Raw genomic sequence first — 461,373 nt, 5'->3', positions numbered from 1 at the left:
CTTGTTGCGCTTCTCGCTCTTCACGACGAATGCGGTCACGTTCTTTACGCTCTTTCTGATCTTTGGCTTCCCACTTCTCATAAGCGTTAACGATGCGCGCTACAACTGGGTGGCGAACAACATCATCAGCTAAGAAGAAATTGAAGCTAATATCATCGACATCACTTAGTACTTCGATCGCATGACGTAGACCTGATTTTGCCCCGCGAGGAAGGTCGATCTGAGTGATATCACCAGTAATCACTGCTCGTGAGTTAAAACCGATACGCGTTAAGAACATTTTCATCTGCTCTACTGTCGTGTTTTGACTCTCATCTAAGATGATAAACGCATCATTCAATGTACGACCACGCATGTAAGCCAATGGAGCAACTTCGATTACGTTGCGCTCAATCAGTTTTTCTACTTTTTCGAAGCCTAACATTTCAAAAAGTGCATCGTATAGTGGACGAAGGTATGGGTCGACTTTTTGGCTTAAGTCACCTGGTAGGAAGCCTAGCTTCTCACCTGCCTCTACTGCTGGACGAGTTAGCAAAATACGACGAATTTCTTGGCGCTCTAGTGCGTCAACTGCAGCTGCAACCGCTAGGTACGTTTTACCTGTACCTGCAGGACCGATACCGAAAGAGATGTCATGAGTCACCATGTTCATCAAGTATTGCCCTTGATTTGGTGTACGTGGCTTGATGACGCCTTTTTTGGTCTTGATGAACACTTCTTTGCCGTGCTCGAAGTTCGCTTGTAGATCTTGCTCTAGTACGCCTGTTTCTTTGATCGCAAGATGGATCTCATCTGGTTCAACATCAGGAATATTACCGCGAACAGGTGCCGTGTTTACGTAAAGCGTTTTAATGATTTCAAGCGCTGCAGCACTAGTGTGTGGCTTGCCTACGATAGTAAAGAAATTGCCACGGTAGCTGATTTCAACGCCTAAACGACGTTCTAAGTGTTTGATATTATCGTCGAAAGGACCACACAGGCTGGCTAGACGGCGATTATCAGAAGGTTCTAGATTGATTTCTAGAGTTACAATTTTATTGCTCAAAGTTGCCTCTCAAAATGTCCCATTCGCAAGAAGCCCGATTTAGACCGGGCTTCGAATGGCGATCGTTACCTATCTCTAAGATGGTAACTTATACAGCGATTTTCAAGCTTAAGGCGTAAAGGTTGCTACACCTAGCTCATCTTCGCGCTTTGTTTTTGCCATCATCTGGGTAGGAGAGATGACTGTGCGAAGATCCATATCTTTTTCTGTACGAACTAGCTCACCACGTAAAGAGTTAGCAAATACGTCGGTGATCTTCACATCCACAAATTGACCAATTAGGTCTGCGCTACCTTCAAAGTTCACCACGCGGTTGTTTTCAGTACGTGCACGAAGTTCCATTAGATTCTTCTTCGATGGACCTTCAACAAGAACGCGCTGCTCAGTATCAAGCATTAGGCGTGAGTAACGCATTGCTTGTGCATTAACCGTTTGCTGCAGTTCGTATAGACGCTCTTTCTTCTCTTGTTCTGGTACGTCACATGGGTAGTCCGCTGCTGGCGTACCTGGACGTGGAGAGAAGATAAAGCTGAAGCTCATATCGAAATCAACATCTTTGATTAGCTTCATTGTGTCTTGGTGATCTTTCGCTGTTTCGCCCGGGAAGCCAACGATAAAGTCAGAACTGATCTGAATATCAGGACGCGCTTTACGTAGCTTACGAATGATCGATTTGTATTCGATTGCTGTGTGTGGACGCTTCATCATAGTAAGGATACGGTCACTACCACTTTGTACTGGTAGGTGCAGGAAGCTCACAAGCTCAGGTGTGTCTTCATATACTGCGATGATGTCGTCAGTGAACTCTAGTGGGTGACTAGTCGTAAAGCGAATACGGTCGATACCATCAATTGATGCAACAAGACGCAACAATTCAGCGAAAGAACAGATATCACCTTCGTGAGTTGGACCACGGTATGCGTTTACGTTTTGGCCTAGTAGGTTAACTTCACGTACACCTTGATCAGCAAGTTGTGCGATTTCGAATAGTACGTCATCCATTGGACGGCTAACTTCTTCACCACGAGTGTAAGGTACTACACAGTAAGTACAGTACTTAGAACAGCCTTCCATGATAGAAACGAATGCAGTTGCACCTTCAGCGCGAGGCTCTGGTAGACGGTCAAATTTCTCGATCTCAGGGAAAGAGATATCCATAACTGGCGCTTCATTTGATTGAGACTGTTTGATCATCTCAGGAAGACGGTGCAGTGTTTGTGGGCCGAAGATAACGTCAACAAACGGCGCACGTTCACGGATGTGATCACCTTCTTGCGTTGCAACACAGCCGCCAACACCAATAACAACGCCTTCTTTTTTATCTTTCAGCGTTTTCCAACGACCAAGCTGGTGGAATACTTTTTCTTGTGCTTTTTCACGAATTGAACAGGTATTAAGAAGTAGTACATCTGCCTCTTCTGGTTCTTCCGTCAGCTCATAGCCGTTAGCCGCGTTCAGTAGATCCGCCATTTTTGATGAATCGTATTCGTTCATCTGGCAGCCCCAGGTTTTAATTAGCAGTTTCTTACTCATTTTGTTCGCTCGATCGTTAGTTTAAATTAAGGGAGCAAATCGCCCAGTGTTCCTCACGGTCATCTATAAAATTAGCTTTGGATGACCAAATTTTCTGCTCACATTGCAGAGAGCGGCGTATTGTACTGCTTTAAAAACCTACTGACTAGTGTTGGTGAGAAATCAATTCAAAGCGTTATCAAACAAGGGGTTTGCCCATATTGGTGTTGAGGTTTTTGGTTACATTTTAGTAATGAAAACGTACAATGAAAAACAGTCGGGTAATCAATATGATGAAGTACAAATTATGAGCGATTTTGATGTTGCAGTGATTGGTGGAGGCATGGTTGGGGCGGCCACTGCGATTGGTTTTGCCAAACAAGGCCGAAGAGTTGTGGTAGTAGAGGGATCTAAACCTCAGTCGTTTAGCCCAGAGCAACCATTAGATATTCGTGTCTCTGCAATTTCTGAGCACTCTGTTTCAATTTTAAATGAGCTTGATGCTTGGGAAGCGATTAAACAAATGCGTGTTTGCCCATACCGTCGATTAGAGACGTGGGAACACCCGGAATGCCGAACTCGCTTTCATGCTGAATCGCTCAATATGGAGCAGCTTGGCTATATTATTGAAAATCGCTTAATTCAACTCGGTTTATGGCAGCAACTTGAATCGTTAGACAACGTCACTCTTTATTGTCCAGATACACTAGAAGATATTGAGTTTGGTGATGTTAACCAAGTGAAGCTTGCTTCTGGAAAAACATTATCTGCAAATTTAGTAGTTGGTGCCGATGGAGCAAATTCTAAAGTACGTCAGTTAGCAGGAATTGGTATTACAGCATGGGATTACAGGCAGCATTGTATGCTCATCAATGTAGAAACTGAACTTCCTCAGCAAGATATTACTTGGCAGCAGTTTACGCCATCAGGCCCAAGATCGTTTTTGCCTCTTGCACCACTTAGAACGGATGGAAAAGAGATCTCACAAGGATCACTGGTTTGGTATGACTCACCTAGTCGTATTAAGCGTTTGTCGTCAATGTCGCCAGCTCAGTTACGTGAAGAGGTATTGGCGTGCTTCCCGTCGGAGCTTGGTGACATAAAGGTACTTCAGTCTGGTTCATTCCCATTAACACGTCGCCATGCCCAGTCTTATTTCGCTAACCAGTGTGTGTTGGTTGGAGATTCGGCTCATACAATTAACCCACTGGCAGGGCAGGGGGTAAACCTTGGATTTAAAGATGTTGAAGCGCTACTTAAAGTGACCGAAGGTAAAGGTGAGCTAATGGATAGTGTATTAGCGCAATATGAAAGAAAGCGTCGCCCTGACAACTTGCTAATGCAATCGGGTATGGATTTCTTTTATAAAGGTTTTAGCAATGACATTGCTCCACTGAAGCTTGTGCGTAATGCAGCACTAAAGATTGCAGAGAATACTGGGCCGTTAAAAGCACAGGTATTGAAATACGCACTAGGTTTGAAATAAGGCGTATATTTAGGACAGGCAATAAAAAACGCAGCCATGGCTGCGTTTTTTTGTATCTAGATAAAGTAGCTATTACTTAGTTACTTTAAGAACTGCAGTTTCACCAACAGTTACAGAACCAGAAAGCTTGTTTAGCTCTTTGATTTCGTCCATGTTAGAGATAACAACTGGAGTTAGAGTCGATTTAGCTTTCTCTTCTAGAAGCGCTAGGTCGAAAGTGATGATAGTGTCACCAGCTTTAACAGTTTGACCTTCTTCAGCTACGCGAGTGAAGCCTTCGCCTTTTAGTTCAACTGTATCGATACCGAAGTGAACGAAAAGCTCAACACCGTCGTCAGACTCGATAGAGAATGCGTGGTTTGTTTCGAAGATCTTACCGATAGTACCGTTTACAGGAGCTACCATCTTGTCGCCAGCTGGCTTGATCGCGATACCGTCACCAACGATTTTCTCAGCGAAAACCACATCTGGCACATCTTCGATATTTACGATTTCACCTGAAAGAGGTGCGATGATTTCGATTGCACCAGCATCAGCGCTGTCATCAGATACAAGCTTCTTAAGTTTATCAAACAGACCCATTGTGTCATGCTCCTAACGTTTTCGTTTAATTCTGTCGAATTATAGTATACCAATCTCAGAAGATAGACGACTACTTTCGCCGTCTATCTCATTGGAATTAGCTGATTATTGAGTTTTCTCTGCGATGAATTTTTCTACTACTGCTTCGATTTCTGCTGCAGTTGGTAGAGAAAGCGCTTCTTCAGCCATCGCTTTTACTTCAGCGAAGTTAGAGTTACGGATAACTTTCTTCACTTTAGGGATAGAAATACCACTCATAGAGAACTCATCTAGACCCATACCTAGTAGAAGTAGAGTTGCACGCTCATCGCCTGCTAGCTCACCACACATACCAGTCCACTTACCTTCAGCGTGAGAAGCATCGATAACTTGCTTGATAACTGTTAGTACTGCTGGAGATAGTGGGTTGTATAGGTGAGAGATCATCTCGTTACCACGGTCTACTGCAAGTGTGTACTGAGTAAGGTCGTTAGTACCGATTGAGAAGAATGCTACTTCTTTCGCTAGGTGGTGTGCGATAGCTGCTGCCGCTGGAGTTTCAACCATTACACCGATTTCGATCTCTTCATCGAATGCATGACCTTCTGCGCGAAGTTCAGCTTTGTATTCTTCAATAGCTTTCTTAAGTTCACGGATCTCTTCAACAGAGATGATCATTGGGAACATGATGCGAAGCTTACCGTGAGCAGATGCACGTAGGATGCCGCGTAGCTGGTCACGAAGGATTTCACGACGGTCTAAGCTGATACGAACTGCGCGCCAGCCTAGGAATGGGTTCATCTCTTGTGGTAGATCCATGTAAGGAAGATCTTTGTCACCACCGATGTCCATAGTACGGATAATTACCGACTCACCGTTCATTGCTTCTGCAACTTCTTTGTACGCTTGGTACTGCTCTTCTTCAGTAGGAAGTGCATCACGGTCCATGAATAGGAATTCAGTACGGTACAGACCAACGCCTTCACCACCGTTACGGATGATGCCGTCACAGTCTTTAACTGTACCAATGTTACCGCATACTTCTACGCGGTGACCGTCAAGAGTCTCTGCGTGTAGATCTTTTAGCTTAGCCAGTTCTTCTTTTTCAGCAACGAATGCTGCTTTAACTGCTTTCGCTTCTTCAAGTTCAGCTTCAGATGGGTTGATAACAATCTTGTTGTTCATCGCATCTAGGATAAGCATGTCGCCGTTCTTAACTTGCTTAGTGATATCGTTAGTACCAACGATAGCAGGAAGCTCAAGTGAACGAGCCATGATTGAAGTGTGAGAAGTACGACCGCCGATATCACAAGCAAAACCAAGAACGTAATCTAGGTTGATTTGTGCAGTTTCAGATGGCGTTAGGTCGTAAGCTACTAGGATAACTTCTTCATCGATGTCGCTTAGTGAAACGATGTTGATGCCTAGTGCATTTTTAACAAAACGTGTACCGATATCACGGATGTCAGTTGCACGTTCTTTTAGGTATTCGTCGTCTAGAGATTCTAGAGCAGATGCTTGCTCTTCGATAACTGTGTAAATCGCGTTATCAGCGTGCATCTTGTCTTTTTTGATTAGTGCTAGGATTTCTTCCTCTAGCTCTTCGTCTTCAAGAAGCATGATGTGACCTTCAAAGATTGCTTCTTTTTCTTCACCGAAAGTCTCAAGCGCTTTTTGCTTAACAACTTCTAGTTGAGCTGAAGATTTGTTACGAGCGTCAAAGAAACGCTGAACTTCTGCTTCAACTTGGTCTTCAGTGATAGTGTTAGTGTTTAGAACGATTTCATCTTCTTGAAGTAGTAGTGCTTTACCGATAGCAATACCAGGAGATGCTAGGATGCCTGAAATCATAGCCTTACCTTAAATTGGTCAACTTAAAAACGGGAGAATAATGAGTGCGCTAACGAATAGTTGTAGCTTATATATGGGCCTATTTCCAACAAAGCCATTTTGCTTTCACAAAATGGCTTTGAAAATAGGAGACCGAATTAGTGTAGCTCGTCCATTAGAGCAACTAGGTGATCTACAGCTTGCTGAGCTTGAGGGCCTTCAGCTGAGATAGAAACTACTGTACCTTTAACTAGGCCAAGAGTTTGCAGCTTGAAAAGGCTCTTAGCGCTAGCGCTTTTACCGTTAGAAGTCACAGTGATGTCCGCGTCGAATGCTTTAGCTTCTTTAACGAACTGTGCAGCTGGACGAGTGTGAAGACCGTTTTCTGCAGTGATTTCTACTTGCTTCTCGTACATGTTATATACCCCAATTGATTTATTTTTTGATAGTTTCTTAACCAGAACTAGCTTAACTCCAAATAATATATTCTGCTAGATGCAGAACGTTCATTTCGTGTCAGAACTGATACTGGTTGTAAATTATTCAATCGCGATTCCAGTCTATGCTTTCTTTCGCCATTGATAGAAATTCTTATTTAGCTCTTTATTTTGAAGCTAAAAATAAAACAGCCCTGATATTACCAAAGGTGAGGCAGGGATCAACAAAAAAGCCCCTGAATGGGGCTTTTTTAGGCGAAAAATTGATTTGACACCGTATTACTGCTGGTTCTCTTTCTCAGTAAAGATGCCAGCAAATAGGGCTGTACTTAGGTAACGCTCACCAGAGCTCGGTAGTACAGTAACAATGGTTTTTCCTGCAAATTCAGGTAGTTCCGCTAAGCGATTAGCTGCAACCACTGCGGCACCTGATGAAATGCCGGCTAAGATGCCTTCCTCTTCCATTAGGCGACGAGCCATTTCGATTGCTTCTTCAGAAGTTACTGCTTCAACACGGTCAACCACTTCCAAATCTAGGTTACCAGGAATGAAGCCTGCACCAATACCTTGAATTTTGTGAGGAGCTGGTTGAATTTCGTCACCTGCAAGTGCTTGTGCAATCACTGGTGACTCTGCTGGTTCTACTGCAACAGATACAATGTTCTTGCCTTTCTCGCCTTTAATGTAGCGACTTGTGCCTGTGATAGTACCGCCCGTACCAACACCAGCAACGAAAACGTCAATTTCACCGTCAGTTGCATCCCAGATTTCAGGACCAGTGGTCTTTTCATGAATTTGTGGGTTAGCTGGGTTGTTGAATTGTTGTAGAAGTAGGTATTTCTCAGGGTTGCTTGCAACAATCTCTTCTGCTTTAGCAATTGCACCTTTCATGCCTTTTGCAGCTTCAGTTAGCTCAAGGTTCGCCCCTAGCGCTTTAAGTAGCTTACGACGCTCTAGGCTCATTGACTCAGGCATTGTTAGCGTTAGCTTGTAGCCACGAGCAGCTGCTACGAAAGCAAGAGCAACACCTGTGTTACCACTTGTAGGCTCTACAAGCTCTACTCCTGGTTTTAGCGTTCCTGCTTTTTCTGCTTCCCAAATCATGTTCGCACCGATACGACACTTAACGCTGAAGCTTGGGTTACGAGCTTCTACTTTAGCCAGTACCTTACCATTGCTGACTTTATTAAGGCGTACTAGAGGAGTATTACCAATAGTTTGAGAGTTGTCTTCGAAGATTTTGCTCATGGTGTGATCCTTCATCTGATTAAGTGCTTACCTAAATCAAAGTTATAGGGCTAAGTAAGCTTATGTTCTATGTATGACGATATGTCTGTCTGCTTAGAAGATTATGGTAGGAACAACGCCGAGAAAAGGATTAAAAAGTTATATGATATGAATTAGGACGAAGCGCACATTATTTATGTGCGCTAGAAAATAAAAGGTTAAGAGTGACTTATCGATTGTCTTGCTTAAACTCATTCACCCACATCGACGTTGCTCCACAAACTGCAACGGGCATAACGATCAGGTTAAGGATAGGGATTGTAGTAAACACAGAAACCAACATTCCAAAACCATAAGCTTTGCCCTGTTTTTGTTTCAAATTGTTTCGCATGTCATTAAAAGGCACTTTGTGGTTATCAAATGGATAATCGCAGTACTGAATTGCAAGAATCCAAGCTGTAAAAATAAACCACAAGAAAGGTCCAACGGTTTGGCCCAAAGCAGGTATCAATAACAATAAAAAGAGACCAATAGCTTTTGGTAATACGTAGACAAGCTTGCGCCATTCTCTCGCTAATATACGCGGGGTATCTTTAATCACCGCGAGCATCCCGTCTTCATTAACTTTCTTTTGTGTTAAGTGCTCCTCTACTTTTTCAGCGAGTAACCCGTTAAATGGGGCTGCGATAAAATTCGCTAGCGTACTAAAGAAGTATGAGAAGGTTGCTAAGATAGTGAGTACTAACAATGGCCAAAGCAGGTAACTTAGCCAAGAGAGGAAGTCGGGTAGCTGACCCATCATTGCTTCAATCCAAGTATCTAAATTGGAGAAAAGATAAAATAGAGCACCACCAACAAGAACAATATTGGCAAGGAGAGGCAAAATAACAAACCGGCGAATGCCAGGGGTAAGGGCAAGTTCGATGCCATGAAAGAAATATCCGAAGCCGGATCGCTGCTGTAAATGTGTTTTCATAATCATTAGTAGTGGTGTAAAAACGAACGCTTTCTATCTTAACAAGAAAAAAGCGTGTTCAAAATCACAACATTATGGGAACTTCTAACATTAAGTTGTTCTAAAACAGGGGAGAGTTTTGGTAGAGTAACTCATAGTAAGGTTAAACCGATTTGATATGAGTTATCTTAATTGACTGATATCGAGCAAATGAGAGCTAAAGATGCAGGAACTGCGATTTGTACTCATAATTGTCGGAGCATTAGCGATTGCCGCTCTATTGTTCCACGGATTATGGACAAGTAAAAAAGAAGGAAAAGCTAAGTTTGGCAATAAACCACTTGGCAAGTTGGATGTCGACAATGATGACACGGACGTAGTACCTGAAAGAGCGTTTGCTCCAGAAGATGATTTTGAAATCATCAAGAAAGAACGCAAAGAACCTGGTTTTGTTGAACAGCACGATATGGAAATGGCTGCCGATCCATTGATTGATAGCTATCCAGAGTCTGAGTCTTCTGTTTCTCTTACTGACTCTGATAAGCCAAGTATTGCTGATAAAGAAGAAGCAGAGCTAGAGGTTCCTTCATTTTCAAGTAAGTCACTCGATGATGTTGAAGAAGTAGTCGCTCCGGTGATAGAGCCTGTCGCGAAAGAGCCGATTGTAGAGGCTGAGCCTGAAAAGCAAGAAGAAGTTCCACTAGAGGTGATCGTATTAAACGTTCATTGTGCAGGTGATGAACCATTTGTTGGTACTAAGTTATTTGACAGTATGCAGCAAAATGGCTTGATCTATGGTGAGATGGATATTTTCCACCGTCATTCAGATTTATCAGGCACCGGCAAAGTACTATTCAGTGTGGCGAATATGATGCAACCAGGCACATTAAAGCACGACGACCCATCAGAGTTTTCAACGAAAGGTATTTCATTCTTTATGACAATGCCATGTTTCGGTGATGCCGAGCAAAACTTTAAGTTGATGCTGAAAACAGCTCAGCAAATTGCTGATGACTTAGGCGCTAATGTTCTCGACGATGCCCGCAATCTAATGACGCCTAATCGTTTAGACAGCTACCGAGCTCAGATTCAACAATTCAAAGCTTCTCAGCAAGCATAAGCCAACCCAACGATGAAAAGGCTCCTAGATGGAGCCTTTTTTAGTTCATGATTGAGTTGCTAACAATAGTGGGTATGTTCATACTTCCATTTTCAGACTCAGCATGATTGAAACGATCATCACCGCATTAAAGAAATAATAGAGTTAGCCATGTCTACAGAGATTCAAGAACAACTTAATCAACTGCGTGAAACGCTCCACTATCACGGAGTTAAATATTATGTTGAAGACAGTCCAGAAATCCCGGATGCCGAATATGATCGCTTAATGCGAGAGCTTATGGAGCTTGAGTCTTCACACCCTGAGTTTATGACGATTGATTCTCCAAGCCAGCGTGTAGGTGGTGAACCTTTGGATGGATTCGGTTCAGTAACTCATGAGATACCAATGCTATCGCTTGATAATGCGTTTGATGATGGCGAGCTGGAAGGCTTTCACAAGCGTATGGGCGACAGAATTTCGGGCGCAACTTTTGACGTGTTTTGTTGTGAGCCAAAACTTGATGGCCTAGCGGTAAGTCTGTTGTATGAAAACGGAGTATTGGTTCAGGCTGCAACCCGCGGTGATGGCGCAACGGGCGAAAACATTACCGAAAATGTTCGCACGATCAAAGCTATTCCATTAAAGCTTCAAGGTGAAGGTTGGCCCGAGCGTATTGAAGTGCGTGGTGAAGTTTTTATGCCTAAAGCGGGTTTTGACAAACTTAACGAGCAAGCGCTAAAGAAAGGTGAAAAAGTATTCGTAAACCCTCGTAACGCAGCGGCGGGTAGTTTACGTCAACTCGATTCACGTATTACTGCTACTCGACCTTTGAGCTTCTATGCATACAGCGTGGGAGTTGTTGAAGGCGCAGTGTTATCAAGTAGTCACTACGAGCGCTTCCTACAACTGAAAGGCTGGGGACTACCAATGTGCCCAGAGACAAAGCGTGTTGGTAACTTGAATGAAGTAAAGGCTTACTACCAAGATATCTTAGAGCGTCGAGAATCTTTAGCCTATGAGATCGACGGTGTCGTTATTAAGGTGGATGATATTGCACTGCAGGAACAACTAGGTTTTGTTGCTAGGGCTCCTCGTTGGGCGATTGCGTATAAATTCCCTGCTCAAGAGGAAATCACACTTTTAAACGATGTTGAATTTCAAGTTGGTCGCACAGGGGCAATTACACCTGTCGCGAAACTAGAGCCAGTATTTGTTGGCGGTGTAACGGTGAGTAATGCAACTCTCCACAACGCTGATGAAATTGAACGCCTTGGTGTCATGATTGGTGATACGGTTGTGATTCGCCGTGCTGGCGATGTAATTCCTCAAATCGTATCTGTCGTTACAGACCGTCGCCCAGATGACGCTCGTGATATTGTTTTTCCGGAAACATGCCCTGTATGTAAATCACAAGTAGAGCGCGTTGAAGGCGAGGCAGTAGCAAGGTGTTCAGGTGGTCTAGTGTGTCAAGCTCAGCGTAAAGAGGCGCTTAAACACTTTGTCTCTCGCAAAGCGTTAGATGTTGATGGACTAGGTGAAAAAGTTATTGAGCAGTTGGTTGACCGAGAAATGGTTGAGACGCCAGCAGATCTTTTTAAGTTGTCAGCAGGTGTGATTACAGTACTTGATCGCATGGGGCCTAAATCTGCACAAAACGTTGTTGATGCCTTAAAGAAATCGAAACAGACAACATTAACTCGTTTCCTATATTCACTAGGTATCCGTGAAGTAGGGGAGGCGACAGCTGCAAACTTAGCTCAGCACTTCAAAACGCTTGATGCGGTAAAAGTGGCGACTCATGAACAACTGATTGAAGTTCAAGATATTGGCGACATTGTCGCGAGCCATATTACTGCCTTTTTTGCTCAAGAAAAAAATCAATCTGTCATTGATGAACTGTTGAATCAAGGTGTTGCTTGGCCAGAGATAACAGAAAAGGATGCTAACGTACCACAGCCATTAGAAGGTAAAACTGTGGTGTTAACTGGCTCATTATCACAACTGACAAGAAGTGATGCGAAAGCGGCGCTGCAAAATCTAGGTGCCAAAGTGACCGGAAGTGTGTCGAAGAAAACTGATATTCTGTTTGCTGGTGAAAATGCTGGTTCCAAGTTAGCAAAAGCACAAGAGTTAGGTGTTGAAATTAGGACTGAGCAGGATCTTATTTCGCTAATGTAATCGAGATTATAACTACTGAAAGCCACCCATTGGGTGGCTTTTTTTTTGATCATAATAATCTTTGTTTTTCACCGTCATATCGCGCCATTTCCTTCTGTGATTAATGTCTTATTCATGAATAAAACGGAAAACATGAAAGAAAAAATGCGAGGCACTTCAATGTGATTGATGTTTTTTTATTTATTAAGTGATTGTTTTTTATGTATTTTGGTTTTTGTTAGAGCTAGGTTAGTAAGAATGGAGATCTAGATCACTGGAATTATAAAACTTTGTAGCGGGTCATATTTTTTTATATAGAAATTAAGTTCTGGTTGATGTTTTTCGATGCGAAGTTAGTCTGAAAAGCATGGATACACCGCGTGTATGCAGGAAATAGAAAACCTCGATTCAAGGTGAATGGTTGGTTTTCAACATAGGAAATGATTTCTCCCTTCGGCGGCCAACTTAAGGTGAGAAAAATAATAAGACAGCTATATCCATTTTTTAGGAGTTTATTCCATGGACAAAATGTTTAAACGTACCCTTCTAGGTGCAGCAGTGGCAACAGCCGCTATGACTGGTTCAGCAAATGCAGCGATTCAGTTAGCAGGCGAAGCAGTACAATTCTACGGTCAAGCAGCAGGTAACATCACGCTTATCGACGCAGGCGATACTACGAGTGTTGGTACAGAGATTGAGTCACGTATCGGTTTCCGTGGCGTAGTTGAATTTGATGACATTGCACCGAAGTTTATCTGGCAAATGGAAGGTGGTAACGCGAACAATGGCGACAACACTGGTGGTCTAGGTGCTCGTGATACTTACCTAGGTCTTGAATTTGATGGTGTTGGTCAGTTCAAATACGGTCGTCAGCTAGTTGCTGCATACAACTACGTTGATTGGCCACACTCAAACCCTGGTTTAGGCAACGTATTCGACTGGAACAATGACATTGGTGGTGGTTACCAAGATCGTGCAAACAGCGTATTGCGTTTTGATTCTGCAAACTTTGGTGGTTTCAACTTCCAAGCAACGTTGAGTGGCATGGGTAATGATACAGACCAAATGGTATCAAGCTTCGGTACCTCTTTCACTAAAGATGTGTTTAGTGTTCATGCAGGTTACTACCACCAAGGTTCTTACGAGCAAGGTGTGGGTGAGCCAGATAAATTCATTGTCAATGACCAAGACCAAGTTGATGTAAACCCAGACTGGATTACATGGAACAACAACGGTGGCGCAGATCAGAAAGAAACAGTTGAAAGCCGTAACTACGCAATCATCGGTGGTTCTGTATTCTTAGGTGACCTAACTCTTACTGCTGCATATAAAGCAATGGAAGTAGGCAGTGTTGGTCAAAACGCTTACTCTGCAACAGCTCAATATGTTATTGATAGCAAGTACGTACTAAAAGCGGGTTACGCTGGTACTGATGATGCTGATGGCATTGACAACAGTGGTGACCAAGCAATTACGGCTCGTTTTGGTTACCTACTACCAAGCTCTTACTGGTACATCGATTCTCGTAACTACGAAATCAATGACAAAGACAATAGCTACAATGGTGACTGGGCACACCGTATCTTGCTAGGTATGGAATACTACTTCTAATTTAGATTTTTTAACCATACTATAAATCGAGAGCATTCTTTTTTAAGAATGCTCTTTTCACTCAAGGAGATAAATAAATGAAAGTAATAAAAAGGATGTGTGTTATTGGTGCTGTGGTTGCTTCATTTGCTCCAAGAGCTGAAGTGAGTCTAGATTTCCACAGCGATATATCTCCTCTGCTTGTTGGCGGAGAAGAAGTTGGATATTCATTCTTTGCGCGTTCAGCTTATACAATTCCTGATGGAAAAAGTCAGGTTGTATTGAGAGTATCTAAACTTGTTGAAAAAATGGGTGAAAAAGAAAAGTTTAATTCTAAAGCGTTTGTTATGACATTCGATGAAAGTAATCAAGAGCTATTCATTGAACCAAATGCAAAAATTATGAGAGTAGAGCAGGCTGAAGCCTTTAATGAAACCCCACAATTTTCGGTAAAAAATGCTCAAGGAAAACAGATAAAATTTGACCTAGATGAGTTACCCAATCTTGGTGGAATCACGCGAGATCATGAGAAAGAACTGGCTAAATACAATAAGAAAAATTATCCAGAGTTAATTTCAGCATCAGCGGTATCTGTTGTAGCTGACTCCGTAACATCATCTGAAGCGACAAAAAACGAGCAGAAGTCGGTTAGCTCTGAACCTAATATGTTTGAATATTGGATGGAACAAGCAAATGCTTCAGAGATTGAGCAGTTTGCAGATATAGCATTTAAAGAGAGAAAGCTCCCTCAAATCTCCGTTCCTAGCGATGCGTCACAACCAGTTCAAATGCTTGGTTATTGGTTCAACAAAGCAAGCGTTGAAGAAAGAAAGCAAATTTTGACTGATTTGATTAGTTTATAAAGTAAACTGTAATATTCAAGAAAATCGCACCCTTAAGTTAGGGTGCGATTTAAGTTTAAAACATTCTTTTTCCATCTTTCATTTTACATATTTCACTCGGAATATAGTCGCGGCTACCATCTCCTAGCTTACAGTCAACATATGGTCCCATTTCGGTACTGCCATTAGAACCAGCAAATACTGAGAAAGAAAATAAACTTGCTACCAAAACAGCGAATAAACGTTTCATTGTATATCTCCCTTTGATGTGTGATCTTAATCACCTTGGTGATATACCTAGTATGTGCAAAGTTCGATAAAGATCAAAAAAATAGAGAGCAAAGTATTTTTATCGTAATAATAAAGGCTTACTTAATATGTATAGTGAATTAATAAGTGGTTGATGAATATTGAATAATGAGAGTGGATTAGTAGATCTGATTTGTAATATATGAAACTAAACTTAAATTACACGTACACTTAATTTTCATTAATTAGTTTTTAAGTTTCTGAAATAAATATTCTTTTGCTCTGATTTAGTTACATTGAATGGAAAAAGGCTCTTTATATGGAGCAAAGAGCCGAAAATTAATTTAATTTTTTTTCTGAATAGTCAGTAAAATCCCATTTACCGCAGTTATTTCAACAATAGATCCTGCCGAAATCAGCTGCTCACTTTTCGCAGACCAAGTTGTGTCACCCAACTTGATTCGACCTTTTCCTGCAGGAAAGTCTTCTTCTAATGCTAGAGTTTGACCAATTAGTTGTTTCTGTTTCTGGTTAAGCTCTCGCTGAGCGTCACTCTGCATATCTTTACGAAATTGCTTTCGCCACCATAGCCAAGTTGTCACTAATGAGAAGCTACCAAAGCTAATCCATTGAAGTTGCCAGCTCATTGGTATAACGGTAAGTAACGCCCCCACAATAAGTGCTGATAAACCTAGCCATAAAAAGTAGCCTGCAGTACCAAGTAACTCTAATGCTAACAAAGCTAAACCAAAGGCCAACCAGTGCCAATAATTAACAGTATCTAATAACTCAATCAAAGGTTACCTCTACTTATCTGTCTCTTTAGAGTGTTTAAACATTTCAGCTATCCCTGCAACCGAACCCATTAAACCAGAAGCTTCAAGAGGTAGCATGATGATTTTTCCATTTTCTGCTTGTCCTATGGACTTAAGAGCTTCGGTGTAACCTTGAGCAATAAAGTAATTCACAGCCTGCATGTCACCTTTTGCAATGGCTTCCGATACCATCGACGTTGCACGGGCCTCGGCTTCGGCTGCGCGTTCTCGAGCTTCGGCTTGAAGTATCGCAGCTTGTTTGTCACCTTCAGCTTTTAATATTTCTGATTGCTTATGCCCCTCAGCGCGAAGAATTTCTGCTTGGCGGATACCTTCGGCTTCAAGCACTTCAGCACGTTTGTTTCGCTCAGCTTTCATTTGGGCGTTCATTGCGGCGGTTAAATCCGCTGGTGGTTGCACATCTTTAATCTCTATACGAGTAACTTTGACACCCCAAGGGTTAGTTGCTTCATCAACAATTGATAGTAGCTTGGTATTGATCATGTCACGTTGACTGAGCATCTCGTCAAGTTCCATAGAACCAAGAACAGTACGTATATTGGTCAGAGTCAGGTTGCGAATCGCATGCTCTAAATCGTTAACTTCATAGGCTGCTTGCGCAGCATCAATCACTTGTACGAAGCAGACAGCATCGATAGTCACGTTAGCATTGTCTTTAGAGATAACTTCTTGCGCAGGAATGTCTAAGACTCGTTCCATCATGTTGATCTTGTGGCCAATGCCATCAATGAATGGAATGATGATATTAAGTCCTGGCTTTAACGTGTGGGTATATCGGCCAAATCGTTCGACGGTCCAGTTGTTTCCTTGTGGCACTGTTTTCACACCTGCAATGATAAGAGCAATAGCGACAACGAGAAAAACGCCGATTGTAATCAATGAATCAATAGCCATATCTGAAGTTCCTTATGATAGTCGTTGATTAATTGTTGCTTAATTGCTCAATCTAAACAATGGCATAAATGAGAACTTTGGCAAATTTCAGGCAAAATAAAAGCCGGATAAACCGGCTTTAAGTTATTGATTTAGAAGAGTCTAATAAAGGATTGAGTAAAGCTGGCGACGGTACTTACCCGCGATAGGGTTACCTTGTCCAAGTGCGGCAAGAATGTCCATAAAGGATTTCTTTAACTCACCGTCAAGTGCATTTAAATCAAGTCGAATAACGTTCCAGAGTAGCTCCAACGCTTCTTCGTCTCGGTTTACTTGGTGGTAGCTTAATGCCAGTTTATTCGTGAGCTCTAAGTTATTCGGTTCTTGGCTTAGCGAAGCTTCCAGAGATTGAATTTCTGGGCTGTTGGCAGCTTGGGCGTGAAGCTCTAACTTAGCAACTAAACCCTTGTAGTAGTTGTCTTGATATTCGAGAGGAATATGTTCCAGTAACGCTTTGGCTTGCTCAAAATTTTGCGTTTCGAGATAGCAATCTGCGAGGGCGAGTTTAACGTCGCCTTTTTGTTTTATAGCATCTTCTAATCCTTCAAGAAGAGGAAGCGCTTGAGCATGCTGCCCTGCTTGAATGAACTCACTCGCTTGTTTTAGGGTAAGTTCATCTTGGCTAGGTAAATGCTTAACCAACATCTCCTTAATAGCATCGATAGTTTGCGGGCCACCCATACCATCAACAGCCTGCCCATTGATAAACAGTGCGATTGTAGGTAACGCTTGAACACCAAACTGACTTGCAATCATTTGCTCTTGTTCACAGTTGAGCAAAGCTAGGGTAAATGCGCCGTTGTATTGTTGAGTGAGCATTTGAAGCTCAGGAATAATTTGCGAGCTTTCCTGGCTCATTGGTGCCCAAAAGTGCACTAATACTGGCGTTTGCATCGAGCCTTCCAGCACTTGACGGAAATTTTGTTCATTAAGCTCGACAATAAAAGGTGATTGCATGTGAGGTTTCCTTGCAACATGGTCTATATAGCAAAGATATGGGCAGCAGGGGAAGAGTTCAAGATAAGGTGTTGAATTAAGTCATGATGGCAAACAAAAACACCGCTTATATAAAGCGGTGTTTTTGTTGTCCCAAATGGGCAAGCGAAGGTGTCTATAAAACGATAAACAACGTTAGCGCAATACAGACACTCAGCCAGTTTAACTGGTTTAACGACATATCATTATTCCGAATGTTGCGCTTAAATCTATTGGTTAGGGTGTGCCCTAATGTTTACTTTAGTTTTTTATTGTTACGGAATAATGACAATTGTACGTTTTTTAATTAGGCGGCTTGTCGCAGGATCTTGTCGAGTAATCTCGTCGGTAGAATCCGCTTTAGTATTGCGAACACTTTTGTCGGTGTTGTTATTCGATATCGAATCTTAGGTTTGGGTGATTCAAGGGCATCAATTAACGGGGCAATACAAGACTCAGCAGGAAGAACAAAAGCATTATTGGAGCTTTCACTATTTAGCCGTTCCATTTGTTGTTGATACTGAGCTTTATGAGCACTTTCATCAACGGTTATCCAGCGTTGAAAAGCGTTGAACGCATTGGCGCGGAATTGAGTTTCTATTGGACCTGGCTCAATCAAGCTAATATGGATATTCGTATCCATCAGTTCCAGGCGCATCGTATCAGTCCAGCCTTCTAGGGCAAACTTCGAAGCATTATAAGCACCACGATATTTCATTGCTGCGAAACCTAGTACAGAACTGTTCTGTACAATTCTGCCGTACCCTTGAGCTCTCATGATTGGGAGTAGCGAGCGTACTAATTGATGCCAGCCAAAAAAGTTGGTTTCAAATTGTTCACGCAACCCATCCGTCGGGAGGTCTTCCAATGCCCCTGGTTGGCCGTACGCGCCGTTATTAAAAAGTGCATCTAGCTTTCCGTCGGTCAGTCGTAGTGCTTCTTTGACTCCCGAGTCGATACTGTCTGAGCTAGCTAAATCTAACTGTATACAGGTTAAACCTTCCGCTTGTAGCCTTTCTACATCTTTTGATTGACGGCAAGACGCAATGACGTGATAGCCGCGTTTATGTAAAGCGTGGGCACAAACATAGCCAATGCCTGTTGAACATCCAGTAATGAGAATAGTTTGGGTCATTATTCATCAACAAAGTTATCCATAAGAGGGATTAGATTACTGGATTAATCGCGATGTTGTAATAGGTTTTTCAATGCAGGCTCTATTCGAGAGTAACTAAAATGAAACCCTAGCTCAGTGAGCTTCTTCGGCTTTGCTCGAATGCTATCGAAAAGTAGTACGGAGCTTTCTCCCATCGCAAGAGTCATTACCCATTTAGGCGTTTTTAACAGATGTGGTCGCCTTAAAGTTTTTGCTAATGTTTGACTAAACAGTTTATTGGTTACGGGGTGCGGAGCACATAGGTTAAATTCTCCGTGTGCGTGAGGAGTATCAAGTAAATAGACAATCCCACGCACCATATCAAGCATATGAATCCACGGCATGTACTGTTTCCCATTACCGAGGGGCCCACCTAAGCCGAGTCGGTATGGTGGTAGCATCTTGTTAAGGGCGCCACCTTCAGGCGCGAGAACAACCCCAGTTCTAAGTAGGCATACTCGTGTCATTTCCGAGCGTGCACGATTGGCGATTTGCTCCCACTTCGCGCACACTTCGTGAGGGAACCCCAAATCACTAACATGTAATGTTTCATCAAAAGGGTGCTCTTGTTGATCGCCGTAATAACCAACGGCTGAACCACTAATGAAAACATTCGGCGGTGTAGTACTCGCATGGATAAGTGCGACTAGTGTTTCGGTTATCTTCCAGCGACTCTCACAAATGGTCTGTTTTTGTTTTTTCGTCCAGCGTTTGTCTGCGATAGGTTCTCCAGCTAAGTTAATCACAGCGTCAAAATCATTCAGGTGGTGGAAGTCATTAAGATCTGAGATATAGGTGACATTCCCCATATCGGTGTGGCTGAGGTTAATTTTTGCCTTTTGAGGGGTGCGAGTTAGTAAAACGACTTCGTGTGTCGTCAAATGCTTCAACAACTCACGCCCAATAAATCCTGTTCCACCTGTCAGCAATACCTTCATTTGAATCTTTTTCACTCCGCTTGAATCGGTTTTTACTACATCGCTAGCATTTAACCATAGCCAACTATTGTTACTAATTATAGCGACTTAGCAATAAAAGGGATCAACAGGCTGCTACAGAGTGACTAATTGGAATCGAGTGGGTAAAATCCCCGTATTAATTTTGAGGAGATGATGTCGTGAAACTCTTTTTTGCCTCTGACCTACATGGCTCTTTGCCTGCAACTGAAAAAGTACTGGCTCAATATAAGAAGTCTGGTGCACAAACATTGGTGATTTTAGGTGATGTCCTTAATCATGGTCCGCGCAATCCTGTGCCAGAAGGTTACAATCCACCTGCGGTTAGTGAGCTGCTAAATCAATATGCTGACCAGATCATTGCTGTTCGCGGTAACTGTGACAGCGAAGTCGATCAAATGCTCCTCTCGTTTCCTATGATGATGGATTACGCTTGGGTGATACTCCCTTCAGGGCAACGTCTGTTTTTGACCCATGGTCATCTCTATAACTCTGATAAGCGACCTTTATTGCGTGAGGGTGATGTCATTGCTCATGGACACACTCATATCCCTATCGCCAAGCTTGATAAAGGGCAGTTTATTTTCAATCCAGGCTCAATTACTTTCCCGCGTAATGGATACGCAGCGAGTTATGGAATGTTAGATAACAACCAACTGATGGTCATGACGTTTGATGGTGAAGTATTGGCGCAAACTTCACTTAACTGATCTTATTTATGGCAGTTGTTGTTCGCTGCCATATTTCCTTTCTACTGCTTGTGATGAAACTCTACTTACTGTCTGAGTGCCCTAAGTCTCGCTCAGGATCAATTTCATCCCTTACTTTCTGCTTAAGAACTTTCGCCTCTGGGAATCCACCATCTCGCTTACGTTCCCAAATGAGCGTGCCATTACAATGAATTTCAAATCTGCCTCCAGTATCAGGATGCAATGAAATGGTTTCAATTTCTTCGCTGAACGTATGAAGCAGCTCTTGTGATAGCCAAGTCGAACGGAGCATCCAGTTACATTGACGGCAGTAGTAGATATCTATTTTAGCCTTGTTCATGGGTTCCTCTTTAGAAAAGTAGTTTAATACCAATGGCAAATGTCAGTATTTCAAAGCAGATTTTGATCACTTTGTTGCTATAACGAGTGGTTAGGTAAGCGCCTATGCTGCCGCCAATAAATGAGCCAAGTAGCAGAGCAGGCAACCAAGGCCAATAGATTGGTGCGCCAGCTTGGGCCACGGCTATGCCACCAATGCCATTCCAGAATAGACCAACACAAAGCATGGTTAGCGCCACCGCTTGTTTGTAGCTGTAACCAAACCATCTGACAAGAAATAGAGTGACAAGAAGTCCGGAACCCGCAGTCAATGAGCCATTGATGACGCCAATAAGCATCAATCCAAATCCACCGATAGTCCACCCAACTGGGTCACGGTGAGTAAACATTTCTTCCTGTCCGAGCTGCTTCTTAAATCGCGAGTAAACTCCCAATGCTAAAATCATCCCACCAAGCATTTTTTGAGCAATGTCTTCGGGAATAAGTAGAACAATATTTGCACCAATTATCACACCGATACTACCAACACAGATCAAGTAGATAGCAACGTGAAAACTGAAGCTTTTGTTTTTTATGTGGGTGTATGCGGCTCCGAGTCCAAGCGCGACACTGGCAATTTTATGTGTAGCTAAAGCAACGGAAAAAGGTAAACCGAAGAAAATCAGTAGCGGGAACTGTAGTAAGCCAGCACCACCGCCAGAGAGTGAGGCTAGGGTGTTGGCGATAAACGAGCCTAAGAATAGGCCAAAGGTATTAATCCAATCCATGATGTAATGAAAAAGGGGCATCATGCCCCTTTTAAAAATTTAGTTGCTGAAAAGAACCGTAGAGCCGTGGCTAAGACTCGTCAGTAATAATGTTTTTTCATTGACGATGTCGATACGGCGACTTTGCTGAGCATCCATTTTAAAAATCTGAGTGATCAGATTAAGCTGAGCTTCAGTGAAGTCTTTGCTTTGTGCAGAAGAAACATCTTTGAACTCGGTAGGAGAAACCAACAGATAGTTATCGCTGATATCCCACTCACCCGTTTCTGAAATATTAATAACACTTTCATCCGATTGGTCGTCATTTGAATATAAACGGACGGTCGCGACACGGATGTAAGTATTGTTAGGCAAGTACTTCACGTTAGAGGTGATGTCAGCCTTACGTAATGGACCCACGGATTCTTCTTGTAGTGGCGCAGTAATCACGGTCACCATCTTAGATTGCCATTCTTTCGAAGTGATCACTTGTTCTACTTTTAAGTCACTGCCCCAGTATAGCCAACTACTAAATAGTGCTGAGAAAACAAGTAGGCCTGCTGCAATTTTTTGTTTCATTATAATGTTTCCTATTGGCAAACTTTACTTAGATCTTCTTGTTCAGCGAAGATACGGAGCGTGATGTTTTGACCCGAATGATCTAATGAGTGAATGTAGTTCAACACGAGTTGGTTATTCTGGCCACCTGTTGCAATAACTTCAACTGGCGCTTCTTCACCTACGTGAGTTTCATTGTACTTCTTCACACATTGCTCAATCGATGGATACCATTGAGTCAATTCAGGATGATTAATCGGCGTTTTTACTGGAGTGTTATCATAAACACCAAGTTCTCGGAATTTTGATTCTGCTGGATTGGTGAATAACACCACACACAGAGGTAAAAATAGAGCTAACAGAATTAGCAGCTTGGAAACAAGGTTAAGTCCCGTCTCCGGTGCTTTATGTTGAGCAACGTCCGATGGTGTTGGTTCTGGCTGAACAGGTGTAGGCATTTCTACAGCTGCATCTGTGCTAACCGCTTCAGTTAGTTCAACCGTTTCAGTTGCGACTTCTTCTTCGATATCAGCTTCACCACTCATTAATGGTGTGGTTCTTTCAACTGTACAAATCAATTGATAGCCGCGCTTAGGCACCGTCTTCACAAACATTGGTGACTTGGTTGAATCTTTGAGTAGCTTACGCAGCGTTGAGATTGCTTGTGTTAGGCTTGAATCATCTACTTCAAAGCCTTGCTTGCGCCAAACGAAGTCATGCAGATCGTTACGAGAAACGATTTCACTTGGTTTTTCACAAAGGAGTAAAAGAATACGACTTTCGTTGCTTCCTAAGCGAATAAGCTCATTATCGTTTTCCTTATCGATAAGAGAGTTGGTATTCGGGTCAAAAGTGAATCTGTTATCAAGATTAAACTTAGTACCTATATTACTCATCAATCATTGGCCATTTTTGTAAAGGTTTCAGAAGGTAGTACTTACTTAGTACTCACTAGCACAAGTATGAATGTGCCTCGTTTAGAATTTTTGATTTTTTAGAGGTGCAAGGATAGTCAAAATAAAACCAAAAAAACACTGTTTTTATGATTGTTGACCTTGAATTTACATTTGTCACCCTCATGTTAATTGACAGATTTGGGCCAATTAACAATCGTTACTATGAATGTATTGGCTTGATAAGTATAGAACTTATGGAGTTATCATGAGCGAAACTGCAACACATAATAAAGAAACTCGTGGCTTTCAGTCAGAAGTAAAACAATTACTTCACCTAATGATTCATTCTCTTTACTCAAATAAAGAGATCTTCCTTCGCGAGCTAATTTCTAATGCGTCCGACGCTTCTGACAAACTGCGTTTTCAAGCACTGTCTAACTCAGACCTTTATCAAGGTGACGCCGACCTAGGTGTAAAACTTTCTTTTGATGAAGCGTCGAACACCTTAACAATTTCAGACAACGGCATCGGTATGAGCCGTGACGATGTTATTGAGCATTTAGGTACGATTGCAAAGTCTGGCACAGCGGATTTTTTCTCAAAGCTATCTGATGACCAATCGAAAGATTCTCAGTTAATCGGTCAGTTTGGTGTTGGTTTCTACTCGGCATTTATTGTTGCTGATGCAGTAACAGTACATACTCGTGCAGCAGGCCTTTCCGCAGACCAAGCGGTTCAATGGCACTCTGCCGGTGAAGGTGAATACACGATCGAAGACGTGACTAAAGAGTCTCGTGGTACTGATATCATTCTTCATATGCGTGAAGAAGGTAAGGAATTCCTTAACGAGTGGCGCCTGCGTGAAGTTATCAGCAAATATTCTGATCACATCGGTATTCCTGTATCTATTCTAACTGCTGAGCGTGATGACGAAGGTAAAGAAACCGACGTTAAAAAGTGGGAACAGATTAACAAAGCCCAAGCTCTCTGGACACGTAATAAATCTGATATTGCTGAAGAAGAGTACCAGGAGTTCTATAAGCACGTTTCTCATGACTTTGCTGATCCACTTGTGTGGAGTCATAACCGTGTTGAAGGTAAAAACGATTACACGAGCCTGCTTTACATCCCATCTCAAGCTCCTTGGGATATGATGAATCGAGATCATAAATCGGGTCTAAAACTATACGTTCAACGTGTGTTTATCATGGATGACGCTGAACAGTTCATGCCATCGTACCTACGCTTTGTTCGCGGTCTAATAGATTCAAACGATCTACCATTGAATGTTTCTCGCGAAATCCTGCAAGACAACAAGGTGACTCAGTCGCTACGTAGTGCTTGTACTAAACGTGTTCTGACTATGCTAGAGCGCATGGCGAAGAACGACGAAGAGAAATACCAAACGTTCTGGAAGCAGTTCGGCCTTGTGATGAAAGAAGGTCCGGCTGAAGACATGAGTAATAAAGAGAAGATCGCTGGTCTTCTTCGCTTTGCTTCAACAGAAGTGGACTCTGCGGATCAAACGGTTGGCCTTGCGTCTTACGTTGAACGTATGAAAGAAGGTCAAGATAAGATCTACTACCTAACGGCAGACAGCTACGCTGCGGCAAAAAATAGTCCACACCTAGAGCAATTTAAAGCGAAAGGTATCGAAGTAGTTCTAATGTACGATCGCATTGATGAGTACGTAATGAACTACTTGACTGAGTTTGACGGTAAGCAGTTCCAATCAATCACGAAAGCGGGTCTTGATCTAAGCCAGTTTGAAAACGAAGCTGAAAAAGAGAAGCAGAAAGAAACAGAAGAAGAGTTTAAGTCTGTAGTTGAGCGTACTAAGGAGTACCTTGGTGAGCGAGTGAAAGAAGTTCGCACGACGTTCAAATTGGCTTCCACTCCAGCGGTTGTCGTAACTGATGACTTTGAAATGGGCACTCAAATGGCAAAACTTCTAGAAGCAGCAGGTCAAGCGGCTCCAGAAGTTAAGTACATTTTTGAAATCAACCCAGAGCATGCTTTAGTTAAGCAAATGGCTGATGAGGCGGATGAAGAAGCATTTGGCCGCTGGGTAGAGGTTCTACTTGGACAAGCTATGTTAGCTGAGCGCGGTTCGATGGAAGATCCATCTCAATTCCTAGGAGCGATTAACTCGCTTTTGACTAAGGGCTAATAGCTCACTTGATACAAAAAGCTCGCACTTTGCGGGCTTTTTGATTTATTTGCGCTAATCGTGAATAAAATTGCGCGAAAGAGAAGGGAGTGTGAGTGTTTAAGCATTCTTTAGTCGTAAATCGCGCTTTGGTTTCAAATTGTATGTTAGAATGCAATCTTGAAACCAATCAAGCAGGCGTGTAATGTGCACGCCTGTTTTATTGCAATAACAAGAACAGTTATACCGAAACTTACCGTGATACGCTGCAAAGTCAAACTTGGCTAAGCATAGTGAGCTTCGGTATAAATCATCATTATCTTAAGAGGATTCAACATGCGCATCATTCTTCTAGGTGCTCCAGGTGCAGGTAAAGGCACACAAGCTAATTTCATCATGGAAAAATACGGTGTTCCGCAAATCTCTACTGGTGACATGCTACGTGCTGCTATCAAAGCAGGTACAGAGCTTGGTAAACAAGCTAAAGCTGTAATCGACGCTGGTCAGCTAGTTTCTGATGAAATCATCCTTGGTCTAATCAAAGAGCGCATCGCTCAAGATGACTGCGAAAAAGGTTTCCTACTAGATGGTTTCCCACGCACAATCCCACAGGCTGATGGCCTAAAAGAAATGGGTGTTGACGTAGATTACGTTATTGAATTTGACGTAGCTGACGATGTGATCGTTGAGCGTATGGCTGGTCGTCGTGCTCACCTTCCTTCAGGTCGTACTTACCACGTTGTTTACAATCCACCAAAAGTGGAAGGTAAAGATGACGTAACAGGTGAAGAACTGGTTGTTCGTGATGACGACAAAGAAGAGACAGTACGTGCGCGTCTAGGTGTATACCATGATCAAACTGCGCCGCTAATTTCTTACTACGGTAAAGAAGCAGAAGCGGGCAACACTAAGTACCTAAAATTTGACGGTACTAAGCAAGTTGCTGAAGTTAGTGCAGATATCGAGAAAGCACTAGCATAAATTGCTAACAGCGATTTTTGAAAATTTGATATAGTGAAAGCGACCTTTGTAGGGTCGCTTTTTTTATGCTCGTGCTTTGATCCATGGTGGAACTTGTAACGTAAAGAGCCATTTAAGTACTAATAGGAACCTATGCAAAACAATAAAAAACAGGGTGTATTACTGGTTAATTTAGGTACGCCCGATGAAGCAACCGCGCCAGCCGTGAAACAGTTTCTTAGCCAATTTCTACATGATAAGCGTGTTGTAGATATGACCCGATGGCTATGGTGCCCAATTTTGCATGGTGTCATTTTGCCTATTCGTGCGCCAAAGGTGGCTAAACTATACCAATCAGTTTGGACTGAAGAGGGCTCGCCTCTTTTAGTGTTCTCTAAACGTCAGGCCGAAAAGTTGCAGCAGCTGGTGGGTATGCCGGTTGAATTAGGTATGACTTATGGTAATCCTAGTTTGCAAACGGGAGTAGAGTCTCTGTTAGCCCAAGGCGTTGAAGAGGTGATCGTATTGCCTTTGTACCCACAGTATTCCGGTACCACAACGGCAGCGGTCTCTGACGGCTTGACCAAAGCGTTCAAGAATATCCCAGTCACGCCAAGTTTTCAGTTCATTGGTGACTATCATGACCATCCCATTTATATCAAAGCATTAGCAGAAAGTGTAAAACGTTCTTGGCAGGAAAAAGGTAAAGGGGATTACTTACTCTGCTCTTACCACGGCATTCCTAAGCGCTATGCCGATAACGGTGACATCTACCCTCAACATTGCCAGCGTACTACAGAACTATTGGCACAAGAGTTAGGTTTAGGTTCAGACCAAATTGGTATGACTTATCAATCTCGCTTTGGTCGTGAAGAATGGCTACAGCCATACACGGATAAAACCTTAGAAGCTTTACCGGCTAAAGGGATTAAAAAACTCGACATCATGGCCCCGGCTTTTTCCGTTGATTGTTTAGAGACACTGGAAGAACTTTCAGAAGAGTGCCGAGAGATCTTTATTGAACATGGAGGAGAAACTTTCACCTATATACCATGTTTGAATGAAGATGAACTTCATATACAAATGATGGCTAATATCATCTGCCGTCATTAGCGAAGAACCGTTGCTGAATAAGGCTGCCTTGGGGCAGCCTTTTTTCTGCCTATGACTTTCTAGGTCATGAGGCTTTAACGCTATGTATTGATCATGCTTATGTGAAGTGATCAAGATCTCATTATTATTATTGGAAATTAAGTGAAATCTAAATCTGGTGTGACTCAGAACGAGATAGTCATATTCTGTAGGACGATTTGTGGGACACAGATCACTCTACGTCATTTTTGATGTTTTTATTTTTATTTAAGCTATTGAAATTAAAGGCTTAAATTACTTTGTCGTTTTTGACGGTGAGCTAAGTCTCATTAAATAGGGATTTATTTTTTATTGGAAAATAATTCTTGCAGTATGAAAAGCAAGCCAGGGAGGCGAACCTTCTTTGCGGTCACAGGTGAAGAATTACCAGATAAGAGCCGCGGCTATTTTTGATACTTTAAGGCAGATTCTAATGAAAAAATTATTTACGCTAAGTGCACTTTCTCTTGCATTCGCTTCAACAGCATTCGCGGGTTCTTCATACGTAACAGGTAACGTACAGTTTCATGATGATGACCTTCATGGCAATAGCGCGACCTCAACACTAGAAGCAGGTCATACTTTCGATAACTCTATCGGTGGATTAACGGTTTATACTGAGTTCGACGGCATCTCACTTGGTGACCCAGTGGTAGATGGAGTTAACAACTCTGTTGGTGTAACGCTTGGTGGTGAGCAGTCGTACAATATTACAGATAACCTATGGGTTGCAGCAGGTTACCAACATCTTCTAGTAGATGGTGAGACAGCACAATACCGTCCATTAGTGAAGATTGGCTACAACTTCGATAACGGCCTGTCATTGAGCAACCGTACTCGTCTACACATTAACGAAGACAGCAGTCTAGACAATGACATCCGTTTTGATAACCGTATTGGTTACGTAGTTAACGAAGATATCTCTCTAAGCTACAACAATGTTTATGTTATCGCGGGTAATGAATCTAAGTACAACCCAGCGGGTGATATGAAGAAACAAGACACAATGGACCACGAGTTACGTGCAACATGGACTCGTGATGGCGTTCAACCATACTTTGAGTTCCGTAGCCAAGCGAATGGTGCAGATTACGCAGATGGTTCTAGCAAGCAGAACAACGCATTTGTGTTTGGTGCTTCATACGGCTTCTAAGTCTGATTTACTACTGTCCTAAAACAAAGCCCAGCAACATGCTGGGCTTTCTCATTTTAGTGATTGGCTTAGTTGCCTTGGTAGTGACGATATTCGAAGACCTGACCTTGTTCATTAAAGGCATAGACCGAGTATTCGTCTTTCTTATCGCCATACTCCATCCCAGGAGAGCCCATTGGCATACCAGGAACCGCAAGACCTTTCGCATTGCGTGGTGGATTTTCTAGAAACGCTTTCACATCTTGCGCAGGGATGTGGCCTTCAAAGACATAACCATTAATTTCAGCTGTGTGACAAGAAGCTAGCTCAGGCGTTACTCCTAACTTCTGTTTAATAGGATTCATGTTCTCATGCAGTTTCTCTTCGACAGTGAAACCGGCATCTTGCATGTGCTTTGTCCATTCTGTGCAGCAACCACAGTACGGTGATTTGTGGTTAATCACGTCAGCAGCTAATGCATTTCCAGCAACGAATAGTGATGCAGCCAAAGCCAGTGTTTTTTTATTCATATTAACCTCTACGAAGTTTTAAATAATCTCAGGCGATTAGCATTACTAACGACTGTGATTGAAGATAGAGCCATTGCTGCTCCAGCCACAACTGGGCTAAGCAGAAAGCCAAAGGTTGGGTATAGAACGCCTGCAGCGATAGGGATACCCAAAGAGTTATAAACAAACGCACCAAATAAGTTTTGCTTCATATTTCGAACGGTTGCTTTAGAAAGCTCAATTGCCCTGATTATCGACAAAGGAGATGAATTGAGTAGCGTCATTTGTGCGCTCTCGATCGCGACATCACTGCCACTGCCCATTGCAACTCCGACGTTTGCAAGCGCCAGCGCTGGGGCGTCATTGACACCATCTCCAATCATTGCAACGCATTTTCCTTGTAGCTGTAAATCTTCGATGTTTTTGGCTTTCTCGTCCGGCAAGACTTGGGCGATTACTTGCTCAATTCCTAATTGTTTCGCGATGGCTTCCGCGACGATTTGATTGTCGCCCGTGAGCATGACAGGAGTAATACCCATTGCTTTTAATGCTGAGACAGCTTTTTTTGCATCAGGTTTGATTGGGTCAGCAATAGCGATAACACCCCGTACTTCTTGGTCTACCTTTACAATGATAGGAGTCCAAGCATTACTTAGGTATTTATCTAGAGTCGGTTGGAGAGCGCTAATGTCCCATTGATTTGACTGAGCAACGTTTAGAGATACCAATGAGATAGTGTTTCCTAGATAGTTTGCTTCGACGCCTTGCCCTCTATGATTCTTAAAGTCGCTTACTTCTACTAGCTCAATTTGCTGCTCTTGTGCTTTGGCGACAATCGCTTTCGCTAAGGGATGTTCTGAGTGTTGCTCAACAGAAGCGCTTAAAGACAACAATTGGTACTCATCTTCAGACAAAGAGAATACGGCTTGTACCTCGGGTTTTCCCAGCGTCAAGGTACCGGTTTTATCGAAGACTACCGTATCAATTTTACTGGCGGATTGAAGAACGTCTGCGTCACGGATAAGAATCCCCATCTCAGCCGCTTTACCGACGCCAACCGTGACCGACAGCGGTGTAGCTAATCCAAGAGCACATGGACAGGCAATGATTAATACCGTGGTTGTAACGACCAACATATAACTAGCACTTGGCTCTGGTCCCACGAAATACCAAACAACGGCGGAGATTAGCGCGATAGCCACTACAACAGGGACAAAGACAGATGATATTTGATCGGCAAGTTTAGCTATTTGAGGTTTACTGCTTTGAGCTTGGCGGACCATAGTAACGATACGCGCTAACATTGTATTGTTGCCAACCCCTTGAGCTTGAATGACGAGAGAGCCATCTTGGTTGATAGTGCCAGCAGACACTGCTTCTCCAACTTGCTTGCTAACTGGAACAGGTTCACCAGTTAGCATCGATTCGTTTAAGTAAGACTCACCTGAACGGACATAACCATCTACCGGCACTTTTTCTCCTGGTTTAACCCTCAGAAGCATGCCGACCTGAATTGATTTAATGTCAATGAGCTGTTCACCGTTATCGGTAACTAAATTCGCTGTTTGAGGTTGTAAGCCGATGAGTGCTTGTAAAGATTGGGTTGTTTTTGCTTTTGCTTTCGCTTCGATATAGTGGCCAAGAGAAATAAGACCGACAATCATTGCGCTGGCTTCAAAATAGACGTGACGAGACTGCATTGGAAACCAATTAGGGAATAACACAACAAGGATTGAGAAAATCCAAGCCGCTCCAACACCTAAGGCGACCAAGGTATCCATTGTTGCTCGCCTATGAGTGAGTGCTTGCCACGCATTGACAAAGAACGAGCGCCCAGCAGTTGCGAGTAACCAAAGACAGACAACACCTACGATTCCCCAAACGAACTGATCTTGAGGCGTTCGGATCATCATGTTTCCGCCTAGAACGCCCCATAACATCAAAGGAGCACCAACGGCTAGCCCCATCCAGGCGCTACGTTTATGGTGGGCTTGAAGTTGCGCTTGTTGTTGCTGTTGTTTTTCTTGCTGAGTTTCAGGATCAGTCACTCGCTGAGCTTGATAGCCTGCCTTTTCTATCGCAGAGAGTAGCTCTGGTTCAATGAGTTCTTCTTCTAAAGCACTAAATACAATAGAGCTATGTTCTGCGAGGTTGACTTGTACACGCTCTACGCCCGAAACACTCATCATCGCTTTTTCGACAGATGTGACACAGCTTGCACAGGTCATCCCCGAAAGTAAAAGGTGTAACGTACGAGATGAGTGACTCAATTCGTTTGTCATTGCCACTGTCGGTTCGTCAGACGCTTCTTCCTGAGTAGGTTCATCTGTCGTTGCTTGATAGCCGAGCGAGGCTATCAGCTCCTGTAATGTTTCTAGTGAGTGGAGTGAACTGACTTGAAGCGTCGTTTTGGTCGCTGAGAATTGACCTATCAATGGATCTTTGGTGAGTAAATTTTCTAGCTTCGCCACACACTTACCACAGTTGAGTCCACTTAAATGCAGCTGATAATGTGTCCCAGCTTGGTAGCCCAATTCTTGAATGCGTCTTTCGATCTCAAGAAATGTTTGAGCACTTTCTATAGATATAAAGGTAGGTGACAACTCTAAGATTGTTGCGTCTAGCTCAGAGCCTAGTTTTTTCTCAACTTTTCTAGCACACCCCATGCAATTGAGCCCTGATAGGGGGATATCTAACTTAGCCATAACGATACCTTTTTAAGAAAGCGATAATGTCCCAAGAATAAACCTTACCTCAAGGGGAAGGTCAAACATTGATTGCGTTAAAGGCAAAAACGTTAAATTTGCCTTTTTGATTAGGTCTTTTGACGTTTTTTAGTGCGACTCATCTCTAACTTTTTTATCGATAAATATAAAGTTCCGTAAAATGATAAGAAAAGTGTGAGATCTAGGTGGCATTTTTCTACGACTATCTATATAGATATGATTAATTTTTCTAAATTTGACGTTTTTGTGGTTTTATATTTTGATTCTAAGTTATTGAAAGTAATGGCTAAAGACTTTTTCTTGAAAAGTTCGATTTGAAGTGAGTCGAACTTTTTTTTGGATAGTTTTTTGAAGAAAAAAAAGTTTGCCAAGATAAGCCCGTCCATAAATGGTTCTCCCCATTAAATCAGTAAGTTAAAGGTTTATGGGGAGTGCTAATAAAAAATAAATCTTAATAATAGGGGTTAATCTTATGTCTCATTTCAAAAAGACACTACTTGGAGCAGCGATCACAGCAGCTACCTTGGCCGCAGGTACTGCAAACGCATATATGATCGGTGATCCAAACGATGCTAACGTTGAAGTGTACGGTGTTGTGTCTATTTCTGCAGTTGATTACGGTGCATCGAACCCAACAGGTCCTGATGCAGGTTGGGCTCTAGAAAACGAAACTCGTGTTGGTTTCCGCGCTGCAAAAGTGATGACTGACAGTGTGACAGCATTTGCTCAAGTAGAGTCTGGTTGGGTACTTGATAATGGTGCTGACCTTGGTAACCGTGATACCTTCGTAGGTCTACGTGGCGATGACTGGGGGCAAGTACGTTTTGGTCGTATGCTGACACCTTTATACGAACTTGTTGACTGGCCGTACTCTGCATCTAACTTAGGACGTACATTTGACCGTGCTTGGAAATCAGGTGAACGTTACCACTTCGACCGTAAGAGCCAAATGGGCCGCTACGACTCTCCAATGTTTGCTGATATGGTGAAGTTCAGCCTAGCGGGTGGTAACGGTAGTGAAAATCACGAAGACTCAAACTTTTTTGGTGGTTCTCTATCGGTAACGCCAGTAGATATGCTAACGCTACACGCAGCATTTGAAACAGCGAAAGGTACAACGTTCGAGGGTGGTGAAGAGGCTTACTGGAATTCGAACAACCCGACTCCAGAAGGTACCCCTACATGGGATGAGGGCAAAGCTGCTTCAATTGGTGATACCGACTCTTACTTCTTCGGTTTTGAACTACGCCCAATTGATAATTTCAATATTCTAGGTGCTTACAAGTCAGGCTCTTACGATTCAACCAACGGCGGTGGTGGTTACACTTACACAAAACGTGAAATCGATGCTTACTCTGTTCAAGCTAACTACTTCTTTGGTAACGCTAACATCCGTGTAGGTTACGCAGACCAATCAGGTCAACAAGATGGCGTTGATAACAAAGATCTAGATTCAACATCGATCAGTGGTGAATTCGGTTACTCATTTAACTCTGTGTACACGTTCTTGCGTCTGACACAGCAAGACGATGATACTTACAATGACGACCTAATGGTTCGTATCGGTACTGAGTGGACATTCTAATCTAATAACAATTATACGGCGGACCCAGTGTCCGCCTTTTTCCGTTTGTAGCAGGTGAGGAAATATGAACAAAATTTTTGCAGTTATTGCCTTGGGGCTAATGAGTACATTGGCGAATGCACAAGTGACAATCCAGACAGACAATCGAGTCGATATATTGGCCGTGAATCAAGAAATAAACGCCATCCCTAAGAAAGCTAAAGGGGATTTAAAAATAGAGAATGGTGTGAATCAACTTTTGATTCGTGTGACGGCAATGGTTGATGGAAATGGTGGCAAGAGCAAATTTAACTCTTTCCCTATGGTGGTAAAATTTGAAGCAAATGACCAGACGTTAAAGTTTGAAACGCCTTTCGCCATTCGTGACGAACGTGGCGTAAGAAAATTTGAAAAACAGCCAACTGTGAAAGTGACCAGTAATGGTAAAGACGTACCGGCAGAAACAGATCTTATTTACGATCAGACATTCGCTTTGATTAAAGACTACGATGAGATGCTTGAGCAGTATAATTTGGCTGGTGGTGTTGCTGCGATTGTCATGACGGAATCCACTGTTCAAGTAACTCCTAAAAAAACACAATCTAAGACTTCAGTACAATCCGTTCCTGTATCATCGAGCGATATTAAAGGAGAGTTCCTTGAGATGACGCCGGCACAACGTCAAGAGTTTATCTCCTGGGCAGTAAAACATATCAACGATTAACAAAGATTGTTGATGATGGATTGTAGAATTACATATCGGTGCTAAAATAACGCGCAATTTTGGCACCATGCTGTTTGGCTTGGTGTGGTCATCTAGACAATCAAGGTATTTTACATGACGGTTAAAACTCGTTTTGCTCCTAGCCCTACTGGCTACCTTCACGTTGGTGGTGCGCGTACTGCACTTTACTCTTGGCTTTTTGCTAAAAACCAAGGCGGTGAATTCGTTCTACGTATCGAAGATACAGATTTAGAACGTAACTCTCAGGAAGCAGTCGATGCGATCCTAGAAGGTATGCAGTGGATGGGTCTTGAGTGGAATGAAGGTCCTTACTTCCAGTCTAAGCGTTTCGACCGTTACAACGAGATGGTTGATAAGCTACTAGCAGAAGACAAAGCATACAAATGCTATGCGTCTAAAGAGCTTCTAGACGAAATCCGTGCTGAGCAAGAAGCAGCAAAAGAGATGCCTCGTTACGATGCTGAACACCCGAAAATTGTTGCTGCTAATGCAGAGGCAAAAGAAGGTGATGCGTTTGTTATCCGTTTCCGTAACCCGAAAGAAGGCAGCGTAGTATTTGATGACCAGATCCGTGGTCGCATTGAAATCGCAAACAGCCAGCTAGATGATTTGATCATTCGCCGTACTGATGGCGCGCCAACGTACAACTTTGTTGTTGTAGTCGATGACTGGGACATGGGTATTACACACGTTGTTCGTGGTGAAGACCACATCAACAACACGCCTCGCCAAATCAACATCTATGAAGCACTAGGCGCTCCAGTACCTACGTTTGCTCACTGTGCAATGATTCTAGGTGATGACGGTGCGAAATTGTCTAAGCGTCACGGCGCTGTTTCAGTAATGCAATACCGCGACGAAGGTTACCTACCAAATGCACTAAACAACTATCTAGTGCGTCTTGGCTGGTCTCACGGTGACCAAGAGATCTTCTCTCAAGAAGAGATGATCAACCTGTTCTCTCTAGATGCCGTTTCTAAATCAGCGTCAGCATTCAACACTGAGAAGCTACTTTGGTTGAACAACCACTACATCAAGACATCAGCTCCTGAGTACGTGGCAGAGTACCTACAATGGCACCTAGACAACCAGAACCTAAGCATTGAAAACGGTCCTGCAATTACTGAAGTGATCAAGCTTGTTGGTGAGCGTTGTAACACGTTAATAGAGCTAGCTGAGCAAATCCGTTACTTCTATGAAGACTTCTCTGAGTTTGAAGCTGGCGCAGCTAAAAAGCACCTACGCGGCGTTGCTAAAGGCCCACTAGAGCTTGCACTTGCAAAAGCAGAAGCACTAGAGGAGTGGACAACTGCAAACATCAAAGAAGGTGTTATTGCTGCTGTTTGTGAAGAGTTAGAAATCGGCATGGGTAAAATTGGTATGCCTCTACGTGTTGCAGTAACAGGGGGGGGTCAGTCTCCATCTGTAGATGCTGTAATGGAACTAGTAGGTAAAGAGCGTTGTGTTGCTCGCATTAAGATGGCTATCGCATTCATTGAAGAACGTGAAGCAAACGCTTAATTAATTGCTTAAAGCATAAAAACAAAACCGCAGCCATATTAGCTGCGGTTTTTTGTTATGTACAAGATGACAATCAGAGCCAATCATTCCCTCATGCAGAGCAGAATCTTTGGGGACTACTTTAAGTCGATGCTGTTTAGGCGTCCCATAAACTCAAGAATTTCTAAGTTTTCTTTATTAGCTGCAAGTAGTGCTTTCTTCGTTTTAGAGTAGGCTGCCAACCGCCCGTGTCTTTTTATAGAGCATACGACACTGCGATAGATCAGCTTGCCATTTTCGTCATAGTTGCGCCATGCAGCGATGTAGCATTCATCTTTAGCATCAGGATTATCTTTGGTTGGACGAGGTTTAAAGATAATTTTGGGTTCGAGTGAATGTGGCAGACGAGTCATTAAGTAAGGGTCTTTCAGCAATCGACGCCAAAATTTCCCCCACATTTCACTTCCCATCTCATTACGCAACTTAATCGCTTTTTGTAGTCCTTTTTTCTCCCCAATACGGATATAACCCACAGAGCGGTGGATGACTTTATCATCTGGGGTATGAATATGGATTTTAAAGGCGGTTTTGGCCTTGGAAATGAAGCGATGACCTGTATTGGTTTCTAAGTTACTCTTTTTCATCTTCTAACTATAGATAACTTTGTTAATAATTATTTTAGATGAAAGTTGAAGGATGGTGAAGATAAGAAAGCAAAAGGACTAAGCATTTTACTTAGTCCTGTTAAACATAAGGTGTCTTAAGCTAAATCTAAAGCAGTTTATGCATCACATCTCCGAGTTGGATGCTGCCAGCTAATTCTGCTTGGTCAACGGAGAGCTCTGCTTCATTTTCATAGACACGCGAAACGGTCAAGGTGATGTCAGTTTCTGTCACTTTGTTTCGTGGTAATCCGCGTTGGTCTATAAATGAGCCAGTGTGCCAAAGTTGTAACTTATCGCCTTCTTGGACACCATGGATACGACCTAGGTCGATAGTAATGGTGTTGCCCCATTTTGCCACTACTTCTGGTAGCGTGATTTTACAAGATACTTCTGACTCAAGATCCAACATGATGTTTCGACTTACGCGCAACATCATGTCTCCATACGTTGATGCCCAAAAACGCGCGCTTTTTGTATCGACTTGGCTGGTTTTCGCAAATGGCCATCGCGCCACTTCTCGATAGTTGCGGTTATAAACCTCGTTACCTGTTTTTCCATCAAAAATGGTCATTTCTAGAGCGAACTGTCGGTTAATGACGTCATCTTTAATCAGGTTTTGCTCTACAGTGGCGGTAAGGTCAGTAATGACTCCACCAATAATATATTGTGCTCCCGTATCTTCGGCGATCATCTTAAGTCGCTCAGGATATTGTTTGCTGATCTCAAAGTCAGTGGTACCAACGGAAATGAAGCTAGCGGACTCTTGATCTAATTGACGGTTGATGACATTGGCAAAGTCGTCACCCACATTATAGATTTGGCCCATTACCGCTTGCTGAGGGGCGGCGAGATCGATATTGCCGACCAAGAAGGTCTTTTTATACTGGCTAACATGGCAACCTGTTGCCGATGGGTAAATATCAATCCTCGCTCTTACGAACATCACACCACGACGGGTTCTCTCTTCTTCTACGAGAATGTAACGAACTTCGCTACCCGTAAATTGATATTCTTTTCTGCCACTTTCAAGTAGTGGGCGCAGATTGGCAATACTACCTATATCTGCCCCTGAAAAGCTCACCGCTTTATAGATAGCATCTTCCAGTGCGTGAACACGAGCCACTTCTTCTGATGAAACGATTGTAGAAGTGCCCGTAACTTCATACCAACCCGCTAGTGCCGAATTTGCAAACAGGCATACATAAAGGGTTGATAGAAAGAACAGAAGCGATTTTTTCATGATTGATTACCAAGTTGGTTCATTTTTTGCTTATTAAATCTTAGCTGATTTAGGCATTGCATTTCTTAATAGTTGCATTGATAGAAAAGCAAAGAATGTTCCACTTTTAGACTTTTGCTAAAAGAGTCGACATTTAAGCCTTAATGTATCGGAGATTAGAGAATGAAAAAATGGTTATCGCTTGTGCCAGTGGTGTTTCTGACCGCTTGTGCTTATGCGCCAATATACAATGGTAAAGAACCGTACAATGGTTCCCAGTTTATGCTGATGGACAGCCCGCGCCATACTCTTGACTTTTTTGTGGAGAGTATGACGGAAGACTTGATGATTTCGAACACAAGTGTATCTGCTCGTACGCCGATTGCAGTGACATCATTTGTTGATTTACAGAACATGGATGCCACCAACTGGCTAGGTAATTCAGTATCTGAAGGTTTTATTCACCAATTTCAGCGTCGTGGTTTTAAGGTCGTTGATTATAAAACGACAGGTTCAATCCAAGTGACTAACCAAGGTGATTTTGCTTTCAGCCGTGATTGGAAAGAGCTGGCTCAAGAGCAAGACATTCAGTACGTTTTAACAGGTACAATGCTTCGCCAAGAAGGTGGGGTGATAGTTAACGCAAGAGTGGTTGGTATGCAGTCTCGAATCGTTGTAGCAACGGCACAAGGTTTCTTGCCTGCTGATCGTATCGGTCGAGATCTTGATACGCTTAATAGTATTCGTACTCAAGATGGGGTATTAATTCGTTCTGATCCAACGATGACTCAACCTTACACTGTGATTCTGCGTCCATAGGAGACACGATGAAAAAGTTATTACTTCTTGTTGTTGCCTTAATAATGGTTGGCTGTCAGCCTTTGCAGAATATGCGCCCTGATGATTGGTTAACAGCGGTAGGCTACGCGAGCATCAGTGAGCAAAAAGGACGTAATTTAGACGAGAAACAAGTACGAGCAATGCGAGCATCTAAAATTGATGCTTACCGTGAACTCGCTGAGCAAGTGTACGGCATGAGAGTCAGTGGCCGCGCAGACCTTCAAGACCAGCGTTTAGGTACTGAGTTAACGTCAGGTGCTGTAGATGGTGTGATACGTGGTGCTGAAGTTGTGCGTAGTTACAAAGTAGGTGATAGCTATGTTACTGAGCTGCGTTTAGACATTAAGAAAATGGACAAGCTACGTGATTATGGCGAAGTGCAACAAGTGCCAGAAAAAAGGCAACAGACTCTTTTCTAATTAAGTCATTCTCTCCAGATACAAAAAAGCGGCAATTATTGCCGCTTTTTATTTGTTTGGATTTTCTATTCAGCTGGCGAACAAATTGCCTAAGCTTTAATGTTGGTTCCTAGCGTAGTGACATTTTTTGTTTGACCTTCAGCTGTGTAGGTCATGCCAAGCTTACCCTGAGACTGTTTCATCAAGTTATTGAGTTTGTTATAGCTAAGCTGTGCCCGCTGCAGTGCTTGGCCATTGACCTCATTGGCTTGCTGACACTGGCTGATGAGTGCTCGGATCTTCTCTACCAGAGGGCTCAACTCTGGATCTGAGGCCAAACTCTCAACGTCAGGGTGACGTCGTATACGATCATCGGTAACTTGTAGTTGCTCAATCAAGGTGATCTTTTTATTGGCGATTTGCTCAATATCTTTTGATTGTCGGTTGGTGATGGCGTGCTTTTCTTGCTCAAGAACATCATTGAGCTCTTGGGCATTTTTAAACTGAAATTCGACTAAACCTTGTAGTGCTGCCATCTATTGAATTCTCACTAACGACTACAGTCCGCCAAGTTCTTTCTCAAACTTCATCATATTGCTTGCCAGTTTTTCTGGGTCGACGGTGTACGAACCATTGGCAATAGCTTCTTTGATTGCGGCAACTTTTGCCTGATCAAAGCTAGGCTGGCTAACCATTTGATTGTGCATCTCACCAACTGCTTTGCCTTGAGAGCTTAGCGAAACGGCGTCTTGAGCAACGGTAGACTTCTTTGCTGAATCTGAACCGCTTGTCGTTGCGTTATCATTACGAACGGAGCTCCTCGTCGTTGTCGAGAGAGTTTGCCCAGAACGTATATTATCAATGCCTGCCATAGATGAGCCTTTTTTAAAATAGAACTTGTACTGTCAATATCGACGAATAGACGAAGAACTTTAGTTATTTTTTACATTAACTAAAAGACTATCGTGATCTCCGAAATTCCAGATACTCGTCCTTCAATTATACGGTTGGATTTACTATTTTTCACTCTTATCTGCTCACCATGTGAACCATCTGTCAGAGCGACCCCTTTTGTTGTAATCGTCATGCCTGATTTCACGGCTTTAATTGTGACTGTCTCATTGCGACATACGACACAAATATCATTATCTTCAATGACTTCGCCAGCGCGAAGGTTTTTTTTAGCTTTGGCACCGATAACCGCATCGATTGTGGAAAACCCTTGCCGCCTAAAGCGTTGCAGATCTACCATACTTACAGTGACATCGTGTTCGGAAATGAGTTGGCCACGGGATAGGGGATTAACTAGCGTCACTTGAGGGCCTGTACGAATTAAACGAACAGGCACATAAACACGCCAATTGTCATCTGGGCACTCGACAAGTACGGTAATATTACTCGCACTAGGGTTAGTTGATGAAGAAGAGCTAGAGAGCGGACTTGGGCAGTCGGTGGCAAATATACGGCTATCAACATTCGCTGCTTTGGCTTCGAGTTTTCCGCCAGCGGGCCATTCAACTACTGAGGTTATGTACTCCTCTGCAGTTTGTTGAATAAGCTCAATTTGGCTTTCTGTTGCGGAAAACACTGAAAAACTAAAGAAAAAGAATAAAAAGCCGATAGACTTACGAAACTTTTTATAGAAAGCTCTACAATTAGTTATGGAAATTGAGCGCAATGATGTTTTAGAATATGTCATTCTGTTTCTCTGGTTTTTCATGGCCATGTGTAGATTACCATTTTTTTAGCATGAAGTTTGAGATGGAGATGAGCTTATGACGGGTATTCTTGATTCAGTGAATCAGCGTACGCAACTCGTCGGTCAAAACCGATTAGAACTCCTTACCTTTCGCCTAATGGGGCGTCAGCGTTACGGAATCAACGTATTTAAAGTAAAAGAGGTACTACAGTGCCCTAAGCTTACTTCAATGCCAAACCTACACCCTCTTGTTAAAGGGGTTGCACACATTCGTGGCCATACTGTGTCAGTCATTGATCTAAGTTTAGCAATTGGCGGACGTCCTACTACTGACGTTGATAAAGCCTTTGTTGTTATTGCTGAATTTAACCGCACCATCCAAGCATTTTTGGTTACCTCTGTAGAGCGTATTATCAATATGCACTGGGAAGCGATTTTGCCGCCACCAGATGGGGCAGGTAAAGCAAACTACCTAACGGCGGTTACTAATATTGATAATGAGCTGGTTGAGATTTTAGACGTAGAAAAAATTCTTGCTGAGATCGCGCCTGTTGATGAAACAATGGACTCTTCAATCAGTGAAGAAATCGCGCAAGCAGAAACAGAAAAAGAAATTGTTCGTCGTATTCTAATTGCTGATGACTCTACTGTTGCTCGTAAGCAGGTCGAACGTGCGATTACGTCACTGGGTTTTGAGGTTGTTTCAGCAAAAGACGGTAAAGAAGCGTACGATAAGCTGATCGAAATGGCTGCAACTGGTAGTATTTATGATCAAATCTCTTTGGTGATCTCTGATATCGAGATGCCAGAGATGGATGGCTATACTTTAACTGCAGAAGTAAGACGTCACCCTGATTTAAAAGACCTTTACGTGATCCTTCACTCATCATTGAGTGGGGTATTCAACCAAGCTATGGTAGAGCGCGTTGGAGCGAACTCATTTATCGCGAAATTTAACCCGGATGAATTGGGTAATGCAGTGAAATCGGCACTTACAGAATAAAGAGAAGTGAATGACAGCAATAACTATAAGCGATCAAGAGTATCGTGATTTCAGCCGTTTCCTAGAGTCACAATGTGGTATTGTTCTTGGTGATAGCAAACAGTACCTCGTTAGAAGTCGTTTAAGCCCACTTGTAACCAAGTTCAAGTTGGCTTCGCTTTCTGACCTACTAAGGGATGTAGTGAGCGGGCGTAACCGTGAGCTACGAGTTGCTGCTGTCGATGCGATGACAACCAATGAAACTCTTTGGTTCCGTGATACTTATCCATTTGAAGTACTTGCAAATAAGCTATTGCCTGAAGCGGCAGCAAATAAGCGCCCAATTAAAATTTGGTCAGCGGCGAGCTCGTCTGGTCAAGAGCCATATTCGATGGCGATGACAGTACTAGAGCAGCAGCAGCGTAAACCGGGTATGCTTCCAAGTGTCTCGATCACTGCTACTGACATCTCTACAAGCATGCTAGATATGTGTCGTGCCGGAGTATACGATAACCTCGCTCTTGGTCGTGGTCTTTCACCTGAGCGTCGTCGTAACTTCTTTGAAGACGCCGGTGATGGCCGAATGAAAGTTAAGGACAATGTTAAACGTTTAGTTAACTTCCGCCCTCAGAACCTGATGGATAGCTATGCGCTGCTTGGTAAGTTTGACATTATCTTTTGTCGAAATGTTCTTATCTACTTCTCTCCTGACATGAAGTCACAGGTATTGAATCAGATGGCAAACAGCTTAAACCCAGGTGGTTACCTACTACTGGGGGCTTCAGAGTCATTGACCGGATTAACAGATAGATTTGAAATGGTTCGCTGCAACCCAGGAATAATCTATAAGCTCAAATAAAAATAAATATTTATTTCAAAGCCCAGCTCAGTGCTGGGCTTTTTTGTATCTACTTAAAGGAAAAACTGTAAGTGGTTAAGTGAGAGCGAGTATACTTTCGAAGAGACATTCCAAACTCTCAGAGCGATACCGATAGTCAAAACTAAAGTTGGCTTGGTTATTGCTCTACAAGTAGTGAAAGCAAAAATGCGCTAATGATGAAAGTTGGTACACATATTGCTTTTATATTTAATACTAACGGTCAGTTCTTTGAGTAGAGGTCAACATGGCTATTTCTTTTGACAATGCATTAGGTATCCACCAACACACGGTGGGAGTACGTGAGCGCAATGCTGAGGTGATTTCCACCAACATTGCTCAAGCGAACACGCCTGGCTATAAATCAAAAGGAATGGATTTCCAGAAAGCGCTGCAGGCGGCAACATCAGAGGCAAGCATTGGTCTTAGCCGTACTGATGGTCGGCACATCGCTGCCTCTACACAAGTGACAGGTGAAGTTATGTATCGTCTTCCGACACAACCTGACACTGGTGATGGTAATACGGTAGATGTGGATTTGGAACGTAACTTGTTTATGCAAAACCAAATTCGCCACCAAGCATCACTCGACTTCTTAGGAAGTAAATTCAAGAACTTAACGAAAGCAATTAAAGGGGAATAATTAGATGAGCTTATTTAACGTCTTCAATGTAACTGGTTCTGCCATGAGCGCTGAATCTGTTCGTCTAAATACGACCTCAAGCAACCTTGCAAACGCAGACAGTATCGCTAGCTCAGCAAAAGATACCTATAAAGCGCGTCATGCAGTGTTTGGTGCTGAGTTAAGTAAGGCAAAGTATGGCCGCGACCATACGGTGCCAGTGAAATTGATGGGTATTGTTGAAAGTGATAAGCCGCTTAGTGCGGAATACAACCCTGAGCACCCGCTTGCAAATGATGAAGGCTATATTTACAAGCCAAACGTCAATGTAATGGAAGAAATGGCTAACATGATATCTGCTTCACGTTCATACCAAACGAACGTTCAAGTAGCAGATGCGAGTAAACAAATGCTGCTGCGTACGCTGCAGATGGGTCAATAAGGATAAGGGGGTAGCAGATGGCCGGAGGCATTAATAATAATGTTGGTCAGAGTGGCTTGTCCTATATCGATCAGCTTAAACAGCTTCAGGACAAGAACAAGCCGAATGAGACAACAGGTAAGCAGGATCTAAAGCAAGAAGACTTCTTATCATTGCTCACAAAGCAACTTGCCCAACAAGACCCGTTTAAGCCGGTTAGTAATGACCAGATGATTGCGCAAATGGCGTCATTCGCAACCGTAGATGGTATCGGCAAAATGAACAATCAGTTTGAAACACTGAATGCGTCGATGACATCAAACCAAGCACTTCAAGCATCATCCTTAGTTGGTCGTGATGTGCTAGTACCAGGTGCTGCGGGCGTGAAAAACGATGACGGCAGTATGGCTGCCATGGTCAAACTACCTCAAGCTGTCGATAACGTGATGGTAAGAGTAGAGGACCAAATGGGACAGCTTGTCCGTACCTTCGAAGTAGGCTCAAAGCCTGGCGGTGATAACCGCGTCGAATGGGATGGTAAAGATCAAAACGGTAATCCATTGCCGGCTGGCAAATACAATGTGAGAGCATCGGGTTTGTTAGACGGGGAAGCTAAAGAGTTTGAAGTTTCGACATATGCAAACGTCAATAGCGTCCTGCTTGGTAAAGGTGATGGTAACGTACTACTCAATCTGGCTGGCTTTGAGTCGCCAGTTCGACTTGCTGAAGTACTAGAAGTTGGTAAGGCGTAGCACTCTTTAAAAGAGTAGATATGCTAGCTAGATAGGAGATTTTGGAATGTCATATGTTGCACTAAGCGGATTATCCGCTGCTCAATTAGACTTGAATACAACCAGTAACAACATTGCGAACGCGAATACGTATGGCTTTAAAGAGTCACGTGCTGAGTTCGGTGATGTTTACTCTAATTCACTGTTCACTCACGCGAAAACGACACCTGGTCAAGGTGTACAAGCGGCGAAGGTGGCACAACAATTCCACGAAGGTTCAAGTATTTATACGAATAACCCAATGGATTTACGTATCGGTGGTACCGGTTTCTTCGCGGTTGCTAAAGACCGTTTAGCGCCGACATCAAACGAATTGACACGTAATGGTGCGTTCCACTTGAACAAAGATAACTACATGGTTTCAGCTAATGATGAATTCCTATTGGGTTATCAAGTGAATAAAGATACGGGTGATGTTCTTTCTTATGAGCCGTCGCCTATTAACATTCCAAAAGAGTTTGGTAAGCCAAAGCAAACGGCAAACATCGAAGTTGGTGTGAACCTGCCTGCTGGTGGCGAACTGAAAGATCCGGCGTTATTTGATTACTCAGATCCTGAAACCTACAACCGCTCAACATCTTCGACAATTTATGACTCTATGGGTCAGTCGTACAAGTTAACGACTTACTACCTAAAAGATCAGACTCAGCCAAATACATGGCAGACTTACTACACGGTGACAGACAGTGCTGGTGAGAAACCTCTGAACATTACAGGTGGTGATGCGACTTCTCCAACGGGTCACATTGGTCACACAATGAAGTTCAATAACGATGGTACTTTAGCAAGTCTGAATAATGGTCAGAACATTGTTTCAGAACCTCTAGGTACAGGTGCAAACCCAATTGAGCTAAATGGTGCGGATGTTAACCAGACTCTGTCATTTGGCCTTAATGACGCAACTCAGTTTGCCGCTCCGTTTGAATTAACTAAGTTTGATGAAGACGGTGCAACAACAGGTTTCTTAACTAAGGTTGATTTTGACGAGAATGGTAGCGTTTTAGGTACATACTCAAACGGTGAGAATATTACTCTAGGTCGAGTAGCACTGGTTCGTGTTGCCAATGAGCAAGGTCTTGATAAGAAAGGCGGCACTCAGTGGGATGCAACTCAGTTCTCTGGTGACAAAATTTGGGGCGAGTCGAACAAAGGTTCGTTTGGTTCTATCAGCAGTGGTACCCTTGAGCAGTCAAACATCGATATGACTCAAGAGCTGGTTGACCTTATCTCAGCTCAACGTAACTTCCAAGCGAACTCTCGTTCTCTAGAAGTGCACAACCAAACTCAACAGAATATCTTGCAAATCCGTTAATCTGATTCCGCAATTTCGCAACAATCTGAATAGCAAGCTGGTGGCAATGATCAGCTTGCTATGTTGCCGCTTACCGCTATCCCTCTTAAATACCTCTCCTTAAAAATTGCCGTTTTAATAGTAATTTATTGATATTAAACGACTTTTATAAGTTGGCATACCTATTGCTTTCTATTGATCAGAATTGTGATTATTGGAGCAAATTATGGATCGTGCACTGTTTCTTGCTATGAGCGGCGCCAAGCAGAATATGCAGGCATTGCAGCTTAGAGCAAACAACTTAGCGAACGTCAGTACCACGGGTTTCCGTGCTGATTTGGCGCAAGCTCGTTCAATGCAAGCCTACGGTGATGGTGTACCTAGCCGAGTATTTAGCATGACAGAGCGTCCGGGACATAATTTCCAACAAGGTAGTGTGATTACGACGGGTCGAGATTTAGATGTCACTATTCAAGGTGATGGTTGGATCTCTGTACTGGATCAAACCGGCAAAGAGGGTTTGACTCGTAATGGTAACTTAAACGTTGACGCTAACGGTCTACTGACAAGTGGCAATGGCCATCTAGTGCTTGGTGAAACGGGCGCACCTATCACACTTCCAATTCCAGTAAGTAAAATTGAGATCGGTAACGACGGTACGATTTCTGTGGTCCCTCAAGGTGCGCCAGCAGACGCTATCGAAGTAGTCGATCGTATCAAACTTACACGCACCAATAATCAATCACTATTCAAAGATATTAACGGTCTATTCCGTGCAAAAGATCCTAATACGGCATACGAAGCAGATGCCGATGTGAAACTGCTCACCGGCGCAATCGAAGGTAGTAATGTTAATGCTATCGGTGAAATGACTAGCCTAATTGACTTGCAACGCCAATTCGAAATGCAAGTCAAGATGATGAGCACGGCAGAAGACATGGACAAAGCGTCTGATTCTCTGCTTCGTATGAGCTAATAGATTTTAGGAGAAGGTTATGCATCCTGCATTATGGGTAAGTAAAACGGGCCTAGACGCTCAACAAACCAATATTTCAACGATTTCAAACAACTTGGCGAACGCATCGACGGTTGGTTATAAAAAGAGCCGCGCTGTGTTTGAAGATCTGTTCTATCAGAATATTAACCAGCCAGGTGGCCAGTCATCACAGAATACTGAACTGCCAAGTGGTTTGATGTTGGGTGCTGGTTCTAAGGTTGTTGCGACACAAAAAGTCCACACTCAGGGTAATACGCAGACGACGAACAACAGCTTGGACATGATGATTGAAGGTGATGGCTTCTTCCAAATCCTTATGCCTGATGGAAACATCGGTTATAGCCGTAACGGCCAGTTCACTGTTAACGATGAAGGCGTGATTGTGACATCTGGTGCGGGCTACGCATTGGAGCCTGAAATTGCTATTCCTGAAGATGCTCAAAGCATCACTATTGGTACAGATGGTGAGGTTTCTGTACGTATTCGTGGTCAACAAGATAATCAAGTCGTTGGCCAAATAGCGACAGTAGATTTTGTTAACCCAGGTGGTCTTGAGCCAATTGGTCAGAACCTATACATGGCAACAGGCGCAAGTGGTGACCCACAAGAAGGTGTTCCAGGCTTTGACGGCTTTGGTGATATTCGCCAGTCAATGTTAGAAACTTCAAACGTTAACGTGACCGAAGAGCTAGTGAATATGATTGAAGCTCAGCGTGTTTATGAAATGAATTCAAAAGTCATCTCTGCAGTCGACAAGATGATGAGCTTTGTTAACCAACAGCTTTAATCTAGCACTTTGAGGGTAAAGAGATGAATAGATTACTAGTAGCATTGTTTGGTTTAGTGGCATTGTCTGGGTGTACTTTGATGCAGCCACCGATTGAAACTCCTGACGTGGTTCAAGGAACAACAACGGTCGATGCTGTTGAAGGCGACAAGTCCGAAGATGAAGAAAGTGGGATCATTGACACATTACGTGGCAGAAACGATCCGGTTGCCGGTGATCCAGCTTGGGCTCCGATTCATCCTAAACATCAACCAGAGCATTACGCAGCAGAAACTGGTTCTCTGTTCAACATCGGGCGTGCATCAAGCCTATATGATGACTCTAAGCCTCGCGGTATTGGTGACATCATTACGGTCACCTTAGATGAAAACACCAACGCATCGAAAAGCTCTGATGCCGATCTGTCCAAAAACAATGATGCGACAATGGATCCACTTGAGGTGGGTGGTCAACAGCTAAACATTGGTGATTACAACTTCTCATACAACCTGAGTAACGATAACTCATTCAGTGGTAGCGCAGCGGCAAACCAAAGCAACAGTTTGTCAGGCTCTATTACTGTAGAAGTGATTGAAGTACTGGCAAACGGCAACCTTGTTATTCGTGGTGAGAAATGGCTGACGCTGAATACGGGAGACGAGTACATCAGACTCAGTGGTACTATTCGTCCCGATGATATTGATTACGAGAACACGATTGCATCAAACCGCATATCTAACGCAAGAATTCAATACTCAGGCACAGGAACACAACAAGATATGCAAGAACCTGGATTCTTGGCACGATTCTTTAATGTATCCCTATAATCCCAGCTGATGCCGCTTTTTTGGCACACGAGTTAAGCTGGTCGAGTGTAGAGCAAAGGTATGGTTATGAAAAAGTGGTTTCTCCTTCTAATAAGCCTGCTGTTTATCGCGACTCAAGCGCAAGCAGCACGCATCAAAGACGTTTCGCAAGTTGCGGGTGTCCGTAGCAACCAACTGGTTGGTTATGGCTTAGTGACTGGCTTACCGGGTACAGGTGAATCCACTCCATTTACCGATCAAAGCTTCAATGCCATGCTGCAAAATTTTGGTATTCAGATGCCACCGGGTACCAAACCTAAGTCTAAAAACGTTGCCGCTGTTATCGTGACCGCAGAGCTCCCTGCTTTTTCTAAGCAAGGTCAAACGATTGATGTCACTGTATCTTCAATCGGTTCAGCAAAAAGCTTACGTGGCGGTACCTTGATGCAAACCATGCTAAAAGGCCTAGATGGGCAAATCTATGCCGTTGCTCAAGGTAACCTTGTAGTGAGTGGCTTTAGTGCGACAGGCGCTGATGGCTCAAAAATCGTAGGTAACAACCCAACAGCAGGTATGATTTCTAACGGTGCTATGGTCGAGCGTGAAATCCCGACACCATTTAGCCGTGGTGACTATATTACCTTTAACCTACTTGAATCTGATTTCACTACTGCTCAGCGTATGGCAGATGCAGTGAACAACTTCCTTGGCCCGCAAATGGCATCGGCAATTGATGCAACATCAGTAAAAGTACGTGCCCCACGAGATATTACTCAGCGCGTTGCCTTCTTATCAGCGATCGAAAATATCGAGTTCAACCCTGCTGAAGGTTCAGCAAAAATTATTGTTAACTCTCGTACTGGAACCATCGTTGTCGGTAAGCATGTTCGTCTTAAACCTGCAGCGGTAACTCACGGTGGTATGACCGTGGCGATCAAAGAAAATCTTAACGTAAGTCAGCCGAATGCGTTTGGTGGTGGCGAAACCGTTGTTGTCCCAGATACAGATATCGAAGTAACCGAAGAACAGGGCAAAATGTTTAAGTTTGAGCCTGGTTTGACGCTCGATGATCTCGTTAGAGCGGTGAATGAAGTTGGTGCCGCACCTTCTGATTTGATGGCAATCTTGCAAGCATTGAAGCAAGCGGGTGCTATCGAAGGTCAACTCATCGTTATCTAAAGGAGCTGAGCATGATTAACAATGGCAATGACATCGGTTTTATTCATGATATCGCGGGGTTAGATAAGCTTCGTCAGAAAGCTGTTGACGGTGATGATGCCAGTGAAAAAGCGGCACTAACGGCAGCGGCAAAACAGTTCGAAGCTATTTTTACTTCAATGCTGTTCAAATCGATGCGAGATGCAAACACGAGTTTTGAATCGGGCTTAATGGATAGCCAAAATCAGCAGTTCTATCGCCAGATGATGGATGAACAAATGTCGAGTGAGCTGAGCTCTTCAGGCTCATTGGGTTTAGCTGATATGATCGTTGCACAGTTAACATCGGGTAGTGTTGAAAATCAAAATGCCAATGCTCGTAATACTGATTTTGAAGCGATGATGGAAAAAGTTGACCGTATGCGTCAAGAACGGGCTGACACAACAACCGTCGTTAAATCTGAAGCTCAGCAACCATCTCGTTTTGAGTCCCCTGAATCGTTTGTAAACTCAATGAAGCCGTACGCAGAAAAAGCTGCACGAGCGCTTGGTGTAGATTCTTCATTGTTGCTGGCTCAAGCGGCATTGGAAACGGGGTGGGGTCAAAAAGTCATTAATAACTCACGTGGCAGCAGTAACAACCTATTCAATATCAAAGCGGACAGAAGCTGGAGCGGTGATAAGGTGGCAACACAAACGCTAGAGTATCACCAAGGTGTGCCTGTAAAAGAGCAAGCAGCGTTCCGTTCATATCAGAATTATGAAGACAGCTTTAACGACTATGTACGTTTCTTAAATGAAAACCCTCGCTACACTACCGCATTACGCCACGGTGGCAACAACGAAGAGTTTATTCGTGCGATTCACCAAGCTGGCTATGCGACAGACCCAAGTTATGCAGATAAAGTTCTAAGGGTCAAAGCGAAAATTGACCAGATGTAGAAATAGGCTCACCTTCGGGGGAGTTTTTTGTTCGAAGCGAGAGCACTTCGCTCCGATATATGAGTGTCGTCCTCAGGGAAAAATGTCATTCCATAGAGCGACGAAGGAGTGAGTAGGGAATCTGTTCATTCTTCTTTATCACCTTACAGAGATCCCCAACTCGCTCGCTCCTCACTCTTGAGGATGACTTTGAAAAAAGAACCACGTTTTTAAAACAACATTGGTAATTCTTATTACTCTCAACGCTGGCACACATATTGCTTTTAGTAAACAAGATGTTCAGTTAACACTGATTTATATAGGTTTCTTGGGGGCAATATGGCGTCTGATCTTCTGAATCTTGGTTCGCAAAGCGTACTGACGGCTCAGAGACAACTCAACACCACGGGTCATAACATCTCTAATGTAAATACAGAGGGTTATAGCCGCCAGTCGGTGATACAAGGCACGAACATGCCACGTCAATATGGTGGGGAAACCTACGGTATGGGCGTACACGTGGAAAAAGTTCGCCGCTCTTGGGATCAGTTTGCCGTTAACGAACTAAATGTTTCGACCACAAGCCATGCCAACAAAATAGATGACGAAGCAAACTTAGAAATGCTGTCCAATATGCTGTCTTCCGTGTCATCTAAAAAGATTCCAGAAAACTTAAATGAATGGTTTGACGGTGTTAAGTCACTTGCTGATAGCCCAAACGATGTTGGTGCTCGTAAGGTCGTTCTAGAGAAAGCAAACCTCATTTCCCAAAACCTCAACGACTTCCATGAAACTATCCGTCGTCAGTCGGATGTCACCAATAAAAAGCTCGATCTTGGTATTGAGCGAGTTAACCAACTGGCGGTAGAAATTCGCGACTTACATCGACTAATGATGCGTACTCCCGGTCCGCACAATGACTTAATGGATACTCACGAGAAGCTGATTGCTGAGCTCTCAGAGTACACCAAAGTTACGGTAACACCACGTAAGAATGCTGAAGGCTTTAATGTCCATATTGGTAATGGTCACACGTTGGTTTCTGGTACTGAATCCAGCGAATTAAAAATGATTGATGGCTACCCAGATGTACATCAACGTCGCTTAGCGATGATTGAAGGTAAAGGAATTAAAGCCATTACCACTAAAGACATCGATGGAAAACTTGGCTCGATGTTGTCAATGCGAGATGAAAAAATCCCTCAGCTAATGGACGAGTTAGGCAAACTTGCAACATCTTTTTCATATGAAGTAAACAAGCTTCAATCTCAAGGTTTGGATCTACGTGGCAATATCGGTGGGTTAATGTTCACCGATGTGAACTCTGACATTGTCGCTGAATCTCGCGTCGTGACATCTTCCAATTCTCAAGCGGATTTGGCTGTTTATATTGAAGATACCAACAAACTAATTGGTGGAGAATACTCACTGCAGTACAGCGGTGGTGACTACTACATTACGAGACCTAGTGGTGAACAGTTTATTGTGCCTGTCGTCGATAAAGCCATCACGTTAGATGGTATTCGTATTGATATCCGAAAAGACCTTGAGTCTGGTGAGCGCGTGCTATTAAGACCAACTCGAAGTGGTGCTGCACAAATGAGGGTTGAAACAAACGATCCTAGTGCCATTGCCGCGCAGAGTTATGAAGCATCCACCACGTTTGCCCAAGGCTCTGCCAAGTTCAATATCGAGCAAGCTGGTGCGTTGAGAGAATTCGAAGTTGTTATCTCACCAGATGGTAAACAGTTCGCTGTGACTGATACAAAGGGCAAAGTGTTGTTGCAGCCTCAAGCGTACCCGCCAGGCGGCACAGTGACCGTTCAGGGTACATCGTTCGAACTAACAGGCGGCGCATTGCCGAACGACAAGTTCACGGCAAACCTTGTCCCTTCTGAAGGTGATAACGGCAACCTACTAAAAATGCAGAACATTCAGACAGATAAAAAACTGAATGATGGTGAATCCACTATTTTGGACATTTACCACAACCTCAATACTGATGTTGGCTTGCAAATGTCGACCGCTTCAAGATTAACAGATGTATCAAGACTCGAAAAAGAAGCAGCCCAAGAGCGTGTGGCATCTATCTCTGGCGTGAATCTTGATGAAGAAGCGGCAAACATGATGAAGTTCCAGCAAGCGTATATGGCTTCGTCTCGCATCATGCAGGCTGCTAACGACACTTTTAATACCATTCTGGCATTGAGATAAGGAGGCGTAAATGATTAACCGAATTTCCAGCTTCCATAATTACCAATCAGTGCAGAATGACTTAAGACGTACTGAGGCAAAAGTTCATCACAATCAAGCTCAGCTAGCGTCTGGTAAAAAGTTGATGAAAGCCAGTGATGATCCATTGGCTACTCACTACATTCAAAATATCGGTCAACAAAAAGAGCAACTGCGTCAATACACAGATGCCATTGTCTTAACTCGCAATCGCCTAGAGCATCATGAAGTGATTATCTCCAATGCGGAAGAGTTTACCGACAATGCGAAGCGTACGGTCATGGAAATGATTAACGGCTCGCTCTCTCCAGAAGATCGCTTGGCAAAACGCCGAGAGATTGAAGAGATGGCCAACAACTTCTTAAATTTGGTGAACGTCCAAGATGAGTCAGGTAACTACATCTTTGCCGGAACCAAGCCTAAGAATCAGCCATTTTTCCGCGATAAAGACGGAGATGTGACTTACGCAGGTGATGACTATCAACGCAAGATGAAGATATCAAACAGTTTAGAAATGCCAATCAATGATCCTGGTAGCAAACTGTTTATGGAGATCGATAATCCGTTTGGTAGCTATGAACCTCAATACAACTTGAAAGAAGCTTCAGAGCTTTTACTTGAACGAGCGATTAATACTAATCCTGACGATCAGTCTGCTTATAAAGTGACGTTTGTTGATATGCCAGATGGAAAGTACGGTTACCAGTTAGAACGTGACGGTTCAGTAGTAAAAGCAGATGTATTTGATCCTGCTGAAGGCATTAAGTTTGAAGAACTGACTATTCAAGTGAAAGGGCAGATCACAAAAGGCGATGAGATATCTCTTGAACGGCGTGATACCTACAGTGTGTTCGATACCTTCAAAGATGCGATGGCATTGTCATCGGGATCCGTCTCGGATTCGTCTAATACTGCCAAACTTCATCAAATTACAGAAGAGTTTCACGCAGCGTTTATTCATTTAAACAAAGCACGAACTGATGTGGGTGCTCGCTTGAATACATTAGATATTCAAGAAGAGCAACATGAAGATTTCAATATGACCTTAGCAAAGTCTAAGAGCAACTTTGAAGATCTTGATTATGCGGAAGCAATTATCGAATTCAATGAAAACTCGAGAGCGTTGCAAGCATCACAACAAGCGTTCGGTAAGACAAAAGATTTAACGCTATTTAATTACATCTAAGTTCATTGCCTTATGTGCTATGCCATAAGAGCGAACGAGATAATTGGATAGTGCCTTCATGAGCTATAGCTATGGCAAGTGGAGGCAAAATAGGCGGCAATTAGATTGCCGCTAAATAGATAAAGTAATAATTAATCCGCAATAACTAATATATCTTATTTATAAGATGCTGATATTAAAGTGGATTTAAAATAATTACTGATGAATTCAAAGTTGGCACACAACTTGAATTAACTAGATTAGAGTTTAAACAACAAGCTTTGAGTTGGTGATATACCGACTCGGCTACGAATTTACGGTCAGTGCTTCCAAATGAGACAAAGCTGGCCGCTTCGCAAGCAGTTGCGAACTCAATAGGAGAGCAAACTATGACCATAACAGTAAATACCAACGTTTCAGCGATGACCGCTCAACGTTACTTGAACAAGGCGACGGGCGACCTGAATACTTCGATGGAACGCTTGTCATCGGGCCAAAAGATCAACAGTGCAAAAGATGACGCTGCGGGTCTACAGATCTCGAACCGACTAACGGCTCAGTCTCGCGGTCTAGATGTTGCTATGCGTAACGCAAATGACGGCATTTCGATTGCACAAACAGCAGAAGGTGCGATGAATGAATCGACCTCTATCCTGCAACGTATGCGTGATCTATCGCTACAATCTGCAAACGGCACTAACTCAGCATCAGAGCGTCAAGCTTTGCATGAAGAAGTAGCAGCGCTACAAGATGAATTGAACCGTATCGCAGAAACGACGTCTTTCGGTGGTCGTAAGCTACTTAATGGCTCATTTGGCGAAGCATCATTCCAAATTGGTGCAAGTTCGGGTGAAGCAATCATTATGGGCCTGACAAGTGTACGTGCAGATGATTTCCGTATGGGTGGTCAGACGTTCATTTCAGCGCCAGAAAATGCGAAAGATAAAGACTGGGGTGTTCCGCCAACGGCTAAAGATATTAAGTTTGAATTCACCACAAAAGATGGTGAAGCGGTTACTCTAGATATCATTGCTAAAGAAGGTGATGACATTGAGGAAGTGGCAACCTACATCAATGGTCAAACAGACAAGCTAAAAGCTTCTGTCGACGAAGATGGACGTCTGCAAATCTTTGCCGCTGAGCCAAACCTTGAAGGTAATCTGAATATTTCAGGTGGACTTGCTAGTGAACTTGGTCTTACTGGTGGACCGGGTGTTCAGACAACCGTTCAAAATATTGATGTAAACACTGTTGGTGGTGCTCAGAATGCTGTCGGTATTATTGATTCCGCACTTAAGTATGTTGATTCACAACGTGCTGACCTAGGTGCGAAACAAAACCGCCTAAGTCACAGCATCAACAACTTAGCAAACATCCAAGAGAACGTTGAAGCGTCTAACAGCCGTATTCGCGATACAGACTTCGCTAAAGAAACAACGGCGATGACCAAAGCACAAATTCTGCAACAAGCGGGTACTTCAATACTTGCTCAAGCAAAACAGTTGCCAAACTCTGCAATGTCACTATTGCAGTAGTAGTCAGCATCTTCACTAGCAGTAACCTAGACGTAGGGTTGGTGAAGGGATGATGGCAAACATAAGTAATGACAATATAGAACTCTCTCTCACTCCTGTTCTATTGCGGATTTGCTTATGTAACACGACAATCAGGCAGTGATCATTTCTCTCGATCTCCACGGCATTGATTGTCTAATAGCCCCGGTTCTCTCAAAGGAAAAGGGGCTTTTTCTTATCTGCAACTTTTCAATTTCTTACCAAGCACGCCCTTTCTTGGGCTTGAAATATACTTGTCCGATTCTTGTGGCTGCCCCGGCCAGTTTAGCTAAAACTTTAGCATCTGATTTCATATTTATTTGTTTCGTCATGTTTTCAATGAAATAGCTATGATGTGGCTAATTTTTCCACTTTTCGCTCTAAAGTTAATCAATTTAACGTCGCTATAAAGGTTACTTTGAGAGAACTCATTGGTTTTCCGAGACGTCGGAAACCCTTCGGAAACTCCGTAACTTGGGAAATCAATAGGAGAACCACTATGGCGGTTAATGTAAATACAAACGTTTCTGCAATGACAGCTCAGCGCTATTTAAATAGTGCAACGACAGCGCAGCAAACATCAATGGAAAGACTTTCATCGGGCTTTAAGATCAACAGTGCAAAAGACGATGCTGCAGGTCTACAAATCTCAAACCGATTGAATGTACAAAGTCGTGGTTTAGACGTGGCAGTACGTAACGCAAATGACGGTATTTCGATGGCACAAACAGCAGAAGGTGCGATGAACGAAACGACCAATATCCTGCAACGTATGCGTGATCTATCACTACAATCTGCAAACGGTTCGAATTCGAAATCTGAGCGTGTCGCGATTCAAGAAGAGATTACTGCTTTAAACGATGAGTTAAACCGAATCGCGGAAACCACGTCATTCGGTGGTAACAAACTACTTAATGGTACGTTCGCAACTAAATCATTCCAGATCGGTGCAGATAATGGTGAGGCAGTAATGCTGACCATGAACAATATGCGTAGTGATAACTCAATGATGGGTGGTAATAGCTATGTTGCTGCGAATGGCCAAGGAAAAGACTGGACTGTTCAAGCTGGTGCAAACGACTTAACTATTGCTCTGACCGATAAGTTTGGTGAAGCTCAAAATATCACTATTACTGCTAAAGAAGGTGATGATATTGAGGAACTTGCAACGTACATCAACGGTCAGACTGACCTTGTAAAAGCGTCTGTAGGCGAAGACGGTAACTTACAGCTGTTTACTGATAATAATCGAGTAGACGGCGCAGCAACCTTCGGTGGGGCTCTAGCGGGCGAGTTAAGCTTTGGCGCAGCTCAAGCAGTCACAGTTGATACTATAGACGTTACGTCGGTAGCTGGTGCTCAAGAGTCTGTTGCTATCGTTGATGCCGCACTAAAGTTTGTGGACAGTCACCGTGCTGAACTTGGTGCATTCCAGAACCGATTTAACCACGCGATTAATAACTTAGAAAACATTAACGAGAATGTGAATGCTTCTAAGAGCCGCATCAAAGATACTGACTTTGCCAAAGAAACTACAGCATTGACTAAGTCTCAGATCCTTACTCAAGCTTCTAGTTCTGTTCTTGCGCAAGCAAAGCAAGCGCCCAACTCAGCGTTGGGGCTTTTAGGCTAAAGAACTGAACTCTTTAGAAACTTATAAAGTCATGACTTAAGTTAAAACCCGGCTTCGGCTGGGTTTTGTTTTTTTAGAACTAACATTGAAGCCGAAGAAAGAGAAGTGCGAGATAGCTTTGATCTAAAAGAAATACTTTTAACAGATAAAAGAAAACCCAGCTAAAAAGCTGGGTTTTCTTAATGATGGTGCGGAAGGAGAGACTTGAACTCTCACACCTTGCGGCGCCAGAACCTAAATCTGGTGCGTCTACCAATTCCGCCACTTCCGCATCAAATCTGTAGTTATATCGATAATTGGTAAAATCAGTATAACGTTGTAATAAATGGTGGCTACGACGGGATTCGAACCTGTGACCCCATCATTATGAGTGATGTGCTCTAACCAGCTGAGCTACGTAGCCAAATGGTGCGGAAGGAGAGACTTGAACTCTCACACCTTGCGGCGCCAGAACCTAAATCTGGTGCGTCTACCAATTCCGCCACTTCCGCATCAATTTGTAGTCATTACTGATAATTGGAGAATCAATAAGACGTTGTATATGGCAGGTCTACCTGGATTCGAACCAGGGAATGGCGGCATCAAAAGCCGCTGCCTTACCGCTTGGCGATAGACCTGCAGTGCTTTCGTAAGAAAGACTTTTAAATAATGGTGCGGAAGGAGAGACTTGAACTCTCACACCTTGCGGCGCCAGAACCTAAATCTGGTGCGTCTACCAATTCCGCCACTTCCGCATCAATTTGTAGTCATTACTGATAATTGGAGAATCAATAAGACGTTGTATATGGCAGGTCTACCTGGATTCGAACCAGGGAATGGCGGCATCAAAAGCCGCTGCCTTACCGCTTGGCGATAGACCTGCAGTGCTTTCATAAGAAAGACTTTAATAATGGTGCGGAAGGAGAGACTTGAACTCTCACACCTTGCGGCGCCAGAACCTAAATCTGGTGCGTCTACCAATTCCGCCACTTCCGCATCAATTTGTAGTCATAGCTGATAATTGGAGAATCAACTCGACGTTGTATATGGCAGGTCTACCTGGATTCGAACCAGGGAATGGCGGCATCAAAAGCCGCTGCCTTACCGCTTGGCGATAGACCTGCAGTGCTTTCATAAGAAAGACTTCAATAATGGTGCGGAAGGAGAGACTTGAACTCTCACACCTTGCGGCGCCAGAACCTAAATCTGGTGCGTCTACCAATTCCGCCACTTCCGCATCAATTTGTAGTCATAGCTGATAATTGGAGAATCAACTCGACGTTGTAATGGCAGGTCTACCTGGATTCGAACCAGGGAATGGCGGCATCAAAAGCCGCTGCCTTACCGCTTGGCGATAGACCTGCAGTGCTTTCATAAGAAAGACTTCAATAATGGTGCGGAAGGAGAGACTTGAACTCTCACACCTTGCGGCGCCAGAACCTAAATCTGGTGCGTCTACCAATTCCGCCACTTCCGCATCAATTTGTAGTCATAGCTGATAATTGGAGAATCAACTCGACGTTGTAATGGCAGGTCTACCTGGATTCGAACCAGGGAATGGCGGCATCAAAAGCCGCTGCCTTACCGCTTGGCGATAGACCTGCAGTGCTTTCATAAGAAAGACTTCAATAATGGTGCGGAAGGAGAGACTTGAACTCTCACACCTTGCGGCGCCAGAACCTAAATCTGGTGCGTCTACCAATTCCGCCACTTCCGCATCAATTTTTAGTCATTACCGATAATTGGAGAATCGATAAGACGTTGTCTGTATTCCAAAAAAGGAATGGTGGCTACGACGGGATTCGAACCTGTGACCCCATCATTATGAGTGATGTGCTCTAACCAGCTGAGCTACGTAGCCATATGGTGCGGAAGGAGAGACTTGAACTCTCACACCTTGCGGCGCCAGAACCTAAATCTGGTGCGTCTACCAATTCCGCCACTTCCGCATGTTTTGTTTTTGTAGATTGAATCAAGATGGTGCGGAAGGAGAGACTTGAACTCTCACACCTTGCGGCGCCAGAACCTAAATCTGGTGCGTCTACCAATTCCGCCACTTCCGCGTCTTGAATCTACATAGTCACTAGTTAATTGGTAAAAACTAATAACGTTGTTTTATTCCAAAAAAGGAATGGTGGCTACGACGGGATTCGAACCTGTGACCCCATCATTATGAGTGATGTGCTCTAACCAGCTGAGCTACGTAGCCATTCGTGAGCGAGACAATATAAACTGTTGCGCTCTTAGTGACAAGCCATTTTTTAATTAGGATTATCACTATAAATAATGGCAGGTCTACCTGGATTCGAACCAGGGAATGGCGGCATCAAAAGCCGCTGCCTTACCGCTTGGCGATAGACCTGCAGTGCTTTCATAAGAAAGACTTCAATAATGGTGCGGAAGGAGAGACTTGAACTCTCACACCTTGCGGCGCCAGAACCTAAATCTGGTGCGTCTACCAATTCCGCCACTTCCGCATCTATTCCTAATCACTTTCAAGGAAAGTACTTAGGAATGGTGGCTACGACGGGATTCGAACCTGTGACCCCATCATTATGAGTGATGTGCTCTAACCAGCTGAGCTACGTAGCCATACCATGTTTTTGTTCCGACAAAACGTTGCCGTCTTGTTGGGAACGGGGCGCATTATGCGTAGTTGAACCAAAACCGTCAATAGTTTTTTTGAATAAATCGGCATAAACGGACTGTTCGATTTCTTTTTAAACAAAGAGGCGTGTTAATCATCGAAAACTGATAACAAAATGACACAAGTTGAGCGAGTTAATATGAATCTTTATTCCAGACAAATAAAAAAGCCAGCAAATGTGCTGGCTTTGTAAGTCAAAGACTTGGAAGGAAATTATACGTTGAAGCGGAAGTGAACGACATCACCATCTTTCACGATGTAGTCTTTACCTTCCAAACGCCATTTACCTGCATCTTTAGCACCGCTTTCACCGTTGAACTCGATGAAGTCATTGTAACCAACAACTTCAGCACGGATGAAGCCTTTTTCAAAGTCAGTGTGGATCTTACCTGCTGCTTGTGGCGCAGTTGCACCTACAGGGATAGTCCAAGCGCGAACTTCTTTAACACCTGCAGTGAAGTAAGTGTGCAGAGTAAGTAGTTCGTAGCCTGAACGGATAACACGGTTAAGGCCAGGTTCTTCGATTCCCATATCTGCTAAGAACTCTTCGCGATCTTCGTCTTCTAGCTCAGATAGTTCAGATTCAATAGCAGCACATACAGCTACAACCACATTGTTTTCTTTCTCTGCGTACTCACGTACTGCGTCAAGGTATGGGTTGTCTTCGAAACCGTCTTCATTAACGTTAGCAATGTACATTGTTGGCTTGAGCGTTAGGAAGTTTAGGTAGCCTACTGCTGCAAGTTCTTCTTTAGAAAGTTCAACGGTACGTGCCATGCCACCTTCAGTTAGCACTGGAAGCAGTTTTTCAAGAACAGTTAGTTCAAACTTAGCGTCTTTGTCGCCGCCTTTTGCTTTCTTAGCGTTACGTTGGATAGCGCGTTCACAAGAGTCTAGGTCAGCCATCGCAAGTTCAAGGTTGATAACCTCGATATCTTCAATTGGTGATACTTTACCTGCAACGTGAACGATGTTTTCATTTTCAAAACAACGAACAACGTGACCAATCGCGTCAGTTTCACGGATGTTTGCTAGGAATTTATTACCTAGGCCTTCACCGCGTGATGCACCTGCCACTAGACCAGCGATATCTACGAATTCCATCGTAGTTGGCAGTACTTTCTGTGGGTTTACGATTTTCGCTAGTGCGTCTAGACGAAGATCTGGCACAGGTACCACACCTGTGTTTGGTTCGATAGTACAGAAAGGGAAGTTTGCTGCTTCGATGCCTGCTTTAGTAAGTGCGTTAAACAGAGTTGATTTACCTACGTTTGGTAGACCAACGATGCCACATTTAAAACCCATGATAGTAACCTTATTCAGCTTTGAACGTGTGTAGACGGTTTTGTGCTTTTGATAAACCATCCTTAATTAGGATGTCTAAACAGCGAACAGACTCATCTGCTGCTGCATCAAGAAGCTCTTGCTCTTTTGCCGGCGCTTTGCCTAGAACAAAACCGGCTACTTTATCTTTGTGCCCCGGATGGCCAATGCCGATGCGGAGACGATAGAAATCTTTGTTGTTTCCAAGTTTACTGATGGTGTCGCGAAGGCCATTGTGACCGCCATGGCCACCACCTTTCTTAAATTTAGCCACACCAGGAGGTAAATCTAGCTCATCATGTGCAACCATGATCTCTTCAGGTTTGATCTGGTAGAACTTAGCCAACGCAGCGATCGCTTTTCCTGAAAGATTCATAAATGTCGTTGGGATGAGTAAGCGAAGATCCTGCCCATTGACCATGATGCGACCCGTTAAACCGAAAAACTTAGGTTCATTTTTCAGAGTAACATTGTGTACGCGTGCAAGTTCTTCTACTACCCAAGCTCCCGCATTATGGCGAGTTCTAGTGTATTCAGGCCCCGGATTAGCTAGGCCGACAAGCAATTTAATTGGTTGGCTCAAGGTTTGGATCTCTCTTGGAATCTCAAAAAGCGCAGTATGATAGCACACAATTCTCATATCGGGCGAGATGAGGATTGTCTTGAAATTTGCGCCAATAAAAAAACACCCCAAATAGGGGTGTTTTTAAAACAGATGAATCGAAAATTCGATTAGCTGAACATCGCAGAGATAGACTCTTCGTTGCTGATACGACGAATCGCTTCAGCTAGCATGCGAGATAGGCTTAGTGTCGTTACTTTACCAGTATCGACCATCTCTTGAGACATAGTAATTGAGTCAGTAACAATTACTTGGTCTAGAACAGAATTGCCAATGTTTTGTGCAGCGTTACCTGAGAATACAGCGTGAGTTGCGTAAGCGAATACACGCTTAGCACCGCGCTCTTTTAGCGCTTCTGCTGCTTTACATAGTGTGCCACCCGTATCGATCATGTCATCAACGATCACACAGTCGCGACCTTCAACATCACCAATTAGGTTCATTACTTCAGAAACGTTAGCACGTGGACGACGCTTATCAACGATAGCGATATCAATGTCACCTAGCGCTTTTGCTGTTGCACGAGCACGAACAACCCCACCAAGGTCAGGAGAAACAACAACAGGGTTCTCTAGACCACGAGCTTCCATATCTTCTAGAAGTACAGGTGTACCGAAGATGTTGTCTACTGGTACATCAAAGAAACCTTGGATTTGCTCAGCGTGAAGGTCGATAGTTAGAACGCGGTCAACGCCAACGTTAGAAAGGAAGTCAGCAACAACTTTTGCAGTGATTGGCACACGAGCAGAACGTACACGACGGTCTTGGCGAGCGTAACCAAAGTAAGGGATAACTGCTGTAATACGGCCCGCTGAAGCGCGGCGCATTGCGTCAATCATCACTACAAGTTCCATTAGGTTGTCGTTAGTTGGTGCACAAGTAGATTGAATGATGAAAACATCACTACCACGTACGTTTTCGTTGATTTGAACAGCGACTTCGCCGTCAGAAAAACGAGAAACAGTAGCATCACCAAGAGAGATGTATAGACGATCAGCAATACGTTGGGCTAGTTCAGGTGTAGCGTTACCAGCAAATAGCTTCATATCAGGCACGGTGGAAACCTCAGGGTTGCGTCCAGTTTTTAAATAGATTGTTTGTGGGCTAAGCGATACTTAGCCAGTCTCTCATGCAAAGGAGAAATATTCTTACCTTTAGCAATAAATGAAGAGACTGTGTCAGGTAACTTGTCCGACACGGATTCGGCTTCACTTTTGCTGGAAAATTCAGCAAAAACGCACGATCCCGTACCAGTCAATCTTGACGGCGCGTATTGTAGCAGCCAAGAAAGTTGCTTATCAACCTCTTGGTACAGCATTCGAACAATTTTTTCGCAATCGTTTCCGTGATCGCTGTCAAGAAGTGTTGCCAGAGAGCGTTTTGGCGTATTTCGCGTCAGTTCGGGATGCGTAAATATGTCTACGGTTGCAATTGCAACATTTGGGCGAACGACTAAATACCACTTCTCTTCAGGATCTGCTTTAGTCAGCTCATCACCAACACCTTCCGCAAATGCAGCGAAACCACGGGTAAACACAGGGACATCCGCCCCCAGTTTTAGACCAATTTCAGCAAGGTCATCATCTGATAGGTTAGTTTGCCAAAGGTGATTTAATGCCACTAAAGTTGTTGCAGCATTAGAAGAACCGCCACCAATTCCTCCTCCCATTGGCAATACTTTGTTTAATTCAATATGAGCGCCAAAGGTGCAGCCGCTTACTTCTTGCAACGCTTTTGTTGCTTTCCAAATAAGGTTGTCAGTGAGTGGTACTCCTGGAATGTCCGGTGATAACGTGATCTCTCCTGAATGATTAGCGGTGATCGTTAGATCATCACCATGATCAAGGAACTGAAAAAGGGTTTGAAGTTCATGGTAGCCGTTGTCTCTGCGACCAGTAATGTATAGGAAGAGGTTGAGCTTTGCTGGAGAAGGCCAGTGTGTGGTTTCTGAGATCATTCGTTGAACGTCCACTTCGAAATTACAATGTTGATTGATGTATCACCTTGCGTCAGCTTAATCTTTTTCGGTAATGGGAGTGGTGCTCCTAGGTGCTGAACATCTTGATAACTCAAATAATCAAGCTGCCAGTTTTGTTTACTTACGCGCTTAGTGAGTGATGCAAGGGTATTGGTTTGATTCAATTGGTAGCTATCTGATTGAGTTGGACGACCTAACATCCAGTCGTTAAGTTGCTCTACAGGGATATTTAACCTAGTCAATTGCTTGATCAATGCTTCAGGAGTAGGAGCTGAATAGGTATTCCCATCGTAAGTCTCTACTGTAGCCAGTGTAGGTGTCGCATTGAGGTTCAGTACGGTTTGCCCTAAGAAGGTGGTCATTCTTAACTGAGTTTCGTTGCTGGCGTCATGCCATTGAAAGTTGAGAGACTGTCTTTGCTGAGGGGCAATATAGCCGAGCTTGCCTGAGGCTTGGTAGGCATTAATCATGGCTAAGCGTTGTTGATGACTTTCCCATTCGACGTTGGTTGTGCTATCTACCGTTGCACAGCCTTGTAGAATCATGCTGGTAACAAACAATAAAAGAAGTGCGCGAATATGTGCCATCATTGTCGAATATTTATCCAGTTTTGCCCAAAGTTCGTTATAACTATATCATTGAAATCACGAACTAAAGAAAACATATCGGGATTCCCCTTTCAATAAACGGGGTCATCAAGTAAAATTCCGTCCCTATTCGTCCAATATCTGATTCAGAGAACCATCGATACATGTCTTTGCTTGCTATAGGTATCAACCATAATACGGCCTCAGTCGAACTGCGTGAAAAAGTCGCTTTTGGCCCGGAAAAGTTACCTGAAGCATTAAAACAGCTCGGTGAGAACCCGCTTGTAAACGGTAGTGTCGTTGTGTCGACCTGCAACCGTACCGAAATTTACTGTGATGTAAAAAGTGGCAGTAAATCAAAAGTCATTGATTGGTTATCCCAATTTCATCAAGTCAGTCCTGAAGACCTTAAACCTAGCCTCTATATCCATGAAGAACAGGCAGCGATCCGCCATCTGATGCGCGTATCGTGTGGTTTAGATTCATTGGTTCTTGGTGAACCTCAGATTTTAGGACAAGTAAAACAAGCCTATTCAGACTCGCGCGATCACAAAGCGGTCGACTCTGCGATGGAGAAGCTCTTCCAGAAAGCCTTCTCAGTAGCGAAGCGTGTTCGCACTGAAACCGACATCGGTGGTAACGCTGTATCTGTAGCGTACGCAGCTTGTACATTAGCTAAGCATATTTTTGAGTCGCTAGAACAGTCTACAGTGTTAATGGTGGGCGCTGGTGAAACGATAGAGCTGGTCGCTAAACATCTAGCGGGCAACGGCTGTACTAAGATGATTGTCGCGAACCGAACGAAAGAGCGAGCGCTACCACTTGCAGAACAGTTTGGCGCAGAGATTATTGGCTTACCTGAAATCCCTGAACATTTGCCACGTGCAGATATTGTTATCAGTTCAACGGCTAGTCCACTTCCTATTATCGGTAAAGGAATGGTGGAGTCTGCATTAAAGGCGAGAAGATTCCAGCCAATGCTGTTGGTAGATATTGCGGTTCCGCGAGATATTGAGTCGCAAGTAGGTGAGCTAAATGACGCTTACCTATATTCCGTTGACGACCTTCAATCGATAGTCGACAGCAATATTGAACAACGCAAAGTCGAAGCTATTCAAGCTGAAGCGATCGTGAGTGAAGAAAGCGCTGCCTTTATGTCTTGGATGCGTTCTCTACAAGCTGTCGATAGCATTCGAGAATATAGACAGTCAGCGAATGAAATTCGCGAAGATCTGCTGACGAAAAGTTTACAGTCCCTTGCAGCAGGCGCTGATGCAGAAAAAGTGTTGTTAGAGTTGAGCAATAAGCTGACCAACAAACTAATTCATGCACCTACAAGAGCGCTACAAAGTGCTGCAGAGCAAGGCGAGCCTGCCAAGCTTGCTACAATTAGACAAAGTTTAGGTCTGGAAAACTCTTAGCGAATAAGAGTGACAGACTTCATCAAACCCCTGAGTTAAAGAAAACTATGAAAGCCTCTATTTTAACTAAGCTAGAAACCCTGGTTGAGCGTTACGAAGAAGTTCAACACCTACTTGGCGATCCTGATGTCATCGGTGACCAAGATAAATTCCGTGCGCTATCAAAAGAGTACTCTCAGCTTGAAGAAGTGACTAAGTGTTTCCAAGCTTACCAGCAAGCTCAGGAAGATCTTGTTGCCGCTGAAGAAATGGCAAAAGAAGACGATGAAGAAATGCGCGAAATGGCGCAAGAAGAAATCAAAGACGCGAAAGAAACTATCGAGCGTCTAAACGATGAACTTCAAATTTTACTTCTTCCTAAAGACCCAAATGATGATCGCAACTGTTTCCTAGAAATCCGTGCAGGTGCGGGTGGTGATGAAGCGGGCATCTTCGCTGGTGACCTGTTCCGCATGTACAGCAAATTCGCCGAGAAGAAAGGTTGGCGTGTTGAAGTCATGTCGTCGAACGAGTCAGAGCACGGCGGCTACAAAGAGATGATCGCTAAAGTTTCTGGTGATGGTGCATACGGTGTACTTAAGTTCGAATCAGGCGGCCACCGCGTACAACGTGTACCTGCAACAGAATCTCAAGGCCGAGTGCATACATCTGCATGTACTGTAGCGGTAATGGCAGAAATTCCAGAAGCGGAAATCCCAGAAATCAAAGCTGCTGACCTTAAGATCGACACATTCCGTGCATCAGGTGCTGGTGGTCAGCACGTTAACACCACGGACTCTGCAATCCGTATTACTCACTTGCCGACTGGTACAGTTGTAGAATGTCAGGACGAGCGTTCACAGCATAAGAACAAAGCAAAAGCGATGGCAGTTCTTGCTGCACGTATCATCCAAGCAGAAGAAGCAAAACGTGCGGCTGAAGAGTCTGATACACGTCGTAACCTACTTGGTTCTGGTGACCGTAGTGACCGTATTCGTACATACAACTACCCGCAAGGCCGTGTTTCTGATCACCGTATCAACCTAACTATCTACCGCCTAAATGAAGTGATGGAAGGTGAAGTAGCAAGCCTTGTTGATCCGGTAATTCAAGAGCACCAAGCTGATCAGTTAGCCGCTCTAGCTGAGAACAACTAATCTAATGTCGGCTGAAAACAGTGTTGAATACACACTAAAGCAAGCCGTACAGCAACTTCAAGAGAGCGGCAGTGATTCGCCCTCTCTTGATGCCGCGGTGCTCCTTTGCCATGCACTCGACAAGCCACGCTCGTTTCTTCTAACTTGGCCTGACAAAATCTTAGACGCTCAGCAACTTTCTGCTTTCGATGAATTGTTGCAACGCCGCCTAACGGGGGAACCTGTTGCTTATATAGTGGGTGAACGTGAGTTTTGGTCATTGCCATTAAAGGTTTCTCCTACCACCTTGATTCCACGTCCTGACACCGAACGTTTGGTCGAAATCGCATTAGACAAAGCGATGCAGATTGAGGGAGAGATCTTAGATTTAGGTACTGGGACAGGTGCGATTGCATTGGCGTTAGCATCCGAGTTACCGCAACGTCAGGTAACAGGGATAGATCTTAAAGAAGATGCTCAGAAGTTAGCGCAAAGCAATGCACATGCATTGAATCTGACCAATACCCATTTTCTTGAGGGAAGTTGGTTCGAACCGTTAGCAAGCGGTACAGAGTTTGCTTTGATTGTGTCGAATCCCCCATATATTGAGAAAGAAGATCCGCATTTGACGCAAGGTGATGTGCGCTTTGAGCCATTAAGCGCACTTGTAGCTGACGAGAAAGGTCTGGCGGATATTAAACATATTGCGACTCAAGCTCGTCATTACTTAATTGAGAATGGCTGGCTTATGTTTGAACATGGGTTTGAGCAAGGTGAGTCAGTAAGAGAATTATTACAAGCCCTTGGTTATGACCAAGTGGCGACCTACAAGGACTATGGTGACAACGACCGTGTAACGATTGGTCAGTTTTCATCAGTGAAGTAAGAGAGAATAACAATGTACGAAGGTTTAAAACATTTCCACCTGCTAACTATCGCAATCAGCGCGACCTTACTGTCGGTACGCTTTGCAATGAAGATGGCAAACTCAAACCTATTAGAGAAAAAGTTCTTTAAAGTGTTCCCTCATATCAATGATACCGCTCTATTGCTATCAGGTATTGGTTTGATTTTTATCACTGGCTTTATTCCTTTCACGCCAGCGGCCCCTTGGTTAACAGAGAAGATTACCTGCGTACTGGCTTACATTGCACTGGGCTTTTTTGCCTTGAAGCTGGGTAAGAACAAATTGCTTCAAACATTCTCATTCTTCGGCGCTCTTGGTTGGTTAGCGATGGCTGGTAAAGTGGCTGTGAGCAAAACGCCGATGTTCTTCGGTTAATGATTTGGTTAAGAAGGTCTAATAGCCAATATGCTTGAGTTATTTGATGAAGATTTCGATGCGATGGAGCTTGCTGAAGGCGCGCTTGCATTGAACAAAGCAATCTGTCCTAAAACGGAAGTCGAGTGGGCAGAAGCTGAACTAAACCGATTAGTTCGCGAGGCTGAGTTCGCTTTGGCTCATGAGGTGAATGAAAAGCAGCGTTTTGAGTCTCTATTGCGAATCTTCTACCACGAGTGGGAGTTTCAAGGCGACAGAGACAGCTACTTTCGTTCAGAAAATGGCTTTATTGATAAAGTCTTAGAACAACGCAAAGGGATACCGGTCAGCTTAGGTGCGATATTACTTTTTATTGCTCGAAAGCTTGGCTTCCCATTAGTTGGCGTAACTTTCCCAACTCAGTTTCTGCTCAAGTTAGAGTGGTATGGCGAGAAACCGCTTTATATCAACCCGTTTAACGGTGAGTATGTTTCTGAGCATACTTTAAACGCGTGGATGATCGGCCACAAAGGTCCGTTAGCCAAGTTGGAAGCTAAGCACCTAGAAGAAACGGACAACCCAACTGTTATTGGTCGATGGCTTGCGCTTTTGAAAAGTGCTCTACTGAGAGAAGAGCGCTATACTTTGGCGTTGAAATGTACGGATCTAGCGCTAACATTCGTTCCTGATGACCCTTATGAAATCAGAGACCGAGGCTTTATTTATCAACAGCTTGATTGTCATCAAATTGCATTAACAGACTATCAGTTCTTCATCGAACAATGCCCTGATGATCCCGCTGCCGAATTATTAAAAAATCAGGTGACTGCGATGAGCAGCACTCAGGTTACCTTACATTAAGACCACGCTTTTGAGCTGGCAAAATAAAATAGAGAGATAAACATGGAACAGAAAATCGTCCACGTTGGTGATATTCCTGTAGCGAACGATAAGCCATTCACACTATTTGCTGGTATGAACGTGCTTGAATCTCGCGATCTAGCAATGCAAATCTGTGAGCATTACGTAAAAGTAACTGAGAAACTTGGTATTCCTTACGTTTTCAAGGCGTCTTTCGACAAAGCTAACCGCAGTTCTGTTCACTCTTACCGTGGTCCAGGTCTTGAAGAAGGTATGAAAATCTTCCAAGAGTTGAAGGATACTTTTGGTGTAAAAATCATTACTGACGTTCACACTGAAGCGCAGGCGCAACCTGTGGCAGATGTTGTTGATGTTATTCAGCTTCCAGCGTTCCTTGCTCGTCAAACTGACTTAGTTGAAGCAATGGCAAAGACTGGTGCTGTAATCAACGTGAAGAAACCTCAGTTCATGAGCCCAGGCCAGGTTGGCAACATCGTTGATAAGTTCAGCGAATGTGGTAACGAAAATATCATCCTATGTGAGCGTGGTTCTTGTCATGGATACGATAACTTAGTGGTTGATATGCTTGGTTTTGGTGTAATGAAAAAAGCATCTAACGGTAGCCCAATTATTTTTGACGTAACGCACTCACTGCAAATGCGCGATCCATCTGGCGCAGCATCAGGTGGCCGTCGTGAGCAAACTGTTGAGCTAGCGAAAGCAGGCCTAGCAACAGGTATTGCAGGTCTATTTATTGAAGCGCACCCGAACCCAGATCAAGCTCGTTGTGATGGTCCATCAGCACTTCCGCTAGACAAACTCGAACCGTTCTTAGCTCAAATGAAAGCGCTTGATGACCTTATTAAAGGTTTCGAACATATCGATATTAAATAAGTGCTCCCAAGAAGTACAAAAGCCGGCTTAAAGTCGGCTTTTTTGTACCTAAACATTCACAATGTCCCAAGAAAATACCGAACCATCGTTATGCAATTGAAATGTTATATCATAACAATAAATGTTTGATATATTGAGTGTTATTTATTTCGTTACCGTAATTTGTTGAATGGTTAACCAGCGTCACACATATGCTGAAAGCACATGAAAACGTTTGCCTGTGATCATTTATTAAATCAGGTGTAATTTTGATGGTTTGTTACACATTCGATATGACATTAAGGTGATCTATCCGACATAAATATGAAATCGCCATGTCAGCTCATTTAGGTTAATTTAAACTAGTTCAAGTTTTACTACTTTCTTACTGCGTAACTTTTCACGTATGTCTATTCCAAGAGAGTGGTGTTAAAAGCAGTGGAAACCCCCAAAAGTTCAAAAGGTATGACAATGAAGCAAGGCCTGATCGTAAAAAGCGCAATTAGCGCAGCAATCCTGGCAACTCTAGCTGGTTGTGCAACAGCACCTCAGCAGGAGTGGGAAGCAGATAAAACTTACAAGCTGACAGTTCTTCACACTAACGACCACCACGGTCGCTTCTGGCAGAACAAATATGGCGAGTACGGCATGGCAGCTCGTAAGACGCTAATTGACGAACTACGTGCTGAAATCGCAGCGGAAGGTGGTAGCTCGCTACTACTATCAGGCGGTGACATCAACACAGGTGTTCCTGAGTCAGATCTTCAAGATGCTGAACCAGATTTCAAAGGTATGAGCAAGATTGGTTACGATGCAATGGCACTTGGTAACCATGAGTTTGATAACCCACTTGAAGTTCTAATGAAACAGAAAGAGTGGGCAAACTTCCCAATGCTTTCTGCAAACATCTACGATAAAGAGACTGGCGAACGTATGTTCCAGGCTTACGAGATGTTTGATCTACAAGGCATCAAAGTTGCCGTTATCGGTCTAACAACTGAAGATACACAGAAAATTGGTAACCCTGAGTTCATCGGCGGTATCGACTTCCGTGATCCAAAAGAAGAAGCGAAGCAACTGATCGCTGAACTTGAAAAAACAGAAAAACCAGATCTTATCTTTGCGGTAACTCACATGGGTCACTACGAAGATGGTAAGCGCGGCGTAAACGCACCTGGTGATGTTGCTCTTGCTCGCTACCTAGACGAAGGTTCTTTAGATATGATCGTTGGTGGTCACTCTCAAGAGCCAGTATGTATGGAAGCGCCAAATGTTGTTAAGAAGAACTTCAAGCCTTCTGACGAATGTAAACCTGATCTACAAAACGGCACTTACATTGTTCAGGCGCATGAATGGGGTAAATACGTAGGTCGTGCAGATTACGAATTCCGTAACGGTGAACTAGAAATGGTGAGCTACGATCTGATCCCAGTTAACTTGAAGAAAAAAGTTAAGATTGACGGTAAGAAGCAACGTGTTCTGATTGAAGACGAGATCAAGCAAGACGAAGAGCTACTTGAATTCCTACGTCCATACCAAGAGCAAGGCCAAGCGCAACTTGACGTTAAGATCGCTGAAACTAACGGCAAGCTAGAAGGTGACCGTAACGTAGTTCGTTTCCAACAAACTAACCTAGGTCGTCTAATTGCAACAGCACACATGGAGCGCGCACAAGCAGATTTCGCTGTGATGAACTCTGGTGGTGTACGTGACTCAATTGCAGCGGGCGACGTAACGTACAAAGATGTACTAACAGTTCAGCCATTTGCAAACATCCTGACTTACACAGATATGTCTGGTAAAGAAGTGATGGACTACCTAAATGTAGTTGCGACTAAGCCAGTAGATTCAGGTGCATATGCACAGTTTGCAGGTATCTCTATGACGGTAGCAAACGGTGAAGTATCGAACGTATTCATCGGTGGTAAGCAGCTTCGTCTAGATGAAACTTACCGTTTCACTGTACCAAGCTTCAACGCTGCTGGTGGTGACGGTTACCCTAAACTGTCTGGTCACCCAGGTTTTGTTAACACTGGTTTCGTAGATGCTGAAGTACTTAAAGAGTTCCTAGAAGCAAACAGCCCAGTGGACGTGAACAAATTCGCTCCATCTGGTGAGATTGTTTACAAGTAAGTTGACTCAAACTTATAAATCTCTTTAATCTAAAGCGCTACTCTTCGGAGTGGCGCTTTTTTGTTTCTAGAAACAGGAGGGAGCATGACTCCTGCAATTAATCTCGCTAAGAAGAAGAAAATCTCCCATACCATACACCAATATGATCATGACCCTCGCACTGAGAGTTTTGGCTTAGAGGCAGTAGAAGCGCTGGGGCAAGATCCATCAACGGTATTTAAGACGTTATTATTTTGCTTGAATGGTGAAGCTAAAAACCTTGCTGTCGCAGTGATTCCAGTCGATCACAAGCTGAATTTAAAGCAAGCCGCCAAAGCAGCGAAAGCGAAGAAAGCTGAAATGGCTAATCCAGATATCGCGCAGAAAACGACAGGTTATGTAGTGGGTGGTATCAGTCCACTTGGCCAAAAGAAAGCATTGCCAACCTTTATTCATCAAAGTGCTGAAGCGCTGGAAACCATGTGTGTCAGTGCGGGTAAACGAGGTCTTGAGATTGAACTGGCACCAAAAGATTTGGCGTCTCTGACTCGTGGGCAGTTTGCTGAGTTGTGTATTTAACCTTGTGAGTCACTCTTAAAGTAACAGCAATAAAAAAGGGTTGGCACCAAGTACCAACCCTCTACAATCTTCTTTTATCTGGAGTCTACTTCGTCTCTTCTTCCATTTGAGCATTATCTACTACATGGTTCTCGCCTAAATCTCTTGGCAAGATTAGGTTAAGCAGAATTGCCACGATGCCACATAGGCTTACACCTTGTAGGCTGAACTCACCGATGCCAAATGCCATACCGCCGATACCAAATACCAGTGTAATCGCAACGATCACTAAGTTACGAGACTTGTGTAAATCAACGTTGTTTTTGATCAGCGTATTTAGGCCTACTGTTGCGATAGAACCAAACAGCAAAATCATAATACCGCCCATCACTGGCATCGGGATTGTTTGTAGTACGGCACCAAGTTTGCCCACCAAAGCCAGAACAATCGCACTTACCGCAGCCCATGTCATGATCACGGGGTTAAACGCTTTGGTTAGCATTACCGCGCCCGTTACTTCTGAATAAGTAGTATTTGGCGGCGCACCGACCATTGATGCAGCAATGGTTGCCACCCCGTCACCTGTGATTGTGCGGTGTAGGCCCGGCTTTTTAATGTAGTTTTTACCGGTTACGTTTGAGATTGCCAGCATATCACCAACGTGTTCAACGGCTGGAGCAATCGCAACAGGAATCATAAATAGGATTGCGTTGATGTTGAACTCAGGGAAAGTAAAGTTTGGTAGTGCAAACCAAGCGGCTTGCTGTACGGGTGTAAAGTCGACAATGCCATAGCCAAGGCTTAAGCAGTAACCGACTACAATACCACCCAGAATAGGGGTTAACTTTAGGAAACCTTTTGCAAATACACTAAGAATAATCGTCGTCAGTAATGAAGCAATTGAAATCACTAAAGATGCGTTTGCGTCAATTACTTGAGCACCATCAACCTTACCCAGCGCCATGTTCACAGCAACAGGAGCTAGACCTAAGCCAATCACCATAATAACCGGGCCGACAACGACAGGTGGTAGGAGTCTATGAATGATTTCTACGCCACGAACTTTTATCAATGCGCCCATAGCAACATAAACAAAGCCTGCTGCCATTAAACCACCCATAGTGGCAGGTACACCCCAAGTTTGAACACCGTAAAGGATAGGAGCGATAAACGCGAAAGAGGAGGCAAGGAAAATAGGTACGCTACGACGGGTAACAAGTTGGAAAAGAAGGGTTCCGACACCAGCACCAAATAAAGCAACGCTTGGGTCAAGTCCGGTAAGAAGCGGTACCAAAACTAATGCACCAAATGCAACGAACAGCATTTGCGCCCCTTGAATGGCATTTTTCATATTGTTATTCCTTTATGTGGCGAGAACGAGAACGAGAACAAACTCTGGGAATTTGCCCTACAAAAATAAAATTCGCGGGATTTTATCATTGAGCCAAACGTTTGCCATTCGAACTGGATCAAATATTTGGTGATTAATCGATTGAACTCACCTATATAAACAAATCATTAGGTTAGATTTTCGACAGGACAGTAGACCTTTAGTTGCTCCGTTGGCGATAGTTGCTTATCATCATCCTTTAACGTGTAAGAAATTGATCTTAGGAAAAGTATGCGCCATTTAGCTTTGTTGGTTTTAGGGCTGGTTACATTACCTGCTATGGCATTGACCAATGTAAACTTGTACCGTTCAGAAATCGTGCTAGACCAAACGGCTGAAAATGCTGATGCACAAGCTCGAATCGAAGGTATGAAAGAAGTAATTGTTCGAGCGTCAGGTGACCGTAATGCAATAGCCAACGAGGTGGTAGAAAAAGCATTAAGGCAGAATACTCAATATCTTGCTCAGATCAGTTATGGCCAAAAAGATGGAGAACAAACTCTGCGAATGGGGTTCAGTGCGCCACATATTCGTTCTCTATTAAGTCAGGCTCAGCTACCAGTATGGCCAGCTGCTCGTGCAAATATCCTCGTTTGGTTGGTTGAAGAGACAGCCGATCGAAACATTGTTTGGGAACACTCGTCTTCAATGGTACTTGAACAGCTAAAGGACCAAGCCGACAAACGTGGTTTGCCTTTGACTGTCCCTGTAGGTGATTTTGATGACATTACTGGTGTTGCTGTTTCTGATCTCTGGGGTGGTTTCATTCAAACGGTTGGGCAAGCAAGTCAGCGTTACCCTGTTGACGCAGTGCTGGTAGTTAAAGCGCAAAACAACACGGTTCGTTGGACACTCTACGATCAAAAACCATCAACTATTGGTATCACTCGCCAAGCTCCGCTTTCTGGATCAAACAATGGTGCAGATGCAGCAACGAAGATGATTAATCAGATTAGTGATTACTACGCAAAGAAAACGGCAGTGGTCGTGGCAAACGAATCATCGGAAGCGATCAAAGTTCGCTTTACAGAACTCAATGATGCGGTTGGCTTTTTTACATTAGAAAATGAGCTTAAGAAGCTAAGCTCAGTGGCATCACTTGATATTTTGAAGATTCAAGGAAATCAAGTGACGTTTAACGTGCACTTACTTTCATCTCCAGAAGAGTTCAAACAAGAAGTACTGCGTGCAGGTCCAATCAAGCAGTTAGAAAGTGTGATTGAAACCGCGCCTGCTGTCGCACCTGAGTCTTTGGAATCCGACGCAACAACAACTCCTGTGAGCGAAAATATCGCGACAACAGATGCTGGTTCTAGCCAAGTTGTAGCAGAACAAGTACCAGCAACGGATTTAAGCTCAGATACATCTGATGTGACGAACAGTGATACTGTCGAAGTTATTCCTGCTGAGACAATTTTGGTTTATGAATGGCAAGGTAAACCTTATGTTTATGTTGCACCGGTCAATGAAGAAAAAGCGGCTACCATTCCAGATGTGACGGAGAGTGATGCTGAGCCAATCGTTCAAGAGTAATACTTGAAGTAGCAATACATGAATAAGAAAAGGGTCTGGAATTCCAGACCCTTTTTTATCGTCTCCATTTATTGCTCTGATTCAAACCGTGCTTTTTCTTCTTTTTCTACTTTAGACAGGCGTTTGAGTTTCATCCCAAGCTCTTTGCCTCTCGCTCTCGCGTAAAGAATGTTGCCAAAGAAGGCCATCGTTGTCAGTGCTAACTCTACGACGGCAAGCCAACGTTCACCATCATCGACGTACAGAATAGTAAATCCATGCAAGAAGTAGAGCATCAACACGAAGTTGGCCCAAGCATGTGTGTACGGCTTTCCGATTAAAATGCCCGGAAGAGGGAGCAATAACGGAATAGCCCATACTATCGCGAGGGTCGTACTGCTGATATGTGGATGCGGAGAGAGTGACAGTTGCCATACTGCGACCCAAGACAACAGCGCAAGATTGCCAAACAAGGCCAATAAGCGGTAGAGCTTTGTGGTTGGTTGCATCTCTTGCATTTCTATCTTTCCTTCATTTTGAGTGCAGTACTCGCTAAGCGTTTCCCTAGCTGCTGGGCAAGCACCATTTCATCTCCACTCAGCTTTATGCTGTCTGAACTAACCGTACTCGCACCATAAGGGGTTCCACCAGTTTGTGTTGAGTGAAGTTTAGGTTCTGAATACGGGATACCTAAAATCATCATTCCATGGTGCAGTAAAGGTTGCATCATGGTTTGCAGTGTAGTTTCTTGACCACCATGTAAGCTAGATGAGGAGGTAAATACACAGGCGGGCTTGTCGATCAAATCACCGGATAACCAAAGTGGTGTGGTTTTATCCCAAAAGTGTTTGAGCGGCGCAGCCATATTGCCAAACCAAGTCGGGCTACCCATAGCTAGACCATCACATAGCTTGAGCTCTTCTAAGCTTAGAATCGGGTCTTCTGCAGTGAATTCGCCGTCAATTTCTTCAACCGTGCGCAGCAGAGCTTCACATTGAGGGATGGACTCGACCCCTCGTGCTATCTGTCTTGCAACTGATTTTGTCGCGCCGTGACGGCTGTAATATAAGATGACAACTTGGCAGATCATAGAATGTCTAGAACTTGCTCCGGTGGGCGGCCATGTTTTGCTTTACCGTTGGCAACAACAATTGGACGCTCAATCAGTTTTGGATTCTCGCTCATTGCTTTGAATAGAGTTTCATCATCCGCAGTCTTAAGTTCTAGCTCTTTGTAGATGTCTTCTTTGGTACGCATCATATCGCGTACTTCAGTAAGCTCTAGCTGTGCCATTAATTCTTTGAGTTGCTCGACACTTGGTGTTGATTCTAAATACTTGATGATTTCAGGTTGAATGCCTTTCTCTTCTAATAGAGCAAGGGTTTGACGACTTTTTGAGCATCTCGGATTGTGATAAATCATGACTGACATGGCATATTCTCCATTTTATTATTGTAGGGCTAAGAAACGATCTCGCTGAACCATCAATTGGTCGATTCGCGCATCGTACCTTGCTTGTTTTAGACTGCCCAGTTCAGCGAGTTGGCTGGCTTGGGTGTAGTATTGAATTGCTTTATTCCAGTTCGCTTTTAGAGCTAAGATTTCCGCTCGAGCCGCGAGGTCCTCATCACTAGCACCTAAATGGATGTTAGCTTCAGAGAGCAAATGCCAGCCATTGACATCATTAGGGTTGTCATGGGTGTATCTTTGCAAGACTTTCACTGCTTCTGCGTTCTTGTCTTGTTTTAAAAGGGCATTGGCATAGTTAATCGTAATGACAGCATTATTAGGGGCCGACTTTAGCGCTTGCTGGAGTAGTTTCTCTGCTCTATCTGCTTGCTTTTGAGCAATGTATAAATCAGACATCGCATCTAAATAGAATAAGTTGCCTGGATCTTGTTGAATTAATTTGTTCAGGATAACACTGGCTTCATCAAGCTGATTGTTATCTAGGTGAACCAAAGCCTTACCATACTCAAATGCGACTTTTAGATTGGGTGCGACTTTCTTTTGAGTGCGATCGAACCAATCTTGTGCCGCTTTACTTTCAATCCCTGTGTAACGAGCGACAATGCGCGCACGAGCTAAGTGGTAATTGAGCGATGGATCGACTCTTCTAGCTGGATAGTTTTGAGCTCGAGCACGGCTGTCGGTAATACGGTCTTCAGGCAAAGGGTGAGTAAGTAACATCGGTGGTGGTTTACTCGCGTAGCGGTATTCATCGGCTAGTCGCCCGAAAAATCTAGGCATTGCATTCACATCAAAACCAGCTTTCGCAAGGGTATTGATACCGAAACGGTCTGCTTCTTTTTCGTTGCTACGAGTGTAATTGATTTGTCCTTGCATACTACCTGCGGTTGTTGCCGTGATAGCTGCCATACCTGCTTCTGGTGAGGCAATGGCTAAAAGTAGTGCCCCCGCAAGTGCGGCCATAGTTGCTGGAGAGCGTCGTGCTTGCTCTTCCATACTACGAGCTAGGTGTCTCTGGGTTACGTGAGCGATTTCGTGAGCAACGACTGAAGCGAGTTCACTTTCACTTTGCGCATGTAAAAATAACCCTGAATGAAGCGCAACATACCCGCCAAAAAAGGCAAATGCGTTGATGTTTCTATCACGGATCATAAAGAAAGTGAACGGGGTTTTTACATCGGATGCGTTGGCGACTAATCGATGCCCTAAGCTATCAATGTACTCATTCAACACTGGATCGTTCACGATAGGTTGGCTCGCACGAATCATGCGCATATACGCATCACCATATCGAATTTCTTGGTCGATGGTGAGTGTGCTACTTGCTGTCGTACCGATATCTGGCAAATCTAAACTGTTTGCGAGTGATGGGGCAGGTGTGCTTAAAGCCGCTGCGACACATAGGCAGACTAATGAACGCGTACGTTTAAACATATGTGAAAGATGATACTCCATTAAATTTTCACCTTTAGTTAGGTATATACTAACAAGGTGGGTATACGCTTGGACAGCGTAGAGTCCAGATGGTTTCCAATCCCAGCTTCGAATTCAGTTGCGAGGTCAGAGTAGTGACGTCACACAGACTATTTACACTGACGCATACAAAAAAACACTATACAATATCTAGCCGTAATAATATGCATCGGGCGAAAGAATGGAACCTAATATTTTGGATTTACGCCAAGAGCGGTGTCCTATGGCGCTTTTACTTGCTAAACGTCACACAAAAGGACTGACGGTTGGTGAGCAAACCCAAATCTTGGTGTCTGACTCTAGCTCCATGCGAGATATTACCCGATTTCTTCATAAACACTTGTTTAGCCTAACTTGTGAAGAGAAGGAAGGCTATTACCAAATGCAAGTGATTAAGGAACCTTGTTGAATGTTTGAAATGGTGAGTCGTTGGTATAAGCGACGTTTTTCTGATCCACACGCAGTGAGCTTAGTTGCGATATTACTGTTTGGTTTTATTACGATTTATTTCTTCGGTAACTTGATTGCGCCTCTACTCGTGGCGATCGTGCTTGCTTATTTACTTGAATGGCCTGTTGTTCAGTTATCCCGCTTTGGCATTCCAAGAACGTTTGCCGTGATTCTGGTTATTTTAGGTTTTCTCAGTCTGATGATCGTGGCCATCTTTGGCTTAGTTCCGACCATTTGGCAGCAGGTGGGTAACCTAATCAACGATATTCCAACCATGTACGTAGGCCTGCAAGGATTCATTTCAGAGTTGCCACATCGCTTCCCTGAACTTGAGAATTTCCAGATCGTTGAGTCATTGGTTACGAACGCGAAAAACCAAGTGATTGGCATGGGTGAGACGGTGGTAAAAGGCTCATTGGCATCGCTCGTCAGCCTCGCAACGCTCGGTGTTTATTTGATTTTGGTTCCATTGCTGGTTTTCTTCTTACTCAAAGACAAAGAAGAGATGATCGCAATGGCAAGCGGCATGCTTCCTCGTAACCGTCGCCTTGCAAATAAAGTTTGGCACGAAATGAATGAGCAAATCTCCAACTATATTCGCGGTAAAGTCATGGAGATTCTGATTGTTGGTGGGGTGAGTTACGTGACCTTTGCCATTCTTGATCTGCGCTATGCGGTGCTACTTGCAGTTGCGGTTGGTTTCTCCGTATTAATTCCATATATAGGTGCAGCAGCGGTAACGGTACCTGTCGCCATCGTTGGTTTGTTTCAGTGGGGATTAACCCCTCAATTTTACTGGCTTCTGATCGCTTACGGTATTATTCAGGCTCTTGACGGTAACGTGTTAGTACCAGTTCTGTTCTCTGAAGCGGTTAATCTACACCCGGTCGCCATTATTGTTGCGGTATTAGTATTTGGCGGACTATGGGGTTTTTGGGGAGTATTTTTTGCCATCCCGTTAGCCACCTTAGTGAAAGCAGTGTGGAACGCACTACCTAGTCACGATGATGAATTAGTGACTTAGCCTCGCACAAACAAGTGCAAACCATTACATAAAAAGCCCTAGAGCCTTTGCTTTGGGGCTTTTTATTTGTGGTCAAGTTGGCATTTTTACCCACTATAGAATTTACTTATGTGAAAAATTGTAAGAAATTTCTTAAGTAAACGTTACGTCAGACGATAACTATACTTATAAAAATAATAAAAGGCTTGCTCCAACTATTAAGGAAAACTATGAAATTTAGTCAAAAAATCGTTGCGGCTTCTTCAGTATTACTATTGGTGACTGTAACGTTGCTGTCGATACAGCAATTAAGAACTGTTAAGCAGGAAGTTGAAGCTTTAGTGGACACTAGTCTGACTGAGATGGTTAAAGGGGTAAAAAATACCGTTGTTTCCGAAATGGAAAGTAAAAAATCACTTGCTCAATCAACAACAGAAGTGATCGAGCTGGATCCACAGAACCGTCAACGAGTGAAAGATATTCTTGAAAAGCCGGAACTAAAAAGCAGTTTCTTAGCCGTAGGTTTTGGTTATGAAGCAGATGGCTTCGTTGTCGAAAATGATGATGGTTGGGAAGCTGGTCCTGATTACGACCCTCGCGTTCGTCCTTGGTTCAAAGATGCGAAATCACAAGGTCGTTTAGTGGTTACTGATCCGTATGTGGATGTTTCATCGAAAAAAGTCATTATCTCAATAGGCACGCCAGTCAAAGAAAATGGCCGCTTTATGGCAGGTATGTTTTATGACGTTGAACTGGGTGGTCTAGCCGATCTTGTTAACAGTGTTAACCTACTAGACGCTGGTTACCTGTTTATCGTGACTGCTGACGGTACAACGATTGCTCACCCAGATGCTGCAAATAATGGTGAAAACCTAACTCGCTATCTTCCAAGTGCGAAGGTTCAAGAAGGCAGCCAACAGTTTGAACAAGACGGCCAAAACCTAATGGTGCGTTTTACTAAAGTTCCTTCTGAGAATTGGTATGTGGGTGCGGTTGTTGATACTGATATCGCATTTGCCGCGATCGACGATATGCGTAACAGTTCAATTATCTATGTGATTATCGGCGTGATTTTAAGTGTTGTTGTTCTTAGCTTCTTAATTAAAGCACTGATGCGCCCACTTGCTACATTGAATGATGCAATTAAAGACGTTGCTTCTGGACAGGGTGATTTAACCAAGCGTCTTGATACCAACACAGATAAAGAGTTTGCTGAACTGGCTGAAGGCTTTAATACCTTTACAGAAACATTGCAGAAGCAAATTCAGCAATCAAAAGCGATTGGTGTTGAGATTCTTCGTGGCACTGAAATGACAGTACAGGGCGCTCAACAGTCTGCAAGTGCGATGCGTAGCCAGCTTGAAGAGTTAGAGCAGCTAGCAACGGCAATGAACGAGATGGCCGTGACTGCAACCGAAGTTGCGAACAATGCTCAAGGTGCAGCGGGTGCGGCGAAAGAAGCAGATGATGCAACGCAAGATGGCTCATCGGTTGTAAGTGACACTACCGCTTCAATTGATATGCTTTCATCGCGAATTGACCAAGCAGTAGAAGAGGTGCAAGGCCTAGAGTCTGCAACTGCTAATATCGAAACTATCTTGAAAGTTATCAATGATATTGCTGACCAAACTAACTTGTTAGCACTTAACGCAGCGATTGAGGCAGCTCGTGCGGGTGAATCTGGTCGAGGCTTTGCGGTCGTAGCTGACGAAGTAAGAACGTTGGCACAACGTACTCAAGAGTCGACAACGGAAATTCGTAGCATGATTGAGCAGCTACAAGCTGGTGCTAGCTCAGTGTCTGCAGCTATGAACGAAAGTAAGAACACAGCAGTTGATGCGGTTGATAAAGCTCAAGCAGCTGACGGTGCGCTTCAAAGAATCCGAGAAGCTATTCAACGTATCAGTGATATGAATATGCAGATCGCTTCGGCAGCAGAAGAGCAGAGCTTGGTAGCGGAAGAGATCAACAGCAATACTGTGAAGATCAAAGACCTATCAACTCAAGTTGCTGACTCTGCGGAAGAAGCAAATATGGCGATGCAAGTTCAGACAGAAAATGTCCGTGAACAAGATGCAATTTTGAATAAGTTCATCGTATAAAATGCTAGCCTAGCGACAAACAAAAACGCCAGCGATTCGCTGGCGTTTTTTTATGTTCAAAATTACTTATTTTCGTTTAAGTAATCTAACACGACTTCATGGTGAGTCTTAGTCTTGAACTTGTTAAATACGTGTTCAATAACACCTTCTTCATTAATCAGGAAGCTGATGCGGTGCAGGCCGTCATAGATTTTGCCCATGAACTTCTTCTCGCCCCAAACCCCAAACTGTTCTGCGACAGCGTGGTCTTCATCTGAAAGTAGAGTGAAGTTCAGTTCATCACGCTCAATGAACCTCCCAAGGCGCTTAACTGGGTCAATACTAACGCCAAGTACAACAACGTTATGAGCATCTAATTCTGCTTTAACGTCACGCAGGCCTTGAGCTTGAACAGTACAGCCTGGAGTCATCGCTTTAGGGTAAAAGTAAAATAGAACCTTTTTACCTTTAAAGTCATTCAGAGTGACAGTTTCGCCATTTTGATCGAGAAGAGAGAACGCTGGAGCTGGAGCGCCTGCTGTAAGCGTATTCATTGGGATTCCTTTTTATTGACTGTTTTTAATAAAATTAAGTGAGCCTTGCACTTTGAGCTCTTGGCACAAGGTGTCGAATTCTTCTTGAAGTTGCATTAAGTTGCATTCAGAGTCGACTGTTGCGGTTATCGCAATATGGAATTGGTCGGTCGTTGAGTCTATTTTTTCTTTGCTGATGGTTTGTGCGCTCAGAGAAGAAAGCCCGATGTTCTTTTGAGCAAAGAAATGGGTGAACTTCTCTGTTAAACCAGGCTTATCTTCTGACTCAACAAACACTTCTAATGTGTAGGCGTTATCGATATGAGCATGCGTGGATGTACGCTTCATTATCGTGATTAAGTCATGCTCTTGACCTAGTAATGGCAGAGTAGTTTCTACGCGAGTAACAGCAGCGTTGTTGCCCGATAAAAGCATGATGAGAGTGAACTCATTACCAAATAGGGCGATACGACTATCAACAATATTGCATCCAGATTGAGTGACTAAATGTACAACTTGGTTGCACACTCCAGGGCGATCCGTTCCTACTGCAGTAATCACTAGATGTTGAGTCATAACTTCACTTATCAATATTCCAATTATTAATCAGATAGCTTAGCACATAAGGAGGCTATAAAAATGCACATGAAACGCTTTTTGTTTGCGTGTTTGAGTGTAAATTCGCCAGCTGTGAGCGACTCAGCGTATTCCTTGCTAGGAACTGACAATGCTTCGAAATAAAGGAGTAAGTTGCCAAAGTTCTAACATCTGATAAATATTCATTCATTTAGGTGATTTAAGCGGGTCTAAGCGCTTGTCTTTTTCAATCGCCTTACAGTACCATGCGATTAGTATCTAAATTAGGGAGAAAGACATGTTTTCAGGAAGTATTGTAGCGTTAATTACACCGTTTAATAATGATGGCGAAGTAGATTACGTAAGCCTGAAAAAACTGGTGGAGTATCATATTGCAGCAGGAAGCGATGGTATCGTTGCTGTCGGTACCACTGGTGAATCGGCGACGCTGACTATTGAAGAGCATGTCAAGGTTGTCACTAAAGCAGTTGAATTTGCTGAAGGCCGTATCCCAGTGATTGCGGGCACAGGTGCTAATGCGACGCATGAGTCAGTGACGTTTAGTCGTTTACTGAATAACTCAGGTATTGCTGGCTGCCTAAGTGTGACTCCTTACTACAATAAACCAACTCAAGAAGGTTTGTTCCAACACTATAAAGCGATTGCTGAAGAGAGCGATGTGCCGCAGATTCTTTATAATGTTCCTGGTCGTACTGCAGTAGACTTACTCCCAGAGACAGTGGCGCGTTTAGCTGAGATCGACAATATTGTTGCACTTAAAGATGCGACGGGTGATTTAAGCAGAATTGCAATTCACCGTGAACTTTGTGGCGAAGATTTTATCTTACTAAGTGGAGATGACTCTTCAGGCCTAGAGTTTGTTAAGCAAGGTGGCCATGGCGTTATCTCGGTTACGAACAATATTGCTGCAGAAGATATGGCAAAAATGTTCAGATTAGCGAAAGAAGGTAAATATGAAGAGGCAGAGATTATCAATCAGCGTCTGATGCCTTTGCATAAAAATCTATTCGTTGAATCAAGCCCAATTCCAGTAAAATGGGCTGCGCATAAAATGGGCCTCATTGAGCATGGTGGTTTACGCCTACCTCTGACTGAACTGTCAGAAAACGCTCGCCCGATCGTAGCTCAAGCAATGTCGGAATCTTGCATTTACTAAATTAAGATGGATTGCCGGAGTCTGTATACTCCGGCATATAGTTATCAGGAGTTTCAATGAAATTGTCACACCAGCTAGTCGTCAGTTCACTAGCTGTTTTTGTTTTAAGTGCATGTTCAGGTAACGCGACTCAGCGCCGCCAAGCTAAAGATGACTTTGAGTACTTAAATACTCCACCGTTAGAAGAGTGGAAACTAGCTGAAGGGGCAACGCCTCAGTATTACACTGACTACCAAATTCCTCAGGGTGAATACGCTGGTGGTGTGGGTCGTGAGGTTGATATTCGTCCACCACAACAGGTATTAGAACTTATTCCTGGAGCACGTGCTGAAAGACAGCAAGGTGAGACGACGCTTTGGCTATTGCGTGAAGACGAAGTAGATAAGGTGTGGCAGACCGCTTTAACTATGCTTGAAGAACGACAAATTGGTATTCGAGAGCAGACTTCTACGCGTGTTGAAACAGATTGGGTTACATGGACATCGGAAGATGAAGATGTTGAGCTTGGTGCCCGCTATGAAATAGATCGTGTCGCAGCTGGTGGACGTCATGGTTTCCGCATCTCATTAATCGATTGGCGTGAGGCAGGTAAAGAAATGCCTGTGACGCTGACCAATAAAGAGCGCTATAACGCCTTAATGACTAACTTAGTCACGGCTAGATATGACTTAGATCTTCGTGAAGAAGCGGCTCGTAAAGCTCAGGAACTGGTTAAAAAGATTCCTATTACTATGGGCTCAGACCGAAGTGGTTTCCCTGTCATTATCGCTCGTACTCCATACAACGTTTTATGGCAGCGCCTACCTAAGTTGTTACCAGAAATGGGCTTTACGCTAGAGGAGCGCAACCAGTCTCAAGGTCATGTGAAAGCGAAATATGCATCACCTGATGATGAGTTCTGGAATGATATTGGCTTGAAGCCAATCGCACTTAAGTCGGGTACGTACACGTTCCTATTTGGTGACCTTGGTAACCGTACATCGATTAACGTAACGGACTCAACAGGTAAGCCAGTAGAAGAAGAACTGCTGCAAGACATGGTTCCTGTATTAGCTGCTGTGGTTGAGAAACAATCGAAGTAGTGAGATAAGAAAACAAAAAAGCTGACATCATGATGTCAGCTTTTTTTATGTCTATAGCCACTACCAAAATAGTGGCTATGATTTTTTAGGTTAGAGAACCATTGCCGCAATCCAACCAAACACAATTAATGGAATGTTGTAGTGGATAAAGGTTGGTACTACTGTTTCCCAAATGTGCTCATGCTGACCGTCAGCGTTAAGTCCAGACGTTGGACCTAAGGTTGAGTCAGACGCAGGAGAACCGGCATCACCTAGCGCTGCTGCAGTACCTACAAGAGCGATCGTTGCCATTGGAGAGAAGCCAAATGCTGCTGCCAGTGGAACGTAAATTGTTGCAAGGATTGGGATTGTCGAGAACGATGAGCCAATACCCATAGTAACCAGTAGACCAACAACCAACATTAATAATGCAGCGAGTGGTTTATTGTCACCGATGCTTGTTGAAAGTGCTTCAACTAGTGACTCAACGCCGCCCGTCTGTTTCATTACGGCTGCGAAACCCGCTGCTGCAATCATGATAAAGCCAATCATTGCCATCATGTGAACGCCTTTAGTAAAGACATCGTGCGTCTCTTTCCAAGCAATCACACCACCAAAGGTAAATACCATGAAACCTGCAAGGCCACCAATGATCATTGAGCCAGTCATAAGCTGTACGCTTAGAGCTGCAACAATGCCCGCAGCAGCGACAAGAATATTCTTTGGTTGGATTTCTTTCGTGTCATTATCGACACGAGTTAGCTCAGTTTCTTTATACTGGCGCGGTTTACGATAGCTAAAGAAGATAGCCGTAATCAGGCCAAAGATCATACCAGCAGCTGGTAGTAACATCGCTACTGGAACTTGGCTTGCTACTACGTTCTCTAAACCGTTGTCGTGCAAGTTCTTAAGAAGAATGTTGTTTAAGAAAATGCCACCAAAACCGATTGGAAGTACCATGTAGGGTGTTACCAAGCCAAAAGTCAGTACACAAGCAATCATTCGACGATCTAGGTTTAGCTTAGCGAATACGCCCAACAAAGGTGGAATCAAAATAGGGATGAAGGCGATATGGACAGGGATAACGTTCTGAGATGACATCGTCACTAAAATTAGTGCGACTAACACAGCGTATTTTAGTCCAGTAGATGCAGACGCATTCTCTTTACCATGAATGCGTTTAATCACGCTATTTGCTAATAGATCGGTAATGCCAGAGCGAGAGATCGCCACAGCGAAGGTACCTAACATTGCGTAGCTTAGTGCGATGGTTGCACCACCACCCAAACCACTTTCAAAAGCAGCAACTGCTTGATTGAGCTCCATGCCGGAAACCAAACCACCAACAATGGCACTGAATGTCAAAGCAACAACGACATTCACGCGCATCAGTGCTAAGGCAAGCATGATACATACAGAAATGACAACAGGGTTCATAATTTACTCGTGTGTTGTGTTTACGTTTTTATTTTTTATCTTCGGTTTCAGGCTCAACGACAGGCCAACCACCAAGGGCTTTCCATTTGTTGACGATACCGCAGAAGAGCTCTGCCGTTTTTTGAGTATCGTATAGGGCAGAGTGGGCTTCTTTATTGTCAAAATCCATCCCAGCAGTTTTACACGCTTTAGCTAAAACAGTTTGGCCATAAGCCAAGCCACTTAGTGCTGCGGTGTCAAATGTTGCGAAGGGATGGAAAGGGACGCGTTTAAGCTTGCAGCGCTCGCTCGCTTCCATCACGAAGCTGTGATCGAAGGTGGCATTGTGGGCAACCATAATGGCACGGCTACAGTCTGCAGCTTTTTGTTCTTTGCGGACTAGCTTGTAGATCTCTTTGAGGGCTTCTGCTTCTGTCACAGCGCCGCGAAGAGGGCTAAATGGGTCACGGATACCATTAAACTCTAGCGCTTCTTTTTCGAGGTTGGCACCTTCGAAAGGTTCGACATGAAAATGAATGGTGGAAGCTGGTGCTAAATCGCCGTTTTCATCCATTTTTAAAGTAACGGCACAAATTTCTAGTAGCGCATCGGTCTTGGCGTTGAAACCCGCCGTTTCCACGTCAATAACAACCGGAAAGTAGCCACGAAATCGTTTTTTTAGCGTCAATGCTTCGTTTTCTATAGTCATGTGTACTTCATATAATGTGACAGGGCTGGCATTATTACAGATTCTTAGCGGAAGAAAAACCGTAAATGCTGATTGAAAAAGAAACAATGGTGGTTTGTCCTATACAAATATTCTGGCTAGGTTTTTGCATTGTTAAGAGAGAAGATTTTTCAGCGGCAAGTTAAGTGCTGTTGGCCCTAATGAGAGAAGAAGTTTGTATGAAGAAGTTGTTTGCAACCGGTATCGCTATGTCTTTGATAACGTTAGCACCTGAGGTGTTAGCGCTTGAAAAGCAGTACGTTGCAACGCCTCAACAATCGACATGGCAAATGGTTGCCAATACTCCGCTGGAATGCCGCTTAGTTCATCCTATTCCAAATTACGGCGAAGCAGTTTTCTCATCTTATGCCAGCAAAAAAATTAATTTGGATCTTGAGCTAAAGATGAAACGTCCAATGGGACAAACTCGAGATGTAAGCCTTATTTCTATGCCACCGGCATGGCGACCTGGCGATAGCGCAGATCGTATTACCAATATTCGTTTCTTCCAGCAATTTGATGGTTATGTGGGTGGTCAAACGGCTTGGAATGTTCTTGGTGAGCTAGAAAAAGGCCGCTATCCAACATTCAGTTACCAAGAGTGGCAAAGCCGAGATCAACGTGTAGAAGTTGCTCTTTCATCGGTACTGTTCCAGAGTAGCTACAACGTATTTAGTAGTTGTATTGCCAACCTTTTACCTTACAGCTTTGAAGATATTGCTTTCACTATTTTGCATTATGATCGAACGAGCGTAGAGTTGAATAAACAATCTCAAAAGCGTTTAGCTCAAATTGCTGAATACATTAAGCACAATCAAGATATAGACTTAGTATTAGTGTCGACGTATACCGATGGTGAAGATAGCAAGAGCGCTAGTCAGAATTTATCTGAGCGTCGTGCTGAAGTGCTTCAAGATTACTTCAAGTCTTTAGGATTACCAGAGGATCGTATTCGTGTTCAGGGCTATGGTAAGCGTCGGCCGATTGATGATAACGCGTCCCCTATAGGTAAAGATCGAAATCGACGAGTTGTGATTTCTTTAGGTAGAACTCAGGTATAACAACAAAAAAGGCCAGTAAAACTGGCCTTTTTTGATCGTATACAGAGTACTTAATTTAAGCGAAATTTAGCAATTAGATTGCAATTAGTCGCGGTATCAATGTCTTGCACTAGTTGAGCGATCTTCGGGTTTGGGTGTCGTTTCATAAATTCAATTAGGGCTTTTTTACAACACCCCATAGAATCAATAAATGCATCGCAGTCGGTATTTGGGCATTGTGGAACAAGGGTAAGCACTTTTTCCGAAGCAAGCTGCAGATACTTGAGCTCGTACTTCATGTCTCCGATATTGCGCCAGAACATCGCCATATTGTGACAGGAGATAACCGAGATCATAAGTCGATCTTCTACGTCAACTTCGACTTCATCTCCGATGCGTTCACTCAATGTCAGCGCCTGCTGGTAATGTAGAATGCTACGTAAATGGTCGTTGTCCTTGAGTGCCATATCAGCAAGTAGGGTGTGTTTCTCCCATTCAGCTATTCCCATTTTTATTATCTCCTAACTCCGAATGGGTAGAAGATTAAATGATAATCATTATCGAGTAAAGTTAAAAAAATGGAACAGCGCTGTGCTGTCCCATTTTTAATATTGTTACTAAGTGGAATTAACCTTCCAAACCAGCTGAAGCTTGTTTGTTTTGGATTAGTTCAATCATGTAGCCATCAGGGTCTTTAACAAAGGCAATATGTGTTGAGCCGCCTTTTACTGGTCCAGGCTCACGAGTAACATTTCCGCCTGCTGCTTTAATCGCATCACAAGTCGTGTAAATGTCGTCGACACCAATTGCGATATGACCAAACGCTGAACCAAGATCGTATTCAGTTGTACCCCAGTTATATGTCAGTTCAATCACTGAACCTTCGGACTCGTCACCGTAACCAAGGAAGGCGAGGGTGTATTCATACTCTTTATTTTCGTTAGTACGCAGTAGCTGCATACCCATTACTTCTGTGTAAAATTGAATAGATTTATCTAAATCACCAACACGAAGCATGGTGTGAAGAATACGGCCATTTGACATTGTCTGCTCTCCTAATTGTCTGGATACACTTTTTCTTTAAATTCACATAGGTCTTCAATAATACAGCTACCGCAGCGAGGTTTACGTGCGACACAAGTATAACGACCATGAAGGATTAACCAGTGGTGTACGTCCAATTTAAACTCTTTTGGCACCACTTTTAGAAGTTTTTCTTCCACTTGGTCGACATTTTTGCCCATAGCGAGTTTGGTGCGATTAGAAACGCGATAGATATGGGTATCAACCGCAATGGTTGGCCAGCCAAAAGCCGTGTTTAGAACGACATTAGCAGTTTTTCGGCCGACACCTGGAAGGGCTTCTAGCGCTTCACGATTTTCAGGAACTTCACCGTTGTGCTTATCCAGTAAGATCCTACATGTCTTGATGACGTTCTCAGCTTTTGAGTTAAAGAGGCCGATGGTTTTAATGTACTCTTTTACACCGTCAACGCCTAAATCGAATAGGCCTTGCGGTGTATTGGCTACAGGGTAAAGTTTATCCGTCGCTTTATTAACACTTACGTCGGTTGCCTGAGCCGAGAGCAGGACCGCGATCAAAAGCTCAAAAGGGGTACTCCAATTGAGTTCGGTTTGCGGGTTGGGATTGTTCTCTCTAAGACGCTCTAGGATTAATCTTCGTTTGTCTTTGTTCATTTGAGGCTGCTTTCCAGTGCTTGTGCTCACCAATACAGAATCTGTTTGATGATTATTATTAATTCGTTACGCGAGCTCGCTCAATGGCTTGTTTTTCTTGTTTTGGTTGACGAGCAGCAATCTGTTTATCAATCACATTCTTAAGTGCAATCAATAGTCCAACACCAATAAAGGCGCCAGGTGGTAATAGTGCAAGTAAGAAACTATTGTCGAATTGGAATACTTCAATACGTAATGATGTTGCCCACTCGCCGAGTAACAAGTCTGCGCCATCAAAGAGTGTACCGTTGCCGATCACTTCGCGCATTGCTCCTAATACAACCAATACGCTCGTCATACCAAGACCCATCCAGAAACCATCTTGAGCAGAAGGCAGGAGATCGTTTTTAGACGCGAACGCTTCCGCGCGACCAATAATGATACAGTTGGTCACGATTAGTGGAATAAAGATACCCAGAGATAGATATAGGCCGTAGGCGTATGCATTCATTAGTAACTGAACGCAGGTTACCAGTGCGGCGATGATCATGACAAAGACTGGAATGCGGACTTCTTTAGGTACGTAATCACGAACAAGGGAAACCGTAACGTTAGAGCCAACCAGCACGAGTAGTGTTGCAATACCAAGGCCTAACGCATTCGTCACTGTTGATGAAACAGCAAGCAACGGACAAAGACCCAGAAGTTGAACAAGGGCAGGGTTGTTATCCCACATACCGTTTTTAATTAGTGTCTTATGGTCACTCATTGTTGCCTCCACAGTTTAGCGGTTGAGCCTGAATCTGGGCGCGATTAGTGTTGATAAACTCTACAGTATTCTTCACCGCTTTTACGACCGCACGCGGGGTAATTGTCGCTCCAGTAAACTGGTCAAATTGTCCGCCGTCTTTACGTACTTTCCAATCTGCTTGGTTTTGTTCAGTGACTTGCTTACCAGTAAAACCGACAATCCAATCAGAAATTCGAAGGTCAATTTTATCGCCAAGCCCTGGGGTTTCTTGGTGGCTCAAAATACGAGTACCTGAAATGGTGCCATCTTGTTCAATACCAACAATGATCTTGATTGCCCCGTTGTAGCCGTCTGGCGCAATAGCTTCAATGGCCATCGCAGAAGGTTCACCATTGAGGGTCGCCATATAAACTGGCATAGGGTTTTCTGTCCCTAGCATCGGGTCACTAACCAATGTACAAGCTTGATAAAGATCGTTGTCGTGTAATTCGTGAGGAATAACTTGGTTCAATACCGAAAGCAGCTGCTTTTGCTCTTGCTCATGAATACGATCTTTGGTCAGGTAGTTTGTTAATGCGACAACACCTGTCGATGCACAAGCAAAGATAGCTAATACGGCCCCGTTTTTTCGAATAGCATTTAACATGATGAAACCTTAGTGACCGTATGTTCTTGGTTTAGTGTAGTAATCAATTAATGGCACACACATGTTGCCGAGTAATACTGCGAAAGCAACACCATCAGGGAAACCGCCCCAAGAGCGAATAATGAAGACCATTGCACCAAGGAATGCACCAAAAATGAGTCTGCCTTTTACCGTGGTAGAAGCAGAAACTGGATCCGTTGCAATAAAGAACGCCCCTAACATTGTCGCACCTGATAGTAAGTGAATCATTGGCGATGCTGTTGTACCAGGAGTTAACAGCATAAACAGACCACTAATGATAGTTAAGCTGACTAAGAAGCTGACTGGGATATGCCAATTAATGACGCGAACTTTGATCAGTACTAAACCACCGATGAGGTAGGCTAGGTTGACCCACTCCCAACCAATACCAGCTAAACCGCCGAACTGAGGTTGAGCGAGGGCTTCACTTGCAGTGTTTCCTGCAGTAAGTGCTGTTTTGAATGCATCCAATGGGGTTGCCATTGTAATACCATCAATGCCCGTACGAATCTGTTGTAGTGACAGCCCTTCTAAATTATACCCCGTGAAAATCAATGAGAACGCATCACCACTTGATACCGGAGTAGCTTGAAGTTCTTGTGGCGATAACCAGCTTGTCATTTGAACTGGGAAAGAGATCAGTAATACAACGTAAGCGACCATTGCTGGGTTGAAGAGGTTTTGGCCAATACCACCATAAAGGTGTTTCGCGATAACAATGGCAAAAATCAAGCCGATAGTGATTACCCACCACGGAGAAAGTGGCGGTATAGCAATCGCTAGTAACCAAGCGGTCACTAAAGCACTGTTGTCTCTTAGCGCAGACATTGGTGGGCGCTTTCTCACTAGCATCACTAGGGCTTCGAGGCTTAAACCAATGACAATAGCCAGTAGTAGTTGGATGATGGTACCCCACCCAAAAAAGTATGTCTGAGCGACTAAGCCAGGTAGGGCACAAAGTGCTACCCACTTCATTAGGTCAGGAGTGCTTCTACGACTATGCGCATGGGGTGAGCTGGCAATAAAAAAGGCCACTACTCTTTCTCCTCAGTTTGTTTTTGTTGTTCTTTTTCTGCTTTACGGGCTTTAGCACGAGCAATAGCTGCAGCAACAGCCGCTTTCTTTGGATCTTCCTCTACAGGTTGTTCCTCGGCAGTATCATTGCTTTCATCGGCTTTGGCTTTTTGTTCAGCTTTACGCGCTTTAGCACGAGCAATGGCCGCAGCAACAGCTGCTTTCTTTGGATCTTCCTCTATAGGTTGTTCCTCGGGAGTGTCATTGCTTTCATCGGTTTTTGCTTGTTGCCCTGCTTTGCGCGCTTTAGCACGAGCAATAGCTGCAGCGACAGCCGCTTTCTTTGGATCTTCCTCTACAAGTTGTTCCTCGGCAGTGTCATTGCTTTCATCGGCGTTGGCTTTTTGTTCAGCTTTGCGCGCTTTAGCACGAGCAATGGCTGCAGCAACAGCTGCTTTTTTCGGATCTTCCTCTACAGGTTGTTCCTCGGTAGTGTCATTGCTTTCATCGGTTTTTGCTTGTTGCTCAGCTTTGCGCGCTTTAGCGCGAGCAATGGCTGCTGCAACTGCAGCTTTCTTCGGATCGTCTGCAACAGATTGGTCGTCAGAAGCGTCATTGCTCTCATCAGCATTTGCTTGTTGTTCAGCTTTACGAGCTTTAGCACGGGCGATGGCAGCAGCTACAGCGGCTTTCTTATCGTCTGCTGCGGGTACATCAGACTCATTTGATTCGCTTGCTTGTGCTTTCTTCGCTTTTGCACGAGCAATCGCTGCGGCAACGGCCGCTTTTTTGTCTTCTGCAGGAGCGTCAGAGCTAGCATTTTGTGCTTGTTCCACTTTTTTAGCTTTGGCACGGGCAATGGCAGCTGCAACGGCATCTTTCTTGTTGTCTGTTGAGCTTGCAGTATCTTGCTGCTCTTTGGCGGCTTTGCGTGCACGGGCTTGCTGTTTACGCTCTTCACGCAGTTTTGCCATTTCAGAGTTATCTGGCTCAGCCTGGCCACTCGCCGCAGCGGCTGCTTGTTTGGCTTTCGCTTTGGCAATAGCGGCTGCAACTGCAGGCTTAACCGCTTTTTCTTCCGTTGAAGAGTTGGCTTTTTGGGCTTTAACGCGCGCAATAGCGGCTGCAATAGCGTCATCACCGCCAGTTTGTTTCATCTCTTTACGGCGATCGCTGGCTGCTTTCTTAAAGCGGTTTTCACGTGCTGCCTTGTCTCGCTCTAAACGCGCGTTCTTCTCTTCAAAACGAATTTTGGCACGCTCAGCCGCTTCCGCTTCTTCTTTACGAGTGCGTATCTCAGCTTTCGCTTGGCGATAATATTGAACTAGTGGGATTTCACTTGGACACACAAATGCACAGGCGCCACATTCAATACAGTCTTTAATATTGAGTTCTTCACACTTATCGAACTCTTCAGCTTTGGCATGCCAAACTAGCTGCTGTGGAAGTAGCGAAGCAGGGCAAGCTTCAGCACATTGGCCACAGCGAATGCATGCCATTTCGTATTGATTTGGCGAAATTTCTTTACGAGTTGGCGCCAAAATACAGTTTGACGTTTTGGTAATTGGCACCAGAGCATGAGGCAGAGTAAAGCCCATCATAGGGCCGCCCATAATTAGACGAGGAAGCTTTTTATCTGCCTTGTAGCCAAACTCGTCCAGTAGAGATTGAACGGGAGCACCGAGAAGCGACCATACGTTACGAGGTTGCTTGAATGTATCACCGGTCAGAGTGACAACTCGCTCGACTAATGGCTCACCATTGACGACTGCACGTTTAATCGCATGTAAAGACCCCACGTTTTGAACCAAAATGCCGATATCAGCAGGAATACCACCATTCGGTACTTCCTTGCCTGTGAGGATTTTGATCAGCTGCTTTTCGCCGCCTGAAGGGTATTTTGTTGGAATCACGCGGATAACAATATCTTTATGCTCTGCCGCTTTTTGCAGTGCTTTGACCGCTTCTGGTTTGTTGTCCTCGATGCCGATGACAGTGAGTTTCGGCTTTAGGATCTGTTCAACAATTTCAATACCTTGGATGATCTCGTCAGCGTGTTCACGCATCAACATATCATCGGCCGTTATGTAGGGCTCACACTCGGCGGCATTGATAATGAGGATCTCGGTTCGAGCCAAACCAGATTGAATTTTTTTCGCGGTTGGGAAACCTGCGCCGCCCATACCTGAGATACCAGCGAGTCGAATTTTTTCGATCAGCTCATCTGCAGTTCGCTGCGTAAAGTCACTCCAAGCGTCGCGCTCAATCCAAGTATCTGCAAAATCAGGCTCGATAACGATACAAGTTTCACTCAAACCTGAAGGGTGAGCGGTTGTTCTCGGCTCTATTGCCACAATGCGGCCTGAAGTGGGCGCATGCACAGGTAGCATAAAGCTCATATCGTATTTGGTAAGAGATTGGCCTTTTAACACGTGGTCGCCGACATCGACTGTAAGGATACCAGGCTTACCGATATGCTGTTTTACTGGTAGTACGATTTCAGCAGGGATCTGTGCACGAGCAATCGCCGTTTTCACTGACTGCAGTTTGTTTTCCGCAGGGTGAACACCACCTGGGAATGACCAAAGTGAGCCAGATTTAATTTGTTCAATTAGTGACAACATACCAGTCCTTAACTCACACTTTTCTGCTTAGAAGCAGAATCGGTAATATCAACAACAGGAATGGCGTCCATTTGCCACTTCCAGCTCGCTGTAGTGGTTTCTACAGGTATCATTTCTATACAGTCAGTTGGGCATGGCGCAACACACAAGTCACAGCCTGTACACTCGTCCTTAATAACTGTGTGAAGTGCTTTAGTACCGCCAACAATTGCGTCAACGGGACAAGCCTGAATACATTTAGTACAACCAATACACATATCTTCATGAATGAATGCGACCGTTTTAACGGCGTTCTCTAGATCATGTGCAGAGTCTGTTGCTTCGACCCCCATTAGGTCCGCTAGCTTTTCAATAGTGGCTTGGCCACCAGGAGGACACTTATTGATGTCGTCTCCATTGGCGATCGCTTCAGCATAAGGTCGACATCCAGGGTAACCACATTGACCACATTGGGTTTGCGGCAGAATACCGTCAATTTGATCGACGATTGGATCCGCTTCCACTTTAAAGCGGATGGAGGCAAAGCCTAAAATAGCGCCAAAAATTGCAGCAAGAACTGCGATGGCGATAACTGCGATTAGTATTGAACTCATTACAACTTCACCAAACCTGTAAAGCCCATAAAGGCAAGTGACATCAGGCCTGCGGTGATCATTGCGATTGATGCACCTTTAAATGGAGTCGGGACATCTGCTGCTGCAATACGCTCCCGCATCGATGCAAACAAGATGAGAACCAGAGAAAAGCCGACTGCTGCACCAAAGCCATAAATAATCGATTCGATGAAGTTGTGATTTTCATTGATGTTCAATAAGGCAACACCTAACACTGCGCAGTTTGTAGTGATCAGTGGTAAGAAAATACCCAGTAATCGATATAGAGTTGGGCTGGTCTTGTGGACAACCATTTCAGTAAATTGCACTACTACGGCGATCACTAAGATAAAACTCATAGTGCGTAGATATTGCAAATTGAGTGGGTCTAGAATGTAACTTTCAACAAGATACGCGCACACTGATGCTAGAGTTAGCACGAATGTGGTTGCTAACCCCATACCAATGGCAGTTTCTAGTTTTTTAGAAACACCCATGAATGGACATAAGCCCAAAAACTTCACCAGTACAAAGTTGTTAACCAGCACAGTGCCGACCAACAACAAAAGATATTCGGTCATAGTTATTTATTTAAGAAATTCCGATCCCAACATTATCCTGCTTTGCTAGTTTAATAACAACCAAGGAAAGATAAGGTTTTATATTGTTGATTAAAAATTATACGGAATTTTCTTAAAAAAGTTGAATAAATAGAGAGGAAGGAAGTAAAAGTGGCACTTTATTCAACAATACTAGAATGAGATGCTAATCAGGGCAGCTTCTCACTGCCCTGATTTAGTTTTAGTGGAGCTAGGAAGACCAACTGAGGTTTGCCCAATCAGTGTGAATTGCATAGTCCTTTAAACGTGGACATGGGTTAACCAAGTAAACGTAGTCCGCGTACTCGCATAAAGGTAAGTCATTGATAGAGTCTGTATAGAAGTGAATACTTGAGTATGACTCTGATTGAGCTTCTAGCCACTCTTTAAGGCGTGTGACTTTTCCCTCTCGATAGCTAGGCACACCTAAAATCTGGGCGGTGTAGCCCCCCTGCTTCTCAACGAGATCGATCCCTAGTGCATTTGAAATACCCAAGTGTCTACCAACCGCACTGACAAGAAATGTCACACTCGCTGAGATGATCATCATGTCTATGCCTTCACGGGTGAGTTGCTCAATCAAGGTTTTCGATTGGGTAAATTGCTTTGGTAAGATATAACGGGTTACGCATTCTTCAACCAATCTGGCTACCTGTTCTTTGGGCATATTTGCTAATGGCGCCATAGAAAAGGCTAAGTAGTCCTCCATGTTTAACTCACCTTTGGCATAAAGGGCCATTAAACGTTGATCTTCTTCGATAAAACTTGGCGATGTTGCAATGCCTTTTTCAACTAAAAATTCATTCCAAATCATGGCGCAGTCAGCATCAATCAGGGTTTCGTCCATATCAAAAACATACAAAGGTTTGGACATGCTTAAGCTCTCACTGGTTGAATTTCATTTAGATTAAAGAGTAGTTCCAACTGACTACCGTTAGCCAATAAGCGTTCTGAAGAGCGGTTAAGCAAATCGACCGTGAGTTCGCACTCGTCCACATTTACTTGATAGCGAATCACATTACCCAACAACTGATGATTTTTGATGGTGCCAGTTTGCGGCGTTGAAATATGACTGCCATATTGACGACCTTGCTCTTTGACGTAAATAGATTCAGGGCGTATCGCGACTTTCCATTCGGTATCGATGTTGAAAAGGAGTTTCGCTTTGTTGGCTGACACTAAGTTGTAATGCCCCATAAAACTGGCAACAAATTCGTTGGCAGGTTGGGTATAGATTTCTTCTGGCGTTCCAGCTTGAACGATTTTACCTTTGTTCATTAGGAAGATACGATCGGACATGATCATAGCTTCTTCTTGGTCGTGAGTGACAAAGATAGTCGTTAGGTTCATCTCTTTTTGGATATCACGAATTTGTTGGCGGAGATGCTTTCGGATCTTAGCATCCAATGCTGATAATGGCTCATCGAGTAATAAGATACGCGGCCTTACAACCAAAGCGCGAGCTAGTGCAACACGTTGGCGCTGACCACCTGAGAGCTGGTGCGGGTAATGCTTTTCTTTGCCCGTAAGATCAACCAATTTAATGACTTTCGCCACTTCACGTTGAATTTCAGCCACATTGAGCTTTTTCATCTTAAGGCCAAACGCAATATTGCCTTCGACTGTCATGTTTGGAAATAAGGCATAAGATTGGAACACCATGCCAATGCCACGTTCCTGAGGCGTTTGATGAGTGATATCTTCTCCGTTTACCCAGATTTCTCCTCCATCGACAGGATTCAGGCCTGCTAAGCTTCGAAGCAAGGTGGATTTACCACAGCCGCTTGGACCTAAAAGGGTAATGAACTCACCTTGTTCGATAGTGAATTGAATATCTTCAAATACCGTGTTGTCACCAAAACGCTTGGTTAGGTTGTTTGCGGTTACGTAGCTCATGATTTGACTCCTCGGCTAAAACGACTTGCTAGCCAAGTCAGTAAGAAAATAAATAGGAAATAGGTCATAACCAGCGCTGAAGTAAAGTGCCCACTGGTCTGACGCATGTTGTACAAGTAGATTTGCAAAGTTTCATAGCGAGTTCCGACCAAGATATTAGCGAATACGAACTCGCCTAATAGGAATGAGAATGAAAGGAACAGTGAAGCCAAAAGACCTTTCTTTAAGTTTGGCAAAATGATCAGTAAGAAAGCTTTCGTCGTGCTCGCACCAAGTAGGTGGGCCGCGTCCATTAAATCGCTGAGGTTGATCGCTTCAAAACTGTTGGAAATTGCACGGTACATGAATGGCAGTGCAATGGTGAAGTAGGTACCAATCAAGATCCAAGGTGTGCCAATCAATGAGATTTCACTGTCTGCGTATAGCTGGAGTAAGCCCACGGATGAGACGACTGGCGGAACTGCGAACGGAAGCAAAATCATCACGTTCATCAGCTTGTCGAGTTTCGGGAAATAGTAAAACACCACGAAGATCGCTGGCAGTATCAGCATTACACTGAGTATCAACGCAGCAATGCAGATAAATAGTGAGCGCCCAAAAGCTTGTAAGAAGCGTGGATCTGTAAGCAGTTTGAGATACCAATCCAGTGTAAACCCATCTGGAAGAATTGTTGCGCCCCAACGTGAAGAGATGGAGTAAACAAAAGTCGCCACAATTGGTATCAGCATAATACCGACAATCGAATAGACAACACTTTGATGAAAGCGAGTATTAACGTTTTGCATAGCCTTATTTCTTACCTGCATAACTTTTGGAAATCAGCCACTGGTTGATGACTGTGATGAAGGCCAATATGACCATTAGAACCACTGAGATTGCAGCAGCTAAGTTAGGCTCTAGGAATAAATCACCAGACACCAAACTTGCGATACGAACCGTAATAACGTTGTAATTGCCTGAAGTCAGTGCATAGACACTTGCGTAAGCGCCTATCGCGTTGGCAATTAAAATTATGAAAGTACCGAGTAGTGCAGGGGAAAGAACCGGAAGGGCAACTCTCGTCCAGTATTGTGACGTCCTTGCTCCAAGAAGAGCTGCCGCTGATTGCCAATCATCACTGAGTGCGTCGAACGCGGGATAGAGCAGTAATACGGCAAGAGGAATTTGGAAGTAGATATAAATGGCTAACAAGCCCCACTTCCCGTATAAGTCAAAGTCGCCAAGTAACCCATACTGCTTTAACAAGAGGGTAATTGCACCGTTTGTGCCAAGAATGATGATGAAAGCGAATGATAGAGGTACGCCGGCGAAGTTACTGCTCATATTGGTAAACGCAATCACTCCGTCACGAACTCGACAATCGACGCGACGCAGTGAAGAAACTAACAATGTAGCAATCGCTAAACCAAAAAGGCTCGACCAAAAAGACAACCATAAGCTGTTACTAAACGCTTGCATCATAAAGGCAGAGTCTAGGACTTCGATGTAGTTATCTAGTGCGAATTCACCGTCATAGATAAAGCTATTTACAAGTACCCAAAGCATTGGGGCAAGTTGAAATAGGTAGAAAAACAGTGCGAAAGGTACCAACCAGATCGTTGGTTTGATACGTTGTAGCATCGTATTGACTGCTGTCACTCGTGCTTCGCGAGAACTTGGGGATAGAACAGAACTGCTCATAATGCTAACAATTCCTGAGAGTAAGATTTAGTGTGCTCGATCTTTAAAAGTTGGCAAATGGTGCCACAGAGATCGGTTTGCTTTACGTGAGAGTTTTGATGCGTAAATTGGTCACCAATTACGAATAGGGGGACTTCTCGTTCTTCGGGCAGAATACCGCCGTGAGAAAGGTCGTTATTCATGCCGTGATCGCTCGTCACCATGACTTGGTAGCCCTCTGCAAGCCATTGACCTATGTAGTTTGAAAGAAGAATGTCAGCGTTACGTGCAGAATTACGATACTGAAGTGAGTCCAAACCAAACTTATGTCCCATATCGTCAATGTTCATCGGATGGATAAGCAGGAAATCAGGTTGATAAGTGCGACGTAAATACTCTGCGTCTAAGAATAAAGCTTCATCTGGATAGTGATCCCAATGGTAGAAACAACCATGTTGAATATTGAGATTTGCGTCGTGGGTGAAACGATCTCTAGTTGGCTCAAAAGGAGCACGGTTATATAGCTCACTGACCCAATGGTAAGCTGCCGCTGCGGTTACTTTGCCTTGTGCTTTCGCTAAGCTAAAAATGGATTCATGGTTCGATAAACGCACAACGTTGTTATGGACGATGCCACTTTCTACTGGGCGTATCCCAGTTAAAATACACTCATAAAGTGGGCGTGATAATGAAGGTAATTCACATTGCATAGGATAAAGCGTTGCCTGCATATGCTGTTGTGAATGAGGTTGTTCTAGAAGACCATTTAGGTAGCCCATACATTCGCGGGCTACCTGATAATTCAGTCCATCCAGAACAACAAGGATAACCTTATTGCTCATAGTAACTGGCTCTTGTTATTGCTGATGGATTAACACGCTTTCCTGCCATTGACGAGGCAACTTGCGCGCTGATTTTTCCCATGCAGAGAAATCGGTTACTGGGTGGACATTGCTGTATTGATCGTTAGCAATCAGCTTGTCTTGGATTGATTTTGGTAGCGTAACGTTAGTACGAATAGGACGTGCGTAACCTTGCGCTAGGTTGATTTGACCTTGGTCAGAGAAGATGTACTCACGAGCTAATTTGGCCGCATTTGGGTTCTTGGCAAACTTGTTGATAATGGTCGTGTAACCAGAAATGACAGAACCGTCTTGAGGAATATTAACCGAGAAGCGGTCGCGGTCGATTTGGTCTCGGTAACTCAAAGCATTAAAGTCCCACATGATGGCAACTTCAACTTCACCTTTCTCAAGATTGGCGATGCTCGGATTGGTAAACGATAGGCGACCTTGTTTGGCTAACTCGCTGAAAAACTTGATAGCAGGTTTCAAGTTAGATTCGTCACCACCGTTAGCAAATGCCGCAGCTAACACAGCGTTGTTTGCCTGAGAAGCGACGCCTACGTCACCCACTGTTACTTTGTAGTCACCTTTTAGTAGGTCATCCCACGTTTTTGGTGCGTCTTTCACTAGGTTGTTATTTGAGATAAACGAGATTGTACCCGTATATGCCAGCGCCCAGTGTCCTTCTTTGTCTTTCGCCCAGTTTGGAATATCGCTCCAAGTGCTTGGCTTATAAGGCTGCGTCACCCCTTTTTTAACTGCTACTCGTGCAAAGGCAAAACCTACGTCACCAATATCAGCCGTTGCGTTTTTCTTCTCAGCTTCAAACTTTGCAATCTCTTGCGCTGAGCTCATATCGGTGTCTTGATGCTTTAAACCGTAGTTTGACTTCAAGTCTACCCATGTGTCTTTCCAGTTAGCCCAACTATCAGGCATTCCTACACTGTATACCGCGCCTTCTTTTTGTGCGGCTTTAATCAATGATTCAAGGTCTGCATCTTTAGCCATAGCTGGCACTGATAAAGTTGTCGCGATCAGCGCGATTGGCACCATCTTCTTTGCAGAAAAAGTAGTTGAACGACTTAGCAAAGTTTTCATTGTCTCCATCCTTCTGGACTAGGTCAGTAAGTTCGATTTGTATGCTAGGGAAGGAATGTGACGGTTTAGCTTTAGTTATTTGACAGTTTTTCTGAATTTCTGTGGCGTTTATATTTCACTTGCACAAAATTGAACCTGTTAAGGTATGTCATATTTCTGTTACTTGTTGGTCTTATTGTTTTCATCAAACTACTAATGGACTAGATCAGAACATGAGTGCAATAGCCTCAATGCAACAACCACGAACCCAGTTAGGGAAAATTAAATCTAGCCTTAAAGACCAAATGAGGTCTGGCATCATGTCAGCAGGGCAAAAGTTACCGTCGGAAAGAGAATTGAGTGAGTTGTTTTCGACCACCCGAATTACGATCAAAGACGCCTTAGTCTCATTAGAAACGGAAGGGCTCATCTATCGAGAGGAACGTCGAGGGTGGTATGTATCCCCACCACGTATTTGTTATAACCCGTTGTCACGCGCTCACTTTCATCAAATGATTCGTGAGCAATATCGGATTGCCGAAACTAAGCTGGTGGACTCGCGGAGTGAAATAGCAGCTGGGGAGTATGCGATAGGGTTGGAAGTCGAATGCATCACGCCGATTTATGTTATTGAACGCTTGCGGTATATCGATGGACGAGCCGTTTTGTTTGTTGAAAATGTTCTAAAAGCTTCTCTATTTGAAGACATTTTGTCGGAAAATCTGACAATGTCCCTAACTGGGATTTATCGTGATAAGTATGGTTATGAAACTCAACGTTCGCGATTTGATGTGATTCCAACCGCTGCACCAGCTCATGTAGCAAAAGCACTAAACTTAGTTGAAGGACAGCCTGTTTTGAAAATTTGTCGAGTGAACTACAAGCAAGATGGTGAGTTGATGGACTGCGAATTTGAGTATTGGCGTCCCGATGCGGTGATGATACGGATTGATAGTTGCGGCTAAAAACGAAAAAAGCTCAATCTTTCGATTGAGCTTTTTTCTAAATTTGGCTCCTCCTGCTGGGCTCGAACCAGCGACCTGCGGATTAACAGTCCGTCGCTCTACCAACTGAGCTAAGGAGGAATTGCTTTAAAGCGAGGCGAATCTTAGCTATGGATATATCAAGTGTCAACTGAGAAATGACAAAATATCTGGAAAAATCACTACATTTTTATCTTTACTTTTCTGTATCCCTTGTCTGGTAAGGCCTCCATTTACTTATCCACCAAAATTGTGGATAAGTGTGTGTGTTAAATTTGAGTAAGTCAGAAAAGTGTAAAATTCCTGAATGAATCGATGCTAATAACTATTCGTTAAATTGCTATAACACATTGCTAGCTAAGAGATTACTTCGAGTTTTTATTATATTGATATATGACTAACTACAATTTGTGTTTGTGGGTAAATTGTCAAATTAGGCAGAAAGTGTGAATAACTTGTGTGTGAAAAAAAGAGTTTTTCAGGAGGGTAGAGCGATTGGGCGAAGAATAATATCAGGTTAAGAATAAATGATCTAGGCTCTGTTCATGACTTTCTGAAAAACAGCGATTAATTTCTTTAGTAACTATTGTGTCTGTATATATATACAGACACAATAGAGAGACTTTTCACCACCGAATAGAGTTCGAATATGAGTAAAGTTTTTGATTTGGTGTCTGACTATAAACCGTCAGGAGACCAACCAACCGCAATAAACCAATTGCTTGAGGGTTTAGATTCAGGCCTAGCCCATCAAACGTTACTTGGTGTGACCGGTTCAGGTAAAACCTTTACTCTGGCTAATGTGATTGCGAGTGCACAAAGACCCGCGATTCTATTGGCACCGAACAAAACACTAGCAGCACAGCTATATGGTGAGATGAAATCATTTTTCCCCAATAACGCGGTTGAGTATTTTGTTTCTTACTATGACTATTACCAACCTGAAGCGTATGTTCCGACAACAGATACCTTCATTGAAAAAGACGCTTCGGTAAACGCTCATATCGAACAAATGCGTTTGTCTGCCACCAAAGCTCTGCTTGAACGCAAAGACGCCATCATTGTTGCCTCTGTTTCTGCTATCTATGGTTTGGGTGACCCAGAATCATATTTAAAGATGATGTTGCACATTCGTCGTGGGGATGTGATGGACCAGCGAGACATTCTTCGTCGATTAGCTGAACTTCAATACAGTCGAAATGATGTGGCGTTCGAACGAGGCCAATTCCGTGTTCGTGGCGAAGTGATTGATATCTTTCCTGCTGAATCTGAACAAGATGCTGTAAGAATCGAAATGTTTGATGATGAGATTGATTGCATCAGCATTTTTGATCCATTAACTGGAGTGGTGAAGCAGCGAGATCTAGCTCGTTATACCATTTACCCTAAAACGCACTACGTGACTCCACGTGAGCGAATCTTGGACGCTATCGAAAATATTAAAGTTGAGTTAGAAGAGCGCAAAAAGTACCTGCTTGAGAATAACAAACTGTTAGAAGAGCAACGTATTTCCCAGCGTACTCAGTTTGATATCGAAATGATGAATGAACTTGGTTTTTGCTCGGGTATAGAAAACTACTCACGTTATTTAAGTGGTCGTAGTGAAGGAGAAGCGCCTCCAACACTTTTCGATTATTTGCCTCATGACGGTTTACTGATTATTGATGAGTCTCACGTAACTGTGCCGCAGATTGGCGCGATGTACAAAGGTGACCGCTCACGTAAAGAAACTTTGGTTGAGTTCGGCTTCCGCCTGCCTTCTGCATTAGACAACCGACCTATGAAGTTTGAAGAGTTTGAGTCGATTGCACCTCAGACTATCTTCGTTTCAGCAACGCCAGGCAATTATGAACTAGAAAAATCGGATGGTGAAATTGCTGACCAGGTTGTAAGACCTACGGGGTTATTGGACCCCGTACTCGAAGTTAGGCCTGTTGCCACACAGGTTGATGACTTACTGTCTGAAATCCGTATTCGAGCTGCAAAAGATGAACGGGTTCTTGTGACAACTTTGACTAAGCGTATGGCAGAAGACCTAACGGAATATCTGACTGAACATGATGTCAAGGTACGTTATCTACACTCAGACATTGATACGGTTGAACGTGTCGAAATTATTCGTGACTTGCGCTTAGGTGAGTTTGATGTGTTAGTCGGTATCAACTTACTTCGAGAAGGCTTAGACATGCCAGAGGTATCTTTGGTAGCGATTCTCGACGCTGATAAAGAAGGCTTCTTACGTTCCGAACGTTCACTCATTCAGACTATAGGCCGAGCGGCGCGTAACATTGCGGGTAAAGCAATCTTGTATGCGGATTCCATTACTAAGTCGATGGAAAAAGCGATGGGTGAAACCAACCGCCGCCGTGAGAAACAACAAGAATACAATGAAAAAATGGGCATCGAGCCTCAGGCGCTTAAACGTAATGTAAAAGACATTATGGAGCTGGGTGATATCACTAAGAGTAAGAAACAGCGCACAAGTAAAGCCGTCCCACTATCCAAAGTGGCAGAACCATCTCAAAGTTATGATGTGATGACTCCTCAGCAGTTAGAAAAAGAGATCACTAAGTTAGAGGCACAGATGTATCAACATGCTCAGGATCTAGAGTTCGAACTGGCTGCAGAAAAACGTGATCAGATAGACCAATTACGTAAACAGTTCATCTCTAATAGCTAGACAGAATAGGGATGTTGAGGCAAAAAAATAGCCAATAGAAACACGGTTCTATTGGCTGTAATTTGTGAATACTAAGTTCACTAACAACGTCAGTTGGCTAGGTGACCCATGTGGGTCATAGGTTTCTCAGCATATAGCGTGCCAAAATATATGTGGCAAAAATGAGTTGTTTGTCACCATATTCAAGCAATCCTTAGCTTTTAAATTGCATAATGCAAAGCCTAATGCAATCATTTATACAAAATGCGAAGAATGCCCTGGCTAGGTTATGCAACAAAATACGCAAAAGAAAAACTCAAAATATTTATTGATGGTAGAAGACACCGCTTCTGTCGCGGCCTTGTATCGCTCATATCTCACACCACTTCAGATAGACATTAATATTGTTGGCACAGGACGAGATGCCATCGATAGTCTCAATTTTAGAACACCGGATCTTATCCTTCTCGATCTACGTCTACCTGATATGACAGGTATGGATGTACTTCATGCTGTAAAAGAAAAGAACCCCGATGTCCCAGTCATCTTCATGACCGCTCATGGCTCTATCGATACAGCGGTAGAAGCAATGCGTCATGGAGCGCAGGACTTTTTAATCAAACCTTGTGAAGCCGATCGTTTACGTGTCACGGTCAACAATGCCTTACGCAAAGCGAACAAGTTAAAAAATGATGCTGACAACCCGGGTAGTCATGGTTACCAAGGGTTTATCGGCAGTAGCCATACTATGCAGGCGGTGTACCGCACTATTGACTCTGCGGCGAGTAGTAAGGCCAGCATTTTTATCACAGGTGAGAGCGGTACAGGTAAAGAGGTATGTGCAGAAGCGATACACGCGACCAGTAAGCGTGGCGATAAACCATTTATTGCCATCAACTGTGCAGCGATTCCAAAAGATTTAATTGAAAGTGAGCTGTTTGGCCATGTCAAAGGCGCCTTTACAGGGGCTGCAACCGACAGACAAGGGGCGGCAGAATTGGCGGATGGGGGAACGCTGTTTCTCGATGAGCTATGTGAGATGGATCTAGAATTGCAAACGAAGCTGCTACGATTCATTCAAACAGGTACGTTCCAGAAAGTAGGCTCTTCAAAAATGAAGAGTGTAGACGTTCGCTTTGTGTGTGCGACTAACCGAGACCCTTGGAAAGAGGTAGAAGAAGGTCGTTTTCGTGAAGATTTATACTATCGTTTGTACGTAATCCCACTTCACCTGCCACCGCTTAGAGAACGTGGAGATGACATTATTGAAATTGCCTACTCGCTTCTAGGCTTTATGTCGAAAGAAGAGGGTAAGGATTTTGTAAGACTCGCGCCTCAAGTGGTTGAGCGCTTTGCTCGTTATGAATGGCCCGGGAATGTTCGTCAGTTACAAAACGTACTCAGAAACGTAGTGGTCTTGAATAATGGCCGTGAAATCAACTTAGATATGTTACCACCGCCATTGAATCAACCATCAGAGAATGAAATTCGAGTGACATTACCGCAACCTGACACGGTATCGGTGCAAGATATTTTCCCGCTGTGGCTGACGGAGAAGAATGCGATAGAGCAGGCAATTAAAGCGTGTGATGGAAATATCCCCAAAGCGGCAGGATATTTGGATGTTAGTCCATCAACGATTTATCGAAAACTACAGGCATGGAACGCCAAGGAAGCACAATAGTGGATATTTTAAATCAAGGTAAAATTGAACGGTTAGCGAGTGAGATAGGGGCTGATAATGTTCCAGTATTGCTTGAGATATTTTTGGGCGAGCTGGGGATGTACATAGATAACTTATCTCAGCAGGAATCAAACGAGAACAATGCTTACCTAAAAGAGATCTGTCATGCGCTGAAAAGTAGTGCCGCCAGTTTTGGTGCCGAAGCGCTGTGTGCTTACTCGATTGAAATTGACGCAATTGCTAAATCTGGCGCACCTATGGATATCGATCAAGAAGTGACTAAGATGATATCTCTGTTGAAGGAAACTCAGCAGAGATATCAAGCTCTAGTCAGTCAATAAACTCTCAACCGCTTGTTGTAGCTTTGTTCGGTCATGACGCCAGTCACGATTAGGTGAAGCAAGCGGAACGGTCACACAGTTCCATTCTGAAAGCTCTGGGTGAGGCTCTTCGCCCAGAACCACATCAATCTTGCGTCCACGGCAAGAACGCTCACACCATTCTAGCTTTTCTTGGAGTGTCATTTGCCCTGCTGGCCCATACTCTGGGGACAGGTTCTCGACAAAAATGAGTTTTGCTTTGATATTGCTAGCAATGGCGCGACCGATTTCTGGTAACAACAGTGGTGGCATAATACTTGTCAGAAAGCTTCCTGGACCTAAGATAATCGCATCCGCTTCTTCAATTGCCATGACGCCTTCTTTTGTCGCAGGGACCTCTGGCTCTAAGTCGAGTCTGAGTAATTTATCCGGCATTTCGTCAACACTGGTTTCGCCAGTAACCCAGCGCCCGTCTGGAGACAGAGCTTTCAGATCTGAAGGGTGTTCCGACATCGGTATGATGTTGACGTCCACTTTTAACATATTACGAATAAGGTTAGTTGCATCCAGTGGTCTTACTGAAAGGTTGTCTAACGCGGTCAGCATTAGATTGCCAAGGTTGTGGCCGTCCAACTCACCAGCACCCTTAAAGCGATATTCGAACATCATTGAACTTATGGAAGGATCAGTGATCAGCTGATTGATACAGTTTCGAGTGTCTCCCCATGCAATGCCACCTTGGCAGTCGCGAATGCGCCCTGTAGAGCCACCGTTATCCGTGGTAGCAACAATACCTGTTGCGTTAGAGCCAAATTCTTTGAGTGCAGCAAGCATACGACCAAGGCCGTGGCCACCGCCAACAGCGACGATTTTTTTGCTAGCGTAAATTGTCATGCCAAGCTTCTATTTTATTTATAACCAACTACAATTTAGATTATTGCATTAATATCCCCTACTCAAGAATAGGTAAAATGAGCTCTAAGCAGGATTTTTTTGCTTTAATGGTAGAAACACACACAATTATTAAGTATTTTATAACGTAGCTACTACCCATGTGTGAGGTAGTTGCCATAACTCCGAGCTCTATAAGCTAAGTCCACAATGGATAAGCGTATAGAGCCAGTGACATGTCGTCACAAGGGCATAGTTGGAAATGACTCTGCCTCCCGTGTTTGGAAAGGTGTTCCGTGGCGCAACAATTCGAAGATAGATTCCATCGCAAGTTTTATTACTTGCGACTTTCCGTTACAGATGTCTGTAACTTCAAATGTACATACTGCTTACCTGATGGTTATAAACCTTCGGGGCAGAAAAACTCGTCTTTTTTAGCACTCCCAGAGATCAAGCGCGTCGTGAGAGCGTTTGCTGATTGCGGTACCTCAAAGGTTCGTATCACTGGGGGAGAGCCAAGTCTACGCAAAGACTTCAACGATATAATCCATACAGTCGCGTCGACAAATGGTATCCATAAGGTTGCCACCACGACTAACGGCTATCGTATGGAGAAACAAGTCGCGGATTGGAAAGAGGCGGGTCTGACTCATATTAACGTCAGTGTCGATAGTCTCGATCCTAGAATGTTTCATCAAATCACAGGTGAGAATAAGTTCACTCAAGTAATGGCGGGTATCGACCGTGCCTTCGAAGTGGGCTATGAGCAAGTTAAAGTCAATGTTGTGTTGATGAAAGACTTAAATGCTCATGAATTACCAGCCTTTCTAAACTGGATTAAAGATCGCCCGATCCAACTTCGTTTTATTGAACTGATGCAGACAGGTGAAATGGATGAGCTATTTCAACGCCATCACGTGTCCGGAGTTGCTATCCGTAATCAATTAATTGCTAACGGCTGGTTACTTAAAGTTCGAGACAACAATGATGGACCGGCGCAGGTATTTGTCCATCCTGATTACCAAGGTGAAATCGGCTTGATTATGCCTTACGAAAAAGACTTCTGTGAAAGTTGTAACCGTCTGCGCGTTTCTGCGACGGGTAAACTGCATTTATGTCTGTTTGGTGATCATGGCGTTGAGTTAAGAGACTTGCTCCAACAAGATTCTCAAGAAACAGCGCTGATAGAACGCATTCAAGAGCAGCTGCAAACTAAATCCGTCAGCCATTTCCTTCATGATGGAAACTCGGGTATGACGCCGCATTTAGCATCAATTGGCGGCTAATCTTTCCAATCAATATATTTTAGCAACTAGGCGTTGAGTCTAGAGCGAACACTACTTTAAGAAAATAGGTGAACAAATGGGTCACGCAGAAAGCAAATTCCAACCAGCTAATATTGCCGTACTAACTGTTTCAGATACTCGTACAGAAGAAAACGATACTTCAGGTGGCTACCTAGCCGAGAACGCGAAAGAAGCAGGTCACAATGTTGTAGATAAGCAGATTGTCATTGACGATATGTACAAGATTCGTGCAATTGTTTCACAATGGATTGCTGATGAAAACGTTCAAGCAATCATGATCACTGGCGGTACTGGTTTTACTTCTCGTGATAGCACTCCAGAAGCGCTAAAACCGCTATTTGATAAAGAAGTAGAAGGCTTTGGCGAGCTGTTCCGTCAGGTTTCTTACGAAGAGATCGGCACTTCAACAATTCAATCTCGCGCAATTGCGGGTTTTGCTAACCATACCGTAATTTTTGCGATGCCTGGTTCTACAGGTGCTTGTCGTACTGGTTGGACTAAGATCATCAAGCAACAGCTAGATGCAAGCCACCGTCCTTGTAACTTTATGCCTCACCTATCAGTGTAATTTTTGGAGCAAACCATGAGCGAATTTACTCATATTAATGCTTCTGGCGAGGCGAACATGGTTGATGTGTCAGCGAAAGCAGAAACTGTACGTGAAGCTCGTGCAGAAGCGTTTGTACACATGGCTCCTGAAACCCTAGAACTGATCGTTTCGGGCTCTCACCACAAAGGTGATGTGTTCGCAACGGCGCGTATTGCAGGCATCCAAGCTGCGAAAAAAACTTGGGATTTGATTCCTCTTTGCCACCCATTGTTGCTTTCAAAAGTTGAAGTACAGCTTGAAGCCATTGAATCAGAAAACATGGTTCGCATCGAATCTGTGTGTAAACTGGCTGGAAAAACTGGTGTTGAAATGGAAGCGCTAACAGCCGCATCCGTTGCTGCGCTGACTATCTATGATATGTGCAAAGCGGTACAAAAGGACATGGTGATTGGTCAAGTTCGTTTGTTGGAAAAAACAGGCGGAAAGTCTGGTCACTTTAAGGTGGATGCATGATTAAAGTACTCTTTTTTGCACAGACTCGCGAGCTAGTGGGTATGGATGAGCTGCAATTAGAAGGTGATTTCACTACGGTTGAATCTATTCGTAGCCACCTTGTAAAGCAAGAAGGCAAGTGGGATATCGCATTGGAGCAAGGCAAATTACTTGCTGCCGTAAACCAGTCGATTGTTCCGCTTGAACATCCGATCAAAGCCGGTGACGAAGTCGCTTTTTTCCCACCAGTAACAGGTGGTTAATGATGGATAATCGAGTTTCTGTACAGTTTGAAGACTTCTCTGTTGGCGCAGAATATGACGCGTTAGCTGAGGGCACTGCAGCTGGAGCTGTTGTCACTTTTGTTGGTAAAGTTCGCGATATGAACTTGGGCGACAATGTGACTGGGTTGTCTCTTGAGCATTATCCAGGTATGACTGAAAAAGCACTGGGAGAAATTTGTGACGAAGCGGAAAAGCGTTGGCCGTTATTGAATATTCGAGTCATTCATCGCGTGGGTGATCTCGATATTGGCGACCAAATTGTTTTCGTTGGCGTTTCAAGTGCTCACCGAGGTGCCGCTTTTGAAGCCTGTGAGTTTGTGATGGATTACTTGAAAACCAAAGCGCCATTTTGGAAGAAAGAACGTACGACAGAAGCAACTCGTTGGGTTGACTCAAGAGAGTCTGACGCCAAAGCAGCGGAACGTTGGCAAAAATAATCCCATACTGACATGATATTTATTAAAGGCTCCCTAAAGATAGGGAGCTTTTTTATATCCCGTTAACTGATGAATAGAGCCTCGTTGTTGGCTTTTAGCAAAGAACAAGGCCTTATCAGCAATCGCGATAAAGTGTTCAGCATCCATGGTCTCAGGCACTAACCTGTAGTGCTGAATCCCTATCGTGATAGAGAAAATATCTCCTACAGTTGAAGACTTGTGTGGTATTGCCAAGGCTTTTACATCCGCCTGTAATAGTCTGGCTCTCGATAAAATATCTTCTTCATTGGTATTTGGAACAAACACTAAAAACTCATCTCCACCGTATCGAAAACACAGATCGTTAGGTTTAGCCCAGTCTCTGATGGTTTGTCCTAGTGATAGTAAAATGCGGTCTCCCATCACATGACCATAGCTATCGTTGTACTGTTTGAAGCAGTCAATATCGATCATAAAGATAGCGGCTCCCGATAATTTGAGCTTAGCGAGCTCGATAGCATCGGGTAATAACGTGTCTAACGCATAACGATTATAGACTTGAGTTAAATGGTCTATGTATGTCAGCTTCTCTAGCTTAAGTTGCTGTTCAGCGAGTTTATCTAATGTTCGTTTGTATTCAGTGATGTTGCGTACGGTCCAAAGCACGAGGGACGTATTAGGTAAGGGGATAACAAGCGCACTGAAGTGTTGTATTTCAGTTGGCCCTTCGACCCCTTCAAAGCAAGGCAGATCTTTTGGATCTAGATTGTACTCAATTTCAGTAGCGGATTGACTTTCAATCACGTCAACAATGACCTGACTAAACCAAATCGCTTTATCGGCGGGTAATACTTGATATTGGTTTAGCCCGATTAGAGCAGATGGATTGTGATGGCGCTTAACATCTCTGCCCCCCCAAGCTTCTACATAGGTCCCTGACTTATCGATCAGAAACGTTGGCTCGGGCATTGATTCAAACACGACATGCATTAAGTCCGGATTATTGGTAATTTCTGCTGAAAAAATGGACTTCACCGTGTGCACTCCTGTGACCTTAAAACGCGTCTTATGTACAGTTTAGTCCCTAGAAGAAAAATAAGAATATTCTTATCTCTCAAAATAGAACACCGAGCGGAAAAGGTGGTGTGGATATGAGAGGGCAAGGAAACTCAATGTTCGCTTACTGATTCAGGCCCTAATCATTGTCGCGATTTTGGACTGTTTTCTAACGTGATAGGCAGCACCTATTGTAAAAATTGTTGATTTCCATTTAGTAAAATCAAGAAATTAGACAACAATTACAATATACGCAGCGTGGCTGGCACGTTAAGGAGACAAAAATGGAATCATTAAAAGTTAAAGACTACATGACACTACAAGCGGTTACATTTACGCCTGAAATGTCATTAAGTGCCGCATTAGACAAGGTGATGAACTCAAAATATTTGGGTGGCCCGGTAATCAATGAACAGCGAGAAGTGATTGGTTTTTTATCTGGCCAAGATTTGCTCGATAAATTGATTAAAGTGAGTTACTACTGCCAAGACACCCATATTGTCTCAGACTGTATGCATAGTGAAGTCCTGTCAGTAACGTCAGAGACATCCATCATTGAATTAGCCGATATGATGAAGGTCGGTAAGCCTAAAGTGTACCCGGTTATTGATGCTGGCAAGTTAGTCGGAATTATAACTCGGCGTGATGTTTTACGTGCTATCGGTAAAAATATCGAAGACTGCTTTAAACATCCGGTGTAAAGTAAAGATAAGATTGAGAGTAAGAGGTGCCATGGTGCACCTCTTATTTTTTCTGTGTCCAAGAATTAGGAGAGAACCATGCCCGACCAAAGCGCCAAATTTGTAGAAGGCTCTACAATGAGACATATTCTCGTGATGTCGGGAGCAGGCTCCGTTGGCTTGATGGCTCTGTTCGTGGTCGACTTAATCGACATGCTGTTTATTAGTATGTTGGGGCAAGTTGAACTGGCGGCTGCTGTTGGTTTTGCGGGTACACTGGTTTTCTTTTCGACCTCTATTTCGATAGGCACTTCGATAGCGATGGGTGCGCTGGTGTCGAAAGCGATAGGGGCTAAACAACAACAGCATGCGAAACAGCTTGCTACAAGTATTATGTTTACCGCCGTTGCCATCAGTATTTTGGTGTCGGGTATCATGTTTACCTATATCCCAGAACTGTTAGAGGCGATTGGCGCTCAAGGTGTCGCGGCAGAGCGTGCGGAAGCGTATTTAAGAATTATCCTTCCAAGTGCACCAGTCATTGCGGTTGCTATGGCCGCGGGGGCAGGGCTTCGTGCCGCTGGGGATGCTAAGCGTTCTATGTGGGCAACGCTTGCCGGTGGTATCGTCAATGCGATTTTAGACCCGATCTTCATTTTTGGTTTTGGTTGGAATGTTGAAGGTGCTGCACTGGCGTCAGTATTTGCTCGTTTTACGGTGTTATTCTTTTCACTTTACCCGCTTATCAAAGTTCACAAGCTGGTGGCGCGCTTTGATTACTCTGTTTGGGTGAGTAATTTAAAGGTGATTTTGGCCATTGCTATCCCTGCAATCATTACGAATATTGCGACGCCAATTGGCAATGCGATTGTCACTTCTTCGATTGCGCAATTTGGAGAGAACTTTGTCGCTGGTTTTGCGGTAATCGGTCGTTTAACGCCAGTCTGTTTTGCTGTCATCTTTGCTTTGTCTGGGGCTGTTGGTCCGATTATCGGTCAAAATTATGGTGCAGAGCGAATAGACCGCGTGAAAGAAACGCTCAACAACTCATTGATCGTCACAACCCTGTATACCCTAGTGGTATGTGTCATTCTGTATTTTGCTCAAGACTTAATAGTGAGTATGTTCAGTTTACAAGGTGACGCTCAGATTATAGTTGCGGCATTTTGTACTTATGTTGCAATCAGCTTTATCTTTAATGGCGCACAGTTTGTTGCGAATACCTCGTTCAATAACTTGGGTAAGCCGTTATATTCAACGGCACTTAATCTTGGTAAAGCAACCCTAGGGACATTGCCGTTCGTTCATTTTGGAGCGTTGTGGTTTGGTGCGTTAGGCGTACTCTACGGACAGGCTGTCGGGACGGTAGTATTTGGCATCATTGCTATTATTGTTTTGCGCAAACATATCTCTGATCTGATGGCTGGTTCGTGTACAGAACAAATGGAAGCGGATCCATCGATCACGAGCGTGAACAGCCAACCATTCTGTAGTCACGATGCCGTATTGATTGATGATGTAGCCTCCACGGCTGAAGTATTGGAAGAATCTGCAGAAAAAGTTTGACCTTGGAGTAGACTCCAAGGTTTAAACTTAATGTGTACAATGAATGGAGATAAACATATGTGCACAAAACACCAAGCATGCCGCTCAGAGAAAATCGCGGTTAATCCTTCGCAAGTAGGCTCATGTTCAAGTCCGAAAATAACGACGATTCAAATGGCGGATGTAAGCACGACAGAATCTAGCTGCTGTAGCTCGAATAGTTGCAGTAGCGGGTCGGACCCAGCAGATGAAGAAAGTGAGTCCGGAAGTTCTTCCGCTCGTTTCACTCAAAGTTGGAAAATTAACGGGATGGATTGTCCATCTTGTGCTAGAAAAATTGAAACTGCTGTCAATCGTGTCGAAGGTGTCTTAGAAGCTAAGGTCCTATTTGCGACAGAAAAGTTAGTAATCAAATCAGATAATTCTGGCGTTGCTCAGTTGGTTGAGCAAACCATTCTAGATACTGGTTTCACGTTCGCAAATCCCGCCGAATCGAATCAAAAAGAAAAACCTAAAGGCTGGAAGGCTGTTATCAAACAAAACAGTCAAGTTCTCGCAATAGCCTCTGCAATGGCCGTCGCGGCGGCAATGAAACCTGCATTCCCTCAAGTCAGTGAATGGCTATTCCTAATTACTTGTTTAGCGGGTCTCTACCCAATTGGCAAAAAAGCAATCAGTTTAGCTCGCTCAGGTACTCCGTTTGCGATTGAAACTTTGATGAGTGTTGCTGCAATTGGTGCACTGTATCTCGGTGAGACAGTTGAAGCAGCGATGGTGTTGCTACTGTTTTTGATAGGTGAGCAGCTAGAAGCTTTTGCAGCATCAAGAGCACGCAGTGGCGTACAAGCATTAATGGAGCTGGTCCCTGAAACGGCGACTAAGATAGTCGATGGTCAGCGTATTGAAGTGTCGGCTAGTGAATTACAACCAGGTGATGTGATTGAAGTTTCGCCTGGCGCTCGTTTACCAGCAGATGGCAAGTTAACGGATGCTCTAGCAAGTTTTGATGAAAGTGCGCTAACCGGAGAGTCGATCCCTGTGGAACGCTACGAAGGTGAGTCAGTGATGGCGGGTGCGGTAGCGGTTGATAAAGTGGTTCGCTTTACCATTACTTCTAAGCAAGGTGAAAACGCCATTGATCGAATTCTTCACTTAATTGAAGAGGCAGAGTCCCGCAAAGCGCCACTAGAACGATTCCTAGATAAGTTTAGCCGTTGGTATACACCGCTGATGATGCTGGTTTCTCTTTTGGTCATCATTACACCTCCACTACTGTTTGCTCAACCTTGGGAAACGTGGGTATATCGTGGTCTCGCACTTCTATTGATTGCATGTCCTTGTGCACTGGTGATCTCCACACCTGCGGCAATCACCTCAGGCTTAGCGGCGGCAGCTCGTCGTGGCGCTTTGATTAAAGGCGGTGCAGCTCTAGAACAGTTAGGTAATGTTGAGACCATTGCTTTCGACAAAACCGGCACATTGACGAAAGGCAAACCGGAAGTGACGGATGTGATCGTATTTTCGGGTTGGACGCAAGAGTCATTGTTAGCCAAAGTAGCAGCGATTGAAGTTGGTTCGAGCCACCCTCTAGCGGTATCTGTCGTCAATAAAGCTAAACAAATCGGCATTGAGATCAGTGAAGCTCAAGATAAGCAAGCTTTAGTGGGGAGTGGTGTACGTGGTTTAGTTGAAGGGGTTGAATATCAAGTCTCAGCGCCAAGTAAGCTTGAGATTGACCTCGACGAAACGCTGAAGCATCAAATTGAGCAACTGGAAAATCAAGGTAAAACCGTTGTCGTCGCGATCGAGGGCCAAACTACACCTATTGGTTTGATCGCATGGCAAGATACTTTGCGTGAAGATTCGGCTCAGGCAGTCAAAGCACTCAAAGACTTGGGGATTCATTCGATCATGTTAACAGGCGATAACCCACGTAGTGCGCAGGCTATCAGCTCAATGATTGATATTGACTTTAAAGCAAGCCTACTACCGCAAGATAAAGTGACTTATGTGGAACAGCTGTCTGCGCAAGGCAATGTTGCTATGGTTGGAGATGGTATTAATGATGCACCGGCAATGAAAGCGTCAAGTATTGGTATCGCGATGGGAGGCGGCACCGATGTAGCGCTTGAAACGGCTGATGCTGCAATTACTCACAACCGCCTACTAGAGCTTGCTGGCATGATTGAGCTTTCACGAGCAACGCTCAATAACATTCGCCAAAACATCGCATTGGCGCTCGGCTTAAAAGGTATTTTCTTGGTTACAAGTTTATTGGGAATTACTGGCTTGTGGGTTGCGGTACTGGCTGATAGTGGTGCCACGGCCATTGTTACCCTGAACGCGTTGAGGCTCCTTAAGTTCAAATCGAAGCTTGATTAAGCTATAGATTTATAGCGAAAGCTCTCTCAATGAAACAGCCCTTCATTTTTGATGTAAGGGCTGTTTTTTTATGCAATCAGGATCATTTGTTGCGACAAAATGTGATGTAAACCGTTTTTATGTGCAATGTAATTATTTGTTGCGATCTTATTTGTGATCACTGTCACTTCAAAGAAATCGGTGGTTAGTTAGAGTATCTCCTGTACCCGATAAATTTATAGAGCAAGCAGGCCCTAACTTACCGACTGACTTGCCATCATAAGGAGCGACCTATGTCTCAAGCTGTATTCCACCTTGGTGTTACTCAAGACGATCTTGCTGGTGCAACTCTGGCTATCATTCCAGGTGACCCGGCGCGTGTACAAAAAATTGCAGAGGAAATGGAGAACCCAGTCTTTCTAGCAAGTCACCGTGAATACACACTGTACCGTGCAGAGCTTGACGGCAAGCCTGTTGTTGTTTGTTCTACAGGTATTGGCGGTCCATCAACATCTATTGCTGTTGAAGAGTTAGCTCAGCTAGGTGTACGTACTTTCCTACGTGTTGGTACTACTGGTGCAATCCAGCCTCACGTAAATGTGGGTGATATGATTGTATCGACAGGTTCTGTTCGTCTTGATGGTGCAAGTCTACACTTTGCTCCAATGGAGTTCCCAGCAGTTGCAGATTTTGAAGTAGCAACAGCAATGAAAGCAGCAGTAGAAGAGTCTGGCGCGACAGTTCATATGGGTGTAACTGCTTCAAGTGATACTTTCTACCCAGGTCAAGAGCGTTACGATACATTCTCTGGTCGCGTTGTTAAGCGTTTCCAAGGTTCTATGCAAGAGTGGCAAGACATGGGCGTACTTAACTTTGAGATGGAATCAGCAACGCTACTAACCATGTGTGCAAGTTCTGGTCTAAAAGCGGGTTGTGTTGCGGGTGTTATCATTAACCGTACACAGAAAGAGATCCCAGATCACTCAACACTAAAAGAGACAGAAGCGCGCTCTATCAAAGTGGTTGTAGAAGCAGCACGTAAAATGCTTTAAGAATTATACCAACCAGAATAAATATGTGGTCATTCTTGCTGGTTAAAATCGCTGATAGCATCGTTATAGATTTTGTAGGTAGGTCAACTAGCTAGCTGCAATCTATGCCTTGCTCTAAGCAATTTTTCCTGCGCAATTATTTGATCACCTACTTATCCCGATTGGTATTAGTGCTCTAGCTAGCACTATCTAAATAGAAAAAACCTCAATCTTGGCTGACCAGATTGAGGTTTTTTGCATTTTAATAGGTGGGAACAGCGTTAAGCCACAAATTCTTCTGAATCTGGGCGGTTAGTGAATTGAACGCCATTTAAGAAATCACATAGCAACTGATCTTCACACGCTTTGTAGTTCTTGTTGTTTGGTTTGCGGAAGTAAGCACCGATTTCATACTTGCTCAGGCTAATTCCAACCACTTCTAGTACATCTAGTACGTCTTCAGCTTTCATATTCAGTGCAATGCGTAGCTTCATGAAAATCATGTTGTTAGTCAGTGCTTGCTCTGGTTTTGGTTGCTCGCCTTCTTTCTTGCCACGCTTTAAATTAATGAAGCCGTTAAGGAAGATCGCCAGATCTTTGTCTTTCATTTTTGAAAATGACTTCTCACCTTCGTCTTTCAACCAGTTGCCCACCTGATCATGAGCTACAGGCGTATCTGCTTGCTCGAAAGCTTTGATAATTTGAGCATTTTTAAGGTTTAGTGCGTGCTGAATACGACGCAAGATTTCATTGTTAGTCACAGATTGAGCTCTTTAGTGGAGGATAGGTGTTAGTGCTCGGGACTTTAGCAGAGATATGGGGTAGGAGATAGAAATAATCTCGCTTTAGAAGGTAAGTTTCAAAAGGGAGGGATAGGGATAAAGTGATGAGTTTATCAATACCCGAGTTGAATATTTGATTCTAGCAACCAAGGCTCTATTATATCGGCTACTGTTCCGAAGGAGATCTATCCCATGAAGAAAATGATTACATTAGGCGCAATCATCGCAGCCTTTACATCATCTGCATTTGCTCAAGAGCCTGTTGAGTTTCAGAAAATTCCAGAGATCATGGCAAAGTTTGAAAGTTCACAGCTATTTCGCAAGAAAACACCGACGCTCGGTCGTTTGCCTGCAGAAGAAGAACTTGGCACTCAGTTCCCAACTTATGTCTCTGATGGGCAAGGTGGCTACTCACTAGAGACAAATAATGTCATGACCGATACGGTAGTAGTTGCCTCAATGCCGACCCCAATTGTGGGAGAAGTTTACAATCAATGGTTAGTGCCAAAAGAGACGTGGGCTAAGACTTATGGTGAATTGCCAACTTCAACTGAGTTCAAACCTTTTAAGCGAATCAAAACAATCAAAGCAGTTAAGATTGATGATGAGATGCTTAACTTAATGGGCAGTGAAGATGGTAAAACAGCCATCATTAAAGTGAGCTGGGATGTAAATGGCATGAAAGTTTACAAAGATGGTTATCTCGCTGACTATGAGTATGGTATTGCGCCAGAAGAAATGGCTCAAAACTACGAACTAGCGAAATAATTAATAACGGGCACAGTAGGTGCCCGTTATTATTTCAAGGCTTCTAATTCTTTAACTGTAAGCCACTTTTGGTAAAGGGAGATATAAGCTCTCGGCCATATCAGACAACATTTGATCATAAACTTGCGCGATGACCGCAGAAATGTCACTGGTAATGCGATACAACTCTTCATTACTGATCTCTAAAGATTCAGATGAGGAAAGCTCAGTTAGCTGGTGAATCGCATCAATGCTCACTGGAGAGGCTACAGAAAGCGGACTAATCAGAGAGAGCTGATTGAGTTTGCGTCTGGTTTTATCACAGTAGTACTTTAAGCGTAAAAACCCGTCATTGGAGCTGCTCTCAGAAATACAAACCCGCAATTGAGTCAGGACTTCCATACTGTCGAGTACTTGCTGCCAGTTTAGGTGATACTCATCATTGAGATCTTCACGTTCAGACTCAATCAACCAAGCAATCGCGACCTCATCCATTAAGAACATACAGTGACGAATGGTTTTTCCATGGATGATCTGATTGCGACTTACACTCCTTTCGTGCCAATCGTTGTGCATCGCTTTCAGTTTGAGCTGAAAGATTCGATACATAGGGCGGTTATCAAACGGGGCTATGGCCACTAATTGATCGGAGGTGTGAATGATTTCATCATAAAGTACATTCATTTCACTAAGCTGCTTCTGATCGATTGAATAGCTCAAAGAATGGTGTGTCAGTTTACGATGCTCTCTACAGAGGCGTAGTAGCTGCCTTAGCATCACTAACGTATTGAATTTACGTTGTAAGATCGTTTGGCGCTTTTTAGAGTAGTGAAATAGCGTAGCCAAAATAACGCATGAAAAAATAATTGAGATTAGAACAAACATAGCCAACTCCTTTGTGCTTGTTACCTATAAAGGAGTAGAGCGAATAATGTGCCAACATTAAAATATATATAAATCAGTATATTACAATTCTTGGCTGTTATTGCCTGCTTACTGTTGGTGCAAGCTCTGCCCGAAATTGTGACAAAAGAAAGCCCCTAGTACATTGCTGCACTAGGGGCTTAAACTATTGTTGGCTAACAACGCGGCATTACATTACACGCATACCTGGCTGTGCGCCTTCGTGTGGCTCAAGAATCCATAGGTCGCTGCCACCAGGGCCCGCTGCTAGGATCATGCCTTCAGACATGCCGAACTTCATCTTACGAGGCTTAAGGTTTGCTACCATCACAGTTAGCTTGCCTTCTAGCTCTTCAGGTTTGTACGCTGACTTGATGCCAGAGAACACCTGACGAGTTTCGCCACCGATGTCTAGCTGGAACTTAAGCAGTTTGTTTGCTTTTGGCACTTCTTCACAAGAAATAATGCGAGCAATACGCATGTCTACAGCTGCGAAAGCGTCAAATTCAATCTCTTCTGCGATTGGATCTTTGTCTAGTTCAGTTTGGCTTGCTTTATTCTTTTCAGCTTCAGCCGCTTCTTTTGCTGCTTGCTCTGCTGCTGCATCTTCTTTTGATGCTTCAATCATCGCTTCAACTTTCTTTGGATCAATACGGTTGAATAGCGCTTTGAACTTAGTGATCTCATGATCAGTTAGCGGTGCTGCGATGCCTTCCCAAGTTAGCTTTTCGTTTAGGAATGCTTCAGTACGTGCTGCAAGTTCTGGCATTACCGGTTTTAGGTAAGTCATTAGAACGCGGAATAGGTTGATACCAACAGAACAGATGTCTTGAAGTTCTTGGTCTTTACCTTCTTCTTTCGCGACAACCCACGGTGCTTTCTCATCAACGTATTGGTTTGCTTTGTCTGCTAGTGCAGTGATCTCACGGATAGCACGACCGAACTCGCGAGTCTCGTATAGCTCAGCGATACGGTCAGCAGCAGCTGTGAATTCGTTGTAAAGCTCAGTTTCTGCGAAGTTAGCAGATAGCTTGCCTTCAAAACGCTTAGTGATGAAGCCAGCGTTACGAGAAGCTAGGTTTACAATCTTGTTTACTACGTCAGCGTTAACGCGCTGAGTGAAGTCTTCAAGGTTAAGGTCTAGGTCATCGATTCGGCTGTTTAGTTTTGCTGCGTAGTAGTAACGTAGACATTCTGGATCTAGGTGATCTAGATATGTTGCCGCCTTGATGAATGTGCCTTTCGACTTAGACATCTTCGCGCCGTTTACCGTTACGTAGCCGTGTACGAATACGTTGTTTGGCTTACGGAAACCGCTGCCTTCTAGCATTGCAGGCCAGAATAGTGAGTGGAAGTAGACAATGTCTTTACCAATGAAGTGATAAAGCTCAGTCGTGCTGTCTTTTTTCCAGTATTCATCGAAGTCTAGGCCTTCAGTTTTGTTACATAGGTTCTTGAATGAAGCCATGTAGCCAACTGGCGCGTCTAGCCATACGTAGAAGAACTTGTCTTTTTCGCCTGGGATTTCGAAGCCGAAGTAAGGTGCATCACGTGAGATATCCCACTGTTGCAGGCCAGACTCAAACCATTCCTGCATCTTGTTCGCAGTTTCAGCTTGAAGAGAACCAGAGCGAGTCCACTCTTGTAGCATGCTTTCAAACTGAGGTAGGTCGAAGAAGAAGTGTTCAGAATCCTTCATTACTGGAGTTGCGCCAGATACTGCTGATTTAGGATCAATCAGTTCAGTCGGGCTGTACGTCTCACCACAGCTATCACAGTTGTCACCGTATTGGTCTTCTGACTTACATTTAGGACAAGTACCTTTTACGAAACGGTCCGGTAGGAACATCTCTTTCTCAGGGTCAAATAGCTGAGAAATAGTACGGCTTGAAATGAAACCGTTTTTCTTAAGCTCTAGGTAGATGTGTGATGCTAGCTCACGGTTTTCTTCAGAGTGTGTGCTGTGGTAGTTGTCGAAGCTAATATCGAAGCCAGCGAAGTCTTTTTGGTGCTCTTCACTTACTGCAGCGATCATCTCTTCTGGTGTAATACCCATCTGTTGTGCTTTTAGCATGATTGGCGTGCCGTGAGCATCGTCAGCACAGATGAAGTTTACAGTGTTGCCACGTAGGCGTTGGTAGCGAACCCAGATGTCAGCTTGGATGTGTTCAAGCATATGACCTAGGTGAATCGAACCGTTAGCGTACGGAAGGGCACAAGTTACCAGTAATTTGCGTGGATCGTTTGCCATACTTAATATTCGCTTCTTTGGTGTATAGAAAAATAGAGCGTAATACTACCTTATCCCACCAGTGACTCCAAGGTGTGAGCGACTGTAATACCCTAGTTTTTTCAGGGTTCAGTATCGGCTGGTGGAGTGTTACGATTAGATGCATAAGGAGGACCTATGCGTCAGTTCACTTCAAAGCAAGATTTCTGTGATTGGTTGAACCAATTTGAGCACCCATCTCTTATTTCTGAATGGGCCTCTTCAGCCAATATTGTTTCTGTGAAGCCGGAAGGTTTTACTATTGATATTCCTTTTGCTGCCAATGATTTAGTTGTTCAGCTGGGTGAGTGGATATCGAGTCGACAAGGTTCTGGAGAGATAGCTCAGTTTGACTATTCAATCAATATTGCACCTAAGCCTTTAGAGACCCATGTTGCCCATGATATTAAAGGGGTAAAAAACGTTATAGCTGTGACGTCAGCAAAAGGCGGGGTAGGTAAGTCGACAACATCGGTGAACTTAGCCCTAGCTCTTTCTCAGTCTGGCGCTAAGGTGGGTCTATTGGATGCAGACATCTATGGTCCGTCTGTTCCTCTGATGATTGGTCAGACAGAAGCTAGACCAGAGGTACGTGACAATAAATGGATGCAGCCGATTGTCGCTCATGGCATCTACACTCACTCGATTGGTTATTTAGTCTCTAAAGATGAAGCGGCGATCTGGCGTGGGCCAATGGCAGCTAAAGCTCTATCTCAACTGTTGAATGAAACAGAGTGGCCAGAGCTTGATTATCTGGTGATTGATATGCCGCCGGGTACTGGGGATATTCAGTTAACTCTTTCTCAGCAAGTCCCAGTGACTGGTGCTGTGATTGTGACAACTCCTCAAGATTTGGCATTGGCTGATGCTCGTAAAGGCGCGGCGATGTTTGGCAAAGTGGATGTGCCAGTTGTTGGTGTGGTTGAGAACATGAGTTACCACATTTGTAGCCATTGCGGTGAGAAAGAGCATATCTTTGGCGCTGGTGGTGCGGAGCAAATGGCGAGTGAATATGGCTTGGATTTATTAGCGCAAATTCCTCTTCATATCCAAATGCGCGAAGACATCGATAATGGTAAGCCAACGGTTGTTGCACGTGCAGAGTCAGAGCATGCTCAGCAATATCGAGCTTTAGCAGAGTCGGTTAGCTCGCGTTTATACTGGCGAGGTAAGACCAAACCAGAAAATATCATGTTTACTATGGTTGAATAATGGCCATAACGGTTGAGAAAAGAGCGCAGCTGAAGCGCTCTTTTTTATTCTTATTCCGTGTAATCGTTTGCGTTGAGAGCTTTTATTCTATTTATGTATTTCTTCGAAATCGTGACTGGCAACCAAGGTCTTAACTCCCTATAATCAGGCGGTTTATCCAAAATTATGTTGATCCTCAGGGCTTGTCTACACTGGCACTGCTAGTATTAGCATAAGACACCAATCAAAATCATCGGGTGCAAGAATAATGTCTGATAATAATCAATGCGTCATCGTCGGTATTGCTGGCGCGTCTGCTTCTGGAAAAAGTTTAATCGCTAGCACTATCTACAACGAGTTACGTGAGAAAGTAGGCGATCATCAAATTGGTGTGATTACGGAAGATTGCTACTACAACGATCAAAGCCAACTAAGCATGGAAGAGCGTGTTAAAACTAACTATGACCACCCGAGCGCTCTTGATCACGACTTACTGTGTGAGCATCTAGAAAAGCTAGTTAAAGGTGAAGCAGTAGAAGTTCCTGAGTACAGCTATACAGAGCATACACGTACAGAGAATACGACTCCAATGACGCCAAAGAAGGTGATCATTCTTGAGGGTATCTTACTTCTGACGGATCCACGCCTGCGTGATCTTATGCATGCAACGGTATTTATGGATACTCCACTCGATATTTGTCTACTTCGCCGTGTTAAGCGCGACGTAGAAGAGCGTGGTCGTACAATGGATTCAGTACTAAAACAGTACCAAGAGACGGTTCGCCCAATGTTTATGCAATTCATCGAGCCATCGAAACAATACGCAGACATTATCGTTCCTCGTGGTGGTAAGAACCGCATTGCAATCGATGTATTGAAAGCGCACATTGCAAAACTTCTGAAAGCTTAAGTATTTAGTAAGCAAACAGACTTTATTTTTTATGAGATAAGTGGCACTTTAGGTGCCACTTTCTTTTTATGGTCTCAAATATTCTCTTTGAAGACTTATACTTGGAGTTGTTGCCTGTTTGGTAAGGCTCGTATAGCAAGGATAATGCTGATGAAGAAACTGTTCCTGTTTATTGCAATTCCTGTAGTTGCAATCCTTGGCGCTATTATTGCGCTCGTTTTACTGGTTAACCCTAATCAGTTTAAGCCGCTTATTGTCGAACAAGCGAAAACCCATACAGGGTTAGACCTTGTGATTGAAGGTGATATTAGTTGGCAATTTTTCCCATCAATTGGCTTTGAACTTGGTCAAACAGAATTGCGTAACCCGCAAGGTTTTGAGCAGTTAAACATGTTCAAAGTAGACTCTGTTGGTATTGATGTTTCCGTCAAACCGCTATTTAGCCAGCAGTTAGAGATTGGCAATATCACTTTAGATGGCGCAGCATTTTCTTTAGAGACATTGAAAGATGGCTCAAAGAATATCGATGCGTTGACACAAGCTCAAACCACGCAAGTAACAAATGCTGAGTCTGCACCAGCCGCGAATGAGGCTTCATCTCAACCGATTGAATCAGACCAAGCGACGACTGAAAGCTCGGCGCAAGCGTGGTCAATCAATCTAGCGGGCGTGACTATCTCTAACGCTTCAGTAGAAATTCAAGACAAACAAGCAGGCTCGTTTACCAAGCTTTACGACGTGTCACTCAACTTATCTGAGTTTGCTGTTGATACATGGACTAAAGTTGACTTTGCGGCAAAAGGTGAAGCAAATAAGCAGAAGTTCGCGGCTAATGGTGACGCGGAATTTAAACTCGCGAAAGGCTTCCAAGAGTATGCACTGCGTAACATTAATTTAGATGCAAGCTTTAGTGATCCCGCTACACAAATTGATAGCGCAAAAATCGGTTTAGAAACGTTTGAGTTTGATAAAGCGAATGCGCTGACATACTCAGTTGTAGGTCAAGCGGCTGGCTTGGATATCGATATGAAAGGTTCTGCATCACTGAATGTTGATCAAGCAATCAGCAAAGTAGTGATGAATAAATTGATACTCGATGCGACATTCAAAGGCGATTCGTTACCGCAGTCGCCAATGAAAGTGGACATGGCTTCCGATCTGTCGTTTGACTTAACGAAGAATCACCTAAGCTTTGTCCTAGAAAAGCTAACCGCTAACGCATTGGCGTTTGATGGTAAAGCCGATGTGACTCTGGCGGATATTCCAAAAATCCGTTTCTCTCTCCACAGTCCAAACATTGATTTGGATGAGTTCCTTGGTTTAGGTCAGGCTCAAGAAAGCAAGGCTAATGACACCAACTCAGAATCAGCGCCTGCTAACGGAGAGTCTAAAACAGCAAAAACGTCACCAGCGAAACCAGCACAAGAAGTTGAACCAGACCTATCTGCACTGAAAACGCTAGATGTTATGGGTGACATCACAATTGATAAGTTCAAAGCTAATAACGCGAAGATGCAAAATGTTAAGGCAAGCTTCTCAGTGAATCGCGGTATTGCTGAGCTGAAATCATTTACTTCTAACCTGTATCAAGGTTCGATCGCTGCCAGTGCTCGTTTAGATGCACGTAAGTCACCAGCGTCTTACACGGCAAAGAAACGCATCAAGGGTGTGAAAGTGCAGCCGCTACTTAAAGATGTTGCTAACAACGATATGTTGGAAGGCACTGGTAACATCAATGTAGATGTGAAAGGTAAGAGCTTGACGCCTACCGGTATCCAAAAGAATTTGGTGGGTACCATTGCAATTAACTTCGAAGACGGTGCGGTCAATGGCATTAACGTTGCTCAACTGATCCGTGAGAACTATGCGAAGATCAAAGGTCAAAAAGTTGAGTCGAAAGATGAAGCTCAGAAAACCGATTTCAGCGCGATGAAAGCGACCCTTAAATTGAACAAGGGCAATGTATCGACGAACGATTTAACAATGCAGTCACCGCTGCTTAGAATTCGTGGTAATGGCTCAGCTAACTACATTAATCAGACCGTTGACTTCACTGTTAGCACTTCGATTGTCGGTACTCTAGAAGGTCAGGGGGGTAAAGATATCGATGAGCTGAAAGACGTTACTATTCCTATCAATGTTTCTGGTTCATGGGCGAAGCCTCAGTTCAAGCTAGTATTTGATGACGTGCTCAAACAAAAAGCCCAAAAAGAAATTGATCGTGGTGTTGAGAAACTCACGGACAAAATCAAGGATGAAGACACTAAGAAAGCGGTAGATGGCTTATTAAAAGGGTTATTTAACTAGCTTAATGTCATGAGTAGAAAGCCAGCGTTATTACGCTGGCTTTTTTGTCTCAATTGGTGGAGACAGTATATCGTTGCCTAATTTCTTGATAGGTCGGTGAAGCTTGAAATTCCTCGAGAGCTTGTTGCCACTTTTTGAGAACTTTTGGATCTGTTCCTTTAGAAAATGCGATATACAAATCAATATCGAACAAACTGATATCTGAGCGTATCACGCTATTTGAGTCTATTCCTTGAGCTTCTAATAGGCTTGGCATAGCAAACTCCCCTGCGACCATTGCGGTGACTCTTTCGTAGACTAGCAAGCGAGTATTTTCTTTTGGTTGATTTGTCACCCAAAGGTTATCAAAACCTAGGTCGATTAATACTTGGTGCTCAGGGTAGTTGGCAGTAACTGCAATACTATCCCATAGCTTTGCACTCTCTATGTTGTCGTCTGAGGAATCAAACTTGTCGTTATGGAAAAGGTATACACCGTCAGAGAGGATAGGTCCTACCCATTCGAATTTATCATTTCGGTCTGGCGTACGAGCAACGCAACATAGTGCGCGGTTGGGAAGAAGTTCTAGTTTCTTGATCGCACGTGACCAAGGTAGAACCTGAATATCACTTTCAATATTTAATTTGTCAGTCAAATGTTGAACTATCTCGACTCCGATTCCCGTTAACTTTCCATTAGAGTCATAGAAACCAAAAGGGGCAAAGTCTTCAGTCATTATAGTTATTTTCGCATTTACTGATGATGCCCAGAGACAGAATGCGGCAAGCATGGTCACTCTTATGATAGACATATCCACTCTTCCTTTGAGCTTTAGTGATAATTTACTTGGTTAGTATAGCTGAGGAAATGATTGGCGTTTGTTCGCGGCTAAGTGTGAAGAGCGAGTAGAGTTTGTAGTGCTTGAAGGCAGAATGCATCTGCCCTCATTAAAGTAGGGGAAGAGGTAACGCTACCAATCCACCCCTTGAAGTGCTTTTACGCCGGATTCGAAAGCGTGTTTGACATTCTTCACTTCTGATACTGTGTCGGCCATTTCAATCAGTGTACGGTGCGCACCACGACCGGTAATAATTACAGATTGCATTTTAGGACGGTTGTTTAGAGCTTCAACGACTTCGTCTAGCTCAATGTAGCCGTAGCTTACCATGTAGGTCAGCTCATCAAATAAGATGACATCAATCGACTCATCAGTAAGTAGGCGCTTACACTCTTGCCATACTTTTTGTGCAGCTTCTGTATCGGCAGATTTGTTCTGTGTTTCCCAGGTAAATCCTGTTGCCATTACGTGAAATTCAACGCCAAGCTTTTCCAGTAAGTTTCGCTCACCGTTTGCCCACGTTCCTTTGATAAATTGTGCAACTGCCGCTTTTTTATCATGGCCAACTGCTCGGGCTACAGTACCAAACCCTGAGGTGGATTTTCCTTTTCCGTTACCGGTAATAATAAGAAGTAGACCTTTTTCCTCTTGAGCTGCCGCCACTTTTGCATCAACTTGCTCTTTCACTTTTTGTTGTCGAGCTTTGTGACGTGCTTCTTTGTTGGTTTCTGAGGTCATGGTAAATCCTTTTTATTTAAACAATCTGTGCCTATCATAGCGTAATCGTATATGAGCAAAAACCTATGATTCATATGGGAAAGCTCTAAACAATAAGGCTTAAGCTTAAGATGAAGAAAATTCTAGTCGTATGTATGGGAAATATTTGTCGTTCTCCAACTGGTGAAGCGATTTTGCGTGCGAAGTCTGAGCAACTGAATATTCCGGTTCAAGTCGATTCTGCTGGTACCATTGGCTACCACCAAGGAAATCCTCCCGATGTACGAGCAAAAGCTGCAGGGGAGGCTCGTGGATACTCATTTAAGGGGATCCGCTCGAGAAAGGTTGTGGTAGAAGACTTTGATAACTTTGACTTAATCCTAGCCGCTGACAAGGATAATTTAGCGGATTTAAAAGCGTTGTGCCCTAAACATTTGCAATACAAGTTAAAGCTATTTCTGGAGTTTGGCCATTCAGAATATGAAGAAATCCCCGATCCTTACTATGGAGGGGACAAAGGATTTGAACTGGTCTTAGACCTTATTGAGGAAGCTTCAGAGCAAGTGCTTCGATCACTTTAATACCTTGGCTTGATTAGGCCGCCATCACGCGGCCACTGAAGTAGTCATTGGAGACAATATATTCAGTGTTTCGAATCAGCTCGTCTTGAACCTCTGCCCAGTGGGATTCATCGTGCTCTAGTGTCGGCACTACACCGCCAACTCGGATATTGAAAGGTGTCAGCTCTTTCGCCCAACTTTGAGTAAACCCCGCCACCATAGACGTTGCATTATCGAACCCTGATAAATCTTGATAGTCAGGGTGAGATATTACGTTAACGATAACGCCATTCTTCTTTTCTTGACGCATACGTTCAGCAGTTGCCTGACCAAAGCTAAACATGGTCGCTGCCATCAAAGACAATCTTTGGGTGAATAAGTCACTGCCTTTTTGATCAAAAATATTCGGCATGGCTTGTGCCGTCAATGTATTGATCAAAACGTCAGGGGAGCGCTTAATCGTTTGATCCATAAAGGCAAACAAGTTCTGAATTGACTGCAAAGAGTGATCGTGTGTCTTGAACTGGTAGACATTTGTTGAGATCTCACCACATAGCTGAAATGCCTGCTGAAGTTGGGGGCTTTCTTTGTCACACAGGACGACTGTTGCTCCTAAGGAGGCGAAGTGATAGGCAAGTGTACTCCCTACTTGAGATCCTGCTGATGTGACCAAAACGACAGCACTCTTTATGTCCATTGACTTCCCCCCATTATCAATGTTTGCGTGAAAAGTTGTCCACATAGCATGGTAGATTAACTGTTATTGAGTTGTGAATAAGGTCAAATAACTGGTCTGATTGTATGACAGATTGTGAATCTTTGGCCTTATTCACATTATCTGTCGCTGTTGTTAACAAAGTCCGAAAAATGAGACAGGAGAAGTGTGATCTGAAACGATCGCTATACTTGTGCTTGGATCTGGAAAGTACGCTGAGCTTTAATCAGCTGATTATAAAGATCGATTGGCATCAATTCTTTAGGTTCTTTTTCACCCATAGAGCGGCGCTGGTGGCCTGATAGGTTATGGTAAACCTCTTCAGGAAGATCATGGGTATCTTCAGGTAGATAGGTTAGAGCATCAGGTTTTAAGTAGTGGCTGAGTTTGGCGCTAGGTAGACCTGAGGTATGGAAAAGTGAAGCTTGCTGCGCAGATAGATCGTATGAGCTTTGGTCTGAACGAAGTTGCTGAGGTGATTGAAGTTCAAAGCGTTTACGAAGTGCTTGCTCTGTATTCTCAATCTGGTCGACTTTCTCTACCGGCGTGTTATCACGGACATCATTTGAGAACATAGACAAAATTAATGCAAAGTCCGCACGACGACCTTCATGGACAGCATGGTTAATACCAGTGCCGAATCCAAGTTCGTTGATAATGGTCGCTTTGTCTAAAGTATGGATTTGCATAGGCTTCCTCGTATGATGCTTTTATAGCGACCCAGCAGGAAGAAACTTTAGGGAAATCAGCGTCAGAAATAGAAAAAGCCAGCTAATAGCTGGCTTTTTAAACGACTAAATTTTAAATCCTATAGGGAAGGATTATTTAGCTAGGTTTTCTGCAACGAAGTCCCAGTTAACTAGTGCCCAGAATGCATTCATGTAGTCTGGACGAACGTTACGGAAATCGATGTAGTAAGCGTGTTCCCAAAGGTCAACTGTTAGAAGTGGAGTTGTACCTTCTTCAGTTAGAGGAGTCGCTGCGTTAGAAGTGTTAACGATCTCTAGAGAACCGTCAGCTTTCTTCACTAGCCAAGTCCAAGAAGAACCAAAGTTGTTGATTGCAGAATCAGTAAACTTCGCTTTGAACTCTTCGAAAGAACCGAAAGCAGCGTTGATTGCGTCTGCTACAGCACCTGTTGGCTCACCGCCAGCTTTTGGCGCTAGACAGTGCCAGTAGAACGTGTGGTTCCAGATTTGTGCTGCGTTGTTGAATACGCCGCCAGTAGAAGTCTTAACGATTTCTTCTAGAGTTTTACCTTCAAACTCAGTTCCTGGGATTAGGCCATTTAGCTTAACAACGTAAGTGTTGTGGTGCTTGCCGTGGTGGAAATCTAGAGTTTCTGCTGAGATGTGTGGTTCTAGTGCGTCTTTTGCGTAAGGAAGAGCTGGTAGTTCAAATGCCATTGCTCGATTCTCCATTTGTATGAAAGGGTTACCCCTCTCGATTGCTTCCAGTGTTATTTATTATTCATGGTTCGCAGTTGCCAACCATGGTCAATTTGCTGACTTGTTATCTAGTTTATCAAGTTTTTACTTTATTAAAAGCACTGACGGTAAATTTCTAGCTGAAAAGTCATCAATTTATTGGCCATGAATGTTGTTCTCGCTCCACAAAATATAACCATACATATTATAGGCTTTTTATTCTGTGCTAATGGTTTAGAATGTGCAGAATATTTGCAGTAACTCCATTAAAGAGGAAGCAATGGAAACTATCGATAAAATCAAACAGCAAATCGCAGAAAACTCGATCCTTCTTTACATGAAAGGTTCACCAAAACTACCAAGCTGCGGTTTCTCTTCTCAAGCAGCACAAGCACTTATGGCATGTGGTGAGAAGTTCGCATATGTAGATATCCTACAAAACCCAGACATCCGTGCAGAGCTACCAGCTTACGCACAATGGCCAACTTTCCCTCAGCTATGGGTTGAAGGTGAGCTAATTGGTGGTTGTGACATTATCATCGAAATGTTCCAAAAAGGTGAACTTCAGCCTCTAGTGAAAGAAGCTGCAGAACGCGCTGGAACTAGCGAAGAGTAATTCTTCAAAAATACTGTTTAAATCTACAGTTTTTCTTGATTTCTAAGGGCCACATTCGATAATGTGGCCCTTATTGTATCTGTCTTGCCCTATTTTATGTCTCGTCTCTTTATCGCTGAAAAACCAAGCCTTGGCCGTGCAATTGCCGCTGCACTCCCTGGACCAAAGAAAAATGATCAGGGTTTTATTCGTTGTGGTAATGGCGATGTGGTGACTTGGTGTATCGGCCACTTATTAGAGCAAGTTGAACCTGACGCTTACGACGAGCGATATAAAAAGTGGAATCTAGCGGATCTACCTATCGTTCCACAGCAGTGGCAGCTTAGACCGCGAAAGTCCGCTAGTAAGCAACTAACCGTTGTGCGCAAACTTCTGAAAGAATCTCAGCAAATCATTCATGCGGGAGACCCGGATCGCGAAGGGCAACTGTTAGTCGATGAGGTCCTTGATTACTGTAAGGTAAGCAAAACCAAGAAAGAAGCGACTCAACGCTTGCTGATTAGTGACCTTAACTTACCTGCGGTGAAACGTGCTCTTACTCAGATGCGTAGCAATCGTGACTTTATTCCTTTGTCGGTATCTGCGTTAGCTCGTTCTCGCGCTGACTGGTTATATGGGATGAATATGTCGCGTGCTTATACTTTGCTAGGGCAAAAAGCGGGCTATCAAGGTGTTCTTTCTGTAGGGCGAGTTCAAACCCCAGTATTGGGCTTAGTGGTTAGGCGTGATGAAGAAATCGAAAACTTTGTGCCTCGAGACTACTTTACACTACATGCTCTGATCCCTTATCAGGATGGTGCAAACGCATTTGATATTCGGGCACGCTGGAAGCCAAGTGAAGCCTGCAAACCCTATCAAGATGAAGAAGGGCGGGTTCTTAATCGCAAACTAGTCGAGAATGTCGCCAGCCGCATTGCTAATCAGCCAGCTAAAGTGGTGGAGTCTGAGCAAAAGCAAACGAAACAATCTGCGCCGCTACCTTATTCACTCTCAGCATTGCAAATTGATGCCGCCAAGCGCTTTGGTATGAGTGCACAACAAGTGCTAGATACTTGTCAGTCTCTCTATGAAAAACATAAACTCATCACCTATCCACGTTCTGATAGCCGTTATTTGCCAAAAGAACATTTTTCTCAAGCAGGTAGTGTATGCGAGGCGATTAAAAATAATGCTCAAGAACTAAATCAGGCTGTCAACGGCGCAGATCTAAGCTTGAAGTCAAAAGCTTGGAACGATAAAAAAGTCGATGCTCACCATGCCATTATTCCTACGCCTAAAAAAGCTTCTGTAAATGGCCTATCCGGTAATGAGATGAAAATCTATCAACAGATTGCAAGACAGTATCTTATGCAATTTTACCCGGCAGCCGTCTACGCAGAGGCGAAGTTAGTTTTTGATATTGCAGGTGGCACATTTATCGCCAAAGGACGTCAGCTTTTATCTGCGGGTTGGAAAGAGTTAATGGGTAAGGTTGATGATGAAGATGCTAACGTAGATGCTGTTCCTCCTTTGACCGAAGGTACGGTGTTGACTTGCCGTGAAGGGGAAATTAAGGATCGTAAGACCGAGCCTCCTAAGCATTTCACCGAAGCGACCTTGTTACAGGCTATGACAGGTATAGCGCGATTTGTTGAAGATAAAGAGCTGAAAAAGATCTTAAAAGAGACCGATGGTTTAGGTACTGAAGCTACCAGAGCCGGTATTCTTGATACTCTATTTAAACGTCAGCTCCTTCAGCGCCAAGGTAAATCTATTTTAAGTCAACCAGCGGGTCGAGGGCTCATTCACGCATTACCGTCCGATTCAACATTCCCTGATATGACTGCTCATTGGGAGCACCAATTGCAAGGTATGGCCGAACGTAACCAAGCTTATGGGCCGTTTATGCAAGCATTGCAAACTCGCATTGATAACTTAATGGGCCAAGTAAAAGCTGGTGACGTGCCGGAATCACTGCGCCACCTCCCAAGAGTAGAGCGACCTGCGTATAAGAAAAAGAAAGGCGGCTATCGAAAGAAAACTTCATCTGCGAGCCGAAAGAAAGCATCTTAGCCAACCTTACGGCCGCAGCGTTTAAATAGCTGCTGCCAATATTGAATGTGTTCGAGCGTAGCTTGGCGGAACCGGCTATGGCTCTGTTCTAGTGGGTAGATAAAAGGGTGCAGCTCTGGTTGAGGTTTGAAGAGAGTTAAGTTAGGCGATAGTTGCTGATAGTAACTGTCTAGTGTTGCTAAGTAAGGCTGAACTTTACCAATGTACTGCTGATCGAAAACATTGTTCAAATACTTAAATCGTGTGATATCTCTTTGCGGGGCACAAATGACTTTGTGATCGTTCATGTTCAATTGCTCTGTTATCAACGAAAGTTGAGCCGTTGCATGGGACAAAGAGTAGTAAAGGTTTCCCAGTACAGCGGTCTTTTCAAGCGTTTCTTGAGCTTCGATTACATTTGATTTTTCTGATTCAGAATAGAATGCCTGATTAAGCTCCGTAAGAGCGTTAGAGACTTGCTGTACCTGCTCACTCATCCCAACTGTTAGAAAGCTCGCTCCCTTTAATTGAGCTTGCATTGCATCGCTAGCATAGAGCAAGTTCCATTGATGCATGCCCAGCTGTTCCCGTTTCTCTTTTCTAATATTTCTCAATGTAGGTTTGAGCTCGCTATCGACATTTGGATCATCGATACACGCTGTCAGGCCTTTTAGCAATGCTGATTGGTAATCATAATTGCTAAATTCATCCGCCACCTTTCCCAAAACGGAATTCCTTTCCGCAATCAGCTGAAATAGCCCACACTGACGTAACTGATAACTATCGAGCAATCCGAGCGTGATAGGAGGAATCGTTAGGTACAATTCACGCTTACGTGGTAGTTGGGTAATGGATACATCTTGAGTAATGTCGGGTGTATCGAGGACATTGGCGACGCGTTCAGAATAGGTTTCAAAAAAACGGCTAGGAGACTCGCTCTTGCAACCTATTAAGATAAAGGTCAGAGATATCAGACCGAATGTGGCTCGTAAAATTCGCATCGTAATAGAGTAAACTCTTAAATTGTTATAGTTCTATCTACGTAGCATTACCAAGGGAGTTCACTACCATCATAGTTGATGAACTTACCACTGTGAGCTTGTTTTGCTTCTTCAATGACTTGACTTAGTCCCTTTGCAGAAGTATCAGTACCAATTAAAGCATTCGGCCCACCCATCTGCGTTTGTACCCATCCTGGATGAAGAGCTAAGACGGTGAAACCTTCAGGTGTTAAATCATTACTTAGGCTCTTTACTACCGAGTTAAGAGCAGCTTTTGATGAGCGATAGATATAGCCCCCACCTGACGTGTTTTCTGCCATGCTACCGACTTTTGAAGATAGACAGGCAATCTTTTTAAGTGAACCTTGGCGTAGGTTTGGTGCAAGTGCTTCGACAAGTTTTAAAGGAGCAATGGTATTGATCTCGAAGACTTTTCGCCACTCTTCCACATCCGTATTACCAAAACCGTACCCTTTAGGGCCATAGTAACCGGCGTTATTGATCAGTAAGTCGATGGCAGAGAGTTGAGAAGCCAGCTTTGTTATTGCTGGATAATTGGTGATATCAACCTGATGGCATTCGAGTTGCTTTGCCGACGCTAATTGAAGTAACTCAGACGAACTATCAGCATTGCGATAGGTCGCGTGAACGTGCCAGCCCTGTCCGAGATAGAGTTTGGCTAAACTCAAACCAATACCACGATTAGCGCCAGTGATAAGAACGGTCTTCATCACGATGTCCTTTCGAATAATAAAATAGAAAAGCTAGTTTGCTAAGTGAGCGCGACAAAATCAACTAGCCACCATGAACAAAATAACATGAGTGAAAATAGGCCAATGGCAACCAATGAGCCTGAGATAGCCCCGAAGAACAAGAACAGTGTAGTTTTTGACATATTAATAGTTAAATGAAATTGATAATTAATATCATTTGACTATTTTTGAAATCAATATACAAGCTGATACCATAACTCCATCTTAGTTTGGTCCAGTGCATTATGATCCCGTTGATTTACCATTCGATCTATTCGGAGCTACCCCTGCCAGAAGGGCATCGTTACCCCATCAATAAATATCGTTTACTTTATGACGCGATAAACAGCGAAATTAGTGCCAACGATGCTTGGAGAGAACAATTCGTGCATGTTGTTCCGTCAATGCTTGATCGGCAAGCCGTGACTCAAGTGCATTGCTGCGAGTACATTGACTCATTGTTTTCCGGCACATTGCCTGCACCCAAAATGAGACGAATTGGTTTTCCATGGAGTGAAACACTCATTACTAGAACACTTACATCGGCTGGTGGTACTTGTGAAACAGTCAATCAAGCCGTTGATCGCGGTGTTGCTATTCACTTAAGTGGCGGATATCACCATGCGCACCATGATTTTGGTAGTGGATTCTGTTTGATCAATGACTTAGTGCTGGCTGCTAAGAGAGCAGTGACGTTTGAAGGTATCGATAAGGTACTTATTGTTGATAGTGACGTACATCATGGAGATGGAACTGCAACCCTATGCGAAGGCGATGAGAGTATCGTTACCTTATCATTTCATTGTGATAAAAACTTTCCAGCCAGAAAACCAGACTCTGACTTGGATGTTCCGTTAGTCAGAGAAGCAGGTGATGAGGAGTTTCTCGAGGCATTTACTTCAGTTGTAGAGATGGCTACCAATCTACATCAGCCTGATTTGATACTTTATGATGCTGGTGTCGATATTCATGAAGATGATGAGCTAGGCTATTTAAATGTATCAAGTACTGCGATTTATAAACGAGACGAGTTTATGTTTGAGTTGGCCAAACGTAAACAACTGCCCATTGCTTGTGTTGTGGGAGGGGGTTATCGCAGTCAGCATGAAGAGCTCGTCCCAATTCACATGCAACTTATTCGTGCTGCACTTAAAGTTTATGGACGTTAGAAGGAAAATTCATGGAACATCGCATTCGTGCCGCTGGCATTTTAATTCGGGATGGCGCAATGCTGCTCCTTCGCGTAAAGGACTTTAGCGGTGAGTATTGGGTGCCGCCTGGTGGAGGAATGGAACTAGGCGATCAAAGCTCAAGAGCCTGTGTGATTCGAGAGTTTAAAGAAGAAGCAGGTATTGATATTCAAGCTGGAGAACTGATTTGTGTGAGAGAGTTTCTCGAAACGCACACTGAACGTTACCATGCAGAGTTTTTCTATCTGATTACTAGTTTTCTTGGTACACCGCATCTAGAGAATCTAAAAGGGCTTAATGATGAAGACTACATACAAGCGGTAGAGTGGGTTCCTATTCCAGAGTTAGTGGATAAGAGAATCTACCCTGCAGAGCTGAAAAATAAGTTGCTCGACTTAATTGAAGCTCAACGCTTTTCGACTCATCTAGGCAGTTATGTGCAAGGGGAGTTTGAGCATATCAATCAGCTTTGAGTTGGTATAACAGCCCGCACAAGAATGGCAAAAAACGAGAAAGCCCGCTAATTTCTTAGCGGGCTTTCTCTAAATGTGGCGGAGAGATAGGGATTTGAACCCTAGATACGCTATTAACGTATGCCGGTTTTCAAGACCGGTGCTTTCAACCACTCAGCCATCTCTCCGTTGTTGAAGCGAATAATATAGAGGTTCAGAAAAGTTGTAAACCCCTAATTTTATTGTTTGCTTTATTTATGAGCACTTAGTAGGAAAAAGTAATTCAACCGTCTATTTCTTATACTTTCTATCGGTTAAAAATAGAAAAAGAGAGCGAGGGCTCTCTTTTTCAAAATGATAACGTGATGAATTAGTTACTTTTAACGTAAAACCTTTGTAGCTCTGTTAACCCCTGCATCAGTACCGGCAATGTTGGGTTCTGATCTTTTAAGCGTTGGTAATCTTGGTCATATAGTTTGTAGTTGCCAAACTTATCAATCACCGTAGTGTTCTTAGTTGTGATTAGTGCCAACTCGCGGGCATCACCAGCAAGAATCCAACGGCGTTTGCTTTCATCAAATAGGTTTCTACCGCTACTGAAATCAGAAGGGCTAGAAGAGACGCCTAGCAAGTCTTGCAGAAGCGTTACAGAAAGATCCAAATGACTGGTACGGTGTTGATACTCACCAGCCAGTGTACCTGGCCAATGAATGATCATAGGAACTTGGAGCTGATAACGGCTGTAATTAGAGTTTGATCCCCAGCTATTGGTCTTACTCTCGTTAAACTCAGTCGCATGGTTGGAGGTAATAACAATCACAGTTGATTCAGAAAGCTCAAGCTGTTCGATCTTCTTAAGCAGTTGTGCGATTTCGTTATCTGCCTCATTTACAGACTTGAAGTAACCTTCTTTAAGCTTTTCTGCCGCCGTTTGACCTTGTGTCGACGGATAAGCGCTGAAATTATCAACCGTGGTTAGTTCAATGTAACTAAACCATGGTTTCTTACCTTGTTCCTTAGCCCAGTTAGCCCATGTATCAATGGCTTGTGAGTCAGGTGAAGTACGGTCGTTAAATGCAATGCCCGTAAACTTCATGTCACGGAAGACTGTTTCACCGTATAGCGGTTCATCAAAGTTGTCTCCGCTAAACAAGCCAAACTGATACTCTTTATCTTTTAAGGTATCGATAAGAATAGGGCGTGAGCCTTGAGTTTGGATGCTTGATGAATAGCTGCTTGGTAGTCCATAAAACAGACCAAATACACCATAGGAATCATTGCTAGAACTATAGTGATTTTTGAAATTCAGGTTGTTTTGAGCGAACTGATAAGTCGCTGGCATAGACTCTGCGTTGAGTGCGTCTGAGCGCAAGTTGTTGACGCTAACAACAAGAATGTTTAATGGATTCGAACGACGATCAAATTCAATGCGTTCCAGTGGATACTGCACAAGTTCCACTTCGCCTTTGCTTTGCTCTAATCGCTCTAGATACTCTTCACGGTCGAGTAGACCATGTCGCTCCATGAATGACTTAGCAGTCATTGGGTATGAAAGCGGGAAGTTCGCTTTCTGAGCTGTGATCGGATTGTAGAAATGTGCATCAGCCCAAACATAGGTTAAGTGGCTGGTAATAAAGCTCACAAAGAAAAGCGCAGCGATAGGGCGACCGACATGCTTATGTGACAGTCTACGTTGTTTGCGCCATACCCATTCAGAGAGTGCTAGTTGAAGTAAAAAAATCAGTGGCAGGACGATAAATAAATGTTGTAGGTCAGCACTTATATTGGAGCTTTCGTCACTGAACAACACTTCCCATACAACAGGAGTGAGGTGCAAATTGATGGTTTGATACGCTTGGGTATCAATCAATAATACGGTGAGCCCGACGGTTGCAAAACAGACCGCCACCAAACGAAAGAGTTTGCGTGACGGTATGACAAAGGTCAGAGGAAATAGAACCAGTAGATAGAGTGCAAATACAAGGAAGCCAAAGTGGCCAACCCAAGACACCGCTAGATAGAATTGCCCTAGTAGGGTTTCTGGCCACGGGGACTGAGTGATATAACGGGTCCCGATTAACATTGCCGCAATGATGTTGAAAAAGGCAAACCAATGCCCCCATCCCACCAGGCGCGACACGCGTTCGCCGTATGTATTTACGTTATCGACCATGTAATTGTTCTATTATCCGTTATTATTTTTAGTGTTTTTTGTCTTCAATTGAAGAAACAAGCGCTTCTGCAAATTTTTCAGCAATTGCCTTGCGTTGTGAAGCAGCAACATCCTGATTTAAGACATTGGTAGCGATATTGCCAGCAATCATTAATGCAAGTTCAGGACCAGCTGAATGTTTTTCAAGTACTGCGGCTACTTCAGTAAGAATTCGTTCTACTTGTTCGTCGCTGTATTTAGATGTAATCGGCATAAAGACTCTAATGATGATAGTAAAGCGGCTTATGATAACCTACAATGCCTCGCAACTGAAACCTACGCAGCGATAAATTTCATCATGAGCCTTCACCTTTCTAATGTTATCTTACATCAACTGCAAAAAAATGATTCAGAGGAACTGGTTGTCAATTTCCGTTCCGAGTCACTAACCAATGACGCGTCTACTGAAGACCTTGTCGCAGAGCTTCACCGTGTATTCAATTCGAAAGCGGGAAAAGGCTTTGGTTCTTTCAAGTCTGACAGCGAATTTCAGCTCTGGTTGCAAGAATTACGTCAAGGAAACAAAAATTTCTACGACTTCTCACAACTTAGCGCGAACCGTCTAAAAGATGAGTTGGCGAAATACCCATTTGCTGACGAAGGCATTCTTGTTATCGCCGAATATCAGTCTTTAGCAACAGACTACTTGTTTGTCGCGATTATTCCATCGAACCAAAGTTTGAAAGTGACTGAAGGCCTTGATATTAGTGCGACTGATTATTTAGATCTGAGCAAAATGGATATTGCTGCGCGCATCGACCTTACAAGCTATGAAACGGATAAAGAATCGAACCGCTACCTTGCTTATATTAAAGGACGAGTGGGACGTAAAGTTGCTGACTTCTTCCTAGACTTTTTACAAGCTGAAGTTGGTTTAGATACTAAGCAGCAAAACCAAGTGTTGATGCAAGCTGTCGAAGACTTTTGTGCGGACTCTAAATTAGAAAAAGACGAAGTGATCAGCTACAAGAAACAAGTTGCTGACTATTGTAATGAGCAAATCAAGTCCGGCGATGAAGTGATGGTTCGCGAATTGTCTGGCGAGCTTCCACCGTCACAAGATGGCACAAGCTTTTTAGATTACACTCAAGAGCAAGGCTATGAGTTAGAAGAAAGCTTCCCTGGCGACCGAACAGCAGTGCGTAAACTGACTAAGTACGTAGGGGCTGGTGGTGGTCTCAATGTGAGCTTTGACAGTTTGCTTCTCGGTGAACGTATTTTCTATGATCCAGAAACAGACACACTGACAATTAAAGGCACTCCGCCGAATTTAAAAGACCAGCTGACTCGTAATAAGTAAGCGTCTTTAGAATAGGACTGACTGCAACATTTTCGCAGTTAGTCCTGCACTTCTTGAATATTATGTATATGCTTGTATTACAGGGACTTTATGAATACAGGCAGGACAATGGAAGGCAAGACGCTTAAACTTGGCTGGTTGCTACTCGGTCTATGGTTACTCTGCATTACCATCCTCGCAAGCAGTTACCGCTCGACCAGTGGAACGAAAGAGCAAATCTACGAACTTGGTAGCGGTATTCAAGAGCTTCGTGAGACCCTAACCTTCGATTCCCCGTATCGTACCCATATGGCAGACGCTCAAGCGTTGAACCTACAACTTATCTATGCGCTACGACTGCAAATCGACACCCACTACAAAAAAAGCTGGTTCCTTCCTGATATCCATCAGTTGCTATTTACTACTGACCGATTTATCGAGCAAACCCAGATCTACCTCGACAACAATTTAGACCTGCTTAACCTTGTTGATCAGATCCGTGTGATGCGAAATGAATACCAAGGGGAAATGCCGGTATCGCAGCTCTATTTACGCCTTAGTGCCAATGTTTTAGACGCTATGTTCAGCGATAATGGTTCTAGCCCTGCCATTTATCGAGAACTTGATCAGGTCTATTTCTTATCAACACAACTGCCAGCGCAGCAACGTCAAGATTTACAGCAAATATTGGCACAAATCTCGAGCGTTTTAGGAGGCTATGCGCAAGGGCAGTATATTGTTGATAAGTTGATTACTCATGATGTGCACGCACAAATCGATCTTCAAAGAAGCGAGTTCAATCAATTACTCAACCGACACATTTGGCTTGGCATTTTTGTTAGTCTTTTCACTATGGTTGGCTACTTATGGCTCATTCGAGTTGTCGTCAAGACTCAGACGGCAATAAGCATTGAGTCATTAAGTGACGATCGAGCGATGAATGAAGAGGAGGGTGTTACTCAGAACGAATCAGACGCAGTTCAATCATCGCCTCAGCCAGCTAAACAGGAACTGAGTGAGCCAGAAATAGACTTCGCTAAGATGTTGGATTCACTGAACCAAGATGTAGAGTCAGTGTGCATGTTGCTTGAAGTCTTTATAGAGGATCATACGGGAGATGCGGAACGCATTACCACTTTACTGACTGACTCTCCAGAAGAAGCTCAGCGAAAAGCGCACAGTTTGAAAGGCGTAGGGGGTAATTTGGGCGCCTCAAAACTGAGAGAAGCTGCAAGTAAAGTAGAGGTCGCTATCAAAGAAGATATTACTGCCGTGCCAGATTTGTTAGATGAACTCAAGGTTCGTTTAGATAATGCACTTGAAGAAGCCAGAATATTCCTAAAAGAGAACGGCAAAGTAGAAAGTTGACCTCAAACTGACTTAAGGGTTTTATAATATTCAGCTTTTTCAAATTTCTGCATGTGAGGTTATATGCTGCTTCGTCGTCTATCTGCTCTGTTCATGTTAGCGATTGTTCTTCCACTATCGGGTTGTTCATTGCTCGAAGTCAAACTTGATAGTCAGACAACGCCTCTGACTCAGCAAGAACTTAATATGCGTTTACTTACGCGTGAGTATACCCATCAGTTCTTTTCACAAGTAGAGCAAGCTGCGGATTCGATTTCTGAGCAGTACGATCCACAAGATAAGCTTTATCAATCGTACGTCTTATTGTGGAAGATAAATGCAGAAGAAGGGTTACAACGTTCTTCCTATCAAGTGTCTCCAATGGCAGCACTGATTGACAGTTGGGTATTTACCGAACAAATGAATCAGTTCTTTAATCAAGGAGCAGGCAAGGAACTCTTTATCACTGAGGATGCTAAACGTGTATCTGCTGAGCTTTCCACAGAGATTGATAAGTTAGCCAAGTCTTTGCTTAAAGGCACCAGCTACTCTCAAACGAAGCAGTTTGTTGCAGACTTTGCTAGTCAGCACCCATTTGAAGATTTGAGTTTTATAAGAACCCCTGCTTACCGAGCATGGCTAGAATCGAATCAAATCAGTGAAGATCAGGCTGTGTCGACTCTAGGCACAATGCCTGAGGCGTTAGGGGATGTATCTGACCGCTTGAGTCTAGTATCAGAGCAAACCCCCAAATTGATGACTTGGAAGGCACAGCTTATTGCGCTAAACAGTACGATCAGTGGAGAGCAATTAACCCAAACCTTAGAGAGTTTACAAGCGACTTCTAAGTCATTCCAAGATTTCGTTGAAAACAATCCTGAGTATATGGAAGATCTTGCTCGTCAGATGGCGATTCAACTAGAGCCTTTGGTCCAAGACATCGATCAACGTACAACTCAACGAATTGAACAATTGAGCCTTGAACGTGAAGCACTTGAAAAGATGGTCGCTAGAGAGCGTGCGGAAATTGGGCTGATCATCAGTGCTGAACGCGAGAAGTTTACCCAAGATATAGATAAAGTTTCGCAAGATGTCGTAGCACTTGCGATCGAGAAATTGATCGATTTGATTAAGAGCACCATCATCTATTTTGTACTGTTTATCGTCGCTATCTTCTTCGCTCCCCTAGGTCTAGGTTATATCCTAGGTAAACGTTCTGCCGTTAGAAAGTCTAAAAGCTAGACAATAAAAAACGCCTCGATTGAGGCGTTTTTTATTTTGGACAGTATTATGCAGTTTGTTTAGTTAGCTCTACTTCTTCCTCAGAAGTGGCTGGAGCAGTAGGTTCACATTTATCGACAAACCAGCCCATATAGGATGTGACGATAGTAACGATGATACAAACGAAACTTAGCCACATAAATGGTGCATAAGAGAGTGTCGCGACACCTAAAATACTTGCCATGTAGATACCGTTGTCACTCCAAGGCACCATACCTGATGTCAAAGTACCGCCAAACTCTGCGTTACGTGAAAGGTTCTTACGCTTGTAACCCAATCGATCGTAGTTCTTTGCACAGATTTTTGGTGTAAGGATAAGAGATACGTACATTGCTGAACCAAATACGTTACCCATAAACGCAGTACCAATTGTGCTTGTTGCTAGAGAGCCTGCACTTTGTACTCGGCGCTCGAACAGTTTTGCGATTGTTTCAAGCACGCCCACTTTATCCAGTAAGCCACCAAAACCAAGACCGAACACGATTACCGCAACTGAACCAAGCATTGAAGACATGCCGCCACGGTTAAGGATCGAATCGATAAAGCCTACGCCAGATTCGATTTCAAATGGTGCCCAAGCCGTATTGAACGCTTGTAGGAAGTCTACGTCTTGGATCATGACTGCCCAAATAATACCTAGCAAAGAGCCGAAGCTGATTACAGGGAAAGAAGGCATGCGCATTGCCAATAGGCCTAGCACGATGATTACAGGAACAAACGAGTAAGGCGTGATGTAGAACTGTTCTTCCATCGCTTGAATTACAGATTGCACCTGAGACATATCAACGTTGCCCGCGTAGTGGAAACCGAACGCAGTGAACATGATGCCTGTAATAATGTAGCTAATTAAAGCGATAGGTAGCATACCTTTGATATGTTCCATAACTTCAACGTTAGACATTGAAGACGCAAGGATTACTGAGTCAGACAGTGGTGACATCTTGTCGCCAAAATAACAACCAGAAAGTACCGCACCAGCTGTGATTGGCGCCGGAACACCTAAACCTTGGCCGATACCCATCATTGCGATACCCGCGGTACCTGCCGCACCCCAAGAAGTGCCGGTTGCTAGGGCCGTCAATGAACAGATGATCATCGTAGCAAGAAGGAAGATAGAAGGGTGAATTGCTTTTAGACCATAGTAAATGATAGTCGGTACGATACCACCAGAGATCCAAGTGCCGACTAAGGCCCCGACCGCTAGAAGAATAAGAACCGCACCAAGTCCGTTAGAAATACCATTTAGAGCCGCTTTTTCTAAGTCTTTATATTGATGGCCTAAACGGATACCAAGGAACATGATGATGAACCAGCCGATGTAAAGAGCCAGTTGAATAGGTAAATCTAGCTGCGCAGTAAATGAAAATGCGAGTAGCAGAAATAATCCTAGGGAAATTACAACCTGCATCAAGCTTGGCAGACGGGGGGTAAGTTGCGTCATACAGAGCCTCTTATTAGAGTAATTAGCTAATTAACATGGTGTGCTTAGCACCACTTATTAGAGGAGTTCTAACTCCTATTAGGTACGAGATGCACTTTACCGTAGCTAGAATAATATTTCGAGGAAATGTCGAAATGCTGTGATTTATATCTGATGAGTGAAGTGTAAATAGTTAAATATATGGTTAATGGTTAATTTTAATGGTCTGAAATGTTTTGAAATGTAAATTTCATGTGGCACATCTTTAATGTCTTTGTTTTTGATTTGAGGGTTTTTAGATGGCCGGATAACATCCGGGCAAAAAGGCATCAAAAATGGTGTTTGAGGTGACTTTTAATAAATGAGAAACAAAAGTTACAGATTTGATGCAAATTTCCCTTGAGATTTTGCTGCGAAAATTGAATATTGACGTATTCCTTTTTTAAAATTGATTACACGGAGAGTTGAGAATGAGAGTAGGTCTAGTCGGTTGGCGTGGCATGGTAGGTTCGGTGCTGATGCAGCGAATGGTTGAAGAGAAAGACTTCGATCTTATTGAACCGGTATTTTACAGCACATCTCAAGTAGGTATCCCAGCTCCTAACTTAGGAAAAGACGCGGGTATGCTACAAGATGCCTTCGACCTTGAAAGCCTAAAACAACTAGATGCTGTCATCACTTGTCAGGGTGGCAGCTACACAGAAAAAGTTTACCCAGCACTGCGCCAAGCGGGTTGGAAAGGTTATTGGATTGATGCCGCTTCGACTTTGCGTATGGCTCAAGACTCAATAATTACGCTTGATCCAGTTAACTTGACGCAAATTCAACAAGGCATTCATAGTGGCACCAATACGTTTGTTGGTGGTAACTGTACGGTGAGTTTGATGCTTATGGGCCTTGGTGGTCTATTTGAAAAGGGTCTTGTTGAGTGGACGAGTGCCATGACTTACCAAGCAGCTTCAGGTGCAGGTGCGCAAAACATGCGTGAACTTATCTCTCAAATGGGTGTTATTAATGACTCTGTTAGCTCAGAGCTTGCTAACCCATCTAGCTCAATTCTTGATATTGATAAGAAAGTCGCAGACACCATGCGTTCACCTTCTTTCCCAACCGATAAGTTTGGTGTGCCTTTATCAGGCTCCCTCATCCCGTGGATTGATGTGAAACGTGAAAATGGCCAGAGCAAAGAAGAGTGGAAAGCGGGGGTTGAAGCAAACAAGATTCTAGGTTTCCAAGATGCGCCTGTGCCAATTGATGGTACCTGTGTACGTATTGGTGCGATGCGTTGTCACTCTCAAGCATTGACTATCAAGCTGAAACAAAACGTACCAATGGATGAGATCGAAGAGATGATCGCTACTCACAACGACTGGGTTAAAGTAATTCCAAACGATCGTGACATTACTGCTCAAGAACTGACTCCGGCGAAAGTAACCGGTACGCTTTCTATCCCAGTTGGTCGTCTCCGTAAGATGGCAATGGGCGATGACTTCCTAAATGCGTTCACTGTTGGTGACCAGCTTTTATGGGGTGCAGCAGAGCCACTACGTCGTACTCTACGTATTATTCTTGCTGAAAAGTAACTCGTAAGAAAATTCCGAAAAGCGTCCGTAAGGGCGCTTTTTTTGTGCCTGTTAACAGCTAACTGACATTGTATTTCTACCCTTGCTGAGTTGAACGTTGTGGGGTCGATATGAAAGCAAAAGGTTTTACGCTAATTGAATTGGTTGTGGTGATTGTGATTTTGGGCATTCTGTCGGTTGTCGCAGCGCCTAGATTTTTAAACTACAGTCATGATGCGCGAGCTGCGAGTATTCAGGGAATGAAAGCAGCAGTTGATGGAGCTGCACAATTGGCTTACTCGAAAACAACCATTGATGGTGAAGAAAGTAGCCCTAGTTATCATATCGACTTGGGTTCTCAGACTGGACATGTTGCCTTTGGGTATCCAACCGTTGAGCGTGGCGGTTTAGAAAACTTCTTGAATGCAGATGCCGAGTATCATGACTTAGACGCGGAGTGGGTATGGGCAGCTCACAACCATGGAACGGTTAATGACCCGGACTACTGGCTGGTAACGCAATCTTCAATTCTTGGTGATTTCACAGGGAGCGACTTTAACTCCGCGATTGAACAAACTGAGTGTTATGTGAAATATACGGCAGTGATGGAAGAAGGCGGGATGTATGATTCTGAAGCTGTCACAACAGGTTGTTAAAGAAAAGGCTCCAAACGGAGCCTTTCTTAATTCTGCCGAGTAACCACTCGATTCTCAGGATCAGCTAACTCGCTGCCACAGTGCTTACAAAACATAGCGTCAGGCTCATGACCTGCTTTTGAACAGTTTGGGCATTTCACCAATGATTTATGGGAGTTCATTTCTTGGTTGAGCTCTGCCGTTATTATCCCAGTTGGTACAGCAAGAATTGAGTAGCCTAGCAACATAGTGAGCGATGCGACTGCTTTACCGAGATCCGTCTGCGGGACTAAATCGCCATAACCAACAGTGGTGATCGTTACGATAGCCCAGTAAATGCTTTTTGGAATGCTGGTAAAACCGTTATTTGGTCCTTCAATTACGAAAATAAGCGCGCCAAAAATCGTGACTAAAATGGCTACTGCGCTAAAGAAGATTAGGATCTTTCTGCGTGCCATCAATAACGAGCGCAACAGTATGTTCGAGTCTTGTAGATAGCGCACCAGTTTTAAAACACGGAAGATACGCATTACACGTAGGGCACGAATCACGCCCATAAAAGAGGCTGATGGGAAGAAGATTGCTAGGTAGGTCGGCAAAATTGCCAGCAGATCGACGACGCCATAAAAGCTTTTTGCATACGCGACGGGCTTTGGTGAGCAATACAGGCGTAAAAGGTACTCAATAGTAAAGAGCGCTGTAAACGTGTATTCCAGATAACGTAACTCCCTTGCCCACTGCGCATAGACAGAAGGAATGGACTCCAAAACCAGAACAATCAATGATGAAATAATGGCAACGATCAGGGCAATATCAAATGCCCGTCCAGCTTTGGTATGAGTACCAAAAATAATAACGTAAAGGTGATGTCGTAGAGAGTTGCGTGGCATGGTTAGAGCGACCTATTAAACAGTCGCTCTATCATACCTACATTCTAATGATCAGGCTAATCCTGGGAACAAGTTGCGCAGACCATTTGCGATGAACTCGATACCCAGCGCACCCAATATTAGACCCATAATACGAGTAATCACGTTGATCCCGGTTTGACCTAAGAATCGTACAATTAATGGTGCTGAGCGGAACAACAACCAGGTACATAAACAAAAAGCAACAATAGTAATAATGATACCGACGGTATCGAGCATCGCTGGATAGCGAGAGCCATAGACAATCGTCGAACTGATGGCACCAGGGCCTGCCATTAGCGGCATTGCCAAAGGTACAACACCGATTTGTTCACGACTGACGTATTCTGACTTTTCTTGTTTATTCTGCTTATCTTCACCTAATTTACCGCTCATCATCGAGAAGGCGATGCTCAGAAGCAGCAAACCACCTGCTACACGGAATGAATCTAAAGAGATGCTAAACATGTCGAGCAGCATCTGACCCGCCAGTAGCGATACGATCAAAATAATAGCGACAGCAATATTTGCGGTGACCGCGGTTTTATTCTTTTCTTCTTGAGTCATATGCCCAGTTAAAGAAACGAAGACCGGCATAATACCTACAGGGTTAACTGCAGCAACTAAGCCCAAGAAAAACTGCAAAAAAATAGCGATTTCGAACGTTTGCATTCGGCGTGCCTACACAAGTAAATAGAGGGAACAGGAGTACATGCGGAATATAGTCCAATTTCTGCTCATGAACGAATGAAAAAAACTAAAGTTAAAACTATTTCATAACTGAGAAAATCTAATTATTGAATGATTCGTAAACAGTAATGACACACTTTGTTACGTAGAATGGTGGTCAAGAAGTGGTCGAATTACACAAACGTTAACATTCGCACACTTTTAATAAAAAGCACCCCGAAAAATAGAGAGAAAATCCGTTTTGGATATACTCTCAGTAGCACAAGGTTTATGGATTACATGTAAGTTTGTGGTCAAAAAATGAAACTTTTTTACAAGTTATGGCCAATTTGCCAGGATGGTAGTTTGTTTGATGCTTTTTTGTTCGAATAAAAAATGTGATTTAAATCTATTAAAAATCATAGTGTTAACCATCTTTTTGCGATTTGAGTACCACTAATTGGTTAATTCTTTTTGGGTAACTGATCTGGGTCAATTTTTTTCACAACCTGAAATAATATACTCAGCCCTGAAAGCAATTTACTAAGACGTCTGTTTGTTAACAGTGACCTTAATAAAAAGTTTTTAATATTTATCTATTTTAGGAGATTCACTATGCCTGTAACTAATTTGGCTGAACTAGACGCTCTAGTAGCTCGCGTAAAAGCGGCTCAAGAAGAGTTTGCAACGTTCTCACAAGAGAAAGTAGACGCAATCTTCCGCGCGGCATCTCTAGCAGCTAACCACGCTCGTATCCCGCTAGCTCAACAAGCGGTTGCTGAGTCTGGCATGGGTATTGTTGAAGACAAAGTAATCAAAAACCACTTTGCTTCAGAATTCATCTACAACAAATACAAAGACGAAAAGACGTGTGGCATCCTAGAAGAAGATGACAACCTAGGCACAATGACTATCGCTGAGCCTGTAGGTATCATCTGTGGTATCGTTCCAACGACTAACCCAACGTCTACAGCAATCTTCAAATCTCTAATCTCTCTTAAAACTCGTAACGGCATCATTTTCTCACCACACCCACGTGCGAAAAACTCAACTAACGATGCAGCGAAACTGGTTCTTGACGCAGCTGTAGCAGCAGGCGCACCAAAAGACATCATCGGTTGGATTGACCAACCATCTGTTGAGCTTTCTAACGCTCTTATGAAGCACGACGGTATCGCACTTATCCTTGCAACTGGTGGTCCAGGCATGGTTAAAGCAGCATACTCTTCTGGTAAGCCAGCAATCGGTGTAGGTGCAGGTAACGTTCCTGTAGTTATCGATGAAACAGCTGACATCAAACGTGCTGTAGCTTCTATTCTTATGTCTAAGACTTTCGATAACGGCGTAGTATGTGCTTCTGAGCAAGCAGCTATCGTAGTTAGCGAAGTGTACGACGAAGTTAAAGAGCGTTTTGCTTCTCACAAAGCTCATGTTCTATCTAAAGCTGACGCAGATAAAGTACGTAAAGTGCTTCTAATCGACGGTAACTTAAACGCGAAAATTGTAGGTCAACCTGCTCCAGCAATCGCTGAAATGGCTGGTGTTAAAGTTCCTGCTGACACTAAAGTTCTTGTAGGTGAAGGTCTAGGCAAAGTTTCTTACGACGACGAATTCGCTCACGAGAAACTATCTCCAACTCTAGGTCTATTCCGCGCTGACGACTTCGAAGATGCAGTTGCTCAAGCGGTAACTATGGTTGAAATCGGTGGTATCGGTCACACATCTGGTCTTTACACTAACCAAGACGTTAACGCAGACCGCATCCGTTACTTCGGTGACAAGATGAAGACTGCACGTATCCTTGTAAACATCCCGACTACTCACGGTGGTATCGGTGACCTTTACAACTTCAACGTAGCACCTTCTCTAACTCTTGGTTGTGGTTCTTGGGGTGGTAACTCAATCTCTGAGAACGTAGGTCCTAAGCACCTTATCAACAAGAAAACTGTAGCTAAGCGAGCTGAAAACATGTTGTGGCACAAACTACCTAAGTCTATCTACTTCCGTCGTGGTAGCCTTCCAATCGCAATGAGCGATTTAGAAGGTAAGAAACGCGCATTCCTAGTAACTGACCGTTTCCTATTTAACAACGGTTACGCTGATGAAGTAGTTAAACTGCTTAAAGAGCAAGGCATCGAAGTTCAAACATTCTTCGACGTAGAAGCGGATCCAACACTATCTGTTGTTGAGAAAGGTGCAGAAGCAATGAAGAGCTTCCAACCTGATGTAATCCTAGCTCTAGGTGGTGGTTCACCAATGGATGCTGCGAAGATCATGTGGGTAATGTACGAGCACCCAGAAACTCACTTCGAAGAACTAGCAATGCGCTTTATGGATATCCGTAAACGTATCTACAAGTTCCCTAAAATGGGTAAGAAAGCTGAGCTTGTATGTATCACTACAACTTCAGGTACCGGTTCAGAAGTTACTCCATTCGCGGTTGTTACTGACGACAAGACTGGTGCTAAGTACCCACTAGCTGACTACGAAATCACGCCAAACATGGCTATCGTTGATGCTAACCTAGTAATGAACATGCCTAAGTCTCTAACAGCATTCGGTGGTTATGATGCCGTAACTCACGCTCTAGAAGCTTACGTATCTGTTCTTGCTAACGAATACTCTGATGGTCAAGCTCTACAAGCACTTAAGATGCTTAAAGAATACCTACCATCAAGCTACGCGAACGGTGCAAATGACCCAATCGCTCGTGAGAAAGTACACAACGCAGCAACTATCGCTGGTGTAGCATTCGCGAACGCATTCCTAGGTGTTTGTCACTCTATGGCGCACAAGATTGGTGCTGAGTTCCACCTACCTCACGGTCTAGCGAACGCACTACTAATCTCTAACGTGGTACGTTACAACGCGAACGACAACCCAACTAAGCAGACTGCATTCTCTCAGTACGACCGTCCACAAGCACGTCGTCGTTACGCTGAAGTTGCTGACCACTTAGGCCTAAGCCAAGCTGGTGACCGTACTGCTCAGAAGATTGAGCGTCTACTAGCATGGCTAGACGAGTTAAAAGCAAACCTAGACATCCCAATGTCTATCCAAGCGGCTGGTGTTTCTGAAGCAGACTTCATCGCTAAGCTAGACGAACTAGCTGTTGAAGCGTTCGATGACCAGTGTACAGGTGCTAACCCACGTTACCCTCTAATCACTGAGCTTAAAGAAGTGCTAATGGCTTCTTACTACGGTAAAGCGTTCGTTGAAGGTGAAACTTTCGAAGGTACTACAGTAATCCTAAAGAAAGCTGACCAGAAGCCAGCGGAAGCGAAAGCGCCTAAAGCTAAGAAAGAAAAAGCTGAAGCATAAGTAAGACTTCAGTTATGAGATAAGTTTTCGCTAGCACGACCCTTATCTATCGGGAAAAGTGAAAGCCCCAGTCGACGGACTGGGGCTTTTTTTGTTTGTAATGGTATAAATCTCGTAGCCGTATCAATCCATAGGGTGATGAAAAGCTAGGGATACTTGTCATTCCATAGAACGACGGAGGAGTGAGTAGGGAATCTCTGTTAGTTGATGACCACCTTGAGAGATCCCTAACTCGTTCGGACCTCACTCTTGAGGATGACGGAAGAAACAAAAAAAGCCGATGCTTTCACATCGGCCCTTGCGTCAATCTATCGAGAAGGATTATTTCTCATCTTCTGGCAGCTTAACATTAAGCTCCAAAACAGAGATGTCATCATCTTTATGTTCGAACGACAAATCAACCATGGAAGGATCTATCGCAACGTACTTGCTGATCACTTTAAGAATGTCTTCTTTAAGTTGAGGCAGGTATGAAGGAGCAGGATCACCTTGGCTTCGACGCTCTGCAACAATAATTTGTAGACGCTCTTTGGCTAGGTTTGCAGAACTTTTTTTCTGCGGGCGGAAAAACTCAAGTAATGACATACCGATTTAGCCTCCGAATAGACGTTTAAAGATTCCTTTCTTCTGCTCTGTCAGGAAGCGGAAATCCACTTGCTGACCAAGCAGGCGTTCAACTGTGTCATCGTAAGCCATACCCGCATCTGATTGATCATCAAAGATAACTGGCACACCCTTGTTTGAAGCGTTCAGTACAGCTTGGCTCTCTGGGATTACCCCCAATAGAGAAATGTGCAGGATCTCTTCAACATCTTCCACGCTTAACATATCGCCTTGGTTAACACGTGCTGGGTTGTAACGAGTAAGCAGTAGGTGTTGTTTTACTGGTTCAAGGCCTTCTTCAGCACGGCGAGATTTAGAGTCAAGGATGCCAAGGATACGGTCAGAGTCACGTACTGAAGATACTTCAGGGTTTGTGGTGACGATAGCTTCATCTGCAAAGTATAGTGCCATTAGCGCACCTTGCTCGATACCTGCTGGTGAATCACAGATAACAAAGTCGAAGCCCATCTCATCTAATTCATCAAGTACTCGACGCACGCCTTCTTTAGTTAGTGCATCTTTGTCACGCGTTTGAGAAGCGGGCAGGATAAACAGGTTGTCTGTACGCTTGTCTTTGATCATTGCCTGATTAAGAGTGGCTTCACCATTAATTACGTTCACGAAATCGTAAACGACGCGGCGTTCACAACCCATGATTAAATCAAGATTACGAAGACCAATATCAAAATCGATTACTGCCGTTTTTTTACCTTTCATCGCAAGGCCAGAAGCGATAGCAGCGCTTGATGTAGTTTTGCCTACACCACCTTTACCTGACGTTACAACAATAATGCGTGCCATTATGTGTTCCTTATAATTCTTAAATCGTTAATAACTCGAACTTTAGCGAGTCATTGTCCAAACTAAACATCACTTTCTGTTGCCAATACTCTTCGGCAAACTGCTCGGTTAACCAGTAGTGACCGGCGATAGACATTAATTCAGCGTTGAGCTTATTACAGATAATCACTGCGTCTTTATTACCATTTGCTCCAGCAATTGCTCGGCCGCGCAGGGTGCCATGAATATGAATTGAGCCATCGGCTATGACTTCAGCGCCTTCGCTAACGTGGTTTAATACCACTAAATCACAATCTTTCGCATAGATTTGCTGGCCTGAACGAACCGGCGAGCGAACAATTTTAGTCGGCTGCATCTTCGCTGGTGCTTGGGCTGGTGATTTACTTGCAGACATGACCGCGAATTTAGCTTCAGACGCCAAGTTCTCGGTTCTTTTGTCTTTGCAGCCAGTGACACCAACGGGAATCATCCCAGCAAGAGAAATGCCTTCTTTCAGCCTCGAAAAATCAATGTCACCATCAACTTTAGATATGTTTATGACAACAGGGGCCTGTGCAAAAAATGCAGGTGCCTGAGTAACCTTTTCTTGTAAGAAATGAATCGATTTTTCTACATCGTTGTCAGAAAGGTGCAAAACTGACAAAGTAAAGCTACTGCCTTTTAGGTCTGGGGTCTGTGACATCTTTTACTTACAACCTCTTAAGGGCGTTGCCTGAGACTAGGGGTATCATGTTATATTCCTACAATAAGCACAGCAAGCTATCTTGCGCTCAATTGACTGTTTTGCTCTCAAAAATGGCAAAACGCTAACGTTCCATGAATTAAACGGACAAAGGTTTCCCATGCTTTGTGCAATTTACAAAAGTTCTAAAAAAGAAGGCGCTTACTTATATATCCCGAAAAAGGATGATTTTTCACAAGTTCCTGACACATTAATGCAAATGTTTGGCAAACCTACCATGGTAATGGTAGTTAAACTTGAAGGGCGTAGCCTTGCACAAGTGGATGTAGAAAAAGTGAAGCAATCTCTCGAAGATGAAGGTTTTTTCTTGCAGCTACCGCCACCACCAAAGAACTTATTAGAAGAATACAAAGAGCAAAAACAAGCTCGTCAACAATCCGAAGGCGAATAGACACTTAAACTCGGATTGTTACTTATTTTGCTCAAGGAGGGCAGAAGTGAAGAAGTTATTGTCAGTTGCATTGGGTTTAGCTATTGCTTCCTCAGCTTACGCCAATGAGGGGACTTTTGAGCAGTACATTGAGGGGCTCAAAAGTGAGGCTCGAGATAAAGGCATATCTGAGCAAGTCATCAACCAAGCATTTGCAGAGGTTGAGCATAAGCCTCGTGCAGTGAAAGCGGATAAGAATCAGCCTGAAAAACGTTTAACGTTGGATGAATATATCCCGAGGGCGGTGCCTGATTGGAAGGTGAAACAGGCGAAGTCTCTTTATAAAGAGCACTATGCAGAGCTAAGTCGAATTGGTGAAGAATACGGTGTACAACCAAGATTCATCGTCGCGCTTTGGGGTGTAGAAAGTAACTTTGGCCGTTTTACTGGGAATTACCCGGTGATTGATGCGCTGTCGACTATGGCATATGACGGTCGTCGAGAAGCTTTCTTCCGTCAAGAGACCATGGCGGCACTGCAGATCTTGGATGAAGGCCATATTCAGTTTGAGGACTTCAAAGGTTCTTGGGCTGGAGCAATGGGTCAATGCCAATTCATGCCAAGTTCTTTTCTTACTTACGCCGCTGATGGCAACGGAGATGGCAAGAAGGATATTTGGAACACGGAAGCGGATGTATTTGCATCAGCCGCTAACTATCTGAGTCAGTCTGGTTGGAACGACACCTTCACTTGGGGGCGTCAGGTGAAACTGCCATCTGGTTTCAACATGGACCTAGAGGGGCGCGTTGAAGGCAAAGAGAAAACCTTAGCGGAGTGGAACCAACTTGGTATTACTCGTTACGATGGAAGCTCATTGCCACAAGTTGACGTCGACGCATGGTTGACGGCGCCGGACAATGCCAACGGTCGAGTTTATTTGGTTTACAACAACTACAATGTTCTTATGAAGTGGAATCGCTCTTACTACTTCGCACTTGCGGTGAGTCACCTTGCCGACAGAATCACATTGTAAGAATCACTAATTTATACAAAGGAGCTCAATTGAGCTCCTTTTTCTTTTGGAGTAACAGTGCAGTCAGAACGAGCTTCTCAAATGGTGGTCTTTGCTGCTTTATTGAAACATCAAAACTTCACTCAGGCTGCTAAAAGCTTAGGCGTGTCCGTTTCTCATGTGAGTAAACAGCTGGCGTTGTTGGAAGATTCTCTGGGTATTAAGCTAGTGCAGCGAACCACACGAAGCTTCACACCCACAGAAGCTGGCCAGTACTTCTACGAGCATTGCATCAAGTTAGTTGAGATCGTAGATGAGGCACAAAGAGAAATTGAATGTCAGCGCGATGAGGTAGCAGGGTTAGTGAAGCTAGGCTTATCTCAGTCATTTGGTACGTTGCATATTATTCCGGCCATTGAAGAGCTGCGCCAGCAATACCCGGGCTTACAGGTTGAGGTACACCTGTTTGACTATAAAGTGGATATGTTGCAAGAAGGGCTCGACTTGTGGATCACCAACAATGAACACTTACCAGAAGGTTACGTTGCTCAGCGTCTTGCTGATTCACAATTTGTCGTTGCAGCTTCACCTGACTATTTGCTGAATAATCCGACGCCGCTCCATCCTAGTGATCTTAACGCTCATAACTGTTTGATTTACAGAAGCTGGGAGCGAGACTACACACGTTGGGCGTTTTCAAATGACCAGGAGCAGATCAACGTTAAAGTTTCAGGTAACTATTCAGTAGATTTGGCTGAAGCGGTTCGTGATGCTGCGGTAGCAGGGTGGGGCATTGCTTATCTAGCAACCTATCTTATTGGAGATGAATTCAAGAATGGGGAGCTGATTCAACTTTTCCCGAATTGGCGAGCTTCTCAAAGTATGCCTTTCTATGCGGTTTACCCAAGTCGTCGTTACTTACCGAAAAAGACAGTTGCTGTAATTGATTTTATTAAACAAAAGATCGGTATGCCTTGTCATTGGGATAAGCGGCTAAGCCCTTATATTCAACGGCCTTAGTCTTAGGAAGTGACAAGTGTATTATTTCTAAAGCTAGAAACATCTTTTCCATATAGAAACAATAATGAAAGGCAAACGTTTAAGTTTTTATAAAACAGTGAGTTATGTGGCTGTTTGTTTTTTGTTCGTCGCCTAGCATCATCATATTAACAAATGTGATTTGCATCTCATTTTTGAGTCTATACACTCCGGCGCCACTCTTGTTCCCCCTTTTGTCGGATTCATGTTATGAACTCAATTCTTGGTATTGTTGCCATTCTCTTCTTAGCTTGGTTACTCTCTACGAATAGAAAAAGCATCAACGTAAAAACAGTTTCGTTAGCCTTTGCTCTTCAGGTTACTTTTGCCCTATTGGTGCTTTATGTCCCTGCAGGTAAAGAAGCTCTGAATAGTGTGACAGGCGCGGTTTCTAACCTCATTAACTATGGCCAAGAAGGTATCGCGTTCCTATTCGGTGGCTTAGCTACGGGTGGGTTTACGTTTGCCATCAATGTACTTGGTATCATCATTTTCTTCTCTGCTTTGATTTCAGGCTTATACCATATCGGCCTGATGCCGAAAGTTATCAATGTGATTGGTGGCGGTCTGCAAAAACTATTGGGTATCGGCCGCGCTGAGTCTTTGTCTGCAACTGCGAACATTTTTGTTGGCATGATTGAAGCCCCACTTGTTGTTAAGCCTTATCTAAAACATATGACAGATTCACAGTTCTTCGCTGTGATGGTTGGTGGTTTAGCATCGGTTGCTGGTGGCACATTGGTTGGCTACGCATCTCTTGGTGTAGAGCTTAATTACCTAATTGCCGCTGCTTTTATGTCAGCACCTGCAGGTCTATTGATGGCAAAAATCATGGTGCCAGAAACAGAGACTATCGATACAAGCACTGAGCTGGATAACGTTGAAATGCCTAGAGCGACTAACGTTGTAGAAGCAATGGCTGATGGCGCTATGTCTGGTCTGCGTATTGCCGTTGCGGTTGGTGCAACACTTTTAGCGTTTATCAGTGTCATCGCGATGCTAAACGGCATGCTAGGCTGGGTTGGTGGATTAATGGGTATGTCACTAAGCTTTGAGTTATTGCTTGGTTACCTATTTGCTCCAGTCGCATGGTTATTAGGCATCCCTTGGGCAGAAGCTGTAACAGCGGGCTCTTTGATTGGCAATAAAGTTGTTGTAAACGAATTCGTAGCCTTCATCCAACTGATGGATGTTAAAGCACAGCTAAGTGAGCACTCACAAGCAATTGTTACTTTTGCATTATGTGGTTTTGCCAATATCTCGACAATGGCAATGCTAATTGGTGGCTTAGGTAGCGTAGTACCGGAAAAGCGTCCATTTATTTCTAAATATGGTTTCCGTGCGATTGCTGCAGGTGTGATGGCAAACCTAATGAGTGCCTCAATTGCGGGTGTGATTCTTAGTTTGTAAGAGCTCTCCTGCGTGTCATTCCATAGAGCGATGAAGGAGAGAGTAGGGAAACTGGTTAAGTTGTTCGACTTACAGAAAGAGATTCCCAACTCGGTCATTCTTCCCTCTCGGGAATGACGGACAAAAAGAAAGGGTTGATGTCTTTAAACATCAACCCTTTTTTAATGCTGTTAAACGCTTTGAGCTCTATTTTTTAGTATGGAATTGTTCGCATGCCAGCATCGTATTTTCAATCAGGCTTGCTACAGTCATCGGGCCTACACCACCTGGTACAGGAGTGATGAAGCTTGCGTTTTCTTTTGCGACTTCGTAATCCACGTCTCCAACCAGTTTGCCTGATTCTAGGCGGTTGATACCTACATCAACCACAACAGCGCCTTTTTTGATCCAATTACCTGGAATAAAGTTAGGTTTACCGACAGCGACAACAACAAGATCTGCTTGGCGAACATGACCTTCTAAATCTTTAGTGAAACGGTGACATGTTGTCGTTGTACAGCCAGCAAGTAGCAATTCAAGTGTCATTGGGCGACCAACGATGTTAGAAGCACCTACAACAACAGCATGCATGCCACGTAGATTGATATTGTAACGATCAAGCAGAGTAACAATGCCTTTAGGCGTACATGAGCGTAGCTTTGGAATGCGCTGCGCTAGACGACCAACGTTGTATGGGTGGAAGCCATCAACATCTTTTTCAGGGTGGATACGCTCTAGTACGTGTGTTGCATCAATGCCAGCAGGAAGAGGTAGCTGAACAAGGATACCGTCAATTTCGTTATCACCATTTAATTCATCAATAAGAGCAAGAAGCTCTTCTTCAGTTGTCGTTGCAGGAAGATCGAAAGACTTTGAGATAAAGCCCACTTCTTCACAAGCGCGACGTTTACTGCCCACATATACCTGAGATGCTGGATCTTCTCCAACTAAGACTACCGCAAGACCAGGAGCACGAAGTCCTGCTTCTTTACGAGCTTTCACTCGTGCGGCTACTTCTGAACGAACGGTTTGGGAAATAAGAGTTCCGTCGATATTTTGAGCTGTCATGACATACCTTAAGAATTTATGGCGACTTATTTGCAGCGCATTGTCGCAAATTATTTGACGAACATCTATAAGCAAACGTTTGCTTTGTGGTGTTTTTAATCAAAATAGAATTCCGTGCCCTTTTTTTAGTCAATCAGATCATAATGTTAAACAAAGCCCTTGTTTTAACGGCTCATCCTCGTATAATCCTGTCCCTGTAGCGCGCCCTTAGCTCAGCTGGATAGAGCACGTCCCTTCTAAGGATGTGGTCATAGGTTCGAATCCTATAGGGCGTGCCATTTATTTAGAAAACCCCGATGACTCATTGAGTTATCGGGGTTTTTGCTTTTAATGCTCTCTAAATAATCCAATCACGTACTCCATATTGCCTCTTTCTAGTTTACTCACAAAGGTAGGGGCTATTTTTAACGGAATTAGTCAGTTTCTTCTTATGTTAAGTTCTTTATGATTTGAAAAATGAATCAATTAGAAATGATGAAGTTTATCTTAAGTTATTGAAATAAAATATTTAATTTACTTTTTAGATTGATTGATTTGTAAATTTTTCTCTGTTTGTGTATTTAGAACATCGAGTTAAAAGACGAAAGGGTTCTCTTCATTTTCGTCAAAGTTTAGATATAGCGATAGATACGAATAAATGGCCCGCAACTTAGATCTAAGAAACAAGCGAATATTGATTGTCGAGGAAAACAGCATGTTCGCTTCCTCAATCAAAAATATGCTGAAAAAAATGGGTGGGGAAGATGACAAGGTGTTTAAAGCACAGAACATCGTGACCTACCGTCATTTGATCAATCAACGTTCATTTGATGTCATTATTTGTTCTTACACCAGCAGAAAAAGAGTCGTTGGCGAACGTTACTACTACCTCTACCAACAGAGCTTAGCGTTTTCGAAAAAGTGTTCATTCATCATGGTTGCGAATAGTGATGATGAACAGCAACTCCAAGAAGTAGAGGAATTAAATCTTGATAACATTCTTGGGCATCCATTCAATTATATTCAATTGAAACAGACCTTGACGGTTAGCCTGCTTAAGCGAGATGTTTTACTCGCGGTACATAAACATCTTGTTCTCGGTTACTTTGAAAGCGTCATGCGTATTTGTGATGCTCAGCTGAAGCGTAAAGGACCTAAGTGGTTTGGTTGTCATAAAGTTGTGATCGATTTTTATATCGAACAAGAAAATTTTGCAGCAGCATTTGAGACTCTTGAGCGCCTTCATCTACAAGTGAAACATCCCTGGCCTTTAGCTACGTTGATATCGCTCCATCATGAATTAGGAAATATCGATAGGGCATTGGCTTTAGCTTATGAGTATGAATTGTTGGACTACCCAACTGATCCACTCGTGTCGCAAATCACCGCTTATCAGTCAGTGTTAGAAAGTGATGTGGAGCGTGCGGTTGAGGTGATGAATAAGCTTTGTCTTCGTTTTCCTCATCGTGTTGAGCTGACGGTAAATTGTTCGATGCTTCATGCAGGGATAGGTGCTTATCAGACCGCGAAATGTTGTATTGATAAAGTCGATTACGAGTCGATCGTAAATCAAGACCAGCAAATACAAGTTGAAGAATTGCGTTTGTTTTTAGACCTTGTCATTGCGTTCCAAACTAAAAGGAAGTTGAACCCTGCGACGGTAAAAGCAACGCTCAATCAAATGATTGTGATGAAAGAAAATCCAGAGGGTGATTCTCATAAGTTAACTAAAGGCATCTACCATCTCTTGCTGCAGATGAATAGCTTTAATCCGGTTTACTCACCCAAGAGACTTGATGCCATGTATTCAAAAACGAAGTGGTTGCATCGTAAACTGATTCTTATAGCCGTAGCTCTGCATATAGGCTGTTTAGAGCTTGTTAAAAAATGGTCTATAGAATTGAAGCAACAAAGCCAGCCTAAGAAAGACTTTACCATGGCGGTCAATGACTTGATTTTAAAACGTGTTGATGTCCGTCTTGCCAATAAATTGAGTGCTATAAAAATAGCCCAAGAGAAAGAGTCTGCCGGTGGTGTGATTGATTCGTTGGCGATCAAAGCGAAAGAAGTCCCATATTTCATTAATAACCACTCGCACTTCATCAACGCCATGTTGAAGTATAATGTGGCTGAACATCATGACCTACAGCAGCTTGGTGAGCAGTTCTCGACCAGTGTTAATATTGTGATTGCCAATTTGATGAAGCAAGATGCCGCTCACCCGAAAGTGAGTAAAATTCTACAAGCGAAGCAAATTGTTGAGCAAAGAATACAAAGCGTCGCATAAAACTAAACAAAAAAAGCCAGCAAAAGAGCTGGCACGACAGAGTGTGATTAAACAATGCTGGAAATGTTTAGGAGCTTATCATCGTTAATGAAGAATTCATTATTGTGTTGCACCTGTGAGCAAAGACATCACTAAGAAGAGAAGGGAGAGATAGTAACTCTATCTTGTTATAAGAAGCTGCGGTCTTAGTAAGGTACCGCAGCTTTGTTTTTTCTAATAACCTTACGGTTACGCAGTTGCAGCTTCGTTAGCTTTAGCTTCTTCGTCTGCTTTACGAATTGCAGCTACTTTCTTACCAAAAGCAAGTTGGCAAAGCGCTAGAGCACCGAAAGCTACACCTAAACATAGTGCTGCAGGTAGGTCAGCGGCACCTTTGATTAGCATCGCACCTGATGCAATCAGAAGTACAAATACCATCAGACGGAATACAGATGTTGGAATGCGTTTATGAACGTACTGACCAACAACAGAGCCAAGAATCATAGTCGGGATAGCGAACATTACTAGCTTCACTGTATCGACAGTAAGAATACCGCTTGTTGCCAAACCTCCAATGATTGTTAGGTTGTTTGCAGTAAAGAATGCATTCAGTGTGCCACGGAAAGCCGCAGGGCCAAGGTTACGAAGCATACCGTAGATAACAACCGGTGGACCATTCGTAGAGAACGCCGCACCTAACGCACCTGCTACGGCACCCATTGGCGCTGCAATCCAGTTTTTATCGTAAACCGGTAGACGTGGAATAAATAGGCTGTAAAAAGAGTAAACGATTAGGAAAATACCTAGGCCCATTTTCATGATGCTGTCTGGTAGGTAAGACAGTGCGTAAATACCCACTGGTACACCTAAGATTGAGAAACCAATCAGAACCATTGCTGATTTCCAGTCAGTCTCTTTACGAGATAGCCATGTAGCGTATAACGCTGTTGCCGTACCAACCATAACGGACATCGGTGCCGCCATTTTTACTGGTAAAAGCATTGATACCAAAGGCATCGTCGTTAGGCCGCCACCAAAGCCTGCACAAATGCCGACAAAGGTGTACATGAACATAAGACCCACAACAGTAATCACGGTTGTGCCGCTTAGTGCATCTCCATCTGGAGTTGTTAAATCAAAAAATGACATTGCTAAAAATCCATTTAATTATAATTAGTTAAGAGTTAGACCTGCATCTACAATGAAGTCTTGGCCAGTACAACCACAAGATTCATCCGAACCTAAGAAAAGCGCTAGACGAGCACAGTGAGTGCCATCTAAGCGGAATTTAAGCGCTTGAAGTTCTACAAATTGGTTTACTGCTGATGGGTCTAGTTTGGCCCACATTGCGTCTTGCTTAGGTGTGCGAATTGCACCCGGAACAAGGCTGTTTACACGAATGCCACGCTCACCTAGCTCTTGCGCTAGAGTGCGAGTGAAACCGTGGATAGCTGCTTTAGACAGTGAGTAACACACGCGACCTGGGCGGCCACGCATCCAGTTGATTGAACCCATGTTGATGATTGAGCCAGCGCCTTTTTCTGTCATGCCATCAATCACGCTTTGGATTGCAAACAGTTGGTGGCGTAGGTTCATGTTGATGCGGTTGTCGAAGTATTCTTCTGTTAGATCGTCGATAGTGTGGTGATCATCAGAACCAGCGTTGTTTACCAGAATATCAACGGTGCCGTAGTGCTTAGACACTTCTTGGAAACAGTTTTGAAGCAGTTCAGTGTTAGTCACATCACAGAACAGGAATAGGCAACCAAGTTCTTCAGCAAGTTTCTCACCTGCTTCTTTGTCGTAATCTAGGAAAGCAACTTTAGAGCCTTGGCTTACAAAGCTGCGTACCAGCTCTTCACCGATGCCACTTGCACCACCCGTAATTACAGCAACTTTGCCTTCAAGAGATGCGTATTTTACATTTTCTGCGTAATTCATTTTCTTTTGCCTCGATTGGAAATTACCTCCAGCCGATAGCCGGAGGTCAAATTAGTTATGCTTTTGAATTTTGTTGAACAACTTTGTAAGTTGCACAGAAGTCTTCACCGCCGATACCCGCTTCTAAACCTTGGTCGTATACCGCCTTAACGACGTCTGCACCTGGTAGCGTCAGGCCTGACTCTTCCATCATTGATTTCATGATGTGAACATCTTTTGCCATGTTCTCTAGAGAAAAAGCAGTGGTGTAATCTTGTTTAGCGATAGCAGGAAGCTTACCTGTCATGTAAAAGTTTGATGCACCACCGTAAGAGCATGCGGTACCAAAATCGTCCTTTTCGATACCGTAGTGCTCAGCTGCTGCAACCATCTCGTTCATCGCGTTTTGAATGCCGCCAACTAGGTTGTTGTGAAGAATTTTCATCACAAGACCACGGCCGTTATCGCCTAGGTGAATTTGGTTTGAGCCCATCATTGCTAAGATGTGTTCTACTTTTGCGTATGCGGCTTTGTCACCACCGATGTAGATACCTAAATCAGCGGCGATTGCTGCCGGTACAGATTTAACAACCGGCGCATCAAGCATGATTGCGCCAGTTTCAGCTACTTGCTTTGACACTTCGATAGACACGCTCGGATCGATAGTCGACATATCGATAGTAATGTGGCGCTCAGACAGTTCAGGGATAAGCTCTTTGTAAACGGCTTGTACGTGGACTGATTTCGGTACCATCGAGATAATAACGTCCGCTTTTTTTGCAACATCTGCGATGCTGTCTGCGGCTGTTGCGCCCGCGTCCACAAGCTTAGCGACTTGCTCTTTGTTTAGGTCGTAAACAAAAACTTTACCTTCGTGTTTTTGAACGATGTTCTTTGACATCGCTTCACCCATAAGACCTAGGCCAATAAATCCAATAGTTTGCATATTATTCGTTCTCTAAAAATGTTGGTTTGACCATACCGGCCACGTTGGTTCTCATTGTGAAGATCGCACCGGAAAGCGGGCGCTCTTCAAGTTCTTCCTGTTCCATATTTTCACGAGTAGTTGTAATGAAGAGTGTCTTCATATCGTCACCACCAAAGCAGACCATGGTTGGGCAGCGCACTGGCAGTGGGTACTCTTCAAGGATCTCGCCTTCAGGGCTGATTCTTGCGATACGGTGACCATCAAACAGTGCTGTCCAGTAACAACCTTCCACATCAACTGCCGCACCGTCAGGACGACCATTGCCTTGAGGGAAAGTCTTAAACACTTCACGCATTCCCAGCTCACCGTCCGCCAGTAGAGGGGTTCGGTACATCACATGATTAGGAGTGTCAGTGGTGTACATCCACTTTTTGTCAGGGCTGAATGCAAGGCCGTTAGCGCCAAGAATGTCGCACTGCACAACCTTTGGTGTAAGCGAGGCATCAATACGCATCAACATTGCACCGTTGAACGTTCTTGGGCCCCAGTAAGTGCCCGCATAGAAGCGGCCATCTTGGTCAACACCGCCGTCATTGAAACGCGCAACAAACGGGTTGTTTGGGTTTTCACATATTTGCTTTTCGATCTTGCCGCTGTCATCAGTAAGGAAGATGCCTGTACGCATAGCTGCAATGAAGCCGCCTTTTTCACGCAGAGCAAAACAACCCACTTCTTCATCGAAGTTCAGTACTGTGTGAGCTTTGCTCTCAGGGCAGAAACGATGGATCTCGTGTTCTAGAATGTCTGTCCAAAGTAGAGTTTGGGTCTTGGCATCCCAAGTTGGGCATTCAGGTAAATGCCCGATGTAATCGAATAAGACTTCTGGGTTACTCATAATCTGAAACCTTAATAATCATTGTCATTGATACGGACTGACCAGCATCGACTAGCTTCATTGCCTGGTCACTTTCACCATTGACGAGGTCGTTAATTGCATTGTTTACGTTTGTGACTGGCTCGATAGCAACAAAGTTTTTCTCGGCTCCTGGAACGAATACAATCACGTTGTTTGCATCCGGAGAGCTCATTTCTGCTCTTACTCCAAGATTAGGCCAAATCACATTGGCACGACCATTCCAACCAGAGAAACAGTTGTCGACTGAACCTGGTTGAGGACGTCGTAAGGTACTGAAATCCCACTCTTTAGGCACATCAGTCGTAGCGCATGGCAAGGTGTTTTCATCGTTAACCAACACTTTGTCCGCGTTAAGTTGAATCAAACTTTGGTCGGCATTAGCAAAGTAAGGGTGAAAGCCAAGGCCAACTGGGACAGTTTTTTCTGCTAAGTTGAAGTATTTCAGGGTTACTCTTAGCTCATTTTCTACCAGTTCAAAGGTTTGAGTCGCTTGATATGGCCATGGCCAATGGTGGTAACTATCCGTATCTGCTTGATGTAAAAATTTGAGAATGCACCCTGTAGCGGATTCCTCTGCTACCACCCATTCCCCTTTCCAAGCGTTCCCATGAATAGAGTGTGGGTGATCCCCAAAGTTTTTAATTAGTTCATAACGCTCGCCACCAAACTCAAATTTACCCAGCCCGATCCGGTTGGAGTAAGGCACAAGAGGAAAACTCCCTGACTGATTCACAATCACATCATCTTGATTGGGTAACGGCCTTAAAATATCGATACCTCGATAGGTTAAGCCTGCGATTGCACCGCCAAGTTGTGGAGCGACTTTGAGTACAAGTTCGCCTTGAGTTTTGGTGACGACATTAAGCATTAGTAAACCTCACCGCCTGATACTGTGATTTCTTCACCGCGGATAGCTGCTAGCTGCTCTTTTGCACGAGCCATTAGGTAGCTCATGTCAGAACCTAGCGCGACGAATGAGAAGCCCATTTCTTGGTATTTGTTCGCCAATTCAGGTGTGCCGCCAACAATCCCGCAAGGTAGGCCCAGTGTTTTAGCTTTATCTAGACCTTGTGCGATTTTTGCTTGTACCTCAGGGTGAGACGGGTTACCCGTATGGCCCATTGCCGCAGACATATCGCCAGGGCCGATGAAGAAGCCAGTCACACCTTCAACCGCTGCAATCTCTTCCATATTGTCGATCGCCTCTGGTGTTTCCATCTGTAAAATGAAGCATAGTTCTTCGTTTGCTTCACGTAGGAAATCAGAGTTTGAACCGTACATAGAAGCACGGTGAACTGCTGCAAAACCACGTTTACCTAGTGGTGGGTAGTAAGCCGCTTCTACTGCTGCTTTTGCTTCTGCTGCCGTGTTAATGAAAGGCACCATCAGTGAATTTGCGCCACCATCAAGAGCACGTTTGATCAATACAACGTCGTTCCACGCTAGTCGGTAAAGCGGAACTGTTTTGTTTGATGCGTTACGAATCGCACGATCGATTCGAACTGCATCAAGTGAATCTACAGGTACGTGTTCTTGGTCCAGTACCAAGAAGTCAAAGCCCACTGTCGCCATCGCTTCAGCAACGGTATCGCTGCCTGTCATCATCCAAGTACCAAGCTGTACGTCACCAGCTTCAATTGCGTTTTTAAATTTGTTCATTGTTTATACCTTAGTGAATTGGTGGCTCTGGAACGTCGCTGCCCGCTTGAAGGAAATCGAAATCACACCCTTCGTCTGCTTGAGTAACGTGCTGCTGATAGAGCGCGGCGTACGAACGCTCGAATGTTTTATGTGTTGGTTTTAAGTTCTCACGACGGTTTGCTAATTCTTCTTCAGATACCAGCATGTTCAGAGTGCCTGCTTCAATGTCGAGTTCGATGATGTCGTCAGTTTTCACCAATGCGAGTGGACCACCCACTGCTGATTCTGGCGCTACGTGTAAGATACAAGTGCCGTAGTGTGTGCCTGACATGCGTGCATCGGTAATTCGAACCATGTCAGTAACGCCTTCTTTAAGAAGTTTCTTAGGAATTGGAAGGTTGCCCCATTCCGGCATACCCGGTGCACCAACTGGCCCTGCGTTTCTTAGGATGATGACTGTGTCTTTAGTCACATCTAAGTCTGGCTGATCGATGGTGTCTGATAAATCTTGGTGATTATCGAATACAAGTGCACGACCACGGTGTTTACGCAATTCAGGCAGTGCCGCTGAAGATTTCATTACCGCACCGTTCGGGCATAAGTTGCCTTTAAGAACAGATAATGCGCAGCCTTGAGATAATGGCACTACTGGATTTTCTAGGTCACGGATAACGTTGTCATCGTAACAATCCGCGTGTTCTAACCAGCTGCTCATTGGTGTATTGAGCACACCCGTTACGTCAAGGTGTAAGAACTGGCTGATTTTCTTCAACTGAGCCATTAAGCCACCAGCAAAGAAAAACTCTTCCATTAACTGATCACCAGATGGGAACAAGTTTGCTAGAACAGGTACTTTACGGGCAATAGCTTCCATATCATCAAGTGTGATCTTAATTTTCGCTCTGTTAGCCATCGCAATCAGGTGAATGGCTGCGTTTGTTGAGCCACCAACCGCCATGTAAGCAACGATACCGTTCAGGAAGTTTTCGCGAGTTAGCCATGAAGAAGGCTTATGGTCATACCAAACCATATCAACAATTGTTTTACCGCACTGCGCAGCCATTTGTGTATGGCGCGAGTCAGCTGCAGGAATTGAAGAAGCCCCCGGAATCATAAAGCCGATAGCATCTGCAATAGAAGTCATCGTTGATGCAGTACCCATAGTGTTACAAGTACCAATTGAGCGAGTCATTGCACCTTCTAGTTCAACCCAGTCGTGCTGAGTGATAGCACCTAAACGCAGTTGATCCCAGTATTTCTTAGTATGTGTACCCGCACCCGTTGTTGTACCGCGCCATTTTCCTGAAGACATAGGCCCAGCAGGGCAAAATAGCATCGGAATATCCATTGAAATTGCGCCCATTAATAGAGCTGGAGTCGATTTATCACACCCACCCATCAAAATAGCACCATCAATTGGGTGTTGACGCAGTAGTTCTTCTGCTTCCATAGCAAGAAAATTGCGATATAACATCGTTGTTGGTTTGACCAGTACTTCACCTACAGAAAGTGCAGGTAGCTCTACTGGATAACCACCTGACGCCCATACTGCTCGTTTAACGGCTTCAGCTCGTTCTCTTAGGTGAGAGTGGCAAGGGCTTAGATCGCTCCAGGTATTGATAATGCCAATGACTGGCTTACCCATGAATTCTTCGCGATTTAGGCCCATCTGTTGACTGCGTTGACGGTGAGCAAACGCTCGAATCGTATCAGGTGCATACCAACGTTGGCTTCGTAGCTCTGAAATATCGCGTTTCTTCAAATTCGCTGTATTAAACATAAATTCCAACTTTCTGTTTGTATCTCTTGGCAGGAACTTTAATTTCGTAGCGCTACGATCTCAACTGCAAAAAAACAATAATGAGATCCCTATCAAGAAACCTGGAACGTGAACCAGCTTTTATTGTTTTAAGTCAATTTTCCAACGGAAATAGGGTGAGATACCCGAAAAATGTAGGTATTTTCCTCCGAAACGCTATCAAATTGGTACTTTTAATGAGTCAGTCACTTTTTATTACATTTAGCTTTTTGCTCTTCACAGTAATTGTATCGCTATATTCTTATAGGAAAACAAAAGGAATTAGTGAAGAGGGTGTGTCCGGTTTTTTCTTAGCTGGCAGGGGGTTATCGGCATATTTCATTGTGGGTTCGCTGCTGTTGTCTAATTTATCTGCCGAGCAACTTATTGGTTTGAATGGTAATGCATACCGATTTGATATTAGTGGTATGGCTTGGGAAAGTACCGCAGCAATAGCCACTATCATCATGGCGTTGTTCTTTCTTCCTCGATACTTAAAACGAGGGTTAACCACCATTCCTGAATTTCTGGAAGAACGCTTTGATGCTCATACCCGTCGTATGATCAGCGTCATGTGCCTAATTGGTTATGTCATTATGGCTAATCCAGTGAGTCTCTATCTTGGCTCTATCACCATCGAAAAGATGTTCCATATACAGGAGATGGTAAACATTGATTATTTTTGGGTTATTGCAGGCCTTTCATTGGCGATGGGTGCTGTCGGTGGTTTATATGCCGCGATTGGTGGGCTAAAAGCGGTTGCGATTTCAGATACGATTAATGGAATTCTGTTGTTGCTCGCTTCATTACTGATACCAATCCTTGGACTGATGATGTTAGGTGATGGCAATGCACTAGAGGGAATACAAGAGTTAATTGAGAGCAACCCTGAGCAACTTAATGCTATTGGTGATGAAGACAGCAGTGTGCCTTTTTCAACCATTTTTACCGGCATGATTGCAGCGAACTTATTCTACTGGTGTACCAACCAAATGATCATTCAACGTACCCTTGGTGCCAAATCTCTCTCTGAGGGGCAAAAAGGGGTGTTGTTTGCGGGCTCTATCAAATTAATTGTGCCTATTGTGATGGTTCTACCTGGATTGATCGCCTTTAAAATTTACGGTGATAGTCTCGAGTTACCTGATTTGGCATACCCGACATTAGTTAAGTTGATTCTACCTTGGTGGTTGACTGGCCTGTTTGCAGCAGCGTTATTTGGTACGGTGATTAGCCATTTCAATAGTATTGTAAATGCGAGCGCAACCTTGTTCGCTCTCGATTTTTATCGCCCACTAATGAAATGTAATGATGAAAAGAAATTGGTGAAAGTCGGCAAAATCACGTCACTGGGCTTTGCTTTAATTTCTATTATCATTTCTCCGTTATTGCTTGAATTTCCAAGTGGAATTTTTGACTTGTTACGTCGATTCACAGGCTTCTACAACATTCCTGTCATTGCTATCGTTTTGGTTGGTTTTTTAACGACTAGGGTTCCTGCAAAAGCGGCTAAATTTATCTTACCTTTTCATATCGTAGTGTATAGCGCTTACAACTTTATCTTTAAAGACGCGATTTCTGTTCATTATATCCACCTTATGGGTATCCTATTTATCCTAGAAATCGCCATTATGCTGTTGATTGGTTACCTTTCACCAAGTCACTCTTATGTAGAAAAACAAAGCAAACCTCAGATCCCTATGGCGAAATGGCGCTATGCCGAAGCTTATAGTGTATTTATGGTCGCTGCATTGGTTCTCATTTATGTTACGCTATCGCCACTTGGTGTTGCTAACCCTAATGGGGTACCAGTAACTTATCCATACTTAGTTGCAGCCATTGTAGCTTGTGCAACTGTGATTATTGTTAAACTCGTTAAGTCTTCAGGTTTACGTCCTTATGCGAAAAAAAGCCACTCAAACTGTTAAAATTGAAGATGTTGCACTTCATGCAAGCGTCTCTCCGTCGACAGTTTCTCTCTACATTCGAAAGCCCGAAAAGGTTTCAAAGAAAACTGGCGATAAAATTCAAAAATCGATCGATGAACTTGGCTATGTGTACAATAAAATTGCTAGCCAATTTACCGGCAGTAAAAGTAAGAGTATTTCAATTGTCGTCCCATCTATCTCGAATGAAGTGATTGGGGACATTTTGCAAAAGCTCGAAGAGTTAGTGAGCAAAGAGGGCTTCCAATTAAAAATTGCATCTCATGACCACAATCTTGAAAAAGAAGAAGAACAGGTTAGATCGATGTTAGAGTGGTCGCCTTCAGTGCTCATTGTTACGGGTAAAGAGCATACTGAAGCAACGTCAAAGATGCTCGATAGTACGACGACATCGGTGATCCAGTTCCTAGATCTAGGTGGCGACATTAGCCTACAAGTAGGTTTAAACCATGAACGTTCAGGGTATGACACGACGAAATATTTGCTTGAGTCTGGCTGTAAGAAAGTAGCGTATTTTACCACTCGTTTCGATGACGATATCCGAGCACAAACTCGCTATAGTGGGTACTGTGCTGCGTTGAAAGAGCAAGGGGTAGATCACGAACCTTTGTTGATCGATATACCTTATACAAGAAATACGTATGAAGACACTCGTCGTTATTTTTCTCAAGCGGTTTCCAACCACAGGGGTATAGATGGCATAGTGGCAACCAATGACGCGATTGGAATTGGTGTATTGCTAGAATCAGGACATAGAGGTATAGCAATTCCGCAACAGCTTAGTGTGATTGGGTTCGGTGATTTTTCAATAAGTTCATGTTTAGCGCCGATCTCTTTATCTAGCGTCAGCCTCAACAGCGGTAAAGTCGCGGAAGAATTGGCTAGAATGTCGATTGAGTGTTATCACAATCAAGTTAACCCTAACTCGATAGTAGACACTGGGTATAGAATTATTCCTAGAGATTCCACCAAGCTTATCTACTAGTAAAGACAGAGTGTTTCTGAGTTGGCCTCAGTAATCATCAATACAGAGGCCTTTTTAATCGTTGTGTTTATAAGATGTTTAGATAAAACATAATACATACACGATTTGCTCAGAGCCTCATCACGGTAATGATATAAACTCTTACACTGTATTAACCTTCTTCTGTACATAAGGTGAGCTTTTCGGTAGCATTGCGTTCCTTCAAGAACCACCGAATTGACTCGGTTCGAAGTTAGTACCAACGTTCAGGCACCATGCGCAGTATCCATACTAAAATTAAACCCGAGTTTGAACCTTTACTGGCTGAACTTGCTCTCCATGCGTTGTTACATTTACGCACCAACCATTCAGGGAAAACACTGTCGAGAAAGTCTCGTTCTGACATTAATGACATCCTCTCTGCTTGGCTAAACAAAGCTGCGAATAGTAAAAAGTACAAACCTTTTAAGAAGAAAGTACGTTCGTTGGTTAGCCATGCTAGGGCGCAACGTTTAGATATTGAGTCGATGTTAGAGAACCTTCTTACACCAGTAGAAGGGGATGAACTTCCGCATTTAGATAGCTTTTTACTGTTAGTAAACATGCTTGAGAAAGAACTAAATACGACAGTATTAGTATCGAGCCCAGAGAAAGTCGATCTGAAACATAATAGTAAAGGCTGTTTACTCTGTGTGCTCTCTCAAGATCTGAACGCGCATTTTAATAATCGAAATCGTCTTGTCGCTGACATCTCTATGTTATTTCGGGGCACGAATGGCGAAAGGCACAGCTTTTTACGTACTATTTACTCTTCTTCGTTGTTTGACCATAAGATCGAGTTTGAAGATGGAGACTTTGTCCGAATCTCTCTCGGATTGCGTAAGTAGCGCAGGTATTGAATTAAGAAAAGTGGCTCAAAAGGCCACTTTTTTCGTATTAAGAGTCTGTAAATTCTCGTTACTGCTCAGACGGTTTATTTCGCAGGCTTCTTATAGGCTAGATTTATTCAGTAGGCTTGTGCTAGTTTCAGTTGTTAAATTCTGTTAATGGTTTGTATATGTCCGCGGCAATCAATCTTTCACATCGTTTTGTCAATCTACCAAATAGTTTCTATAGCTTGGTTCAGCCCCAGCCTCTCGATAACACCGAGTGGGTTGCATGGAACCAAAACCTTGCCGTACAGTTTGGCCTGCCTGTTACTGCACCGAGTGGCGAACTGAAAAACTTGCTATCTGGTGAGGGGGTAGATGAAAGCTTTCCGTCTCTGGCAATGAAGTACGCGGGCCACCAGTTTGGTGTTTACAATCCTGACTTAGGCGACGGGCGTGGATTGTTGTTAGGTGAGTTGAAAGACAATAACAATCAACTGTTTGATCTGCATATTAAAGGTGCGGGACTAACACCCTATTCGCGTATGGGCGATGGCCGCGCGGTTTTAAGATCAACCATTCGCGAATATCTATGTAGTGAAGCGATGGCTGGGCTCGGTATTCCTACCACGAGAGCACTTGGGATGCTTGTCAGTGACACGCCGGTTTATCGTGAAAAGGGTGAGCAAGGCGCTTTGTTACTGCGAGTCGCGACAACTCATATTCGCTTTGGCCACTTTGAACATTTCTTCTATACCAATCAACTTGCAGAGCAAAAACTGCTCGCCGATAAAGTTATTGAATGGTACTGGCCTGAGTGTCTTGAACACGATAAGCCTTATGGTGTGATGTTCAATAAGATTGTTGAGCGCACCATGGAAATGATCGCATTATGGCAAGCGTATGGCTTTGCCCATGGTGTGATGAATACTGACAACATGTCGATCGTTGGCGAGACGTTTGACTACGGGCCTTTCGGATTCTTGGATGACTATGAGCCGGGTTATATTTGTAATCACTCCGATTACCAAGGTCGCTATGCGTTTGATCAGCAACCTAGGATTGGACTATGGAACTTGTCTGCTCTGGCACATAGCCTGTCACCACTTATCGACAAGGAAGATCTCGAGCAAGCGTTAGCTCAATATGAACCGCTACTCGGCCAACAGTTCAGTCGTTTGATGCGATCAAAGCTTGGGCTGACAAACAAGCAAGAAGGCGATACGAAACTCTTCGCGTCTATGTTTGAAGTCTTGCATCAAAACCGCGTCGATTACACTCGATTTATGCGCGAGCTATCTAATCTCGATTACAAAGATAGCAGCGTTGTATGCGACTTATTTGTTGATAGGGATGCTGCCAATCAATGGCTAGCTTTGTACTTAGAACGCTGCAAACAAGAATGTGATGACCAGGGTAATGTGATTACTGCCGCACAGCGATGTGAACAGATGCGTAAGGTTAACCCTAAATACATTCTGCGTAACTATCTTGCTCAATTGGCCATTGATAAAGCGGAACAAGGTGACTATTCCGAAGTTCATCAATTGGCAAAATTACTGAGCACTCCTTACGATGAACAGCCAGACATGGACGCTTACGCTAATTTGCCACCTGAATGGGGTAAAAAAATGGAAATCAGCTGCTCTTCTTAACTTGCAGGACTCCAAGCAATCAATTTTTCTTTCAATAGGCTCCGGTTTAATGGCTTGGTTAAAAAGTCATTCATGCCGGCGCTTTTACATGCTTGGCGATCACTTTCCATCGCATTCGCTGTCATTGCAATGATAGGGATGTTTCTTACTTGTTCACCACTCTCGCCATTGCGAATTCGGTGGGTGGCTTCGTAACCATCCATTTCGGGCATTTGGCAATCCATCAATACAATATCGAAATGTTCAGGCCCTGATAGGGTACTAAGAGCTTCTTTACCGTTGTTGGCGATAGTAGTGCTCAGCCCCATTTTGTGTAAAACACCAGTGATGACAATTTGGTTTACTCGGTTATCTTCAACGACCAATAGCTTTAATTCCTTATCTAGCTCGGCTTCAGGCAAGGGTTCTGATTCCATTGCAGACAAGTAGTTGTGAGTGATGAGGTTCTCACCTGGTGAAAAATCAGGGCTTGCGATAACTTTCAATGCATTAAACAAATCAACGGTCGTGGCTGGTTTGACGAAGTAACCACTGAAGCCATAGGTTTGGAACGCGTTCTGTTGAGAGATGGCTTCAATTGAGGTCATCATAATAAGCTTAATGGACTCTGTAATAGGGTTACTATTGAGTTTTTCACTCAGTTCTAGACCATTGATATCGGGCATCTGCATATCTAAAAAAGCGATATCAAACATTGGAAGGTCATCATCTTTTCGTCTTTCGCACAGCTCAATAGCTTCTTCTGCGCTAGACGCAGCAATCACTTTTGCTCCCCAATGTTGTAACTGGCGTACAATCGCTTCTTGGTTTATCGCATTATCGTCAACGACCAGAATATTAAGCAGTGAGATGTCGACTGATGGGATGACTTGTGTCGATTGATTAGATTTACCCACTAAGATGTGGAACGAAAATTCACTCCCTTTTCCGACCTCGCTATTAACTGTGATTTCACCGCCCATAATTTGGCAAAGGCGTTCAACGATAGCTAAACCTAGCCCTGTGCCACCGTAACGGCGAGTGGTTGAAGCATCCACTTGGCTAAACTTATCAAACAAAGAATCAAGCCTGTTTTCTGGAATGCCTATCCCCGAATCTTTAATAGAGGCGTGTAACTTCCATTGCTGATCACTGTACTCTTCAAGTCGTACACTAATGACGACTTCACCTTTTTCGGTAAACTTTAAAGCGTTACTGACTAAATTGGCAAAAATCTGCCGAATTCGAGTACTGTCCGCTAAAATCATCGAGTGCTCGACTTCGACCATATCCAAAATGATTTCAACATTTGGGTTAGTCAAGCTAACCGCCATGGCTTCGGCAAAATCGCCAAGCATATGTCTTAAATTGAAGTGCTGACTTTCAAGCTCAAGCTTGTCCGCATCGATTTTCGAGAAATCCAGAATGTCATTAAGTAAGGAAAGCAAAGATAGAGCGCTGCTATGAGCAAGGTAAGCTTGGTGCGATTGTGAAGTATTGAGGTCATTTTCAAGTAAGAGGTCTAACATACCTATGATGCCATTCATTGGCGTTCGGATCTCATGGCTCATTACCGCTAAGAATTCACTTTTTGAATTAGCGGCGTCCTCGGCTTGTTCTTTGGCTGCAATCAGAGCATTTTCCGCATCTTTTTGTTTGGAGACATCTTTAATTACCCCTGAGTAGATAACGCCATCACTGGTCTCTACTTTTGCGATGGATAACAGAATAGGAAACAATTCACCTTCTTTGGTTACTGCCTGAAACTCTCTTCCAAGCCTTCCGTCTTTATCCTTTACACCAATGATTTTACTGCGTCCTGTTGCATTATGTTGGTCGATGAAAGCTTGATGCATAGATGCGTACTTTTTAGGCATCAAATTTTCTACTGGCATTCCGATCGCTTCTTGCTCTAAATAGCCGAACATTAGTTGAGCGGCTTGGTTGAAGCTTAGGATTTTGCCTCTTTGGTTAATGGTGATGATGCCGTCAGCCGCGGTATCTAAAATGGCTTCAAGTTTTTGGCTGACAAGCCTTTGGTTCGCTTCAGAATCTTGTTTGAGTTTTATCTCTTCGTCCAGCCTTTGGATTGAGATCGTGTTGCTGTTGATGCGCTGGAGTAATTGATTGATGGTGGAGGCGATGGAGTGTGCTTCAGGGCTGGAGAAATCAGGTAATCTTTGTTCTGGACTGTTTGAGCTAAGTTTATGAATGTGTGAGTTGAGCTTATTTAAAGGCTGGACGATTAACGCTCTTAATGAGCCCCACAGTGCTATTGCGAGGACTGCGGCCGATAAAGAAAAGATGATAAGCATCGTCTTTTTTATGGCATCTATGCTACTCAGAGCTTTATCACCGTCAAAGGTTACGGATAAAAGATAGTTAGCTTTGCCAAAAAACATATCTTTTTCAGCGCTTAACGTTCTGGTCGGTAAAGTACTGCGGCTAACACTCAATGGACTAATATCACTAAACTCGTCGGAAAGGCTGATGTTTAAAATGGGGTAAAATGCATTTTCCAGTCGGATGTATGTAGCATTGAGTAAATCCATCATGCTGGCTTCCCAATCAAATGATAAAACGGTCCAGCCAATGACTTGGTCACGAAATAGAATCGGGCTGACGACCCATTGTGATATAGCTCCTCGTTGGGCGCCCGATAAAAAAGGATCTTGACCGGGGGTACTGATGATCGTGCTGCGAGTGAACAAGGGGTGAAAATTGGGGTGGGTATCTAACTTCTCATAGAGCCATTGCTCTCCATTAAACTTCTCTTTCTGATAGTTGACGGTTGAGGTTGAAAACACGTATCCCTCATAGTCGACAATAAAAATGTAGTTAACGAAGGCACTATTTTTTATGGAGTCATTGAGCTCTTGAGCTACCCCTCTATTTATTCCAAGGTCTAGCGCTTTGATGACAGTGCGGTTTTGTGCGTTGAGGTTAGCAATTGAGGTCACTTTTTGGTTATAGCCATCAATGATCCCTTCAGCAAGTTCAAGTGAGCCGTTGAGTTGTTGATGGGCGTTGTAGCGAATTGTTCGCTCGGAAAACCCAGAAATGTAGTAACCCGCTCCCAAGAAAATACATAGGGTAAGTAGCGTAATAATGCCCAGTAATTTTTGTGTCAGACTCATCACTTACTCAATACCACTGAAAGTTGAATACGGAGAGTTTTTCAGTATCAATACCTAACCGTTCAACACTTTTGCGATTGATGAGGAAAGTTGGTTGATCTTGCAAACTAGATTGTAAGTGCCTTGGCTCTTTGTTATTCAAGAGAATATCAGCGGCCATATAGCCTGACTGTTTACCCAGCTGATAAAAGTCAGCGACGGGTCCAAACGTCGCGCCTTGCTGAATCCCGGCTTTGTTTGAGCTCAAAATTGGAATGTTGGACTTATTGGCAATCGAAATTAAGGTTTCTTCACCGCCATTTTGCAACAAGGTGTCAGTCGTTGTAATGAACAAGTCAACGTCGTTGGTAATGTCGGTTGCTTGCGCCTCAAGTTCGTCTAGGTTGTTTACTTCAATATCGTTAACGCTGATGTTTTTCCTCTTTAAAAGGCGAATCAAATTCGAGGCTTGTATCTTTGAATTGGGCTCGCCTTTACGGTGAAAAATTGCGGCAGATTGGGTTTGTGGCACCAGTAATTCAATCAACTGAATATAGTGCTGTAGGGCGATGTAGTTACTTGTGCCGACTAGGTTGTTGCCTGAGTATTCAAATGAATCAATCAACCCAGAATCCGCAGGGTAGGTGACGATGGAAAATACGATAGGGGTGGTGTCAGGAAACGTGCGCTTAACAATGATGGTACCGGGAGTGGTTAATGAATAAACAAGGTCGACTTTTTGCTCTAACATCGACAGTGCGGATTGCTCTTGAATTTGTTTATCACTCGAAGTCTGCCCTTCAATGAAAATGACGTTAGCTAAATCAATTCCGCGCTCTGAAAGTCCATCTTTAAATCCTTGCACGTTTTCTGGGTAGCCGGTCCATGTGGCTAGACCAATTTTGTAAGCAGGAGCAGCGTATGAAGGATAAGACAGAGCAAAAATCAAAAATGTTGAGACAAAAGAACGGAATAGATTTATACCGATTCTCATTACATCACCTAGCGCATTGGTTTGTATTTATTCGTTTAGCTTAGACGGAAAGCGACACTTTTGATGAGTTTATATTGCTATTTTTGTTAATGAGATGTGACTTGTGTCCGCTAGGAATTCAAATTCTGGGTATTAGGTTGTCAATGAATATTGGATAAGTGATTAAACTCGCTTTATAAATCTAAGTAGTAATAGGTAAAGGTATGACAGCTAAGGTTCTCGTTGTCGATGACGATCAAGAAATTTGTGAGTTGTTAGAAGAGTATCTCACGAAGCAAAGCTACCAAGTGAGTACGGTCAATGATGGTGAGCAGATGAAAGCTGCCATTGATCAACATGGGTATCCCGACCTTATTTTGCTGGATGTGATGTTACCTGGAGATGATGGCTTTACCTTATGCCAACAGATCCGTCGTCAATCCTCTGTACCTATTATTATGCTAACGGCAGTCTCTGATGATACCGACCAAATCATCGGTCTTGAGATTGGGGCGGATGATTATATTGCCAAACCATTTAACCCCCGCCATCTTAATGCCCGCATTAAAGCGGTGCTTCGCCGTGTTACTCAATCCGAAGAGTTACCAGCAAGCTCTACTGCAAAAAGTATTGTGTTTGGGGATTGGCAACTAGACCCATTAGCCCATCGTATAACGCATATGGATAGTAACCAGAGTCATGATCTCTCTGGGAGCGACTTTGCTTTGCTGATGCTGTTCTTAAAGCGACCGAATGAGGTTCTCGATCGAGATACCATCTCTTTTGCCACCCGTGGGCGTGAAGCCTTGCCTTTTGAGCGGGGGATTGATGTACAACTGAGTCGTCTTCGACAGCGGCTAGGGGACAGTGCGCGATTCCCACACTACATAAAAACGATGCGAGGTAATGGGTATATTCTGGCGGTACCGGTGAGCTATGAGCAATAAATCATGGTTTTCAATATTTAAACCTAATTCTCTTGTCGGTCGTACCCTAGGTTTGACTCTACTTGCGGTAATTTTGGCGCAAGGTGTTGCGACCAGCATTTGGTACACCGAGTCAAAACAAAAAGAGCTTGCGGGAATACGAGACGCCTCCGAAAGCATGGCGAATATGTTTGCTTCCACTGTGACTTTCTTCCAGTCACTACCGGTCAAATATCGCCATATCGTGCTAGACCAAATTCGCAATATGGGCGGTACTCGATTCTTTGTTTCTTTTAATAAAGAGCAGCTGATTGTGGAGCCGATCAAAGATACACCGTTAAAGTTGGCCTCGATTGACTCAATTGAAAAGGTGTTGGAGAACAAGTTACGTAAAGCGGAAAGTATCTCAGTGGACTTTTCTCACCCTGATAACCTACGCCTGCTTAAAAACGATATCTACCTGCATGATCTGCCCAAGTCATGGGCGCACCACACATTGACGTTGAAGCCAATTGACCCGCCGATTCTGGTGGTACAGATTGAGCTCGCTACTCATGAGTGGCTCTATATCGCAGCGTTATTGCCTGCCCCGTACGTCACCCTTGACGACACCTTGATTGGCCGAGAGCAAATACTTTTTCTCATCTTCTCAACCACGATCTTACTGGCGTTGACCTATTTGCTGGTGCGCAGGCAAGTTAAACCTCTAAAGCGGTTAGCAAAAGCGGCCAATGAAATGAGTATGGACATTGACCAAGCGCCACTTAAAGAAGAGGGAGCGAGTGAGCTTGTGACTGCAACGCGAGCATTTAATCGTATGCAGCAACGTATTCGCCGTTATGTCGCCGATCGAGAGCATCTGTTTTCAGCGATCTCTCATGACTTAAAGACACCGATTACGCGTTTACGACTTCGTGCAGAGTTGCTCGAAAGTGATCAAAAGCGTTCTAAGTTTAACCGCGATCTTGATGAGTTAGAGATGATGGTGAAAGGGGCATTACAGTGTGTAAGAGATACCGACTTACATGAAAATAATGCCTATATCGATCTCAATGAACTCATTACTTCTATTGTCGAGCCGTTAAACCAGTACCAACAGCAAGTCGTATTTACGCCCGCAGACATGGAGCCGATTGTGGCTAAGCCGCTTGCTATGAAACGAGTGCTAAGTAACTTAGTTGATAATGCAGTGAAGTATGGCATGAAAGCGAACATCGAAATCAGCACTGATGAAGAGTGGATTAAAGTGGTGATCTGCGATCAAGGGCCAGGCATACCAGAAGATAAGCTTGAAGCTGTGTTTGAACCTTATTTCCGCTTAGCGACAGATGATGACGGGCACGGTTTAGGCCTTGGAATCTGTCGTAATATTCTTCATGGACATGGCGGAGATCTCATTATTGATAACTTGCCTACTAAGGGGCTTCGCGCGCAAGTCTTTATTCCTTCTAGCTTAGAAGTCTAATGTAACATCGTTGTTACATTGTCTTTACGGTTTGTTTCAATCAAAAAATTCTATTTGGTTAGACTCGGTTTAGTACAAGCAAGAACGCTTGGGGTCATTGAGCTGTTGGCCTGAATGTCTAATCCAATACATGGAAGATAATAATGAAACTTAATAAAACCCTACTTACCTTATCCCTCCTTTCTGCTGCGAATGTTGCAAGTGCTGGCGAAGTTGAGGTGCTTCACTGGTGGACTGCTGGCGGTGAAGCGAAATCAGCGGCTGTGCTAAAAGATATGCTTGAGCAGCAAAACCATACTTGGAAAGACTTTGCGGTTGCTGGTGGCGGCGGTGAATCGGCAATGACGGTTTTAAAAACTCGTGCTGTATCAGGTAACCCACCGTCGGCTGCGCAGATCAAAGGCCACGATATTCAGGAGTGGGGCGGTTTAGGCTTCTTAACATCTCTTGATAGCACTGGTAAGCAAGAGAACTGGGATGAAATCCTACCTTCTGTCGTAACCAAAGTAATGAAGTTTGATGGTGAGTACGTTGCGGTACCTGTAAACGTACACCGCGTTAACTGGATTTGGGCGAACCCAGAAGTATTGAAAAAATCAGGTGTTGAGCTTCCAACAACGCTTGATGAGTTCTTTGTTGCAGCAGAGAAAATTAAAGCAGCAGGTTATGTTCCGCTAGCGCACGGTGGCCAGCCTTGGCAAGACGCAACTGTATTTGAAGCGGTAGCGCTTGATGTGTTAGGCAGTGAAGATTACAACAAAGCGTTTGTCGACTTAGATATGAGCGTGTTGTCTGGTGACAAAATGGTGGAAGTGTTCACCAAATTCCAAAAGATTCGTGACTATATTGACGCGAACTCACCAGGCCGTGACTGGAACGTAGCAACGTCTATGGTTATCAATGGCGAAGCGGCAATGCAAATCATGGGTGACTGGGCGAAAGGTGAGTTTACCGCTGCAGGTAAAGTGCCGGGTAAAGATTACATCTGTGCCCCTGCTCCAGGTACTAACGGTCAATTTACTTTCAACATCGACAGCTTCGCATTCTTTGAGCTGAGTGATAAAGACAATCAAAAAGCGCAGCAAGACCTTGCTCGTACCATCCTAACTAAAGACTTCCAAGAAGTGTTCAACCTAAACAAAGGCTCTATCCCTGTACGTCTAGATATGGACATGGCTAAGTTCGACCAATGTGCATTGGATTCGATGGCCACTTTCAAAGCAAGTGCTAAGTCTGGTGATCTAGTGCCAAGTATGGCGCATGGTCTATCAACGACAAGCTACGCACAAGGTGCTATTTACGACGTAGTGACGAACTTCTTCAATGACGCTGATGCTGATCCACAGCAAGCTGCTCAAAAACTGGCGAAAGCAGTCAAAGCTGCCATCTAATCTTCGCTGGTATTAAACACCCCAAAGGGCGTTCAGGCTTGTGGGGAGCCTGTTCGCCCTTCCTTTACCCAATTGGATCTTAACTTGGGTTAATGACGTAAGGACTCGTTATGGAGCATGTTGTTAATCGGTATGAAAAGAAGTCGACAACTAAGCCAAACCTGGCTGACCGACTTCAACATTGGCTACCGAAAATCGTTCTTGCACCGACTGTCTTAGTGACCGTGGTTTGTATCTACGGCTACATATTTTGGACGGCGGCGCTCTCAATGACCAACTCCCGTTTTCTACCTAGTTTCAACTTTGTTGGCTTCGCTCAATATGAAAAGTTGATGGAAAACGATCGTTGGATCACCTCAATCACCAACCTTGGTATCTTTGGCCTACTGTTTATGGTTGTTGCAATAGGTCTTGGTGTAGGCCTTGCAATCTTGCTTGATCAAAACATCCGCCAAGAAGGGGCTATTCGTACTATCTATCTCTATCCTATGGCGCTGTCGTTTATCGTGACCGGTACGGCTTGGAAATGGATCTTAAACCCAGGTCTGGGTATCGAAAAGTTGATGCAGGATTGGGGATTCACAGACTTCAAATTCAACTGGTTAGTTGACTCTGATATGGCCGTGTACACATTAGTCATTGCTGCCGTGTGGCAATCATCCGGATTCGTTATGGCGATGTTCCTTGCAGGATTACGTGGTATCGACGCTTCAATTATTAAAGCAGCCCAAATCGATGGAGCGAGCTTACCGACCATTTATTGGCGAATCATTATGCCATGTCTAAGACCCGTATTTTTCAGCGCAGTGATTATTACGTCGCATATCGCGATTAAGAGCTTTGACCTTGTTACTGCGATGACAGCCGGTGGCCCAGGTTACTCTTCAGATTTACCGGCTCTGTTTATGTATGCACATTCCTTCACTCGTGGCCAAATTGGTTTAGGTGCTGCCAGTGCAATGATGATGCTTGCAGGTATTTTGGCGATTCTCGTGCCGTATCTTTATTCTGAACTGAGGGAGAAGAAGTCATGATGCAGAGTATCAATTTTTCTCGCTTGTTCATTTACTCAACCTTGGCGTTCTTCTGCCTTGTCTATCTGATGCCATTATTTGTCATGGTGATCACTTCATTTAAGACCCTGCCAGATATAAAAGCAGGCAACTTGATGAGTTTACCGACCGAGTGGGTGTTCGATGCATGGTTCAAAGCATGGGACAGCGCTTGTACAGGCGTGAAGTGTGAAGGTGTTAAAGGCTACTTCTGGAACTCGTTCCAAATGGTGATACCAGCAGTGGCAATTTCCACGCTACTTGGAGCATTTAACGGTTACGTTGTGACCAAATGGCGGTTCCGAGGATCAAATCTGTTCTTTAGCCTACTACTGTTTGGTTGTTTTATTCCGTTCCAAGTTGTTCTTTTACCAATGGCTACTGTGTTGGGTAAGTTAGGCCTTGCTAATACTACAGCGGGTCTGGTGATTGTCCATGTTATCTATGGTATGGCCTTTACTACGCTGTTCTTCCGTAACTTCTACATCAGTATTCCCGACGAGCTGGTTAAGGCAGCTAAGTTGGATGGCGCAGGCTTCTTCACGATCTTTTTCAAGATCCTGCTACCTATCTCAACGCCAATTATCATGGTGACGGTGATTTGGCAGTTTACCGCTATTTGGAATGACTTCTTGTTTGGTGTGGTTTATTCCGGCTCGGAAACACAGCCGATAACCGTAGCGTTGAATAACTTGGTTAACACCAGTACAGGCGTCAAAGAGTACAACGTCGATATGGCAGCAGCAATCATTGCAGCACTTCCTACCTTATTGGTTTATGTATTAGCAGGAAAATACTTTGTTCGCGGCTTAACAGCTGGGTCGGTAAAAGGATAATTATCATGGCAACACTAGAACTTAAACAGATCCGTAAAACCTATCCAAAAGCGGAACAAGAAACACTTAAAGGGATAGACATTAGCATCGATTCAGGGGAGTTCTTGATCTTGGTTGGACCGTCAGGTTGTGGCAAATCAACTTTGATGAATACCATTGCGGGTTTAGAGAACATCAGCTCAGGTGAAATTGTGATTGATGGTAACGATGTCTCAGTCGTTGAACCCAAAGATCGTGATATTGCAATGGTCTTTCAGTCTTACGCTCTGTACCCAAACATGACGGTGCGTGGCAATATCGAGTTTGGTCTAAAAATTCGTAAGATGCCGAAAGAGGATATTGATGCAGAGGTCAATCGCGTTGCCGAGATGCTACAAATAGACCACTTACTTGAGCGTAAGCCGTCGCAGTTATCTGGTGGTCAACGTCAACGTGTAGCAATGGGGCGCGCGTTAGCACGTCGACCTAAGTTGTATCTTTTTGATGAACCACTTTCTAACCTTGATGCAAAGTTGCGTGTTGAGATGCGCCATCAAATTAAGCGCCTTCATCAACAGTTGAATACAACGATTGTTTACGTTACCCATGACCAAATTGAAGCAATGACTTTAGCTGATCGCATTGCAGTGATGAAAGATGGAGAGCTGCAACAGCTCGGGACTCCGCAAGAGATTTACAATAAGCCTAATAATATGTTTGTGGCAGGCTTTATGGGGTCGCCGTCAATGAACTTTATTAAAACTATGGTCGACCTTGATGAGCATGATAAGCCAGTCATAAAAGTGAAGGGTGGTAATGGGCAAGAGCACCATATCAATTTACCTGCCTCTATGCGTGATCAAGATGGCAAAGAAGTGGTGATTGGTTTACGTCCAGAGCATATTACAGACAGTGAGAACCAAGACTCTTCTGCAACCACGAAGTTAGATCTAGCATTAGAAGTGCTTGAACCAACGGGGCCAGATACGATTGCGATGATTAAAGTAAATGAGCAAGAGGTCGCTTGTCGCTTGTCGCCAGAATTAGATGTGACCGCAGGGCAGATTGCTCCGCTTCATTTTGACCTTTCTAAGGCTGTGTTCTTTGATGCCGCGACTGAGCAACGCATTGAATTTCACTAATCAACAATATAATTGATATGTTTATTAGTAATCTGAAAAAACTCGACTAAGCTTAGAATCATAGCATGAAGCAAGTTTCATGCATTGTGAGTAGAGGTGGGCAGTCATGTCTCCTTATTGCTCACCTCATCTCTTGTAACGAAAATGGCAGCTTTTATAGCTGCCATTTGCTTTTCTATACCATTCATCGGTTTTCTAGTTAGGTATGAATTCACCCTTATTGATAAATATGATGGGTGGAAATCCCCCCAAATTATTCAGAGAAATGTGATGCTCAAATTTAACACTAACTAGTTTTTATTTAAGTTATTGAATTTTAAATTAATATTTAATCTGTGTATGTTGGCTTAGTTATTGCCCTTAGTTATGTATCAACACCCATTGATGGGGTTGTTCATTTAACAAGGAGAATAATAATGTTTAAGCCATTGACCCTACTATCTGCTTCGATTCTGGCTGTCACAAGTTTTAACGCTGCTGCTAATTGTGATCCAGGTGAAACGGTGATTAAGTTCAGTCACGTAACGAACACAGATAAGCACCCTAAAGGTATTGCGGCTTCATTACTTGAACAGCGTGTGAATGAGGAAATGGACGGAAAAATGTGTATGCAGGTTTTCCCGAACTCAACGCTATATGATGACAACAAAGTGCTAGAAGCATTGCTTAACGGTGACGTGCAACTTGCTGCCCCTTCTCTATCAAAATTTGAAAAGTTCACGAAAAAATACCGTATCTTTGACCTGCCATTCCTGTTTGAAGATGTTGAAGCCGTTGACCGCTTCCAGAACTCAGAATCAGGTGAGAAGCTGAAGAATGCAATGCGTCGTCGTGGTTTACAGGGCCTTGCTTTCTGGCATAACGGCATGAAGCAGATGTCGGCGAACAAACCTCTTATCTCTCCAGAAGATGCGAAAGGACTTAAGTTCCGTGTTCAAGCATCAGATGTATTGGTTGCTCAGTTTGAACAGTTAGGTGCTAACCCTCAGAAAATGTCGTTTAAAGAAGTGTACGGCGGCCTACAAACTAAAGTTATCGATGGTCAGGAAAATACTTGGTCAAACATTTACGGTAAGAAGTTCTTTGAAGTTCAAGACGGCATCACAGAAACCAACCACGGTATTTTGGACTACCTAGTTGTGACGTCTAAAGACTTTTGGAAAGGTCTACCAGATGATCAGCGTAATCAGCTAAACAAGATCATCCAAGAAGTAACTGCAACACGTAACGCCGAGTCTTCTCGTGTGAACCTTGCGAACAAAAACAACATCATCGAAGCCGGTGGCGAAGTTCGCTCGTTAACACCAGAGCAGCGTCAACAATGGGTGACGGCACTTCAGCCAGTTTGGAAGAAGTTCGAGAAAGACATCGGTTCTGATCTTATCGAAGCGGCACTCGCTTCAAATAAATAATAACAATAATCCCCCAAACTATTGGCCCTCTTAATACCTTGCTACCTGGGTATATCGGGAAGAGGGCCTTTCTTTACCCACGATAAAGTGAAGTAGCTTATGGAACAGTCAATTTTTGCCAGAATTGGGAAGGTGACGGACGCAATTGAGGAGACTCTCATCGCGTTCTTTTTAGGAGCAATGACCTTGCTCACTTTTGCCAACGTTATCTTTCGTTATGTGTTTAACGACAACATCTTATGGGCATTAGAGCTCACAGTATTTATGTTTGCCTGGATGGTATTGGTCGGTGCCTCGTATGGTGTGAAAAAACATTTTCATATCGGCGTTGATGTCGTTATCAACCTTGCACCTGAGCAACTGCGTAAGGTGTATGCAATCATCGCTGCGGCTTGTTGCTTAGCGTTCTCAATTTTGCTGCTGATTGGCTCTTGGAACTATTGGTATCCATTTGCGACTGATCGTGCTTGGTATGAAACTGATGATATTCCAATGCCGGAAATGTTCCAGTTTCTCGCTGACTGGTTAAATGAAGGCGAGCGCTATGAAAAATTGCCGCGCTTTATCCCTTATATGGCTTTGCCGATTGGCATGGCGTTGCTGACATTCCGTTTTGCTCAAATCACGCTGCAAATTCTCACTGGCAAACTCGACCGCTTAATTGCAGGCCATGAAGCAGAAGAAGAGTTAGAGGCTCTCAAAGAAGAGCTAAAAGATGCGGGTGAGGCGATGGAGCCGAAAAACCTGAGTAACACGAATAATAACGATAAGAGCAAGGAGAGCTAAACCATGGAAATCCTATTTTTATTTGTCATGGTGATTGGCTTCATGCTGGTGGGTGTTCCCATCGCTATATCACTTGGCCTATCGAGTATTATTTTCTTAATGCTTCATTCGGATGCTTCATTAGCATCGGTGGCACAAACATTATTTAATGCCTTTGCTGGGCACTACACTCTACTCGCTATTCCATTCTTCATCTTGGCGTCTAGTTTTATGTCGACCGGTGGCGTTGCGAAACGAATCATTCGATTTGCGATTGCAATGGTAGGTTGGTTCCGTGGTGGCTTAGCTATGGCTTCGGTTGTGGCTTGTATGATGTTCGCGGCTCTATCTGGTTCATCACCTGCGACTGTAGTTGCAATCGGTAGTATCGTTATTGCGGGTATGATCAAAAACGGCTATTCAAAAGACTTCGCCGCGGGTGTTATTTGTAATGCGGGTACGCTTGGCATTTTGATTCCTCCTTCAATTGTTATGGTGGTATACGCTGCAGCGACGGACGTATCTGTAGGGCGTATGTTCCTAGGCGGCGTTATCCCTGGTTTGTTGGCTGGTGTGATGTTGATGATCGCTATCTACATTGCTGCTCGAGTAAAAAATTTACCAAAGCAACCGTTTGTTGGTTGGAAAGAGATGTTTGACTCGGCAAAAGATGCCAGCTGGGGTCTGTTGCTGGTTGTGATCATCTTAGGTGGTATTTATGGCGGTATCTTCACGCCAACTGAAGCAGCAGCGGTAGCCGCGGTTTATTCATTTTTGATCGCCAACTTCATCTACAAAGATATGGGGCCTTTTGCGGATAAAGAGAACCGCAAACCAGCGCTGGTGAAAGTCATACAGGCCTTTGTTCATAAAGATACCAAACACACGCTATATGAAGCGGGTAAGCTGACGATCATGCTGCTGTTCATCATTGCCAACGCACTGATCTTGAAGCATGTGTTAACTGAAGAACGTATTCCTCAAATGATTACTGAGTCGATGCTTTCTGCAGGTCTTGGACCAATTACCTTCTTGATTGTAGTCAACGTGCTTCTTTTGATTGGTGGTCAGTTTATGGAGCCATCAGGCCTATTGATCATCGTCGCGCCTTTGGTATTTCCAATCGCGATTGCGCTGGGTATTGACCCTATTCACCTAGGTATCATGATGGTGGTGAACATGGAGATAGGCATGATTACGCCACCTGTGGGGCTTAACTTATTTGTAACTGCCGGGGTGGCTAAAATGTCGATGATGCAAGTCGTTAAAGCCGCATTGCCTTGGGTAGCGGTAATGTTCCTCTTCCTCATTATCGTGACTTACGTGCCTTGGGTTTCGACATGGCTTCCGACTACGCTTATGGGACCAGAGATAATAACTAAGTGATAAAATTGCTTTAAAGAGAAAGCCCCGGATAGGCAGTTATCCGGGGCTTTTTATTTGGGCAAGGGTAGGGCAAGTTAAATGGCGTACTTCGCTTTTATCGGAGAACAAACTTGTTCATAACGCTCAAGGGCTGCTTTCTTACCCGCAAACTCAATCATCGCTTCGGAGTAGCCCATTGCTGTTCCAAATTCTTCCATGATCTTTGCATCAGAGGTGATGACTTCTTTTTTATCTTTTGACAATGTCATCATATAAGAACCAAAGTCCGCATTTTCATCAATCCCAGCGGCCCAGCCTAGACAGTGTGCAACATCTTGTTTTGGAAATTCGTTAAAACCTTCATCGGCGAAAGTCATCGCTGAGAAAAGAGAGGTCAGTGCGATGGCTGTAATAGCGGTTTTTTTCATGATAACTGTTCCTTCAATAGCTGATGGAAACAACATATCGTATTTTATATGAATAAAAAGTGAATGAATTATTCACCTTTATAATTGCTCTTGTCTAAGCCATATTTTTGCATTTTGTCGTATAGGGTTTTACGTGCAAGTTGAAGGTGCTCCATAGTGGACTTGATGCTACCTCCACATTGATTCAGAGCTTGCTCGATAATACTCTTCTCGAATTCTGCCACTTGTTGAGCAAGTCCTGTCTCTTTGCTACTTGTCTCTTCGGAACCAAACTGTGAAAGAGTGCCCAGCAAAACGAAACGTTCTGCAGCATTTCGTAATTCACGAACATTCCCTGGCCAGTCATGGGCGAGTAGTTGATGAATCTGCTGAGACTCAATTGCAGGTGCTGATTTTCCATAGCGAGATGCCGCAACAAGCAGGAAATGGTGGAATAGGGTAGGAATATCTTCCTTACGCTGTCTCAGTGGAGGTAAATCTAAGGTCACGATGTTGAGTCGATAATAGAGGTCTTCTCGGAAAGAACCTTCTGATGCTGCTTGCTTAAGATCGACTTTCGTTGCGGCAATCACTCGAATATCAATTGGGATCAGTGAATTGGAACCCACGCGCTCAATGACTCTTTCTTGAAGTACTCGCAGCAAGCGGATTTGAGCCTGCATCGGCATCGACTCAATTTCATCCAAAAATAGCGTGCCACCTTGTGCATGTTCTAACTTACCTATTCTCTTGCTATCTGCGCCGGTAAATGCACCTTTTTCATGACCATACAGCTCACTTTCAATCAAGTTTTCTGGTACAGCGCCGCAGTTAATCGCCACAAAGTTATTGTCGCGTCGAGAGCTTTGTTCGTGAATAGAGCGAGCAAAAAGCTCTTTACCTGTCCCTGTTTCGCCAAAGAGTAAAATGTCAGCTGTGGTATCGGCAATATGGACGATAGTGTCTCTTAGCATTTGGATCGAGGGTGTATCTCCGATGATTCGCGGACCAAGAGTTTGGCTTGCTTTTAGACTGCGCTTGAGTTCTTGGTTTTCTAGCGTCAACTCACGTTTGTCTAGGGCACGGCGAGTAGTATCGATCAGCCGATCGATAGGGAAGGGCTTTTCAATGAAATCGTAAGCACCATTTTGCAATGCGTTGACCGCCATCGATATATCGCCATGGCCTGTGATTAGAATAACTGGGATATCAGGGTCTTGATGCAAAATACTGGAAAGGATGTTTTCACCTGACAAGCCTGGCAAGCAAATGTCCGTAATCACCACTTTCGGCAATCCATCTGCTTTTATTGCCATTAACGCTTCTTCTGCACTGGCAAAGAAGCGTGCAGGGATCTCTTCAAGTTCGAAGCTTTGTTCTATCGCGAGGCGAATATCGCTCTCATCATCAATGAAAATAACATCGTACATCGATTGTCCTTGATAGTTACTTTGTTGTTGCCGGTATAGTAAGCACGAATCGAGCTCCACCAAGTGGCGATGGGTTTACATTAAGTTCCCCACCCATTGCTTTAGTAATTTGGTGCGAAATGGATAAACCTAATCCCAAACCGTTCTTTTTAGTTGTGTAAAAGGGTTCAAATAGCTGGGCTTGGCGATCAAAAGGAATGCCAGGACCATTATCATCCACGATCAGATTCAATCTACCTTCTACAAATTGAGCAGAGAGAGTAACTTGCTTGTCTTGTTGTTCTTCTACTGCTTGTATGGCATTGGTAAGAAGGTTAATCAGCACTTGCTCCAATTGAATTGGGTTTATGTCGATAAGTGGTAAATCTGCGCCTATATCAGTATTCAGCGATATCTGAGCCGCTTTGAATTGTGGTGTTAGTAGTTCTTTTGCGGCCAATACAATAGCAATAGCGTCTGTCGTAACGGTTTCATTACTGTCACTCTTTTTGGCAAAAGAACGGAGCTGATTGCTTATCTTAGCCATTCTGTCAGTGAGTGCTGAAATACGTGAAAGGTTATCGTCTACTCGATCGTATTTTTCTTTTAGTATGAAGCGGCGCCCGTTGTCAGCAAAGCTTCGGATAGCCGCCAGTGGGTTGTTTAGCTCGTGACTGATGCTTGCAGACATCTGGCCAAGCACGGCCAACTTCGCCGCTTGAATCAATTCATTTTGAGTCTGACGTAGAGCGCTTTCCGTTTTAGTTCTCTCTGCGATCTCTGCTTGTAACTCTGATGTTCGTTCCATCACCAAAAACTCGAGTTTTTGTTTCGCTTCAGACTGCAATTGTTCGAATTGCCTTTTCTTTAACTGACGCTGAAAAGTGAGTTGGAGCGAAAGGTAAGCAATAACAAACAGCAGCGTTGTGACTAAAGAAAAACTGAGTGTTGACCACAACAATGTGACTTTGGGGGTTAATACTCGCAGAGTTAGATTGTGTTTTTCTAGTGGCCTTGACGAAACAAGGTAAGAGTTTTCAAATCCAGAGGCCAAAGGATTACTCAACTCAGAATGCGGCTGAGACAAATCTCCTGCTAATCCGAATGACCGAATTGGCGAGTCGAGGTATTGGCGACTGTTCAAAATGGTTTGTCGATCTGCTTCGGATAAAGTGGTTAAACTTTTAAACAGCCACTCTTCGTTACTCGACATAAAAATAACATTAAAGCGATCAGTTGCGACAAAAGTATTGGAGCGATTCTGCCAGTTGGCTTCGATAGCCGTGAGATCCATCTTGATAACAATCACGCCAATGATTTCAGCGGCATACCTAATAGGGTAAGAAAAGTAGTAACCCCTCTGCTTTGAACTTGAACCCAGTGCAAAATATTGGCTTGGATTGCCTTGAATTGCGTTAGAGAAATAAGGTCGCCAAGCATAATTTCTACCGACAAATGAACGGGTTAAATTCCAGTTGCTTGCTGCAATAGTATTGCCGAACTCATCTAATAGGTAGGCGTCAGTCGATTTAATGGTCGCATTGACCTGTTCTAAGTAGCGGTTTGTAAGTTCGATTTGAGCAGGGTTATGCGGGTTTTGTAGTGCTGAAATGAGTTCACTGTCTTTAGCTATAAGTTGTGGTAAGTGCGCGTACTTGTCGAGTTTACTCGAAATAAATTCTGCGAAACGTTCAAGCTGTTCTTTGTGAGTGTTAAATTGGGTCTCTTTGCTTGAATTCCAAACCCAGCTCGAACCACCAATAATGACAGCGATATACAGAATAAGCAGGTATAGCTTTCCTCTTCGAAATCCCAACATTTACAACCCTGTACCACTTCCTGACTCTGCTATAGCGTAAAGGTTTTTGTTATGAATGTGTTTACTGCTATTAACAAAGTGAGGGATAAAACCGGACTTAGATCTAGTTTTGATCTTTAATCGAAAAAAAATATTAGTTTCTCTTGAAAAAGGCATTAATGTCCCCATTTCTGGAAACAAAGCGTGCGTTATTGGCGCTTTTTTTAGCAGTTAAGTGAGTTTTTAGGTGAATCCCGTAGCGATCGTGGGGCTAGACTCGACAGCTATCGATCTGGTCGGTAGAATGCTGCGTCTAAATTTTTATCCTGAGGCTAATCGGAGATACCTTTTACCGAATTAAATCCAGAGTTTAATTCGTAAGGATATCGCTAATTAGTCCGATGATTGACTCGTCAGTTGTCGATACTCGATTTATAGAAGAGTGCTCATAGAGTACAAACAAGGATGGGTCTTAGCTTTTATTATAGAGCAAGGCACATAAGCTCAGTTATCTGAGCCAGTTTTGAGGTTAATGAATAATGCAAGTTACTGTTGAAACGCTAGAGGGCCTAGAGCGCCGTCTAAACATTACTGTTCCTGCTGCAAACATCGAAGATGCTGTAACAGCTGAACTACGCAACATCGCAAAAAACCGTCGTTTCGATGGTTTCCGTAAAGGCAAAGTGCCTCTAAAAATGGTTGCGAAGATGTACGGCAAAGCAGTACGTCAAGACGTGATGGGCGAAGTAATGCAACGCCACTTCATCGAAGCGATCGTTAAAGAAAAGATCAACCCAGCAGGCGCACCAACTTTCGCTCCAGTTGATACTAACGAAGGTGAAGACCTAGTATTCAACGCAACTTTCGAAGTTTACCCAGAAGTTGAGCTAAAAGGTCTAGAGAACATCACTGTTGAAAAACCAACAACTGAAGTTCAAGACGCAGACGTTGAAGAGATGATCGACACTCTACGTAAACAGCAAGCAACTTGGGCTGAAGTTGAAGAAGCTGCTGAAGAAGGTAAGCGTGCAACTATCGACTTCGTTGGTTCTATCGACGGTGAAGAGTTCGAAGGCGGCAAAGCTGAGAACTTCCCTCTAGAGATGGGCGCTGGTCGCATGATCCCTGGTTTTGAAGACGGTATCGCAGGTAAGACTGCTGGTATGGAATTCGAAATCGACGTGACTTTCCCAGAAGATTACCACGCAGAGAACCTAAAAGGTAAAGCTGCTAAGTTCGCAATCAAAGTAAACAAAGTTGAAGCTCGTGAGCTTCCAGAACTAAACGACGAGTTCGTTTCTAAGTTCGGTGTTGCTGAAGGCGGCGTTGACGCACTTAAAGCAGAAGTTCGTAAGAACATGCAGCGTGAACTTAAGCAAGCTATTAAGAACCGCATCAAAGAGCAAGCTATCGACGGTCTAGTTAAAGAAAACGACATCGACGTACCAGCTGCACTAATCGATCAAGAAATCGGTACTCTACGTCAGCAAGCTGCACAGCGTTTCGGTGGTAACCCAGAAGCTGCTGAGCAACTTCCACGTGAACTGTTCGAAGAGCAAGCTAAGCGTCGCGTAGTTGTAGGTCTTCTACTAGGTGAAGTAATCAAGTCTGAAGAGCTAAAAGCTGATGATGAGAAAGTGAAAGCACTTATCGAAGAAATGGCTACTGCATACGAAGATCCAACAGAAGTTGTTTCTTACTACGAGCAGAACGAGCAAATGATGAACAACATGCGCAATGTTGCTCTAGAAGAGCAAGCAATTGATGCAATCATCGCTAAAGCTCAGGTTTCTGAAAAAGAAGTTAGCTTCAACGAGCTAATGAACCAGCAACCAGCTGCTTAATAAGCAATTTATTGCTGAGAAGGTTGACTAATCGTTAACTATTCTGCTAACAATGGTCCGTATGATATGTATCATACGGGCCATTTATTTTAGGGACATAAGAATATGAGCTACCAAGAAAAAAATACAATGCCATCAATTATGGACGCGCTAGTACCAATGGTGGTTGAACAAACTTCCCGTGGTGAACGTTCTTACGATATCTACTCTCGTTTGCTGAAAGAGCGTGTAATTTTCTTGACTGGTCAAGTGGAAGACCACATGGCAAACCTTGTCGTGGCACAGCTGCTTTTCCTAGAATCAGAAAATCCAGATAAAGACATATTCCTATACATCAACTCTCCAGGTGGTAGCGTAACTGCTGGTATGTCAATCTACGACACAATGCAGTTCATCAAGCCGAATGTAAGTACGGTATGTATGGGTCAAGCGTGCTCAATGGGTGCATTCCTACTTGCTGGTGGTGCACCAGGCAAGCGATACGTTCTACCTAACTCACGAGTAATGATTCACCAACCGCTAGGTGGCTTCCAAGGTCAGGCATCTGACATCCAGATCCACGCTCAAGAGATTCTAACGATCAAACAAAAACTCAACACGCTACTTGCTGAACACACAGGTCAGCCACTAGAAGTGATTGAACGTGATACTGATCGTGACAACTTCATGGCAGCTGATCAAGCGGTTGAATATGGCCTAGTAGATGCAGTTCTCACTCATCGCGGTGAATAACTAGCAACAATGCCATATATTGATATACACTCAAGTCATATAAGTAAAGGCTAAGAGGTTAGCGAATGACAGATAAAAGCAAAGAGAGCGGTAGTAGTAAGCTTCTTTACTGCTCTTTCTGCGGCAAAAGCCAGCATGAAGTTCGTAAGCTAATCGCTGGTCCGTCAGTCTATATTTGTGATGAATGTGTCGACCTATGTAACGACATCATTCGTGAAGAAATTAAAGATGTTCTACCGAAGAAACAATCAGAAGCACTACCAGTGCCAAGAGATATTCGTGAACACCTTGATGACTACGTGATTGGCCAAGATTACGCGAAGAAAGTGCTAGCAGTAGCCGTTTATAACCACTATAAGCGTTTACGTAATGGAGATACGACGAGCGAAGGTGTTGAACTTGGTAAAAGTAACATCTTGCTAATTGGTCCTACTGGTAGTGGTAAAACGCTACTGGCAGAAACATTAGCTCGTTTCCTAGATGTACCATTCACTATGGCTGACGCAACAACGCTGACAGAAGCGGGTTACGTTGGTGAAGATGTAGAAAACATCATCCAGAAACTTCTGCAGAAGTGTGATTACGACGTAGCGAAAGCAGAGCGTGGTATCGTGTACATCGATGAGATCGATAAGATCTCTCGTAAAGCTGAAAACCCATCGATTACGCGTGACGTATCAGGTGAAGGTGTTCAGCAAGCGCTATTGAAACTGATTGAAGGTACGGTTGCTTCAGTTCCACCACAAGGTGGTCGTAAGCACCCTCAGCAAGAGTTCCTACAAGTAGATACATCTAAGATTCTATTTATTTGTGGCGGTGCATTTGCTGGCCTAGATAAAGTGATCGAGCAACGTGTTGCGACGGGCACTGGTATCGGTTTTGGTGCAGAAGTTCGTTCGAAAGATGAAACTAAGACTGTTGGTGAATTATTCACTCAAGTTGAGCCTGAAGATTTGGTTAAATACGGCCTAATCCCAGAGTTCATTGGTCGTCTTCCTGTAACGACAACGCTGACAGAGCTAGATGAGGATGCATTAATCCAAATCCTATGTGAGCCGAAGAATGCACTGACTAAGCAATACGCTGCTTTGTTTGAACTAGAAGATGCGGAGCTAGAGTTCCGTGAAGATGCACTACGTGCGATTGCTAAAAAAGCAATGGAGCGTAAAACTGGTGCTCGTGGTCTTCGTTCAATTCTTGAAGGTGTGCTGCTTGAAACCATGTATGAACTGCCATCAATGGACGACGTAAGTAAAGTTGTTATCGATGAGTCGGTGATTAAAGGTGAGTCTGATCCACTGCTGATTTACAGCAACTCAGATAACCAAGCTGCAGGTGCAGAATCTTAATACGAATCACATAATTAGATATCGGTAGAAAGGGAGTAATCAATTACTCCCTTTTTTTTATTCTTTCATTGAATCCAAACAATTAAGCCCCATATACTGCAGATAGGACTAAGCGGAAGAGAGAATAATATGAACTTGGAACGTTCCGAACGTATCGAGATCCCCGTACTACCTCTAAGAGATGTAGTCGTTTACCCGCACATGGTAATTCCATTGTTTGTTGGCCGAGAAAAGTCGATTGCATGTCTTGAAGCTGCAATGGATAACAACAAGCAAGTATTGTTAGTAGCGCAAAAAGAAGCGGATACTGACGAGCCAGCTCAATCTGACATGTTTGAAGTTGGTACCGTTGCGACTATCCTTCAACTACTGAAGCTACCAGATGGCACTGTCAAAGTGCTTGTTGAAGGTCAGCAGCGTGCAAAAATAAACCACTTTATTGAAAATGAATTCTTCTTTGCTGAAGCTGAGTACTTAACGACTGGCGAGCTGGATGAGCGCGAGCAAGAAGTGATTGTTCGTAGTGCAATCAACCAGTTTGAAGGCTTCATTAAACTCAATAAAAAGATCCCACCAGAAGTACTGACTTCCCTAAATGGTATTGATGAAGCAGCGCGTTTAGCCGACACGATTGCAGCGCACATGCCACTAAAACTTGCTGACAAGCAAGCGGTACTAGAACTTCTAGATGTGACTGAGCGTCTTGAGTTCTTGATGGGACAAATGGAATCTGAAATCGATCTGCTACAAGTTGAGAAGCGTATTCGCACTCGCGTTAAGAAGCAGATGGAGAAATCGCAGCGTGAGTACTACCTGAATGAGCAAATGAAAGCGATTCAGAAAGAACTTGGTGAAAGCGAAGATGGCGTTGATGAATTCGAGACTCTAAAACAGAAGATCGAAGAGTCAAAAATGCCTCAAGAAGCACGCGAGAAGACTGAACAAGAACTACAAAAGCTTAAGATGATGTCTCCGATGTCAGCAGAAGCAACGGTAGTCCGTGGCTACATCGACTGGATGCTAGGTGTCCCTTGGAACAAACGTTCTAAAGTGAAGAAAAACCTAGCTAAAGCAGAAGAGATTCTTAACGAAGACCACTACGGTCTAGAGCGTGTTAAAGAACGTATCCTAGAGTACTTAGCGGTACAAAACCGTATCAATAAGCTTAAAGGTCCAATCTTATGCTTAGTTGGTCCTCCTGGTGTAGGTAAAACGTCTCTAGGTCGTTCTATTGCAGCTGCGACTGGTCGTAAATATACCCGCATGGCGCTGGGCGGCGTACGTGACGAAGCGGAAATCCGTGGTCACCGTCGTACCTACATTGGTTCTATGCCGGGCAAACTTATCCAGAAAATGTCTAAAGTTGGTGTGAAGAACCCGCTATTCCTATTGGATGAGATCGACAAAATGTCGTCTGATATGCGTGGCGACCCATCTTCAGCATTACTTGAAGTACTCGATCCAGAGCAGAACAACGCGTTTAACGATCACTACCTGGAAGTCGACTACGACCTTTCTGATGTTATGTTCGTTGCAACGTCGAACTCCATGGATATTCCTGGGCCGCTGCTAGACCGTATGGAAGTGATTCGTCTATCTGGCTACACAGAAGATGAGAAACTGAATATCGCTAAGCGCCACCTAGTTGATAAACAGGTGAAACGTAACGGACTTAAGCCACATGAGATTGAGATCGAAGACTCAGCTATTATCGGCATTATTCGTTACTACACGCGTGAAGCGGGTGTACGTAGCCTAGAGCGTGAGATCTCGAAGATTTGTCGTAAAGCGGTTAAGAACATTTTACTGGATTCGGATCTGAAATCGGTAACAGTGACTATGGATAACCTAAAAGAATACTTGGGTGTTCAGCGTCATGACTTCGGCAAAGCTGATGACAGCAACCGCATTGGTCAAGTGACTGGCCTTGCATGGACTCAAGTTGGTGGTGACCTGCTGACTATTGAAACAGAGTCTATGCCTGGTAAAGGTAAGTTGACTCAAACTGGTTCACTTGGCGACGTCATGAAGGAATCGATTCAAGCAGCGATGACGGTAGTACGTTCACGTGCGGAAAAACTGGGTATTAACTCAGATTTCTATGAAAAACGTGATATCCATGTACACGTTCCTGAAGGCGCGACGCCAAAAGATGGCCCAAGTGCGGGTATCGCAATGTGTACAGCGCTTGTTTCTAGCCTTACAGGTAACCCTGTAAAAGCAGAAGTAGGCATGACGGGTGAAATTACCCTACGCGGCGAAGTTCTACCGATTGGCGGTCTTAAGGAAAAACTACTTGCAGCGCACCGTGGTGGCATCAAAACAGTACTGATTCCGAAAGACAACGAACGTGATCTAGAAGACATTCCGGACAATGTTATCGCTGATCTTAAGGTTATTCCGGTGCAATGGATTGATGAAGTTCTTAAAGTCGCACTAGAAAATGAGCCGTCAGGTGTCGAGTTTGCTGCAGTAAAATAGTGATATGTAGCAAAAATAAGTAAAAGATTACGCTGATAAGCATAAAAAGGCTTGTCAGCGTTTTTTTTGGGCGCTAACGTTAGCGACTATAGCTTCGAGCCTTGTATTACAAGGGTTTGTCGCTAATTTGAAATGAAATGGAACGTTAAGCTACCTATAAAAAAATTAACCAGGTGGCGCAAAGGGGAATCACAGTGAATAAAACACAATTAGTAGAAAAAATTGCAGAAAACGCAGACCTATCAAAAGCTTCAGCTGGCCGTGCACTAGACGCATTCATCGAAGCAGTAGGTGACACTCTGCAGTCTGGTGATCAAGTTGCTCTAGTTGGCTTTGGTACATTTAGTGTACGTACTCGTGCAGCACGCACAGGTCGTAACCCTAAAACTGGTGAAGAAATCCAAATCGCAGAAGCTAAAGTTCCTGCGTTTAAAGCAGGTAAGGCTCTTAAAGATTCTTGCAACTAATCAAAAAATCGCCATTTAGGCTGATTTTTTCGAACCTTTTTAAATTATGCGCATCATACTGATGCGCATTTCTTTTTCTGGTATTATCGCGCTAATCAATTTTTATTTTAATGAAGTATATCGTATCCAATTCTTAACTTATGTTGGTGCGATGTATAAGCGGAGAGTAGTTTAAGTATGATGGACCGATTACGCGAAGGCGTTAACAGCATCGCGGTTAAAATTATCCTAGGACTTATCATCCTATCTTTCGTGTTTGCGGGTGTTGGTAGCTACATTGTTGGCGGTTCAAATAACACAGCTGCGAAAGTAGGCAATGTTGAAATTGGCCGTGGTGAGTTTGAACAAGCTTACCAAAATGAACGTAATCGTATGCAAGCGCAGCTTGGTGATTACTTCTCGAACTTGTTGGCTGACCCTAGCTACGTAGAGTCTTTCCGCAAATCTGTTCTCGACCGTATGGTTAACGACTTACTACTTGAGCAACACGCTGAGTCATTAGGCCTACGCGTAAGTGATGCACAAGTACGTACACTGATTTTAGAAATGCCTCAGTTCCAAATTGATGGCAAATTCGACCAAGAAATTTATCAAACAGCGCTTCGTCGTGCAGGCTTCAATGCAGAGAGCTTCGCAGAGTACTTACGTCGCGACCTAGTTCGCAACCAACTGCTAACAGCAATTCAAGCGAGCGACTTTACTTTACCTGGTGAAGTTGCAGCACAAAGCAAGCTGTTGACTCAAACTCGTGAAATTAAGAAAGTAACGCTATCTCTAGAAGACTTTGCGGCTAAAGCTGAATTGTCTGAAGAAGAGATCAACGATTACTACACGCAAAACCCAGAGCGTTACACTCGCCCTGAGCAAGTGAAAGTTGCCTACATTGAACTTTCTGCACAACAGCTGAAAGAAGGAATTGTTGTTTCAGAAGAGCAAGCAGAGCAGTACTACCAAGAGCACCTTGATAAGTACTCATCTGAAGAGCAACGCCGTGTAAGCCACATCCTAGTTGAAGGCGACGATGAAGCAAAAGCACAAGCGATTCTTGATGAGCTAAATGCAGGTGCTGACTTTGCAACGCTAGCTGAAGAAAAATCTGATGACTTCGGTAGTGCATCTGAAGGCGGCTCGCTAGGTTGGATTGAGCGTGATGTAATGGACCCAGCGTTTGAAGAAGCAGCGTTTGCTCTAACGAAAGTTGGCGAAACAACAGGTTTGGTTAAATCAGATTTTGGTTACCACATCATCAAGCTTGATGAACTTAAAGATTCAGTTGCTAAGCCATATTCAGAAGTTGCAGCTGAAATTAAGCAAGAGCTTAAAGATCAGCAGGCAATCGATCAGTACTACGAGCTACAGAGTGAACTTGAAAAAGTAGCGTTTGAGTACCCTGATTCACTAGATGACGCTGCACAGGCTATCAACGCTGAAATCCATACTACTGATTTCATTTCTCAAATTGATGCTCCTGAGTTGCTCAAGACACCAGCAGTTCTACAAGCTATCGTAAGTCCAGAAGTGAAAGAAGATGGCCTAAACTCAGAGGTTATTGAAGTTGCTCCTGAGCACGTGATTGTAGTTCGTGTTGAAGACGCACGTGATGAGATGGTTCTACCACTAGCAGACGTTCGTGAACAAGTAACGACTTCTCTTGCGAAAGTAAAAGGCGAGCAAAGCGCTATTGAACTTGCCGATAAGCTGGTTGCTGAACTGAAAGAAGGTAAACAGGGACTGCTAGAAGAGAATGGTCTAGCGTTTGGTGAGTCTGAAACAGTTGATCGTAGTTCTTCACTAGCTGATGTTGTTTTCTCTATGGTGAAGCCTGAAGAAGGTAAAGTCGGGTTTGCACAAGCGAAAGATCTAAACGGTGATATCGTAGTAGTTGAACTGACGGAAGTGTCTTCAATGTTTAACACTCAATACAACGAGCAGATTGCTCAGCAAATGACACAGGCAAGTGCTCAGCAAGACCTGTCAGGCCTTATCAGCATTTTGCGTAAAACTATCGATATCGAATACTACGCTGTGACACAGTAATCAGTCATAATGTAACTGATATATTGATTAAGACGGGCTGCGATTGCAGCCCGTTTTGTTTTTTTACTTTACCGTTATTGACGACACATCTGTTCCGTTAATCTGACTACACATCTTGATATAAAGGAATCGAAATGTTCAGACAGATAATTTTCATTATGGTGCTCGTCTTTTCAGTACCTATGAGCTTTGCGACAGAAGGTAACAGCAACCCGAAATATGAAGGGATTGAGATTACGGTCAACATTAATAACGCAAGTGCGGAGGAGTTGGCAGCACTACTCAACGGTGTAGGGCTGAAAAAAGCACAAGCAATTGTGACCTACAGGGATGAATATGGCAGCTTCAAAACGGCAGATGAACTCACCGCGGTTAAAGGGATTGGTGACGGACTGGTTACTAAGAATCGTGACCGAATAAAGTTATAGACTTACATAAGAGCGCAAATGCGCTCTTTTTTTAATTTCCTCATCATCCGCCTAGAACCTCTAGACGTTTACCTCTATAATTTCACGCCAAACATAGGTCACTGCACTAAGCAATGATCAGTAACCAACGTGGAGTAAAACATGTCGTCTCATACACCGGTAGTCACCGTTGATGGACCAAGTGGTGCAGGTAAGGGCACTCTTTGTATGCTGCTAGCGAACAAACTAGGTTTTCACTTATTAGATTCTGGTGCTATCTACCGAGTATTAGCACTTGCTGCAATTCATCACGGGGTTGACTTAGAATCTGAAGATGCGCTCGTGCCGCTTGCTACACACCTAGACGTTCAATTTGTTGCTGAAGGCGACTTAGTGAAAGTGATTCTAGAAGGTGAAGATGTCTCTGGTGAGCTTCGTAAAGAAGAAACGGGCATGGCTGCATCGAAAGTAGCGGCACTTCCACGAGTTCGTGAAGCATTATTGCGTCGTCAACGTGCTTTTGCTGAAGGTAATGGTTTAGTTGCTGATGGTCGTGATATGGGCACGGTGGTTTTCCCCAAAGCTGAAGTGAAAATTTTCCTTGATGCTAGCGCAGAAGAGCGTGCAAACCGTCGCCTTAAACAGTTGCAAGGCAAGGGTTTAGATGTTAAATTTGACGACCTTTTGAGCGAGATCCAAGAGCGTGACGACCGAGATCGTAACCGCCCAGTGGCACCACTACGCCCTGCAGAGGATGCGCTTTTGCTAGATTCTACTACTATGAGTATCGACGAAGTAGTAGAAAAGGCACTACAATATATCGAATCTAAGCTAGTAGCCTAGGCTGCTAGGTCAGAACGTTGGTCGCATGGATGATGACTGGCGAATTTAATAACCCCACGAGGTAGGATACCCGTGGACGTTTAATTTATTGAAGATTAAATAAATGACTGAATCTTTTGCTCAACTCTTTGAAGAGTTTCTAAACGAAACAGAATTCCAACAAGGTACTATCGTTAAAGGTACTGTAGTAGCTATCGAGAACGGTTTCGTTCTTGTAGATGCTGGTCTTAAGTCTGAGTCTGCTATCCCTGCTGAACAGTTCAAGAACGCTGCTGGCGAACTTGAAGTTGAAGTTGGTTCTGAAGTAGACGTAGCTCTAGACGCTGTAGAAGACGGTTTCGGTGAGACTCAACTTTCTCGTGAGAAAGCGAAGCGTCACGAAGCTTGGATCGTTCTTGAGAAAGCTTGTGAAGAAGCTGAAACTGTTGTTGGTATCATCAACGGTAAAGTTAAAGGCGGTTTCACTGTTGAACTAAACGGTATCCGTGCTTTCCTTCCAGGTTCACTAGTAGACGTGCGTCCTATCCGCGACACTGCTCACCTAGAAAACAAAGAGCTAGAGTTCAAAGTTATCAAACTTGACCAGAAGCGTAACAACGTAGTTGTTTCTCGCCGTGCAGTTATCGAGTCTGAGAACAGCGTTGAGCGTGATGAGCTTCTAGAAACTCTACAAGAAGGCGCAGAAGTTAAAGGTATCGTTAAGAACCTTACTGACTACGGTGCATTCGTAGACCTAGGTGGCGTTGACGGCCTACTACACATCACTGACATGGCTTGGAAGCGCGTTAAGCACCCTTCTGAGATCGTTAACGTTGGTGACGAGATCCAAGTTAAAGTTCTTAAGTTCGACCGTGAGCGTACTCGCGTATCACTAGGTCTTAAGCAGCTAGGCGAAGATCCATGGGTAGCAATCGCTAAGCGTTACCCAGAAGGTCACAAACTATCTGGTCGCGTTACTAACCTAACTGACTACGGCTGTTTCGTTGAAATCGAAGAAGGCGTTGAAGGTCTAGTACACGTTTCTGAAATGGATTGGACTAACAAGAACATCCACCCATCTAAAGTTGTTAATGTTGGCGACGAAGTTGAGGTTATGGTTCTTGAAATCGACGAAGAACGTCGTCGTATCTCTCTAGGTCTGAAACAGTGTAAAGCTAACCCATGGCAATCTTTCGCTGAAGCGCAAGCTAAAGGCGACAAGGTTACTGGTAAGATCAAGTCTATCACTGACTTCGGTATCTTCATCGGTCTAGAAGGCGGCATCGACGGTCTAGTTCACCTATCTGACATTTCTTGGAATGTTGCTGGTGAAGAAGCTGTACGTGAGTACAAGAAAGGCGACGAGATCTCTGCAGTAGTTCTAGCAGTAGATGCTGAGCGTGAGCGTATCTCTCTAGGCGTTAAGCAAATGGAAAATGACCCATTCAATGCTTACGTTGCAGACAACAAGAAAGGTACTCTAGTTAACGGTACTGTTGTTGCAGTAGACGCTAAAGGCGCAACTATCGAGCTAATCGAAGGCGTAGAAGGTTACATCCGCGCTTCTGAAGTTTCTCGTGACCGCGTAGAAGACGCTTCTCTAATCCTAAGCGCTGGTGACAGTGTTGAAGCTAAGTTCACAGGTGTAGACCGTAAGAACCGCGTAATCAACCTATCTATCAAAGCTAAAGATGAAGCTGAAGAGCAAGAAGCAATGGCTTCACTGAACAAAGCAGACGATGCTTCATTCGGTAACGCTATGGCTGACGCTTTCAAAGCAGCTAAAGGCGAATAATTAAATCGCTTTTAAGAAAAAGGGGCCGAAAGGCTCCTTTTTTATGTTTACGTGATAACTAGTAGTAATACCAATCTCTTCAAGATGTTCTGAAAAAAGTACTTTTTCATTACACGCATTGTTCAATTATTGTCTAAAATTGAAAGCAAGTGTTTGTTGGAACTGGTATTACTTACTATAATAAGTGATAAATTACTCTATGAGGGCAACTATGACTAAGTCTGAATTGATTGAAAGACTCTGTGCAGAACAGACGCACCTTTCAGCTAAAGAGATAGAAGATGCTGTAAAAGATATTTTAGAGCATATGGCATCAACTCTAGAAAGTGGCGATCGCATTGAGATCCGTGGTTTCGGTAGCTTCTCTTTGCACTTCCGTGAACCTAGAGTTGGTCGTAACCCGAAAACTGGTGACAAAGTAGAACTGGAAGGTAAATACGTTCCACACTTCAAACCAGGTAAAGAATTACGTGAGCGCGTAAATCTCGGGTAAATACGTAATCTATTGCTAAAAAAGCGGCATACATATGTATGCCGCTTTTTTATAACTCGAATTACTCAGATAACCATGGTTTGTTTGGAGCTTTTACTGCATAATCGTACGGCAGAACTAATCTTAGGTGATGGACTATGAAAATTATAAAAATCGTTCTTGTACTGGCCCTATTCTTAATTGCACTGGCATTAGGCTCTCAGAATCAAGCTGTTGTGACATTTAACTACCTTATCGCTCAAGGTGACTTTCACCTATCTACGCTGCTAGGTGTCGTATTCGTTGTAGGCTTTGCCCTCGCTTGGTTAGTATTTGGTGGCTTACACCTCAAATCTCAGCTCCAGGTTCGTAAACTGAAGAAGAAGCTCAATAAACTTTCTCCTCCAGTAACGGAACCGACTCAAGAGAAAGCTTAACAAGATTTATTAGGTAGGCTGTTACTTGATGTTAGAAATTCTCTTCTTATTACTACCAATAGCCGCAGCATACGGCTGGTATATGGGTAATCGAAGTGCCCAGCAAGATAAGCAGAAACAATCTAATCAAATATCTCGTCAATACGTGACGGGTCTAAACCTGCTTTTGTCAGATCAGTCTGATAAAGCGGTTGATCACTTTATCGAACTTCTCCAGGTGGATAACGAAACGATTGATACGCATTTGGCGTTAGGTAATCTATTTCGTTCACGAGGAGAAGTTGATCGCGCTATTCGCATTCACCAAAACCTCATCTCTCGTTCGGGTCTTACGATCGATCAGAAAAACATCGCACTTCAGCAATTAGCAAAAGACTATATGGCGTCTGGCTTTTTAGATCGTGCTGAAAAAATCTTTGAACAGCTTGTTGATGAACCTGACCATCGTGAAGCTGCACTGCAGCAGCTTGTCGCAATTTACCAGCAGACACGTGAGTGGAGCAAAGCTATTCATTACGCTTCACTATTAGTGAAGATGGGCCGTAAGCGCATGCGTACGAGTATTGGTCACTTTTGGTGTGAACTTGCCATGCAAGAACAAGCTGATGGCAACCAAACTCAAGCAAAACAGAATTTTAAGAAAGCACTATCAGAAGATCCAAAGTGTGTCAGAGCCAGTATTGCCCTTGGTAAGCTTTATCTTGAAGACGAAGACTACCAGAGTACGATTCAGCATCTAGAAACGGTTCTTGAGCAAGACAGTGACTTTGTTAGTGAAGTCTTACCGACCTTAGCCGAGTGTTACCATCATTTAGGCAGAGAAGATGAGCTACTTAACTTCTTGCGCCAATGTATCGTGAATAAAGCCGGCGTGTCGGCTGAGCTAATGCTTGCTCAAATGGTGGCGAAGCATGAAGGGCCGGGAGCGGCTCAAGAGCTGCTGACTCGACAGTTGGTTAAGAATCCGACCATGAAAGGTTTCTATCGTTTGATGGACTATCACTTGGCTGAAGCTGAGGAAGGGCGAGCTAAAGCCAGTCTTGATACGCTACAGAAGCTGGTTGGCGAACAACTCAAAGTGAAGCCTCATTATCGTTGTCGAAAGTGCGGATTCTCAACTCATTCGATGTATTGGCATTGTCCATCCTGTAAAGGGTGGGGAACGATCAAGCCGATCCGTGGATTGGATGGCGAATGATTATTAAAGATTGGGTATATCCCATAATAAAATGGCAGCGGTGATCCCGCTGCTTTTTTTCGGTTTGTTTAAAGTAAGTTAGGAGATGAAATGATCGACCAAAAAGTTATTGTTGCACTGGATTATGATAACCAAGCAGACGCACTCGCTTTTGTTGATAGAATCGACCCAAGCTCTTGCCGTTTAAAAGTCGGTAAAGAGATGTTCACACTATTTGGTCCTGATTTCGTTAAAGAGTTACACAAGCGTGGTTTCTCGGTATTCCTAGACCTTAAGTTCCACGATATTCCTAATACATGTTCTAAAGCAGTACGAGCTGCCGCAGAAATGGGCGTTTGGATGGTGAACGTTCATGCCGGTGGCGGTGAACGTATGATGGCTGCTTCACGTGAGATTCTTGAACCTTACGGTAAAGACCGCCCGCTGCTTATTGGTGTGACGGTTCTAACTAGTATGGAACAGAGCGACTTAGCAGGAATTGGCTTAGATATTGCGCCTCAAGAGCAAGTAATTCGCCTAGCAAACTTAACCAAAAATGCAGGTTTAGACGGTGTAGTGTGTTCAGCACAAGAAGCGTCAATGTTGAAAGGTGAGCTAGGTAAAGAGTTCAAACTCGTTACTCCAGGTATTCGTCCAGCAGGCGCAGCTGTTGGTGACCAAAAACGCATTATGACCCCAGTAGATGCAATTCAAGCGGGTTCTGATTACCTAGTTATTGGGCGTCCTATCACTCAAGCGTCAGACCCAGCTGCGGTACTGGCTGAGATTAACGCAACACTTGCTTAATCAAATATAACGAACCAATAAAGCCAGCATCTGCTGGCTTTTTTATCCTTAGAAGGTAAGTGGTTACTAGCGTATATGTCGATCAATATCCCAAAGGTATTATTAAATTACGAGATATTTATAACACCCCTCTAAATTAGATTATAAGCTTACGTTATATACATTTAGGGAGTGAATGATGGACGGATACGAATCGCGCCCAAAGCATATTAGTAAGTTAACACCTGACGAGTTAAAACTAGAGAAAGAACTGGTCCGAAAGAAAAAGGCCAAGGTGTTACAGTACATTGATCAAACTAAACACCTTTCTCAAGGCTTTCGCTTAGTAAATCAAAAAGATTACCAGTCGGAACTAGCACGACTAAAATCGGAACTAACGTCGAAACAGTTCCTATCAACTGAAGAAGGTCAAGTTTCTAAGCTGATGTATGACATCCTGACTGATGATGCACACTTGGTTGAATACTTGGACGATGACCTAAAATCCTATCTCATAAAACCTTCCGTGGGAAAAGCAAAACTCGATACTAAGTCGATGACTCAAGCCCAGCGCAATCAAGTTGCAAATACAAAACTGAAACGAAAACAGCTGTTTTTGATGTACAAGGAGATTATCCACGCTCAAGTTGAACTGCGTACTTTTGCCAAGACGGTTGCCTCTGCGTTTAATGGTGAGCTCAGTGAGCCACCTGGAGCATTTGGTGGGATCAAAAGCTTTAGCGGTGCGTTAGCAAAAATGACCACCCGTGATAGAGATAGCTATATTGGCGAACTGAAAGATTGTGCTCGTATGACAGTGATGTTCGATTCTCTGACAGCACTGCACGCAGCAAAGCTCTTTATTTGTCGCACCGAAGAATTTCGCAAAGTTGCTCATAACCAAAACGCTTTGAAAGACCGATATTCGTTTGCGAAAGGCAAATCTAGTTTGGCTAAATACAGTAAAGGCGCAACGGGCTCTGGCTATCGAGATATCAAGTTCTTCCTTCAGCTCTCAAGTGGGCAAATAGCTGAACTCCAACTCAACATACCAGGAATGCTTGTGGCGAAAGCCAAAGAGCACATTATTTACGATATTACTCGAACCACTAAAGATTTATCCAAAGAGTTCAAAGTTTCCAGCCAAGAGGTATTGGATACAGTGAAGCGTAAAATGGATAAAAACTGGTTTAGCTTTATTCATGACAATGTCCCTAAGGCGCGTGACGAGTTAAAAATCGCACAGAATATGATTCATCGTCTCCATCAGTCAGGTAGCTTGATTGTTTCCCCGAAAGAGGCTGAGGCACTAAATAAAATAGGTAGAGAGCTTTACGCTCAGGGAATGAATGGTAGAGCCCTGCTGGGTCATTAATTTGGAGATACTTCAATGACAGATACATTATCCGCTTCAGTTGGTAGTGATGCGCTTTCTGATGCAGCAAATAAAAAAGTGACCGTCGGAGATGTCGCTAAGATTAAAGCCGAAGTGCTCAAACGAATCAATCAATCAGCACATCTGTCACAAGGATTTAGGCTGGTAAATCAAAATGAATATCAGTCTAGCCTTGCCGAGCTTCGGGGTAAGTTGAAATCTAAGAGTTTTCAGCAAACCGAAGAAGGCAAGATGTGTAAATTGATGCATGACATTCTGACCGATGATGCACATTTAGCCGAGTATTTAGACGAAGACATTGCCCAGTATCTAGAAACAAACGCGGCGGGCAAGAAAGTACTGAACACCAAAGCGATGGACTTTCATGGCAAGAACCAAGTTGCTAATGCCAAATTAAAACGTAAGCAATTATTCTTGATGTTTAAAGAAATTATTCAAGCGCAAGTTGAGCTCAATACGTTTGCGGAGCGTTTGCGAATTGCGTTTGACGCAGAGATCAGCTTTCCACCAGGAGCCTATGGGGGGATCAAAAGCTATAGTGGAGCGCTGGCAAAAATTACCAGTCGTGTGCGCAGTAATGACGTTGGCGATTTGAAAGATTGCGCTCGTATTACGGTGAAAGTTAAAAAGTTTCGTGACCTTCAAGCAGCTAAACTGTTTATATGCGGAACTGAAGAGTTCCAAGCGTTAGCCACACATCAAAAGGCTTTGAAAGACCGTTACCAACTCGCAAGTCATGGTAGTAATTTAGAACAGCACAATGTTGCCCCTGACAGTAGTGGTTATAAAGACATTAAGTTTTTCCTCAAAATGAGTGGCGGACAAATTGCGGAACTTCAGCTCAATATTCCGGGAATGTTGATTGCTAAGAAGAAAGCACACATTGTTTATGATATCGCCCGTACGAACCAAGCAGCCTTTGATAATAGGCAGCAGTTTCAAGTGACGAATCCTGAGGTGATCGAGAAGGTCAAAAAGAAGATGGATGATAACTGGTTTGGCTTTATTCGAGAAAAACTAGAAGGAGTTGGTCCGGATGCGGCTTGTGTAGAGTCTATGATGGATGTATTGAAGAGCCGCGGGACTTTAGTCATTGAACCCAAGCAAGCTGAAGCTTTGAATCGAATTAGTAAAAAGCTCTATGCAGCAGGGCTAGGGGAGGCTCTCTTATAGCTTCTATAAAAAAGGATGCTTTGATGCATCCTTTTTTCTTTCTAAGCAGGTACACCGCTGTGAAATTTGAAATCGGTGTCTGGTGAGGAAATTAGCTCGGCTTCAAGTTTGCCAAAGTAATTTACTCGCTCAGAGATATCTTTCCCCGCAATCTCTTCAGCGAGCGTCAGGTAGTCTTGATAGTGCCTTGCTTCAGAACGAAGTAAAGAAACATAGAATTTAGCGATATCTTCATCCATATGAGGTGCTAGCTTAGCAAATCGTTCACAAGAGCGCGCTTCGATGTAAGCGCCAATAATCAGCTTGTCGATAAGCGTCTGTGGTTCATGAGTGGCCATATTACTGATCAACCCCTTGGCATAGCGACTGGCTTGTACTGGCTCATACGCGATACCACGGCTGTCCATGATCTCAAGTACTTGGTAGAAGTGATGCAGTTCTTCCTTGATCAGTAACACCATCTTATCAATCAAATCTTGGCTATAAGGGGAGTTGGATTTCGCCATGATTGCTTTCGAGATATTGCTTTTACCTTTCAGGGTTTCAAGGCTACCGGTTTTGCGGTAAGCGAAATCTTCGTAAGGCTTAAACCAATCTAATAGGTTATGGGTACTTTCTTTATCAACCGCATATTTACGAATTAAGAGCATTGCGGATTGTCCCGCCTTCAACTCACACATCAAATGGTCAATCAGTACGACGTTTAGGTTTTCAGGTTTGCGAGCTTCTTCTACCCATTCGTCTGGGGTGCTGCATTGAAGAAAACCATTGATTGGTTCTAATAGAGACTGGTATTGGTCTAGGTCGATCATCTTGGACATAACTTTACAAAATAAATAGAAAAAGGCCGCTACTGCGACCTTTTTGAAAACAACTGAGCGGAGTTATATTACCACTTTTTCTTCTCACCGAAGAGGGCATCCATATCGTTCTGACGTTGGTTTTCTTCGATTTGATGAAGTTCTTCTGCATTCTTACTTTGACGTTTAGATTCTAACTCGTCATACATGGTTTGCAGTTTTTCACGCGCTTGATTTGAGTAAGCGTCGTTTTTAGTACTGAGTGCGTCTAAGCCTTTCTTCAGTAACTGAATTGCTGTGCCAGGTTGACCACGTACAATCGCATCATTCGAACGCTTGATAACATTTTCGATATTGATACGTACTTGAATCGTTTCTAGGCGTGCATTTTCAGTCACGTAAGCTTGAGTTTCAAAGCGGCCTTTGTTGTGTTCACTACGGATTGTATCGCGTAGGCGTTTCACAAGCTTAAGCATAACAATCGCTTGTTTATCGCTGCTCGGAACTTTAAAACTTGTGCTTTCGCCACCTTTGTAGTTTTCTTCAAGTTGCTTAATTTGATCTTTAACGTGAGCAACACGTTGTTCAAGGTGCTTATTTTTCGGATCAAGTTCATGCATATTCTGAACTGCATCTAGGATACGAGTATTCAGACACACTAGTAATTCTTTACTATATGGCATGTGATGAGCGTGGCCGATAAGCTCTTCGGTTGCATCGATAATCTGCAGGAAACGCGAACTCTCCTGTTTACGCGCTGTTTCTGCTTTAACCTTATACTGAAGCATAATGTTATAGCCAAGAACTAACACCAGCAAGATGGCAACTAAAGCTATGATTAAACCAATATTCATAAATTCCGTATCTTATGTTTTTTAGTGGCTAGCCGTTAAGCATACACGATCCTGCCATGCGACTGTAACTGTTTCGCATTATTGCTCAACTTAGTAATTTTATTAATGAAAAATCGCTTTGCAAAGCTCATTCTGAGTAATTGGTTGCAAAATAGGCGCCACACGCAAAAAACTGCCCACTTTTCCAAACACTCGTTCCAATTTGACTATCAATTTCACTTCTTAGGCGTTATAACTAAATATTATAAACTATGTTTGCTCGCTGTGCGGCGTCGATAAGGGATTACGAGGTCTGAATGAAATTACAACAATTGAAGTATATTGTTGAGGTCGTTAACCATAACTTAAATGTTTCTGCTACCGCGGAAAGCCTTTACACTTCTCAACCAGGTATCAGTAAGCAGGTTCGTCTGTTAGAAGATGAGCTTGGAATTCAAATATTTGAACGTAGTGGTAAACACTTAACTCAAGTGACGGGAGCCGGAGAAGACATCATCCGAATCTCTCAAGAGATCCTCGCGCGAGTAGAAAGCATCAAAGCCGTTGCAGGTGAACATACTCACCCTGAAATGGGCACACTCAACATCTCCACTACTCATACTCAAGCGCGCTACGCACTTCCTGATGTTATTAAAGGCTTTACTGCCCGCTACCCTAAAGTGTCGCTGCACATGCACCAAGGTACGCCTTCACAAATGTCTGAGGCTATTGCTAAAGGGACAGCAAATTTTGCCATTGCAACAGAAGCACTTCACCTGTATCAAGATGCCATCATGCTTCCTTGTTATCACTGGAATCGCTCAATTGTAGTGCCTAAAAACCATCCATTAGCCCAAAAAGAGAAGGTAACGATTCAAGACCTCGCTTCTTTCCCATTGGTCACTTACGTGTTTGGTTTTACAGGCCGTTCAGAGCTGGATACCGCGTTTAACAAATATGGCCTAACTCCTCGCGTTGTGTTCACGGCGACAGATGCAGATGTGATTAAGACCTATGTTCGAATGGGCATCGGTGTTGGTGTGATTGCAAGTATGGCGATTGACCAAGAACAAGACACGGATCTTGTTGCTATCGATGCGAGTCATATCTTTGGTGCGAGTACGACAAGTATTGGTTTCAGACGCGGCACCTTCCTTCGTTCATACATGTTTGATTTTATGGAGCGCTTTGCACCGCACTTGACGCGACCTGTTGTCGAGCAAGCATTGTCACTTAAATCGAATGCTGAAATTGAAGAGATGTTTAAGGATATTGACTTACCAGTGCGTTAATCCGCTACCATCTCTGCTGACTTCCCTCTACACTACGCTTTTCAGGGGGAAGTCATGTTACACCAGTTCAAATCACTCGATCAGTTCTTAGTCGACAACCAAGTATTTTGGCGTTTTGAGCCATTCTTCTCGAGCCATTCGGCTGTGCTTCCTTGGCAAGATAGTCATACTTTACTCTCTCAATGGCTAGATAGCTTATCCCCTGAATCTATCGAACAATTTAAGCAAGACAACGACGCGCTTGTAGAGGCAATGTCGGCGTATCTGCCAGAAGTAGCACTTATCTCCCGTTGGACTAATTTACCAAAGCTTGAACTTGACGGACTGAGTCTAGCTCGTGGTGTAGATACAGGTGTGCCGGGTAGAAAGCTGGCTCAGATTGTTTCTATGGGGGAAGCGGCTCTAAATGCTCATGAGGGCGAAGAATGGCTAGAGTGGTGTTCTGGCAAGGGGTTTTTAGGCCGTATTTTAGCTAGTCAATCAGGGCAGCGTGTAACAAGCTTTGAATATCAACAAGCTCTCTGTGAGTCTGGGCAACATGAAGCAGATAAGCAGAGACTTTCGATGAACTTCGTCCAAGGTGATGCTTTTAGCCCAGAATCCATTCGAGCCTTTCACTCTAATCAACATGCGGTTGCATTACATGCTTGTGGCGATCTCCACGTATCACTGATTAATAAGGGGGTTGATAAACAACTCCCTGCAATGACCTTCTCTCCATGTTGTTACCATCTGATTCAAGACGAATGTTATCAGCCAATGTCTGAGGCAGCGAAGGAATCTAAGTTGAGCTTAAATAAATCAGAACTGCGTATACCGCTTCAAGAAACCGTAACTGGTGGGGAGCGAGTGAAAAAACATAGAGTAGAGGAAATGACTTTCCGGCTTGGATTTGACTTGTTACTAAGAGAAGTCCTTAGCCTTGAGGAATACCAACCGATTCCAAGTATTAAGAAGTCCCAGCTTTCTGAAGGGTTTGAGGCTTTCTGTCTATGGGCGAGCGATAAAAAAAGCATTGCATTGCCAAAGGTCGACTTTGTTAAGTATGAAGAAAAAGGTCTTCAACGTTATTGGCAGATGGAGCGAATGAGCTTGGTTCAGCAACCCTTTAGACGTGCTCTTGAGCTTTGGTTAGTTCTTGATAAGGCGCTTTTCTTACAACAGAGTGGTTATCAGGTCACGTTGTCGCAGTTTTGCTCACGAGAAACAACACCTCGCAACATTTTGGTTCATGCGGCGAAGCAACAAAAGTAACCTGCATCTCCTTTTGTTATTTAAATGTTAAAATCTACTTTTCTTTTCATCGGCTTACTGGTAGTAATTAATGTGCACATAAATTGTGCAATTTGAAAAATACAAACTTGTAAACACAACAAAATTATTGCTTACACCAAGCCATTTTATACCCATCCTTCGCCATTCTATACGGCAGGAAGTAAAGGTTGGTTAACTCAGTTTGAAAGCGCACTCATCTAGGTATGGTCCGCTAGAGACAGGAATGTTTGATGTTCAATGGATTGGTATCACATCAAGGAGTTAAGATGAAAGCAGGAAAAGTTATTGCGGCCGCTGTTCTCGCAGGTGTCACATTACTCTCGTCTACCAGTATTATGGCGAAAACGGCAAAAGTGGCTGTTTCGCAAATTGTAGAGCACCCAGCATTGGATGCCACTCGCCAAGGTTTGATTGATGGACTTAAAGCCAAAGGTTATGAGCAGGGTGAGAACCTCGAGTTTGATTACAAAACCGCGCAAGGCAACCCTGCTATTGCAGTGCAAATCGCTCGCCAATATGTGGGTGAAAAGCCCGATGTATTAGTGGGTATTGCAACTCCTACCGCTCAAGCGTTAGTGTCAGCGACACGTTCAATTCCAGTTGTATTTACTGCAGTAACTGATCCAGTCGGTGCTAAGTTGGTTAAGAGCCTTGAGCAACCTGGAAAAAATGTCACAGGCCTATCTGATCTTTCCCCAGTTAGTCAGCATGTGGAGCTGATTAAAGAAATTATGCCGAGCGTTAAATCGATTGGTGTGGTGTTTAACCCAGGTGAAGCGAATGCAGTAACCTTGGTTGACTTACTTAAAGAAAGCGCCAAAGCACAAGGGATCCAAGTTGTAGAAGCGACAGCACTCAAAAGTGCAGATGTGCAATCAGCGACTCAAGCTATTGCGGCGAAATCTGATGTTATCTATGCACCGACTGATAACACAGTAGCTAGTGCGATTGAAGGTATGATTGTCGCAGCTAATCAAGCAAAGACACCAGTGCTAGGTGGGGCAACGTCTTATGTTGAGAAAGGCGCGATTGCAAGCTTGGGCTTTGATTACTACCAAGTTGGCGTACAAACTGCGGACTACGTAGCAGCCATTATTGAAGGTGCTAGCCCTGGTTCGTTGGATGTAAAAGTAGCGAAAGGTTCTGACTTGGTTGTGAATAAAACCGCCGCTGCAAAACTGGGACTTTCTATCCCTCAATCTGTACTTGAGCGAGCAACAAGCGTTAAGTAAATGCTTACCTCAAACCAGTTTCTGGCTGGTTTGAGGTTATCTCATTTTTGCAGAAAGGGAGTAGTCGATGTCTGCTTTTGCATTTTTTGGTGCCCTTGAAATAGGTCTGTTATACGGACTCGTTGCTCTGGGCGTGTATTTAACTTTTCGTGTTCTCGACTTTCCAGACTTAAGTGTTGATGGAAGCTTCCCTATGGGGGCCGCAGTTGCCGCGACGGCGATTGTCTCGGGGATTAATCCTTGGGTAGCCACCTTTATGGCAGTAATTGCTGGTGCTGCTACCGGTTGGGTTACCGCTTTTCTTGCTGTTCGATGTGGCATTCTCCACTTACTCGCGTCGATACTGACCATGATTGCCGCTTTCTCCATTAATATTCGCATTATGGGACGCCCGAATGTTGCGCTGTTGGGTGAGGAAACCATCTTGACGCCATTTGAAGTAATCGGTGACCCGATGTTAATTCGCCCGTTAGTGGTTGGTGTATTAGTGCTTGTTTCAGCATGGCTCGTGGTCCGTTTATTAAATAGTGATTTCGGCCTTGGCCTAAGGGCAACCGGCGTGAATGCGCGTATGGTTTCTGCTCAAGGTGCGAGTACCGCGTTTTACACCTATTTTGGCCTTGCTTTATCCAATGGTTTTGTTGGGTTTGCTGGCGCATTGTTCGCACAAACTAACAGCTTTGCTGATGTGACTTCTGGTGTGGGTACGATTGTTGTCGGTCTTGCAGCGGTTATTTTAGGCCAAACGCTTATCCCAGGGCGCAAGATTTGGGTTGCGGTTGTTGCGGTCATTGTCGGTTCTGTTTTGTACCGCTTAGCCGTCGCTTTCGCTTTAAGTACCGGTATGTTTGGACTGCAAGCGTCAGACCTTAACTTAGTGACGGCTGTACTCGTTGCTGCTGCATTGATTGCACCAAAAATTAAGGGAAACCTTAAAGCAAAAAAGCGTAGTCGCCCTCAAGCTCAAGGGAAAGAGTCAGGAGAAGTAGCATGATTCGATTAGAAGACATTCAAGTGACATTTAATCCAGGCACTATCCTTGAAAATAGAGCGCTGAGAGGCGTGACATTAGAAGTGCCTGAACATCAGTTTTTAACGGTTATTGGATCGAACGGAGCCGGTAAATCAACCTTACTTGGAGCTGCAACAGGTGAAACGCCTATGGTCGGTGGCAAAGTGATTATCGACGAGCTAGACGTAACGAAACAAACCGTCGATCAAAGAGCCAAGCAGTGCGCCCGTGTATTCCAAGACCCTTTAGCGGGAACGTGTGGTGAGCTGACTATTGAAGAAAATATGGCCCTTGCTTATATGCGTGGAAAAAAGCGTGGGTGGAGCCTCTCGCTATCCTCTAAGCGTCGAAAACTCTTCCAAGAGAGAATCAGCATTCTTGGACTAGGTTTAGAAGACCGCTTGGGCGACAGCATAGGGCTACTTTCTGGTGGACAGCGTCAAGCAGTGAGTCTTGTTATGGCGACATTGTCTGATAGTAAGGTGTTATTACTCGATGAACATACCGCAGCTCTCGATCCGAGGATGGCCGCATTTATTATAGATCTAACTAAGAAGGTGGTTTCTGAGTTCAATCTAACGGTGATGATGGTGACGCACTCGATGAAGGATGCTTTAGCCTGTGGCGATCGTACCGTGATGTTACACCAAGGTGAAATCGTCTTAGACGTGGCTGGAGAGCAACGGAAGAATATGCAAGTCCCTGATTTATTAGAAATGTTCTCCAAAGTGAGAGGAGAAGAATTGGCAGATGATAGTTTGCTATTGAACTAATCATGATGCCATCGAATTTGCTGAAGACTTTTCCTACTTTGCAAACATACGATATGTGTCATAATTGATACAATTACGTCTCCAAGCCTATCTGTTGTGCTTAATCTATAGATAGGCTTGTTTTTGTTAGAGGAAGGAATGCAAGTAAAAAGGCACTATAGTTTAAAGTTTGTATTTTTGATGCCTTTAGTGCTTGCTTCGGTTGTACTGGCTTTAACCGGCAAGAACTATTACGATTCGGTTAATCGCGATATCAATGAAGAGTATGGCCGTGTTGTTGAGGCGCTGTCACGTGCAAGCAAAGTGATTAGCGCGATTGACTACAGTTTTTCTAACTACTCCAAGTCCCACTATATTTTGATGTTAGAGCACAACAGCCATGTGAAAGATGGGTTGTGCCAGATGTGGCCGATTGACGCTCTGTTATTGTCGGAAGGGCGCCATCATGAAATTCCCGCGGTAGATATAAACTACATGCTGGTGGGTGAGGCTGACCTATGTAACCCAGACAGTGAACAGTATAAACGTGCATCTGGGCAAGTTTCTTTCGCTCCTGTGTTGTCATTTCTGCATGACATTGACGCGTACCTTTTAGGGATTCATTACATCGACCGAGAAGGCTATTTAATGTCTTCACCTGATACGTATGCTCGAAGTATCACTACTGAATTACTTACCACAATTAAAGCTCGCCCTTTTTGGCAGCAAACCGCTCACAATAAAGACTTAATTACCATCTCAGGGCCAGCCCCGCTTGTGACGACTAATACGCTTATTTTAGGTATGTCGATGCCTGTTTATCTCGGTGATGTACATCAGGGAATGATTTCTCTCGATATCTCTTATGATGAATTATTGAATACCGATGGCAAACTAGCTGGTGATTTAGGGATTATAGATACTGCGCATATCTCTTTACCTGAGAACGCATTTCGACCTAAGTTTTTGCAGTTAGACGGCGTTTCTGGCTCACACACACTGTTTTATCAGTTTGAAATGAGCAAAGAGCTGCGCAATTTTGTCACCTTTGAACGATACAGCTTAGCGGTCGTTGCCTTTATCTATCTCTTGTCCGTCATTGTTCTATTTTTCATCAATACTCGAGTTGAACATAGCTATTTTAAAGAGTTAGCGGCTAAAGACCCGATGACAGGCTTGTTAAATCGACGTGGTTTGGAAGCGACGCTAAAGAACTCGGTACATAGTGATTATATTGCTATAGCCGTATTAGATATTGATAACTTCAAAGCGATTAATGATACCTATGGGCATGATGTCGGTGACAAAGTGATCACTTACATGGCAGATCAAATTGATATGAACATTCGTCATAGTGATGTTGCCGCGCGAATTGGTGGAGAAGAGTTTGTGATTTACATGACTGGAAGCGATAAAGCCTTGCTGGAAAAGGGCATGTTGCGAGTGCAAAAGTCGATTGTCCAACGCGCAGGTTTAGCGGTTGAAGGAGGCTTTACCGTTTCTGGTGGGGTTACAATCGTGACTAAGAATGAAAATAGCAGCTTTGAAGTGATGTTCAAAGCTGCGGACGAAAAGCTTTATCAAGCCAAAACGACGGGTAAAGATAAACTGGTATTCTAGGCTGTTGCCAGTTCATCGCGGTAGCGAGTAATGTACTCAACAATTGGAGCTGCTTTGTTAAAGGTGCGAATTTCTCTAAACAAGTCAGCCGCTTCAGGATATTGCTGACGTAGATACGAGAACCATTGTTTAACGCGGTTCGGGTAATAAAGCCCTTTATCACCTTTCATTTCATATTGAGAGTATACCAGCAACAGCTCAACGACTTCAGACCAAGGCATGACTTTATGGTTGTGTTTCACCACATTGCCAAGGTTCGGTACGTTAAAGGCTCCGCGGCACACCATCAGCGAATCCACACCAGTTGTCTCAATACATGCCTGACCATCTTGGTAGTTCCAAATTTCACCGTTGGCAATTAATGGAATAGAGAAACGTTCTCTAATCTGGTTGATGTAATCCCATTTAATTTCACTGGCTTTGTAACCGCCGGTTTTAGTGCGCGCATGAACGGTTAACTCGTTGGCGCCTGCGCTTTGGATAGCGTCAACAATTTCGAAGCAATCTTCTGGGTTATCCCAGCCTAGACGAATCTTGGCGGTAACAGGAGTGTTTTGAGGAACAGCATCACGGCAAGCTTTTACGACGTTGTGAATGAGCTCAGGGTGCTGAAGTAACGCGGCACCACCTTTACTTTTGTTAACCAGTTTTGCTGGGCAACCGAAGTTGAGGTCGATGCCTCTCGCCCCTAGTTCTGCTGCGCGAATTGCGTTTTCAGCCATCCATTTAGGATCTTGACCAAGCAATTGCACGTGTACAGGAACACCAGATTTAGTTTGCGAGCCTTGCAGTAGCTCTGGACACAAACGATGAAATACATGATCAGGCAATAGCTGATCGACAACCCGAACAAACTCAGTGACACATAAATCATAGTCATTGATGTCCGTTAGGATTTCTCTCATCAAATGGTCTAATACGCCCTCCATTGGGCCCAATACTACTCGCATAAAAAACGCCTCTGTTTAGGGAGGCGTGATTTTAGAGGGTAGGGCGATAAATGTCACGAGCTGGATGCCATTTCAAACGTTTGTCGAGTTTCGCCTGTAAGAGGAGAGTAGTAAAGAATAGGGAGTCTCTCTTCAATGGTGAAGCTAGGGGTGTAATAGTAATAACACTCGTTGCCTGAAGTGTACCAACTGACGATCTCTTCTTCTGACGGTAACACCGTGCCTGGATCGTCGTGCTGTGAACGAATGGTAAGATCGGTATCAACCAATGCATTCCATAACAACACACAATCTCCGCCACGGATGAGAATGTTATCGTTGTCATTGGGAGGAAGTGGGGTTCGATCTACAGAAATAGGAAATCCTGTAGATGATGGATACACGTCACCATTGCCGTAATCGACGATTCCAGTTGGTTCGCCTTCCGTTAGCCATTTGGAATGATAAAAACTGACCGAGGCTTCAAAACTGGCAAATGCAGCGTCAGCACGAGCTAAATGCGCATCTCGTTGGTAATTTAGAAAGCGCGGGGCTGCAGTCACGGCAAGTACACCGAGAATGACAATGACAACAACCAATTCAATGAGGGTAAAACCTTTATTTCTATAAATCTTCATTTCAGATACTACATAAAATAAAACGAATGTAAGAAAATGTAACGCTGCGCATCATGCACCTCGATTTCAAATTCTCAAAGAGAAATAAGCGTCCATTAAGAAAAAAAGGCTAGGCAGTAAGTCCGTGTAGCTAGCCGTGACGGGAATAGTGTCGAAAAACTTACAAGGAGAGGCTATCGAGTCAGGGAGGAAAGTCTCGAAGTGACCCAGCGCCTTGCATAGGGTTATAATGCTCTCAGATTATGACTAACACTAGAAAATGATAATGAAGTATCAATTACTGACACTCGCAGACTCAATTACTGAAGAATCACCAATGTTCGTTGAAGGTTTGACTTTAGCGGCAAATATGGCGACCAAGCCGCTAGCCCCTGAAACGTGGCTACCTTCTGTTTTTGCAGATCAAGCTGAAGCGGCGAAAAGCGCGATTGAAGGTCATATTAATCAGCAATACAGTTTTCTCAAACGCAACGAGTACTCGCTGCTGGCTTTACTAGAAGATGATGCTCAACAAGAGCAGTTGGCGGACTTTGCTGAAGGCTACATGACATTGTGGCCAACGATTGAAGAACAATGGATGGAAGTGAGCGTCGGTGATGGCACATTACGTATGCTACAAGCGATGTTGACGACGTTCATGTTAGCCATCGACGAAGCTCAAACGCAACAACAGATGAAAGAGTCAGGCATTGAGTGTCCACCAAGCTTAGGTGATTTCTTAGACCAAATTGATTTGATGATTTCAGAGGTTGCTCAGGCCGCTGATGAAGCCATGGTTGGTGCAAAGGCGCAAAGTGTTAATCCATATAAAGATATCGGCCGTAACGAGCCTTGTCCGTGTAACAGTGGCAAGAAGTTTAAACAATGCTGCGGAAAGTAGTTTTTCATGAGAACAAACTTTACCTTCTCTGGTCAAAGAGATGTGCAAAGTAAGTTATAACTAGACTACACCAACAATCAGGATAAGAACTTAATGAAAAAATTGGCTGTTTTATTTTTGATGAGCTTTTCTGTATTGGCAGCGCCAAAAGATGAGCTTAGCCAACGACTACAAAAGAATGATGGTTTCAGCGCTGATTTTGCGCAGCAATTGATTAGCCCTGAAGGTGATGTCGTCATGGAAGGTCAAGGGAAAGTCGAAATTGCTCGACCAAGCTTATTCCGTTGGACAACGACTTCACCAGATGAAAACGTACTTGTATCTGATGGCCAGTCACTTTGGTATTACAGCCCGTTTATTGAACAGGTGAGTATTTACTGGCAAGAACAAGCAACAGAGCAGACTCCGTTTGTTTTGCTGACTCGTAACCGTGCCAGCGACTGGGATAACTACAAAGTTGAGCAGCAAGGCGACACGTTTATTCTAACCCCGACTGCGGTGGACAGTAACCAAGGTCAATTCAAGTTAAGCATTGATGAAAAAGGCGCAGTTCAAGGCTTCAGCGTAGTTGAGCAAGATGGCCAACAAAGTAACTTTACGTTCAACAACATCAATCTAAACAAGCCACAGGCTAACCGTTTTACTTTTGTTATTCCTGAAGGTGTAGAGGTCGATGACCAAAGGAACTAAATGTGAGTAACTACTCATTCGATTTTTCAGGGGACGAAGACTTTCGTCCTCTTGCCGCTAGAATGCGACCAGAAACACTCGACCAATACATAGGTCAGCAGCATATTTTGGGCGTTGGTAAGCCCTTACGCAAAGCACTAGAAGCTGGACATATCCACTCGATGATTTTGTGGGGGCCTCCAGGCACTGGAAAAACGACGCTTGCGGAAGTTGCAGCGAATTACGCGAACGCGGAAGTAGAGCGTGTTTCAGCAGTAACATCTGGAGTGAAAGAAATTCGAGCTGCGATTGAAAAAGCACGTGAGAATAAACTGGCGGGTAGACGCACGATTCTATTTGTCGACGAGGTCCATCGTTTCAATAAATCCCAGCAAGATGCTTTTTTGCCGCATATTGAAGATGGCACGGTGACATTTATCGGAGCCACGACTGAAAACCCTTCTTTTGAGTTAAACAACGCACTGCTATCACGAGCTCGCGTGTACAAACTTACATCACTCGCTCAGCAAGATATTCGCTTAGCGCTTGAGCAAGCGATTCAAGATGATGAACTAGGTTTAGGTCAAGTTGAAGCTTCTTTCGCTGAAGGTGTATTGGACAGACTTTCTGAGCTTGTTAATGGTGACGCACGTATGTCACTTAACTACTTAGAACTTCTTTATGATATGGCTGATGAGGATGAGCAAGGTACGAAAGTGATTACCTTGCCGCTTTTGGCTGAAGTTGCCGGAGAAAAAGTCTCACGTTTCGATAATAAAGGCGATATTTGGTACGACCTAATTTCGGCAGTACACAAGTCTATTCGTGGTTCTAATCCTGATGCAGCGCTCTACTGGGCCGCGAGGATGATCGCTGCGGGTTGCGATCCTCTTTATATCGCGCGCCGATTGCTTGCCATAGCATCAGAAGATATCGGTAATGCTGACCCTAGAGCGATGCAAGTTGCGCTATCTGCTTGGGATTGTTTTACTCGTGTAGGTCCCGCTGAAGGGGAAAGAGCGATTGCTCAAGCGATTGTTTACTTGGCATGCGCACCAAAAAGTAACTCTGTGTACAACGCATGGAAGCAAGCGCTTCGTGACGCCCATAACTTACCTGAGTACGAAGTGCCTGTGCATTTACGTAATGCACCTACCTCTTTGATGAAAGATCTTGGTTATGGTCAAGAATATCGATACGCCCATGATGAGCCAGGCGCTTATGCGGCAGGAGAAAGGTACCTACCACCAGAAATGGCTGATACCCGATACTATCAACCATCAAACCGAGGCTTAGAAACCAAAATTGGCGAAAAGTTAGATTACTTGGCTAGTTTAGACGCAAAAAGCCCACAAAAGCGCTATGAATAAGCGGTCTTTTTAGATACATTTGTTCGGTTAATATTTTTAGCGTTTGAGCACGATGCTTGAACGCGATTTCACAACTAAAAAAGCATAGGATTAACAATGCTGGATTCTAAATTACTTCGTACAGAGCTGGATGAAACAGCTGCAAAACTAGCGCGTCGTGGCTTTAAGCTAGACGTAGACACAATCCGTACACTTGAAGAGCAACGTAAGTCGATTCAAGTAGAAGTTGAAAATTTACAATCCACGCGTAACTCCATCTCTAAGCAGATCGGTCAGAAAATGGCTGCTGGCGATAAAGAGGGTGCTGAAGAAATTAAAAAGCAAATCGGTACACTTGGTAGCGATCTAGAAGCGAAAAAGGTTGAACTGGCTGAAATCCAGAACAAACTTGAAGACATCACGCTTTCTGTTCCTAACCTTCCTGCTGATGAAGTGCCTGACGGTAAAGACGAAGAAGATAACGTAGAAGTTTCTCGTTGGGGTACACCAAAGACTTATGACTTCGAAGTGAAAGATCACGTTGATCTAGGTGAAATTGCTGGTGGTTTAGACTTTGCTAGCGCAACTAAGATCACGGGTGCTCGCTTTATCGTAATGAAAGGTCAATTTGCTCGTCTACACCGTGCAATTGCTCAGTTCATGCTAGATCTTCACACTGACGAGCATGGTTACTCAGAAATGTATGTTCCTTACCTAGTGAATGCAGACAGCCTATACGGTACTGGTCAGCTTCCTAAGTTTGGTAAAGACCTATTCCACACTGAGCCGCTAGAAGAGAAAGTAAACGACGAAGAACCACGTAAACTGTCTCTAATCCCAACAGCTGAAGTACCTGTAACGAATATGGTTCGTGACACAATCTCTGACGAAGCTGACTTACCACTTAAGATGACGGCGCATACACCATGTTTCCGTTCTGAAGCAGGTTCTTACGGTCGTGATACTCGTGGTCTAATCCGTATGCACCAGTTCGACAAAGTTGAGCTAGTTCAGATCACTCGTCCAGAAGATTCAATGGATGCGCTAGAAGAGCTAACAGGTCACGCTGAGAAAGTTCTGCAACTTCTAGAGCTTCCTTACCGTAAAGTTGTTCTATGTACTGGTGACATGGGCTTCGGTGCACGTAAGACTTACGACCTAGAAGTTTGGGTTCCAGCTCAAGAAACTTACCGTGAGATCTCATCTTGTTCAAACATGTGGGACTTCCAAGCTCGTCGTATGCAAGCTCGTTTCCGTCGTAAAGGCGAGAAGAAACCTGAGCTAGTACACACGCTAAACGGTTCTGGTCTAGCGGTTGGCCGTACTATGGTTGCTATCCTTGAAAACAACCAAGAAGCTGATGGCCGTATCGCAATCCCAGCAGTACTACAGAAGTACATGGGCGGCGCAACGCACATCGGTTAATTGTCTGGATTAAAATTAGAAGCCAGCTCAATTGAGCTGGCTTTTTTGTGCCTGTTATCCACGAAGAATCGGGTAGGTATAGAAGAGTAAATGACTGAAATTAAATAGGAAGTGAACCAAAACTGCAGCCCATAATCTGCCAGTCATATGGAAAATCAAACCGTAGCCAAGTCCTGCCAGCGAAGCGAAAACAATTAGTAGCGGACCGCCCGCAAAATGGGCTAATCCAAATAACAGGCTCGCAACCACAACGCCGATATACGCCCCATATTTATTCGTTAACTTTTGTTGGATAAAGCCACGAAACAAGGCTTCTTCAGCAACACAAGTGAACAAGAGGTTGTTCAAAGCGAACAGCCACCACCAATTAGGAATAGAAAACTCAGGTTTTATTGCGCCTAGTAGTGAAGCAACAGGCAGTAACGCGAACAATGGCAGCGATATTGACAATATGGCTCGATAGTTGGTGTTACGTTTTACTCCCAATAAAGCAGGGAAAGCGACAAGAAGAGCAAAGAACGCGATTGGCTTATCGAGGTTCAAGTACATGTTAAAGTTTGCACTGAAAGGGCCAGCTTGAACATTTTGAAGTACATGCGGGTTATTAAAGCCAGGTATCCAATGGAGAAAGAGTGCGAGACAACCAATAATGACAAAAGCTGAATATATTGTTGGTGGTAGCCAAGGTTTATCTTTGAGGTAGTACGCCGCGGCTAAAAAGGTAACAACGAAAATCAACCCTATTGGTGATACAACGCTGGCGATTAAGCCACCAAGAAGCGTAACTGCAAGCAAGCTCAAAGAGACTTTCGGCATTTTGAGAAATGCCGCGAGAATGGACGTACCTAAAAGAAACCAAACCCATATAGTGTGATCGATGTGCATAATGTGAAATTGATTGCGATTGAAAAACGCATAATGAAGTAAATTGTTACTCGGAACAAGCGTGCTTCAGCTCATCAGATCACTGATATAAAAAGAAAAAGCCGACATTATGTCGGCTTTTTCTTTGTGTCAGGGTATCGATTAGATACTCATTTCACCGCGTAGCACTTGTTGCATCTTCACTTTTACTTGATCGTAGCTTAAGCCTTGGCTAAGTAGGAAGTGTAGTTTTGCTAGTGCAGCTTCTGGTGTCATATCGTAACCACTAATCACACCTGATTCCGCAAGAGCACAGCCTGTCGCGTAACCGCCCATGTTAACTTTGCCCGCTAAACATTGGGTTAGGTTCACCACAATAACACCACGTTCAGATGCATCTTTTAGGTGGCCTAGTAGCTCAGGGTTTTGCGGAGCATTACCCACGCCAAATGTCAGTAGGATCATTGCATTCACAGGTTGTAGCAATGTGTTGCGGATAACTTCATGCGATATGCCAGGATACATGGTGATCACACCAATTGGCTGAGGCGTAATATCATGAACTTTAAACTCGCCTTCAGGTACTTTGCCCACTTCAATATCACTGCTGATTTGAATGTTGATACCTGCTTCAAGTAGCGGTGGTAAGTTTGGAGAAGTGAAAGCATTGAAGCCATCTGCATGAGACTTAGTGCTGCGGTTACCGCGCATTAATTTGTTATTGAAGAACAGCGTTACTTCGTTAATTGGGTAATTTGCAGCAATGTGCAGCGCATTGAGCAGGTTTGCTTGACCGTCTGAACGAAGCTCTGCAAGTGGGATCTGCGAGCCAGTAACGATGACAGGTTTACCTAGGTTCTCAAACATAAATGATAATGCAGAAGCGGTATAAGCCATGGTATCGGTACCATGCAAAATGACGAAGCCGTCGTATTTGTCATAGTTATCACGGATATCATCAGCGATCTGCTGCCAATCAGCTGGTGTCATATCAGAGGAGTCGATTAGAGGGTCGTACTCATGAATCGTAAACTCAGGCATTTCTGGACGATGAAATTCCGGCATGCTTGCGAGTTGCTTTTCCATAAAGCCTGCGACTGGCACGTAACCGTGGTCATGTGATTTTTGCATACCAATGGTACCGCCGGTGTATGCGATATAAATATGTTTTCTTGCCATTGCTTGGAAACCAGTTAATTGTAGGGGGAACAGAGCGGGGGATTATATATCAATCTTAGCCAATAAAAAGGGGCATCCCGCACAGGAATCCCCCTCTATAATGACTATGTAAAACGTTATGTTGTATAAGTGCGCTTAACTCATCGTTAATTGCGCAACTATTGTACTTGGCAGTTCAAACAAAACGCATATTGCCCTTTAGGGTCATTGAAGCTTTGTAGCATGTTAGCATCTTGAATCACTTGCGTTGCGACAGGTTGTAGGGCTTGTGGCAATAGTGCCGTCGCATCTAGACCTAAGCTAACTTTAACTTGATTCATAAAGTCTTGAATAAACTGCTGTGCAGGTGAAAGTGGTTCTTCAACCCAGTACAGGTTGTATTGTTCAACTTCTGCAAGTTCTGCTGCAAGCTTGACAGCATCATCAAAATCGCCAATCTTGTCGATCAACCCGAACTCTAACGCGTCCTGACCTGTCCAAACACGTCCTTGAGCAACTTCATCTACACTATCCACTGGAATATCTCTCGACTGACTAACTAGACCAATGAAGCGCTTGTAGCCATGCTCAATACCCATTTGGAACGCTTGGGACGCGCCATCTGATAATCCGGTTGTTACACCTACATCAGAAAATGGAGAAGTGCCTACACCATCTGTGTATATTCCAAGGTTATTCAACCCTTTTTCGAAGGTAGTAATCACGCTGAAGATACCAATCGAGCCTGTAAGAGTTGTTGGCTGAGCAACGATGCGGTCTGCACTCATAGAAATCCAGTACCCTCCCGATGCTGCAAGGCTAGACATTGAGGCAACTACTGGCTTACCTGCTTCTTTCAATGCCTCAATTTCATTACGTATGACTTCTGACGCGAACGCACTACCACCTGGGCTGTCTACACGTAGAACAACCGCTTTCACTTTGTCATCATTGCGTGCTTGGCGAAGCAGCGCAGCTGTTGTGTCGCCTCCTACAGTGCCACGAGGCTGAGCGCCATCCATGATTGCACCACTCGCGACTACCACCGCAATATCATCTTGAGCTAGATTGAAATTCGGCGCTACGCTTGCTTGGTACTCATAGAAACCAATATGGTTGTAGCTATCTTCTCCGTTACTACCGAACACTTCGATAAGATCTTTGCGAACCTGCTGACGAGTTGCCAGTTGATCAACTAGACCTTCGTTCAGTGATAGGGCCGCTAAGTCACCGTTATTTTTCTTTAGTAGCTCTAGGAATGTGTTCATATCAGGAGTCAGTAATTTAGGCTCTAGTTGACGGTTTGAAGCCACATCATCAATGTAAGCGCCCCAAAGCTGCCCTAACCAACGAGATGCTGACTCTTTTGCAGCATCAGACATATCGTTACGAATAAATGGCTCGATGGCTGATTTGTACGTACCGACACGGAAGACGTGCGTGTTCACATCGAGCTTTTCTAGTAGTGTCTTGTAGTAAAGAGAATAGGCACTATAGCCTTTAAGCATAACCGCACCATCAGGCGCTAAATAAATCTTATCAGCGTAGCTTGCAAGGTAGTATTGGCTTTGGTTGTAAATATCACCGACAGCATAAATTGGTTTACCCGAGGCTTTAAACTCGTTCAGTGCTTTTGCGATATAACGTAGTTTCGTTAGGTTCGTTTCTGGCAGGTCACGTAAAGCAAGTACCAGGCCACTGACTTGTTGGTCGTCTTTGGCGTGACGAATTGTGTCGACAATATCAAACAGTACGTTTTCTTTAGGCAGGTCTTTACCAAAAAATGAACCGGTTAAAGAATCCATAGGGTTTACATAAGTTGGCTGCTCTACGATTGGGCCTGAGATATTGACGATTAATGCTGACTCTTTTGGCACAGTCGGAGCCGGAGTTTCAGCACTTGTGTAGATGAAATATATAGCGCCAATACTTGCGAGAAAGACGAGGTTAACAAGAGCAAGGCGAATAAAGGTGATGAGTTTCCAAATCCCTTTAAAGAACATGCCGATAAATTTAAATATTGTTTTCATTTTATCTCCGCTGCGACGTGCGCAGTTTAAGGCTTATTCGCTGTAAGACCTTATAAATTCGAATAAGTTACATCCTACTTAAACTAGTATATCCAAACAACCGCAAGATTGATCGGTGTTACAAAAATGTAAACAGTTGTTTGATTTTTTAGTGAAGAGCTCTTACTCTGGTCAGACCACAATAATAAAGAGTAAAGTGATGTCTACCATGTACCCAAACCTACTTAAGCCATTAGACCTCGGATTTACCCAGTTACGAAACCGAGTATTAATGGGTTCAATGCATACTGGTCTTGAAGAGCATAAAGAAGGACTAGGCAAACTTGCAGCCTTTTACGAAGAGCGAGCAAAAGGCGGTGTAGGCCTAATCGTAACAGGTGGCTTTTCTCCGAATTTGCGTGGTCGGTTGCACCCATTCAGTGCTGAGTTTAGTAAGCCTAAACATGCCAAATCACATAAGGTTGTGACTGAGGCGGTACATAGACAAGGGGGCAAAATTGCTTTGCAGCTGCTTCATGCCGGCCGCTATGCAATGCACCCATTCTCTCAGAGCGCTTCATCGATCAAAGCACCAATTGCTAAATTCGCGCCGAGTGAGATGAGCAGTCGTCAGATTAAAAATACCATCAGTGCGTTTGCTAATAGCGCGTCATTGGCGAAAGAAGCCGGATATGATGGCGTAGAAGTGATGGGCTCTGAAGGTTACCTGCTTAACCAGTTTATCTGTAAACGTACCAACATGCGCTACGATGAGTGGGGCGGAAGTTATGAGAACCGTATCCGCTTCCCTCTAGAGGTTGTTAAAGCGATTCGACAAGCAGCGGGTGATGAGTTCATCATCATCTTCCGCTTATCTATGCTAGATCTTGTTGAAGAAGGCAGCACATTTGATGAAGTGATTACCCTAGCCAAAGAGTTAGAAAAAGCAGGCGTAACGATCATCAATACCGGGATTGGTTGGCATGAAGCAAGAATCCCGACGATTGCAACGCAGGTTCCTCGCGGTGCGTTTACGTGGGTGACAGAAAAAGTTCGTCCACATGTTAGTGTTCCAATTATTACTTGTAACCGAATCAACACCCCAGACGAAGCAGAGAACATCCTTTCCAGTGGTCAGGCAGACATGGTGTCGATGGCGCGTCCGTTCCTTGCTGACCCGCATTTTGTCATTAAAGCTGAGCAGAACCAGTCGCAAATGATTAACACCTGTATTGGTTGTAACCAAGCGTGTCTGGATAATGTATTTAAAGGTAAACGAGCGGGCTGTTTGGTCAACCCATTGGCGTGTCGCGAAACCGAGTTAGTCATTAAACCGGCTGAAACGAAAAAGAATATAGCGGTGGTTGGTGCTGGTCCTGCAGGTCTTTCATGTGCGACTACACTGGCTGAACGTGGTCACCATGTTGATTTGTTTGAGCGCAATGACCGAATCGGTGGGCAATTCCGACTAGCGATGCAAATTCCGGGTAAAGAAGAATTTAGAGAGACGATTCGTTATTTTGCTAATCGCATTGATGAAACCGGTGTGAAGCTCCACTTGGATACGGACGCAAACTACGATTTGCTGTCTGAATATGATGAAGTAGTGATGGCATCGGGTGTTGAGCCACGTAAAGTGAATATCGAAGGTATCGATACGCCAGAAAAAGTGGTCGATTACCAAACCTTGATTAAGGAGAAAACGTTCACAGGGAACAAGGTGGCAATCGTTGGCGCTGGTGGTATCGGTGTTGATGTGGCAACAATGCTCACCGAACCTAATGGACATAATTTAGATGATTGGCTTCATGAGTGGGGCATCGACAAAGAGATTGCTCACCCAGGTGGCCTATTCCCTTATCCTGACTCGCTGAGTGAGAAAACCGTTTGGGTACTCCAACGCAGAAAAGGCCGTGTTGGTAAAGGTCCAGGCAAGACAACAGGCTGGATTCATAAACGCACACTTGAGAAACGTGGGGTTAACCTACTCGGCGGTGTTAGTTACGATAAGATAGACGAACAAGGTTTGCATATCAGTGTTGATGACAAAGCTCAGTTACTTGATGCGGACACAGTTATTATTTGTGCGGGTCAAGAATCGGTTCGACCTTTTGAAAACCAATGGCATTTGCTTGGCGATAAGCTCCACGTTATCGGTGGTGCAGATTATGCAGGTGAACTTGATGCAGTAAGGGCGATAAAACAAGGCGTCGAGCTAGCTGCTAAGCTTTAAAAAACACACTCCAGAAAACAGAAAAGGCTTCCAATCGGAAGCCTTTTTACTAGGGTCAACAGACCCTAACCAGTTCATTAAAGAATGACGGTTTTATTGCCGTAGACAAATACGTGGTCGTTGAGCACTTTGTTCAATGCTTTACTCAGTACGTTCTTTTCTACATCTCGGCCCGCTTGTGCCATATCTTGTGCGTTGAAGTTGTGATCAACAGGGATAACATCTTGCTTGATGATTGGGCCTTCATCGAGATCATTAGTTACGAAGTGAGCGGTCGCACCGATGATCTTTACACCACGTTCATACGCTTGCTGATAAGGCTTTGCGCCAATAAAGGCTGGCAAGAAGCTGTGGTGAATGTTGATGATCTTGTGGTTATATTTTTCGACGAACGATGGGGTCAGTACTCGCATGTATTTGGCTAGTACCAAGTAATCTGCTTCGTACTGGTCAATCACTTTCAGCATCTCTTTCTCATGCTCTTCACGATTCAATCCTTCATGAGAGACATGGTGATAAGGGATGTCGAACCTTTCTGTCAGACTTTGTAGCGTATCGTAGTTTCCGACAACGGCAGCAATCTCTACATCAAGGCTACCATCGTAATTCTTCATCAAGATGTCACCTAAACAGTGCGCTTCCTTAGTCACTAGTACCACAATGCGCTTGCGGTTAGAGCCGATGAGCTTACGTTTTGCGCCTTGTGGTAGTGCTTGATCAAGATCTGCAAGAAATGTTTCGTCATTAAAGTAGCCTTCAAGCTCCGTACGCATGAAGAAGTGGCCGCTAGTGTTATCGACGAATTCGTTGTTGTGAATGATATTGAGTTGGTGCTTGTAACAGATATTCGTGATCTTCGAAATAAGACCAGGGGCGTCAGTACAATGTGTTAGCAGTGTTTTCTTTTCCATTAGGTTCAAACTTCCATGCTTTATTTTTTTTGTTTTGTGAAATTTTTGCGGGCGTTCGAACGGTGAACTAACCCGCAATAATGAAGCTACAATTAAACTAATATCGTGATGGTTTCAACAATTAATCTGAGTTAACCGATTGGCTGGATTAATTTGTTCGATATTTTTTCTTTTGCGTGTCTTTAGGTGGTATTTATGGATAAAGAACTATTAGCTCGTAAATTGTACTCAGAACGAGTGAGTGCATTGTCTGGTGGTAAAGAGCTCGATGAAGAAATGTTAGACACAATGTGGGAGAATCGTGCATCACCGAGCGAAGCCGCGAGAGCTCTCAATACTGAAGAAGCCGAAGGATTTTCTGGTCCTGCTTGGTTAAGCCGCTACCTAACGAAACGATAAATTAATTTTGATTAGGCGCGAAAACTCATTCGCGCCTTTTTGTGAAAACTGCCATAATCACTCTTCTTTTCCTCAACCTCTCGCTCGTTAATGATTTCTATAACCTTCTCTTCTGAAGGAGCCTTAGGCAAAGCTATTCCTGGGTTCCAACCTCGTCAGGCTCAGCTCGATATGGCTGAAGTAGTGAGTAAAGCGATTAAAGCACAAAGCCAGATTGTGGTTGAGGCGGGCACAGGTACGGGCAAAACATTCGCTTACCTAGTCCCCGCTTTGTTAAGTGGTAAGAAAACCATTATCAGTACCGGTTCCAAAAACCTTCAAGAACAGCTCTTCCACCGTGACTTACCGCTAATGACCAGTGCTCTCGGTTTCTATGGGCAAGTAGCATTATTGAAAGGCCGAGCGAACTATTTGTGTCTCGATCGTTTAAGTCGCCAAATGGTGGAAAGCCACAGTCAAACTGCGGATCCGACTTTGCTGACTCAACTTGTCAAAGTAAGAAGTTGGGCATCAGAAACGAAGAGTGGTGATTTAGGTGATTGTGATGCAATAGCGGAAGATAGTCCGGTTATCCCAACCATTACGTCAACCAACGATAATTGCTTGGGGAAAGAGTGTCCTAGTTATCAAGAGTGTTTTGTTTTAAAAGCACGTAAGAAAGCGATGGATGCGGATGTCGTGGTGGTTAACCATCATCTGTTTTTGGCCGATTTAGCGATCAAAGAAACGGGATTTGGCGAACTTATCCCTGAAGCCGAAGTATTTATCTTCGATGAGGCTCATCAGCTACCCGACATCGCGAGCCAATATTTTGGTCAGTCACTTTCTAGCCGACAGATCCAAGAACTGAGTAAAGATATAGAGATCGCCTATCGCACTGAGGCGAAAGATATGCGCCAGTTGCAAAAAGCGGGAGAGAAGCTCTACCAGACAGCGATGGACTTAAGAATAGTTCTTGGTGAACCAGGGTTCCGTGGAAATTGGCGCGAAGCAATTACCTCACCTTCGATTGGACGAGAACTTCGCCGATTGGAAGATACCCTCGATTTTGTAATTGAAGTCTTAAAGCTGGCATTAGGCCGCAGTCAATTGCTAGATAGTGCTTTTGAACGAGCGAACACCATTAAGGCGCGTTTGGACCGAGTCTGTGATGTGTCTATCACGGGGTATTCTTACTGGTATGACACGACGCCTCGTCACTTTAGCTTGCACATCACACCTTTGTCGGTGGCTGATAAGTTCCATGAGCAAATTGAACTTAAGCAAGGCGCTTGGATTTTTACCTCGGCAACTTTAGCTGTGAATGAAGACTTTGGTCACTTTACTTCGCGTTTAGGATTAAAGCCTCAATCTCAAATGTCATTACCGAGTCCATTTGACTATCAAAGTCAGGCTAGACTGTGTGTACCTCGTTATCTTCCAGAACCCAATAGTCCGGGAATGGCTGATAAATTAGTGAATATGCTGACTCCTGTGATTGAGCAAAACCAAGGTCGATGCTTTTTCTTGTGTACTTCACATAGCATGATGAAAGAGTTAGGAGAGCGCTTTCGAGAGCGGCTTTCGGTGCCAGTATTGCTTCAAGGAGAGACCAGCAAACAGAAAACGCTTGCTGAGTTTATGGAGCTTGGAAATGCACTGCTAGTGGCAACTGGGGCATTCTGGGAAGGGATTGACGTTAGAGGTGATGCGCTTAGCTGTGTTATCATCGACAAATTGCCTTTTACTGCGCCAGACGACCCATTGCTTAAGGCTCGAATTGAAGATTGCCAATTGAAAGGTGGTGATCCTTTTGCTCAGGTTCAAATTCCAGATGCGGTGATTACCTTGAAGCAGGGTGTAGGGCGATTAATTCGAGATAAGAACGATAAGGGCGCGCTGATCATTTGCGATAATCGATTAGTGACCCGAGATTATGGTGGCGTCTTTTTATCGAGCTTACCACCCATACCACGAACCCGAGATCTCGGTGTGGTACGAGACTTTCTTGAACAAGTAAATATTTAAAACAAAACGATAATTTGAGATATCAATGAGTACTAAGATTCTTGCTCTCGATACAGCAACGGAAAACTGTTCTGTTGCTTTATTAGTTGATGAAAAGGTGTATGTTCGCAGTGAAGTAGCACCTCGTGACCATACCAAAAAAGTACTGCCAATGGTGGATGAAGTACTAAAAGAAGCAGGGTTAACGCTCTCTGAATTAGATGCTTTGGCCTTTGGTCGTGGACCTGGTAGTTTCACTGGTGTACGTATTGGCATTGGTATTGCACAAGGTTTAGCATTTGGTGCAGATCTGCCAATGATTGGCGTTTCAACGCTTGAAGCAATGGCTCAAGGTGTGTTCCGCCAACATGGCGCAAACCAAGTAGCGTGTGCGATTGACGCCCGAATGAGTGAAGTTTACTGGGGCCGTTTTTCTCGTCAAGAAGATGGCACTTGGTCGCAAGTTGACCAAGAGTGCGTAACACCACCACAGCTTCTTGCTGATAATAGTCAAGCGGATGACCAGACATGGTTTACTGCTGGCACCGGTTGGGATGCGTACAGTGAGCAGCTGGCAGGCATTAAATTTACGACTGAAAAGAGCGATGTGTTGTTCCCTGATGCGGAAGATATCGTTCAATTGGCTAAATTTGAGTTTGCTAAAGGCAATACAGTCGATGCAGAAGAAGCAAGCCCTGTATATCTGCGTGATACTGTGGCTTGGAAAAAGCTGCCTGGTAGAGAATAACTAAGGTCATTCGATCTTAACGTGAACGGATAGTATGGTTTCAATTAATGGATTACCTCCTTCGGTCCCTGGCCCAAATAGGGCAAATAAGACCAACAAGAAGAATGAGGTTAAAAAATCTGAAGCTAAACCATCGGTTGGGCAACCAACCAAGGTGGCCAATGCGGTTGCCCATTCTATCCGTCATGTGAACGAATCAGATATCCATAAAGCTCAGGTTCAATATGATCTACCTGAAGGGCGAGGGCGTAAGGCTATGGAGGAGTATATGAACGTTATGACTCAATCCAAGCGAGATGAACTTTCTCAGATGATAGGTGTCGATATTTATATCTAGTTTAAAGGTGTTGTGTATTCTCATGATCCAACGTATTTCTCGATGGTTAATCCTTTTTGCAACTGTCGCTTTTCTTTCAGCTTGTAGCTCTCTTCCTGAAAACCTTCAATCCGATAACCCAAATATCGTTACTGATTACCAGGTTTGGCAATCTAATAGTGATACGTCTAATGAGCTAAGAATGGGTGGGTTAATTGCTGACGTGCAAAACCTAAATGACAAGACCCGTATAGAAGTGGTGAATTTGCCAATTGGTTCGTCTGGTAAACCAGATATTGGGGAAGAACCTGAAGGACGCTTTGTCGCCTATGTCGAAGGGTTTGCTGACCCAGTAACCTTGTCCAAAGGTCGACTCATTTCGTTAATTGGTGACAGCCGCGGCCGCGAAGAGGGGAAAGTTGGGGAATATCAATACGACTTCCCAGTCATGGATGCGAGAGGCTACCACTTGTGGCGTATTGAAGAGCGAGTAATTGTCCAAGATTTTGATAGCTATTTTTACCCATGTCGTGGTCTTTATTGTCGGGATCTACGCTATGGCACTCGCCAAGGTAAAGTAATTCAAGAAGTGAAGTAATGCGAATTGAAACTCGCCATGATATTGCTGATGGGCATATTGCGGCAATTGAATACGGAAATGTGGAAACGGCCGAATTATCGGTCGTTTTTTTACATGGTTGGTTAGATAACTCAGCCAGTTTTGAAACGGTGATTGAAGCGCTACATACATTAAGTGGGAACCTTCACCTCTGCGCAATCGATTTACCAGGGCATGGGCATTCCAGTGCTAAAAAAGGCAACAATTTTTACCCATTTCACGACTATATAGACGATCTTTACCAGTTTTTGGCTAACTTATCGCCAAACAGACTGGTGTTAGTGGGTCACTCTCTTGGTGCTTTGGTTGCAAGTTGTTATAGTGCCGCCTTTCCTGAACAAGTCAGTGGATTAGTTCAGATAGAAGGGTATGGACCTCTGGCTGAAGAGTCTCAAAATACCGTCTCTCGCTTACGGGAGGGGGTAATGAGTCGTCAGAGAATCCGAAGAAAACCGACTCGTGCAATGCAATCTATGCAAGAGGCAATAGATAGACGAGCAATAGTGAATCAGATAGACGCATCACTTATTGCACCTATCGTTGAGCGTGGCCTCATTGAGACAGATTCAGGCTATGAATGGAGGCACGACGTCAACTTGCAAAGCCAGTCGCTCTATCGCATGTCGCAAGAGCATGCCGATGTGTTTCGTCAACATATTCGTTGTCCGCAACAGATCATCTTAGGAGAGCAAGGTTTTTCTTATTTGCAGTCTTTTCAACATGATGCTTCAGACTCCACTCACATTGAGATGATCGAAGGCGGTCATCATTGTCATCTGCAAGTTCCTTTTAGAGTCGCTAACCTAATTTTTGGCTTAGTTAACAAAATTTAAACAAGTGTTTGAGTGTTTCGTGCTCAAGCGCTGCGCCTGTGCTGTAATAGTCGACATTGAAAATGCGCGTCTTTTAGATGACAGCCAGTTAATTTCGAGGAGTTTTACCGTGGATAAACCTTGGTTATCACGTTATCCAAGTGATGTGCCTGAGCATATCAACCCAGATCAATACCCATCTTTGGTGGAAATGTTTGAACAGTCCGTGCAAAAGTTCGCTGACCAGCCTGCATTTATGAACATGGGCTCGGTAATGACTTTCCGTAAATTGGAAGAGCGTAGCCGAGCATTTGCTGCTTACCTACAAAATGACCTTAAGCTGCAAAAGGGCGACCGTGTTGCTCTAATGATGCCAAACTTGCTGCAATATCCAGTAGCGCTATTTGGTGTATTACGTGCAGGTCTTATCGCGGTAAACGTAAACCCGCTATATACGCCTCGCGAACTAGAACATCAACTAAATGACTCTGGCGCGAAAGCGATTGTCATCGTTTCTAACTTTGCCAATACGTTAGAGCAAGTTGTAGAAAACACGCCAGTCAAACATGTAATCCTGACCAGCCTAGGTCAAATGCTACCTCGCGCGAAAGGTACTATTGTTGATTTCGTGGTGAAATACGTCAAAGGCATGGTACCTAAGTACGATCTGCCGGGCGCGATTTCCATGCGTAAAGCGCTGCATAAAGGTCGTCGTCTACAGTACGTGAAACCATTTATGTCTGGTGATGATATTGCGTTCTTACAGTACACCGGTGGTACAACTGGTGTTGCGAAAGGGGCGATCCTGACGCACCGCAATATGATTGCTAACGTGATGCAGGCGAAAGGCGCTTATGGCCCCGTTCTGTCTGAAGGACGTGAGCTAGTGGTTACTGCATTGCCGCTCTATCATGTTTTTGCACTAACAGTGAACTGTCTACTGTTTGTCGAAATTGGTGGTCAAAACCTGCTAATTACTAACCCAAGAGATATTCCTGGCTTTATTAAAGAGCTTCAGAAGTATCCATTCACTGCCATTACCGGTGTAAACACACTGTTTAATGCCCTTGTGAACAATGAAGATTTCCATGAGCTTAACTTTAAAAACCTTAAGCTTGCAGTTGGCGGTGGTATGGCGGTTCAGCGCGCTGTAGCAGAAGCTTGGAAGAAAACCACAGGTATCCACCTATTGGAAGGCTATGGGCTAACCGAGTGTTCACCACTTGTAACGGGTAACCCATATGATCTAACGGACTACACGGGAGCGATTGGTTTACCTGTTCCATCGACAGAAGTTCGTATTGTTGATGACGAAGGCAACCCAGTACCAAATACTGAGGTAGGTGAACTTCAAGTTCGTGGCCCTCAGGTAATGCAAGGCTATTGGCAACGTCCGGAAGCGACCAAAGAAGTCATTAATGCCGAGGGTTGGCTTTCGACAGGTGACATTGTTAAGTTTGATGATGAAGGCCTAATTCACATCGTTGACCGTAAAAAAGATATGATTTTGGTGTCAGGCTTTAACGTCTACCCGAATGAAATTGAAGATGTTGTAGCGCTACATGGCAAAGTCCTTGAAGTTGCAGCTATCGGTCAACCACATGAAGTGTCTGGCGAACTAGTGAAGATCTACGTTGTTAAGCGCGACCCAAGTGTGACGAAAGATGAAATCATTGCTCACTGTCGTCAGCATCTAACGGGCTACAAGGTACCTAAATTGGTTGAGTTTAAAGATGAACTACCTAAGACCAACGTAGGTAAGATCTTACGTCGTGTGCTTCGTGAAGAAAACGATGCGAACCTCGCGAAATCGAAGCCGGAACAATAGAGTTACCTAAGCAACGAACAGTGAATGATGCTAGAATGCCGACAATGACTTGTCGGCATTTTTTATGGCCGTCTAAAACCGCTCATAGTGAGAAGTTAGTGAACTATCAAATTATTACCCAATCTTCGCAATTGGAAAAAGTATGTCAAAGTGCACGTAATGTGGATGTCGTGATGCTCGATACGGAGTTTGTCCGTACACGAACCTATTACCCGCAACTTGGCCTAATTCAGTTATACGATGGCGAAAAGCTATCACTGATTGATCCGACTGTTATTGAAGACATGACGGCATTTGTTGAGCTGTTAAAAGACACTTCAGTTCTTAAAGTGCTACATGCTTGTGGTGAAGATTTAGAAGTATTTCACAATAGCTTCGGTTGCCTACCTTACCCGATGGTAGATACTCAGCTTATGGCGGCATTTTTAGGTCATGGCTTGTCAACGGGCTTCGCAGCCTTAGTAGAAAACTACTTGGGTGTAGAGCTGGATAAAAGTGAGTCTCGTACAGATTGGCTTGCAAGGCCTCTATCGGATAAGCAGTTGGAATACGCTGCGGCTGATGTTTACTACTTACTGCCTTTATATGAGCAGCTGTTTGAAAAAATTACTCAAGCAGGCTGGTGGGAAGCGGCTCAGCAAGAGAGTGACCTTGCTGCATCAAAACGAGTCAAAACCGTTAATCAAGAAATGGCTTACCTAGATGTAAAAGGTGCATGGCAGCTGAAACCAAGCGAGCTAGCAATCTTAAAGCCTTTAGCGACCTGGCGCCTTAAAGAAGCGCTTCGTCGTGATTTAGCGTTAAACTTCGTCTTCAAAGAGAATGACCTTCTCACCATCGCTAAACTCGGTATTCAAAATCGTAATCGCATGGAGCAAGAGGGCATGGATCCTCGCTCTGTTCAGCGCCACAGCACACGTATCATCTCGATTGTAAAACAGGCAAGAATGACGCCTGTTGAAGAGTACCCAGAGAAGATAGAGCGCCTTATGGATATGCCGGGTTACAAGCAGAAGTTCAAAGTGCTTAAAGATGAAGTGAAGCGTGCTTCAACGACGAGTGGCTTAGCAACAGAGTTTCTGGCCTCTAAGAAACAGCTGAACCAGTTAATGAGTTGGGTGTGGAAGAAAGACCGCGATCCTGCCAAGTTGCCGGATGTGATGCAAAGTTGGCGATTAGAGTTGTTCGGTGAAAAGCTGAATAAACTACTGTAACTCTAGATAGTTCGCTTTCAACAACATTCAGATATAAAAAGGGCTTCCAAGTGGAAGCCCTTTTTTGTAATGCGTTAGCAAAGTCTTAGCTAGACATAACCTTATAGATTGGGTCTTCTGCGTCATTCACTTCAACTAGGCTACCCGCTTTGTGTAGTGTTTTAACACAGTCTTTGCTTAGGTGGCGTAGGTGTAGCGTTTTACCTAGCGCTGAGTAACGTTCTGCAATCGTGTCGATTGCTTCGATAGCAGAATGGTCGGTAACTCGAGAGTTCGCAAAGTCGACAATAACATCTTGTGGGTCATTGGCAGCATCAAAAAGCTCTAGGAAGTTTGCTGTTGAACCGAAGAATACAGGACCATTGATCTTGTACTCTTTAGAGCCTTGTTCATTGATGTGAGTGTCAGCGTAGATGTGCTTAGCGTGTTGCCATGCAAACATAAGAGCAGAAGCAATAACACCAACAAATACTGCAACCGCAAGGTCAGTCAGAACAGTAACAACGGTTACTAGAACAATAACAAAGAAGTCTTGTTTTGGTACACGGCGAGCAAGCTTGAAGGTTGCCCATTCGAATGTACCGATAACAACCATGAACATTACACCAACAAGTGCAGCTAATGGGATCATTTCGATAAGAGCTGAACCGAATAGGATGAACATTAGAAGTGCTACTGCTGCAACTATACCTGATAGACGACCGCGACCACCAGAGTTAACGTTGATCATTGATTGACCGATCATCGCACAGCCACCCATAGCGCCAAATACTGAACATGTCATATTCGCCATACCTTGACCCACACATTCACGGTTAGATTGACCACGAGTGTTTGTCATTTCGTCAAGTACAGTCAGAGTCAGTAGAGACTCAATAAGACCGATAGCCGCAAGAATGATTGCGTAAGGCAGAATGATGTAAAGTGTTTCTAGCGTAAATGGAACAGCAGGGATAGAGAAAGTTGGTAGAGAACCAGCAAGTGTTGCTGCGTCATCACCAGACATAGTGCGTAGGAAATCTACAACCGTACGAGTCTCAAGGTCTAGGCCAACTACAAGAAGCGTGACTGTAACAATAGCAACCAATGAAGATGGTACTGCTGTTGTCAGCTTTGGTAGGAAGTGGATGATCGCCATAGTCAACGCAACTAGACCAAGCATCAGCATCATCTGATCTTGAGGTAACCAAGTTAAAGCGCCTGTAAGATCAGGTGCTTTAAACTGACCAAGCTGAGCTAGGAAGATAACGATAGCCAGACCGTTAACGAAACCAATCATTACTGGATGTGGCACGATACGGATGAATTTACCCAGTTTAAAGACGCCTGCAGCGACCTGAATAATACCCGCGAGCATAATCGCAGCGAAGAGGTATTGAACGCCGTGAGATGCAACTAGAGAGACCATTACAACAGCCATAGCACCAGTTGCGCCAGAGATCATACCTGGACGACCACCGAAGATAGACGTAATAAGACCTACGATAAATGCTGCGTATAGACCAACCATAGGATCAACGCCGGCAACGAATGCGAATGCAACCGCTTCAGGAACCAGAGCCAACGCAACCGTTAGACCTGATAAAACATCATTTTTTACAGAGTGTTTAGAAAATTGAGGAAATTCAAACATATTTGCTCAGTTTGGCTAAGTGTTTAAAGGGTTCTGAATTGTGTTTAGTCACCACTAGGCAAAAATGCGATGTAAAAGAGCAGGAGGACTAAAGCTTAAACCATTCTGAGTATGTTCAGAACGTATCGATAATTCAGATCGAGTCGGCGCATGCTACCGAAAAGTGTGATTAAGTTCAAGATTGATACAGTTATTGACCAATATTTGTGACGAATTGATTCTCTGATGACAATCAGGAACGTTAGACCTATATGGGCATAAAAAAACAGCCTCTAATTTAGAGGCTGTTCTTCAATCTAAGCGACAATGATTAAAACTGAGGTTTCGTCATTGCTGCGCCAGCTTGGTTACGAGCAACTTGGCTGCCTGCACCACGAGATTCATAGCGTTCTGCTTTGAATGGTGCTGCATTTACAGTGATCTCTTTCATCTCTGTACTGCCTGGGGCTTTCGCCATTGCTGCAGATGCGTGTCCTTTGAAACTTTGAGGAACAACAATCTCAGAAGAGGCTACTTTCTTCTCTTCTACTTTTGGTGCTTCTTCAGTTACAGCTTCAACGGCTACCGGAGCTTCAACTTTAGCAGGTGCTACTTCAGCTACTGGTTCAGGTTTCACTTCTGGGGTGACTGGAGCCACAACTTCAGCTTTCTGCTCAACGACTGGCTGTTCGCGACGAACAATGACTTTGCCCATGGCCATTTCAGGACAAGCAAAACCACCAAGTGATGCTACGTTAGTTTCTACTTTCGCTTCAACTACAGGAGCTTCAACTTTCTCTGCCTTCGCGTGCTGCTTAGGTGCTGGCTTAGTAATACCGTAACTTGGCATAACTTTACCCATTGCCATCTCAGGAGATGCAACACCACCTTTACGTAGGCGGAATGGGTTAGGGCGACGATCACGGCCACGACGACGACGTTGACCACTTGCACGTAGGTGACGAGGTGAACGACGGTTGCGACGTTGTTTCGGTTGCTCAGTTGACTCATCCGCATTTGCTTCTACTGCTTTTTCTTCAACAGCTTCTACTTTTGCTTCTGATTGAACTTGCTTCGCTTCTTCGTCAGCTTTTGCTTGGTTCGCTTGGTCTTTAACGCGAACTTGTTTTGTTAGCTTACGACGCTGGCGGCGCTCTTTAACTTTTGCTGCTTTCTCTTCCGCGCGATCTTTACGTGCTTCAGGTTTGTCAGTTTGAGCGTCAGCTGCCAGTTTTAGACCTTCTTCAGCAACTTTGCTCGGCTTAGCATCATCACGTTTGTTACGGCGATCTTGCTTAGGTTTGCGGTTTTGTTGCTTGCGTTCATTAGGTTTCGCTTCGCTTGCTGCTTCATCGCGAGTGTTCTTACGTTTGTTATCACGCTTGTCTTCACGATTCTCGTTACGATTGTCGCGGTTGTTGCGGCGACGGTTATCGTTACGGTTACGGCGGTTGCGGTTATTGCGGTTACCTTCTTTACGCTCTTTAGGCTTCTGCTCTTCCTTCTTCTCTTCTTCTTTCTCAGATGAACCGAATAGGAAGCTGCCAAGGGCTTTAAAGAATCGGCTTACTAGGCCTGGCTGATCATCTTGAGCTGGTTGCTCAGGTTTTGCTTTCTTCTCAGGTGCTGCCTTAGCTGCTGGAGCTTGAGTAGCCGGTGCTGGAGCTGTTTGGCTAGGAGATGCAAAACCTTTCAGTGCAGGCTCTTCAATCTTCTTAGGTTTAGCTTCAACTTCTACTGGCTCTTTGCCTTCTGCTTCCTTCATCGCTTCAAGCTTCTTCGGAAGTAGGTAAGACAGTAGATCGAACTCTTCACCTTCACGTACACGGATAACATCAAAGTGTGGTGTTTCCATGTCAGAGTTAGGTACAACCGTGATCTTAACTTCTTGGATGCGTTCAATGTGGTTAACTGAACGACGCTTTTCATTAAGCAGGTAAGAAGCGATTGGCACAGGTACAACAGCAAGTACTTGAGCAGTGTTGTCTTTTAGCGCCTCTTCTTCGATTAGACGAAGAACCGAAAGAGCCAAAGATTCGTTGTCACGAACAACACCAGTACCTGTACAGCGAGGACAAATGTGGTGACTTGCTTCTGCTAGCGATGGGCTCAAACGCTGGCGTGACATTTCTAATAGACCAAAACGAGAAATTCGGCCGATTTGAACACGAGCGCGATCCATACGAACAGAATCACGTAGACGATTTTCAACTTCACGTTGATGACGTACTGGCGTCATATCAATAAAGTCGATTACAACCAGACCACCTAAATCACGCAGACGCAGCTGACGAGCAATCTCTTCAGCAGCTTCTAAGTTCGTGTTTAGAGCAGTTTCTTCGATATCGCCGCCTTTCGTTGCGCGAGCAGAGTTGATATCGATAGACGTTAGCGCCTCAGTTGGGTCGATAACGATAGAACCACCAGAAGGTAGACGAACTTCACGCTGGAACGCTGATTCAATCTGACTTTCGATTTGGTAGTGGCTGAACAGTGGTACTTCACCGTCGTATTTCTTAACACGGTTAACGAAATCAGGACGTACTAAACTGATGTGCTCTAGTGCGCGTTCGTAAATTGTGTTGCTGTCGATAAGGATTTCACCGATATCGCGACGTAGGTAGTCACGAATAGCGCGAACGATCACGTTACTTTCTTGGTGAATCAAGAAAGGTGCGGCGTTAGAGTCAGAAGCTTGCTTGATTGCGCCCCAGTGGTTCAGAAGTACGTTTAAATCCCACTCTAGCTCTTCAGCACTCTTACCTACACCTGCAGTACGTACAATAAGACCCATGCCTTGAGGCAGTTCTAAAGTACTTAGTGCAGCTTTAAGTTGTGTACGCTCATCACCTTCGATACGGCGAGAAATACCGCCTGCACGAGGGTTGTTTGGCATAAGAACTAGATAACTACCAGCGAGAGAGATAAACGTAGTTAGAGCAGCGCCCTTGCTACCACGTTCTTCTTTTTCAACTTGTACGATTACTTCTTGGCCTTCAGTTAGCACTTCTTTAATGCTTGGACGGCCTTGGTAGGTGTAACCTTCAGGGAAGTATTCGCGGGCAATTTCTTTGAGAGGGAGGAAACCGTGTCTTTCTGCACCATAGTCAACAAAAGCCGCTTCTAGGCTTGGTTCGATGCGTGTGATACGTCCTTTGTAGATATTTGCTTTCTTTGATTCATGACCAGGGCTTTCGATATCCAAATCGTATAAGCGCTGACCATCAACTAAAGCAACACGCAACTCTTCTTTTTGAGTTGCGTTGATTAACATTCTTTTCATTGATAAATCTCGTTGTCATTCTTTTGTTTTGTTCTTGTCATTGCGGTCGCGTTCACGGTGCCTGATCCCATGGCTTAATCGTTGCAGCCTCCCGGCTGGAGGGATGCTCTTGGGGCACTTCAGTCTCACAAGCTTTTCTCGTTCAGCTTGTAAGCCGCATAATCGGCGGAAAATACTCAACATGATGTGCGACGAGTAGAGTGACAAGATTGCTAACTCCGAAAATGTCTTACGCCGTATGCAGCATTTTGGTAAATTAGCGAGCTACTCAGTCTATTGCTCAAATATGGGGTGGTTTGTTTAAAATGCAACCAACTCATATATTGCAGGTGTGAACTATAGCAGTACCCACTAAACTCAGCAATCTGCTTTATAATAAAACCAAGAAAAAGCTGATTTTATTTTTTGTAAGTGATTGTTTTATATGTGTTAGTGGGCTCTTTTTTGAGAAATGCAATAAATTTGATGAATTTTTATCCGTAGCCGATTTGGAATTCACTCTTATTAAGCGATTTTCCATTTTGTTGCGAAGAAAATGTGAATCTGCGCAAGTTAGGATGTTAGAATAAACGCATGAGCGAAATTAGAACTAAAGTCCAGTTCGTCGACATTGACGAAGATATGGCGGGTCAGCGTATTGATAACTTCTTACGCAACCAATTGAAAAGTATCCCTAAAAGCATGGTTTACCGAATCTTGCGTAAGGGAGAGGTACGTGTAAATAAAAAGCGTATAAAGGCCGAATACAAATTAAAAGCAGGAGACTTGGTTCGTATCCCTCCTGTGACTATTGAAGAGAAAGCAGAAGAGGCAGCACCAAGTACCAAGCTAAATAAGGTCGCTGAACTCGAGCATATGATTATTCATGAAGATGATCACATGCTGATTCTGAATAAGCCTTCTGGAACCGCGGTTCATGGCGGTAGTGGTTTGAAGTTCGGTGCCATTGAGGCCCTAAGAGCTCTTCGACCAGAGGCTCGCTTCTTGGAGCTTGTCCACCGCATCGACCGAGATACCTCTGGCATTCTTTTAGTCGCTAAAAAGCGTTCTGCTCTGCGCCACCTACAAGCACAGTTCCGTGAAAAGACGGTGAAGAAATTTTACTTCGCCTTAGTGATGGGCCAATGGAAAGCCAACTGTAAAGTAGTGAATGCGCCATTGCTAAAAAATGAAGTGAATAGCATTGTGCGTGTTAATCCGAAAGGCAAACCGTCAGAAACTCGTTTTAAGATTCTTGAAAAGTTTGCGGATGCGACCTTGATTCAAGCGAGTCCAATCACCGGGCGTACTCACCAGATTCGTGTTCATACTCAGTACACCGGTCACCCAATTGCGTGGGATGATCGTTACGGTGATCGTCGATTTGACGCATACACTGGGCAAGTAGGTTTAGATAGACTGTTCTTACATGCGGCGAACATTAAATTTCAACATCCATCAAATGATGAGTGGATGGAGATCAATGCGCCAATGGAATCTAAGTTAGAGAAAGCGCTAGCAGGGTTACGTAAGCTATAAAGCGTCATTCCATAGAGTGACGAAGGAGCGAGTAGGGAATCTCTTTGGATTTTCTACTCGCTTCCAGAGATCCTCAACTCGTTCGCTCCTCACTCTCGAGGATGACGACTATTCACTAAAGCACCTTAATCTCTTGTGCTTCGAGCATATCAATAAGATCTATCAGTGGCAGACCGACCAAAGTGTTCGGGTCTTTGCCTTCTAGTCGTTCAAATAGCGCTATACCCAATCCTTCACTTTTAAAGCTACCTGCGCAGAAGAATGGTTGCTCCTTGTCTACGTAGTTGGCGATCTGCTTCTCAGTGAGCTGTCGAAAATGAACGGTAAAGGTGTCCACTTTTACTTCGGTTTGCTTAGTGCTCGAATTATGTAGCGCGAGGCCCGTGTAGAAGCGAATAGACTGTCCACTTTGTCTTGTCAGTTGCTCAATAGCTTTCTCTCGAGTGTGTGGCTTACCGATGATCTTTTCATCGATGACACACACTTGATCACTGCCAATCACTAGGCTCGGTTGTGAAACAGTGCAAGACTCAGCCTTACCTTTAGCCAATCTTTGAACCAACTCAATTGGGGTTTCATTTTCTAAAGGTGTTTCATCAAAATCGGGAGATGCCGTTTTGAACTCAATTGCGAGTTTATTGAGCAGTTGTTGGCGATAAGGAGAGGTAGAGGCTAAAACTAGTTGGTAATTCTGCATTTTAATTTACAATCTGACAGCGGGTTAGTGTGAGCTTAATCGATATTATGGTTGTGATACTAGCTCTCTCGCTGATAAGGAAAAAAAGTATAATTTTTTGCCCTTTTTCTTTGACTATAAACGATTTGGAAGATAGAATTCGCGCCCTATGCAAAAGGTAAAAATACCGCGTACGATTGATCCGACACGCGCAGCTCAAAAGCGACTAGATGTTGAAGGTATTATTCAAGTTAGTCTCTTTAAGCGCTTATTGGAATCAGTTGAAGGCGTTAAACGCGACGCCCAAGTGTCACTGTCATTTGACTTAGATGAGCAGCGACTCGTTGTTATCTCTGGTAAAGCTAACATCGTAGTCGACTTAGAGTGTCAGCGCTGTAATGAGGTTTTCGCACATGAGTGCGATGTCCAATTCACCTATACACCGTATCGCGGTGAAAGGACTGAAGAGGAAGCACCGGAAGAGTACGATTTGGTAGATCTGAACGAGTACGGTGAGTTAGACCTAATACAGTTAGTTGAAGACGAGTTCATTCTAAACTTGCCTCAAATAGCAATGCACGAAGAAGCGGACTGTAGCGTTGATTCAGATAATATGGTGTTTGGTGAAATTCCAGAAGAAATTGTGGAAGAAGAAAAGCCGAATCCATTTGACGTTTTAAAAAGCTTAAAGAAGTAATTCTTTAATACTTACATAGGAGTAGGGTCAATGGCCGTACAAAAGAGCAAGAAATCACGTTCAATGCGTGGTATGCGTCGTTCACACGATGCCCTAACTACAGCAGCACTTTCTGTAGACGCAACTTCAGGTGAAACTCACCTACGCCACAACGTAACTGCTGAAGGTTACTACCGTGGTAAAAAGGTTATCAACAAGTAAGGTTGACCTTTGCCAAATATAACCGTTGCACTTGATGCAATGGGCGGGGATTTCGGTCCTCGCGTCACAGTGCCTGCCGCCGTGCAGGCACTGTCGCATTTCCCAGAGCTAAAAGTGACCCTTATCGGTGATCAATCTCAGATCACGTCCCAATTATCTTCGCTTGGTTTCCAGACGAATTCTCGTTTGAGCATTCAACACACAGACCGAGTGATATCCAATTCTGAAAAACCTTCTCTTGCATTAAGAAACAGCCAAGGCAGTTCAATGGGAACGGCTATCGAGCTGGTTGCTGACAATCAAGCCGATGCTTGTGTGAGCTGTGGTAACACCGGTGCTCTGATGGCATTGTCTCGCTTTAAGTTGAAGTTATTACCAGGAATTGAACGCCCCGCACTTATTTCAGCATTGCCTACCGCATCAGGTGGCCGCACTTGGATGCTAGATCTTGGAGCTAACGTTTCAAGTGACGCAGATTCGCTATTCCAATTTGCTGTAATGGGTAGTGCGCTGGCAGAGCAGTATTTGCAACGACCACCGAGAGTGGCAATTCTCAACATCGGCGCTGAAGAAATAAAAGGTAATGATCTTGTCAAGCGTTGTGCTGAAATGTTGTCACAAACCAAGTCAGTGAATTTTGTTGGCTATATTGAAGGTAACCAACTTCTTCATGACGCTGCAGACGTGGTTGTCTGTGATGGCTTTGTTGGAAACGTCTGTTTGAAAACGTGTGAGGGGACCGCCCAGTTATTTATAGATAAGTTGAAATCACATATGATGGCCTCATCTATAAAGGGTTGGATTGCAAGAAAATTATTTTCTAGCTTATTTAATGAGCTAAAAACCTTGAACCCCGACCAGTATAATGGCGCAAGTTTGCTAGGATTGCGCGGCATTGTCATAAAAAGCCACGGAAGTGCTGATGTAGACGCTGTAATCAATGCGATTGGTGAAGCGCTACATGAGGTCCAACGACAAGTACCAAACCGTATTAGCGATCGTTTGGAAGCGGTTTTACTCGAGAGGCATTATTAGTCTTCATGTATAGCAAAATTTTAGGTACTGGCAGCTACTTGCCATCTCAGGTGCGTTCAAACGCAGACCTAGAGAAAATGGTAGATACAAGTGATGAGTGGATTGTAACTCGTACTGGTATTAAAGAACGTCGCATTGCTGCAGAAAATGAAACAGTTGCCGATATGGGCTACTTAGCAGCAAAGAATGCGATTGAAATGGCGGGTATTGATAAGAACGACATCGATCTTATTATCGTCGCGACAACAAGCGGAAGCCACACATTCCCATCGTCTGCGTGTCAGGTTCAAGCTAAGCTCGAGATCAAAGGCTGTCCAGCATTTGATTTAGCGGCAGCATGTTCTGGTTTTGTTTACGCATTGTCAGTGGCTGATCAGCATATTAAATCGGGCATGTGCAAAAATGTGCTTGTCATTGGTGCCGATGCGCTTTCTAAGACTTGTGACCCAACAGACCGTTCAACTATCATCCTATTTGGTGATGGTGCCGGTGCTGTGGTTGTGGGCCAGAGCGAAGAGCCAGGCATTCTATCGACACACATTTATTCAGATGGTCGATTTGGTGAGCTACTTAGCCTTGAAGTACCAGAGCGCGGCAAAGATGCTGACAAATGGTTGCACATGGCTGGCAATGAAGTGTTTAAAGTAGCGGTGACGCAACTGTCTAAGTTGGTTAAAGATACGCTTGCTGCAAACGATATGCACAAGTCCGAGCTAGATTGGTTAGTACCACACCAAGCCAACTACCGCATTATTTCTGCGACAGCGAAAAAACTGTCTATGTCACTAGACCAAGTGGTAATCACCCTTGATAAGCACGGAAACACATCTGCAGCGACTGTTCCGACAGCGCTAGATGAAGCAGTACGTGACGGTCGTATCAAGCGTGGTCAAACTTTACTGCTAGAAGCGTTTGGTGGCGGCTTCACTTGGGGTTCTGCTCTAGTTAAGTTCTAAGTTTTTACATCAAGATTTAAATTTAAGATGCCATCTCGGCATCTTATCTTTCTTACTTTGTTTTAAGGAAAAGAAAATGAGCAAGTTTGCTATTGTATTTCCAGGTCAAGGTTCACAAGTTGTCGGTATGCTTGCTGAGCTTGGCGAGCAGTATGACGTAGTTAAACAAACATTTGCTGAAGCGTCTGACGCTCTTGGCTACGACCTATGGGCACTAGTTCAAAACGGTCCAGCTGAAGATCTAAATCAAACGCACCGCACTCAACCAGCACTGCTAGCATCTTCTGTTGCTATTTGGCGTGTATGGCAAGAGCTTGGCCTTGAGCAACCAGCAAACCTAGCGGGTCACAGCCTAGGTGAATACTCAGCACTAGTATGTGCTGGCGTTATTGATTTCAAAGAAGCAATTAAACTTGTTCAGCTTCGTGGTCAACTAATGCAAGAAGCAGTACCAGCTGGTACAGGCGCAATGTTCGCAATCATTGGTCTTGATGATGAGTCGATCGCTAAGGCGTGTGAAGAAGCTGCACAAGGTGAAGTCGTTTCTCCAGTGAACTTCAACTCTCCAGGTCAGGTTGTTATCGCAGGTAGCAAAGAAGCAGTAGAGCGCGCAGGTGCACTGTGTAAAGAAGCGGGTGCTAAGCGTGCGTTACCACTTCCTGTTTCTGTGCCTTCTCACTGTGCACTAATGAAGCCAGCGGCTGACAAGTTAGCTGTTGCACTTGAATCTCTAGAATTTAGTGCACCACAGCTGCCAGTGATCAACAACGTAGATGTTGTAGCAGAAACAGATCCTGCAAAAATCAAAGATGCGCTTGTGCGTCAGCTATACAGCCCAGTTCGTTGGACTGAAAGCGTACAGCTAATGAGCGAGCAAGGCGTAGAGAAATTACTAGAGCTTGGCCCTGGTAAAGTTCTAACTGGCCTAACAAAACGAATTGTTAAGACACTGAGTGGCGCGGCAGTAAATGATGCTGCATCTCTAGACGCTGCTAAGTAATTACGAAACAAAGGAATAACGAACATGATGAACCTAGAAGGCAAAGTTGCTCTAGTTACTGGTGCAAGCCGTGGTATCGGTCGTGCGATCGCTGAACTACTTGTTGAGCGCGGTGCAACAGTAATTGGTACTGCAACTTCTGAAGGCGGCGCTGCTGCAATCAGTGAGTACCTTGGTGAGAATGGTAAAGGCCTAGCTCTAAACGTAACAAACGTTGAGTCTATCGAAGCAACGCTTAAGACTATCAACGATGAGTTTGGCGCAATTGATATCCTAGTAAACAATGCAGGCATCACACGCGACAACCTACTTATGCGTATGAAAGATTCTGAGTGGGATGACATCATTGACACTAACCTAACGCCAATCTTCCGTATGTCTAAAGCGGTTCTACGCGGCATGATGAAGAAGCGTGCTGGTCGTATCATCAACGTTGGTTCTGTTGTTGGTACAATGGGTAACGCTGGTCAAGCTAACTACGCAGCAGCTAAAGCGGGTGTTATTGGCTTCACTAAGTCTATGGCTCGTGAAGTTGCATCTCGTGGCGTAACAGTGAACACAGTTGCTCCTGGTTTTATCGAAACAGATATGACTAAAGCACTGAATGATGAGCAACGTGCAGCAACTCTGTCTAATGTACCAGCTGGTCGTTTAGGTGACCCACGTGAAATCGCTTCAGCAGTCGTATTCCTAGCTTCTCCAGAGGCAGCGTACATTACTGGTGAAACTTTGCACGTAAATGGCGGCATGTACATGGTGTAAAACGCTTTCGTAGAGAGAATAGTGAACTTTTGCACTAATTTTCACTCAAATCTCTGCAATCGTGTTAATTTGCACTTAATGTCGTCAACTAGGCTACTTTTTATAAGGAAAGTAGCCTATAGTTTGAGATTATTGACACTATCGTGCACAAGATTTGTGCATGATTTAAGTCAAAAATGTATTGAATTTCGGTTAAAATCGCTAAAATTGTGGTTTGACCAGCAAGGTCCCTCTTGCAACTTTCGGCAGTTCGAATAAACTACTGAATCATCGCATTGAGCGAAATCTGTAAAGGAAAAGAAAAAATGAGCAACATCGAAGAACGCGTAAAGAAAATCATTGTTGAACAGCTAGGTGTAGACGAAGCTGAAGTTAAAAACGAAGCTTCATTCGTTGACGATCTAGGTGCTGATTCTCTAGACACTGTTGAACTAGTAATGGCTCTAGAAGAAGAATTCGACACTGAGATTCCAGACGAAGAAGCTGAGAAAATCACTACTGTTCAAGCTGCAATCGACTACGTAAACAGCGCTCAGTAATATCTCTCCCAGGCGGCCTTCTGGCCGCCTGTGTTCTTTTAAACCCTTCTATCCTTCCATAGAATCATTTCATTTCCGGAGAATAATATCGTGTCCAAGCGTCGTGTTGTTGTCACTGGCATGGGTATGTTGTCACCGGTAGGCAACACCGTAGACTCATCTTGGAAAGCCCTGCTTGCTGGTCAAAGTGGTATTGTTAATATCGAACACTTTGATGCCGAAAATTTCTCAACTCGTTTTGCGGGTCTTGTTAAAGATTTTGACTGTACTGAATACATGTCAAAGAAAGATGCACGTAAAATGGATCTCTTCATCCAGTACGGCATTGCAGCTGGTATCCAAGCTCTAGATGACTCTGGTTTACAAATCAACGAAGAAAATGCACCACGTGTTGGTGTTGCAATCGGTTCAGGCATTGGTGGCCTAGATCTGATTGAAACTGGCCATACAGCGCTAGTTGAAAAGGGCCCTCGTAAGGTTAGCCCATTCTTCGTTCCATCAACCATCGTTAACATGGTTGCAGGTAACTTATCTATTATGCGTGGTCTTCGCGGTCCTAACATCGCGATCTCGACGGCGTGTACAACAGGTCTTCACAACATCGGTCACGCAGCGCGTATGATTGCATATGGCGACGCAGATGCGATGGTTGCTGGTGGTGCAGAGAAAGCATCTACTCCGCTAGGTATGGCTGGCTTTGGTGCTGCTAAAGCATTGTCGACTCGTAATGACGAGCCTCAAAAAGCTTCTCGCCCATGGGATGTTGACCGTGACGGTTTCGTTCTTGGTGACGGCGCAGGCATGATGGTTCTTGAAGAATACGAACATGCTAAAGCTCGTGGTGCAAAAATCTATGCTGAGCTTGTTGGCTTCGGTATGTCTGGTGACGCTTACCACATGACTTCTCCATCTGAAGATGGCTCTGGTGGTGCACTGGCTATGGAAGCAGCAATGCGTGATGCTGGTATCACTGGTACTCAGGTAGGCTACGTGAATGCTCATGGTACTTCTACGCCAGCAGGCGACGTTGCGGAAATCAAAGGCGTGCGTCGTGCTCTAGGCGAAGAAGGTGTTAAACAGGTTAAAGTGTCTTCAACGAAATCAATGACTGGTCACCTATTGGGTGCTGCTGGTTCTGTTGAAGCAATCATCACTGTGATGTCACTAGTTGATCAGATTGTTCCACCAACAATCAACTTAGACAACCGTGCTGAAGGTCTTGAAGATATCGACCTAGTTCCACACACAGCGAAAGAAGTACAAATGGAATACGCAATTTGTAACTCGTTCGGCTTCGGTGGCACTAACGGCTCTCTAGTATTTAAAAAAATCTAAAGAACTGTTTAACTGAGTCTAATTAAACGGCTTAATGCTTTGGCATTAAGCCGTTTTGTTATTTAATACCCCATATAAAATCAACACAAGGGATTGCGATGTTTTGGCTCAACGGAAAACCAGCAGATACTATCTCATTGTCAGACCGTTCATTTCAGTATGGTGATGGTTGCTTTACGACAATGTTGACTCGCGAAGGGCGCATTCAACATTGGTCAAAACACGTTAAAAGAATGAATGCGTGTTTGGATTTATTAGCGATCCCACATCCTGATTGGCATGAAGTTGAAAACTGGTTAAATAGGGCGGTCAAGTCGGATGCTAAAGCCGGTTTGAAACTGCACATCAGTCGAGGTGAAGGAGGAAGGGGATATAGCCCTACTCAAGTAGCCTCACCAAATGTTACTATTAGCGACTTTATTTATCCTCCTCACTATGAACAATGGGTGAGTACAGGTTTAGAGCTTGGAATTTGTCGTACTAGACTAGGTCACAACCCATTACTCGCTGGGCATAAACATAACAACCGTCTTGAACAAGTTCTTGCTAAAGCAGAGCTAGATGAAGATGGAAATGCTGACGGTGTTGTTCTTGATATTTGTGACTACGTTGTTGAAACAACGATGGCGAATCTATTCTGGGTAAAAGATGGAACGTTGTTTACGCCTGACCTTAGGAATGCTGGCGTTAGTGGTGTGATGCGACGTTTAGTGCTGGAATATGCCGAAAATTTGCCTTTGGAGTCATCAATAGGTGATTTCAAACTTGAAGACATTTTATCAGCTGATGAAGTGTTTATCTCAAACTCTGTACTCGGAGTTGCGCCCATCAAGCGTATCGGCACAACAAGCTTTGATATTGGAAAAATGACAAAACGAATTCAGGAGATGATCGACTCGTGATCAAAAAAATCACTCTATTTTTGCTTCTGGTTGCTGGTGTAGCTGCCGGAGGTTACTTCTACGTTGCTAAACAAGTAGATCAGTATGTGAACCAACCACTTCAACTCGAAGAACCACAAATATTCACTATCGAGTCCGGTACTAGTTTTAACAGTGTGTTAGCAAGCTTAACCAGTGCTGGCCTAATTGAAAGCAGTGATATCGTAAAGTTAGTTCGCCGTTTCCACCCTGAGCTGACCCAGCTTAGAGCTGGAACCTATTTGATCGAACCTGAATTGAGTCTCAACCAAGCTCTATTGCAGTTTAAACAAGGTAAAGAGCATCAATTTGCTATTACCTTCGTCGAAGGTTCTACATTTAAAGAGTGGCGAGAAATTCTAGAAAGTTCTCCGTACTTGGAACACGAATTACAAGGTTTAACAGAAGCGGACATTGCTAAGCTGTTGGGTGTTGAGCATGAGAAGTTAGAAGGCTTGCTGCTTGCTGAAACCTATCATTATACGTTCGGTGCTTCTGACCTTGATATATTGAAGCGTGCAGCAAACAAATTGCAAAGTGTACTAGACGAGCAATGGGCACAGCGCCAAGAAAAACTGCCGTTAAAGTCTGCTTATGAAGCGCTGATTTTGGCGTCGATCATTGAGAAAGAAACGGCCGTTGAGTCAGAGCGAGAACGTGTTGCTTCTGTATTTGTTAACCGTCTGAACAAACGCATGCGTCTGCAAACCGATCCAACTGTTATTTATGGTATGGGGGATAAGTACGACGGTAATATTCGTAAGAAAGATCTGCGCACACCTACGCCTTACAACACTTATACCATCTTTGGTTTACCACCGACGCCAATTGCTATGCCTGGAGAGGCATCTATTGCCGCTGCTCTTAATCCAGAAGACAGCAACTATCTGTACTTTGTCGCGAGCGGTAAAGGTGGGCACGTATTTTCAAAATCTTTAGCTGAGCATAATCGCGCAGTTCGAGCGTACTTAAAACAACTAAGAAGCAACAAATGACAAACGCTAAATTCATCGTTATTGAAGGCCTAGAAGGCGCAGGAAAAAGCTCAGCAATTAATGCGGTATTGGAAACTCTGAAGCAATCAGGGGTAGAAGCAATCACTAATACTCGTGAGCCTGGTGGTACCGCGCTTGCGGAAAAGCTAAGAACCTTGGTTAAGCAAGAACATGAAGGCGAACAGCTGCAGGATATGACTGAGCTTCTTCTGATGTATGCAGCCCGTGTTCAGTTAGTGGAAAATGTCATTAAGCCTGCTTTGGCTAACGGTACTTGGGTAGTAGGCGATCGTCATGATATGTCGTCACAAGCTTATCAAGGTGGTGGTCGTCAAATTCCTGCAGAGACTATGCAGGCGTTAAAGCAAACTACGCTTGGTGACTTTAAACCAGACCTGACAATTTACCTTGATATCGATCCTCGTGTAGGTTTAGAGCGAGCGCGTGGACGCGGTGAATTAGATCGTATCGAAAAGATGGACATGAGTTTCTTCGATCGTACTCGTGAACGCTATTTACAATTGGCAGAGCAAGATGACTCTGTCGTAGTTGTTAATGCCGAGCAACAAATCGAGAAGGTCGCAGCTGATATTTCAAGTGCACTGACAAGCTGGATGAAAGCATAAGCTATGAATGAGCTATACCCTTGGCTAACCTCTTTGTGGGCAGAATGGCAAGCAAATTTAAAAGCGGATCGTTTTTCTAACGCATCGCTATTGATCGCAGAAGAGGGAATGGGAGCTTCTCACCTAGTTGATGCATTCAGTCAGGCGGTGATGTGCCAGAACTATCCCGCAGAAGCCTGCGGGTTTTGTCACGGTTGCCAGTTGATGAGTTCCAATAGCCACCCTGACTTTCATATTATTAAGCCAGAGAAAGAAGGAAAGACGATTACCGTTGAGCAAATTCGCCAGTGCAACCGTATTGCACAAGAGTCATCTCAGCTCTCTGGTACGCGGCTATTCATTATTGAACCGGCTGAAGCAATGAATGAATCGGCGGCAAATGCACTGCTAAAAACATTGGAAGAGCCATCTTCAACTTGTATGTTTTTGTTGGTTGCTCACCGTGCGAATGCATTGCTTCCGACCATCACCAGTCGTTGTCAACAATGGCACTTAGCAGCGCCTAGTTCGCAAGAGGTAGCTGAGTGGTTATCGTCACAGTATAACGGTGATGTACCTGTGTATGCGGCTCACATCAATGGTAACGCGCCACTGGCAGCGCTCGAGTTTATCCAGCAGGATAAAGTCAGCCGTTATACTCGTATAGAGAGCGATTTTATTTCAGTTTGCCAGCAACAATCGGACACGGTTAAGCTAGCAAAAGAGTTAGCCTCAGAACCTCAAGAGTCGTTGAGTTGGCTGTGGTTTTTACTCTCAGATGCCCAAAAAGTGCATTATGGTCTGGCAATGCCATCGTTTGTTCCAGGCGCCACCAAGCTGGCTGAGGCTATCTCGTACCAACAACTTTATTCTCAGTCTCAAGCATTGCTTAAGCTAATCGAGAAGCTAAGGTTACATACAGGGCTGAATGCTGAACTACTTATCCTAGATTGGTTATTTAAATTTTACGAGGAAACATGTTCGTAGATTCTCACTGTCATTTAGACAAATTGGACTATCAAGAGCTACACGAAGGCATTGCTGATGTGGTAGCAAAAGCGAAAGCCGCGAATGTGACTGAACTTCTATCAGTGGGTGTCACCCTCGATTCGTTTCCTAACATGCTCGAAATGATAGAACCGTTTGATAACGTTTACGCCTCTTGTGGTGTGCACCCGTTAGATGTTGAGAGTGATTTTGCACTGGATCGTCTACATGAATATGCCGCTCACCCACGAGTGGTTGCTATTGGTGAAACCGGGCTAGATTATCACTACCAACCAGAAACGGCTGATTTACAGAAATTGCGCTTTGAGCAGCAAGTTGAACTCGGAGTCAAACTGAATAAACCACTGATCATTCATACGCGTAATGCACGCCAAGATACTCTAGATATCTTAAAAAATGGCGGGGCTGAAAAATGTAGTGGTGTGATTCACTGTTTTACTGAAGATTTGCCATTTGCAGAAGCGGCGATGGAATTAGGTTTCTATATTTCTATTTCTGGTATTGTTACCTTTAGACAGGCAACGGAGCTTAAAGAAGTGGTTAAAGCGCTGCCACTCGAAAGGCTGCTGATTGAGACGGATTCACCTTACCTGGCACCAGTGCCTCACAGAGGTAAACAGAACCAGCCGGCTTATGTTGTAGAAGTGGCATCGTATATTTCTCAGCTTAAAGGTTGCTCATTAGGTGAGGTTGGCGAGAAAACCAGCGAAAACTTTAGAAATCTTTTTTTAAGATAAAAAATTAATTTGTGGTACAAAAGGGGCTTCGGCTCCTTTTTTTTGTAACCAACATCACGCGCAAGCGATTAAATGAGCTTGTTCACTAAAATTGTTGAACTTGCGAGCTAAAAAAGTACGCCTTGTAATTTTGTTACATGAAATAACAACTCGATCTATTTTATTTACCCATCAAAATTAATCCTGAAAGTAATTAATGTCATATTAATCATTAAGTTAGTTGTTTGTAATCCATTTCAAATCCCCAAATGGATTGTGATCTACATATTAGTTTGAAACTAAATTTCGTAACTGGCTAGAAAGTTTAGTGACCCCCAAGATATATTTAGAGGCAGAAAATATAGTGACATATGTGGTTACATTTTTTCTGGGTGCTAACATTTAAGGCTACGGGGGTGTGCCGTTAGAGCCCAATAAATCTTATAAACTTTTCAGGAGCATAAACATGTTTAAGAACCTTTTTGCTAACCTGCAAAAAGTTGGTAAAGCTCTGATGCTACCAGTATCAGTATTACCAGTTGCAGGTATTCTATTAGGTGTGGGTGCTGCCGACCTAAGCTTCATTCCAGAGATCGTTTCTAATCTTATGGAACAAGCTGGTGGCTCAGTATTCGGTCAAATGGCACTTCTATTTGCTGTTGGTGTAGCACTAGGCTTCACTAACAACGACGGTGTAGCGGGTCTTGCTGCAATCGTTGGTTACGGCATCATGACTGCAACACTAGGCGTTATGGCTGGTGTTATGGGCGTTGAAAAAATCGATACAGGTGTACTAGGTGGTATCCTTGTCGGTGGTGTTGCTGCTTGGGCATTCAACCGTTTCTTCAAGATTCAGCTTCCAGAGTACCTAGGCTTCTTCGCTGGTAAGCGTGCTGTGCCAATTATCACTGGTTTCTCAGCTATCGGTCTTGGTCTAGTTCTTTCTATTGTATGGCCTCCAATTGGCGGTGCGATTGCATCTTTCTCTGATTGGGCTGCTCACCAGAACCCACAAGTTGCATTCGGTATCTACGGTATCGTTGAGCGTTCTCTAATCCCATTCGGTCTACACCACGTATGGAACGTACCATTCTTCTTCGAAGCAGGTACTTGTGTTAACGCTGCAGGCGAAACTCAAAACGGCGTACTAACTTGTTACCTAGTTGCTGATGAAGCATCTCGTGCTGCTGGTAATGGCTTCGGTCAGCTAGCGGGTGGTTACATGTTCAAGATGTTCGGTCTACCAGCTGCTGCTATTGCTATCGCTCACTCTGCTAAGCCAGAAAACCGTGCGAAAGTAATGGGTATCATGGCATCTGCTGCACTGACTTCGTTCCTAACAGGTATCACTGAGCCAATCGAATTCTCATTCCTATTCGTTGCTCCTGTACTATACGGTATCCACGCTCTACTAGCGGGTTCTGCATACGTTGTTGCTAACACTCTTGGCTTCGTACACGGTACTTCATTCTCACATGGTCTAATCGACTTCCTAGTACTGTCTGGTAACTCTCAGAAACTAGGTCTAATGTTTGTAACTGGTCTTGTTTACGCTGCTATCTACTACGTAGTATTCCGCGCAGTAATCAAAGCTATGGACCTTAAGACTCCAGGTCGTGAAGACGAATCTGAAGAAGCAGTAGTGACTTCTGGTTCAGACATGGCAGGTGAGCTAGTTGCAGCATTTGGCGGCAAAGCTAACATCACTGGTCTAGACGCTTGTATCACTCGTCTACGCGTTGCAGTAGCTGATACTGAAGCTGTTGACCAAGACAAACTAAAACAACTAGGCGCAGCTGGCGTAGTAGTTGTAGCAGGTGGTGTTCAGGCTATCTTCGGTACTAAGTCTGACAACCTGAAAACAGAAATGGACGAGTGGATCCGCACTAACGGTTAATCTCTTCCATACTGATTGACAAAGGAGGCTTCGGCCTCCTTTTTTGTTTTTCCTGTAAAGAAGTGTCATTCCCTAGAACGACGAAGGAGTGAGTAGGGAATCTTTGTTTTTGAGCGCCTTCTAGAGAGTTCCCCAACTCGGTCGTTCCTCCCTCTTGAGGATGACCGTTTCAATGGCTAATACAAACTCACTCCCTACACTGGCTTCTTCTCAAGTTTTTTCACCTTTTTCTGACATCTTTTTCCTGTATTCCCGAATAATTGCACGCTGTTTTATTTTGTGTATAGGAAGAACCAATATGAGAAAAATAGGTTGTCTTACTGGAGCTGCGCTAATAATCGCAGCAACTAGCGCTCCAGTGCTAGCGGAAGAACCTGCAGCGACAGACCTAGCGGTAGGTATGGCGTTAGACCAAGAGCTAAGCGTGGTAGTCGAGTTAGATAGCACGTACCGATTCACTTTAGGTAATGATGGCGCGGCGTTTGATTACATTTTGAAGCGAGGACAGTTTGACGCAAACACACCGATATCTTGGTATGTGGGTGTCGGTGGCTGGAGCGAATGGGACCACGAAGAGTTTGGCGCCCGTGTTCCACTCGGTTTGAAATGGGATATCAGCAAAGGTTGGGAAATGTATGGTCAAATACATCCTGAGTTGAACCTTTACACAGGCCCAGAGTTACAACTTGGTGGCGCACTTGGAATTAAGTACTCGTTCTAATTCGACGGTGGTGATGGAAGGCGGCCAAGAGCTTGGCCTCTTCCTGTATTTCAAGTGAGTTAGAAAGACCAAGTCAGTCCAAGATTTGCCGAGAACTGATTCATCCAATCTGTTTTGAATCGAATTACACATGAATCATTACCATTACTAGGTAAGTTACACACGCCGCTCGTATCATTGTCGACGACAGTCCCAAGCCAGCGAAGTTGAGTATTCAACGCAAGTGTGTCGTTAAATTGATACTCAAAGCCACCAAATATACTTGCTGAAAATCCCCACTCATCTTTGACCCAATCCGCATCTACATACGATGCCCCTAAACCAACGCCTAAGTATGAAGACCATGGCTCTTGAACTGGATAATAGATACTACTTTGTAAGTGAAAGTAGTGGATAGAAGAGTCTAGATTGACGTTTTCAACTTCTGAGTTTTGATTAGCATAGAACAAACCCATACGGCCTTTATCGACATCGGTTTCGATGGATAAGGCGTAGCTTTCCGAACCCTTTAAGTCCAGCTCATTTTGGTCCTGATCTTCGACGCTTCCTCCGAAGGTATAGCCCACCCATGGGGAGACGTGGACATCAGCCTGAGCAAGAGAGCTTCCTCCGACCATTAAGATGGAAAAAAGTACGCGGGAGACGATGTTCATTTTTGACCCTTTTATACATTTGGATAACTAAGTGTGATGCTAACGCCATAATTCCGCACGAAAAATACGTATTTATTGAAGATACCTCACACTGATGTTATTACTTTGTTACACAATAAAGGAGGTGTCTATGGAACACGATCTAAAATATGCCCTACTGATCACTGCTGCAGCTTTCGCGGTTATCCTTGGTTACGGCCTAATTGCAGTAATGACTGCTTAGGTTCGCCATGAAAAATCGCGGTGTTGTTACGAATACCGCTGTAGAGATTGATGTCGAACGACTAAAAAAATACACCGGTGGTAAAAATGCTCTGGTTGCACAAGGTGGCGGCCAAAGAGGGATTTTTACTTCTGGTGTGTTGGATGCTTTTCTCCTTTCTAACTTCGATCCTTTTCATTCTTTTTATGGCACTTCAGCAGGGGCAATGAACCTGTGCGCATTTCTTTGCCGCCAGAATGGAATTGGCCGATCCTTCATTCTTGATTTAACCACTGATTCCGAATTCTTTAACCTGTTCCGGTATATTCGACGTAAGCAATATATGGACATGGATTGGGCATTAGAAAAGATAAGTGACTATCCATATCGGTTAGACATCGACATGGGGCGTAAGATCTTATCTGGCCGTGAAGCCTACGCTGCGGTGACGGATACCAGCCGATTATTCGATCACTACCTACCAATGCTGCAAGATGACTGGAAGAAAGTGCTGCTTGCAACTTGCGCTATTCCAAGGCTTTATCGAGAGCCAATTATCTTTCCTCACGGTGAATACGTTGATGGTGGAGTATCAGCCTCCATTCCTGTTCAAGAGGCGTGGCGTCAAGAGGCTCGCTGTATTGTCGTCATAAGAACGGAAGGTGAGGACTTAGTGACTGACACCGAAGAAGTGAACCAAGAGCCTCCCGTTGAGTGGATTCGCGATTCGTTCAATGTTATTCAGGGTCATTGGCAAGATAAGCTGAGTCAGTGGAAGCAAGATTGGAGCAGCTTTTTTAATGAACAAGTACAGCGCTCTCGAGTAGAAAAAATCGACCAAGCACATCTAGAACTGCTCAATGGTGGGCGATGGCTGTTCGGTGCCGATGATATTTATCGTCTAAGTCACCTTATTGGTGATAAGTTCGACTCGGGGTTAGCGGACATGTTGATGGTGCATTATCAAACCTACTCACTCACGCAAGACTTTCTTCATTCTCCGCCTGATGATTGCTTCATTGTGCAAATCAAACCGGACCAACCTTTGAAATCAAGTTCTTTGATGAGTGAGAGAGAAGACCTGATCCATGATTACCAAATGGGGTTAGACGCAGGTTTCCGCTTTGTTGAATCATTCTCTCAGTGCACCGAGAAACCCACTTTTGTCATGAAGTAAAAGGGGAGCTAATCACTCCCCAAACACAAACATTAGATGTTGATAGAAGTTACGCAGCAACGATACGCATACAGTTGGTCGATCCGACGACGTCCATTACGTCACCTTGAGTGATAATGACCAAATCACCTTCATCTAACAAGCCACGCTCCCTTAGTGTTCCTACTGCCGATTGGGCGGTTTCTAATCCTGTATCGCCTTTGTCATCGAAATAAACAGGGAAAACACCGCGATAGAGGGCGGATAGATTAAGTGTTCTTTCATTGCGAGATAGAGCAAAGATAGGCAATCCTGAGCTCAGTCGAGACATCATTAGAGCTGTTCTACCTGATTCAGTTAAAGTGACAATGCCTTTAATGCCTCGCATGTGGTTAGCAGCGAACATCGTCGACATAGCAATCGTTTCTTCACCGGTTTCAAATACTGACTCCATTCTGTAGCTTGAACGGTTAACCGAGGACATTTTCTCTGCACCAACACAGACTTCGGCCATAGAGCGTACTGTCTCTAGTGGGTATTTACCTGCTGCAGTCTCGCCAGATAGCATCACAGCATCAGTACCATCAAGTACGGCGTTTGCTACGTCCATTACCTCAGCACGAGTCGGCATAGGCGCTTCCATCATTGATTCCATCATTTGGGTTGCGGTAATGACGGTGCGGTTCAATGCGCGAGCACGACGGATGAGTTGCTTTTGTACACCGATTAACTCTGGGTCACCGATCTCTACTCCTAAGTCCCCACGAGCCACCATAACGGCGTCTGAGGCTAAGATGATATCATCGATGCTCTCTTGCGTTTCGACGGTCTCAGCGCGCTCTACTTTAGCGACAAGGCGAGTTTGTAACCCAGCATCGGTTGCTAGTCGTCGTGCATATTTCATGTCTTCACCGTTTCTCGGGAAAGAAACAGCAAGGTAGTCAACTTTTAGTTCAGCCGCTAACTTAATATCATTCTTGTCTTTGTCGGTGAGAGCCTCTGCTGATAAGCCTCCTCCTTTTTTGTTGATGCCTTTATTGTTAGACAGCGGCCCCCCGATAATCACTTTCGTTCTAACTTGGGTGCCGCTAACCGCCATGACTTGCAATTGCACTCGGCCATCATCGAGCAGCAAGACATCTCCTGTCGAAACATCATTTGGTAGTTCTTTGTAATCTAAGCCAACCGCATCTTTGTTACCTTGGCCGGCAGGCAAACTGCTGTCTAAGGTAAAAATATCACCAACATTGAGTTGCACTTTGCCGTCTTTGAATGTGGATACTCGAATTTTCGGGCCTTGAAGGTCTCCTAAGATGGCGACGTGAGTACCGAGTTTGGCAGCGATGTTACGTACGCGAGTTGCACGTTCACGATGATCTTCTGCGCTACCATGAGAGAAGTTCATTCTAACCACGTTTACGCCAGCTTCTAAAATAGCTTCAAGAATGCCGGGTGCATCTGTAGAAGGTCCAAGAGTAGAGACAATTTTTGTTCTTCTTTGGATTGAGGTCATTCGGATCTCCTTGATCTGATTCTGCCGCTAAAAGGGAGTGCATGCGGCTGATAAGTTGTTGTTCTCATCCCTAAAATCGAAAAGCTCGATTTAAGTATATACCTGCACAGAATGGCTGCTGATAATTTACTCTTCATACTTGAAGCCGCTACGTTGTTAACTACACCATTTCACCCTAATCACATAGAACACCTATCCTCATAGGTCTGAAATGGTTTGTCGCCTAGCTGCAACTCCAATTGTTTTGAGTATTAATCTATTTAAAGGTGATGAAAGACATATTTATTAATGCAAAAAAATAGGAGATGAAATGTGATAAATCTTTCGCTATTTGATTAGGTACACAAAGAATCATGTTTATACGTGACACTTGTCACGGCGATCTATCAAAGCTCTTCACAATTACTTCGCAAAGTAAAAAAATTACTAGGTTGTTGATATTCGGAGTGCTCTATGTACATGGCTCAACCTGGCCATATTGATCATATCAAGCAGGTCAATGCTGGCCGTGTATATAAACTCATTGATCAAAAAGGTCCCATTTCTCGAATCGATCTCTCTAAAAAGAGTGAGCTCGCACCTGCGAGTATTACTAAAATCACTCGTGAGCTCATCGAGGCCCACCTGATACATGAAACCACAGTCCAGGAAGCGACAAGTCGTGGGCGTCCTGCAGTTGGTCTACAGGTCAACAACGAAGGGTGGCAGTTTCTTTCGATGCGCTTAGGGCGTGGCTATTTGACGATTGCACTGCATGAGTTAGGTGGTGACGTACTCATTGATACCAAGATTGATATCCATGAAGTTGACCAAGAAGATGTACTCGCTCGACTGCTTCATGAAATTGATGAGTTTTTCCAAACTTATACTGAGCAGCTTGACCGTGTGACAAGTATTGCAATCACGCTACCTGGTCTTGTGAATTCAGAACAGGGTGTAGTGTTGCAAATGCCGCATTACAACGTTGAGAATTTGCCATTAGGTCCTGAAATCTACAAGGCAACAGGATTACCGGTCTTTATTGCCAATGACACTCGTGCATGGGCATTAGCTGAAAAGCTTTTTGGTCATTCACAAGAGAACGAGAACTCGGTGCTTATCTCTATCCACCATGGATTGGGAGCCGGTATTGTCTTGGATGGTCGAGTACTGCAAGGTCGTCACGGTAATATCGGTGAACTGGGCCACATTCAAATTGATCCTCAGGGCAAGCCTTGCCACTGTGGTAATCGAGGCTGTCTAGAAACGGTCGCGAGTTCACAGGCGATTCGTACTGAAGTGACGGATAGAATCGCCAAAGGTGAAGCATCTTGTTTGGCTGACATCGAAGAGATTTCAATCGAAGACATTTGTGAAGCGGCAGCGAATGGTGATCCGCTTGCGGTGGATGTTATTGAAAAGCTTGGTCGTTATTTAGGTTCAGCGATTGCCATCGTGATTAACCTATTTAACCCAGAAAAGGTACTGATCGGCGGAGCAATCAACCAAGCGAAAGAAGTGCTTTATCCGGCAATTCAAACATGTATCGAAGAACAAAGCTTGCCTGTTTATCATCAGGATCTTGAACTTGTTGAGTCCCGCTTTTACAAACAAGCGACGATGCCGGGTGCAGCGCTGATCAAACAAGCACTTTATGACGGCCTATTATTAATGAAAGTGATTGAGGGTTAAGTCGACTTATTCCTCGTTTACTTACTGCTAAATGCGATATAAACCCATATAATCTTCAGTGATGTATGGGTTTATTTTTATCTTAGTCTTGCTATAGACTATTTTTACATTATCCACGTTAGGCGAGAAGTAGTATGTCTGGAGTTTTAAATACAGTTGATCAGCGAACAAACCTAGTAGGTGAAAACCGCTTGGAGCTGTTGCTATTCAGTTTGAACAGCAGCCAGATTTTTGCCATCAACGTGTTCAAAGTACGCGAAGTTATTAAAGTTCCGCCATTGACTAAAATGCCGGGATCTCACCACCATATAACGGGTGTTGCGTCTCTACGCGGTATTTCTGTACCGGTTATAGATCTTCGCGCTGCGATTGGTTTTCCGCCATCGCGTTTAGAGAATCAAGAAGAGAACCTCATCATTACTGAGTACAACCGAACCGTGCAAGGCTTTCTGGTTGGTCAGGTCCGTAATATCGTTAACACGGCTTGGACAGAGATTCAGCCGCCGCCGAAAACCGCTGGTCGAGCAAATTACCTAACTGCTATTACGCATGTTAAAGATGGTGAAAATCTTAATATTGTCGAAATTATCGACGTAGAAAAAGTTCTAGCGCAAATCATTGATTACGATATTTCTATCTCCGAAGGTGTGCTTGATCAAGACTTAGCGAATGAGATGGTAGGGCGTAATGTTCTGATCGTTGATGATTCGTCAACAGCTCGCTCTCAGGTGCGTGGTACGCTTTCCCAGCTAGGGTTAAACATTATCGAGTGTCGAGATGGTCTTGAAGCGTTGACTCTGCTTAAGTCATGGGCTGATGAAGGGAAGAATGTGGTTGATGACTTGCTATTGATGATCACTGACGCTGAAATGCCGGAAATGGACGGTTATAAGCTGACTCATGAGATTCGCACAGACCCTCGTATGAAAGATCTTTATATCACTTTAAACACTTCATTGAGTGGCAGCTTCAATGATGCCATGGTGAAGAAAGTAGGCTGTGACCGATTTATTTCTAAATTCCAACCAGATCTGTTGGTCGAGGTTGCTCAAGATAGACTCCGCCAAATATTGAATAAATAGAACGTCGTTTTATTTATAAAGCGTGACCGAGATTTCAGCGAATGCTATATTTAATAAGTTATTTTGTTAATCAAAATGATGTAACTATCAAATACAACTTTTCGTCAGACTCTTAAGGTAGTTCTTATCAATGATATGGTTTACTTCTAAGGTTGTTATGACCTTATGTATGTTGCTGTATAGGGAATATAAGAAAAGAAGTATGGATGCTGAAGACAAGTTTTAGTTTGTCAAAGTAACGCTAAAAAGAGGGAGCCTTGGCTCCCTTTTTTCTTTTCTAGCAGATAGAGATATTAGTGAAAATCTCGAGATTTACTATTAAGGCCCTGTAATGCATCCGTCATGTCAATTAAGCGTCCAGCGATGACGTGGTGAACTTCTCCTTCTTTTTCTAAGATCCCTTTCACTTGCAAAATCTTAGCGGTTAGATAAGCAGATTTTTGTGCTCTTGCTGTTGCTTTCCAGACTACGACATTAATGTTGCCAGTATCATCCTCTAGGGTGAAGAAGGTAACACCAGCAGCCGTACCAGGTGACTGTTTCCCTGTCACGATCCCTGTTACGGTGACTAACGATTGGTGTTCCTTATTTTTTAACTCTTGCATACGGGTAAACTGCCCAAGTATTCCGGATTCATCTAGGAGAGTGATCGGGTGTTTGGCAAGGGAAAGGCCAGTGGCAGCGTAGTCTTCTACCAAGGTTTGACTGTCTGTTGGATTGCCAACAAGCGGAGTTGTGTCGTCTTCCATATTATGAAAAAGAGGCAAATCTGAGAGTGAATCCATCATTGCCCATCGGGTTTGGTAACGGTTTTGACTTAAGGTATGCATTGCGTTGGCTGAGGCAAGTAACTCAACATCTCTGCGATTGAGGCCAATGTGCTTGATTTGACCGGTATGGGTAAAGCCAGTTTTGGCTCTTGCATGAACCAGCTGTTTGGCACTTTGTTGGCTGAAGCCTTTAATTTGCCTGAATCCAAGACGGATTGCCCACCTTCCTTGTTCTACGACCATCTGGTGGTCATAGAGAGAGGCGTTAACACAAATAGGCAATATACGCACATTGTGGCGACGAGCGTCTTGTACGAGCTGTGAGGCGCTGTAAAAGCCCATAGGTAGGCTGTTGAGTAAAGATGTATAGAAAGCTTCTGGATAATAGTGCTTTAACCAAGCAGAGCAGTAAGCAAGGACAGCAAAGGACGCTGAATGACTTTCAGGGAATCCATATTCGCCAAAGCCGAGGATTTGTTCAAAGATGCGTTCAGCAAATTCCAGCTCGTACCCTCGACTGAGCATTCCTTCAATCAGCTTGGTTTTAAACTTTACGAGATCGCCATTTTTCTTCCAAGCGGCCATTGCTCGTCTCAGTTGATCGGCTTCTCCACCACTAAAGCCAGCAGCAACCATAGCGATTTTAATCACTTGCTCTTGGAAAATAGGGACCCCTAACGTGCGCTGTAAGACACTGCGAACTTCTTCTGAAGGGTAATGGATTTGCTCTTCTCCATTTCTACGTTTTAGGAAGGGGTGAACCATATCACCTTGGATTGGTCCCGGCCTGACAATCGCGATTTGAATCACTAAGTCATAATAGGTCGCAGGTTTTAACCGTGGCAGCATACTCATTTGAGCACGTGATTCGATTTGGAAAACACCTATCGTGTCTGCTCGCTGAATCATTTGATACACATTGGCATCGTCTTGACGCCGAGTGATTTCTGCAATGGTAAGAGTTTGCTGGTGGTACTTTTCAACCAAGCTAAAACACTTTCTGATTGCTGTTAGCATACCAAGAGCAAGAACGTCCACCTTCAGCAGTTTGAGCGACTCCAAATCATCTTTATCCCATTGAATGACAGTACGATCTGTCATTGATGCGTTTTCAACAGGAACAAGCTCATACAATGGGCCTGCAGCGATAATAAATCCGCCAACATGCTGAGATAGATGACGTGGGAACCCTAAAATATCGTTAACTAAGCTGATAAATTGCTCGCCTTTCAGAGAATCGGGCTGTAGACCTAATTCAACGATCTGAGCTTGCCAGCCTTGAGCGCGGTCTCTGCGATTAACGTTCTTAATAAAGTAATCCAGCTGACTTTCTTCGATACCTAAAGCTTTGCCTACATCCCGTACCGCGCTTTTAAAACGGTAAGAGATGACAGTGGCAGCGAGAGCCGCTCTCTCACGACCATATTTTTGGTAGATGTATTGAATCACCTCTTCACGACGTTCGTGTTCGAAGTCGACATCAATATCTGGTGGCTCATCACGTTCTTTACTAATGAAGCGCTCAAATAAAACCGAGATTTGTCTTGGGTCGACGGAAGTGATTTCTAGACAGTAGCAGACAACAGAGTTCGCAGCTGAACCTCGCCCTTGATAAAGGATGTGATTGCGCTTAGCAAACATCACGATATCGTGGATGGTCAAAAAGTAAAAAGGGTAGTTGAGTTCGTCGATTAAACAGAGCTCTTTATCAATCGTTTGTTGAATGTCATCAGGCACACCTTCAGGAAAGCGCAGTGCTTTCCCTTTCTCGACAAGCTGCCTGAGGTAGCTCATTGGCGTATAGCCATCAGGGACGAGCTCACTTGGATACTCATACTGAAGGTCGCTTAAACTAAAATTGCAACGCTGGGCAATTGCGACGCTTTCGGCAAGCCATTCCGGTTTAAATAGCTTACTGAGTTTTTCTTGGCTACGCAGGCTTCTTTCTGTATTGGTCAGTAGCTGCTCGCCCAATTCACTAACACTGCAACCATGCTTTATTGCACTGAGTGTATGCTGCAGGGGCAAACGCGTGGCAGTGTGCATCAATACCCCTCCACAAGCGGTGATGGGTAAATGCATTTCGTCGGCCAGTTGCTGGCAGTAATCTAAAAATTGTTTATCGTCACAAGATAGGTGCCTTTGTATAGCAAGCCATAACCGGTGCTGGTGATGCTGAGCAAGCCATTGCCCCCACTTTTTGTCACTGGGCCTATGGCAAGGTAACCATAAAATTAAACAGTGGCGAATGGACATTAAATCCCACTCAGACAGCTGATATTGTCCTTTCTCTGAGCGTCTTCTAGCATTGGTAATGATGCGGCATAGCTCAGCATAAGCTTCACGATTTGGGCACAATAAAACCACTTGGCATTCATCATTGAGCCAAAACATACTGCCAATAATCAAGCTGATGTTGAGTTGGTGGCTTTTTATCGCACTATGCGCTCTTACTACACCAGCGACGGAGCACTCATCCGTAATGGCGAGTGAATGGTAGCGTAGAAAGTCTGCTTGCAAGATCAATTCTTCAGCGTGAGAAGCGCCGGTTAGAAATGAGAAATTGCTCTGACAAAAGAGCTCAGCATAACCCATAACATTACCTCAATTAACTAAATAGGCCGTGGGTGAACCACTGCATATCTTGGTTACGAAACACCCATAACCAACGACCTTTGTCACTACGGGCGACAAAGTAGTCTCGAGTCATGTCCTCACCATCCCACCACCCGGTAACAAAACGCTCAGGACCTTGGATTAATGACACCTTGTCAGACAGGGGCTCTGGGTTCTGAAGCATAAAATTTGGTCTTAACTTTTTACTGGCTACCTTATGAGGTATTGGCAGTGTTGGGTCACAGAGAAAGGTGGATTTTTCAGGGCGAGGGTCATGGCTATGTGCTGACTTGCGTACGCTTTCTTTTCCCAGCTTTGCTTGTAAAAGGCCGATCAATTCGAGTTCAGTCTGTTCCCCTTGAAAGCCTTTAAATAGATCTGCGCTGGTGGATTCAAGTTCGCCACTGCGTATAAGTCGCAGTGTTAACCCTTGAACTGGAGCTTCAAGTTGTAATGATTCCATGGTGAGTTTGCATAATGTCATCCAGCGAGCTGAGAGATAGTCGCCACTGGCCGAATAAAAAGACACAGTGCTGTCACCTTTATCACGTTGGTGCAAGACAAGTTCAAGCTCATACCCGACTTGATTTCGTAACGTTAAGAAGACTTCGAGCTTCTCAAGTAGCTTACTTAAAGGTCTTTCAAGCCATTGAACGTTTTCAATATCAAACAGTAACTCTTTATAGCTCTGGAATTGCTCTGGTGGATGATAAAAATCGATAGGGTGCTTAAATTGTCCCAATAGACGACCAATATAGTTGACCAAATCAATATCGAATCGGCGAGCAATCTCTTGCATTGGGATTTCGAGTAGATCGCGTAAAGTAGCGACTCCGACACGTTGCAATTTATCCACTTTCTTAGCATCTAGCTCAGTAGCCCAAAGCGGAAATGGCTTTAGTGCATCCATAATCACTGGTCTTTCGAGTGATAAAAGTCCGATATTAGCCTTGGATAGCAACATGGCCGAAAATGGTGAAAAGCCGGTAGAAAATTGATAGTGAACATCGAGCTGGTTTAAATGCTCAGATACCCTTTGCCAGTATGGTTCGAGTCCGCCATAGAGCGAAAGCATGTTGGTTACCTTGAGCAACACCCCTTGTGGTGGAAAGAGGCAAATATCAGAGGTCACCATGTATAGCCACTGAGCGATATTGAGTAGGGCTTGTTGTTCAATACTTTCATCATAAGGGTGTACTTGTAATTGATGACAAAGAGCACTGGCGCTACCAAGCCCCATCCCTAATTCAATACCTTGCTCCTGAGCAATGGCATTACGTTGCACGACTTTAAAACGTTTAGGTTCAACGATGGCTAAGGGGAGGGAGGTTTGCTCCGAAAATAGGCCATCTAATTGCAACGTTGGGAAATGAAGATACAGCCAACTTTGCATGATTATCCCTGTTGCCTCAGTGGGAATGGGACGACGACTGGCGCTTTTGGTTGTAGGGTCAAATTTGGCCATATTGATGCCATATCAATGACAAAACTCCCTTGTGGCCAACCGCCTTTACGTTTGGTAATAGTGACTTCAATACCCGATGGATGAGGTTCTAAAGTCATGCTCAAATTGACAGGTAAAGAAAAAACGCTTTTGTTTTCAGTCTTGAATAAAAAGTGGACGGCATTGCCACGTTCACTTGCGACTTGCAAGCGTCTAGCTTGGTGAACCTCTAGACTGGAGTGCCAAAGTAGGACATTGCTACAAGCACCGCTACGTAAGCATTGTTCAGCAGTCCATAGAGCCTCTTTTTCACTTCTTGGATAGACAAGCAATACTTTATTGTTATCGATTCCTTCATTACTTAACTGCTCCGCACAAAGGTAGCCAGGAGGCTGAATGAACACCGATAAGCGTTCTTGGCTTGTTCTTTTTAGGTGTGGTAGCAATAGGCGCAGCTCGCCAATACTTGAAGTCCCTTGGATCTCAACAACACCATGCTTAGGAAAACCGCCCTCTAACTTTTGATCGAGAAGATCAAAGCCGGTTGAGTGGTGATCAGAGTACTCTGGAGTTTGAATTCCAGACCAAAGCCATTGTTTCTGTTTAAGGTTTTCGATTAATTCATACATAATAATTTACCTGTATATTTATACAGTATAAATCATTAATGAATATCAGCAATAGGAAGAAAGTGTGAGTGAATAAAAAAACGCCTTGTGCTTTGAAAAAGAAAACACAAGGCGTTGAATTGTATTTAGAAAGTATTCGAGTTAATGATTACTTTTTTGGTTGTGCATCAATACACTCACCATTGACTGCTCGGCCTTCTGGAGCCATCAAGTATAGGTAAAGTGGCATGATATCCAGTGGTGTTTTTAGTAGATCAGCATCTTCTGCAGGGTAAGCTTTCGCACGCATTCCAGTACGTGTCGCACCTGGGTTAATGGCATTAACACGGATCGTCGTGTCGCTAAGCTCATCAGCAAGAATTTGCATCATACCTTCAGTGGCAAACTTGGACATTGCGTAAGTTCCCCAGAATGCACGACCACTGTGGCCAACTGTCGAAGAAGTGAAGATGATACGAGCATCTTCCGATTTATGCAGTAGTGGCAAAACGGCTTGGGTCATTAAAAACTGCGCCTTTACGTTGACTTGCATAATGTCATCAAACGTATCTTCACCAATTTGGTCGAATGGGCTGATAACCCCCAGTAGGCTTGCGTTATGTAGAACACCATCTAATTGGCCAAATTGACCTTCAATGGTATCGACCATATCCAGATAGTTTTGCTTGGTTGCGCCTTTCATATCAAGCGGAATAATCGCAGGCTGTGGGTAGCCTGCTGCTTCAATTTCGTCGTATGTTTGTTCCAGCTTTTTCACTGTACGACCAAGTAAAATCACGGTTGCGCCGTGCTGAGCATAAGAAAGAGCGGCTTGTTTACCAATACCCGCGCCCGCACCAGTAACCAGAATGACTTTACCTTTCAAGGCATCTGAAGAAACAGCATATTCCACGATGTGTGTCCTTATTGTAATGATTTACTTTATGATTCCGTAAGATGGTGGTTACAATACACCAATTCGCACATTAGAGGATAATCACATTGGAATTTTTGTTGGACTATGGGCTGTTTTTAGCCAAGATTGTGACTGTCGTAGTCGCAGTAGTTGCGATTTTAGTTATTGCTAAAGCGGCTGGCGGAAAAAGCGGTGCGGCGAAAGGTGAATTGGAAATTACTAACCTAACTGAACAACACAAACATACTGTTGAGCAGTTAGAGCACCATCTGCATGATGACGCATTTATCAAAGCTCGCGATAAAGCTGAGAAGAAGCAAGAGAAAGAGAAAAACAAAACTCGCGAGAAAGAGATCAAAAAAGCGTCTAAAGAGGGCGATCTTGATAGCAAGCGTGAACCACACCTGTTCGTTCTAGATTTCAAAGGCAGTATTGATGCTAAAGAAGTGGCTTCGCTTCGTGAAGAAGTCACTGCAATTCTAGCGGTTGCTCGTGAAGGTGATGAAGTGCTTCTACGTTTAGAGTCAGGCGGCGGCATGGTTCATGGCTATGGTCTTGCGTCTTCTCAACTTGATCGTATTAAGGCAGCCAAATTACCACTGACTATTTCAGTCGACAAAGTCGCCGCAAGTGGTGGCTATATGATGGCATGTATCGCAGATAAAATTGTATCAGCGCCATTTGCAATCGTAGGTTCAATTGGTGTGATTGCTCAATTGCCAAACTTCAATAAGGTTCTTAAGAAGTACGATATTGAATATGAGCAGCTGACAGCTGGTGAATACAAGCGCACATTAACCATGTTTGGTGAAAATACAGATAAAGCGCGTGAGAAGTTTAAGCAAGAGCTAGAAGAAACTCATGGCTTGTTTAAAGATTTCATCCGTGAGCGTCGCCCTGAGTTAGAGCTGGATAAAGTCGCGACTGGTGAGCACTGGTTCGGTACTCAAGCCCATGAACTAGGCTTAGTTGATGAGATCAAAACCTCAGATGACCTAGTTGTTGAAGCATGTAAAGATAAAACGGTATTGGCGATCCACTACGTTGAGAAAAAGAAACTGACCTCAAAGCTTGCTGGTTTAGCAGGTGAAGCGGCAGACAATGTGCTGATGAAGCTCATTGATCGCGGTCAGCGCCCAATTGTGTAAATGCACATAACCTGATGTAACGCCCACCATTTGGTGGGCGTTTTTGTATATAGGGATAAACGAAATAGAAGCTAATACTTCACGTATTTATAGGTTGTTATTAAGATTTGTTACAGAGAAACAAGTCATGAACCAGAATATTGTCATTTATAAAGAGCAAATGAGCGTATATACTTGCGATATGTCGGACAGCATAAGAAGTACCAGGTACACTGGATGTTAATTAAAAAACTCGAAGCCCCACATGATATGCAAATTGGTGCGAGGTTTGAGACTAAAAAGCACGGCTATGTGACAGTGATTGAATACTATAATACGCACACAGTGATCGTTGCTTTTGAAAATACTGGCAATATTCGTTCTATTACTGCGGCCAAATTACGTAGTGGTCAAGTTTCAGACCGATCGGTTCCACCTCAATCATCTATGGTAGGGGAGAAAGTTGAGTCTATTAAACACGGAATATTAACGATTATTCAGGTTGAATCAGAAAATATTGTTGTGTTAGAAAATGAAGCTGGCGAAGAAATTCGTATGCTACTTCCTGCGGTTCAGAAACTAAAAGATAAAGTGGAAGAACTTGAGAGTGATAAAAAAGAAACACTTGAACGACCAACTTCACTGAGTGCATTAACAAAAAGAAATAAGAAAACCAAAGACGTTAACAGTTTGCTTAAGAAAATGCTTACGGACTACGGTAAGTAAAATAAACTCTTCATACATGTACTGAACCATATTCATAATCCAAGATCACACTTTTCTTCTTTCTACCAAAAAACAAAAATCAATGCACAAAATTAGCACTACTCCTTAAGAGGTGTTAGTGACCGTTTGTGCATTCTCACTACCCATTATCGAGATCTAGGTCACAAGGTCATTTTGGTTTTGTGATGGTGATCTATTCTGTTTTTGCGTGATTTGGATATTATTCTCATCAACAAAGAGGCGGAAGTTAATAGCTCTCCTAATAAAACCCTACAGAGAAAATATTATGAAAAAAATTATGGTTGTGTGCGGAAACGGTCTTGGTACATCTCTAATGATGGAAATGGCAGTAAAAGAAGTAGCAGGAAAAATTGGTTTAGATGCTGAAGTTGATCATGAAGATTTGTCTTCTGCTGCATCAAGCTCAGCTGATATTTGGGTAGCAGCAACAGATGTTGCAAACCAGCTTTCAGAAGCAGGAAAAACAAATATTGTTAGCCTAGCAAATATTTTCGATAAAGCTTCGATTGAAGAGCAATTAAAAGCATTCATGTAAGGAAATAAAAGATGGCTAACTTCTTTGAATTTATGCTTGGCTTATTAAAAGAGCCAGCAATCATGGTTGGTTTAATTGCTTTTATTGGTTTGATTGCACAAAAAGCAGATATTTCAACGATCTTAAAAGGCACAATTAAAACCGTAATGGGTTTCCTAATTTTAGGTTTTGGTGCGGGTGCTCTAGTTGGTGCACTAAATAATTTCTCAACTGTATTTACAGAAGCATTTGGCGTAAGTGGTGTTATTCCAAATAACGAAGCGATTGTTGCTCTAGCACAAGAAGCGTTTGGTTATGAAATGGCACTTATTATGTTCTTTGCCTTCGTAGTTAATATTCTTTTAGCTCGTTTTACTCCGCTTAAGTATATTTTCTTAACGGGTCACCACACCATGTTTATGTCTATGTTGGTTGCGGTAATTCTGTCTACAGCAGGTATTACAGGTACAACATTAGTGGCAATGGGCTCGGTGATTGTTGGTTCGCTAATGGTAATCATGCCAGCACTAGCTCAGAAATATACTGAGAAAGTGATGGGTACTGATCAGCTAGCAATGGGTCACTTCTCGACATTCTCTTACCTAGTTGCAGGCTTTATTGGTAGCAAGTTTGGTGATACGTCGAAAACAACAGAAGACATTAATGTACCTAAGAGCTTAATGTTCCTACGTGATACGCCAGTAGCGGTTGCAACCACAATGGCAATCTTCTTCATGTTCGCTTCAATCTTTGCTGGTGGTGACTTCGTAGAAACTGTATCAGGTGGTCAAAACTGGGTTGTATTTACCTTTATGCAATCACTAACGTTTGCAGGTGGTGTATACATTGTTCTGCAAGGTGTGAAGATGCTAATCGCAGAAATCGTTCCAGCGTTTAAAGGTATTTCTGACAAGCTAGTACCAGGTGCGAAACCAGCTCTAGACTGTCCAATGGTATTCCCAGTTGCGCCAAACGCAGTATTAATCGGCTTCCTATCTTCTTTCGCTGCTGGCCTAGTTGCGATGGGTATTCAAGGTATGTTCGATTGGACGATTATCGTAGCGGGTGTAGTACCACACTTCTTCGTAGGTGGTGCAGCAGGTGTTTACGGTAACGCAACGGGTGGTCTACGTGGTGCAGTGCTAGGCGCATTTACTCAAGGTCTATGTATTTCGTTCCTACCAATGCTACTTCTTCCAGTTCTTGGTGGTCTGGGTCTTGAAGCAACAACGTTCGCTGACTTTGACTTTGGTGTAGTTGGTCTGATTCTAGGATGGTTAGTATCATGAGCATTATGAACCTTATTGGGGATAACATTGTTATCTCAAACGAGCAAAACTTAACGGTTGATGCTGCACTAGAAGTGACATGTTCAAAGCTTGTTGAGCAAGGTAAGGTCGATGCGACGTACCTAGAAGCTATCAAACAAAAGCATAAAGAAATCGGTGCATACTATGTGCTAGCACCTAAGATTGCTATGCCCCATGCTCGACCAGAAGATGGTGTTAATGAAGCGGCGCTACAAATCACAGTATTCAAGAATGGTGTAGATTTGGAATCAGAAGATAACGGTGATGTGTTCTTCTCTGTTACGTTGGCTGCACTAGATTCAGATAGCCATATTCAGACCATCGTTGCACTATCCGAATTGTTCCAGAATGATGACGATATTGAAGCAATTATTGCTGCAGATGATGAAGCAAGTATTGCAGAGATTCTGAAGAAATACTGATACCTCAATTCCCCCTTCTGAAAGTTGATAAGAATAAGCCCTCGCTAGTCACGAGGGCTTTTTTTATCTAACTATCAGATCATTAATCAATATTGAAATGTTCGATAAGGTAATCAATCAATACTCGAACTCGTTTTACTTTCTGACTGTTGCGACTGAAATAAACGTAAAGCCCTGGGTATGTTGGCCATTTGTCTTCTAATACAGGTAACAATGCTCCGCTTGTTAGCTCTTTAGTGAGTGAGGGCAGAACAAGGCGACCAATACCGAGCCCCTCTTTGGCGGCATCAATCATCAAGTCAGTATCATTAACGACTAGGCCATAAGGAATCTCAACCCGAGTCTGTTGGCCATCTTCGACTAAGTTTAGCTGGGCGTATTTATTGGAAGTAATAAAGCGGTATTGAATCAGTTTGTGCTTACTGAGATCTTCAAGGGATTTAGGAGTACCATAACGCTCTAAATATTCAGGTGAAGCAAATAACGCCTCTTGCATCGGTTCAGTCAGTTTTTTCGCTACCATGCCCTCTTCTAGAATACTGCCAAAGCGAATACCGAGATCGATTCCTTCTTTAACAATATCTAAAGATGCATCTGAGATAGATATTTCAAACTCGATTTGTGGGTATTGACGACAAAAATCGGCGAAGATGCGCTTAAAATAGGTGTTATAGACGAACTTTGGCAAAGTGATGCGGAGCTTTCCACTGGGTTCCTCAGTGAGTTCTTGAACACTTTCTAAAGCATAATTAAGAGACTCCATAGCCGCGACTGTGCGTTCGTGAAGTAACCGACCCGCTTCAGTTAACTCAATCTTACGGGTGGTTCTATTAAACAGAGTGAGTCCGATATTACTCTCTAGCAACTTAAGTGACTGACTCACTGACGGAGCCGCCATTTCTAGTTTTCTTGCCGCTCCACGAATACTGCCTTCCTGCACAATGGTCTGAAACACTTGTAACTGGCTATAGGTCGTTCCTTTCATACGTAACTTATCTACTGTTAGGTTTTACCTAATTAAAAATTAAAGTTTACTGTTCTACAAGTGATTAATGAACAGGATTAAAGTACTCCTATCCGATACGCAGTGTCGCGTTATCAAAAGAGTAATGAGTAGGAGCCAAACATGAGCAAAGTAGTGGTTATTTCAGGACATCCAAATTTAGAGTCTTCGTACACCAATAAAGTGATTCTGGAACAGCTAAAAGAGAAAATTGAGAGTATTGATATACGCCGCCTTGATGACATGTATCCTGACTATCAAATCGATGTTGAACAAGAGCAGAATGCGCTACTTGATGCGGACGTGGTTGTGCTTCAGTTTCCTTTCTATTGGTACTCAATGCCTGCCTTGCTGAAAAAGTGGGTTGATGATGTCATGGCGTTTAACTTTGCCTATGGACCTGAAGGCGACAAGCTAAAAGGTAAAGCATTGATAATCTCTACCACCATTGGTGGTCCAGCAGAATCCTATGATCCACTTGGTTATAACCATTTCACAATAGAGCAGCTGTTATACCCTATTCAGCAAACCGCTTACCTAGCAGGAATGAACTACCAAAAGCCAATTTACACGAATGGTATGGTCTACATTCCTGGCGTATATAACACTCAAGAGGGTGTTGAGGCCAAGGCCGTAGAGCACGCTGAACGTTTGAGTGTGCAAATTAATCACCTACTCGAATCGCCGCAGGTAAAAGTAACAGCATTGGTAAAACGTTGGTTTGAAAAAATGGATAAGCTTGAAGAAGATTCAGGTCAGTTCCATGCGATGCTACGTAATGATGTGGTGATCACGGCTCCGGAAGGGAAGTTTACAGGAATTGCAGGCTTTAACGATTGGTATGCAGTACTACGTGAGACTTTCAAACCTAACTGTGAGCATGTGTTAGAACAGATCGTAGTTCGTGAGCAAGAGGGTCAACAGGTGGCTGAGTTGAGAGTTCGTTTGATTGCAAACACGACCAAAGGAGAGTCAATTAATGTACTTGTGAACGAAGAGTGGGTGGTGGATATGAGTACAGAACAACCAAGAATTGTGACTTACAAAGTTGAGCCAGTGTAAAGCCATTGCTTCGTTTATAAAAAGGTAGAGCCCGTCAATTGAGGGCTCTACTTATAATTTCTATTGTGCCTTGCTCTGGCCTGTAGGCTTACGATTTGCTGGTTTTCGACGCTGTTGATTGTTTCCGCCTGCAGGTTTGCGTTTCGCTTGGCCGCCGTTACCACGGTTTTCACCATTTGGCTTGTTGTGGCCGAAGTGGCGTTTGTTTTTGCTGGCTGGTTTGTTGCCACGAGCATTATCACCAGAACGTTGACCATCAGCATGTTCAGCTTTTGGTTGTTTAGGTTTTTTAGGCTTCTTCGGTTTCTTTGGCTTAATTGGGCGAGTATCTAACTTAGATTCAGGCAGTTCGTTAACTGGTTTAAAGCCTTCAAGCTCAATACGTGGCAGCACTTGTTGAATTAGGCGTTCAATACCAAATAGCTCATTTGCTTCAGCAGCTTCAACTAATGAAATTGCTCTACCTACTTCACCTGCGCGGCCAGTACGGCCAATACGGTGAACATAATCTTCAGATACGTGTGGTAGTTCGTAGTTCACAACCTGAGGAAGTTGAGGGATATCGATACCACGCGCTGCGATGTCTGTCGCGACTAACACGCGAACATCACCCGATTTAAAATCTGCCAATGCACGAGTACGAGCACCTTGGCTCTTATTACCATGAATTGGGGCAGCGGTAATACCTTCTTTGTTTAAGAAGAAAGCCAAACGGTTTGCGCCATGCTTAGTACGACAGAACACAAGCGTCTGTTTCCAGTTACCATCTTTGATTAGTTTAACCAGCATTGGCGCTTTTTTACGCTTATCTGCAGGGTAAATGCTTTGTTCGATAGTAACGGCTGTAGAATTCTCTTTGTTTACTGAGACTTCAATAGGATCGTTTACTAGGCCTTTTGCCAGTTCACGGATCTCTGCTGAGAATGTTGCAGAGAACAGTAAGTTCTGACGTTTTGCTGGCAGAATGTTTAGGATCTTACGGATATCGCGAATGAAGCCCATATCTAGCATGCGATCGGCCTCATCTAGAACCAACACTTCAAGCTGATCAAACTTCACTGCATTTTGCTGGTAAAGGTCTAGTAGACGGCCTGGTGTAGCGACAAGTACGTCACAACCTTTACGTAGCTTAAGCATTTGTGGGTTAACTTTTACACCACCAAAAACAACTTGAGAAGTAAGACGCTGGTGACGGCTGTACTTAAAGACGTTTTCTTGCACTTGAGCTGCCAGCTCACGAGTTGGCGTTAAGATAAGTGCTCGAACGTGGTTGCCTTTGACGCGTTGGCCATTGTCAAGACGCTCTAAAATAGGGAGTGTAAAGCCTGCTGTTTTACCCGTACCAGTCTGCGCTGCCGCCATGACGTCCTTCCCTGAAAGTACCGCAGGAATCGCTTGTTCCTGAATCGGAGAAGGGGTGTCATAACCTTGTTCTTCAATTGCTTTGAGGATTGGTGCAGAAAGGCCTAAGGAGGTAAAACCCATAAATTGATCTCTGTAATATGTAAGCAGGATTCATCGCAGAGTTGTTCTGCGTGAAAAAGGGCGCCATTCTGCGCCCTTTATCGATGAACATCAACCTAATTATTGTCTAGCGGTTGGTATATTATTGATATCTATGCAGCTGATTTATTTCGGCTAGGGAAGAAGTGAGTGACAAGAGCGAGCGCAAAACCTGAAACCATGCCAAACAGGTGAGCTTCAACCGCAACTCGCGCGTTAATCAAGTCGCTGGTGGATTGCGAAGCGCCGACAGTCATCTCCCAAGTTACCTTCGCAATAACCCCTAAAACCAGTAGCCAACTACTTTTGCGTCCGTTTAAGCTCTCTTGCAGTACAAAGTAGGCGAATAAGCCGTGTAGTAGCCCTGAAAGTCCGACGTAACCATTCATGTCACTCAAGAAGTTAAGCAGCCCAACAGAGACCCCAATGGTAAGCAGCAAGGCTAGCAGTTCTTTCTTACTCGGTTTAAAGATGTAACTGATGATCCAAAGCCCCCCTAAATTCATTCCGAGGTGGGCAAAGTTGGTATGAGTAAAGTTTCCTGATAGGATGCGCCACCATTGGCCGTCTAAAATTAGGTAACGATGCCAATTGACCAGCGAAGCCATTGGCTCAAACTGCAAAGCTAAGCAGGTAATGCTGACTGCGATCAACAATAGAAATAAGCGCACACTATGTCCCGATACTGTTCTCAATGTGGAAAATCACTCAAAGCGTGTATTTGTGAGTGGATACAAAGCCTAACATCGAATGTAGAGCTGATCATCCTTCAACATCACAGCGAGACGAATCGCCCGATGGGGACAGCGCGAATTCTCAACCTATCGCTTGCCAACAGTCACTGTTTTGTTGGTGAAGACTTTACTGCCGCTGATAAGCTTAACCAGTTGCTTGATGATGATTCTTACCAACATTTCGTCCTCTACCCGGGAGAAGGTGCTCTCACTCATCATGAGGTAGCAAAACAAGTTGCCAATCAGCACAAGGTCCGTGTGATTTTGCTCGATGGGACGTGGAAGAAAGCGTACAAAATGTGGCAGTTATCGACTAACCTCCACCAGTTACCTCTAGTTCGCTTGCCTGATGATTTACAAGGTAACTACCGAATTAGAAAAGCTCCAAGCGACAACAGCCTCTCAACGGTAGAAGCGGGGTATCATATCTTGTCTCTACTTGAGTCAGAAAAAGACTTTATGCCGCTGATTGATGCTTTTAATCATATGATTGAGTTTCAAATCAAACAGATGCCGCCCGGTGTATTTGAGAAAAATTACCTTTCTTAAGCGTATTTTCTTCTACACTTATTTCTAAGCGCGATATTGTCATTAGACCTTTTGGTTGAATATAATGACGCGCAATCGTTTTACTTTATCCGTATAAGTTAAACGATACTTCGTATAATCCCACTGATAAGGTGTGGGAGTCTCTACCTGAAACCGATAATTTCAGATTACGAAGAGTTAAGTGCACAGCGCTTTTCTCTTTGTATGCTTGAAACTTTTCTAGAGAAAAGCGCTTGTTGGAACCCAGTCAAAATGAATGGAGACACAAGCGTGAATAATCAAACTGCTTTTATTGAACAACTGCCAAAAGTTGAGCTGCACCTACATATCGAAGGTTCCTTAGAGCCCGAGATGATGTTTGAGCTGGCAAAGCGCAACAACATCGAGCTGCCTTTTGCTACGCCAGAAGACGTTAAAGTTGCCTACCAATTTACCAACCTACAATCGTTCCTTGATATTTATTATCAAGGTGCCAATGTGCTTATCCATGAGCAGGACTTTTACGACCTAACATGGGCTTACTTGCTTCGCTGCCAGCAAGATAATGTTATTCATACAGAGATCTTCTTTGATCCGCAGACTCATACCAGTCGAGGGATCGCTTTTGATACTGTAATTAACGGCATACATCGAGCATTGAAAGATGGTGAAGAAAAGCTTGGCATTAGCAGTCAGATCATCATGTGTTTTTTGCGTCACCTCGATGAAGAGAGCGCTTTCGATACTCTGTTTGAAGCCTTGGCTCACAAAGATAAGATCGTCGGTATTGGTTTAGACTCTTCAGAGCTAGGACATCCGCCAGAGAAATTTGCACGTGTTTTTAGCAAAGCACTAGAAGAGGGGTTTCTAACGGTTGCTCATGCCGGGGAAGAAGGGCCGGCGAGTAATATCTATGACAGCTTGGAACTACTGAAAGTAAGCCGAATCGACCATGGTGTTCGTTGTTCCGATGATGAAAACTTGCTGCATGCATTGGCGAATAACAAGATGCCACTGACGGTCTGTCCGTTATCGAATACTAAATTGAAAGTGTTCGATAAAATGGAAGAGCACAACATTGTTGCTCTGCTTCGTCGTGGCCTTTGTGTGACAATCAATTCAGATGATCCGGCCTATTTTGGTGGTTACATGAATGCAAACTTCCAAGCCGTAGCAAAGAGTCATGAAGTGACGAACCAAGAGTTAGCAAGCTTTACCCGCAATGCGATTGCCGCTAGTTTTATCAACGATGATGAGAAAGCGAGGTTGCTAGGAAAGCTCAACCAATTTGTCAGTGAGTTTAATCACTAATTCTTGAGGAAAAGGTTAGAGTGGCGACGTTGTCACTCTAACCCTCGTTTGGATTAATGAGAAGAGAATAACTGTTGATGAAGTCTTTGAGCGTGCCCATCAGTCATTGAAGAGATGTAATCTGCAATGACACGATAGCCATCACTCTCATCTTTTCTATTTGCCCATTTCTGCTTGATATCAATCGGCAGTAGTCTTTCTGGATCGGCGTTAAGTGCTTCGAAAATATCCATAATGATTTGCTGACCTTTGTACTCCATCACTTGAACATGAGGGACTTGGATTACGTATTGGCTGACGAAACGTTTCAGGATCTCCAAAGCATTAGCCATTGAAGGTTCGAGCACGGCATTAAAGGCCAGCAATTGTGACTCAAATGGCGCATCGACTGGCTTAATTGAAATACTGGTCAGTAGAGCATTCACCATTCCACCAATCGCATCTTTACGCTGGTGGTGAGTTCCGGATAACAGCATCTCTGAAATTGAAGCGATGTGCTCCTCAAACCATGGGTCACCACATTCTGCGAGCTTACTTGCTGCGCCTTCAACCCACTGGTTACGATTAACCATCCCTAAAACCAAGGCATCTTCTAGGTCGTGAACGCCATAAGCGATATCGTCGGCAAGCTCCATAATGGAACAGTCGATAGACTTGTAGCGAGTCTTCTTATGCTCAGTTTCTGAGTATTGCTCATCGCGCATCTGGCTAAAAATAGACTTGTCGTTTTGACTCAGTGGTTCTAATACCCAGTCAAACAGGTCTGCATCACAGTCATAAAGCCCTTTAGCCGGTGACCAATCGCGCGCTCTGAGTTTGCGTTGATGGGAAACACATTCAGGCATAATGTCAGCGCGAGTTTGGCTGATGAGTGCTGGGTATTTGATAAGTCCTAACAAAGTACGACGCGCCAAATTCATACCAAACAGTTCAGTATAAGGCTCAAGTTTTGTGACGATACGAAACGTCTGTGCGTTACCCTCAAAACCACCATGCTCTCGCATCATATAGTTAAGAGCGACTTCACCACCGTGGCCGTAGGGTGGGTGGCCGATATCATGAGCTAAGCACAAGGAATCAATTAGGCTATCGCTTGGCAATAGATCGCGAAACTCAGGCTGCTTCTTCTTAATTTGAGCAACAATACCTGTACCTAGCTGAGCGGCCTCAAGAGAGTGAGTCAGACGGGTGCGGTGAAAATCATCAAAGCTGTTGCCGTGAACCTGTGTTTTAGCCTGCAGGCGTCTAAAAGCGGCAGAATGAAGAATACGTGCGCGATCGCGCTGATATGGACTGCGGTGGTCATCTCGGCGAATTTTGTGTTCGTCGTCGTGTCTTTCGAACCATAAGGAGCTGATTTTAAACGTCATAGGTGTACTCCCTTGTCTTTTTTCTTACCGTACACCTGTTACATGATAAATACAAAGAATTACACGTGAGAACAGTGAAATATCGCCGTTTCACGTGTATTTGCGGTTAATCCTTCATACTTAGAACCAATATCGCGGCTACGCCAAGAAAGAGCGTCATCATTAAAAAGACGTCGTTGTACGCCATGATAGCGGCGTCGCGCTGCATGGTGCCTAACAAACTAGCTTGAGCTTGCTGCATTGCCGTTGCAGTGTCACTACCAGATTGAATGAAGAAAGCTTGCTGTTGTTGCAGTGTATTCCAACCATCTATGCTGACCGCGCTTAATGACTCTTTAATATGGCCTAAGTGCTCACGTGTTTTGTTGTCCAACAAAGTTGCGATAATGGCAATGCTGAATGCGCCGCCCAAGTTACGCATGACGTTGGTCAAAGTCGAAGCGTCGGGTGTATCGGGTTTACTGATGTTCTTCATTGCTACCAAAGAGAGTGGCACCATAATAAACGGGCTACCAATAGCACGTAGCAACATCGATAAAATCAATTGTTGTCCGCCAAAATCGACGGTCATATGTGTGTTCACGTAACAACTCAGGCCAAACATTGCAAAGCCAAAGGTTACGAGATACTTAGGCTTAATGATTTGCGTGAGTTTAGGCACTAGAGGGAAGATGAGCAGCTGAGGAAAGCCCATCCACATAAGCACTTCGCCGATTTCCATCGCATTGTATTGTTGAATCTGAGTCAGATAGAGTGGCAACACATAGATGGAACCTAGCAATGCCATTCCTAAAATCAGGTAGGCGATACAAGACATCGCAAATTGACCATTCCGCAATAAACGCAGGTTAACCAGTGGCTTCTTATGCTGGAGTTCATTAATAATGAAATAGACCAAACTGACCGCTGAGATAATGCTGAGCGTAATGATGAAGCTAGAGCTAAACCACTCTTCACGGTTGCCTTCTTCCAAAACCACTTCCAGACAGCCAAGGCCGAGTGCCATGGTAGCAATTCCAAACCAGTCAGCTTTTTTCAGTGTTGCCAGTTCTAACGGCTCATCATCTAGACCGTAGCGAATCATCGCAATCAGCAACAGTGCTGGTGGAATGTTAATGTAGAAGATGTAGTGCCAAGATAAGTTCTCTGTTAGCCAACCACCAAAGGTCGGTCCGATAGAAGGAGCAAACGTGGCCGTTACACCAAACAATGCCATACCCACTGCACGCTTGTTTAATGGCAATAGCTGAACCACTAGTGAGAAAGCTAATGGAATTAAAGCGCCGCCGCTAAAGCCCTGCATCGCTCGAAACACGATCATAGAGGTCATGTTCCAAGAGAACGAACATAGCAATGAAGAAAGGGTAAAGATGGCCGTTGTCCACGTGAGATAACGTCGTTTACCAAGTGCTTTAGATAGCCAGCCACTCAGTGGAATCGCGATCATCTCTGCCACAAGATAAGAAGTCGAAATCCACGAGCTTTCATCAAGAGTCGCAGATAGGGCACCTTGAATGTCTTTTAGTGACGAGTTAGTGATCTGAATGTCTAAGATGGCCATAAAGGCACCAAGAAGACCACCAAAAAGCGCAATCCAGTGACGAACGGGAACTTCTTGTTCTTGATCGGCGTGATCAACGACAGCTTGGCTCATGATTAGCCTCGCGTATCAATGGTAGTGACAACAGATAAACCGGGTAGCAGGCGACCTTTAAGTTCTTTTTGATCTGGGATGACGATTTTGACCGGTACTCGCTGCACGATTTTAGTGAAGTTACCCGTCGCATTCTCAGGGGGTAGCAGTGCGAACTTAGCTCCTGTTGCTGGAGAGAAACTGTCTACGACACCTTCTAATGTTTGACCTGGGAAAGCATCTAATTCGACTTCTACTTTTTGCCCTTGATGAATGCCGCTTAGCTGAGTTTCTTTGAAGTTTGCTTCAATCCATACGGCATTATTTGGTACTAGGCTCATCAACGGTGTTCCCGCTTGTACTAGTAGGCCTTCACGTACGCTACGTTTACCAATAACCCCATCCGCAGGTGCGTAAATTTTGGTGTAGTTTAGGTTCAGTTCTGCTTGCTCAAGTTGGGCATTCGCTTCCGTCACTGACGCTTTAGCTTGTTCAACTTCGCTGGCGATGACTATTAGCTGATCATTGGCTGCTGCTAGGTTGGCTTTTGCTTGCTCTAATTGTGCCTGAGTCACTTTTTGTTGAGCGAGCATGCTATCGACTTCATCTTGAGAAGCATAGTTACGTTTCAATAGACTACGAGAACGAGCAACTTGCTGAATAGCACGATCGTATTCTGCCTGCGCGGAATCAACTTGGCTTTCAGCTTGGTTAATTTGGCTACGTTGTAAGGTCTGTTGAGCATATAGATTATTAACGCTCGATTGAGCCACTTCTAAATGAGCCTTCGCTTGGTCGAGTGTGGCTTGGTAATCACGATCATCGATTTGTGCCAGAATATCGCCCTGTTTGACCACTTGGTTATCCGTTACGTACGATTTAACAATGTAACCGGATACTTTTGGACTGATCGTAGTGATGTCACCTTGAAGGTAAGCATTGTCAGTCGATTCAAAGTATTGGCCGTAGCCAAACCAATAGCCGCCACCTAGTAACCCAAGTGACAGCATGATGACTGTCGCGATAAGTGGGGCTTTGTTGCGTTGTTTTTTCTTGGTTGGCATGTCGTGTGTTTCAGTCATTGACGCATTCTCGAACTCGGTTGAATGTAACGAATTGTAAATGATTGGCATTGGTTGATAAGATAGGAAAAACTGAAAACACTGTTGCAGAAATTGTACTAATAGATAGAGCAAGGGGAACGAATGGATCTGAATGCAGTTACGATATTCGTCCAAGTTGTTGATTGTGGAAGTTTTACTCACGCGGCTGAATCTTTACGAATGACAAAGTCAACGGTCAGTCGAAAGCTAGCTGAGCTAGAACAGCATCTTGGTGTGAGATTGATCACTCGTTCGACACGCAGTTTGGTGTTAACGCCAGAAGGTGAAAAGTTCTATCAATCGAGCCAGCAAATGTTGGAAGTGATGAATCAAGCGGAGCTAGAAGTCTCGGCTAATCAAGACTTGGTTAGAGGTCCTTTGAACATCGTTTTGCCTGTAGAGTTGGGACATCAGGTGCTGGGCTCTTATATAAATCAATTCTTGAAACTCTATCCGAACGTCACCATGAACTTAGAACTCTCTAACCGAGAGGTCGATATCATTGGTGAGGGGATTGATTTATATGCCCAGATAGGAGAATTGGAAGATTCAAATCTTGTCTCTCGTTATTTGACGGCATCGAAGCGGGCTTTGGTGGCAAGCCCTGACTATCTCGAAGAGTATGGGATGATTGAGCACCACTTAGATTTAACCGCTCCTCATCAAATGGTTGAGGTCTCAAATAAAGCTGCGCGTTTGCCGAAATGGCACTTACAACTTGATGATGACACTTCGTATCAAATTGATCTGCCATATCGACTAAGAGTAAATACCATCACTTCGTGCCTTAAAGCGTCTATTGATGGACTGGGGATTGCGGTGTTACCTGAATTTATTTGTCGTGAACACTTTGCCACTGGACGTTTAGTTCGTTTGTTACCAAGCTACAAAATGCCAGAGGTGGAAGTAAGCCTTGTCTATGCTGATCGTAAGCTGATGCCAAAGCGAAAAAAGGAGCTGATTGATTTTCTACTCCATAGCTTCAAACGTGACCAGACAACTCATATCAACTGATTTCATCCAGAGAGAGCTCAAAGCTAGGCGCAAACACATTCAGGAAGTAATCCATCTCTGGGCTACTACGTTCCTTGAGAGTGACGTCTAAACGTTTTTTAGCCAGAGCATATTCATGGTTGCCCGCACTGAGTTCTTCTAAGCATTTTAAGTAAGCGCAAATCGTATCGGCTTGCTTAACAATGGATGCATCTTCTTTATGAGCGGCTGTTGAAACCAGAAATGGAGCAAAGTCTTCTTGGAATTCTTCTGGCAACATCGAGAGCAACTTTTGTTCGGCAGCCGCTTCTATCTTCTTATATTCTTTGGCAATTTCAGGGTTGTAGTATTTGACTGGCGTTGGAAGGTCACCCGTCAACACCTCGCTAGTATCGTGGTACATACCCAAGATTGCGATTCTTTCTGGATTGAGCTCGCCCCCAAATTTTTTGTTTTTGATGACGGCAAGGGCGTGAGCGACAAAGGCAACCTGTAGGCTGTGCTCAGAGATATTTTCTGTTGAAACCGAGCGCATTAATGGCCAACGCTGAATGAGCTTCATTCTTGCTAAGTGGGCGAAAAAGTGACTTTCCTTATAGCTTTCTTCTGAATTGTTATCTTGTGGCATTTCTTTACTCCATGAAATGAAAAGGGTACTCAATGAGTACCCTTTAAGCATATGAAAGAACGAATCTAATTACTACTGACTGTAAGTAGATAGGAAGCGTTCAAAACGACCGATTGCAAGTTCTAAGTCTTCAACGTGTGGCAACGTCACAATTCGGAAGTGATCAGGTTTCGGCCAGTTAAAACCGCTGCCTTGTACTAAGAGGACTTTTTCTTGAATTAGGAAATCAAGCACCATCTTCTGGTCGTCTTTGATGTTGTACTTCTTGGTGTCAATTTTCGGGAATAGATACATGGCACCTTTTGGCTTAACACAAGACACACCAGGGATCTGGTTAATCAGTTCCCATGCGCGGTCGCGTTGTTCAAGTAAACGTCCTCCCGGCAAGATGAGTTCATTGATACTCTGATAGCCGCCTAATGCTGTTTGGATTGCGTGCTGCATAGGAACGTTGGCACACAAACGCATAGACGACAGCATATCTAGACCGTTTATATAGCCTTGAGCTTGGTGCTTAGGTCCCGTTAGGAACATCCAACCACCGCGGAAGCCACATACACGGTAAGCTTTTGATAGCCCGTTGAAAGTCATGACAAGAACGTCTTCGGTCAGCGTCGCAACAGAAGTGTGTGTGGCGCCATCATAAAGCACCTTATCGTAGATTTCGTCAGCGAAAATGATCAGCTTATGCTGGCGTGCAATTTCAATCACTTCTAACAAGAAATCACGGCTGTATACCGCACCTGTCGGGTTGTTTGGGTTGATAAGAACAATACCGCGTGTTTTCGGTGTGATTTTGCTCTTAATGTCATCCAAATCAGGGTACCAATCGGCACCTTCATCACAGATGTAGTGAACCGCTTTACCACCGGACAACGCAACTGAGGCGGTCCATAGTGGGTAATCTGGTGCAGGCACTAACATTTCATCGCCGTTATTCAGCAATGCTTGCATCGCCATTACAATCAGCTCTGATACGCCGTTACCCACGTATACATCTTCGACATCAAGTGAGTGAATGCCTTTGCGTTGATAGTGCTGAACAACGGCTTTACGTGCTGAGTAAATCCCTTTTGAGTCGCAGTAGCCTTGGGATGTCGGCAAATTGCGAATCACATCAACCAAAATTTCATCTGGGGCGTCAAAGCCAAACGGGGCAGGGTTACCGATATTAAGTTTCAGTATTTTATGTCCCTCTTCTTCCATGCGCTTAGCATGTTTGAGTACAGGACCCCTAATGTCATAGCAGACATTGTCGAGTTTTGACGACATCCCGATATTTTGCATTGAATAAAACCTAAAAATAATTAAATAACTTTATTAAAGTAACCCAAAAAAAGGTTCTTTAGAATAAAAATCTGATTGAATAACAATAATAAAGCCCTTGTAGCACGCCCGTTATCACAGGATTTCGCAAAACATTGTTTGCAACCTTGATTTGAGTAAGGTCTATAAATAGAGTAGCGAGGTAAAATGAATAATAATTTTGATGCATACGAGGCTGACTTGTCATACTTTCATCAAGCCGTTACTGAACTGATCGAACGCGTAAAGGATGCGAAAGACGGAACTACCCGTCTAGTTCAAGTTCTTGAGGAAAAACCTGACTTTCCATTTATTGATTGGTTAGACGCTCAACCGCTGTTTCCTAAGTTCTACTGGCAATCTCGTGATACTCGAGAAGAAGTGGTGGCACTAGGGCAGCTACATACTTTTGTTGACCCTGCACCAGCTTACGCGATTTTGGCTGAAGATCAGCGAATTTGGGGTGGGCGCTCCTTTGACGGTCATACAAGTAAGAATCGCCGTTGTATGTCTTCTTTCTTTTTTCTGCCACAGATTGAGCTAATCCGTTTTGATAACAAATGGTCTTTAGCTGTTAACCTTTCAGCAGAAAAACACCGCACACTCGCTAGCCTGTATAAATTGCAATTAGATGTGATGCCTTTAGCGCCGATTTCATCTCACATTGATAATATTCAGCATGTGCCTGAAAAAGAGCAATGGACAGAGCTGGTCGATAAAGTCTTAGCTGGCATTGAGAACGATGACTTTAAAAAAGTTGTGCTGGCACGCAAGACGACCGTTTCATTGGACCAACCGCTGTGCGCTTCACGCTTGTTAAAATCGAGCTATTTAAGCAACCATCATAGCTTTCACTTTTTACTTTCATTAGATAAGACACATAGCTTCATTGGGTCGACTCCTGAGCGCCTCTATTTACGTCAAGGACAAGAATTGTACACCGAAGCATTGGCAGGAACGATTGGCCGGGGCAGCAATGCAAGCCAAGATATGGAACTCGCGAATTGGTTGGCAAGTGACAGTAAAAATCTCAACGAAAATCAGTATGTCGTTGATGACATTATTGAGCGCCTGTCACCTCATTCTGATGAAGTGATCGTGGAACAAGAAGCTAGGCTAGTTCGACTGCGTAAGGTACAACACTTGAAACGCAGTATTCACGCTCATTTACATAAAGGCGTTAATGCGGTTCAGCTATTAGCGGCTTTGCAACCTACAGCTGCCGTAGCGGGCTTACCCCGTCAAGAATCGATGGAATTTATCCAGCAGAATGAACCTTTTGCACGCGGTTGGTACGCTGGCTCAATGGGCTTTATTAGTCACCAAAGAGCTGAATTTTGTGTCGCAATTCGTAGCGCACTTGTTTTAGGTGATGAGGTACAGCTGTTTGCTGGCGCGGGTATTGTTCCTGGCTCTGTCGCTGACCATGAGTGGCAAGAGCTCGACAAAAAAATGTCGACATTGCTGACACTGATTTCAGATCACCCACCGCTTGGAGTCGCTTCTTAATGAGTGACCTAACACAAACTACCAATCAAGCAGTACTGAATCGTATTTGGTGCCAGGTTTTACTTGAAGAATTAACTCGTCATGGTGTTACTGAGGTTTGTATTGCTCCCGGATCCCGCTCAACACCTCTGACTCTTGAAGCGGATGAAAACCCAAAGCTTAATTTACATACGCATTTTGATGAACGTGGCCTAGGCTTTCTTGCCCTAGGTTTGGCGAAAGCCAGTGGTAGGCCGGTAGCAATCGTCGTGACTTCCGGTACGGCAGTGGCCAATTTACTCCCTGCTATTGCTGAAGCGAGATTAACCGGAGAAAAGCTCGTTGTCTTGACTGCAGATAGGCCAGTCGAGCTTGTTGGCTGCGGAGCGAATCAAGCGATTAATCAGTCAGGTATTTTCTCTTCTCACGTGACAGCTGCGCTTGAATTGCCAAGCCCTACGTTGAATACACCTCTGAAGTGGTTGCTGACATCGATTGACCAAGTCATGTTCGAGCAAAAAAAGCAGGGAAGCGCAGTGCATATTAATTGCCCGTTCCCAGAGCCGCTTTATAGTGCCGATAGTAAGTCTATCTACCAGTTTTATATTGATGAAGTGCAGGCTTGGTTATCTACAGATGAGACTTATACCCGTCAGCTCTCTTATTCAAATACTCCCAATGTTAATGTGGCAGAACTGGCTTCTAAGAAAGGGGTTATTGTTGTTGGCAGCGTAAAGCTAAACGAAGCAAAGAAAGCCAAACAACTTGCTGAAAAACTCGGTTGGCCACTCTTAGTTGATCCACAAGCAGGAGTAACATCTGACTGGGCTCATTACGATATTTGGCTACAAAAAGGTGACAATGCTGCACTCTTAAGTCCATGCGAGTTAATTCTACAAATAGGCTCTCGAATCGTATCGAAACGCCTTAACCAATGGTTGGTTGAACAAGTAGAGCAACGTGGCGCGCAATATCACTACCTAGATCCCAAAAGAGAGCGAAATAATCAAGCTCACTTAATGCAGACGCACCATGTGACAGACATAGAGCCTTGGTTAAACCGAGCTATTGAAGCACTTCAACCTATCGGATGTAGTGCATCAGGTTGGGAAAATGAATTGGTTTGTGTCTCTCAGCAAGTCGCTTCTCTGGCAAACCTTCACCTAGCTGCACATTCTCCTTTGAGTGAAATTGGTTTGGCCTTGAGCCTAAATCAATTGCCTGAAAATACACAAATTTTCTTGGGCAATAGTCTGTTTGTGCGTTTGGTCGATATGTTTAGCCGTGTAAATGACTATCCTGTTTATAGTAATCGAGGTGCATCAGGTATTGATGGCTTAATTGCAACAGCAGCAGGAGTTATACACTCGAATCAATCACCGACGGTTGTTTTCATCGGTGATACTTCGTTACTTTATGATTTGAATTCATTGGCTTTGCTGTCTCATCAATCTGCACCTGTAGTTGTAGTTGTAACGAACAATGATGGTGGGGCGATATTCGATTTATTACCTGTTCCTCAGCAGCAAAAACAAGCCCTCTACCAAATGCCTCATGGCTTTGATTTTGAATATGCTGCTAAACAATTTAAGTTGGGCTATTGCAAGCCTGAAACGTTAACGGCATATACCGAGGTAGTGAACAGTCACTTACGTACAGGGCAAGGCGCTATGCTGGTGGAAATACAAACACCGCCAGAGCAAGCCTCTTCACAGCTAAAAGAGTTTATTCAACAAGTTTATGCTCTTTAGTCAAGCGTCTGCCAATCTCCTACAAACTGATAGGCCTGTTGTGGTCTATCTTCATGGTTTGCTTGGTAATGGTGAGGATTGGCAGTTAACTCGTAGCAAACTCAGTGACTATGCATCAATTACCATCGATCTTCCTGGTCATGGAATGAGCGCATTACAATCTTGTTTCAATTTTCGAGATTGCTGCGATCAAATATCTGACACTCTTCTCACCCAAGTGACACCAGAGCAGCCTATAGTATTAGTCGGATATTCAATGGGGGGAAGAATCGCCATGTCTGGCATCGCCAATCGCTTTTTTCCATCCCTAAATATTCAGTTGCTTATCGTCGAAGGCGGTAATTTTGGACTGTTAGACGAAACAGCTAAACAGACACGTTGGCAAAATGACATCCGCTGGGCGGAACGTTTTCGAAACGAACCAATTGAGCAGGTGTTGGCCGATTGGTATCAGCAAGCCGTGTTTAGTTCACTAAACCATGAGCAAAGACAAAAACTCATATTAAAACGCAGTGCTAATCTAGGTACTTCAGTGGCGAATATGCTCGAAGCAACGTCACTATCCAAACAAGATTACTTGCTTGAACTGCTGAAATGTTCAGGCATACCAACACATTATATTTGTGGTGAAAAAGACAATAAGTTTAGTCAGTTGGCCGAACAAAGCGGTTTGTCTTTTAGCCAAGTTGCACAAGCAGGGCACAATGTTCACATTGAACAGCCAGAGGCTTTTGCAGAGATAGTAAGAACTCAGCTTCGCTCGCTTCCAAGCGTCGAGGTGGGTCAATAGGTAAATAAACAGGAATCACCATGGCAAAAACAGTCGGTATCTCAGAAGAAGAACTATACGCTCCAGTAAACTGGAATGACTGCACAGGTGAATATGAAGATATTCAGTACCACAAATCAGAAGATGGCATCGCAAAAATTACGATTGCTCGTCCTCAAGTTCGCAATGCTTTCCGTCCTCAAACTGTAAAAGAGATGATCAACGCGCTTGCTGATGCTCGTTATGATGAAGGAGTAGGCGTGATCATTCTAACTGGTCTCGGCGAAAAAGCGTTCTGTTCAGGCGGTGACCAGAAGATTCGTGGTGACTACGGCGGCTATCAAGATGATTCAGGCACTCACCACTTAAACGTTCTTGATTTCCAGCGTCAAATTCGTACATGTCCAAAACCAGTGATTGCTGCTGTTGCGGGCTGGGCGGTAGGCGGTGGTCACGTACTACATATGATGTGTGACCTAACGATCGCGGCTGAAAACGCACAGTTTGGTCAGACAGGGCCTAAAGTAGGTTCATTCGATGGCGGCTGGGGTGCTTCATACATGGCTCGTATTGTCGGCCAGAAAAAAGCACGCGAAATTTGGTTCTTATGTCGTTTCTACGATGCTCAAGAAGCACTGGATATGGGCTTAGTTAATACCGTTGTTCCAGTTGAAGAGCTAGAGAAAGAGACTGTTCGTTGGTGTCGTGAAACACTGCAACACAGCCCAATGGCACTGCGTTGTTTGAAAGCGGCACTGAATGCTGACTGTGACGGTCAAGCAGGTCTTCAAGAACTAGCGGGCAACGCAACCATGATGTTCTACATGACAGAAGAAGGCCAAGAAGGACGTAATGCGTTTAATGAAAAACGTCGTCCGGACTTCAACAAGTTCCCACGCAACCCTTAAGTTGTAATAGTTTTCGTCGCCAGAATACCGCTAGCGTTGTCGAAGGTGCTCATTTATGTTCATAAACTCCGCGCCTTCTCCTAGCTATCGATATTCTGGCTTAGAAACCTATCTACAACTTGTCTATTATTGATAAATTAAAAAGGGATATTGCTATGAGATCAGCCAAACTGTATCGCTATGAATTGCCGATGGACAGTGGCGTGATACTGCGTGAACAAAGGTTGAAACATCGTGAAGGCTTTGTCATTGAGCTAGGCCTTGATGGTGAAATTGGTAGAGGTGAAGTTGCACCGTTACCAGGCTTTAGTGTAGAAACCATGGATGAGGTTTACTCGCAACTTATTGAACAACTTGAATTGTGGCAGCAAGGTGTCGCGTTAAAGTTTGATGAGCTATTTCCTTCGGTTGCGTTTGGGCTTTCAATGGCTCAACTGGAACTCAATAAAGAGCTTCCTGCTGAAGGGTGCTTCCAAGCTGCACCGCTATGCTCCGGTGACCCAGATGAGTTGCTTCCGAAGCTCAATTCGATGACTGGCGAAAAAGTCGCAAAAATCAAAGTTGGCCTATATGAGCCGATTCGTGATGGTATGTTGGTGAGCTTATTCTTGGAGTCGATTCCAGATCTAACGTTGCGACTTGATGCCAATCGCGCTTGGACAGCAGATAAAGCTCAGCAGTTTGCTAAAAAGATTGCTCCGTCACTGCGCGGAAGAATCGCGTTTATCGAAGAACCTTGTCAGGTTCCAGGTGACAGCTTCTCTTTTGCTATTGATACAGGTATTGCTATCGCTTGGGATGAGACGCTTCAACATGCGATTCGCAAAGATGACTTTAAGCTTGAGGACCTCAATGGAGCTAAAGCCATTGTGATTAAGCCTACACTGATTGGCTCAGTCGATCGCTGCATTGGGCTAATTGAAAAAGCGAAGTCACTTGGCATTAAAGTGGTGATCAGCTCAAGTATCGAATCTAGCTTAGGTTTGACGCAGTTGGCTCGACTCGCTCATTGCCATCTCCCTGATGAAGTCCCGGGGCTAGATACCGTCGGTCTATTTGCTCAGCAGTTAGAAATCCCATGGCCATCAAGTGATCTGCCGGTTGTTGCTTTATCTGACCAAGCATTGATATGGCAGTCGTCATGAACGAAACTTTATCTCCTTTAAAACAATGGGCTCAAATGAGCCCATCTTTATGCGCACTCAAAACTGCTCACGACGCTTACACTTGGGAAGAACTCAGTGGGTTGGTCATGAAAGTCTCGAGCCACCTCAATCAGCAAGAGCTCAAGCCTGGTGATGTCCTCACTTGTGTCGGCAAAAACAGTGTTGAGCTGCTCATTGTCTATCTTGCTTGTATTGAGTTAGGTGTCATTTGCGCGATGACGATGCCTCAAACGTATTCAGAGCTACGTAAGAAACTCGATACGCTATATTCATCAAGTCAGCCACCGAAAATCTGGGTGAGTACTGAGCTAGAAGAATTAAGATCAATAAGCACTATTCAGTATGGTGAAAGCTTATTAGCCACTAATGTAAGTGCTTACCAATCTGACAATCTCGCCTCAATTGTATTTACTTCTGGCTCAACTGGTTCACCGAAAGCAGTAGCTCATACCTCTAAGCAACATCTGTCATCAGCATCTGGTTTATTAGAGCAGTTTTCTTTTAAGCAAGGTGATACTTGGCTATTAAGTCTACCCATGTACCATGTTTCTGGATTGGCTATTGTCTATCGTTGGCTGCAGAGCGGAGCCACTATGAAAGTGGGGGCAGGCTCTCTTGACGAAGATATTCTCGGTGTTAGTCACGCGTCTTTGGTAGCGACACAGCTAAAACGTCTACTTGAACAGGGTGTTGATTTATCGCTGAGTCATGTACTTTTGGGGGGCAGCCACGTGCCTCTAGAACTCAGTCAAAAAGCCGCAACAAAAGGCATCGAAACTTGGCTTGGTTATGGCATGACCGAGGCGGCTTCAACGGTAACGGCCAAACGTATCGATGAACACTATAGCGCGGGTAAAGTGCTACCCAATAGAGAGTTAAAGCTCGAAGGTCAAAGAATCTATATTGGTGGTGAAACACTCGCTTCAGGCTATTACTACCAAGGGGAGCTCATACCGCTAAAGGTCGATGGATGGTTTGATAGCAAAGACTTAGGTGAGTGGGTATCAGGTGAGCTGAAAATCATCGGCCGAGCAGACAATTTATTTATTTCAGGTGGTGAAAATGTCCATTGTGAAGAGATTGAATCAGCTTTACTCCAGCTCGATGCGATTTCTTTAGCTGTTGTTATTCCAATACAAGATAGTGAATTCGGTCAGCGCCCCGTTGCTGTGTGTGATTTTTCTCGCCCCTTGAGCAAGGCAGAAATAGAAGCACATCTCGCTACTTGTTTGACTAAGTTTAAATGGCCAATTGCATACTACTCGATGCCGAAACAGCTACTTGAAAGTGGCATCAAAGTGTCAAGGCAAGCTGTTAAAGAATGGCTGCTTGAGCAGATATAAAAAAGAAGTGCAGATTCGGTGACTAAGCGAAACTGCACTTCAGGGGGCGTGGTGAAGGTGAGTCACCACAAACTCTTATTGATTAGTTGGCGAGTTGAAGCTTCATTTGCTCTGCAACCTTGTCTACTTTACCTAGACCAACAATCACTTGTAGACCATTTTTGCCAACCGGAACGACGCCTGCCGCACCCAACTGTTTTAGTTTCTCGCTATCCGCTAAAGATGAATCTTTTACGCCTAAACGAAGGCGAGTAATACAGTTATCAACTTCTGTAATGTTGTCTGCACCACCGATCGCTTGGATGTAGTCTTTCGTGAGTTCAGTAATATCTTCTGATGCTTCTTTGTCTAGGTCTTCACCTCGGCCTGGCGTCTTAAGGTTGAACTTAATGATCGCGAAGCGGAAAATAACGTAGTAAAGCGTAAAGAATACGAAGCCTTGCAGAATCAGCATGTACCAATTGGTCGCTAGTGGGTTTTGGCTCGAAAGTACGAAGTCTACGAAACCAGCCGAGAAACCAAAGCCTGCCATCCACTCCATTGATGCTGCAATGTATAGCGAGATACCAGTTAGAATCGCGTGAATCAGGAATAGGACAGGAGCTAGGAACATAAAGCTAAATTCTAGAGGCTCAGTAATACCTGTGAAGAATGAAGCCATACCAGCGGCCAACATAATGGCAAAAACTTGGTTCTTATTTTTAGCGTCAGCACAGTGGTACATCGCCAATGCTGCAGCTGGCAAGCCAAACATCATGATAGGGAAGAAGCCTGCTTGATACATACCTGTCTTGCCAGGGATACCTGTACCGTTAGCAATAGATTGAGCACCACCTAGGAAGTTAGGAATATCATTAATACCTACAACATCGAACCAGAACACTGGGTACAGAGCATGGTGCATACCAACAGATAGGAATAGTCGGTTAAAGAAACCAAAGAGACCAGCACCTACAGCCCCCATACTTTCAAGCTTGATACCAAATTGAATTAACGCATCGTAAACAGCAGGCCAGATGTACAGTAGTGCAAATGATAATGCCATACCTGCAAGAGACGTCAGGATAGGAACAAGGCGTTTACCACTGAAAAATGCTAGTGCTTGTGGAAGCTCTACTGTTGAGTAGCGATTGTAGATCTCAGCGGAAATGATACCAATGATGATGCCGATAAACTGGTTACTGATTTTACCAAATGCGTCAGGAACGTCTCCTGCTTCAACGTCTGTCAGTTGAGCTACAGAACCTGGTGCAAGAAGCGTCGTGACGACTAGGAACATAACGAAACCAGACAAAGCCGCTGAACCATTTTTGTCTCGGCTTAAGCCAAATGCGACACCCACGGCGAAGAGTACAGCCATGTTGTCGATAATCGCACCACCGGATTTAATTAAGAACGCGGCGAGAATATTTTCTGAACCCCAGCCGACAGGATCTAGCCAATAGCCAATCCCCATTAATATTGCTGCAGCAGGCAAAGTGGCAACTGGCACCATCAGCGCCTTACCCACTTTCTGCATATATCCAAGTATATTCATATTTGCCCCTAAAATGTTTAATTAATATTTTTAATATGGGAGAGGGTTAGTGTTAGTCAGACACTATGTAATCTCTCTTTGATAAGTCTCTAGTGGGGATTTTATGAGTTAATTCACGGTGCGAACAAACGAAATAGATCATACTATGAATTAAAATTTTTAATGCTAGAGGGCGCCATGGCTAATCAACAATTACTGCTTCGAAATCTACACACGTTCGACATGGCAGCCAAAACACTCAGCTTTACATTAACAAGTAAGCAGCTTCATCTTACGCAAGGTGCGGTCAGTCACCGGATTAAAGTGTTAGAAAAAGAGTTAGGGTTCAATTTGTTCGTCAGAGGAACTCGTCAACTAGAACTGACAGAAGAAGGGGCGCGTTTTCACCACACGTTATCAAAGAACTTACACGGTATTTTTTCAGAAATTGAAGAGATAAAGGCAACCGATATGGTAGGAGAGCTCAATGTTGCGACTTCAACAGGGTTTGCCAATGGTTGGTTGATCCCAAGGCTTGCCGACTTCAAAGCAAAATACCCTAGGTTCAACCTCAATATATGGGGATACCAAGAACAAGAAGATTTCCACAAGCACAATATAGAAGTGGCGATCTATTATGATTCTGATGACATGAAAGATGTCTACCGAAAGCGCCTGTTTGGTGATGAATACATACCAGTTTGTACCCCTCAATATGCCAAGCAGCATCGTCTCTATGAGGATGGGTTGGAGTCACTCAAACGCATTAACTTTATTCACGCAGTGGGGTCGGACGTTTGGCAACGTTGGCGAGACTATATGAAGTTGGATATCGATATTTTTAATCAGTTTTATTGCGTCAGCCATCGAGAAATGGGCTTTCTGAGCGCGCTGCACAACTTAGGTGTTGGAATGGGCAAATATCATTTCGTCAAAGATTTAATCGAGTCTGGGGAGTTAGTCACCCCTTACCCAAGTATGCCAACAGACAAAAGCTATGACCTATTGTGCCCCCTTGGAACTGAAGATAGACCAAAGATTCGCACGTTTATTAACTGGATTGAAGGGCAGTTGTAATAGCGCAAGCTTAGTTAATTTGGCAATTTCATAGTACAAATATGAATTTATCATTCTTATAACTCTATCTCATAATAGCGTTAGCTATATATGGATATTGGTATAAGAATGATAAAAGCAGCGTTAATTGCCGCAGTAATTTTGCAGATAGTAGTTGCCGTTCAAACTGAAGGGTTGATTCGAGCGTTGGCAGAGCTGTCTGCATTTTTGTTAGTGTTGGCTTTAGTGTTTAGCCTCAAATCCCAAAAACGCAGAAAGTTAACGCACAAGATCGACGAATTTTAAGCGAGTGTTAGCCATGCTAACGAAATCGTTGAAATTAGAACCCATAGCGTGACGCCAAACAGCAAAGGTTTTGGGCCTGCTGATTTGAGCTTCTCTACAGAAATCCCGCAACCAATCAAGAACAAACACACCACAAGCGCACGCTTAGCAATATCAAACACACCCTGATAAACCATTTCAAATTGTGGTACTAAATCACTGAATGCGATGGCCGCACAATAGAACAAAATAAAGTAAGGGATGGTGATCTTTTTAGAATCACTACGAAACAGAAAGGCGCTAAATAGGGCGACTGGGATTATCCAAAGTGCTCGTGCAAGCTTAAGCGTTGTAGCTGTCGTTAAAGCTTCTTCACCGTAAGCAGAAGCAGCACCGACAACCGATGATGTATCGTGGATAGCGATCGCGGCCCATGTTCCAAAAGTGTGTTGGTCAAGGTTTAAAGCATGGCCAATAACGGGGAAGATAAAAAGAGCAATAGAGTTTAGAACAAATACCGTTGCCAAGGATAAACCAATCTGTTCATCATCCGCTTTGATCGCAGGAGACACAGCAGCAATGGCACTACCACCACAAATAGCGGTGCCTGATGAAATCAAATATCCCGTTTTTTTGTCTAGCCCCATCCATTTTGCTACCCACCAACCTATAAGTAGAGCACCAAAAATGGTTACGACAATAAGTCCAATACCATCGGACGTGACTGCGAGTGCTTGATCAAATTGAATACCAAAACCTAAGCCAACGATAGAGTAGGCGAGAAGCTTTTTGGTGAACTTAGCCAAGTTTAAATCTGTAGGGATCAGTCCTAAAGACGCAAGAAGAAAACCAATAACGAGAGCGGTTGGTGAAGATATGTATGGCGTGAAGCAGATTAAAAGTGCGAAGCCAAAAGGTAGGTACTTTGTTATGTTTTTCATTCTTTGGGTGATTATTGGCAATTACACAACAGTGTAGCGTAATTAGTTTGATTAATAGAGTTGAATGAATTGAACGCACGTTCAGAAAAACTAAACAAGCGTTCAATATTGTAAGTCTTGCCGGCCAGCTTAGCGCCAGTCACCTCGTAATTCAGAAACTTTCTGATGCATAGTTGCAGTGGAGGCGAGTTCAGGTTCGACAGGTGTACCGACTTCTATTTCTATCTTTGACCAGAAACGCGATGGTAAACCTTTACAAGCTTCCCCTTTATAACGGCTGAAATAGCTACCCCATAGGCCTTTTAGCGCGATAGGAATTACTGGAACAGGGCTGCGTTTTAATATGAGGTCCATACCACGCATGAACTCGTTCATTTCCCCGTCAGAGGTCAGTCTACCTTCAGGGAAAATACACACAATGTGTCCTTCGGCCAACGCTTGTTCCACTTCATTGAAGGCTCGAACGATGGAGCGTCGGTTGGAAGCAGAAATAGGAATGACCCCAGCGCGATTCAAGAAGCGTCGCAATGGTGGAAGGTTGGCATAGTCTTCTTCCATGACAAATCGTATAAGCCTTGGACATACCGCGCTAAGCAGCAGTGCATCCATATAGCTCACATGATTGCAGACCAGTAATGCACCGCTTTTTTCTGGTAGGTTCTGAAGGTTCTTATGCGTAACTCGATACATAGTGTGAGTCAGCATCCAAACGAGGAATCGAACTACAAAAATTGGGACCTGAAGGCACAGATAAATCGCGACAAGTAGATTCATCACAGACAGTAATAAGAAAAGCTGTGGAATGGTCAGTTCTAAGACGGCTAAGCAAACGATGCCCAACACAGCACTTCCAACCATAAATAGCGAGTTGTAAATATTGAGCCCTGCAATCACCTGTGCTCGCTCTGTCTCTTTGGCGCGCTGCTGCATCAAGGCGTAAAGGGGCACAATAAAGATACCACCAGAGATGCCAAGCATAAGTAGGTAAGCGAACACTGGCCACAGAGGTGGATGAGAAACAAACTGATTGAAGGAGTTAAAGTCTGGCAAGGTACTCGGGATTGATGTCGCCATTAGGGCTCCAAAAATAGTAATACCAAGACTACCTAGTGGTACAATACCAACTTCTATACGGTGGTTTGATAACTTGTCACAAGCTAAAGAGCCGACGGAAATACCAACAGAAAACAGCGCCAACAAGAAAGAAACGGCACTTTCGCTGCCATTTAGGTGTAGTTTAGTGAAGTTTGGAAATTGCGTTAAGTACGCTGCCCCAAGGAACCAAAACCAACTGATTGCCATAAGTGCTTGGAAAATGGTTTTATCAGCTTTTGCAATCGCAATAGTTTGTTTGGTTTGTTTAATTGGTTGCCAACGGAACTTTAGATCTGGAGCACTGGCTGGTGCTTCTGGTATTGAACGACTAGAGATATAGCCAAACACGGCAAATACCACGACACAAATAGCCGCGACATATTTAGCATTGTCTGCCGAAGCAATAATACCAGCGCCTAGTGTACCGAGTAAAATCGCAAGAAAAGTCCCGGTTTCTACTAATGCATTACCTGGTACTAGCTCGTTCGGTTTTAATTGTTGTGGCAGCAGAGCATATTTTACTGGGCCAAAGAAAGCAGACTGTGTGCCCATTAGAAACAATAGGATCAGCAGTATGATGTAACTTTCGGTAATAAAGCCAATCGCACCTAAACACATGATGCCAATTTCAGCGAGTTTTACCTTACGGATAAACCACGACTTTTCATATTTATCGGCAAGAACACCTGCAGAGGCTGAGAACAGAAAGAAAGGCAAAATGAATAAGCCTGCTGCTAGGTTGATAAACAAGTTACTTGATACAGGGAGTGCGCCAGCGCCCGCAAAAGCGACAAATAACAACAGTACATTCTTAAATATGTTGTCGTTGAACGCGCCAAAAAATTGGGTCACGAAGTAAGGCAAAAACCTTCTTTGTCCAAGAAGAGAAGCTTGGCTATTAGGCATTATTTATCCTTATTCCCTTAGGATCTACCAATTGGTCAAGTAGTTAGATAATAAGTTCTCAATCAATTCTTTACCATCGATCGGCTTAGCAGCAAAAAACTTATCGTCGACGCTCAACAATGTGATGCCGTGTACGCCAGACCATAGCACTCGGCTCGCTTGCAGTACTTCTGCTTCAGTTCGATTTGGTGCAAGAACCTTCAACAAGTGCTCAAGCATACCTGTCATCGAGTCGATTCGTTCTGATTGCCACTCAGGAAGAGGTTCGCCATTCATATTATGTTCGAAAATTAGCTGCCAACGGTGAGGGTGGCGTTGAGCAAAGTCATGATAGCAATATGCGAGTTCATACAGCGCTACCTCTGGGCTTTTACTTTTGGTCACTACTTGTTTTGCTTCTTGTGAAAGCTCGTCAAGTGTTTGAGCAACGGCGTGTAATAGCAACAAGTTATAGTTACCAAAAACATTAACCAGTGTACTCGGTACATAGCCAATCATATTCGCTATTTTTCGCAAACTCAGATCGTGATGCGAATTGGTCGCCAAAAATTCTTTGACGGTATTGAGCGTTAAAGCAATAAGCTCTTCGCGAGTATGATCGTTTCTTCGGGCCATGGTAAGTTATCTAAAATGAACATTGTTCAATATTCTAATTATCTGATACCCATACCGTCAACTGACATAGGTGTTATTTGCAATATTCTGATACATGTAAACAAGACGTTTTAGTTTGAATATAGGCGAGCTAGAGTTAATATGATTAGATAAGTATAAATTCATAACCTTGATAGACACAAAAGGAAGAACATGAAACGACTTTTTTCTCTTGTTGCCCTACTGATGGTCTCTGTTGCGATTACGCCAATCGCTGAGGCTAAAAAGTTTGGTGGTGGTAAATCTTTTGGCAAAAGCTTTAAGACAGCACCTGCGCCGAAACAGCAGCAACAGAACACCAATACAATTGGTAAAGATCAAACGACCAAGACTCAAAGCTCAAGTAAAAAGGGCTTAATGGGTGGTTTACTTGGTGGCCTGCTAGCAGGTGGTCTACTAGCGGCATTCTTTGGTGGCGCATTTGAAGGTATCCAGTTTATGGATATTTTGATCATGGGCTTGATTGCCTTTGTTATCTTCAAACTGATGCGCTCTATGCTTGGGGCAAAGCAGGGTAGTATGAACCAGCAGCGTCAACAGCCTGCTTTTGGTGGTTCGGCGCCTAAGTTTGAACAGCCAAATGTACATAACTTCGAGCAACCACAGAACGCACCGCAAGGTGGTGGTTTTGGTTTTGGTGCACAGAGCGATGTACCACACAACTACCCACCGGGCTTTGACCAAGCAGCGTTTATCAATGGCTCTCGCGAGCACTACCGTATTCTACAAGGTGCTTGGAACCACAATCAGCTACATACTATTGAAGAATATGTATCGCCAAGTCTGTATGAAGATTTGAAAGCTGAACGTGCGAAACTAGATGGCGAGCAGCACACTGATGTAATGTATGTTGATGCTGAGATCGTTCGTGCTGACCACGACGCGACAAAAGCGCAGCTAAGCCTACAATTTAGTGGTCGCTACCGTGACGCTGTAGAGGGCATTGAAGAAGACATCACTGATATTTGGCACTTAGAACGTGATCTTACTGCGCCAAATGCACCTTGGTTGATCGTAGGTATTCAAGGCTAAGCAAGCTAAACCAATCAATAATTCGAACGCCCAAGTTAACGCTTGGGCGTTTTTGTATTTGAGTAAAGGTAAGTTCGCTTGGTAGGATAGTTAAGAACACAATTACAATTACAATGATAAAGGTAAGTAAAGTGGCTGAATTTAAATACAAAAATCTCTCTCAAGAAGAGCAAGATAAGCTTGATGCAGCAACGTTTCGTCGTTTGTTAGCGCACCTTGATGAAAACAAAGATGTGCAGAACATTGATCTGATGATTTTGGCAGGGTTCTGTCGTAATTGTTTCAGCAAATGGTACAAAGCAGAAGCAGAAAACCAAGGGATAGACCTAGATATTGATGATGCTCGTGAACGTGTTTACGGCATGACTTATGATGAGTGGAAGCAAAACCACCAACCAAAAGCGACGCCAGAACAATTGGCCGCTTTTGAAGCGCGTCAAAATAAAGGTTAAGTAACCTGATAGAAAAAGAAAACCGCGATCAAAAGTCGCGGTTTTTGTTTTGTGCCAAAGGCTGACGTTGTTGTAATTTGCTTGAGTCAAGTTAGTGGAGAAACCAGTACTCAAGCATTATTGAATTCTATTGTTCGAGCTGACCTGTTTGTTCAAACGCTTCTAATTTAGCCGTGTATGGTTGTAGGTCGCCAATATTCTCTTTAACCCACTCTGGGTTGTAATATGTGTCAAGGTAGCGCTCGCCACTGTCACATAGTAGCGTAACAATTGAACCTTTCTCACCACGTTGCTTCATCTCACTCGCTAGTTGTAATACTCCGTATAGGTTGGTACCCGTTGAAGCACCGACTTTGCGGCCAAGCATTTTTTCTAACCAATGAGCTGTTGCAACTGACGCGGCATCCGCGATAGTACGCATTTCATCGACAACACCTGGAATAAAACTTGGTTCAACGCGAGGGCGACCAATGCCTTCAATTTTGCTACCACAATTACCGGTTAGGTTCTTGTTACCAGTCTTAAAGTAATCATGGAATACCGAATTCTCAGGGTCTACGACACACAACTTAGTATCATGCTGTTGGTAGCGGATAAAGCGACCAATAGTAGCGGATGTGCCACCAGTGCCCGGGCTCATGACAATCCAAGCTGGTACTGGGTGATCTTCCATTTCCATCTGGCTAAAAATTGAGTTGGCGATGTTGTTGTTACCGCGCCAGTCTGTCGCACGCTCAGCGTAGGTAAACTGGTCCATATAGTGGCCGTTCAACTCTTCAGCTAGACGATGAGATTCTGCGTAGATTTGGTCTGAACGGTCTACGAGGTGTGCTTGGCCGCCGTAAAACTCAATCTGTTCGATTTTCTTACGTGCCGTGCATTTAGGCATAACAGCAATAAACGGTAGGCCAAGTAGTCGCGCAAAGTAAGCTTCCGAAACTGCGGTGCTGCCAGAAGAAGATTCGATGATTGTTGTTTCAGGACCAACCCAACCGTTACAAATCGCGTATAGGAATAGCGAGCGAGCAAGACGATGCTTTAGAGAGCCTGTTGGATGTGTACTTTCATCTTTCAAATATACGTCGATACCTTCAATGCTTGGTAGTTCGAGTTTGATTAGATGAGTATCGGCACTACGTTGGTAGTCTGCTTCGATTTTACGAACTGCATTGTTAATCCAGTTATGGTCAGTACACATAGGGTTTCTCCTTAGAATCGTTATGCTATTAATCTAACGGCTTTACTGGAGAAAAGCTTTGCCTTTTATGCTTTGATTTGCTTTATTTGGAGAAAAGTTTTCTACAAATGTGATTTTATGGAAATTGAATTAGACAAAATCGATCGAAAAATACTCAACCTTCTTCAAAATGATGGAACCCTTTCTTTGAATGACTTGGCGGAGGCGGTCAATCTTACAACCACTCCATGTTGGAAACGGCTCAAGAAGCTTGAAGAAGCAGGAGTGATTCAAAAGCGTGTCGCTCTATTGAACCCAGAAAAACTCGATTTGTCGTTCACCGCGTTTGTTTTGGTAAAAACCAGCGACCATTCACATGAGTGGTACAGCCGTTTTGTTTCAACGGCCTCCGAGTTCCCAGAGGTGATGGAGTTTTATCGAATGGCGGGGGAGTACGACTACATGATGAAGGTACTCGTTAAAGATATGCAGTGCTTTGACCATTTTTATAAGAAATTGGTTAACTCGGTTGAAGGGATCTCAAATGTGACGTCTACGTTCGCAATGGAGCCTTTGAAATACACGACGGCTCTGCCTATCGAATGTGAGTAGCACACTCTTTACTGATCATCAGTATTTAAGCCTATAGTTTAGATAGTGCAAACGATGTAGGTTGAGAGCAATGATCGGCGAGCTTATGTTATTTACTCTTCTGGCAGCTCAATTCCCAGGGCAGGGGGTTGTTTTAGCTACTCATGATTTACCGCCATACGGAAGTTATACAGAAGGCGCACCATTTGGGACTATTGCAACGGAGTCATTCACCGGCATTGCGGTGGACAGAGTGCGATGTGCGTTTGGGAAGTTGGATATTGATCTGACTATTTTAGTCGTGCCTTGGGCGAGGGCACAAAGACTGGCAGAAAGTGCAGAGGTGGATGGTTTTTTTGCGGGCTCGCAAAATAACTACCGTGATAGCTATGCTGTGAAAACTGATGTGATCGCTGAACAAAAGTGGAAATGGTATTGGCTGAAATCAAATCCACAGAATGTAGATGATCTGAAAAACGGGCCAAGAATTGGCGCTTTTATCGGTTCGAATATGGCTCGTTGGCTAGAAACGAATGGCTATCCGATATTCAATCGGCCCAATACAACCGAACAATTGGTAGCGCTACTCAAAAAACGCCGAATAGATATCATGATAGCGAATAACTTGGTCGCAGAAAGGTTATTGGCTGAAGAAGGGATGATGGAAGAGGTCGATTCTGCATTGGTGAAGAATAAACCTCTTTATCTATACATGACTAAACGAAACTTAGCTCAGTATCCTGATTTAATTGATGGATTCAACAGCAAGCTCAAACTGTGTTATCAGGAAGAAAATGAGTCGACTACTCAGTAAAGCGCATTACACCTTCTTGAACTGCACTTGCTACTAGGTGACCTTGACGGTTGTAAATTTCACCTCTTACCAATCCGCGAGTATTGCTTGCAGTAGGACTGTCGATGACATACAAGAGCCATTCGTCCATCTTGAATGGGCGGTGGAACCAAATGGAGTGATCAATAGTGGCCACTTGGAATTTAGGTGTCATTAGAGACACACCATGCGGATGAAGCGCAGTCACTAAGAAGCCCCAGTCAGACGCGTAACCAAGTAAGTATTGGTGGATCAGCTGGTTATCAGGCATTTCACCATTGGCTTTAATCCAAAGGTATTGCTTAGGTTCTACTTTCTGTGGTTTTAATGGGTTAACCACAGTAACAGGACGCATTTCAATTGGCTTTTCACCACAGAAAGTTTTCTTCAACTTCTCTGGTAAAAAGTCAGCGATTCTAGCTGCTAATTCAGATTCTGACGCGTAATTTTCTGGGCCTGGAATATCAGGCATGGTGTTTTGGTGCTCAAAACCAGGTGCTTCACCGTGGTATGAAGCGGTAAGGTAGAAAATTGGACGCCCATTTTGGATTGCTTTGACACGGCGAGTACTGAAACTACGTCCATCTCTGAGATTTTCTACATCGTAAATGATTGGCTTTTCTGGATCTCCTGGATATAGGAAATAGCTGTGAAACGAGTGAACCGTGCGGTCGTGGTCAACAGTATATCTTGCAGCAGATAATGCTTGGCCAATAACTTGCCCACCGTAGACTTGAGGCAAGCCTAAATTTTCACTTTGGCCTCTGAAAAGCCCTTCTTCAAGCTTTTCAAGTTGCAGTAAATTTAATAACTCGTTGAGAGGTTGGCTCATTATGGACTACCTTATTTGCACATTGGCGCAATGATCTACGTTGTTGTAGGAAAATTCAAACAGATGTTTAATTTTAGGTCAAGATCTGCTCTTTACCGTTAAGCTGCGGTCAGGATTAAGATGTTGGCGATGACAATGTTACAGCGGCTACATATAATCATTATTAATTTAATTGCTTATAGGTAAGGTTCATGAAAAAAGCACTAGCATTCATTTCATCACTAGTATTAGGAGTAGTATTGGTGGGTTGTCAATCAGAACCAGCAAAAACTGAGCAACCGGCAGTAGAGTCAATTACAGGTACTCTTGCATACAGAGAGCGAATTGCGTTGCCTGAAGACGCTATCGTAACAATTACTCTTCAGGATATCTCTCTTGCAGATGCGCCGGCGAAAGTTATCGCTAAGCATCGTTTTGAAACTGCAGGCTCACAAGTTCCTTTTGAATTTGAACTTGCTTATGACCCAGCGAAAATTGAAGCGCGCCACCGTTACAGTGTGAGTGCACGTATTGAAGTGAACGGTAAATTGAAGTTCATTACAGATACATCATACCCAGTTGTTACTGACGCAGCTCAGACTGACAACGTGGACCTGCGCTTAGTTGGCGTACGTTAAATACTGTTCGGTGGCGACATTAAGGTTGCCACCGATATTTCCTCAAACTGATTTTCCCATCTCTAGTTACCTCTATCCCTTCTGCAATCAATGCCTCGCGTTGTCTTACTAAGTGTTCTCCTTTCAAAGAAATTCGTCCTTGGCTATTGATCACTCTAAACCATGGTAATGTACTTTCTGCAGGAAGGTTTCCAAGGGCTTTGCCTACATGGCGGGCGTACCCGGGATAACCTGCCAATTTTGCGATCTCACCGTAAGTAGTGACTTTTCCAAGAGGAATTTGGTGAATTACTGCAAAGATTTGCATTAAAAACTGGTCCATAATGATTTTGTCCTAGTACAGATTTCCAAAGGAATGGATAAGGAGAGGGCATGTTATTTTCTACGTTTCAATTCTTAGTAACAACTTTGTTGGCGGTTGTTTGTGCACGCGCTATCAGCTTAAGCGAAGGCGACATCCCAGTCCTTGCTTTGATCATACCTGCATTGTGGATTCTCCCACAAGGTGGAATCGTTGGCTTGATTCTCATGGCGGCGATGACGGTCTATGGCTTAACTTTGCCGTATCAACCGATTACCTTATCCGTAAGCCTGTGGGTACTGTTCCCTCTACTTATGGTTGCCTTTTCAAGACGGAGCAGTCTAGCCGTGGTACTCACTAGTGCGTTGATTGTGACGACTTTGATGGTGGGTATTATGGTCACTCAAGCTGGCGGCAAGCTTGAGGGAGAAGCCATGATCACAATCACTCAAACTTTAGCGGTCATTGTTATCTGGTGGTCTGCGTCACATTGGAAACCTTCCAGTAAACATAGCTGGTGGTCATTAGGCTTGATTTTACCTCTTTGGATGGCAGACCTCTCTTATGCGGTGCTGGTTGCCTTGAGTATCACAGGTATTATGGCCTCAATGGAGAGCTTGTCTAAGCTAAAAACGTTTCGTTGGAGCAAATTGCTGTGTTGGACATTGCCGACTGTAGGCTTTGCGGCCTTGGTGGTTTCCCCAAACATTGAAGTACCTAACCCGGTTTTTGTTGTTTGGATTTGTCTACTGGGCACGGCTTGGATGACGGACTATATCCTTAGAAGCGCTGAAGAGAGTCAAGATATATAAACAGTAAATATGTCACCAAATTGTTAATTGGATTTGGATATGCAATCAAGATATGGCAAGGTTGCTCTTTGTTTATACAGAGTAGTAGCCAGTCAACCTTCTCTTTGTATAAAAAGCAGCCTATAGAGCTGTGTATATAAATAGAAAAAGGATTTTCTGTAAATGGCTAGTTTATGGCGATTGTTTGGCTTCGCTTTAATTCTGTTACTTTCGTTCACGGCTCGTGGGCAAACTGCATACAAAGTGGCGATGGAAGAAGATGACGTGGTAACCCGAACGTTATTTGATGCTGTTGCCGCTGAGCTCAATATCACCATCAACTACGTCTATTACCCTAGCTTTAATGCCATACTCAATGCCGTGAAAACAGGCGAGAGTGATTTTGCTGCGAATGTAACATTTACTGAGCAGCGAGCAGAAACGCTGTCATTTTCTAGTCCTACCAATATTGAATACACTTATCTATATAGCTATAGCAACGCTACCCTAGACTCAGTGGAAGTGATAGGTGTTCCTAAAGGGACAATATATGGAGAACTCGTCCGTTCACTCTATCCAAATATTCGTCAGATCGAGTACCGAGGACATCAACATGCTCGGGAACTATTAGAGTCAAAAGAAGTAGAAGGTGTGATTGACGCGATCAATCAACTCAAGCCTATGCTTTTAGCTGGGTTTGATGCGCAACTGTTAAATCATCAACTGTCCATTAAGCCAGTTTCAATTGTGACCGCAAAGGGCAGTAATGCCCAAATACTAAAACGGATAGAGTCTCATGTTCGCAGTGCCCCAATGCAAAAAGCCTTAAGAGAATCGGTTAAGTCATACCAATTCGAGCTTCGTCAGCAAGCGTTGCGTCAATCGGTTTTAGAAAGTGGAATTGATCTGACCAAATCCATTCAAGTTAAACTTGACGGTGTGGGGCAATATTCTACCTATCATCATGACGGCACCATTACTGGTATCAGTGCCGATGTTGTTCAGCAAGCGTGTACCATCCTACTACTCAAATGTGACATCGTTAGCCACGCAGAAGAAACGTGGGAGAGTATGTATCAAGACCTTCTGGATAAGAAGATCGATATATTAGCACCGCTTGTTGTATCGGAGCAGCGCAAGCCACTTGTCGAATACAGTGACGCTTACTACTTTCCTGAAGTGGTCATGGTAAAGCGTGAAGGGTATAAGCCTAACGTTTACAGTAATGTATCGGAGCTTATCGTTGAAGAAATTGGCGTTGTGAAAGAAGACTTCTTTGCCACGTTGCTCTCACAGCAATTGCCTAACAAACCATTGCGCGCCTATTCGAATGTTGATGAAATATTTACTGCACTATTAAAGGGTGACGTTGACTACATGGCTATTAGTCGTGCCAACTTTAATAAAAACTTACGTGAGTCAGATGCGTTGATCTCCTTGGAGGAGGACACTGCTATTGGAGGGTTCTATCGCTCCGATACCGCAATTGGGTTTGCTAAAAATGAAACAGGTAAAACGTTAGCTGGTTTGTTCAGTTTAGCGATCAAAATGATTGATACTCGACAAATCATTGAGAAGTACGACTACCGGCCAAATTGGAAAGCAACATTACAGGCGGAAAAAGAGTTTTCTAGTAGTACGCAAATTCTGTTTGGCTTGATGGTGAGTTTTTTGGTAATCATTGCGTCTTATCTCCATAGCCAATCTAATACTGATCCTCTAACCCGTTTAAAGAACCGACGAGCGTTACACCAAAAATATCGTAAAGGTGTGTACCCAACAGAAACGTTAGTTTATTTAGATGTAAATCGCTTTAAGCGCATTAATGACACCTATGGGCATGATATTGGTGATCAGGTCCTAACAAGTGTTGCTCGGCATATTGAACGACTCTGGGATGGGCGGTGCTATCGCATAGGCGGCGATGAGTTCATCTTGGTTGGCAAAGTGACAGAATCTACATTAATGATGATAATTAATAAGATGAAGTCGGTTGATTTTGCTTCTTTGGACCAACAAGTTTCTTTCAAGGTCACTCTCGCATTAGGTGTTTCGTCATCCAGAAACAAAACAATGCCTTTACAGAAAGTGATGGGGGAGGCTGATAGAGCGATGTACCTACATAAGAAAGCGACTGAAAATCCAGATATTGAAGACAATCAGCATGATAATGTGGTTCATTATTTGAATTAGTGGTCACTCCCTAAGCAGTTGAATCGGAAAGATGCTTTTTATTGTTTGTTTCGCTTGAAATCAGCATAAGGATACTTGATAATCCTCATCACTCCTTAGCGATGCTAAGGAAACAGAATCTATGGAGGCCCTGGTCCTCCCGCAACAATAGCTCGTGAACTCGGTCAGGTCCGGAAGGAAGCAGCCGCAGCGAGTGACTTGTGTGCCGGGATGTGGCTGGGGCTTCCACCCCTTAAAAACGCCGCTTTTATTAGCGGCGTTTTGCTATCTGAACGTTTGAAAACGTTTTGGGAATCTCTCTTCACAACATATTCCCATACATCACCTACTCACTCTCTTTCAATGTAAGTTCTTTACTTTGGGCTCAATGTTTAAACTAAAATGCCAAGCAGTGATTAGCTTCACATTCCCTCAGTTTGGCGAAGATTAATGTAGTTTAATGTTAGCTGGATTGCATAACTTTTGTTAATTTTCCGTACAATATCTAGCATAAGATGCTAAAAAAAAGTGTCTTGTTAGATGAATTGGCACTTCAATCTAGTAACAGTCTAATTGGCGATTAAATCAACTGGTTTTTGTCAAAAATATAGATATTTTTACCAATATGTTGATGGAATCAGCGAATTATACGATTTTTTGCTACATTTTTATGGCAAATTACTTCAATGATTGATAATGTGTGCCGCAATCTTTGTAAGGTTTTAGATTTTTGTGCTTATTTTTTGAGCAAAACGATTCTAAATCACTAGCCGTTCTGGTGTCTTGCAAAGAAGTCATGGATGCAAATGAAAAACTTGGAGTTTTACACATGTATAAGAACAAAATCACTCAAGCCCTTCTTCTAGGTGCTGGTCTAGCAGTGGCCGCTACTTCAACTATCGCAGCAGAGGTTCCAGCAGGAACTGAGCTAGCAGCAAAACAAGAACTTGTTCGTGGTAACGGTACTGAAGTTGCAACAATCGACCCGCACAAATCTCAAGGTGTTCCAGAATCTCACGTGATTCGCGACCTACTTGAAGGCTTGGTGAACCAAGACGCTGAAGGTAACACAATCCCTGGTGTTGCAGAGTCTTGGGAAACGGCAGACAACAAAACTTTCACTTTCCACCTACGTAAAGACGCAAAATGGTCTAACGGCGACCCAGTAACTGCTGGCGACTTCGTTTACTCTTTCCAGCGCGCAGTTGATCCAAACACAGCTTCTCCATACGCTTGGTACATGGAATACACCAAGATGGTTAATGCTAAAGACATCGTTGCAGGCAAAAAGGATAAGTCTGAGCTAGGTGTTAAAGCTGTTGACGATCACACTCTAGTAGTAGAACTAGAAACTGCAGTACCGTACTTCGTAATGATGATGGGTCACACGACAGTGAAAGCGGTTCACCAACCAACTGTTGAAAAATACGGTGATCAGTGGACTAAACCAGAAAACTTCGTCGGTAACGGCGCATTTGTTGTAGACAAGTGGGTTGTGAACGAGCGCCTAGTGCTTAAGCGTAACGAGCAATACTGGGACAATGACAAGACTGTTCTTGAGAAAGTAACGTTCCTACCAATCGAAAACCAAGTTGCTGAAATGAACCGCTTCCTAGCAGGCGAGATCGATTTCACTAACGAACTACCAGTAGAACACTTCAAGCGTCTGAAGAAAGAGCACAACGAATCTGTTTCTGTAACAGGTAACCTGTGTACTTACTACTACATCTTCAACACGAAGAAAGCACCATTTGATGACGTACGTGTTCGTCAAGCGATCTCTTACGCTATTGACCGTAACATCGTGACTGACGCTATCCTAGCGCAAGGTCAAAAACCAGCTTACTTCCTAACTCCAGAGATCACAGCGGGCTTCAACCCAGAAATGCCAGCTTACGGTCAAATGAGCCAGAAAGAGCGTAACGAGAAAGCGGCTGAGCTATTAGCAGAAGCAGGTTTCGGTAAAGATAACCCACTTAAGTTTAACCTTCTTTACAACACGTCTGAAAACCACAAGAAGATTGCTGTAGCACTAGGTTCAATGTGGAAGAAGACGCTTGGTCTACAAGTAACACTTGAAAACCAAGAGTGGAAAACTTACCTATCTTCTAAAGATTCAGGTGACTTCGAAGTTGCACGTGCCGGTTGGTGTGGTGACTACAACGAAGCATCTTCTTTCCTAACTCTAATGAAGAGTAACAACACAACTGGTGGTGTTCACTACGATAGCCAAGCTTACGATGACATCATGACTAAAGCGATCGGTGCTAAGTCTGATGAAGAGCGTCAAGCACTTTACCTAGAAGCTGAAAAGCTCATGGCTAAAGATATGCCTATCGCACCTATCTACCAGTACGTGAAATCACGTCTACTATCACCTAAGGTTGGCGGCTTCCCTGGCGACAACCCAGAAGAGAAGATCTACTCAAAAGATCTTTACATCATCAAGTAATTCTTGAACTGATAGAACTATAAAAATATAGGCCTGCATGTGAGAAATCGCATGCAGTGCCTTTCTTCAACCTAAATTCTAAGAAATTTAGTTGATACCTTTCATTATTTAATTGTCACAGACTGAAAGAGTGAGTTTATGCTTAAATTCATCGCTAAAAGGATATTTGAGGCGATCCCAACTATGTTGGTTCTGATCACCGTATCTTTCTTTCTCATGCGTTTCGCACCGGGTAACCCATTCTCGAGCGAGCGTCCATTACCACCAGAAGTTATGGCTAACATCGAAGCTAAATATGGCCTAGATAAGCCAGTATTCGAGCAATACACGACTTACCTAACTAACGTGATTCAGGGTGATTTTGGTCCTTCATTTAAGTACCTTGATTACACAGTAAATGAGCTGATTTCTGTTGCTCTACCTGTGTCGGCGAAAGTTGGTTTTATTGCCTTCATTTTCACGCTAATTATGGGGGTCACTGTCGGTACCATTGCCGCACTGAAGCAGAATACTTGGATTGACTATACAATCATGTCGACGGCAATGCTTGGTGTTGTAATGCCATCTTTCGTACTTGCACCGGCACTTATCTACCTATTCTCGCTTCACTGGAATTTATTCCCAGCAGGCGGTTGGCATGATGGTGGTTTCAAATACCTCGTGCTTCCAGTTATTGGTATGTCACTGCTTTACGTCGCGACTTTTGCGCGTATTACTCGTGGCTCAATGATTGAGACTTTAAACAGTAACTTTATTCGTACTGCACGTGCGAAAGGTCTAAGTTACCGTTACATCATTATCAAACATGCGCTTAAGCCAGCGCTACTTCCTGTTGTTTCTTACATGGGCCCAGCGTTCGTAGGTATCATCACAGGTTCTGTTGTTATCGAAACAATCTTCGGTCTACCAGGTATCGGTAAGCTGTTCGTAAATGCAGCCTTTAACCGTGACTACTCGCTTGTTATGGGTGTAACCATTCTGATTGGTTTCCTATTCATCCTATTCAACGCGATTGTAGATATTCTACTTGCAATGATTGACCCGAAAATTCGCTACTAACAGGGACGTTTGGTTATGTTAACGAAAAAAGAAAACTTAGAAGCGATTGAGAAATTCTCTGAAAACTTAGAGATTGAAGGTCGTAGTCTATGGCAAGACGCTCGCATCCGCTTTATGCGTAACAAAGCGGCGATGGTGAGTCTATTTGTCCTATTCCTAATGACGCTAGCTGTGATTGTTCTTCCAATGATTGCACCTTATGCGTTTGATGATACCGATTGGTATGCAATGCACGTTGGTCCAAATGCCGACCATTGGTTTGGTACAGACAGCTTAGGTCGTGACCTTTATGTTCGTACTCTAATTGGTGGCCGTATCTCCCTAATGGTAGGTGTGATGGGTGCGTTTGTAGCAGTACTGATTGGTACACTTTACGGTGCGGCATCAGGTTTCATAGGCGGTAAAGTTGACCGCGTTATGATGCGTATCCTAGAGATCCTTTACGCAGTACCGTTCATGTTCCTAGTTATCGTACTAGTTACATTCTTCGGTCGTAATATCATTCTTATCTTCGTTGCTATCGGTGCAATTGCTTGGCTAGATATGGCACGTATCGTACGTGGTCAAACTCTGAGCCTACGTAGCAAAGAGTTCATCGAAGCGGCACACGTTTGTGGTGTGAGTAAGTGGAAGATCATCACTCGTCACATCGTTCCAAACGTTCTGGGTATTGTAGCGGTTTACTCAACGCTTCTAATCCCAAGCATGATTCTGACGGAATCATTCCTATCATTCCTTGGTCTTGGTGTTCAGGAACCAATGACAAGTTGGGGCGCGCTTCTTCAAGAAGGTGCACAGACAATGGAAGTAGCAATCTGGCAGCTAGCATTCCCTGCAGCGTTCATGGTTGTGACTCTATTCTGCTTCAACTACGTTGGTGACGGTTTGCGCGATGCGCTTGATCCAAAAGACAGATAACTAGAAAGCAAACAATTACAAAATCTAGAATAAAGATTAAGGAAGCAATGATGAGCTTATTAGATGTCAAAGATCTGCGCGTCGAATTTACCACGCAAGATGGTATCGTAACCGCAGTAAACGATTTGAACTTTTCTCTGAACCAAGGCGAAACTCTAGGTATCGTAGGTGAATCTGGTTCAGGTAAATCGCAAACAGTATTCTCTATTATGGGTCTACTGGCGAAAAACGGCATTATCTCTGGTAGTGCTAAATTTGAAGGTCGAGAAATTCTTAACCTTCCAGAAAAAGAACTGAACAAGGTTCGTGCAGAACAGATCGCGATGATCTTCCAAGATCCGATGACGTCACTAAACCCTTACATGAAGGTGAGTGACCAGCTGATGGAAGTATTGATGCTTCATAAAGGCATGGGCAAAGCGGAAGCATTCGAAGAGTCTGTACGCATGCTTGAAGCGGTTAAAATCCCAGAAGCTCGTAAACGTATCACTATGTACCCACACGAGTTCTCAGGCGGTATGCGCCAGCGTGTAATGATCGCAATGGCACTGCTATGTCGTCCGAAGCTTCTGATCGCGGATGAACCAACAACAGCACTAGACGTAACTGTTCAGGCGCAAATCATGGATCTTCTGAACGAGCTTAAAACTGAGTTCAATACTGCAATCATCATGATCACGCACGACCTTGGTGTCGTTGCGGGCTCATGTGACAAAGTGCTAGTGATGTACGCAGGTCGTACTATGGAGTACGGCACTGTAGACGAAATCTTCTACAACCCAAGCCACCCATACGCAGAAGGCCTACTGAAGGCAATTCCGCGTCTGGATACTGAAGGTGAGATTCTACCAACAATCCCAGGTAACCCACCTAACTTACTTCGTTTACCACCGGGCTGCCCTTATCAAGAGCGTTGCCACCGTGTAATGGATCGTTGTAAGCAAGAAGCGCCAATCTTGACGCCATTTGCCGATGGCCGTCAGCGTGCATGTTTTTCTGAATGGGAGGCTTGGAAAAAATGAGTGTAGATAAGAACCTAATTTTAGATGTAAAAGACCTAAAAGTTCACTTTAGCATTGCGTCAAAATCGGCGTGGCCATGGTCTAAGCCTGCAAACCTTAAAGCCGTAGATGGTGTTGATGTTCGTCTATACGAAGGTGAAACACTAGGTGTAGTAGGTGAGTCTGGTTGTGGTAAATCGACGTTTGCTCGTGCAATCATTGGTTTGGTTGAAGCCACAGACGGCGATGTAATGTGGTTAGGTCAAGACCTAACTAAGATGCAAGAAGTTCAGCGCCGTGAAACGCGTAAAGAAATTCAGATGATTTTCCAAGACCCGCTTGCCTCGTTAAATCCACGTATGACTGTGGGTGACATCATCGCTGAGCCGCTAGAAACTTTCTACCCTGAGCTTTCTAAGCAGGAAGTGAAAGACCGCGTTAAAGAGATGATGGCGAAAGTAGGCCTGCTACCGAACGTTATCAACCGTTACCCACACGAATTCTCTGGTGGTCAGTGTCAGCGTATTGGTATTGCACGTGCTCTTATTCTTAAGCCTAAGATGATCATTTGTGATGAGCCAGTTTCAGCACTTGATGTATCGATTCAGGCTCAGGTTGTTAACCTGCTGAAAGAGCTTCAGAAGGAGCTAGGCCTTTCATTAGTGTTTATTGCTCATGACCTTTCAGTTGTTAAGCATATCTCTGATCGCGTATTGGTAATGTACCTAGGTAATGCCGTTGAGTTGGGTGAAGCGGAAGCATTATTTGCTGACCCTAAACACCCGTATACACGAGCGCTAATGTCAGCGGTGCCGATCCCAGATCCTAAGCTAGAACGAAACAAGAAGATTGAGATGCTAGAAGGTGATCTACCTTCACCAATTAGTCCTCCATCGGGTTGTGTGTTCCGCACTCGTTGTCCTCAAGCAACAGATGCGTGTGCACAGACTAAGCCTCGTATTGAAGGTAATGATGTTCACGCAGTATCTTGTCTACACGTTAGCGTTTAATCGCTAAGTTTTAATTCAGCCTGTGACGGGCTTAAGCGCGGCATCCTTCGGGAGTCGCGCTTTTTTTATTTCTTAATGGAATGATATACCGGTATGGTATATAGTATCGCCTCATAATACATACATATTATAAATAACTGACAGTTCATTTATTTATAGGTCTCTGTTGCTCTTTTTGAGGTTATTCGCTTGTGCGATCTTCTGGTTTCACGTTGGTCGAGCTGATCATCACGATATTACTGCTCTCTATTGTCTCTGTCGTCGCGTACACACGCCTGCCATCGTTTTCTGGGTATGCGCTAGATGGATATTGTGCGGAACTAAAATCAGGTATCCGTAGGGTACAAACACAAGCTATGAATGATGTAGCGGTGAGTGGTGCCTACCAAATCCTTTCTTCGAACACAGCTAGTGTGGTGACTTGGTCGAACCCTGCCATTGAGTTAAATCCAAGCCCAGATTGCGTAGGACCAAATTGTTCACGTTTGATGAGTTTCTCTGCCGAAGACGTTCAGCGCGGAATCCGAATTAATAGCCAATTAGTTAACTTCGATACATTTGGTCGACCTGTTGATAGTGAGGAAACAACTGATTTCATCATAAGTGCCCCAGATGGTAGCCAAGAAGTTATCGAGATAAACCAAGAGGGCTATGTTGGTGGTTGTTAGAAGATTACACACTAGAGGCTTCACTCTGGTCGAGAATGTCATTGCGATCTGCTTGATGGGATTTTTGATGGTCGCATTCTCGTCCTTGCTAGTACCTCAAGCAGTTCAAACGGCCGATACTTTGACTCAGCAGCGCGCGTCACAAATTGCGAGTTTGCTTCTTAAAGAGATGTACACTAGACCGTTTGATGAAATGAATATTGCCCGTCTGGAACGTTGCAATACCGATTGTACACCTGCCAATTCTCTCCATAGTGAAGTGGGTGAAGGTGATCTTCGTGACGACTTTGACGACTACGATACACGTGAACAATGGTTGGACATCTCACAATTCAGATTGTTCTTAAATGGCCCTTACGATGATTTTGAGGTCAATATTGATGTCGAATACGTAAACGTACTTCCAGGTGGAAACTGGGAGGCATCAGTCATTCCTACCGCAACTAAACATGTCACTCTTGTTACTCGCAAAGGAGAAAACGGCCAACCATTAGAGTTTCATGCCTATAGGAGTAATTTCTGATGATGAAGCAGAAAGGTTTTACTCTAATTGAAATGATTGTCAGCTTAACGATTCTTTCAGTGATAACGCTGGGGCTGATGAACTTTGGTGTATCAAGTTCTACATTGTACGTTGAATCAAAACACCGCCTTGAAGCGTTAGAGGAAGCCCGTTTTGTACTCGCACGTTTTCAACGTGAACTGACTAACGCAATGCCACTTAGCCCACGAGTACTAAATGAAGGTCGATGTATTGAATACATCCCTCTGCTTGCTGTGACAGAGTACAACCCAGATTCGTTTGACCTCAACATCGATAACTTTTCTACGGCCGTTGACCTTACCTATCCATTATCTAATGAGATCGTGCAAGCATGTCAGGCACAAACGTGTCGTGCGAGCATTCATCCATCTAATACACGTGAACTTTATCTCGACCCTGATGTGGACGCACAGACTTATGACATCAACCCTAGTCTGATTGGTGGGCAAAACCTTGTATTAAACGACCCGATTTTCAGTAGACCGATCAGCGCAACTAACCGGTTATTCATTTACTTACCAATCGCAACTCAGATGTGCATCCAAGACGAACAAATCCGTTACTACCCGCAGTATTCACTAGATTCTCAGGGGCTAGGTTTATCAAACCCTGAAAACTCACTGACGTTTGCGGTCGGTATACAAGAGCGAGAGAGCGCTTTTGATGTTGGTGTGGACGCTAACTTTTCGAATATCGCGAGTATTCACTTAGAACTAAGAATTAACAACGGTAATGAAACCGTGGAGTTTATGCAGAATGCGCAAATCCTTAATAGCCAGTAACAAACAGCAGGGTGGGGCAATGCTGGTGATTTTATTTATGAGCGTTGTCGTGATGTTTTTTTCTGCCCAGCTAATGTCAATGAACGTCCAAGCGAATCAAACCAATACTTACGAAGTCTTGAGTACGCAAAGTTACTGGGCTGCACGTTCTGCGATTGAGCGTGAAGTTTTTAGTTACTTTCCTAACGACGGAAGTACAGAGAACAGTTGCCCAAGTTTTCGTAGTGGAACCGTGACGATTAATGAGTTTGAAGGCTGTGAAATAACGGTGAGTTGTGAGCCCAATGGCGAGGCAGTTCGAATAAATTCAGTTGCGGTATGTGCGGAGCAATCTTATCGAGTTAGCCGCCGAGTAGAAGTGGAGATTAGACCGTGAGAAATTTTATTATTCTATTCTTAATCGTATTTTCTACGTCTTCTCTAGCATCAAACGTTGATAAGTATAGTGACCGCTTTACACCAAGCTTAAGCTCATTCGTGTCGATCCATAATCAGTATGAACCTCATGTTGATCAATTTTGGCAAAGCTCTGTGGCAACGTGCCCCCAGTGGCCTACATACACAATAACGCTTCACCGACCAAGTTCTTGGTACACCAAACAATTTTCCTTCTTGTTCCAGCTCCCAGATGGTCTTGTTATTGATTCAGTATCGTCGAGTCCGGAGCTAAGGGATGTGTCTTTTAATTCGACAGGTCAAGTTGTGGGAGAATTTAAGGACTCTCGCCAATGGGGTCGTGTAGAGGTGAGCATTCGAAGTGCAGCAGTAGATGTTGACGGTTGGGTGAGCTTGTATGACATTCAGGTCAACACATACTCAAATCTTTATTTACGTAAAAAGTGTTCTAGTAATAGCAATGTCGTGTCTGGTGTTGTTTTTGAAGATTATGATTTTTCCGGTGGGGTAAGTACCTATCACCCAGACGAGATGTATGAATTAAAAGGCATTGATGTTGAGCTTGTGGATGAATATGGCGATGTGATTGCACAGGATACTACTGATTCCAATGGTCTGTATGAAATGAGCGATGTGTCTCAAGGCCGTTACTACGTGAGACTTGCTCAAGACAGCACATTTAAGACCTTCAGAGACGTTAATGGTAGTAAATGCGCAAATGGCAAATGTTTACCAGTCATCGTATCCCCTTGGGTTCGTAGTCACTTACAGACTGATTATGTTGAAGTAAGTGGGGCGGTGCAGGTAAATGTTGGCATTAACTACAACACCGTTACCAACAATCAAGATTCAGGTCCCGGCTCTTTGCGTCAAGTCTTACAAAATCTTAGCTATTTGAATAACGACAGTGCGTTAACGCAAAAATGTAAGAATTGTGAGGATGGAAAAGACAATGTGGTTTTTTCTCTGGAATCATTGTTCAATTCCACTATCGAAATCTCTAGTAGTCTCCAGCTTTCGGTGAACCCAAGTGGCCAAGACGATACTTATCTAGATGCTACAGGGATGGGGCTGCGTATTGTGCCCGCAGCTCAAATGGTCGGTTCGGCGTTTGAAGTTTCTAACTCGTCAGTCTCCCGAATTGCGGGTCTAGATATTGATGGTTTTGATTATGCTTTTAGGGTGAGTGATTGTTATTCGAAAGAGTGTGATATCGAACTGTCTAACAACCGTATTTCCAATTCAAAAATAAACGCTGTGTACCTGTTGGAAGTAGAAGATGTGACTATCAGTAACAATATTATTGATAGTACTGGTCACGCGGCGATCTCTCTGTTTAATGCAGATGATAATGATATCGAAGGTAATTTGATCAACCGTGCGTTTCTAGCATCACATGACCACAATGATGCGTCAGCGATTCTGTTGCAGGGCAATGAATCATGTAGCCTAGACAGAGATAATTGTAATGACGGTTCATCCGACAATGATATTGAACGCAACGTCATTTCAAATACTGCACTTGGCAATCCAAACTTACAGTTGCTCGACTCAATACCGCCTTCCGCTATTCGAATTTATCAAGGGTGGGAAAATGAAATATCAGAGAACACCTTCTCTAATAACATAGGTATATCTATAGACAGTGCTACCGGTCCTTGGGTCGGTACCATTAATCCTAACGATGGTGCCTACAACAAAGACTTTCCTCAAGACGGAATTGACTTTCCGACAATTACTGACGTTACAAAAAGTGGAAACACAGTAACAGTAAAAGGTTTCGTAGGAAAAGACTCGGCAAGTGCAGTATTTGACGATTTCGAAGTAGAAATCTATCAAGGCGAATTGAATAGTTTAGGCCAAGTTCAAGGTTCACAGTTCCTTCATCGCTGTGATGAAGATGACGATGATGACTCTGTACAAGATTTCGATGATGGTCAGTTCGAGTGTTCTTTTTTGCTGGCGGAAGGTGTGGACCTCGGTTTGTTGACGGCTATAGCTATTGACGATGACGACAATACGTCAGAGTTTGGCTCATTGTGGTTTGGTCGAGACTACGACTACGGCGACGCTCCAAATGAAGACCTCGCAACTGGCTGGGAAGAAGTTAGCTTTCCTGTGATGTCAGCCGACAATGGTGCTCGTCATGCGATTGACGAAGATGTTTGTCTTTACCCAGATGTTGTGGATTCATGTGCATTTAGTCTTGATGAGGAGAGCGACGGTCAACCAAGTCGTGACGCTTCTTTAGATGAAGGCGATGATGGCGTTGAGTTTAATCCGAATAGCTCAGAGTTAGTGAACAGTGAACTGAATGTTCTAGTCACTAGCTACTTTGATGGAAATCAAGTAGAGCAGCCATTTGTGAATGAACTCGTCGTAACAGCTTCAGAGAATGGTTATGTATCGGTTTGGGTTGATAAAAACCAAGATGGTAGTTGGGATGGGTTTGAGCGTAATAAGCAGCTCGTCTCTGAAAAAGTGATCGATGCCGTGAGTGTCAACGCAGGTGAGAATAAGTTAAATCTTGTGCTTTCTGCATATGACGTGCACGGTGAAAGCTGGGTGCGAGTTCGCTACTCTACAGACCAAAACTCAGTTAACAATCCTAAAGGTGTAGCTGTTGATGGCGAAGTCGAAGACTATCAAGTATGGATTGCAGCACCTTCGATGGGAATTGCCGGGTGTGAAGCGGGTCTTCAAAACGGATCGTTCGAAATCTTTTATACCGAAGAAGGGCATAATGGCTGGGATACTCCAGAAAGCTCAGTTGCTGGTTGGTCTATCTATCAGCAAGATCCAACATTAGATCCTCACTCACAACCGTTTCCTCAGCGCAGAAACCACATCGAGTTCAATACCTACAGCGCCTATGTATATTCGAAATCTTCTGATGGTTCGATGAATGTCGCTGAGATGAACGTCTACCACCCAACGGTGATGTACCAAGATGTGGTTACCGTACCCGGTGAGCGCATTCGTTGGAGTTTCGACTATTCAAATCGTACTTACCCAGATAGCTACGATAACGATCAAATATCTCTCATGTTTGGTTCACCCGATCAAGACTTGGTCACTGAACAAGTGATTGACGGTAAAGATTATTGGGTTCATCACTCAGGAAGTTATCAAGTACCCGCTGGTCAATTCGTTACTCGTATCGCTTTTAAAGGGAATAAGCCAGTTGGTGGTTCAGCCGGTAACATTTTAGATAATGCAAAATTTGGTTGTGAAGTAGGCTTGGACTTTGGAGACCTTCCAAAAGACTTTGAGCGAGTCTCGAATAACAAAGCGGAACTGGTGATCAAAGACAGCCGCAAAGTAGACCCTAACTTGTACATCGGCACAGAACCTGCGGATGTTGAAAGTGAAGCCAAAGCATCCGCTTTTGCCAAAGGTGATGACGCTGATGGGTTTAATGATGAATTTACCTTCTCTACGCCGCTCTATCTAACTCGCGGAGACATAATTGAAATAAAGGGCATACCGGTAAAAAATACCACTGGTCGTGATGCCGTATTAAAAGCGTACCTTGATGTGAATGGTGATTCTAAGTTTGATGATGGTGAAGAAACGAGTGTCAACTTATCTTCTTTAACGGGGGCTCAAGAGGTCGATGTCAGCTGGGATTTGAGCGGCGCATCATTTACTGCTAATACTCAAACCTTCCTCAGGTTAGAGCTCACAGGCACAGGGGATTTAGACCATATTGGTGAGATTGAAGATCACTTAATTTACCTAGTCGATGACAATATCTTCCCAGAACCAGGACGTTGTGATGGCTTTGTTCAAGTGAAGGAAACGGGAAACAATGGTGTCTATCAATATGCTAAGTGGAAAGCTGAAGGAGGGGAGATTGTTATTGATGAAATCAACGGCAATCTCAATGTTTCCGAGATAAAAGCGATTGGTGTTAGTCAAGCGGATGGAATGACTTACGGAGTCGGCGCTCCTTCTGGAAACCAGCATGAATTGTATATCGCTAGCCAAGAGCCGAATGCGGAATTTACCAAAGTTACCAGTATTAAAGCTGCGTTTGATGGTGTCTACATTGAATCATCAAAGGGACATCGTTACACGTTTAATGCCGGTGATACTTTGGATGCTAAGAGAACGAAAGATCACTCTAACAAGGATAAACTAGGCCGTGCCAACGCGGGTGATGTTTCACCTGACGGTCGTTATATGTTGATTAGTCGGGCCTCTTGGCGAACGATTGTACGTATAGATTTAGCAACCGGTACGTTTGACACTATTCAGCTTAAACTGCCTGAAAATAGCGGAGCACCTTGGAGTGCAGACTTTGCGTTTGACTTATCAGGTGAATCCCCAGGCTATGTTTATGGTCTAGCCAAAAACCTCCAACAATTATACAAAATATCTGTACTTGATGGCAGTTACTCTAAACTTGACCTGAATATACTGTTACCCAATGGTTCGGCAGGCTCGTGGCCCAAAGAAGATCAAGCTGGAAAGCTAGCCTCAGGCGGTTTTGGCATAAATAAAGGTGGCATTTTATTCGCCATGACCAACGGTGGGCTTCACGATCTAAATCAAGATGGTGTGATCGATGACAATGAAAAACTACAACCTTCAACCGCCCTTTATTCGGTAGATATCGCGAACCATATTATTCATTTCGAGATGAAGGGCGAGGAAGAGACAACAACCAGCAACGATGCTGGAGGCTGTTCCATTCATGCTGATTATGGTGATGTACCGGCACAGTTAGAAATGATCAATCAAGTAACGGAAGAGAGTGACCCTGCGATCCATTTAGGTATAAACCAAAGCATCAAATTGGGTAGTACATGGAGTGCAGATTTAGGGCCAGGCTATGACGAACTTGCTTCTTCAGACTTATCTGATGATGGAGTGGTGTTTAAAGATAGCGCTGGTCGTGTGGTCGATATTGATAACGCCCCACTGATCCCCGGAAAACAATATTCACTCTATTTGAATGTGAGTGGTGGTGGCTCATTTACGGCTTGGGTCAGCTGGGATGCACAACATTGGAATGAACTACCAACTGGTCTTGATTTCACTGTGCCAATGGACAGTTCTCGTGGTTACGTTCGTGTACGTTACTCTTCTATAAAGCCAACTACCCCTTATGGAGAAGCGCCAGATGGTGAAGTGGAAGACTACAGTTTCGAAATTGGTAGTGCTGTTAAAGGGTTGTCGGTAAATGCGCCGAGTTCGCCATTAACCTGTGAAGTGGCACAGTATCAAGTCACGTTGGATGTTGAAGGCGGAAACTTGTCTCAAGATGTCAATGTGAATGTCGGCTTTGAAAACGCGCCAAGCCAGTGCTGGTTTGATGCGTCAGCTTTTAACCGAGGGCAAGAATTCGGTAAAGCATTGTGTAGTACAGGCAGCAAAACCTTATTGTTCCAGCCTGATCAGCCGTTAACCCGTACTATCTGGGTAGCGACTGATTCTGAGTTGGATAAAATTACACTGGTAGCGTCTGAGCCAGAACTCGGCTCAGTTGAAGAGGGGACATTCTTTGTTAAAACAGGTTTTAAGATAGTTCCTAATAACGTCCCTGCCCATTACAAAGCGGGTGAAACATTTGGGTTACGTGTAGAGCGAAAAGTCGCACTGGATGATGAGCCTCAGTGTATTACTGACCCTGACTATGAAGGGGCAAAGACCTTTAATTTTGCCTATGAGACTGATACACATAAAGGGAAACTATTCCTTGATAAAGCAGAGATTGGTGACAGCACACCAGTGACCTTGAATTTTAGCTCAGGTGTTAGCGATGAAATCTCCAGTGAGTATTTTGAGTCAGGGTATTTAAATGTACTGGCTGAATACACTCCAGAACAGGGTGATACCAAGTCTGCATCATTGGAGTCTCCGCTGCATTTCAAACCTTATTCACTTGTCGTGAGTGATGTAAGTGCTGGAGAGGTAAGCAATCCAGCGGATTCATTAAGCCAATTTATACCTGCTGAAACTGAGTTTAGTGTTCAGGTTACGGCTGTTGCTAAAGGGCATACTGCGTCTGAGCCGCTGATTACGAAAAATTTTGATGCAGCATTGGCAAATACCGATGGGTTCTTAGCCAATGTTGTCGTGCCAAGCTCACAAGCTGGGGCGGGAAGTGACCTGTCACCGAATGTTCCTAACACAAAAGTGTTTAGCCAAGGTCGACTTGAGAATACGTTTGAATATGGCAACGTAGGGACGATCTCAACGCACTGGTCAGTGGATAGTTACGATGGCTATTCGGGGCTGAGTGGTTTTCTTAATACACAGCAATCGGTAAAAAATGGTGGTTTGCGCTCTGAAATAGGCTACTTCTACCCGGCTAAATTTAGCTTAACGAGCGAATTCTCTGTGCCAACAACAAGAGCAGACAATGGTGAACCTTGGACCTATTACGGTCGTTCCAATGTCAATGTTGCTCTTGAAATAAACGCGCTTGGCGCTAACGACAGTGCACTGAGTTTTTATGACGCTGATGTGTTAGAGGAATCCGAGCTTCCGAGCCTCGCGACAAGCAGCTTCTATTTTAACGATGATCTTCCGACTTGCTTAAACGACCAAGGTGTGTTGCTTGACAGTAGTGGCTCCCCAATCGATTTTGCACAGCAGTGGCAAGTTGGACACTGGTCTTTAGTGAGTGCGAATTATTACTTTGGGCGTGCAGAGGATTGTTGGCAGCAATTAGATGACGCTAGTTTACTTATGGATTTTACCGCTCCTGATAATTCGCTTTTAGTCGATGATAATGGAACAATTTTGGAGAATGAGGCGTTGGCGCTTGGCCAAAATATCGATGTTCGATTTGGTCGACTCACATTGGTTGATGTTGCTGGGCCGACAAACCAGAGACTGCCAGTGGCGGTGAATATTGAATATTGGGATGGTGAAGGGTTCATGGCTAATGACTGGCATAGCGAACCAGCGCTATCAGTATTCGGTGCTTTCCCTGAGTTAAACGAACTTGCCCCTCAACCAATGGAATTGAATGGCGCTGAACCTGTAATTATGGAAGGTTCACTTGAGTTGAATGAACTCACGCAAGGACAGACGGCGTCCCTGATCGGCGGCTCAGAGCCTGGACGGGTGGCGCTCCCTTGGGCATTCAGTCAGGGCGCTGAGAATTGGCTAGGTTATTGTTGGTACACCATAGAAAACGAGATGGAAGTTTGTGGAGATGTACAAAGCTATCAGCAACCTCCGATCTCAACCGCAACCTTTGGTGTGTCTCGCGGTTCTGACAATGTCATCTACATAATGGAACGATTCGAATAGTCTCACTTCAAAATATTCGAACAACAAAGCCAACGCTCTCTACTTATCTTAGCGTTGGCTTTTTTTATACTTAACTCATCAGAATGACATGGGTTAGGAGACAAATATGGGTAAGTTAGTTGAAGGTGTATGGCATGACGTTTGGTACGACACTAAATCAAGTGGCGGAAAATTTGTTCGTGAAGATGCCGGCTTTCGTGATTGGGTTGAGAACACGCCAAACGCAAAATTCCAACCAGAATCTGGTCGCTATCACCTTTATGTTTCACTCGCTTGTCCTTGGGCTCACCGCACACTTATCTTCCGCAAACTAAAAGGCCTCGAAGAGCATATTGATGTCACGGTTGTGTGCCCGGATATGATGGGTGAAGGATGGCAAATGGGATTGCCTGAGCCATTATTTGGCCATACTCGTATGCATCAAATCTACACTCAAGCTAAATCGGACTATACAGGCCGTGTCACCGTTCCAGTTCTTTGGGATAAAAAACACAATACCATCGTCAGTAATGAGTCTTCTGAAATCATTCGTATGTTTAACTCAGCATTCAATGGCTTGACGGGAAATACAGAGGATTACTACCCTGAGAATAAGCAAGAGATTATTGATGAGTGGAACGCATTTATCTACCCGCATGTGAATAATGGAGTGTATCGCTGTGGTTTTGCGACAACGCAAGACGCGTATGAAGAAGCTTATGAGCAGTTATTTGCTTCATTGGATAGATTAGATGATCATCTAGCCCACAACAGATACATCGCGGGCGATCGTATCACCGAGGCGGATTGGCGACTGTTTACCACATTGATTCGTTTTGATGCGGTTTATGTTGGCCACTTTAAGTGTAATAAAAAGCGTATTGCCGATTACCAGCATCTAAATGGTTATATGAAAGAGCTTTATCAAGTTCCGGGCGTGAAAGAGACGACAGACTTCTATCACATTAAGCGTCATTACTATTTCAGTCACACAGGGATCAACCCGACGCAAGTCGTGCCACAAGGACCTGATTTGGATCTGGAGTCACCTCATTACCGTGAGAACATCGGCGTAGTAAAGTAATACCGAGGTAAAAAGACCCTGCGCTAGCGTGAGTAGTGCAGGGCAAAGCTCTTGGCTAAGAGAGGTGATTAAAACTTGTAGTTAATTTGAATACCGGCCATCCAAGCATCTGTAGTGACATCTGATTGAATGTTGCTTGTTTCAATGATGGTTAGAGATTCATTAATATGAGCTTCTTCCCCAACTAAAAGTCCCAAAGCCCCATCAATCGTCCATTGCTTTGAAAGCTGGTGGCTTAACCCGAACGTAAACCAATGGCGGTTTGTGTCTGGTATTGAGAGCGATGTCAGTTGGTTGATTGGAGAGACATCGTACATATATCCAACACGGTATTCTGTAGTTGGTGATTGGTACCAAGTCGCACCGACCGATATATGCCCAGCATCTTGCCAATGGTATTCCTTGATTGGACTTGAAAGACCATCAGAGCTCAACGCATCAAACTCTGACCAGCTCACATATTGAACACTGTAATGAAGCGCGAAGTTCGGTTGGATCTTGTGGTAGCCCGAAAACTCAAGCATGTCAGGAAGCGGGATATCCAATGAGTCTGTCTTGGAGGTCAGTTGATCCACTTGGCCCGTTGCGGTTAAATCTGGACTGAATCGGTATGAGAGCCCAAAACGATGGTCTTGATTGATTTGGTAAGTCGCGCCGAGGTTAAAGCCAAATGTCACACCATCCGCTTCAATATCGAGTAAATCTTTACGCGAAATTTCGCCTTCTCCATATATAGCATCAAGCCCTGCACCGACCGACCATTGTTCATTGATTTGAAATGCTGCACTCACCCCGAAATTGACACTGCTAAGGGATGTTTTTCCGCCAAATTCTTCTGCTGGGAATGTTTCGTTAAACTCCACATGAGTACCGAAATTGGAGTGTACAGTTGCACCTATCGTCCAAGGTGTATCGCCAATGGGATTTACATAGTGGAAATTGGGTACATACGTCGTGTTGTCTAGTTGAGTATTATCGACTTCTTGGGTACGATCAAAGGTTGGCGTATAAAGTGTGTCATTTAACTCTACTTGACTGTCGATGACCACAAAACCTAGGGACATTTGTTCTTGGTCGATAAGGCTCATGGCAGCTGCGTTTTTTGACACGACACTGGCGTTGTCGGCAATGACGGTATCTCCAGCAAACGCTCGGCCTAATCCTGTAGCGGATTGTGAGTTGAGTTGAAACCCGGCTCCGACCGCTTGAGTCGCTGTCATTGAAATCGCTAAAGCTAAGGTTGTCTTTTTCATTGTCGTTACTCCAAGCCTTCTACATTGCCAAGATCTTCGTCCCCAAAGGTTATCGTGTCGCCTTTGCTGTTAATCATCTGATAAACCGCTTCTTGCTGAGTGTTAAGTGAGCTATAGCCTTCGCCTGAGATCTCTTGAGCCGGCAGTCCCGATTCATCCATAGGTCCTTCATAAGGGAAGAGGTAAGTACCGTGTCCACCAACAGTGGCTCGAATGACTCCCCGAATTGCAGAACCACCTGGCGTTACGTCATCGGTGATATCGTTTAGAGCCAGTGCTTTGATCAAAGGCTCAGTTCCGGTCATCACGTTATCTGCTGCATCATTAGGGACGACGGCATCTGGCATGTATTCGCCAATTTCGCATTCTTGGCCACAGTTACCTTTTGCTTCAATCAAAAGAGTTGGTTGAAGTTTCTCTACTTGGCGGCTTACTTTTGTGGCAGGGTCTGAAGCGTCGATCGTGGTTTGAACGCCTTGTTTTAAGGCAGGAACTAATGCTTGGAAGATATCGTCTTCTAGCATACTCACAGCGCTGTGGTTTGCTGTTGATTGTGAGCGGTAATGCTCAAGTGCATCCATACAAGTTTGGTTTGTATCATCAGGCTGACATTGCTCGGGGATAACGGTTTCAGCGATAGCCCGTTGAACATCGGAAGAGGCTTTAACAGAATCCGCCATTTCCTCTCCGAGGGTGAGTGAACTCAAAGTGAGGTTCACTAAACCTTGTCCAGGAACGACAAAATTGGCGGTCGTTAATTCTAGTGGATTCGTTGATGGAGCGTTGATATGAGGTTGTGTCATCTCGCTGATCATGACTGAAACAATGCCGCCTAGAGAGTGTCCGACCAAGTGAACTTCAGGTAACGATTGAGTGAAGTCGTTTAGCGCCCAGCGCAAGGCAATGAAGTCGCCGACCGCCTGTGCGAGGTTTCCCTTCAAAGTCAGTGGTGAATTGATATTTATAAAGTAAGATTTGTCCGCGGCAGCGCTGACCGGGTTACCATCCATATCTTCAATAATTCGTTCACCGTGGTAAGGCATATCAATGGCGACAACGGCATACCCAGACATTAGGTCAACATAGTCTTTCATCATTAAAGATGCGGCACTTTTATCCGCAGTAACTCCATGAACAAAGATAATGGTTGGTATATCACCTGCCTTGAATTTGTTAAATATTGCAGCTTGGCCTTGTTCACTGTACGGGAGATACAAATCTACAGGGATAGACTGCTTTTCGGATTTCAGGTCGATATTGTCTGCCGAAATATGACTGCCATCTTTATTTGTCATCCAACGATACATATCGGGACAACTACTGATTGGATCGTACTTGTCTAATTTACAGGTATCAGAATCTGCATCACTAAACGGCAGGTAGTAGTTGGAGGTGAGTGTGCCGCTGTATTTTGCATACTTAACGAACAAATCACCAACACCGGATTTGGAGTTTACTTTAATCGGTTCGTTGATGACGATAGGCGTTGAATCTAAGTGAAGCTTAGCACTTTGGTTTTCTGAGACGATAGCATCAAGTAACGCATAAGTGTCTTGAGTAGTAAAGGTCGCGGCGTAAACAACCTCTTCCTCTGTGGCACCACTAACGTGACTTAAATATGCATCAATTGCGAGTCGAGTTTTATGCTTAAGTTCACGTGTCCGTTCACCAAGCTCATTTTCAGGAGTGCTCAATAAACTGGTAAAAGTAGCATCTGGTTGAAGAGACTCGCCAAATTTGGTTTGAGCATCATCAGTCACAATCAGGTAGTAGGTTTTTGCACTGTCTAACGCTGATTCACACTCGATGCGTATATTTCGACCATCATTCGACAGCTTGGTTTTCACTGGTAGCATGGTCTCGCTATCGAACAGTGTTACAGCACCATCAAGAGATTGTTCATCAAGAGGGTACACTAAAGCAGAGTCGACGCTTTGAAGTGGAACTTCGATGGGTTCTACACACAGACCCCAGCCGTCTACACCCGCAAAACTGGTTTCAAAATTTTGATAATACGTGAGGGTTTCTTGCTCGGTTTGGGAGTAAATTGCGCTTGGATCAGGCTCATCAGGCAAAGATATCGTGCCATCGTTGTCATACCCATAGCCGTCATTTGGCATTGGTGGCTGAACCGTATTAAAAGGCACTTGAACAGAGACTTGTGATGTTGAGCTGTCGTCAGTTCCACAGCCAGATAGTAATGCTACACCTGTAAGGGCGGAGGACAGATAGGTGATCATTGTTGTTTTTTTCATAATCAGACCAGTCGTCATCGAGGAGTTGGCGAGGTATGACAACGAAAAAGGTCGTTAGGGACAAATGAATGACAGTGAATCGATCTAAAGAGAGAAAAATTTAGATGATTGAGGGGAAGTCGGTTGACGTCCCTCAGTAACGTGGATGGTTTATGCTAAAACTATCTGGTTTCTCCCATTATCTTTAGCTCGATAGAGTGCCTTATCGGTCTTTTTTAGGGCATTATCTAGTTCATTCCTAGAGCAGTTTGAAGGTAAGGCAAGCAATCCAGCACTGATTGTTCCCGAAATGCTATGTTCACCGTACTGAATGGAGAGGTGCTCAATTTGTGACCTGAACTCTTCTGCCGTTATTATCGCTTCATTCAAACTTTTGGCACAAAATACGATACAAAACTCTTCACCACCAAGCCGGTAGACTTTCGCTCGATCAACATTTTTGGCGATGTGTACAACGGCTTTTAAAAACTCATCACCCGCACTATGGCCATACGAGTCATTGATTCGCTTGAAATAATCCAAATCAAAATGAAGTATGTGGCTTACCTGACAGCAGTGCAGCTTAGTATCCGCATCTTCTCTCAATGCAAGAAGATTAAAAGCACCAGTTAGAGTGTCTGTTTTCGCTAATTTCTCGAGGCGTTTGTTTACTTCTAGCCTTACCGATTCATGGTTAAATGCGATTAGCCAGACGATGCAATATGGCAAAATGAAGTTGATGAGAGCAAAAGGGTAAACTTCGGCATTGAATAGATTAGGAAAATAGATCACCGAGGTTGCGAACAACATCATAAATGTGAGTGTTGAGCCGACGCCACGGTTAAACAGTAGTAGATAGAGAGGGGGCAATGCAAAGACCCACATTACGATGGCTGAGTCTGGCTTTGCATTGTAAAACCCATACAGCAAACCACCTGTGACAAAAAAGGCAATAGAATAGGGCTGCCACGTCAATGCACGCTCTTTTTTTGTTGCTATGTAGGTGCTCACAAATGAAAAAGCAATGATGAGTTCCATTACTCCTAACCAATAGTCATGAGTGATAAACAGGTTGGTCGCAGATACAAACAATACAAAAACAGCGATGGATAAACTTACATTTTTGAGCACTTGATTGCGAATACTGGTCTCGTTTGCAAAATCTATAGACATAGGCTTATAGGGCAGCAATTTATAATTAATAGTATGATATACCTTATGAGTGGTAAAAAAAAGCCCTCGACGAATGCGAGGGCTTTGAAAGTAACAGAGAGATTAGTTAACTACTTTCTCTTGTGCTTGAGCTGCTTGGTCCGCCTGGATAGCAGTTAGAGCTACGGTGTAAACGATGTCGTCAACTAGAGCGCCGCGAGACAGGTCGTTTACAGGCTTACGCATACCTTGAAGCATTGGACCGATAGATACTAGGTCTGCTGAACGCTGTACAGCTTTGTAAGTCGTGTTACCAGTGTTTAGGTCTGGGAATACGAATACTGTCGCTTTACCCGCTACTGGAGAGTTTGGCGCTTTAGAAGCAGCAACGTTTTCCATGATAGCTGCGTCGTACTGTAGAGGACCGTCGATCACTAGATCTGGACGTTTCTCTTGAGCAAGTTTCGTTGCTTCACGTACTTTATCTACGTCTGCACCCTTACCAGATTCACCAGTAGAGTAAGAGATCATAGCAACGCGTGGTTCGATACCGAATGCAGCAGCAGAATCCGCAGATTGGATAGCGATTTCAGCAAGCTGTTCAGCTGTTGGATCTGGGTTGATCGCACAGTCACCGTATACCAGTACTTGGTCTGGTAGAAGCATGAAGAATACAGAAGATACAATAGATGCATCAGGTGCAGTCTTGATGATCTGGAACGGAGGAACGATAGTGTTAGCAGTCGTGTGAACTGCACCAGAAACTAGACCGTCAACTTCGTCGTTCTCAAGCATCATTGTGCCTAGGAATACTGAGTCTTGAAGCTTCTCACGAGCAACAACTTCAGTCATGCCTTTAGCGCCACGTAGTTCAACTAGACGAGCAACGTAGTTTTCACGTACTTCATCAGAGTTGATGATTGTTACGCCAGCACCTAGCTCAACACCTTGTTGTGCTGCAACACGACGGATTTCGTCTGGGTTGCCTAGAAGCACACACTCCGCGATGCCGCGCTCAGCACAGATAGCAGCTGCTTTAACTGTACGTGGCTCATCACCTTCAGGAAGAACGATACGCTTACCTGCTTTACGAGCGAACTCAGTTAGCTGGTAACGGAATGCTGGTGGACTTAGACGACGAGACTTCTGAGTGCCCTCAGTCATTGACTCGATCCAGTTACCATCGATGTTGCCAGCAACGTGTTCGTTGATGAACTCGATACGCTCTTTATCGTCTGCAGGAACTTCGATGCTGAAGCTCTGTAGGTTTAGAGACGTCTGCCAAGTGTTACCTTGTGCTTTGAAGATTGGTAGGCCTGAATCGAACGCTGGCTTACATAGACCTGCGATTTCTTCCGGGATATCGTAACCACCAGTAAGAAGTACAGCACCGATTTCAACACCGTTCATTGCCGCAAGTGCTGCTGCAACGATTACGTCTGGACGGTCAGCTGAAGTCACAAGTAGAGAGCCTGGTTTGAAGTGCTCAATCATGTTTGGTAGAGAACGTGCACAGAACGTGATGCTCTTAATACGACGAGATTCGATGTCACCTGCATTGATGATATCAGCGTTAAGGTGTTTCGCCATATCGATAGCACGAGTAGCGATTAGGTCGATGCTCCAAGGCACACAACCAAGAACGCGGATAGGAGATGTGTTGAAGATCTCCATCACTTTCATTTCGTTTTGCTTCGCGCTGTCTGCATCGTCAAAGATTTCAGATAGGTCAGGACGAGTACGACCTGCTTCATCAACTGGTGCGTTAAGTTTGTTGATGATAACACCAGAGATGTTCTTGTTCTTAGTGCCGCCGAAGTTAGAACATGCTACTTCGATGCGCTCTTTAAGTTGAGCTGGGTTATCAGTACCCGGAGTAGCAACAAGAACGATTTCAGCGCCAAGTGTTGCTGCAATTTCAGCATTCACTTGGTTTGCAAATGGGTGTTTACGAGTTGGTACTAGACCTTCGATTAGCGTTACGTCAGCATCTTTGTTGATCTGGTTGTAACGTTCAACAACGGTTTCTAGCAGCTCATCCATGTTGTCGTTACCGATTAGGCTTTCAGCAACAGACATCGATAGAGGTTGACCAATCTTCACATCGCTGTTCGCGCCAACGATAGTAGAAGTTAGGTCTGGCTGATCACCACCAGAACGTGGTTGACAGATTGGCTTGTAGAAAGAAACTTTAACGCCTTTGCGCTCCATTGCGCGAAGAACACCCATGCTTACGCTAGTAAGACCAACACCAGCACTTGCAGGGATAAGCATAATAGTACGAGACATTCGTAGAGTACCTATAGCTATTGGGGATAAAAGCTCAACTATTATTCCTTGCGTCGCAAAGAATAGGAGTTGAGCCCCAGAATAAGAAAACCGGCTGCTATTTAAGCAGCCGGTTAAGTCAATTAAAGACCTGCTAGACGTGCAGTGTCTTCAGCGATAACTAGCTCTTCGTTAGTAGAGATAACCATTGCTGGGATGCGGCTGTCAGCAGTTGTGATAACGCCTTCGCCACCGAAGCGAGCTTTAAGGTTAGCTTCGCCGTCAACTTCGATACCGAAGATACCTAGACGGTTAAGTACTAGTTCACGGATTGGAGCGCCGTTTTCACCGATACCACCAGTGAATACGATAGCGTCTAGACGACCGTCAAGAGATGCAGTGTAACCAGCGATGTATTTCGCTAGACGGTGACACATTACGTCCATTGCGCGAGTTGCAGCTTCTTCTTTACCGTAGTTGTCTTCAACGAAACGACAGTCAGGAGAAACAGCAGTAAGACCAGCTAGACCAGACTCTTTAGTTAGCATGTTGTTGATTTCTTCAACAGAGTAACCTAGAGAATCGTGTAGGTGGAAGATGATCGCAGGGTCGATGTCACCACAACGAGTACCCATCACTAGACCTTCAAGAGGAGTAAGGCCCATAGAAGTGTCTACAGATTTACCGTTCTTGATTGCACACACAGATGCACCGTTACCTAGGTGACAGTTGATGATGTTTACTTCGTCAGCTGGTTTACCTAGTTGCTCAGCAACTTCGCGAGCGATGAATAGGTGAGAAGTACCGTGCATGCCGTAACGACGGATACCGTGCTCTTCGTATAGTTTGTACGGTAGAGCGTATAGGTAAGACTCTTGAGGCATAGTCTGGTGGAATGCAGTATCAAATACAGCAGACATTGGAAGACCAGGGAATGACTTTTGAGCAGCCTTGATACCGATGATTGCAGCAGGGTTGTGAAGAGGTGCTAGAGCAGCACAGTCTTCGATACCTTTCAGTACGTCATCAGTGATAAGAGCAGACTGAGTGAACTTCTCGCCGCCGTGTACTACACGGTGACCAACAGCTGCTAGGTTTTCAGCAAGTTCTGGCTTAGAAGCAAGAATAGTTTCTACCATGAACGCTAGCGCTTCTTCGTGAGCTGCACCGTTACCTAGTTGAGCTTCGTGCTTACCATCAAGTTTCCACTTGATACGAGCTTCAGGAAGGTGCAGACACTCTGCAAGACCTGTTAGATGCTCGTCGCCGTTCTCGGCATCAACAACAGCAAATTTAAGAGAAGAACTACCGCAGTTTAAAACTAAAACTAGCTTTGACATGAGTGACTACCTGTAATAATCAGTTAGGATAAAAATTAATCACAAGAATAGACGATGCTAACAAAGCTGCGTACTAATCTTGGTCAAAAAAACTTTGAATTCCGTATAAAGAGACATTGTGAGTTGCACAAGTCCTTTGCATCCGCTGCAGAAAGGTCTCTAGAGTTGCTTAAATTGTAAATAACAGCAACAATGAGATTGTGGGTCCGCAAAGGATAACGATAATAAGCAATGATAACAAAAAAAATTTGAAAGAATATTAACTTTCATCAATTTTTTCTTCGTTTAGTTGAATCTTTCAACTAAATTTTAGCTTTTGGACCCGATGTTGAAGTGAGAGAGCCCTATGAGCAATAAAGTCGGTTTAGTTCACAACCTACGTGACGGACAAAAATACATGGACACTTGGCCCATGCGCAAAGAGCTAAATATGTTGTTTCCTGAGCAACGTATTATCAAAGCAACGCGCTTTGGGGTAAAAGTGATGCCAGCGATTGCCGCAATAAGTGTGTTAACGCAGATGGCGTTTAACAACTACCAGTCAATGCCACAGGCTGTCATCATCGCTCTTTTCGCTATTAGTATGCCGATTCAAGGTATGTGGTGGCTAGGTAGCCGAGCAAACACTCAACTACCTCCAGCCCTAGCAGGTTGGTATCGCGAGATTTATCAGAAAATCGTAGAAAGTGGTTTCGCTTTGGAGCCTATGAAGTCGCGCCCTCGCTATAAAGAGCTTGCTCAGATCCTTAATAGAGCATTTCGTCAACTTGATAAGAGTGCGTTAGAGCGCTGGTTCTAGTCTCTTAACTCCTACTGCTTTGATTTAGCATCATTCCCTATAGCGCACAGCGTAGTAGGGAATGTCTACAATCTAATTACAGCTTTCCAGATACCCTCAACTTACTAGCCTTTCACTCTTGAAGGTGCCGTGCGCCAGCGACTCTTAGAGTGACGAATAAGCAAGAGCGTTTACTGATTCGGTCATTCCATATAGCGACGAAGGAGAGAGTAGGGAATCTCAAAAGATTTTCAATGTGCTTTAAGTAATCTTCAGCTCAAACAAAAAACGCCCACCGAAGTGAGCGTTTTCTCTTATCTGATACTATTCAACATTAGTTGAACATAGCAATTGCGTCAGCAGGAGCAACGTATTCCAAGTCGAAGCTTTCTGCTACTTCTTTACATGTCACTTTACCATGGATAACGTTTAGACCTTCTAGGAAGCCGTTGTCTTCTAGAAGTGCTTCACGGTAGCCTTTGTTCGCTAGCTTCACAATGTAAGGTAGTGTTGCATTGTTTAGAGCGAATGTAGATGTGCGTGCTACTGCACCTGGCATGTTAGCAACACAGTAGTGAACTACGTCATCAACGATGTACGTTGGATCTGCGTGTGTCGTAGCGTGTGAAGTTTCGAAACAGCCACCTTGGTCGATTGCAACGTCTACAACTGCTGCGCCTGGCTTCATCTTAGCGATATGTTCTTTAGTCACTAGTTTCGGTGCTGCTGCACCAGGGATTAGTACTGCGCCGATTACTAGGTCTGCTTCTAGAACGTGCTTCTCAATTGCGTCTTCAGTAGAATAAACTACTTTTGCACGACCTTGGAATTCTTCATCTAGGCGACGTAGTGTATCTACATTGCGATCTAGGATAGTTACGTCAGCACGAAGACCTACAGCCATACGAGCTGCGTTCGCACCAACAACACCACCACCAACAACGACAACTTTTGCTGGCTCAACGCCCGGTACACCACCTAGTAGAAGGCCGCGACCACCGTGAGATTTCTCTAAAGTTTGTGCACCTGCTTGAATAGACATACGACCTGCAACCTCAGACATTGGCGCAAGTAGTGGCAAGCGACCCATATTATCTGTTACAGTCTCATATGCTATACAGACAGCTTTGCTCTTGATTAGCTCATCAGTTTGTGGAAAATCTGGTGCTAGGTGCAAATAAGTAAATAAAATTTGCCCTTCTCGAAGCATTGCGCGCTCGACAGCTTGAGGTTCTTTAACCTTTACAATCATTTCTGCTTTCGCGAAAACGTCAGCAGCGGTAGGAAGAATGGATGCGCCTACAGCGATGTAATCATCGTCTGAAAAACCGATGCCAGAACCGGCATTAGTTTCAACAAAAACTTGGTGACCTTGAGACACTAGCTCGCGAACGCTCGCTGGGATCATGCCAACACGGTACTCGTGGTTTTTGATTTCTTTAGGTACGCCAATGATCATCCTGACTCCTCATTTTATTTTGGTTGTATAAACTATAGTAGTTGTATTAACTGTGTGTAGGGTAATTCTGTCGAATTAATATCTAGTATAGATATGATTGGATAAAATTTGATACTGAATATTAAAAAGTTGTAGTATATTTTTTTGCAAGGAAGTAATAAGGTGGAATAAAAAATGGCAGACAACAATAAAAAGCCGTCCAAGGATCTTGACCGTATCGATCGCAACATTCTAAATGAGTTGCAAAAAGATGGTCGTATTTCGAATGTAGAGTTGTCTAAACGTGTAGGTCTTTCTCCTACACCATGTTTGGAACGTGTGCGTCGCTTAGAGCGCCAAGGGTACATTACGGGTTATACAGCGTTGCTGAACCCTCAGTACTTAGATGCTTCACTACTCGTGTTTGTTGAGATTACGTTAAACCGTGGTGCGCCAGATGTGTTTGAACAATTCAACACAGCGGTACAAAAACTGGATGACATCCAAGAATGTCACCTAGTTTCTGGTGATTTCGATTACCTACTAAAAACACGTGTGTCTGATATGAGTGCTTACCGTAAGTTACTAGGTGATACGCTATTGCGTTTGCCGGGTGTGAATGACACACGTACCTACGTAGTAATGGAAGAAGTGAAGCAAACTAACCAACTGGTTATCAAAACTCGATAACTTCTGAGGGTCATAGAGTTAAACTCTTAATTGCTTTCTATATTCTGACTTTAAGCAATTGGGTTTTTGCCCTTGATATGGTTAAATCGATAGTCCGAGTGGCACTGCTGCTCGGACTATTTTTCTTTGTGCCGAACGGATTCTTTTCGAACTCGGTTGTTATGATACGTAGATAAAGTTGGTTATGTTTAAAGAGACTAAAAATAAAGTCCAAACAATTATCAAAACGGGTGAAGACTCCTCGCTTTCTCGTCTGAGTGGACCTCAGCGTCTTCAAGAGTGCAGTCTGATTGTTATCGTTTTAGCTTCAATATTGCTTTCTGTAGCACTTTTGACATTTAGTGCTGCTGATCCTTCATGGTCACAAACGGCATGGGGTGGTGAGATCAACAACGCGGGTGGTCTTGCCGGTGCGTGGCTCGCAGACACACTCTTTTTTACATTTGGCTCTCTGGCTTACGTTTTACCTATCGTCATTACTGGTACGGCATGGGTTGTGTTGCGTAAGCGCAGCGAAGATGAACCTGTTGATCTGATGCTTTGGGGTACTCGACTCCTTGGTTTAACCATCGTCATTCTTACCAGTTGTGGATTGGCAGACATCAACTTTGATGATATTTGGTACTTTTCGTCAGGCGGAGTCATTGGCGATGTACTGACCAGTCTTGCATTACCCACTTTAAATATTTTAGGAACGACACTGGTTTTCTTATTCCTATGGGGTGCAGGTTTTACCTTACTGACAGGTATCTCATGGCTATCTATTGTGGATTGGTTAGGAGAAGGGGCGATCAACTTGTTTACAGGTTTGGTAAACCGAATTCGAGGCCGACAAGACGAAACCTTAGAAGCAGAGTTGAATGACTATGAGCAAAATGCTGAACCAACTCGTTCGGAAGCTGTGCGTGAAGAGCCAACAGTCTCGTTAACTCATGACCTTGTTGATGAGCCTATTGAAACGCCTGAACCTCGCCGCTTCAATATTCATATCCCAGAGTCTCAAGCTACTGCTGAACAAGAACCTCCTCTGACTCAACCTCAAGTAGAACAAGCAGTCCCTGAATACAATGAGCCGATCTACAACGAACCTGTTTATGCGAACGTTGAACCAGAACAGCCAATGTCAGACGTTCAGCAGCTCTCAAACGAAAAACCACAAATTGAGCGCTCTAAGCAATTAGGTGCGACGATTGAAGAGCTAGAACAGGCAGCGCAATCTGCAGACGACTTTGTGGAAGCTGACGACGTTGGTGTGGCAGCCTCAGCGAAGGCAGCTACATCTGTTGGTGCACAAACGTTAGATACGGCTGTACAAAGCCCATGCGATCCAGAAACTATAGAAGTTACGCCAGTCGTTCCGAACGTAGAGCAATCGGTCTCACCTGCTGTAGAAGAAGTCCCTGTTGAAGATTTACCATGGAATGAAAGTGTCATCGAAGAGGACATTGTTCAACCGACGATTACAACCTCTGAGCTTGACCAGATTTCAACGGACATCGATCCAGAAGAACATCATCAAGAGCCAATGATTTCATCGTTTGATGTTGTGGAAGAGGTTGCAGCCGAACCTGTTGAAGAGCCGGTCGTCGAAGGTGAGTTATTGCCGGAAGATGAGGATGCTGCAGCACTTCATAATCTGGTGGCCGAAGCTCAAGCAAAAGTTGTTGCCCAGCAGAACCCATTCCTTGTACAGCATGAAACCAATTTACCGAAGCCAGCAGAGCCAATGCCAACATTGGAGTTGCTATACCACCCAGAGAAACGAGATAACTTCATTGATCGTGATGCTTTAGAAAATATCGCACGCTTAGTTGAAGCAAAACTTGCTGACTACAAGATCAAAGCAGAGGTCGTTGATATCTTCCCTGGTCCTGTAATCACTCGTTTTGAACTAGATTTGGCACCGGGTGTGAAAGTAAGCCGTATTTCCGGGCTTTCTATGGACTTAGCGCGCTCTTTATCGGCAATGGCAGTTCGTGTAGTCGAAGTTATTCCAGGTAAGCCATACGTTGGTCTAGAACTTCCGAATATGAGCCGTCAGACGGTATTCTTCTCAGATGTTGTAGGTAGTCAGCAGTTTATTGAAGCCAAATCGCCAACGACAGTGGTTCTTGGTCAAGATATCGCAGGTGAAGCTGTGATTGCCGATCTATCTAAGATGCCACACGTACTTGTTGCAGGTACAACGGGTTCTGGTAAGTCGGTCGGTGTAAACGTCATGATTCTGAGTATGCTTTACAAAGCGACGCCGGAAGATGTGCGTTTCATCATGATTGACCCGAAAATGCTTGAGTTGTCAGTGTATGAAGGTATCCCGCATCTATTATCAGAAGTAGTAACTGATATGAAAGATGCATCGAACGCACTTCGTTGGTGTGTGGGTGAAATGGAGCGTCGCTACAAGCTGATGTCTGCTCTAGGTGTTCGTAACATCAAAGGCTTTAATGACAAGCTTAAGATGGCGGCAGACGCCGGGCATCCAATCCATGACCCATTGTGGCAGGCAGGCGACAGTATGGATGAACATCCGCCACTGCTAGAAAAACTGCCTTACATCGTTGTTATCGTCGATGAATTTGCTGATCTGATGATGGTTGTAGGTAAGAAAGTCGAAGAACTGATTGCGCGATTGGCACAAAAAGCGCGTGCAGCAGGTATTCACTTAATCCTCGCAACTCAACGTCCTTCTGTAGATGTAATCACTGGCCTGATTAAAGCGAACATTCCAACACGTGTTGCGTTTACGGTATCGACTAAGACTGATTCACGTACCATTCTTGACCAAGGCGGTGCAGAGTCACTCCTTGGTATGGGTGATATGCTGTATCTACCTCCTGGTTCGAGTCATACGGTGCGTGTCCATGGTGCATTCGCATCAGACGATGATGTACATGCCGTGGTAAACAACTGGAAAGCACGTGGTAAGCCAAACTACATTGATGAGATTACAAATGGTGACCAAGGGCCGGAAGCACTTCTCCCAGGTGAAAAACCAGAAGGGGAAGAGGAGATGGACCCACTGTTTGACCAAGTGGTTGAGCATGTTGTGCAGTCCCGCCGAGGTTCAGTCTCTGGTGTTCAACGCCGCTTTAAGATTGGTTACAACCGCGCAGCTCGAATTGTTGAGCAGCTTGAAGCGCAAGGTATTGTGAGTGCTCCTGGTCACAATGGTAACCGAGAAGTATTAGCGCCAGCACCAGGCCGAGATATGAACTAAGCTTCTTGGCTAGAAAAATTTAATCAAAGGGTTAGTGATGAGCTAACCCTTTTTTGTTGAGCGATCGGTAACCCTCGAAAACCAAACACTGTCATCCTCGAGAATGAGGGGCGAGTGAGTTGAGGATCTCCAAAAACATGTCGAGAACTTTAGCAAGACACCTCAGCAACAAAAAAGGGCCGACGCAATACGCCAGCCCTCCATTACTTATTCTTCGCTACTTATTTATTCTTAACGAACTGAGCAATTACTACCACACCAAGAGCAATTAAGTTACCGGCAAAGATAACGACAAGCCATTGAGGCATTGATAGAGACAAGAATTGCCAAACTACCTTAGCGCAATCACCGTATGCTTCGAACATCCAAGGCGCCCACTTATTTAAAGGTGCCCAATCGGGGAACGTGACAAATAAGTCACAGGTTGCGAATGGTGAAGGGTTAAACTGGTAGTCAACATGCTGCATTGACAGAGCAAGGCCTTTGTATGCGCTTGCTCCCCAAGCTGCAAGGCCTAACCAGCGTACTATAGGGTTATTTGGAGCAATAAGTCCAATGAGTGCAGCTCCGCCAACGCCTAGCATAGCAACACGCTCATAAATACACATAACACACGGTGACAGCATCATCACGTGCTGAAAGAAAAGTGCACAAGCTTCAAAGAAAACGACGAACAGTAGGAGCAATAGCCAAGAAAGTCGTCCTTGAGAAAATGTTTTGATTGCAGAAAGAATATTCACACAAATGTCCCGAAATAATAAAAAAGCTCTGAGTTATCAGAGCTTTTTATCTTGGAAAAGTTTCAGTATCAACTAATAAATTTAGTTTTTATTGAATTAATGTCCGCTAGACACCGCTTGAACCGCATCACCAACGTGAGCTGAAATCCAACCTGCTTCGTAGAACCATGCTGTCATTGGCTCAACAAAGAACACGATACCTGCTAGACCAACTGTAGCTAATACAACTGTGTATGGCAGCGCCATGATAACCATGCGGCCGTAAGATAGTCGGATTAACGGAGCGAGCGCAGACGTTAGCAAGAATAGGAACGCTGCTTGACCGTTTGGTGTTGCAACTGAAGGTAGGTTCGTACCTGTGTTGATTGCAACAGCAAGCAAGTCGAACTGGTCACGAGTAATGACACCCTCAACAAGAGCCGTTTTAACTTCATTGATGTAAACAGTACCGACGAATACGTTATCCGATACCATTGATAGAACACCGTTAGCGACGTAGAACAAGGCTAGTTGCGTGCCTTTGTCTTCCACGTGCAATACAGCATCGATAACTGGCTTAAATAGTTGTTGGTCGATGATTACCGCTACAACTGCGAAGAATACCGCAAGTAGAGCGGTGAATGGCAGCGCCTCTTCAAACGCTTTACCCATGGAGTGCTCTTCAATCACACCAGTAAATGCCGTTGCAAGAATAATAACTGACAAGCCGATTAGACCAACAGCTGCTAAGTGAAGTGCAAGGCCGACAATTAGCCAAACTGCGATGATACCTTGTACCCAAAGCTTAGCGATGTCTTGCTTAGTGCGGCTTTTACGCTCTTCGCGATCAAAATCGACTAGGATTTGACGAACGTTTTCAGGTAAGCGAGCACCGTAACCGAATACTTTTAGCTTTTCGACAATTACACATGTCATCAAACCACATACGAATACTGGTGCTGTTACAGGCAGCATACGGATGATGAACTCACCAAATTGCCAACCTGCTTGGTCAGCAATGATTAAGTTTTGCGGTTCACCAACCATCGTCATTACACCACCTAGTGCCGTACCTACACCTGCGTGCATAAGCAGAGAACGTAAGAACGCGCGGTAGTTTTCTAAGTCATCACGAGTTAGCTCAGATAGGTGGTCATCTTGAGTGTGGTCGTGTGATGAATGCGGCCCTTGGCCTGAAGCTACTTTGTGGTAAATAGCATAGAAGCCAACCGCAACGCTGATAACAACGGCAATAACCGTTAGAGCGTCAAGGAAAGCTGAAAGGAATGCAGCAGCGAAACAGAATGCTAGTGACAGCATGCTTTTCGAGCGAATACCAAGCAATATCTTAGTGAAAATGAATAGAAGCAACTGCTTCATAAAGTAGATGCCAGCAACCATGAAGACTAATAGTAATAGAACTTCGATGTTAGCGACGAGTTCATGTTTTACTTGGTCGGCACTGGTCATGCCTATCGCAATGGCCTCAATGGCGAGTAAGCCGCCTGGTTGAAGAGGGTAACATTTTAGCGCCATAGCAAGAGTAAAAATAAACTCAGCAACAAGCAGCCAGCCTGCAACAAAAGGATCAACTAAGAAGAAGACAAAAGGGTTGATAATTAGGAAAGATATGATGGCAACTTTATACCAATCTGGAGCTTTACCAAGAAAGTTCTTAATAAATGCATTTCCGAGTGACATCGGCATGATCTAGATACTCTTAATGTTGTTATGAATAGACACTGTGTGCGCTTGAATTCATTAACCGGAAATTGTGTAATTCCTAGCTCCTGCCCATTGGCTAGCTAGCAGGAAATGAACCCGATTCAACAGTGACTTAGAAAAACAACATTGCGTTTACGATCATGTGGTCTTGCCAAGTCACTCCCTGAGAAAGACAAGCACTCCTTACTTTGGCCGCCACTCTACTCTTCAACAGAATTTAGTCAACGATAAACTGATTGTTGTGATTTTATTAAGTGACTTTTGTTGAAAAACGCGATCAAAGTGGCGTAAACATAGCATAAGAGTTGTGAAAAACAACGGTTAATGTAGGCCTAGCTTTGAAACGTTAGAATAAGAAAGAATATGTAATTATATTGCATGAAAATGGCAGTTTAATTTTGCAAATTTACAAACTTACCTTTTGCGTATAACCCTAAAGGGGGTGGGGTGTGTCGCGTGTTTACATTTTGTTAAAGTTTGAAATGAAGCTGTTTCACCCTCCATATTTGGTCAATAAAATTGATGCCAAATTAGAGCTCTAACTCTAATGGTGTTTGGTGCCATGTTTCTTGTGTGGCGGTTTCCGATATGTGAAAACTAGTGGTATGATGAGTTAATTAGACCCGAAAAATAGAAGACTGGATAAATATAAATGGTCATTAAGGCAAAGAGCCCAGCAGGATTTGCAGAAAAATACATTATCGAGAGTATTTGGAAAGGCAGATTCCCACCTGGTTCAATCTTACCAGCAGAACGTGAGCTCTCTGAACTAATTGGCGTAACTCGCACAACTTTACGAGAAGTATTACAGCGTCTAGCCCGTGATGGTTGGCTGACTATCCAACATGGTAAACCAACTCGCGTAAACCAGTTTATGGAAACATCAGGTCTGCATATCTTAGACACATTGATGACCTTAGATGCGGACAACGCGACGTCAATCGTAGAAGATTTACTTGCAGCACGTACTAACATCAGCCCAATCTTTATGCGCTATGCATTTAAAGCGAATAAAGAAAGTTCTGAGAAGACCATCACCAATGTTATTTCCTCATGTGAAGCGCTAGTTGCCGCGGATTCTTGGGATGTGTTTATGGAGTCTTCTCCTTACGCTGAGAAAATTCGTCAACATGTGAAAGATGATGGTGAAAAAGATGAGCTTAAGCGTCAAGCTACCCTGATTGCTAAGACGTTTAACTTTTACGACTACATGTTATTCCAACGCCTTGCGTTCCATTCTGGAAACCAAATCTACGGTCTGATCTTTAATGGTCTTAAAAAGCTGTACGATCGTGTAGGTAGTTACTATTTCTCAAACCCAGAAGCTCGTGAGCTAGCACTTCAGTTTTACCGCGATTTGCTCGAAGTATGTGAAACGGGTAATCGTGATGCGATTCTTATCGTGGTACGTAACTATGGCTTGCAGAGTGCAACAATCTGGAACCAGATGAAGACGACACTGCCAACCAACTTCACTGAAGACGACAGCTAATCATCTTGTTCAAATAAAAAAACCGCCTAAACGGCGGTTTTTTTATGTCTAAACTAAATGGTTTTAACTAACAGTCAGCCAGTTCGTCTTCTCGGCCGCCTGCTTCATTAAACCAGTTCGCTAGGTGCGTTCTTAGATCTTTAAGTTCGTCAGGCCCAATCAAAGCAAGCCCAAGGTCTTCTGCGCGGGTGATATCGTTATGACGAAGCGGACGGAAGCTAACCAGCATAGCACGCGCTTGCAGGCCTCCTAACAGGTCACGCAGCGACTCTAACTTGTAGAGTGTGTCATCACCATCATCACGCATTCCTTTGGTTTTACATTCAATGATGTGAAGCTTGTTGTTAACAACAGAAGCGACATCGAGCTCGTTGCGTACTTCTCTATCTCCCAGTTGGCGATAAACTTGAACATTGAGCGAGCGGTCTTGAATTGTCGGCATTTGCTGTTGGATCTGACGCACCGTGCTGTGTACTAAAGTCTCTAGCCATTCACCATTAGAAAAACGTCTTGCGTCTTCGTTAGCAAAGGTAAGAATGCCATTGTCATAGGTAGCGATGTCCGCTTCGACCAAATCAGTAAGAAGCGTGTTTAGCTCGCGATAGCCTTGTTGCTTCTCAGACAGCTCGACATCCAACTTCTGTTCTTTACGGCACGTTGTGGCAAGGTAGTTAAGTGTCGCAAGCCCTGGACCAAGCTCAAGGGCGTTACTCGCCCAACGTTCACCAAGTTCATAAAGCTTCTGGTCGAGCTGAGGTGGCAATTCATGTTCGTTAAACTCGCCACGAGCCCCAAATACCGTAAGGTAATCGTCAATGGTGATACGATCTTCAACTTGTGAGTCTTCTTTACCATCAGGGTAGAGCCAGCATAAACGGTCGCTATTAGGCTCTACGACGAAAATTGGCCAATGGTAAGTGCGAAATACTTCGTAAACAGACAACAGTCGATGACGCAATCCACAGCTTGCGTTTAGTTTTACATCTTCACCGCGAGCGGTCAGGTCTTCTGCAAGTGTGATAATGGCTTGCTTAATCTTGGAAGTATTTGCCACATTGGGAATTTGAAAAAACTCCGATGTGATATTTCTTTTGCTTAATACGCTGTGGAGGCGAAGATACATATCTTCCTGAGATGCCACTCCAATGAATACGATATGATCGCTTATAGTGCGATTGTCGAGTAGCGGGGTAACTAGGCGTATCGGGTCTTGGTCTATAATGCCAACATGAACGGCCATAACAATTCCTCATGATTGGCTTGCAAAAAGAGTCGAAAAAAATGGGCAAGCCTATAAACCATATAATGACACGGGTTATAAAAAACAAGGGCGACTATAGAAAATAGTCGCCCAAACTCAATTAATTACCGTTTTCTGACGTTCATAGCTTAAATCGATGCACTAACTCGCCTTGTTGATTTGCTAGAGATGACAGATTTGAACTGGTTTGAGCAATCTCAGCCATTGCCTGATAACTTGCATCAGCGATTAGGTTTATCTCTTCAATATTCCGAGCAATGTCATTGGTCGTTTCACTCTGTTCAGCGGCGGCTTGAGAGATATGTCCACTCATCTGACTGATCTCCATAATCAGACCTTGAATCTCTTCCATCGCACTATTGGCACTTGAGGCCTGAGTAACGGAAAGTTCCATATCATCTTTACAACTTTGAATGACTTTATTCGCTGATGCAGAACTACTTTGCAGGTTACTGATCATATTTTCGATTTCAGAGGTTGATTCAGTGGTACGTTGTGCGAGGACACGTACCTCATCCGCAACAACGGCAAATCCTCGGCCTTGTTCACCAGCGCGTGCGGCTTCGATCGCTGCGTTTAGTGCTAGTAGGTTAGTCTGCTCAGCAATGTTGCGAATAACATCTAAGATACTGCCAATTTGGCTGCTCATCGCTTGCAGGTCTTTAACGGCATCAACAGACTGATTCAGGCGAGTTTCAAGTTGGTTGATGGTAGAGATATTCGTTCCCATAATTTGGCGTCCAGATTCTGATGCGATCTCGACTTGCTCAACCATTTGTTGTGAGCTTTGCGCACTTTGGGCTACTTCTTGGACTGAATGAGCCATCTCGGTCATAGCCGTTGCAACATTTGCAGTTTGTTCACGTTGTTGGCTCAATTGCGATTGCGCATTTGATGAGGTCGATTGGTTTGTCGACGCGGTATGCGTGAGGTTATCTGAAGCGTCGTTTAGTTCGACCAATATTCCGTGTAAGTTGTCCGCAAGAGAGTTGATATGATGGCTAACTCGACTGAATTCGTTGTTGTAACGTATATCGATACGTTGGGTCATATCTCCTTCAGTCAAAGACTCTAGGGTGCGAAGAATGCGAGTTAATGGCTCGCGCACGCTGTGTGCAATATGGTAACCAATCGCAAGTGCCATTAAGATTACGACAGCACCTATCGAGACAGAACGCACAACTCCTTGTTCATAGACTTCTCCTGCCTCAATAAGAGACAAACTTAAACCTTGTTCTGCCACTTCACTAAATGAAGCGAGTAGAGCGCTGGTTGCATCCACTTGTTCTGTAAGGTTGGCGATATTGGCATACAGCGCGTCTTTGGCTTGTAGATAGTTACTATGCTGATCAAGCACGCCACCTTTTTTGCCGACATCGGTTGTGAACTGCTGGACTGATTCATCAAACGCTTTTTTTATCTCAGGCATTTGTGTCGTTAAGCCACGATACGCGTAGTTGAGGTGAGTAACGGCTTTTTTGTTTTTAGCAACAGCCTCAGCAACAAAATTGGTATCACTACTTGCAAGCGCATCAGAGGTAATCATTTCCGCATCTTTTAGCTTAATGAAGTAGCTCTTTGCCATAACTTTAACTGAGATACTGCTTTGGTCGTCCACATATTCTTTCATGCCTAGGCTCAGCTCGGAATGAAGGCGTTGGAATTGACGCGTCGACTTCTGTACTTGTGCTTGAGCTTCGAACATTGCACGGTAGTTACCCATCGCTTGGATCGCTTCACTGAAGTAATTCACTTCCATCTCTTTCAACTGAGCGATTGAATCCGTCAATTCAGGTTGGTTGGCACTGACTTGTTCTAGTTGGGTCAATTGTTGGTTATAGGCGAGCTGCATTTGCTCGAATTGGCTAGACAGCTGATCCATACGTTCGAAGCTTTGCGTGGTCAAAAAATCTTTGAACAGCTTATCTGCTGATAGTAGCGCTACACTGGTGTGGTTTGATTGTGATACCAATGGTAATGAAGTATTAGAAACACCTTCAAAGTTCTGGTGAATCTGTTGCATTCCTCGCATCATCATCAAGGTGGTGATGATGAACATTATTATGATCAATGCAAAGCCAGCGTACATACGCTTTATCACTGAGCCCTTCATGGATCTCTCCCTAACTTATAATTTCTTAGAAAATTAACAAAAAGAGGCTCATTGTATTGATAACGAGACACGCATTTTATGACGCACAATACAAAATTAGCTTGGTGTTCATGACCGGATGCTGTTTAAAACAAATGAACACTGTTTTTTATTGTGATTTTGCGAAGCTTGGCGCATACTCGAATGAAATCAATCAATAAAACCGTATCGATGGAGCGCTTCATGGCTGAAGAAACCATTTTCAGTAAAATCATTCGTAAAGAAATCCCAGCAGATGTTGTTTATCAAGATGACCTAGTCACTGCATTTAGAGACATCAACCCTCGTGCTCCAAGTCACATTTTGATCATCCCAAATAAGCTAATCCCAACGGTCAATGACATTGAAGAGCAAGACGAGCTTGTTATGGGTCGTATGTTTACTGTTGCGCGCAAGTTAGCGAAAGATGAAGGTATCGATGAAGATGGTTACCGCCTGATCGTCAACTGCAATTCGCACGGTGGTCAAGAGGTTTACCATATCCACATGCACCTAGTTGGCGGCCGCCCGTTAGGTCCAATGCTAATGAGCTAAGCTATGGTTAAGGCAGTATCGAACGAATTGAAGGGTATGTTGTCTTAACCAATCATAAATGTTGAGCATAGTTGTTCTGACTATGCTCTAGCGAAAACTATGGAGTACGAAGTGCACAAACACATTCGACTCGCACTCGTCATAGGCAGCACGTTAGTACTTTCTGCATGTGCCAACCTATCCGCCGGTAATCTGTTTAGCCATTACAGTGCTCAAAATAACGAACTGCACCAAAAGGTGAGAAGTGGCGATTATCAGCAAGCGGAGTCATTACTGCCTGAAGAAGTTGCTGGCGATATTCTTGATAATTTTGAGAAAGGCCGAGTGTATTTGCTTAATCAGCAGTACGTTGAAAGTAAATCTGCGTTTGAAGACGGTGATCGAGCAGTTAGAACCCAGCAAGATCAAGCGACAGTGTCTCTTTCTGAAAGTGCGATGAGCTTGGGGGCATTGGCCGTCAACGACAACTTGAAGACTTATCAGCCAGCAGACTACGAACTTGGTTTTCTTCATCTCTATCTGGGGCTCAATTATCTACAAGACAATGACTTGGAAGGTGCCTTGATTGAAATGCGTCGTGCTAACCAAGTGCAAGAGCAAGCTCGTAAAGATAGAGAGAAAGAGCTTGAGTCAGCCCAAAATCAGATGGAGCAGCAGGGTTTAACGCCAAATCTAGGCAGCGTCTTGTCAAATTACCCGGATGCGGGCCAAAAATTGCAAGCTGTTCAAAATGGCTACTTGCTCTATCTTTCAGCGCTTTTGTATGAAGCAGACCGAGATCTAAATAGTGCTTACGTTGATTACCGAAGAGCGTTAGCGGTAATGCCTGAAAACCAACAAGTTATCGATGGCACCAAACGTGTAGCGAAGCGCTTAGGCATGCGAGAAGACCTAGATAAACTTGAGAAGCGATACGGTAAAGCAAGCTATTTAACACAAGATAAAAGCCGCGTAATTGTCATTGATGAGCGTGGCGTTGTTGAAGCGCTGCAGGGGTGGAAGCAAGCTTTACCTCTATATGACAGTCGTGGAAACGGTGCTTGGTACAGTATTTCGTTGCCATATTACCCAGAGAAGCGTGTGCAGACCTTTAGTCCACTCACGCTTAATAGTCGTACACTTAACTCTGATATGTTGAGTGATGTAAACCTGATGGCACAGCAGGATTTATCTGAGCGGATGCCAAATATTATTATCAGGCAGGCATTACGAGTTTGGGCAAAAGACAGGTTAAGGAAAGAAGCTGCACAGGGTGATGATGTTGGTAATCTAATTTTTAATGTCTGGAATACATTAACTGAACAGCCGGACACAAGAAGCTGGTTAACATTACCAGGAGAGATCTACAGTGCGAGCGCAGTTGTTCAGCCCGGAGAGCAAAGCATAATGATCAATGGTCAGCCTTATACGTTCAATGTTGAATCAGGGCAAACCGCATTAGTCTGGCTTTCTCGCCAAGGAAACAATGCCATAATTTGGCATAAACAGTTAGGAAACATACGATGAAAAAATGGCTTATTTCGCTGATGACAGCACTGGCGCTATTAGGTTGTGCCGATAACACTGCTGGATTGCGTATTGATGGCGCATCCCAAACTGTCATTTTTGGTGACAACGTTCTGGCAGGGCGTTTGAAGATTGAAGATATTGCTACGAGCGAAGTTGATGGTCGAGCTCGTGGCGTTGTAAGACTCGTAAGTCAATACAGCGGTGACCAATATGTACAGTACCGTTTTTATTGGTATGACGATCAGGGTTTGGAAGTAAATACTAAGCTAAGCCCATGGAAACAAGCGATTGTTCGAGGTACTGAAGAAATCGCACTATCGGAAGTATCTATCAACCCGAATGGCACGCAGTTCCGTGTTCAGATTCGTCAACTAGATAACTAATTAAGAAGTAATAAAGGAAAATTTAAGGAACCAACAATGAAAAAAAGTGTAATCGCATTACTTGGTTTGGCTGTTGTACTGGGTGGTTGTTCGAACCAAGTGAGCTACGGGGATGCTCAAGCTGTTGAAACTACAACAATCGATTTTGGTTCAACTGACTTACAGAAAATCGCTGGTGAAATGGTTGATAGCATGATGATGTCAGGCTCAGTGGCTGCAATCACTCGTGATTCACGACCAATTGTTTTCGTAGAGCGTATCAAGAACAAAACTAGCGAACATATTGATACAGAATCGATCACAGATAGTATCAGCACAAAAATGCTGAACTCTGGTAAGTTCCGTTTTGTCGACATGGACCGCGTGGAATCAGTACGTGACCAACTTAACTTCCAAAACAATGATGAGCTAGTGAACCAAAGCACTGCTATTCAGTTTGGTAAGATGGTAGGTGCTGAATACATGTTGTACGGCAACCTATCAAGCATCGCTAAAAACGCCGGTAGTGACAAAGATGTTTACTACAAGATGACGATGCGTCTAATGGACCTAGAAACAGGTCTTATTGAATGGGCAGATGAAACTGAGATCCGTAAACAAGAGTCTAAGAGTTTCTTAGGTCTTTAATTTGAGAGGGAAGGAGTGAACTATGGCGAGAATGTCTTGGAGTGAAGCTTGTCACCTTGACCGTTCATTATTGTCGCTAGAACACTTTTTCTCTATTCCCCCAGACTATGCTCAAACACTGACTGGGGGACTCACAAACCGTTGCTGGAAGGTCGTCACGACTGATGGCAAATCGTATGTGTGGCGTCCTGTCACACATATTACCAAAGCCTTTTCAATCTCACGTTTTCAAGAATATCAAATCCTATCTGCGATAGAGGCAAGCCATCTCTCTCCATCGCCTATCCATATCAATGAACAAGGGCTTCTTGTTGATTGGATTGAAGGCATCTCTTTAACCGATGAGTTGAGTTTTGATTCTCTGCTCAAAACCATGATCAAAATCCACGACCTAGATACCCAACGTGTTCCAGTGGCTCCTTTTAACTATACCGCTCGAGTTGACCACTATTGGATGTTGTTGTCTGATGAGCACAAAGTTGAACCATACGCTTCAATCTACAATCGATGGCGGACTGCTCCAAACTTAGCGGATGTAGGCCTCTCTCTTTGTCACTTTGATCTTGCTGGTTACAACATGGTCAAAACAGAGCAGGGGAATAAGGTTATCGACTGGGAATATGCAGCTTTGGCGGACCCGAGATTAGATTTAACCTTAAGTATCGATGTCATGGATGAAAAACCATTGGAAGCCGTTTACCGATACTGTCAGCTACGTGAAATAGAAGGGGTTGATGATTGGGTAGAAGGTGTGATGGCGTGGAAACCAAGGGCAACCATGATGGCAATGTTATGGTATTTGCTGGCTTATCAGCTTTGGGGTGATGAACAATATTTAACCCAAGCGAAAAAGCTCCAAGAAGCATTTTGTAGCTAAGATCACTGTTTGATGCATCGGGGCGGCTTATCTCTAGCCTGTTGCTTTTAAACCTTATTTTTCATGGTAGATTAAGCTCACAAGGATCGGGGGATTATACGATGATTATTTATTTACACGGTTTTGATTCAACAAGCCCAGGCAATCACGAAAAAATACTTCAGTTGCAATTCATTGATGATGATGTGCGATTTGTAAACTACAGCACACTTCACCCAAAGCACGACATGCAGCATTTACTTAAAGAAGTACATAAAGTGATTGAGCAATCAGACGACAAAGAGCCGATCATCTGTGGTGTTGGACTTGGTGGTTTCTGGTCTGAGAGAATTGGTTTTTTATGCGGCATTAAGCAAGTTATCTTCAATCCTAATTTGCATCCGGCGCGTAACATGGAAGGTCGTATCGATCGCCCTGAAGAGTACGAAGATATCGCAACGAAATGTGTGTCTGAATTCCGAACCAAAAATAAAGGGCGTTGCTTAGTGATCCTCTCTAAAGAAGATGAGATTCACAACAACAGTAATACAGCGGCTGAACTAGAAGACTACTACGATATTATTTGGGACGAGACACAAACTCACAAGTTCAAGAAAATCTCCCAACACCTGCAAACGATGAAAGCGTTCAAAAACGCATAAAGTCTTCTTAGCTTACCAAGGTTACTTAAAAGCGATGTTATTTATTAACGTCGCTTTTTTATTGTTCAATCCAGTGAAATTCCTTACAAGTTTAGGTGAGATTAGCGCAATCTTTAGTTGCTAAGCGTATTTAGCCCTATATAATGACTTTACTATAAATTTTTTGATAAATATCAAAAAAAATTGAGAGTGAGTGAAAAGCTTACCCATTGTTAACTAATCATGTTGCAGATTAGTTCTTAGCCATAAGGCATTGTTATCCAATAAGCGTGTCGTATATCGAACCACACCTCTACTAGTCATCGATTCCAATTAGGAAGCTGACTGAATAAAAAGATCAGAATTTTATCGATGTGGTTAAAAGCCATGTCGAAACACATTTATTAACTTTTTTGAGGAATGTAGCTGTGACACGAATTATCGTAGTAGGCGGCGGTGCAGGCGGCCTTGAGCTTGTGACTAAGCTAGGTCGTACACTAGGCCGTAAAGGTCGTGCGAAAGTAACACTGGTTGACCGCAAGGCGAGCCACTTATGGAAGCCACTTTTGCACGAAGTAGCAACGGGTTCTCTTGATGAAGGTGTTGATGCACTGAGCTACCGTGCTCATGCAAAAAATCACCACTTTGACTTCCAAATGGGTAGCCTTGAAGACATTGACCGTGAACGCAAAGTGATTAAGTTGCGTGAGCTGAAAGATGACAACGGCGAGCTACTAATGCCTAGTCGTGAGCTAGAGTACGATATTCTTGTTATGTCTATTGGTTCAACATCAAACGACTTCAACACTCCTGGTGTTCGTGACAACTGTATTTTCCTAGACAGTCCTGAGCAGGCGCACCGTTTCCGTACTGAAATGAACAACGAGTTCCTAAAACTGCATGCGAAAAATGGTAATGGTACTGTTGATATCGCGATCGTTGGTGCTGGTGCAACGGGTGTTGAGCTGTCAGCTGAGCTGCACAATGCAGTGAAAGAGCTACGTACGTACGGTTTTGGTGACTTAGACTCAAGCAAGCTGAATGTAAACCTTGTTGAAGCAGGTGAGCGCATTCTTCCTGCTCTACCTCCACGTATTTCGAGTGCAGCACACCAAGAGCTAACCAAGTTAGGTGTGAACGTTCGTACAGCGACTATGGTAACCAAAGCTGAAAAAGATGGCCTAGTGACCAAAGATGGCGACAAGATTGATGCGCAAATCATGGTATGGGCAGCAGGTATCAAAGCGCCAGACTTCATCAAAGATATTGCTGGTCTTGAAACTAACCGCATTAATCAGCTTGTTGTGAAAGAGACACTACAAACGACTCGTGATGATAATATCTTCGTTATCGGTGATTTAGCTCAATGTACCCAAGCAGATGGTTCATTTGTTCCACCACGTGCACAAGCGGCGCACCAGATGGCAAGTTGTGCATTTTCGAATATTGTCGCTAAGCTGAATGGCCGCGACATGAAGCCTTACGTGTACAAAGACAAGGGCTCTCTAGTTTCTCTTAGCCGTTTCTCTACCGTAGGTAGCCTGATGGGTAACCTAACTAAAGGTTCAATGATGGTTGAAGGCCGTATTGCGCGTGTTGTATACATTTCACTATACCGCCTCCACCAAATGGCGTTGCACGGTATGTTTAAGACTGGCCTAATCATTTTGATGGGACGCATTAACCGTGTGCTTCGCCCGAATCTGAAGCTTCACTAATCAGTGCGAAAACCCATAACGAAAAAGAGCGCTTAGGCGCTCTTTTTTAGTTTGGAGTAATGGAATAGACAAGCCCTTCTTTTGGCTTACCATCAAAGATGAAACGGTTCGCAGCCCGGGATTCAAATATTCCATTGCATCGCTCAATGAGTTTCTGGCTGGGAATGTTGTTAGGGTCGCATACGATCTCAATGCGAGTGAGCTTTAGCATATCGAAACAAAATTCGGCTAATGCTGTAACTGCTTTACTTCCGTACCCCTGGCCTTGGAACTCATCAGCAACCCAGTAGCCAATACTTGCCATATTAAAGGTGTGGTAGATTTCATTGATCGCAACCATACCTACTAATCTGTCGGAGTGACGGCAAAAAACGCCAAACCCATATGCTTGCGCTTTGACCCAATTGAGCCGCGTCGCAAGGATAAATCTTTCTGCATCGTCGGTTGAAAAATCAGGTTGGCACCAGTCTACCCATTTATGAAGGCTAGGAGAGTGAGCGACACACTTGCGCAGAGATTCTGCTTCTTCAACCTCGATCAAGCGAAGGGTAAGGTCTGCTGTGATGATCTGATAATCTGGCGTCATAAAAATAGAGCCCTCAATTGAGGGCCCAACCGTTATTGGTTAACTCGACGCACTTGGATGATCATACCGAGTAATGGATGATCCAAGTAGTGCGTTTCTGTGCTGCGCATGCGGCGTTTTTGGTCGATTCGATAGCTCTTAAGGAACTCTTCTTTGTGGACTATCGGTGTAACATCTTCCATTAGACCCACTTGTACTACTTGTTCTTGGTCTACCGCTTCCTGATCAAGATCTTGTGCCTTATTCTCTTCAAGAACCACTTCACGTACGCTTGGTGCTTTAAGGTCAAGCTCCACATCAGCGTATAGGTAGTGCTCTACGTAGATCTGAAGTTTACCATCGAGTTGGTAAAGAGGCTTAGGAATGCTTTCTTCAGTGATGCCTTCAAGCACTTGGTCTTCTGTGTTGCTGCCAACCATTGAACCATCTTGATTAAAGCGATTTGAGAAGTCTTTACCTGCTTCGATATGGAAAGTCGGCGCACCAAATCGGCCTTGGTCTCCTTGTCGCCAAGCTTTGTGCATCAATACTTCAAAGCCAGCATGGCGTTTTAACTTATCGACTTCGCCGGTTAGCTCATAAGCTGAATAAGGCAGCATTTGCACGCCTTTCTTTGAGCGATAGCTCGCATCAGAGAAAGAGCCCGCACGCTCTAAGTTGATCTTAGGTAAGTCAGTTGGCCATGACTCTGCGGTTTGTTCTGCGTCGACGGCACGCTTAAAAATGATCACTTCAATATCGAATTGGCGCTGTGCCATAGAAGGCATGGCTACTAACATCAGCAACAGCGGGATCAGTTTTTTCATTACAACTCCATGAAGAGGCACTTAGTACCTCTATTTTAATATTTTGAACTATTAAGCTTTTGGTAATAGATTTTGCTGGAACTCGCCCAACATGTCATTAACAAATTGAATGCGTTTGCGTCTATCAACCAATGGTATCGTAAACTTGAACTTAGTTGGTCCATCCATTGCGAATTTTTGTGGTTGAGATTGCAATAGTTTAACCAAATACATTGGGTTAATGTCAGCATCTGGATAGAATTCGATAAAGCCACCTTTGTCGTGAGCTTCGATCTTTTTCACCTTCAGAGCGGCTGCTTCTATTTTTAGTTGAGCGACAGACAGTAGATTCTTCGCTGCATCAGGCAACAAACCAAATCGGTCGATAAGCTCAATTTTCAGCTCACCTAATTCTTGTTCACTAGTGACACTAGCGATCTGTTTATACATAGATAAACGAGTGTTAATGTCTGGAATATAGTCATCTGGCAATAGTGCTGGTATACGCATCTCTACTTCAGTTTGGTCACGAAGCAGTTCGTCCAAAGAGGGCTCTTTACCTTCTTTTAATGCTTCAACTGCTTGCTCAAGCATTTCCATATATAGGGTAAAGCCTACCGATTGAATTTGACCGCTTTGTTCATCACCAAGAAGCTCGCCCGCTCCACGGATTTCTAAGTCATGGGTCGCAAGAGTAAAGCCGGCTCCTAAGTCTTCAAGTGATGCAATCGCATCCAAACGTTTAATTGCATCCTTAGTCATCGCTTTTGGATGGGGAGTAAGCAAGTATGCGTAGGCTTGGTGATGAGAACGACCTACACGGCCACGTAACTGGTGCAACTGAGCTAAGCCAAGGTTGTCTGCACGATCCATAATAATGGTGTTCGCGGTCGGAACATCAATACCTGTTTCAATGATAGTGGTACACACTAATAGGTTGAAACGTTGATGGTAAAAATCATTCATGATGCGTTCGAGTTCACGCTCGCGCATCTGTCCGTGAGCGACGGTTACACGCGCCTCTGGGACCAGTTTTTCCAAATCAGCCGCTACTTTTTCGATGGTATCGACTTGGTTATGGAGGAAATAAACCTGACCACCACGCATTATTTCACGCAGTACGGCTTCTCGCACGACAGCATCATCACTTTGTCTCACAAAGGTTTTGATCGCTAATCGTCTTGCTGGTGGCGTAGCAATAATAGAGAGATCGCGCATGCCACTCATCGCCATGTTGAGTGTTCGAGGAATTGGCGTCGCAGTGAGCGTAAGAATATCAACGTCAGCACGCATGGCTTTCATTTTCTCTTTTTGGCGCACACCGAATCGATGTTCTTCGTCGACAATCAACAGACCGAGGTCTTTAAACTTAATATCGTTAGAAAGTAGTTTGTGTGTACCGACAACTAAATCTACTTTCCCGTCTTCGATATCTTGTAAAACCTGTTTTTGCTCTTTAGCCGTTTTAAAGCGAGACAGTACTTCAACACGAATAGGCAGGTTAGCGAAGCGATCACGGAAATTTTCAAAGTGTTGCTGGGCGAGTAGTGTCGTTGGTACTAGCACGGCAACTTGTTTGCCGTTGTCTGTGGCAACAAATGCCGCTCGCATCGCGACTTCAGTTTTACCAAAACCAACATCACCACAGACTAAACGGTCCATCGCTTTTGCTTGGCACATATCAGACATGACAGCGTTAATCGCCATAGACTGATCGTCTGTTTCTTCAAATGGGAAGCCGGCTTTAAATGTGGCGTATTGGCCTCTGTCTAACGCAAACTTGTACCCTGGTTTTAGCTCACGTTTGGCGTATACATCGAGCAGCTCAGCCGCGACATCACGAACTTTCTCAGCCGCTTTACGACGAGCTTTGGCCCAAGCTTCCCCGCCTAGCTTATGGATTGGAGCACTGTCTTCAGCACCACCTGAATAGCGACTGATTAGATTTAGTGAAGCAACAGGAACATAGAGCTTTGCTTCGTTTTGATACTCAAGGGTGACGTACTCAGTTGTCATTCCGCCAGCTTCGAGTGTTTGTAGGCCAATGTAGCGACCAATACCATGGTCGATATGGACAACAGGCTGACCTGGTTGAAGTTCGGCAAGGTTGCGAATAACTGCGTCACTGTTGGTCGCTTTTCTATCTTTACGACGACGCTGGATGACTCGGTCACCCAATAGATCGCTCTCACAGATAAGTGCGACGTTATCGCCGCCATAAATAAACCCGTGTTCAGCTGCGCCAAGAACTAGACTGAATTTGTTTGAGCTAGATACGGCTTGCTCAAAACAATCGAACTCTTCAGGGCGAAGTTTGATTCTTTGGAGCAGTTCTAGAAGTGCTTCACGACGACCTTCAGATTCGACGGAAAAGACAATTTTCCCAGTAAACGATTCACTAAATTGACGTAGTGCCGACATCGGTTCTTTGTTTTGGTGCTGAACCGCTAAGTCGGGTAATGGGGATAAATCTGGATTGCAACGACCTTGCTTTTCACTCACTGGCTCTACAAAGAGCTGAACTTGAGGAAGAGATTTAAATTGAGCAAACAGTTCGTCTTTTTTCAGCCATAGTTCTTCTGGAGGAAGTAACGGGCGCAAAGGATCGACTTTACGTTGATCATAACGATAGTCTACATCAGCCAAGAAGGTATCAATCGAATCTTCAAGGTTTCCAACCGCTAGAAGCTGGCTATTGTCCGGGATATAGTCGAAAAGCGTTTCTGTTTTCTCGAAAAATAGTGGTTGCCAGTACTCGATACCTGCTGGCCAAGTACCTTTCGATACTTGCATGTACACTGATTCCGGCTCGCGTCGTGCTTCAAAGCGTTGGCGCCAGCGAATACGAAAATCTTCAATCGCACTCTCTGACGTTGGGAATTCGTGAGCAGGAAGCAGACGGATTTCTTTAGTATCTTCGATAGAGCGCTGATTCTCAGGGTCAAAGGTTCGGATCGTATCAATTTCATCATCAAAGAAATCAATACGGAAAGGGTCTTTAGAGCCCATTGGGAATAGATCGAGTATCGAACCTCGACTCGCATATTCACCAGGTCCGAATACTTGGTCGACGTGTCGATAGCCGGACTTTTCAAGCTGTATACGCAGTTTCTCAAGGGAGAATAAATCGCCCACTTTGACCATTAGCGTATGTTGCATCAAGTACTCGCGAGGAGATTGGCGCTGTAGTAGTGTGCTTACCGGGACAATAGTAATTCCACTACTTTGTGTTGGCAGTTGATACAGACGTGAAATACGGTCAGAAATAATCTCTTGGTGCGGAGAAAAACTGTCATAAGGCAGCGTTTCCCAGTCTGGGAATAGCGACACTTCTTGAGTTGTAAATTGTTCAATTTCTTGTAACAGCTTTAATGCTGTTTGAGGGTCGGGTACTGCAAGTAATGTATGCGCGTTATGAGTCGCAGCAAGTTCGGAGATAGCGATAGCTAAACTTGCTCCTTGCAGATTACCGATTTGTTTTTTGTCTCCAGCACCGCTGGCACAGGCTAGATTAAATAAAGATGTGTTAGGCATAATATTCGATTATTTCTCGCGGTTAAGCGAACGCTGGCGAAGTAATTTTTGCTGCTGGAACAGAGCGGCTTTTATCAGCAGATCTTGGTCAAGATCTCTGAGCAGGTCATATTTGACTGTAATGAGCTGTTTCTCTTCTTTTTGCTCTATATTCGCAATGTGTCCATAGCAATATATGGCCGCCGCTGGGTGTTCTAAAAAAAGCTTTACGCGTACTTTGGCCCCTAGTTCTGCTGGAGCTGTGCTGTAATAACTAAACTGACTCGCACCAAAAGAGTGGCTTTGATGACGTAACGAGGCATCGTCTTGCTGTGACAGCATGAAGGTCAATAGAAGGTTGAGCTTTGAGTTTTGTGTATCAAGCAATTGAATAACATGTTTGAACTCGTTGTTTTTCAGTTCAGCTCGAGCACTATCGTTGAGCATGTCTAAGTTACTAAATTCACTGGCGACAAGAAAAGGCGCAGGGATTTCTGCTTCAAAGCTCTCAAAGCTAGGAAACTGTTCACCTTTAGCTAATGGCTCGACATTCACTGTCATGGCGTGGTTAACAGTGAAAAACTCTTGTTCTGACATGCTAGATTCCTTCTTAATATAGCTTTGATTATCGTTATACTTGACTAGGAATCAAGGTATCCCTTTGTTTATTACATAATTTAACGACTAATTGGCAATTAAACACTACACGCAAGGCCATTTAATCGGTAGAGTAACCTCATTAATTAGGTCTTCAGACTCTAACTTTGGTTCCTACTATGTTTCATCCAGTCTCTACCTTTATCGGATTGCGCTACTTAAGAGGGCGATCAGGTGATAGGTTTAGCCGTTTTGTCTCTTATATGTCGACAGCGGGCATCACGATCGGTGTGATGTCTTTGGTCACCGTTTTGTCGGTAATGAATGGCTTTGAAGCGCAGCTCAAGGGGCGAATTCTTGGTGTACTTCCTCAAGCCGTCGTTTCTCAATATGATGGTAAGACACAGCGTTTAGATGAGGCGCCTGAGTTTATTCGTCTACTCTCTGATTCTGCCTCCCCTGAACCGATTGTTCAAAGCGAAGCGGTATTACAAAGTGCCAGCCAACTTAGCGCTGGTCTTTTGATTGGTATTCAGCCATCTGAAAATGACCCAATAGAGCAACACCTCATTGCAGGCCGATTGGAAAACCTAAAAGCAGGCAAGTATCAAATCTTTATTGGTCATACACTCGCACGTTCATTGGATGTCTCTATTGGTGACAAGGTACGTCTTATGGTGACGAGTGCTAGCCAATTTACCCCACTAGGACGTATTCCAAGCCAGAGATTATTTACTGTTGCGGGGATCTATAACACTGGGTCAGATGTTGATGGGCAGCTAATGCTTACGCACATTGATGATGCGGGCAAACTGATGCGTTTGAAACCTGACACGATGACAGGTTGGCGACTTTTCTTTGATGACCCATTTGTTGTCGCGGATCTTAGTGAGCAATCTTTACCAGAAGGTTGGAATTGGCAAGATTGGCGCGATCAACGAGGAGAGCTGTTCCAAGCTGTTCGTATGGAAAAGAACATGATGGGTTTAATGTTAGGTCTCATCATCGGTGTTGCCGCGTTTAACATCATTTCTGCTTTGATCATGGTTGTAATGGAAAAACAATCAGAAGTGGCCATTTTAAAAACTCAAGGAATGAGCGACCGACAAGTATTGGCTATTTTCATGGTTCAAGGTGCAAGTAGCGGTGTGATTGGTGCGCTGATTGGCGGTGCTTTGGGCGTTATGCTCGCAAGTAACTTAAATTCTATTTTGGAATCTGCCGGTGTTGCACTTTTCTCTGTTGGTGGAGAGTTACCGGTATTAATTAATCCAATTCAAATTACGATTGTTGTGGTTATGGCGATTGCGCTGAGCCTAGTCGCAACGCTATTCCCGTCCTATCGCGCATCGTCCGTAAAACCAGCTGAGGCTTTGAGATATGAGTAACCTTCTACAGTGTCACAACGTTTGTAAAACGTATCGAGAGGGTGCTTTTGATACTCAAGTATTGAAAGGAGTGAGTTTCGATTTAAAGCGAGCTGAACTTGCATCAATCATCGGTAGTTCTGGTTCGGGTAAAAGTACTCTATTACACATACTAGGTGCATTAGACGAAGCGACGGAGGGGCACGTTACTTTTCTCGATCAAGACTTAGCTAAGTTGAGTTCAAATAAACAAGCTAAGCTTCGCAATCAACATTTAGGTTTTGTTTATCAGTTCCATCATCTTCTCTCTGACTTTAGTGCTATCGAAAACGTTGCGATGCCACTTCTGATTGGGGGAGCGAAAGTGTCTTCTGCAAAACAAGCGGCGAAAGCTCTGCTTGATAAGGTAGGTCTTAGCCATCGACTGGATCACCGCCCTTCGGAACTATCTGGTGGTGAGCGTCAGCGAGTCGCCATCGCGCGTGCGTTAGTGAATAACCCAGCATTGGTTTTGGCCGATGAGCCGACGGGCAACTTGGATCATAAAACGGCACTCGCTATTTATGACTTGATGCGCGAACTTAATCAAGAGTCGCAGACTGCGTTTCTTGTCGTCACGCACGATGGAGAATTAGCTGCGAAAATGGACCGACAGCTGCACATGCAAGACGGCTTACTATTAAATATTGAGGGGGTGTAAGTGTTCTCATCACTCTCTCAATTTATAGCGCGCCGTTTTAGCCGTGGAAAGCAACGAAACAAAATGGTGTCGTTTATTTCTATGTCTTCGACAATCGGTATCGCTGTTGGTGTCGCAGTAATCATTATTGGCTTATCTGCGATGAATGGCTTCGAACGTGAATTGAATAATCGTGTTTTGTCGGTGATTTCTCATGGTGAATTTGAAGGCGTAAGAGGGCCACTTATTGAGTGGCAACAAGTGATTACTCAAGCTGAAAAACATCCGAAGATAGAAGCAGCTGCACCTTTCGTAAAGTTAACGGCGTTGGCGGAAAAGGGAACACAACTCAAGGCGATAGAAGTAAGAGGAATTGACCCGAAACAAGAAGGTCGAGTTTCTAACTTGAGCGAGTTTATTGATCCTGCGGTCTGGGATTCCTTTAAGTCTGGTGAGCAACAGGCGATTCTTGGTAAGGGTGTTGCAGATTTATTGGGCGTAGAGAAAGGTGACTACCTGACGCTGATGATTCCGACGGGGGGAGCTACAACAAAGGTGCAAGCTCCAAAACGCGTTAGGGTGAAGGTGGCAGGACTGCTGACCCTTAATGGCCAAATTGATCATAACTTGGCACTCATCCCACTGGCCGATGCTCAGAACTACGCGAAGCTTGGACAAGGTGTCAGTGGTGTAGCGATCAAAGTAACTGACGTACTGGAAGCGACACAAATCGTGAGAGAAGCGGGCAATACGCTAAGCGTTTATGTCTATCTGCGTAGCTGGCAGCAGAAATATGGTTTTTTGTACCGTGATATTCAGTTGGTTCGAACCATCATGTACTTGGTGATGGTGTTGGTTATTGGCGTGGCGAGTTTCAATATTGTTTCGACGCTAATGATGGCAGTCAAAGATCGTGCGGCTGAAATTGCCATTCTGAGAACAATGGGGGCCAGTGATGGCCTCATAAAACGAATCTTCGTATGGCAAGGCGTATTCTCCGGTGCTTTTGGTAGCATAGTTGGTAGTGTTATTGGTGTTCTTGTCGCTCTTAACTTAACACCGATGATTTCAACGCTCGAAAATTTGATTGGACATAAGTTTTTATCCGGTGATATCTATTTTGTTGATTTCTTGCCGTCTCAAATTGAACCGATTGATGTGGCGGTAGTATCGATCACGGCGATCGTCCTTAGTTTGTTAGCCACTTGGTATCCAGCATCACGAGCAAGTAAACTCAATCCGGCAGCCGTATTAAGCTCCAAATAGATTACACTTATCAAAATGTACAAAAAAAGGACCCGTGGGTCCTTTTTTCGTTTCTGTCTTACAACGTTGTTTCATCACAGCGATGTTTCCGTTGGAGCGAAGCAAACCACGTTTTACTTCTTCAGTAGGCCTTTTATTCTGATTTGGCGTTTTTGCCAACTGCGAACTACTGAATAGCGCCAAAGTGCTTTTATGCCGAAGTAGCCAAGCATTGCTGACAACACACCACAGATTAAACAGCCCAATAGGAATGGAGGACCAATCGTGCTCATCTGGTGGAGAATGAATTCCCAAGAAAGCTCAAAGTGGAAGTGTTGCGGCGGTACATGCATAGCCCAAGCCCCAACTTTATATGCGAAATAAAAGAGTACCGGCATGGTCACTGGGTTACTGACCCAGACCAAAGCAACAGACAAAGGTAAGTTGACGCCACAGGCAATTGCGAGCCCGGCGGACATAATCATCTGGCTAGGCAGCGGAACAAAAGCCATGAACAGGCCAACGGCGAAAGCACCGGCAGCTGAGCGTCGATTTAGACACCACAAGTTTGGGTTATAAAGCACATTGCCAAAAATCTTTAGTGCCTTTTGACGCTTAATTACTTCGTGGTCAGGCATAAAGCGTTTGATAAATTTTCTTGGCATAAGGAAATATGACTCTCTACTTAAATTATTGGTCGCTGATTTCGTTTTCGTTATTGATCATCACAAGCCCATACTGGCCAATCATGCCTGATTGGCAATATCTTATCTTTCCTTTTGTTGTGATGGTGGTATCCATCAAGTATAGGAAAGCGAGATATTGTTTTGGGGCCGCTTTAGCGTGTGTCGTCATATTTGTGCATGGCAACTTACTTCAACACCAAACAAAAAAACTTTTTAAAGCAGGTCAGGATATTACCATAAACGCTGACGTTGACAGCCTTTTTAAACCAATAAAACGAGGCTTTCAAGGCAGAGTTATAGTTAGATCAATCAATGGCCACTCTTTGAACAGTTTCCTCCAGCCGAAAATCACTCTTAATGCACCTGTTTCTCTTCAGCTAGGTGACACCATCGTAGCCAAAGTATCAGTTAAATCCATCATTGGGTTGCTCAATGAAGTGGGGTTTGATGCAGAGAGCTATGCTGTATCGCAAGGCATAGTTGGCTTAGCTACAGTTAAGAAAAGTGTCAGCTTCTACGTTGTTAGTACGGGCTCTCTCAGAGAAAGTGCTTTAGATAGATTTAATCAATCGGCTCTAGCTCTTGCGAACAGAGATATAATTTTAGCGCTTCTATTTGGAGTGCGTGATGAATTGAAGCAGACACGATGGGAGCAGTTTCAGCAAAGTGGCTTAAGTCATCTAATTGCAATCTCAGGACTCCATATTGGTATTGCATTTGGAATCGGTTGGAGTCTCGGCCGGCTATTATTGCTGAGTCACTGGCAACTTCGGTTTGGCCCTGCTTTATGTGGAGTGGCTCTTGCGATGACTTACGCATGGCTTGCTGGGTTTTCTATCCCTACTCAGCGTGCAATGTTGATGTGCGTTGTATTAGTTCTGGGACAATGTGTTTCTGGCCAGCTTTCCTACCCTTATAAGTGGTTGTTAGTACTTTTCTTATTGCTAGCAGTTTCCCCTTTTTCTGCCTTAAGTAGCAGTCTTTGGCTATCTATGGTGGCTGTTGGGTTTGTGTTTCTCTTTCTTTCTGTATCTAAAAGATCGCAAACCGTTTGGCTGAAAGTAATTAAGCTACAACTGTTTCTCGTGCTGCTTATGCTTCCAATTACCGCGTTGCTGTTTCATGGAATAAGTCTTAGTGCAGTGTTTTACAACCTGATCTTTGTCCCTTGGTTCACTTTCATCGTGGTGCCGATGATCTTTATTGCTTTTGCTTGGGGATACTTAGGTGTAGGTAGCGAATTCTTGTGGGCGTTGACGGATCTAAGTCTAGCCCCGGTTATTTGGGCGATCGAACACGCTGGAACTGGGTGGGTGAACCTCTCCTACCAACAAGTTAAGTGGCTTGGTTTGATTATTTCGCTGGTTATTGCATATCGTTACTTAACTCGAAAAGGAATAGTGGCGGCAATAGTGATTTTCGCCGTTACCGAGATTCGTTGGCAACCAAAGCCTCTATGGGAACTCGTTACGTTAGATGTAGGGCATGGACTAGCGGTAGTTGTTAAACAAGGCTCGAATACACTCTTATATGATACTGGCGCTGCTTGGGATAGCGGGAGCATTGCTCAGCAGGTTATCTCTCCCTACTTGACGAAAGCAGGAGTATCTCACCTAGATTACTTGGTATTGAGCCATATGGATAACGACCATTCTGGAGGGTGGCAGTCATTAGCAACACGGTGGCGCCCCAAGCATATCTTAACCAGTCAAATCGATGTGGGGGATCGAGTTTGTGCGAAAGGGAAGTCTTTAAAGTGGGGAGATATCACCATAGATATTCTGTGGCCTCCAAAACAAGCCACTCGCGCCTACAACCCACACTCTTGCGTGATTGCGTTGACTCATCGAGAGACGGATCAACGAGTACTGCTAACGGGAGATGTAGAAGCCATTGCCGAATGGTTGTTAGTTAGGGAAAGAGATCAACTTAAGTCAGATGTATTGCTCGTCCCTCACCATGGCAGTAAAACATCTTCAACCCCGAAATTTGTTCAATTGGTAGACCCTTCGATTGCTATTGGTTCCACAGCTAAGGGAGGTCGTTGGAATTTACCTAAGTCAGAAGTGGTAGCGACTTATTTGGAACAAGGAGCTACTTGGGTAGATACAGGAAGTTCTGGGCAAATAACGGTGAAATTTTATTCAGACAGCGTCGAGCTGAATAAAATGCGCGATATCAAAGGGGGGAGTTGGTATAGGCATATGCTGCGTAAGGGAGTAGAATAGCGAGAATATTGTAAAAGAAAAATAAGCATTTCTATGTCATTGAATCAAGACGAAACAACTTGGCAAACGTTCAAGCGCCTGTGGACTTATATCCGTTTATACAAAGCAGGTTTGGCGGTTGCAGTTGTTGCACTGATTGTTAACGCGATTGCTGATACCTATATGGTTTCCCTACTAAAGCCTCTTCTTGATGAAGGCTTTGGTGATGCGGAATCTAACTTCCTTCGAGTACTTCCTTTCATTATTTTTGGAATGATGATTGTCCGCGGCCTTAGTGGGTTTGTCTCGACTTATTGTTTGAGCTGGGTGTCTGGCAACGTGGTCATGCAGATGAGACGTGCCATTTTTAACCAATTTATGCACATGCCGGTTTCTTATTTTGATAAGGAATCAGCGGGTGGTCTTTTGTCTCGAATTACCTATGACTCGGAGCAAGTTGCTGGAGCTACAAGCCGTGCTTTAGTCAGTATTGTTCGTGAAGGTGCAAGCATCATAGGTCTATTGGTGTTGATGTTCTGGAACAGTTGGCAGCTTTCTTTGGTGCTATTTATTGTTGCTCCGTTAGTTGCTTGGGGTATCAGTGTTGTATCGAAGCGCTTCCGTAAGATCTCGAAGAATATGCAAGAAGCAATGGGGCATGTGTCATCTTCAGCAGAACAAATGCTTAAAGGTCACAAAGTTGTATTAAGTTATGGTGGTCAAAATGTAGAGCGCGAACGTTTTGATACAGTAAGTAACCAGATGCGTCAGCAGTCGATGAAGTTGGTTGCTGCACAAGCTATTGCAAACCCAGTTATTCAGGTGATTGCTTCAATTGCATTGGTCGTTGTACTGTTCCTAGCAAGCGTTGATTCGATTCGTGCCGAACTTACACCAGGTACATTTACGGTAGTATTTTCTGCGATGTTTGGTTTGATGCGTCCTCTAAAAGCACTAACCAATGTTACATCAGACTTCCAACGTGGTATGGCTGCGAGCCAAACCCTATTTGCGCTGATGGATTTGGAAACCGAGCAAGATAACGGCAAGATTGCAGTCGATAAAGTGCGCGGAGAAATTGCGGTTAAAAACGTTACTTTTACCTATGAAGGCAAAGAGAAACCAGCACTTAGCGACGTAAGCTTTGATATTCCAAAAGGTAAGACGGTTGCTTTAGTGGGACGTTCTGGCTCAGGTAAGAGTACTATCGCGAACCTGTTTACTCGCTTCTATGATGTGGATTCTGGTTCTATCTGCCTAGATGGGGAAGATGTTCGTGATTACACCTTAGGTAACTTACGTACTCACTTTGCGTTGGTTTCGCAAAACGTTCATCTATTTAATGATTCTATTGCCAATAACATCGCATATGCGGCGAGTGAGCAATATAGCCGAGAGCAAATTGAGCATGCGGCTCGCCTAGCTCATGCAATGGACTTTGTTGAGAACATGGATAATGGCTTGGACACTGTGATTGGCGAAAATGGCGCAAGTTTATCTGGTGGTCAGCGTCAACGTATTGCCATTGCACGTGCACTTCTGCGTGACGCACCTGTTTTGATTCTTGATGAAGCAACATCGGCACTGGATACAGAGTCCGAAAAAGCGATTCAATCTGCCCTTGATGAGCTACAAAAAGACAAAACAGTGCTAGTGATAGCGCACAGGCTCTCAACTATCGAGAATGCCGATGAAATTTTGGTAGTGGATGAAGGTGAGATTGTTGAACGTGGTAACCATGCTGAGTTGATCAAGCAAGATGGTGCTTACGCTCAACTACACCGTATTCAATTTGGTGCCTAATCTTGATTGAAAAAATCTGGTTTGAAAACCACCCGCTAAAATATCTAGTGTGGCCATTGCTATGGCCACTTAGTTTGCTTTTTGGATGGGTGAGTAGAAACCGTCGCCGTCAATATCAGACAGGAAAGAAAGCGTCTTATCGGCCTCCTGTTCCCGTTATAGTGGTTGGAAATATTACTGCTGGTGGTAATGGCAAAACTCCAGTTGTGATTTGGCTAGTCGAAAAGCTGCAAGAGCTAGGTTACAAGCCCGGTGTAGTATCTCGCGGTTACGGTGCTAAAGCGCCATCCTATCCCTTGATGGTCGAAGCAGATACATCCACTAAGCATTGCGGCGATGAACCGAAACTCATCTATAAGCGGACTGGCGCGCCAGTTTCTGTTTCCCCGACTCGCAGCGACGCAGTGAAAGCACTACTTAATTACAATGTTGATATAATCATAACTGATGACGGCCTTCAGCATTACGCACTAGAACGTGATATCGAAATTGTTGTGATTGATGGAAAACGCCGTTTTGGTAACGAGTCTTTGATTCCAATGGGGCCGTTGCGTGAATCGGTTGAACGTTTATCGCAAGTCGATTTATTGATTACTAATGGTGGTCAGGCCCTCACTAACGAAGCGCAAATGTCATTAGTCCCAACTCAAGCTGTAAACTTACTCAGTGGCGAAAAGGTTGATGTTACTAGCTTAAAAGAGGGGCTTGTGGCGATGGCTGGTATCGGTCATCCCCCGCGATTTTTTGATACTTTAGAGCAACTAGGGGCTGTGGCGACCTTTACGCAAGGTTTTGCTGACCATAAAGATTTTGAACCGTCGCAATTGGATGAGTTAGCTGCCAAAGGCAATCATCTGATTATGACTGAAAAAGACGCTGTAAAATGCGCACAATACGCAAAAGACAATTGGTGGTATTTACCAGTCACGGCTGAGTTTAATCCAACGGATGAAACGCGTATTTTAGATAAGATTAAAGAGGTTAAGGAAAAGTATGGATCACCGTCTACTTGAGATTGTTGCCTGTCCGGTATGTAAAGGGAAGCTAACCTTTGATAAGGACAAGCAAGAACTGGTTTGTAAGTTAGATCGTTTAGCTTATCCAATTAAGGAAGGCATTCCTGTGCTGTTAGAGCCTGAAGCTCGCAAGATTAGTATGGACGAGGGCAGATAATGTCATTCACTGTTGTTATTCCGGCGCGTTATCAGTCGACTCGGTTGCCGGGTAAGCCTCTTGCAGATATTGGTGGCAAACCAATGATTCAATGGGTTTATGAACAAGCAATTCAAGCGGGTGCTGATCAAGTGGTCATCGCAACGGATGACAGCCGTGTAGAGCAAGCCGTTCAAGCATTTGGTGGTCAAGTTTGCATGACATCTCCAGACCATGAATCTGGTACAGAGCGCTTAGCGGAAGTTGTTGAGAAAATGGCGATCCCTCAAGACCACATTATTGTGAACGTTCAAGGTGACGAACCATTGATTCCTCCTGCGATTATTTCTCAAGTTGCAGAGAACTTAGCGAATAGCCAAGCACCAATGGCAACGTTGGCTGTTGAGATTAGTGACGAAGCTGAAGTGTTCAATCCAAATGCAGTGAAAGTTCTGACAGACAAAGATGGTTATGCGATGTACTTTAGCCGAGCAACGATTCCATGGGATCGTGATAACTTTGCTCAGCAAGAAAAAGCTATTGCACAGCCATTGATGCGACATATTGGTATTTATGCATATCGTGCTGGTTTTATTAATACTTACATCAACTGGGAGCCAACGGCTTTGGAGAAGATTGAGTGTTTAGAGCAGTTACGCGTACTTTGGTATGGTGAAAAGATTCACGTGGAAGTCGCGAAAGAAGCACCAGCAGCGGGGGTTGATACTCCTGAAGACTTAGAAGTTGTTCGTAGCATCATTGCGAAGCAATAATAATGAAAAGGCCCTATTTAGGGCCTTTATCTTTTTTGAAGAAGGGGATTAAATTTTCCCATCGTAGTCATTACGTTTTGGACAGGTACTCAGAATTTCTCTCCTTCCTGTATCTTTCACCTCTTCTAAGATGACATCAAAACCCCATAAGCGATAAAGGTGCTTGAGGACCTCATCATAGCTTTCATCAAGTGGGATACGGTCGTGCGGAACGTATTGCAGTGTTAAAGAACGATCGCCACGAACATCAACGTTGAACACCTGAATATTAGGTTCTAGGTTACTTAGGTTGTATTGAGCGGCGAGTTTCTCTCGAATAGCGCGATAGCCACTGTCATTATGGATCGCACTGACCTCAATATAGTTTTTTCGGTCATCATCAACGATGGCAAATAGCTTAAAGTCACGCATCAATTTAGGTGATAAGTACTGACTAATAAAGCTTTCGTCCTTAAAGTTCTTCATGGCGAAATGTACCGCTTCTAACCAATCTGAACCTGCTAATTCAGGGAACCACTCTTTGTCTTCATCTGTGGGTTCTTCACAAATCCTCCGAATATCTCTGAACATGGCAAAGCCGAGAGCATAAGGGTTAATGCCGCTAAAATAAGGGCTGTTATACGCAGGCTGTGCAACAACGCCTGTGTGGCTGTGAAGAAACTCAAGGATAAATCGATCCGTCACGAGACCTTCATCGTAAAGGTGATTAAGAATGGTGTAATGCCAGAACGTCGCCCAACCTTCATTCATTACCTGAGTCTGTTTTTGAGGGTAGAAATATTGGCTGATTTTGCGAACGATACGAACAACTTCGCGTTGCCAAGGTTCTAGTAGTGGAGCATGCTTTTCAATGAAGTAGAGTATATTTTCTTGCGGTTCTGATGGGAAGCGGACTTTTTGGTCTTCCTCTTGAACCGTTGATTTTGGAACGGTACGCCAAAGGTCATTCACCTGAGATTGCAGGTACGCCTCACGTTCTTCCTGCCTAGATTTCTCCTCCGCGATGGAAATTTTTTCTGGTCGCTTGTATCGGTCAACGCCAAAGTTCATTAAGGCATGACAAGAGTCGAGAAGGTCTTCAACCTCTTGAACGCCGTATTTCTGCTCACACTCTGCAATGTAGTTCTTGGCGAACAGAAGGTAGTCAATGATAGAGCTAGCATCAGTCCAAGTTTGGAATAGGTAATTTCCTTTAAAGAAGGAATTGTGTCCATAGCAAGCGTGAGCCATAACAAGTGCTTGCATGGTGACAGTGTTCTCCTCCATCAAGTAAGCAATACATGGATTTGAGTTGATTACGATTTCATACGCTAAACCCATTTGTCCATGTTTGTACCCTTGTTCAGTTTGGATAAACTTTTTCCCAAAAGACCAGTGGTTGTAGTTTATCGGCATACCAATACTGGAATAGGCATCCATCATCTGCTCTGATGTGATCACTTCTATTTGGTTCGGGTAAGCGTCAAGCTTGTAGTGATCAGCCACACGTTTGATCTCAACGTGATAGCGATCCAAAAGGTCGAATGTCCAATCTGGCCCATCAGGCAGTGCTTTAGATTTGGTTGGCTTTTTCGTTTTTGTTGTCATATCGGCCCCCTAAGCGGTTTCTTTTTTGAAAAGCTCTCTGAACACCGGGAAGATATCCTCAACACTTCGGATATTCTTCATCGCAAAGTTAGGAAATCCGCCCTCTAGCTTTTCATATTCATGCCATAAGGTTTGATGAGAACGACGGGTAATCTCAATGTATGAATAGTACTGACAGTTTGGAAGTAGATGTTTGGTCAGCAATTCACGGCATCGTGGGGAATCATCCGCCCAGTTATCGCCATCAGATGCTTGCGCTGCGTAGATATTCCACTCACCAACAGGATAGCGGTCTGCGACAATTTCATTCATCAACTTCAAAGCACTAGATACGATGGTTCCGCCGGTTTCTTGAGAATAAAAGAACTCATGCTCATCGACTTCTTTTGCTTGAGTGTGGTGGCGAATAAATACCACTTCCACATTTTCGTAGGTTCGCGTTAGGAACAAATACAGCAAGACGTAAAAACGCTTAGCAATATCTTTGGTAGCTTGGTCCATCGACCCTGACACATCCATTAAGCAAAACATGACGGCTTGGCTGGATGGAATAGGGCGACGTTCATAGTTTTTGAAACGTAAATCGAAAGTGTCGATGAACGGCACGGTATCGATTTTACGGCGTAAGTTTTTGATTTCGTCTTTAAGACGATTCTCTTCGAGCATTTGAGCTGGTTCACTCATTTTTACTCGATCAAGTTCTTCTTCAAGTTCACGTAGCATGCGCTTTTTGCCCGCGGTCATCGCGGTTCGTCGAGCTAATGATTGTTGGAGAGATTTAACGATAGCGATGTTGGCGGGCACACCTGCAGTTTGGTAACCAGCTCGATGCGTCTTCCATTCAGTGATCTTGTTGATCTGATTTTTTTCGAGATTAGGTAATTCCAAATCTTCAAACAGAATATCTAAATATTCATCTTTGGAAATCTGAAATACGAAATCGTCTTGGCCTTCACCGTCGGCACTGGCATCGCCTTCACCAGAACCACCACCTTGGCCTCCACCTTTCGGGCGTTCTATCTTATCCCCAGTAATGAATTGATCGTTACCAGGGTGTACTCGCTCTTTTAAGCCCCCTTTGCCTTGGTGGAATACAGGCTCTTTGATGTCTTTATGCGGAATAGCGACATCTTCGCCGGTTTCTGTATTGGTTATCGAACGGCGATTCACCGCATCAGCAACAGATTCTTTAATCTGTTCTTTATGGCGGCGTAAAAAGCGCTGGCGGTTGACAGCACTTTTGTTTTTGCCGTTCAGTCGTCGGTCAATAAATTGCGCCATGAGTCACCCCTTATCTCATACATGCCTCATAAAAAAGAGGCAGGTCATTCTTGCGTCCTGTCTCCTACCAGAGCGATGTACTCTGGTAGGTTAGTCATGGGCTTAAACACTGCTATTACGACGATTTACGTACTCGTAGATACCATTCAGACAACAAACGAACTTGTTTCTCTGTATAGCCTTTTTCCATCATACGAGCGACGAAGTCATCATGTTTCTTCTGATCTTCAGAAGAGGTTTTGGTGTTAAATGAGATAACAGGTAGTAACTCTTCTGTGTTCGAGAACATTTTCTTCTCTATCACAGTGCGAAGTTTTTCATAACTTGTCCAAACAGGGTTGGTACCGTTGTTGTTTGCGCGAGCACGCAAGACAAAGTTAACGATCTCGTTACGGAAATCTTTCGGGTTGCTAATACCAGCGGTTTTTTCAATTTTCTCCAGCTCGTTGTTGAGTGCTGAACGGTCGAAGAGCTGGCCTGTTTCTGGATCGCGATACTCTTGGTCTTGAATCCAGAAATCAGCGTAAGTGACGTATCGGTCGAAGATATTTTGGCCATATTCTGAGTATGACTCTAGATAAGCGGTCTGGATCTCTTTACCGATAAACTCAACGTAACGAGGTACTAAGTAGCCTTTCAAGAACTCAAGGTACTTCTCAGCGGTTTCTTGAGGGAACTGTTCGCGTTCGATTTGTTGTTCAATAACATAGAATAAGTGCACTGGGTTAGCAGCGACTTCAGTTTGATCGAAGTTAAACACACGAGACAAGATCTTAAATGCGAAACGGGTAGAAAGACCTGACATACCTTCATCAACCCCAGCGAAGTCTCGGTATTCTTGGTAGCTCTTCGCTTTTGGATCCGTATCTTTTAACGTTTCACCATCATAGACACGCATTTTCGAGAAAATTGACGAGTTTTCTGGCTCTTTTAGACGCGAGAGAATACTGAATTGAGATAGCAACTCTAACGTGCTTGGCGAACATGGAGCTTTAGAAAGCTCGGAATGGTCGAGTAGTTTTTGATAGATCTTCACTTCTTCCGCTACACGTAGACAATACGGCACTTTGACTATGTAAACACGGTCAAGGAAAGCTTCGTTGTTCTTGTTATTGCGGAAGGTCTGCCATTCAGACTCATTTGAGTGAGCCAGTATCATGCCATCAAATGGCAATGCTGATAGGCCTTCAGTACCGTTGTAGTTACCTTCTTGAGTGGCAGTAAGTAGAGGGTGCAGCACTTTGATTGGTGCTTTAAACATCTCAACAAATTCCATCAAACCTTGGTTAGCACGACATAGGGCACCAGAGTAGCTGTAAGCATCGGGGTCGTCTTGTGAGAAGTGCTCTAATTGACGAATATCGACTTTACCTACCAGTGATGAGATATCTTGGTTATTTTCGTCACCAGGCTCAGTTTTCGCAATAGCAAGCTGATCAAGAATTGACGGGCGAACTTTAACGACTTTGAACTTGGAGATATCGCCACCAAATTCATGCAATCGCTTAGCGGCCCAAGGAGACATAATAGAGCGTAGGTAGCGTTTCTCTATGCCGTATTCTTGTTTCAATAAGTCACCATCTTCATTGACATCGAAAAGACAGAAAGGGTGATCATTAACAGGGCTGCGCTCGCCATTTGCAGACAAGACGTAGATAGGAACTTGTTGCATCAATGCTTTTAGTTTTTCAGCTAATGAAGATTTACCGCCACCTACCGGACCTAGTAAATAGAGGATTTGTTTGCGTTCTTCTAAGCCTTGAGCGGCATGTTTTAAGTATGAAACGATTTGTTCTATCGCATCTTCCATACCATAAAAATCTTTGAACGTGTCGTACCGAGAAATGACGCGATTAGAAAAAATACGACTTAGTTGTGGATCTTGAGCGGTATCAATGACTTCAGGTTCACCGATAGCCATAAGTAGTCGCTCTGCTGCGTTGGCATAAGCACTTTTATCGTCCTTACATAGACCGAGAAAGTCTTGTAGGGAAAGTTCCTCATCCTTGGAGGCTTCGTAGCGTGCTTGGAAATGGTCGAAAATACTCATAATGAATTCCCCTCTGAACCTGTCAAACTGACAATAAACCCGCATAGAAAAGCTAATCCTTTCTAATTTAAGCCTAGTTGGTTTTTAGAATTCTGCTTAAAAAATATGTGTTTAATTGCAATATGTGACGAAACGCTACATATCCGACCACTCAATGCACATTGGCCTTAAATTAAACATTCGTAAGTTCTATGTGTCACCAGTTGTGAATAAAATACGGAGTGCATTGGGCACCATAAGATGTAGACGAGATTGCTAAGAAGGAAGCAAAAATAGCGATTTTTACTTCAGATTGCTCGTAAACTGGTCATTGTATTTTGGGATGGTATTCCATATAATCGCGACGGTTATTTATTCTATTTATATTGTTGATGATTATTATGTTGAAATCTTCTTGGTTTAAAGCGGCTGTAGCGGCTGCTGTTCTTGCTGCTCCGCATGCGAATGCGAAAATTTCTCAGTGGTCCTTGGGGGTTGCAGCGTCATATTCACCAGCAGTGTACAAAGACACACCATCAAATAAAGCGGTAATACCGGTGATTGGTTACGAAGGTGAGCATCTATTCCTACGTGGTTTCAGTGCTGGCTATCGTCTGTTTCCAATTGGATCTCCTCAGAACATCGTATTTCGAGCGGTTTACGACCCTAGAACACTGAAACCTGAAGATTCTAGTAATCCTGATATTCAACAGATGGACGAACGTAAATCAACGATTCTAGGTGGTGTGAGCTATCAGTTGATTACACTTGTTGGTATGTTTGAAGCAACGGCAGGCAGTGATTTAGGCCGTACTCACAATGGTTTATATGCGGAAGCGGCTTGGCGTTTACCTATTCGTCAAAAAGGCTGGGCAATAACGCCATCTATGGGTTACGCATACAACAGTGAAAAACTAAATAACCACCTCTACGGAGTAAGTGCGCAAGAAGCAGTGCGTTCAGGGCTAGATGAGTTTGATGCAGATTGGGATGGTCAGTTCTTTATTGGTGCTTCGGCATACATGCATTTAACACCAAATATTCGCCTGACTGGTGGTGTGCGATACACTAACCTTGAAGGCGATATTGAAGGTAGCCCATTGATTGAAAGTGGTGTGAACACAACTGCGAATGTTGGAGTAGCTTACGTTTTCTAATGAGCACTGAATAAGCGAATAATAAAGAGGGTGGCAAGTGCCACCCTCTTTTTATTTTGGAACAGAATTAAGCGTTAAAAATCTGTTTAAGTTCGTTTGCACATAGATGGTACTGGCGAGGGCAGTTTTTCCAAGTGGCAAGCATACGACGGTACTTTTCAAGCATAGGCATCTGTGCGTTGAAATGGTGGTCACCCTTATCAAACTGAGGGTAGAGACCTTCTGAACCTGTTAGGAAACGTACATAATTAACCAATTGTGCTTCAGCAGCGATATCAAACCCAAGGAATGTTAGTCGACGTTGGTCTACGTCTTGCTGCTCGTCTTCTGAAAGCATGTTATTTGATTCTTGCATTGCATGGTACATCTCCATGATATCAATGACTTCGCGGCATTCCGCCTCGATCAAACAACCGAAATCTTTGTTTAACTCTCCCATCTGAAGCTCATATCCGCGCTCTACAATGGTTTGAAGACGCTGGTACTTAGCCGCATTTTCTGGGTTCATTTGTGACATTAGGTAATATTGATTCGATAGGATCAAACGTTGAGCGTTTGTCATTTCCATGGTGGCCTCACTAAATAATCTAATATATTTTTAATGTGCTTAGGTTATCTTTTCCGACGTGCCTGAAACATGATCTCAACACATATTTAATATGAAAAGTACAAATATTGAGTAAGATTTTCGTCATTATTTTCGATAGTGGTTGTAGATGTAGTCGCGATCAGAAAAGACTCTGAGTAGCTCTGGCTTAAACACGCATAGTAGGGCGATGACCATCCCGTTTAACAACCCTTCTGGAAACGCTAGGAGTGGAGTAAAAACTAGATAATTGTCGAGAATAGTCTGCCAATCGTAGTGGGAAGAGGCGAGAAGGTAAGTGCCATTAAGGATCAAATGAAGGCTGCCCGTTATCGCGCCATTAAAAAAACCAGCGACAAAGATAAAGACGAAGATGTTTCTCGGCAGATAATGGTAACTTGTGACAAAAACCAAGTGACTGATCAAGATTGGAATCAGCCCAGAGAGCAAAAGGTATTCGGGTAACGAAAAGAATGACAGCTCTCCAACAATCGCCATTAATAATGAGATAACCGCAGTAAGAGCAAAAGCACTTCGCCAACCATACATGAGAGTCAATGCTGTAAGTGCGAGAAAGTGAATAGATAGCCCATCTTTGACACCGGCATCAGCAGACCACAGTACGAACAGGGCAAAAATGACCGCAAAGGTAATATGCTGGAAGGAGCGCTCTTGCTTGAGCTTTGGCATTAACACTCGATGCACATCACTCCAAATAAGCCCCAAAACGCAAAGTACAATAAGCAGTGAAAAAAGTTCGTTTAGTGCCACGCTTGTTCCCAAAAAAAATACCAACCGATGAAAGGTTGGTATTTTTTACGATTAATGCTGAACTTGATATCAGTATTTTACGTTAGAGTGATATTGCTCAAGAATCGAAACAATAGAGTCCATCACTTCTTTAGAAGGAGGGTTGGTTCCTTCTAATGGATACTCAATACCGAGCGCTTCCCACTTATGGGCACCCAACTTATGGTAAGGAAGCAATTCTACTTTCTCGATATTATCCATATCTTTGATGAACTCACCTAGCATGTGCGCCGCTTCTTCATCGTCGGTGTATCCTGGAACGACCACATAGCGAATCCATGTTTTTTGGCCAATTTTATGTAAGTAGCGAGCAAAGTCGAGAGTTCGCTTATTAGACACACCAATAAAGTCGTGGTGAATTTCATCTTTCATATGCTTAAGGTCAAGCATCACAAGATCGGTTGCTTCCAGAACTTCGTCAATAACATCTGTGTGTTTACGAATGTAACCGTTAGTGTCTAGACAGGTATGAATACCTTCTTTATGAGCGGCACGGAAGAAATCACGTACAAACTCAGGTTGAAGCATGGCTTCACCACCAGAACATGTCACACCACCACCCGAAGCATTCATAAAGTGACGATACGATTTAGCTTCGCTGATGATCTCTTCAACAGTAACTTCTTTACCATCGTGAGTGTCCCAAGTGTCACGGTTGTGGCAATACTTACAACGCATTAAACAGCCTTGTAAGAAGACAATAAAGCGGATACCAGGACCGTCTACGGTTCCACACGACTCAAAAGAATGAATACGACCAGTAGTTGACATGAGCTCATCTCGTTTTAGTAATTTGTGCGTTATTTTATTACAAAATGTAGGGACAAAATAGGTTTTCCGGGTGTTCTCTCCGAGAAAAGCTGAATTAAGAAAAAATGCGCATATTTGCTAAAATTTATGTTATAAAATTGTTTTATTACTATAAAAAATAATAACAACTAATAACAACAGTCTGGCAAGGTTTTTTACATCTACTTGATGCAAAGGAACTTTTTATGGATATGCTTGCGCTCTCTCAAAAACAAAAAGTGACATTGTTTTTGATTATTTTGACGATAGGATTCGTTTCCCTCGCCACCTTCACTTCTGGTCGATTGTCACACATGAAAGAGCAGTACCAAAGTAGTGGTGATATTGCGAAGGGGTCGTTATCGATCTATCAGACTCAAAGTGAGATCTTAGCCTTAGGTGGTGAGCTAGATACCATGACGGGTTCTCGTGTCTCTGAAACAAAGGACGTTATTAATAAGGTCGCTGCTGCCATTGAACAAGATTCGCAGTTTCTCACCAAAGTTGGATTGAATTCTCAAGCTCAAAGTCTAACTGAAAGTGTAATGACCTTTCGCAGTGCCGTTATGCCTTGGCTGACGTTAAAGCAAGAAATGGGTTTCAATCTTGATGAAGGGAAACTCGGTCAGTTAAAGCAACTCGCTACAATCATTGAGCAAAAGATCGCTGAAACAGGCATGGTCACACTAAATTCTGATTTCCAAGCGATGGTGAAATCTCAACAGAACTACCTTTTACAGCCCACAGAAGACAACTTAAAGCTGTTCAATCGAGCAATGGCTAGCTTTGAGAGCATGTCGAATGTGTACGCAATGCTAGAGTTGTATGAAGCGGAAATTGAGCAATATAAACAGACATTTACGCGAGTGGCTGAGCTGTCTCAACAACTAGGTATAGTAGAACAGCAGCTTGATGTATCAAAAGATGAGATGACCCAACTTATTGGGGCCATCACTTCGGAGCTGGGGGGCATCAGCGAAAGCTATCAACGTATTGCTGAAGATGACTCAACGCAAACTCTGTGGTCGATTCTCATCGCCTGTGTTGTATTGGCACTATTCACTATTACAATTTTTGGAATGCAAAGCGCTTCAATGTCACGATCGTTAAACCGTACCAAAGAAGTCCTTCATAGCGTTTCGACAGGCGATTTATCGCAACGTATGACGCCTGCGAAAAACAAAAATGATGAGTTCAATCAGTTAGCTACAAGTATTAATCAAAGCTGTGAAAACTTAGGTGAGCTTGTGTCTGGAGTTCAATCGAGCAGTCAAGAGTTGTCTGGTAACGCGGCAGAACTCAATCAAGGTCTAGATATGCTTGCTCACCATCAATCAGAGGTTCTTGGTCAAACTCAACTGCTTGCATCAGCAACTGAAGAAGTCAGTGTTACCACTCAAGAAGTGTCAAACTCATTAGAGTTTGTGGCAGAAATTAGCCGCTCTTCGACCCACGCTGCAGAGGAAGGGGCGAAAGTAATTGGCTCTGCGATTGGCTCTTTAGAAGAGGTAGGTGCAATCATGACTTCAGCGGCAGGGCATATTAAGCAATTGGAAGAAGCGTCTTCGAAAGTAGATTCAGTCATGGAAATAATTAATGGCATCGCTGAGCAAACAAACTTACTCGCTCTCAATGCGGCAATCGAAGCGGCAAGGGCAGGTGAGCAAGGGCGAGGGTTCGCAGTAGTTGCCGATGAAGTGAGAAGCTTAGCCGTAAGAACCGTCGATGCTGTAACGGAGATCTCTGGCACTATCGATACGATGAAAAAAGAGAGCGCTGAGGTGATCCAATACATCGGACAATCTGAGTCTTCAATGACAGCTGGCCGAGAAAAGGGCCAAGAGGCGATGGATGCATTGACGTTGATTACTGAGAAAGCAGATGAAGCATCACATCAAACTGAAGTAATCTTTACTTCAATCAAAGAATTGGCGACCACTAGTCAATCGATGGCTGACAACATGACCCAGATTTCTGCAGCAATGAAAGAGCTTGAAGAAAACAATGAACAATTGAGAAGCGTCAGTGGTGCGGTAGAGCAAAGAGCTGGCAGCCTTAACCAAGACTGCCAGAAATTTACGATTTAGAAGAACACGTAAGCTGTGAATGCGCCTGTGCCGTACATCGACTCAGGTGCATTTTTGTAATCAGGGGTTTTAACGGTGGCAGATAATGTTGCACCGAAAGTTTGGTTATACCAGGCAAACCCCGCAACGCCCGTTGCTTGAACATTTTCAAGTTCAACGTCGTAGATACTTGGATCTTGAACCGGATCTTGGCTCAACGCATAATCTTTAACGCCAGAGCGTTCGCCTTCAATAGTAATATCATTGAAGCGATAGCGAGCTTCAGCGCCTGCGAAGAAGAACCAACCTCCTTGTGAGCCACCAAGCATACCTGCTCTAAATGGATTTTCATTATCAATGTTTGCCGCACCCATACTACCACCTAGGTCAGCACCCCAGCGGAACATCAAACCTGTCGATACATCGCTACGGAAGTTACCAGCGTTAACTTCAGATACATTGGAAATTTCCCAATCCGTATTGGCGATAGAACGTTGGCGAATAAGATTGAAGTGGCTTAAGTAGCCCACGCTGCCAACAAACTTATCATCAACTTGATACCCCCAACCTTGAGGTTCATCCGAGCCTGTAATGCCATGCACAATGTCCTGTGCTTGATCGGCTAATGAACTTTCACCAGTGGTACCAAGCGTTAGGTTAAAACGATGAGCCTGTTGAGGGTGCAAACTGATGTAATTGAATTCAGTGTGTAGGTAGCCTGCATAAGGGCGATCGTTGATCATAGGCTCAGTCGCTTCAATATCTGAAGGCGTATACATTTTGTGGCCTAAAGTGAACTCAAACTTATCTAATGACGCACCACCCCAGAAAGAAAGGCTTAGTGGACTGAAAATTGAGTATGGGGTAATAGCCCCAGTTGTATAAGTAAGAAACAGACCATTGGTGTAGTCTTGATCGACACCGAAAACGCCGTCGTTATCGATAGCGAATGAAACAGTTGATTTTTCTGATGCGACAGCAGTAGCTGAAGCCAATAAAAAAGGCAATATCAGTGCGTGGTTTAACTTCATTTGATTTGTGCTTCACTAAATTAGTGGCCTGATAATACAGGATTCATTGATACAAAGATAAGCAATAAATGTACCTAAAACTTGAAGTGTGCACCGTATCGCTCAAATGGAAAAAGTAAGATTGATAGAAACAATAAAGCCCCGCGAGTGCGGGGCTTTGGTCAATCATTCAACTGAGATTATAGAGACTCAGTGAAAGTACGTGCGATTACGTCTTTTTGCTGCTCTGTAGTTAGAGAGTTAAAGCGTACTGCATAACCAGATACACGGATTGTTAGCTGAGGGTAGTTCTCAGGGTGCTTAACTGCGTCTTCTAGAGTTTCACGGTTAAGAACGTTAACGTTCAAGTGCTGACCGCCTTCGATGCCTTGCTCGTGGTGGAAGTAACCATCCATTAGACCCGCTAGGTTAGCGCGCTGTGAATCTTCTTCTTTACCTAGAGCGTTAGGTACGATAGAGAACGTGTAAGAGATACCATCTTTTGCATCAGCAAACGGTAGTTTACCTACAGATGTTAGAGATGCTACTGCACCTTTCTCATCGCGACCGTGCATTGGGTTAGCACCAGGAGCGAAAGGAGCACCTGCTTTACGACCGTCTGGCGTAGTACCAGTCTTCTTACCGTATACAACGTTAGACGTGATAGTAAGGATAGACTGAGTAGGGATAGCGTTACGGTAAGTCTTAAGCTTACGGATCTTGTTCATGAAGCTAGTAACTAGTTCACAAGCCATGTCATCTACGCGAGCATCGTTGTTACCAAATTTAGGGTACTCACCAGAGATGTCGAAGTCGATTGCGATGCCGTCTTCGTCACGGATTGGTTTAACTGTACCGTATTTGATAGCAGATAGTGAGTCAGCTGCAACAGATAGACCAGCGATACCACAAGCCATTGTACGACGAACGTCACGGTCATGAAGAGCCATTAATGACGCTTCGTAGCTGTACTTGTCGTGAGAGTAGTGGATTGCGTTTAGAGCAGTCACGTATTGCTTCGCTAGCCAATCCATGAACGTGTCTAGACCAGCCCATACTTTGTCGAAGTCTAGTACTTCGTCAGTCATTGCTTCAGACTTAGGACCAACTTGGATCTTAAGTTTTTCATCCACACCGCCGTTGATAACGTATAGAAGAGTCTTAGCAAGGTTTGCACGAGCACCGAAGAACTGCATGTGCTTACCGATAACCATTGGAGATACACAACAAGCAATAGCGTAGTCATCGTTGTCGAAGTCTGGGCGCATTAGGTCATCGTTTTCGTACTGGATAGAAGAAGTATCGATAGATACCTTCGCACAGAACTTCTTGAAGCCGTCAGGTAGTTGCTCAGACCAAAGTACAGTGATGTTCGGCTCTGGAGAAGGACCCATAGTGTATAGCGTGTTTAGGAAACGGAAGTTAGTACGCGTAACTAGCGTACGACCGTCAACACCCATACCACCCATAGATTCTGTTGCCCAGATTGGGTCGCCAGAGAATAGTTCATCGTACTCAGGAGTACGTAGGAAACGAACCATACGTAGTTTCATTACGAAGTGGTCAATCATTTCCTGAGCTTGTTCTTCAGTGATGATGCCAGCTGCGATATCACGCTCAACGTAAACGTCAAGGAAAGTCGAAGTACGACCTAGAGACATTGCCGCGCCGTTTTGAGACTTAACAGCAGCTAGGTAACCGAAGTAAGTCCACTGGATAGCTTCTTGAGCAGTAGTCGCAGGACCAGAGATGTCGTAACCGTATGAAGCAGCCATTTCTTTGATTTGGCCTAGAGCGCGGTGTTGCTCTTGGATTTCTTCACGCAGTTGCATTGTCATCTGTAGATCTTCACCAGACTCAAGTTGTTCTTGAGTTGAATGGAACTGAGCTACTTTGTCCTTCATTAGGAAGTCAATACCGTATAGTGCTACGCGACGGTAGTCACCAATGATACGACCACGACCGTATGCATCAGGAAGACCAGTTAGAACACCAGATTTACGACATTTTAGGATGTCTGGAGAGTAAACATCGAAAACACCTTGGTTGTGTGTTTTACGGTACTCTGAGTAGATTTTAGAAATTTGAGGATCAAGTGTACGACCGTAAGCCTTACAAGAACCTTCGATCATGCGCACACCACCGTTAGGGATAAGTGCACGTTTTAGAGGAGCTTCAGTCTGAAGACCAACGATAGTCTCAAGATCTTTCTCGATGTAACCAGCGTCGTGAGAAGTGATGGTAGAGATAACATCTGTATCAAAATCAACTGGTGCGTGAGTTGAGTTCTCTAGCTTGATACCTTCCATTACTTTAGCCCAAAGCTTGTTAGTCGCTTCAGTACCTTCAGAAACTAGGAAAGACTCGTCGCCTTCATATGGTGTGTAGTTCTTCTGAATGAAGTCGCGAACGTTTACTTCGTTTTGCCAATCACCTTTAGCAAAACCTTCCCAAGCTTTAGCAAATTGCTCTGCCATGACATACCTACCTTTTTAGTAGAAAAAACACGTACCTTGCTAACTGTTGAGCCAGTCAGTTTCCCATAACTGGGGCGGTACACTCTTATGAATAACAATATGTATAGTCTTTAAATTCGATCAGTCAAATTGGTGTAAAACTATAAATATTGTCACTGCTATCTAAATGGTTGCTTATTAACTTGCTTTCAAGAGTATGCTAAAAAAAAATTGCAAACCTTAAACTAAATCAATAAATGGACGTTTTATTAAATTATTTTTTAAATTAATGCTTGTTGTTCAAAAAAAGTTGAGAGCCTAACCTAGGCTCTCAACATACTTTTCTTATAAGAATGCTTGGATTCCGTACTGACCTTCTAGCATACCAACTGCTAGCATTGCAACTAGACAGATAACTAGAACACCAACTGGGATTACAATCTTATCGACGAATGATAGACGTGCTGCACGCTCTTTATCACCAATTAGACCATTGTTATCAAGTAGCATTGTTAATGCCCAAGCTAGTACTGGGTTAACAACTGCACTACCGAAGATACAGATACCTGCAGCTTGTGAATCTTTGCTGTCTTTAACCATCTGCATACCCGCTTCTAGTAGCGGTAGAGATACACCCACAAGAAGAGCAACACGCATTACTGGTGGCCATACCGCGATATCCATTGGGAAGCCAAGGATAGCGACGATGATACATAGTGAACCAAGTAAAATCGCACCCGCTGGGATTGGACGTTTAGCAATCGCTGCTGGGATCATGTACGTCCCCCAAGATGATGTGATGTTACCACCACCTACTGCTGTACCGACCATTTGGCGTACAGAACACATAGTCATAGTGTCATCTACGTCCATCAGTACTTTTTCAGACTTTTTAGGGTAGTTCAGTTCTTGGAAAATACGGTGACCAAGGAAGTCAGGTGACCACATCGCAACTGCTAGGATAGCGAATGGAAGAGAAGCGATGAAGTGCTGAACATTTGGTAGACCAAGCATCCAACCTTCTTCAGTAGAACCCCACCAGTAAACAGGGTTTAGGTTTGGAAGGCCTGTTTCAGTAACGAACTTGATGTCAAAACCTGCACCTAGAACTAGAGCAATAGCAAGACCTGTAAATGCACACACTGGGATTGCTAGCCAACGTTTATTTACTTTTGCTAAGAATGCGTAAAGTGCGATTGTTACGGCTAGAACGATTAGACCAACATAACCCATGCTACCTGCAGCTACTGAATCTGATTGCAGACCTACAGCCCAAGTTTGGATTGAATTGATTTGGCTCATGGTACCCGTTAAGCCGAGGAAGATAAGTAAGCCTCCCGCTGTACCCTGAGAGGTAAGGTTAACTAACTTTGAACCACCTTTTAATAAACTCAGGATTAAGCCGAACACACCAATTAGGATTGCCAATGCAAGAGGGTGTGCACCTGCTAAAGCGATGGTACCGATAAGAGGGATCATTGGACCGTGGTTACCAGCAAGGTTTGCTTTAGGGTTAATAAAGCCAGACGCTAGAACACAGAAAAGAAGTGCAGGGATTAACATTTCAACACGCGCAACTTCGATAGCAAAATCTTTGCCTAAGTTAACGTGGTCCCATGCTGCGGTTAGGCCTTCAGCCCAAGACATCATTACTGCAGAGTACATCGCAATAATACCGATTGTACCAGCAAGTGCAGGAACGAGGTCTTCAAGCTCAAAGCGGAAATCACGACCAGGAAGGTTCAAACCAAAACGGCGTGGCTTCATGATCTGTAGTTCGTGGTCAAGGTAGTCTGAACGGCTTTCAAACTCAGAAGCTGGGCGGTGCAGCTCTTTATAGCTCTTGTTTTCGATATCCGAATCAGAGTGCGGCTTATTTACTGCGTCTGACATAGATTCCTCATATTCAAAAATTGTTAATGACTCTTCAAAATACGACCCGATTATTATTCTATGACGGCCGTACTATATAAAACCTGGCTTAGCTTCCTGCATTTGAATCCTGGTCACCTTAGCTGTAGCACGAAGTTAGTGAGCTTAGCGTAGAGGATTTAGAAGACAAAAAAAACGCCTATTGAGGCTTTTATCTTTGAGGCGAGTTTAACGTGCTAACCCTAAAGAGTGATTGATTTAGATCACTTTATGAAAGGTTGTGAAAGAAAACTACACAATGAATGGAAGTTCGTTCATCAGGCACTTAAAAGGGTGAAATATAGTTTCATAATATGAGCAAAATTAGCGTTTCAATTTTATTAATAACTATAGAGATTATTAGATTTAAGACGCTTAGTGAGTTGGATCTTGTTTTTTTAAAATTGTTAATTGGTGGTTAGGCGCTTACTTTGTGCTATTGATAGGTTTTATGCGCAAACTAAAGAGTATTAGTCTGTAATTAGCATTTTTACTCACATAAAGTGACTGTATATTGCTACTTATTAGGTTAATAATTTGTTGCATGTTTAGCAGGGTAGTGCTAATTTGTATCGCAATGTGGGTGGAACCCAGCAGTCAACCAATGACTCTCGAGTTAAATGAAGTTGTTGGTCATAATAAAGACAGGGAGTAAAAGCGCATGAATGATGTACCAGCGCTGGACATAAAAGAACTGCACAAAACATTTGGACAAAATGAAGTTTTAAAGGGCATCTCTTTAGAGGCTCACAAAGGGGACGTTATTTCTATTATCGGTTCATCTGGTTCCGGTAAAAGTACTTTTCTTAGATGTATTAACCTTCTAGAAACACCAACTGCAGGCGAAATCTGGGTTAACGGTGAGTTAATCCAAATGAAAAATAACCGCCAAGGTGAAGCAGTTCCAGCCAATGAAAAACAAGTGCAACGCATTCGCTCGCGTTTAGCAATGGTATTCCAAGGTTTCAACTTGTGGTCTCATATGACGGTGCTTGAAAACGTCATTGAAGCGCCAATACATGTTCTTGGTGTTCCAAAAGCGCAGGCAATCGAGAATGCTGAAATGCTACTTAAGAAAGTCGGTCTATACGAGCGCAAAGATTACTATCCAGGTCACTTATCTGGTGGCCAGCAACAGCGTGCTGCCATTGCACGTGCTTTAGCGGTTGACCCTGAAGTTATGCTATTCGATGAACCTACCTCAGCTCTTGACCCAGAGTTAGTCGGTGAAGTGCTAGGGGTTATGAGAGATTTGGCAGAAGAAGGGCGTACCATGTTAGTGGTTACTCACGAAATGGCATTTGCCCGTGATGTGTCTAACCACGTAATGTTCTTACATCAAGGATTAGTTGAAGAACAAGGTAACCCATCTAAACTATTTACGAACCCGGACTCTGAGAGATTGCAGCAGTTCATTTCGTCAATTTACTAATCGCCGTAGTAACGGCAAACACAACAAGTACGTTAAAAATAAAAATCACAATATCAGGAGTATGGAAATGAAAAAGTGGTTATTAGCAGCAACATTAGCAGCTACCGCAGTTACAGGTGTGGCACAAGCAAAGGATTGGAAAACAGTTCGTTTCGGAATTGAAGGTGCATACCCTCCGTTTAGCTGGACAGAAGCCGATGGTTCTCTGAAAGGCTTTGATGTCGATATGGCAAACGCACTTTGTGAAGAGATGCAAGTGAAGTGTAAGGTCGTTCCTCAAGATTGGGATGGCATTATTCCTTCATTACTTGCTCGTAAATACGATGCGATCATCGCAGCAATGTCTATTACTGAAGAACGTAAGAAGAAAATTGACTTCACAGGCAAGTACGCACTTATCCCTAACAAATTTATTGCGAAAAAAGGTGCAGGCCTTGATTTCGATAACCTAGATGGTCAAAAAATTGCGGTTCAGCGTGCAACAACACACGATAAGTACCTAACTGATAATTACGGCGACAAAGTTTCTATCGTACGTTACGGCTCATTCGACGAAGCTTATCTAGATCTTGCTAACGGTCGTGTAGCGGCTGTACTAGGTGATGCATCTGCGCTTGAAGAAGGTGTACTTAACAAAGCTGGCGGTGAAGCGTACGAGTTTGTTGGTCCATCACTAACTGACCCTAAATGGTTCGGTGAAGGTTTTGGTATCGCAGTACGTAAGCAAGACAAAGACCTAACGAAGAAACTTGATGCGGCAATCCTATCTCTACGTGAGAAAGGTGTTTACCAAGAAATTGCTGCTAAGTACTTCAACTACGACGTTTACGGTCAGTAAAAGTCGATTAATGGCCGTTGGTTTTTGTTCCTAGGAGTAAAACCAACGGCCTAGTTTTATAAAGTTTAGGGATCAGGAACTTACCTATGCTGGATTTACAAGGATATGAAGCCTCTATATTAAAAGGGGCCGTTGTGACAATAGAGGTTGCACTGCTGTCACTGCTAGTAGCAATGATTTTAGGTATGCTTGGTGCGCTTGCTAAAATGGCTCCTTATCGCTGGGCCAGAGCGATCGCAACACTTTATACTACCGTTATTCGCGGCATACCGGACCTAGTCCTAATGATGCTTATCTTCTTTGGTGGACAAATTCTTCTCAATAACAGCCTTTATTCCATCAACGAAACAATTAACGAATGGTTTGCTTCTAGTGATCCAAACCATGAGTGGACTTCTTACCTACCAGATTATATTGATGTCAGCCCATTTGTTGCTGGTGTTTTAACCATTGGATTTATTTTTGGTGCGTACATGGCGGAAACTTTCCGCGGTGCCATCATGGCTGTCGATCGTGGTGAACTTGAAGCTGCAAAAGCTTACGGCATGAGCTCTACGTTGGCATTTCGCCGTATCTTACTTCCGCAGATGATTCGTCACGCATTGCCAGGCTTTGGTAATAACTGGCTAGTTCTATTAAAGACGACGGCATTAGTATCTATTATCGGACTGGAAGATATGGTTCGAATGAGTGCACTTGCTGCGGGTACAACTAAAATGCCATTTACTTTCTATATGGCAGTTGCTTTGATTTTCTTATTCTTTACCAGTGTCTCGACAGGTTTCTTGAAGATGGTAGAGCGCAAATTTAGTATTCATGCGAGGTAAAGAATGGACTTTTCTCTGATTATCGACAGCCTACCTATCTATCTTGACGGGCTATGGACAACAGCGTGGCTAGTTTTAGCAGCGTTAATCATCGGTTTATTTATCGCAATCCCATTAGGTGTAGCACGTAATAGCCATAACTATCTATTCAATGGGCCAAGCTGGGCATTTATCTACTTTTTCCGTGGAACGCCTCTGCTCGTACAGCTTTATCTCATTTACTACGGTATGGATCAGTTTTTCCCAGTAAAAGATACATTGTGGGAACATGCGTGGTTTTGTGCGCTTGTAGCATTTGTCTTGAACACTTCGGCTTACACCGCGGAAATTATTCGTGGCGCGATTAATGGATTGCCAAAAGGGGAAGTGGAAGCGGCAAAAGCGTATGGTATGAGTACGTTTAAGACTTATCGTCGTATTATCTTACCAAGTGCATTACGTCGAGCTTTACCTGCGTACAGTAATGAAGTGATCTTTATGCTTCACGGCAGTGCAGTGGCTGGCATTGTTACCATCGTCGATTTAACAGGCGCAGCGCGTTTGGTTAACTCGCGTTACTACGCACCGTTCGAGTCATTCCTAACGGCGGGCTTGTTCTATATGGCATTGACCTTCATTATTCTTGGCTGCTTCAAGGTTGCCGAAAAACGCTTCCTAGCTTACATGAGACCACTTAGTTAAGGTCACTTAGGCTAAAGCTAAAAAAGGCTTCCTTGTGGAAGCCTTTTTTAATGTTTCTGACTCTAGCTGAGGATGATTAACACGGTACCAGCTAAAGTCATCAATATATTGGCGATAGCATAAGTGCCGGCATAACCGAGAGCAGGAATAGTAGACTTTGCGTACTCGTTCACGATGTCCATTGCTGGTGCACAGGTACGAGCGCCAATAATGGCACCAAATAGTAATGCGCGGTTCATTTTTAGTAGGTATGCCCCAACTAAATAAGCCAATACAACAGGCACAACACTGACTAAGAAAGCCAGACCAATCACTTGCGGGCCAACCTGCGATAAATGCTCGAACATCTTACCGCCCGCACTTAAGCCTATTCCAACCATAAAGAACATCAAACCGAGATCTTTGACCATATTTAGCGCCCCTTGAGGGACATAGCCAAAAGTCGGGTGGTTAGCACGTAAGAAGCCAAGAGTGATACCCGATAGCAAAAGACCTACTGCATTACCTAATCCGAAAGAGACTTGGCCAAATGTCATGGTGATCAAACCAAACATAATACCTAAGATGAAGAAGCTACAAAAAGCGAGCAGATCCGCCATCTGGCTATGAATCGAGATGAAACCGATTTTTTCTGCTAGACCGTGAACACGACTTTTTTCGCCACTGACTTGGAGTACATCCCCCTTCGCTAGCACAATATCGAGATCCATCGGCATTTCGATTTGCGCTCTGACCACTCGGTTAAGGAAACAGCCATACTCAGACAAGTTCAAATCTGATAGACGTTTGCCTGCGATCGAATCACTTTTTACCACGATCTCTTCTTCGACAATACGAAGGTCAAGTAGGTTACGATCGAATACTTCTTTGCCGTTTCTGAAGCTTGGATCGAGACGAGCGTGGCTGTCTGGGAAACCTACAAGTGCAATTTCATCACCTTGTTGCAAGATAGCATCACCGTCTGGGTGGGCAAGAATACCATTACGACGTATACGTTCTATATAGCAGCCCGTTTGACGGTAAATACCAAGCTCACGGAGGTTTTTACCATCAATCCAATCTATAAGTTCTTGACCTACGCGGTAAGCACGGATGATAGGCAGATAAACTTTACGTTGGCCTGAACTACCTAAGCCACGCTCTTGAGCGATTTGTAATGCCGAATCAGACAAATTTTGCTTTTGAAGTTTTGGTAATAGCTTGGCAAACATGATCATACTGATCAAACCAACCAAATAAGCCATCGCATAACCAACGGATAAGTTCTCGATAACTTGAGAAAAATCCATGTTACGCGGTGTAGTTGCCAAGCCTGAGTTCAAGGCGTCTTGCGCACCAACTAACACTGGTGTTGATGTCAACGCGCCAGCCATCATGCCCGCAGACAAGCCAAAATCGAGCCCAAAGTGGTGACTCGCAAAATAGGTGATACATAATGCTGTGGATAGTACTACCATGCTTAAAATGAAGTAGTGTTTTCCATCCCTAAAAAAGATACCAAAAAAGTTTGGACCGGCCTCAATGCCAACACAGTAAATAAACAGCATAAAGCCGATGGTTAACGCGTCTGCATTGAAAGTAAAACCAAGGTGACCCATAACAAGCGAGGTAATAAGCACGCCAATTGAGTTACCAAGTTGTAGATTGCCAAAGCGAATCTTTCCGATGCCTAAGCCGATCGCTAAGACTACGAAAATCAAGAGGATAGGGTTTTGTTCGAGCAAAAGTACGACGTCAATGTTCACGGGCAAGTCTTGTATTGGTGCCAGAGGGTAAGATAAGTGTGCGGATTGTATCTGAATATTGCAAAAAGATAAGTGAAAATTTTTAGAATTTACGATTAGTTGACTTGATATCAAAAAGTGCTTTGGCGCTTAGCGCCAAACGTAAAAAAGCCGCTTACGAGAAGCGGCTTCTTCAAATTCTTTTCGATTACTCGTCGAACAGACCTAGGTGCTCTTTCGCGTATGCTTCGAAATCATCACAGCCACCGATGTGCTCTTGATCTACGAAGATTTGAGGAACAGTTTCAACAGGCTTACCTACTGTTTTTTCTAGGTCAGCTTTAGAGATACCTTCTGCGTGGATATCTACGTAGCGGTAGTTGAAATCATCGCGTTTTGCTTTAAGTGTTTCAGCGTGCTCTTTTGCACGAACACAGAAAGGACAAGCTGGGCGACCAAAGATAACAACGAACATATTTCTTTCTCCTTTAAATTGTTATCTGCAACTATGCACGAATCATTGACGGAAATAAAGTGGCATTTGCCTCTTGTTTCAATAGGCGAAATCTATCGAACAAAAATTGAACCTTATGACGCTATTTCCTAGAATTTGAACGTGCGTTAGGTCGGAGAAACCACAATAAATCAGAGGTTGTTTCCTACAAGTTGCAGTGCATCAAGTTAATTTCTTCGGACAAAGTGCAAGCTTGAGAAACGACAAGGAATAGGAGCGTACAAGATGTTTCAATTTATGACCTCCACTCGCATTATTTTTGGTGAAGGCGCATTGCAATCCTCGCTGTCTGTCATGAATCAATATGGCTATAGTGTCCTACTGGTCACGGGTAAAACCCTCGATCGGGCGGCACCAATTATCTACTACCTAAAATCCCAAGGAATGCGTTACCAACATGTCTCGATTAATGGTGAGCCTAATATCACCATGATTGAAGAAACGGCACTTACTGGGCGTAAATTTAAGCCTGATATGGTGGTGGCGATAGGCGGTGGGAGTGTGCTTGATATGGGCAAAGCGTTGGCTGCCATAATTCCCAACCAAGGTGACGTCTATGACTATGTTGAAGTGGTAGGACGGAACGTCCCTCTGAAATCTAAACCGTTACCTTATATCGCGATACCAACCACTGCGAGTACGGGCTCTGAAGTGACGAAGAATGCTGTGCTTCGCTCAGGGCAAGATCAAGTCAAAGTCAGTTTACGCAGTCCAGATATGTTGGCGGATGTCGCAATTGTCGATCCGACGCTTACCTACGGTACAGATCCTTACCTTTCTGGGCGCGGAGCGATGGATGCTTTTACACACCTAATGGAAGCTTATGTGTGTGGAGAACCTAATCCACTGACTGATATGATTTGTGAAGAAGGGCTACGAAGACTCGCACAATCCATGATTGCTGGTTGCTTACAAGATGATCATCGAGCCAGATCTGATGTTTCTTTTGCCGCTATGTTAGGTGGAATGGCGATCTCTAATGCGAAACTTGGTGCTGCACATGGCTTAGCATCAGCGTTGGGGGGAAAGCTCGATGCTCCTCATAGTGTCATTACAGCTCGCTTAGCACCTTACGTGATGTTAGAAAATATCAGAGCTGCAAATGAAGCGGGCCGTAGCGATGTGCTAAGCCGTTATACCAAGCTTGCACAAATACTTACTGGTCGAATCAACGCCCATAAAGAAGATTCCGTGTTGTGGGTGAACATGATGCTGGAAAGATTGGGTATTCCTACGCTAGATAAGTTTGGTGTTTGCACCACTTCATTTGATCTTGTTGCTGAAGATGCGCTTAAATCGGTTGCGATTAAGGGTAATCCACTGCCTCTAACATTAGAGCGCCTACACTATATTCTTGAACAAGTTTGTCAGTGTGGAGGAGAGTGTGCAGATAAAGCACTCAATGGTTTAGGAGCGTCAGCTTCGGTTCTACATATTAGCGTAACGGAAGATGAAAGTCGGCTGACAAAAAGCTAACAGTGATGAGAATAAAAAAACGGAGCAGTAATTGCTCCGTTTTTTATTTAGAACTGAGATAGTTTGTCGTAGCGAGAGTCTTTTAAAACATCTTTAACGCGCTTTAGGTTTTCTCTAAAGCCTGAGCCACGACGTAGCGTAAAGCCTGTCGCCAGTACATCGATGACTGTCATTTGTACGACACGACTAGCCATTGGCATGTAAACGTCAGTATCTTCTGGCACATCAAGTGAAATTGATAGTGAGCTTGCTTTATCAAGAGGAGAATCTTTTGCCGTAATAGCGATAACTGTCGCACCATTTTCACGGGCAAGATTGGCGATTTCCACTTGGCTTTTCGTTCGACCTGTATGTGAGATCAGCACGATAACATCGTTATCAGTACAGTTGATGCAGCTCATGCGTTGCATCACAATATCTTCGAAACAGGTAATCGGAATATTGAAACGGATAAACTTGTTTTGAGCGTCCTTCGCAACCGCTGATGATGCGCCTAAACCAAAGAACGAGATGCGCTTAGCCTGAGTTAGTAGATCGACTGCGCGATTTACTTGCATAGCATCAAGACTATTCTTCGCGACATCTAGACAAGCCATTGTCGATTCGAAGATTTTATGCGTATAAGCATCAGGACCATCGTCCTCTTCGACGTTACGGTTCACATAAGGTGTACCGTTCGCAAGGCTTTGTGCTAAATGAAGTTTAAAGTCAGGAAAACCTTTGGTATCCAAACGACGGCAAAAACGGTTAACAGTTGGCTCACTTACATCGGCCATTTTAGCCAGTGTAGCAATACTAGAATGGATAGCAGTTTGAGGTGATGCCATAATGACTTCGGCAACTTTACGCTCAGACTTACTAAAGTTTTCTAGGTTCTTTTGAATTTTTTCTAATGTGTTCATAGTGTTCACGAGGGTATAGAGAACAACTCACTGGATAAACCCATATTAATGACAGGAAACAAACTGTTCCCTAAGGGGCAAATACAATCCAGCGCCATGGAGCCAGTATAAACCTAAGCAAAAGGTTTACGGCAACTTTTCTACTAGGGAATTGGCCAATATATGACAAGCCTCAAACTAAATTTTGTTTAAACTACAGAATTGGCTTCTGTATCGACAAATATTTGAACGTTGAGGCTTTCATTGATAGAGAAATTACATTTTTCTAGAAAGAAAATTTCAGTTTTCACTCTATGAATTGTGGATATTGTTGACTAGTTGCTCGATTCTAGCCATTAGTTTCGGTGCTTGTTTTGCGATCTCTCTTTGTTCTTCTAGTACCGAGCTCAAAATGTCACACCCTGTTAGCGGGTTGGCAAGAACCACTCTGAATACGATGGTATTTAATCGTCCCCAACGCTCAGGGTTTAAACGTGTACGAGAGACAAAAGACTTACCAGTTTCGCGCTGTCGTTTTTGAATAAACTTGGTGAGTTCATTCAAAAGTTCGTTTAATTCTTGAGTTTGCTGACCTGATGAAAGTTCTAGTGCTGCCTGAATATGTTTCGGTACATATCGGTACGTTAGTAGGCAAAGTTCAGGCTCTGAAACGAGTTCGAAGTCTTCTTGTTGCTCAATATGATTGGCGAAAAACTTTGCTTTCTCAATACTTTGGTCGATAAGTAATTCATAGCCAGGTCTACTGATGATGTGCATCGCAGCGTAGACGAGCATCGCCATGCCCGAGCGGGAACCCTCAAGGGTATGGCTACCTAAGTCTTTAGATCCTTTGCGAAGGATATACTGCGCATGGTGTTCAATGGACTTCATAGCATCTGGATTTTTGAACAACACCATGCCAGCACCCATAGGGATGTATAACTGCTTGTGCGCATCAATAGTCACTGAGTCAGCGAGCTCTACACCATCTAGAAGATGGCGATAGTTATTTGACATTAAAGTCGCGCCGCCCCAAGCTGCGTCGACATGGAAGTGACAATCTTCTTGCTGACAAATCTGTGCGATAGAGCTGAGAGGGTCAATGCTGCCAGTCTCGGTTGTACCTGCGACACCAATTACCGCAAACGGCTTAATATTTTGTGCTTTGAGCTCCACGATTTTTTCATGAAGAGCTTGAGGGCAGATTCGATTGTTGTTGTCTGTTTTAACTGCAACAAGACCTTCTTGACCAATGCCTAGGACATCGGCGGCCTTCTTAAGAGAGTAGTGACCACGTTCTGAAACCAAAACAGCTAATCCTTCGTAGCCATAATGTTTCATTGCCTTGAAAAGTCCCTCTTTTTCTACGCCTTTAAAATGGCCTTGTGCACGCAGCGCGTTATTTCGCGCTACCCATAGAGCGGTGATGTTGGCTATTGTGCCGCCAGAGCAAAAGGCGCCTAAAGAGTGATTAGCACTGTGCATCCATTGGCTGTAAAACTGATCATCTTGACCATAAATGAGTCGGTGAAGCATACCGAGCACTTGGCGCTCTAAAGGGGTAAATGCTTTTGACGTTTCAATTTTTACTAAGTTTTGATTGAGTGCGATCATGATCTTAGACAGCGGCATTAGAAAGTAAGGCAGTGCCGAGGTCATGTGACCGATAAAACTTGGAGCGGACGTGTGAACAGAGTGCGAGACTAAAGAATCAAGCAGGTGTTGAGTATGTTCTGAAACAAATTCGGGTTGCTCAGGAATTGATGCATTAGAGAAGTCTTTCTCAATTTCTAGCAGGGGTTTTTCTTCTGCGACGATGTGCTCACGCAGAAACTTATTCAAGTTGCGCGATAACTTCTCTTCAATTCTTGTTAGCGTTGAGTCTGGCCCTTCAGGTACTGTGAAAATTCGAAGTAAACTTTCGAAGCTCACATCAGCCGTTTTGTGTTCCGATTTCATACAGCTTACATTGCTCTAATCTTTTTTATTGCAGCGCGACAATCTAAACGAAAACGGGAGCAAAGTCCCGCCTTAATTAACGAATCTTAGATTTTGTAATGCGCTAGTCGCAGAATCTAGCTAAAGACCCTGCGCGCAATAAGACTACTCACATTTGATTGATTCTAGCTGTTTAATCGATGAGTTGTATCGCTTAAGCGCTGCATCAATCTTAGTCGGGTGACTTAGTAAGTCAGCAAAAGCAGAACGTAGTTCGTAGTTTTTCTCATGAGGCTTTGATTGACGATCATTGAACGTCACTTTTGCTAGTTGTCCAAGTTCATCACTACGAGAAGCAAGTACCTTGATGTCTTTTTGTTCTAGCTGTAGCCAAGCTTCGACTGGTTGAGCAGTGGCTACTTTAGTTTGATCTTCTGTTAGGTAATAGTGGACGGCTGCGCGATTTAATTCGAAGTGATTTTTACGACCTTCTAGGAACCATTCGCTTACTTCTGTTAGTTCAGGGTACTGTTCGGAAGTTAAGCTTGCTAAGTCTTCGTACCAATGCAGAGAAGCATCAATGTATGCGTCGTACTTTTTAGAAAGACAAGTGTTATCTGCCGCTGCAGCAAAAGTAGAGGTGGTGCCTAGCAGCAAGGCAACGATCATGCGTTTCATAATGATTCCTTTTGAAGTTTTATCTTATTATATTTTTTATCATTCAGAACAATCCAAATGACTTGGGCAATGAAATAAGGGCCAATAATAGAGAAATTGTTGGATGATTCCTGCGATCTAGCCTGCAAGAGAGACAAAGAACAACATCATTACTGGGACAAGTAGACTTAATATGAAGCCACTAACGATAGCGATAGGTACACATCTTACACCGCCCGTTGTTTGAATGACGGGTAGGGTGAAGTCCATTGCAGTAGCGCCAGCGTAACCAATAGAAGTACAAGGTCTAGTTCGAATGAAGAGTGGGATCAATATTAAGGCAACCAACTCTCGAAGCAGTTCTATCATAAATGAAGCGCCACCATAAACAGGACCAAATGCATCACCCATCAAAATGCCCGCCAGTGAGTACCAACCAAAGCCAGACGCCATTGCTAAGCCTCGGTATATATCAATATCAAGGATCAAGGCGGAAATTAATCCTCCGACCATTGAGCTAGCAATAATCACTAGAGCGATGACCATGCCATGCTTGTTAAGTAGTATTTGACGAAGCGTTAGGCCGCTATTTCGTAATTGGATACCGATAAAGAAAAGCAATAAGAAAAGAATCCACTCACTCGCGGTATCTACCCAGCTCAGGTCAAAAGGTAAGGCGAGGCCCAAAATAAGCCCACTTCCAACGACTAAAATCAGCTTTGCCGATTCCATTGCCATTGATGATAGCGGCAGCTTCGTATTAGCCGAGTCAGTTTTGATTGGCAGAAGTTTATCAACTAAAGGTAATACCGCTAGGTTCGCTAGGCTTAAGCAAACGAAGAATACAGCGGTAGTCTTAATAATAAGCTGTAAATTTTGGCCGAGGTTATCTAAGCCGGCCAAGCTTAATCCCATTAACGACAAAATGACGTAGATAAGATTAGAGGTAGTGACGTTGATTGTGTCGAGAGTTGATTTTTTGGATATAGAAATTAGATACCCCACCACCAATGGGGCAAAGATAAATATCATCCCTGAAAACATGGTACATCCTGTCTAGTGGTTATAAGCCACTTGCACTAATTAGTTCATCAATCTGTGTGTTGAACTCACTATCACTTAAATTACTGAGTTTGTACAGTATATCTGCCCCAGTGACATCAATTTCCACGGTATGTTCATCTATCGCGTCATCCTTGCGACGATACATGAGAATGTGATTAGCGATACGTGCGATATCGAGATACGTGATCAATTGTTCAGATGCTTGAATACTTTCATTAGAGGCAACTTCTAAGAAGTCATTGTCAAACCCCCAACTTTCTAAAACCAGCATGCTGGCTTTAGAGCACTGTCTGTCGAACACTTGGAAGGCTATCTGCTCATCCAGGTAGTTACCTTGCTCTAAATAATTGTGATACTCATTGACGATACAGAACAGGCCAATATCAGCAAGTAATCCACATAACAGGGCTTTATCTGTTTCGATATGACGGTATTGCGCTTGTCCACTGTCCTTAAACCCACGTGCTACGAGAACCATGGTTGCTGCTAGCTCACGAGAATTACCGGCACTTTGCACCAAGATTTGATTACAAGACTGACTCAAATTGATGGAGTGTTTTAGTTGTTCGATAGCTTGAGCAGTTACGATGTCACGAACGCGGAGGATTCCTAAGCGAGAGACGGCTGTTACAAGGTCTGTACAAGTTATGTTTCGACGATTAAAGATCACCGAGTTTGCAACTCGAATCACAATTGCGGCCAAACCAGGGTCTTCAAGAAGCAAGTCAGCAATATCGGTAATAGTTGTCGATTCTTGGGTACATTGCTGTTGAATTTTAAGAACAACATCTGGGATAGGAGGAAGGGATATTTTCCTCGAACTGATTGCGTGCTCAATCAGGCTAAAAAACTCTGATTCAATGCCCTTGAGCAATAGATCGCCATTCTCTGGCAACCAATAGAAGGATAGGTGATTCATACATACTTAAGGATTATGACACTGTTTACAGTGTAACGTTTCTAAGTGCATATTAGCAAATGATAGATCACTTCTATTGATAATTTGCGTAGCATTTTATTACTGAATTCTGAGGAGGTTTTATAAATAGTAAAAGTATTAAGCTGTGATTTACTTCCCAATAATCTCCCAAATATATGCAATTGGTGTGATTCATGCACAGACTTATTTCGTTTCGTTAACTATCATTTACCTTACTTGTTTTATCGCTTGGGTTAACAATAAAACACAACATAACCTAAGTGAGTTTTAAATTTTTCGCTTATAACTGCTGCTATCTGGTGATCATAACTAATCGGGGTTTTAGATTAAGGATCAATGGATATGACAGAGCAACAATTTATTCAATACGTGACAAAATTCGGTGACTTCCAAAAGCGTTCGATGTTTGGTGGTACGGGTTTGTTTAAAGAAGAAGCAATGTTCGCGCTCATCAGCGCTGACAAAATATTTATTCGTGGCGGTGAAAAGCTTGATGAACAGCTAAACCAACTTGGTTGTGAAAAGTATCGACACGTTAAGAAACAAACGACAGCAACAGTAAATTATTACGACATCACTCAACTCTTCAACAATAAGCACGAAGATCTCGCCGAGTTAGTGGAACAGTCTATTAATTACTCTGTGACTCAACGTGAATTCAAACGTTCTTCTGCTAACCGTCGTCTACGTGATTTACCTAACATGCAATTGACTCTTGAACGTATGGTGAAAAAAGCGGGCGTTGAGGACGTAGATACATTCCTAGAGCTAGGTGCGTCAGCGGTGTTTTCTCGCGTAAAGCAGGCTTATGGCAGTGATGTAGATGTGAAGCTATTGTGGAAGTTTGCTGGTGCGATTGAAGGCATTCACTGGAAACTAATCCAAGAACCTCGCAAGCGTCAACTGTTAGCTGGTTGTCACTAAGCTGGTTAACCGACCAAAATGAAATGCTCAGATGCAAAAGGATTTGCATGTAAAAAGCCGAGGTGTTAAACCTCGGCTTTTTAGTATATCAAGATCAGCGCTTAGAATTTGAAGCGAGTAGTGAACATAAACTGATCACCGTAGTAGTCGTTGATGCGTAGCTCACCACCTAGAGAGAATAGCTCTGTTGAGTGGAAACGAACGTATGCTGAACCAATCCAATCATCGTTATCATCGATTGATACGTATCCACCTTTACCACCAACTTCTAGCTGTGGGCCTAACCATTGACGTACGCCAAGGTTTAGCTCCATACCAGTATCGGTACCTTTTGCTGCACCGTCATCAACTAAGCGAAATAGCATTTCACCAGTAAGGTCTGCCCAGTTGTTGATTGGAGCGTGGAAACCGAAACCTGCTGCTGCATCGTAATCGCCTTCAAACTCAGAATCGATACGACCGATTAGGTGCGCATTCGGGTGTACGGATTTGCTCATTGCGGCACCAAAAGTAACCGGGCTTGCGCCAATTCGAGCTTCTAGGTAGTCATAACTAAAGTTGCTCATTACCGCCGGGCTATTTGGGTCGGTTTGAGCAAAAGATTGACCAGATGCTAGCACAAGTGCTGCAGCTAAGATTGTTTTACGCATATTGACGATAAACCTATATCTTGTGAATTTCCTTGGTCTTTAGCGACGGGCGCCATGACGTTTAATACGACATGATAATGCATCATAGCGACTGCCACTATAGAAATGTCATTGTTTTGTCGTTATTTATATAAGAAAGCAATACACGTGCCAACCTTTGTTCGTTTATTCGCCATAGTTGAGACGGTTTTTTGCGACCGCTTCGAAAATCTTTTCAGTATCTAGGGCTGCAGCCCAAGGCATCAAATCTTTTTCATTGTCGATGATATAGGCTGTCAGTTGCTGTTTTACCGCCTCCCTGAGTTCATCGCCACGCCATGGCTTAGCGATATAGAAGTCGAGGCTTGAGTGGTTAACTGCTTCAACGGTATCTTCTAAGCCTGCTTGTCCCGTGAGTAATAGCTTTTTGGTAGATTGGGTATCAGCATTTTCGTTTAACTCGATCAAGAACTGAATTCCCGTTTGTTCTGGCATTATGTGGTCACAAACAATAAGCGCCAATTTTATGTCTTGTGAAAAACATTCATCAATAAGTTGTTTGGCTTCCTGTACTGACTCTGCGGCTTCCAATAGGAAATGTTCTTCAAAGCAATCCAAGTCTTGAATGACGCTGTCTAATACTTCACGTTCATCATCAACACATAAAATGAGGTATTTGTTCATTCTTGGCTCCTTGTTGTTAATTGAGGTTGGCTTAAAGGAAGCCAAACGGACATTTGGGTAAATTCTCCCAAGCATGAATCGACAGAGATTCTGCCCCCATGCTGGTGGACGATTTGTTGACAGACAGATAAACCGATCCCTAGGCCGAAATTACCTTCTTTTTTTGTTGTGAAGTTTAAAGAGAAGATTTTATCTTTAATGTCATCGGGGATGCCTGAACCATTGTCGGTAAAAGAGATCACTGCCCATTCTTGCTCGTTTTGTTGGGCTAGCTCGGTGGTAATGGTAAGTAACCCTTTTTCAGGAAACGCATCGATGGCGTTGGAAATTAAGTTAGTCCAGACTTGCTGCAAAGCTATCGGTAAACAGGGAAGTTGAGGGAGTTCACTGTATTGGCGTTCAATGGTATGAAACTTCAATTTGTTTTCAAAAATGACCAAAGTATCTTCGATACCCTCATGGATATCCGCGACTCGAAAGCGTTCGTCATCGGAACGTGCATACCCTTTTAAACTTTTGACCATATCGGCGATTCGCCCTGCGCAGACGCCGACAGACCTCAGGGTACTTCCTGCAAAATAATAGTCTTCAAGGCGCTCTAATCGTTCTAGTGTCAGGTCTGGTGAGTGTTGCGATTCATCTGACCAATGGGATTGCTTTTCCAATCCGAGTTTGACCAGCTTTTTGGCGATTCGGCGATTAGCAACTTTCTGATTAACTTGATTGGTGAGTTCTCTTTCAGCGGCTGTAGACCTTGGTCTTTGTGTTAGCCCCAGTTGCAAAACGGATATACCGTCATCACCAACTTGCTCGATTGAACGGGAATCGAGCAGTGTTTGTATTTTGTTGGTTAACGTTTCAGTTCCCCTCAAAATAGCAGCAATGGGATTGTTCAGCTCGTGTGCTACTCCGGCAACAAGCTGACCAAGCATGGCCATTTTCTCTCGTTCTATGAGTTGTTGATGGGCGTCTTCAAGTGATTCAAGCGTCTTTTGTAGTTGTAGCTTAGTGTTGATACTACGCTGTAGGCGGCGGTTAAAATGACGTAAGAGTAAATTAGTAAAGAGTGGCAATAGCGATGTATTTGAGTGCATCACTTTTGCGAACACTTTGCGATCGAGTTTAATGACCTCAGTTTCCGTCAAGGTGACTGCTGTAGAAAAGGAGGGCTCTCCAGTAACAAAAGACATACCACCGACAATGTTTCCTTGTGAATGTCGGACGACTTCTCTTTGGATCCCAATATCATCTTTTTTATATAAAGCGACCGTACCTTTAGTGATGAACCAAAGAAACTGATTCTCAGTCCCTTCAGTTGTCAGTAAATGGTCGCAAGAGTAGACACGTTTGGCCCGTGTTTCATCATTTTCTGCGAAGAAATCTAACAACGCACCAGTGACTTTTTCCGCAAGCTGTTGGTCTGAAAGACTATGATGATCAGTGATGAAACCTTCACGATAGTGACGCATCTTTTGGTCAATATGGGTTCTAAGTAATCTGTGCTGGTCGAGCACTTGGCTATAGGAGAGTAGGTTGTCTTTATCGTTTTCAAGGATGAAAGTTGTTAGCTCTTTCTGGGCGGTTTTGTGGACCAAGTTGTCTTGCAGTGGCTTGGTTAAACAGTGATCGAGTCGACCGTCGTTTACCGCAGACAAAATCGCTTGGATATCTTGGCCACAACTGATCAAAATTTTCCGTGCGCTTTTGGTTAGGTCGTTTTTGTCTAATTGGATGAGGAAATCGGCACCATTAAACGACTCGTGATGGCTCGCGATCACTAGGGCCACGGTTTGTTTTCGCTCAGTACAAAATGTTAAGGCAGCGTGGGCTTCTTCAATACTATCAGCACTATGCAAATCAAACTTGGCGGCAAGAGGGCTAAGTTCACGGCGAAGTTGCTCAATGCTGATCGGGTTACTGTCTAAACAGAGTACGGAAAATTGATTCACAAGTAGGCTACACTTTAAACACAAACACTAGCTACAGTAACAAGGAATCAATCGAGGTACTGGGAGCTAGATATGAGATTTTTCATTGTTTTTACTTGAAAGCCAATACACTGATTTATCTCAATGTTTTTTCGTGTAGACTGAAACAAATCTTAAAATAAGAAACGAATACCATGGAACTTAAAAAACTCGGCGCCATCGGCGGTGCCATTGCGCTTGCGTTATGTTGGCCTCTCGCGGTTGGTCAAATTGGTCAGTCAGTGATTGAAGATGGCATTGCGAACATCTCTTCTGACTCAGTTCACGCTGAAGTTGTTAAGTACGAACGTGGATACTTATCTTCGTCAGTTACGACTCGCTATACGGTGTTAGACCCAGTTATGGCAGAACAGTTAGCTATCGATGGTTTGCCATCTGAGGTGGTAGTTAATAGTGAGATCAGTCATGGACTGGTAAGTTTAAGTGCACAGTCTGTTTTGAAAGATATGCCAGAGTTTCCTTTAACACTGGATACCACGACTCAACTTAACGGTAACACAGACTTTGATTTACAGCTTAGTGCTTGGAATCAAGTAACAGAGGGAGCCGAAGGTGCGATCGTTTCAGTGACGCCTTCTAGTTTGAAAGGTCACTTGAGTGTTTTAGGTGATATTACTTACGATCTGGATGTTCCTTCTGTTGAAATTGATTTTAACACGGGTGAAAAAGTTCTGATGTCAGGCTTGAGCGGTCAAGGGACCGGCAAGAAAATGAACAGCTTTTGGCTAGGTGAGCAGACTCTAAAAGTGGAGCAAGCATCCATCGTCAACGTTGATCAGACTCCGTTATTTAGCATGAATGATAGCCAATATACCTTCCGTAGTTCGTTTGATGAAATGGCTAAAACCGTTAGCAGTCAGCATGTGGTCGATCTTAAAGATCTTCTCACTGCAGATGGTAACGTCGATAGTGTATCAATCGACCTTGCTTTTGGTGATTTGGATAGTGAGTCGTTCGAGAAACTGGTTGATTTGTATCAAAACAACCCAATGCTCACTAGTGCTGATATTGAAACGGCAATTCCGTATGTAGAAAGCTTATTTTCCAAAGGTTTCTACCTGGCTATGAACAAAATGGCTGTTAAGTTGAGTGAAGAGAGTGAGTTCGAGTCTAAGTGGAAGATTACTGTTCCTGAAGGGACGAGTAATGTGACTCAGAATCCTGCCATGATATTGCCTGCATTGACTGGTGATTTGAATACCTTTTTCTCTAGCGGCTTAGTGACTGAGTATCCGTTTATCAAGCAAGGCATTGATGAAGCCATGGTGATGGAGCTGATTCAAGAGACTGAAAAAGGTTACCAAATTCAGGCGGAGCTCAAAGAAGGTAATTTAGTATTTGAGAACGGTCAACAGATCCCACTTATGGCCTTGCTTCTGCCTGCGCTGATTCAACCATAATTGCAACATTTAGCTGCTTTAAGGGAAAAGAGGTCTTAAGACCTCTTTTCTTGCTTTTTATCAGTGGCGAAACATGGTATTAATCGAGTAATTAGTTATTGAATCATGTGCAAGGAAAGACAAAATGGGCAATGTGTTTAACTTTAGTGCGGGTCCTGCGGGCCTACCTAAAGCTGTGATGGAAAAAGCGCAAAAGGAATTGGTTGATTGGAACAACCTAGGCACTTCTGTCATGGAGATCAGTCACCGTAGTAAAGAGTTTATTAAGGTTGCAGAAGATGCAGAACAGGATTTACGCGATCTGCTGAATATTCCAGACAACTACAAAGTACTGTTTTGCCAAGGTGGTGCTCGGGCACAATTTGCAGCAGTTCCATTAAACTTATTGGGCTCTGCAACAAAAGCGACGTACATTGATGCAGGTTACTGGGCTGAAAGCGCAATTAATGAAGCCAATAAATACTGTCAGGTTGACACGTTTATTGCGAAAACAGAAATTGATGGCAAAGCAGCGGTGATTAACGCATCAGATTGGCAGATAGATTCTGAATCAGCGTATGTTCATTTCTGTCCTAATGAAACGATTGATGGTATCGAGATTTCTGATCTTCCAGAGACAGATAAACCAATCGTTGCTGATATGTCTTCTAACATTTTGTCCCGCCAAATTGATATTTCGAAATATGGTGTGATTTACGCAGGTGCACAGAAAAACATCGGCCCTGCTGGTATCTGTATCGCGATCGTACGTGATGATCTTCTTGAGCTGGCGAATGAGCTGCTTCCTAGCTTTATGAGCTACAAGGTCCTAGCAGAAAAAGACTCAATGTTTAATACTCCACCAACCTTTGCATGGTACTTATCAGGTTTAGTATTCAAGTGGCTTAAAGAGCAAGGTGGCGTAGCGCAGATGGAGAAGATCAATAAGCAGAAAGCAGAATTGCTTTACCAGCAAATTGATAACTCTGATTTTTACATCAATAACGTTCATCCACAAAACCGTTCTCGTATGAACGTGCCATTCCAACTGGCGAAACCGGAGTTAGATGCTTTGTTCTTAGAACAAGCAAGCGCTCGTGGGTTAGTTTCTCTAAAAGGTCATCGTGCAGTCGGTGGTATGCGAGCATCTATTTACAACGCTATGCCTCTTGAAGGGGTCCAAGCGCTAGTGGCGTTTATGCAGGAGTTTGAAGCTAAGAACGCTTAAAACCTATCTAATTTCACATTGAATAAATCTAAGGTCTCGCTGTTATCAGCTAGACCTTTTTTATTATAAAACGGCGCCCCTCTATTATTTATGAACTAGGCTTATCTACTAGGTTACTGATAAAAGGGTTTATAAGTTGGGACGCTTTCCAGTTTTTATTGGCCTAGGGGCCGCTATTTTTCTTATTCAAGCTCTGCTGGTTGGTCTCACGGTGCCAGCAATGTTGTCTGCAGGCTTTATAACTTTTCTTTTTTTCTTTCTCATTGCAGGCGTGAACTCCTCCCACAACAATTCTTATCAAAAAACCACACAATCCTTAGCAGCCGTATTGCTACCTAAGCTACGAGAACAGGCAGAAACCTCGAGTGACTTTTCTCATCAAGCCATTAACGAACTCAGTACTAAAGTTCAGTCGATGCGAGCCATTGCCGGTCAAATAAAGCAGAGCGATGTAGCTCCAAATGATGAAATTAAACAATACCGAGACCAGATGGAGCAGATATACAAGGAGATGCTCGTTTTGCTTCAGTTTGGCGACCGATTACGGCAGCAGCAGCAAGGAATCATTGAAGGTGTCCGTATTATTGAAGCAGCGATATCCCGGTTAGATAGCTGCGGTTGGGATGAAAACGAAATTGCAGAAGCGCTCGATCTTATCGAACAAAAAACTCGCGTAGAGAAAAACAAATCCCCCCAAGATGAAGGCAGTGTCACGTTTTTTTAGGAATTGAAAATGCAGAAAACAATCATGGTCGTTGATGACTCTGAATCACTTAGACAGGTGGTTAGCATTGCGTTAGGTGGTGCAGGTTACCGAGTGATTGAAGCAAAAGATGGTTTAGATGGGCTCGCGCAACTAGATGGTGGCAAAGTTCATCTCATCATTAGTGATGTCAATATGCCCAATATGAATGGTATCGACTTTGTTAAGCAACTCAAAACGTTAGCTAAATACAAGTTTACTCCGGTGATCATGTTAACAACAGAAAGCCAGCAATATTTAATGGAAGAAGGTCGCAAAGCCGGAGCGAAAGCTTGGATGGTGAAACCCTTTAGACCAGAACAAATGCTAGAAGCGGTCAACAAGCTACTGGCGTAGAGGGGAAGGGCTATGTCTAACTACATCTATGTTCTGCCCGCAGAGCTTACGATCTATGAGGTAGAAGAAACTTACTCAGAATTGAATGCCTCTCTTCAAGAGCATGACGATGTTCAGTTAGACGCTCAGCACGTGGTAGAGATAGATTCGGCGGGCTTTCAATTATTAATGTGGTTCGTTCTTCAGCAAAGGAGCCAAACTAATGAAGTTAAATTACTTAACCCAGCTTCAGCTGTTAGTACTTATTTAACATTCTTTGGGGTTGAGACACTGAGTGTGTAGAGAAAAAGATGACTGAATTCGATCGGGCTATTCAAGTATTTATCACCGAGTCATTGGAATTAACCGATGACGTAGAACAGCTGTTGCTCAATCAAGAACTATTAACAGAGTCTTTCCCAGATTGGATAGACGAATTGTTTCGCGCTATCCATACCATAAAGGGCAGTGCAGGTTTGTTTGGTTTTGACGAAATAACCACCCTTGCTCATGCGATGGAATCACTGTTGGATCAAGTCCGCCAGAAGACTACTCCAGTAGATGAATCGCTACTTGATGTCTTAATGGAAGGGAATGATGTCATTCGTCAACAGGTAATGGCGTTAAACGTTAATAGCCCGATGCCTAACGCTGAAATCGTGATTGAGCGCTTGTTGCCATATTTAGTCAAAACCCTCACCACTCGGAAAAGTGAAGATGTCACTGAACTAGCAGAGCCAGATAAGGTTGAGCAGGACGGAACTTGGCATATATCGCTACGGCCTCATTCAAATGTCTTTAAGGATGGGCTCGATCCTATCCGCTTTATTCAATATCTAGGCACTAAAGGTGAGCTTACCAATGTTGCGTTAGTGACTCATGCGCTTGAGCAAATCCTCGATGACAAAGATTCCAGTGCGTCTTTTCAACCAGAAAATAATTATCTGGGATATGAGATTCGCTTTAAAGGGAACATTAACCGAGAAAAAATCTTAGATGCGTTTGAGTTTATCCTCAATGATTCAACCGTTGAAGTTCTCCCTCCTGACAGTCCTGTTGAAAGTTACTTTGAGCTTGCTGAGCGACTACCTGAGCCTACTGAAAAGCTAATCGACCAATTTGCCGAACTAGACGCAATCACTGCTGAGCAACATAAGCAGTGGTACCAAGCCGCTGAAGAGAAGACTCAATCATCGCAGCAAACGACTCGCTTACTTGACCACCCAAAAATAAAAGCGTCAAAAACCTTAAGAGTGGAAGCGGAGAAACTTGACCAATTGATCGACCTTGTTGGAGAGATGGTGATCATGGGGGCTCGCACAAATTTACTTGCCCATCAAACCGGCTATGAGCCGCTTATCGAATCGATGGCTTTACTTGAGAGATTGGTTGAAAACATTCGTGATAGCTCTTTGCAGCTCAGAATGGTGCAAATTGGTGATACGTTCAGCAAGTTTAAGCGCATAGTCCGTGATACCGCCAATGAACTCGGAAAGCAGGTTGACCTTGTTGTGAGTGGCGCGGATACAGAGCTGGATAAAACCTTTGTCGAAAAGTTAAGTGACCCTTTGACCCACCTAGTACGAAATGCCATTGACCACGGAATTGAATCAACTGAAGAGCGAATCAAAGTCGGTAAGCCAAGCTGTGGGACGATTCGTTTAAATGCTTACCATGATTCTGGCTCTATTGTGATTGAGGTGACGGATGATGGTAAAGGCATTGATGAGATTAGAGTCCTTGAGCAAGCTCGCCAGGCAGGTATTGTGGCTAATGGGGGCACACTAACCAAAAGAGAAATATGGAAGTTAGTCTTTGAACCTGGCTTTTCCACGAGTGACGAAGTCACAGACCTTTCTGGCCGCGGTGTTGGTATGGATGTGGTTAAGCGCAATATCGAGCTTCTTCGCGGCAGTATCGAAATAGAAAGTGAGGTTGGGAAAGGCAGCCGATTCATTATTCGTCTGCCTCTAACTTTATCTATTGTCGATGGGTTTATGTTCAAAGTCGATGGTGGAGATTATGTCATTCCACTTGATAACGTTGTCGAGTGCTTAGAACTTAATGAAGTGATTGGACAGCATGGCAGCCGCGACAAGAAGTACGTCAATCTACGAGATGAGGTTTTACCTTTTCTAAGGCTGTCAGAATGGTTCGGTATTACTAACCCTACACCAATAGAGCAAGAAGCATTGATTGTCATCCAGCTTGGTTCGTTAAGAGCTGGCTTAGTCGTTGACAGTTTAAGTGGCGAGTTTCAAACCGTTGTTAAACCACTAGGCCCCTTATTTGAAGGCCTACAAGGAGTTAGCGGCGCGACGATTTTAGGTAGTGGTGAAGTGGCCATAATTTTGGATATTTTCGCACTGATTCAAACAGCATTGAGCCCGACAGAAAGAGTCAATGCAGAGCGCTTTAACTGAGGCATATGAGCGCAATTTTAATTTTGCAGCAAGTTGTCAGACATTAACTTGCTCGCTAGGGAGAGCTGCATGATTGGTAAATTATCGATTAAGAACAAGATAATTGTCGCTATGTGCACAATGGGACTATTGTTACTCGTGATTGCGATTTCGGTACAAGTAAAGAACCGGACGATTGAGTCTTATGCCATCACCGTTGGGAATAAGGAAATTCCCAAAGTTATATTGTCATTGAGCATGCTTGATGAACTCGGGGATATGAACTCGAATGTACTGGAATTTATTACCGGAGAAGCGGAAGAGAAGGTCGACTTTTTAGAAAACTACACGGAGTTTGTGACCTTTTTTGAAAGCTTGAAGCAACTGAACTCCGTTGACCCTGTCATCATCCGACAAATAGATAATCTTTCCCGTCGTTACTATGACGATATGATTAACCTTGTGTTCAATCAGTTTGACCCTAGCTTAGAGAGCCAAGCTGTCGAAAAGTACAACTATCTCATCAAAGAGTTTGCGGACCCGTTAGAAGCGAAACTCGACACCTTGAAAGAAGAAGAAGTTGCTGACGCTGGGACAGGAGATTTTGAAGATATTCTTTATGACGATCTGCCTGGTGTTCGATTATATCTAGAGCTGATCGACGAAGAAGGCGACATGATGTCGGCTCTAAACGCTTATATGCGTGGTGAAGTTGGCGCTGTTAATGCTTTTGAGAAAGAGTCTCGTAATTTCGCTCAGTATCTTAGTGAAATCAAACCTTTAGAAAGAAAGCCTGAAGAGATAAAAAGTCTCGCTTTTGTGGAGCAAATGTACCTTGAACTCTACAAAGGCGGTAAAGATATTTTTGCTATCTACAGCCCAAGAGACAAACTTGAAGCCGCTGCTCAGATCGATAAGTTAGAGCATGAGGTATTCAGTAAACTTGAAAAAATCCTCGATGAAATCAGTAGCACAGCCAATACACAAAGCCGAGACTCACTCGACCAATTGGTTGACCAAGCACGTGAAAGTATCTCATTAGTATGGGGACTGCTTGGCGTGGCTGTGTTGCTCGCATTTGTGACGGCAATGTTCTTGATCAAAGGGATCGTACTGCCAATTAAAGCGCTGTCTGAGGCGGCGGAAGATCTTCGCTCTGGTGAAGGGGATTTGACTCGTAGAATTCCAGATTTTGGCCGAGATGAAATTGGCGAAACAGCCAAAAGCTTTAATGGATTCCTCGATAAGCTACAAAACATCATGTTAGATATTCGGCGCTCAGTTGAAGCTATCGCACACAGTACCAACGAAGTGTCTACCACCTCTCAGATGTTGAGCACAACGTCGAGTCAGCTTGCGTCGAGCGTCGAAGAAACCAGTGCTTCATTAGATCAAATGAGTTCCTCGATCTCAATGAATACCGAAAACTCCAAAGTGACCAATGGTATTGCGACTCAATCGAGCTCTGAAGCCAATGAAGGTGGCAAAGCGGTAAATGACACGGTTAATGCTATGACTGCGATTGCAGAGAAAATTGGCATTATTGAAGACATCGCATACAAGACCAACTTATTGGCATTAAACGCAGCAATTGAGGCCGCAAGAGCCGGAGAACACGGTAAAGGCTTTGCTGTGGTTGCGGATGAAGTGCGTAAGCTGGCAGAGCGAAGCCAGGTCGCTGCACAAGAGATCAGCTCCTTGGCGGACAGCAGCGTCAAAGTTGCACAGCATGCGGGTGACATGCTCAATCGTATGGTGCCAAACATCCAACAAACCGCAGATTTGGTCCAAGAAATTACCGCAGCATCGACAGAACAAAGTACCAGTGTTGCCGAGATTAATAGAACCGTATCTCAATTGGATGAAATTGCACAGCAAAATGCCTCAGCCTCTGAAGAGCTTGCATCAACAGCCGTGATGGTCCAAGAGCAGACCAACGAAATCCGCAATACGGTCAGCTTTTTTAAGTTGACTAGCGGAGGTGAAACTCGCATCACAACAAAAAGGCAGATGCGCGCCCATGCGGCACCGACGAATCTAGAAAGTGGCTATGTCCCTTTTGATGATTGAGAAGGTGAAGTGTAGATATGAAAGAAAAGTATCTGGAATTCAAAGTCGCTGGTAAATACTTCGCGTACCCTATAGATCGCATTCGCGAGATTATGGAGTACCCTCAAATTGAGGAAATTTCTGGTTCTCCAGCGCAGTTACTCGGAGTGATGAACTTACGGGGGCAACTGGTCGTTGTATTTGATATTGCCGCCTGTTTGGGCGAAGAGATTCGCCCCGTATCGACAAAAACCTGTGTGATCGTAACAGAAGTGGTAAGAGAGAATCAGACCTATGTGATTGCCAATAAAGTGGACCTTGTCAGACAGGTGATTGATGTCTCTTCTTCCGATCTTGAAGCGATTCCAGAGCTGGGCGGTTACTTGGAGTCTCCAATGGTTCAAGGGGTGGCAAAGCTTGAACAACGATTACTGACGATACTCAACGTAGATCAATTGCTTTCAAATCGACAGTGGGTGTGGGTGGTAGATCAAGCCAATCGTTCGGAGGTGGAGCATGAATGACGCAATTGATGTGGAAAGCGCCCCTGCAATTGAAGTGCTATTAGTTGAAGTCTCGAGTGAAGTCGTTGCGATACCGATTGATTCGGTTAAAGAAGTGATTGAGTACACCCAAATTACCCAAGTACCGATGTGTCATAAAGAGGTCAGTGGAGTGATCAACGTTCGTGGTAGCGTTGTCCCCGTGGTTGATGCTGCGATTCGACTTGGGACTATGGCTCATCAAACCTATGACAAGTATAGCTGTATCATCTTATATGAGTCGCTCAGTGATAAGCTGCAAGAGAGTGTCATGATTGGGCTGGTGGTCTCAAGAGTTCGTTCAATTAAGTCAATATCATTGGATCGTGTGTTTGAAAAACCAGCGTTTGGTGTGCATATACCAAACCAATATGTCGCTGATATGGTGGAAGTAGACAACGAAACAATACCGCTACTCATTATGGCAGAGCTACTAAACGGGAAGCAGATTAACCAAGGCTTGCTGAAACACCAACAGATGATGCTTTCTCGTTGGGAGTCCTGAGATGAACGCCGCCCTTAACCGAGAACAGTTTCGTTTCATTCAGTCATTAATGGAAAGTAACACAGGGATTCATTTGGCTGAGCATAAACGAATTATGGTTGAGAACCGTTTGGCGTCTCGGTTAAAAGCAAACAGTTGTCACTCTTATGATGATTATTTGGCGGTACTGAATGGGAATGAAAATGATGGGGAACTGCAGTGTTTTATTGACCGACTGACGACCCATGAGACGCGTTTTTTTCGAGAGTCATTTCAGTTCGAACAATTGAGTAAATTGGTCGAAAATTGGAAATCTTCGATTCCGATTAAGGTGTGGAGCGCGGCTTGTTCTACTGGTGAGGAGGTATACAGTTTAGCCATGCTGCTAGAAAGCGTCCTTGGCAGTGCAAAATGGTCAGTACATGGTACAGATATCTCAGAAGCAGCAATTCAACAAGCAACTAGATGTCAATATGACGTCCTCCTTGCCGAACCGATTCCGGCTTCATTTCGACGAGCTTATTGCTTAAAAGGGGTTGGGGAGTTTCAAGGGCACTTCACTATCAATCAATCACTTCGCCGCTTTTGCCATTTTTCTAAGCAGAACTTATTAGCTCCGGAGCACGAGCATAGATTCGATATTGTCTTTTTGCGCAATGTGTTGATCTATTTTGATATCCCCAAACAAAAGCACATTCTCAATAACGTGATCTCTCGTCTTCACCTTGGTGGCTATTTGTTTTTGGGGCACAGCGAAAATGTTCTAAAAGGCCATGCAAAAATGGAGTTTGTTGAAAACTGTCTATACCGCAAGGTGGCTGAATGAAACAGATAAATGTGTTTATTGTCGATGACTCAGCGGTGATGAGACAAGTACTTGGAGAGGTGATAGAAAAAGATCCCCAATTAAAAGTATGTGGAGCAGCACCGGATCCCCTTATTGCACAACGAAAAATGAAGGTACAATGGCCCGATGTCATTGTATTGGATATCGCGATGCCCAAAATGGATGGGATTGCATTTCTGCGTCAAATTATGTCGACGCATCCGACTCCAACTATTATCTGCTCAGCAAAGACAGAAGATAACCCTCAATTAAGCTTGGAAGCGCTATCGTCAGGGGCGGTCGAAGTAATCAATAAGCCCCAAAGTCAGTTGAACGATTACCTCCATTCACAAGAAGTGCTCTCCATAATCAATGCAATCAAACAGGCAGCGCAAGCCAAAGTGAAACCCCTGAAATACTTAGGGTCTGAAAGCTATCGAGTAAAAAATAGTGCGGACGTTGTATTGGACTACGAATCTTGCCCTAAAAGTCATGGCGCGATGAAAGTGGTTGTGATTGGCGCATCGACGGGAGGAACAGAAGCGGTTCGCCAATTTCTAAGTCAGACGTCTGCTAACACAGCGCCAATTGTCATCGTTCAGCATATGCCAGAGAAGTTTACTAAAGCGTTTGCATTGCGATTGGATAAGGAAGTGAATCAACATGTGGTTGAAGCGGAGCAGGGTATGAAGCTCAAGTCTGGCTGGGTCTACATTGCACCTGGATCGATACATACGCTGCTCAAACGCAGAAACAACGAATATTACCTAGAATTGAAAGATGGCCCATTAGTTTCTCGACATAAACCCTCCGTCGATGTGCTGTTTCGATCAGCAGCACAAACGGTTGGTCCTGATACCATCGGTGTTATTTTGACTGGGATGGGGGATGACGGCGCACAAGGAATGCTGGAGTTACATCAAGCCGGAGCGGTAACTTTTGCTCAAAATGAAGCAAGCTGTTTAGTTTATGGGATGCCAAAAGAGGCGGTCGAAAAAGGCGGTGTATCCGGAGTTTATGCGCTGGAACTATTGCCTTATCAAGTACGTAAGTCTTTGGAGATGCGATGAAGAACCTGAGTGACCAAATTGAAGCGATGAACATCGCCTATGTTGTTGTAAATAGCGCAATGGATGTTTTGGAGATTTCCACGCAAGCTTCTGCGTTGTTTCGTGTGAGCAAAGGGCAAGAGTTGTTCGGAGCAAATGTGAGTTTTATTGATGAAGATTTCGCGAGAATCGATCTAGAGCATCAGTTACGTAGTGCCGTAAGTGAACAGAGAGAAATTGAGTTAGAGGTTGGACTAAGTTACCCAGACAAAAATGTAGAGTGGGCCAAACTCTCGCTTATTCGCTACAAAGACTTCTACATTCTCTCGCTTATTGAGCATGGTGAGTTAATTGCTGCTCGTCGTCTTAATAGGCAGCTTTCGACCCAGGACCCACATACAGGGTTACTCTACCGAGAAGCTTTTCTGTCCAAACTGAATGCGGAATATCAACATGGAACAGTCTGTTGCGTAAGGATCTGCAATTATCAACGTATAAACGAAATCTGGGGTACAGCTGTCGCGAACTTGGTGTTTATGGAAGTTCTTTCGCGAGTGTTAAGTGAGTTACCAGAAGCAGTATCAAGTAAGCATTCCACTGACAGTTTTAATCTATTTATTCCCCCTCATATTGACTTTGATGTAGAGCGCTTCTACTCACTCTTGAACGAACCTTTTCACTTTAATCAGCGTCATTTTTTTAGCAATGTGGCGCTAGGTTATTATGTGGAGAAAGAGGGGGATGCTCATGAACTTAGCCTTAATAAGGCAGAAATGGCCATTCTTGACGTGTTGACTGAACGCGTCAGGCTGGCTGAGTTTCAAGAAGAACTCGCTAGACAGATCGAGCATCAAAATAACCTCGAAACAGAATTTAGAGCAGCGCTGAGTAAAGAGAGCCTTGAAGGGGACTTTTATGTTTTGTTTCAGCCGATTCATGAAACAGAATCACAGCGTGTTGCTGGGGCCGAGTGTTTAATTCGATGGAATCTAAAAGGGAAGTTTGTTTCTCCAGTCGAGTTTATTCCCATTGCTGAGCGCATAGGTGACATTGGTTTATTGACTCAATTTAATATCGGTCAACTGTCTCGTTTGGTGGGTAAACTTGAAGCCAAAGGGGTGGATACACACGCCTTGCTATTTGCGTTAAATATCAGCGTGGTGGAGATCTTGGATGTTGAGTTTATCGACAAGCTAATGGCGTCGATAACCAAGTATCAATTATCCCCTCGTCAAATCAAACTTGAGCTAACAGAGTCTGCTTTGATTGATAATTTCAATTATGTAAATCAAGCTCTTGAACGGCTTCAGAGATATGGGTTTAGAATTTCTATTGATGATTTTGGCACCGGCTTCTCAAGCTTAAGTTACTTATGTCGCCTCAGTTTTGATGAGATAAAAATTGATCGAGCATTTGTAACGAATGTGGTTGAGGATACCAAGCTTCAAACCGTATTTAACTCAGTGGCTTCATTGGCGCAAAATATGGCGAAGCCCGTGGTTGCGGAAGGGGTAGAAACAGAAGAACAGCTCATTTACGCCAAAACTAAACAAGTTGAATACATACAAGGTTATTACTTTAGCAAGCCATTACCAGAAGATGAGTTCATTGATTATCTTCTACAAAGAGGATGATTTAATAGATGCGTCGGGTTTGAGCGTATGAAACAAAAAATCGCAACTGAGGTTGCGATTTTCTACTTTTTAACGACGCTTAGGTTTGCGTCCTGCTGGTGGCTTACTATTACCTTGAGCCGCGGGTTTTCCACCACGAGCGGTATCTGGCTTACCAGTAGGCTTGCCATTGCGGTTACCCTGTCCTTGAGTTTTGTTACCACCTTGAGCATTCGGCTTACCGCGGCCTTTGCCGTTTCGTCGCTGCTCACCATTCATCTTCTCAAACCCTGGTTGGCTCTTAGTGTGTTTAGTAGCAAAACGTTGTGAACCATGACGGCCAGACTTGCGACGTTGAGCCGGTGTCTTCGCATCAATGTCTTCAGCAGGTACTAAGCAGCTTGGTTTGTCACCGATTAGGTGTTTTTTGCCCATGCTGATAAGTGCTTCACGAATCAATGGCCAGTTGTCTGGGTCATGATAGCGCAGCAGTGCTTTGTGCAGGCGGCGTTGGCGCTCACCTTTAGCAACCGGTACTTCTTCGCGCTTTTTGTATTTCACGCGTTTAAGTGGGTTAGTCTCTGAATAGTACATCGATGTTGCATTACACATCGGCGACGGGTAGAAGTTCTGTACTTGGTCACACTCAAAGTTGTTCTTTTTCAGCCACAAAGCCAGATTTAGCATATCTTCATCTTCAGTGCCTGGGTGAGCTGAAATGAAGTAAGGGATTAAGTACTGTTTTTTACCCGCTTCTTCACTGTACTTTTCGAACATCTCTTTAAATCGATCGTAAGTACCCATACCAGGTTTCATCATCAGATCTAATGGGCCTTTTTCGGTATGTTCTGGGGCGATCTTTAAGTAACCACCAACGTGGTGAGTAACAAGCTCTCGGACGTATTCTGGAGATTCGATTGCTAGGTCATAGCGAACGCCAGAGGCAATCATAACCTTTTTAACGCCTTTCACTTTACGCGCTTCACGGTAAAGATCGATAGTGTGCTTATGGTCGGTATTCAGTTTGTTACAGATACCGGGGAAGACACAAGAAGGACGGCGACAGTTGGCTTCCGCTTTAGGATCACTACAGCCTAATCGGTACATGTTCGCAGTAGGTCCGCCTAGGTCTGAAATTGTGCCAGTGAAGCCCGGTACTTTATCGCGGATCTCTTCCAGTTCGCCCAGAATAGATTCTTTAGAGCGGTTCTGAATAATTCGACCTTCGTGTTCGGTGATTGAACAGAATGAACAGCCGCCAAAACAACCACGCATGATGTTAACGGACGTCTTAATCATATCGTAAGCTGGGATCTTCGCTTTGCCGTACATAGGGTGTGGTACGCGTGCGTAAGCTAGACCAAATACATAATCCATTTCTTCTGTAGAAAGTGGGATTGGTGCTTGGTTAACCCAAAGCTCACGATCACCATGACGTTGAATTAGTGCACGGCCCGAATATGGGTTGGTTTCAAGGTGCATGATACGACTAGCGTGAGCGTAAAGAATTCGGTCGTTGTTTAACTTTTCAAATGGTGGAATACGTACAGCCGTAGTCGCAGCATCATGACGAGAAGGGCGGATCGTAATCGCTTTCGCTTCAGGTTCTTGCGTTTTTGCTTTGGTATCGCATTGTTCCTCAACCGCGTATGGGTTTGGTGGAATAAATGCTTCCTTACGTGGCTTCTCGATACGTGAAGAGTCAACGATAGTGTAACCGTCAGGCTCTGCAGGCAGATTGACCGCTGTACCACGGATATTAGTAAGCGTAGAAATCTCTTCGCCATCTGCTAGTCGGTGAGCGACTTCAACCAAAGCGCGTTCAGCGTTACCAAACAAAAGAATGTCGGCTTTTGCATCAAATAGTACCGAGCGGCGAACTTTATCTGACCAATAGTCATAGTGAGCCAGTCGACGAAGACTTGCTTCAATACCGCCTAAAACGATTGGAACGCCCTTGTAGGCTTCACGACAACGTTGAGAATAGACAAGTGTAGCGCGATCAGGGCGCTTGCCACCTTCATTGTTTGGCGTATAAGCATCGTCGTGACGAAGTTTACGATCGGCAGTATAGCGGTTGATCATCGAATCCATATTACCAGCCGTAATACCAAAAAATAGATTCGGTTTACCAAGCTTCATGAATGCGTCTTTATTGCTCCACTCAGGCTGAGCAATGATACCAACACGGAAACCTTGAGCTTCAAGCAGACGACCGATGATCGCCATACCGAAACTTGGGTGATCGACGTAAGCATCACCGGTCACAATAATAATGTCACAGCTATCCCATCCTAAGGCATCCATTTCCTTGCGACTGGTAGGAAGAAATGGCGCAGTGCCGAAGCATTCTGCCCAATATTTTTTATGCTCATGAATAGGAGTAACGTTGCTGTACATATTTTGCTCTCAGTTCCAAGGAGCGCGAATTATAGCGACTTGAACCGTGACTATCTACCTCAATTCTTCGCTTGTTTTTGAGAGCAAGAGAACCCTTATTTTGGTTATGGAAATAGAGACAGTCCGAAAGTGTTATCTGGTTAATAAAAAAAGCGGGCATAGTGAGCTATATTATGAAACTGAGTGTTTATTGTGTGTAAGGGAGTTGCATCTAACGTGATCAATCAAATCTCGAAAGCAGAATCAATACCCACTCATTGGGATAAGTTTGCGGTCTACGATTGGCATATTGATTTAAAACACCAAGTCTTACAGTGTGATGCTGAGCTAAATGAACTGTTATTTGGTCAAGGGTCGCATACGGTCACCGCTGCATCTTTTCTCGAACTCTTGCCTACATCTCAACGAGCGCAGATCAAACAAACCTTTAAAATGGTGTTGGAAACGGGCAACGGAACAAGAATCAGCTGCTGTTTATTGGCGGTGGATATTCTATTTGCGTATGTCGACATCGCGGTAGAGAAAGTCAACGAACATGCTTTAGAAGGTACGTTGTCACCAAGGTTAATCATTTCGAATAAACAGCAACTGACAGAAGTGTTCTATTTTCTGTTTGAGAATCATCATCATGGCATTCTTGTTGCGGATGAAATGACCAAGATTCTGGCCTGCAATCATCATTACGAACAGCTGACTGGTTACCAGAACAACGAAATTATTGGTTTGAAGACCAGCATCTTCAACGCAGAAAAACACAGTGACGCTTACTACGATCATTTATGGGGGCAATTAAAACAGCAGGGTTATTGGAGTGGCACCATTCTTACTCGACGCTCTGATGGCAGTGTTTTTCCCCAAGATTTAACCATTCAGAGAATTGAGTCCACCACTGGAACGCCGTTTTTTGTTGGGCTGTCAGCGGATCTTTCCGGGAAGTTAGAAAGAATTGATGACATCGAAAGCGACGGCCTCGACTTATTGACCCAATTACCAAATAGAGAGCGCTTTCTCGCTATTTTGACCCAGACTTGTCAGGATATTCAAAAAGGTCAGAGTATCGTTGTTATTGCCTTGAAACCAAAGTTGGATTCCACCGCTGAAGCCAAAAGGCAGTTCGCCAGTTACCTTAAAGACAATGCTCATCCGCTATTTTGTGGTTATTTGAGTCAAGGTTTCTTTGCGGTTTGCTTACCGTTTGAGTTTCAGCGTAGCGATCAGGTTATTACCCAGATCGGTCGCTCGATCACCAAGCTCTTTCATAGTTTTAAGCATGCGCCAATGCCAACTGCCAAGGCGCTAAAAGAGGGAATTACGGGGGTATCTGTGTTCCAAGCAGACGCAACTACTCCTAGCCAGTTGGTTTCACACGCCTACCAAGCGGTATTGGAATTCCATTCAGGGCGGGAAAAGAGGATCAACTTTTACGATCGTAAACTTCATCAACAATTAGAGCGCAGAAAACTGGTTGAAGAACATGTGTTACGTACTTTAGATGAAGAGAGCATCGACGTTTACTTTCAGCCTATTGTTGATTTGGAAAAGCAGCGAGTAGATAAGTTCGAGGCTTTGTGCCGTTTTCCAGCGAACGACAAGTTTAGTGCAACAACCCAAGAGTTGGTGTCGGTGGTGGAAGACCTAGATAAAGTGGTTGAGCTAGATGATGTGGTCTTACTGTCCGCGTTGAAACAGCTTCCCGAATTACAAGCACGTTTTGGTGAGCATATATCGTTGTCCATAAACCGTTCGCTTAAGACAACAGCAGAGTTGACTAATATACTGGAAAGAGCCGCTAAAATATTGGATGCGCAAGGAACAGACCCTAAAATGGTGACGTTTGAGTTTACCGAAAGCGCCTATTTCGAGAGTGACGAACAAAATCGAGAAATATTAGCTTTGCTTCGTGAAGCTGGAGTCAAGATTGCCGTTGATGATTTTGGGACAGGTAGCGCGTCGTTTCGATATTTGAAAGAGTGCTATTTTGATGCGCTTAAAATCGATCGGACCTTTATTCAAAATATTACTCCTCAATCCAGACAGTACGACATTGTTCGTGCATTAATAGACTTATCAGCCAAACTTGGTTTAGAAGTCATCGCAGAAGGCGTGGAAACCGAGCAGGAACTAGAAGCGGTGCGAGAGCTTGGTGTCAATTACATTCAAGGCTATTACTTTTCCAAACCAGTGCCTTTAAGTGAGTTAGAAACTGATCCCGATTATTATCGCCTAGCAGATAAAATCTCGCCGGCCTCCGCTCGCTCAATGGGCAAAATTGTTGAACACTCTCATCACATCGATCCGGGTGAACCGCTGTCATTGATATATCAATACTTCAATGACCACGACCACGAATGCTTCCCCGTCGTAGAACAAAAAGTGTGTGTCGGTTTTATCGATTTAGCTAATGTCAACTTACACTTAACTCCGAATATGGGGACTGACCTAGAGTCAAACAAAGAAAATTCCTATTGGCACAAACCCGCGAATCGAATTATGCAGCCTATCGTCACAACACTGCACTGGCATACTCCACAGACAGAGATTACCAAGCTTATTTCGGGCAAAGCGCCTTTCCCTTGGTGCTTGGTTGATGACAATGGGCACTTTAAAGGTTTAGTCAGTCAGAAGGCGGTATTAGATTGTCTTGTTAATAATATTTCTGTCACTTAGCGCCTATTGTTCTAATCTTTAGTAGTAGTGATAGCTAAACGAACGAGGCAGCATAATGGCTCAAGTGCAAGGCTCGAGCACCGATTCCCCTAAACCATTACAATCTCGCGCTCATCCATCGATAGAGTGGCAGTGGGATATAGCCTCACATCATTTACACATTGATGAAGCACTTTGCCGGCAAGTGTTAAGTGCTGACTTACCGTCACTTACGGGTAATGTATTGTTGCCTTGTATGAGCTATCACGATCAAACTACCTTCTTAGACAAGCTTACCAGTATTAAGATTCGCTCTGGCAAGCAACGCTTCAACTGTTGTTTGAGGCTGGATCGAGACCAATGTTGCTATGTCGAGTTGATATTTAGTTGTGATGACGGCAAACAAGTTACCGGTGTGCTGACGCCACTTTTTTTCTTTCAAGTAACTGCAATAAGTACTGGGGCGTTGTTTGGGCAGCTATTCAACAATGTACATCATGGTGTTCTGCTGATTGATGAGCAAAGAAATATTATGGTTTGCAACGACCACTTTCTTTCATTATCTCGATACACCAATACAGCACTAAAGGGTCAGCCTTTCACTACTCTCCAATCTGAAAGGCACAGTGATAGCTTCTATAAAAAAATTTGGCAGCAAGTTGAAGAGTCAAGTTATTGGTCTGGAGTGGCGTTATTGCAAACTTCCCAAGGACGAGCCTATCCACAGGATCTGACCATTCAACGGATAACTCTAGAAGAGGGAATCTTCTATGTTGCGGCGCTCTTGGATCTTTCAGACAACATTTATCGAATAGAAGATGTTGAGTATGGGGGGATAGAGCTTCTTACCCAACTTCCCACAGAGAAGCAGTTTACTCGAGCTGTAACCCAAAGAAGTCAGCGTAAGAGCGATGAGGTTATAATGGTCGTGGCTTTTCAGCCTCCATTTGACCAAGCGGACGATTTCGACCTTAAAGCGCTTCTTTCTGAACATCTAACGCAAGAGCCACAAGCTGTAGAGGTCGGTTATCTTGGGAGCAATCACTTTGTCGCGTGTGTTGAATGTTGTAAAGTTAAAGGGCCTTCCCAAGTTCGTTTGATTCACCAGTCTATTCGTCGTCTATTTTCTTCGATTAACCATCATGCAGGTCAGAAAATCTACAATGCGATTATGCAGGGGCGAATTGGTGTCTCTGTCCTTGGTCAAGATACCCATGACCCAAAACTTCTCGTACCTCATTCAGTGCAAGCAATGTTGGAGCAGAGTGCAGCAACGAGTAGAGGGCATATAACCTTCTATCACGGAGTGTTACACAAACAAGTATTGCGACGTAAAGAGTTAGAGGAGTGGGCAGAGAAAAGCATTAAAGCGAAAGAGGTGGATGTTTATTATCAGCCGATTGTAGATACTCAAAACTGGGATGTAGTTAAGTTTGAAGCATTAAGCCGCTTTAGAGGACCGAATGGGCAGATGTTGAATACACAAGAGATGGTAAACATCGCCGAAGACTTAGATTTAGTCGCAGATTTAGATTGGTGTGTAGGTCAACGTGCGTTACAGGATCTTAACCATATTCAGGAGCGGTTTGGTCGTCACCTAGGTGTGACAATTAACCGTTCTCTTAACACTAAGCTCGACACAAATGAGGTGTTAGAAAGCGCCGACTCATTAGTGCATCAATACGCTAAGCACCCTGAAACTGTCACCATAGAACTGACAGAGAGTGCCTATTTTGACAGTGAGTCTCGGCAATCTTCGCTGATCCGCAATATTCGCCGAAGAGGCGTGCAAGTCGCGATTGATGATTTTGGCACCGGTTACAGTTCGTTTTCATATTTAAGTGACAGTAACTTTGACTTGATCAAGATTGATAAGGAGTTTGTAAGCAACTTAAATGAGGGTACGAATAAATACTATATCGTTAAAATGATCACTCAACTTGCTCATACACTTAATGTCAAAGTTGTCGCAGAGGGAGTGGAAACCAGAAGTGAATTAGAGGCGGTTTACGGCCTCGGCGTTGACTATATACAAGGCTATTATTTTTCAAAACCGCTACCTATCCATGAACTAGAAAAAGCGTGGAGTTATTGTGATAAGCTAGAGCAGTTCTTGTCGGGCAAGGGGCGTCGTTTACAAGCGAATATCTTGAGTCTTACCCAAGTCCACTTACCTTGTTTAGCACCAAACGATACGATTGAAAGGGCGCATTCTTTGCTTACTTCAACCCAATATGATGTGGAAGTGATACCTGTCCTTGATAAAAAAGTGTGTGTTGGGGTAGTGGGGTTGGAAGATGTGAACTTACACCTGTCTCCAACAGTGGGCACCAAATTTGAGACTCGCCATGATGTTGTTAGCAGCCGCAAAACATTAAACCAGATTATGCGAAGAGATATTCATACGTTGACGCTCGAAGACCGTGTGGATCAAGTGACTGAAACCATAAAACAAGGGATAAAACCTCCATGGTTGGTGGTGAATGCTTGTGGTGATTACTTGGGTGTTGTGACACACCAAGACATATTGACCTACTTCACTGATAGCTAAAAAAAATCAGTCTGCTATTATCCGCATCCAATAATAATTTTTGTTTGATGACACCATGATCCAGCAGCTACTTGCCGTGTTTGCCCCAATGTTATTGGGCGCTCAACTTCTTTTGACCCTTATTCTTGTTAAGGGCGATATTTGTCCTGGTCAACGAGGACGAGTCCACAAAATGTTGCCGTCACTAGCGATACTTTGGCTTGCCGTTGCCTCTCTGCGTATCGAAGCTATGATGGTGGTCTTCGCCATTGCTTATTTTTATTCCCAAGTTCAAACCAAGAAGACACGCGATCAAGGCCCAATTTGGGTAATGTACCTCGCTAATGGTTTAGCGCTTGCCTATGTCGGTATTCAAATCTTTGAACAGCCAACGTTAGCCGCGGGTTTGAGTGTCGTGGTGCAAATATTCTTACTTGGTGCGATGCTGGCGCATTTACTGTTGACGATTGCGCGCACACGCTTACAAGCATTCCATCGAATCTTACCGGTTACTGGTGTTGTTGCCGCTATGCTTATGTCTCTCACTATCTTGCTTAAAACTTTTGGTTTGGACAGTGATGTACTCGCATCTGTGACTCAGCCTTTGCTAACAGGGTTTGCACTGCTGATTACTGCAATTGTGGCATGGTGTTGGCACTTACTTGCTTCAAAAGAGATTAATAAAGGCCAACTGGCGATTGCGTTAATCTTTTTACTATTGTCTGCGACGTCGAATCAGGCATTATTTGCTCTGTAAAGAGTAGGAGTTTCGATCAACTTCACTTCATTTCGGTCAATTTATGTCTACGCTTGAATAAGTAAGTGTGGAATAGGAGGCCGTCATGGACCTAAGCAATGTGAGCAACTTTGATAGCATCATTTTGTTGGGCATAGTAAACGAAAAGCTACGTTTAGAATGTGACAGTTTTGAAGAACTTGTCTCAATGTATGAAATGGATGTTGAAGCAGTGATAGGTAAGCTAGATGTGCTTGGTTATCAGTATGATCCTTTGACCAATCAGTTCAAATCTTACGACAGATAATGATACCAACCAGAGTAAATATCTGTTCATTCTAGCTGGTTAAAATCGCTGATAGCAGCGTTATAGCTTTTGTAGGTAGATCAACTAGCTACCTGCAATCTATGTCTTGCTCTAAGCGATTTTTCCGGCGTAATGTCAAAACATCTATTTATCCCGGTTGGAATAAAAAAAGGTGCTATGCCTCCTTTTTTTGATCTCTAACTAGACAGTTTTAATTCCATCTAGGTGACTTTGGGATTGCTGCCTTGCGGTATTGAAGAAAGCTTGTAAATAACGCTTATCTTTGTCTGCATGTCGTGTCGCAGCAAACAAGCGTCGCCACAAACCGTTTCCAAGTGGGATACTGCTAATCAAGCCTTGGCGAGAAAACTCACTGATCGCCCAATTTGGGAGCGCTGCAACACCCAGCCCCGCGGAAACCATCTGAATTAACATCAATGTGTTGTCTGCTTGCTTCCACTTAGCTGGCTCAATACCAACGGGTTGCAAAAAGTGTTTAACTACATCTAAACGGCTTTTTTGTACCGGGTAAGATAGCATCGTTTGATCGACAAGATCTTCTGGCTCAATACACTCTTTTTGCGCCAGTGGGTGTGAAATAGAAGTGACTAAACGCATCTCGAAATCAAACAATGGCTCGTAGTGCACTTCGGACCTGGGCTGAATATCTGAAGTGATCACAAGATCAAGTTCCCCACCCATCAATGCTGGCAATGGCTCAAACCCAAATCCGGAGGAAAAGTCGAGTGTCACGCTTGGCCAAGCAACTTGATATTCCTTAAGTGCAGGCATTAACCATTGGAAGCAAGAGTGACATTCAATCGCCATATGCAGTCGACCATTGACGTCTTCTTTCAGGCTCGCGATTTCATTTTCTGCTTTGGCTAAGCGCGGTAACACATCATCGGCTAGCTTAAGTAATATCTTGCCTTCGGAGGTGAATTTAACTGGCCTAGTTTTACGCAGAAACAATTGCCCACCAATCCTCGACTCCAAATCTTTAATTTGGTGAGACAGGGCGGACTGGGTCAAATGCAACGTTGTTGCCGTTGCAGTGAGTGAACCTGTGTCTCTCAGCGTGGTTAATGTTCGTAAGTGCTTTAGCTCTATCATGAAGTCCCTTCAGTCAAACTTTCTAAGCATGAATATTATTAACCTAACGTGTTTTTGTAGAGGTGTAAACATCTAGACGTCTAAAAATTTTGGTGTTTATTTATTAATTAGTCGAAAGAGAGTGTTTGTCATTATGAAGAAAACTAATAAACAAGTTGAGTATTTGGAGATTGTCGTCCACTCGGTTTAGCGAGATAGTTTAGCCATCCAGACATCCTTGTGGTGAACTGAACAAAATAACGAATAAGACTTGTAAAATTTAAGGATGAACAAATGACAACAACGACTCATATACTAGGTTACCCTCGCATCGGTGAAAAACGAGAGCTGAAATTTGCTCTGGAAAAGTATTGGCGTGGCGAAATTTCTCAGGCCGAGCTTAAATCGGTTGGAAGTCAGCTGCGTAGCAAGAACTGGAAAACGCAACAAGATGCCGGCTTAGACTTCGTAACTGCAGGAGATTTTGCTTGGTATGACCATGTGTTAACTACAACGCTACTGCTTGGTCATGTGCCTAAACGTCATCAAAATGGTTTCCCAGATCTTGATACATTGTTCAAAGTGGGGCGAGGTCAGTCACAAGCAGGTTGTGGTTGTAGTGGTCATGCTGCATCGGACATGACCAAATGGTTTAATACGAACTACCACTATATTGTTCCAGAATTTAGCCAAGAGGACACTTTCGAAGTAAGTTGGCCGCAATTATTCGAAGAAGTTAATGAGGCTGTTCAAGCTGGTCATAATGTAAAGCCAGTCTTACTCGGGCCTTTGAGCTATCTATATCTGGGCAAAGAAGTAGACCAAGGATTTGACCGATTAACGTTACTCCCTCGCTTATTGACGGCATACCAAGCGATACTGGCTAAGCTAGCGAAACAAGGTGTTGAATGGGTGCAAATTGATGAGCCAATTCTGGCGCTTGAACTAGACAAACCATGGTTAGATTCATTTAAGTTAGCCTATCAAGTAATCCGAAGCGACGTAAAAGTTCTTTTGGCCACGTATTTTGACTCAGTTGTAGACACTCTAGATAACATTGTCGAACTCAACGTTGATGGCCTTCACATAGATTTATCTGCTTCACCGGAACAGTTAAACATTGTTGCTAGCAAATTACCTGAAAACTGGGTGTTATCGGCGGGAGTCGTCAATGGTCGTAACGTTTGGCGAGCGGATTTAAGTGCGCAGTTTGAGCTACTTAAACCGATAAAAGAAAATCTTGGTGAAAGACTTTGGTTAGCAAGTTCTTGTTCACTATTACATAGCCCAGTCGATCTAGATCTAGAGCCTGAATTAAGTGATGAAGTCCAAAGTTGGTTTGCATTCGCTAAACAAAAAGTGACGGAAGTGGCGTTACTTGGTCAAGCGTTAGATGGCAGCCAAGAGGCAATCTTAGCGTGTGATACCTACAGTGCACCGATTCAAAACCGTAAAACAGCGACTCACGTAAACAAACCACAGGTACAGGCTCGTCTTAATAGTATTACCAAATGCTTGGCTGAGCGAACGGAACCTTATGTTGAACGAGTTGCTCACCAGAGTAAAGTCCTAGGCTTGCCACTATTCCCTACAACAACGATTGGCTCGTTTCCTCAAACAAGTGAGATTCGTGTTCAGCGTAGCGCATTTCGCAGCGGAAAACTGTCCCAGGAAGAATATGAAGTAGCGCTTAAAGGGCACATTAAAGATGCGGTAAAACGACAAGAGGCACTCGACTTAGATGTTCTCGTTCATGGGGAAGCTGAGCGTAACGATATGGTGGAGTACTTCGCCGAAAACCTAGCGGGCTTTCAAACAACTAAATTTGGTTGGGTACAAAGCTATGGTTCACGCTGTGTAAAACCTGCGATTGTTGTTGCTGATATTGAGCGCGAGAAGCCTATCACTGTAGAGTGGGCAACCTATGCGCAGTCGCTAACGTCTAAACAAATGAAAGGGATGCTCACCGGACCTGTAACAATTCTATGCTGGACGTTCCCCCGTGAAGATATCACGCGTAAAGAAATCGCTGACCAGTTAGCATTGGCATTACGCGATGAAGTCTCTGATTTACAAGATGCTGGTATCAACATCATTCAGATTGACGAACCTGCAATTCGAGAAGGTCTACCATTGAAAAAGCGCGACCATAAAGCGTATTTAGAGTGGGCGGTGGATGCCTTTAAGATTTCTGCGGCGAGTGCTAAACCAGAAACTCAAATTCATACTCATATGTGTTACTCAGAGTTCAATGAGATCATTGACTCCGTTGCGGCATTGGATGCAGATGTTATTACGATTGAAACTTCACGCTCAAATATGGAGCTGTTAAAAGCGTTTGAAGAGTTCAATTATCCGAACGAAATTGGCCCCGGTGTCTACGACATCCATTCACCAAATATCCCTTCGAAAGAGTGGATCGAGGAATTGATCAATAAAGCGGCAGAAAAGATTCCGGCAGAACGTTTGTGGGTGAACCCTGACTGTGGGTTAAAAACACGTAATTGGCAAGAAACCGAAGCTTCACTTGCGAACATGGTGCTCGCGGCAAAACAATTACGTAAGAAGCACATCGTCGAAGCGTAATTGATTTTAGAAAGGGTAAAACAAAATGCCAACCTACTAACGGGTTGGCATTTTGGGCTATCGCTAGATAATTTTATCCGTTGATAGAGGTTGCGATCTTAAATCGCTTCACCATTTACAGTTACGACGACATCAATGTTGCCGCGTACCGCATTCGAATATGGGCAAACTTGATGAGCAACACGAACCAATTCTAGAGCTTGTTCCTGTGGAAGATCGATATTTGCAGCTAGGCTCACAGTTAGGGCGAAGCCGCCTTGTTCGTTTGGACCAATACCAACTTCAGCAGTTACTGGTGCTGAGCTTAATGCGACTTTTGCTTCACGAGCAACATGTAAAACTGCGTTTGAAAAACATGCAGAATAGCCAGCAGCAAATAGTTGCTCTGGATTTGTCGCTGCACCACTACCGCCCATCTCCTTTGGATAAGACAGTTCTAAATCCAATAATCCATCGTCAGTTTTTACTTGACCGTTACGACCAGCGAGAGCAGTTGCTTGTGTTCTGTATAGGGTAGTCATGGCGTCTTCCTTTTAATTTAAATTGTGCACAATTGAATTGCTTACAATATTAGATCGAAACAAACATTGAATGCAAGTATATTGTGCGCAATTTATTTTTTCAGGAGCCGAGCATGGCCAGTTGTGAAAGTGAAACAAGTCTCTCTCGTGAAGAGAGTTTAAGAATAGAAAACCAAGTGTGTTTTCCTTTGTATAGTGCGGCGAATGCAGTGATTCGCACCTACCGTCCATTGCTTGATAAGCTCGACCTGACTTACTCGCAGTACTTAGTCATGATGGTGCTGTGGGAAAGTGACGGTATCAGTGTGAAGGATCTAGGTGCAAGATTGTACTTAGACTCGGGAACGCTAACCCCGTTATTGAAACGGCTTGAATCGAAAGGTTTCGTTGTTAGAGGCCGAAGCGAGACAGATGAACGAGTGCGAGTGCTTAAACTGAGCGAAGTTGGAGCAAACTTGAAAGCAGAGGCTTTAGCCGTTCCTGAAAGTATGAAGTGTCAAATCCAGTTAGAGTTGGATGAGCTAGTCCAACTCAAAAAATTATGTGAGAAACTGATTAATACACTCAAACCGTAGGGATAGAGGAACGTAGCTCTAACATCAAGACATGAGCGCTGTTTCCTGACATAGCATAAGGGTTAAATTCACTAGAGCCTGAGTATCTTAAATTTATAGGAGCAGTCATGCTAGTGGAAGGAACGTAGCCCATAGCCCAATTGCTGAACTCCCTTACACTTATCTCACGGTAATCCAACATGATGATCTTCGTATGTCTGTGATCATTAAGAATCTGCTGATAGACGTGATTTACATTGGTTCGAGAACCTTCGAGGCACTGCAAAAAATAATTTTGATTGAAGCAGAGCAACCCAGTGACATCTAAGCGACTATTGTTTTCGCGTGCCGAATAGATAATATTTTCAACATCTGAAATGTTAAAGCCCTCGGCTATAGAACTTGCATAGATCAGTCGAGTAAGGAACATGGTAAAACTCACTGTCAGTGGTGGTAATTAATATAAAAGTTAGTGCATATTGGGCTGGCTTGCAAAATACAAAGGATTGAAGATGCTTGAGACAAAACGGTTACGCCTAAGACAATGGCAATCATCAGATAAAGAACCCTACATTGCGATGAACGCAGACGAGAAAGTGATGCGCTTCTTTCCTTCGACGATGAATCGAGAAGAGACGCTGGCACAGATTGGCAGAGCTCATGCTTATATTGAAAAGCATGGTTGGGGTTTTTGGGCCGTTGAGCTTAAATCTACTAATGAGTTTATCGGTTTTGTTGGACTGCTTGGGCAAGATGCTGAGTCAGGTTTACCTAATGCACCTATGGTTGAGGTTGGCTGGAGGCTAAGTTCGAAACATTGGGGAGAAGGTTACGCACCAGAAGCTGCAAAGGCTGCTCTAGGGTTTGCATTTACTGATCTCAATCTGAGCGAAGTGTACTCTTTCACCGCTTTACAAAATGAACCTTCACGTCGAGTGATGGAGAAGGTTGGAATGCAAAACACGGGGCAAAACTTCAATCATCCCAAGTTGCCCCAAGGTCACGAGCTAGAGCGCCACTGCTTATATCGGATTACATCTAGCCAGTGGCAAGCTCAACAGTAAGTAGAACCACATAGCTTACAAGACCCGATTATCTCCTGTGCTATAAGCAATGATTTGGCTGATGTGAGAGAGCGTTCTTCCGCTCTCTTGTTGCCAATAAGTAAACGCTTTACTTGCAGCTTCAAGTGAGCGTTTAGTGTCACGACCACCTTCAATAATCTTATAACTGCGCAGATAACTTTCGACATCTCCTGACAAGATAAAAGTATCTACACCCATTTGACGCAAGCTATAGGGGCCAGTATTACCACCGAGTCGATTGCCATGCTTTTTAAGGTACACCCAAAGGTTTGTGATCTCTTCACTTGGCCAATTAGCGACCATTTCACCAAATGATCCGTGCTTTAATGAAGCCTCATGGATCATCTGTGCGTTGGCTTGAATCGATTTAACTTTAGCGTGGTGCCGAATAATGCGTGTATCCGCGGCTTTGTTGTCCCATTGTTCGTCAGACAGCATTAGAAGAGGGCCAACCTGAAAACCAAAAAAGACCTCTTCAAAGTTAGGCCATTTATTTCGCACTACTTTCCATGAAATACCACTTTGAAACACCTTCATACTAAACGCTGATAGCCAGCGGTCATTTGGAACCTCTGATAACTGCTTGCGATTTAATGGGGTAGAGAGTAGTGATTCTAAGTTTGCTTCACCTCCCTTTCTTTCTGCGGCGCGGTGATAAATATCATCAAATTTTTCAAGGGTCATAGGCTCTGGTCTTTTATAGGGAAACAGCTGTGGTTATCCTACCTCAAATGGAGGCGTTCTCACGGCATTTTCTAATCACAAAATCTGAAAAAATGCGGTTTTTCACTGAAAGTTGGCGGCCTTTGTACAACAGGTGGATAGGTTTTGGTGCAGGGCTCTCTTTGGTAAGAATCGGTACGAGCAATTCGGAACGTAGCTCTTGCTCAATAAGAATCTTTGGCTGAAGTAAGATGCCTAACCCCTTTATGGCCGCGAGCTTCAATACATCCCCATTGTTCGCAGCAAGACGGGGCTGTATTGAACGATTGAAATGCGTTGGTAAAGTCGTTGTATGCTCACTGCCGGTTTTACTGTAACTAAAGCCTAAGCAACAATGATGTTCCAAAGCATCGAGAGAATCTGGCGTTGAATTTTGTTCTAAGTATTCTGGGGATGCGCTGTATATCATCTGATAGTCCCCCAAATGTCGCGCAACGAGTTCTGAATCTTTCAGCTCACCGATACGAACGATAAAGTCGATGTCACTGCTATAGGCGTCAACAAGGCCATTATCTAACACCACCTCTACATCTATATTGGGGTAGCTAATTAAGAAGTCTGTCAAAATAGGGGCGAGAATATGATTGCCAAAGGTGATTGGTGCATTGATTTTCACGCGCCCTTGAGGTGAGTTTTGCATGTCATGAATTAAATTCTCAGTATTAGTTATGTCATCCAAGATACGCCGGCATTCTTGATAGTAGATGGTTCCTGACTCTGTCAGTGATTGTTTTCGAGTTGTTCGATGGATAAGAGCGGTTTGAAGAGCATTTTCAATATGCTTAATGTGTTTACCAACCATGGTTGCAGATATAGAAAAGTGATTGGCAGCTCGTCGGAAACTGCCTTGTTCTGCAACGTAACAGAACACTTTCATACTAGTTAACTTGTCCATTGGCAACTCTGAGTGTTTAAACTGAAAACTTTTGCCTAGTTTATCAATTGAAGAGTGTTAATTAAATTATGAATACTCTTTAGTTAACTCTTAACCAGTACCATGGACTCTACAATTTATGTAACCGCTCAGTTGATGATCAAACCCGAAATGGACATCAATGAAGCAAAAAAAGCGATCGAGCAATTCTGTCTCGATATGGAATCAGAAGCGGGTTGTTTGAAAGCGCAAGCTACCTATGATGTCGATAATGAAAGAAGTGTCATTCTATGGGAAGAGTATGCCGATAAAGCGGCAATTGAGGCTCACTTTTCAACGCCTCATACTCAAGCTTTTATTGCAAAAGGCATGACTGAACTGGTTCGTGCGACAAATAGTCAAAAATAGGATAGATGACGATGAAATGGGGAATACTCGGAACGAGCTTCATATCTGATGTGATGGCACAGGCAATAAACAACGACTCGAATAGCCAGCTACACGCAGTTGCTGGGCGAAACCCAACTATGCTTGAAGAGTTTAAGAAAAAGCATGGACCTAGCAGAAGCTATCTATCAATGGACGAGCTAATAGCCGATAGCGACGTTGAGGTAGTATATATTGCGCTGCCTAATCACCTGCATCATGAATACGTAGTGAAAGCCGCTCAGGCAGGTAAAGCCATTTTGTGTGAGAAGTCGTTGTCTGTCGATATGGAAAAAAGTGACATCGCTCTTAATGCCGTTGACAAACATAATGTCTTTTTTGCAGAAGGTTTGATGTACCTAAATCATCCGATTGCAGCTCAAATTCTAGAATTACTAGAGAGTGGGACGATAGGGGACGTTCGTTCGATCCAAGGTTCGTATGTAGCCGCAATTAGCCAGTTTGTTAACCCAGACAGCAAAGGCACATTGTATAACTTGGGTTGTTACCCGGTATCGTTGATGCACCTTGTCTTGCAACATCAGTTTGGTGATGAAGTGTTTGCTGATACAGAAATAAGTGCGATTGGTCGACGTGGTGCCGACGGAAATATCTGCGAGACGAGCGCACTGTTTAAATTCAACGGTCAGCTAACCGCTCAGATACATACTGCAGAAGACTACGGGTTGAAACACCAGTTTACTATTTTAGGCAGTAAAGGTTCGATTAGCTTCGTCACCAACCCTTGGTTACCGGCTGAGGACAATAAGCTGGTGATTGAAGTGTATGAAACATCAACAGAGGAAGTAGTCGTCCCAGCACAAGGAGATGGTTTTTTCTATCAAGTACGAAATGTTCGACAAGCAATTGAGTCGGGTGCAAAACAGCTAGAGAGACCGAGTGCGACGCCGAAAGACTCGTGGCAAATTATGAAGCTGTTGACTGATTGGGAAAAGGCAGCGAGCTGATTCAAATAAAAAACCAGAGCACTAGGCTCTGGTTTTTGGTTAGCTCAACTGAGTTGTTGCTTTAATCAACCGTTCTTAGGTGGAACAAATGCAGTTAGCTCAAGAGCTGGTCCTGTGTATTTTTCAATACGAACCAGTGAAGAGTTAGCTGCACAACCATTCGCCAGACGTGATGTCGGGATATCTGAAGTCAGAACGTTAGCGCCGCCATTTTTACATAGGCCTGTTTTAGCATCTAGATCCGGCCAGCCACCTTCGTGGATACAAACGGAGCCTTGCTTAATGCCGTCTGTTACTAACGCGCCTACTAACACTTGACCGCGGTCGTTGTATGCTCGGACCAAATCACCACTCTTAATGCCACGAGCTTTAGCATCTTCAGAGTTGATAGAGATTGGCTCTCTATTCGCAATTGCGTACTCGTCACGAAGCTTAGCGTAGTTAAACTGGCTATGAAGACGATGAGCTGCGTGAGCAGTCATTAACTGTAGTTCACCTTCTTTGGCAGAACCTGTGTATTCCGTTGGTTCCATCCAAGTTGGGTGAGCAGGACAGTCTTCAAGTTTGTAGCCTTCGATTGTTTTTGAGTAGATCTCGATCTTGCCACTTGGCGTTCCTAGTGGGTTCATAACCGGATCTTTGCGGAAATCTGCGTGACGAACAAACTCTGCTGCTTTCTTATTGTACTTCATTTCGATCAGCTGGTTATCGTCCCAGAACTTACCGAACTTAGGCATACGGATACGTGCAGAGCGTCCTGCTTTTTGAGCAACCTCATAGAAGCCTTTCAGCCAAGCCATCTCATCTTTGCCTTCGGTAAAGACATCGCGACCACCTGGCTTGATCATCTCGGCCATGTCAGCAAACACATCAAAGTCGTTACGAGCTTCACCTTGCGGTTCGACTACTTGCTTCATTGGGACTAGGTGTTGGTTACTGTAGTCACCAGTCATAGTCATATCATTACGTTCGAATGAAGTAGTGATAGGAAGTACAACGTCGGCGTGTTTAGCTGCAGCAGTCCAGTAAATCTCTGAAATAACTACAAGCTCTGGTTTTTGCCATGCCTTGATCAGACGGTTGGTGTCTTGGTGGTGAGTGAAGTTACCGCCGCCTGCCCACCAGATCATCTTGATGTCAGGGAAGGTTAGCTCATGACCATTATGGTGGAACTGCTTACCAGGGTTTTCTAAAGCTTCGACAATACGAGCTACAGGGAAGCTGTTTACCGCTCCAGACACTGCCCAGTCGTTACCAGCAGAAGAACCGCCGCCGATAGACGCTGAAATTGCAGGAAGAACCGCAGCATCACGTGTTGGGTTACCACCGTTAGAGTAGTGGTAAGAGAAGCCGAAACCGCCGCCTGGCAGACCGATTTGACCAAGCATCGCTGCAAGAGTGACGACCATCCAGTGGCGCTGTTCACCAAACTGCTGGCGCTGAATACCCCAACCAGCCATCAGCATTGTGCGGTTCGCACTGAAGATATCGGCTAGTAGTTCGATTTGTTTTGCTGGAACGCCAGTAATGCCTTCTGCCCATGCTGGTGTTTTTTCTACGCCGTCTTCTTTACCTAATAGGTACTGCTCAAACTTATCGTAGCCAGTGGTGTATTTATCTAGGAAAGCTTTGTCGTGTTTGCCTTTAGAGACTAGTGAATGAGCAACACCCATCATCAACGCTACGTCGGTCATCGGATGTGGGGCGATCCACTGAACGCTGTCGCCTAGGAATTCGATAGTTTCAGAGCGCATAGGGTCGATAGCGATGATCGTTTTACCAGACTTCTTCAGCTGGTGGAAAAATTCAAGGCCAGAACAGTCAGTAGAACTCCAAGCGATCTTAAGTGTGTTCAGTGGGTTCATACCCCAAAGAACAACAACATCAGAACTTTCGAGGACAACAGGATGAGTAGTTTGCTGTTCGTAAACTTCAATAGAACCCATTACGTGTGGCATGATGACCTGAGCAGCACCCGTTGAGTAGTCACCTAAGTGACCAGAGTAACCGCCAGCCATGCTCATGTAACGCTGAAGAAGTGTCTGCGCTTTGTGTAGAACACCACTTGAACGCCAGCCGTAAGAGCCTGCGAAAACAGACTCAGCGCCGTTCTCTTTACGAATACGCATGTGTTGTTCATGGATTAATTTGTACGCTTCGTCCCAAGACACACGAACATATTCATCGCTACCACGAACGCCTTCTGGTTGGCTTGGATTCGCTAAGAAACCTTTACGTACCATTGGGTACTTGATACGTGCTTTAGTGTAAACCTGATCCGGACCAGTAGTTTGTAGGCTATTTTCTACTGTCTGTGCCACTGCATTGGTGGTCGAGATCAACTTACCATCTTTGACATCACAAAGCATTGGCCCCATACGGCCTGCTGTTAATACGCCAGAACCTCGTTTGTTTGCGGCAGATGCTGTTAGGGGAGTTAAGGAGGTAAACGCCATAGCGCCCGCTGTCATACCAGTCCCTTTGAGGAATCCGCGACGTGTAATATCAGTCATAATCTTTTCCTTATGTTTCTTAGTGACCAGCCACATCTTTTGCGTGGTTCTGGAAGAATTTAGTCAGTACTTCTAAGTCGTATTCTGAAATATCGGTACGGTCGCCCATGCCTTTTGCTACAGGTCCCCAAGCGTTAACAGTAAAATGGCCCGCCGCAATTTTTGCGTGACAAGTTGAACAGTAAACGGTGTCTAGCTGCTCAGCGTAATCCCACAGCGGCTCTTGAGTATCGAGTACAGGTGCAGTAATTTCGGCTTGCAAAGAAGCTGTGCGCCATTCATTGCCATACTCATCTGCTGTGTAATCTCCAACGGTAAGAGCGGCTTGACCTGCGTCCGTCAGCATAGCGACGATCGCTCGTTGACCTTCGCCAAAGTAAAGGACTTGCTCTGCGCCTTTCATCTGATACGCGTCTAACTGAACCGTGCGAGATGTATCAGTTTGAGCGATCACGTGCAGTTCGGTAGTAGGGTTGATGGTTCCTAACTCGCCCATTTGAACAGCTTCAACTGGGTAAACTGTCTTGGCATTTGGGTCGGTCTTCTCAGTGAAGGCCATTAGGTTGTCGAAGGCTGCGCTGTCCATCTCTGGCTCTGGAGCGAAGTGAGCGACACCCTTATGGCAGTCAATACAAGTTTGATTATTATCTTGGCCGTATTGGTGCATTTTGGCCGCATCTTCAGACTGCTCGTACGTGTCCATTGCACCGAATTCATGGCATGAACGGCAGGTTGCAGAATCATTTGCTCTTAGCTGAGCCCAGACAGTTTCCGCCATCGCCATTCGATGTTCTTCGTACTTATCTTCTGTATCGATCTTTCCAGTTACAAACTCATGGTAGATGTCTTTGCTAGCGCGAATTTTGGTGATGACATAATCAACCGGATCTGATGGGATATGACAATCAGCACACTCGGCGCGTATGCCTTTGGCATTACTAAAGTGAATCGAGCCTTCGTACTCTTCGTATGGGATCTCCATTGAGTGGCAAGAAACACAGAATTCGGTACTAGATGTGTAATGCATAACCGCGGCTGTACCGCCTAATGTCAGCCATCCGATACCGATACCGATAACCGTTATCAAAGCGATGTAGCGTTTCTTTATTGACATGAATTGAAATAACTCTTTACAAAACTAAATGATTAGTCGCAAATTACTCCTTTAGTAGTACTTGGTATTGATCTGGCTCATGTCCATGCATAAATTGTGTGTATAGTGAATAAAACTGGGATAAAGATCTGAATGTGTGATTTTTCAGGTTTATGTACTTATATGTAAGTATTTGTGATGTGTATATTTTGAGTGGGGCGCTGGGTAGTGACGGAGCTAGCCAGTAAGCCTAGCTAGCTCAGCGATGGGAGTGTTAAAGTGTCAGTAAGAAATTGACCAGCTGGTTATACTCATCGAATGAGCGGATCTGATCAGGTTTTACAATGTACTTGTCGTTAACTAAAACACCAGGAACGCCAGTCAACGTACTTTTCTCAAATTGCTTATCAAAACCTTTTTGCATCGAGTTCACGACAAAACTGTTGTACGCAGAATCGAACTTGTCAGCATCAATTCCATTATTAATGAAGACTTGGCGAAGCGCTTGTTCATCTTTTGGCGTTGCGCGCAGTTCATGAATCTGTTTAAACATCGCAGGTACCATCGTTTTTTCAGCATCTAGAGCAACCATGGTCGCGTATGATTTTGCCATTGGAATAGCCATATCATTACCCATGAAAGCAACATGTACCTTCTCGAAAGTTGCGCTCTCAGGAAGTGCTGCTTTCAGGTTGTCGATCACCGGTTCAAATTTGTAGCAATGTGGGCAATAAAATGAAAAGAACTCGGTGACTTTTGATGTCGCAGATTTTTCTACGTCCAATACTTTGTAATGAGTACCTTCCTCGAACTGGGTTGCGTGTACCGTGAATGAAAGCGCAAGGCTTGCAAATAGAGTGATTAACTTTTTCATCGTTTAAGTCCTAAAAATTACCAAAAATTGGGTCACTTCTCGGCCATATGACAGAGCAAGTGGTGTAAGTAAGTTCGGGTTAAGCGATAGGAGGACGGAAAAGAGTTTGAATACGAGAGATGGCTTTTCCAAACGTGTCTTGACCGATAGGAGCCAAAGATACTGAGAGTGGGGTAGTTAAGGTAACGGTTTGAGCGAGGGGCGTTTTTAGTAGGCAGATTGAGGCACAACAATGGTGACTAATGGTTTGATCACTGTGATCGGATTTTGGACACTCAGCTGGATGCACTGTCAGGCTAAGCTCGAGATGAGCATTGTCTGTTGAATAAGAAAGGGGATTAGTTTGCGCACTCGCAGTCACACTGGCAAAAATCAGTGTGAATGACACAAAAAACGCAATGACTATTCTACGGCTAATCAAAATAGTGACCCTAACTTAATTCGCATGTAGCTTACCTAAATAGATTCAAAATAGAAGAGCTGGTCGACGAAGTTGTTAACTTAAGGCCATTTTTACAAGATCAAAGAGAAGGCGATGGACGACATAATTATTCCGACACTAAATTCTAAGACTTTCCATGACTTTGGTTTTTTGAATAACGGCGCTAAGAATTTTGCACCATAACCCAGTGAAAAGAAAAATAACAATGAAGCTGTGATCGCACCTGCTGCAAATAGCCCCTGATTAGGTTGATATTGTGTAGAAATAGATCCGAGCAGAATAACGGTATCTAGGTAGACATGCGGATTGAGCCATGTAAATGCCAAACACATCGAGACTGCTTTGAAGAGGGAGGCTTTAGTCTCCGAGCGAGTATCCATGCCGTGATGAGCGGTAAATGCTGACTTGAAGCTAAGCAAGGCATAGGCGATCAGAAACAGAGCGCCGCCATATCGGGCGAAAGCTTCTATTTGTGGATACTGCTTTATGATAGCGCCGAAACCAGCAACCCCCAAACTAATCAAAATAGCATCGGAAATTGCACAAACGGCGCAAACTACAAAAACATATTGGCGCTTTAGCCCTTGTTTGAGGACAAATGCATTCTGAGAACCAATGGCAATAATCAGTGAAAGCCCGAGTGAGAATCCCGCTATATATGTTGTCATTGCAGTTTCCAAAAATTTAAATATCAGCTATCTACGTAAAACTAATCGTGCTCGACGAAAATCAGTTGATTAGTGTCAAAGCCACGTTTCTCTGACATCGAGACAAACTTGTCTATGATCTCTTGGCTGACGTTCGGCGTTCTAGATAGTAACCAAAGGTAATCATTATTTGGTCCAGAGATAAACGCATATTGATAATTTGTCTTGTCTAGATCAAATACGATGTATGAGCCATAGAAGGGGCCGAAGAAAGATACTTTTAGATAACCTTGATTGTTGTCGTTTACGAAGTAAGCTTTGCCTTCTGCCTCTTTCCATTCCTGATTTTCAGTAGAGTAACCGCGGTTTATGACTCGTACGCCACCATCTTCACGCAATGAGTAATCGGCGGTGACGTTTTTCAATCCACGTTCAAACGAGTGGTCGAGCCTAACAACTTCATACCAAGTGCCTAGGTAATTATTGAGCTGAAAATCGCTGACTGGTTCCACACCTTTTGGCATGCCAAGGCAACCACTCAACAACAGAGCTAATACGATGATAAATCCGTTTCTCATGATGACTTCCTTGTAGATTGTTTTTACTTGCTGAAAATACGCGCGATCTTGTGGCCAATAGCAAAACTTACGATAGCGACGGTTATGACGACAAAGCTAGCATAGATATGGCCAACGACTGCTGAAACACCGAAGCCCCATACGAATGAAAATACTAACCCTTGGAAGGCTTGATAAGGCCATTGGACGATCGGGAAGTGAGACTCTGCCGCCATTAAAAAAATAAGCCCAACGAGCCCTAAAAGCGCAGTCAAAATGCCAACCCAAACATTCTTATTCATATCAGTGTATCTACTTATATTAAATGGGATTACTACGTGTTGAACGCAGGAATGCGTGTCAGCACTTTAGCCGACACGCTATCAGTGATTAATGGTTTACTAATGTTAAACCACTTGGCAAAGCATCACCAAATACACGTTTAGACTCGCTCTCAGATAGTTCTTTCACTTCTTCTACCAGAGATAACCAAGAGTCTGGAACTTTGCTTTGTTTGAGTTTGGTGATGACTTCCGCTCTGAAACTGTCTGAAATATCGAATAAGCGGTCACCGGTTTTACGACAAATCATCACAGCTGCGAAGGCGATCATTGGCTCTTTTTGCCAGTTTTGTTCTAGTAGTTTAGGCAACCATTGTTCTGCTTGTTCACGGGGAATCACACTATGCTGGCTACCATATAATGGCGTTCGAGAGGCCAATCGACCGAGAGCCCACCAGTGCGCTTGCTCAAACTGATTATGGTTGATTGCTTTACTTAAACACCAAGAAGCAAGCAACACTTTGTCTTCCACTTCTAAATGTTCAAGTGACGCCGCTAAACGAACCATCGACTCGTAGCCCATATCTTGAGCAGCCTTTGCAGATTGTGGGTTTTTCATTGCACCAGGGTGCAGATATTTTGCAATATCAGCCAATATAGTTTCTTGTTGCTCTTGGCTTAAACCTCCTGCTATACGACGCCAAAATACCCACCAATCGGTCCAGCCTTGATGGTTTTTGAACTGAATGCCTTGTTGATAGAGTCCCCAAACTTGTTCAATACGCCAAGAATCGGTGGCATCACCAAAACCTGGGCGAAGCGAAAAGCCAGCGAGTCTCAGCCAGTTTTTTTCGTGTGGCTCAGAGCGGCGGCGACGCTTACGTCCTAGTGCAAAGGAATCGAAAAGATGGCGAAGAGTAGGGAAGTCCCATTCTTCACGTTTTCCGAGCTTTTTCTCGAGTTCCTTGGCAAGTGTTTTAATCTCTTTTGAGTCTGCACTTTTTTTGTTGCCACTGTATATACGAGACACAAGCTCCTTACATTCGGCAAGGCGAGGGTGTAAGTCTTGTTGTTGCTCTTCTTCTACTTTTTGATTGCGTACTTCGAATTCTAACTCCCATCGTTTTGAATCATCTTCAACGTTGACGCATTCCATTTTTAGCGTGCCGACTTCGGTTAATTGACAAGCGAGTTGCACCTCTACTCGCTCTTTTTGGTTCGCTTTAAGCTCAACACCTTCACCTTCTAACGTGGATATATAAGGTGGAAGTGGAGCGAATAGATCAGGGTCGATGTCGACCATGACACCATTTTGGATAGCGGTGTTATTGGTCAGAGTGTCGTGTGTTGTAGTGAGTAAGTTAAACCGAACTGGTTCACCAAGAGTAAGCGAGAATCGACGTCCGCTAAGGCGAATTTCGTGGCCTTCTTCGGTCCCTTTCGATAGTAGGCACAAGGCTTTGCCCATCTTATTCTTTTCTTGAAGGTGTAAGAAGTATGAACGAGCAGCACCACCACCAATCTTCAATTGAGCGCCACGACGAGCTTTACCAAAGGCAACTGCACCTAATGCAACGGACCAGTCTGGGTGCGGGTTATCTAACACCGTTACTGGCTCTCCACGCCAATTGCCTAATAAGCTTGTAACACGCTCGGCTACCAACTCACTATTAAACACACCGCCATTGAGCAGCAGCCCAACCGGGATAGCTGGTTTCGATTGGTCTTCTTGATTCAAGGCAGAGTACGAAACTTGCTGGTGCTGATTTAGAAATTCAGCTACGTGCTTGCTGACAGCAGGATCGGCGACGTAAGGTAGTCCAAATTCAACTACTGCACTACGGCGCTTATCTGGTGTTTGCTCGAAATCACTCAGAGGAAAGAAACCATCAAGTGCGATTTGATGAACTTCTTGTTTTGAAAGGCCAATACTCTTGGTACCGCCAAGTAGCTTAGAACCACTACCTAACATGGTAATTTTGACTTCGTCTGGTGCGTTTGCAGCCAGTAGGTTTTCTTTCGCTTTACGAGTCTGCTGAATTAGCTTAGTTAGGCTAGCTGCATTGAGTTTTTTGGATTGGTTAAAGCGAGTTTCAGCTAGGTGAGCAAGGGCTAAGTCTAGGTTATCGCCACCTAGCATTAAGTGTTCACCGACACCAATACGATCCAGCGCTAGCGCATCATTTGAATCGAAGCTTGCTTCAATCAAACTCAAGTCGGTTGTACCACCACCCACATCACAAACCAAAATTAGCGGTAACTGCTTAAGTTCTTCAGCGGCGCTCTGTTGGTGACGAGCGTACCAGTCATAGCAAACGGCTTGCGGTTCTTCTAGCAGAACAATCTTGTTAAGTCCTGCAAGTTGAGCGGCTTCGAGAGTAAGTTTACGCGCAGTTTCATCGAATGATGCCGGCACAGTGACTACCACGTCTTGGTCTTCAAGTTTGTTACTTGGATTGCGATAGTTCCAAGCTTGGCGAATATGATTTAAATAGCTCGCACTGGCAATAACGGGTGAGACTTTGTCGACATCAGTAGCACCTGCCCAAGGAAGAATATCACTGCTGCGATCTACCCCTTGGTGAGATAGCCAACTCTTGGCGCTCGATACCTGGCGGCCTTCCACTTTAGCGCCAAGTTCACGAGCCCATTCTCCAACGATGACATGTTTGATGTCTCCCGCTACTGGTACTGGTTCCCAAGGTAGGGTTAGGTCAGAAGGAGAAATTTGCCCCTGCGCAGGATGGTAACGGAATGAAGGTAGAAGTGGTTTTCGAACCACTTCACCCGGGCCAATTAACTGGTCAATTTCAAAGAGGGATACTTCGGATTGCTGTAGGTCGTCGGTTATTTCACAGAATGCGACAACCGTATTGGTTGTACCTAAATCAATACCAACAAGAAAACGAGGAGATGCCATACAAATCCTTACTTTGCCAATGTGATGACGGATTCTAATTATAAAAGTACGGCACCCTTATAGGTGCCGCACATTGATTAATGTTGTTCGTTGTCTGCGACGTTAGTGTCTTCACGTACATCGAACTCAACATGCCATTTCTGGCCGTTGTCGGTTGCGATAGCTTCTAGGTAAAGCGTACCTAATTCTGTCACTCTTGATGCTAATGTCACTGGGACGACTTCACCTTCACGACGACCTTCTGATACAGGAAGTGTCACTTGAATCTCAGGCAACTCTTCTAGCTCATCAGGGCCCCAATGATCAAGATGAGTACCTTCTACATCTTCACGTCTTACTGTTGACCCGAAGAACTGAAAGTTAACAGGCTGACCAATGATCAAACCAAATTCTTGGCTAGGAACATCGACACTTGAGCCTTCTTCCATACCGAATGGCGCAACACAAAGTGCTTCCATTGGAGGAGCCATGCCTGGAATAGCAGGCATAGCGCTCTCAATACCAACATAGTAGCAGGAAGCGATACCGCCACGAATTCGAACACCCTGACCTCGGCGCACTGAGCCGTAGTATGATGCGCCACTAGCGACAGCAAGATCCAAATCAACACCTGTCAGACGCTTCGCCATTTCTGTGTCAGCGCTGAGTAGCCATTCGTTGATCGTGTCTTCTAGGCGAGTTGCTAACAAAGTTGATTTCAGGACACCACCATTGAACAAAATAGCGGTTGGTTTAATGAAATCAGCTGATGCTGGTTCACCGCCCATACCTGGCATGTTTGCAAATGGATTAAAGTCTTGAGCTGGTGCAGTTTCACCATTTTGCGCGTTGGCTTGTTTCGTTAAGAACGCAGCAATATGACGAGTAATCCCCGCATCTTGAGCATATGGCAGCCCCATTTGTGTTAATGCACCACGGTTACGTTGAACGGGATGCTCAGTTACCGCAATCTGTGGGAAGAAGCCATCAACAAGTGTTTGCTGTACTTCTTGCTGTGTTAATTCAGTCTTTAGTGTCGAGCCTAATAGCTTAGAACCACGGCTAGGAACAACAATTGGCACTGATTGCAGTTCACTATCATTTAATAGCGCTTCTTTTGCATCACGACAAGCATGTGTCATCGCTTGAACTTGCCATGGCTGTAGCTCTTTACCTTCTTGAGCGAGCTTCATTTTCAGGCGGTAAGCAAGGGCTAAGTCCATGTTGTCACCACCAAGTAGGATATGTTCACCTACCGCGATACGATTTAGGGTTAGGTTGCCTTCATCTTCCGTTACTTCAACTAAAGAAAGGTCAGTAGTACCACCACCGATATCAACAACTAAAACAATATCCCCGACAGAGACTTCATCACGCCATTTGTCGTTGCTGTTGTCGATCCAGTTGTAAAGGGCAGCTTGAGGCTCTTCAAGAAGTGTTAGATGTACAAAACCAACGTTGCGAGCAGCTTCAGCTGTCAGGTCGCGAGCGGCTGGATCAAAAGATGCTGGTACAGTGATTGTGACATCTTGGTCAGCAAGTGGATTACTTGGGTTTGCATGATCCCATGCTTGCTTTAGGTGCTCTAAGTAAAGCTCAGTTGCGCGTAGTGGTGATACCTTTTCAACTTCTTCTGGGCTACCCGCAGGTAAGAAAGCATCACGTCGATTAACACCACCATGGCATAACCATGACTTCGCACTAGCAATAAGACGGATAGGTGTCTTTGCACCAAGGTTACGCGCAATTGCACCGACCAAAGCAGTTGGCTCTGATGACCAAGGTAGTACACGAGATGAAGGATTCATTTCGTGTTCGTGTGGTTGGTATAAGAAAGAACCTAGTTGGCTACGTGTTTCGACAGTACCTGGTGCAGTCAACTGGGGAATCGGCATTACTTCAACACGAGCTTCTTCTTGCGTTGTATCCACATAAGACAATACGCAGTGAGTCGTACCCAAGTCGATACCTACGCTAAATTTAGGCGTTTCAGAAATCGAAGCTTGTTGTTCTACATTTTGGTGTTCCATTACAGCTCAACCTCAGCTGGTGCAATAACAGAAGCGTCGTAGTTTTCAGCTAGCTTAGGTAGGTTCATTGAACTTGCTTTCCAACCTTTATGTACCAATGTACCGTTGAAAGGTGCGCTACCTGTTACGTTACCTGTTAGGCGAACTTCTTGAGGGTTGAAACCTTCTTGGACAGTGATTCGAGTCTCTTCGTCTTCGCTGCGAATATGCTCAAGCGTTACATAGTCACTCAGTACTTTTTGGCCACCGGTGTGAATAACGCGAGCCGCAGCGCCAACTTCTTCGTCAGAGAACGAAGTAAGGTCTTCTTTCAAGAAGTCAATTAGACGGGCTTCTTGTTGCATGATAGAAAGTAGCTGCATCGCTGAATCTGTTGATGCTGTTGCTAGTTTTGATTCTACTTCGACGACTTTCTCGATAACTTTTTCTACTTCGACAACTTTTTCAACTTCAACGATCTTTTCGACTTCTTTCTCTACTTCAACGATTTTTTCGACTGGTTTCTCAACCACTTTTTCGATCACTTTTGGTTTACGAGAAACCGCAATGAGAAGTAAAAGAACACTTGATGCAGTTAGACCTGCATGAAGCATATCGAACGTTTGAGGGATCATTTGTAAATCGAACGTCATGACAATTCTCTTATGTTTTAGTTTACTGAGAGATTAGCTCAATCTCTGCTGTGGCTCTCTAATGAATTCAAGAGCCCATTTAATCTGATAAATTGGGGCTGATAGTACCATAATCAAGGTATCGTCCGGCTACAAAAACAGGTCTAATCTTACGTTTGAACGACTAATTGGTTTGTTTTTGAGCTAATTGCTAGGTTGAATAGCGTCAAAGATCATAGAAACGAACGAATTTAGTGCGAGTAAGCGATTGTGCTTTCAGTCAGTAAAATTATATGACTAAAATGTAGGGTCATTTTAGATTGGCTTAAACCTACAAGGCTTTATGCAACGATTTACTCAAAAGAAGTTCTTATACCCAGCACTTACTTTCATTTTTACCGTTTTGGTTACAACCTATGCGGTGCACTTTGTTTACCAAACCCAAGTTGATCATACCGTTTCCATGGTAAATAAATTGGCGGATCAACAGGCTGAAAACTTACAGCAAGTGGTTGAAAGTGATCTGCATTTTATCGGAGCAGGGGCGAATTTCTATCATTCTACAGAACGCGATAATTGGAGTCGGTTCCCTGTGTTCGCAGAAGAGTTGGTTTCTCAGTCAGAAACACTGATAGCATTACAATGGATGCAGCGGGTTGAGGAACAAGATATATCTCGGCATATCAATGATGTACGCGGTACTTTTCCTGGTTTTGAGCTCTATACGATTCCTAAAGATGGTCCAAAGACTTATGGCTATATTATGCCAGATAATGAGCCAATCTATGTAGCGTCTGACATTTACCCTCGTAATGAAGCTAACATCGGCTTGCTTGGCTTTTATTCTTCTCGACTTCGCTTCCAACTCGTACTAGATGGATTGACAGCAACTGGTGAGCCCAACGTATCTGATAAAGTGAGGCTTCTTCAAGATGGTCTCGATAAAAACCTGCAAAAGACTGGCATGTTGGTGTATCACCCAGTTTTTGATATCGACAATGATCAAGAGCTTATAGGGGTGGTTGTCGGTGTGATTCGCACTACGCACTATTTTGAAGGGTTGATTAAGCGCACTGCAACCGAGCAAGACTTACTGATCAAAGTTATCGATATGGGCTTCGATGCAGAAGACGACCCTATTTTGTATCAAAGCGATGCATGGGATAGTACCGAGGGCATAGAGATCACTAAGCGAGTCACACTACCTAACCGAGAGTGGCTGGTCGATTTTAAACTGGTTAACAGCGTGACGGACAATGAACGTTTCGTATTGACATGGATTACGATCGCGGGATTTGTTATTGCAGCTCTGTTGAGCTACATCGTACTACTCCTTGTACGCGAAAAAGAGCACCTAGCATTGCTTCTTGATGAACGTACCAAAGAGCTACGCTTTATGGTTGACCATGATTCTTTGACGGGCTTATACAACCGACGCGCGTTCAACCGTTTTTTATCCGACCAAGTCGAAAGAGAGCAGACTTTTGCTTTAGTCGGCTTCGATATCGATAAGTTTAAATCAATCAATGATCATTTCGGCCATGTTGCTGGTGATGAAATGCTGGTGTTTGTGGCTAATACCGTCCAAGCTCTGTTAGACGAAGGGGATATTTTTGTCCGTATGGGCGGAGATGAGTTCTGCATTATTACGACAACCGTCGATCCTGATAAATTGTTTGCTTACTTAAACAATATATGTCGAGTGGTAGCAAGCTCAACTCATGTGTTTGGCGAAAATAAAATACGCTGCACTCTGAGCGTTGGTGCAGCTATCCGAATGTTGGAAACAGAGGAGCAGATCCTTCAAGCTGCCGATGCACAACTCTACAAGAGTAAGCAGGCAGGGCGCAACTGTGTCACAGTTGCGGATTAACTGACCAGTTAAATGATGAATGGTCGAGTTTTGCGTGATTCTCATGTAGAATTTTGCGCTTTGTGAATTCTTTGAACATAGGCAAATCATGAACCATAACCGTGTAGTTTGTTTCGATTTAGAGATGTGCTGTTGGAATGAAAACGGTGTCGGTACGACAGGCGAAATTATCGAAGTAGGACTAGCTGAAATTGATCTTGTCAGTGGCGAGATTGTTAAGCGCGCTCAATACTACGTGAAACCTGAGCATGATGAAGTCTCGCTATTTTGTTCTCAGTTGACGGGTATCACGCCTCGTAAAATCGAAAAGCAAGGTCGCCCACTCGAAGAAGTGCTCAAATCGATGGTTAAGAACTTTGGCGGAGCAAACAAGATCTATGCGGCTTGGGGTCGTGATGATCGTGTTTTGGTGAAAGAGTGCCAAGATAAAGGCATAGAAATGCCATTTAAAGAGTTTATTAACTTAGCGACCTTGTATCGCATTCAACATCGCTTGAAAGATAAGCGTATTGGTCATAAAGCGGCACAAGAAGCGAAAGGTATTGAGTGGGAAGGGCGCCAACATTCTGGTTACGTTGATGCGTACAACTTAGCAAAGCTCGCATTAACGATGCTTTAGAAAACAGAGGGAGCGGAGTGCTCCCTTTTTTGTGTCTAGCGCTTTGGTTCTGTCACGGACAGCTTAGCTCGGATAAAGTCACTATGGTCGACGTAAAGCAGCTCGGCAGTTTTACGAATCACGGAATCTTCAAGCGGGTCAATCTCACCATCAGCATGAGCAACTTCCCACATTGCTTTAATTAACTCAAAGCGAGTTTCTTGGCTAAGCTCACGCAACTGCGATGTAAAATCATAGAGGGAGGCGGAATCTTTACTGCGAGACTCTGCACGTGACAAAAGCGTTTGTGCGTTTGTTTCATCAATAGAAAGCAACCTAGCGAGCAACTGCCTTTTTGCTTCAACTTCTACCTGATCGATTTGGTGATCTGCACCGGCAACTTCACAAAGTAAGCAAGCAATAGCGAGATTCGTGTCAGGCTGAGCACTCTGGCCTAAGTCATTTCCTTCGAGCAGTTGTTTGAATAAAGAAGTAATAGAGTTGAGCATATATCGAGCCTTTATTGTGTTCTTATAGTTATAGATAGTGCTTATCGAACGACAACTCAAGGCTCTTTACAGAAACCTTACTTTTCTTCTATTGGTGGAAAGTCCCACTCGACGCCGTCTCCGGTCAATATCGACACTCGTTCTGGTTTGCCTCGGCTATCGAGCTTCAACTCACCAATCGCACTAGTATTAACAAGTCTACGGCGCCCAGATGTATTTGGATCTCTCTTCTTAATTTTCAGCCTCTTACGTTTGGTGAAAAAGTTAAGCGGAGAGCGCGGTGAATAGAGCAGGCGATCGGCATGATCGCACCCAGCTAGAAGTGGTTCTGGGAACTGATTTTTAAACCCGCTACATGTGATTTGATAGATGTTAGGACTATTACGTCGGAATCGTAATTTGATGTCATAAGCAAAAGAGTAATGGACATCGCCGGACAAAATGACAAAGTTAGTGGGTGTTTTTGTGTGGGTGAAGATACTTAGCAACGTATTGGCACTGCCTGGGTGGGCCATCCAGTTTTCCGCGTCGATTAACAGTGGTTGGCCAGCCATTGTTGCGGCTTTTTGCATCGCCTCAATGACTTTCACACCAAACATCGGCGCTGCAGAGACGACAATGACTTTATCTTGGTGCATCAATTCATGTTGGAACTCAATTAATGCTTCCCAGTCCATCAAACCAGAAGGTTTATTCATTCTCGATTCTGAACGCCAGCGGCGAGTTCGGGTGTCTAGCACCACTACCTTAGGGGAGGTATGAATCGTATAGTGCCAACGCTCGAAAGTGTAAAGATATTGAATAAATTCATCCTGATAACGCTCGCCAGGTTCAGATAAGAATTGAGAGGCGACAGACATGAATTCCTGATTGAAATTGTCCGGCTCATTCCCCCAGCCTTGGCACAGCCAATAAGCAATTAAAGCGTTACCGATGATTCGGTTAGAAAAAGGATTACTGTAGGCGGCCTTTTCCCAACCAATGGTTAAGTTCCAATCGTCAGTCACGTCATGATCATCAAAGATCATATAGGTCGGGATATGAGCAAACAGGCGCTGTACTTTTGGCAATCCGGCAATGAATTCGGCCATGACATGTTTTTCATCTCGCCACTGCTGTTGCCATTTAGGTTCGAGTGTCTGACCTGCCTGAGTAAAATGCTCGTCATGCAGTCGAGCTGGGTTTAGGTATGGCCATAAAGTAGGGGACCAAACCAAAAGGTACATGGCGAAAAACTCAGAAAATGTGACTAGATGGTTTTCACAATCACGCGAGCTGAAAATTGGTGTATTTCGATGCGGAAAGAGTTTGGTCAATAAATTTCCATCATCGACATAATGAGGGAGGAGCTTATCGCGCCCATAGTAACAATTCGCATGGGCAAACAACTCTGAACCTGAAGATATAGGCGCATCTGAGTATGTCTCATCGGGGAGGCCAAGTAACTCAATCGTTTGGATTATGGCGTCGAGCGTTGGTCCGGCAACATGGTCGGCGTAAATTTGATCTCCGCTCATCATGAGCATATCAGGGCGTTGTTCTATAGACTGCTGAGCAAGTTTGTTGTCGGCACTGACAAGCGCATCTGGGCTAGGGTGATGAGGATTACGACATGAACCATGAAGAATATAGTCAGCTTGAGTCGAAATCTTGAAGGTAAATCGAGTTTCATCGCCATAGAGTAGCTCTGGGTATAATTGGCTCAGTTCTCCTTGTGTGGTATGGAACTCGTAGCTAAGTGCAACGTTAGCAGGGAACTCACCTCGAAAGTGAGCCAAAGTAACAAAGCAGTGCGTACCAATTTGTAACTGCTGGCAGCTCGATAAGTCTTCACGATAAATCTCGCCTAGCGCAGGTTCTAAATGGAGCGAAAAATCCCCTTCAAGCGGTTCACTGGTGACTAGCCAAAATACCAGTTCATTGGACGTGACTTTACGTAGAATCGGGCCTGCAATTAGGAAAGGTAAACTTTTTTTCATTCACTACTCAGTTGGTTCTTCGGGTACTTCAGGGTCTTCAAGTATTTCGATGATTTCTGAACTCGAAAGTTCATGCCCCATTAAAAACAGCGCTAACATTGCGTCAGCTTTGGTTTTAACGTCTTCATTATCCATCAAGATTTGTTCGAAGCGATGGCGAATCATGTCAACTTCATGCTCAACAAAACCACGACCTTCTTCTTCACCTTGAATATCTTCAGGAGCAGAGTCAAACTCAAGAAACATCAATTCTCCATTTAGCGAAGCGTTGACTAAACGTTCAGGTAGCCACTCTTCACCCGTCACGAGATCAGGGTCGCTATCTTCAGGCAACGAGTTGAGTAATCTTTTTAATTCTGAGGCTTTCACTATTTTTTGATTTGATGGATTATATATTCATATTTTAACGACCAATTGCTAATAAACATAAGTATTAACTGGTTTAATTGGTCAGAATTTGAGTGGCTTCGGTACTTTTGGACAAAAAATGTCAAATTATAAGCGATTAGCAGCGTTAGTATTAGCAAGTAGTGGGTTAGGTTCGGTTTCTATTCAAGCTGAAGAAATGTCTGCGGTACCTGAGCAAGACTGGGGTATTGCGGCGGTTTATCGAACAGCGTCAATCCCTTTTGATACCCAGGATCGTGATCAGACGGTCGGTACATTTGTGCCTATGATGTTCTTTAGAAATGAGCATGTCTTTATCAATGGACTTGAGGGGGGGGCCTACCTCTACGAAACAGAGGATGAGCAATTTCAGTTCAACGCTTTAATGCGTTTGAGGTTTGTAGATCTCCCAGCTTCAGCACAAAATGAAAATGAAGGTGATGCGATTGATTTTGGTGGTCAACTCCGATACCGCATTAATGATGAGTGGACGTTAGATACCGAGGTCTTGGCGGACAAGGACTTTCGTTTTCATGGTAATTTAACCGCCACTGGGGAATATGAATTTGGCGATTGGGAGCTTACCCCTCACGCTACGCTGCGTTACAAAGACGCGGACTTTAATAGTGAGTATTATGCCTTCTCTACCTATACCGATGAACGTGTCGGTGGAGGCGTTGATTTGAACGTTGGGGTAAGTGCTCGCTATCACGTCTACTCAAATTTGTACCTGCTTGGTGCAACCAGTGTGACTCGCCTAGACGATAAAGCGTATGACTCATCTGCTGTTGAAGACCGTTATCAAGGTGAATTCTATATTGGTTTTGGCTTCTTCAATGATAAGAGTAAACCTAAAAAGTCAGAGTTAACCAATAAGCGTTATGTGCGCATCGCTCATGGTTGGGCTACACCTTCCAATATTGGAGACATCATGAAGCTCAATACGGAAAAAGACCCGAACAACAACCAAATGACCTCATTCTTTTATGGGCATCCATTAACTGATGAGCTATTTGGTTTGCCTATCGATATCTACTTTACTCCTGGTGTTGCGCATCATTGGTCTTCAAGTGTTCAGTCGTCTTCAACTGAATACATCGCAGCTATCAAAGCTTACTATACCTTTGATTGGCCTACGAAGTGGCGCTTTGGTGTGGCTGAAGGTATGTCATACATCGATAACATTACTTATATCGAAGACACTGAGATGCAAGAGAAGGGGTACACACCTAGCAACCTTCTCAACTATTTAGACTTCTCGTTGGATATGAATGTGGGTGATTTAATTAATAACCGAGATTTAGACAATATGTGGGTGGGTTACTCTCTGCATCACCGCAGTGCTATCTTTGAGCAAGCTTCTCAATATGGACGTATCAAAGGTGGTAGTAACTACAACTCAATTTATGTTCAGTTTGATTTCTAAAACTTGAAGAGAAAAGGCCGCAGATAAGTGTTTATCCGCGGCCTTTTTGTAAACGATAAATTGTTTTAGAAGTGGAATTCAGCGCTTAGTGCGTAGCTGTTTTCAACTATTTTTGCTTCATACTGGGTGTACTCTAATGCCACTCGAGCAGGGCCAATCTTCACACCAGCACCGACACCATAGTAAATATCGTTGGTATCTTTGATGTTGTTTTGGAAGTGACCAACACCAAGACGGCCGTATACATCAAAGATAGTAATTGGTAGAGATACCTTTGCACTTGCTAGCCAAGCGTTAGAGTAAACGTGCTCGAAATCCTTGTGAGTGTCGACGAAATCAGCATAACCACCCTCAATAGAAAGCAGTGAATTAAATGCGTAACCTGCGTATAGGTTGTATCCACTGTTAGTGTCGCTTAGGTCTAGTGAATCACTTTTGACTTGGTAGTCAGAGTAAAGGTAGCTCGCGCCAATGTATGGGTTAGCTAATGTTTGAGTAGCGAAAAGAATGGCTGCAATAGGTAGTAATTTAGTTAGTTTCATCATGTCTTTCAAAATAGTAGTTAATGTTTGTATCAAAATGGTTTAGTTGAATAGGAACAAAGGTTTCCCTTGTTCAATACGAATCATGTTGAGCTTGAACTTCGTATCTTCTATTCGTTTACGTTGCTCCCTGCTGGCCGCCAAATTCCTTTTTTTTCTTATCCGGCCCTGAAGTGAATAGATGCTTTCTAAGACATCTCTCGTTTCATCATCTGTCATAACTGACTCTGCTTTAGGGTTTTGCTTATTAACGCTGCACTGAGAAGAGGACTTATTTCCTTCCCAAGCGGACGGCGCTTATAGTCGTTTTTAACTGGTTGAGAGACATAAAAAGAGAATCAAATAAATATAAAGAAGAGATAAATTGCATAATAAACAGATAAATATCTTTTATTATCAAATGGTTATAAGTTTGTGTTTTTTGGTGGGAGATTCGAGGCATTAAGCTTGTTTTTATTCCTTAAGGCTGAAATTGATGTGAACTTTACCTGTGCACCGCGGCTTTTGAGTGGGTAAACAACTGTTCTAACCGATTTTATTGTGAGGTGTGATACAATTCGCGCAGTTTTGTAGACAGTAAAAATAGGTAATGCTTTGACTTCGTCACAGCCAGAAAATAATAAGCAAACAGCACACGCGAATAATGCGACTTCTCTTCGCAAAGCGCTTAATGAGTGTATGTTGCGAGATAGATTTCGCCTGAGTAAGCGCATTAGCGGTGCAAGTAAGATTAAAAAAGAATCATCCCGCAATGCTGTGTTCGATGAAATCGCCTTAGATATCGCTAAATCAATGATGGAAGCTGAGCAACGTAGCAATGCTCAGCCTACTATCGAGTACCCAGAAATCCTGCCGGTCAGTCAGAAAAAAGATGACATCGCAAAAGCGATTGAAGAAAACCAAGTGGTCATCGTCGCGGGCGAAACAGGTTCTGGTAAAACCACTCAGTTACCAAAAATTTGTGCCGAGCTTGGCCGTGGTAAGTTTGGTCTAATTGGCCATACACAGCCTCGCCGTCTGGCTGCTCGTTCGGTTGCGAACCGTATTGCTGAAGAGATGGAAACGAAACTTGGTGAGTTTGTCGGTTATAAGGTTCGATTTAACGATCAAATCTCCGAGAACACTCAAGTTAAGTTGATGACTGATGGTATTTTGCTAGCTGAAATCCAGCATGATCGCTATTTAAATCAATACGATACAATTATCATTGATGAAGCTCACGAACGTAGTTTGAACATTGACTTCATTCTTGGTTACTTGAAAGAGTTGTTGCCACGTCGCCCTGACCTGAAGGTTATCATCACATCTGCGACTATCGACCCTGAACGTTTCTCTAAACATTTCAGTAATGCACCGATTATTGAAGTCTCTGGTCGAACTTACCCTGTTGATACTCGTTATCGCCCACTTCGCGGTGATGATGATGTTGATCGTGACCAACTTGAAGGGATTTTTGAAGCTGTCGATGAGCTGTGTGATGAAGGTTTAGGTGACATCCTAATTTTCATGAATGGTGAACGTGAGATTCGTGACACCGCTGATGCATTGTCGAAACGTAACTTAAAATCGACTGAAATTGTTCCTCTATACGCGCGTTTGTCTGCAGGTGAGCAGAACAAGATCTTCCAACCCCATGCAGGTCGCCGAATTGTATTAGCTACAAACGTAGCAGAAACGTCATTAACTGTTCCTGGTATTAAATACGTTATTGACCCAGGTACTGCACGTATTTCTCGCTATAGTTACCGTACTAAGGTTCAGCGTCTACCGATCGAACCTATTTCTCAAGCGAGCGCGAATCAACGTAAAGGTCGATGTGGTCGTGTGGAAGAGGGTATCTGTATCCGACTTTATTCAGAGGATGATTTCGAGTCACGCCCTGAATTCACCGATCCAGAAATCCTGCGTACTAACTTAGCGTCGGTAATTCTACAAATGACGGCTTTGGGCCTTGGTGATATCGAAGCCTTCCCATTTGTTGAAGCGCCAGACAAGCGCAATATCCAAGATGGCGTGCGTCTGCTAGAAGAGCTTGGTGCGATTAATGCGGCTGCAAAAGATCCTAAGAAGCGACTGACTTCAATTGGTCGTCAGTTAGCACGTTTGCCGATCGATCCGCGCTTAGCTCGTATGGTTTTGGAGTCGCCAAAATACGGTGCGACCAAAGAGCTAATGATCATTGCTTCAGCACTGTCTATTCAAGACCCACGCGAACGCCCAAGTGATAAGCAACAGTCGTCAGATGATAAACACAAACGTTTCTTCCATGAAGAGTCGGACTTTCTGACATTTGTGAATCTTTGGGATTACATTCAAAAGCAGCAAAAGAAACTGTCCGGTAATCAGTTCCGAAAACAGTGTAAGCAAGACTACTTGAACTACTTACGCGTGCGTGAGTGGCAAGATGTTTACTTCCAGCTCCATCAATCTATGCGCGAGATGGACTTTAAGCTGAACGATGAGCCAGCGAGCTATCAAGGCGTTCATTCCGCTATTCTTGTTGGTCTTCTTTCTCATATTGGTATGAAAGACCAAGAGAAGAATGATTATCAAGGTGCGCGTAACGCTCGCTTCCACATATTCCCAGCATCAGGTCTGTTTAAAAAACAGCCTAAGTGGATTATGTCTGCGGAGTTGGTGGAAACCTCAAAACTATGGGGACGCATCATCGCCAAGATTCAGCCTGAATGGATTGAACCGCTGGCTAAGCACCTGATCAAACGCAGCTACAGCGAGCCTCATTGGTCGAAGAAGCGTGCTGCAGTTATGGCGCACGAAAAAGTGATGTTGTATGGAGTGCCGATTGTACCTAAACGTTTGGTGAACTATGGCAGCATTGATCCTACAGTTAGCCGAGAAATCTTTGTTCGCAGCGCCTTGGTTGAAGGAGAATGGGAAACCAAACATCCGTTCTTTAAACAAAACCGTAAGCTATTACGAGAAGTAGAAGAGCTAGAACATAAATCACGTCGCCGCGACATTTTGGTCGACGACGATGAATTATTCGACTTTTATGACCAGCGAGTAGGCACCGAAGTTGTCTCAGGTAAACATTTTGATACTTGGTGGAAAAAAGCATCAAAAGAGAATGCTGAACTACTGAATTTCGAAAAAGAAATGCTGTTTAAAGGCGATGCGAGTCATGTTACCGATCTCGATTATCCTAACTTCTGGCACCAGAATGGACTGAAACTAAAACTAAGTTATCAGTTTGAACCAGGCGAGGATAACGATGGTGTAACGGTGCATCTACCTCTACCGATTTTGAATCAAGTTGAGCCTGGAGGCTTTGATTGGCAAATCCCAGGTCTACGTCATGAGCTCGTAGTAAGCTTGATTAAGTCGCTACCAAAAACGATTCGTAAGAACTTTGTACCAGCGCCAAATTATGCTGATGCATTCTTAGCGCGTGCGACAGCGATGGAAGCACCACTTCTAGACTCTTTGGAAAAAGAGCTTCGCCGTATGACGGGTGTTGAGGTATTACGTGAAGATTGGAAAATGGAACAAGTTCCTGACCACTTGAAGGTAACGTTCCGCGCCGTTGATCATCGTAATCGTAAGTTAAAAGAGAATCGTGATCTGCATGAACTAAAAGAAAGTCTCAAAGAAAAAGTTCAAGAGACTTTGTCTAAAGTTGCCGATGACGATATTGAACAGCAAGGGCTACATACTTGGAGCTTTGGTGAACTGCCAAAAGTGTATCAGCAAAAACGTGGCGGTTATGACGTTAAAGCGTACCCGGCGATTGTTGATAGCAAAGATAGTGTTGAGATAAAGCTCTACGAAACAGAATATGAGCAAGTTACAGCCATGAAAGCTGGTCAGCGTCGCTTGATCTTGCTTAATGTTCCGTCACCAATTAAGTATCTACACTCTAATCTGCCGAACAAATCTAAGCTTGGTTTGTACTTTAACCCTTATGGAAAAGTACTCGACCTGATCGATGACTGTATTGCGTGTGGCGTAGACAAGCTTATCGAAGAGAAAGGCGGTATTGTTTGGGAGTCTGAACAGTTTGATGCGTTAAAAGAGCACGTCCGAGCAGAGTTAGGTGACACTGTGGTAGAAATTGCACAGCAAGTCGAGACTATTCTGACGACCGCATTTAACATCAACAAGAAGTTAAAAGGTAAGATTGATTTCACAATGGCATTTGCGCTGTCAGATATCAAAGCTCAAATTGAAAGCTTGATCTTTAAAGGCTTTGCGACGGAATGTGGTTGGAAACGTCTACCTGACATTTTACGTTACATGAAAGCGATTGAGCGTCGAATGGAAAAACTGCCAATCGACCCTAATAAAGATCGTTTACATATGCTGAAAATCGAATCAGTCACGAATGATTACAAAGAGTTATTGAACAAGATACCAAAAGGTGTTGCTGTTCCTGACAATGTAAAAGAAGTTCGTTGGATGCTGGAGGAGTTGCGAGTGAGTTATTTTGCACAGCAACTAGGTACGCCTTACCCAGTGTCGGACAAACGAGTGAAAATGGCTATAGATGCTTGTTAGGCACATTAGTTGCATAATTATTGGGTATCAATCGGAATTTTGACTATACTGGCAGAGGCTTGCCGTGGCAGCCTCTGTTATAAATAACTAGAGAAGGTTTATTATGAAAAAGACACTACTAGCGCTAGCTCTTATCGGCGCGTCAGCTACAGCTTCTGCTGATTCTTGGATTTACGGTAGCGCAAGTGTAGGTCAAGCAGATCTGGGCAATGAATCATCAACTTCGTACAATGTTCACGTTGGTACGGGTATTCTTCCTTTCATTGGCCTAGAAGCGGGTTACCAAAACTTTGGTGATTTCGATAATGTTACTTACGGTAGCCAAGTTATGGACCTAGAAGGTTCTGCAGTTTACTTCGCAGCTAAGCCAAGCATTGATTTTGGTCCTCTGCATGTATACGCAAAAGCAGGTCTACACTCTTATGAGCTAAACCAAACAAATGGTAACTTCAGTGAAGACGAAATCGACATGATGTATGGTGTTGGTGCTGAATACTTTGTTATGGGCCCTCTATCTCTAGGTGCTAGCTACAACGTATTCTCTATGAAAGAAGAAGACGTAAAGAACTTCTCTCTTAACGCGACATTCCACTTCCTATAATGAATGTGCGAGAATGATTTCAAAAGCCTGACTCCGGTCAGGCTTTTTTTATGTGTTTTCGTCATTAGCCTATGTATCACAACGCACACTATTAAGCCTCATCACTTGCGAAAGTAATCTATGCCCCAATAACTTATGTTAGAGCGCTAACGTATTGGTGAAAAGGAACCTAAATGCAACCAACATCAAATCTCGAGTCAGAAAGCTCCCAAGCCCCGAAGAAGAATCTTGCAATCCTTTTTGAGCTGTTGAAGTTTATTCAGCCATACCGTGTAAAAGTTGGCGCAGCATTAGTCGCCCTTATCTTTACGGCATCTTTAACGCTTACCGTGGGGCACGGTGTGCGAATATTGATTGACCAAGGCTTTGCACAGCAATCAACGTCCGAGTTGGGCAGCGCGATTGGATTTATATTGTTGGTCACGGTTTTAATCTCTATAGGTACGTTCTTTCGCTTCTATTTGGTGTCATCGGTTGGGGAACGAGTCAGTGCCGACATTCGACTTGCAGTGTTCGACCATATTGTGACGCTTCATCCAAGCTACTTTGAGACTAATGGTAGCGGCGACATCATGTCACGAATCACCACAGATACAACCTTGCTGCAAAGTATTATCGGCTCTTCGTTTTCCATGGCGATGCGCAGCGCACTCATGTGTGTTGGCGCTATCATTATGTTGTTTGCTACCAACATCAAATTGACTCTTATTGTCTTAGCTTCAGTACCGTTTGTTTTAGTACCAATACTGTTTTATGGCCGACGAGTTCGAGCCTTGTCTCGTCAAAGCCAAGACTCTATGGCTGATGTTGGTAGTTATGCTGGTGAGGCAATCGAACACATTAAAACAGTACAAAGTTATAGCCGAGAATCTGAAGAGAAAAACTATTTTTCGCAAGAAGTAGAGAAAGCATATGAAATTGGTCGTAAACGGGTAAAGCAGCGAGCAATTTTAATTTCTGGTGTGATTGTTATCGTGTTTAGCGCGATCTCTGGCATGTTATGGGTTGGGGGAAGCGACGTAATTAATGGCACAATGTCGGCAGGTGATCTTGGCGCTTTCGTCTTTTATGCCATTATGGTTGCCTCGTCTTTGGCGACCATTTCTGAAGTTATGGGAGAATTGCAAAGGGCTGCTGGAGCGACAGAACGTTTGGTTGAAATTCTTCACGTAAAGAGTGACATCATCGCTCCAGAGGCACCTGTTGACTCAGTTTCGTTGACTAAGTCTCAAGTGTGCTTTAATGGTGTGACTTTTCATTATCCATCTAGGCCAGATACTCCGGCTATTGAAGATTTAAGCTTAATGGCAGAAGAAGGTAAAGTTCTGGCGTTAGTTGGTCCATCAGGAGCGGGTAAAAGCACCTTGTTTGAACTGTTGCAACGCTTCTATGACCCGCAACAAGGGGAGGTGCTGCTCGGTGATGTCGATGTCCGAGATATAGCCCCAAATGAATTGCGTGAGCAGATGGCGTTAGTGCCTCAACAGCCCGCGTTGTTTAGCAACGATGTGTTCTACAATATTCGCTATGGCAATCCTAGCGCCAGCGATGAAGAGGTTATTGAAGCTGCTAAGAAAGCTCACGCACACGACTTCATTATGAAGCTTCCAGAAGGTTACAATAGTTTCTTAGGTGAACGTGGGGTTCGTCTTTCTGGTGGTCAGCGACAACGAATAGCAATTGCTCGCGCGATTTTAAAGGACCCTAAAATACTTCTGCTTGATGAAGCAACCAGTGCATTAGATAGTGAAAGTGAACATCATGTTCAACAAGCGTTAGATGAGCTCATGCGAAATCGAACCACCATTATTATTGCTCATCGATTAT

At 43.8% G+C, this 461,373-nt stretch carries 406 protein-coding genes, 23 tRNA genes, 1 other RNA gene and 2 riboswitches (2 of these 432 cut by a window edge); of the genes, 236 read left to right on the top strand and 194 right to left on the bottom strand.

Features of this window, described 5'->3' with window-relative positions; genetic code table 11:
• Both AAFX28_RS20390 and miaB read right to left on the bottom strand, forming a co-directional pair.
• Nucleotides 1-1,045, bottom strand: partial view of a PhoH family protein gene (locus AAFX28_RS20390; protein ID WP_408690340.1) — the 5' portion only. 68 nt of this gene lie to the left of the window's left edge; 1,045 of the gene's 1,113 nt are visible here — the first part of the coding sequence; its start codon is at nucleotides 1,043-1,045; its stop codon lies off the left edge, out of view.
• A gap of 108 nt (nucleotides 1,046-1,153) precedes the next feature.
• Nucleotides 1,154-2,578, bottom strand: a complete 1,425-nt coding sequence (gene miaB / locus AAFX28_RS20385) for a tRNA (N6-isopentenyl adenosine(37)-C2)-methylthiotransferase MiaB (RefSeq protein ID WP_053441768.1) — start codon at nucleotides 2,576-2,578, stop codon at nucleotides 1,154-1,156.
• Nucleotides 2,579-2,864: 286 nt separating this feature from the next.
• Between miaB and AAFX28_RS20380 the strand changes: the two genes are divergently transcribed.
• A complete protein-coding gene (locus AAFX28_RS20380; RefSeq protein WP_408690914.1) occupies nucleotides 2,865-4,043 on the top strand; it encodes a 2-octaprenyl-3-methyl-6-methoxy-1,4-benzoquinol hydroxylase in 1,179 nt (392 codons plus the stop codon).
• Nucleotides 4,044-4,115: 72 nt separating this feature from the next.
• Here the strand turns inward: AAFX28_RS20380 and crr are convergent, their stop codons facing one another.
• From crr to cysZ, 5 genes are all read right to left on the bottom strand, one after another.
• A complete protein-coding gene (gene crr / locus AAFX28_RS20375; RefSeq protein ID WP_038203302.1) occupies nucleotides 4,116-4,625 on the bottom strand; it encodes a PTS glucose transporter subunit IIA in 510 nt (169 codons plus the stop codon).
• A 105-nt stretch (nucleotides 4,626-4,730) separates the two neighbouring features.
• The gene (gene ptsI / locus AAFX28_RS20370; RefSeq protein WP_408690338.1) at nucleotides 4,731-6,455 is read right to left on the bottom strand and encodes a phosphoenolpyruvate-protein phosphotransferase PtsI; all 1,725 of its coding nucleotides are present in this window, start codon (nucleotides 6,453-6,455) and stop codon (nucleotides 4,731-4,733) included.
• A 137-nt stretch (nucleotides 6,456-6,592) separates the two neighbouring features.
• On the bottom strand, nucleotides 6,593-6,850 hold the full coding sequence (locus tag AAFX28_RS20365) for an HPr family phosphocarrier protein (RefSeq protein WP_171760809.1): 258 nt from the start codon (nucleotides 6,848-6,850) through the stop codon (nucleotides 6,593-6,595).
• Nucleotides 6,851-7,150: 300 nt separating this feature from the next.
• Entirely contained in the window at nucleotides 7,151-8,119 is a 969-nt protein-coding gene (cysK, locus tag AAFX28_RS20360) for a cysteine synthase A (protein WP_408690336.1), read from the bottom strand.
• A gap of 208 nt (nucleotides 8,120-8,327) precedes the next feature.
• Nucleotides 8,328-9,074, bottom strand: coding sequence for a sulfate transporter CysZ (cysZ, locus tag AAFX28_RS20355; protein ID WP_408690335.1), 747 nt, complete (start codon nucleotides 9,072-9,074; stop codon nucleotides 8,328-8,330).
• A gap of 202 nt (nucleotides 9,075-9,276) precedes the next feature.
• Between cysZ and zipA the strand changes: the two genes are divergently transcribed.
• From zipA to AAFX28_RS20335, 4 genes are all read left to right on the top strand, one after another.
• Nucleotides 9,277-10,173: a cell division protein ZipA gene (gene zipA, locus AAFX28_RS20350; RefSeq protein ID WP_408690333.1), complete on the top strand. Its 897-nt coding sequence runs from the start codon at nucleotides 9,277-9,279 to the stop codon at nucleotides 10,171-10,173.
• 150 nt (nucleotides 10,174-10,323) lie between these two features.
• Nucleotides 10,324-12,333, top strand: a complete 2,010-nt coding sequence (gene ligA / locus AAFX28_RS20345; RefSeq protein WP_408690331.1) for an NAD-dependent DNA ligase LigA — start codon at nucleotides 10,324-10,326, stop codon at nucleotides 12,331-12,333.
• A gap of 498 nt (nucleotides 12,334-12,831) precedes the next feature.
• Nucleotides 12,832-13,923 (top strand): porin, encoded by a 1,092-nt coding sequence (locus tag AAFX28_RS20340; protein ID WP_408690329.1) that lies wholly within the window; start codon nucleotides 12,832-12,834, stop codon nucleotides 13,921-13,923.
• Between the two features lie 77 nt (nucleotides 13,924-14,000).
• Nucleotides 14,001-14,765, top strand: a complete 765-nt coding sequence (locus AAFX28_RS20335; protein WP_408690327.1) for a DUF2057 family protein — start codon at nucleotides 14,001-14,003, stop codon at nucleotides 14,763-14,765.
• Nucleotides 14,766-14,820: 55 nt separating this feature from the next.
• Here AAFX28_RS20335 and AAFX28_RS20330 read toward each other — a convergent pair whose 3' ends face one another.
• From AAFX28_RS20330 to AAFX28_RS20305, 6 genes are all read right to left on the bottom strand, one after another.
• Nucleotides 14,821-14,994 carry a hypothetical protein gene (locus tag AAFX28_RS20330; RefSeq protein ID WP_408690326.1) on the bottom strand — a complete coding sequence of 58 codons (174 nt, stop codon included), beginning with the start codon at nucleotides 14,992-14,994 and terminating at the stop codon, nucleotides 14,821-14,823.
• Between the two features lie 343 nt (nucleotides 14,995-15,337).
• On the bottom strand, nucleotides 15,338-15,790 hold the full coding sequence (locus AAFX28_RS20325) for an NfeD family protein (protein ID WP_408690325.1): 453 nt from the start codon (nucleotides 15,788-15,790) through the stop codon (nucleotides 15,338-15,340).
• 9 nt (nucleotides 15,791-15,799) lie between these two features.
• Nucleotides 15,800-16,723 (bottom strand): SPFH domain-containing protein, encoded by a 924-nt coding sequence (locus AAFX28_RS20320; RefSeq protein WP_408690323.1) that lies wholly within the window; start codon nucleotides 16,721-16,723, stop codon nucleotides 15,800-15,802.
• 141 nt (nucleotides 16,724-16,864) lie between these two features.
• On the bottom strand, nucleotides 16,865-17,719 hold the full coding sequence (locus AAFX28_RS20315) for a co-chaperone YbbN (RefSeq protein ID WP_408690321.1): 855 nt from the start codon (nucleotides 17,717-17,719) through the stop codon (nucleotides 16,865-16,867).
• Between the two features lie 325 nt (nucleotides 17,720-18,044).
• On the bottom strand, nucleotides 18,045-18,872 hold the full coding sequence (locus AAFX28_RS20310; protein ID WP_408690319.1) for an SDR family oxidoreductase: 828 nt from the start codon (nucleotides 18,870-18,872) through the stop codon (nucleotides 18,045-18,047).
• 44 nt (nucleotides 18,873-18,916) lie between these two features.
• Nucleotides 18,917-19,831 (bottom strand): TIGR01777 family oxidoreductase, encoded by a 915-nt coding sequence (locus tag AAFX28_RS20305; protein ID WP_408690913.1) that lies wholly within the window; start codon nucleotides 19,829-19,831, stop codon nucleotides 18,917-18,919.
• A 179-nt stretch (nucleotides 19,832-20,010) separates the two neighbouring features.
• On the opposite strand from AAFX28_RS20305, the gene yfcE reads away from it, so the two are divergent.
• A complete protein-coding gene (gene yfcE, locus AAFX28_RS20300; RefSeq protein ID WP_408690317.1) occupies nucleotides 20,011-20,559 on the top strand; it encodes a phosphodiesterase in 549 nt (182 codons plus the stop codon).
• 61 nt (nucleotides 20,560-20,620) lie between these two features.
• Here yfcE and AAFX28_RS20295 read toward each other — a convergent pair whose 3' ends face one another.
• From AAFX28_RS20295 to AAFX28_RS20280, 4 genes are read right to left on the bottom strand one after another with little or no spacing between them, the layout of a single operon-like run.
• Nucleotides 20,621-20,899, bottom strand: coding sequence for a SelT/SelW/SelH family protein (locus AAFX28_RS20295; protein WP_408690316.1), 279 nt, complete (start codon nucleotides 20,897-20,899; stop codon nucleotides 20,621-20,623).
• A 10-nt stretch (nucleotides 20,900-20,909) separates the two neighbouring features.
• The gene (locus tag AAFX28_RS20290; RefSeq protein ID WP_408690314.1) at nucleotides 20,910-21,665 is read right to left on the bottom strand and encodes a sulfite exporter TauE/SafE family protein; all 756 of its coding nucleotides are present in this window, start codon (nucleotides 21,663-21,665) and stop codon (nucleotides 20,910-20,912) included.
• 39 nt (nucleotides 21,666-21,704) lie between these two features.
• Nucleotides 21,705-22,223 (bottom strand): regulatory protein ToxS, encoded by a 519-nt coding sequence (locus AAFX28_RS20285; protein WP_408690313.1) that lies wholly within the window; start codon nucleotides 22,221-22,223, stop codon nucleotides 21,705-21,707.
• 11 nt (nucleotides 22,224-22,234) lie between these two features.
• Entirely contained in the window at nucleotides 22,235-23,098 is an 864-nt protein-coding gene (locus tag AAFX28_RS20280; RefSeq protein WP_408690311.1) for a transcriptional regulator, read from the bottom strand.
• 265 nt (nucleotides 23,099-23,363) lie between these two features.
• Between AAFX28_RS20280 and htpG the strand changes: the two genes are divergently transcribed.
• The 4 genes from htpG (at nucleotide 23,364) to AAFX28_RS20260 (ending at nucleotide 28,491) form a co-directional block, all read left to right on the top strand.
• The gene (htpG, locus tag AAFX28_RS20275; protein ID WP_408690309.1) at nucleotides 23,364-25,268 is read left to right on the top strand and encodes a molecular chaperone HtpG; all 1,905 of its coding nucleotides are present in this window, start codon (nucleotides 23,364-23,366) and stop codon (nucleotides 25,266-25,268) included.
• Nucleotides 25,269-25,583: 315 nt separating this feature from the next.
• Nucleotides 25,584-26,228: an adenylate kinase gene (adk, locus tag AAFX28_RS20270; protein ID WP_053441791.1), complete on the top strand. Its 645-nt coding sequence runs from the start codon at nucleotides 25,584-25,586 to the stop codon at nucleotides 26,226-26,228.
• Nucleotides 26,229-26,360: 132 nt separating this feature from the next.
• Entirely contained in the window at nucleotides 26,361-27,320 is a 960-nt protein-coding gene (gene hemH / locus AAFX28_RS20265; protein WP_408690308.1) for a ferrochelatase, read from the top strand.
• A 451-nt stretch (nucleotides 27,321-27,771) separates the two neighbouring features.
• Nucleotides 27,772-28,491, top strand: coding sequence for an oligogalacturonate-specific porin KdgM family protein (locus AAFX28_RS20260; protein WP_408690306.1), 720 nt, complete (start codon nucleotides 27,772-27,774; stop codon nucleotides 28,489-28,491).
• A gap of 68 nt (nucleotides 28,492-28,559) precedes the next feature.
• On the opposite strand, the gene AAFX28_RS20255 is transcribed toward AAFX28_RS20260, so the two are convergent.
• Complete coding sequence (locus tag AAFX28_RS20255; RefSeq protein WP_408690305.1) at nucleotides 28,560-29,000, bottom strand: DUF411 domain-containing protein; 441 nt, start codon at nucleotides 28,998-29,000, stop codon at nucleotides 28,560-28,562.
• Nucleotides 29,001-29,008: 8 nt separating this feature from the next.
• Nucleotides 29,009-31,684 (bottom strand): heavy metal translocating P-type ATPase, encoded by a 2,676-nt coding sequence (locus AAFX28_RS20250; protein ID WP_408690303.1) that lies wholly within the window; start codon nucleotides 31,682-31,684, stop codon nucleotides 29,009-29,011.
• Nucleotides 31,685-32,177: 493 nt separating this feature from the next.
• On the opposite strand from AAFX28_RS20250, the gene AAFX28_RS20245 reads away from it, so the two are divergent.
• From AAFX28_RS20245 to gltX, 3 genes are all read left to right on the top strand, one after another.
• Entirely contained in the window at nucleotides 32,178-33,290 is a 1,113-nt protein-coding gene (locus tag AAFX28_RS20245; protein WP_408690301.1) for a porin, read from the top strand.
• A gap of 64 nt (nucleotides 33,291-33,354) precedes the next feature.
• Nucleotides 33,355-33,993, top strand: coding sequence for a DUF2057 family protein (locus AAFX28_RS20240; RefSeq protein WP_408690299.1), 639 nt, complete (start codon nucleotides 33,355-33,357; stop codon nucleotides 33,991-33,993).
• Between the two features lie 114 nt (nucleotides 33,994-34,107).
• Nucleotides 34,108-35,535, top strand: coding sequence for a glutamate--tRNA ligase (gene gltX, locus AAFX28_RS20235; RefSeq protein ID WP_408690297.1), 1,428 nt, complete (start codon nucleotides 34,108-34,110; stop codon nucleotides 35,533-35,535).
• Nucleotides 35,536-35,651: 116 nt separating this feature from the next.
• Here gltX and AAFX28_RS20230 read toward each other — a convergent pair whose 3' ends face one another.
• Together AAFX28_RS20230 and AAFX28_RS20225 are read right to left on the bottom strand one after the other, a co-directional pair.
• Nucleotides 35,652-36,158, bottom strand: coding sequence for a Fe3+-citrate ABC transporter substrate-binding protein (locus AAFX28_RS20230; RefSeq protein WP_408690295.1), 507 nt, complete (start codon nucleotides 36,156-36,158; stop codon nucleotides 35,652-35,654).
• Between the two features lie 127 nt (nucleotides 36,159-36,285).
• The gene (locus AAFX28_RS20225) at nucleotides 36,286-37,419 is read right to left on the bottom strand and encodes a flagellar assembly protein FlgT (RefSeq protein ID WP_408690294.1); all 1,134 of its coding nucleotides are present in this window, start codon (nucleotides 37,417-37,419) and stop codon (nucleotides 36,286-36,288) included.
• Between the two features lie 162 nt (nucleotides 37,420-37,581).
• Between AAFX28_RS20225 and AAFX28_RS20220 the strand changes: the two genes are divergently transcribed.
• Both AAFX28_RS20220 and flgP read left to right on the top strand, forming a co-directional pair.
• Complete coding sequence (locus AAFX28_RS20220) at nucleotides 37,582-38,217, top strand: FlgO family outer membrane protein (RefSeq protein WP_408690293.1); 636 nt, start codon at nucleotides 37,582-37,584, stop codon at nucleotides 38,215-38,217.
• An 8-nt stretch (nucleotides 38,218-38,225) separates the two neighbouring features.
• Entirely contained in the window at nucleotides 38,226-38,657 is a 432-nt protein-coding gene (gene flgP, locus AAFX28_RS20215) for a flagellar assembly lipoprotein FlgP (RefSeq protein WP_408690291.1), read from the top strand.
• Nucleotides 38,658-38,746: 89 nt separating this feature from the next.
• Here the strand turns inward: flgP and AAFX28_RS20210 are convergent, their stop codons facing one another.
• The 3 genes from AAFX28_RS20210 to flgA all read right to left on the bottom strand — a co-directional run bounded on the left by AAFX28_RS20210 (nucleotide 38,747) and on the right by flgA (nucleotide 40,335).
• Nucleotides 38,747-39,172 carry a flagella synthesis protein FlgN gene (locus tag AAFX28_RS20210; protein WP_408690289.1) on the bottom strand — a complete coding sequence of 142 codons (426 nt, stop codon included), beginning with the start codon at nucleotides 39,170-39,172 and terminating at the stop codon, nucleotides 38,747-38,749.
• A 21-nt stretch (nucleotides 39,173-39,193) separates the two neighbouring features.
• Nucleotides 39,194-39,508 (bottom strand): flagellar biosynthesis anti-sigma factor FlgM, encoded by a 315-nt coding sequence (gene flgM / locus AAFX28_RS20205; RefSeq protein WP_408690287.1) that lies wholly within the window; start codon nucleotides 39,506-39,508, stop codon nucleotides 39,194-39,196.
• 80 nt (nucleotides 39,509-39,588) lie between these two features.
• On the bottom strand, nucleotides 39,589-40,335 hold the full coding sequence (flgA, locus tag AAFX28_RS20200; protein WP_408690286.1) for a flagellar basal body P-ring formation chaperone FlgA: 747 nt from the start codon (nucleotides 40,333-40,335) through the stop codon (nucleotides 39,589-39,591).
• A 76-nt stretch (nucleotides 40,336-40,411) separates the two neighbouring features.
• Between flgA and AAFX28_RS20195 the strand changes: the two genes are divergently transcribed.
• The 15 genes from AAFX28_RS20195 to AAFX28_RS20125 all read left to right on the top strand — a co-directional run bounded on the left by AAFX28_RS20195 (nucleotide 40,412) and on the right by AAFX28_RS20125 (nucleotide 56,549).
• Complete coding sequence (locus AAFX28_RS20195; RefSeq protein WP_408690284.1) at nucleotides 40,412-41,338, top strand: chemotaxis protein CheV; 927 nt, start codon at nucleotides 40,412-40,414, stop codon at nucleotides 41,336-41,338.
• Between the two features lie 10 nt (nucleotides 41,339-41,348).
• Nucleotides 41,349-42,176 (top strand): protein-glutamate O-methyltransferase, encoded by an 828-nt coding sequence (locus AAFX28_RS20190; RefSeq protein ID WP_408690282.1) that lies wholly within the window; start codon nucleotides 41,349-41,351, stop codon nucleotides 42,174-42,176.
• A gap of 265 nt (nucleotides 42,177-42,441) precedes the next feature.
• Nucleotides 42,442-42,837, top strand: coding sequence for a flagellar basal body rod protein FlgB (gene flgB / locus AAFX28_RS20185; RefSeq protein ID WP_053441807.1), 396 nt, complete (start codon nucleotides 42,442-42,444; stop codon nucleotides 42,835-42,837).
• Between the two features lie 4 nt (nucleotides 42,838-42,841).
• Nucleotides 42,842-43,258: a flagellar basal body rod protein FlgC gene (gene flgC, locus AAFX28_RS20180; protein ID WP_408690281.1), complete on the top strand. Its 417-nt coding sequence runs from the start codon at nucleotides 42,842-42,844 to the stop codon at nucleotides 43,256-43,258.
• Nucleotides 43,259-43,275: 17 nt separating this feature from the next.
• Nucleotides 43,276-43,989, top strand: a complete 714-nt coding sequence (flgD, locus tag AAFX28_RS20175; RefSeq protein WP_408690279.1) for a flagellar hook assembly protein FlgD — start codon at nucleotides 43,276-43,278, stop codon at nucleotides 43,987-43,989.
• 46 nt (nucleotides 43,990-44,035) lie between these two features.
• On the top strand, nucleotides 44,036-45,340 hold the full coding sequence (gene flgE / locus AAFX28_RS20170; RefSeq protein ID WP_408690277.1) for a flagellar hook protein FlgE: 1,305 nt from the start codon (nucleotides 44,036-44,038) through the stop codon (nucleotides 45,338-45,340).
• 205 nt (nucleotides 45,341-45,545) lie between these two features.
• Nucleotides 45,546-46,295: a flagellar basal-body rod protein FlgF gene (gene flgF, locus AAFX28_RS20165; RefSeq protein ID WP_408690276.1), complete on the top strand. Its 750-nt coding sequence runs from the start codon at nucleotides 45,546-45,548 to the stop codon at nucleotides 46,293-46,295.
• A 19-nt stretch (nucleotides 46,296-46,314) separates the two neighbouring features.
• Entirely contained in the window at nucleotides 46,315-47,103 is a 789-nt protein-coding gene (flgG, locus tag AAFX28_RS20160) for a flagellar basal-body rod protein FlgG (protein ID WP_134836209.1), read from the top strand.
• Nucleotides 47,104-47,126: 23 nt separating this feature from the next.
• Entirely contained in the window at nucleotides 47,127-47,909 is a 783-nt protein-coding gene (flgH, locus tag AAFX28_RS20155; RefSeq protein WP_408690275.1) for a flagellar basal body L-ring protein FlgH, read from the top strand.
• Nucleotides 47,910-47,975: 66 nt separating this feature from the next.
• Nucleotides 47,976-49,067 (top strand): flagellar basal body P-ring protein FlgI, encoded by a 1,092-nt coding sequence (locus tag AAFX28_RS20150; RefSeq protein WP_408690274.1) that lies wholly within the window; start codon nucleotides 47,976-47,978, stop codon nucleotides 49,065-49,067.
• 11 nt (nucleotides 49,068-49,078) lie between these two features.
• Nucleotides 49,079-49,987 (top strand): flagellar assembly peptidoglycan hydrolase FlgJ, encoded by a 909-nt coding sequence (gene flgJ / locus AAFX28_RS20145; RefSeq protein WP_408690273.1) that lies wholly within the window; start codon nucleotides 49,079-49,081, stop codon nucleotides 49,985-49,987.
• A 318-nt stretch (nucleotides 49,988-50,305) separates the two neighbouring features.
• Entirely contained in the window at nucleotides 50,306-52,180 is a 1,875-nt protein-coding gene (gene flgK / locus AAFX28_RS20140) for a flagellar hook-associated protein FlgK (RefSeq protein ID WP_408690271.1), read from the top strand.
• A gap of 10 nt (nucleotides 52,181-52,190) precedes the next feature.
• Nucleotides 52,191-53,384 (top strand): flagellar hook-associated protein FlgL, encoded by a 1,194-nt coding sequence (flgL, locus tag AAFX28_RS20135; RefSeq protein ID WP_408690269.1) that lies wholly within the window; start codon nucleotides 52,191-52,193, stop codon nucleotides 53,382-53,384.
• Between the two features lie 368 nt (nucleotides 53,385-53,752).
• Entirely contained in the window at nucleotides 53,753-54,898 is a 1,146-nt protein-coding gene (locus tag AAFX28_RS20130; RefSeq protein WP_408690267.1) for a flagellin, read from the top strand.
• Between the two features lie 517 nt (nucleotides 54,899-55,415).
• Entirely contained in the window at nucleotides 55,416-56,549 is a 1,134-nt protein-coding gene (locus tag AAFX28_RS20125) for a flagellin (RefSeq protein ID WP_408690265.1), read from the top strand.
• Nucleotides 56,550-56,735: 186 nt separating this feature from the next.
• On the opposite strand, the gene AAFX28_RS20120 is transcribed toward AAFX28_RS20125, so the two are convergent.
• From AAFX28_RS20120 to lolB, 25 genes are all read right to left on the bottom strand, one after another.
• Nucleotides 56,736-56,820, bottom strand: a tRNA-Leu gene (locus AAFX28_RS20120).
• 55 nt (nucleotides 56,821-56,875) lie between these two features.
• Nucleotides 56,876-56,952, bottom strand: a tRNA-Met gene (locus AAFX28_RS20115).
• Between the two features lie 3 nt (nucleotides 56,953-56,955).
• Nucleotides 56,956-57,040 (bottom strand) — tRNA-Leu (locus AAFX28_RS20110).
• Nucleotides 57,041-57,091: 51 nt separating this feature from the next.
• A tRNA-Gln gene (locus AAFX28_RS20105) sits at nucleotides 57,092-57,166 on the bottom strand.
• A 32-nt stretch (nucleotides 57,167-57,198) separates the two neighbouring features.
• Nucleotides 57,199-57,283 (bottom strand) — tRNA-Leu (locus AAFX28_RS20100).
• Between the two features lie 51 nt (nucleotides 57,284-57,334).
• A tRNA-Gln gene (locus AAFX28_RS20095) sits at nucleotides 57,335-57,409 on the bottom strand.
• Nucleotides 57,410-57,439: 30 nt separating this feature from the next.
• Nucleotides 57,440-57,524, bottom strand: a tRNA-Leu gene (locus tag AAFX28_RS20090).
• 51 nt (nucleotides 57,525-57,575) lie between these two features.
• Nucleotides 57,576-57,650: transfer RNA gene (locus AAFX28_RS20085), tRNA-Gln, on the bottom strand.
• A gap of 30 nt (nucleotides 57,651-57,680) precedes the next feature.
• A tRNA-Leu gene (locus tag AAFX28_RS20080) sits at nucleotides 57,681-57,765 on the bottom strand.
• Nucleotides 57,766-57,815: 50 nt separating this feature from the next.
• Nucleotides 57,816-57,890 (bottom strand) — tRNA-Gln (locus AAFX28_RS20075).
• Between the two features lie 30 nt (nucleotides 57,891-57,920).
• Nucleotides 57,921-58,005 (bottom strand) — tRNA-Leu (locus tag AAFX28_RS20070).
• 50 nt (nucleotides 58,006-58,055) lie between these two features.
• Nucleotides 58,056-58,130: transfer RNA gene (locus AAFX28_RS20065), tRNA-Gln, on the bottom strand.
• Between the two features lie 30 nt (nucleotides 58,131-58,160).
• Nucleotides 58,161-58,245, bottom strand: a tRNA-Leu gene (locus tag AAFX28_RS20060).
• A 67-nt stretch (nucleotides 58,246-58,312) separates the two neighbouring features.
• Nucleotides 58,313-58,389, bottom strand: a tRNA-Met gene (locus AAFX28_RS20055).
• Nucleotides 58,390-58,392: 3 nt separating this feature from the next.
• A tRNA-Leu gene (locus tag AAFX28_RS20050) sits at nucleotides 58,393-58,477 on the bottom strand.
• 29 nt (nucleotides 58,478-58,506) lie between these two features.
• Nucleotides 58,507-58,591, bottom strand: a tRNA-Leu gene (locus AAFX28_RS20045).
• 69 nt (nucleotides 58,592-58,660) lie between these two features.
• Nucleotides 58,661-58,737, bottom strand: a tRNA-Met gene (locus AAFX28_RS20040).
• Between the two features lie 78 nt (nucleotides 58,738-58,815).
• Nucleotides 58,816-58,890 (bottom strand) — tRNA-Gln (locus AAFX28_RS20035).
• Nucleotides 58,891-58,920: 30 nt separating this feature from the next.
• A tRNA-Leu gene (locus tag AAFX28_RS20030) sits at nucleotides 58,921-59,005 on the bottom strand.
• A 38-nt stretch (nucleotides 59,006-59,043) separates the two neighbouring features.
• Nucleotides 59,044-59,120: transfer RNA gene (locus AAFX28_RS20025), tRNA-Met, on the bottom strand.
• A gap of 268 nt (nucleotides 59,121-59,388) precedes the next feature.
• Nucleotides 59,389-60,480 carry a redox-regulated ATPase YchF gene (gene ychF / locus AAFX28_RS20020; RefSeq protein ID WP_408690264.1) on the bottom strand — a complete coding sequence of 364 codons (1,092 nt, stop codon included), beginning with the start codon at nucleotides 60,478-60,480 and terminating at the stop codon, nucleotides 59,389-59,391.
• 10 nt (nucleotides 60,481-60,490) lie between these two features.
• Nucleotides 60,491-61,081, bottom strand: a complete 591-nt coding sequence (pth, locus tag AAFX28_RS20015) for an aminoacyl-tRNA hydrolase (protein WP_053440356.1) — start codon at nucleotides 61,079-61,081, stop codon at nucleotides 60,491-60,493.
• A 149-nt stretch (nucleotides 61,082-61,230) separates the two neighbouring features.
• Complete coding sequence (locus AAFX28_RS20010) at nucleotides 61,231-62,175, bottom strand: ribose-phosphate pyrophosphokinase (protein ID WP_408690263.1); 945 nt, start codon at nucleotides 62,173-62,175, stop codon at nucleotides 61,231-61,233.
• A 29-nt stretch (nucleotides 62,176-62,204) separates the two neighbouring features.
• Nucleotides 62,205-63,077: a 4-(cytidine 5'-diphospho)-2-C-methyl-D-erythritol kinase gene (gene ispE / locus AAFX28_RS20005; RefSeq protein ID WP_408690261.1), complete on the bottom strand. Its 873-nt coding sequence runs from the start codon at nucleotides 63,075-63,077 to the stop codon at nucleotides 62,205-62,207.
• Nucleotides 63,074-63,688, bottom strand: a complete 615-nt coding sequence (gene lolB / locus AAFX28_RS20000) for a lipoprotein insertase outer membrane protein LolB (protein WP_408690260.1) — start codon at nucleotides 63,686-63,688, stop codon at nucleotides 63,074-63,076. The genes ispE and lolB overlap by 4 nt, the downstream gene beginning before the upstream one ends.
• A gap of 161 nt (nucleotides 63,689-63,849) precedes the next feature.
• Between lolB and hemA the strand changes: the two genes are divergently transcribed.
• The 8 genes from hemA (at nucleotide 63,850) to ybaK (ending at nucleotide 71,907) form a co-directional block, all read left to right on the top strand.
• The gene (hemA, locus tag AAFX28_RS19995; RefSeq protein WP_408690259.1) at nucleotides 63,850-65,106 is read left to right on the top strand and encodes a glutamyl-tRNA reductase; all 1,257 of its coding nucleotides are present in this window, start codon (nucleotides 63,850-63,852) and stop codon (nucleotides 65,104-65,106) included.
• Between the two features lie 47 nt (nucleotides 65,107-65,153).
• Nucleotides 65,154-66,242, top strand: coding sequence for a peptide chain release factor 1 (prfA, locus tag AAFX28_RS19990; RefSeq protein WP_408690257.1), 1,089 nt, complete (start codon nucleotides 65,154-65,156; stop codon nucleotides 66,240-66,242).
• A gap of 4 nt (nucleotides 66,243-66,246) precedes the next feature.
• Nucleotides 66,247-67,107 carry a peptide chain release factor N(5)-glutamine methyltransferase gene (gene prmC, locus AAFX28_RS19985; RefSeq protein ID WP_408690256.1) on the top strand — a complete coding sequence of 287 codons (861 nt, stop codon included), beginning with the start codon at nucleotides 66,247-66,249 and terminating at the stop codon, nucleotides 67,105-67,107.
• Between the two features lie 12 nt (nucleotides 67,108-67,119).
• A complete protein-coding gene (locus AAFX28_RS19980; protein ID WP_053440344.1) occupies nucleotides 67,120-67,503 on the top strand; it encodes a SirB2 family protein in 384 nt (127 codons plus the stop codon).
• Between the two features lie 30 nt (nucleotides 67,504-67,533).
• Nucleotides 67,534-68,343, top strand: a complete 810-nt coding sequence (locus AAFX28_RS19975; RefSeq protein ID WP_408690254.1) for a SirB1 family protein — start codon at nucleotides 67,534-67,536, stop codon at nucleotides 68,341-68,343.
• 42 nt (nucleotides 68,344-68,385) lie between these two features.
• A complete protein-coding gene (kdsA, locus tag AAFX28_RS19970; RefSeq protein WP_408690253.1) occupies nucleotides 68,386-69,237 on the top strand; it encodes a 3-deoxy-8-phosphooctulonate synthase in 852 nt (283 codons plus the stop codon).
• A gap of 450 nt (nucleotides 69,238-69,687) precedes the next feature.
• Nucleotides 69,688-71,349 (top strand): bifunctional UDP-sugar hydrolase/5'-nucleotidase UshA, encoded by a 1,662-nt coding sequence (gene ushA, locus AAFX28_RS19965; RefSeq protein WP_408690251.1) that lies wholly within the window; start codon nucleotides 69,688-69,690, stop codon nucleotides 71,347-71,349.
• Between the two features lie 84 nt (nucleotides 71,350-71,433).
• Nucleotides 71,434-71,907, top strand: a complete 474-nt coding sequence (gene ybaK, locus AAFX28_RS19960; protein ID WP_408690249.1) for a Cys-tRNA(Pro) deacylase — start codon at nucleotides 71,434-71,436, stop codon at nucleotides 71,905-71,907.
• 85 nt (nucleotides 71,908-71,992) lie between these two features.
• Here the strand turns inward: ybaK and AAFX28_RS19955 are convergent, their stop codons facing one another.
• Nucleotides 71,993-73,237, bottom strand: coding sequence for a uracil-xanthine permease family protein (locus AAFX28_RS19955; RefSeq protein WP_408690248.1), 1,245 nt, complete (start codon nucleotides 73,235-73,237; stop codon nucleotides 71,993-71,995).
• Between the two features lie 270 nt (nucleotides 73,238-73,507).
• Here AAFX28_RS19955 and AAFX28_RS19950 point away from each other — a divergent pair, with 270 nt between their 5' ends.
• A complete protein-coding gene (locus AAFX28_RS19950; protein WP_408690247.1) occupies nucleotides 73,508-74,809 on the top strand; it encodes a DUF2066 domain-containing protein in 1,302 nt (433 codons plus the stop codon).
• Between the two features lie 68 nt (nucleotides 74,810-74,877).
• On the opposite strand, the gene AAFX28_RS19945 is transcribed toward AAFX28_RS19950, so the two are convergent.
• From AAFX28_RS19945 to AAFX28_RS19930, 4 genes are read right to left on the bottom strand one after another with little or no spacing between them, the layout of a single operon-like run.
• A complete protein-coding gene (locus AAFX28_RS19945; protein WP_408690245.1) occupies nucleotides 74,878-75,306 on the bottom strand; it encodes a DUF2069 domain-containing protein in 429 nt (142 codons plus the stop codon).
• A 2-nt stretch (nucleotides 75,307-75,308) separates the two neighbouring features.
• Nucleotides 75,309-75,878 (bottom strand): NAD(P)H:quinone oxidoreductase, encoded by a 570-nt coding sequence (gene wrbA / locus AAFX28_RS19940; RefSeq protein WP_408690243.1) that lies wholly within the window; start codon nucleotides 75,876-75,878, stop codon nucleotides 75,309-75,311.
• The gene (gene arsC, locus AAFX28_RS19935; RefSeq protein WP_408690241.1) at nucleotides 75,875-76,219 is read right to left on the bottom strand and encodes an arsenate reductase (glutaredoxin); all 345 of its coding nucleotides are present in this window, start codon (nucleotides 76,217-76,219) and stop codon (nucleotides 75,875-75,877) included. The genes wrbA and arsC overlap by 4 nt, the downstream gene beginning before the upstream one ends.
• An 18-nt stretch (nucleotides 76,220-76,237) precedes the next feature.
• Nucleotides 76,238-77,692, bottom strand: coding sequence for a M48 family metalloprotease (locus AAFX28_RS19930; RefSeq protein ID WP_408690912.1), 1,455 nt, complete (start codon nucleotides 77,690-77,692; stop codon nucleotides 76,238-76,240).
• 220 nt (nucleotides 77,693-77,912) lie between these two features.
• Between AAFX28_RS19930 and AAFX28_RS19925 the strand changes: the two genes are divergently transcribed.
• From AAFX28_RS19925 to AAFX28_RS19915, 3 genes are all read left to right on the top strand, one after another.
• The gene (locus AAFX28_RS19925) at nucleotides 77,913-78,140 is read left to right on the top strand and encodes a sulfurtransferase TusA family protein (RefSeq protein WP_408690239.1); all 228 of its coding nucleotides are present in this window, start codon (nucleotides 77,913-77,915) and stop codon (nucleotides 78,138-78,140) included.
• Complete coding sequence (locus tag AAFX28_RS19920; RefSeq protein WP_408690237.1) at nucleotides 78,141-79,205, top strand: AI-2E family transporter; 1,065 nt, start codon at nucleotides 78,141-78,143, stop codon at nucleotides 79,203-79,205.
• A 209-nt stretch (nucleotides 79,206-79,414) separates the two neighbouring features.
• The gene (locus tag AAFX28_RS19915) at nucleotides 79,415-81,286 is read left to right on the top strand and encodes a methyl-accepting chemotaxis protein (protein WP_408690235.1); all 1,872 of its coding nucleotides are present in this window, start codon (nucleotides 79,415-79,417) and stop codon (nucleotides 81,284-81,286) included.
• Between the two features lie 62 nt (nucleotides 81,287-81,348).
• Here AAFX28_RS19915 and bcp read toward each other — a convergent pair whose 3' ends face one another.
• Both bcp and AAFX28_RS19905 read right to left on the bottom strand, forming a co-directional pair.
• Nucleotides 81,349-81,819, bottom strand: a complete 471-nt coding sequence (gene bcp / locus AAFX28_RS19910; protein ID WP_408690233.1) for a thioredoxin-dependent thiol peroxidase — start codon at nucleotides 81,817-81,819, stop codon at nucleotides 81,349-81,351.
• 12 nt (nucleotides 81,820-81,831) lie between these two features.
• Nucleotides 81,832-82,374: a glycine cleavage system protein R gene (locus AAFX28_RS19905; protein ID WP_408690231.1), complete on the bottom strand. Its 543-nt coding sequence runs from the start codon at nucleotides 82,372-82,374 to the stop codon at nucleotides 81,832-81,834.
• Nucleotides 82,375-82,672: 298 nt separating this feature from the next.
• Between AAFX28_RS19905 and dapA the strand changes: the two genes are divergently transcribed.
• Both dapA and bamC read left to right on the top strand, forming a co-directional pair.
• Complete coding sequence (gene dapA, locus AAFX28_RS19900) at nucleotides 82,673-83,551, top strand: 4-hydroxy-tetrahydrodipicolinate synthase (RefSeq protein ID WP_408690229.1); 879 nt, start codon at nucleotides 82,673-82,675, stop codon at nucleotides 83,549-83,551.
• 56 nt (nucleotides 83,552-83,607) lie between these two features.
• On the top strand, nucleotides 83,608-84,633 hold the full coding sequence (gene bamC, locus AAFX28_RS19895; protein WP_408690228.1) for an outer membrane protein assembly factor BamC: 1,026 nt from the start codon (nucleotides 83,608-83,610) through the stop codon (nucleotides 84,631-84,633).
• A 90-nt stretch (nucleotides 84,634-84,723) separates the two neighbouring features.
• On the opposite strand, the gene AAFX28_RS19890 is transcribed toward bamC, so the two are convergent.
• Complete coding sequence (locus tag AAFX28_RS19890) at nucleotides 84,724-86,049, bottom strand: Na+/H+ antiporter family protein (RefSeq protein WP_408690226.1); 1,326 nt, start codon at nucleotides 86,047-86,049, stop codon at nucleotides 84,724-84,726.
• A 28-nt stretch (nucleotides 86,050-86,077) separates the two neighbouring features.
• Nucleotides 86,078-86,737, bottom strand: coding sequence for a ribonuclease T (rnt, locus tag AAFX28_RS19885; protein ID WP_408690224.1), 660 nt, complete (start codon nucleotides 86,735-86,737; stop codon nucleotides 86,078-86,080).
• A 197-nt stretch (nucleotides 86,738-86,934) separates the two neighbouring features.
• On the opposite strand from rnt, the gene motY reads away from it, so the two are divergent.
• A complete protein-coding gene (gene motY / locus AAFX28_RS19880) occupies nucleotides 86,935-87,816 on the top strand; it encodes a flagellar protein MotY (protein WP_408690223.1) in 882 nt (293 codons plus the stop codon).
• A gap of 50 nt (nucleotides 87,817-87,866) precedes the next feature.
• Here motY and AAFX28_RS19875 read toward each other — a convergent pair whose 3' ends face one another.
• The 15 genes from AAFX28_RS19875 to AAFX28_RS19805 form a co-directional block, all read right to left on the bottom strand.
• Nucleotides 87,867-88,304, bottom strand: a complete 438-nt coding sequence (locus tag AAFX28_RS19875) for a DUF2753 domain-containing protein (protein ID WP_408690221.1) — start codon at nucleotides 88,302-88,304, stop codon at nucleotides 87,867-87,869.
• A gap of 118 nt (nucleotides 88,305-88,422) precedes the next feature.
• Nucleotides 88,423-88,839, bottom strand: coding sequence for a lactoylglutathione lyase (gloA, locus tag AAFX28_RS19870; protein ID WP_408690219.1), 417 nt, complete (start codon nucleotides 88,837-88,839; stop codon nucleotides 88,423-88,425).
• An 11-nt stretch (nucleotides 88,840-88,850) separates the two neighbouring features.
• Nucleotides 88,851-89,492 (bottom strand): endonuclease III, encoded by a 642-nt coding sequence (gene nth / locus AAFX28_RS19865; RefSeq protein WP_408690218.1) that lies wholly within the window; start codon nucleotides 89,490-89,492, stop codon nucleotides 88,851-88,853.
• 58 nt (nucleotides 89,493-89,550) lie between these two features.
• The gene (locus AAFX28_RS19860) at nucleotides 89,551-90,240 is read right to left on the bottom strand and encodes an electron transport complex subunit E (protein WP_408690217.1); all 690 of its coding nucleotides are present in this window, start codon (nucleotides 90,238-90,240) and stop codon (nucleotides 89,551-89,553) included.
• Nucleotides 90,233-90,868 carry an electron transport complex subunit RsxG gene (gene rsxG / locus AAFX28_RS19855; protein WP_408690216.1) on the bottom strand — a complete coding sequence of 212 codons (636 nt, stop codon included), beginning with the start codon at nucleotides 90,866-90,868 and terminating at the stop codon, nucleotides 90,233-90,235. Before rsxG ends, AAFX28_RS19860 begins: the two co-directional genes overlap by 8 nt.
• Nucleotides 90,869-90,877: 9 nt before the next feature.
• On the bottom strand, nucleotides 90,878-91,924 hold the full coding sequence (rsxD, locus tag AAFX28_RS19850) for an electron transport complex subunit RsxD (RefSeq protein ID WP_408690215.1): 1,047 nt from the start codon (nucleotides 91,922-91,924) through the stop codon (nucleotides 90,878-90,880).
• The gene (rsxC, locus tag AAFX28_RS19845) at nucleotides 91,924-94,527 is read right to left on the bottom strand and encodes an electron transport complex subunit RsxC (protein WP_408690213.1); all 2,604 of its coding nucleotides are present in this window, start codon (nucleotides 94,525-94,527) and stop codon (nucleotides 91,924-91,926) included. The genes rsxD and rsxC overlap by 1 nt, the downstream gene beginning before the upstream one ends.
• Nucleotides 94,528-94,535: 8 nt before the next feature.
• Nucleotides 94,536-95,120 carry an electron transport complex subunit RsxB gene (gene rsxB, locus AAFX28_RS19840; RefSeq protein ID WP_408690212.1) on the bottom strand — a complete coding sequence of 195 codons (585 nt, stop codon included), beginning with the start codon at nucleotides 95,118-95,120 and terminating at the stop codon, nucleotides 94,536-94,538.
• Nucleotides 95,120-95,701 carry an electron transport complex subunit RsxA gene (gene rsxA, locus AAFX28_RS19835; RefSeq protein ID WP_408690211.1) on the bottom strand — a complete coding sequence of 194 codons (582 nt, stop codon included), beginning with the start codon at nucleotides 95,699-95,701 and terminating at the stop codon, nucleotides 95,120-95,122. Before rsxA ends, rsxB begins: the two co-directional genes overlap by 1 nt.
• A 229-nt stretch (nucleotides 95,702-95,930) precedes the next feature.
• Complete coding sequence (locus AAFX28_RS19830) at nucleotides 95,931-96,593, bottom strand: HAD family hydrolase (RefSeq protein ID WP_408690210.1); 663 nt, start codon at nucleotides 96,591-96,593, stop codon at nucleotides 95,931-95,933.
• Nucleotides 96,594-96,595: 2 nt separating this feature from the next.
• Nucleotides 96,596-97,615, bottom strand: coding sequence for an ABC transporter ATP-binding protein (locus AAFX28_RS19825; protein ID WP_408690209.1), 1,020 nt, complete (start codon nucleotides 97,613-97,615; stop codon nucleotides 96,596-96,598).
• Entirely contained in the window at nucleotides 97,612-98,400 is a 789-nt protein-coding gene (locus AAFX28_RS19820) for an ABC transporter permease (protein WP_408690207.1), read from the bottom strand. The genes AAFX28_RS19825 and AAFX28_RS19820 overlap by 4 nt, the downstream gene beginning before the upstream one ends.
• Before the next feature lie 4 nt (nucleotides 98,401-98,404).
• Nucleotides 98,405-99,295 (bottom strand): ABC transporter permease, encoded by an 891-nt coding sequence (locus tag AAFX28_RS19815; RefSeq protein ID WP_408690206.1) that lies wholly within the window; start codon nucleotides 99,293-99,295, stop codon nucleotides 98,405-98,407.
• Nucleotides 99,292-100,116, bottom strand: a complete 825-nt coding sequence (locus AAFX28_RS19810; RefSeq protein ID WP_408690205.1) for an alkaline phosphatase family protein — start codon at nucleotides 100,114-100,116, stop codon at nucleotides 99,292-99,294. The genes AAFX28_RS19815 and AAFX28_RS19810 overlap by 4 nt, the downstream gene beginning before the upstream one ends.
• Before the next feature lie 15 nt (nucleotides 100,117-100,131).
• On the bottom strand, nucleotides 100,132-101,217 hold the full coding sequence (locus tag AAFX28_RS19805) for an ABC transporter substrate-binding protein (protein WP_408690203.1): 1,086 nt from the start codon (nucleotides 101,215-101,217) through the stop codon (nucleotides 100,132-100,134).
• A 212-nt stretch (nucleotides 101,218-101,429) separates the two neighbouring features.
• Here AAFX28_RS19805 and AAFX28_RS19800 point away from each other — a divergent pair, with 212 nt between their 5' ends.
• Nucleotides 101,430-102,161: a UTRA domain-containing protein gene (locus AAFX28_RS19800; protein ID WP_408690201.1), complete on the top strand. Its 732-nt coding sequence runs from the start codon at nucleotides 101,430-101,432 to the stop codon at nucleotides 102,159-102,161.
• Nucleotides 102,162-102,205: 44 nt separating this feature from the next.
• On the opposite strand, the gene AAFX28_RS19795 is transcribed toward AAFX28_RS19800, so the two are convergent.
• A tRNA-Asn gene (locus tag AAFX28_RS19795) sits at nucleotides 102,206-102,281 on the bottom strand.
• A gap of 547 nt (nucleotides 102,282-102,828) precedes the next feature.
• Here AAFX28_RS19795 and uvrB point away from each other — a divergent pair.
• The 3 genes from uvrB (at nucleotide 102,829) to luxU (ending at nucleotide 106,863) form a co-directional block, all read left to right on the top strand.
• Nucleotides 102,829-104,859 carry an excinuclease ABC subunit UvrB gene (uvrB, locus tag AAFX28_RS19790; RefSeq protein ID WP_408690199.1) on the top strand — a complete coding sequence of 677 codons (2,031 nt, stop codon included), beginning with the start codon at nucleotides 102,829-102,831 and terminating at the stop codon, nucleotides 104,857-104,859.
• Nucleotides 104,860-105,127: 268 nt separating this feature from the next.
• On the top strand, nucleotides 105,128-106,522 hold the full coding sequence (gene luxO / locus AAFX28_RS19785; protein ID WP_408690197.1) for a quorum-sensing sigma-54 dependent transcriptional regulator LuxO: 1,395 nt from the start codon (nucleotides 105,128-105,130) through the stop codon (nucleotides 106,520-106,522).
• A complete protein-coding gene (gene luxU, locus AAFX28_RS19780) occupies nucleotides 106,522-106,863 on the top strand; it encodes a quorum-sensing phosphorelay protein LuxU (protein ID WP_408690195.1) in 342 nt (113 codons plus the stop codon). The genes luxO and luxU overlap by 1 nt, the downstream gene beginning before the upstream one ends.
• Here the strand turns inward: luxU and AAFX28_RS19775 are convergent.
• Complete coding sequence (locus tag AAFX28_RS19775) at nucleotides 106,849-107,736, bottom strand: YvcK family protein (protein ID WP_408690193.1); 888 nt, start codon at nucleotides 107,734-107,736, stop codon at nucleotides 106,849-106,851. The two genes, luxU and AAFX28_RS19775, sit on opposite strands and share 15 nt — an antisense overlap.
• 168 nt (nucleotides 107,737-107,904) lie before the next feature.
• A riboswitch (molybdenum cofactor riboswitch) is annotated at nucleotides 107,905-108,041 on the top strand.
• Between AAFX28_RS19775 and moaA the strand changes: the two genes are divergently transcribed.
• The 5 genes from moaA (at nucleotide 108,030) to moaE (ending at nucleotide 110,803) form a co-directional block, all read left to right on the top strand.
• The gene (moaA, locus tag AAFX28_RS19770) at nucleotides 108,030-109,019 is read left to right on the top strand and encodes a GTP 3',8-cyclase MoaA (RefSeq protein WP_408690192.1); all 990 of its coding nucleotides are present in this window, start codon (nucleotides 108,030-108,032) and stop codon (nucleotides 109,017-109,019) included. Its footprint overlaps the riboswitch before it by 12 nt.
• Nucleotides 109,020-109,095: 76 nt before the next feature.
• Nucleotides 109,096-109,608 (top strand): molybdenum cofactor biosynthesis protein B, encoded by a 513-nt coding sequence (moaB, locus tag AAFX28_RS19765; protein ID WP_408690191.1) that lies wholly within the window; start codon nucleotides 109,096-109,098, stop codon nucleotides 109,606-109,608.
• Nucleotides 109,609-109,623: 15 nt separating this feature from the next.
• Entirely contained in the window at nucleotides 109,624-110,103 is a 480-nt protein-coding gene (gene moaC, locus AAFX28_RS19760; protein WP_408690190.1) for a cyclic pyranopterin monophosphate synthase MoaC, read from the top strand.
• Nucleotides 110,100-110,345, top strand: a complete 246-nt coding sequence (gene moaD / locus AAFX28_RS19755) for a molybdopterin synthase sulfur carrier subunit (protein ID WP_408690188.1) — start codon at nucleotides 110,100-110,102, stop codon at nucleotides 110,343-110,345. The genes moaC and moaD overlap by 4 nt, the downstream gene beginning before the upstream one ends.
• A gap of 2 nt (nucleotides 110,346-110,347) precedes the next feature.
• Complete coding sequence (gene moaE, locus AAFX28_RS19750) at nucleotides 110,348-110,803, top strand: molybdopterin synthase catalytic subunit MoaE (protein WP_408690911.1); 456 nt, start codon at nucleotides 110,348-110,350, stop codon at nucleotides 110,801-110,803.
• A 33-nt stretch (nucleotides 110,804-110,836) separates the two neighbouring features.
• Here the strand turns inward: moaE and AAFX28_RS19745 are convergent, their stop codons facing one another.
• Complete coding sequence (locus tag AAFX28_RS19745; protein WP_408690187.1) at nucleotides 110,837-111,817, bottom strand: diguanylate cyclase domain-containing protein; 981 nt, start codon at nucleotides 111,815-111,817, stop codon at nucleotides 110,837-110,839.
• A 305-nt stretch (nucleotides 111,818-112,122) separates the two neighbouring features.
• On the opposite strand from AAFX28_RS19745, the gene AAFX28_RS19740 reads away from it, so the two are divergent.
• The 4 genes from AAFX28_RS19740 to udp all read left to right on the top strand — a co-directional run bounded on the left by AAFX28_RS19740 (nucleotide 112,123) and on the right by udp (nucleotide 117,476).
• Nucleotides 112,123-112,539 carry a CBS domain-containing protein gene (locus AAFX28_RS19740; RefSeq protein WP_408690185.1) on the top strand — a complete coding sequence of 139 codons (417 nt, stop codon included), beginning with the start codon at nucleotides 112,123-112,125 and terminating at the stop codon, nucleotides 112,537-112,539.
• A 78-nt stretch (nucleotides 112,540-112,617) separates the two neighbouring features.
• Nucleotides 112,618-114,084 (top strand): MATE family efflux transporter, encoded by a 1,467-nt coding sequence (locus AAFX28_RS19735; RefSeq protein ID WP_408690183.1) that lies wholly within the window; start codon nucleotides 112,618-112,620, stop codon nucleotides 114,082-114,084.
• 57 nt (nucleotides 114,085-114,141) lie between these two features.
• Nucleotides 114,142-116,445, top strand: a complete 2,304-nt coding sequence (locus AAFX28_RS19730) for a zinc/cadmium/mercury/lead-transporting ATPase (protein WP_408690182.1) — start codon at nucleotides 114,142-114,144, stop codon at nucleotides 116,443-116,445.
• 272 nt (nucleotides 116,446-116,717) lie between these two features.
• A complete protein-coding gene (gene udp, locus AAFX28_RS19725) occupies nucleotides 116,718-117,476 on the top strand; it encodes a uridine phosphorylase (RefSeq protein ID WP_134835109.1) in 759 nt (252 codons plus the stop codon).
• 260 nt (nucleotides 117,477-117,736) lie between these two features.
• Here udp and AAFX28_RS19720 read toward each other — a convergent pair whose 3' ends face one another.
• A complete protein-coding gene (locus AAFX28_RS19720) occupies nucleotides 117,737-118,216 on the bottom strand; it encodes a DUF1456 family protein (RefSeq protein WP_408690180.1) in 480 nt (159 codons plus the stop codon).
• A 213-nt stretch (nucleotides 118,217-118,429) separates the two neighbouring features.
• Here AAFX28_RS19720 and AAFX28_RS19715 point away from each other — a divergent pair, with 213 nt between their 5' ends.
• Nucleotides 118,430-119,005 carry a hypothetical protein gene (locus AAFX28_RS19715; protein WP_408690179.1) on the top strand — a complete coding sequence of 192 codons (576 nt, stop codon included), beginning with the start codon at nucleotides 118,430-118,432 and terminating at the stop codon, nucleotides 119,003-119,005.
• A gap of 51 nt (nucleotides 119,006-119,056) precedes the next feature.
• Here the strand turns inward: AAFX28_RS19715 and AAFX28_RS19710 are convergent, their stop codons facing one another.
• Both AAFX28_RS19710 and metG read right to left on the bottom strand, forming a co-directional pair.
• Nucleotides 119,057-119,869, bottom strand: a complete 813-nt coding sequence (locus AAFX28_RS19710) for a hypothetical protein (protein ID WP_408690178.1) — start codon at nucleotides 119,867-119,869, stop codon at nucleotides 119,057-119,059.
• Nucleotides 119,870-120,077: 208 nt separating this feature from the next.
• The gene (gene metG, locus AAFX28_RS19705; RefSeq protein ID WP_408690176.1) at nucleotides 120,078-122,138 is read right to left on the bottom strand and encodes a methionine--tRNA ligase; all 2,061 of its coding nucleotides are present in this window, start codon (nucleotides 122,136-122,138) and stop codon (nucleotides 120,078-120,080) included.
• A 156-nt stretch (nucleotides 122,139-122,294) separates the two neighbouring features.
• Between metG and apbC the strand changes: the two genes are divergently transcribed.
• From apbC to AAFX28_RS19690, 3 genes are all read left to right on the top strand, one after another.
• Entirely contained in the window at nucleotides 122,295-123,368 is a 1,074-nt protein-coding gene (apbC, locus tag AAFX28_RS19700; RefSeq protein WP_408690175.1) for an iron-sulfur cluster carrier protein ApbC, read from the top strand.
• A 247-nt stretch (nucleotides 123,369-123,615) separates the two neighbouring features.
• Complete coding sequence (udk, locus tag AAFX28_RS19695; protein ID WP_408690174.1) at nucleotides 123,616-124,257, top strand: uridine kinase; 642 nt, start codon at nucleotides 123,616-123,618, stop codon at nucleotides 124,255-124,257.
• A 144-nt stretch (nucleotides 124,258-124,401) separates the two neighbouring features.
• On the top strand, nucleotides 124,402-126,564 hold the full coding sequence (locus AAFX28_RS19690; protein ID WP_408690172.1) for an AsmA family protein: 2,163 nt from the start codon (nucleotides 124,402-124,404) through the stop codon (nucleotides 126,562-126,564).
• 49 nt (nucleotides 126,565-126,613) lie between these two features.
• Here AAFX28_RS19690 and AAFX28_RS19685 read toward each other — a convergent pair whose 3' ends face one another.
• Nucleotides 126,614-127,354, bottom strand: a complete 741-nt coding sequence (locus tag AAFX28_RS19685) for a substrate-binding periplasmic protein (RefSeq protein ID WP_408690170.1) — start codon at nucleotides 127,352-127,354, stop codon at nucleotides 126,614-126,616.
• 159 nt (nucleotides 127,355-127,513) lie between these two features.
• A complete protein-coding gene (gene cobO / locus AAFX28_RS19680; RefSeq protein WP_408690169.1) occupies nucleotides 127,514-128,119 on the bottom strand; it encodes a cob(I)yrinic acid a,c-diamide adenosyltransferase in 606 nt (201 codons plus the stop codon).
• A 110-nt stretch (nucleotides 128,120-128,229) separates the two neighbouring features.
• On the opposite strand from cobO, the gene AAFX28_RS19675 reads away from it, so the two are divergent.
• Complete coding sequence (locus AAFX28_RS19675) at nucleotides 128,230-128,679, top strand: low molecular weight protein-tyrosine-phosphatase (RefSeq protein WP_408690168.1); 450 nt, start codon at nucleotides 128,230-128,232, stop codon at nucleotides 128,677-128,679.
• A 13-nt stretch (nucleotides 128,680-128,692) separates the two neighbouring features.
• Here the strand turns inward: AAFX28_RS19675 and AAFX28_RS19670 are convergent, their stop codons facing one another.
• The 3 genes from AAFX28_RS19670 to sodB all read right to left on the bottom strand — a co-directional run bounded on the left by AAFX28_RS19670 (nucleotide 128,693) and on the right by sodB (nucleotide 130,779).
• The gene (locus tag AAFX28_RS19670; RefSeq protein WP_408690167.1) at nucleotides 128,693-129,355 is read right to left on the bottom strand and encodes an SDR family oxidoreductase; all 663 of its coding nucleotides are present in this window, start codon (nucleotides 129,353-129,355) and stop codon (nucleotides 128,693-128,695) included.
• 203 nt (nucleotides 129,356-129,558) lie between these two features.
• Entirely contained in the window at nucleotides 129,559-130,062 is a 504-nt protein-coding gene (locus AAFX28_RS19665; RefSeq protein ID WP_408690165.1) for a VC2046/SO_2500 family protein, read from the bottom strand.
• Between the two features lie 132 nt (nucleotides 130,063-130,194).
• Nucleotides 130,195-130,779 carry a superoxide dismutase [Fe] gene (gene sodB / locus AAFX28_RS19660; protein WP_134835292.1) on the bottom strand — a complete coding sequence of 195 codons (585 nt, stop codon included), beginning with the start codon at nucleotides 130,777-130,779 and terminating at the stop codon, nucleotides 130,195-130,197.
• Between the two features lie 301 nt (nucleotides 130,780-131,080).
• On the opposite strand from sodB, the gene AAFX28_RS19655 reads away from it, so the two are divergent.
• Nucleotides 131,081-131,416, top strand: coding sequence for a Grx4 family monothiol glutaredoxin (locus AAFX28_RS19655; RefSeq protein ID WP_004748458.1), 336 nt, complete (start codon nucleotides 131,081-131,083; stop codon nucleotides 131,414-131,416).
• Nucleotides 131,417-131,512: 96 nt separating this feature from the next.
• The gene (locus AAFX28_RS19650) at nucleotides 131,513-133,468 is read left to right on the top strand and encodes a DNA topoisomerase III (RefSeq protein WP_408690163.1); all 1,956 of its coding nucleotides are present in this window, start codon (nucleotides 131,513-131,515) and stop codon (nucleotides 133,466-133,468) included.
• On the opposite strand, the gene AAFX28_RS19645 is transcribed toward AAFX28_RS19650, so the two are convergent.
• The gene (locus tag AAFX28_RS19645) at nucleotides 133,465-134,448 is read right to left on the bottom strand and encodes a DUF3080 domain-containing protein (RefSeq protein WP_408690161.1); all 984 of its coding nucleotides are present in this window, start codon (nucleotides 134,446-134,448) and stop codon (nucleotides 133,465-133,467) included. The genes AAFX28_RS19650 and AAFX28_RS19645 overlap by 4 nt on opposite strands.
• Nucleotides 134,449-134,495: 47 nt before the next feature.
• A complete protein-coding gene (locus tag AAFX28_RS19640; protein WP_408690159.1) occupies nucleotides 134,496-135,179 on the bottom strand; it encodes an SDR family oxidoreductase in 684 nt (227 codons plus the stop codon).
• 266 nt (nucleotides 135,180-135,445) lie between these two features.
• Between AAFX28_RS19640 and AAFX28_RS19635 the strand changes: the two genes are divergently transcribed.
• Together AAFX28_RS19635 and AAFX28_RS19630 are read left to right on the top strand one after the other, a co-directional pair.
• Nucleotides 135,446-136,369 (top strand): histone deacetylase, encoded by a 924-nt coding sequence (locus AAFX28_RS19635; RefSeq protein ID WP_408690157.1) that lies wholly within the window; start codon nucleotides 135,446-135,448, stop codon nucleotides 136,367-136,369.
• A gap of 11 nt (nucleotides 136,370-136,380) precedes the next feature.
• Nucleotides 136,381-136,863 carry an NUDIX domain-containing protein gene (locus tag AAFX28_RS19630; protein WP_408690156.1) on the top strand — a complete coding sequence of 161 codons (483 nt, stop codon included), beginning with the start codon at nucleotides 136,381-136,383 and terminating at the stop codon, nucleotides 136,861-136,863.
• Between the two features lie 76 nt (nucleotides 136,864-136,939).
• Here AAFX28_RS19630 and AAFX28_RS19625 read toward each other — a convergent pair.
• The 3 genes from AAFX28_RS19625 to AAFX28_RS19615 all read right to left on the bottom strand — a co-directional run bounded on the left by AAFX28_RS19625 (nucleotide 136,940) and on the right by AAFX28_RS19615 (nucleotide 139,268).
• Nucleotides 136,940-137,030: transfer RNA gene (locus AAFX28_RS19625), tRNA-Ser, on the bottom strand.
• A 182-nt stretch (nucleotides 137,031-137,212) separates the two neighbouring features.
• Nucleotides 137,213-139,015, bottom strand: a complete 1,803-nt coding sequence (locus AAFX28_RS19620) for a DUF3413 domain-containing protein (RefSeq protein WP_408690154.1) — start codon at nucleotides 139,013-139,015, stop codon at nucleotides 137,213-137,215.
• 28 nt (nucleotides 139,016-139,043) lie between these two features.
• Nucleotides 139,044-139,268: a YejL family protein gene (locus AAFX28_RS19615; protein WP_408690153.1), complete on the bottom strand. Its 225-nt coding sequence runs from the start codon at nucleotides 139,266-139,268 to the stop codon at nucleotides 139,044-139,046.
• Nucleotides 139,269-139,352: 84 nt separating this feature from the next.
• On the opposite strand from AAFX28_RS19615, the gene yejK reads away from it, so the two are divergent.
• The 3 genes from yejK to AAFX28_RS19600 all read left to right on the top strand — a co-directional run bounded on the left by yejK (nucleotide 139,353) and on the right by AAFX28_RS19600 (nucleotide 142,922).
• A complete protein-coding gene (gene yejK, locus AAFX28_RS19610) occupies nucleotides 139,353-140,354 on the top strand; it encodes a nucleoid-associated protein YejK (RefSeq protein ID WP_408690152.1) in 1,002 nt (333 codons plus the stop codon).
• Nucleotides 140,355-140,462: 108 nt separating this feature from the next.
• Nucleotides 140,463-141,701 (top strand): Hpt domain-containing protein, encoded by a 1,239-nt coding sequence (locus tag AAFX28_RS19605; RefSeq protein WP_408690910.1) that lies wholly within the window; start codon nucleotides 140,463-140,465, stop codon nucleotides 141,699-141,701.
• Between the two features lie 63 nt (nucleotides 141,702-141,764).
• Nucleotides 141,765-142,922 (top strand): chemotaxis protein, encoded by a 1,158-nt coding sequence (locus tag AAFX28_RS19600; RefSeq protein WP_408690150.1) that lies wholly within the window; start codon nucleotides 141,765-141,767, stop codon nucleotides 142,920-142,922.
• A 46-nt stretch (nucleotides 142,923-142,968) separates the two neighbouring features.
• Here the strand turns inward: AAFX28_RS19600 and nhaC are convergent, their stop codons facing one another.
• The gene (gene nhaC / locus AAFX28_RS19595) at nucleotides 142,969-144,402 is read right to left on the bottom strand and encodes a Na+/H+ antiporter NhaC (protein WP_408690148.1); all 1,434 of its coding nucleotides are present in this window, start codon (nucleotides 144,400-144,402) and stop codon (nucleotides 142,969-142,971) included.
• A gap of 449 nt (nucleotides 144,403-144,851) precedes the next feature.
• Between nhaC and asd the strand changes: the two genes are divergently transcribed.
• On the top strand, nucleotides 144,852-145,964 hold the full coding sequence (asd, locus tag AAFX28_RS19590; RefSeq protein WP_408690147.1) for an aspartate-semialdehyde dehydrogenase: 1,113 nt from the start codon (nucleotides 144,852-144,854) through the stop codon (nucleotides 145,962-145,964).
• A 110-nt stretch (nucleotides 145,965-146,074) separates the two neighbouring features.
• Nucleotides 146,075-146,599, top strand: coding sequence for a type II secretion system protein (locus AAFX28_RS19585; protein WP_408690146.1), 525 nt, complete (start codon nucleotides 146,075-146,077; stop codon nucleotides 146,597-146,599).
• A 26-nt stretch (nucleotides 146,600-146,625) separates the two neighbouring features.
• Here AAFX28_RS19585 and AAFX28_RS19580 read toward each other — a convergent pair whose 3' ends face one another.
• Both AAFX28_RS19580 and AAFX28_RS19575 read right to left on the bottom strand, forming a co-directional pair.
• Nucleotides 146,626-147,468, bottom strand: a complete 843-nt coding sequence (locus AAFX28_RS19580; protein ID WP_408690144.1) for an ion transporter — start codon at nucleotides 147,466-147,468, stop codon at nucleotides 146,626-146,628.
• Nucleotides 147,469-147,519: 51 nt separating this feature from the next.
• Nucleotides 147,520-148,158: a YchE family NAAT transporter gene (locus AAFX28_RS19575; RefSeq protein WP_408690143.1), complete on the bottom strand. Its 639-nt coding sequence runs from the start codon at nucleotides 148,156-148,158 to the stop codon at nucleotides 147,520-147,522.
• Nucleotides 148,159-148,770: 612 nt separating this feature from the next.
• On the opposite strand from AAFX28_RS19575, the gene adhE reads away from it, so the two are divergent.
• Nucleotides 148,771-151,476 carry a bifunctional acetaldehyde-CoA/alcohol dehydrogenase gene (gene adhE / locus AAFX28_RS19570; RefSeq protein WP_408690142.1) on the top strand — a complete coding sequence of 902 codons (2,706 nt, stop codon included), beginning with the start codon at nucleotides 148,771-148,773 and terminating at the stop codon, nucleotides 151,474-151,476.
• Between the two features lie 321 nt (nucleotides 151,477-151,797).
• Here adhE and minE read toward each other — a convergent pair whose 3' ends face one another.
• Genes minE through minC form a run of 3 tightly spaced genes read right to left on the bottom strand, consistent with a single transcriptional unit; the run spans nucleotide 151,798 to nucleotide 153,562 of the window.
• Entirely contained in the window at nucleotides 151,798-152,061 is a 264-nt protein-coding gene (gene minE, locus AAFX28_RS19565) for a cell division topological specificity factor MinE (protein WP_126574534.1), read from the bottom strand.
• Nucleotides 152,062-152,067: 6 nt separating this feature from the next.
• Nucleotides 152,068-152,880, bottom strand: coding sequence for a septum site-determining protein MinD (gene minD / locus AAFX28_RS19560; protein WP_408690140.1), 813 nt, complete (start codon nucleotides 152,878-152,880; stop codon nucleotides 152,068-152,070).
• Between the two features lie 19 nt (nucleotides 152,881-152,899).
• Nucleotides 152,900-153,562, bottom strand: coding sequence for a septum site-determining protein MinC (minC, locus tag AAFX28_RS19555; RefSeq protein ID WP_408690139.1), 663 nt, complete (start codon nucleotides 153,560-153,562; stop codon nucleotides 152,900-152,902).
• Nucleotides 153,563-153,722: 160 nt separating this feature from the next.
• On the opposite strand from minC, the gene AAFX28_RS19550 reads away from it, so the two are divergent.
• The 4 genes from AAFX28_RS19550 (at nucleotide 153,723) to AAFX28_RS19535 (ending at nucleotide 157,452) form a co-directional block, all read left to right on the top strand.
• Nucleotides 153,723-154,013 (top strand): YcgL domain-containing protein, encoded by a 291-nt coding sequence (locus tag AAFX28_RS19550; RefSeq protein WP_408690138.1) that lies wholly within the window; start codon nucleotides 153,723-153,725, stop codon nucleotides 154,011-154,013.
• Nucleotides 154,014-154,059: 46 nt separating this feature from the next.
• Nucleotides 154,060-155,025: a lytic transglycosylase domain-containing protein gene (locus AAFX28_RS19545; RefSeq protein ID WP_408690137.1), complete on the top strand. Its 966-nt coding sequence runs from the start codon at nucleotides 154,060-154,062 to the stop codon at nucleotides 155,023-155,025.
• Between the two features lie 57 nt (nucleotides 155,026-155,082).
• Nucleotides 155,083-156,024: a LysR family transcriptional regulator gene (locus AAFX28_RS19540; RefSeq protein WP_408690136.1), complete on the top strand. Its 942-nt coding sequence runs from the start codon at nucleotides 155,083-155,085 to the stop codon at nucleotides 156,022-156,024.
• A 228-nt stretch (nucleotides 156,025-156,252) separates the two neighbouring features.
• Nucleotides 156,253-157,452, top strand: a complete 1,200-nt coding sequence (locus AAFX28_RS19535; RefSeq protein WP_408690134.1) for a NupC/NupG family nucleoside CNT transporter — start codon at nucleotides 156,253-156,255, stop codon at nucleotides 157,450-157,452.
• 186 nt (nucleotides 157,453-157,638) lie between these two features.
• Here the strand turns inward: AAFX28_RS19535 and folD are convergent, their stop codons facing one another.
• Nucleotides 157,639-158,499 carry a bifunctional methylenetetrahydrofolate dehydrogenase/methenyltetrahydrofolate cyclohydrolase FolD gene (gene folD / locus AAFX28_RS19530; RefSeq protein WP_408690132.1) on the bottom strand — a complete coding sequence of 287 codons (861 nt, stop codon included), beginning with the start codon at nucleotides 158,497-158,499 and terminating at the stop codon, nucleotides 157,639-157,641.
• Between the two features lie 201 nt (nucleotides 158,500-158,700).
• Here folD and AAFX28_RS19525 point away from each other — a divergent pair.
• Both AAFX28_RS19525 and AAFX28_RS19520 read left to right on the top strand, forming a co-directional pair.
• Nucleotides 158,701-158,777: transfer RNA gene (locus AAFX28_RS19525), tRNA-Arg, on the top strand.
• 416 nt (nucleotides 158,778-159,193) lie between these two features.
• A complete protein-coding gene (locus AAFX28_RS19520; protein WP_408690130.1) occupies nucleotides 159,194-160,765 on the top strand; it encodes a response regulator in 1,572 nt (523 codons plus the stop codon).
• Between the two features lie 228 nt (nucleotides 160,766-160,993).
• Here AAFX28_RS19520 and AAFX28_RS19515 read toward each other — a convergent pair whose 3' ends face one another.
• Genes AAFX28_RS19515 through AAFX28_RS19485 form a run of 7 tightly spaced genes read right to left on the bottom strand, consistent with a single transcriptional unit; the run spans nucleotide 160,994 to nucleotide 167,929 of the window.
• Nucleotides 160,994-161,893, bottom strand: a complete 900-nt coding sequence (locus AAFX28_RS19515; RefSeq protein WP_408690129.1) for a sulfite exporter TauE/SafE family protein — start codon at nucleotides 161,891-161,893, stop codon at nucleotides 160,994-160,996.
• 24 nt (nucleotides 161,894-161,917) lie between these two features.
• Nucleotides 161,918-162,685, bottom strand: coding sequence for an SDR family NAD(P)-dependent oxidoreductase (locus AAFX28_RS19510; protein ID WP_285467827.1), 768 nt, complete (start codon nucleotides 162,683-162,685; stop codon nucleotides 161,918-161,920).
• Between the two features lie 55 nt (nucleotides 162,686-162,740).
• A complete protein-coding gene (locus AAFX28_RS19505; RefSeq protein ID WP_408690126.1) occupies nucleotides 162,741-163,610 on the bottom strand; it encodes an NAD(P)-dependent oxidoreductase in 870 nt (289 codons plus the stop codon).
• Nucleotide 163,611: 1 nt separating this feature from the next.
• Nucleotides 163,612-164,487 carry an SMP-30/gluconolactonase/LRE family protein gene (locus AAFX28_RS19500; RefSeq protein WP_408690124.1) on the bottom strand — a complete coding sequence of 292 codons (876 nt, stop codon included), beginning with the start codon at nucleotides 164,485-164,487 and terminating at the stop codon, nucleotides 163,612-163,614.
• On the bottom strand, nucleotides 164,480-165,376 hold the full coding sequence (locus AAFX28_RS19495) for an aldose 1-epimerase (RefSeq protein ID WP_408690122.1): 897 nt from the start codon (nucleotides 165,374-165,376) through the stop codon (nucleotides 164,480-164,482). The genes AAFX28_RS19500 and AAFX28_RS19495 overlap by 8 nt, the downstream gene beginning before the upstream one ends.
• Complete coding sequence (locus AAFX28_RS19490) at nucleotides 165,376-166,167, bottom strand: HpcH/HpaI aldolase family protein (RefSeq protein ID WP_408690120.1); 792 nt, start codon at nucleotides 166,165-166,167, stop codon at nucleotides 165,376-165,378. Before AAFX28_RS19490 ends, AAFX28_RS19495 begins: the two co-directional genes overlap by 1 nt.
• Nucleotides 166,168-166,177: 10 nt before the next feature.
• Nucleotides 166,178-167,929: an IlvD/Edd family dehydratase gene (locus AAFX28_RS19485; protein WP_408690118.1), complete on the bottom strand. Its 1,752-nt coding sequence runs from the start codon at nucleotides 167,927-167,929 to the stop codon at nucleotides 166,178-166,180.
• A 215-nt stretch (nucleotides 167,930-168,144) separates the two neighbouring features.
• On the opposite strand from AAFX28_RS19485, the gene AAFX28_RS19480 reads away from it, so the two are divergent.
• The 4 genes from AAFX28_RS19480 to AAFX28_RS19465 all read left to right on the top strand — a co-directional run bounded on the left by AAFX28_RS19480 (nucleotide 168,145) and on the right by AAFX28_RS19465 (nucleotide 173,381).
• Nucleotides 168,145-169,875, top strand: a complete 1,731-nt coding sequence (locus tag AAFX28_RS19480) for a solute:sodium symporter family transporter (protein ID WP_408690116.1) — start codon at nucleotides 168,145-168,147, stop codon at nucleotides 169,873-169,875.
• Nucleotides 169,847-170,878, top strand: a complete 1,032-nt coding sequence (locus tag AAFX28_RS19475; protein ID WP_408690114.1) for a LacI family DNA-binding transcriptional regulator — start codon at nucleotides 169,847-169,849, stop codon at nucleotides 170,876-170,878. Before AAFX28_RS19480 ends, AAFX28_RS19475 begins: the two co-directional genes overlap by 29 nt.
• Before the next feature lie 254 nt (nucleotides 170,879-171,132).
• Nucleotides 171,133-171,744: a DUF2913 family protein gene (locus AAFX28_RS19470; RefSeq protein WP_408690112.1), complete on the top strand. Its 612-nt coding sequence runs from the start codon at nucleotides 171,133-171,135 to the stop codon at nucleotides 171,742-171,744.
• A gap of 170 nt (nucleotides 171,745-171,914) precedes the next feature.
• Nucleotides 171,915-173,381 (top strand): protein adenylyltransferase SelO, encoded by a 1,467-nt coding sequence (locus AAFX28_RS19465; protein ID WP_408690110.1) that lies wholly within the window; start codon nucleotides 171,915-171,917, stop codon nucleotides 173,379-173,381.
• On the opposite strand, the gene AAFX28_RS19460 is transcribed toward AAFX28_RS19465, so the two are convergent.
• Nucleotides 173,378-176,497, bottom strand: coding sequence for a response regulator (locus tag AAFX28_RS19460; protein ID WP_408690108.1), 3,120 nt, complete (start codon nucleotides 176,495-176,497; stop codon nucleotides 173,378-173,380). The genes AAFX28_RS19465 and AAFX28_RS19460 overlap by 4 nt on opposite strands.
• Nucleotides 176,498-176,504: 7 nt before the next feature.
• A complete protein-coding gene (locus AAFX28_RS19455) occupies nucleotides 176,505-177,470 on the bottom strand; it encodes an ABC transporter substrate-binding protein (RefSeq protein WP_408690106.1) in 966 nt (321 codons plus the stop codon).
• 203 nt (nucleotides 177,471-177,673) lie between these two features.
• On the opposite strand from AAFX28_RS19455, the gene AAFX28_RS19450 reads away from it, so the two are divergent.
• From AAFX28_RS19450 to AAFX28_RS19410, 9 genes are all read left to right on the top strand, one after another.
• Nucleotides 177,674-178,396 carry a response regulator gene (locus tag AAFX28_RS19450; RefSeq protein WP_408690105.1) on the top strand — a complete coding sequence of 241 codons (723 nt, stop codon included), beginning with the start codon at nucleotides 177,674-177,676 and terminating at the stop codon, nucleotides 178,394-178,396.
• Entirely contained in the window at nucleotides 178,386-179,840 is a 1,455-nt protein-coding gene (locus AAFX28_RS19445) for an ATP-binding protein (protein WP_408690103.1), read from the top strand. The genes AAFX28_RS19450 and AAFX28_RS19445 overlap by 11 nt, the downstream gene beginning before the upstream one ends.
• 143 nt (nucleotides 179,841-179,983) lie before the next feature.
• Complete coding sequence (locus tag AAFX28_RS19440) at nucleotides 179,984-181,231, top strand: ABC transporter substrate-binding protein (RefSeq protein ID WP_408690101.1); 1,248 nt, start codon at nucleotides 179,984-179,986, stop codon at nucleotides 181,229-181,231.
• A gap of 110 nt (nucleotides 181,232-181,341) precedes the next feature.
• Entirely contained in the window at nucleotides 181,342-182,265 is a 924-nt protein-coding gene (locus tag AAFX28_RS19435; protein WP_408690099.1) for a carbohydrate ABC transporter permease, read from the top strand.
• Entirely contained in the window at nucleotides 182,262-183,119 is an 858-nt protein-coding gene (locus AAFX28_RS19430) for a carbohydrate ABC transporter permease (protein WP_408690098.1), read from the top strand. The genes AAFX28_RS19435 and AAFX28_RS19430 overlap by 4 nt, the downstream gene beginning before the upstream one ends.
• Before the next feature lie 5 nt (nucleotides 183,120-183,124).
• Nucleotides 183,125-184,240, top strand: a complete 1,116-nt coding sequence (locus tag AAFX28_RS19425; RefSeq protein ID WP_408690096.1) for an ABC transporter ATP-binding protein — start codon at nucleotides 183,125-183,127, stop codon at nucleotides 184,238-184,240.
• Between the two features lie 416 nt (nucleotides 184,241-184,656).
• Complete coding sequence (locus AAFX28_RS19420) at nucleotides 184,657-185,652, top strand: TRAP transporter substrate-binding protein (protein WP_408690094.1); 996 nt, start codon at nucleotides 184,657-184,659, stop codon at nucleotides 185,650-185,652.
• A gap of 99 nt (nucleotides 185,653-185,751) precedes the next feature.
• Complete coding sequence (locus tag AAFX28_RS19415; RefSeq protein WP_408690092.1) at nucleotides 185,752-186,438, top strand: TRAP transporter small permease; 687 nt, start codon at nucleotides 185,752-185,754, stop codon at nucleotides 186,436-186,438.
• A gap of 3 nt (nucleotides 186,439-186,441) precedes the next feature.
• The gene (locus tag AAFX28_RS19410) at nucleotides 186,442-187,803 is read left to right on the top strand and encodes a TRAP transporter large permease (RefSeq protein WP_408690090.1); all 1,362 of its coding nucleotides are present in this window, start codon (nucleotides 186,442-186,444) and stop codon (nucleotides 187,801-187,803) included.
• A 74-nt stretch (nucleotides 187,804-187,877) separates the two neighbouring features.
• On the opposite strand, the gene AAFX28_RS19405 is transcribed toward AAFX28_RS19410, so the two are convergent.
• The 3 genes from AAFX28_RS19405 to AAFX28_RS19395 all read right to left on the bottom strand — a co-directional run bounded on the left by AAFX28_RS19405 (nucleotide 187,878) and on the right by AAFX28_RS19395 (nucleotide 191,417).
• The gene (locus tag AAFX28_RS19405; protein WP_408690089.1) at nucleotides 187,878-188,210 is read right to left on the bottom strand and encodes a hypothetical protein; all 333 of its coding nucleotides are present in this window, start codon (nucleotides 188,208-188,210) and stop codon (nucleotides 187,878-187,880) included.
• Between the two features lie 68 nt (nucleotides 188,211-188,278).
• The gene (locus AAFX28_RS19400) at nucleotides 188,279-189,619 is read right to left on the bottom strand and encodes a sigma-54-dependent transcriptional regulator (protein ID WP_408690087.1); all 1,341 of its coding nucleotides are present in this window, start codon (nucleotides 189,617-189,619) and stop codon (nucleotides 188,279-188,281) included.
• A gap of 16 nt (nucleotides 189,620-189,635) precedes the next feature.
• Nucleotides 189,636-191,417 (bottom strand): ATP-binding protein, encoded by a 1,782-nt coding sequence (locus AAFX28_RS19395; RefSeq protein ID WP_408690085.1) that lies wholly within the window; start codon nucleotides 191,415-191,417, stop codon nucleotides 189,636-189,638.
• A gap of 518 nt (nucleotides 191,418-191,935) precedes the next feature.
• Between AAFX28_RS19395 and tig the strand changes: the two genes are divergently transcribed.
• The 15 genes from tig (at nucleotide 191,936) to AAFX28_RS19320 (ending at nucleotide 208,771) form a co-directional block, all read left to right on the top strand.
• Nucleotides 191,936-193,240, top strand: a complete 1,305-nt coding sequence (gene tig / locus AAFX28_RS19390; protein WP_408690084.1) for a trigger factor — start codon at nucleotides 191,936-191,938, stop codon at nucleotides 193,238-193,240.
• Between the two features lie 105 nt (nucleotides 193,241-193,345).
• Nucleotides 193,346-193,972: an ATP-dependent Clp endopeptidase proteolytic subunit ClpP gene (clpP, locus tag AAFX28_RS19385; RefSeq protein WP_053438318.1), complete on the top strand. Its 627-nt coding sequence runs from the start codon at nucleotides 193,346-193,348 to the stop codon at nucleotides 193,970-193,972.
• Nucleotides 193,973-194,037: 65 nt separating this feature from the next.
• Nucleotides 194,038-195,321, top strand: coding sequence for an ATP-dependent protease ATP-binding subunit ClpX (clpX, locus tag AAFX28_RS19380; protein WP_053438317.1), 1,284 nt, complete (start codon nucleotides 194,038-194,040; stop codon nucleotides 195,319-195,321).
• Between the two features lie 129 nt (nucleotides 195,322-195,450).
• The gene (gene lon / locus AAFX28_RS19375) at nucleotides 195,451-197,802 is read left to right on the top strand and encodes an endopeptidase La (RefSeq protein ID WP_408690081.1); all 2,352 of its coding nucleotides are present in this window, start codon (nucleotides 195,451-195,453) and stop codon (nucleotides 197,800-197,802) included.
• 173 nt (nucleotides 197,803-197,975) lie between these two features.
• On the top strand, nucleotides 197,976-198,269 hold the full coding sequence (locus AAFX28_RS19370) for an HU family DNA-binding protein (protein WP_216612032.1): 294 nt from the start codon (nucleotides 197,976-197,978) through the stop codon (nucleotides 198,267-198,269).
• Nucleotides 198,270-198,446: 177 nt separating this feature from the next.
• Nucleotides 198,447-200,306, top strand: a complete 1,860-nt coding sequence (ppiD, locus tag AAFX28_RS19365) for a peptidylprolyl isomerase (protein WP_408690080.1) — start codon at nucleotides 198,447-198,449, stop codon at nucleotides 200,304-200,306.
• A gap of 134 nt (nucleotides 200,307-200,440) precedes the next feature.
• Entirely contained in the window at nucleotides 200,441-200,734 is a 294-nt protein-coding gene (locus AAFX28_RS19360; protein WP_408690078.1) for a ComEA family DNA-binding protein, read from the top strand.
• A gap of 141 nt (nucleotides 200,735-200,875) precedes the next feature.
• Nucleotides 200,876-201,556: a (d)CMP kinase gene (gene cmk / locus AAFX28_RS19355; RefSeq protein WP_408690076.1), complete on the top strand. Its 681-nt coding sequence runs from the start codon at nucleotides 200,876-200,878 to the stop codon at nucleotides 201,554-201,556.
• Between the two features lie 103 nt (nucleotides 201,557-201,659).
• The gene (rpsA, locus tag AAFX28_RS19350) at nucleotides 201,660-203,330 is read left to right on the top strand and encodes a 30S ribosomal protein S1 (protein WP_408690075.1); all 1,671 of its coding nucleotides are present in this window, start codon (nucleotides 201,660-201,662) and stop codon (nucleotides 203,328-203,330) included.
• 211 nt (nucleotides 203,331-203,541) lie between these two features.
• Entirely contained in the window at nucleotides 203,542-203,823 is a 282-nt protein-coding gene (gene ihfB / locus AAFX28_RS19345; protein WP_171758787.1) for an integration host factor subunit beta, read from the top strand.
• Between the two features lie 137 nt (nucleotides 203,824-203,960).
• Complete coding sequence (locus AAFX28_RS19340; protein ID WP_408690074.1) at nucleotides 203,961-204,239, top strand: LapA family protein; 279 nt, start codon at nucleotides 203,961-203,963, stop codon at nucleotides 204,237-204,239.
• A 28-nt stretch (nucleotides 204,240-204,267) separates the two neighbouring features.
• Entirely contained in the window at nucleotides 204,268-205,437 is a 1,170-nt protein-coding gene (gene lapB, locus AAFX28_RS19335; protein ID WP_408690073.1) for a lipopolysaccharide assembly protein LapB, read from the top strand.
• A 90-nt stretch (nucleotides 205,438-205,527) separates the two neighbouring features.
• Nucleotides 205,528-206,223 (top strand): orotidine-5'-phosphate decarboxylase, encoded by a 696-nt coding sequence (pyrF, locus tag AAFX28_RS19330; protein WP_408690072.1) that lies wholly within the window; start codon nucleotides 205,528-205,530, stop codon nucleotides 206,221-206,223.
• A gap of 175 nt (nucleotides 206,224-206,398) precedes the next feature.
• The gene (locus AAFX28_RS19325; protein WP_408690070.1) at nucleotides 206,399-207,577 is read left to right on the top strand and encodes a hypothetical protein; all 1,179 of its coding nucleotides are present in this window, start codon (nucleotides 206,399-206,401) and stop codon (nucleotides 207,575-207,577) included.
• Between the two features lie 15 nt (nucleotides 207,578-207,592).
• Nucleotides 207,593-208,771: a hypothetical protein gene (locus AAFX28_RS19320; protein ID WP_408690069.1), complete on the top strand. Its 1,179-nt coding sequence runs from the start codon at nucleotides 207,593-207,595 to the stop codon at nucleotides 208,769-208,771.
• A 41-nt stretch (nucleotides 208,772-208,812) separates the two neighbouring features.
• On the opposite strand, the gene miaE is transcribed toward AAFX28_RS19320, so the two are convergent.
• Nucleotides 208,813-209,583 carry a tRNA isopentenyl-2-thiomethyl-A-37 hydroxylase MiaE gene (gene miaE, locus AAFX28_RS19315; RefSeq protein WP_408690909.1) on the bottom strand — a complete coding sequence of 257 codons (771 nt, stop codon included), beginning with the start codon at nucleotides 209,581-209,583 and terminating at the stop codon, nucleotides 208,813-208,815.
• Nucleotides 209,584-209,660: 77 nt separating this feature from the next.
• A complete protein-coding gene (locus AAFX28_RS19310) occupies nucleotides 209,661-210,425 on the bottom strand; it encodes a DNA repair protein (protein ID WP_408690068.1) in 765 nt (254 codons plus the stop codon).
• Between the two features lie 296 nt (nucleotides 210,426-210,721).
• Here AAFX28_RS19310 and cysB point away from each other — a divergent pair, with 296 nt between their 5' ends.
• From cysB to AAFX28_RS19280, 6 genes are all read left to right on the top strand, one after another.
• On the top strand, nucleotides 210,722-211,696 hold the full coding sequence (cysB, locus tag AAFX28_RS19305; RefSeq protein WP_053438304.1) for an HTH-type transcriptional regulator CysB: 975 nt from the start codon (nucleotides 210,722-210,724) through the stop codon (nucleotides 211,694-211,696).
• A gap of 54 nt (nucleotides 211,697-211,750) precedes the next feature.
• A complete protein-coding gene (locus AAFX28_RS19300) occupies nucleotides 211,751-212,950 on the top strand; it encodes a methyltransferase (RefSeq protein ID WP_408690065.1) in 1,200 nt (399 codons plus the stop codon).
• 287 nt (nucleotides 212,951-213,237) lie between these two features.
• Nucleotides 213,238-214,203, top strand: a complete 966-nt coding sequence (locus AAFX28_RS19295; protein ID WP_408690064.1) for an ABC transporter substrate-binding protein — start codon at nucleotides 213,238-213,240, stop codon at nucleotides 214,201-214,203.
• A 67-nt stretch (nucleotides 214,204-214,270) separates the two neighbouring features.
• Nucleotides 214,271-215,197, top strand: coding sequence for an ABC transporter permease (locus tag AAFX28_RS19290; protein ID WP_408690062.1), 927 nt, complete (start codon nucleotides 214,271-214,273; stop codon nucleotides 215,195-215,197).
• Nucleotides 215,194-215,988 carry an ABC transporter ATP-binding protein gene (locus tag AAFX28_RS19285; protein WP_408690061.1) on the top strand — a complete coding sequence of 265 codons (795 nt, stop codon included), beginning with the start codon at nucleotides 215,194-215,196 and terminating at the stop codon, nucleotides 215,986-215,988. The genes AAFX28_RS19290 and AAFX28_RS19285 overlap by 4 nt, the downstream gene beginning before the upstream one ends.
• 138 nt (nucleotides 215,989-216,126) lie before the next feature.
• On the top strand, nucleotides 216,127-217,587 hold the full coding sequence (locus AAFX28_RS19280) for a diguanylate cyclase (RefSeq protein WP_408690059.1): 1,461 nt from the start codon (nucleotides 216,127-216,129) through the stop codon (nucleotides 217,585-217,587).
• Here AAFX28_RS19280 and dusC read toward each other — a convergent pair.
• On the bottom strand, nucleotides 217,584-218,537 hold the full coding sequence (gene dusC, locus AAFX28_RS19275) for a tRNA dihydrouridine(16) synthase DusC (RefSeq protein WP_408690058.1): 954 nt from the start codon (nucleotides 218,535-218,537) through the stop codon (nucleotides 217,584-217,586). The genes AAFX28_RS19280 and dusC overlap by 4 nt on opposite strands.
• Before the next feature lie 53 nt (nucleotides 218,538-218,590).
• Nucleotides 218,591-219,154: a prepilin-type N-terminal cleavage/methylation domain-containing protein gene (locus AAFX28_RS19270; RefSeq protein WP_408690056.1), complete on the bottom strand. Its 564-nt coding sequence runs from the start codon at nucleotides 219,152-219,154 to the stop codon at nucleotides 218,591-218,593.
• Nucleotides 219,155-219,419: 265 nt separating this feature from the next.
• On the opposite strand from AAFX28_RS19270, the gene AAFX28_RS19265 reads away from it, so the two are divergent.
• From AAFX28_RS19265 to serS, 4 genes are all read left to right on the top strand, one after another.
• On the top strand, nucleotides 219,420-220,034 hold the full coding sequence (locus AAFX28_RS19265; RefSeq protein ID WP_408690054.1) for a YecA family protein: 615 nt from the start codon (nucleotides 219,420-219,422) through the stop codon (nucleotides 220,032-220,034).
• Nucleotides 220,035-220,127: 93 nt separating this feature from the next.
• On the top strand, nucleotides 220,128-220,724 hold the full coding sequence (gene lolA / locus AAFX28_RS19260; protein ID WP_408690053.1) for an outer membrane lipoprotein chaperone LolA: 597 nt from the start codon (nucleotides 220,128-220,130) through the stop codon (nucleotides 220,722-220,724).
• A gap of 2 nt (nucleotides 220,725-220,726) precedes the next feature.
• On the top strand, nucleotides 220,727-222,073 hold the full coding sequence (locus AAFX28_RS19255; RefSeq protein WP_408690051.1) for a replication-associated recombination protein A: 1,347 nt from the start codon (nucleotides 220,727-220,729) through the stop codon (nucleotides 222,071-222,073).
• Between the two features lie 96 nt (nucleotides 222,074-222,169).
• On the top strand, nucleotides 222,170-223,477 hold the full coding sequence (serS, locus tag AAFX28_RS19250) for a serine--tRNA ligase (RefSeq protein ID WP_408690050.1): 1,308 nt from the start codon (nucleotides 222,170-222,172) through the stop codon (nucleotides 223,475-223,477).
• A gap of 54 nt (nucleotides 223,478-223,531) precedes the next feature.
• Here the strand turns inward: serS and AAFX28_RS19245 are convergent, their stop codons facing one another.
• The 3 genes from AAFX28_RS19245 to sppA form a co-directional block, all read right to left on the bottom strand.
• Nucleotides 223,532-224,362 carry a lysostaphin resistance A-like protein gene (locus AAFX28_RS19245; protein WP_408690048.1) on the bottom strand — a complete coding sequence of 277 codons (831 nt, stop codon included), beginning with the start codon at nucleotides 224,360-224,362 and terminating at the stop codon, nucleotides 223,532-223,534.
• A gap of 141 nt (nucleotides 224,363-224,503) precedes the next feature.
• Nucleotides 224,504-225,520, bottom strand: coding sequence for an asparaginase (ansA, locus tag AAFX28_RS19240; RefSeq protein ID WP_408690047.1), 1,017 nt, complete (start codon nucleotides 225,518-225,520; stop codon nucleotides 224,504-224,506).
• Nucleotides 225,521-225,678: 158 nt separating this feature from the next.
• Complete coding sequence (gene sppA, locus AAFX28_RS19235; protein WP_408690045.1) at nucleotides 225,679-227,529, bottom strand: signal peptide peptidase SppA; 1,851 nt, start codon at nucleotides 227,527-227,529, stop codon at nucleotides 225,679-225,681.
• Nucleotides 227,530-227,728: 199 nt separating this feature from the next.
• Between sppA and AAFX28_RS19230 the strand changes: the two genes are divergently transcribed.
• On the top strand, nucleotides 227,729-229,741 hold the full coding sequence (locus AAFX28_RS19230; RefSeq protein WP_408690043.1) for an FAD-dependent oxidoreductase: 2,013 nt from the start codon (nucleotides 227,729-227,731) through the stop codon (nucleotides 229,739-229,741).
• A 77-nt stretch (nucleotides 229,742-229,818) separates the two neighbouring features.
• On the opposite strand, the gene purU is transcribed toward AAFX28_RS19230, so the two are convergent.
• Nucleotides 229,819-230,652, bottom strand: a complete 834-nt coding sequence (purU, locus tag AAFX28_RS19225; RefSeq protein WP_408690041.1) for a formyltetrahydrofolate deformylase — start codon at nucleotides 230,650-230,652, stop codon at nucleotides 229,819-229,821.
• Nucleotides 230,653-230,847: 195 nt separating this feature from the next.
• On the opposite strand from purU, the gene AAFX28_RS19220 reads away from it, so the two are divergent.
• The 8 genes from AAFX28_RS19220 (at nucleotide 230,848) to rnd (ending at nucleotide 238,574) form a co-directional block, all read left to right on the top strand.
• On the top strand, nucleotides 230,848-231,051 hold the full coding sequence (locus tag AAFX28_RS19220) for a hypothetical protein (protein ID WP_408690040.1): 204 nt from the start codon (nucleotides 230,848-230,850) through the stop codon (nucleotides 231,049-231,051).
• Between the two features lie 90 nt (nucleotides 231,052-231,141).
• Nucleotides 231,142-233,058, top strand: a complete 1,917-nt coding sequence (locus tag AAFX28_RS19215) for an ATP-dependent DNA helicase (RefSeq protein WP_408690038.1) — start codon at nucleotides 231,142-231,144, stop codon at nucleotides 233,056-233,058.
• Between the two features lie 25 nt (nucleotides 233,059-233,083).
• Nucleotides 233,084-233,785 carry a tRNA (adenosine(37)-N6)-threonylcarbamoyltransferase complex dimerization subunit type 1 TsaB gene (gene tsaB, locus AAFX28_RS19210; RefSeq protein WP_408690036.1) on the top strand — a complete coding sequence of 234 codons (702 nt, stop codon included), beginning with the start codon at nucleotides 233,084-233,086 and terminating at the stop codon, nucleotides 233,783-233,785.
• A 34-nt stretch (nucleotides 233,786-233,819) separates the two neighbouring features.
• Nucleotides 233,820-234,122, top strand: coding sequence for a chromosome partitioning protein ParA (locus tag AAFX28_RS19205; RefSeq protein WP_408690035.1), 303 nt, complete (start codon nucleotides 233,820-233,822; stop codon nucleotides 234,120-234,122).
• Nucleotides 234,123-234,144: 22 nt separating this feature from the next.
• A complete protein-coding gene (locus AAFX28_RS19200; protein ID WP_408690033.1) occupies nucleotides 234,145-234,699 on the top strand; it encodes a Slp family lipoprotein in 555 nt (184 codons plus the stop codon).
• Nucleotides 234,699-235,553 (top strand): alpha/beta fold hydrolase, encoded by an 855-nt coding sequence (locus AAFX28_RS19195; protein ID WP_408690031.1) that lies wholly within the window; start codon nucleotides 234,699-234,701, stop codon nucleotides 235,551-235,553. Before AAFX28_RS19200 ends, AAFX28_RS19195 begins: the two co-directional genes overlap by 1 nt.
• A gap of 109 nt (nucleotides 235,554-235,662) precedes the next feature.
• Nucleotides 235,663-237,360: a long-chain-fatty-acid--CoA ligase FadD gene (fadD, locus tag AAFX28_RS19190; protein ID WP_408690030.1), complete on the top strand. Its 1,698-nt coding sequence runs from the start codon at nucleotides 235,663-235,665 to the stop codon at nucleotides 237,358-237,360.
• Between the two features lie 98 nt (nucleotides 237,361-237,458).
• On the top strand, nucleotides 237,459-238,574 hold the full coding sequence (gene rnd, locus AAFX28_RS19185; RefSeq protein WP_408690908.1) for a ribonuclease D: 1,116 nt from the start codon (nucleotides 237,459-237,461) through the stop codon (nucleotides 238,572-238,574).
• A gap of 85 nt (nucleotides 238,575-238,659) precedes the next feature.
• On the opposite strand, the gene AAFX28_RS19180 is transcribed toward rnd, so the two are convergent.
• Both AAFX28_RS19180 and rne read right to left on the bottom strand, forming a co-directional pair.
• A complete protein-coding gene (locus AAFX28_RS19180) occupies nucleotides 238,660-240,207 on the bottom strand; it encodes a SulP family inorganic anion transporter (RefSeq protein ID WP_408690029.1) in 1,548 nt (515 codons plus the stop codon).
• Nucleotides 240,208-240,517: 310 nt separating this feature from the next.
• Nucleotides 240,518-243,469, bottom strand: coding sequence for a ribonuclease E (gene rne, locus AAFX28_RS19175; protein WP_408690027.1), 2,952 nt, complete (start codon nucleotides 243,467-243,469; stop codon nucleotides 240,518-240,520).
• 573 nt (nucleotides 243,470-244,042) lie between these two features.
• Between rne and rluC the strand changes: the two genes are divergently transcribed.
• Nucleotides 244,043-244,987, top strand: a complete 945-nt coding sequence (gene rluC, locus AAFX28_RS19170; protein WP_408690026.1) for a 23S rRNA pseudouridine(955/2504/2580) synthase RluC — start codon at nucleotides 244,043-244,045, stop codon at nucleotides 244,985-244,987.
• 115 nt (nucleotides 244,988-245,102) lie between these two features.
• Here the strand turns inward: rluC and AAFX28_RS19165 are convergent, their stop codons facing one another.
• Complete coding sequence (locus AAFX28_RS19165) at nucleotides 245,103-245,684, bottom strand: Maf family protein (protein ID WP_408690024.1); 582 nt, start codon at nucleotides 245,682-245,684, stop codon at nucleotides 245,103-245,105.
• Between the two features lie 148 nt (nucleotides 245,685-245,832).
• Between AAFX28_RS19165 and yceD the strand changes: the two genes are divergently transcribed.
• From yceD to AAFX28_RS19090, 15 genes are all read left to right on the top strand, one after another.
• On the top strand, nucleotides 245,833-246,360 hold the full coding sequence (gene yceD / locus AAFX28_RS19160; RefSeq protein ID WP_408690022.1) for a 23S rRNA accumulation protein YceD: 528 nt from the start codon (nucleotides 245,833-245,835) through the stop codon (nucleotides 246,358-246,360).
• Between the two features lie 30 nt (nucleotides 246,361-246,390).
• Nucleotides 246,391-246,561 (top strand): 50S ribosomal protein L32, encoded by a 171-nt coding sequence (rpmF, locus tag AAFX28_RS19155; protein ID WP_004414666.1) that lies wholly within the window; start codon nucleotides 246,391-246,393, stop codon nucleotides 246,559-246,561.
• A 9-nt stretch (nucleotides 246,562-246,570) separates the two neighbouring features.
• The gene (gene plsX / locus AAFX28_RS19150) at nucleotides 246,571-247,596 is read left to right on the top strand and encodes a phosphate acyltransferase PlsX (protein ID WP_408690020.1); all 1,026 of its coding nucleotides are present in this window, start codon (nucleotides 246,571-246,573) and stop codon (nucleotides 247,594-247,596) included.
• Between the two features lie 5 nt (nucleotides 247,597-247,601).
• Complete coding sequence (locus AAFX28_RS19145) at nucleotides 247,602-248,552, top strand: beta-ketoacyl-ACP synthase III (RefSeq protein ID WP_408690018.1); 951 nt, start codon at nucleotides 247,602-247,604, stop codon at nucleotides 248,550-248,552.
• Nucleotides 248,553-248,628: 76 nt separating this feature from the next.
• Nucleotides 248,629-249,552 (top strand): ACP S-malonyltransferase, encoded by a 924-nt coding sequence (gene fabD / locus AAFX28_RS19140; RefSeq protein ID WP_408690016.1) that lies wholly within the window; start codon nucleotides 248,629-248,631, stop codon nucleotides 249,550-249,552.
• Nucleotides 249,553-249,579: 27 nt separating this feature from the next.
• Nucleotides 249,580-250,314, top strand: a complete 735-nt coding sequence (gene fabG, locus AAFX28_RS19135; RefSeq protein ID WP_408690907.1) for a 3-oxoacyl-ACP reductase FabG — start codon at nucleotides 249,580-249,582, stop codon at nucleotides 250,312-250,314.
• Between the two features lie 305 nt (nucleotides 250,315-250,619).
• Nucleotides 250,620-250,853 carry an acyl carrier protein gene (acpP, locus tag AAFX28_RS19130; RefSeq protein WP_004406112.1) on the top strand — a complete coding sequence of 78 codons (234 nt, stop codon included), beginning with the start codon at nucleotides 250,620-250,622 and terminating at the stop codon, nucleotides 250,851-250,853.
• 90 nt (nucleotides 250,854-250,943) lie between these two features.
• On the top strand, nucleotides 250,944-252,188 hold the full coding sequence (gene fabF, locus AAFX28_RS19125; RefSeq protein ID WP_408690014.1) for a beta-ketoacyl-ACP synthase II: 1,245 nt from the start codon (nucleotides 250,944-250,946) through the stop codon (nucleotides 252,186-252,188).
• 98 nt (nucleotides 252,189-252,286) lie between these two features.
• A complete protein-coding gene (gene pabC, locus AAFX28_RS19120) occupies nucleotides 252,287-253,090 on the top strand; it encodes an aminodeoxychorismate lyase (protein ID WP_408690013.1) in 804 nt (267 codons plus the stop codon).
• The gene (mltG, locus tag AAFX28_RS19115; RefSeq protein WP_408690011.1) at nucleotides 253,087-254,103 is read left to right on the top strand and encodes an endolytic transglycosylase MltG; all 1,017 of its coding nucleotides are present in this window, start codon (nucleotides 253,087-253,089) and stop codon (nucleotides 254,101-254,103) included. Before pabC ends, mltG begins: the two co-directional genes overlap by 4 nt.
• Entirely contained in the window at nucleotides 254,100-254,729 is a 630-nt protein-coding gene (gene tmk / locus AAFX28_RS19110; RefSeq protein ID WP_408690009.1) for a dTMP kinase, read from the top strand. The genes mltG and tmk overlap by 4 nt, the downstream gene beginning before the upstream one ends.
• 3 nt (nucleotides 254,730-254,732) lie before the next feature.
• Nucleotides 254,733-255,695 (top strand): DNA polymerase III subunit delta', encoded by a 963-nt coding sequence (gene holB / locus AAFX28_RS19105; protein ID WP_408690008.1) that lies wholly within the window; start codon nucleotides 254,733-254,735, stop codon nucleotides 255,693-255,695.
• Complete coding sequence (locus AAFX28_RS19100; protein ID WP_408690006.1) at nucleotides 255,686-256,453, top strand: TatD family hydrolase; 768 nt, start codon at nucleotides 255,686-255,688, stop codon at nucleotides 256,451-256,453. The genes holB and AAFX28_RS19100 overlap by 10 nt, the downstream gene beginning before the upstream one ends.
• A 445-nt stretch (nucleotides 256,454-256,898) precedes the next feature.
• Nucleotides 256,899-258,329, top strand: coding sequence for a PTS glucose transporter subunit IIBC (gene ptsG / locus AAFX28_RS19095; protein WP_408690005.1), 1,431 nt, complete (start codon nucleotides 256,899-256,901; stop codon nucleotides 258,327-258,329).
• A gap of 298 nt (nucleotides 258,330-258,627) precedes the next feature.
• A complete protein-coding gene (locus AAFX28_RS19090; protein ID WP_408690003.1) occupies nucleotides 258,628-259,050 on the top strand; it encodes a hypothetical protein in 423 nt (140 codons plus the stop codon).
• Between the two features lie 59 nt (nucleotides 259,051-259,109).
• Here AAFX28_RS19090 and AAFX28_RS19085 read toward each other — a convergent pair whose 3' ends face one another.
• Nucleotides 259,110-259,667 carry an outer membrane protein gene (locus AAFX28_RS19085; protein WP_408690906.1) on the bottom strand — a complete coding sequence of 186 codons (558 nt, stop codon included), beginning with the start codon at nucleotides 259,665-259,667 and terminating at the stop codon, nucleotides 259,110-259,112.
• A 166-nt stretch (nucleotides 259,668-259,833) separates the two neighbouring features.
• On the opposite strand from AAFX28_RS19085, the gene AAFX28_RS19080 reads away from it, so the two are divergent.
• On the top strand, nucleotides 259,834-259,926 hold the full coding sequence (locus tag AAFX28_RS19080) for a YnhF family membrane protein (RefSeq protein ID WP_408690001.1): 93 nt from the start codon (nucleotides 259,834-259,836) through the stop codon (nucleotides 259,924-259,926).
• Between the two features lie 7 nt (nucleotides 259,927-259,933).
• A complete protein-coding gene (locus tag AAFX28_RS19075) occupies nucleotides 259,934-261,082 on the top strand; it encodes a patatin family protein (protein WP_408690000.1) in 1,149 nt (382 codons plus the stop codon).
• Between the two features lie 49 nt (nucleotides 261,083-261,131).
• Here AAFX28_RS19075 and pyk read toward each other — a convergent pair whose 3' ends face one another.
• Entirely contained in the window at nucleotides 261,132-262,574 is a 1,443-nt protein-coding gene (gene pyk / locus AAFX28_RS19070; protein WP_408689998.1) for a pyruvate kinase, read from the bottom strand.
• A 453-nt stretch (nucleotides 262,575-263,027) separates the two neighbouring features.
• Here pyk and AAFX28_RS19065 point away from each other — a divergent pair, with 453 nt between their 5' ends.
• Nucleotides 263,028-264,245 carry an ROK family protein gene (locus AAFX28_RS19065; RefSeq protein WP_408689996.1) on the top strand — a complete coding sequence of 406 codons (1,218 nt, stop codon included), beginning with the start codon at nucleotides 263,028-263,030 and terminating at the stop codon, nucleotides 264,243-264,245.
• Between the two features lie 134 nt (nucleotides 264,246-264,379).
• The gene (locus AAFX28_RS19060; protein ID WP_408689994.1) at nucleotides 264,380-265,327 is read left to right on the top strand and encodes a chemotaxis protein CheV; all 948 of its coding nucleotides are present in this window, start codon (nucleotides 264,380-264,382) and stop codon (nucleotides 265,325-265,327) included.
• 293 nt (nucleotides 265,328-265,620) lie between these two features.
• On the opposite strand, the gene AAFX28_RS19055 is transcribed toward AAFX28_RS19060, so the two are convergent.
• From AAFX28_RS19055 to AAFX28_RS19040, 4 genes are all read right to left on the bottom strand, one after another.
• The gene (locus AAFX28_RS19055) at nucleotides 265,621-268,692 is read right to left on the bottom strand and encodes an error-prone DNA polymerase (RefSeq protein ID WP_408689992.1); all 3,072 of its coding nucleotides are present in this window, start codon (nucleotides 268,690-268,692) and stop codon (nucleotides 265,621-265,623) included.
• 13 nt (nucleotides 268,693-268,705) lie between these two features.
• The gene (locus tag AAFX28_RS19050; protein WP_408689991.1) at nucleotides 268,706-270,106 is read right to left on the bottom strand and encodes a Y-family DNA polymerase; all 1,401 of its coding nucleotides are present in this window, start codon (nucleotides 270,104-270,106) and stop codon (nucleotides 268,706-268,708) included.
• Between the two features lie 2 nt (nucleotides 270,107-270,108).
• On the bottom strand, nucleotides 270,109-270,786 hold the full coding sequence (gene imuA / locus AAFX28_RS19045) for a translesion DNA synthesis-associated protein ImuA (RefSeq protein WP_408689990.1): 678 nt from the start codon (nucleotides 270,784-270,786) through the stop codon (nucleotides 270,109-270,111).
• Nucleotides 270,787-270,934: 148 nt separating this feature from the next.
• Nucleotides 270,935-271,678, bottom strand: coding sequence for a YciK family oxidoreductase (locus AAFX28_RS19040; RefSeq protein ID WP_408689988.1), 744 nt, complete (start codon nucleotides 271,676-271,678; stop codon nucleotides 270,935-270,937).
• A gap of 89 nt (nucleotides 271,679-271,767) precedes the next feature.
• On the opposite strand from AAFX28_RS19040, the gene sohB reads away from it, so the two are divergent.
• From sohB to AAFX28_RS19015, 5 genes are all read left to right on the top strand, one after another.
• Nucleotides 271,768-272,829, top strand: coding sequence for a protease SohB (gene sohB, locus AAFX28_RS19035; RefSeq protein WP_408689986.1), 1,062 nt, complete (start codon nucleotides 271,768-271,770; stop codon nucleotides 272,827-272,829).
• A 216-nt stretch (nucleotides 272,830-273,045) separates the two neighbouring features.
• Complete coding sequence (locus AAFX28_RS19030) at nucleotides 273,046-273,534, top strand: hypothetical protein (protein ID WP_408689985.1); 489 nt, start codon at nucleotides 273,046-273,048, stop codon at nucleotides 273,532-273,534.
• A 286-nt stretch (nucleotides 273,535-273,820) separates the two neighbouring features.
• Nucleotides 273,821-274,090 carry a PTS sugar transporter subunit IIB gene (locus AAFX28_RS19025; protein ID WP_408689984.1) on the top strand — a complete coding sequence of 90 codons (270 nt, stop codon included), beginning with the start codon at nucleotides 273,821-273,823 and terminating at the stop codon, nucleotides 274,088-274,090.
• An 11-nt stretch (nucleotides 274,091-274,101) separates the two neighbouring features.
• Complete coding sequence (locus AAFX28_RS19020; RefSeq protein WP_408689982.1) at nucleotides 274,102-275,358, top strand: PTS ascorbate transporter subunit IIC; 1,257 nt, start codon at nucleotides 274,102-274,104, stop codon at nucleotides 275,356-275,358.
• Nucleotides 275,355-275,801 carry a PTS sugar transporter subunit IIA gene (locus tag AAFX28_RS19015; RefSeq protein WP_408689980.1) on the top strand — a complete coding sequence of 149 codons (447 nt, stop codon included), beginning with the start codon at nucleotides 275,355-275,357 and terminating at the stop codon, nucleotides 275,799-275,801. Before AAFX28_RS19020 ends, AAFX28_RS19015 begins: the two co-directional genes overlap by 4 nt.
• 82 nt (nucleotides 275,802-275,883) lie before the next feature.
• Here the strand turns inward: AAFX28_RS19015 and AAFX28_RS19010 are convergent, their stop codons facing one another.
• Nucleotides 275,884-276,786 carry a LysR family transcriptional regulator gene (locus AAFX28_RS19010; protein ID WP_408689979.1) on the bottom strand — a complete coding sequence of 301 codons (903 nt, stop codon included), beginning with the start codon at nucleotides 276,784-276,786 and terminating at the stop codon, nucleotides 275,884-275,886.
• A 141-nt stretch (nucleotides 276,787-276,927) separates the two neighbouring features.
• Here AAFX28_RS19010 and AAFX28_RS19005 point away from each other — a divergent pair, with 141 nt between their 5' ends.
• Nucleotides 276,928-277,866, top strand: a complete 939-nt coding sequence (locus AAFX28_RS19005) for an NAD(P)H-dependent oxidoreductase (protein ID WP_408689978.1) — start codon at nucleotides 276,928-276,930, stop codon at nucleotides 277,864-277,866.
• Nucleotides 277,867-277,926: 60 nt separating this feature from the next.
• On the opposite strand, the gene AAFX28_RS19000 is transcribed toward AAFX28_RS19005, so the two are convergent.
• Nucleotides 277,927-279,351 (bottom strand): DEAD/DEAH box helicase, encoded by a 1,425-nt coding sequence (locus tag AAFX28_RS19000; RefSeq protein WP_408689976.1) that lies wholly within the window; start codon nucleotides 279,349-279,351, stop codon nucleotides 277,927-277,929.
• Nucleotides 279,352-279,482: 131 nt separating this feature from the next.
• The gene (rrtA, locus tag AAFX28_RS18995) at nucleotides 279,483-280,040 is read right to left on the bottom strand and encodes a rhombosortase (RefSeq protein ID WP_408689975.1); all 558 of its coding nucleotides are present in this window, start codon (nucleotides 280,038-280,040) and stop codon (nucleotides 279,483-279,485) included.
• Nucleotides 280,041-280,043: 3 nt separating this feature from the next.
• On the opposite strand from rrtA, the gene AAFX28_RS18990 reads away from it, so the two are divergent.
• Complete coding sequence (locus AAFX28_RS18990; RefSeq protein ID WP_408689974.1) at nucleotides 280,044-280,652, top strand: tRNA-uridine aminocarboxypropyltransferase; 609 nt, start codon at nucleotides 280,044-280,046, stop codon at nucleotides 280,650-280,652.
• Between the two features lie 90 nt (nucleotides 280,653-280,742).
• Nucleotides 280,743-280,842: riboswitch (purine riboswitch) on the top strand.
• 62 nt (nucleotides 280,843-280,904) lie between these two features.
• Nucleotides 280,905-281,942 (top strand): adenosine deaminase, encoded by a 1,038-nt coding sequence (locus AAFX28_RS18985; protein WP_408689973.1) that lies wholly within the window; start codon nucleotides 280,905-280,907, stop codon nucleotides 281,940-281,942.
• A 53-nt stretch (nucleotides 281,943-281,995) separates the two neighbouring features.
• Here the strand turns inward: AAFX28_RS18985 and AAFX28_RS18980 are convergent, their stop codons facing one another.
• The 3 genes from AAFX28_RS18980 to AAFX28_RS18970 form a co-directional block, all read right to left on the bottom strand.
• The gene (locus AAFX28_RS18980; RefSeq protein ID WP_408689971.1) at nucleotides 281,996-283,312 is read right to left on the bottom strand and encodes an anti-phage deoxyguanosine triphosphatase; all 1,317 of its coding nucleotides are present in this window, start codon (nucleotides 283,310-283,312) and stop codon (nucleotides 281,996-281,998) included.
• 106 nt (nucleotides 283,313-283,418) lie between these two features.
• Nucleotides 283,419-284,966, bottom strand: a complete 1,548-nt coding sequence (locus AAFX28_RS18975; protein ID WP_408689970.1) for a DHA2 family efflux MFS transporter permease subunit — start codon at nucleotides 284,964-284,966, stop codon at nucleotides 283,419-283,421.
• A 2-nt stretch (nucleotides 284,967-284,968) separates the two neighbouring features.
• Nucleotides 284,969-286,027, bottom strand: a complete 1,059-nt coding sequence (locus AAFX28_RS18970) for an HlyD family secretion protein (protein ID WP_408689969.1) — start codon at nucleotides 286,025-286,027, stop codon at nucleotides 284,969-284,971.
• 123 nt (nucleotides 286,028-286,150) lie between these two features.
• Between AAFX28_RS18970 and AAFX28_RS18965 the strand changes: the two genes are divergently transcribed.
• Nucleotides 286,151-287,062, top strand: coding sequence for a LysR substrate-binding domain-containing protein (locus AAFX28_RS18965; RefSeq protein WP_408689967.1), 912 nt, complete (start codon nucleotides 286,151-286,153; stop codon nucleotides 287,060-287,062).
• Here the strand turns inward: AAFX28_RS18965 and yfbR are convergent.
• Both yfbR and AAFX28_RS18955 read right to left on the bottom strand, forming a co-directional pair.
• The gene (yfbR, locus tag AAFX28_RS18960; protein WP_408689966.1) at nucleotides 287,055-287,669 is read right to left on the bottom strand and encodes a 5'-deoxynucleotidase; all 615 of its coding nucleotides are present in this window, start codon (nucleotides 287,667-287,669) and stop codon (nucleotides 287,055-287,057) included. The genes AAFX28_RS18965 and yfbR overlap by 8 nt on opposite strands.
• Nucleotides 287,670-287,741: 72 nt before the next feature.
• A complete protein-coding gene (locus AAFX28_RS18955; RefSeq protein WP_408689964.1) occupies nucleotides 287,742-288,956 on the bottom strand; it encodes a pyridoxal phosphate-dependent aminotransferase in 1,215 nt (404 codons plus the stop codon).
• 219 nt (nucleotides 288,957-289,175) lie between these two features.
• Here AAFX28_RS18955 and AAFX28_RS18950 point away from each other — a divergent pair, with 219 nt between their 5' ends.
• The 6 genes from AAFX28_RS18950 to menE all read left to right on the top strand — a co-directional run bounded on the left by AAFX28_RS18950 (nucleotide 289,176) and on the right by menE (nucleotide 296,399).
• Complete coding sequence (locus AAFX28_RS18950) at nucleotides 289,176-290,483, top strand: isochorismate synthase MenF (RefSeq protein WP_408690905.1); 1,308 nt, start codon at nucleotides 289,176-289,178, stop codon at nucleotides 290,481-290,483.
• Nucleotides 290,483-292,213, top strand: coding sequence for a 2-succinyl-5-enolpyruvyl-6-hydroxy-3-cyclohexene-1-carboxylic-acid synthase (gene menD / locus AAFX28_RS18945; RefSeq protein ID WP_408689963.1), 1,731 nt, complete (start codon nucleotides 290,483-290,485; stop codon nucleotides 292,211-292,213). Before AAFX28_RS18950 ends, menD begins: the two co-directional genes overlap by 1 nt.
• Nucleotides 292,203-293,003, top strand: a complete 801-nt coding sequence (menH, locus tag AAFX28_RS18940) for a 2-succinyl-6-hydroxy-2,4-cyclohexadiene-1-carboxylate synthase (RefSeq protein WP_408689962.1) — start codon at nucleotides 292,203-292,205, stop codon at nucleotides 293,001-293,003. The genes menD and menH overlap by 11 nt, the downstream gene beginning before the upstream one ends.
• Before the next feature lie 20 nt (nucleotides 293,004-293,023).
• Nucleotides 293,024-293,890: a 1,4-dihydroxy-2-naphthoyl-CoA synthase gene (gene menB / locus AAFX28_RS18935; RefSeq protein ID WP_038207015.1), complete on the top strand. Its 867-nt coding sequence runs from the start codon at nucleotides 293,024-293,026 to the stop codon at nucleotides 293,888-293,890.
• Nucleotides 293,891-294,045: 155 nt separating this feature from the next.
• Nucleotides 294,046-295,035 (top strand): o-succinylbenzoate synthase, encoded by a 990-nt coding sequence (menC, locus tag AAFX28_RS18930; protein WP_408689960.1) that lies wholly within the window; start codon nucleotides 294,046-294,048, stop codon nucleotides 295,033-295,035.
• Nucleotides 295,032-296,399: an o-succinylbenzoate--CoA ligase gene (menE, locus tag AAFX28_RS18925; RefSeq protein WP_408689958.1), complete on the top strand. Its 1,368-nt coding sequence runs from the start codon at nucleotides 295,032-295,034 to the stop codon at nucleotides 296,397-296,399. Before menC ends, menE begins: the two co-directional genes overlap by 4 nt.
• Nucleotides 296,400-296,481: 82 nt before the next feature.
• Here menE and nagE read toward each other — a convergent pair whose 3' ends face one another.
• Entirely contained in the window at nucleotides 296,482-297,936 is a 1,455-nt protein-coding gene (gene nagE / locus AAFX28_RS18920; RefSeq protein ID WP_408689956.1) for an N-acetylglucosamine-specific PTS transporter subunit IIBC, read from the bottom strand.
• A gap of 177 nt (nucleotides 297,937-298,113) precedes the next feature.
• On the opposite strand from nagE, the gene AAFX28_RS18915 reads away from it, so the two are divergent.
• Together AAFX28_RS18915 and AAFX28_RS18910 are read left to right on the top strand one after the other, a co-directional pair.
• Nucleotides 298,114-298,992, top strand: coding sequence for a LysR substrate-binding domain-containing protein (locus AAFX28_RS18915; protein WP_408689955.1), 879 nt, complete (start codon nucleotides 298,114-298,116; stop codon nucleotides 298,990-298,992).
• Nucleotides 298,993-299,100: 108 nt separating this feature from the next.
• Complete coding sequence (locus AAFX28_RS18910) at nucleotides 299,101-299,277, top strand: hypothetical protein (RefSeq protein WP_408690934.1); 177 nt, start codon at nucleotides 299,101-299,103, stop codon at nucleotides 299,275-299,277.
• Here the strand turns inward: AAFX28_RS18910 and AAFX28_RS18905 are convergent.
• The 3 genes from AAFX28_RS18905 to AAFX28_RS18895 all read right to left on the bottom strand — a co-directional run bounded on the left by AAFX28_RS18905 (nucleotide 299,274) and on the right by AAFX28_RS18895 (nucleotide 302,813).
• A complete protein-coding gene (locus AAFX28_RS18905) occupies nucleotides 299,274-300,197 on the bottom strand; it encodes a YeiH family protein (protein ID WP_408689954.1) in 924 nt (307 codons plus the stop codon). The two genes, AAFX28_RS18910 and AAFX28_RS18905, sit on opposite strands and share 4 nt — an antisense overlap.
• Nucleotides 300,198-300,326: 129 nt before the next feature.
• A complete protein-coding gene (locus AAFX28_RS18900; protein ID WP_408689953.1) occupies nucleotides 300,327-302,198 on the bottom strand; it encodes an MFS transporter in 1,872 nt (623 codons plus the stop codon).
• 24 nt (nucleotides 302,199-302,222) lie between these two features.
• Nucleotides 302,223-302,813, bottom strand: a complete 591-nt coding sequence (locus AAFX28_RS18895) for a TetR/AcrR family transcriptional regulator (protein ID WP_408689952.1) — start codon at nucleotides 302,811-302,813, stop codon at nucleotides 302,223-302,225.
• Nucleotides 302,814-303,005: 192 nt separating this feature from the next.
• Between AAFX28_RS18895 and AAFX28_RS18890 the strand changes: the two genes are divergently transcribed.
• Entirely contained in the window at nucleotides 303,006-303,884 is an 879-nt protein-coding gene (locus AAFX28_RS18890) for a Tim44 domain-containing protein (protein WP_408689950.1), read from the top strand.
• A gap of 131 nt (nucleotides 303,885-304,015) precedes the next feature.
• On the top strand, nucleotides 304,016-304,336 hold the full coding sequence (locus tag AAFX28_RS18885) for a DUF1244 domain-containing protein (RefSeq protein ID WP_408689948.1): 321 nt from the start codon (nucleotides 304,016-304,018) through the stop codon (nucleotides 304,334-304,336).
• Nucleotides 304,337-304,463: 127 nt separating this feature from the next.
• Here AAFX28_RS18885 and AAFX28_RS18880 read toward each other — a convergent pair whose 3' ends face one another.
• On the bottom strand, nucleotides 304,464-305,534 hold the full coding sequence (locus AAFX28_RS18880; protein ID WP_408689946.1) for a PLP-dependent cysteine synthase family protein: 1,071 nt from the start codon (nucleotides 305,532-305,534) through the stop codon (nucleotides 304,464-304,466).
• A 117-nt stretch (nucleotides 305,535-305,651) separates the two neighbouring features.
• On the opposite strand from AAFX28_RS18880, the gene AAFX28_RS18875 reads away from it, so the two are divergent.
• A complete protein-coding gene (locus AAFX28_RS18875) occupies nucleotides 305,652-306,125 on the top strand; it encodes an Lrp/AsnC family transcriptional regulator (RefSeq protein ID WP_408689944.1) in 474 nt (157 codons plus the stop codon).
• Nucleotides 306,126-306,195: 70 nt separating this feature from the next.
• Nucleotides 306,196-306,918 (top strand): substrate-binding periplasmic protein, encoded by a 723-nt coding sequence (locus tag AAFX28_RS18870; protein WP_408689943.1) that lies wholly within the window; start codon nucleotides 306,196-306,198, stop codon nucleotides 306,916-306,918.
• Here AAFX28_RS18870 and tesB read toward each other — a convergent pair.
• Nucleotides 306,908-307,768 (bottom strand): acyl-CoA thioesterase II, encoded by an 861-nt coding sequence (gene tesB / locus AAFX28_RS18865; protein ID WP_408689941.1) that lies wholly within the window; start codon nucleotides 307,766-307,768, stop codon nucleotides 306,908-306,910. The genes AAFX28_RS18870 and tesB overlap by 11 nt on opposite strands.
• A gap of 191 nt (nucleotides 307,769-307,959) precedes the next feature.
• Here tesB and AAFX28_RS18860 point away from each other — a divergent pair, with 191 nt between their 5' ends.
• Entirely contained in the window at nucleotides 307,960-308,385 is a 426-nt protein-coding gene (locus AAFX28_RS18860) for a YbaY family lipoprotein (RefSeq protein ID WP_408689939.1), read from the top strand.
• 19 nt (nucleotides 308,386-308,404) lie between these two features.
• Here the strand turns inward: AAFX28_RS18860 and AAFX28_RS18855 are convergent, their stop codons facing one another.
• Nucleotides 308,405-308,707 (bottom strand): DNA base-flipping protein, encoded by a 303-nt coding sequence (locus AAFX28_RS18855; protein WP_408689938.1) that lies wholly within the window; start codon nucleotides 308,705-308,707, stop codon nucleotides 308,405-308,407.
• A 50-nt stretch (nucleotides 308,708-308,757) separates the two neighbouring features.
• Between AAFX28_RS18855 and AAFX28_RS18850 the strand changes: the two genes are divergently transcribed.
• The 14 genes from AAFX28_RS18850 (at nucleotide 308,758) to AAFX28_RS18785 (ending at nucleotide 328,811) form a co-directional block, all read left to right on the top strand.
• Nucleotides 308,758-309,498, top strand: a complete 741-nt coding sequence (locus AAFX28_RS18850; RefSeq protein WP_408689937.1) for a hypothetical protein — start codon at nucleotides 308,758-308,760, stop codon at nucleotides 309,496-309,498.
• Nucleotides 309,499-309,660: 162 nt separating this feature from the next.
• Complete coding sequence (locus AAFX28_RS18845; RefSeq protein ID WP_408689936.1) at nucleotides 309,661-311,670, top strand: GGDEF domain-containing protein; 2,010 nt, start codon at nucleotides 309,661-309,663, stop codon at nucleotides 311,668-311,670.
• 128 nt (nucleotides 311,671-311,798) lie between these two features.
• Nucleotides 311,799-311,895, top strand: an RNA gene (gene ffs, locus AAFX28_RS18840) — signal recognition particle sRNA small type.
• Nucleotides 311,896-312,478: 583 nt separating this feature from the next.
• Nucleotides 312,479-314,101 (top strand): ABC transporter substrate-binding protein, encoded by a 1,623-nt coding sequence (locus AAFX28_RS18835; protein ID WP_408689934.1) that lies wholly within the window; start codon nucleotides 312,479-312,481, stop codon nucleotides 314,099-314,101.
• Between the two features lie 138 nt (nucleotides 314,102-314,239).
• Entirely contained in the window at nucleotides 314,240-315,160 is a 921-nt protein-coding gene (oppB, locus tag AAFX28_RS18830) for an oligopeptide ABC transporter permease OppB (RefSeq protein WP_053438223.1), read from the top strand.
• A gap of 15 nt (nucleotides 315,161-315,175) precedes the next feature.
• Complete coding sequence (oppC, locus tag AAFX28_RS18825; RefSeq protein ID WP_408689933.1) at nucleotides 315,176-316,078, top strand: oligopeptide ABC transporter permease OppC; 903 nt, start codon at nucleotides 315,176-315,178, stop codon at nucleotides 316,076-316,078.
• A 50-nt stretch (nucleotides 316,079-316,128) separates the two neighbouring features.
• The gene (locus tag AAFX28_RS18820) at nucleotides 316,129-317,100 is read left to right on the top strand and encodes an ABC transporter ATP-binding protein (RefSeq protein WP_408690904.1); all 972 of its coding nucleotides are present in this window, start codon (nucleotides 316,129-316,131) and stop codon (nucleotides 317,098-317,100) included.
• Complete coding sequence (oppF, locus tag AAFX28_RS18815; RefSeq protein WP_408689932.1) at nucleotides 317,097-318,089, top strand: murein tripeptide/oligopeptide ABC transporter ATP binding protein OppF; 993 nt, start codon at nucleotides 317,097-317,099, stop codon at nucleotides 318,087-318,089. The genes AAFX28_RS18820 and oppF overlap by 4 nt, the downstream gene beginning before the upstream one ends.
• Nucleotides 318,090-318,280: 191 nt before the next feature.
• Complete coding sequence (locus AAFX28_RS18810; protein ID WP_408689930.1) at nucleotides 318,281-318,757, top strand: prepilin-type N-terminal cleavage/methylation domain-containing protein; 477 nt, start codon at nucleotides 318,281-318,283, stop codon at nucleotides 318,755-318,757.
• The gene (locus AAFX28_RS18805) at nucleotides 318,741-319,280 is read left to right on the top strand and encodes a pili assembly chaperone (RefSeq protein WP_408689928.1); all 540 of its coding nucleotides are present in this window, start codon (nucleotides 318,741-318,743) and stop codon (nucleotides 319,278-319,280) included. The genes AAFX28_RS18810 and AAFX28_RS18805 overlap by 17 nt, the downstream gene beginning before the upstream one ends.
• Nucleotides 319,280-320,083, top strand: a complete 804-nt coding sequence (locus AAFX28_RS18800) for a PilW family protein (protein ID WP_408689927.1) — start codon at nucleotides 319,280-319,282, stop codon at nucleotides 320,081-320,083. The genes AAFX28_RS18805 and AAFX28_RS18800 overlap by 1 nt, the downstream gene beginning before the upstream one ends.
• Entirely contained in the window at nucleotides 320,058-320,459 is a 402-nt protein-coding gene (locus AAFX28_RS18795; RefSeq protein WP_408689926.1) for an MSHA biogenesis protein MshP, read from the top strand. The genes AAFX28_RS18800 and AAFX28_RS18795 overlap by 26 nt, the downstream gene beginning before the upstream one ends.
• Nucleotides 320,456-327,748, top strand: coding sequence for a DUF6701 domain-containing protein (locus AAFX28_RS18790; RefSeq protein WP_408689924.1), 7,293 nt, complete (start codon nucleotides 320,456-320,458; stop codon nucleotides 327,746-327,748). The genes AAFX28_RS18795 and AAFX28_RS18790 overlap by 4 nt, the downstream gene beginning before the upstream one ends.
• Before the next feature lie 106 nt (nucleotides 327,749-327,854).
• Entirely contained in the window at nucleotides 327,855-328,811 is a 957-nt protein-coding gene (locus AAFX28_RS18785) for a glutathione S-transferase family protein (protein ID WP_408689922.1), read from the top strand.
• A 68-nt stretch (nucleotides 328,812-328,879) separates the two neighbouring features.
• Here AAFX28_RS18785 and AAFX28_RS18780 read toward each other — a convergent pair whose 3' ends face one another.
• The 5 genes from AAFX28_RS18780 to AAFX28_RS18760 form a co-directional block, all read right to left on the bottom strand.
• On the bottom strand, nucleotides 328,880-330,064 hold the full coding sequence (locus AAFX28_RS18780; protein WP_408689920.1) for an OmpP1/FadL family transporter: 1,185 nt from the start codon (nucleotides 330,062-330,064) through the stop codon (nucleotides 328,880-328,882).
• Between the two features lie 5 nt (nucleotides 330,065-330,069).
• On the bottom strand, nucleotides 330,070-332,319 hold the full coding sequence (locus tag AAFX28_RS18775; RefSeq protein ID WP_408689919.1) for an alpha/beta fold hydrolase: 2,250 nt from the start codon (nucleotides 332,317-332,319) through the stop codon (nucleotides 330,070-330,072).
• Between the two features lie 150 nt (nucleotides 332,320-332,469).
• A complete protein-coding gene (locus AAFX28_RS18770; RefSeq protein ID WP_408689917.1) occupies nucleotides 332,470-333,471 on the bottom strand; it encodes a GGDEF domain-containing protein in 1,002 nt (333 codons plus the stop codon).
• Nucleotides 333,472-333,573: 102 nt separating this feature from the next.
• Entirely contained in the window at nucleotides 333,574-335,739 is a 2,166-nt protein-coding gene (pta, locus tag AAFX28_RS18765) for a phosphate acetyltransferase (RefSeq protein ID WP_408689916.1), read from the bottom strand.
• Between the two features lie 122 nt (nucleotides 335,740-335,861).
• Nucleotides 335,862-337,058, bottom strand: coding sequence for an acetate kinase (locus AAFX28_RS18760; protein WP_408689915.1), 1,197 nt, complete (start codon nucleotides 337,056-337,058; stop codon nucleotides 335,862-335,864).
• A 346-nt stretch (nucleotides 337,059-337,404) separates the two neighbouring features.
• On the opposite strand from AAFX28_RS18760, the gene yfbV reads away from it, so the two are divergent.
• The gene (gene yfbV, locus AAFX28_RS18755; protein ID WP_408689914.1) at nucleotides 337,405-337,857 is read left to right on the top strand and encodes a terminus macrodomain insulation protein YfbV; all 453 of its coding nucleotides are present in this window, start codon (nucleotides 337,405-337,407) and stop codon (nucleotides 337,855-337,857) included.
• Between the two features lie 313 nt (nucleotides 337,858-338,170).
• Here the strand turns inward: yfbV and ald are convergent, their stop codons facing one another.
• Nucleotides 338,171-339,295 (bottom strand): alanine dehydrogenase, encoded by a 1,125-nt coding sequence (gene ald, locus AAFX28_RS18750; protein ID WP_408689912.1) that lies wholly within the window; start codon nucleotides 339,293-339,295, stop codon nucleotides 338,171-338,173.
• A gap of 174 nt (nucleotides 339,296-339,469) precedes the next feature.
• Between ald and lrp the strand changes: the two genes are divergently transcribed.
• Together lrp and AAFX28_RS18740 are read left to right on the top strand one after the other, a co-directional pair.
• Entirely contained in the window at nucleotides 339,470-339,964 is a 495-nt protein-coding gene (gene lrp, locus AAFX28_RS18745) for a leucine-responsive transcriptional regulator Lrp (protein ID WP_004414493.1), read from the top strand.
• A gap of 184 nt (nucleotides 339,965-340,148) precedes the next feature.
• On the top strand, nucleotides 340,149-343,181 hold the full coding sequence (locus AAFX28_RS18740; protein WP_408689911.1) for a DNA translocase FtsK 4TM domain-containing protein: 3,033 nt from the start codon (nucleotides 340,149-340,151) through the stop codon (nucleotides 343,179-343,181).
• A gap of 221 nt (nucleotides 343,182-343,402) precedes the next feature.
• Here the strand turns inward: AAFX28_RS18740 and dsbB are convergent, their stop codons facing one another.
• Together dsbB and nhaB are read right to left on the bottom strand one after the other, a co-directional pair.
• Complete coding sequence (gene dsbB, locus AAFX28_RS18735; protein WP_408689910.1) at nucleotides 343,403-343,921, bottom strand: disulfide bond formation protein DsbB; 519 nt, start codon at nucleotides 343,919-343,921, stop codon at nucleotides 343,403-343,405.
• 96 nt (nucleotides 343,922-344,017) lie between these two features.
• The gene (gene nhaB / locus AAFX28_RS18730) at nucleotides 344,018-345,607 is read right to left on the bottom strand and encodes a Na(+)/H(+) antiporter NhaB (RefSeq protein WP_408689909.1); all 1,590 of its coding nucleotides are present in this window, start codon (nucleotides 345,605-345,607) and stop codon (nucleotides 344,018-344,020) included.
• A gap of 670 nt (nucleotides 345,608-346,277) precedes the next feature.
• Here nhaB and fadR point away from each other — a divergent pair.
• A complete protein-coding gene (fadR, locus tag AAFX28_RS18725; protein WP_408689908.1) occupies nucleotides 346,278-347,117 on the top strand; it encodes a fatty acid metabolism transcriptional regulator FadR in 840 nt (279 codons plus the stop codon).
• A gap of 67 nt (nucleotides 347,118-347,184) precedes the next feature.
• Here fadR and AAFX28_RS18720 read toward each other — a convergent pair whose 3' ends face one another.
• Both AAFX28_RS18720 and AAFX28_RS18715 read right to left on the bottom strand, forming a co-directional pair.
• Nucleotides 347,185-348,357, bottom strand: a complete 1,173-nt coding sequence (locus AAFX28_RS18720; RefSeq protein WP_408689907.1) for a DUF1887 family protein — start codon at nucleotides 348,355-348,357, stop codon at nucleotides 347,185-347,187.
• 142 nt (nucleotides 348,358-348,499) lie between these two features.
• Nucleotides 348,500-350,491, bottom strand: a complete 1,992-nt coding sequence (locus AAFX28_RS18715; RefSeq protein WP_408689906.1) for a methyl-accepting chemotaxis protein — start codon at nucleotides 350,489-350,491, stop codon at nucleotides 348,500-348,502.
• 222 nt (nucleotides 350,492-350,713) lie between these two features.
• On the opposite strand from AAFX28_RS18715, the gene hinT reads away from it, so the two are divergent.
• The 7 genes from hinT (at nucleotide 350,714) to AAFX28_RS18680 (ending at nucleotide 356,798) form a co-directional block, all read left to right on the top strand.
• The gene (gene hinT / locus AAFX28_RS18710) at nucleotides 350,714-351,064 is read left to right on the top strand and encodes a purine nucleoside phosphoramidase (RefSeq protein WP_408690903.1); all 351 of its coding nucleotides are present in this window, start codon (nucleotides 350,714-350,716) and stop codon (nucleotides 351,062-351,064) included.
• A gap of 111 nt (nucleotides 351,065-351,175) precedes the next feature.
• Nucleotides 351,176-352,570, top strand: coding sequence for a COG3014 family protein (locus AAFX28_RS18705; RefSeq protein ID WP_408689905.1), 1,395 nt, complete (start codon nucleotides 351,176-351,178; stop codon nucleotides 352,568-352,570).
• Nucleotides 352,567-352,956: a YcfL family protein gene (locus AAFX28_RS18700; RefSeq protein WP_408689904.1), complete on the top strand. Its 390-nt coding sequence runs from the start codon at nucleotides 352,567-352,569 to the stop codon at nucleotides 352,954-352,956. Before AAFX28_RS18705 ends, AAFX28_RS18700 begins: the two co-directional genes overlap by 4 nt.
• Before the next feature lie 36 nt (nucleotides 352,957-352,992).
• Entirely contained in the window at nucleotides 352,993-353,583 is a 591-nt protein-coding gene (lpoB, locus tag AAFX28_RS18695; RefSeq protein WP_408689902.1) for a penicillin-binding protein activator LpoB, read from the top strand.
• 22 nt (nucleotides 353,584-353,605) lie between these two features.
• Complete coding sequence (locus tag AAFX28_RS18690; RefSeq protein ID WP_408689900.1) at nucleotides 353,606-354,460, top strand: phosphotransferase; 855 nt, start codon at nucleotides 353,606-353,608, stop codon at nucleotides 354,458-354,460.
• A 101-nt stretch (nucleotides 354,461-354,561) separates the two neighbouring features.
• The gene (gene ycfP, locus AAFX28_RS18685) at nucleotides 354,562-355,101 is read left to right on the top strand and encodes an alpha/beta hydrolase YcfP (protein WP_408689898.1); all 540 of its coding nucleotides are present in this window, start codon (nucleotides 354,562-354,564) and stop codon (nucleotides 355,099-355,101) included.
• 407 nt (nucleotides 355,102-355,508) lie between these two features.
• Nucleotides 355,509-356,798, top strand: a complete 1,290-nt coding sequence (locus tag AAFX28_RS18680; protein WP_408689896.1) for an NAD(P)/FAD-dependent oxidoreductase — start codon at nucleotides 355,509-355,511, stop codon at nucleotides 356,796-356,798.
• Between the two features lie 46 nt (nucleotides 356,799-356,844).
• Here the strand turns inward: AAFX28_RS18680 and AAFX28_RS18675 are convergent, their stop codons facing one another.
• From AAFX28_RS18675 to AAFX28_RS18660, 4 genes are read right to left on the bottom strand one after another with little or no spacing between them, the layout of a single operon-like run.
• Nucleotides 356,845-357,384 (bottom strand): GNAT family N-acetyltransferase, encoded by a 540-nt coding sequence (locus tag AAFX28_RS18675; protein WP_408689894.1) that lies wholly within the window; start codon nucleotides 357,382-357,384, stop codon nucleotides 356,845-356,847.
• A 32-nt stretch (nucleotides 357,385-357,416) separates the two neighbouring features.
• Entirely contained in the window at nucleotides 357,417-358,190 is a 774-nt protein-coding gene (locus AAFX28_RS18670) for a peptidoglycan binding protein CsiV (RefSeq protein WP_408689893.1), read from the bottom strand.
• 51 nt (nucleotides 358,191-358,241) lie between these two features.
• Nucleotides 358,242-361,703 carry a transcription-repair coupling factor gene (gene mfd / locus AAFX28_RS18665; RefSeq protein ID WP_408689891.1) on the bottom strand — a complete coding sequence of 1,154 codons (3,462 nt, stop codon included), beginning with the start codon at nucleotides 361,701-361,703 and terminating at the stop codon, nucleotides 358,242-358,244.
• A 9-nt stretch (nucleotides 361,704-361,712) separates the two neighbouring features.
• Nucleotides 361,713-362,279 (bottom strand): PilZ domain-containing protein, encoded by a 567-nt coding sequence (locus tag AAFX28_RS18660; RefSeq protein WP_408689889.1) that lies wholly within the window; start codon nucleotides 362,277-362,279, stop codon nucleotides 361,713-361,715.
• Nucleotides 362,280-362,458: 179 nt separating this feature from the next.
• Between AAFX28_RS18660 and lolC the strand changes: the two genes are divergently transcribed.
• Genes lolC through lolE form a run of 3 tightly spaced genes read left to right on the top strand, consistent with a single transcriptional unit; the run spans nucleotide 362,459 to nucleotide 365,591 of the window.
• The gene (lolC, locus tag AAFX28_RS18655; protein ID WP_408689888.1) at nucleotides 362,459-363,667 is read left to right on the top strand and encodes a lipoprotein-releasing ABC transporter permease subunit LolC; all 1,209 of its coding nucleotides are present in this window, start codon (nucleotides 362,459-362,461) and stop codon (nucleotides 363,665-363,667) included.
• On the top strand, nucleotides 363,660-364,346 hold the full coding sequence (lolD, locus tag AAFX28_RS18650) for a lipoprotein-releasing ABC transporter ATP-binding protein LolD (RefSeq protein ID WP_408689887.1): 687 nt from the start codon (nucleotides 363,660-363,662) through the stop codon (nucleotides 364,344-364,346). Before lolC ends, lolD begins: the two co-directional genes overlap by 8 nt.
• Nucleotides 364,347-365,591, top strand: coding sequence for a lipoprotein-releasing ABC transporter permease subunit LolE (gene lolE, locus AAFX28_RS18645; RefSeq protein ID WP_408689885.1), 1,245 nt, complete (start codon nucleotides 364,347-364,349; stop codon nucleotides 365,589-365,591).
• 113 nt (nucleotides 365,592-365,704) lie between these two features.
• Here lolE and AAFX28_RS18640 read toward each other — a convergent pair whose 3' ends face one another.
• Nucleotides 365,705-366,235: a DUF2062 domain-containing protein gene (locus AAFX28_RS18640; RefSeq protein WP_408689883.1), complete on the bottom strand. Its 531-nt coding sequence runs from the start codon at nucleotides 366,233-366,235 to the stop codon at nucleotides 365,705-365,707.
• Nucleotides 366,236-366,243: 8 nt separating this feature from the next.
• Between AAFX28_RS18640 and AAFX28_RS18635 the strand changes: the two genes are divergently transcribed.
• The 5 genes from AAFX28_RS18635 to kdsB are packed head-to-tail and all read left to right on the top strand — an operon-like array spanning nucleotide 366,244 to nucleotide 372,191.
• Complete coding sequence (locus AAFX28_RS18635; RefSeq protein WP_408689881.1) at nucleotides 366,244-368,484, top strand: DNA internalization-related competence protein ComEC/Rec2; 2,241 nt, start codon at nucleotides 366,244-366,246, stop codon at nucleotides 368,482-368,484.
• 33 nt (nucleotides 368,485-368,517) lie between these two features.
• Nucleotides 368,518-370,266, top strand: coding sequence for a lipid A ABC transporter ATP-binding protein/permease MsbA (msbA, locus tag AAFX28_RS18630; protein WP_408689879.1), 1,749 nt, complete (start codon nucleotides 368,518-368,520; stop codon nucleotides 370,264-370,266).
• Between the two features lie 2 nt (nucleotides 370,267-370,268).
• On the top strand, nucleotides 370,269-371,279 hold the full coding sequence (lpxK, locus tag AAFX28_RS18625) for a tetraacyldisaccharide 4'-kinase (protein WP_408689877.1): 1,011 nt from the start codon (nucleotides 370,269-370,271) through the stop codon (nucleotides 371,277-371,279).
• Entirely contained in the window at nucleotides 371,260-371,439 is a 180-nt protein-coding gene (locus tag AAFX28_RS18620; RefSeq protein ID WP_053438189.1) for a Trm112 family protein, read from the top strand. The genes lpxK and AAFX28_RS18620 overlap by 20 nt, the downstream gene beginning before the upstream one ends.
• The gene (gene kdsB / locus AAFX28_RS18615) at nucleotides 371,439-372,191 is read left to right on the top strand and encodes a 3-deoxy-manno-octulosonate cytidylyltransferase (RefSeq protein ID WP_408689876.1); all 753 of its coding nucleotides are present in this window, start codon (nucleotides 371,439-371,441) and stop codon (nucleotides 372,189-372,191) included. The genes AAFX28_RS18620 and kdsB overlap by 1 nt, the downstream gene beginning before the upstream one ends.
• Nucleotides 372,192-372,239: 48 nt before the next feature.
• Here the strand turns inward: kdsB and AAFX28_RS18610 are convergent, their stop codons facing one another.
• From AAFX28_RS18610 to AAFX28_RS18600, 3 genes are all read right to left on the bottom strand, one after another.
• Nucleotides 372,240-373,778: a SpoVR family protein gene (locus tag AAFX28_RS18610; protein ID WP_408689874.1), complete on the bottom strand. Its 1,539-nt coding sequence runs from the start codon at nucleotides 373,776-373,778 to the stop codon at nucleotides 372,240-372,242.
• Between the two features lie 9 nt (nucleotides 373,779-373,787).
• Nucleotides 373,788-375,059: a YeaH/YhbH family protein gene (locus tag AAFX28_RS18605; RefSeq protein WP_408689873.1), complete on the bottom strand. Its 1,272-nt coding sequence runs from the start codon at nucleotides 375,057-375,059 to the stop codon at nucleotides 373,788-373,790.
• Nucleotides 375,060-375,174: 115 nt separating this feature from the next.
• Entirely contained in the window at nucleotides 375,175-377,109 is a 1,935-nt protein-coding gene (locus AAFX28_RS18600; protein ID WP_408689871.1) for a PrkA family serine protein kinase, read from the bottom strand.
• Between the two features lie 380 nt (nucleotides 377,110-377,489).
• Between AAFX28_RS18600 and AAFX28_RS18595 the strand changes: the two genes are divergently transcribed.
• Complete coding sequence (locus AAFX28_RS18595) at nucleotides 377,490-378,245, top strand: MipA/OmpV family protein (RefSeq protein WP_408689869.1); 756 nt, start codon at nucleotides 377,490-377,492, stop codon at nucleotides 378,243-378,245.
• A 67-nt stretch (nucleotides 378,246-378,312) separates the two neighbouring features.
• Here the strand turns inward: AAFX28_RS18595 and AAFX28_RS18590 are convergent, their stop codons facing one another.
• From AAFX28_RS18590 to pflA, 3 genes are all read right to left on the bottom strand, one after another.
• Nucleotides 378,313-378,813 carry a YfbU family protein gene (locus AAFX28_RS18590; protein WP_408689867.1) on the bottom strand — a complete coding sequence of 167 codons (501 nt, stop codon included), beginning with the start codon at nucleotides 378,811-378,813 and terminating at the stop codon, nucleotides 378,313-378,315.
• Nucleotides 378,814-378,939: 126 nt separating this feature from the next.
• A complete protein-coding gene (locus AAFX28_RS18585) occupies nucleotides 378,940-379,602 on the bottom strand; it encodes an energy-coupling factor ABC transporter permease (protein ID WP_408689866.1) in 663 nt (220 codons plus the stop codon).
• 69 nt (nucleotides 379,603-379,671) lie between these two features.
• Entirely contained in the window at nucleotides 379,672-380,412 is a 741-nt protein-coding gene (pflA, locus tag AAFX28_RS18580) for a pyruvate formate lyase 1-activating protein (protein ID WP_408689865.1), read from the bottom strand.
• Nucleotides 380,413-380,636: 224 nt separating this feature from the next.
• Here pflA and AAFX28_RS18575 point away from each other — a divergent pair, with 224 nt between their 5' ends.
• Complete coding sequence (locus tag AAFX28_RS18575) at nucleotides 380,637-382,517, top strand: methyl-accepting chemotaxis protein (RefSeq protein ID WP_408689864.1); 1,881 nt, start codon at nucleotides 380,637-380,639, stop codon at nucleotides 382,515-382,517.
• On the opposite strand, the gene AAFX28_RS18570 is transcribed toward AAFX28_RS18575, so the two are convergent.
• The 3 genes from AAFX28_RS18570 to AAFX28_RS18560 form a co-directional block, all read right to left on the bottom strand.
• Nucleotides 382,514-383,527, bottom strand: coding sequence for a lipid A deacylase LpxR family protein (locus AAFX28_RS18570; RefSeq protein WP_408689862.1), 1,014 nt, complete (start codon nucleotides 383,525-383,527; stop codon nucleotides 382,514-382,516). The genes AAFX28_RS18575 and AAFX28_RS18570 overlap by 4 nt on opposite strands.
• Nucleotides 383,528-383,706: 179 nt before the next feature.
• Nucleotides 383,707-385,983 (bottom strand): formate C-acetyltransferase, encoded by a 2,277-nt coding sequence (pflB, locus tag AAFX28_RS18565; RefSeq protein WP_408689860.1) that lies wholly within the window; start codon nucleotides 385,981-385,983, stop codon nucleotides 383,707-383,709.
• Between the two features lie 324 nt (nucleotides 385,984-386,307).
• On the bottom strand, nucleotides 386,308-387,855 hold the full coding sequence (locus AAFX28_RS18560; protein WP_408689858.1) for a DUF3360 family protein: 1,548 nt from the start codon (nucleotides 387,853-387,855) through the stop codon (nucleotides 386,308-386,310).
• A gap of 679 nt (nucleotides 387,856-388,534) precedes the next feature.
• Between AAFX28_RS18560 and AAFX28_RS18555 the strand changes: the two genes are divergently transcribed.
• The 4 genes from AAFX28_RS18555 (at nucleotide 388,535) to AAFX28_RS18540 (ending at nucleotide 391,651) form a co-directional block, all read left to right on the top strand.
• Nucleotides 388,535-389,305, top strand: a complete 771-nt coding sequence (locus AAFX28_RS18555) for an ABC transporter ATP-binding protein (RefSeq protein WP_053438177.1) — start codon at nucleotides 388,535-388,537, stop codon at nucleotides 389,303-389,305.
• Nucleotides 389,306-389,372: 67 nt separating this feature from the next.
• On the top strand, nucleotides 389,373-390,143 hold the full coding sequence (locus AAFX28_RS18550) for an ABC transporter substrate-binding protein (RefSeq protein WP_408689856.1): 771 nt from the start codon (nucleotides 389,373-389,375) through the stop codon (nucleotides 390,141-390,143).
• Nucleotides 390,144-390,229: 86 nt separating this feature from the next.
• Complete coding sequence (locus AAFX28_RS18545) at nucleotides 390,230-390,970, top strand: ABC transporter permease (RefSeq protein ID WP_408689854.1); 741 nt, start codon at nucleotides 390,230-390,232, stop codon at nucleotides 390,968-390,970.
• 3 nt (nucleotides 390,971-390,973) lie between these two features.
• Nucleotides 390,974-391,651: an ABC transporter permease gene (locus tag AAFX28_RS18540; RefSeq protein WP_408689853.1), complete on the top strand. Its 678-nt coding sequence runs from the start codon at nucleotides 390,974-390,976 to the stop codon at nucleotides 391,649-391,651.
• Between the two features lie 62 nt (nucleotides 391,652-391,713).
• Here the strand turns inward: AAFX28_RS18540 and AAFX28_RS18535 are convergent, their stop codons facing one another.
• Both AAFX28_RS18535 and AAFX28_RS18530 read right to left on the bottom strand, forming a co-directional pair.
• Nucleotides 391,714-393,396: an aspartate:alanine antiporter gene (locus AAFX28_RS18535; RefSeq protein WP_408689851.1), complete on the bottom strand. Its 1,683-nt coding sequence runs from the start codon at nucleotides 393,394-393,396 to the stop codon at nucleotides 391,714-391,716.
• Nucleotides 393,397-393,583: 187 nt separating this feature from the next.
• Nucleotides 393,584-393,850 carry a GrxA family glutaredoxin gene (locus AAFX28_RS18530; RefSeq protein WP_065740392.1) on the bottom strand — a complete coding sequence of 89 codons (267 nt, stop codon included), beginning with the start codon at nucleotides 393,848-393,850 and terminating at the stop codon, nucleotides 393,584-393,586.
• Nucleotides 393,851-394,114: 264 nt separating this feature from the next.
• On the opposite strand from AAFX28_RS18530, the gene AAFX28_RS18525 reads away from it, so the two are divergent.
• Nucleotides 394,115-395,365: an iron-containing alcohol dehydrogenase gene (locus AAFX28_RS18525; protein WP_408689849.1), complete on the top strand. Its 1,251-nt coding sequence runs from the start codon at nucleotides 394,115-394,117 to the stop codon at nucleotides 395,363-395,365.
• Between the two features lie 47 nt (nucleotides 395,366-395,412).
• Here AAFX28_RS18525 and AAFX28_RS18520 read toward each other — a convergent pair whose 3' ends face one another.
• From AAFX28_RS18520 to AAFX28_RS18500, 5 genes are all read right to left on the bottom strand, one after another.
• The gene (locus AAFX28_RS18520) at nucleotides 395,413-396,267 is read right to left on the bottom strand and encodes a MurR/RpiR family transcriptional regulator (RefSeq protein WP_004414424.1); all 855 of its coding nucleotides are present in this window, start codon (nucleotides 396,265-396,267) and stop codon (nucleotides 395,413-395,415) included.
• 291 nt (nucleotides 396,268-396,558) lie between these two features.
• A complete protein-coding gene (gene panP / locus AAFX28_RS18515; protein WP_408689847.1) occupies nucleotides 396,559-398,205 on the bottom strand; it encodes a pyridoxal-dependent aspartate 1-decarboxylase PanP in 1,647 nt (548 codons plus the stop codon).
• 144 nt (nucleotides 398,206-398,349) lie between these two features.
• Nucleotides 398,350-398,862, bottom strand: coding sequence for a hypothetical protein (locus AAFX28_RS18510; protein WP_408689845.1), 513 nt, complete (start codon nucleotides 398,860-398,862; stop codon nucleotides 398,350-398,352).
• 117 nt (nucleotides 398,863-398,979) lie between these two features.
• Nucleotides 398,980-399,885, bottom strand: a complete 906-nt coding sequence (locus AAFX28_RS18505) for a lysine exporter LysO family protein (protein WP_408689844.1) — start codon at nucleotides 399,883-399,885, stop codon at nucleotides 398,980-398,982.
• 19 nt (nucleotides 399,886-399,904) lie between these two features.
• Entirely contained in the window at nucleotides 399,905-400,825 is a 921-nt protein-coding gene (locus AAFX28_RS18500) for an HDOD domain-containing protein (protein ID WP_408689843.1), read from the bottom strand.
• Between the two features lie 357 nt (nucleotides 400,826-401,182).
• On the opposite strand from AAFX28_RS18500, the gene AAFX28_RS18495 reads away from it, so the two are divergent.
• Nucleotides 401,183-401,770: a TfoX/Sxy family DNA transformation protein gene (locus AAFX28_RS18495; RefSeq protein WP_408689842.1), complete on the top strand. Its 588-nt coding sequence runs from the start codon at nucleotides 401,183-401,185 to the stop codon at nucleotides 401,768-401,770.
• Between the two features lie 101 nt (nucleotides 401,771-401,871).
• On the opposite strand, the gene AAFX28_RS18490 is transcribed toward AAFX28_RS18495, so the two are convergent.
• The 3 genes from AAFX28_RS18490 to AAFX28_RS18480 all read right to left on the bottom strand — a co-directional run bounded on the left by AAFX28_RS18490 (nucleotide 401,872) and on the right by AAFX28_RS18480 (nucleotide 405,032).
• Nucleotides 401,872-402,420 (bottom strand): hypothetical protein, encoded by a 549-nt coding sequence (locus AAFX28_RS18490; RefSeq protein WP_134833779.1) that lies wholly within the window; start codon nucleotides 402,418-402,420, stop codon nucleotides 401,872-401,874.
• Nucleotides 402,421-402,585: 165 nt separating this feature from the next.
• Entirely contained in the window at nucleotides 402,586-403,083 is a 498-nt protein-coding gene (locus AAFX28_RS18485; protein ID WP_408689841.1) for a response regulator, read from the bottom strand.
• On the bottom strand, nucleotides 403,080-405,032 hold the full coding sequence (locus AAFX28_RS18480) for an ATP-binding protein (protein WP_408689840.1): 1,953 nt from the start codon (nucleotides 405,030-405,032) through the stop codon (nucleotides 403,080-403,082). Before AAFX28_RS18480 ends, AAFX28_RS18485 begins: the two co-directional genes overlap by 4 nt.
• A 173-nt stretch (nucleotides 405,033-405,205) precedes the next feature.
• On the opposite strand from AAFX28_RS18480, the gene AAFX28_RS18475 reads away from it, so the two are divergent.
• The 12 genes from AAFX28_RS18475 to AAFX28_RS18420 all read left to right on the top strand — a co-directional run bounded on the left by AAFX28_RS18475 (nucleotide 405,206) and on the right by AAFX28_RS18420 (nucleotide 417,742).
• Complete coding sequence (locus AAFX28_RS18475; RefSeq protein ID WP_408689839.1) at nucleotides 405,206-406,471, top strand: DUF945 family protein; 1,266 nt, start codon at nucleotides 405,206-405,208, stop codon at nucleotides 406,469-406,471.
• A gap of 124 nt (nucleotides 406,472-406,595) precedes the next feature.
• Nucleotides 406,596-407,678, top strand: a complete 1,083-nt coding sequence (gene serC / locus AAFX28_RS18470; protein WP_408689838.1) for a 3-phosphoserine/phosphohydroxythreonine transaminase — start codon at nucleotides 406,596-406,598, stop codon at nucleotides 407,676-407,678.
• A 220-nt stretch (nucleotides 407,679-407,898) separates the two neighbouring features.
• Complete coding sequence (locus AAFX28_RS18465; protein WP_408689836.1) at nucleotides 407,899-408,402, top strand: hypothetical protein; 504 nt, start codon at nucleotides 407,899-407,901, stop codon at nucleotides 408,400-408,402.
• A gap of 9 nt (nucleotides 408,403-408,411) precedes the next feature.
• Nucleotides 408,412-408,777, top strand: coding sequence for a response regulator (locus tag AAFX28_RS18460; protein WP_408689835.1), 366 nt, complete (start codon nucleotides 408,412-408,414; stop codon nucleotides 408,775-408,777).
• A gap of 12 nt (nucleotides 408,778-408,789) precedes the next feature.
• Nucleotides 408,790-409,059, top strand: a complete 270-nt coding sequence (locus AAFX28_RS18455; protein WP_408689834.1) for a lipid asymmetry maintenance protein MlaB — start codon at nucleotides 408,790-408,792, stop codon at nucleotides 409,057-409,059.
• Nucleotides 409,060-409,067: 8 nt separating this feature from the next.
• Entirely contained in the window at nucleotides 409,068-411,179 is a 2,112-nt protein-coding gene (locus AAFX28_RS18450; RefSeq protein WP_408689832.1) for a chemotaxis protein CheA, read from the top strand.
• Between the two features lie 69 nt (nucleotides 411,180-411,248).
• Nucleotides 411,249-413,228, top strand: coding sequence for a methyl-accepting chemotaxis protein (locus tag AAFX28_RS18445; RefSeq protein ID WP_408689831.1), 1,980 nt, complete (start codon nucleotides 411,249-411,251; stop codon nucleotides 413,226-413,228).
• A gap of 17 nt (nucleotides 413,229-413,245) precedes the next feature.
• On the top strand, nucleotides 413,246-413,731 hold the full coding sequence (locus AAFX28_RS18440; protein ID WP_408689830.1) for a chemotaxis protein CheW: 486 nt from the start codon (nucleotides 413,246-413,248) through the stop codon (nucleotides 413,729-413,731).
• A complete protein-coding gene (locus AAFX28_RS18435) occupies nucleotides 413,724-414,254 on the top strand; it encodes a chemotaxis protein CheW (RefSeq protein WP_408689829.1) in 531 nt (176 codons plus the stop codon). The genes AAFX28_RS18440 and AAFX28_RS18435 overlap by 8 nt, the downstream gene beginning before the upstream one ends.
• A gap of 1 nt (nucleotide 414,255) precedes the next feature.
• The gene (locus AAFX28_RS18430) at nucleotides 414,256-415,059 is read left to right on the top strand and encodes a CheR family methyltransferase (protein ID WP_408689828.1); all 804 of its coding nucleotides are present in this window, start codon (nucleotides 414,256-414,258) and stop codon (nucleotides 415,057-415,059) included.
• Nucleotides 415,056-416,129, top strand: a complete 1,074-nt coding sequence (locus AAFX28_RS18425) for a chemotaxis response regulator protein-glutamate methylesterase (RefSeq protein ID WP_408689826.1) — start codon at nucleotides 415,056-415,058, stop codon at nucleotides 416,127-416,129. Before AAFX28_RS18430 ends, AAFX28_RS18425 begins: the two co-directional genes overlap by 4 nt.
• Complete coding sequence (locus AAFX28_RS18420) at nucleotides 416,126-417,742, top strand: EAL domain-containing protein (protein ID WP_408689825.1); 1,617 nt, start codon at nucleotides 416,126-416,128, stop codon at nucleotides 417,740-417,742. The genes AAFX28_RS18425 and AAFX28_RS18420 overlap by 4 nt, the downstream gene beginning before the upstream one ends.
• A 69-nt stretch (nucleotides 417,743-417,811) precedes the next feature.
• Here AAFX28_RS18420 and AAFX28_RS18415 read toward each other — a convergent pair whose 3' ends face one another.
• The gene (locus tag AAFX28_RS18415) at nucleotides 417,812-420,121 is read right to left on the bottom strand and encodes a YgiQ family radical SAM protein (protein ID WP_408689823.1); all 2,310 of its coding nucleotides are present in this window, start codon (nucleotides 420,119-420,121) and stop codon (nucleotides 417,812-417,814) included.
• Between the two features lie 216 nt (nucleotides 420,122-420,337).
• On the opposite strand from AAFX28_RS18415, the gene AAFX28_RS18410 reads away from it, so the two are divergent.
• From AAFX28_RS18410 to AAFX28_RS18395, 4 genes are all read left to right on the top strand, one after another.
• Complete coding sequence (locus AAFX28_RS18410; protein ID WP_408689822.1) at nucleotides 420,338-422,788, top strand: EAL domain-containing protein; 2,451 nt, start codon at nucleotides 420,338-420,340, stop codon at nucleotides 422,786-422,788.
• A 55-nt stretch (nucleotides 422,789-422,843) separates the two neighbouring features.
• Complete coding sequence (locus tag AAFX28_RS18405; RefSeq protein ID WP_408689821.1) at nucleotides 422,844-425,318, top strand: EAL domain-containing protein; 2,475 nt, start codon at nucleotides 422,844-422,846, stop codon at nucleotides 425,316-425,318.
• Between the two features lie 55 nt (nucleotides 425,319-425,373).
• Entirely contained in the window at nucleotides 425,374-426,054 is a 681-nt protein-coding gene (locus tag AAFX28_RS18400; protein ID WP_408689820.1) for a hypothetical protein, read from the top strand.
• An 85-nt stretch (nucleotides 426,055-426,139) separates the two neighbouring features.
• Nucleotides 426,140-426,340 (top strand): DUF4250 domain-containing protein, encoded by a 201-nt coding sequence (locus AAFX28_RS18395; RefSeq protein ID WP_408689819.1) that lies wholly within the window; start codon nucleotides 426,140-426,142, stop codon nucleotides 426,338-426,340.
• 201 nt (nucleotides 426,341-426,541) lie between these two features.
• On the opposite strand, the gene metR is transcribed toward AAFX28_RS18395, so the two are convergent.
• Nucleotides 426,542-427,453 carry an HTH-type transcriptional regulator MetR gene (gene metR, locus AAFX28_RS18390; protein WP_408689818.1) on the bottom strand — a complete coding sequence of 304 codons (912 nt, stop codon included), beginning with the start codon at nucleotides 427,451-427,453 and terminating at the stop codon, nucleotides 426,542-426,544.
• Nucleotides 427,454-427,726: 273 nt separating this feature from the next.
• On the opposite strand from metR, the gene metE reads away from it, so the two are divergent.
• A complete protein-coding gene (metE, locus tag AAFX28_RS18385; RefSeq protein WP_408689817.1) occupies nucleotides 427,727-430,018 on the top strand; it encodes a 5-methyltetrahydropteroyltriglutamate--homocysteine S-methyltransferase in 2,292 nt (763 codons plus the stop codon).
• 98 nt (nucleotides 430,019-430,116) lie between these two features.
• Here the strand turns inward: metE and AAFX28_RS18380 are convergent, their stop codons facing one another.
• Nucleotides 430,117-430,539, bottom strand: coding sequence for an organic hydroperoxide resistance protein (locus tag AAFX28_RS18380; RefSeq protein WP_408689816.1), 423 nt, complete (start codon nucleotides 430,537-430,539; stop codon nucleotides 430,117-430,119).
• Nucleotides 430,540-430,652: 113 nt separating this feature from the next.
• Between AAFX28_RS18380 and AAFX28_RS18375 the strand changes: the two genes are divergently transcribed.
• Nucleotides 430,653-431,114, top strand: a complete 462-nt coding sequence (locus AAFX28_RS18375; protein ID WP_408689814.1) for a MarR family winged helix-turn-helix transcriptional regulator — start codon at nucleotides 430,653-430,655, stop codon at nucleotides 431,112-431,114.
• On the opposite strand, the gene AAFX28_RS18370 is transcribed toward AAFX28_RS18375, so the two are convergent.
• Complete coding sequence (locus tag AAFX28_RS18370; RefSeq protein ID WP_408689812.1) at nucleotides 431,104-431,523, bottom strand: BLUF domain-containing protein; 420 nt, start codon at nucleotides 431,521-431,523, stop codon at nucleotides 431,104-431,106. The genes AAFX28_RS18375 and AAFX28_RS18370 overlap by 11 nt on opposite strands.
• Before the next feature lie 82 nt (nucleotides 431,524-431,605).
• On the opposite strand from AAFX28_RS18370, the gene AAFX28_RS18365 reads away from it, so the two are divergent.
• On the top strand, nucleotides 431,606-432,157 hold the full coding sequence (locus AAFX28_RS18365; RefSeq protein ID WP_408689811.1) for a GNAT family N-acetyltransferase: 552 nt from the start codon (nucleotides 431,606-431,608) through the stop codon (nucleotides 432,155-432,157).
• A gap of 15 nt (nucleotides 432,158-432,172) precedes the next feature.
• Here AAFX28_RS18365 and AAFX28_RS18360 read toward each other — a convergent pair whose 3' ends face one another.
• Together AAFX28_RS18360 and AAFX28_RS18355 are read right to left on the bottom strand one after the other, a co-directional pair.
• Nucleotides 432,173-432,862, bottom strand: a complete 690-nt coding sequence (locus tag AAFX28_RS18360; RefSeq protein ID WP_408689809.1) for a DNA-3-methyladenine glycosylase I — start codon at nucleotides 432,860-432,862, stop codon at nucleotides 432,173-432,175.
• 43 nt (nucleotides 432,863-432,905) lie between these two features.
• On the bottom strand, nucleotides 432,906-433,796 hold the full coding sequence (locus AAFX28_RS18355) for a LysR substrate-binding domain-containing protein (protein WP_408689807.1): 891 nt from the start codon (nucleotides 433,794-433,796) through the stop codon (nucleotides 432,906-432,908).
• A 102-nt stretch (nucleotides 433,797-433,898) separates the two neighbouring features.
• Here AAFX28_RS18355 and AAFX28_RS18350 point away from each other — a divergent pair, with 102 nt between their 5' ends.
• Entirely contained in the window at nucleotides 433,899-434,183 is a 285-nt protein-coding gene (locus tag AAFX28_RS18350) for a putative quinol monooxygenase (protein WP_408689806.1), read from the top strand.
• An 11-nt stretch (nucleotides 434,184-434,194) separates the two neighbouring features.
• On the top strand, nucleotides 434,195-435,169 hold the full coding sequence (locus AAFX28_RS18345) for a Gfo/Idh/MocA family protein (protein ID WP_408689804.1): 975 nt from the start codon (nucleotides 434,195-434,197) through the stop codon (nucleotides 435,167-435,169).
• A 65-nt stretch (nucleotides 435,170-435,234) separates the two neighbouring features.
• Here AAFX28_RS18345 and AAFX28_RS18340 read toward each other — a convergent pair whose 3' ends face one another.
• From AAFX28_RS18340 to AAFX28_RS18295, 10 genes are all read right to left on the bottom strand, one after another.
• Nucleotides 435,235-437,682, bottom strand: coding sequence for a molybdopterin guanine dinucleotide-containing S/N-oxide reductase (locus AAFX28_RS18340; RefSeq protein WP_408689802.1), 2,448 nt, complete (start codon nucleotides 437,680-437,682; stop codon nucleotides 435,235-435,237).
• 19 nt (nucleotides 437,683-437,701) lie between these two features.
• Nucleotides 437,702-438,796, bottom strand: a complete 1,095-nt coding sequence (locus AAFX28_RS18335; RefSeq protein ID WP_408689800.1) for a NapC/NirT family cytochrome c — start codon at nucleotides 438,794-438,796, stop codon at nucleotides 437,702-437,704.
• A 253-nt stretch (nucleotides 438,797-439,049) separates the two neighbouring features.
• A complete protein-coding gene (locus tag AAFX28_RS18330) occupies nucleotides 439,050-439,649 on the bottom strand; it encodes a thiol:disulfide interchange protein DsbA/DsbL (RefSeq protein WP_408689798.1) in 600 nt (199 codons plus the stop codon).
• Nucleotides 439,650-439,728: 79 nt separating this feature from the next.
• Complete coding sequence (locus AAFX28_RS18325; protein ID WP_408689797.1) at nucleotides 439,729-440,037, bottom strand: hypothetical protein; 309 nt, start codon at nucleotides 440,035-440,037, stop codon at nucleotides 439,729-439,731.
• Nucleotides 440,038-440,162: 125 nt separating this feature from the next.
• Nucleotides 440,163-440,759 (bottom strand): LysE/ArgO family amino acid transporter, encoded by a 597-nt coding sequence (locus tag AAFX28_RS18320; RefSeq protein ID WP_408689796.1) that lies wholly within the window; start codon nucleotides 440,757-440,759, stop codon nucleotides 440,163-440,165.
• Between the two features lie 41 nt (nucleotides 440,760-440,800).
• Nucleotides 440,801-441,316 (bottom strand): lipocalin family protein, encoded by a 516-nt coding sequence (locus AAFX28_RS18315; RefSeq protein ID WP_408689794.1) that lies wholly within the window; start codon nucleotides 441,314-441,316, stop codon nucleotides 440,801-440,803.
• Between the two features lie 23 nt (nucleotides 441,317-441,339).
• Complete coding sequence (locus AAFX28_RS18310) at nucleotides 441,340-441,597, bottom strand: hypothetical protein (protein ID WP_408689793.1); 258 nt, start codon at nucleotides 441,595-441,597, stop codon at nucleotides 441,340-441,342.
• A gap of 88 nt (nucleotides 441,598-441,685) precedes the next feature.
• Nucleotides 441,686-444,496 carry an Hsp70 family protein gene (locus AAFX28_RS18305; RefSeq protein ID WP_408689791.1) on the bottom strand — a complete coding sequence of 937 codons (2,811 nt, stop codon included), beginning with the start codon at nucleotides 444,494-444,496 and terminating at the stop codon, nucleotides 441,686-441,688.
• A gap of 77 nt (nucleotides 444,497-444,573) precedes the next feature.
• Nucleotides 444,574-446,505, bottom strand: coding sequence for an Hsp70 family protein (locus AAFX28_RS18300; RefSeq protein WP_408689789.1), 1,932 nt, complete (start codon nucleotides 446,503-446,505; stop codon nucleotides 444,574-444,576).
• Entirely contained in the window at nucleotides 446,505-447,137 is a 633-nt protein-coding gene (locus AAFX28_RS18295; protein WP_408689788.1) for a DUF2760 domain-containing protein, read from the bottom strand. The genes AAFX28_RS18300 and AAFX28_RS18295 overlap by 1 nt, the downstream gene beginning before the upstream one ends.
• A gap of 322 nt (nucleotides 447,138-447,459) precedes the next feature.
• On the opposite strand from AAFX28_RS18295, the gene AAFX28_RS18290 reads away from it, so the two are divergent.
• Both AAFX28_RS18290 and AAFX28_RS18285 read left to right on the top strand, forming a co-directional pair.
• Nucleotides 447,460-448,989 carry a diguanylate cyclase domain-containing protein gene (locus AAFX28_RS18290; RefSeq protein ID WP_408689786.1) on the top strand — a complete coding sequence of 510 codons (1,530 nt, stop codon included), beginning with the start codon at nucleotides 447,460-447,462 and terminating at the stop codon, nucleotides 448,987-448,989.
• 88 nt (nucleotides 448,990-449,077) lie between these two features.
• The gene (locus tag AAFX28_RS18285; protein ID WP_408689785.1) at nucleotides 449,078-449,608 is read left to right on the top strand and encodes an exonuclease domain-containing protein; all 531 of its coding nucleotides are present in this window, start codon (nucleotides 449,078-449,080) and stop codon (nucleotides 449,606-449,608) included.
• 35 nt (nucleotides 449,609-449,643) lie between these two features.
• On the opposite strand, the gene AAFX28_RS18280 is transcribed toward AAFX28_RS18285, so the two are convergent.
• The 3 genes from AAFX28_RS18280 to AAFX28_RS18270 all read right to left on the bottom strand — a co-directional run bounded on the left by AAFX28_RS18280 (nucleotide 449,644) and on the right by AAFX28_RS18270 (nucleotide 452,444).
• Nucleotides 449,644-450,096, bottom strand: a complete 453-nt coding sequence (locus AAFX28_RS18280) for a TerB family tellurite resistance protein (protein ID WP_408689783.1) — start codon at nucleotides 450,094-450,096, stop codon at nucleotides 449,644-449,646.
• Between the two features lie 77 nt (nucleotides 450,097-450,173).
• Complete coding sequence (locus AAFX28_RS18275; protein ID WP_408689781.1) at nucleotides 450,174-452,075, bottom strand: alkaline phosphatase D family protein; 1,902 nt, start codon at nucleotides 452,073-452,075, stop codon at nucleotides 450,174-450,176.
• A 3-nt stretch (nucleotides 452,076-452,078) separates the two neighbouring features.
• A complete protein-coding gene (locus AAFX28_RS18270; RefSeq protein ID WP_408689779.1) occupies nucleotides 452,079-452,444 on the bottom strand; it encodes a hypothetical protein in 366 nt (121 codons plus the stop codon).
• 118 nt (nucleotides 452,445-452,562) lie between these two features.
• On the opposite strand from AAFX28_RS18270, the gene AAFX28_RS18265 reads away from it, so the two are divergent.
• The gene (locus AAFX28_RS18265; protein WP_408689778.1) at nucleotides 452,563-453,888 is read left to right on the top strand and encodes a MipA/OmpV family protein; all 1,326 of its coding nucleotides are present in this window, start codon (nucleotides 452,563-452,565) and stop codon (nucleotides 453,886-453,888) included.
• A gap of 65 nt (nucleotides 453,889-453,953) precedes the next feature.
• On the opposite strand, the gene AAFX28_RS18260 is transcribed toward AAFX28_RS18265, so the two are convergent.
• Nucleotides 453,954-454,430, bottom strand: coding sequence for a porin (locus AAFX28_RS18260; RefSeq protein ID WP_408690902.1), 477 nt, complete (start codon nucleotides 454,428-454,430; stop codon nucleotides 453,954-453,956).
• A gap of 678 nt (nucleotides 454,431-455,108) precedes the next feature.
• On the opposite strand from AAFX28_RS18260, the gene hrpA reads away from it, so the two are divergent.
• The 3 genes from hrpA to AAFX28_RS18245 all read left to right on the top strand — a co-directional run.
• Nucleotides 455,109-458,945: an ATP-dependent RNA helicase HrpA gene (gene hrpA, locus AAFX28_RS18255; protein WP_408690901.1), complete on the top strand. Its 3,837-nt coding sequence runs from the start codon at nucleotides 455,109-455,111 to the stop codon at nucleotides 458,943-458,945.
• 103 nt (nucleotides 458,946-459,048) lie between these two features.
• On the top strand, nucleotides 459,049-459,546 hold the full coding sequence (locus tag AAFX28_RS18250; protein WP_408689777.1) for a porin family protein: 498 nt from the start codon (nucleotides 459,049-459,051) through the stop codon (nucleotides 459,544-459,546).
• Between the two features lie 173 nt (nucleotides 459,547-459,719).
• Nucleotides 459,720-461,373: the 5' portion of an ABC transporter ATP-binding protein/permease gene (locus AAFX28_RS18245; RefSeq protein ID WP_408689775.1), read on the top strand. Its footprint extends 143 nt past the window's final position; only the first 1,654 of its 1,797 coding nucleotides appear in the window; the start codon lies at nucleotides 459,720-459,722; its stop codon lies off the right edge, out of view.

It is taken from the genome of Vibrio sp. TBV020 (assembly GCF_046056895.1).
Taxonomy (GTDB): domain Bacteria; phylum Pseudomonadota; class Gammaproteobacteria; order Enterobacterales; family Vibrionaceae; genus Vibrio.
Note: the sequence above shows the minus strand (reverse complement) of the source record. Positions and strands in the feature narration are given on the sequence as shown.

Bases quoted from the DNA above. Each gene is read 5' to 3' on its own strand.
- AAFX28_RS18395 (WP_408689819.1), top strand. From the start codon at position 426,140: ATGGACCTAAGCAATGTGAGCAACTTTGATAGCATCATTTTGTTGGGC.
- AAFX28_RS18360 (WP_408689809.1), bottom strand. From the start codon at position 432,862: ATGACCCTTGAAAAATTTGATGATATTTATCACCGCGCCGCAGAAAGA.
- flgG (WP_134836209.1), top strand. From the start codon at position 46,315: ATGCATCCTGCATTATGGGTAAGTAAAACGGGCCTAGACGCTCAACAA.
- prfA (WP_408690257.1), top strand. From the start codon at position 65,154: ATGAAAGCCTCTATTTTAACTAAGCTAGAAACCCTGGTTGAGCGTTAC.
- AAFX28_RS18405 (WP_408689821.1), top strand. From the start codon at position 422,844: ATGGCTCAAGTGCAAGGCTCGAGCACCGATTCCCCTAAACCATTACAA.
- pflA (WP_408689865.1), bottom strand. From the start codon at position 380,412: ATGTCAACTACTGGTCGTATTCATTCTTTTGAGTCGTGTGGAACCGTA.
- AAFX28_RS19460 (WP_408690108.1), bottom strand. From the start codon at position 176,497: ATGAGTCTGACACAAAAATTACTGGGCATTATTACGCTACTTACCCTA.
- AAFX28_RS18525 (WP_408689849.1), top strand. From the start codon at position 394,115: ATGTTTCAATTTATGACCTCCACTCGCATTATTTTTGGTGAAGGCGCA.
- yfbR (WP_408689966.1), bottom strand. From the start codon at position 287,669: ATGCCACAAGATAACAATTCAGAAGAAAGCTATAAGGAAAGTCACTTT.
- hemH (WP_408690308.1), top strand. From the start codon at position 26,361: ATGCAAAACAATAAAAAACAGGGTGTATTACTGGTTAATTTAGGTACG.
- AAFX28_RS18670 (WP_408689893.1), bottom strand. From the start codon at position 358,190: ATGAAAAAACTGATCCCGCTGTTGCTGATGTTAGTAGCCATGCCTTCT.
- AAFX28_RS18290 (WP_408689786.1), top strand. From the start codon at position 447,460: ATGCAACGATTTACTCAAAAGAAGTTCTTATACCCAGCACTTACTTTC.
- AAFX28_RS18740 (WP_408689911.1), top strand. From the start codon at position 340,149: ATGTTTAAAGAGACTAAAAATAAAGTCCAAACAATTATCAAAACGGGT.
- AAFX28_RS18860 (WP_408689939.1), top strand. From the start codon at position 307,960: ATGAAAAAAGCACTAGCATTCATTTCATCACTAGTATTAGGAGTAGTA.
- AAFX28_RS18905 (WP_408689954.1), bottom strand. From the start codon at position 300,197: ATGAAAAACATAACAAAGTACCTACCTTTTGGCTTCGCACTTTTAATC.
- ybaK (WP_408690249.1), top strand. From the start codon at position 71,434: ATGACTCCTGCAATTAATCTCGCTAAGAAGAAGAAAATCTCCCATACC.
- AAFX28_RS19310 (WP_408690068.1), bottom strand. From the start codon at position 210,425: ATGAATATTGGTTTAATCATAGCTTTAGTTGCCATCTTGCTGGTGTTA.
- AAFX28_RS19320 (WP_408690069.1), top strand. From the start codon at position 207,593: ATGACAGATACATTATCCGCTTCAGTTGGTAGTGATGCGCTTTCTGAT.
- AAFX28_RS18300 (WP_408689789.1), bottom strand. From the start codon at position 446,505: ATGGAACACCAAAATGTAGAACAACAAGCTTCGATTTCTGAAACGCCT.
- AAFX28_RS18690 (WP_408689900.1), top strand. From the start codon at position 353,606: ATGGCGAGAATGTCTTGGAGTGAAGCTTGTCACCTTGACCGTTCATTA.
- AAFX28_RS19280 (WP_408690059.1), top strand. From the start codon at position 216,127: ATGCAAGTAAAAAGGCACTATAGTTTAAAGTTTGTATTTTTGATGCCT.
- AAFX28_RS19580 (WP_408690144.1), bottom strand. From the start codon at position 147,468: ATGCCACGCAACTCTCTACGACATCACCTTTACGTTATTATTTTTGGT.
- AAFX28_RS19270 (WP_408690056.1), bottom strand. From the start codon at position 219,154: ATGAAGATTTATAGAAATAAAGGTTTTACCCTCATTGAATTGGTTGTT.
- AAFX28_RS18490 (WP_134833779.1), bottom strand. From the start codon at position 402,420: ATGCGTAAAACAATCTTAGCTGCAGCACTTGTGCTAGCATCTGGTCAA.
- AAFX28_RS18895 (WP_408689952.1), bottom strand. From the start codon at position 302,813: ATGGCCCGAAGAAACGATCATACTCGCGAAGAGCTTATTGCTTTAACG.
- pyrF (WP_408690072.1), top strand. From the start codon at position 205,528: ATGATCGACCAAAAAGTTATTGTTGCACTGGATTATGATAACCAAGCA.
- AAFX28_RS18295 (WP_408689788.1), bottom strand. From the start codon at position 447,137: ATGACGTTCGATTTACAAATGATCCCTCAAACGTTCGATATGCTTCAT.
- AAFX28_RS19090 (WP_408690003.1), top strand. From the start codon at position 258,628: ATGAGAAAAATAGGTTGTCTTACTGGAGCTGCGCTAATAATCGCAGCA.
- acpP (WP_004406112.1), top strand. From the start codon at position 250,620: ATGAGCAACATCGAAGAACGCGTAAAGAAAATCATTGTTGAACAGCTA.
- AAFX28_RS19285 (WP_408690061.1), top strand. From the start codon at position 215,194: ATGATTCGATTAGAAGACATTCAAGTGACATTTAATCCAGGCACTATC.
- flgA (WP_408690286.1), bottom strand. From the start codon at position 40,335: ATGACATATTCTAAAACATCATTGCGCTCAATTTCCATAACTAATTGT.
- AAFX28_RS18715 (WP_408689906.1), bottom strand. From the start codon at position 350,491: ATGAAGGGCTCAGTGATAAAGCGTATGTACGCTGGCTTTGCATTGATC.
- rsxA (WP_408690211.1), bottom strand. From the start codon at position 95,701: ATGACCGAATATCTTTTGTTGTTGGTCGGCACTGTGCTGGTTAACAAC.
- AAFX28_RS19520 (WP_408690130.1), top strand. From the start codon at position 159,194: ATGTTCGCTTCCTCAATCAAAAATATGCTGAAAAAAATGGGTGGGGAA.
- AAFX28_RS18540 (WP_408689853.1), top strand. From the start codon at position 390,974: ATGGACTTTTCTCTGATTATCGACAGCCTACCTATCTATCTTGACGGG.
- menE (WP_408689958.1), top strand. From the start codon at position 295,032: ATGAACGAAACTTTATCTCCTTTAAAACAATGGGCTCAAATGAGCCCA.
- udk (WP_408690174.1), top strand. From the start codon at position 123,616: ATGTCTGATAATAATCAATGCGTCATCGTCGGTATTGCTGGCGCGTCT.
- AAFX28_RS20225 (WP_408690294.1), bottom strand. From the start codon at position 37,419: ATGAAAAAATCGCTTCTGTTCTTTCTATCAACCCTTTATGTATGCCTG.
- AAFX28_RS19295 (WP_408690064.1), top strand. From the start codon at position 213,238: ATGAAAGCAGGAAAAGTTATTGCGGCCGCTGTTCTCGCAGGTGTCACA.
- miaB (WP_053441768.1), bottom strand. From the start codon at position 2,578: ATGAGTAAGAAACTGCTAATTAAAACCTGGGGCTGCCAGATGAACGAA.
- yejK (WP_408690152.1), top strand. From the start codon at position 139,353: ATGAGCCTTCACCTTTCTAATGTTATCTTACATCAACTGCAAAAAAAT.
- AAFX28_RS18375 (WP_408689814.1), top strand. From the start codon at position 430,653: ATGGCCAGTTGTGAAAGTGAAACAAGTCTCTCTCGTGAAGAGAGTTTA.
- yceD (WP_408690022.1), top strand. From the start codon at position 245,833: ATGCAAAAGGTAAAAATACCGCGTACGATTGATCCGACACGCGCAGCT.
- lpoB (WP_408689902.1), top strand. From the start codon at position 352,993: ATGAAAAAAAGTGTAATCGCATTACTTGGTTTGGCTGTTGTACTGGGT.
- AAFX28_RS19860 (WP_408690217.1), bottom strand. From the start codon at position 90,240: ATGAGTGACCATAAGACACTAATTAAAAACGGTATGTGGGATAACAAC.
- AAFX28_RS18600 (WP_408689871.1), bottom strand. From the start codon at position 377,109: ATGAGTATTTTCGACCATTTCCAAGCACGCTACGAAGCCTCCAAGGAT.
- AAFX28_RS19510 (WP_285467827.1), bottom strand. From the start codon at position 162,685: ATGAATTACGCAGAAAATGTAAAATACGCATCTCTTGAAGGCAAAGTT.
- flgL (WP_408690269.1), top strand. From the start codon at position 52,191: ATGATTAACCGAATTTCCAGCTTCCATAATTACCAATCAGTGCAGAAT.
- imuA (WP_408689990.1), bottom strand. From the start codon at position 270,786: ATGTATGAATTAATCGAAAACCTTAAACAGAAACAATGGCTTTGGTCT.
- AAFX28_RS18260 (WP_408690902.1), bottom strand. From the start codon at position 454,430: ATGAAACTAACTAAATTACTACCTATTGCAGCCATTCTTTTCGCTACT.
- AAFX28_RS19400 (WP_408690087.1), bottom strand. From the start codon at position 189,619: ATGTACGATGTTATTTTCATTGATGATGAGAGCGATATTCGCCTCGCG.
- AAFX28_RS18550 (WP_408689856.1), top strand. From the start codon at position 389,373: ATGAAAAAGTGGTTATTAGCAGCAACATTAGCAGCTACCGCAGTTACA.
- AAFX28_RS19465 (WP_408690110.1), top strand. From the start codon at position 171,915: ATGTCCGCGGCAATCAATCTTTCACATCGTTTTGTCAATCTACCAAAT.
- rne (WP_408690027.1), bottom strand. From the start codon at position 243,469: ATGAAAAGAATGTTAATCAACGCAACTCAAAAAGAAGAGTTGCGTGTT.
- AAFX28_RS18450 (WP_408689832.1), top strand. From the start codon at position 409,068: ATGACTGAATTCGATCGGGCTATTCAAGTATTTATCACCGAGTCATTG.
- kdsB (WP_408689876.1), top strand. From the start codon at position 371,439: ATGTCATTCACTGTTGTTATTCCGGCGCGTTATCAGTCGACTCGGTTG.
- ihfB (WP_171758787.1), top strand. From the start codon at position 203,542: ATGACTAAGTCTGAATTGATTGAAAGACTCTGTGCAGAACAGACGCAC.
- AAFX28_RS18610 (WP_408689874.1), bottom strand. From the start codon at position 373,778: ATGACAACAAAAACGAAAAAGCCAACCAAATCTAAAGCACTGCCTGAT.
- moaC (WP_408690190.1), top strand. From the start codon at position 109,624: ATGAGCGAATTTACTCATATTAATGCTTCTGGCGAGGCGAACATGGTT.
- serC (WP_408689838.1), top strand. From the start codon at position 406,596: ATGGGCAATGTGTTTAACTTTAGTGCGGGTCCTGCGGGCCTACCTAAA.
- AAFX28_RS19650 (WP_408690163.1), top strand. From the start codon at position 131,513: ATGTCTCGTCTCTTTATCGCTGAAAAACCAAGCCTTGGCCGTGCAATT.
- AAFX28_RS18780 (WP_408689920.1), bottom strand. From the start codon at position 330,064: ATGAAAAAGACAACCTTAGCTTTAGCGATTTCAATGACAGCGACTCAA.
- AAFX28_RS19360 (WP_408690078.1), top strand. From the start codon at position 200,441: ATGTTCAGACAGATAATTTTCATTATGGTGCTCGTCTTTTCAGTACCT.
- sppA (WP_408690045.1), bottom strand. From the start codon at position 227,529: ATGAAAACAATATTTAAATTTATCGGCATGTTCTTTAAAGGGATTTGG.
- nhaB (WP_408689909.1), bottom strand. From the start codon at position 345,607: ATGCCGATGTCACTCGGAAATGCATTTATTAAGAACTTTCTTGGTAAA.
- menD (WP_408689963.1), top strand. From the start codon at position 290,483: ATGAGTGACCTAACACAAACTACCAATCAAGCAGTACTGAATCGTATT.
- AAFX28_RS18435 (WP_408689829.1), top strand. From the start codon at position 413,724: ATGAATGACGCAATTGATGTGGAAAGCGCCCCTGCAATTGAAGTGCTA.
- AAFX28_RS18880 (WP_408689946.1), bottom strand. From the start codon at position 305,534: ATGTGTACTGACCATAACTGGATTAACAATGCAGTTCGTAAAATCGAA.
- ligA (WP_408690331.1), top strand. From the start codon at position 10,324: ATGTCTACAGAGATTCAAGAACAACTTAATCAACTGCGTGAAACGCTC.
- ychF (WP_408690264.1), bottom strand. From the start codon at position 60,480: ATGGGTTTTAAATGTGGCATCGTTGGTCTACCAAACGTAGGTAAATCA.
- AAFX28_RS19825 (WP_408690209.1), bottom strand. From the start codon at position 97,615: ATGAGCTACGTAACCGCAAACAACCTAACCAAGCGTTTTGGTGACAAC.
- oppC (WP_408689933.1), top strand. From the start codon at position 315,176: ATGTTAACGAAAAAAGAAAACTTAGAAGCGATTGAGAAATTCTCTGAA.
- AAFX28_RS19405 (WP_408690089.1), bottom strand. From the start codon at position 188,210: ATGAAAAAAACCGCTATTACAGCCATCGCACTGACCTCTCTTTTCTCA.
- luxO (WP_408690197.1), top strand. From the start codon at position 105,128: ATGCAACAAAATACGCAAAAGAAAAACTCAAAATATTTATTGATGGTA.
- AAFX28_RS19495 (WP_408690122.1), bottom strand. From the start codon at position 165,376: ATGCTTAATGTCGTCACCAAAACTCAAGGCGAACTTGTACTCAAAGTC.
- AAFX28_RS19030 (WP_408689985.1), top strand. From the start codon at position 273,046: ATGTTAATTAAAAAACTCGAAGCCCCACATGATATGCAAATTGGTGCG.
- AAFX28_RS18875 (WP_408689944.1), top strand. From the start codon at position 305,652: ATGGAAATTGAATTAGACAAAATCGATCGAAAAATACTCAACCTTCTT.
- AAFX28_RS20280 (WP_408690311.1), bottom strand. From the start codon at position 23,098: ATGAGTAATATAGGTACTAAGTTTAATCTTGATAACAGATTCACTTTT.
- AAFX28_RS19575 (WP_408690143.1), bottom strand. From the start codon at position 148,158: ATGCAAACGTTCGAAATCGCTATTTTTTTGCAGTTTTTCTTGGGCTTA.
- AAFX28_RS19075 (WP_408690000.1), top strand. From the start codon at position 259,934: ATGAAAAATCGCGGTGTTGTTACGAATACCGCTGTAGAGATTGATGTC.
- AAFX28_RS19640 (WP_408690159.1), bottom strand. From the start codon at position 135,179: ATGAAGACCGTTCTTATCACTGGCGCTAATCGTGGTATTGGTTTGAGT.
- AAFX28_RS19620 (WP_408690154.1), bottom strand. From the start codon at position 139,015: ATGGTCGATAACGTAAATACATACGGCGAACGCGTGTCGCGCCTGGTG.
- AAFX28_RS19025 (WP_408689984.1), top strand. From the start codon at position 273,821: ATGAAAAAAATTATGGTTGTGTGCGGAAACGGTCTTGGTACATCTCTA.
- udp (WP_134835109.1), top strand. From the start codon at position 116,718: ATGTCTCAAGCTGTATTCCACCTTGGTGTTACTCAAGACGATCTTGCT.
- AAFX28_RS20125 (WP_408690265.1), top strand. From the start codon at position 55,416: ATGGCGGTTAATGTAAATACAAACGTTTCTGCAATGACAGCTCAGCGC.
- flgK (WP_408690271.1), top strand. From the start codon at position 50,306: ATGGCGTCTGATCTTCTGAATCTTGGTTCGCAAAGCGTACTGACGGCT.
- AAFX28_RS18985 (WP_408689973.1), top strand. From the start codon at position 280,905: ATGAATGGAGACACAAGCGTGAATAATCAAACTGCTTTTATTGAACAA.
- AAFX28_RS18800 (WP_408689927.1), top strand. From the start codon at position 319,280: ATGATGAAGCAGAAAGGTTTTACTCTAATTGAAATGATTGTCAGCTTA.
- kdsA (WP_408690253.1), top strand. From the start codon at position 68,386: ATGGAACAGAAAATCGTCCACGTTGGTGATATTCCTGTAGCGAACGAT.
- bcp (WP_408690233.1), bottom strand. From the start codon at position 81,819: ATGAATACGCTTACAGCAGGCGCTCCAGCTCCAGCGTTCTCTCTTCTC.
- AAFX28_RS18785 (WP_408689922.1), top strand. From the start codon at position 327,855: ATGGGTAAGTTAGTTGAAGGTGTATGGCATGACGTTTGGTACGACACT.
- AAFX28_RS19420 (WP_408690094.1), top strand. From the start codon at position 184,657: ATGTTTAAGCCATTGACCCTACTATCTGCTTCGATTCTGGCTGTCACA.
- AAFX28_RS19905 (WP_408690231.1), bottom strand. From the start codon at position 82,374: ATGACTCAACATCTAGTGATTACTGCAGTAGGAACGGATCGCCCTGGA.
- tesB (WP_408689941.1), bottom strand. From the start codon at position 307,768: ATGAGCCAACCTCTCAACGAGTTATTAAATTTACTGCAACTTGAAAAG.
- metR (WP_408689818.1), bottom strand. From the start codon at position 427,453: ATGATAGAGCTAAAGCACTTACGAACATTAACCACGCTGAGAGACACA.
- AAFX28_RS18770 (WP_408689917.1), bottom strand. From the start codon at position 333,471: ATGTCTATAGATTTTGCAAACGAGACCAGTATTCGCAATCAAGTGCTC.
- AAFX28_RS18510 (WP_408689845.1), bottom strand. From the start codon at position 398,862: ATGAAACGCATGATCGTTGCCTTGCTGCTAGGCACCACCTCTACTTTT.
- purU (WP_408690041.1), bottom strand. From the start codon at position 230,652: ATGGAAAAGAAAACACTGCTAACACATTGTACTGACGCCCCTGGTCTT.
- AAFX28_RS18265 (WP_408689778.1), top strand. From the start codon at position 452,563: ATGTCAAATTATAAGCGATTAGCAGCGTTAGTATTAGCAAGTAGTGGG.
- AAFX28_RS20260 (WP_408690306.1), top strand. From the start codon at position 27,772: ATGAAAAAATTATTTACGCTAAGTGCACTTTCTCTTGCATTCGCTTCA.
- AAFX28_RS19300 (WP_408690065.1), top strand. From the start codon at position 211,751: ATGTTACACCAGTTCAAATCACTCGATCAGTTCTTAGTCGACAACCAA.
- AAFX28_RS19815 (WP_408690206.1), bottom strand. From the start codon at position 99,295: ATGAGCAGTTCTGTTCTATCCCCAAGTTCTCGCGAAGCACGAGTGACA.
- dapA (WP_408690229.1), top strand. From the start codon at position 82,673: ATGTTTTCAGGAAGTATTGTAGCGTTAATTACACCGTTTAATAATGAT.
- htpG (WP_408690309.1), top strand. From the start codon at position 23,364: ATGAGCGAAACTGCAACACATAATAAAGAAACTCGTGGCTTTCAGTCA.
- AAFX28_RS18760 (WP_408689915.1), bottom strand. From the start codon at position 337,058: ATGTCAAAGCTAGTTTTAGTTTTAAACTGCGGTAGTTCTTCTCTTAAA.
- AAFX28_RS18250 (WP_408689777.1), top strand. From the start codon at position 459,049: ATGAAAAAGACACTACTAGCGCTAGCTCTTATCGGCGCGTCAGCTACA.
- cmk (WP_408690076.1), top strand. From the start codon at position 200,876: ATGTCGTCTCATACACCGGTAGTCACCGTTGATGGACCAAGTGGTGCA.
- AAFX28_RS19215 (WP_408690038.1), top strand. From the start codon at position 231,142: ATGATTTCTATAACCTTCTCTTCTGAAGGAGCCTTAGGCAAAGCTATT.
- AAFX28_RS19975 (WP_408690254.1), top strand. From the start codon at position 67,534: ATGCTTGAGTTATTTGATGAAGATTTCGATGCGATGGAGCTTGCTGAA.
- AAFX28_RS19205 (WP_408690035.1), top strand. From the start codon at position 233,820: ATGGTTTCAATTAATGGATTACCTCCTTCGGTCCCTGGCCCAAATAGG.
- AAFX28_RS19195 (WP_408690031.1), top strand. From the start codon at position 234,699: ATGCGAATTGAAACTCGCCATGATATTGCTGATGGGCATATTGCGGCA.
- flgB (WP_053441807.1), top strand. From the start codon at position 42,442: ATGGCTATTTCTTTTGACAATGCATTAGGTATCCACCAACACACGGTG.
- AAFX28_RS19955 (WP_408690248.1), bottom strand. From the start codon at position 73,237: ATGAAAAATGCCATTCAAGGGGCGCAAATGCTGTTCGTTGCATTTGGT.
- clpP (WP_053438318.1), top strand. From the start codon at position 193,346: ATGAGCTACCAAGAAAAAAATACAATGCCATCAATTATGGACGCGCTA.
- AAFX28_RS18900 (WP_408689953.1), bottom strand. From the start codon at position 302,198: ATGCCTAATAGCCAAGCTTCTCTTCTTGGACAAAGAAGGTTTTTGCCT.
- AAFX28_RS18430 (WP_408689828.1), top strand. From the start codon at position 414,256: ATGAACGCCGCCCTTAACCGAGAACAGTTTCGTTTCATTCAGTCATTA.
- AAFX28_RS19505 (WP_408690126.1), bottom strand. From the start codon at position 163,610: ATGCAAACTATTGGATTTATTGGCCTAGGTCTTATGGGTGAAGCGATG.
- AAFX28_RS18335 (WP_408689800.1), bottom strand. From the start codon at position 438,796: ATGTCAATAAAGAAACGCTACATCGCTTTGATAACGGTTATCGGTATC.
- flgH (WP_408690275.1), top strand. From the start codon at position 47,127: ATGAATAGATTACTAGTAGCATTGTTTGGTTTAGTGGCATTGTCTGGG.
- AAFX28_RS19015 (WP_408689980.1), top strand. From the start codon at position 275,355: ATGAGCATTATGAACCTTATTGGGGATAACATTGTTATCTCAAACGAG.
- AAFX28_RS19430 (WP_408690098.1), top strand. From the start codon at position 182,262: ATGATGCAGAGTATCAATTTTTCTCGCTTGTTCATTTACTCAACCTTG.
- AAFX28_RS19480 (WP_408690116.1), top strand. From the start codon at position 168,145: ATGAGTCAGTCACTTTTTATTACATTTAGCTTTTTGCTCTTCACAGTA.
- AAFX28_RS18460 (WP_408689835.1), top strand. From the start codon at position 408,412: ATGCAGAAAACAATCATGGTCGTTGATGACTCTGAATCACTTAGACAG.
- AAFX28_RS19730 (WP_408690182.1), top strand. From the start codon at position 114,142: ATGTGCACAAAACACCAAGCATGCCGCTCAGAGAAAATCGCGGTTAAT.
- cysZ (WP_408690335.1), bottom strand. From the start codon at position 9,074: ATGAAAACACATTTACAGCAGCGATCCGGCTTCGGATATTTCTTTCAT.
- gloA (WP_408690219.1), bottom strand. From the start codon at position 88,839: ATGTCAAATGGCCGTATTCTTCACACCATGCTTCGTGTTGGTGATTTA.
- AAFX28_RS18700 (WP_408689904.1), top strand. From the start codon at position 352,567: ATGAAAAAATGGCTTATTTCGCTGATGACAGCACTGGCGCTATTAGGT.
- AAFX28_RS18380 (WP_408689816.1), bottom strand. From the start codon at position 430,539: ATGACTACCCTATACAGAACACAAGCAACTGCTCTCGCTGGTCGTAAC.
- AAFX28_RS18720 (WP_408689907.1), bottom strand. From the start codon at position 348,357: ATGGCCGTTCATGTTGGCATTATAGACCAAGACCCGATACGCCTAGTT.
- AAFX28_RS18955 (WP_408689964.1), bottom strand. From the start codon at position 288,956: ATGCAAAATATCGGGATGTCGTCAAAACTCGACAATGTCTGCTATGAC.
- AAFX28_RS18575 (WP_408689864.1), top strand. From the start codon at position 380,637: ATGGATATGCTTGCGCTCTCTCAAAAACAAAAAGTGACATTGTTTTTG.
- AAFX28_RS19945 (WP_408690245.1), bottom strand. From the start codon at position 75,306: ATGCAAGAGATGCAACCAACCACAAAGCTCTACCGCTTATTGGCCTTG.
- AAFX28_RS19290 (WP_408690062.1), top strand. From the start codon at position 214,271: ATGTCTGCTTTTGCATTTTTTGGTGCCCTTGAAATAGGTCTGTTATAC.
- adhE (WP_408690142.1), top strand. From the start codon at position 148,771: ATGCCTGTAACTAATTTGGCTGAACTAGACGCTCTAGTAGCTCGCGTA.
- AAFX28_RS18425 (WP_408689826.1), top strand. From the start codon at position 415,056: ATGAAACAGATAAATGTGTTTATTGTCGATGACTCAGCGGTGATGAGA.
- oppB (WP_053438223.1), top strand. From the start codon at position 314,240: ATGCTTAAATTCATCGCTAAAAGGATATTTGAGGCGATCCCAACTATG.
- AAFX28_RS19000 (WP_408689976.1), bottom strand. From the start codon at position 279,351: ATGGGTTTTACCTCCTTAGGCCTTTCTGCACCAATCCTCAAAGCAATT.
- apbC (WP_408690175.1), top strand. From the start codon at position 122,295: ATGCGTCAGTTCACTTCAAAGCAAGATTTCTGTGATTGGTTGAACCAA.
- AAFX28_RS19890 (WP_408690226.1), bottom strand. From the start codon at position 86,049: ATGAACCCTGTTGTCATTTCTGTATGTATCATGCTTGCCTTAGCACTG.
- AAFX28_RS20195 (WP_408690284.1), top strand. From the start codon at position 40,412: ATGACGGGTATTCTTGATTCAGTGAATCAGCGTACGCAACTCGTCGGT.
- AAFX28_RS19425 (WP_408690096.1), top strand. From the start codon at position 183,125: ATGGCAACACTAGAACTTAAACAGATCCGTAAAACCTATCCAAAAGCG.
- clpX (WP_053438317.1), top strand. From the start codon at position 194,038: ATGACAGATAAAAGCAAAGAGAGCGGTAGTAGTAAGCTTCTTTACTGC.
- AAFX28_RS19690 (WP_408690172.1), top strand. From the start codon at position 124,402: ATGCTGATGAAGAAACTGTTCCTGTTTATTGCAATTCCTGTAGTTGCA.
- AAFX28_RS19080 (WP_408690001.1), top strand. From the start codon at position 259,834: ATGGAACACGATCTAAAATATGCCCTACTGATCACTGCTGCAGCTTTC.
- AAFX28_RS20210 (WP_408690289.1), bottom strand. From the start codon at position 39,172: ATGGCAGCACTACAAGGTTTAGTCGAATTTCAGTTTAAAAATGCCCAA.
- AAFX28_RS19585 (WP_408690146.1), top strand. From the start codon at position 146,075: ATGAAAGCAAAAGGTTTTACGCTAATTGAATTGGTTGTGGTGATTGTG.
- pflB (WP_408689860.1), bottom strand. From the start codon at position 385,983: ATGGCAGAGCAATTTGCTAAAGCTTGGGAAGGTTTTGCTAAAGGTGAT.
- AAFX28_RS18980 (WP_408689971.1), bottom strand. From the start codon at position 283,312: ATGACGTTTAAAATCAGCTCCTTATGGTTCGAAAGACACGACGACGAA.
- AAFX28_RS19830 (WP_408690210.1), bottom strand. From the start codon at position 96,593: ATGTCCAAACCTTTGTATGTTTTTGATATGGACGAAACCCTGATTGAT.
- metE (WP_408689817.1), top strand. From the start codon at position 427,727: ATGACAACAACGACTCATATACTAGGTTACCCTCGCATCGGTGAAAAA.
- AAFX28_RS19735 (WP_408690183.1), top strand. From the start codon at position 112,618: ATGCCCGACCAAAGCGCCAAATTTGTAGAAGGCTCTACAATGAGACAT.
- AAFX28_RS19490 (WP_408690120.1), bottom strand. From the start codon at position 166,167: ATGAACAAATTTAAAAACGCAATTGAAGCTGGTGACGTACAGCTTGGT.
- flgJ (WP_408690273.1), top strand. From the start codon at position 49,079: ATGATTAACAATGGCAATGACATCGGTTTTATTCATGATATCGCGGGG.
- AAFX28_RS18420 (WP_408689825.1), top strand. From the start codon at position 416,126: ATGAAGAACCTGAGTGACCAAATTGAAGCGATGAACATCGCCTATGTT.
- ald (WP_408689912.1), bottom strand. From the start codon at position 339,295: ATGATCATTGGCGTACCTAAAGAAATCAAAAACCACGAGTACCGTGTT.
- AAFX28_RS18795 (WP_408689926.1), top strand. From the start codon at position 320,058: ATGCGCAAATCCTTAATAGCCAGTAACAAACAGCAGGGTGGGGCAATG.
- panP (WP_408689847.1), bottom strand. From the start codon at position 398,205: ATGAAATCGGAACACAAAACGGCTGATGTGAGCTTCGAAAGTTTACTT.
- AAFX28_RS19980 (WP_053440344.1), top strand. From the start codon at position 67,120: ATGTACGAAGGTTTAAAACATTTCCACCTGCTAACTATCGCAATCAGC.
- zipA (WP_408690333.1), top strand. From the start codon at position 9,277: ATGCAGGAACTGCGATTTGTACTCATAATTGTCGGAGCATTAGCGATT.
- flgP (WP_408690291.1), top strand. From the start codon at position 38,226: ATGAAAAAGTTATTACTTCTTGTTGTTGCCTTAATAATGGTTGGCTGT.
- AAFX28_RS19325 (WP_408690070.1), top strand. From the start codon at position 206,399: ATGATGGACGGATACGAATCGCGCCCAAAGCATATTAGTAAGTTAACA.
- fabD (WP_408690016.1), top strand. From the start codon at position 248,629: ATGAGCAAGTTTGCTATTGTATTTCCAGGTCAAGGTTCACAAGTTGTC.
- AAFX28_RS19435 (WP_408690099.1), top strand. From the start codon at position 181,342: ATGGAGCATGTTGTTAATCGGTATGAAAAGAAGTCGACAACTAAGCCA.
- AAFX28_RS18555 (WP_053438177.1), top strand. From the start codon at position 388,535: ATGAATGATGTACCAGCGCTGGACATAAAAGAACTGCACAAAACATTT.
- AAFX28_RS18350 (WP_408689806.1), top strand. From the start codon at position 433,899: ATGGACTCTACAATTTATGTAACCGCTCAGTTGATGATCAAACCCGAA.
- AAFX28_RS18365 (WP_408689811.1), top strand. From the start codon at position 431,606: ATGCTTGAGACAAAACGGTTACGCCTAAGACAATGGCAATCATCAGAT.
- AAFX28_RS19395 (WP_408690085.1), bottom strand. From the start codon at position 191,417: ATGTTGGGATTTCGAAGAGGAAAGCTATACCTGCTTATTCTGTATATC.
- mfd (WP_408689891.1), bottom strand. From the start codon at position 361,703: ATGCCTAACACATCTTTATTTAATCTAGCCTGTGCCAGCGGTGCTGGA.
- AAFX28_RS20240 (WP_408690299.1), top strand. From the start codon at position 33,355: ATGAACAAAATTTTTGCAGTTATTGCCTTGGGGCTAATGAGTACATTG.
- AAFX28_RS20190 (WP_408690282.1), top strand. From the start codon at position 41,349: ATGACAGCAATAACTATAAGCGATCAAGAGTATCGTGATTTCAGCCGT.
- AAFX28_RS20285 (WP_408690313.1), bottom strand. From the start codon at position 22,223: ATGAAACAAAAAATTGCAGCAGGCCTACTTGTTTTCTCAGCACTATTT.
- AAFX28_RS18530 (WP_065740392.1), bottom strand. From the start codon at position 393,850: ATGTTCGTTGTTATCTTTGGTCGCCCAGCTTGTCCTTTCTGTGTTCGT.
- AAFX28_RS19055 (WP_408689992.1), bottom strand. From the start codon at position 268,692: ATGGGTTATGCTGAGCTCTTTTGTCAGAGCAATTTCTCATTTCTAACC.
- minC (WP_408690139.1), bottom strand. From the start codon at position 153,562: ATGTCACAGACCCCAGACCTAAAAGGCAGTAGCTTTACTTTGTCAGTT.
- ushA (WP_408690251.1), top strand. From the start codon at position 69,688: ATGAAGCAAGGCCTGATCGTAAAAAGCGCAATTAGCGCAGCAATCCTG.
- tsaB (WP_408690036.1), top strand. From the start codon at position 233,084: ATGAGTACTAAGATTCTTGCTCTCGATACAGCAACGGAAAACTGTTCT.
- tig (WP_408690084.1), top strand. From the start codon at position 191,936: ATGCAAGTTACTGTTGAAACGCTAGAGGGCCTAGAGCGCCGTCTAAAC.
- AAFX28_RS18485 (WP_408689841.1), bottom strand. From the start codon at position 403,083: ATGAACAAATACCTCATTTTATGTGTTGATGATGAACGTGAAGTATTA.
- cobO (WP_408690169.1), bottom strand. From the start codon at position 128,119: ATGACCTCAGAAACCAACAAAGAAGCACGTCACAAAGCTCGACAACAA.
- rpsA (WP_408690075.1), top strand. From the start codon at position 201,660: ATGACTGAATCTTTTGCTCAACTCTTTGAAGAGTTTCTAAACGAAACA.
- AAFX28_RS19685 (WP_408690170.1), bottom strand. From the start codon at position 127,354: ATGTCTATCATAAGAGTGACCATGCTTGCCGCATTCTGTCTCTGGGCA.
- AAFX28_RS19655 (WP_004748458.1), top strand. From the start codon at position 131,081: ATGGAAACTATCGATAAAATCAAACAGCAAATCGCAGAAAACTCGATC.
- AAFX28_RS19920 (WP_408690237.1), top strand. From the start codon at position 78,141: ATGTTTGAAATGGTGAGTCGTTGGTATAAGCGACGTTTTTCTGATCCA.
- AAFX28_RS18805 (WP_408689928.1), top strand. From the start codon at position 318,741: ATGTTGGTGGTTGTTAGAAGATTACACACTAGAGGCTTCACTCTGGTC.
- crr (WP_038203302.1), bottom strand. From the start codon at position 4,625: ATGGGTCTGTTTGATAAACTTAAGAAGCTTGTATCTGATGACAGCGCT.
- flgF (WP_408690276.1), top strand. From the start codon at position 45,546: ATGGATCGTGCACTGTTTCTTGCTATGAGCGGCGCCAAGCAGAATATG.
- tmk (WP_408690009.1), top strand. From the start codon at position 254,100: ATGACAAACGCTAAATTCATCGTTATTGAAGGCCTAGAAGGCGCAGGA.
- AAFX28_RS18640 (WP_408689883.1), bottom strand. From the start codon at position 366,235: ATGCCAAGAAAATTTATCAAACGCTTTATGCCTGACCACGAAGTAATT.
- AAFX28_RS19180 (WP_408690029.1), bottom strand. From the start codon at position 240,207: ATGTTTGAATTTCCTCAATTTTCTAAACACTCTGTAAAAAATGATGTT.
- AAFX28_RS19740 (WP_408690185.1), top strand. From the start codon at position 112,123: ATGGAATCATTAAAAGTTAAAGACTACATGACACTACAAGCGGTTACA.
- AAFX28_RS19200 (WP_408690033.1), top strand. From the start codon at position 234,145: ATGATCCAACGTATTTCTCGATGGTTAATCCTTTTTGCAACTGTCGCT.
- moaE (WP_408690911.1), top strand. From the start codon at position 110,348: ATGGATAATCGAGTTTCTGTACAGTTTGAAGACTTCTCTGTTGGCGCA.
- AAFX28_RS19925 (WP_408690239.1), top strand. From the start codon at position 77,913: ATGGAACCTAATATTTTGGATTTACGCCAAGAGCGGTGTCCTATGGCG.
- uvrB (WP_408690199.1), top strand. From the start codon at position 102,829: ATGAGTAAAGTTTTTGATTTGGTGTCTGACTATAAACCGTCAGGAGAC.
- hemA (WP_408690259.1), top strand. From the start codon at position 63,850: ATGTCTTTGCTTGCTATAGGTATCAACCATAATACGGCCTCAGTCGAA.
- AAFX28_RS20290 (WP_408690314.1), bottom strand. From the start codon at position 21,665: ATGGATTGGATTAATACCTTTGGCCTATTCTTAGGCTCGTTTATCGCC.
- AAFX28_RS20245 (WP_408690301.1), top strand. From the start codon at position 32,178: ATGTCTCATTTCAAAAAGACACTACTTGGAGCAGCGATCACAGCAGCT.
- prmC (WP_408690256.1), top strand. From the start codon at position 66,247: ATGTCGGCTGAAAACAGTGTTGAATACACACTAAAGCAAGCCGTACAG.
- AAFX28_RS19230 (WP_408690043.1), top strand. From the start codon at position 227,729: ATGTCTACCATGTACCCAAACCTACTTAAGCCATTAGACCTCGGATTT.
- AAFX28_RS18620 (WP_053438189.1), top strand. From the start codon at position 371,260: ATGGATCACCGTCTACTTGAGATTGTTGCCTGTCCGGTATGTAAAGGG.
- AAFX28_RS19875 (WP_408690221.1), bottom strand. From the start codon at position 88,304: ATGGGAATAGCTGAATGGGAGAAACACACCCTACTTGCTGATATGGCA.
- AAFX28_RS18970 (WP_408689969.1), bottom strand. From the start codon at position 286,027: ATGACTGAAACACACGACATGCCAACCAAGAAAAAACAACGCAACAAA.
- AAFX28_RS18850 (WP_408689937.1), top strand. From the start codon at position 308,758: ATGTTATTTTCTACGTTTCAATTCTTAGTAACAACTTTGTTGGCGGTT.
- AAFX28_RS20365 (WP_171760809.1), bottom strand. From the start codon at position 6,850: ATGTACGAGAAGCAAGTAGAAATCACTGCAGAAAACGGTCTTCACACT.
- AAFX28_RS18675 (WP_408689894.1), bottom strand. From the start codon at position 357,384: ATGACGCCAGATTATCAGATCATCACAGCAGACCTTACCCTTCGCTTG.
- AAFX28_RS20150 (WP_408690274.1), top strand. From the start codon at position 47,976: ATGAAAAAGTGGTTTCTCCTTCTAATAAGCCTGCTGTTTATCGCGACT.
- AAFX28_RS19245 (WP_408690048.1), bottom strand. From the start codon at position 224,362: ATGCACATCGATCACACTATATGGGTTTGGTTTCTTTTAGGTACGTCC.
- ansA (WP_408690047.1), bottom strand. From the start codon at position 225,520: ATGGCAAGAAAACATATTTATATCGCATACACCGGCGGTACCATTGGT.
- AAFX28_RS20330 (WP_408690326.1), bottom strand. From the start codon at position 14,994: ATGAAACGTTTATTCGCTGTTTTGGTAGCAAGTTTATTTTCTTTCTCA.
- AAFX28_RS18475 (WP_408689839.1), top strand. From the start codon at position 405,206: ATGGAACTTAAAAAACTCGGCGCCATCGGCGGTGCCATTGCGCTTGCG.
- AAFX28_RS18330 (WP_408689798.1), bottom strand. From the start codon at position 439,649: ATGAAAAAGTTAATCACTCTATTTGCAAGCCTTGCGCTTTCATTCACG.
- AAFX28_RS18275 (WP_408689781.1), bottom strand. From the start codon at position 452,075: ATGAAAAAAAGTTTACCTTTCCTAATTGCAGGCCCGATTCTACGTAAA.
- rsxG (WP_408690216.1), bottom strand. From the start codon at position 90,868: ATGTTAAATGCTATTCGAAAAAACGGGGCCGTATTAGCTATCTTTGCT.
- bamC (WP_408690228.1), top strand. From the start codon at position 83,608: ATGAAATTGTCACACCAGCTAGTCGTCAGTTCACTAGCTGTTTTTGTT.
- folD (WP_408690132.1), bottom strand. From the start codon at position 158,499: ATGACAGCTCAAAATATCGACGGAACTCTTATTTCCCAAACCGTTCGT.
- AAFX28_RS19220 (WP_408690040.1), top strand. From the start codon at position 230,848: ATGGATAAAGAACTATTAGCTCGTAAATTGTACTCAGAACGAGTGAGT.
- AAFX28_RS19500 (WP_408690124.1), bottom strand. From the start codon at position 164,487: ATGAGTAACCCAGAAGTCTTATTCGATTACATCGGGCATTTACCTGAA.
- AAFX28_RS18660 (WP_408689889.1), bottom strand. From the start codon at position 362,279: ATGTCAGAACAAGAGTTTTTCACTGTTAACCACGCCATGACAGTGAAT.
- rpmF (WP_004414666.1), top strand. From the start codon at position 246,391: ATGGCCGTACAAAAGAGCAAGAAATCACGTTCAATGCGTGGTATGCGT.
- AAFX28_RS18855 (WP_408689938.1), bottom strand. From the start codon at position 308,707: ATGGACCAGTTTTTAATGCAAATCTTTGCAGTAATTCACCAAATTCCT.
- AAFX28_RS18500 (WP_408689843.1), bottom strand. From the start codon at position 400,825: ATGAATCACCTATCCTTCTATTGGTTGCCAGAGAATGGCGATCTATTG.
- AAFX28_RS18495 (WP_408689842.1), top strand. From the start codon at position 401,183: ATGGATATGACAGAGCAACAATTTATTCAATACGTGACAAAATTCGGT.
- AAFX28_RS18465 (WP_408689836.1), top strand. From the start codon at position 407,899: ATGTTGTCTGCAGGCTTTATAACTTTTCTTTTTTTCTTTCTCATTGCA.
- gltX (WP_408690297.1), top strand. From the start codon at position 34,108: ATGACGGTTAAAACTCGTTTTGCTCCTAGCCCTACTGGCTACCTTCAC.
- AAFX28_RS20380 (WP_408690914.1), top strand. From the start codon at position 2,865: ATGAGCGATTTTGATGTTGCAGTGATTGGTGGAGGCATGGTTGGGGCG.
- AAFX28_RS18415 (WP_408689823.1), bottom strand. From the start codon at position 420,121: ATGTACAGCAACGTTACTCCTATTCATGAGCATAAAAAATATTGGGCA.
- AAFX28_RS20335 (WP_408690327.1), top strand. From the start codon at position 14,001: ATGAAAGTAATAAAAAGGATGTGTGTTATTGGTGCTGTGGTTGCTTCA.
- pyk (WP_408689998.1), bottom strand. From the start codon at position 262,574: ATGACCTCAATCCAAAGAAGAACAAAAATTGTCTCTACTCTTGGACCT.
- menB (WP_038207015.1), top strand. From the start codon at position 293,024: ATGGCAAAAACAGTCGGTATCTCAGAAGAAGAACTATACGCTCCAGTA.
- AAFX28_RS19005 (WP_408689978.1), top strand. From the start codon at position 276,928: ATGAGCAAAGTAGTGGTTATTTCAGGACATCCAAATTTAGAGTCTTCG.
- motY (WP_408690223.1), top strand. From the start codon at position 86,935: ATGAAGAAGTTGTTTGCAACCGGTATCGCTATGTCTTTGATAACGTTA.
- holB (WP_408690008.1), top strand. From the start codon at position 254,733: ATGAATGAGCTATACCCTTGGCTAACCTCTTTGTGGGCAGAATGGCAA.
- AAFX28_RS18545 (WP_408689854.1), top strand. From the start codon at position 390,230: ATGCTGGATTTACAAGGATATGAAGCCTCTATATTAAAAGGGGCCGTT.
- hrpA (WP_408690901.1), top strand. From the start codon at position 455,109: ATGTTGCGAGATAGATTTCGCCTGAGTAAGCGCATTAGCGGTGCAAGT.
- AAFX28_RS18975 (WP_408689970.1), bottom strand. From the start codon at position 284,966: ATGAGCCAAGCTGTCGTTGATCACGCCGATCAAGAACAAGAAGTTCCC.
- menC (WP_408689960.1), top strand. From the start codon at position 294,046: ATGAGATCAGCCAAACTGTATCGCTATGAATTGCCGATGGACAGTGGC.
- AAFX28_RS19805 (WP_408690203.1), bottom strand. From the start codon at position 101,217: ATGAAAACTTTGCTAAGTCGTTCAACTACTTTTTCTGCAAAGAAGATG.
- AAFX28_RS19065 (WP_408689996.1), top strand. From the start codon at position 263,028: ATGTACATGGCTCAACCTGGCCATATTGATCATATCAAGCAGGTCAAT.
- lapB (WP_408690073.1), top strand. From the start codon at position 204,268: ATGTTAGAAATTCTCTTCTTATTACTACCAATAGCCGCAGCATACGGC.
- rnt (WP_408690224.1), bottom strand. From the start codon at position 86,737: ATGACTATAGAAAACGAAGCATTGACGCTAAAAAAACGATTTCGTGGC.
- AAFX28_RS19485 (WP_408690118.1), bottom strand. From the start codon at position 167,929: ATGTTTAATACAGCGAATTTGAAGAAACGCGATATTTCAGAGCTACGA.
- AAFX28_RS19475 (WP_408690114.1), top strand. From the start codon at position 169,847: ATGCGAAAAAAAGCCACTCAAACTGTTAAAATTGAAGATGTTGCACTT.
- AAFX28_RS18835 (WP_408689934.1), top strand. From the start codon at position 312,479: ATGTATAAGAACAAAATCACTCAAGCCCTTCTTCTAGGTGCTGGTCTA.
- ptsG (WP_408690005.1), top strand. From the start codon at position 256,899: ATGTTTAAGAACCTTTTTGCTAACCTGCAAAAAGTTGGTAAAGCTCTG.
- asd (WP_408690147.1), top strand. From the start codon at position 144,852: ATGAGAGTAGGTCTAGTCGGTTGGCGTGGCATGGTAGGTTCGGTGCTG.
- AAFX28_RS19630 (WP_408690156.1), top strand. From the start codon at position 136,381: ATGGAACATCGCATTCGTGCCGCTGGCATTTTAATTCGGGATGGCGCA.
- AAFX28_RS20310 (WP_408690319.1), bottom strand. From the start codon at position 18,872: ATGACCCAAACTATTCTCATTACTGGATGTTCAACAGGCATTGGCTAT.
- hinT (WP_408690903.1), top strand. From the start codon at position 350,714: ATGGCTGAAGAAACCATTTTCAGTAAAATCATTCGTAAAGAAATCCCA.
- oppF (WP_408689932.1), top strand. From the start codon at position 317,097: ATGAGTGTAGATAAGAACCTAATTTTAGATGTAAAAGACCTAAAAGTT.
- AAFX28_RS19060 (WP_408689994.1), top strand. From the start codon at position 264,380: ATGTCTGGAGTTTTAAATACAGTTGATCAGCGAACAAACCTAGTAGGT.
- AAFX28_RS18280 (WP_408689783.1), bottom strand. From the start codon at position 450,096: ATGCTCAACTCTATTACTTCTTTATTCAAACAACTGCTCGAAGGAAAT.
- AAFX28_RS19455 (WP_408690106.1), bottom strand. From the start codon at position 177,470: ATGAGAATCGGTATAAATCTATTCCGTTCTTTTGTCTCAACATTTTTG.
- AAFX28_RS19600 (WP_408690150.1), top strand. From the start codon at position 141,765: ATGCTGCTTCGTCGTCTATCTGCTCTGTTCATGTTAGCGATTGTTCTT.
- lolB (WP_408690260.1), bottom strand. From the start codon at position 63,688: ATGATGGCACATATTCGCGCACTTCTTTTATTGTTTGTTACCAGCATG.
- pabC (WP_408690013.1), top strand. From the start codon at position 252,287: ATGTTTTGGCTCAACGGAAAACCAGCAGATACTATCTCATTGTCAGAC.
- AAFX28_RS19775 (WP_408690193.1), bottom strand. From the start codon at position 107,736: ATGACAATTTACGCTAGCAAAAAAATCGTCGCTGTTGGCGGTGGCCAC.
- flgE (WP_408690277.1), top strand. From the start codon at position 44,036: ATGTCATATGTTGCACTAAGCGGATTATCCGCTGCTCAATTAGACTTG.
- AAFX28_RS20315 (WP_408690321.1), bottom strand. From the start codon at position 17,719: ATGCAATCACCTTTTATTGTCGAGCTTAATGAACAAAATTTCCGTCAA.
- AAFX28_RS18820 (WP_408690904.1), top strand. From the start codon at position 316,129: ATGAGCTTATTAGATGTCAAAGATCTGCGCGTCGAATTTACCACGCAA.
- ycfP (WP_408689898.1), top strand. From the start codon at position 354,562: ATGATTATTTATTTACACGGTTTTGATTCAACAAGCCCAGGCAATCAC.
- AAFX28_RS19100 (WP_408690006.1), top strand. From the start codon at position 255,686: ATGTTCGTAGATTCTCACTGTCATTTAGACAAATTGGACTATCAAGAG.
- nhaC (WP_408690148.1), bottom strand. From the start codon at position 144,402: ATGACGCAACTTACCCCCCGTCTGCCAAGCTTGATGCAGGTTGTAATT.
- lolD (WP_408689887.1), top strand. From the start codon at position 363,660: ATGAGTAACCTTCTACAGTGTCACAACGTTTGTAAAACGTATCGAGAG.
- AAFX28_RS18340 (WP_408689802.1), bottom strand. From the start codon at position 437,682: ATGACTGATATTACACGTCGCGGATTCCTCAAAGGGACTGGTATGACA.
- AAFX28_RS19165 (WP_408690024.1), bottom strand. From the start codon at position 245,684: ATGCAGAATTACCAACTAGTTTTAGCCTCTACCTCTCCTTATCGCCAA.
- AAFX28_RS18890 (WP_408689950.1), top strand. From the start codon at position 303,006: ATGAAACGACTTTTTTCTCTTGTTGCCCTACTGATGGTCTCTGTTGCG.
- miaE (WP_408690909.1), bottom strand. From the start codon at position 209,583: ATGATCGACCTAGACCAATACCAGTCTCTATTAGAACCAATCAATGGT.
- AAFX28_RS19470 (WP_408690112.1), top strand. From the start codon at position 171,133: ATGCGCAGTATCCATACTAAAATTAAACCCGAGTTTGAACCTTTACTG.
- pta (WP_408689916.1), bottom strand. From the start codon at position 335,739: ATGTCTCGTACTATTATGCTTATCCCTGCAAGTGCTGGTGTTGGTCTT.
- AAFX28_RS19800 (WP_408690201.1), top strand. From the start codon at position 101,430: ATGAGTGCAATAGCCTCAATGCAACAACCACGAACCCAGTTAGGGAAA.
- AAFX28_RS19930 (WP_408690912.1), bottom strand. From the start codon at position 77,692: ATGTTTAAACGTACGCGTTCATTAGTCTGCCTATGTGTCGCAGCGGCT.
- cysK (WP_408690336.1), bottom strand. From the start codon at position 8,119: ATGAGCAAAATCTTCGAAGACAACTCTCAAACTATTGGTAATACTCCT.
- arsC (WP_408690241.1), bottom strand. From the start codon at position 76,219: ATGTCAGTCATGATTTATCACAATCCGAGATGCTCAAAAAGTCGTCAA.
- nagE (WP_408689956.1), bottom strand. From the start codon at position 297,936: ATGAATATACTTGGATATATGCAGAAAGTGGGTAAGGCGCTGATGGTG.
- AAFX28_RS18560 (WP_408689858.1), bottom strand. From the start codon at position 387,855: ATGTCAGACGCAGTAAATAAGCCGCACTCTGATTCGGATATCGAAAAC.
- moaB (WP_408690191.1), top strand. From the start codon at position 109,096: ATGGGTCACGCAGAAAGCAAATTCCAACCAGCTAATATTGCCGTACTA.
- fabG (WP_408690907.1), top strand. From the start codon at position 249,580: ATGAACCTAGAAGGCAAAGTTGCTCTAGTTACTGGTGCAAGCCGTGGT.
- AAFX28_RS20340 (WP_408690329.1), top strand. From the start codon at position 12,832: ATGGACAAAATGTTTAAACGTACCCTTCTAGGTGCAGCAGTGGCAACA.
- AAFX28_RS18455 (WP_408689834.1), top strand. From the start codon at position 408,790: ATGTCTAACTACATCTATGTTCTGCCCGCAGAGCTTACGATCTATGAG.
- AAFX28_RS19440 (WP_408690101.1), top strand. From the start codon at position 179,984: ATGAAACTTAATAAAACCCTACTTACCTTATCCCTCCTTTCTGCTGCG.
- AAFX28_RS19615 (WP_408690153.1), bottom strand. From the start codon at position 139,268: ATGCCGATTACATCTAAATACAGCGACGAACAAGTAGAACGAATTCTT.
- AAFX28_RS19820 (WP_408690207.1), bottom strand. From the start codon at position 98,400: ATGCAAAACGTTAATACTCGCTTTCATCAAAGTGTTGTCTATTCGATT.
- AAFX28_RS19020 (WP_408689982.1), top strand. From the start codon at position 274,102: ATGGCTAACTTCTTTGAATTTATGCTTGGCTTATTAAAAGAGCCAGCA.
- AAFX28_RS18285 (WP_408689785.1), top strand. From the start codon at position 449,078: ATGAACCATAACCGTGTAGTTTGTTTCGATTTAGAGATGTGCTGTTGG.
- dusC (WP_408690058.1), bottom strand. From the start codon at position 218,537: ATGCGAGTAGTATTGGGCCCAATGGAGGGCGTATTAGACCATTTGATG.
- AAFX28_RS18355 (WP_408689807.1), bottom strand. From the start codon at position 433,796: ATGGACAAGTTAACTAGTATGAAAGTGTTCTGTTACGTTGCAGAACAA.
- AAFX28_RS18605 (WP_408689873.1), bottom strand. From the start codon at position 375,059: ATGGCGCAATTTATTGACCGACGACTGAACGGCAAAAACAAAAGTGCT.
- AAFX28_RS19670 (WP_408690167.1), bottom strand. From the start codon at position 129,355: ATGGACATAAAGAGTGCTGTCGTTTTGGTCACATCAGCAGGATCTCAA.
- fadR (WP_408689908.1), top strand. From the start codon at position 346,278: ATGGTCATTAAGGCAAAGAGCCCAGCAGGATTTGCAGAAAAATACATT.
- AAFX28_RS18635 (WP_408689881.1), top strand. From the start codon at position 366,244: ATGACTCTCTACTTAAATTATTGGTCGCTGATTTCGTTTTCGTTATTG.
- adk (WP_053441791.1), top strand. From the start codon at position 25,584: ATGCGCATCATTCTTCTAGGTGCTCCAGGTGCAGGTAAAGGCACACAA.
- AAFX28_RS18400 (WP_408689820.1), top strand. From the start codon at position 425,374: ATGATCCAGCAGCTACTTGCCGTGTTTGCCCCAATGTTATTGGGCGCT.
- AAFX28_RS19445 (WP_408690103.1), top strand. From the start codon at position 178,386: ATGAGCAATAAATCATGGTTTTCAATATTTAAACCTAATTCTCTTGTC.
- msbA (WP_408689879.1), top strand. From the start codon at position 368,518: ATGTCATTGAATCAAGACGAAACAACTTGGCAAACGTTCAAGCGCCTG.
- AAFX28_RS18315 (WP_408689794.1), bottom strand. From the start codon at position 441,316: ATGAGAAACGGATTTATCATCGTATTAGCTCTGTTGTTGAGTGGTTGC.
- AAFX28_RS19535 (WP_408690134.1), top strand. From the start codon at position 156,253: ATGAACTCAATTCTTGGTATTGTTGCCATTCTCTTCTTAGCTTGGTTA.
- AAFX28_RS18345 (WP_408689804.1), top strand. From the start codon at position 434,195: ATGAAATGGGGAATACTCGGAACGAGCTTCATATCTGATGTGATGGCA.
- rluC (WP_408690026.1), top strand. From the start codon at position 244,043: ATGAGCGAAATTAGAACTAAAGTCCAGTTCGTCGACATTGACGAAGAT.
- flgM (WP_408690287.1), bottom strand. From the start codon at position 39,508: ATGGCAGGCATTGATAATATACGTTCTGGGCAAACTCTCTCGACAACG.
- flgD (WP_408690279.1), top strand. From the start codon at position 43,276: ATGGCCGGAGGCATTAATAATAATGTTGGTCAGAGTGGCTTGTCCTAT.
- yfbV (WP_408689914.1), top strand. From the start codon at position 337,405: ATGAGCAATAAAGTCGGTTTAGTTCACAACCTACGTGACGGACAAAAA.
- lolA (WP_408690053.1), top strand. From the start codon at position 220,128: ATGAAAAAATTGGCTGTTTTATTTTTGATGAGCTTTTCTGTATTGGCA.
- lolC (WP_408689888.1), top strand. From the start codon at position 362,459: ATGTTTCATCCAGTCTCTACCTTTATCGGATTGCGCTACTTAAGAGGG.
- minD (WP_408690140.1), bottom strand. From the start codon at position 152,880: ATGGCACGCATTATTGTTGTAACGTCAGGTAAAGGTGGTGTAGGCAAA.
- ispE (WP_408690261.1), bottom strand. From the start codon at position 63,077: ATGATCTCAGAAACCACACACTGGCCTTCTCCAGCAAAGCTCAACCTC.
- AAFX28_RS19915 (WP_408690235.1), top strand. From the start codon at position 79,415: ATGAAATTTAGTCAAAAAATCGTTGCGGCTTCTTCAGTATTACTATTG.
- AAFX28_RS18305 (WP_408689791.1), bottom strand. From the start codon at position 444,496: ATGGCATCTCCTCGTTTTCTTGTTGGTATTGATTTAGGTACAACCAAT.
- AAFX28_RS19645 (WP_408690161.1), bottom strand. From the start codon at position 134,448: ATGCGAATTTTACGAGCCACATTCGGTCTGATATCTCTGACCTTTATC.
- lrp (WP_004414493.1), top strand. From the start codon at position 339,470: ATGGCAGACAACAATAAAAAGCCGTCCAAGGATCTTGACCGTATCGAT.
- AAFX28_RS18990 (WP_408689974.1), top strand. From the start codon at position 280,044: ATGTCCCGATACTGTTCTCAATGTGGAAAATCACTCAAAGCGTGTATT.
- AAFX28_RS19550 (WP_408690138.1), top strand. From the start codon at position 153,723: ATGCTTTGTGCAATTTACAAAAGTTCTAAAAAAGAAGGCGCTTACTTA.
- AAFX28_RS18870 (WP_408689943.1), top strand. From the start codon at position 306,196: ATGATCGGCGAGCTTATGTTATTTACTCTTCTGGCAGCTCAATTCCCA.
- AAFX28_RS20130 (WP_408690267.1), top strand. From the start codon at position 53,753: ATGACCATAACAGTAAATACCAACGTTTCAGCGATGACCGCTCAACGT.
- rsxB (WP_408690212.1), bottom strand. From the start codon at position 95,120: ATGAGTTCAATACTAATCGCAGTTATCGCCATCGCAGTTCTTGCTGCA.
- AAFX28_RS19515 (WP_408690129.1), bottom strand. From the start codon at position 161,893: ATGTCATTTTTTGATTTAACAACTCCAGATGGAGATGCACTAAGCGGC.
- cysB (WP_053438304.1), top strand. From the start codon at position 210,722: ATGAAATTACAACAATTGAAGTATATTGTTGAGGTCGTTAACCATAAC.
- serS (WP_408690050.1), top strand. From the start codon at position 222,170: ATGCTGGATTCTAAATTACTTCGTACAGAGCTGGATGAAACAGCTGCA.
- AAFX28_RS18440 (WP_408689830.1), top strand. From the start codon at position 413,246: ATGAAAGAAAAGTATCTGGAATTCAAAGTCGCTGGTAAATACTTCGCG.
- AAFX28_RS19810 (WP_408690205.1), bottom strand. From the start codon at position 100,116: ATGAGCAATAAGGTTATCCTTGTTGTTCTGGATGGACTGAATTATCAG.
- AAFX28_RS20220 (WP_408690293.1), top strand. From the start codon at position 37,582: ATGAAAAAATGGTTATCGCTTGTGCCAGTGGTGTTTCTGACCGCTTGT.
- AAFX28_RS18505 (WP_408689844.1), bottom strand. From the start codon at position 399,885: ATGTTTTCAGGGATGATATTTATCTTTGCCCCATTGGTGGTGGGGTAT.
- AAFX28_RS18570 (WP_408689862.1), bottom strand. From the start codon at position 383,527: ATGAAGTTAAACCACGCACTGATATTGCCTTTTTTATTGGCTTCAGCT.
- AAFX28_RS20250 (WP_408690303.1), bottom strand. From the start codon at position 31,684: ATGGCTAAGTTAGATATCCCCCTATCAGGGCTCAATTGCATGGGGTGT.
- minE (WP_126574534.1), bottom strand. From the start codon at position 152,061: ATGTCATTACTTGAGTTTTTCCGCCCGCAGAAAAAAAGTTCTGCAAAC.
- AAFX28_RS18845 (WP_408689936.1), top strand. From the start codon at position 309,661: ATGGCTAGTTTATGGCGATTGTTTGGCTTCGCTTTAATTCTGTTACTT.
- AAFX28_RS19085 (WP_408690906.1), bottom strand. From the start codon at position 259,667: ATGGTCGGAGGAAGCTCTCTTGCTCAGGCTGATGTCCACGTCTCCCCA.
- AAFX28_RS18445 (WP_408689831.1), top strand. From the start codon at position 411,249: ATGATTGGTAAATTATCGATTAAGAACAAGATAATTGTCGCTATGTGC.
- AAFX28_RS19010 (WP_408689979.1), bottom strand. From the start codon at position 276,786: ATGAAAGGAACGACCTATAGCCAGTTACAAGTGTTTCAGACCATTGTG.
- AAFX28_RS18915 (WP_408689955.1), top strand. From the start codon at position 298,114: ATGGCTAATCAACAATTACTGCTTCGAAATCTACACACGTTCGACATG.
- AAFX28_RS18965 (WP_408689967.1), top strand. From the start codon at position 286,151: ATGGATCTGAATGCAGTTACGATATTCGTCCAAGTTGTTGATTGTGGA.
- AAFX28_RS19635 (WP_408690157.1), top strand. From the start codon at position 135,446: ATGATCCCGTTGATTTACCATTCGATCTATTCGGAGCTACCCCTGCCA.
- moaD (WP_408690188.1), top strand. From the start codon at position 110,100: ATGATTAAAGTACTCTTTTTTGCACAGACTCGCGAGCTAGTGGGTATG.
- metG (WP_408690176.1), bottom strand. From the start codon at position 122,138: ATGGCAAACGATCCACGCAAATTACTGGTAACTTGTGCCCTTCCGTAC.
- AAFX28_RS20295 (WP_408690316.1), bottom strand. From the start codon at position 20,899: ATGAACAAGGCTAAAATAGATATCTACTACTGCCGTCAATGTAACTGG.
- AAFX28_RS19665 (WP_408690165.1), bottom strand. From the start codon at position 130,062: ATGCAAATCCATACTTTAGACAAAGCGACCATTATCAACGAACTTGGA.
- sodB (WP_134835292.1), bottom strand. From the start codon at position 130,779: ATGGCATTTGAACTACCAGCTCTTCCTTACGCAAAAGACGCACTAGAA.
- AAFX28_RS19675 (WP_408690168.1), top strand. From the start codon at position 128,230: ATGAAGAAAATTCTAGTCGTATGTATGGGAAATATTTGTCGTTCTCCA.
- AAFX28_RS18310 (WP_408689793.1), bottom strand. From the start codon at position 441,597: ATGAATAAGAATGTTTGGGTTGGCATTTTGACTGCGCTTTTAGGGCTC.
- AAFX28_RS20305 (WP_408690913.1), bottom strand. From the start codon at position 19,831: ATGAAGGTATTGCTGACAGGTGGAACAGGATTTATTGGGCGTGAGTTG.
- AAFX28_RS20320 (WP_408690323.1), bottom strand. From the start codon at position 16,723: ATGGCTATTGATTCATTGATTACAATCGGCGTTTTTCTCGTTGTCGCT.
- AAFX28_RS19340 (WP_408690074.1), top strand. From the start codon at position 203,961: ATGAAAATTATAAAAATCGTTCTTGTACTGGCCCTATTCTTAATTGCA.
- ppiD (WP_408690080.1), top strand. From the start codon at position 198,447: ATGATGGACCGATTACGCGAAGGCGTTAACAGCATCGCGGTTAAAATT.
- AAFX28_RS18370 (WP_408689812.1), bottom strand. From the start codon at position 431,523: ATGTTCCTTACTCGACTGATCTATGCAAGTTCTATAGCCGAGGGCTTT.
- AAFX28_RS18520 (WP_004414424.1), bottom strand. From the start codon at position 396,267: ATGAACACATTAGAAAAAATTCAAAAGAACCTAGAAAACTTTAGTAAG.
- menH (WP_408689962.1), top strand. From the start codon at position 292,203: ATGCTCTTTAGTCAAGCGTCTGCCAATCTCCTACAAACTGATAGGCCT.
- lon (WP_408690081.1), top strand. From the start codon at position 195,451: ATGAACTTGGAACGTTCCGAACGTATCGAGATCCCCGTACTACCTCTA.
- AAFX28_RS18910 (WP_408690934.1), top strand. From the start codon at position 299,101: ATGATAAAAGCAGCGTTAATTGCCGCAGTAATTTTGCAGATAGTAGTT.
- AAFX28_RS19950 (WP_408690247.1), top strand. From the start codon at position 73,508: ATGCGCCATTTAGCTTTGTTGGTTTTAGGGCTGGTTACATTACCTGCT.
- AAFX28_RS19415 (WP_408690092.1), top strand. From the start codon at position 185,752: ATGGAACAGTCAATTTTTGCCAGAATTGGGAAGGTGACGGACGCAATT.
- wrbA (WP_408690243.1), bottom strand. From the start codon at position 75,878: ATGATCTGCCAAGTTGTCATCTTATATTACAGCCGTCACGGCGCGACA.
- AAFX28_RS19710 (WP_408690178.1), bottom strand. From the start codon at position 119,869: ATGTTTGTTCTAATCTCAATTATTTTTTCATGCGTTATTTTGGCTACG.
- rsxC (WP_408690213.1), bottom strand. From the start codon at position 94,527: ATGTTGTCACTAATTGAACAAATTAAATCTGGCTCACTTTGGTCATTC.
- ptsI (WP_408690338.1), bottom strand. From the start codon at position 6,455: ATGATTTCAGGCATCCTAGCATCTCCTGGTATTGCTATCGGTAAAGCA.
- AAFX28_RS20230 (WP_408690295.1), bottom strand. From the start codon at position 36,158: ATGAAAAAGAGTAACTTAGAAACCAATACAGGTCATCGCTTCATTTCC.
- AAFX28_RS18595 (WP_408689869.1), top strand. From the start codon at position 377,490: ATGTTGAAATCTTCTTGGTTTAAAGCGGCTGTAGCGGCTGCTGTTCTT.
- AAFX28_RS19410 (WP_408690090.1), top strand. From the start codon at position 186,442: ATGGAAATCCTATTTTTATTTGTCATGGTGATTGGCTTCATGCTGGTG.
- AAFX28_RS19265 (WP_408690054.1), top strand. From the start codon at position 219,420: ATGAAGTATCAATTACTGACACTCGCAGACTCAATTACTGAAGAATCA.
- nth (WP_408690218.1), bottom strand. From the start codon at position 89,492: ATGAACAAAGACAAACGAAGATTAATCCTAGAGCGTCTTAGAGAGAAC.
- AAFX28_RS20255 (WP_408690305.1), bottom strand. From the start codon at position 29,000: ATGAATAAAAAAACACTGGCTTTGGCTGCATCACTATTCGTTGCTGGA.
- AAFX28_RS19050 (WP_408689991.1), bottom strand. From the start codon at position 270,106: ATGCAAAGTTGGCTGTATCTTCATTTCCCAACGTTGCAATTAGATGGC.
- AAFX28_RS18590 (WP_408689867.1), bottom strand. From the start codon at position 378,813: ATGGAAATGACAAACGCTCAACGTTTGATCCTATCGAATCAATATTAC.
- flgC (WP_408690281.1), top strand. From the start codon at position 42,842: ATGAGCTTATTTAACGTCTTCAATGTAACTGGTTCTGCCATGAGCGCT.
- AAFX28_RS19450 (WP_408690105.1), top strand. From the start codon at position 177,674: ATGACAGCTAAGGTTCTCGTTGTCGATGACGATCAAGAAATTTGTGAG.
- AAFX28_RS18775 (WP_408689919.1), bottom strand. From the start codon at position 332,319: ATGAAAAAAACAACAATGATCACCTATCTGTCCTCCGCCCTTACAGGT.
- AAFX28_RS19145 (WP_408690018.1), top strand. From the start codon at position 247,602: ATGTATAGCAAAATTTTAGGTACTGGCAGCTACTTGCCATCTCAGGTG.
- AAFX28_RS18320 (WP_408689796.1), bottom strand. From the start codon at position 440,759: ATGACAACATATATAGCGGGATTCTCACTCGGGCTTTCACTGATTATT.
- AAFX28_RS19605 (WP_408690910.1), top strand. From the start codon at position 140,463: ATGGAAGGCAAGACGCTTAAACTTGGCTGGTTGCTACTCGGTCTATGG.
- AAFX28_RS19715 (WP_408690179.1), top strand. From the start codon at position 118,430: ATGAAGAAAATGATTACATTAGGCGCAATCATCGCAGCCTTTACATCA.